This window comes from Desulfomicrobium aestuarii (assembly GCF_055385525.1).
Window position 1 is genome coordinate 1,583,662 of the sequence record NZ_AP042427.1, and the last position, 459,663, is coordinate 2,043,324.

383 protein-coding genes, 8 tRNA genes, 1 other RNA gene, 3 pseudogenes and 1 riboswitch (2 of these 396 cut by a window edge) are annotated in these 459,663 nt (G+C 64.6%); of the genes and pseudogenes, 193 read left to right on the forward strand and 202 right to left on the reverse strand.

Going from position 1 to position 459,663, the window contains the following annotated elements; translation table 11 throughout:
* From ACZ5AC_RS07210 to ACZ5AC_RS07220, 3 genes are all read left to right on the forward strand, one after another.
* On the forward strand, positions 1 to 1,708 hold the 3' portion of the coding sequence (locus tag ACZ5AC_RS07210; protein ID WP_464250272.1) for an efflux RND transporter permease subunit. Its footprint begins 1,469 nt before the window's first position; 1,708 of the gene's 3,177 nt are visible here — the last part of the coding sequence; its start codon lies beyond the left edge, outside the window; the stop codon is at positions 1,706 to 1,708.
* 1 nt (position 1,709) lies between these two features.
* Positions 1,710 to 3,119, forward strand: coding sequence for an efflux transporter outer membrane subunit (locus ACZ5AC_RS07215; protein ID WP_464250273.1), 1,410 nt, complete (start codon positions 1,710 to 1,712; stop codon positions 3,117 to 3,119).
* 119 nt (positions 3,120 to 3,238) lie between these two features.
* A complete protein-coding gene (locus tag ACZ5AC_RS07220; RefSeq protein ID WP_464250274.1) occupies positions 3,239 to 3,496 on the forward strand; it encodes a hypothetical protein in 258 nt (85 codons plus the stop codon).
* A 111-nt stretch (positions 3,497 to 3,607) separates the two neighbouring features.
* Here the strand turns inward: ACZ5AC_RS07220 and ACZ5AC_RS07225 are convergent, their stop codons facing one another.
* From ACZ5AC_RS07225 to ACZ5AC_RS07240, 4 genes are all read right to left on the reverse strand, one after another.
* The gene (locus ACZ5AC_RS07225) at positions 3,608 to 4,816 is read right to left on the reverse strand and encodes an MFS transporter (RefSeq protein WP_464250275.1); all 1,209 of its coding nucleotides are present in this window, start codon (positions 4,814 to 4,816) and stop codon (positions 3,608 to 3,610) included.
* Positions 4,813 to 5,121 (reverse strand): winged helix-turn-helix domain-containing protein, encoded by a 309-nt coding sequence (locus ACZ5AC_RS07230; protein ID WP_464250276.1) that lies wholly within the window; start codon positions 5,119 to 5,121, stop codon positions 4,813 to 4,815. Before ACZ5AC_RS07230 ends, ACZ5AC_RS07225 begins: the two co-directional genes overlap by 4 nt.
* Positions 5,122 to 5,369: 248 nt before the next feature.
* The gene (locus tag ACZ5AC_RS07235; protein WP_464250277.1) at positions 5,370 to 6,926 is read right to left on the reverse strand and encodes a bifunctional UDP-sugar hydrolase/5'-nucleotidase; all 1,557 of its coding nucleotides are present in this window, start codon (positions 6,924 to 6,926) and stop codon (positions 5,370 to 5,372) included.
* Positions 6,927 to 6,939: 13 nt separating this feature from the next.
* Positions 6,940 to 8,190, reverse strand: a complete 1,251-nt coding sequence (locus tag ACZ5AC_RS07240) for a NupC/NupG family nucleoside CNT transporter (RefSeq protein ID WP_464250278.1) — start codon at positions 8,188 to 8,190, stop codon at positions 6,940 to 6,942.
* Between the two features lie 233 nt (positions 8,191 to 8,423).
* Between ACZ5AC_RS07240 and ACZ5AC_RS07245 the strand changes: the two genes are divergently transcribed.
* Positions 8,424 to 8,765 (forward strand): zinc ribbon domain-containing protein YjdM, encoded by a 342-nt coding sequence (locus tag ACZ5AC_RS07245; RefSeq protein WP_464250279.1) that lies wholly within the window; start codon positions 8,424 to 8,426, stop codon positions 8,763 to 8,765.
* Between the two features lie 98 nt (positions 8,766 to 8,863).
* On the forward strand, positions 8,864 to 9,310 hold the full coding sequence (locus ACZ5AC_RS07250) for a pyridoxamine 5'-phosphate oxidase family protein (protein WP_464250280.1): 447 nt from the start codon (positions 8,864 to 8,866) through the stop codon (positions 9,308 to 9,310).
* A 31-nt stretch (positions 9,311 to 9,341) separates the two neighbouring features.
* On the opposite strand, the gene ACZ5AC_RS07255 is transcribed toward ACZ5AC_RS07250, so the two are convergent.
* A complete protein-coding gene (locus tag ACZ5AC_RS07255; RefSeq protein WP_464250281.1) occupies positions 9,342 to 10,235 on the reverse strand; it encodes an alpha/beta fold hydrolase in 894 nt (297 codons plus the stop codon).
* Between the two features lie 458 nt (positions 10,236 to 10,693).
* Between ACZ5AC_RS07255 and ACZ5AC_RS07260 the strand changes: the two genes are divergently transcribed.
* Positions 10,694 to 11,008 carry a cupin domain-containing protein gene (locus ACZ5AC_RS07260; protein WP_464250282.1) on the forward strand — a complete coding sequence of 105 codons (315 nt, stop codon included), beginning with the start codon at positions 10,694 to 10,696 and terminating at the stop codon, positions 11,006 to 11,008.
* A 249-nt stretch (positions 11,009 to 11,257) separates the two neighbouring features.
* Here ACZ5AC_RS07260 and ACZ5AC_RS07265 read toward each other — a convergent pair whose 3' ends face one another.
* Both ACZ5AC_RS07265 and ACZ5AC_RS07270 read right to left on the reverse strand, forming a co-directional pair.
* Complete coding sequence (locus ACZ5AC_RS07265; protein ID WP_464250283.1) at positions 11,258 to 12,073, reverse strand: hypothetical protein; 816 nt, start codon at positions 12,071 to 12,073, stop codon at positions 11,258 to 11,260.
* A gap of 532 nt (positions 12,074 to 12,605) precedes the next feature.
* Positions 12,606 to 12,926, reverse strand: a complete 321-nt coding sequence (locus ACZ5AC_RS07270) for a hypothetical protein (RefSeq protein ID WP_464250284.1) — start codon at positions 12,924 to 12,926, stop codon at positions 12,606 to 12,608.
* A 390-nt stretch (positions 12,927 to 13,316) separates the two neighbouring features.
* On the opposite strand from ACZ5AC_RS07270, the gene ACZ5AC_RS07275 reads away from it, so the two are divergent.
* Positions 13,317 to 14,336 (forward strand): IS110 family RNA-guided transposase, encoded by a 1,020-nt coding sequence (locus ACZ5AC_RS07275; protein ID WP_464250285.1) that lies wholly within the window; start codon positions 13,317 to 13,319, stop codon positions 14,334 to 14,336.
* A 461-nt stretch (positions 14,337 to 14,797) separates the two neighbouring features.
* Here ACZ5AC_RS07275 and ACZ5AC_RS07280 read toward each other — a convergent pair whose 3' ends face one another.
* From ACZ5AC_RS07280 to ACZ5AC_RS07325, 10 genes are all read right to left on the reverse strand, one after another.
* Positions 14,798 to 16,414, reverse strand: coding sequence for an ATP-dependent nuclease (locus ACZ5AC_RS07280; protein WP_464250286.1), 1,617 nt, complete (start codon positions 16,412 to 16,414; stop codon positions 14,798 to 14,800).
* Positions 16,415 to 16,532: 118 nt separating this feature from the next.
* Positions 16,533 to 17,288: a toll/interleukin-1 receptor domain-containing protein gene (locus tag ACZ5AC_RS07285; RefSeq protein ID WP_464250287.1), complete on the reverse strand. Its 756-nt coding sequence runs from the start codon at positions 17,286 to 17,288 to the stop codon at positions 16,533 to 16,535.
* Between the two features lie 315 nt (positions 17,289 to 17,603).
* Complete coding sequence (locus ACZ5AC_RS07290) at positions 17,604 to 18,476, reverse strand: DUF6602 domain-containing protein (protein ID WP_464250288.1); 873 nt, start codon at positions 18,474 to 18,476, stop codon at positions 17,604 to 17,606.
* Between the two features lie 175 nt (positions 18,477 to 18,651).
* A complete protein-coding gene (locus ACZ5AC_RS07295) occupies positions 18,652 to 19,530 on the reverse strand; it encodes a hypothetical protein (protein ID WP_464250289.1) in 879 nt (292 codons plus the stop codon).
* Positions 19,531 to 19,763: 233 nt separating this feature from the next.
* Positions 19,764 to 19,840 (reverse strand) — tRNA-Asp (locus ACZ5AC_RS07300).
* Positions 19,841 to 19,852: 12 nt separating this feature from the next.
* Positions 19,853 to 19,928, reverse strand: a tRNA-Val gene (locus ACZ5AC_RS07305).
* A 116-nt stretch (positions 19,929 to 20,044) separates the two neighbouring features.
* Positions 20,045 to 20,470, reverse strand: coding sequence for a PGPGW domain-containing protein (locus ACZ5AC_RS07310; RefSeq protein WP_464250290.1), 426 nt, complete (start codon positions 20,468 to 20,470; stop codon positions 20,045 to 20,047).
* Positions 20,471 to 20,500: 30 nt separating this feature from the next.
* Positions 20,501 to 21,499: an adenosine kinase gene (locus tag ACZ5AC_RS07315; protein WP_464250291.1), complete on the reverse strand. Its 999-nt coding sequence runs from the start codon at positions 21,497 to 21,499 to the stop codon at positions 20,501 to 20,503.
* Positions 21,500 to 21,551: 52 nt separating this feature from the next.
* Positions 21,552 to 22,619 carry an AI-2E family transporter gene (locus ACZ5AC_RS07320; protein WP_464250292.1) on the reverse strand — a complete coding sequence of 356 codons (1,068 nt, stop codon included), beginning with the start codon at positions 22,617 to 22,619 and terminating at the stop codon, positions 21,552 to 21,554.
* Between the two features lie 201 nt (positions 22,620 to 22,820).
* The gene (locus tag ACZ5AC_RS07325) at positions 22,821 to 25,007 is read right to left on the reverse strand and encodes a glutamine synthetase III family protein (protein ID WP_464250293.1); all 2,187 of its coding nucleotides are present in this window, start codon (positions 25,005 to 25,007) and stop codon (positions 22,821 to 22,823) included.
* 410 nt (positions 25,008 to 25,417) lie between these two features.
* On the opposite strand from ACZ5AC_RS07325, the gene ACZ5AC_RS07330 reads away from it, so the two are divergent.
* Positions 25,418 to 26,659, forward strand: coding sequence for an EAL and HDOD domain-containing protein (locus ACZ5AC_RS07330; protein WP_464250294.1), 1,242 nt, complete (start codon positions 25,418 to 25,420; stop codon positions 26,657 to 26,659).
* A 3-nt stretch (positions 26,660 to 26,662) separates the two neighbouring features.
* On the opposite strand, the gene ACZ5AC_RS07335 is transcribed toward ACZ5AC_RS07330, so the two are convergent.
* Positions 26,663 to 29,113: a glycogen/starch/alpha-glucan phosphorylase gene (locus ACZ5AC_RS07335; RefSeq protein WP_464250295.1), complete on the reverse strand. Its 2,451-nt coding sequence runs from the start codon at positions 29,111 to 29,113 to the stop codon at positions 26,663 to 26,665.
* A gap of 152 nt (positions 29,114 to 29,265) precedes the next feature.
* Here ACZ5AC_RS07335 and msrB point away from each other — a divergent pair, with 152 nt between their 5' ends.
* On the forward strand, positions 29,266 to 29,724 hold the full coding sequence (msrB, locus tag ACZ5AC_RS07340; RefSeq protein ID WP_464250296.1) for a peptide-methionine (R)-S-oxide reductase MsrB: 459 nt from the start codon (positions 29,266 to 29,268) through the stop codon (positions 29,722 to 29,724).
* Positions 29,725 to 29,940: 216 nt separating this feature from the next.
* Positions 29,941 to 30,423, forward strand: a complete 483-nt coding sequence (locus ACZ5AC_RS07345) for a 3D domain-containing protein (protein ID WP_464250297.1) — start codon at positions 29,941 to 29,943, stop codon at positions 30,421 to 30,423.
* Between the two features lie 65 nt (positions 30,424 to 30,488).
* Here the strand turns inward: ACZ5AC_RS07345 and ACZ5AC_RS07350 are convergent, their stop codons facing one another.
* From ACZ5AC_RS07350 to ACZ5AC_RS07360, 3 genes are read right to left on the reverse strand one after another with little or no spacing between them, the layout of a single operon-like run.
* Positions 30,489 to 30,791: a Dabb family protein gene (locus tag ACZ5AC_RS07350; protein ID WP_464250298.1), complete on the reverse strand. Its 303-nt coding sequence runs from the start codon at positions 30,789 to 30,791 to the stop codon at positions 30,489 to 30,491.
* Positions 30,792 to 30,801: 10 nt separating this feature from the next.
* Positions 30,802 to 31,476 carry a nicotinate (nicotinamide) nucleotide adenylyltransferase gene (nadD, locus tag ACZ5AC_RS07355; protein ID WP_464250299.1) on the reverse strand — a complete coding sequence of 225 codons (675 nt, stop codon included), beginning with the start codon at positions 31,474 to 31,476 and terminating at the stop codon, positions 30,802 to 30,804.
* The gene (locus tag ACZ5AC_RS07360) at positions 31,469 to 32,728 is read right to left on the reverse strand and encodes a glutamate-5-semialdehyde dehydrogenase (RefSeq protein WP_464250300.1); all 1,260 of its coding nucleotides are present in this window, start codon (positions 32,726 to 32,728) and stop codon (positions 31,469 to 31,471) included. Before ACZ5AC_RS07360 ends, nadD begins: the two co-directional genes overlap by 8 nt.
* 237 nt (positions 32,729 to 32,965) lie before the next feature.
* On the opposite strand from ACZ5AC_RS07360, the gene ACZ5AC_RS07365 reads away from it, so the two are divergent.
* The 7 genes from ACZ5AC_RS07365 to ACZ5AC_RS07395 all read left to right on the forward strand — a co-directional run bounded on the left by ACZ5AC_RS07365 (position 32,966) and on the right by ACZ5AC_RS07395 (position 44,219).
* Entirely contained in the window at positions 32,966 to 33,619 is a 654-nt protein-coding gene (locus ACZ5AC_RS07365) for a tetratricopeptide repeat protein (protein ID WP_464250301.1), read from the forward strand.
* A gap of 83 nt (positions 33,620 to 33,702) precedes the next feature.
* On the forward strand, positions 33,703 to 35,271 hold the full coding sequence (locus tag ACZ5AC_RS07370; protein WP_464250605.1) for a sigma-54-dependent Fis family transcriptional regulator: 1,569 nt from the start codon (positions 33,703 to 33,705) through the stop codon (positions 35,269 to 35,271).
* Between the two features lie 65 nt (positions 35,272 to 35,336).
* Positions 35,337 to 36,629 (forward strand): sensor histidine kinase, encoded by a 1,293-nt coding sequence (locus ACZ5AC_RS07375; RefSeq protein WP_464250302.1) that lies wholly within the window; start codon positions 35,337 to 35,339, stop codon positions 36,627 to 36,629.
* Positions 36,630 to 36,654: 25 nt separating this feature from the next.
* On the forward strand, positions 36,655 to 38,067 hold the full coding sequence (locus ACZ5AC_RS07380) for a response regulator (RefSeq protein WP_464250303.1): 1,413 nt from the start codon (positions 36,655 to 36,657) through the stop codon (positions 38,065 to 38,067).
* Positions 38,068 to 38,263: 196 nt separating this feature from the next.
* The gene (locus tag ACZ5AC_RS07385) at positions 38,264 to 39,712 is read left to right on the forward strand and encodes a UTP--glucose-1-phosphate uridylyltransferase (protein WP_464250304.1); all 1,449 of its coding nucleotides are present in this window, start codon (positions 38,264 to 38,266) and stop codon (positions 39,710 to 39,712) included.
* Positions 39,705 to 42,248: a diguanylate cyclase domain-containing protein gene (locus ACZ5AC_RS07390; RefSeq protein WP_464250305.1), complete on the forward strand. Its 2,544-nt coding sequence runs from the start codon at positions 39,705 to 39,707 to the stop codon at positions 42,246 to 42,248. The genes ACZ5AC_RS07385 and ACZ5AC_RS07390 overlap by 8 nt, the downstream gene beginning before the upstream one ends.
* Positions 42,249 to 42,494: 246 nt before the next feature.
* The gene (locus tag ACZ5AC_RS07395) at positions 42,495 to 44,219 is read left to right on the forward strand and encodes a methyl-accepting chemotaxis protein (protein ID WP_464250306.1); all 1,725 of its coding nucleotides are present in this window, start codon (positions 42,495 to 42,497) and stop codon (positions 44,217 to 44,219) included.
* Between the two features lie 94 nt (positions 44,220 to 44,313).
* On the opposite strand, the gene ACZ5AC_RS07400 is transcribed toward ACZ5AC_RS07395, so the two are convergent.
* Complete coding sequence (locus ACZ5AC_RS07400) at positions 44,314 to 47,526, reverse strand: EAL domain-containing protein (RefSeq protein WP_464250307.1); 3,213 nt, start codon at positions 47,524 to 47,526, stop codon at positions 44,314 to 44,316.
* A gap of 126 nt (positions 47,527 to 47,652) precedes the next feature.
* On the opposite strand from ACZ5AC_RS07400, the gene ACZ5AC_RS07405 reads away from it, so the two are divergent.
* The 12 genes from ACZ5AC_RS07405 (at position 47,653) to ACZ5AC_RS07460 (ending at position 64,633) form a co-directional block, all read left to right on the forward strand.
* Complete coding sequence (locus tag ACZ5AC_RS07405) at positions 47,653 to 48,114, forward strand: YehS family protein (RefSeq protein ID WP_464250308.1); 462 nt, start codon at positions 47,653 to 47,655, stop codon at positions 48,112 to 48,114.
* A complete protein-coding gene (locus ACZ5AC_RS07410; RefSeq protein ID WP_464250309.1) occupies positions 48,111 to 48,944 on the forward strand; it encodes a CvfB family protein in 834 nt (277 codons plus the stop codon). Before ACZ5AC_RS07405 ends, ACZ5AC_RS07410 begins: the two co-directional genes overlap by 4 nt.
* A gap of 150 nt (positions 48,945 to 49,094) precedes the next feature.
* Complete coding sequence (locus tag ACZ5AC_RS07415; RefSeq protein WP_464250310.1) at positions 49,095 to 50,273, forward strand: glycosyltransferase family protein; 1,179 nt, start codon at positions 49,095 to 49,097, stop codon at positions 50,271 to 50,273.
* On the forward strand, positions 50,270 to 51,508 hold the full coding sequence (locus ACZ5AC_RS07420; RefSeq protein ID WP_464250311.1) for a glycosyltransferase family 4 protein: 1,239 nt from the start codon (positions 50,270 to 50,272) through the stop codon (positions 51,506 to 51,508). Before ACZ5AC_RS07415 ends, ACZ5AC_RS07420 begins: the two co-directional genes overlap by 4 nt.
* A gap of 2 nt (positions 51,509 to 51,510) precedes the next feature.
* Positions 51,511 to 52,632, forward strand: coding sequence for a glycosyltransferase family 4 protein (locus ACZ5AC_RS07425; RefSeq protein WP_464250312.1), 1,122 nt, complete (start codon positions 51,511 to 51,513; stop codon positions 52,630 to 52,632).
* Entirely contained in the window at positions 52,629 to 53,219 is a 591-nt protein-coding gene (locus ACZ5AC_RS07430; RefSeq protein ID WP_464250313.1) for a histidine phosphatase family protein, read from the forward strand. The genes ACZ5AC_RS07425 and ACZ5AC_RS07430 overlap by 4 nt, the downstream gene beginning before the upstream one ends.
* Positions 53,216 to 54,382, forward strand: a complete 1,167-nt coding sequence (locus ACZ5AC_RS07435) for a glycosyltransferase family protein (RefSeq protein WP_464250314.1) — start codon at positions 53,216 to 53,218, stop codon at positions 54,380 to 54,382. The genes ACZ5AC_RS07430 and ACZ5AC_RS07435 overlap by 4 nt, the downstream gene beginning before the upstream one ends.
* A 153-nt stretch (positions 54,383 to 54,535) precedes the next feature.
* Positions 54,536 to 55,222 (forward strand): ABC transporter permease, encoded by a 687-nt coding sequence (locus tag ACZ5AC_RS07440; protein WP_464250315.1) that lies wholly within the window; start codon positions 54,536 to 54,538, stop codon positions 55,220 to 55,222.
* Positions 55,222 to 55,965: an ABC transporter ATP-binding protein gene (locus tag ACZ5AC_RS07445; RefSeq protein WP_464250316.1), complete on the forward strand. Its 744-nt coding sequence runs from the start codon at positions 55,222 to 55,224 to the stop codon at positions 55,963 to 55,965. The genes ACZ5AC_RS07440 and ACZ5AC_RS07445 overlap by 1 nt, the downstream gene beginning before the upstream one ends.
* A complete protein-coding gene (locus ACZ5AC_RS07450) occupies positions 55,952 to 60,700 on the forward strand; it encodes an FtsX-like permease family protein (RefSeq protein ID WP_464250317.1) in 4,749 nt (1,582 codons plus the stop codon). The genes ACZ5AC_RS07445 and ACZ5AC_RS07450 overlap by 14 nt, the downstream gene beginning before the upstream one ends.
* Positions 60,697 to 62,667 (forward strand): DUF6785 family protein, encoded by a 1,971-nt coding sequence (locus ACZ5AC_RS07455; RefSeq protein ID WP_464250318.1) that lies wholly within the window; start codon positions 60,697 to 60,699, stop codon positions 62,665 to 62,667. The genes ACZ5AC_RS07450 and ACZ5AC_RS07455 overlap by 4 nt, the downstream gene beginning before the upstream one ends.
* A gap of 7 nt (positions 62,668 to 62,674) precedes the next feature.
* Positions 62,675 to 64,633, forward strand: a complete 1,959-nt coding sequence (locus ACZ5AC_RS07460) for an OPT family oligopeptide transporter (protein ID WP_464250319.1) — start codon at positions 62,675 to 62,677, stop codon at positions 64,631 to 64,633.
* An 11-nt stretch (positions 64,634 to 64,644) separates the two neighbouring features.
* Here the strand turns inward: ACZ5AC_RS07460 and ACZ5AC_RS07465 are convergent, their stop codons facing one another.
* Complete coding sequence (locus ACZ5AC_RS07465) at positions 64,645 to 65,139, reverse strand: cyclic nucleotide-binding domain-containing protein (protein WP_464250320.1); 495 nt, start codon at positions 65,137 to 65,139, stop codon at positions 64,645 to 64,647.
* A complete protein-coding gene (locus tag ACZ5AC_RS07470) occupies positions 65,117 to 67,603 on the reverse strand; it encodes an ABC transporter ATP-binding protein/permease (protein WP_464250321.1) in 2,487 nt (828 codons plus the stop codon). Before ACZ5AC_RS07470 ends, ACZ5AC_RS07465 begins: the two co-directional genes overlap by 23 nt.
* 73 nt (positions 67,604 to 67,676) lie before the next feature.
* Here ACZ5AC_RS07470 and ACZ5AC_RS07475 point away from each other — a divergent pair, with 73 nt between their 5' ends.
* Together ACZ5AC_RS07475 and ACZ5AC_RS07480 are read left to right on the forward strand one after the other, a co-directional pair.
* Positions 67,677 to 68,120 (forward strand): ATP-binding protein, encoded by a 444-nt coding sequence (locus ACZ5AC_RS07475; protein WP_464250322.1) that lies wholly within the window; start codon positions 67,677 to 67,679, stop codon positions 68,118 to 68,120.
* A complete protein-coding gene (locus tag ACZ5AC_RS07480; RefSeq protein ID WP_464250323.1) occupies positions 68,102 to 68,455 on the forward strand; it encodes an STAS domain-containing protein in 354 nt (117 codons plus the stop codon). Before ACZ5AC_RS07475 ends, ACZ5AC_RS07480 begins: the two co-directional genes overlap by 19 nt.
* Here the strand turns inward: ACZ5AC_RS07480 and ACZ5AC_RS07485 are convergent.
* Positions 68,436 to 69,377, reverse strand: a complete 942-nt coding sequence (locus ACZ5AC_RS07485) for a PP2C family protein-serine/threonine phosphatase (protein WP_464250606.1) — start codon at positions 69,375 to 69,377, stop codon at positions 68,436 to 68,438. The genes ACZ5AC_RS07480 and ACZ5AC_RS07485 overlap by 20 nt on opposite strands.
* A gap of 15 nt (positions 69,378 to 69,392) precedes the next feature.
* Positions 69,393 to 69,893: pseudogene (locus ACZ5AC_RS07490) on the reverse strand (hypothetical protein); the annotation flags it as partial.
* Positions 69,894 to 70,038: 145 nt separating this feature from the next.
* Here ACZ5AC_RS07490 and ACZ5AC_RS07495 point away from each other — a divergent pair.
* Genes ACZ5AC_RS07495 through ACZ5AC_RS07505 form a run of 3 tightly spaced genes read left to right on the forward strand, consistent with a single transcriptional unit; the run spans position 70,039 to position 71,835 of the window.
* On the forward strand, positions 70,039 to 70,641 hold the full coding sequence (locus tag ACZ5AC_RS07495; protein ID WP_464250324.1) for a hypothetical protein: 603 nt from the start codon (positions 70,039 to 70,041) through the stop codon (positions 70,639 to 70,641).
* Positions 70,638 to 71,498, forward strand: coding sequence for a hypothetical protein (locus ACZ5AC_RS07500; RefSeq protein ID WP_464250325.1), 861 nt, complete (start codon positions 70,638 to 70,640; stop codon positions 71,496 to 71,498). The genes ACZ5AC_RS07495 and ACZ5AC_RS07500 overlap by 4 nt, the downstream gene beginning before the upstream one ends.
* A gap of 25 nt (positions 71,499 to 71,523) precedes the next feature.
* Positions 71,524 to 71,835: a PqqD family protein gene (locus ACZ5AC_RS07505; RefSeq protein WP_464250326.1), complete on the forward strand. Its 312-nt coding sequence runs from the start codon at positions 71,524 to 71,526 to the stop codon at positions 71,833 to 71,835.
* A gap of 6 nt (positions 71,836 to 71,841) precedes the next feature.
* Here the strand turns inward: ACZ5AC_RS07505 and ACZ5AC_RS07510 are convergent, their stop codons facing one another.
* Together ACZ5AC_RS07510 and ACZ5AC_RS07515 are read right to left on the reverse strand one after the other, a co-directional pair.
* Complete coding sequence (locus ACZ5AC_RS07510; protein WP_464250327.1) at positions 71,842 to 72,606, reverse strand: alpha/beta hydrolase; 765 nt, start codon at positions 72,604 to 72,606, stop codon at positions 71,842 to 71,844.
* Between the two features lie 67 nt (positions 72,607 to 72,673).
* Positions 72,674 to 73,213 carry a hypothetical protein gene (locus ACZ5AC_RS07515; protein ID WP_464250328.1) on the reverse strand — a complete coding sequence of 180 codons (540 nt, stop codon included), beginning with the start codon at positions 73,211 to 73,213 and terminating at the stop codon, positions 72,674 to 72,676.
* 158 nt (positions 73,214 to 73,371) lie between these two features.
* Between ACZ5AC_RS07515 and gcvH the strand changes: the two genes are divergently transcribed.
* The 4 genes from gcvH to ACZ5AC_RS07535 all read left to right on the forward strand — a co-directional run bounded on the left by gcvH (position 73,372) and on the right by ACZ5AC_RS07535 (position 78,078).
* Positions 73,372 to 73,752: a glycine cleavage system protein GcvH gene (gene gcvH, locus ACZ5AC_RS07520; protein ID WP_464250329.1), complete on the forward strand. Its 381-nt coding sequence runs from the start codon at positions 73,372 to 73,374 to the stop codon at positions 73,750 to 73,752.
* 102 nt (positions 73,753 to 73,854) lie between these two features.
* Positions 73,855 to 75,183, forward strand: coding sequence for an aminomethyl-transferring glycine dehydrogenase subunit GcvPA (gene gcvPA, locus ACZ5AC_RS07525; RefSeq protein ID WP_464250330.1), 1,329 nt, complete (start codon positions 73,855 to 73,857; stop codon positions 75,181 to 75,183).
* Positions 75,180 to 76,631: an aminomethyl-transferring glycine dehydrogenase subunit GcvPB gene (gene gcvPB, locus ACZ5AC_RS07530; RefSeq protein ID WP_464250331.1), complete on the forward strand. Its 1,452-nt coding sequence runs from the start codon at positions 75,180 to 75,182 to the stop codon at positions 76,629 to 76,631. Before gcvPA ends, gcvPB begins: the two co-directional genes overlap by 4 nt.
* 496 nt (positions 76,632 to 77,127) lie before the next feature.
* Positions 77,128 to 78,078: an HDOD domain-containing protein gene (locus tag ACZ5AC_RS07535; RefSeq protein ID WP_464250332.1), complete on the forward strand. Its 951-nt coding sequence runs from the start codon at positions 77,128 to 77,130 to the stop codon at positions 78,076 to 78,078.
* Here the strand turns inward: ACZ5AC_RS07535 and ACZ5AC_RS07540 are convergent.
* The 5 genes from ACZ5AC_RS07540 to hslV form a co-directional block, all read right to left on the reverse strand.
* Positions 78,075 to 79,343 carry a DUF3999 domain-containing protein gene (locus ACZ5AC_RS07540; RefSeq protein WP_464250333.1) on the reverse strand — a complete coding sequence of 423 codons (1,269 nt, stop codon included), beginning with the start codon at positions 79,341 to 79,343 and terminating at the stop codon, positions 78,075 to 78,077. The two genes, ACZ5AC_RS07535 and ACZ5AC_RS07540, sit on opposite strands and share 4 nt — an antisense overlap.
* Positions 79,340 to 81,994 carry a DUF2339 domain-containing protein gene (locus ACZ5AC_RS07545; protein ID WP_464250334.1) on the reverse strand — a complete coding sequence of 885 codons (2,655 nt, stop codon included), beginning with the start codon at positions 81,992 to 81,994 and terminating at the stop codon, positions 79,340 to 79,342. The genes ACZ5AC_RS07540 and ACZ5AC_RS07545 overlap by 4 nt, the downstream gene beginning before the upstream one ends.
* Positions 81,995 to 82,151: 157 nt before the next feature.
* Positions 82,152 to 83,033 carry an acetylglutamate kinase gene (argB, locus tag ACZ5AC_RS07550; protein WP_464250335.1) on the reverse strand — a complete coding sequence of 294 codons (882 nt, stop codon included), beginning with the start codon at positions 83,031 to 83,033 and terminating at the stop codon, positions 82,152 to 82,154.
* 174 nt (positions 83,034 to 83,207) lie between these two features.
* Positions 83,208 to 84,551, reverse strand: coding sequence for an ATP-dependent protease ATPase subunit HslU (gene hslU / locus ACZ5AC_RS07555; RefSeq protein ID WP_464250336.1), 1,344 nt, complete (start codon positions 84,549 to 84,551; stop codon positions 83,208 to 83,210).
* Positions 84,551 to 85,099, reverse strand: a complete 549-nt coding sequence (hslV, locus tag ACZ5AC_RS07560; RefSeq protein ID WP_464250337.1) for an ATP-dependent protease subunit HslV — start codon at positions 85,097 to 85,099, stop codon at positions 84,551 to 84,553. Before hslV ends, hslU begins: the two co-directional genes overlap by 1 nt.
* Positions 85,100 to 85,296: 197 nt before the next feature.
* Here hslV and ACZ5AC_RS07565 point away from each other — a divergent pair.
* From ACZ5AC_RS07565 to ACZ5AC_RS07575, 3 genes are all read left to right on the forward strand, one after another.
* Positions 85,297 to 85,373: transfer RNA gene (locus ACZ5AC_RS07565), tRNA-Arg, on the forward strand.
* Positions 85,374 to 85,469: 96 nt separating this feature from the next.
* Positions 85,470 to 85,861, forward strand: a transfer-messenger RNA (tmRNA) gene (ssrA, locus tag ACZ5AC_RS07570).
* Between the two features lie 303 nt (positions 85,862 to 86,164).
* Positions 86,165 to 87,190, forward strand: coding sequence for a Fic family protein (locus ACZ5AC_RS07575; protein WP_464250338.1), 1,026 nt, complete (start codon positions 86,165 to 86,167; stop codon positions 87,188 to 87,190).
* Positions 87,191 to 87,333: 143 nt separating this feature from the next.
* Here the strand turns inward: ACZ5AC_RS07575 and ACZ5AC_RS07580 are convergent, their stop codons facing one another.
* Both ACZ5AC_RS07580 and ACZ5AC_RS07585 read right to left on the reverse strand, forming a co-directional pair.
* Complete coding sequence (locus ACZ5AC_RS07580) at positions 87,334 to 87,876, reverse strand: hypothetical protein (protein ID WP_464250339.1); 543 nt, start codon at positions 87,874 to 87,876, stop codon at positions 87,334 to 87,336.
* Positions 87,863 to 88,387: an RNA polymerase sigma factor gene (locus tag ACZ5AC_RS07585; protein WP_464250340.1), complete on the reverse strand. Its 525-nt coding sequence runs from the start codon at positions 88,385 to 88,387 to the stop codon at positions 87,863 to 87,865. Before ACZ5AC_RS07585 ends, ACZ5AC_RS07580 begins: the two co-directional genes overlap by 14 nt.
* A gap of 314 nt (positions 88,388 to 88,701) precedes the next feature.
* On the opposite strand from ACZ5AC_RS07585, the gene ACZ5AC_RS07590 reads away from it, so the two are divergent.
* Complete coding sequence (locus ACZ5AC_RS07590) at positions 88,702 to 89,325, forward strand: DUF6448 family protein (RefSeq protein ID WP_464250341.1); 624 nt, start codon at positions 88,702 to 88,704, stop codon at positions 89,323 to 89,325.
* Positions 89,326 to 90,033: 708 nt separating this feature from the next.
* Here the strand turns inward: ACZ5AC_RS07590 and ACZ5AC_RS07595 are convergent.
* The 4 genes from ACZ5AC_RS07595 to ACZ5AC_RS07610 all read right to left on the reverse strand — a co-directional run bounded on the left by ACZ5AC_RS07595 (position 90,034) and on the right by ACZ5AC_RS07610 (position 95,884).
* Entirely contained in the window at positions 90,034 to 93,459 is a 3,426-nt protein-coding gene (locus ACZ5AC_RS07595; RefSeq protein ID WP_464250342.1) for a PAS domain S-box protein, read from the reverse strand.
* A 453-nt stretch (positions 93,460 to 93,912) separates the two neighbouring features.
* Complete coding sequence (locus ACZ5AC_RS07600; RefSeq protein WP_464250343.1) at positions 93,913 to 94,845, reverse strand: metal ABC transporter solute-binding protein, Zn/Mn family; 933 nt, start codon at positions 94,843 to 94,845, stop codon at positions 93,913 to 93,915.
* A 193-nt stretch (positions 94,846 to 95,038) separates the two neighbouring features.
* Positions 95,039 to 95,197 carry a hypothetical protein gene (locus ACZ5AC_RS07605; protein WP_464250344.1) on the reverse strand — a complete coding sequence of 53 codons (159 nt, stop codon included), beginning with the start codon at positions 95,195 to 95,197 and terminating at the stop codon, positions 95,039 to 95,041.
* Positions 95,198 to 95,254: 57 nt separating this feature from the next.
* Complete coding sequence (locus tag ACZ5AC_RS07610) at positions 95,255 to 95,884, reverse strand: LexA family transcriptional regulator (protein ID WP_464250345.1); 630 nt, start codon at positions 95,882 to 95,884, stop codon at positions 95,255 to 95,257.
* A 157-nt stretch (positions 95,885 to 96,041) separates the two neighbouring features.
* Between ACZ5AC_RS07610 and ACZ5AC_RS07615 the strand changes: the two genes are divergently transcribed.
* From ACZ5AC_RS07615 to ACZ5AC_RS07630, 4 genes are all read left to right on the forward strand, one after another.
* Positions 96,042 to 96,118, forward strand: a tRNA-Arg gene (locus tag ACZ5AC_RS07615).
* 321 nt (positions 96,119 to 96,439) lie between these two features.
* Entirely contained in the window at positions 96,440 to 97,471 is a 1,032-nt protein-coding gene (locus ACZ5AC_RS07620; RefSeq protein ID WP_464250346.1) for a nucleoside phosphorylase, read from the forward strand.
* A 274-nt stretch (positions 97,472 to 97,745) separates the two neighbouring features.
* Positions 97,746 to 99,692 (forward strand): sensor domain-containing diguanylate cyclase, encoded by a 1,947-nt coding sequence (locus ACZ5AC_RS07625; RefSeq protein WP_464250347.1) that lies wholly within the window; start codon positions 97,746 to 97,748, stop codon positions 99,690 to 99,692.
* 57 nt (positions 99,693 to 99,749) lie between these two features.
* Entirely contained in the window at positions 99,750 to 100,706 is a 957-nt protein-coding gene (locus ACZ5AC_RS07630; protein ID WP_464250348.1) for a hypothetical protein, read from the forward strand.
* Between the two features lie 106 nt (positions 100,707 to 100,812).
* Here ACZ5AC_RS07630 and ACZ5AC_RS07635 read toward each other — a convergent pair whose 3' ends face one another.
* The 3 genes from ACZ5AC_RS07635 to ACZ5AC_RS07645 form a co-directional block, all read right to left on the reverse strand.
* Positions 100,813 to 101,364: a hemerythrin domain-containing protein gene (locus tag ACZ5AC_RS07635; RefSeq protein ID WP_464250349.1), complete on the reverse strand. Its 552-nt coding sequence runs from the start codon at positions 101,362 to 101,364 to the stop codon at positions 100,813 to 100,815.
* Positions 101,365 to 101,391: 27 nt separating this feature from the next.
* On the reverse strand, positions 101,392 to 101,742 hold the full coding sequence (locus tag ACZ5AC_RS07640) for a DUF488 domain-containing protein (RefSeq protein WP_464250350.1): 351 nt from the start codon (positions 101,740 to 101,742) through the stop codon (positions 101,392 to 101,394).
* Between the two features lie 147 nt (positions 101,743 to 101,889).
* Complete coding sequence (locus ACZ5AC_RS07645) at positions 101,890 to 103,065, reverse strand: FprA family A-type flavoprotein (RefSeq protein WP_464250351.1); 1,176 nt, start codon at positions 103,063 to 103,065, stop codon at positions 101,890 to 101,892.
* A 290-nt stretch (positions 103,066 to 103,355) separates the two neighbouring features.
* On the opposite strand from ACZ5AC_RS07645, the gene ACZ5AC_RS07650 reads away from it, so the two are divergent.
* Together ACZ5AC_RS07650 and ACZ5AC_RS07655 are read left to right on the forward strand one after the other, a co-directional pair.
* Positions 103,356 to 103,673 carry a DMT family transporter gene (locus ACZ5AC_RS07650; RefSeq protein WP_464250352.1) on the forward strand — a complete coding sequence of 106 codons (318 nt, stop codon included), beginning with the start codon at positions 103,356 to 103,358 and terminating at the stop codon, positions 103,671 to 103,673.
* A 397-nt stretch (positions 103,674 to 104,070) separates the two neighbouring features.
* The gene (locus tag ACZ5AC_RS07655) at positions 104,071 to 105,240 is read left to right on the forward strand and encodes a Fic family protein (protein ID WP_464250353.1); all 1,170 of its coding nucleotides are present in this window, start codon (positions 104,071 to 104,073) and stop codon (positions 105,238 to 105,240) included.
* Positions 105,241 to 105,633: 393 nt separating this feature from the next.
* Here the strand turns inward: ACZ5AC_RS07655 and ACZ5AC_RS07660 are convergent, their stop codons facing one another.
* On the reverse strand, positions 105,634 to 107,286 hold the full coding sequence (locus ACZ5AC_RS07660) for an SNIPE associated domain-containing protein (RefSeq protein ID WP_464250354.1): 1,653 nt from the start codon (positions 107,284 to 107,286) through the stop codon (positions 105,634 to 105,636).
* A gap of 252 nt (positions 107,287 to 107,538) precedes the next feature.
* Between ACZ5AC_RS07660 and ACZ5AC_RS07665 the strand changes: the two genes are divergently transcribed.
* Positions 107,539 to 108,366, forward strand: a complete 828-nt coding sequence (locus tag ACZ5AC_RS07665; protein WP_464250355.1) for a plasmid recombination protein — start codon at positions 107,539 to 107,541, stop codon at positions 108,364 to 108,366.
* Between the two features lie 14 nt (positions 108,367 to 108,380).
* On the opposite strand, the gene ACZ5AC_RS07670 is transcribed toward ACZ5AC_RS07665, so the two are convergent.
* The 18 genes from ACZ5AC_RS07670 to ACZ5AC_RS07755 form a co-directional block, all read right to left on the reverse strand.
* Entirely contained in the window at positions 108,381 to 108,611 is a 231-nt protein-coding gene (locus ACZ5AC_RS07670) for a hypothetical protein (protein WP_464250356.1), read from the reverse strand.
* A 107-nt stretch (positions 108,612 to 108,718) separates the two neighbouring features.
* Positions 108,719 to 109,213: a hypothetical protein gene (locus tag ACZ5AC_RS07675; RefSeq protein ID WP_464250357.1), complete on the reverse strand. Its 495-nt coding sequence runs from the start codon at positions 109,211 to 109,213 to the stop codon at positions 108,719 to 108,721.
* 366 nt (positions 109,214 to 109,579) lie between these two features.
* Positions 109,580 to 110,848, reverse strand: coding sequence for a phage major capsid protein (locus tag ACZ5AC_RS07680; RefSeq protein ID WP_464250358.1), 1,269 nt, complete (start codon positions 110,846 to 110,848; stop codon positions 109,580 to 109,582).
* Positions 110,849 to 111,071: 223 nt separating this feature from the next.
* A complete protein-coding gene (locus ACZ5AC_RS07685) occupies positions 111,072 to 113,543 on the reverse strand; it encodes a phage tail tape measure protein (RefSeq protein WP_464250359.1) in 2,472 nt (823 codons plus the stop codon).
* Positions 113,536 to 114,264, reverse strand: coding sequence for a head maturation protease, ClpP-related (locus ACZ5AC_RS07690; RefSeq protein WP_464250360.1), 729 nt, complete (start codon positions 114,262 to 114,264; stop codon positions 113,536 to 113,538). Before ACZ5AC_RS07690 ends, ACZ5AC_RS07685 begins: the two co-directional genes overlap by 8 nt.
* Entirely contained in the window at positions 114,261 to 114,470 is a 210-nt protein-coding gene (locus ACZ5AC_RS07695; RefSeq protein WP_464250361.1) for a hypothetical protein, read from the reverse strand. Before ACZ5AC_RS07695 ends, ACZ5AC_RS07690 begins: the two co-directional genes overlap by 4 nt.
* A 66-nt stretch (positions 114,471 to 114,536) precedes the next feature.
* A complete protein-coding gene (locus ACZ5AC_RS07700; RefSeq protein ID WP_464250362.1) occupies positions 114,537 to 114,896 on the reverse strand; it encodes a P27 family phage terminase small subunit in 360 nt (119 codons plus the stop codon).
* Positions 114,897 to 115,179: 283 nt separating this feature from the next.
* Positions 115,180 to 115,566: a hypothetical protein gene (locus ACZ5AC_RS07705; RefSeq protein ID WP_464250363.1), complete on the reverse strand. Its 387-nt coding sequence runs from the start codon at positions 115,564 to 115,566 to the stop codon at positions 115,180 to 115,182.
* Between the two features lie 2 nt (positions 115,567 to 115,568).
* The gene (locus ACZ5AC_RS07710; RefSeq protein WP_464250364.1) at positions 115,569 to 115,733 is read right to left on the reverse strand and encodes a hypothetical protein; all 165 of its coding nucleotides are present in this window, start codon (positions 115,731 to 115,733) and stop codon (positions 115,569 to 115,571) included.
* Positions 115,730 to 116,323 carry a hypothetical protein gene (locus ACZ5AC_RS07715; RefSeq protein WP_464250365.1) on the reverse strand — a complete coding sequence of 198 codons (594 nt, stop codon included), beginning with the start codon at positions 116,321 to 116,323 and terminating at the stop codon, positions 115,730 to 115,732. Before ACZ5AC_RS07715 ends, ACZ5AC_RS07710 begins: the two co-directional genes overlap by 4 nt.
* Positions 116,324 to 116,325: 2 nt before the next feature.
* A complete protein-coding gene (locus ACZ5AC_RS07720; RefSeq protein ID WP_464250366.1) occupies positions 116,326 to 118,809 on the reverse strand; it encodes an AAA family ATPase in 2,484 nt (827 codons plus the stop codon).
* A complete protein-coding gene (locus ACZ5AC_RS07725; protein WP_464250367.1) occupies positions 118,794 to 119,126 on the reverse strand; it encodes a hypothetical protein in 333 nt (110 codons plus the stop codon). The genes ACZ5AC_RS07720 and ACZ5AC_RS07725 overlap by 16 nt, the downstream gene beginning before the upstream one ends.
* A 10-nt stretch (positions 119,127 to 119,136) precedes the next feature.
* Positions 119,137 to 119,367, reverse strand: a complete 231-nt coding sequence (locus ACZ5AC_RS07730) for a helix-turn-helix transcriptional regulator (protein WP_464250368.1) — start codon at positions 119,365 to 119,367, stop codon at positions 119,137 to 119,139.
* Positions 119,368 to 119,554: 187 nt separating this feature from the next.
* Positions 119,555 to 121,441 carry a hypothetical protein gene (locus ACZ5AC_RS07735; RefSeq protein ID WP_464250369.1) on the reverse strand — a complete coding sequence of 629 codons (1,887 nt, stop codon included), beginning with the start codon at positions 121,439 to 121,441 and terminating at the stop codon, positions 119,555 to 119,557.
* A gap of 110 nt (positions 121,442 to 121,551) precedes the next feature.
* Positions 121,552 to 122,007, reverse strand: a complete 456-nt coding sequence (locus tag ACZ5AC_RS07740) for a hypothetical protein (RefSeq protein WP_464250370.1) — start codon at positions 122,005 to 122,007, stop codon at positions 121,552 to 121,554.
* Positions 122,004 to 122,381 (reverse strand): hypothetical protein, encoded by a 378-nt coding sequence (locus ACZ5AC_RS07745; RefSeq protein ID WP_464250371.1) that lies wholly within the window; start codon positions 122,379 to 122,381, stop codon positions 122,004 to 122,006. The genes ACZ5AC_RS07740 and ACZ5AC_RS07745 overlap by 4 nt, the downstream gene beginning before the upstream one ends.
* Before the next feature lie 104 nt (positions 122,382 to 122,485).
* Entirely contained in the window at positions 122,486 to 123,688 is a 1,203-nt protein-coding gene (locus ACZ5AC_RS07750; RefSeq protein ID WP_464250372.1) for a tyrosine-type recombinase/integrase, read from the reverse strand.
* A 239-nt stretch (positions 123,689 to 123,927) separates the two neighbouring features.
* A tRNA-Leu gene (locus ACZ5AC_RS07755) sits at positions 123,928 to 124,013 on the reverse strand.
* Positions 124,014 to 124,149: 136 nt separating this feature from the next.
* Here ACZ5AC_RS07755 and ACZ5AC_RS07760 point away from each other — a divergent pair.
* A complete protein-coding gene (locus ACZ5AC_RS07760) occupies positions 124,150 to 124,359 on the forward strand; it encodes a hypothetical protein (RefSeq protein WP_464250373.1) in 210 nt (69 codons plus the stop codon).
* Here the strand turns inward: ACZ5AC_RS07760 and ACZ5AC_RS07765 are convergent.
* Positions 124,327 to 124,974: a 16S rRNA (guanine(527)-N(7))-methyltransferase RsmG gene (locus tag ACZ5AC_RS07765; RefSeq protein WP_464250374.1), complete on the reverse strand. Its 648-nt coding sequence runs from the start codon at positions 124,972 to 124,974 to the stop codon at positions 124,327 to 124,329. The two genes, ACZ5AC_RS07760 and ACZ5AC_RS07765, sit on opposite strands and share 33 nt — an antisense overlap.
* Before the next feature lie 126 nt (positions 124,975 to 125,100).
* Here ACZ5AC_RS07765 and ACZ5AC_RS07770 point away from each other — a divergent pair, with 126 nt between their 5' ends.
* The 9 genes from ACZ5AC_RS07770 (at position 125,101) to ACZ5AC_RS07810 (ending at position 136,785) form a co-directional block, all read left to right on the forward strand.
* Positions 125,101 to 126,039 (forward strand): ACP S-malonyltransferase, encoded by a 939-nt coding sequence (locus ACZ5AC_RS07770; protein ID WP_464250375.1) that lies wholly within the window; start codon positions 125,101 to 125,103, stop codon positions 126,037 to 126,039.
* The gene (gene argS, locus ACZ5AC_RS07775) at positions 126,036 to 127,691 is read left to right on the forward strand and encodes an arginine--tRNA ligase (protein WP_464250376.1); all 1,656 of its coding nucleotides are present in this window, start codon (positions 126,036 to 126,038) and stop codon (positions 127,689 to 127,691) included. The genes ACZ5AC_RS07770 and argS overlap by 4 nt, the downstream gene beginning before the upstream one ends.
* Positions 127,692 to 127,707: 16 nt before the next feature.
* Positions 127,708 to 128,433 carry an SPOR domain-containing protein gene (locus ACZ5AC_RS07780; RefSeq protein ID WP_464250377.1) on the forward strand — a complete coding sequence of 242 codons (726 nt, stop codon included), beginning with the start codon at positions 127,708 to 127,710 and terminating at the stop codon, positions 128,431 to 128,433.
* A 58-nt stretch (positions 128,434 to 128,491) separates the two neighbouring features.
* Positions 128,492 to 129,367: an agmatinase gene (gene speB / locus ACZ5AC_RS07785; protein WP_464250378.1), complete on the forward strand. Its 876-nt coding sequence runs from the start codon at positions 128,492 to 128,494 to the stop codon at positions 129,365 to 129,367.
* Positions 129,367 to 130,542: a class I SAM-dependent RNA methyltransferase gene (locus ACZ5AC_RS07790; RefSeq protein WP_464250379.1), complete on the forward strand. Its 1,176-nt coding sequence runs from the start codon at positions 129,367 to 129,369 to the stop codon at positions 130,540 to 130,542. Before speB ends, ACZ5AC_RS07790 begins: the two co-directional genes overlap by 1 nt.
* An 82-nt stretch (positions 130,543 to 130,624) precedes the next feature.
* On the forward strand, positions 130,625 to 132,427 hold the full coding sequence (locus ACZ5AC_RS07795; protein WP_464250380.1) for a long-chain-fatty-acid--CoA ligase: 1,803 nt from the start codon (positions 130,625 to 130,627) through the stop codon (positions 132,425 to 132,427).
* 205 nt (positions 132,428 to 132,632) lie between these two features.
* Positions 132,633 to 133,478 carry a zinc metalloprotease HtpX gene (gene htpX / locus ACZ5AC_RS07800; RefSeq protein WP_464250381.1) on the forward strand — a complete coding sequence of 282 codons (846 nt, stop codon included), beginning with the start codon at positions 132,633 to 132,635 and terminating at the stop codon, positions 133,476 to 133,478.
* 200 nt (positions 133,479 to 133,678) lie between these two features.
* Entirely contained in the window at positions 133,679 to 135,481 is a 1,803-nt protein-coding gene (locus ACZ5AC_RS07805; protein ID WP_464250382.1) for a protein-disulfide reductase DsbD family protein, read from the forward strand.
* A 104-nt stretch (positions 135,482 to 135,585) separates the two neighbouring features.
* On the forward strand, positions 135,586 to 136,785 hold the full coding sequence (locus ACZ5AC_RS07810; RefSeq protein WP_464250383.1) for a glutaredoxin family protein: 1,200 nt from the start codon (positions 135,586 to 135,588) through the stop codon (positions 136,783 to 136,785).
* Positions 136,786 to 136,835: 50 nt separating this feature from the next.
* Here the strand turns inward: ACZ5AC_RS07810 and ACZ5AC_RS07815 are convergent, their stop codons facing one another.
* From ACZ5AC_RS07815 to mqnC, 5 genes are all read right to left on the reverse strand, one after another.
* Positions 136,836 to 137,108, reverse strand: a complete 273-nt coding sequence (locus ACZ5AC_RS07815; RefSeq protein WP_464250384.1) for a GIY-YIG nuclease family protein — start codon at positions 137,106 to 137,108, stop codon at positions 136,836 to 136,838.
* A gap of 4 nt (positions 137,109 to 137,112) precedes the next feature.
* Positions 137,113 to 137,766, reverse strand: a complete 654-nt coding sequence (gene trhA / locus ACZ5AC_RS07820; RefSeq protein ID WP_464250385.1) for a PAQR family membrane homeostasis protein TrhA — start codon at positions 137,764 to 137,766, stop codon at positions 137,113 to 137,115.
* Complete coding sequence (locus ACZ5AC_RS07825) at positions 137,763 to 138,422, reverse strand: NYN domain-containing protein (protein WP_464250386.1); 660 nt, start codon at positions 138,420 to 138,422, stop codon at positions 137,763 to 137,765. The genes trhA and ACZ5AC_RS07825 overlap by 4 nt, the downstream gene beginning before the upstream one ends.
* 76 nt (positions 138,423 to 138,498) lie before the next feature.
* Positions 138,499 to 139,722, reverse strand: coding sequence for a M24 family metallopeptidase (locus ACZ5AC_RS07830; protein ID WP_464250387.1), 1,224 nt, complete (start codon positions 139,720 to 139,722; stop codon positions 138,499 to 138,501).
* Entirely contained in the window at positions 139,719 to 140,756 is a 1,038-nt protein-coding gene (mqnC, locus tag ACZ5AC_RS07835; RefSeq protein ID WP_464250388.1) for a cyclic dehypoxanthinyl futalosine synthase, read from the reverse strand. Before mqnC ends, ACZ5AC_RS07830 begins: the two co-directional genes overlap by 4 nt.
* 126 nt (positions 140,757 to 140,882) lie before the next feature.
* On the opposite strand from mqnC, the gene ACZ5AC_RS07840 reads away from it, so the two are divergent.
* Positions 140,883 to 141,350 (forward strand): YkgJ family cysteine cluster protein, encoded by a 468-nt coding sequence (locus ACZ5AC_RS07840; protein ID WP_464250389.1) that lies wholly within the window; start codon positions 140,883 to 140,885, stop codon positions 141,348 to 141,350.
* Entirely contained in the window at positions 141,350 to 142,090 is a 741-nt protein-coding gene (locus ACZ5AC_RS07845; protein WP_464250390.1) for a J domain-containing protein, read from the forward strand. Before ACZ5AC_RS07840 ends, ACZ5AC_RS07845 begins: the two co-directional genes overlap by 1 nt.
* A 49-nt stretch (positions 142,091 to 142,139) precedes the next feature.
* Here the strand turns inward: ACZ5AC_RS07845 and lolA are convergent, their stop codons facing one another.
* Entirely contained in the window at positions 142,140 to 142,790 is a 651-nt protein-coding gene (gene lolA / locus ACZ5AC_RS07850; RefSeq protein ID WP_464250391.1) for an outer membrane lipoprotein periplasmic chaperone LolA, read from the reverse strand.
* A gap of 103 nt (positions 142,791 to 142,893) precedes the next feature.
* On the opposite strand from lolA, the gene ACZ5AC_RS07855 reads away from it, so the two are divergent.
* Positions 142,894 to 144,081 (forward strand): MFS transporter, encoded by a 1,188-nt coding sequence (locus ACZ5AC_RS07855; RefSeq protein WP_464250392.1) that lies wholly within the window; start codon positions 142,894 to 142,896, stop codon positions 144,079 to 144,081.
* Between the two features lie 208 nt (positions 144,082 to 144,289).
* Here the strand turns inward: ACZ5AC_RS07855 and ACZ5AC_RS07860 are convergent, their stop codons facing one another.
* The 10 genes from ACZ5AC_RS07860 to ACZ5AC_RS07905 form a co-directional block, all read right to left on the reverse strand.
* On the reverse strand, positions 144,290 to 144,598 hold the full coding sequence (locus ACZ5AC_RS07860; protein WP_464250393.1) for a PilZ domain-containing protein: 309 nt from the start codon (positions 144,596 to 144,598) through the stop codon (positions 144,290 to 144,292).
* 70 nt (positions 144,599 to 144,668) lie between these two features.
* Positions 144,669 to 145,505 (reverse strand): 3-methyl-2-oxobutanoate hydroxymethyltransferase, encoded by an 837-nt coding sequence (gene panB / locus ACZ5AC_RS07865; protein WP_464250394.1) that lies wholly within the window; start codon positions 145,503 to 145,505, stop codon positions 144,669 to 144,671.
* Positions 145,502 to 145,864, reverse strand: a complete 363-nt coding sequence (panD, locus tag ACZ5AC_RS07870; protein ID WP_464250395.1) for an aspartate 1-decarboxylase — start codon at positions 145,862 to 145,864, stop codon at positions 145,502 to 145,504. The genes panB and panD overlap by 4 nt, the downstream gene beginning before the upstream one ends.
* Positions 145,865 to 146,719 (reverse strand): pantoate--beta-alanine ligase, encoded by an 855-nt coding sequence (gene panC, locus ACZ5AC_RS07875; RefSeq protein ID WP_464250607.1) that lies wholly within the window; start codon positions 146,717 to 146,719, stop codon positions 145,865 to 145,867.
* A gap of 5 nt (positions 146,720 to 146,724) precedes the next feature.
* Positions 146,725 to 146,943 (reverse strand): hypothetical protein, encoded by a 219-nt coding sequence (locus tag ACZ5AC_RS07880; protein ID WP_464250396.1) that lies wholly within the window; start codon positions 146,941 to 146,943, stop codon positions 146,725 to 146,727.
* Positions 146,933 to 147,346 (reverse strand): DUF2721 domain-containing protein, encoded by a 414-nt coding sequence (locus ACZ5AC_RS07885; protein WP_464250397.1) that lies wholly within the window; start codon positions 147,344 to 147,346, stop codon positions 146,933 to 146,935. Before ACZ5AC_RS07885 ends, ACZ5AC_RS07880 begins: the two co-directional genes overlap by 11 nt.
* A gap of 15 nt (positions 147,347 to 147,361) precedes the next feature.
* Positions 147,362 to 149,233 carry an ATP-binding cassette domain-containing protein gene (locus ACZ5AC_RS07890; RefSeq protein WP_464250398.1) on the reverse strand — a complete coding sequence of 624 codons (1,872 nt, stop codon included), beginning with the start codon at positions 149,231 to 149,233 and terminating at the stop codon, positions 147,362 to 147,364.
* A gap of 76 nt (positions 149,234 to 149,309) precedes the next feature.
* Entirely contained in the window at positions 149,310 to 149,990 is a 681-nt protein-coding gene (locus tag ACZ5AC_RS07895; RefSeq protein ID WP_464250399.1) for a zinc metallopeptidase, read from the reverse strand.
* Entirely contained in the window at positions 149,990 to 150,754 is a 765-nt protein-coding gene (locus tag ACZ5AC_RS07900; RefSeq protein WP_464250400.1) for a SagB/ThcOx family dehydrogenase, read from the reverse strand. The genes ACZ5AC_RS07895 and ACZ5AC_RS07900 overlap by 1 nt, the downstream gene beginning before the upstream one ends.
* Complete coding sequence (locus ACZ5AC_RS07905; RefSeq protein ID WP_464250401.1) at positions 150,751 to 151,884, reverse strand: AI-2E family transporter; 1,134 nt, start codon at positions 151,882 to 151,884, stop codon at positions 150,751 to 150,753. Before ACZ5AC_RS07905 ends, ACZ5AC_RS07900 begins: the two co-directional genes overlap by 4 nt.
* Positions 151,885 to 152,050: 166 nt before the next feature.
* Between ACZ5AC_RS07905 and ACZ5AC_RS07910 the strand changes: the two genes are divergently transcribed.
* Both ACZ5AC_RS07910 and ACZ5AC_RS07915 read left to right on the forward strand, forming a co-directional pair.
* A complete protein-coding gene (locus ACZ5AC_RS07910; RefSeq protein ID WP_464250608.1) occupies positions 152,051 to 152,764 on the forward strand; it encodes a TerC family protein in 714 nt (237 codons plus the stop codon).
* An 82-nt stretch (positions 152,765 to 152,846) separates the two neighbouring features.
* Positions 152,847 to 154,736 (forward strand): AMP-dependent synthetase/ligase, encoded by a 1,890-nt coding sequence (locus ACZ5AC_RS07915; RefSeq protein WP_464250402.1) that lies wholly within the window; start codon positions 152,847 to 152,849, stop codon positions 154,734 to 154,736.
* Between the two features lie 69 nt (positions 154,737 to 154,805).
* Here the strand turns inward: ACZ5AC_RS07915 and ACZ5AC_RS07920 are convergent, their stop codons facing one another.
* The 3 genes from ACZ5AC_RS07920 to ACZ5AC_RS07930 form a co-directional block, all read right to left on the reverse strand.
* Positions 154,806 to 155,597, reverse strand: coding sequence for a tyrosine-protein phosphatase (locus tag ACZ5AC_RS07920; RefSeq protein ID WP_464250403.1), 792 nt, complete (start codon positions 155,595 to 155,597; stop codon positions 154,806 to 154,808).
* The gene (locus ACZ5AC_RS07925; RefSeq protein WP_464250404.1) at positions 155,594 to 155,923 is read right to left on the reverse strand and encodes a hypothetical protein; all 330 of its coding nucleotides are present in this window, start codon (positions 155,921 to 155,923) and stop codon (positions 155,594 to 155,596) included. Before ACZ5AC_RS07925 ends, ACZ5AC_RS07920 begins: the two co-directional genes overlap by 4 nt.
* Positions 155,924 to 156,158: 235 nt before the next feature.
* Positions 156,159 to 156,323, reverse strand: a complete 165-nt coding sequence (locus ACZ5AC_RS07930; protein WP_464250405.1) for a hypothetical protein — start codon at positions 156,321 to 156,323, stop codon at positions 156,159 to 156,161.
* Here ACZ5AC_RS07930 and ACZ5AC_RS07935 point away from each other — a divergent pair.
* The 16 genes from ACZ5AC_RS07935 to ACZ5AC_RS08010 all read left to right on the forward strand — a co-directional run bounded on the left by ACZ5AC_RS07935 (position 156,322) and on the right by ACZ5AC_RS08010 (position 170,872).
* The gene (locus tag ACZ5AC_RS07935; protein ID WP_464250406.1) at positions 156,322 to 156,495 is read left to right on the forward strand and encodes a hypothetical protein; all 174 of its coding nucleotides are present in this window, start codon (positions 156,322 to 156,324) and stop codon (positions 156,493 to 156,495) included. The two genes, ACZ5AC_RS07930 and ACZ5AC_RS07935, sit on opposite strands and share 2 nt — an antisense overlap.
* A gap of 97 nt (positions 156,496 to 156,592) precedes the next feature.
* Positions 156,593 to 157,192: a hypothetical protein gene (locus tag ACZ5AC_RS07940; protein WP_464250407.1), complete on the forward strand. Its 600-nt coding sequence runs from the start codon at positions 156,593 to 156,595 to the stop codon at positions 157,190 to 157,192.
* Between the two features lie 206 nt (positions 157,193 to 157,398).
* A riboswitch (cyclic di-AMP (ydaO/yuaA leader) is annotated at positions 157,399 to 157,528 on the forward strand.
* A 383-nt stretch (positions 157,529 to 157,911) separates the two neighbouring features.
* Positions 157,912 to 158,307 (forward strand): NADH-quinone oxidoreductase subunit A, encoded by a 396-nt coding sequence (locus ACZ5AC_RS07945; RefSeq protein WP_464250408.1) that lies wholly within the window; start codon positions 157,912 to 157,914, stop codon positions 158,305 to 158,307.
* Positions 158,271 to 158,804 (forward strand): NADH-quinone oxidoreductase subunit B, encoded by a 534-nt coding sequence (locus tag ACZ5AC_RS07950; RefSeq protein ID WP_464250409.1) that lies wholly within the window; start codon positions 158,271 to 158,273, stop codon positions 158,802 to 158,804. Before ACZ5AC_RS07945 ends, ACZ5AC_RS07950 begins: the two co-directional genes overlap by 37 nt.
* Entirely contained in the window at positions 158,801 to 159,277 is a 477-nt protein-coding gene (locus ACZ5AC_RS07955) for an NADH-quinone oxidoreductase subunit C (protein ID WP_464250410.1), read from the forward strand. The genes ACZ5AC_RS07950 and ACZ5AC_RS07955 overlap by 4 nt, the downstream gene beginning before the upstream one ends.
* Positions 159,277 to 160,431, forward strand: coding sequence for an NADH-quinone oxidoreductase subunit D (locus tag ACZ5AC_RS07960; protein ID WP_464250411.1), 1,155 nt, complete (start codon positions 159,277 to 159,279; stop codon positions 160,429 to 160,431). The genes ACZ5AC_RS07955 and ACZ5AC_RS07960 overlap by 1 nt, the downstream gene beginning before the upstream one ends.
* Positions 160,428 to 161,390, forward strand: coding sequence for an NADH-quinone oxidoreductase subunit NuoH (gene nuoH, locus ACZ5AC_RS07965; protein WP_464250412.1), 963 nt, complete (start codon positions 160,428 to 160,430; stop codon positions 161,388 to 161,390). The genes ACZ5AC_RS07960 and nuoH overlap by 4 nt, the downstream gene beginning before the upstream one ends.
* A gap of 10 nt (positions 161,391 to 161,400) precedes the next feature.
* Positions 161,401 to 161,910, forward strand: coding sequence for a 4Fe-4S binding protein (locus tag ACZ5AC_RS07970; RefSeq protein ID WP_464250413.1), 510 nt, complete (start codon positions 161,401 to 161,403; stop codon positions 161,908 to 161,910).
* Positions 161,911 to 161,912: 2 nt separating this feature from the next.
* Positions 161,913 to 162,416 carry an NADH-quinone oxidoreductase subunit J family protein gene (locus tag ACZ5AC_RS07975; RefSeq protein ID WP_464250414.1) on the forward strand — a complete coding sequence of 168 codons (504 nt, stop codon included), beginning with the start codon at positions 161,913 to 161,915 and terminating at the stop codon, positions 162,414 to 162,416.
* Positions 162,413 to 162,721 (forward strand): NADH-quinone oxidoreductase subunit NuoK, encoded by a 309-nt coding sequence (gene nuoK / locus ACZ5AC_RS07980; RefSeq protein WP_028578204.1) that lies wholly within the window; start codon positions 162,413 to 162,415, stop codon positions 162,719 to 162,721. The genes ACZ5AC_RS07975 and nuoK overlap by 4 nt, the downstream gene beginning before the upstream one ends.
* Positions 162,722 to 164,200: a monovalent cation/H+ antiporter subunit D family protein gene (locus tag ACZ5AC_RS07985; protein WP_464250415.1), complete on the forward strand. Its 1,479-nt coding sequence runs from the start codon at positions 162,722 to 162,724 to the stop codon at positions 164,198 to 164,200.
* 2 nt (positions 164,201 to 164,202) lie between these two features.
* Positions 164,203 to 164,463, forward strand: coding sequence for a hypothetical protein (locus ACZ5AC_RS07990; RefSeq protein ID WP_464250416.1), 261 nt, complete (start codon positions 164,203 to 164,205; stop codon positions 164,461 to 164,463).
* Positions 164,453 to 166,231 (forward strand): Na(+)/H(+) antiporter subunit D, encoded by a 1,779-nt coding sequence (locus tag ACZ5AC_RS07995; RefSeq protein ID WP_464250417.1) that lies wholly within the window; start codon positions 164,453 to 164,455, stop codon positions 166,229 to 166,231. The genes ACZ5AC_RS07990 and ACZ5AC_RS07995 overlap by 11 nt, the downstream gene beginning before the upstream one ends.
* Before the next feature lie 23 nt (positions 166,232 to 166,254).
* Complete coding sequence (locus ACZ5AC_RS08000; protein WP_464250418.1) at positions 166,255 to 167,790, forward strand: complex I subunit 4 family protein; 1,536 nt, start codon at positions 166,255 to 166,257, stop codon at positions 167,788 to 167,790.
* Positions 167,787 to 169,190: an NADH-quinone oxidoreductase subunit N gene (locus ACZ5AC_RS08005; protein ID WP_464250419.1), complete on the forward strand. Its 1,404-nt coding sequence runs from the start codon at positions 167,787 to 167,789 to the stop codon at positions 169,188 to 169,190. Before ACZ5AC_RS08000 ends, ACZ5AC_RS08005 begins: the two co-directional genes overlap by 4 nt.
* Positions 169,191 to 169,243: 53 nt before the next feature.
* Positions 169,244 to 170,872, forward strand: a complete 1,629-nt coding sequence (locus ACZ5AC_RS08010) for an L-lactate permease (RefSeq protein WP_464250420.1) — start codon at positions 169,244 to 169,246, stop codon at positions 170,870 to 170,872.
* Between the two features lie 155 nt (positions 170,873 to 171,027).
* On the opposite strand, the gene ACZ5AC_RS08015 is transcribed toward ACZ5AC_RS08010, so the two are convergent.
* Positions 171,028 to 172,929: an SLC13 family permease gene (locus ACZ5AC_RS08015; RefSeq protein WP_464250421.1), complete on the reverse strand. Its 1,902-nt coding sequence runs from the start codon at positions 172,927 to 172,929 to the stop codon at positions 171,028 to 171,030.
* Between the two features lie 227 nt (positions 172,930 to 173,156).
* Between ACZ5AC_RS08015 and ACZ5AC_RS08020 the strand changes: the two genes are divergently transcribed.
* The 3 genes from ACZ5AC_RS08020 (at position 173,157) to ACZ5AC_RS08030 (ending at position 177,756) form a co-directional block, all read left to right on the forward strand.
* Positions 173,157 to 174,098 carry an HNH endonuclease gene (locus tag ACZ5AC_RS08020; protein ID WP_464250422.1) on the forward strand — a complete coding sequence of 314 codons (942 nt, stop codon included), beginning with the start codon at positions 173,157 to 173,159 and terminating at the stop codon, positions 174,096 to 174,098.
* A 119-nt stretch (positions 174,099 to 174,217) separates the two neighbouring features.
* The gene (locus ACZ5AC_RS08025; protein WP_464250423.1) at positions 174,218 to 174,643 is read left to right on the forward strand and encodes a (deoxy)nucleoside triphosphate pyrophosphohydrolase; all 426 of its coding nucleotides are present in this window, start codon (positions 174,218 to 174,220) and stop codon (positions 174,641 to 174,643) included.
* The gene (locus ACZ5AC_RS08030) at positions 174,643 to 177,756 is read left to right on the forward strand and encodes a DEAD/DEAH box helicase (RefSeq protein WP_464250424.1); all 3,114 of its coding nucleotides are present in this window, start codon (positions 174,643 to 174,645) and stop codon (positions 177,754 to 177,756) included. The genes ACZ5AC_RS08025 and ACZ5AC_RS08030 overlap by 1 nt, the downstream gene beginning before the upstream one ends.
* 732 nt (positions 177,757 to 178,488) lie before the next feature.
* Here the strand turns inward: ACZ5AC_RS08030 and ACZ5AC_RS08035 are convergent.
* A tRNA-Arg gene (locus ACZ5AC_RS08035) sits at positions 178,489 to 178,565 on the reverse strand.
* 96 nt (positions 178,566 to 178,661) lie between these two features.
* Between ACZ5AC_RS08035 and ACZ5AC_RS08040 the strand changes: the two genes are divergently transcribed.
* The 6 genes from ACZ5AC_RS08040 (at position 178,662) to ylqF (ending at position 184,832) form a co-directional block, all read left to right on the forward strand.
* Entirely contained in the window at positions 178,662 to 179,228 is a 567-nt protein-coding gene (locus tag ACZ5AC_RS08040) for a UbiX family flavin prenyltransferase (RefSeq protein ID WP_464250425.1), read from the forward strand.
* A 44-nt stretch (positions 179,229 to 179,272) separates the two neighbouring features.
* Positions 179,273 to 179,923: a site-2 protease family protein gene (locus ACZ5AC_RS08045; RefSeq protein ID WP_464250426.1), complete on the forward strand. Its 651-nt coding sequence runs from the start codon at positions 179,273 to 179,275 to the stop codon at positions 179,921 to 179,923.
* A gap of 11 nt (positions 179,924 to 179,934) precedes the next feature.
* The gene (locus ACZ5AC_RS08050; RefSeq protein ID WP_464250427.1) at positions 179,935 to 180,948 is read left to right on the forward strand and encodes a tryptophan--tRNA ligase; all 1,014 of its coding nucleotides are present in this window, start codon (positions 179,935 to 179,937) and stop codon (positions 180,946 to 180,948) included.
* Positions 180,949 to 181,016: 68 nt separating this feature from the next.
* Positions 181,017 to 181,673 (forward strand): hypothetical protein, encoded by a 657-nt coding sequence (locus ACZ5AC_RS08055; protein ID WP_464250428.1) that lies wholly within the window; start codon positions 181,017 to 181,019, stop codon positions 181,671 to 181,673.
* A 236-nt stretch (positions 181,674 to 181,909) separates the two neighbouring features.
* Positions 181,910 to 183,991 (forward strand): M3 family metallopeptidase, encoded by a 2,082-nt coding sequence (locus ACZ5AC_RS08060; protein ID WP_464250429.1) that lies wholly within the window; start codon positions 181,910 to 181,912, stop codon positions 183,989 to 183,991.
* Position 183,992: 1 nt separating this feature from the next.
* Positions 183,993 to 184,832, forward strand: coding sequence for a ribosome biogenesis GTPase YlqF (ylqF, locus tag ACZ5AC_RS08065; RefSeq protein WP_464250430.1), 840 nt, complete (start codon positions 183,993 to 183,995; stop codon positions 184,830 to 184,832).
* A gap of 74 nt (positions 184,833 to 184,906) precedes the next feature.
* Here ylqF and ACZ5AC_RS08070 read toward each other — a convergent pair whose 3' ends face one another.
* The gene (locus ACZ5AC_RS08070; protein WP_464250431.1) at positions 184,907 to 186,316 is read right to left on the reverse strand and encodes a mannose-1-phosphate guanylyltransferase/mannose-6-phosphate isomerase; all 1,410 of its coding nucleotides are present in this window, start codon (positions 186,314 to 186,316) and stop codon (positions 184,907 to 184,909) included.
* 242 nt (positions 186,317 to 186,558) lie between these two features.
* Between ACZ5AC_RS08070 and ACZ5AC_RS08075 the strand changes: the two genes are divergently transcribed.
* Together ACZ5AC_RS08075 and ACZ5AC_RS08080 are read left to right on the forward strand one after the other, a co-directional pair.
* Positions 186,559 to 187,392: a rhodanese-like domain-containing protein gene (locus ACZ5AC_RS08075; RefSeq protein ID WP_464250432.1), complete on the forward strand. Its 834-nt coding sequence runs from the start codon at positions 186,559 to 186,561 to the stop codon at positions 187,390 to 187,392.
* A complete protein-coding gene (locus tag ACZ5AC_RS08080; RefSeq protein ID WP_464250433.1) occupies positions 187,385 to 188,299 on the forward strand; it encodes a DUF362 domain-containing protein in 915 nt (304 codons plus the stop codon). The genes ACZ5AC_RS08075 and ACZ5AC_RS08080 overlap by 8 nt, the downstream gene beginning before the upstream one ends.
* A gap of 24 nt (positions 188,300 to 188,323) precedes the next feature.
* Here ACZ5AC_RS08080 and ACZ5AC_RS08085 read toward each other — a convergent pair whose 3' ends face one another.
* Positions 188,324 to 189,421 carry a sensor histidine kinase gene (locus ACZ5AC_RS08085; RefSeq protein WP_464250434.1) on the reverse strand — a complete coding sequence of 366 codons (1,098 nt, stop codon included), beginning with the start codon at positions 189,419 to 189,421 and terminating at the stop codon, positions 188,324 to 188,326.
* 193 nt (positions 189,422 to 189,614) lie between these two features.
* On the opposite strand from ACZ5AC_RS08085, the gene hypF reads away from it, so the two are divergent.
* The 5 genes from hypF to mltG all read left to right on the forward strand — a co-directional run bounded on the left by hypF (position 189,615) and on the right by mltG (position 198,947).
* Positions 189,615 to 191,924, forward strand: coding sequence for a carbamoyltransferase HypF (hypF, locus tag ACZ5AC_RS08090; RefSeq protein WP_464250435.1), 2,310 nt, complete (start codon positions 189,615 to 189,617; stop codon positions 191,922 to 191,924).
* A gap of 5 nt (positions 191,925 to 191,929) precedes the next feature.
* A complete protein-coding gene (sppA, locus tag ACZ5AC_RS08095; RefSeq protein WP_464250436.1) occupies positions 191,930 to 193,762 on the forward strand; it encodes a signal peptide peptidase SppA in 1,833 nt (610 codons plus the stop codon).
* Between the two features lie 180 nt (positions 193,763 to 193,942).
* Entirely contained in the window at positions 193,943 to 197,494 is a 3,552-nt protein-coding gene (locus tag ACZ5AC_RS08100) for an FAD-binding and (Fe-S)-binding domain-containing protein (RefSeq protein WP_464250437.1), read from the forward strand.
* A gap of 17 nt (positions 197,495 to 197,511) precedes the next feature.
* On the forward strand, positions 197,512 to 197,913 hold the full coding sequence (gene ruvX, locus ACZ5AC_RS08105; protein ID WP_464250438.1) for a Holliday junction resolvase RuvX: 402 nt from the start codon (positions 197,512 to 197,514) through the stop codon (positions 197,911 to 197,913).
* Positions 197,910 to 198,947, forward strand: a complete 1,038-nt coding sequence (gene mltG, locus ACZ5AC_RS08110; protein WP_464250439.1) for an endolytic transglycosylase MltG — start codon at positions 197,910 to 197,912, stop codon at positions 198,945 to 198,947. Before ruvX ends, mltG begins: the two co-directional genes overlap by 4 nt.
* Before the next feature lie 11 nt (positions 198,948 to 198,958).
* On the opposite strand, the gene ACZ5AC_RS08115 is transcribed toward mltG, so the two are convergent.
* The 3 genes from ACZ5AC_RS08115 to ACZ5AC_RS08125 are packed head-to-tail and all read right to left on the reverse strand — an operon-like array spanning position 198,959 to position 205,361.
* Positions 198,959 to 200,071, reverse strand: a complete 1,113-nt coding sequence (locus ACZ5AC_RS08115; RefSeq protein ID WP_464250440.1) for an HD-GYP domain-containing protein — start codon at positions 200,069 to 200,071, stop codon at positions 198,959 to 198,961.
* Positions 200,068 to 204,519 carry a PAS domain S-box protein gene (locus tag ACZ5AC_RS08120; protein WP_464250441.1) on the reverse strand — a complete coding sequence of 1,484 codons (4,452 nt, stop codon included), beginning with the start codon at positions 204,517 to 204,519 and terminating at the stop codon, positions 200,068 to 200,070. The genes ACZ5AC_RS08115 and ACZ5AC_RS08120 overlap by 4 nt, the downstream gene beginning before the upstream one ends.
* On the reverse strand, positions 204,519 to 205,361 hold the full coding sequence (locus tag ACZ5AC_RS08125) for a PhnD/SsuA/transferrin family substrate-binding protein (RefSeq protein ID WP_464250442.1): 843 nt from the start codon (positions 205,359 to 205,361) through the stop codon (positions 204,519 to 204,521). Before ACZ5AC_RS08125 ends, ACZ5AC_RS08120 begins: the two co-directional genes overlap by 1 nt.
* A gap of 326 nt (positions 205,362 to 205,687) precedes the next feature.
* On the opposite strand from ACZ5AC_RS08125, the gene ACZ5AC_RS08130 reads away from it, so the two are divergent.
* The 8 genes from ACZ5AC_RS08130 (at position 205,688) to ACZ5AC_RS08165 (ending at position 214,723) form a co-directional block, all read left to right on the forward strand.
* Positions 205,688 to 207,232 carry an ABC transporter substrate-binding protein gene (locus ACZ5AC_RS08130; protein WP_464250443.1) on the forward strand — a complete coding sequence of 515 codons (1,545 nt, stop codon included), beginning with the start codon at positions 205,688 to 205,690 and terminating at the stop codon, positions 207,230 to 207,232.
* A 158-nt stretch (positions 207,233 to 207,390) separates the two neighbouring features.
* Positions 207,391 to 208,368, forward strand: a complete 978-nt coding sequence (locus ACZ5AC_RS08135) for an ABC transporter permease (protein ID WP_464250444.1) — start codon at positions 207,391 to 207,393, stop codon at positions 208,366 to 208,368.
* Positions 208,368 to 209,285 (forward strand): ABC transporter permease, encoded by a 918-nt coding sequence (locus tag ACZ5AC_RS08140; protein WP_464250445.1) that lies wholly within the window; start codon positions 208,368 to 208,370, stop codon positions 209,283 to 209,285. Before ACZ5AC_RS08135 ends, ACZ5AC_RS08140 begins: the two co-directional genes overlap by 1 nt.
* Before the next feature lie 7 nt (positions 209,286 to 209,292).
* Positions 209,293 to 210,267: an ABC transporter ATP-binding protein gene (locus ACZ5AC_RS08145; RefSeq protein ID WP_464250446.1), complete on the forward strand. Its 975-nt coding sequence runs from the start codon at positions 209,293 to 209,295 to the stop codon at positions 210,265 to 210,267.
* A gap of 3 nt (positions 210,268 to 210,270) precedes the next feature.
* Positions 210,271 to 211,290, forward strand: coding sequence for an ABC transporter ATP-binding protein (locus tag ACZ5AC_RS08150; RefSeq protein WP_464250447.1), 1,020 nt, complete (start codon positions 210,271 to 210,273; stop codon positions 211,288 to 211,290).
* On the forward strand, positions 211,290 to 211,805 hold the full coding sequence (locus ACZ5AC_RS08155; RefSeq protein ID WP_464250448.1) for an acyl-CoA thioesterase: 516 nt from the start codon (positions 211,290 to 211,292) through the stop codon (positions 211,803 to 211,805). Before ACZ5AC_RS08150 ends, ACZ5AC_RS08155 begins: the two co-directional genes overlap by 1 nt.
* A gap of 110 nt (positions 211,806 to 211,915) precedes the next feature.
* A complete protein-coding gene (locus tag ACZ5AC_RS08160) occupies positions 211,916 to 212,539 on the forward strand; it encodes a queuosine precursor transporter (RefSeq protein WP_464250449.1) in 624 nt (207 codons plus the stop codon).
* 189 nt (positions 212,540 to 212,728) lie between these two features.
* Complete coding sequence (locus ACZ5AC_RS08165; protein WP_464250450.1) at positions 212,729 to 214,723, forward strand: methyl-accepting chemotaxis protein; 1,995 nt, start codon at positions 212,729 to 212,731, stop codon at positions 214,721 to 214,723.
* A 114-nt stretch (positions 214,724 to 214,837) separates the two neighbouring features.
* Here the strand turns inward: ACZ5AC_RS08165 and ACZ5AC_RS08170 are convergent, their stop codons facing one another.
* Positions 214,838 to 216,100 (reverse strand): OmpP1/FadL family transporter, encoded by a 1,263-nt coding sequence (locus ACZ5AC_RS08170; protein ID WP_464250451.1) that lies wholly within the window; start codon positions 216,098 to 216,100, stop codon positions 214,838 to 214,840.
* A 272-nt stretch (positions 216,101 to 216,372) separates the two neighbouring features.
* Here ACZ5AC_RS08170 and ACZ5AC_RS08175 point away from each other — a divergent pair, with 272 nt between their 5' ends.
* Positions 216,373 to 216,993, forward strand: a complete 621-nt coding sequence (locus tag ACZ5AC_RS08175; protein ID WP_464250452.1) for a TetR/AcrR family transcriptional regulator — start codon at positions 216,373 to 216,375, stop codon at positions 216,991 to 216,993.
* A gap of 108 nt (positions 216,994 to 217,101) precedes the next feature.
* Here ACZ5AC_RS08175 and ACZ5AC_RS08180 read toward each other — a convergent pair whose 3' ends face one another.
* Genes ACZ5AC_RS08180 through ACZ5AC_RS08195 form a run of 4 tightly spaced genes read right to left on the reverse strand, consistent with a single transcriptional unit; the run spans position 217,102 to position 221,976 of the window.
* Entirely contained in the window at positions 217,102 to 218,184 is a 1,083-nt protein-coding gene (locus tag ACZ5AC_RS08180; protein ID WP_464250453.1) for an LptF/LptG family permease, read from the reverse strand.
* Positions 218,181 to 219,359 (reverse strand): LPS export ABC transporter permease LptF, encoded by a 1,179-nt coding sequence (lptF, locus tag ACZ5AC_RS08185; RefSeq protein ID WP_464250454.1) that lies wholly within the window; start codon positions 219,357 to 219,359, stop codon positions 218,181 to 218,183. The genes ACZ5AC_RS08180 and lptF overlap by 4 nt, the downstream gene beginning before the upstream one ends.
* On the reverse strand, positions 219,356 to 219,538 hold the full coding sequence (locus ACZ5AC_RS08190) for a hypothetical protein (RefSeq protein ID WP_464250455.1): 183 nt from the start codon (positions 219,536 to 219,538) through the stop codon (positions 219,356 to 219,358). Before ACZ5AC_RS08190 ends, lptF begins: the two co-directional genes overlap by 4 nt.
* The gene (locus tag ACZ5AC_RS08195; protein ID WP_464250456.1) at positions 219,535 to 221,976 is read right to left on the reverse strand and encodes a DNA internalization-related competence protein ComEC/Rec2; all 2,442 of its coding nucleotides are present in this window, start codon (positions 221,974 to 221,976) and stop codon (positions 219,535 to 219,537) included. Before ACZ5AC_RS08195 ends, ACZ5AC_RS08190 begins: the two co-directional genes overlap by 4 nt.
* Before the next feature lie 165 nt (positions 221,977 to 222,141).
* Here ACZ5AC_RS08195 and ACZ5AC_RS08200 point away from each other — a divergent pair, with 165 nt between their 5' ends.
* On the forward strand, positions 222,142 to 222,561 hold the full coding sequence (locus ACZ5AC_RS08200) for a response regulator (RefSeq protein ID WP_464250457.1): 420 nt from the start codon (positions 222,142 to 222,144) through the stop codon (positions 222,559 to 222,561).
* An 18-nt stretch (positions 222,562 to 222,579) separates the two neighbouring features.
* A complete protein-coding gene (locus ACZ5AC_RS08205; RefSeq protein WP_464250458.1) occupies positions 222,580 to 225,732 on the forward strand; it encodes a hypothetical protein in 3,153 nt (1,050 codons plus the stop codon).
* A gap of 181 nt (positions 225,733 to 225,913) precedes the next feature.
* Here the strand turns inward: ACZ5AC_RS08205 and ACZ5AC_RS08210 are convergent, their stop codons facing one another.
* The 6 genes from ACZ5AC_RS08210 to ACZ5AC_RS08235 form a co-directional block, all read right to left on the reverse strand.
* Positions 225,914 to 226,366: a metal-dependent hydrolase gene (locus ACZ5AC_RS08210; RefSeq protein WP_464250459.1), complete on the reverse strand. Its 453-nt coding sequence runs from the start codon at positions 226,364 to 226,366 to the stop codon at positions 225,914 to 225,916.
* A gap of 61 nt (positions 226,367 to 226,427) precedes the next feature.
* Entirely contained in the window at positions 226,428 to 227,609 is a 1,182-nt protein-coding gene (locus tag ACZ5AC_RS08215) for a SufB/SufD family protein (protein WP_464250460.1), read from the reverse strand.
* Positions 227,597 to 228,364 (reverse strand): ABC transporter ATP-binding protein, encoded by a 768-nt coding sequence (locus ACZ5AC_RS08220; protein ID WP_464250461.1) that lies wholly within the window; start codon positions 228,362 to 228,364, stop codon positions 227,597 to 227,599. The genes ACZ5AC_RS08215 and ACZ5AC_RS08220 overlap by 13 nt, the downstream gene beginning before the upstream one ends.
* Positions 228,365 to 228,459: 95 nt before the next feature.
* Positions 228,460 to 229,173, reverse strand: a complete 714-nt coding sequence (locus ACZ5AC_RS08225; protein WP_464250462.1) for a rhomboid family intramembrane serine protease — start codon at positions 229,171 to 229,173, stop codon at positions 228,460 to 228,462.
* A 2-nt stretch (positions 229,174 to 229,175) separates the two neighbouring features.
* Positions 229,176 to 230,753 carry a dephospho-CoA kinase gene (coaE, locus tag ACZ5AC_RS08230; protein ID WP_464250463.1) on the reverse strand — a complete coding sequence of 526 codons (1,578 nt, stop codon included), beginning with the start codon at positions 230,751 to 230,753 and terminating at the stop codon, positions 229,176 to 229,178.
* A 144-nt stretch (positions 230,754 to 230,897) separates the two neighbouring features.
* A complete protein-coding gene (locus ACZ5AC_RS08235) occupies positions 230,898 to 232,019 on the reverse strand; it encodes an OmpA family protein (RefSeq protein WP_464250464.1) in 1,122 nt (373 codons plus the stop codon).
* A 178-nt stretch (positions 232,020 to 232,197) separates the two neighbouring features.
* Between ACZ5AC_RS08235 and dinB the strand changes: the two genes are divergently transcribed.
* The 9 genes from dinB to ACZ5AC_RS08280 all read left to right on the forward strand — a co-directional run bounded on the left by dinB (position 232,198) and on the right by ACZ5AC_RS08280 (position 239,521).
* A complete protein-coding gene (dinB, locus tag ACZ5AC_RS08240) occupies positions 232,198 to 233,433 on the forward strand; it encodes a DNA polymerase IV (protein ID WP_464250465.1) in 1,236 nt (411 codons plus the stop codon).
* 67 nt (positions 233,434 to 233,500) lie between these two features.
* Positions 233,501 to 234,274, forward strand: coding sequence for a dimethylarginine dimethylaminohydrolase family protein (locus ACZ5AC_RS08245; RefSeq protein WP_464250466.1), 774 nt, complete (start codon positions 233,501 to 233,503; stop codon positions 234,272 to 234,274).
* Positions 234,275 to 234,319: 45 nt separating this feature from the next.
* On the forward strand, positions 234,320 to 234,484 hold the full coding sequence (locus tag ACZ5AC_RS08250) for a hypothetical protein (RefSeq protein ID WP_156902372.1): 165 nt from the start codon (positions 234,320 to 234,322) through the stop codon (positions 234,482 to 234,484).
* 35 nt (positions 234,485 to 234,519) lie between these two features.
* Positions 234,520 to 235,341 carry a transporter substrate-binding domain-containing protein gene (locus ACZ5AC_RS08255; protein WP_464250467.1) on the forward strand — a complete coding sequence of 274 codons (822 nt, stop codon included), beginning with the start codon at positions 234,520 to 234,522 and terminating at the stop codon, positions 235,339 to 235,341.
* Positions 235,342 to 235,411: 70 nt separating this feature from the next.
* Positions 235,412 to 236,425 (forward strand): amino acid ABC transporter permease, encoded by a 1,014-nt coding sequence (locus ACZ5AC_RS08260; protein WP_464250468.1) that lies wholly within the window; start codon positions 235,412 to 235,414, stop codon positions 236,423 to 236,425.
* Between the two features lie 9 nt (positions 236,426 to 236,434).
* Positions 236,435 to 237,181 carry an amino acid ABC transporter ATP-binding protein gene (locus ACZ5AC_RS08265; protein ID WP_464250469.1) on the forward strand — a complete coding sequence of 249 codons (747 nt, stop codon included), beginning with the start codon at positions 236,435 to 236,437 and terminating at the stop codon, positions 237,179 to 237,181.
* A 33-nt stretch (positions 237,182 to 237,214) separates the two neighbouring features.
* On the forward strand, positions 237,215 to 237,682 hold the full coding sequence (locus tag ACZ5AC_RS08270) for a hypothetical protein (RefSeq protein WP_464250470.1): 468 nt from the start codon (positions 237,215 to 237,217) through the stop codon (positions 237,680 to 237,682).
* Between the two features lie 147 nt (positions 237,683 to 237,829).
* Entirely contained in the window at positions 237,830 to 238,429 is a 600-nt protein-coding gene (locus ACZ5AC_RS08275; protein ID WP_464250471.1) for a hypothetical protein, read from the forward strand.
* A 279-nt stretch (positions 238,430 to 238,708) separates the two neighbouring features.
* On the forward strand, positions 238,709 to 239,521 hold the full coding sequence (locus tag ACZ5AC_RS08280) for an ATP-binding protein (RefSeq protein WP_464250472.1): 813 nt from the start codon (positions 238,709 to 238,711) through the stop codon (positions 239,519 to 239,521).
* A gap of 40 nt (positions 239,522 to 239,561) precedes the next feature.
* Here the strand turns inward: ACZ5AC_RS08280 and ACZ5AC_RS08285 are convergent, their stop codons facing one another.
* On the reverse strand, positions 239,562 to 240,551 hold the full coding sequence (locus ACZ5AC_RS08285; RefSeq protein WP_464250473.1) for a DMT family transporter: 990 nt from the start codon (positions 240,549 to 240,551) through the stop codon (positions 239,562 to 239,564).
* Positions 240,552 to 240,696: 145 nt separating this feature from the next.
* Here ACZ5AC_RS08285 and ACZ5AC_RS08290 point away from each other — a divergent pair, with 145 nt between their 5' ends.
* Positions 240,697 to 242,151, forward strand: a complete 1,455-nt coding sequence (locus ACZ5AC_RS08290) for an AAA family ATPase (protein WP_464250474.1) — start codon at positions 240,697 to 240,699, stop codon at positions 242,149 to 242,151.
* A 57-nt stretch (positions 242,152 to 242,208) separates the two neighbouring features.
* Here ACZ5AC_RS08290 and ACZ5AC_RS08295 read toward each other — a convergent pair whose 3' ends face one another.
* Genes ACZ5AC_RS08295 through rpsF form a run of 5 tightly spaced genes read right to left on the reverse strand, consistent with a single transcriptional unit; the run spans position 242,209 to position 246,058 of the window.
* Positions 242,209 to 243,501, reverse strand: a complete 1,293-nt coding sequence (locus ACZ5AC_RS08295) for a phenylacetate--CoA ligase family protein (protein WP_464250475.1) — start codon at positions 243,499 to 243,501, stop codon at positions 242,209 to 242,211.
* A 36-nt stretch (positions 243,502 to 243,537) separates the two neighbouring features.
* Positions 243,538 to 244,986, reverse strand: a complete 1,449-nt coding sequence (gene dnaB / locus ACZ5AC_RS08300; protein ID WP_464250476.1) for a replicative DNA helicase — start codon at positions 244,984 to 244,986, stop codon at positions 243,538 to 243,540.
* Positions 244,958 to 245,467: a 50S ribosomal protein L9 gene (rplI, locus tag ACZ5AC_RS08305; RefSeq protein ID WP_464250477.1), complete on the reverse strand. Its 510-nt coding sequence runs from the start codon at positions 245,465 to 245,467 to the stop codon at positions 244,958 to 244,960. The genes dnaB and rplI overlap by 29 nt, the downstream gene beginning before the upstream one ends.
* Before the next feature lie 11 nt (positions 245,468 to 245,478).
* Positions 245,479 to 245,742: a 30S ribosomal protein S18 gene (gene rpsR, locus ACZ5AC_RS08310; RefSeq protein WP_464250478.1), complete on the reverse strand. Its 264-nt coding sequence runs from the start codon at positions 245,740 to 245,742 to the stop codon at positions 245,479 to 245,481.
* A 1-nt stretch (position 245,743) separates the two neighbouring features.
* Entirely contained in the window at positions 245,744 to 246,058 is a 315-nt protein-coding gene (rpsF, locus tag ACZ5AC_RS08315) for a 30S ribosomal protein S6 (RefSeq protein ID WP_464250479.1), read from the reverse strand.
* Positions 246,059 to 246,203: 145 nt separating this feature from the next.
* On the opposite strand from rpsF, the gene ACZ5AC_RS08320 reads away from it, so the two are divergent.
* Both ACZ5AC_RS08320 and ACZ5AC_RS08325 read left to right on the forward strand, forming a co-directional pair.
* Positions 246,204 to 248,600 carry an ATP-binding protein gene (locus ACZ5AC_RS08320; protein ID WP_464250480.1) on the forward strand — a complete coding sequence of 799 codons (2,397 nt, stop codon included), beginning with the start codon at positions 246,204 to 246,206 and terminating at the stop codon, positions 248,598 to 248,600.
* Entirely contained in the window at positions 248,597 to 249,964 is a 1,368-nt protein-coding gene (locus ACZ5AC_RS08325) for a sigma-54-dependent transcriptional regulator (RefSeq protein WP_464250481.1), read from the forward strand. Before ACZ5AC_RS08320 ends, ACZ5AC_RS08325 begins: the two co-directional genes overlap by 4 nt.
* Before the next feature lie 124 nt (positions 249,965 to 250,088).
* Here ACZ5AC_RS08325 and ACZ5AC_RS08330 read toward each other — a convergent pair whose 3' ends face one another.
* The 4 genes from ACZ5AC_RS08330 to ACZ5AC_RS08345 are packed head-to-tail and all read right to left on the reverse strand — an operon-like array spanning position 250,089 to position 256,172.
* On the reverse strand, positions 250,089 to 251,975 hold the full coding sequence (locus ACZ5AC_RS08330; protein WP_464250482.1) for an ATP-binding response regulator: 1,887 nt from the start codon (positions 251,973 to 251,975) through the stop codon (positions 250,089 to 250,091).
* Positions 251,975 to 253,378 carry a sigma-54-dependent transcriptional regulator gene (locus ACZ5AC_RS08335; RefSeq protein ID WP_464250483.1) on the reverse strand — a complete coding sequence of 468 codons (1,404 nt, stop codon included), beginning with the start codon at positions 253,376 to 253,378 and terminating at the stop codon, positions 251,975 to 251,977. The genes ACZ5AC_RS08330 and ACZ5AC_RS08335 overlap by 1 nt, the downstream gene beginning before the upstream one ends.
* Positions 253,378 to 255,588, reverse strand: coding sequence for a sensor histidine kinase (locus ACZ5AC_RS08340; RefSeq protein ID WP_464250484.1), 2,211 nt, complete (start codon positions 255,586 to 255,588; stop codon positions 253,378 to 253,380). The genes ACZ5AC_RS08335 and ACZ5AC_RS08340 overlap by 1 nt, the downstream gene beginning before the upstream one ends.
* Before the next feature lie 17 nt (positions 255,589 to 255,605).
* Positions 255,606 to 256,172 carry a DUF4390 domain-containing protein gene (locus ACZ5AC_RS08345; RefSeq protein WP_464250485.1) on the reverse strand — a complete coding sequence of 189 codons (567 nt, stop codon included), beginning with the start codon at positions 256,170 to 256,172 and terminating at the stop codon, positions 255,606 to 255,608.
* A 191-nt stretch (positions 256,173 to 256,363) separates the two neighbouring features.
* On the opposite strand from ACZ5AC_RS08345, the gene sucD reads away from it, so the two are divergent.
* Positions 256,364 to 258,433, forward strand: coding sequence for a succinate--CoA ligase subunit alpha (sucD, locus tag ACZ5AC_RS08350; RefSeq protein ID WP_464250486.1), 2,070 nt, complete (start codon positions 256,364 to 256,366; stop codon positions 258,431 to 258,433).
* Between the two features lie 90 nt (positions 258,434 to 258,523).
* Here the strand turns inward: sucD and ACZ5AC_RS08355 are convergent, their stop codons facing one another.
* The 4 genes from ACZ5AC_RS08355 to ACZ5AC_RS08370 all read right to left on the reverse strand — a co-directional run bounded on the left by ACZ5AC_RS08355 (position 258,524) and on the right by ACZ5AC_RS08370 (position 262,806).
* On the reverse strand, positions 258,524 to 260,209 hold the full coding sequence (locus ACZ5AC_RS08355; protein WP_464250487.1) for an ABC transporter permease: 1,686 nt from the start codon (positions 260,207 to 260,209) through the stop codon (positions 258,524 to 258,526).
* Between the two features lie 10 nt (positions 260,210 to 260,219).
* Entirely contained in the window at positions 260,220 to 261,305 is a 1,086-nt protein-coding gene (locus ACZ5AC_RS08360) for an ABC transporter ATP-binding protein (RefSeq protein ID WP_464250488.1), read from the reverse strand.
* Positions 261,306 to 261,442: 137 nt separating this feature from the next.
* On the reverse strand, positions 261,443 to 262,441 hold the full coding sequence (locus tag ACZ5AC_RS08365; RefSeq protein ID WP_464250489.1) for an ABC transporter substrate-binding protein: 999 nt from the start codon (positions 262,439 to 262,441) through the stop codon (positions 261,443 to 261,445).
* A 143-nt stretch (positions 262,442 to 262,584) separates the two neighbouring features.
* Complete coding sequence (locus ACZ5AC_RS08370) at positions 262,585 to 262,806, reverse strand: hypothetical protein (protein WP_464250490.1); 222 nt, start codon at positions 262,804 to 262,806, stop codon at positions 262,585 to 262,587.
* 43 nt (positions 262,807 to 262,849) lie between these two features.
* On the opposite strand from ACZ5AC_RS08370, the gene ACZ5AC_RS08375 reads away from it, so the two are divergent.
* Together ACZ5AC_RS08375 and ACZ5AC_RS08380 are read left to right on the forward strand one after the other, a co-directional pair.
* The gene (locus ACZ5AC_RS08375) at positions 262,850 to 263,281 is read left to right on the forward strand and encodes a type II toxin-antitoxin system RelE/ParE family toxin (RefSeq protein WP_464250491.1); all 432 of its coding nucleotides are present in this window, start codon (positions 262,850 to 262,852) and stop codon (positions 263,279 to 263,281) included.
* Positions 263,274 to 263,606: an XRE family transcriptional regulator gene (locus ACZ5AC_RS08380; protein ID WP_464250492.1), complete on the forward strand. Its 333-nt coding sequence runs from the start codon at positions 263,274 to 263,276 to the stop codon at positions 263,604 to 263,606. Before ACZ5AC_RS08375 ends, ACZ5AC_RS08380 begins: the two co-directional genes overlap by 8 nt.
* An 87-nt stretch (positions 263,607 to 263,693) precedes the next feature.
* Here ACZ5AC_RS08380 and ACZ5AC_RS08385 read toward each other — a convergent pair.
* From ACZ5AC_RS08385 to ACZ5AC_RS08395, 3 genes and pseudogenes are all read right to left on the reverse strand, one after another.
* Positions 263,694 to 265,034, reverse strand: a pseudogene (locus ACZ5AC_RS08385) (UDP-glucose dehydrogenase family protein); the annotation flags it as partial.
* Between the two features lie 22 nt (positions 265,035 to 265,056).
* Entirely contained in the window at positions 265,057 to 266,364 is a 1,308-nt protein-coding gene (locus tag ACZ5AC_RS08390; RefSeq protein WP_464250493.1) for an L-cysteine desulfidase family protein, read from the reverse strand.
* Between the two features lie 70 nt (positions 266,365 to 266,434).
* Complete coding sequence (locus ACZ5AC_RS08395; protein ID WP_028576125.1) at positions 266,435 to 266,626, reverse strand: hypothetical protein; 192 nt, start codon at positions 266,624 to 266,626, stop codon at positions 266,435 to 266,437.
* 76 nt (positions 266,627 to 266,702) lie between these two features.
* Between ACZ5AC_RS08395 and ACZ5AC_RS08400 the strand changes: the two genes are divergently transcribed.
* On the forward strand, positions 266,703 to 266,897 hold the full coding sequence (locus ACZ5AC_RS08400) for an FmdB family zinc ribbon protein (protein WP_464250494.1): 195 nt from the start codon (positions 266,703 to 266,705) through the stop codon (positions 266,895 to 266,897).
* An 86-nt stretch (positions 266,898 to 266,983) separates the two neighbouring features.
* Here the strand turns inward: ACZ5AC_RS08400 and ACZ5AC_RS08405 are convergent, their stop codons facing one another.
* From ACZ5AC_RS08405 to potA, 4 genes are read right to left on the reverse strand one after another with little or no spacing between them, the layout of a single operon-like run.
* The gene (locus tag ACZ5AC_RS08405) at positions 266,984 to 268,012 is read right to left on the reverse strand and encodes an extracellular solute-binding protein (protein WP_464250495.1); all 1,029 of its coding nucleotides are present in this window, start codon (positions 268,010 to 268,012) and stop codon (positions 266,984 to 266,986) included.
* On the reverse strand, positions 268,009 to 268,773 hold the full coding sequence (gene potC, locus ACZ5AC_RS08410) for a spermidine/putrescine ABC transporter permease PotC (protein ID WP_464250496.1): 765 nt from the start codon (positions 268,771 to 268,773) through the stop codon (positions 268,009 to 268,011). The genes ACZ5AC_RS08405 and potC overlap by 4 nt, the downstream gene beginning before the upstream one ends.
* Complete coding sequence (potB, locus tag ACZ5AC_RS08415; protein ID WP_464250497.1) at positions 268,773 to 269,624, reverse strand: spermidine/putrescine ABC transporter permease PotB; 852 nt, start codon at positions 269,622 to 269,624, stop codon at positions 268,773 to 268,775. The genes potC and potB overlap by 1 nt, the downstream gene beginning before the upstream one ends.
* Positions 269,614 to 270,759 (reverse strand): spermidine/putrescine ABC transporter ATP-binding protein PotA, encoded by a 1,146-nt coding sequence (gene potA, locus ACZ5AC_RS08420; protein WP_464250498.1) that lies wholly within the window; start codon positions 270,757 to 270,759, stop codon positions 269,614 to 269,616. The genes potB and potA overlap by 11 nt, the downstream gene beginning before the upstream one ends.
* Before the next feature lie 242 nt (positions 270,760 to 271,001).
* Here potA and ACZ5AC_RS08425 point away from each other — a divergent pair, with 242 nt between their 5' ends.
* The 4 genes from ACZ5AC_RS08425 to ACZ5AC_RS08440 are packed head-to-tail and all read left to right on the forward strand — an operon-like array spanning position 271,002 to position 274,717.
* A complete protein-coding gene (locus ACZ5AC_RS08425; RefSeq protein WP_464250499.1) occupies positions 271,002 to 272,558 on the forward strand; it encodes an NAD(P)H-hydrate dehydratase in 1,557 nt (518 codons plus the stop codon).
* A complete protein-coding gene (locus ACZ5AC_RS08430; RefSeq protein WP_464250500.1) occupies positions 272,534 to 272,989 on the forward strand; it encodes a CBS domain-containing protein in 456 nt (151 codons plus the stop codon). Before ACZ5AC_RS08425 ends, ACZ5AC_RS08430 begins: the two co-directional genes overlap by 25 nt.
* Positions 272,986 to 273,462 carry a tRNA (adenosine(37)-N6)-threonylcarbamoyltransferase complex ATPase subunit type 1 TsaE gene (tsaE, locus tag ACZ5AC_RS08435; protein WP_464250501.1) on the forward strand — a complete coding sequence of 159 codons (477 nt, stop codon included), beginning with the start codon at positions 272,986 to 272,988 and terminating at the stop codon, positions 273,460 to 273,462. The genes ACZ5AC_RS08430 and tsaE overlap by 4 nt, the downstream gene beginning before the upstream one ends.
* A 4-nt stretch (positions 273,463 to 273,466) precedes the next feature.
* Positions 273,467 to 274,717: a replication-associated recombination protein A gene (locus ACZ5AC_RS08440; protein WP_464250502.1), complete on the forward strand. Its 1,251-nt coding sequence runs from the start codon at positions 273,467 to 273,469 to the stop codon at positions 274,715 to 274,717.
* Between the two features lie 311 nt (positions 274,718 to 275,028).
* Here the strand turns inward: ACZ5AC_RS08440 and radA are convergent, their stop codons facing one another.
* The 5 genes from radA to ACZ5AC_RS08465 are packed head-to-tail and all read right to left on the reverse strand — an operon-like array spanning position 275,029 to position 281,137.
* Positions 275,029 to 276,369 (reverse strand): DNA repair protein RadA, encoded by a 1,341-nt coding sequence (gene radA / locus ACZ5AC_RS08445; RefSeq protein WP_464250503.1) that lies wholly within the window; start codon positions 276,367 to 276,369, stop codon positions 275,029 to 275,031.
* A gap of 52 nt (positions 276,370 to 276,421) precedes the next feature.
* Complete coding sequence (locus ACZ5AC_RS08450; protein ID WP_464250504.1) at positions 276,422 to 277,654, reverse strand: DUF3426 domain-containing protein; 1,233 nt, start codon at positions 277,652 to 277,654, stop codon at positions 276,422 to 276,424.
* A 36-nt stretch (positions 277,655 to 277,690) separates the two neighbouring features.
* Positions 277,691 to 278,215, reverse strand: coding sequence for a hypoxanthine phosphoribosyltransferase (gene hpt / locus ACZ5AC_RS08455; RefSeq protein WP_464250505.1), 525 nt, complete (start codon positions 278,213 to 278,215; stop codon positions 277,691 to 277,693).
* Positions 278,216 to 278,230: 15 nt separating this feature from the next.
* Positions 278,231 to 278,698, reverse strand: a complete 468-nt coding sequence (locus tag ACZ5AC_RS08460; RefSeq protein WP_464250506.1) for an N-acetyltransferase — start codon at positions 278,696 to 278,698, stop codon at positions 278,231 to 278,233.
* 27 nt (positions 278,699 to 278,725) lie between these two features.
* Positions 278,726 to 281,137 (reverse strand): homocysteine S-methyltransferase family protein, encoded by a 2,412-nt coding sequence (locus ACZ5AC_RS08465; RefSeq protein ID WP_464250507.1) that lies wholly within the window; start codon positions 281,135 to 281,137, stop codon positions 278,726 to 278,728.
* A 213-nt stretch (positions 281,138 to 281,350) separates the two neighbouring features.
* On the opposite strand from ACZ5AC_RS08465, the gene ACZ5AC_RS08470 reads away from it, so the two are divergent.
* From ACZ5AC_RS08470 to glpX, 8 genes are read left to right on the forward strand one after another with little or no spacing between them, the layout of a single operon-like run.
* Positions 281,351 to 282,388, forward strand: coding sequence for a sigma-70 family RNA polymerase sigma factor (locus ACZ5AC_RS08470; protein ID WP_464250508.1), 1,038 nt, complete (start codon positions 281,351 to 281,353; stop codon positions 282,386 to 282,388).
* Entirely contained in the window at positions 282,378 to 283,151 is a 774-nt protein-coding gene (locus ACZ5AC_RS08475) for an HD domain-containing protein (RefSeq protein WP_464250509.1), read from the forward strand. Before ACZ5AC_RS08470 ends, ACZ5AC_RS08475 begins: the two co-directional genes overlap by 11 nt.
* Positions 283,148 to 284,866 carry a tetratricopeptide repeat protein gene (locus tag ACZ5AC_RS08480; protein WP_464250510.1) on the forward strand — a complete coding sequence of 573 codons (1,719 nt, stop codon included), beginning with the start codon at positions 283,148 to 283,150 and terminating at the stop codon, positions 284,864 to 284,866. The genes ACZ5AC_RS08475 and ACZ5AC_RS08480 overlap by 4 nt, the downstream gene beginning before the upstream one ends.
* Positions 284,867 to 284,877: 11 nt before the next feature.
* Positions 284,878 to 285,660, forward strand: coding sequence for a hypothetical protein (locus ACZ5AC_RS08485; RefSeq protein WP_464250511.1), 783 nt, complete (start codon positions 284,878 to 284,880; stop codon positions 285,658 to 285,660).
* Between the two features lie 20 nt (positions 285,661 to 285,680).
* Complete coding sequence (locus ACZ5AC_RS08490; RefSeq protein WP_464250512.1) at positions 285,681 to 285,998, forward strand: hypothetical protein; 318 nt, start codon at positions 285,681 to 285,683, stop codon at positions 285,996 to 285,998.
* A 1-nt stretch (position 285,999) separates the two neighbouring features.
* Positions 286,000 to 286,437, forward strand: a complete 438-nt coding sequence (gene rpiB, locus ACZ5AC_RS08495) for a ribose 5-phosphate isomerase B (RefSeq protein ID WP_464250513.1) — start codon at positions 286,000 to 286,002, stop codon at positions 286,435 to 286,437.
* A 35-nt stretch (positions 286,438 to 286,472) separates the two neighbouring features.
* The gene (gene tkt / locus ACZ5AC_RS08500; RefSeq protein ID WP_464250514.1) at positions 286,473 to 288,449 is read left to right on the forward strand and encodes a transketolase; all 1,977 of its coding nucleotides are present in this window, start codon (positions 286,473 to 286,475) and stop codon (positions 288,447 to 288,449) included.
* Between the two features lie 14 nt (positions 288,450 to 288,463).
* Positions 288,464 to 289,444, forward strand: coding sequence for a class II fructose-bisphosphatase (gene glpX, locus ACZ5AC_RS08505; RefSeq protein WP_464250515.1), 981 nt, complete (start codon positions 288,464 to 288,466; stop codon positions 289,442 to 289,444).
* Between the two features lie 112 nt (positions 289,445 to 289,556).
* On the opposite strand, the gene ACZ5AC_RS08510 is transcribed toward glpX, so the two are convergent.
* Both ACZ5AC_RS08510 and ACZ5AC_RS08515 read right to left on the reverse strand, forming a co-directional pair.
* Positions 289,557 to 290,003: a hypothetical protein gene (locus ACZ5AC_RS08510; protein WP_464250516.1), complete on the reverse strand. Its 447-nt coding sequence runs from the start codon at positions 290,001 to 290,003 to the stop codon at positions 289,557 to 289,559.
* 223 nt (positions 290,004 to 290,226) lie between these two features.
* Positions 290,227 to 291,996 carry an ABC transporter ATP-binding protein gene (locus tag ACZ5AC_RS08515; protein ID WP_464250517.1) on the reverse strand — a complete coding sequence of 590 codons (1,770 nt, stop codon included), beginning with the start codon at positions 291,994 to 291,996 and terminating at the stop codon, positions 290,227 to 290,229.
* A 252-nt stretch (positions 291,997 to 292,248) separates the two neighbouring features.
* Here ACZ5AC_RS08515 and ACZ5AC_RS08520 point away from each other — a divergent pair, with 252 nt between their 5' ends.
* The 3 genes from ACZ5AC_RS08520 (at position 292,249) to ACZ5AC_RS08530 (ending at position 294,215) form a co-directional block, all read left to right on the forward strand.
* On the forward strand, positions 292,249 to 292,596 hold the full coding sequence (locus tag ACZ5AC_RS08520; RefSeq protein WP_464250518.1) for a hypothetical protein: 348 nt from the start codon (positions 292,249 to 292,251) through the stop codon (positions 292,594 to 292,596).
* Positions 292,593 to 292,820 (forward strand): hypothetical protein, encoded by a 228-nt coding sequence (locus ACZ5AC_RS08525; RefSeq protein WP_464250519.1) that lies wholly within the window; start codon positions 292,593 to 292,595, stop codon positions 292,818 to 292,820. The genes ACZ5AC_RS08520 and ACZ5AC_RS08525 overlap by 4 nt, the downstream gene beginning before the upstream one ends.
* Before the next feature lie 219 nt (positions 292,821 to 293,039).
* Positions 293,040 to 294,215 (forward strand): ATP-binding protein, encoded by a 1,176-nt coding sequence (locus ACZ5AC_RS08530; protein ID WP_464250520.1) that lies wholly within the window; start codon positions 293,040 to 293,042, stop codon positions 294,213 to 294,215.
* A 63-nt stretch (positions 294,216 to 294,278) separates the two neighbouring features.
* Here ACZ5AC_RS08530 and lgt read toward each other — a convergent pair whose 3' ends face one another.
* Positions 294,279 to 295,094, reverse strand: coding sequence for a prolipoprotein diacylglyceryl transferase (lgt, locus tag ACZ5AC_RS08535; protein WP_464250521.1), 816 nt, complete (start codon positions 295,092 to 295,094; stop codon positions 294,279 to 294,281).
* A gap of 280 nt (positions 295,095 to 295,374) precedes the next feature.
* Positions 295,375 to 295,860 carry a FlxA-like family protein gene (locus tag ACZ5AC_RS08540; protein ID WP_464250522.1) on the reverse strand — a complete coding sequence of 162 codons (486 nt, stop codon included), beginning with the start codon at positions 295,858 to 295,860 and terminating at the stop codon, positions 295,375 to 295,377.
* Between the two features lie 360 nt (positions 295,861 to 296,220).
* On the opposite strand from ACZ5AC_RS08540, the gene ACZ5AC_RS08545 reads away from it, so the two are divergent.
* Positions 296,221 to 297,426: an OmpP1/FadL family transporter gene (locus ACZ5AC_RS08545; RefSeq protein ID WP_464250523.1), complete on the forward strand. Its 1,206-nt coding sequence runs from the start codon at positions 296,221 to 296,223 to the stop codon at positions 297,424 to 297,426.
* 82 nt (positions 297,427 to 297,508) lie between these two features.
* Here ACZ5AC_RS08545 and ACZ5AC_RS08550 read toward each other — a convergent pair whose 3' ends face one another.
* From ACZ5AC_RS08550 to ACZ5AC_RS08560, 3 genes are read right to left on the reverse strand one after another with little or no spacing between them, the layout of a single operon-like run.
* A complete protein-coding gene (locus tag ACZ5AC_RS08550) occupies positions 297,509 to 298,105 on the reverse strand; it encodes a histidine phosphatase family protein (RefSeq protein WP_464250524.1) in 597 nt (198 codons plus the stop codon).
* Positions 298,102 to 299,217, reverse strand: a complete 1,116-nt coding sequence (locus ACZ5AC_RS08555) for a DVU_1551 family NTP transferase (RefSeq protein WP_464250525.1) — start codon at positions 299,215 to 299,217, stop codon at positions 298,102 to 298,104. The genes ACZ5AC_RS08550 and ACZ5AC_RS08555 overlap by 4 nt, the downstream gene beginning before the upstream one ends.
* Positions 299,214 to 300,239, reverse strand: a complete 1,026-nt coding sequence (locus tag ACZ5AC_RS08560; RefSeq protein ID WP_464250526.1) for an XdhC family aldehyde oxidoreductase maturation factor — start codon at positions 300,237 to 300,239, stop codon at positions 299,214 to 299,216. The genes ACZ5AC_RS08555 and ACZ5AC_RS08560 overlap by 4 nt, the downstream gene beginning before the upstream one ends.
* A 597-nt stretch (positions 300,240 to 300,836) precedes the next feature.
* On the opposite strand from ACZ5AC_RS08560, the gene modB reads away from it, so the two are divergent.
* From modB to modA, 3 genes are read left to right on the forward strand one after another with little or no spacing between them, the layout of a single operon-like run.
* Entirely contained in the window at positions 300,837 to 301,508 is a 672-nt protein-coding gene (gene modB / locus ACZ5AC_RS08565; protein WP_464250527.1) for a molybdate ABC transporter permease subunit, read from the forward strand.
* 10 nt (positions 301,509 to 301,518) lie between these two features.
* The gene (locus ACZ5AC_RS08570) at positions 301,519 to 302,334 is read left to right on the forward strand and encodes an ABC transporter ATP-binding protein (RefSeq protein ID WP_464250528.1); all 816 of its coding nucleotides are present in this window, start codon (positions 301,519 to 301,521) and stop codon (positions 302,332 to 302,334) included.
* Positions 302,331 to 303,074: a molybdate ABC transporter substrate-binding protein gene (gene modA, locus ACZ5AC_RS08575; RefSeq protein ID WP_464250529.1), complete on the forward strand. Its 744-nt coding sequence runs from the start codon at positions 302,331 to 302,333 to the stop codon at positions 303,072 to 303,074. The genes ACZ5AC_RS08570 and modA overlap by 4 nt, the downstream gene beginning before the upstream one ends.
* Positions 303,075 to 303,176: 102 nt before the next feature.
* Here modA and ACZ5AC_RS08580 read toward each other — a convergent pair whose 3' ends face one another.
* The 5 genes from ACZ5AC_RS08580 to ACZ5AC_RS08600 form a co-directional block, all read right to left on the reverse strand.
* Positions 303,177 to 303,695: a chalcone isomerase family protein gene (locus ACZ5AC_RS08580; protein WP_464250530.1), complete on the reverse strand. Its 519-nt coding sequence runs from the start codon at positions 303,693 to 303,695 to the stop codon at positions 303,177 to 303,179.
* A gap of 158 nt (positions 303,696 to 303,853) precedes the next feature.
* Positions 303,854 to 305,575, reverse strand: a complete 1,722-nt coding sequence (locus ACZ5AC_RS08585) for a methyl-accepting chemotaxis protein (protein WP_464250531.1) — start codon at positions 305,573 to 305,575, stop codon at positions 303,854 to 303,856.
* Between the two features lie 71 nt (positions 305,576 to 305,646).
* Positions 305,647 to 307,350 (reverse strand): adenine deaminase, encoded by a 1,704-nt coding sequence (gene ade, locus ACZ5AC_RS08590; RefSeq protein WP_464250532.1) that lies wholly within the window; start codon positions 307,348 to 307,350, stop codon positions 305,647 to 305,649.
* Between the two features lie 28 nt (positions 307,351 to 307,378).
* Positions 307,379 to 308,248 (reverse strand): lysophospholipid acyltransferase family protein, encoded by an 870-nt coding sequence (locus ACZ5AC_RS08595; protein ID WP_464250533.1) that lies wholly within the window; start codon positions 308,246 to 308,248, stop codon positions 307,379 to 307,381.
* Positions 308,248 to 308,886, reverse strand: coding sequence for a lysophospholipid acyltransferase family protein (locus tag ACZ5AC_RS08600; protein WP_464250534.1), 639 nt, complete (start codon positions 308,884 to 308,886; stop codon positions 308,248 to 308,250). The genes ACZ5AC_RS08595 and ACZ5AC_RS08600 overlap by 1 nt, the downstream gene beginning before the upstream one ends.
* A 124-nt stretch (positions 308,887 to 309,010) precedes the next feature.
* Between ACZ5AC_RS08600 and yedF the strand changes: the two genes are divergently transcribed.
* A complete protein-coding gene (gene yedF, locus ACZ5AC_RS08605; protein ID WP_464250535.1) occupies positions 309,011 to 309,637 on the forward strand; it encodes a sulfurtransferase-like selenium metabolism protein YedF in 627 nt (208 codons plus the stop codon).
* On the opposite strand, the gene ACZ5AC_RS08610 is transcribed toward yedF, so the two are convergent.
* The gene (locus tag ACZ5AC_RS08610) at positions 309,634 to 310,059 is read right to left on the reverse strand and encodes a rhodanese-like domain-containing protein (protein WP_464250536.1); all 426 of its coding nucleotides are present in this window, start codon (positions 310,057 to 310,059) and stop codon (positions 309,634 to 309,636) included. The genes yedF and ACZ5AC_RS08610 overlap by 4 nt on opposite strands.
* A complete protein-coding gene (gene fdhD, locus ACZ5AC_RS08615; RefSeq protein WP_464250537.1) occupies positions 310,056 to 310,850 on the reverse strand; it encodes a formate dehydrogenase accessory sulfurtransferase FdhD in 795 nt (264 codons plus the stop codon). Before fdhD ends, ACZ5AC_RS08610 begins: the two co-directional genes overlap by 4 nt.
* A 287-nt stretch (positions 310,851 to 311,137) precedes the next feature.
* Here fdhD and ACZ5AC_RS08620 point away from each other — a divergent pair, with 287 nt between their 5' ends.
* From ACZ5AC_RS08620 to ACZ5AC_RS08650, 7 genes are all read left to right on the forward strand, one after another.
* Positions 311,138 to 311,545 carry a cytochrome c3 family protein gene (locus ACZ5AC_RS08620; RefSeq protein WP_051306853.1) on the forward strand — a complete coding sequence of 136 codons (408 nt, stop codon included), beginning with the start codon at positions 311,138 to 311,140 and terminating at the stop codon, positions 311,543 to 311,545.
* 431 nt (positions 311,546 to 311,976) lie between these two features.
* Positions 311,977 to 312,699, forward strand: coding sequence for an ABC transporter ATP-binding protein (locus ACZ5AC_RS08625; RefSeq protein ID WP_464250538.1), 723 nt, complete (start codon positions 311,977 to 311,979; stop codon positions 312,697 to 312,699).
* A gap of 1 nt (position 312,700) precedes the next feature.
* Positions 312,701 to 315,064, forward strand: coding sequence for an ABC transporter permease (locus ACZ5AC_RS08630; protein WP_464250539.1), 2,364 nt, complete (start codon positions 312,701 to 312,703; stop codon positions 315,062 to 315,064).
* Positions 315,061 to 316,275, forward strand: coding sequence for an efflux RND transporter periplasmic adaptor subunit (locus ACZ5AC_RS08635; protein WP_464250540.1), 1,215 nt, complete (start codon positions 315,061 to 315,063; stop codon positions 316,273 to 316,275). The genes ACZ5AC_RS08630 and ACZ5AC_RS08635 overlap by 4 nt, the downstream gene beginning before the upstream one ends.
* A 743-nt stretch (positions 316,276 to 317,018) precedes the next feature.
* Complete coding sequence (locus tag ACZ5AC_RS08640) at positions 317,019 to 317,204, forward strand: hypothetical protein (protein ID WP_464250541.1); 186 nt, start codon at positions 317,019 to 317,021, stop codon at positions 317,202 to 317,204.
* Between the two features lie 125 nt (positions 317,205 to 317,329).
* Positions 317,330 to 318,292 (forward strand): hypothetical protein, encoded by a 963-nt coding sequence (locus ACZ5AC_RS08645; RefSeq protein WP_464250542.1) that lies wholly within the window; start codon positions 317,330 to 317,332, stop codon positions 318,290 to 318,292.
* Complete coding sequence (locus tag ACZ5AC_RS08650; RefSeq protein WP_464250543.1) at positions 318,292 to 320,016, forward strand: alpha/beta hydrolase; 1,725 nt, start codon at positions 318,292 to 318,294, stop codon at positions 320,014 to 320,016. The genes ACZ5AC_RS08645 and ACZ5AC_RS08650 overlap by 1 nt, the downstream gene beginning before the upstream one ends.
* 257 nt (positions 320,017 to 320,273) lie before the next feature.
* Here the strand turns inward: ACZ5AC_RS08650 and ACZ5AC_RS08655 are convergent, their stop codons facing one another.
* The 9 genes from ACZ5AC_RS08655 to nifJ form a co-directional block, all read right to left on the reverse strand.
* A complete protein-coding gene (locus tag ACZ5AC_RS08655) occupies positions 320,274 to 323,777 on the reverse strand; it encodes an AAA family ATPase (protein WP_464250544.1) in 3,504 nt (1,167 codons plus the stop codon).
* Entirely contained in the window at positions 323,767 to 325,014 is a 1,248-nt protein-coding gene (locus tag ACZ5AC_RS08660) for a metallophosphoesterase family protein (RefSeq protein WP_464250545.1), read from the reverse strand. The genes ACZ5AC_RS08655 and ACZ5AC_RS08660 overlap by 11 nt, the downstream gene beginning before the upstream one ends.
* 123 nt (positions 325,015 to 325,137) lie before the next feature.
* Positions 325,138 to 326,532, reverse strand: coding sequence for a YdgA family protein (locus tag ACZ5AC_RS08665; RefSeq protein ID WP_464250546.1), 1,395 nt, complete (start codon positions 326,530 to 326,532; stop codon positions 325,138 to 325,140).
* A gap of 201 nt (positions 326,533 to 326,733) precedes the next feature.
* Positions 326,734 to 327,939 carry an acetate kinase gene (locus ACZ5AC_RS08670; RefSeq protein WP_464250547.1) on the reverse strand — a complete coding sequence of 402 codons (1,206 nt, stop codon included), beginning with the start codon at positions 327,937 to 327,939 and terminating at the stop codon, positions 326,734 to 326,736.
* Between the two features lie 10 nt (positions 327,940 to 327,949).
* Positions 327,950 to 330,052 (reverse strand): phosphate acetyltransferase, encoded by a 2,103-nt coding sequence (gene pta, locus ACZ5AC_RS08675; protein ID WP_464250548.1) that lies wholly within the window; start codon positions 330,050 to 330,052, stop codon positions 327,950 to 327,952.
* 214 nt (positions 330,053 to 330,266) lie between these two features.
* Positions 330,267 to 331,556 carry a (Fe-S)-binding protein gene (locus ACZ5AC_RS08680; protein WP_464250549.1) on the reverse strand — a complete coding sequence of 430 codons (1,290 nt, stop codon included), beginning with the start codon at positions 331,554 to 331,556 and terminating at the stop codon, positions 330,267 to 330,269.
* 2 nt (positions 331,557 to 331,558) lie between these two features.
* Entirely contained in the window at positions 331,559 to 332,947 is a 1,389-nt protein-coding gene (locus ACZ5AC_RS08685) for an FAD-binding oxidoreductase (protein WP_464250550.1), read from the reverse strand.
* Positions 332,948 to 333,025: 78 nt separating this feature from the next.
* Complete coding sequence (locus tag ACZ5AC_RS08690) at positions 333,026 to 334,738, reverse strand: L-lactate permease (protein WP_464250551.1); 1,713 nt, start codon at positions 334,736 to 334,738, stop codon at positions 333,026 to 333,028.
* Between the two features lie 79 nt (positions 334,739 to 334,817).
* Complete coding sequence (nifJ, locus tag ACZ5AC_RS08695; protein WP_464250552.1) at positions 334,818 to 338,465, reverse strand: pyruvate:ferredoxin (flavodoxin) oxidoreductase; 3,648 nt, start codon at positions 338,463 to 338,465, stop codon at positions 334,818 to 334,820.
* An 818-nt stretch (positions 338,466 to 339,283) separates the two neighbouring features.
* Here nifJ and ACZ5AC_RS08700 point away from each other — a divergent pair.
* The gene (locus tag ACZ5AC_RS08700; protein ID WP_464250553.1) at positions 339,284 to 339,478 is read left to right on the forward strand and encodes a hypothetical protein; all 195 of its coding nucleotides are present in this window, start codon (positions 339,284 to 339,286) and stop codon (positions 339,476 to 339,478) included.
* A gap of 8 nt (positions 339,479 to 339,486) precedes the next feature.
* Here the strand turns inward: ACZ5AC_RS08700 and ACZ5AC_RS08705 are convergent, their stop codons facing one another.
* Genes ACZ5AC_RS08705 through ACZ5AC_RS08715 form a run of 3 tightly spaced genes read right to left on the reverse strand, consistent with a single transcriptional unit; the run spans position 339,487 to position 345,159 of the window.
* A complete protein-coding gene (locus tag ACZ5AC_RS08705) occupies positions 339,487 to 340,866 on the reverse strand; it encodes a sigma-54-dependent transcriptional regulator (protein WP_464250554.1) in 1,380 nt (459 codons plus the stop codon).
* On the reverse strand, positions 340,866 to 344,222 hold the full coding sequence (locus ACZ5AC_RS08710; protein ID WP_464250555.1) for a hybrid sensor histidine kinase/response regulator: 3,357 nt from the start codon (positions 344,220 to 344,222) through the stop codon (positions 340,866 to 340,868). The genes ACZ5AC_RS08705 and ACZ5AC_RS08710 overlap by 1 nt, the downstream gene beginning before the upstream one ends.
* Before the next feature lie 58 nt (positions 344,223 to 344,280).
* A complete protein-coding gene (locus ACZ5AC_RS08715; RefSeq protein ID WP_464250556.1) occupies positions 344,281 to 345,159 on the reverse strand; it encodes an NAD(P)-dependent oxidoreductase in 879 nt (292 codons plus the stop codon).
* A gap of 214 nt (positions 345,160 to 345,373) precedes the next feature.
* Here ACZ5AC_RS08715 and ACZ5AC_RS08720 point away from each other — a divergent pair, with 214 nt between their 5' ends.
* The gene (locus ACZ5AC_RS08720) at positions 345,374 to 345,691 is read left to right on the forward strand and encodes a hypothetical protein (protein WP_464250557.1); all 318 of its coding nucleotides are present in this window, start codon (positions 345,374 to 345,376) and stop codon (positions 345,689 to 345,691) included.
* A 214-nt stretch (positions 345,692 to 345,905) separates the two neighbouring features.
* Here ACZ5AC_RS08720 and ACZ5AC_RS08725 read toward each other — a convergent pair whose 3' ends face one another.
* The 4 genes from ACZ5AC_RS08725 to ACZ5AC_RS08740 all read right to left on the reverse strand — a co-directional run bounded on the left by ACZ5AC_RS08725 (position 345,906) and on the right by ACZ5AC_RS08740 (position 349,795).
* Positions 345,906 to 346,757, reverse strand: coding sequence for an ABC transporter permease (locus ACZ5AC_RS08725; protein WP_464250558.1), 852 nt, complete (start codon positions 346,755 to 346,757; stop codon positions 345,906 to 345,908).
* A complete protein-coding gene (locus ACZ5AC_RS08730) occupies positions 346,754 to 347,590 on the reverse strand; it encodes an ABC transporter permease (protein WP_464250559.1) in 837 nt (278 codons plus the stop codon). The genes ACZ5AC_RS08725 and ACZ5AC_RS08730 overlap by 4 nt, the downstream gene beginning before the upstream one ends.
* Entirely contained in the window at positions 347,587 to 348,675 is a 1,089-nt protein-coding gene (locus ACZ5AC_RS08735; RefSeq protein ID WP_464250560.1) for an ABC transporter ATP-binding protein, read from the reverse strand. The genes ACZ5AC_RS08730 and ACZ5AC_RS08735 overlap by 4 nt, the downstream gene beginning before the upstream one ends.
* A gap of 64 nt (positions 348,676 to 348,739) precedes the next feature.
* Complete coding sequence (locus ACZ5AC_RS08740) at positions 348,740 to 349,795, reverse strand: extracellular solute-binding protein (protein ID WP_464250561.1); 1,056 nt, start codon at positions 349,793 to 349,795, stop codon at positions 348,740 to 348,742.
* A gap of 318 nt (positions 349,796 to 350,113) precedes the next feature.
* On the opposite strand from ACZ5AC_RS08740, the gene ACZ5AC_RS08745 reads away from it, so the two are divergent.
* A complete protein-coding gene (locus ACZ5AC_RS08745; protein ID WP_464250562.1) occupies positions 350,114 to 351,010 on the forward strand; it encodes a VgrG-related protein in 897 nt (298 codons plus the stop codon).
* A 128-nt stretch (positions 351,011 to 351,138) separates the two neighbouring features.
* On the opposite strand, the gene ACZ5AC_RS08750 is transcribed toward ACZ5AC_RS08745, so the two are convergent.
* The 6 genes from ACZ5AC_RS08750 to ACZ5AC_RS08775 form a co-directional block, all read right to left on the reverse strand.
* Positions 351,139 to 352,122: a hypothetical protein gene (locus ACZ5AC_RS08750; protein ID WP_464250563.1), complete on the reverse strand. Its 984-nt coding sequence runs from the start codon at positions 352,120 to 352,122 to the stop codon at positions 351,139 to 351,141.
* On the reverse strand, positions 352,119 to 353,102 hold the full coding sequence (gene pyrC / locus ACZ5AC_RS08755) for a dihydroorotase (RefSeq protein ID WP_464250564.1): 984 nt from the start codon (positions 353,100 to 353,102) through the stop codon (positions 352,119 to 352,121). Before pyrC ends, ACZ5AC_RS08750 begins: the two co-directional genes overlap by 4 nt.
* 24 nt (positions 353,103 to 353,126) lie before the next feature.
* A complete protein-coding gene (locus ACZ5AC_RS08760) occupies positions 353,127 to 353,561 on the reverse strand; it encodes a YqaA family protein (RefSeq protein WP_464250565.1) in 435 nt (144 codons plus the stop codon).
* A 1-nt stretch (position 353,562) separates the two neighbouring features.
* On the reverse strand, positions 353,563 to 354,567 hold the full coding sequence (locus ACZ5AC_RS08765) for a tRNA dihydrouridine synthase (RefSeq protein WP_464250566.1): 1,005 nt from the start codon (positions 354,565 to 354,567) through the stop codon (positions 353,563 to 353,565).
* A 128-nt stretch (positions 354,568 to 354,695) separates the two neighbouring features.
* Positions 354,696 to 355,121, reverse strand: coding sequence for a DUF4079 family protein (locus ACZ5AC_RS08770; RefSeq protein ID WP_464250567.1), 426 nt, complete (start codon positions 355,119 to 355,121; stop codon positions 354,696 to 354,698).
* Between the two features lie 141 nt (positions 355,122 to 355,262).
* Positions 355,263 to 356,090 (reverse strand): ADP-ribosylglycohydrolase family protein, encoded by an 828-nt coding sequence (locus tag ACZ5AC_RS08775; protein WP_464250568.1) that lies wholly within the window; start codon positions 356,088 to 356,090, stop codon positions 355,263 to 355,265.
* Between the two features lie 88 nt (positions 356,091 to 356,178).
* Here ACZ5AC_RS08775 and ACZ5AC_RS08780 point away from each other — a divergent pair, with 88 nt between their 5' ends.
* On the forward strand, positions 356,179 to 357,174 hold the full coding sequence (locus ACZ5AC_RS08780; protein WP_464250569.1) for an ABC transporter substrate-binding protein: 996 nt from the start codon (positions 356,179 to 356,181) through the stop codon (positions 357,172 to 357,174).
* Entirely contained in the window at positions 357,164 to 359,470 is a 2,307-nt protein-coding gene (locus tag ACZ5AC_RS08785) for an ATP-binding protein (RefSeq protein WP_464250570.1), read from the forward strand. Before ACZ5AC_RS08780 ends, ACZ5AC_RS08785 begins: the two co-directional genes overlap by 11 nt.
* A gap of 111 nt (positions 359,471 to 359,581) precedes the next feature.
* Here the strand turns inward: ACZ5AC_RS08785 and ACZ5AC_RS08790 are convergent, their stop codons facing one another.
* Positions 359,582 to 360,361 carry a Mut7-C RNAse domain-containing protein gene (locus ACZ5AC_RS08790; RefSeq protein WP_464250571.1) on the reverse strand — a complete coding sequence of 260 codons (780 nt, stop codon included), beginning with the start codon at positions 360,359 to 360,361 and terminating at the stop codon, positions 359,582 to 359,584.
* A gap of 159 nt (positions 360,362 to 360,520) precedes the next feature.
* Between ACZ5AC_RS08790 and ACZ5AC_RS08795 the strand changes: the two genes are divergently transcribed.
* Both ACZ5AC_RS08795 and ACZ5AC_RS08800 read left to right on the forward strand, forming a co-directional pair.
* Positions 360,521 to 361,351 (forward strand): WcbI family polysaccharide biosynthesis putative acetyltransferase, encoded by an 831-nt coding sequence (locus tag ACZ5AC_RS08795; protein WP_464250572.1) that lies wholly within the window; start codon positions 360,521 to 360,523, stop codon positions 361,349 to 361,351.
* 113 nt (positions 361,352 to 361,464) lie between these two features.
* On the forward strand, positions 361,465 to 362,124 hold the full coding sequence (locus ACZ5AC_RS08800; protein WP_464250573.1) for a lactate utilization protein: 660 nt from the start codon (positions 361,465 to 361,467) through the stop codon (positions 362,122 to 362,124).
* Between the two features lie 134 nt (positions 362,125 to 362,258).
* On the opposite strand, the gene ACZ5AC_RS08805 is transcribed toward ACZ5AC_RS08800, so the two are convergent.
* Complete coding sequence (locus tag ACZ5AC_RS08805; protein ID WP_464250574.1) at positions 362,259 to 363,218, reverse strand: ornithine cyclodeaminase family protein; 960 nt, start codon at positions 363,216 to 363,218, stop codon at positions 362,259 to 362,261.
* Between the two features lie 75 nt (positions 363,219 to 363,293).
* Entirely contained in the window at positions 363,294 to 364,478 is a 1,185-nt protein-coding gene (locus tag ACZ5AC_RS08810) for an alanine racemase (protein ID WP_464250575.1), read from the reverse strand.
* Positions 364,479 to 364,573: 95 nt separating this feature from the next.
* Here ACZ5AC_RS08810 and ACZ5AC_RS08815 point away from each other — a divergent pair, with 95 nt between their 5' ends.
* Positions 364,574 to 365,485, forward strand: coding sequence for a LysR family transcriptional regulator (locus ACZ5AC_RS08815; RefSeq protein WP_464250576.1), 912 nt, complete (start codon positions 364,574 to 364,576; stop codon positions 365,483 to 365,485).
* Positions 365,486 to 365,501: 16 nt separating this feature from the next.
* On the opposite strand, the gene ACZ5AC_RS08820 is transcribed toward ACZ5AC_RS08815, so the two are convergent.
* The 10 genes from ACZ5AC_RS08820 to ACZ5AC_RS08865 form a co-directional block, all read right to left on the reverse strand.
* The gene (locus tag ACZ5AC_RS08820; RefSeq protein ID WP_464250577.1) at positions 365,502 to 366,806 is read right to left on the reverse strand and encodes an amidase; all 1,305 of its coding nucleotides are present in this window, start codon (positions 366,804 to 366,806) and stop codon (positions 365,502 to 365,504) included.
* 24 nt (positions 366,807 to 366,830) lie between these two features.
* On the reverse strand, positions 366,831 to 367,463 hold the full coding sequence (locus tag ACZ5AC_RS08825) for a LysE family translocator (RefSeq protein WP_464250578.1): 633 nt from the start codon (positions 367,461 to 367,463) through the stop codon (positions 366,831 to 366,833).
* A gap of 159 nt (positions 367,464 to 367,622) precedes the next feature.
* Positions 367,623 to 368,462: a UbiA family prenyltransferase gene (locus ACZ5AC_RS08830; RefSeq protein ID WP_464250579.1), complete on the reverse strand. Its 840-nt coding sequence runs from the start codon at positions 368,460 to 368,462 to the stop codon at positions 367,623 to 367,625.
* Complete coding sequence (gene coxB / locus ACZ5AC_RS08835) at positions 368,455 to 369,669, reverse strand: cytochrome c oxidase subunit II (protein ID WP_464250580.1); 1,215 nt, start codon at positions 369,667 to 369,669, stop codon at positions 368,455 to 368,457. The genes ACZ5AC_RS08830 and coxB overlap by 8 nt, the downstream gene beginning before the upstream one ends.
* Positions 369,666 to 369,959: a cytochrome C oxidase subunit IV family protein gene (locus ACZ5AC_RS08840; RefSeq protein WP_464250581.1), complete on the reverse strand. Its 294-nt coding sequence runs from the start codon at positions 369,957 to 369,959 to the stop codon at positions 369,666 to 369,668. The genes coxB and ACZ5AC_RS08840 overlap by 4 nt, the downstream gene beginning before the upstream one ends.
* Position 369,960: 1 nt before the next feature.
* A complete protein-coding gene (locus ACZ5AC_RS08845; protein WP_464250582.1) occupies positions 369,961 to 370,557 on the reverse strand; it encodes a cytochrome c oxidase subunit 3 family protein in 597 nt (198 codons plus the stop codon).
* Positions 370,550 to 372,169, reverse strand: coding sequence for a cytochrome c oxidase subunit I (gene ctaD / locus ACZ5AC_RS08850; RefSeq protein ID WP_464250583.1), 1,620 nt, complete (start codon positions 372,167 to 372,169; stop codon positions 370,550 to 370,552). The genes ACZ5AC_RS08845 and ctaD overlap by 8 nt, the downstream gene beginning before the upstream one ends.
* A gap of 18 nt (positions 372,170 to 372,187) precedes the next feature.
* A complete protein-coding gene (locus tag ACZ5AC_RS08855) occupies positions 372,188 to 373,183 on the reverse strand; it encodes an SCO family protein (protein WP_464250584.1) in 996 nt (331 codons plus the stop codon).
* 110 nt (positions 373,184 to 373,293) lie between these two features.
* Positions 373,294 to 373,596, reverse strand: a complete 303-nt coding sequence (locus tag ACZ5AC_RS08860) for a c-type cytochrome (protein WP_464250585.1) — start codon at positions 373,594 to 373,596, stop codon at positions 373,294 to 373,296.
* A gap of 26 nt (positions 373,597 to 373,622) precedes the next feature.
* Entirely contained in the window at positions 373,623 to 373,940 is a 318-nt protein-coding gene (locus ACZ5AC_RS08865; RefSeq protein ID WP_464250586.1) for a hypothetical protein, read from the reverse strand.
* A 244-nt stretch (positions 373,941 to 374,184) separates the two neighbouring features.
* Between ACZ5AC_RS08865 and ACZ5AC_RS08870 the strand changes: the two genes are divergently transcribed.
* The 4 genes from ACZ5AC_RS08870 to ACZ5AC_RS08885 all read left to right on the forward strand — a co-directional run bounded on the left by ACZ5AC_RS08870 (position 374,185) and on the right by ACZ5AC_RS08885 (position 377,142).
* On the forward strand, positions 374,185 to 375,618 hold the full coding sequence (locus tag ACZ5AC_RS08870; protein ID WP_464250587.1) for a sigma-54-dependent transcriptional regulator: 1,434 nt from the start codon (positions 374,185 to 374,187) through the stop codon (positions 375,616 to 375,618).
* 75 nt (positions 375,619 to 375,693) lie between these two features.
* Positions 375,694 to 376,683 carry a hypothetical protein gene (locus ACZ5AC_RS08875; protein WP_464247264.1) on the forward strand — a complete coding sequence of 330 codons (990 nt, stop codon included), beginning with the start codon at positions 375,694 to 375,696 and terminating at the stop codon, positions 376,681 to 376,683.
* A 2-nt stretch (positions 376,684 to 376,685) separates the two neighbouring features.
* The gene (locus ACZ5AC_RS08880) at positions 376,686 to 377,015 is read left to right on the forward strand and encodes a BRO-N domain-containing protein (RefSeq protein WP_464247265.1); all 330 of its coding nucleotides are present in this window, start codon (positions 376,686 to 376,688) and stop codon (positions 377,013 to 377,015) included.
* Complete coding sequence (locus tag ACZ5AC_RS08885) at positions 376,996 to 377,142, forward strand: hypothetical protein (protein WP_464247266.1); 147 nt, start codon at positions 376,996 to 376,998, stop codon at positions 377,140 to 377,142. Before ACZ5AC_RS08880 ends, ACZ5AC_RS08885 begins: the two co-directional genes overlap by 20 nt.
* A gap of 125 nt (positions 377,143 to 377,267) precedes the next feature.
* Here ACZ5AC_RS08885 and murA read toward each other — a convergent pair whose 3' ends face one another.
* From murA to ACZ5AC_RS08905, 4 genes are all read right to left on the reverse strand, one after another.
* Complete coding sequence (gene murA / locus ACZ5AC_RS08890) at positions 377,268 to 378,518, reverse strand: UDP-N-acetylglucosamine 1-carboxyvinyltransferase (protein WP_464247267.1); 1,251 nt, start codon at positions 378,516 to 378,518, stop codon at positions 377,268 to 377,270.
* Positions 378,519 to 378,555: 37 nt separating this feature from the next.
* Complete coding sequence (locus tag ACZ5AC_RS08895) at positions 378,556 to 379,140, reverse strand: VOC family protein (RefSeq protein WP_464247268.1); 585 nt, start codon at positions 379,138 to 379,140, stop codon at positions 378,556 to 378,558.
* Between the two features lie 57 nt (positions 379,141 to 379,197).
* A tRNA-His gene (locus ACZ5AC_RS08900) sits at positions 379,198 to 379,273 on the reverse strand.
* A gap of 46 nt (positions 379,274 to 379,319) precedes the next feature.
* Positions 379,320 to 379,395 (reverse strand) — tRNA-His (locus tag ACZ5AC_RS08905).
* Between the two features lie 146 nt (positions 379,396 to 379,541).
* Between ACZ5AC_RS08905 and htpG the strand changes: the two genes are divergently transcribed.
* From htpG to ACZ5AC_RS08970, 13 genes are all read left to right on the forward strand, one after another.
* Positions 379,542 to 381,434 (forward strand): molecular chaperone HtpG, encoded by a 1,893-nt coding sequence (gene htpG, locus ACZ5AC_RS08910; protein ID WP_464247269.1) that lies wholly within the window; start codon positions 379,542 to 379,544, stop codon positions 381,432 to 381,434.
* Between the two features lie 189 nt (positions 381,435 to 381,623).
* Positions 381,624 to 383,753: a PAS domain-containing sensor histidine kinase gene (locus tag ACZ5AC_RS08915; protein ID WP_464247270.1), complete on the forward strand. Its 2,130-nt coding sequence runs from the start codon at positions 381,624 to 381,626 to the stop codon at positions 383,751 to 383,753.
* Positions 383,750 to 385,117 carry a sigma-54-dependent transcriptional regulator gene (locus tag ACZ5AC_RS08920; protein ID WP_464247271.1) on the forward strand — a complete coding sequence of 456 codons (1,368 nt, stop codon included), beginning with the start codon at positions 383,750 to 383,752 and terminating at the stop codon, positions 385,115 to 385,117. The genes ACZ5AC_RS08915 and ACZ5AC_RS08920 overlap by 4 nt, the downstream gene beginning before the upstream one ends.
* A gap of 254 nt (positions 385,118 to 385,371) precedes the next feature.
* On the forward strand, positions 385,372 to 386,241 hold the full coding sequence (locus ACZ5AC_RS08925; RefSeq protein ID WP_464247272.1) for an FAD binding domain-containing protein: 870 nt from the start codon (positions 385,372 to 385,374) through the stop codon (positions 386,239 to 386,241).
* Between the two features lie 12 nt (positions 386,242 to 386,253).
* Complete coding sequence (locus tag ACZ5AC_RS08930; protein WP_464247273.1) at positions 386,254 to 386,751, forward strand: (2Fe-2S)-binding protein; 498 nt, start codon at positions 386,254 to 386,256, stop codon at positions 386,749 to 386,751.
* Positions 386,748 to 389,087, forward strand: a complete 2,340-nt coding sequence (locus ACZ5AC_RS08935; protein ID WP_464247274.1) for a xanthine dehydrogenase family protein molybdopterin-binding subunit — start codon at positions 386,748 to 386,750, stop codon at positions 389,085 to 389,087. The genes ACZ5AC_RS08930 and ACZ5AC_RS08935 overlap by 4 nt, the downstream gene beginning before the upstream one ends.
* Positions 389,088 to 389,139: 52 nt before the next feature.
* Positions 389,140 to 390,012: a SphA family protein gene (locus tag ACZ5AC_RS08940; protein ID WP_464247275.1), complete on the forward strand. Its 873-nt coding sequence runs from the start codon at positions 389,140 to 389,142 to the stop codon at positions 390,010 to 390,012.
* Positions 390,013 to 390,178: 166 nt separating this feature from the next.
* Positions 390,179 to 391,018, forward strand: a complete 840-nt coding sequence (locus ACZ5AC_RS08945; RefSeq protein ID WP_464247276.1) for a sulfide/dihydroorotate dehydrogenase-like FAD/NAD-binding protein — start codon at positions 390,179 to 390,181, stop codon at positions 391,016 to 391,018.
* Positions 391,015 to 392,412, forward strand: coding sequence for an NADPH-dependent glutamate synthase (gltA, locus tag ACZ5AC_RS08950; protein ID WP_464247277.1), 1,398 nt, complete (start codon positions 391,015 to 391,017; stop codon positions 392,410 to 392,412). Before ACZ5AC_RS08945 ends, gltA begins: the two co-directional genes overlap by 4 nt.
* Before the next feature lie 51 nt (positions 392,413 to 392,463).
* Positions 392,464 to 393,264, forward strand: a complete 801-nt coding sequence (yqeB, locus tag ACZ5AC_RS08955; protein ID WP_464247278.1) for a selenium-dependent molybdenum cofactor biosynthesis protein YqeB — start codon at positions 392,464 to 392,466, stop codon at positions 393,262 to 393,264.
* Positions 393,261 to 394,031, forward strand: coding sequence for a selenium cofactor biosynthesis protein YqeC (gene yqeC, locus ACZ5AC_RS08960; RefSeq protein ID WP_464247279.1), 771 nt, complete (start codon positions 393,261 to 393,263; stop codon positions 394,029 to 394,031). Before yqeB ends, yqeC begins: the two co-directional genes overlap by 4 nt.
* Complete coding sequence (locus ACZ5AC_RS08965; RefSeq protein WP_464247280.1) at positions 394,028 to 394,642, forward strand: nucleotidyltransferase family protein; 615 nt, start codon at positions 394,028 to 394,030, stop codon at positions 394,640 to 394,642. Before yqeC ends, ACZ5AC_RS08965 begins: the two co-directional genes overlap by 4 nt.
* 14 nt (positions 394,643 to 394,656) lie before the next feature.
* Positions 394,657 to 395,676, forward strand: a complete 1,020-nt coding sequence (locus ACZ5AC_RS08970) for a molybdopterin-binding protein (protein WP_464247281.1) — start codon at positions 394,657 to 394,659, stop codon at positions 395,674 to 395,676.
* 180 nt (positions 395,677 to 395,856) lie between these two features.
* On the opposite strand, the gene ACZ5AC_RS08975 is transcribed toward ACZ5AC_RS08970, so the two are convergent.
* Both ACZ5AC_RS08975 and ACZ5AC_RS08980 read right to left on the reverse strand, forming a co-directional pair.
* On the reverse strand, positions 395,857 to 396,387 hold the full coding sequence (locus ACZ5AC_RS08975) for a DUF6691 family protein (RefSeq protein ID WP_464247282.1): 531 nt from the start codon (positions 396,385 to 396,387) through the stop codon (positions 395,857 to 395,859).
* Positions 396,387 to 396,926, reverse strand: a complete 540-nt coding sequence (locus tag ACZ5AC_RS08980; protein ID WP_464247283.1) for a YeeE/YedE thiosulfate transporter family protein — start codon at positions 396,924 to 396,926, stop codon at positions 396,387 to 396,389. The genes ACZ5AC_RS08975 and ACZ5AC_RS08980 overlap by 1 nt, the downstream gene beginning before the upstream one ends.
* 272 nt (positions 396,927 to 397,198) lie before the next feature.
* Here ACZ5AC_RS08980 and ACZ5AC_RS08985 point away from each other — a divergent pair, with 272 nt between their 5' ends.
* From ACZ5AC_RS08985 to ACZ5AC_RS09035, 11 genes are all read left to right on the forward strand, one after another.
* The gene (locus ACZ5AC_RS08985; RefSeq protein WP_464247284.1) at positions 397,199 to 397,717 is read left to right on the forward strand and encodes a hypothetical protein; all 519 of its coding nucleotides are present in this window, start codon (positions 397,199 to 397,201) and stop codon (positions 397,715 to 397,717) included.
* Between the two features lie 891 nt (positions 397,718 to 398,608).
* On the forward strand, positions 398,609 to 417,139 hold the full coding sequence (locus ACZ5AC_RS08990) for a Calx-beta domain-containing protein (protein ID WP_464247285.1): 18,531 nt from the start codon (positions 398,609 to 398,611) through the stop codon (positions 417,137 to 417,139).
* 297 nt (positions 417,140 to 417,436) lie between these two features.
* Positions 417,437 to 417,769, forward strand: coding sequence for a DUF3467 domain-containing protein (locus ACZ5AC_RS08995; RefSeq protein ID WP_464247286.1), 333 nt, complete (start codon positions 417,437 to 417,439; stop codon positions 417,767 to 417,769).
* Between the two features lie 80 nt (positions 417,770 to 417,849).
* A complete protein-coding gene (locus ACZ5AC_RS09000; protein ID WP_464247287.1) occupies positions 417,850 to 419,742 on the forward strand; it encodes an efflux RND transporter periplasmic adaptor subunit in 1,893 nt (630 codons plus the stop codon).
* Positions 419,743 to 419,752: 10 nt separating this feature from the next.
* A complete protein-coding gene (locus ACZ5AC_RS09005; protein WP_464247288.1) occupies positions 419,753 to 421,900 on the forward strand; it encodes a peptidase M50 in 2,148 nt (715 codons plus the stop codon).
* Positions 421,893 to 423,890, forward strand: a complete 1,998-nt coding sequence (locus tag ACZ5AC_RS09010) for a preprotein translocase subunit SecA (RefSeq protein WP_464247289.1) — start codon at positions 421,893 to 421,895, stop codon at positions 423,888 to 423,890. Before ACZ5AC_RS09005 ends, ACZ5AC_RS09010 begins: the two co-directional genes overlap by 8 nt.
* Before the next feature lie 13 nt (positions 423,891 to 423,903).
* Positions 423,904 to 424,641, forward strand: coding sequence for an efflux RND transporter periplasmic adaptor subunit (locus ACZ5AC_RS09015; RefSeq protein ID WP_464247290.1), 738 nt, complete (start codon positions 423,904 to 423,906; stop codon positions 424,639 to 424,641).
* Positions 424,642 to 424,884: 243 nt separating this feature from the next.
* Entirely contained in the window at positions 424,885 to 427,383 is a 2,499-nt protein-coding gene (locus ACZ5AC_RS09020) for a PAS domain-containing hybrid sensor histidine kinase/response regulator (RefSeq protein WP_464247291.1), read from the forward strand.
* Between the two features lie 121 nt (positions 427,384 to 427,504).
* Positions 427,505 to 429,799 carry a diguanylate cyclase domain-containing protein gene (locus tag ACZ5AC_RS09025; protein WP_464247292.1) on the forward strand — a complete coding sequence of 765 codons (2,295 nt, stop codon included), beginning with the start codon at positions 427,505 to 427,507 and terminating at the stop codon, positions 429,797 to 429,799.
* A gap of 234 nt (positions 429,800 to 430,033) precedes the next feature.
* A complete protein-coding gene (locus tag ACZ5AC_RS09030; protein WP_464247293.1) occupies positions 430,034 to 431,056 on the forward strand; it encodes a TerC family protein in 1,023 nt (340 codons plus the stop codon).
* A gap of 68 nt (positions 431,057 to 431,124) precedes the next feature.
* A complete protein-coding gene (locus ACZ5AC_RS09035) occupies positions 431,125 to 431,619 on the forward strand; it encodes an acyl-CoA thioesterase (protein WP_464247294.1) in 495 nt (164 codons plus the stop codon).
* Between the two features lie 23 nt (positions 431,620 to 431,642).
* On the opposite strand, the gene ACZ5AC_RS09040 is transcribed toward ACZ5AC_RS09035, so the two are convergent.
* From ACZ5AC_RS09040 to ACZ5AC_RS09075, 8 genes are all read right to left on the reverse strand, one after another.
* Positions 431,643 to 432,299, reverse strand: coding sequence for a potassium channel family protein (locus tag ACZ5AC_RS09040; protein ID WP_464247295.1), 657 nt, complete (start codon positions 432,297 to 432,299; stop codon positions 431,643 to 431,645).
* Positions 432,300 to 432,316: 17 nt separating this feature from the next.
* Entirely contained in the window at positions 432,317 to 433,684 is a 1,368-nt protein-coding gene (locus tag ACZ5AC_RS09045) for a TrkH family potassium uptake protein (protein ID WP_464247296.1), read from the reverse strand.
* Positions 433,681 to 434,265, reverse strand: coding sequence for a hypothetical protein (locus ACZ5AC_RS09050; protein ID WP_464247297.1), 585 nt, complete (start codon positions 434,263 to 434,265; stop codon positions 433,681 to 433,683). Before ACZ5AC_RS09050 ends, ACZ5AC_RS09045 begins: the two co-directional genes overlap by 4 nt.
* The gene (locus tag ACZ5AC_RS09055; protein ID WP_464247298.1) at positions 434,266 to 436,095 is read right to left on the reverse strand and encodes a sensor histidine kinase; all 1,830 of its coding nucleotides are present in this window, start codon (positions 436,093 to 436,095) and stop codon (positions 434,266 to 434,268) included. It abuts the gene before it with no gap.
* 158 nt (positions 436,096 to 436,253) lie between these two features.
* Entirely contained in the window at positions 436,254 to 437,591 is a 1,338-nt protein-coding gene (locus ACZ5AC_RS09060; protein WP_464247299.1) for a sigma-54-dependent transcriptional regulator, read from the reverse strand.
* Positions 437,592 to 437,725: 134 nt separating this feature from the next.
* Entirely contained in the window at positions 437,726 to 439,387 is a 1,662-nt protein-coding gene (gene hcp, locus ACZ5AC_RS09065; protein WP_464247300.1) for a hydroxylamine reductase, read from the reverse strand.
* A 112-nt stretch (positions 439,388 to 439,499) separates the two neighbouring features.
* Complete coding sequence (locus tag ACZ5AC_RS09070) at positions 439,500 to 440,036, reverse strand: HPP family protein (RefSeq protein ID WP_464247301.1); 537 nt, start codon at positions 440,034 to 440,036, stop codon at positions 439,500 to 439,502.
* Positions 440,037 to 440,039: 3 nt separating this feature from the next.
* Complete coding sequence (locus tag ACZ5AC_RS09075; RefSeq protein WP_464247302.1) at positions 440,040 to 440,630, reverse strand: CBS domain-containing protein; 591 nt, start codon at positions 440,628 to 440,630, stop codon at positions 440,040 to 440,042.
* Positions 440,631 to 440,817: 187 nt separating this feature from the next.
* On the opposite strand from ACZ5AC_RS09075, the gene ACZ5AC_RS09080 reads away from it, so the two are divergent.
* Both ACZ5AC_RS09080 and ACZ5AC_RS09085 read left to right on the forward strand, forming a co-directional pair.
* Positions 440,818 to 441,660 (forward strand): sterol desaturase family protein, encoded by an 843-nt coding sequence (locus tag ACZ5AC_RS09080; protein WP_464247303.1) that lies wholly within the window; start codon positions 440,818 to 440,820, stop codon positions 441,658 to 441,660.
* A gap of 367 nt (positions 441,661 to 442,027) precedes the next feature.
* Positions 442,028 to 443,704, forward strand: coding sequence for a hypothetical protein (locus ACZ5AC_RS09085; protein ID WP_464247304.1), 1,677 nt, complete (start codon positions 442,028 to 442,030; stop codon positions 443,702 to 443,704).
* 133 nt (positions 443,705 to 443,837) lie between these two features.
* Here the strand turns inward: ACZ5AC_RS09085 and ACZ5AC_RS09090 are convergent, their stop codons facing one another.
* The 6 genes from ACZ5AC_RS09090 to ACZ5AC_RS09115 are packed head-to-tail and all read right to left on the reverse strand — an operon-like array spanning position 443,838 to position 448,593.
* On the reverse strand, positions 443,838 to 445,028 hold the full coding sequence (locus ACZ5AC_RS09090; RefSeq protein WP_464247305.1) for an MFS transporter: 1,191 nt from the start codon (positions 445,026 to 445,028) through the stop codon (positions 443,838 to 443,840).
* Positions 445,025 to 445,573, reverse strand: a complete 549-nt coding sequence (locus ACZ5AC_RS09095) for an HDIG domain-containing metalloprotein (protein ID WP_464247306.1) — start codon at positions 445,571 to 445,573, stop codon at positions 445,025 to 445,027. Before ACZ5AC_RS09095 ends, ACZ5AC_RS09090 begins: the two co-directional genes overlap by 4 nt.
* A gap of 41 nt (positions 445,574 to 445,614) precedes the next feature.
* The gene (chrA, locus tag ACZ5AC_RS09100) at positions 445,615 to 446,937 is read right to left on the reverse strand and encodes a chromate efflux transporter (protein ID WP_464247307.1); all 1,323 of its coding nucleotides are present in this window, start codon (positions 446,935 to 446,937) and stop codon (positions 445,615 to 445,617) included.
* On the reverse strand, positions 446,934 to 447,935 hold the full coding sequence (locus ACZ5AC_RS09105; protein WP_464247308.1) for a chromate resistance protein ChrB domain-containing protein: 1,002 nt from the start codon (positions 447,933 to 447,935) through the stop codon (positions 446,934 to 446,936). Before ACZ5AC_RS09105 ends, chrA begins: the two co-directional genes overlap by 4 nt.
* 1 nt (position 447,936) lies before the next feature.
* The gene (locus ACZ5AC_RS09110; protein ID WP_464247309.1) at positions 447,937 to 448,254 is read right to left on the reverse strand and encodes a rhodanese-like domain-containing protein; all 318 of its coding nucleotides are present in this window, start codon (positions 448,252 to 448,254) and stop codon (positions 447,937 to 447,939) included.
* A gap of 60 nt (positions 448,255 to 448,314) precedes the next feature.
* Complete coding sequence (locus ACZ5AC_RS09115; RefSeq protein ID WP_464247310.1) at positions 448,315 to 448,593, reverse strand: hypothetical protein; 279 nt, start codon at positions 448,591 to 448,593, stop codon at positions 448,315 to 448,317.
* 272 nt (positions 448,594 to 448,865) lie between these two features.
* On the opposite strand from ACZ5AC_RS09115, the pseudogene ACZ5AC_RS09120 reads away from it, so the two are divergent.
* Positions 448,866 to 449,435 (forward strand): annotated as a pseudogene (locus tag ACZ5AC_RS09120) (MFS transporter); the annotation flags it as partial.
* A gap of 125 nt (positions 449,436 to 449,560) precedes the next feature.
* Entirely contained in the window at positions 449,561 to 449,881 is a 321-nt protein-coding gene (locus ACZ5AC_RS09125; protein ID WP_464247311.1) for a DsrE family protein, read from the forward strand.
* Between the two features lie 55 nt (positions 449,882 to 449,936).
* Here ACZ5AC_RS09125 and ACZ5AC_RS09130 read toward each other — a convergent pair whose 3' ends face one another.
* From ACZ5AC_RS09130 to ACZ5AC_RS09165, 8 genes are all read right to left on the reverse strand, one after another.
* Complete coding sequence (locus ACZ5AC_RS09130; RefSeq protein ID WP_464247312.1) at positions 449,937 to 450,536, reverse strand: PqiC family protein; 600 nt, start codon at positions 450,534 to 450,536, stop codon at positions 449,937 to 449,939.
* On the reverse strand, positions 450,526 to 452,157 hold the full coding sequence (locus ACZ5AC_RS09135) for a PqiB family protein (RefSeq protein ID WP_464247313.1): 1,632 nt from the start codon (positions 452,155 to 452,157) through the stop codon (positions 450,526 to 450,528). Before ACZ5AC_RS09135 ends, ACZ5AC_RS09130 begins: the two co-directional genes overlap by 11 nt.
* Positions 452,154 to 452,777 (reverse strand): paraquat-inducible protein A, encoded by a 624-nt coding sequence (locus tag ACZ5AC_RS09140; protein WP_464247314.1) that lies wholly within the window; start codon positions 452,775 to 452,777, stop codon positions 452,154 to 452,156. The genes ACZ5AC_RS09135 and ACZ5AC_RS09140 overlap by 4 nt, the downstream gene beginning before the upstream one ends.
* Entirely contained in the window at positions 452,774 to 453,454 is a 681-nt protein-coding gene (locus ACZ5AC_RS09145) for a paraquat-inducible protein A (RefSeq protein WP_464247315.1), read from the reverse strand. The genes ACZ5AC_RS09140 and ACZ5AC_RS09145 overlap by 4 nt, the downstream gene beginning before the upstream one ends.
* A gap of 112 nt (positions 453,455 to 453,566) precedes the next feature.
* A complete protein-coding gene (gene pgl / locus ACZ5AC_RS09150; protein ID WP_464247316.1) occupies positions 453,567 to 454,271 on the reverse strand; it encodes a 6-phosphogluconolactonase in 705 nt (234 codons plus the stop codon).
* Between the two features lie 213 nt (positions 454,272 to 454,484).
* The gene (locus tag ACZ5AC_RS09155; RefSeq protein WP_464247317.1) at positions 454,485 to 455,153 is read right to left on the reverse strand and encodes a TetR/AcrR family transcriptional regulator; all 669 of its coding nucleotides are present in this window, start codon (positions 455,151 to 455,153) and stop codon (positions 454,485 to 454,487) included.
* A 26-nt stretch (positions 455,154 to 455,179) separates the two neighbouring features.
* Entirely contained in the window at positions 455,180 to 455,980 is an 801-nt protein-coding gene (locus ACZ5AC_RS09160; RefSeq protein ID WP_464247318.1) for a porin family protein, read from the reverse strand.
* A 41-nt stretch (positions 455,981 to 456,021) separates the two neighbouring features.
* On the reverse strand, positions 456,022 to 457,818 hold the full coding sequence (locus tag ACZ5AC_RS09165) for a sulfatase-like hydrolase/transferase (RefSeq protein ID WP_464247319.1): 1,797 nt from the start codon (positions 457,816 to 457,818) through the stop codon (positions 456,022 to 456,024).
* 381 nt (positions 457,819 to 458,199) lie between these two features.
* On the opposite strand from ACZ5AC_RS09165, the gene ACZ5AC_RS09170 reads away from it, so the two are divergent.
* The 3 genes in view from ACZ5AC_RS09170 to ACZ5AC_RS09180 are tightly spaced (each overlapping or abutting the next) and all read left to right on the forward strand, a layout consistent with a single transcriptional unit that may run on beyond the window.
* Positions 458,200 to 458,754 (forward strand): RNA polymerase sigma factor, encoded by a 555-nt coding sequence (locus tag ACZ5AC_RS09170; protein ID WP_464247320.1) that lies wholly within the window; start codon positions 458,200 to 458,202, stop codon positions 458,752 to 458,754.
* Positions 458,744 to 459,328, forward strand: a complete 585-nt coding sequence (locus tag ACZ5AC_RS09175; protein WP_464247321.1) for an isoamylase early set domain-containing protein — start codon at positions 458,744 to 458,746, stop codon at positions 459,326 to 459,328. The genes ACZ5AC_RS09170 and ACZ5AC_RS09175 overlap by 11 nt, the downstream gene beginning before the upstream one ends.
* Positions 459,312 to 459,663: the 5' end (the start) of a hypothetical protein gene (locus ACZ5AC_RS09180; RefSeq protein ID WP_464247322.1), read on the forward strand. 371 nt of this gene lie beyond the right edge of the window; the window shows 352 of its 723 coding nt (coding positions 1–352); its start codon is at positions 459,312 to 459,314; its stop codon lies off the right edge, out of view. Before ACZ5AC_RS09175 ends, ACZ5AC_RS09180 begins: the two co-directional genes overlap by 17 nt.

Here is a 459,663-nt window from a genome sequence, read left to right on the forward strand (position 1 = left end):
CCTCACCCCGGCCATGTGCGGGGTGCTGCTGCGGCACAGCCAGCCGCCGACCCGCGGCTTCTTCGCCTGGTTCAACCGCGGCGTCGACGCCCTGACGCGCGGCTTCGGCCACGCCGTGACCCTGGTCATCCGGCGCATGCTCGTGGCCTTCGGCGTCCTGGCCGTCCTCGTCTACGCCATCGTCCACCTCTTCGAGGTGCTGCCCACGAGCTTCGTGCCCAACGAGGACCAGGGCTACGTCATGGCCGCCATCGTCATGCCCGACGGGGCCAGCCTGGACCGCACGAGGGCCGTGGCCGACCGCGTCGAGGGGATCTTCGGCAAAATTCCCGGCGTGGACACGCGCACCCAGCTCACGGGCTACAGCCTGCTCGACAGCGGCTTCAAGACCAACGCGGGGACGTTCTTCGTGACGCTCAAGCCCTTCGAGGAGCGCTACGAGTCCGTCAAGCGGGCCGTGGCCGAGAACGCCCGGGCCGTCCTCATGGCCCTGCACAGGGAGGCCGCCGCCATCGGCGAGGGCCTGGTCCTGCCCGTGGCGCCGCCGGCCATCCCGGGCATCGGGACCACGGGCGGCTTCGAGTTCTGGATCCAGGACACTGCGGCGGGCGAGCCGGCCAGGCTCGACGCCCTGACCCGCGAGTTCCTGGCCAAGGCGCGCACGCGGCCGGAGCTGACGGGACTGAGCAGCACCTTCCGGGCCACGACCCAGCAGCTGCGCATCGACGTGGACCGGGAGAAGGCCAGCCTGCTGGGCGTGCCCGTCAAGGACGTGTACAGCGCCGTCCAGGCCCAGTTCGGGTCCCTCACGGTCAGCCAGTACAACGAATACAGCCGGGTCTGGTGGGTCGTCCTGCAGTCCGAGCCGGCCTACCGCCAGCACCCGGCGGACCTGACGCGCCTGTACGCCAGGTCGGGCGACGGGGGCATGGTTCCCCTCTCGGCCCTCGTCACCACCGCCTGGGTCGCGGGCCCGGACCTCCTGCCGCACTTCACCGGCTTCCCGGCCGCCAAGGTCAACGGCAGCGCGGCCGCCGGATTCAGCTCCGGCCAGGCCATCGCCGCCATGGAGGAGGTCGCCGGGGAGGTGCTGCCCGCCGGGTACGCCTTCGCCTGGTCCGGACTGGCCTTCGAGGAGAAGCAGGCCGGCGGCACGTCCATGCTGGCCTTCGTCTTCGGCCTGGTCATCGTCTTTCTCGTGCTGGCCGCGCAGTACGAATCCTGGACCCTGCCCGGGTCCGTGATGATGGCCGTGCCCTTCGGCGTGCTCGGCGCCCTGACGGCCAACTGGCTGCGGGGCCTGGAGAACGACGTCTACTTCCAGATCGGCCTGCTGGTGCTCATCGGCCTGGGCGCCAAGAACGCCATCCTGCGGGTCTCCTTCGCCGTTGAGCTGCGCCGCCAGGGACGCTCCATCATGGAGGCCACCATCGAGGCCGGCGAACAGCGCCTGCGCCCCATCATCATGACCTCGCTGGCCTTCGCCTTCGGCGTGCTGCCCCTGGCCATCGCCATGGGCGCGGGCGCCAACGCCCGCCACTCCATCGGCACGGGCATCATCGGCGGCATGATCGGCGAGACCACGCTGGCCATGCTCTACGTGCCGCTTCTGTTCTACCTCTTCGACCGCTTCGCCGAACGCTCCGAGGAAAAGCGGGCGGCGAAGCGCAACGCGGCCGAACCGCCGGAACAGCCGGAGGGACAGTGACATGCGCGCCCTCGTGACCCTCGCCCTCATGCTCCTCATGGCCGGCTGCACTGTCGGGCCGGACTACGCCCGCCCGCCCCTCGACGTGCCGCAGACCTTCGCCAACGCCGACCGGGACGCGAACCAGACCGCCAACGTCGACTGGTGGCGGCAGTACGGGGACCCGGAACTCGACGCCCTGATCGCCGAAGCCCTGACCGGCAACCGCGACATGGCCATCGCCGCGGCCAACATCGAACAGGCGGCCGCGGTCTTCACCCAGTCCCGCTCGCCCCTGTTCCCGCAGATCGGGTACAGCGGCACCGCGACCGAGGAACGCGCCAGCGAGACCGACGAGCCGCTGCTGTACTCGGTCATCGACAACCCGAAATCGTCCTTCCAGACCCTGGCCGGCGCGAGCTGGGAGATCGACCTCTGGGGCCGCATCCGGCGGCTCTCGGAGGCCGCCCGGGCCGAACTCCTGGCCACCGAGGCGGCCTGGCAGGGCGTGACCCTGTCCCTGGTCTCGTCCGTGGCGCAGAGCTACATCCAGCTCCTGGGCCTCGACGAGCAGCTGGTGGTGGCGAGGCGGACCCAGGCCGCCTATGCCGAGTCGCTGCGGATCTTCGAACTGCGCTTCGCCTACGGCCAGGTGTCGCAGATGAACGTGGTCCAGGCCCGGTCGCAGTACGAAACCGCCGCGGCAGCCATCCCCAGGCTGCAGTCGCAGGTCGAACAGACCGAAAACGCCCTGTCCATCCTGCTGGGGCGCAACCCCGGGCCCATCCACCGCGGCAAGGCCATCGGCGAGCTCAGTCTGCCGCCGGTGCCCGTCGGGCTGCCCTCGGACCTCCTCGCCAGCCGTCCCGACATCCGCCAGGCCGAACAGCGCCTCGTCGCCGCCAACGCGAACATCGGCGCGGCCCGGGCCCTCTACTTCCCGACCATCACCCTGACCGGAGCCTACGGCTTCACGAGCTCGGAACTCTCGGACCTGTTCAAGGGGACGTCGCGCATGTGGAGCTACGCCGGGTCCGTGACCGGGCCGATCTTCACGGGCGGGGCCGTCACGAGCGGGGTCCGGCAGGCCGAGGCCGCCCGCAAGGCGGCCCTCCTGTCCTACGAGGCGGCGATCCAGAGCGCCTTCGCCGACGTCGAGAACGCCCTGGACGCGCAGGCGCGGCTCACGGAGCAGATGCGGTCCGAGGAGCGCCTGGTCGGGGCCAACAGCGAATACGTCCGCCTGGCACACCTGCAGTACGAAGGGGGCTATGCGCCCTACTCCACGGTTCTCCAGGCCGAGCAGCAGCTCTTCCCCTCGGAGCTCAGCGCCGTGCAGACCCGCACGGCGCTGCTGACCTCCCTCGTGAACATCTACAAGGCCATGGGAGGCGGCTGGCGGGCGGCCCCCGCCCCGTCCGCCGCGCCCTGACGAGCCGGCCGCAAATGACAATCTTGACCTTCATTCCAGACATGGTTAGTCGACATACATAATTGTATGACATCGCGTGCCGCTATGCGGCGCCGCATCGTGACGAAGGAGATGAAGACGTGATGCTCTACGTGATAGGCTGGATCGCCGTGGGAGCCTGCGCCGCGCTCGTGGCCGGCGCCAAGGGCAGAAACCCTGTCGGCTGGCTGGTCCTGGGAGCGTTTTTCGGCCCCCTGGCGACAACGGCCGCCTGCTTCATGCCCGCCGTCCTCAACAAGGAGGCCCAACCCGCACCTGTTCGCAGGATCTGTCCGCACTGCACGAACGAGATAGCCCCGTCCGCGCGGCTGTGCCGGTGGTGCAAACGGCTCGTCTGACCGCCCATCCCCCGCGTGAGTCCGCCAGGACACGCCCGTACCAGACCGCTCCGGGAAACCGGGGCGGTTTTTTGATTCTCAGGCAACCCGCTGAGGGGCCGGCACGGTCGGTCAGGTCATCTCCCCGGCTGCCGCATTTTCGGAAGCGGCATGCGGCAGCCGGAAGAAGCGCCATGTCAGCGGCGCAGTGGCCAGGACAAGCACAACGCTCATGACGATGGACGTCGCGTAGGATCCTGTCGCATCGGCGACCATGCCCCCCAGGGGCGGTCCGATTAGCGCAGCCAGGCCGTACCAGAGGAAACAGACGGGATACAGACGGGGAAACATCCGCATCCCGAACAGGTCGACGACGGATGACGCGTAGACGACGAAACACCCGCCAAACCCAAGACCCGTCAGCAGAACCGCGGCGAACACGAACGGGGGTGTGGACGGCAGCACGAAAAGCAGCATGCTCAGGCCCAGGAAGGCCTGGGACAGGACGATGGTCCGGCGCGTGCCGATGCGGTCGTGAACCTGCCCCCAGCCTATCCGGCCGAGAGCGTTGCCGAGGGCGAAGACCGAAATGGCCAGCGTGGCCGCGGAATTCCCCAAGCCCAGGGACAAGGCGATGGGCTTGAGGTTGCCGACCACCAGCAGTCCGGCGAAGGTGCCGCAGAACATGCCCAGACAGAGCAGCGCGAAATTTGGCGACCGCAACAGGCCGGGCGGAAGCGACGTGTCGCCGTCGGCAGGCCCGAGGTTTGCGGCGCTTCGCCCGTGCCGCGGCTCGCGCAGGAGCATGGCGCTGCATGCCGCGATCAGGCCGGAGCCGATCCCGACGACACGGAAGACATGCATCACGTCCATGGCGCGGGTCACCAGCAGGTACTCGGCCACGAGGCTCAAAAGCATGGCGCCGGCCCCGAAGCCGGCCACGGAGACGCCGGTCACGAGCCCCTTCTTGTCCGGAAACCACTGCATGCAGACCGTCAGGGGGCAGATGTAGCCGAAGCCGATCCCGGCCCCCGTGACGACGCTAAGGCCCAGGAACAGCGGGATGAAACCTCCCTCAGACAAGGACGCGATCAGGTACCCCGCGGCGAACAGCAGCGCGCCCACAAGCGCCGAAAGGCGCGCCCCGTGCCGCTGCATGAAGCGCCCGGCGGGGATCATGACGCAGGTGAAGACCGCGATGGTGGCGCCGAAAATCAGCCCGCACTGGCTGGTGGTCAGGCCGTAGCCGGCGGTGAGCAGCGGGACGAACTCGCTCCAGGCGTATATGCCCCCGAGGATCATCTGGAACAGGCACCCCGCGGAGAGGACGACCCACTTCATGGAGCACCTGCCGTCGCCCGCTCCAGCACCGCGAGGACGTCCCCGATGCGGCAGCCGCTTTCCAGGGGGTGACGGAGGTGCCTGTCGCGATCGATGGTGTAGGCGACCCGCCGCCCCTCGCGTTCCCCCTCCAGGAAGCCGTCGGCCCTCAGCTCGGCGACGATGCGCTGGACGGCGCGCTCCGTGATGCCGACCTCGAGCGCGATGTCACGCATGCGCATGTGCGGGTCCCTTGAAAGACAGAAAAGAACGTGGGTATGGTTGGTCAGAAAAGTCCACATGGACTCCTGGGGCGTGCTGCTCATCATCGGCCTCCTGAGCGTTGGAACAAGGACGTTGCGGTTTGAAAGTCCGGCTTGCGGCATATGATTCACGAAATCAATGTCGTGAATGAAAGCGCAGCTATCTGCCTGACACTGTTCTGTCAAGCACGAAGCGCATTCAGCAGGCTATGCGCCGCGCGAAACCGGCCTGGGGTGTACGCGAGGGCGTTGACGAGAGGCTGACGACGGGGGCGAGGATGGCGGCCGTCTGTGGAGCGACGGAGGGCCGTTCACTCCCGGCGCACCGCCCCGGTCGGGGCATAGGCTGCCGGGACGAGGGGAGAATGGCGCGTGATGAACTCCCGCAGCACGTCGGCGTCCACGAAGCCCGTGTTGACGAAGCCCTGGCGGTTGTCGACCCGGGGGTAACCGTCCCCGCCCGCGGCCAGGTAGCTTTCCAAGGCCACGGTGAACACCCGCTCCGCTTCCAGGGGCCTGCCGTTCACGGTTACCTCGCTGACGACTCCGCCCCGCAGCGTGAACCCAACCCCCGCGTACTGCGCGAAGCCTCCCGAGCCGGGCGGCAGGGACGCCGTCAGTCGCAGGTACTCGGCCAGCTCCGCGCCGGTCATGTCCACGGTGCAGACGGTGTTTCCGAAGGGCTTCACGGTCAGCACGTCCTTGTAGGCGATCGGCCCGGCCGCGAGACCGGCGCGGATGCCGCCGGAATTCATGACCGCTGCGTCGGCCCCGGTCTTCTCCATGATGGCCAGACAGGCCAGGTAGCCCAGGGCGGTCTGGGTGCTGCGCATGACGGCGCGGTCGGCGGCGAAATCTCCGGCGGCATGTCCGATGACCGTGCCCAGGGCGTCCTGCCCCTTCTCCTGGAACGGCGCGAGCAGGGCCAGCATCTCCGGATCCTCGGGAACCGGCTGCCTGGATGAGTCCCCGGTCAGATTCACGGGCAGGAGGGATCCGCCGGCCAGACGCACCCGATCTCCATCGACAAGCAGATCTACCCGGCCGACAAACTTGCCGTACTCGCCGGCCTGGACGATGACTGTTCCGTTCTCGAGCACCGGGGCGTCCAGCCGCGTGTGCGAGTGGCCGTCCACGATGAGGTCGATGCCGGGCACCGAGCGGGCCAGGATCTCCGACCCCGTCTGCGGCATGCCCGGAAGCTCGCTCTGCTCGTAGCCGAGATGGGTCAGGGCGACGACCACGTCGGCCTGGCCACGCAGTTGCGGGACAAGCTCGCGGGCCTCGTCCACGGCCGGACGGAAGGTCAGGCCCTTGATATGCTCCGGGTTGCCGACAACGGCCGTGGCCTCGGTGGTCAGGCCGAACACGGCCACCGTCAGGCCGCGCAGCCTGAACAGACGGTAGGCGGGAAAGAGGCGTTGTCCCGAAGAGTCGTAGATGTTGGCCGCCAGCAGCGGGAAATCCATCCAACCCTGCTGCCTGCGCAGCACGGACAGGGGGTTGTCGAACTCGTGATTGCCCACGGCCATGGCGTCGTAGCCCATGGCGTTCATGCCGCGGATGTCCGGCTCGGCCGTCAGCATGTCGGATTCGGGCACGCCGGTGTTGACGTCCCCGGCATCGAGCAGCAGCACATGGCCGCCCCTGGCCGCCGCCTCGGCCCGCACCCGGTCGACCACGGTCTTTCGCGCGGCAAGGCCGTATTCACCCTTGGAGCTCTTCCAGAAACGGCCGTGATGGTCGTTGGTGTGCAGGATCGTCAGGGTCTGGGGAGCAGCCGGCCCGCCGTGCTGCAAAACGGCGCAGCCGCACAGGAGCAGGACGGCCAGGGCCGGGATGAGCCGAAGCAGCTTGTGGAAACGCATGCGATACCTCCGTTTACATGAGGACGCCGACCATGGCGCCGGTCATCATGGTGGCCAGGACGCCGGCCAGCACGGACCGCGCCCCCAGTTCGACGATTTCCCCGGCGCGTTCCGGGGCGATGCGGGACAGGCCGCCGATGAGGATGCCCAGGCTCCCGACATTGGCGAAGCCGCACATGGAATAGGTCATGATCGTGATGCTGCGCCCGGACAGGGTCCCGGCCGGCAGCGCGGCCATGTCCAGGTAGGCAAGCAGTTCGTTGAGCACGATCTTGGTGCCCATGAGACTGCCCGCCGCGTGGGCCTCGCTCCAGGGGACGCCCGTCAGCCAGACCAGGGGGGCCATGACGTAGCCCAGGATGCGCTGCAGGGTCGGCGCCTCGCCTGCCACGTCCGGCAGCAGGCCGAGCAGTTGGTTGCACATGCTGACCATGGCCAGCAGCACGACCAGCAGCGCCGCGACGCTGATGAAGACCTTCACGCCCAGGGACGCGCCCTGCACCAGGGCGTCCATGGAGCTGCGGCTCTGGGAAGGGGGCGAGACATCGCCCAGGGTGGGCTGGCCGGATTCCGGGATCATGACCCCGGCGATGAGGATGGACGCAGGCACGCTGATCAGGGAGGCCGTCAGGATGTGCCCCAGGGCGTCGGGCAGGACCGGGGCGATGATGCCCGCGTAGAGCACGAGCACGGTCCCGGCGATGGTGGCCATGCCGCAGGTCATCAGGGTGAAGAGCTCGCAGCGGGTCATGGACGCGACATAGGGGCGCACGAACAGCGGGGCCTCGACCATGCCCGCGAAAATGTTGGCCGCGCACCCGATGCCCAGGGCCCCGCCGATGCCCATGGTCCGCTCCAGGGCGAAGGACAGCCCCCGGACCAGCACGGGAATGATCTTCCAGTGGTACAGGAGCGACGACAGGGCCGCGGTGACCACGATGACAGGCAACCCGCGGAAGGCGAAGATATAGGCCGCCCCGGAATACGGCTCCTCGAAAGGCAGGGCCCCGCCGCCCAGATACCCGAACACGAAGCTCGTCCCGGCCCGCGTGCCCTCTTCCAATATTTGCATGATCCGGTTGAGCACCAGAAATACATCCCGGAACATGGGCAGCTTGAGCAGCATCACCGCCAGCGCAAACTGCAGCGCGAGCCCGATGACGACGAGCCGCCCTCTCACGGCCCTGCGGTTCTCGGACAGGAGCCAGGCGATGAGCACAAAGGCCGCCAGGCCGAAGGCGCTCTGCAGCATGGCGAAAGACATAGGGGAACTCCTGAAAAAGATGAGAGATCGTGGACGGTTCACCTTCGCCGACCAGGTGCGTTGCTTACACGCAGACGCGCCGGACGGGAAGTTTTTTGGGCGGGTTGAATGAGCCTGACCGCCACCCGGAGGCCCTTATTTCGCATTGACCGCGGCAGGTTCGAACGGCTAGCGGTTACCGCTGTTTGCCGGTCGCAAACAATCACACCCCGCAACACTCCAAGGATACCGAAATGAGCGATTTCCCCCCCTGCCCCAAGTGCGGCTCCGAATACGCCTACGATGACGGCATGGCCTTCGTCTGCCCGGAATGCGGCCACGAGTGGGCCAAAGACGCGGTAGAGGACGGCGGCCAGGACGAGAAGGTCGTCAAGGACGCCAACGGCACGCCCCTCCAGAACGGCGACACCGTGACCGTCATCAAGGACCTGAAGGTGAAGGGCTCGTCGTCCACGGTCAAGGTCGGCACGAAGGTCAAGAACATCAGGCTGGTCGACGGAGACCACGACATCGACTGCAGGATCGACGGCATCGGCGCCATGAAGCTCAAATCCGAGTTCGTCAGAAAGGCGTAGGGTTCGGCGGCCTCGGCGCATGACGCGGGGGCGGGAGCCGGCAACAGGCTCGTGACGACGCAACCGGAAGAACGCCCGACGTGTCCAGGAGAATGCCCATGAGAAGAAAGGATCGAGAAATCACGGACCAGTCCTTCATGCGCGAAGTGCTGCAGGAAGCGGACGTCGTCTCCGTGGCGTTCAACACCGGGGAATTCCCCTACGTCCTGCCCTTCAACTTCGTCCTGTACGGGGACAGCATCTTCATCCACTGCGCCGCCGAAGGCCGCAAGCTTGACCTCATCGGGCGCGACCCAAAGGTGGCCTTCTGCGCCGCCGTCGACATCCGCGTGGAGAACACGACGACCCGCTACAGCAGCGTCTGCGGCACCGGCATCGCCACCCTGGTGGAGGACGACACCCTCAAGGTCGAAACGCTCAAGGCCCTGGCCGCAAAGTACAAGGCCCCCTGCGTCTTCCCCCTCCCAGAACGGACCCTCGCCGCCACCGGGGTCGTGCGCGTCCGCATCGAGTCCATGAGCGGCAAACGCTCCCGGTCGACGTAACCGGTCGACGTAACCGGCCGACTCACCGCCGCTACGGCTGAGTCTCTACATCGTCCCATTTTGCCTCAACGGAATGGACGGCTTTTCTCAAGAGCGCATTGAACTCTTCGGGCTTTTCCAGCATCGGGAAGTGTCCCGTCCCATCGATATAATACAGCTGATAGTCCGCGATATGCTTCCGGTTCTCTTCCGGTTCCGTCGGCCAGAGCCTGGCGTTTATCGAGACGACGGGAATGCGGATGTCGTCGAAGACCCGGGCCGCTTCTCCGTTGACATACTGCTGCAGATAGTTCCGGAAGGCGCTCAACGCGACCGTCTTCGGGGCCGACGACATGTCCTCGCAAACCCAGCGCACCAATCTTGGGTCGGCCCCCTGCGGGAACATCCCCGCAACGAAATTCCGGGTGGCGTTTGTGAAATCGGCGTCGAACGGTGCGACCATGTCGTCGATGAACTTTTGAGGATGACGTTCACCGACATTCTGCAAGGTGTCGATCCCAACGATGCCGATCACTTTTTCAGGCATCAGCCTGGCCGCTTCGGCAATGACGGCGCCACCCATGGAATGCCCGACGAGAACCGCGCGCTCGATATGCTCCTTGTCGATGACCGCTCTGACGTCATCGGCAAAGGACTCCATCGTGCACGCAAGCCTGTCTGCCGACGAATGCCCATGGCCTGCCAAATCAAGCGACACGACCTGATAGTCGCCTGCGAACGCAGGGACCTGATTCTGCCAGTAACGCGCGTCGCAGTTCCAGCCGTGGATGAAGACCAGCGCTGTTTTCCCTTCCCCGGCCACGTTGTATGCGATGCGTTCCGAATCATGGGAGATTGCGACATCATGCCTCGGGACAAGATCCTTGGACGCGCATCCTGTCAGCAGCAAAAACGGGATTGATATCAGCAGTAGAATTTCTTTCATGTTCCTCCCCAAAAAAAAGATTCAAAAACACCACATTGCGGATATTCATTGTTTGAACGATTATCCTCAAGACCCGGATTACGTTTGTTCTGGCAGTATTTCGTGCTCGTGAGCCAGGGAATCGGCACTCCCTCTGTCGGTTCGCATTGCCCCGACAAATTCTCGACGTGGCATGAATTTATTGTACCATCTGCTACAAGAAAAGTTGCATCAACGGCAAGCCCCTCTTTCGCCATATATAAATCAGGGACGGTCGGATCATTCCGACCTGCATACATATACAGCCGCCGTTGGCGTGAGGAACACATACTTCCGAAAAACGCATCCAGGGCAGGTCAATTTTCGGATGCCGGTTGACACGGGGCTGAAAGCGCACAAAGTACATGTACAACCGGATTATTAACATCGCCTGTGCGCAGGCGTGATCGTGTTCGGCAACAGCCGCAAGGAGATGCATCATGAAAAAAGTCAATCTGTTCGAAGCCAACGGGTTCAACGACCTGGGCCTCAAGAAGCTTCTGGTCCACGAATCGCCCTATTTCAAGATCCTGAACTTCAACTTCAAGGCTGGACAGCAATTGCCCATCCATTCCCATGACATCGAGGGCCAGCTTTCCATTCTCATCCTGGAAGGCGAAGGCGAATTCCTGGCCAAGGACGGGACCCTGCCGGCCAAAACCGGCGACGTTCTCGTCTGCGACATTGCCGTGCCGCACGGAATCAGGGCGATCACGGACATGCGCACCGTGGTCACCATCGCCCCCCCGATCTGAACGAAGACGGGAGGAAAAGAAAAGGCTCGCGACGGCAGGATCCTCCGACTGTCGATTTGCGAAATGAAAGCGTGTGCTCAGGGTCCCGGTTGGCAGCCGGGGCCCTGAGTGCTTTTTGAGCATGTGAAGTTAAGGGGCGCTGGTGAGAGAAGGGAAGATCTGAGCCCATCGGCCTTCTCTTGCAAAGGCCAACCGTGGAAGGATGGCCTTTGCATTTGAGGTGAGGGTCTGTTGCCGGCGGACAAGGCTTTAAGGCTTGGGGTAGTCTCTCTCGGCGATGATTTCGCTCGTTCCGTTGGGACTGAGTTGAATCCTGTAAGTTTGAAACGAATTTTCAGGGAGCTGCACCGTGACGGTTTCGCTTCCCCCTGCCGGAACGCAAGGGATGATCGGACCCAATGTGATGTGCTCACTTGCGCCGGATGCGCCGGAAACCCCTCTGACCCGGATGGAGATGGGCGTCACGTCGACATTGCCCGTGTTCCGAACGGGAATGGATATCTGCGAGCCTGAAATGACGGCATCGCCCAGGGCGACATTGCCGGCGGACGGTTTGGCCGTATCGGGAAGCGCGTAGGTTGCCGTCCCGAGCAGCGTGTCCCCGTCCCTTATTTCCAGAACCGCTTCGGTCTTTCCTTCGAAGCGTTCGGCGACATACCCCGTGAAAAAGCGCGACTCGCCGGGCGAGATGGAGTCGAGGTTGACGACCGACCCCTCCACGCCGGTGGCGGCTCCGGGCTTCCGGTATGTGTGATGGAGTTTGAGGTTGGAGCGGCTGGGCACGCCCCCCGCGTTTGTAATGGTGACAGTCCATTTCAGGACACACTGAGGCTGCGAAGGAGAAGAAGGCGTGAGTTCAAATTTCTGGAAACTCAGTTCCGCCGCGCCTTGAGGTGTTGTCTGCTGCAGGATGGCGGATTTTGGCACGTTTTTAATCTGCCCCTGTGGTTGAGCGACGCCAGGACTCTTGCTCGGTACGGCCTGCTTGATGTCCGCGGTCGCCGCCAGGACAGAGACCGGGACAAGGACGGCGATGATCACCGCAACGCCAAGAAATCTTTTCATTGATCCATCCTCCTTTTCATGAGTCAGGTTCGGGTAACACGCTGCAATGCTGCTTGATTTTCAACGTTGTTCTTTTCCCCATGCCTTGCGCCGGCGCCTCTTTGACGGGGTCCGGGCGCAAGAATGCGCCTCCGGGACAGCAGAATGGGATTTATCTATTTGAATATCTTCTATTATTGAGTGGTGTCAACGCTCATGCGAACATGCTTTCATGAGTGGCTTCATCAAGGATGAGCTGTTCAATCATTACGTGGCGGGAAAACGCAGCTTGCAGATGTCGGATCTTGAATCTTGAATCACCCATTTCCCGAAGAATTTTTTTCCACTGATGAACAATGCAATCCTGTCGCAGGAGCGATGTATGCCCGAGTTTGGCCGAATTCATTGCTGGCTTTGAGGATGAGAAAATCGCGATGTGAGCGGCTCCCTGCGTCAATTGAAATATCTTTCAAGATCGGGTGCGCCAGTCCGGAAAAATTCGATATTCAAAATCGATCACCTGTTTCGCTCACTTCAGTGAGCAAATTCCATATTAATCAATCTTGTTCGAGAACCTGATGTACTTGCTGTACAATGGAAGCGTCATCGTTGCGGCGCCTACGATCACCAGGAAGATTGAGGCCGGCACATGATTTTTCATCCCGGCACGGCCCGGCATGAGCACCGGGAAATCAAGAGGTGCGGTAAAGGCGTAGATGATCGTGAAAAGTCCCGCCAACACGGTGAAGATCTTCAGCGCGGATTGAACCGTGACATGGTTGCTGAATTTTCTTTCCATGTAGATATAGATTGGGAAGTAGAGAAAAGGGATGAAAAAGAAACTCGATCCGAAGAATGACGCAATGCTGGACATGTTCTATACCCTCTCGTACCGGAATGATCCCTTAAGAAAGGATGGGCTGCATCTTGAACAATCACATTTCCGAAGAATTTGCTCACCGATGAATAATGCAATTCTGTCGCGGCAGCAACATGTACACGGGCATAGCCGAAATCATGGCAGACCTTGCGGATGGGGTCATCGAGATGTGCGCGGGTCCCTGCGTCAACTCAGACATCTCTCCAGCCGGCGATTTTGGCCCAGACAAATTCAATATCCAATATATGGCCACTTTCCAGTTGCGGGACAGAGGTGAGCCAAAGAGTGATCTGATAATCATTCAAAAGGACACCTCCGAAAATAGCAGGTGACCGTTTCCTCTGCTATATAGGAGTTGGGAAACACTCATATCGGAGGTGTCCAATGGCTATATACGCAGGAATCGATTTGCATTCAAATTCAAATTTCTTGTCTATGGTCGATAGTGCAGGAAAGATCATTGAAAAACGAAAACTTGCTAACGATGTCCAGGCAATCCTGCATCCGCTAGCTCCTTATCGGGACCAGGTCCAAGGAATTGCCCTCGAGTCGACCTTCAACTGGTATTGGATTGTCGATGCGTTGATGGACGAAGGCTACCAGGTGCATTTGGCCAATCCTGCGGCTATCCAGAAGTACTCTGGGCTGAAGCACAGCGACGACGCCAGTGATGCGGCTTGGCTTGCCGAAATGCTTCGCCTGGGTGTTCTGCCTGAGGGATACATCTACCCCAAAGCGGAACGCCCGATCCGAGATTTGCTACGGAAACGCGGACACCTTGTACGTCTGAGAACGTCATTGATCACGAGTTTGCAGGGCATTGTTTCCCGAAACAACGGGCATTCGCTGCCGGGGCGCATGATCAAGCAACTCAAGACAAACCATGTCGCCCCCTTGTGTGGCGCAAATGAAGATTTGGCCTTGTGCGGAGAAGTCAGCAAAGACACCATCGACTATTTAGGGCGGCAGATAAAGAAGATCGAGAAGCAAGCCGAGGAGCGAGCCGAATTGCGACCGGCGTATAAGGCACTGCTCTCCATGCCAGGAGTAGGCGTTGTCCTGGGCCTGACGATCATGTTGGAAACCGGCCCAATCGGGCGCTTCGCCAAAGCGGGCAATTTCAGTTCGTATTGTCGGAAAGTGCCGTCCACTTGGATCAGTAACGGCAAGCGCAAGGGACGCGGCAACACTAAGAACGGGAACAAGTATCTGGCGTGGGCTTTTTCAGAAGTCGCTGAGTTCGCCAGGCGTTACGACGACGCAAGCCGTTCATGGTATGACCGCAAGATGGCCAGAAGCAACAGAATGGTCGCACATAGCGCCTTGGCCCATAAACTTGCGCGGGCCGCGTATTTCATCATGCGGGAGGGCGTGAACTTTGATCACGAGAAATGCTTTGCATGAATTTGGAGGCGGTGGGGAACCAGCATTGGGGTTGGCATAACCATGAGATTTGATTGGTAGCCATCGCTTTCAGCTTTTCGGATGACTTTGTTTCGCCGACCACGGCATGAGCCAGCAACGGGTTGGTTCGCAACCATGAGATTTGTAACAACACTTTGGACATGGCGTGGGATCGAAGATTATCTGGCCGTCGCAAGACGGTGGGGCTGCTTTGGCGGCCTAGATCCCGATGGGTGACTGGTGCGGCGGAATACGCCGACATCGCAAATCTGATATTTCGAGAAAGGCAGAAAGCAAAGAAATCTGAGGTGTTATCTAGGGACTTTCACCCGAGGCGAGAAAACCTGACTTTCTGGCCCGCAGGAGTACTTTCTCTTGACCTCGGTCCTTTTGATGGGTGACCTCGGTCCTTTTGATGGGTGACCTCGGTCCTTTTGATGGGTGACCCCATTCCCCCAGTTTCAAAACGATAACTCCCATGCGCGTACAAGTGTCTCAAATACAGATTTCATTTCCGTTTCGAATTGTTCTTTCGTAATTTCATCACCAACTCGTTTTGATAGACTTGTTTTCTGCTTGCCCGTCATACTTGCAACTTGCTGCTCCGTTCTTTTCCAGTCCAAGTGATTTGGATAGCACTCCTCCAATGAGCCGTGGGCTAAGACTTTAATTTGCCCTCTATCATTAAATCTTCTAAACTCCTTCATGAACTCATCAAAGCCGCCTTGCGCCTTTTGAGTTGGAGCATCGCACAAGACAACTATCTTTTCTTCGAATATAGAACTCTCAAGAGGCTTAAATGACTTTTTTATAGCATTAATTGAGCGCTTAGCTTGATGAGTATCGCCTTCAGCAGAAATTATTTGAATTGTCGGTTTATCGGAATAGAAGCGTTTAATTACACGGGTTAAAAATTCGACCTCACTCGGTCCTTCTACTATTAAAAAGTTACGAGGAAGCAATAGATCAGACGGGCTTCCACCTAGTAATTCAAAGACAACGTAGGGCTTATCCAGTTGATCGACATACCTAAAGTGAGTGATGCTATCTTCTTTCTCTACTTTATAAATTTTTTGAGATGGATGCTCGTCTGCTACAAATACCGATGAATGGGTATTTATAAATACTTGATCTAGATCAGCGCTCAATGTCAGGAGTACTTCTTTTAATTTCCGCTGTGCGGTTGGGTGTAAATGAAGCTCTGCTTCATCAATGAAGAATAAAAACGACTTGCCAGCATCTTCTCTACCTTTTCTGTAATCTGCATACGCCTGGATAATGGCAAGCATAAGAGCCCTCTGCATGCCATCACCTTTTTCGGATGCGTATGTTTCTACACCATCATCAACTCTAGTCTGGAAATTTTTTAGCAAGTCATTGAATTCAGGACTTGTGACTTCAAAACTAACCTTTGTGCATTCGGCAAATTGTTTTTCCAAATGAGTTTTAACATTGTCGCCCAAACGATCAAACTCCACCTTTACAGCTGAACCATCATCATCAAACAACTCATCAAACTTGTCTCTAAAAGCTCTGTATTGAGGATTGTCTTGCAGAATCTCTTCAAGAACAGAAGACAGCATAATGCCAACCGGAGTCTTCGCAGAATATTTTGCCACTTCATCAAAATATTGCTTGGTATGTATATATTCAAATTTTGGTAGAAAATCGTTAAACGCTTTATCAAACCCTGCTGGATTTTTAGCTAACTCTTCTCCATTTATTATTATTTTTCTTTTGCTAGGCTCTTCGCTTGATCTTTCAACAACTAACTTGTCGTTACCGTCTAACACACCTAACATTTTAGTCTTATTGGCTTCATTGCGCATATTTTCAGCGCCATGCAAAGCACCCGTAAACTCTATTTTTACTGAAATGGTTTTTGATGTATCTCCTTTTGGGTGTAAATCCTTCATAGACACACCTTTAGAAGTTCCATTGAAAAACCATTCAACCGCTTCAAAGAAATTGGTCTTGCCTGCGTTATTTTGACCTACAAAGATATTGAAGTTATCACAATCAAAATGAGCTTCGCCGATAGACCTGAAATTGCTTATAGATACTTTAGATATTTTCATCGTTCCCTGACCTCTGATTGAAACTTAGAAGTGGCCCCGGAAATTTGTACAAGCTTTTTGGTGGGAACGGTGGAGCCAGTTGGCTGTCCCCTCGATGGAATGGTTAGACATCGCCCCTCTACTTACCGGCTTCACAAAAAGCGCGAAGATCCCCTGCATAGGAGTAATGAGGAAACGCCTGAACGTTAAGTCGCTCCGCAATCGTATCAATCAGCTGAGAGACATCAGATTCCGATTTCGCTGGAATGGCATTTAAGGACGACAAGGGCTGTCTGAGGGCCGCCACCACCGTGCCACGAACGAGAACCGGCGCAAGGTACTTCTGCGCGCCCCAACGCGCACCAAGTTCGAAGAGCGTGTACGTGGAGTTGAGGCTCGACGCGCTCAGCAGTGCCACAAGAACGGTGGCATCAAAAACCTCCGACCTCAACTGCTCGTTGAAGCTTGATCCTGCAGGAAGCCGGTACCCCTCGACGCTTGTGCATCGGATCCGAGTTGGGTCGATAGGAAGTGCAGCCCGGAGAAGTGATATGAAGCCCGCAGCCAGTTCGCTGTCATCGGTGCTATGGCTGATGAAGATGTCCAAGGTAACGACCTCTTCTGTTGTGCTCTGCGGTATGGATGGTTCTGATTCGAGGAACTTTTCACCCTGATAGGTTAGCCCCCCGAGCACGACGGCCGCGCGGAAGGACATATTGCCACGAGCGCTGGCCTTCAGGAACCTCGCGTCGTGGATAAGGCCCTGCTGTTTTGCCTCAAGCAGACGATTTGCGACCTTCTGGAAAACTTGTAGATCGCTCTCAGATTCGCTTGCTGGCTCGAATTTTGATTCTCCTGATCGCACCCGCTCAAGTGTTTCTCGTAGAAGCTGCATACATACCTTTCGATGTCTAAAATAATAGCAATGGGGCATCAATGGGGTCATGTCTGTTTTTGACGAAAGTATCAGCTAACGTCATCCCGAGCACGGAAAGAAAGGCGCTCCTGTCGATATCGTCCAGAAAAATGGAAGACTGTGCATTGCCCCGGGAAGTCACATGGTAGATGGCTCCGGGAAATTCTATGCGGAGTGGGCGGGCCATGGAGAAAAGATACTCCGGAAAAATTCAAGATTCAAGATTTGACTCCGCTCCCCCTCGAACGCAGCGAGCGTCCGGAGGAGTGAAACGGAGTGCATTTAAGCCACTTGTTAGTATTCAATTTTTCCGTCCCAATTAAACGGAATGAACGATCCCAAATCATCATCCATGTAACTCCTGATGTCGAACCCTGGGTGCCTTGGAGACTGTTCGAGCATTGTCCATAATGTTTCGAGAAACATTAATAGGGCCTTTGCCGGATCAACATCAAATTCATGACCATCTCCGGTGGCTTGGAAATACCTTTCCTTTCTCGTTTCATCACCGACAGTTAGCCAATGAGGGATATGGCCATCCCCACGACAAAATATCAACCCCTTGTCTAGCGAACATGCTATGAAGTGATTGAATGGCGAGTTGTAACTAAATATATCATCCGAATGATTTTGAGTAGGAAGCTCTTTGAACCAATTTATAAAGGTGCCAAAGTCCTGAGTCGAAGAGCGGTATCCGAAGATGCAGTGTACAGGTGGCGCATGTGCTAATTTCTGCTTTTTTGTCTGAGTGGTCCAGTAGTTTGTTAAAAGTGGCTGATACGACAAGGACCGTAAGGCAGACTCATTTGTCTTCGCTGCATCCACTTGCTGCTTCGAAAGTTCAGTTTTTACCTCAATAACCGCGAACACTATTTCAATTGGGAATACCTTTCGGAAATACTTTGGGAACTGCACATCATCGTAAATAACGATGTCACATTGACGACTAACAGCGCCATTTCTATCAATGACGAGGGCGTTAACCTCAACACCATACCTTGTAGGTAGAAAATTTCGCAGAACATCCGCAAGTGCTTGTTCGTTTTCGCTTCCCTTTAAACCTTCGTGAGGCAGTTTGCGATTGAACAACAAAGCATCCGCTTCCAGTTTGTCATAAATACTCTGGAAATACCGATTTAAGAATTTCTTATCTGGTTCATCTTTCATAATATTAACAAGTGATTATCAAGTATCTGGTTACCAACAGGCAGAGGGGTCACAACAGGCAGAGGGGTCAGGTCTGCTTTTGACGAAAGTTTTGCCTGATTTCCGCTGACCTTTAAACAAGAATTTAATGCAAATTTTACTGAAAGAAAATTTACAACAACGGCAACATTTCTGCCTAGTTCAGATTAATCCGTGCAGTTCTGACCGGTTTCATATTCCCATTCAACGTATTCAGCTTGACAATATGTCCAGATGTTTCTCGTTCGTTCTGTGCAAAAACAAACGTTCTGTCCCCATCAAAATACACTGTCCCAAGGCCAAAATGCTCTTTATCTCCTAGCCACACTTCCCCCTGAATCATCTGGTAACCATATTCTCCGGGCGGTACCAGAATTTCTAGTTCATCGCCTCGTTTGACGTAGAGGAGAGCCGTTTTTTGTCCGGTGGTACGGTTTGTAAGGATGAAGATGGTGTTCGGAGCGTCGTTTGAGATGAGCTTGAAGCTGCATGTCCCCTTTTCTTGAGTCCGCATTTCGTATTTGGTCAGAAAGTTTTCCCTGGCCGGAGGGACTGGCGTCTTGGTGACAGGAATGGGCTTGGTGGGGTGCTTGATCTCTGGACTATTGATGTTCCTGATTGCGTTGAAGGCGATGATGGTAATAAAGACTGCCGCCCAAACCCAGAACGTTCCGGTGTTCATCCGGGTGCTTGCGCCTGCTTTTGCCCAAGTATGCGCGAAGCGCTTTTCGTTTTGCTTGATCTTCTCTTCGTTGATGGCTTCGTGCGCACGCGAGTAAATGACCCCACACTTCGGGCATTCGTAGTTGGGGCCATTTTCCTCATGGTCCAAATAGCGGCATTTTGGGCAAATTTTCATGGTAATTGTTATGGAAAAGGGGGCGTGTCTCGCTTTGACTTTTCTCATGCCATTCAAACTGAGGAACTTACCTCTGAATTCCTCAATCGCTTTTGAAGTTTTTTTAGTGAGAGACAGAGCCAGGCAGTCGTTTCTGTAACGAATGTTGTGCCCGGATATTCTTCGATCTTCGGCCACGAATCTTTTCGAACATCCGCTACAAGAAAAGTTGCACCATCGGCAAGTGCTTCTTTTGTCATACATATTCCCATTGAAGTATGTCCTCGGAATGCACGAGGATCTAATGAAAAAGCCACCCGTTACCGAGTGGCTTCCTCTTGGATCGTCGCAGTCAGTCGCAAAACCCACACCCAAACCCACGAAAGAAAAAAGGGATCCCAGTCTTTCGACTGAAATCCCTTGTTCTCTAATGGCGGGGCCGATGGGACTCGAACCCACGGCCTCCGGCGTGACAGGCCGGCGTTATAACCGTCTTAACTACGACCCCGCATGGTCTTCTTGGTGGGCGGTACAGGGATCGAACCTATGACATTCGGCTTGTAAGGCCGACGCTCTCCCAGCTGAGCTAACCGCCCTGTCCCGTCCAACGAGAAAACGCTTCTATGGGGACATCCGCCTCATGTCAAAGGGTTTTTTCGAGAAAAATCAAAATCCGAGATAAATTATCGGAAAACGCCCGGCCGGCGAGGATTCACGCTGCCTTGTCCCGGCTGTCGCCGTCCGTTTCCAGCTCGCGGACAGCGGCCTTTCTGCGGATCCAGTTGATGCTTTTCAGCACCGGGCCGCGGGAGATGAGGTAGCGTTCCAGGCGGAACTTACCTGGGAAGTCCATGAGCACGACGCCCAGGAACATGGTCAGCAGGCCCTGTCCGGGCAGGAAAAGCATGACGATCCCGCCCAGGAGCAGGACCACGCCCAAGGCGTTCTTGAGGATGAGCACGGCCAGGCGCAGGACCGGATGCCTTCTTCGCCACGGCGTGGGGCCGCGGTGTTCCCGGCGGAAGTAGTCCGCCGGGATGCGCACGGCCAGAATGGGCACCACGGCCAGGGACCCGACGAAGGTCACGGCCGAGACCGCCGCCAGCCACCAGCCCCAGTCCTCGATGCCGGCGAACACGCTCAGGCTCCTGTCCGGTTCATGGCTGGATCACCGCCCTCCCCGGAACTCGGCCAGGGTCCGCGGATACTCCTCGGGCTTCAGGCGCGGGCCGAAGACCGTGACGACCTTGGATGCCGCCAGGCTCGCGAAGCGACCGGCCTCGGCGTAGGTCATGCCGTGGGTGATGCCGTGCAGGAAGGCCCCGGCGAACATGTCTCCGGCGCCGTTGGTGTCCACGGGCGCGACCGGGAACGGGTCGACCTCGTGCAGGGCGTAGCCGTCGAAGATCAGGGCCCCCTCCCCGCCCAGAGTGACGACGAAACTCCCTGCGATGCGGCACAGGCTGTCCACGGCCTTGGCCAGGGTGCGGCACTCGCCCCACAGCAGGGCCTCCTCGCGGTTGCAGAACAGCAGATCGACCCCTTCGCCGATGATCTCCTCCAGGCCCAGGCGGAAATACTTGACCATGGACGGGTCAGAGAAGCTCAAGGCCGTCTTCACCCCGGCCTCGCGGGCCAGGCGCATGGCCTCGGCCACGGCCGGGCGCGCCGTGGGCGAGGTGACGAGGTAGCCCTCGGAGTAGACGAACTCGGAGTCGCGCAGGGCCTCGGGCCGCAGTTCGGCCGCGGACAGGGACTCGGAGATGCCCAGATACGTGTTCATGGTCCGCTCGGCGTCGGGCGTGACCATGACCAGGCACTTGCCCGTAACGCCCTCGGCCCGGCGCTCGGCCAGGTTGGTGTCCACGCCGGCCCGGGCCAGCTCCTGGGTGTAGAAGTCGCCCATCTCGTCGTTGCTGACCAGGCAGGTGTAGAAGGAGCGGCCGCCGAACAGGGCGTTGGCCACCACGGTGTTGGCCGCCGAGCCGCCGCCCGAACGCACGCTGCGCTCGCCGCGCAGGTATTCGAGGAGCTCAAACTGGCGGTCCTCGTCGACCAGGGTCATGAAGCCCTTTTCCACGCCCATGGTCTGCAGGAAGGCGTCGGAGACTTCGAATTCCATATCCACCAGGGCGTTGCCCATGCCGTACACGTCGTATTTTTTCATGCGATGATTCCTGGATGAGATCGTAATGGGAAGAAAAGTTTCGGAGCCCCGCCTAGCAATTCGGCCGTTCCAGGCTCGTCCGCTGGAACCTCCAGGCCTCCAGCACCGACTGCACCAGCGAGGCCAGCGGGATGGCGAAGAAGACGCCCCACACGCCCCAGATGCCGCCGAAGACGAGGATGGCCGTGATGGAGGCCACGGGGTGCAGGTTCACGGCCCCGGACAGGAGCAGGGGCACCAGGAGGTTGGCGTCCAGGAGCTGGATCAGCAGGTACGTGACCATGGCCCAGGTGAACTGCGCACTCAGGCCCCACTGGATGTAGCCGATGATCAGCACCGGCACGACCACCACCACGGCCCCGATGTACGGAATGATGACGGACAGGCCCACCAGCAGGCTCAGGAGCATTGCGTAGTCCAGACCGAAGAGCAGGAAGCAGGCGTAGGTCGCGGCCCAGACGATGAGCACCTCCCAGATCCTGCCGCGCACGTAGTTGCCGGCCTGGGTCTTGAAGTCCGTCCAGACCTTGCTGGCCAGGGTGTGGTCCGCGGGCAGGAAGCCGCTCAGCCATTCGAGGATGACGCGTTTGTCCTTGAGGAAGAAGAACACGAGGATGGGCATGAGCACGAGGTAGACCACGAAGGAGAAGACCGAGCGCACCGAGGAGAGCGAGAAGGCCAGGACCTTCTGGCCGATCTGGGAGAACTGCACGGTCACGGAGTCCACGATGGCCTGGATCTGCGCCTCCGTGAAGAAGGGGTATTTCCGGGGCAGGTATTCCAGGGCCGTCTGCCCCTGGGCCACGATGTACGGGATGTTCTCGATGAGGTCCGTGATCTGCGTGGCGAGCAGCGGGATCAGGGCCAGGAGCAGCACGGCCAGGAAGAGCATGAAGAGCCCGAAGACGAGCCCCACGGCCAGCATGCGCGGGCAGCGGAAACGCTCCAAGGTGCGCACCAGCCCCTCCAGGAGGAAGGCGATGACCACGCTGGCGATGACCGGCGCCAGGAGGTTGCCGACGGACAGGACGACGGCCGTTCCGATGGCCAGGACCAGCAGGAGGATGACCAGCTGCGTGTCCGAGAAGACCGTGTGCAGCCACTTGCGCAGGATTTCCATTTTTTTGCTCGCTCGGGGTGGAAATGGGCTTCCGGTTATCTAGACACAGCCGTGCGCGCCGTCAACGCGGGGCCTGCGCCGAAAAAAACGGCCGCCCCGTGAGGGGCGGCCTAAGGAGGAGTTTCCGGAACCGGCCGGTTTTCGGCGAAGAACCTGGCGAGGGGAGGATGCGCTTCGACAGGCCGGTTCGGCGGAAAAGGGTTATCTGATGAAGAGCATCTCCATGTAGCTGGGCAGGGTCCAGAGGTCGTCGGCGACGAGGGTCTCCAGCAGGTCCGCGTGCTTCCGCACTTCGCCCATGGCCGGCAGGATGGTCTTCTGGAAGTAGCGGGCGTGCTCCAGGGTCGAGGAACCCTTGTCGCCGTTCTCCAGCAGGGCCTCCAGTTCATAGGTGACCTTCTGCATGGCGCGCAGGTTGGTGGTCAGCTGGTCGAGGGTCGTGGTGCCGAATTCCTTGCCGATGGCCTGCAGGTTCGCGCAGGCCTGGGCCAGCTCGTTCTGGTAGCGGAAGGAGGCCGGGAAGATGACGGTCTTGGCCATGCGCAGCATGAGGTTGGCCTCGGTCTCGACGGTCTTGCAGTACTGCTCCAGGTAGATCTCTTCGCGGGAGCGCAGCTCGGCTTCGGTCAGGACGCCGTACTTGGTGAACAGCTCGATGGTCGTGGGCGCGGACAGCATGGGCAGCGCGTCGGGGGTGGCCTTCAGGTTGGCCAGACCGCGGCGCTCGGCTTCCTTGTGCCATTCCTCGGAGTAGCCGTCGCCGTTGAAGATGACGGCCTCGTGCTCGACCATGAGCTTCTGCAGCAGTTCCTGCACGGCGGCGTTGAGCTTGGCCTTCTTGCCGCCCGTGGTCTTTTCCAGCTCCGTGGCGATGTAGTCCAGGGACTCGGCCATCATGGTGTTCAGGGCCACCTGGGAGCCGGCGATGGACATGGAGGAGCCCACGGCGCGGAACTCGAAGCGGTTGCCGGTGAAGGCGAAGGGGCTGGTGCGGTTGCGGTCGCCCGGATCCATGGGCAGCGGGGGCAGCGTGTCGACGCCGATGTGCATGACGCCCTTCTGCTTGGAACCCTTCACTTCGCCCTTCTTGAACTGCTCGAAGACGTCGGTCAGCTGGTCGCCCAGGTAGACGGACATGATGGCCGGCGGGGCCTCGTTGGCGCCGAGACGGTGGTCGTTGGAGGCGCTGGCCACGGTGGCGCGCAGCAGCGGGCCGTACTTGTGCACGGCGCGGATGGCGGCGGCGCAGAAGACCAGGAACTGGGCGTTGTCATGGGGCGTGTCGCCGGGATCGAACAGGCAGCCGACCTCGTCGTTGCCGATGGAGTAGTTGAGGTGCTTGCCCGAGCCGTTGATGCCGGCGAAGGGCTTCTCGTGCAGCAGGCAGACCATGCCGTAGCGCTTGGCCACGCTGCGCAGGACCGTCATGACCAGCTGGTTGTGGTCCGTGGCCAGGTTGCCCTGCTCGTAGATGGGCGCGATCTCGAACTGGCTGGGGGCCACCTCGTTGTGGCGGGTCTTGACCGGGACGCCGAGCTTGAAGAGCTCGCGGTCCACTTCCATCATGAAGGACAGGACGCGGCGCGGCACGACGCCGAAATACTGGTCCTCGAACTCCTGGCCCTTGGGCGGCTTGGCGCCGAACAGGCTGCGGCCGGCGATGAGCAGGTCGGGACGGGCGAAGACGAAGTTGCGGTCGATGAGGAAATATTCCTGCTCGGGGCCGGCGAAGCTGGTGATGGGCAGCTTGGTGTCGACGCCGAAGAGCTTCAGGACGCGCTTGGCCTGCTTGTTCAGGGCCTGCATGGACCGCAGCAGCGGGGTCTTCTTGTCCAGGGCCTCGCCGGTCCAGGACACGAAGGCCGTGGGGATGCACAGGACGGTGCCGTTGGGGTTTTCGAGGATGTAGGCCGGGCTGGTCACGTCCCAGGCGGTGTAGCCGCGGGCTTCGAAGGTGGCGCGCAGGCCGCCGGAGGGGAAGCTGGAGGCGTCGGGCTCGCCCTGGATGAGCAGCTTGCCGCTGAACTCGGCGATGGCGCCGCCCTTGCCGTCGGGCACCAGGAAGGAGTCGTGCTTCTCGGCGGTCAGGCCCGTCAGGGGGAAGAAGACGTGGGTGAAGTGGGTGGCGCCCTTCTCGATGGCCCAGTCCTTCATGGTGTTGGCCACGACGTCGGCCACGGAGGCGTCGAGCTTCTCGCCCAGCTCGATGGTCTTCTTCAGGGACTTGTAGATGTTCTTGGGCAGGCGCTCACGCATGACGCTGTCGTTGAAGACGTTGCTGCCGAAAACCTCGGTCGGGGAGGTTTCCTTGAAATTCAGGGGGGCATGCGTGGGTTTATAGTCGGTGATGGCCTTGATGGCGTCCCGACGGGCCGTTAATCCGTTCATGATATCCTCCAGGGCAAGTTGGTGTATGCTGTTTTCGGCATGAGCCGCGCTCAGGTTCGCGAGGTATTAAGCAATCCAAGTGCCATTCCGGCAACACCCTGAAATATATACCCCGGCCGAACTGGACAGTTGAATAGGTTACATTTTTGAAATATGCAACCGAAATATTTCCCATCCAGGCGACGATAAAATTACAATTTCGTAAACCAATCCACAAATGCGGATGCCCGCGCGCACCCGCCAAGGCCGCAAAGGCAGCGTGCGGCCCGCCCGCAGCGTCGCGTCTGCCCCTGGAGGGGTCCGCAACCGTGGACATTAATGTCAATTATCCGCCCGTACTTGATTTAAAGACCAGACGCGTGCACGCTTCAAGGCACTGATTTCCCCCACCGCAACCCGGAGTCCGTCCGATGCAAGCACCCAGCTCCGAATACCTGCATCTGCTGTCCCGCAATCCGGTCTTCACCGCCGCCAAATCCGTCTGGGGGTACGAGATCCAGGCCGCCGCAGACCCGGTCGGCCTGCCTCCGGACCAGGATGGCGTCGGGGCGACGGTCATCGCCGGGGATTACGTGGGGCTGAAGAACATCCTGGCGCGCAGCAAGAAGATGCTCCTGGCCTATTCCCGGGAGCAGTTGGAGCAGTCCGTGCCGCGTGCCATACCGGCCCAGTCCTCGGTCATTCTCCTCGGGCCCGCCTGCCAGCAGGACCCGAGCCTGGCACAGCCCCTGGCCCGGCTGGTCCGGGAGGGACACACCCTGGCCATGGAGTGGGACCCGCGGATCACGCCGGGCGCACCGTGCCTGGAGGTGGCGGGCATGCTCTGTCTGGCCGGGCCCGGCATGGTCGCCGACGCCGGCCTGGGCGACGCCCTGACGCGCGGCGCCGCGGCAAAGGAATGCCTGGTCCGCAACGTCGTCACGCGCAGCGAGGCGGAGAGCCTGCTCGGCCTCGGCGCGACCCTCTTCCAGGGCCCCTTTTTCAAGACCGCGGAGATCATCCCCGGCCGCAGGCTGTCCTCCCACCAGAACTCGCGCCTGCAGCTGCTGCGCGGCGTCGAGGGGGAAAACCCGGACCTCGACGCCCTGGCCAAAACCATCCAGGCCGACGTGAGCCTGGCCTACCGCCTCCTGTCGTACCTGAACTCCCCGGCCTTCGGGTTCATGCGCAAGATCGACTCCATCCGCCAGGCCATCACGCTCCTGGGCTGGATCAACGTCCGCAACTGGCTGCGCGCCGTGCTCATGGCCGACATGGCCCAGGGCGAGACCCAGGTCGAGGTCCTGCACGTCTCCCTGCGGCGCGGGCGCTTCCTCGAACAGCTGGTGACAAGCAACGACTACTGGAATTTCAGGCCCGACGAGATGTTCCTGCTGGGGATGTTTTCGCTGCTCGACGCCATCCTCGGCGTGAGCATGACCGAAGCCCTGGCCAGCCTGCCCCTGACCGAGGCCCAGAAGAAGGCCCTGACGGCCTCCGGCCCCACCGAATACGCCCCGCTGCTGGCCCTGATGGCGGCTTTCGAGGAAGGCGGACACAGCCTGGACAGGATGCTCCAGGACCTGAGCCTCGACCCGGCCGCAGCGCGCCGGCTCCATCTCGAAGCCGGCGCCTGGGCGTCCGCGATCCTGGATCTGGGGCGCGCGGGCTGATCCTTACGCCAGGGGCGTGACCTGCCAGATGTTCCGGACATATTCCATCACGGCCCGGTCGCTGGAGAACCTGCCCATGTGGGCCGTGTTCAGGATGGACATGCGCGTCCACCGCTCCCGGTCCTCGTAGGTCCGCGAGACCTCCTCCTGGGCCCGCACGTAGCTCTCGTAGTCGGCCAGGACCATGTAGTAGTCGCCCTGGTTCAGCAGGGAGTCGACGATGGGCCGGAACAGGTCCGGCGCCTCGGGCGAGAACGCGCCCGTGGCGATCATGTCCAGGGCCTTCTTCAGCTCCAGGGAGCGTTCGAAGTACTGGCGCGGGTCGTAGCCGTCCGCGCGCATGCCCACCACCTCCTCCTCGGTCAGGCCGAAAAGGAAGAAGTTCTCCTCCCCCACCGCCTCCCGGATCTCGATGTTCGCGCCGTCCAGGGTGCCGATGGTCAGGGCCCCGTTCAGGGAGAACTTCATGTTGCCCGTGCCCGAAGCCTCCATGCCGGCCGTGGAGATCTGCTCCGAGAGGTCCGCCGCGGGAATGAGCTTCTCGGCCTGGGACACGCAGTAGTTGGGCAGGAAGACCACGCGCAGGGCGTTGCCCACGGCGGGGTCAGCGTTGACCACGGCGGCCACGGAGTTGATGAGCTTGATGATGAGCTTGGCCTGGAAATACCCCGGCGCGGCCTTGCCCCCGAAGAAGACCGTGCGCGGCGTGTGCTGCCCGCCGGCCTCGGTGCGGATGCGGTTGTAGAGGGTGATGACGTGCAGGACGTTCAGGAGCTGGCGCTTGTACTCGTGGATGCGTTTGACGTGCATGTCGAAGAGGGTCGAGGGGTTCAGACCCACGCCCAGCTTGCGCAGCACGTAGCGGGCCAGGAGCTTCTTGTTGCGCCGCCGCACCTCCTGCCAGCGCTGCCGGAAATCGGGGTCGTCGGCATGCGGGGCCAGGGCTTCGAGCCGGTCCAGGTTCATGATCCACCCGTCGCCGATGACGGAGGTGATGAGTTCGGACAGGGCAGGGTTGGCCTGCAGGAGCCAGCGGCGCGGCGTGATGCCGTTGGTCACGTTGATGAAGCGCCCCGGGTAGAACTCGTCGAAGTCCCTGAACAGCCTGTTCCTGAGGATGGTCGAGTGCAGCTGCGCCACGCCGTTGACCTTGTGGCTGCCGACGATGGCCAGGTGGGCCATGCGCACCTGCTTGCGGTCCCCTTCGGCGATGAGGGACAGGGCGCGCAGCAGGTCCGTGCGGCCGGGATGCCTGCGGTCGACCTCGTCCAGGAAGCGGCGGTTGATCTCGAAGATGATCTGCATGTGCCGCGGCAGGACGTTCCCCACGAGGTCCACGGACCACGTCTCCAGGGCTTCGGGCAGGACGGTGTGGTTGGTGTAGGAGAAGGTCCGCTGGCAGATGCCCCAGGCCCGTTCCCATTCCAGGGCCTCGTCGTCGACCAGCAGGCGCATGAGTTCGGCGATGCTGATGGCCGGGTGCGTGTCGTTGAGCTGCACGGCCACCTGGTCCGGGAAGCAGTCGAAGGAGGAGTAGTTGTTCTTGCGGAAGCGGCGCAGGATGTCCTGGAAGGTCGCGGCCACGAAGAAGTACTGCTGCCGCAGGCGCAGCTCCTTGCCGCGGGCGCTCTGGTCGTTGGGATAGAGGACCTTTGAGATGTTCTCGCTCTCGGCCTTGGCCTGGACCGCGCCGATGTAGTCGCCGCGGTTGAAGACCTCCAGCTCGAAATCGCGGGTTGAGATGGCTTTCCACAGGCGCATGTTGGTCACGTTGCCGTTCATGTACCCCGGGACCATGATGTCGCAGGCCATGGCCATGACCGATTCCGTGTCGACCCAGCGGAACCGCTCCAGCCCGGCGCTGTCCTGATAGACCTCGCTGCGCCCGTAAAAGTGAATGCGATACATGAAGTTTACGCGGCGAAGGACCCACGGCGAGTCCTGCCGCAGCCAGTTGTCCGCGCACTCGTGCTGGTAGCCGTTCACGATGGTCTGATAGAAGATGCCGTAATCATAGAGGATGCCGTACCCGTAGGCCGGAATCCTGCACGTCGCCATGGAGTCCATGTAGCAGGACGCGAGCCGCCCCAGGCCGCCGTTGCCCAGGCCCGGGTTCCACTCCTCCTCCAGCAGTTCGTCCAGATCCAGGCCGAAATCGCGCACGGCCTCCCGGCATTCGTCCTCGATGCCCAGCGCCTGGATGTAGTTCATCAGGAACCTGCCGGGCAGAAATTCCAGGGACATGTAGTAGACCCGCTTGGCGATGGAATCGTAGTAGGAGCGCTGGGTTTCCAGCCACTTGCTGACCAGGCGGTCGCGTACGCTGTAGCACAGGCCGAGGTAGTAGTGCATCTGCCGGGGCGGAAAGGGGTCGCTGCCGAGGGTCAGGGCCACGTGCCGCTGGATGTCGTCCTTGAGCACTTCCACGGTCTGGTTGATCTCCGGGCTGTTCATGAATCCTCCTGCTTTTGATGCTGTCCGTACCCCGAACGGAAAAACATTCCAACTGGAATGTGCTCCTTTACAGGTCGCGGGGCGGCATTAGAAAGCCTGAAACAAGGAGAACGGCAATGTCTGTCAAAAGCGCAAACGGGCCGCGAGCCCTGTTGTTCACAATTATGGTGCTGGCCCTGGCCGCGACCTGGCCGGCCGGAGGTGACGCCATGGAAAAGATCATCAAGACAGACGCCCAGTGGCGCGAGACCCTGACGCCCGAGCAGTACCGCGTGCTGCGCGAAAAGGGCACGGAACCCGCCTTCACGGGCCTGTATCACGACCATCACGAGACCGGGGTCTACGCCTGCGCCGGCTGCGGCACCCCCCTCTTCGCTTCGGAGACGAAATTCGACTCCGGCACGGGCTGGCCGAGTTTCTACAAACCCATCGACGAATCAAACGTATCCACGCACGAGGACCGCTCCTGGTTCATGGTCCGCACGGAAGTGGTCTGCGCCGTCTGCGACGGGCACCTCGGACACGTCTTCCCGGACGGGCCCAAGCCCACGGGCCTGCGCTACTGCATCAATTCCGCCGCCCTGACCTTCGTGCCCCAAAACACCAAGTAAGCCCCCATCCCCCCGGAAGGAATGATTTTTCCTTCCGGGGCTGCCTGAAATCCGCCCTCTTCCCCCCGGGGTTGCCTCCATCCGCATCATCGGTTACATGTAAAATCGTTATGGACTCTCATGTAACTGCGGCCGGCATTTCCCGCTCCCCTTCTCCTGCCGTTCATCCCCTCTCTCCCCGCCGGCGGCATCAACTGAAGCATCACGAGGTATGATATGAATGGTCACGGCTCTTTTGTCGTCACCTCGCTCTTCTTCGCCATGTTTTCCACCCTGGTGGGATTCGGCGTACAGAAGACGGCCGAATCGGAGGCACGGCAACAGTACCTGCCCCGCATCCAGGCCCTCGACGAGGAACGACAGGAACTGGCCCGCCAAGTGGCGGAACTCGAAAAAATGAAGATCAAGGACGTCACGGTCACGGCCTACAGCCCGACCGTGGCCGAATGCGGTCCCGAACCGCATGTCACCGCAAGCATGGTCAAGGCCCGGCCCGGCATCGTCGCCGTCAGCCGCGACCTCTTCGACCAGGGCTGGGTCTTCGGAAAGAAGGTCTACGTCAAAGGGCACGGAATCTTCGAGATTGCGGACCTCATGTCCAAGCGCCACACGCAGCGCGTGGACATCTTCTTCCCGGACACCGAGGAAGCCAGGCGCTTCGGCGTCAAACAGGTCAAGGTGGCCCTGCTGGCAGGATAGGGCCCAACGAAAAAACCCCGTCGCGAGACGGGGTTTTTTCGTTTCAAAGGGAGCGGTCCGAAACGCTAGAAGGTGTAGTCCACCACCCTTCTCTCCGCCGCGACCGCGGAGACGAAGGCCACGCACTTCTGGTGCTCGGGGTGGACCTGGTAGGTCTGCAGGTCTTCGGGGGAGTCGAAGACGGTGTACAGCACGACCTGGGTCTCGGGGATGGAGGCGAACACGTCCGTGCTCACGACCAGGGTGCGCAGCACGGGGATGAGCCCGGGCAGGGCGGAGAGCATGTCCTTCATGATCTTCGCGTTTTCGGCCGCGGTCTTTCCCTCGGCGCTGTCCTTCAGTTTCCACATGACGATATGTCCGACCATGATTCCTCCATCAGGTTTGTGATTGCCAGCAGTCCAGGAAGACGCGGGGTTCGTCCCGCATCCTGCGCCTGACCGCCTCGGGCACGAGCCCGGATGTCTCCAGGCCCGCGCAAAATTTATCCCGCACCATGCTCGCGCTGATGTCGAGCCGCGGCATGCTCACGAAAGCCACGAGCCGGCCGCCGGCGATGCGCCGCAGCCCCGGCCCCGCCTTTTCAAAACGCCAATGATCCCCAAGAAAGCCGTCCACCCTGTCCAGGCCTATGCCCATGCGATCCACCACCGCCAGGTCCGCCAGCAGGGGCAGTTCGAGCCCGCGGTGCCATTCGGGCAGGGTCAGCAGATCCGTGCTGCCGAGGATGAAGACGTGGTTCACGTCCGGGGCGACCTCGCGAAGCCGGGTCAGCGTGGCGAAGGAGTAGGACGGCACCGGCATCCCGCCCTCGAAGGCGCTCACCCCCAGGCCGTCCACGCCTTCGACCGCCCCGCGCAGCAGGCTCAGGCGCGTTTCGAAGCCCAGCAGTCCCGCCTCGCCCTTGTGCGGCGGGATGCGGGCGGGCATCAGGTCCACCCGCGCAAGGTCCAGGGCCTCCCTGGCCTCCAGGGCCATGCGCAGGTGTCCGTTGTGCACGGGGTTGAACGTGCCGCCGAGTATCCCGACCGATCCGGCCAGGGAATCAGCCACGCACCTGCCCTTCGCCGAAGACGATGTACTTCAGGCTCGTCAACTCCTTCACGCCCATGGGGCCGTAGGAATGGATCTTGGAGGTGCTGATGCCGATCTCGGCCCCCAGGCCCAGTTCCCCGCCGTCGTTGAAGCGCGTGGACGCGTTGATGAGCACGCAGGAGGCGTCCACCGTGCGCAGGAAGCGCATGGCCCGGTCGTGGGTGCGGGTCAGGATGGCTTCCGAGTGGCCGGAGCCGTGGGCTGCGATGTGCTCCTCGGCCTCGCGCTGGGTGTCCACGACCTTGACGGCCAGGGTCAGGGCCAGGAACTCGCGGCCGTAGTCGTCGGCCGCCGCGGGCTGGGCCGAGGCGCCCAGCAGCGCCAGGGAGCGGGGGCAGGCCCGGAAGGTCACGCCCTGGGGCGCGAGGCGCTCGGCCAGGCGCGGCAGGAAGGACTGGGCCGCCTCGCGGTGGACGAGCAGGCACTCCAGGGCGTTGCACACGCCGGGGCGCTGGACCTTGGCGTTCTCGATGATGGCCAGGGCCTGGTTCTGGTCCGCGTCGGCGTGGACGTAGATGTGGCAGACGCCCTTGTAGTGCTTGAGCACGGGCATGGTCGCATCCTTGACCACGGCCCGGATGAGGCCCTCGCCGCCGCGCGGGATGACCACGTCGATGTACTCGTCCAGGGACAGGAGATGCTTGACCGCGGCCCGGTCCGTGGTCGGGACCATCTGCACGCAGCCCTCGGGCAGCCCGGCCGCGGCCAGGGCCCGGCGCAGGAGGCCGCCCAGGATCTGGTTGGAGTGGAAGGCCTCGGAGCCGCCGCGCAGGATGACGCTGTTGCCGGCCTTGAGGCAGAGGATGGCCGCGTCGACGGTCACGTTGGGGCGGGACTCGTAGACGATGGCGATGACGCCCAGGGGGATGCGCATGCGGCCCACGAGCAGGCCGTTGGGCCGCTTGATCATGCCCTCGACCTCGCCCACCGGGTCGGACAGCCCGGCCACGTGCCGGCAGGCCGCGGCCATGGAGTCGACGCCCTTGTCGGTGATGCGCAGGCGGTCGATGCGGGCTTCGTCGAGGCCTGCCTTCCGCGCCGCGTCGAGGTCCTTGGCGTTGGCCTCGAATATCTCGCCGCGGGACTCTTCGAGGAGGTCCGCCAGGGTCGTCAGGGCCTTGTCGCGCTGAAGTCCCGTGGCCGTGGCCAGTGTCCGCGACGCGGCCCGCGCCGAGGCGGCCAGCTCGCGCATTTGCGATTCCAGATTCATCCGTCACTCCTGTCTGCTGGGGTCCAAAGCCGAAACGTGAAAACAGTTATCATCAAAGACTATACCAACGCCGCCCGCCAGGCAAGAAACGGTCGGGCCGCAGATCGCCTTTTCGCCAAAAACTCATTGATCTCAATATATTTTTCCCTGCAGCATTCCCTTTGACCTTTTTCCTGATTCCGCATACACAGGCAGAGCTTTTACAATAATGGCAATTCGAAATTTAAGGAGCCTCCCATGGAAGCACGCACCCCCGAGCACGATATCCTCAAGACCATCGAACAGGAAATGGACTCGGACATCCATCCCCTGCTGAAAAAGATCCTCGACAACATCAAGCCCATCGGCATCGCCGTCGGCGGCATCGTGGCCGCCGTGGCCGTGTACACCGGGGTCACCTCCTACCAGTCTTCCCAGAACGAGAAGGCCGTGAGCCAGTTTGGCTCCATCATGGTCCTGGACGACCAGGCCGCGCGCGCCGAAAAGCTCCAGTCCTTCGTCCAGTCCGGGCCCGAGGGCCTGCGCCCCGCGGCCCAGCTCGAACTGGCCAGGATCTTCATGGACTCAGGCGAGTACGACAAGGCCGCCGCCGCCTGGAAGGCCCTGGCCCCGAACGCGAACATGAAGACGCTGGCCGGGCTCGGCGAAGCCAAGGCCCTGGTCTTCAAGGGCGACTACGCCGGCGCCGTGACCATCCTGTCCGCCCTGAAGAAGGACGCCGGCGAGGAGTTCGCCGGGGCCATCTCCGCCAATCTGGCCTTCGCCGCGGAAAAGGCCGGCCAGGCCGACCTGGCCATCGCCGAATACGAGGCCCTGAAGACCAAGGAAAGCGGCAACGACGCCTTCCTCGACTACAAGATCGGCAAGCTCAAGGCCAAGACCCAGGGCTAGAGAACCGATGCACGGCCCGCCGCCGCAACCGCGCGGCGGCCGGCTTCGCCCGCACCAACTTCGGGATATCGGACGCAATGAGCATGACAACCGACGATTTTCTGCACTACCTGCAGACCCTGCACTCCACGGTGCAGCAGCTCGACCCCCTGAGCCCCCTCCAGTCGAGCCTGGACAGCCTGCTGTCCATGACGGCCGAAGCCATGAAATACAAGCGCATGGCCCTGGCCATATTCGACCCCAAGACCAACACCATCCGCTTCGACCTGACGTACGGCCACAAGGGACCGGTCAAGGCCACCTACGCGCCCGGCCAGGGTGTCACGGGGCAGGTCCTGGACAGCGGCAAGCCCATCATCGTCGAGGCCATGGAGCGTGACGAGCGGTTCCTGAACAAGGCCATGGGACGCTCGCCCAAGGAACTGGCCGAACTGTCCTTCATCTGCGTGCCCATCTCGCGCATCAACGCCGACGGCGTGACCGAGGCCCTGGGCGTGCTGAACGCCGACATCCCCTGCCAGCCCATGGACGTCCTGCGCATGCACTGCGCCTTCCTGGAGGTGCTGGCCGCGGTCATCGCCCGCCAGACGGCCTACCTGCAGGAGAACATGGCCCAGAAGGAGCTGTGGGCCTCCATGGGCTTCCTGGGCGAGGCCATGGACCGCGAGAAGGCCCTCATGCAGGCCAAGATCGTGGCCACGTCCAAGGCCATGGCCTTCGTCATGGGACAGATCATGCAGGTCGCGTCCAGCAAGGCCTCGGTCCTGCTGCGGGGCGAGTCCGGCACGGGCAAGGAGCTCCTGGCCGAGGCCATCCACAACGCGAGTTCCCGGCGCTCCAAGCCCCTGGTGCGCCTGAACTGCGCCGCCCTGCCCTCGGAACTGCTGGAAAGCGAGCTGTTCGGCCACGAGCGCGGGGCCTTCACCGGCGCCGTGGGCCCCAAGAAGGGCCGCTTCGAGCTGGCCCACACGGGCACGCTCTTCCTCGACGAGATCGGCGAACTGAGCGCCGAGGCCCAGGCCAAGCTGCTGCGCGCCCTGCAGGAGGGCGAGATCCAGCGCCTGGGCAGCGAGAAGAGCATCAAGGTCGACGTGCGCATCATCTGCGCCACGCACCAGCCCCTGGAGAACCTCATCCAGTCGGGCCGGTTCCGCGAGGACCTCTACTACCGCATCAACGTCTTCCCCATCTTCATCCCGCCCCTGCGCGAGCGCCGGGAGGACATCCTGCCCCTGGCCGAGTACTTCCTGGAGTTCTTTTCCAAGGAGTACGCCAAGAACATCAAGCGCATCTCCATGCCGGCCATCGACCTCCTGACCCAGTACCAGTGGCCGGGCAACGTGCGCGAGCTGCGCAACTGCATGGAACGCGCGGCGCTGATCTGCAACGAGGAGGCCATCCGCACCTATCACCTGCCCCCGACCCTGCAGACGGCCGAGAGTTCGGCCACGGACAACCAGCTGTCCTTCGGCGAGGCCGTGGGCAAGTTCGAGCAGGAGATCCTCGTGGAGGCCCTGCAGAAGTGCGGCGGCAACATGCTGCAGGTGGCCCGGGAACTGCGCGCCAGCTACCGGATCATCAACTACAAGATCAAGAAGTACAACCTCGACCCGAAAAAGTACGACGTGCGGGGCAAAACGCGCAAACCCTGATTGCGGGAGGGCTGCTCCTGGGCTATGCTGACGACGTTGGGCCCTGCCCGGCAAGGAGAGAGTCCATGCAGCCCGCGCCGCCAAAACGCGCCCACATCCGTACCAGAATCCAAGACCGCCTCGCCCGCTGCAAGGAACAGGGGCACGCCCCGGACAGGCTCACGGCGCTGAACATCTTCTTCGAGCTTGGCCTGGAATTCGACTCCCTGCACGACTTCAAGTCCCTCTGCGTGCTCGTTCCCGACATCTGCCTGGGAACGCCCGCATCCCTGTACATGCGCGGTCCCAAAGGGGACCTGCGCCTGCGCCGGACCACCAGCGCCCAGGGGGCCAAAGTCTTCAGCCTGCCCGACCCGCCGTGCCCCGAGTCCCCGGGCATCGTCCGCACGGTCGGAGGCGCCGTCGTGACCATTTGCGACGCCGAGCACCAGCCGAGGCTGATCGGGGCCATCGCCCTGCACCGCGAGGTGCCGCCGGACGAGGACGCCTTCTGGCTGGAATTCGCGCGCGGGGCCGCCCGCATCATGGCCGTCAAGCAGACGGCCGTGAGCAACCGCAAGCACCTGACCTTCATCAGCAACCTGGTCCGCGACATCGGGCACAACGTCATCGTGCCCAACATCCAGTTCAAGCTCCTCTTCCTGCAGCTCGAACGCCAGCTGACCCGGCTGCAGCGCAGGATCGACGGGCTCGCCCCACCCCGGCACGACGCCACGGACCTCGACGCGCGCCTGGAGCTGCCCGTCCTGGCCCGGGACCTGCTGTCCCTGCAGAAGACCATCTCCAGCCGCTTCCAGCAATCGAGCCTGTTCCTGGAAAGCCTGCTGCGGCGCGGCCACTTCGAGAAAGGCGGGTACGATCTCCTCCTCAGGCCCTGCAGGTTCAAGAGCCAGGTCTTCGAGCCGCAGATCGAACGATTCCAGTCCATGTTCCACGCCCAGGGCATCCGCATCGAGGTCGCCCCCGACGTGCGCATCGACGAGGAGATCGTGCTGCCGGCCGACCTGGGGCTCTTTTCCCAGGTGATCGCGAACCTGCTGGCCAACGCCATCAAGTACACGCGGTCCGTCGCCGGGGAGAAGCTCATGCGTTACGGATGGGAGACCGTGCCCGACGCCTTCGGCCAGGGCAGGGAGGGCGTGCGCCTCTTCGTGGCCACGACGGGCCCCGAGATTCCGTCCGGGGAACAGGCCCGGCTGTTCGAGGAGGGCTTCCGCTCGACGGGGGCGGACGGCGAGGACGGCAGCGGACACGGCCTGTCCTTCGTCAAGCAGATCGTCGAGCTCCACCGAGGCCGGGTCGGCTACGCCTACGAAGCGCCCATGAACATCTTCTCCATCATCATGCCCCGGGCGTAGGGCGCCGGACGGCAGAGGCGGGAACATGCCCGATTCCATACTGATCATCGAAGACGAAGCGGCCTTCCGCGAGGCGCTGCGCCATTTCCTGCAGGATGCAGGCTTCGCCGTACTCGAGGCCGTCGAGGCCGGCCGGGCCCTGGAACTGCTCGAAACCGGGCCGGCGGACATGGTCCTGCTGGACCTCGGCATCCCCGGCGGCGACGGGCTCGAACTGCTCTCGGCCATGAAGAGGATCCGCCCGGCCGCGCCCGTCATCATCGTCTCGGGCCGGACGCACATCGACGCGGCCATCGAAGCCTTCAAGGCCGGCGCCTGGGACTACGTCACCAAGCCCATCGCCAGCATGGACGTCTTCCTGAACGTCGTGCGCAACGGCCTGGCCCAGGCGCGCCTCACGCAGCGGGTGCAGGACAGCCAGGAACACCTCTTCCGCCTCGTCCAGAACCTGCCGATCATCGTCTTCAGCATCAACCGCAACCGGGAATTCGAGTTCCTGAACCGGGCCACCCTGGACATCCTCGGCTACACGCCCGAGGAGATACAGCAGGAGCCCAAGGCATTCCTGAAGCGCATCGCCGCCGCGGACCGCAGGAAGTTCACTGCCGCCCTGAAGAACGGCTTCAAGGTCGAAGCCTCGGAGTTCCGGCTGGATTTCCGCTTTCTGCACAAGAAGGGTTACGAGATCGACCTGCGGATCCAGTCCATCCCGAGCCCGCGCCGCGCAGACGGCGCCCCGGACCGCCTGGAGGGCATGATCCAGGACGTGACCCGCAACGCCTACATGGACAAGGTGCTGATCCAGAACGAACGCCTGAACATGCTGCGCAGCATGACCGAAGAGGTGGCCCACGAAATCCGCAACCCCCTCGTCTCCCTGGGCGGCTTCGCCCGCCAGCTGCGGGCCAGGTACCCCGATGCCCGCGAGACCGAGGTCATCATGGACGAATGCAACCGCCTCGAACGCCTGGTGCAGCGCGTCAACGCCTACCTCGAACCCCTGGCCGTGACCCTGACGCGCTGCTCCGTGCCCGCCACCCTCGCCTTCGTCATGCGCCTCCTATCCATCCGCCTGGAACACAAATCCATCACCTGCAGAAACGAAATCGACGACGACCTGCCGCCCGTCCTGGCCGACCAGGAGTTCCTGCACCGCATCTTCATCTATCTCCTCGGCCATGGAGCCGACGTCGTGGCCGAGTCGGGGTCCATCCGCATCACGTCGTCCACGTCCGACGGCCTGATCCACGTGACGCTGGGCATGAGCCCCGTCGGGGACGCGGCCGTGGACGAATATCGCCTCTTCATGCCCTTCGAGGACGAGGAGGTGAACCTGGCCATGTGCTCCCGCATGGTGGAACGCATCGGCGGCCATCTGCTGCTGACCCGCGCGGAGGGGCAATCCATCCTGACCGTCAGCCTTCCCGCCCATCCCTGACGTCGGGAACCCGGCGCGCTCGTCGGGGACACTTTTTTTGCACAAACGAAGAAAAATGTTCCACTATTGTCCTTCGGCCATATGGACGAACCGGCATTGTTGAACTATTCCTGACAGTCATCCGCGACCACCATCGGGATGCACGCGCATTGGCCCCGGCCTGCGCACGGAAAACCTCAATCACCAAGGAACCGCCATGGCAAAGGATATAAGCTGCGTCAGCGTCGACGACCCCAAGCTCTCCACCCTCTTCCGTCCCTTCGCCCTGAAGATGGAGCAGCAGGGGCTGCCGCCCATCGTCATCAACACCTTCAAGTGCTACTTCAACCAGTTCCTCTACGGCGCCCAGGGCAAGCTCTCGGACCGCGACATCCTTCCGGTGGAGGACGTCGAACTGGCCGACTACGACGCCATGGACCAGTTCAAGGAGGTCGGCGAGAAGGCCCTGGGACAGACGGCGGTCATCAAGCTCAACGGCGGACTTGGCACGAGCATGGGCCTGGAGTCGGCCAAGTCCCTCATCCCGGTCAAGGACGGCCTGAGCTTCCTGGACCTCATCCTCCTGCAGGCCAAGACCGTACGCGCCCACTACGGCGTCGAGTTCCCGCAGATCTTCATGAACAGCTTCAAGACCCACATGGACACCATGCTCAAGGTCGGGAACTTCAACAACGGCACCACGGGCATCGACCTGGCCTTTCTCCAGCACCGCTACCCCAAGATCATGGCCAGGGACCACGCCCCGGCCTCCTGGCCCCAGAACCCCGAGCTGGAGTGGAACCCCCCCGGCCACGGCGACATCTACACGGCCATGATCACTTCGGGCATCCTCGACGCCCTGCTGGACAAAGGCTACAATTACGCCTTCATCTCCAACTCCGACAACCTCGGGGCCATCATGAACCGCCGCCTGCTCGGCTACATGGTCCACCACAAGCTGCCCTTCCTCATGGAGGTGGCCAGGCGCACGGAGCAGGACAAGAAGGGCGGTCACCTGTGCCGTCTGAAGAAGAACAGGCAACTGGCCCTGCGCGAGGTGGCCCAGTGCCCGGACCAGGAGATGGATTCCTTCGGCGACATCGGCAAGTACCGATTCTTCAACACCAATTCCATCTGGGTCGACCTGCGCGTGCTGCAGTCGGTCTTCGTCTCCCACCGCATGATGCCGCTGGACCTCATCATCAACCCCAAGACCCTGGACCCCCGCGACCCCGACTCGCCCAAGGTCTTCCAGCTGGAGACGGCCATGGGCTCGGCCATCACCAACTTCCTGAACGCCCAGGCCGTCATCGTGCCCCGCAAGCGTTTCGCCCCGGTCAAGACCACCAACGACCTGCTGCTGGTCATGTCCGACTGCTTCATCCGCACGGAACGCGACACCATCGTGCCCAACCCGCTGCGCGAGGGCGACATGCCGGAGGTTTCCCTGGACGGGAAATTCTTCAAGAAGATCGACGCGTTCCTTGAGCGCTTTCCCCAGGCCCCGCCGTCCCTGCTGGATTGCGCGAGCCTGAAGGTCGAAGGGGACGTGCGTTTCGAGGAGGGGGTGCGCTGCGTCGGTGACGTGCGCGTGATCAACAGGGGGCCGGCCCAGGCGGTCATCCCCGCCGGCACCGTGCTGCAGGGAGAGACCATCCTTGGCTGATGCCGGACCGGCCGCCTGCAGCCCCGTGCGGGGTGTGGTGCTGTCCGCCCTGGCGGCCGTTTTCTTCGCCCTGTGCCCCCTGCAGGCACAGGGCGCCGGTCAGGTGCTTGTCCTCAACTCCTACCACCCGGGCTACAAGTGGTCCGACGACATCCTGCACGCCCTGGAGACAAGCCTGCATCAGTTCGACCCGGAGCTCGTCATCCGCGTCGAGCACATGGACACCAAGCGCAACCTCGACCCCGCCTACATCGACTGCCTGCCGGACTGCCTGAGGCGCAAATACGCCTTCATGCGTCCGGACCTCGTGGTGACCCTGGACGAGGCCGCCTTCACGCTCATGCTGGAGCGTGGCGAGGAAATGTTCGGCAGGACCCCGACGGTCTTCTGCGGCGTCAACACCACCCCCCTGCCAGCCCTTCCCCGCTGGATGACCGGGGTCCGCGAGCACGTGGACCTGCCGGCGACCATCCGCCTCATGCGCACCCTGCAGCCGAACCTGCGCGAGGTGGCCGTGGTGGCGGACCGCACCGACACGGGGCAGGCGATCCTCGCGGACCTGCGCAACGTCTTCCCCGCGGACCTCTCCCTCAGGGTCCTGGACGACCTGCCGCTGCCGCAGCTGGCGCGCGAGGTCTCAGCCCTGGGTCCGGAGACGGGCCTTCTCTTCCTGCTCTACTTCAGCGACCGGGAGGGCAACCTCTACGAACCCGGCGAGGCCATGGCCGCCATCTCCAAGGCCAGCCCGACGCCGGTCTTCGGGGCTTGGAACTTCCTCATGGGTCACGGGCTGTTGGGCGGCTACCTGACGAGCGGGTACGAGCAGGGCCGCACCGCCGGCTACATGGCGGCGAGCATCCTGTCGGGGAAGGACCCTTCCAGCATACCCGTGATCACGGACAAAATCGCGGGCCTTGAAATCGACGTGCGGGAGATGCAGCGGTTCGGTCTGTCCCCGATCCAGTTTCCCGACGAGACCCGCTTCTTCAACGCCGGGAACGGCGCGCGACGGGACATTCTGATTCTCCATTCCTACAACGCTGGTTTCCGCTGGACCGACGACATCCTGCGCGGCGTCACGGAAAGCCTGGCGAATGTTCCCGGCGGCACGGAACTGCATGTCGAGTACATGGACACCAAGCGGCATCCCGAAGCCGAATTCACCTATCTGAACTACCTCCTGCTGCGCGAAAAGTACCATTTCACGAAATTTTCGGCGATCGTGACCTCCGACGACAACGCCTTCAACTTCGCCCGCCAGTACCGCAAGAGCCTTTTCCCGGACGCCCCCATCGTCTTCTGCGGGGTAAACTACCTCGAAAACCCGTCGGCCATGGCCGCCGAAAACATCACCGGGGTGCTCGAATCCTACGACATCCTCGGCACCGTGAAGGCCGCGGCGGATCTGGTCCCGGGCGCCCGGCGCCTCGTCGTCGTCAACGACGCCACGCCCACGGGCCTGGGCAACCTGATGCGCTTCGAGGAGGTGCGGCCCCTGCTGCCCGGACGCCTGCAGGTGGAGATGCTCCAGAACATGTCCATGACCCGCCTGCTGGAGCGGCTGTCGTCCCTGCCCCCCGACGCGATCATCCTGCTCATGAGCATGAACCGGGACAAGGACGGCAACAACTTCACCTACGACGAAAGCTGCGCGAAAATCGTCCAGGCCAGCCCCGTGCCGGTCTTCTCCTTCTGGGACTTCTACCTCGGCGCGGGCACCGTGGGCGGCGTCGTGACCAGCGGGTACCACCAGGGGCTGTCGGCCGGCTCCCTGGCCCGGGAAATACTGTCCGGCAGGAGCCCCCGCGACCTCCCCGTCATCGTCGAGAGCCCCAACAGCCTCACCTTCGACGCCGGGGTCATGCGGCGCTTCGGTCTGGACCGCCGCCCCCTGCCCCAAAACGCCGTCCTCATCAACGACGACGCAGACTCGGCCCGCTACACCAGAGCCGTCTGGACCATCGCCATCCTCACGGTCATCATCCTCCTGCTCCTGGTGGCGTTCCTCTGCTTCTACGGCTGGCAGCGGCGCAAGCGGCGCCTCCTGGAACGGACGCTGCGCATCGACCCCCTGACCGGCGCCTTCACCCGCACGGCCTTCGAGACGGAGATGCCGAGCACGATCGCGTCGGCCACGGAGCGCGGGGAGCGCTTCATGCTCTGCTTCGTGGACGTGGACAAGCTCAAGCAGGTCAACGACACCTACGGCCATCTCCACGGTGACGCCTACCTCAAGGAGGTCGTGGCCGTCCTGCGCGCCCTGATCCGCTCCACCGACGAAATCTACCGCGTCGGAGGCGACGAGTTCGTCGTCGTCTTCCCCGGCTGCGGCCAGGCCGAGGCGAACCGCATCTGGAGCCAGGTCGACGAACGCATCCGGGACATCAACCGCGAAAGACGGCTGCCCTACGCCATGGGCATCACGCACGGCTGCGTGGCCTTCGACCCGGAGTCGCCCCAGGACATGGCCACGCTCCTGCGCCTGGCCGACCTGTCCATGTACGGGCGCAAAAGCGCTCAAGGCGATACGCCCTGACACGTCCCCCCTTTTTACCTGCTCAGCACGCCGGCAACACCGGCATGTCAGACATCTACTTGTATTTGTCGACCAATCGGATATATTGTCCTACAAGCTCCGCTCCGAACCCCGGAGGCTGACGGTCAGCATCCGGAAATTCGTGGCTGCGGGCTGCGCGCCGTCCGACAGACCCGGTCTGCCGCAGTCGCCCCGGACTCTGAGACAGACATGAAAAACCACGCAACATCCATCAGGAGGCACTCCATGGGCATTCGCTTCGGAATCCGCAACCGGCTGCTGTTATTGACCGGAATCATGCTGCTCTTCATGGGCGCCGTGGTGGCCTTCTTCGTCTACCAGGCGCGCGGCACCAAGACGGACATGATCGCCACCGTGGGCCGCATCATGAACGAGGACGCCCGCGACAAGATCCTGGTCGCCACGCAGAACATGGCCACGAGCATCGGCGCGGCCATCCAGGGCGTGAGCGACAACGACGAACGCATCGGCATCATCAAGAAGCTCATCGGCGACATCCGCTTCGAAGCCGACAAATCCGGCTACTTCTTCGTCTACCAGGGCACCATTTGCCGGGTGCTGCCGACCAAGCCCGAATCCGAAGGCAAGGACCTCGGAGGCCTCAAGGACGTGGGCGGAATCCTCTTCGTGCAAGAACTGCAGAAGCAGGCCCAGGCCGGGGGCGGCTTCGTCGAGTACGTCTTCGCCAAGCCGGGCAAGGGCGACCAGCCCAAGCTCAGCTACTCGATCATGATCCCCGGCACGGACATGTGGATCGGCACGGGCGTGTACATCGACAACATCGCCGAGGCCCAGGCCGCGGTGGCCGCCGACCTGGAGGCCGCGGCCTCGCGGTCTCTGACCATCGCCCTGTCCTTCATCGGCGCGGGCTTCGCCTTCCTCATCCTGCCCCTGACCATCTTCCTCATCCGCTCCATCATCACCCCGCTGAAGCGCATGATCGGGATGCTCAAGGACATCGCCGAGGGCGAGGGCGACCTCACGGCCCGCCTCAAGGACACCTCCGGTACCGAGACTCAGGAACTGGCCGAGTGGTTCAACACCTTCGTCGAGCAGGTCCACGGCATCATCCGCGAGGTGGTCGGCAATTCGAACCAGCTGAACCAGGCGTCCCAAGGCCTGCTCGGACTGGCCACGCAGCTGCGCCGGGCCTCGGGCGACATGACCTCCAAGTCCACCACCGTGGCCGCCGCCACCGAGCAGATGAGCTCCAACATGAACTCCGTGGCCTCGGCCATGGAGGAGTTCTCGACCAACATCTCCACCGTGGCCTCGGCTTCGGAGGAGATGACCGCCACAATCTCCGAGATCTCCCAGAACGCCTCCAAGGCCAAGGAGATCACCGGGCACGCCGTGGGCAAGGCCGGCGAGGCCTCGCGCCGCGTCAACGAATTGGGCGCGGCCGCCCAGGAGATCGGCAAGGTCACCGAGGCCATCACGGCCATCTCCTCCCAGACCAACCTCCTGGCCCTGAACGCGACCATCGAGGCGGCACGGGCGGGCGAGGCCGGCCGCGGCTTCGCCGTGGTGGCCAACGAGATCAAGGAACTGGCCCAGCAGACGGCCAAGGCCACGGAGGAGATCAGGGACAAGATCCAGGGCATCCAGGGCGCCACGGGCGTGACGGTCTCGGAGATCCAGCAGGTCACCCAGGTCATCGACGAGGTCGACGCCATCGTCGGCAGCATCGCCGCGGCCGTGGAGGAGCAGTCCGTCACCACCCGCGACATCGCCGACAACGTCGGCCAGGCCGCCCAGGGCGTCCAGGAGGTCAACGAGAACGTTTCCCAGGCCGACACCGTGACCCGCGACATCGCCAGGGAGGTGGCCGCCGTCAACGCCGCCTCGGGCGACATCGCCTCCTCGGCTGAAGCCGTGCAGCAGAGTTCCGAGAGCCTGAGCGGCCTGGCCCGCGACCTCAACGCCATGGTCGGGAAATTCAGGATATAAATCCGGTCGTGCTGAAAAAGGGCCCCTCCGAAGACGCCGGCGCGTCTTCGGAGGGGCCCTTTTCGTTGTGCGGCGTTTGCGGTCGCGGGAAGGTTCAGGAGTTCAGGGCCGGCAGCAGCGCGCCGCGGGCCAGGAGCTTTTCGCATTCAGCGGCCGGCACGGGCCGGCTGGCCAGATAGCCCTGCATGCTCATGGGGCCCAGGCCGGCCAGGATGCGTCGCTGGGCCTCGGTCTCCACGCCCTCGGCCACGATGCGCAGGTTGAGGGTCCGGGCCATGGACACGATGGCCGTGACGATGGCCAGGCTGTCCTGGTCCTCGGTGATGTCGCGGATGAAGGAGCGGTCGATCTTGAGCCCGTCGATGGGCAGGCGCTTGAGGTACGACAGGGAAGAGTAGCCCGTGCCGAAGTCGTCGAGAAAGAAGGTCCCGCCTGCCGCCCGCAGGGAATTGAGGGTCGCCTCGGCCTTGGCCACGTCGCCCATGAGCATGGACTCGGTTATCTCGAAATACAGCCTGCCGGGCTGCAGTTCCGTGTCCGCGAGCACCTCGCCCAGCGTCTGGGCCAGCCCCGGTCCCGCAAACTGCCGCGAGGAGATGTTCACCGACATGCCCAGGTCGAAGCCCGCGTCCTGCCAGAGCCTGGCCTGGCGGGCAGCCGTGCGCAGGACCCATTCCCCGAGGGGCAGGATCAGACCCGAATCCTCGGCCAGGGGGATGAACTCGGCCGGGGAGACGAGGGTGTCGCCGTCGCGCCAGCGCACCAGTGCCTCGACCCCGACGATGCAGCCCGAGTCCATGCGCACCAGCGGCTGGTAGTGCAGCTCGAAACGCTCCCCTTCGATGGCCTTGCGCAGCTTCGATTCCAGGGAGATGCGTCGGTGCGCCGCGGCGTCCATCTCTGGCGTGAAGAACTGATAGTTGTTGCGGCCCAGGCTCTTGGCCCGGTACATGGCCATGTCGGCGTTCTTGATGAGCTTTCCGGCCTCGTTCCCGTCGTCCGGGGCGATGGTCACGCCCAGGCTCGCCGTTACGAAGAACTCCACGTCGCCGAGGCTGAAGGGCCGGCCCAGGGCCTCCAGGATGCGGGTCGCGATGTGGCTCACGCCTTCGACGCCGTCGACTTCCGGCAGCAGGATGAGGAACTCGTCCCCGCCCAGCCTGGCCAGGGTGTCGCCGGCGCGCAGGAGGCCTTCGAGGCGGCGCGAAAGATCGATCAGGAGAGCGTCGCCGGCGCCGTGGCCGAGGCCGTCGTTGATGTTCTTGAAGTTGTCCAGGTCCAGGAACAGCAGGGCCAGCTTTTCCCCGCTGCGTCCCAGCTGCGCCAGGGCCATGCGCAGCCGGTCGTCAAGCAGCATGCGGTTGGGCAGCCCGGTCAGGGCGTCGTGCTGGGCCTGGTATTTGAGGGCGTCCTCCTGGCTCTTGAGCTCCGTGATGTCGTGGAAGATGGACACGTAGTTGGTGGTCAGGCCGGCCTCGTTCTTCACGGCGCTGATGGTCAGCCATTCCGGGTAGGACTCCCCGTTCTTGCGGCGGTTCCAGATCTCCCCGGCCCAATGCCCGTCGTGGACCAGTTGGGTCCACATGTGATGGTAGAAGTGCTGGGGGTGGCGGTCGGACTTGAGGATGCGCGGGTTGTGCCCGATGGCCTCCTCGGCCGCGTACCCGGTGATGGCCGTGAACCCGGGGTTGACCTGCACGATCTGCCCCTTGGGGTCCGTGACTACGATGCCCTCGATGGTGTTCTCGAAGACCTTGTTGGCCAGCAGGAGCTTTTCCTCGGCGTCCTTGCGCGCCGAAATGTCGCGCACCACGACGAGGAAGAATTCGGGCCGGTCGCCATCGGCCCACAGGGCCGAGACGGTGACCATGCCCCAGAACAGGGACGCGTCCCTGCGCACGAGACGCACCTCCAGGGTGGTCTCCATGAGCCGTTCGGCGAGCAGGGTGTTCAGGGCCTCCTCAAGCATCCCGAGGTCGCGGGGGCGGACCAGGTCGCGCCAGGTCATGACGCTCAGCTCCCGCGCCGTGCAGCCCGTCAGCTCCCGGAACTTTTCGTTCACCTTGCAGAAGTTCCCCGTCATTCCGTCGATCTGCGCGACGCCCATGCCCGCCATTTCGAAAAAGACACGGAAGCTCCGCTCGCTGGCCGCCAGGGCCGCGGTCTGTTCCCGCACCTTCCGGCCCAGCCGCGCGTTGAAGAGAAAAAGAACGCCCGCCACGCAACTGCCGGCGCAGACGGCCGCCAGCAGGACGACCACCGAGACGCGGACCAGCCTCTCCCTTCTGGCCCGAACCTCGTCCTTGATCTCCGAATAGATGAACCCCGAGAGGTCGAGATTCCCCGAAACCATCCCCAGCCGGGCGTACGTCCCGGCCATCTGCCTCCAGCGTTCGGGGTTCATGTGGCCGATCTCGACGAGATCGGGCCTGACCAGCTCGCGCATGGCCTCGGCCTCGAAGAGGAGCTGTTCCTTGGGGATGTCCGGCGCGTACTTGGCGTGGATCAGGTCCACCATCTCCCCGGGGTGGGACATGGCGTAGGCCCAGCCTCGCCTGACGGCGCGCAGGAAGCCCTCCACGCCTTCGGGGTCTTCGCCGATGTGGCGTTCGGTCGTGACCAGGCAGTCCCCGTAAAAATCGACGCCGTAATTGATGGGCCGCATGACCAGGGGAGCCAGGCCCATGCGCCGCAGCAGGTACGGTTCACTGGTGATGTAGCCGCTCATGGCGTCGACGCGGCCCGCGGCAAGATCGTCCACGCTCCAGGAGTGGGGCACGACTTCAAAGGCGCCGGGCTTCATGCCCTCGGCCGCGATCATGGCCGAAATCTCCACGTCGAACCCAGGCGCGAACATGATCCGCTTGCCGAGCAGGTCGTGGGGCATGCCGATGCCCGAGCCGCGCACGGCCATGAGCATGTTCGGGGAATGCTGGAAAATGGCGGCCAGGACCACCAGCGGATCGCCATTGAGTCGCCGGAGCAGGACCGCCGGCGAATCCACGGCGAATTCGGCGCGGCCAGAGAGCAGGCTTTCGGCGGGCGCTACGCCGACAGAGCGCTCCAAGAAGGCGACATCGAGCCCTTCCTCTCGGAAATAGCCCTTCTCCAGGGCGGCGTAATAGCCGGCGAACTGAAACTGGTGACGCCACTTGAGCTGCAGCCTGACCTTCGGCGCGGCCCCAGCCCAGGCGGCCTCGCCTGTGGCCAGGGCTGTGAGGGCGAAGGCCAGGATCGCGGAAGCCGTGGCGGCGAGGAGGCCTCTCAGAAGGCGCGGGCGCGTACTACAACGTGTATGACATCGCATGACGAATGCCCTACCAGCAGAAATCGCGGGGTCAAGGGTCAATATGGCCCGACATCGCTCCCCATTTTTCAGATGACCGCCGGACCCATCCCGTGTACTCGGTGGTGCACCCAAGGAAACACGCACATGACCAACAACGACATCCTGCGCCGACTGCGCTACGCCCTGAACCTGGACAACGACGGCGTGCTGCGCCTTTTCGGCCTCGGCGGCCACTCCTTGAGCCACGGCGACCTGGACCTGCTGCTGAAAAAGGACGAGGAGCCCGGCTTCGTCGAGTGCCCCGACATCCTGCTGCTGGCCTTCCTCGACGGGCTCGTCGCCTCCCGCCGCGGCCCCCGCGACCAGGGGACGGCCGAGTCCGGGGAGCTGAACAACAACCTCGTCCTGCGCAAGGTGCGCATCGCCCTGGAGCTCAAGGACGCGGACATGCTGCGCATCCTGGAGGCCGGCGGCATGAAGGCCTCCAAATCGGAACTCTCGGCGCTCTTCCGAAACCCTTCGCACCGCAACTACATGCCGTGCCGCGACCAGCTGCTGCGCAGATTCCTGGCCGGCCTGGCCGCCATCTCACGGGAGGAGTTATGAGCCGCATCGGCACCACAGCCAGCCTGAAAATCATGAAACTGGTCACGGGCGGGGCGTTCCTCGACGGCGGCGATCTCGGCGAGGTCTTCATGCCCCGGCGGGAGCTGCCGGCGGGGGCCGCCGTCGGCGACGAGGTCACCGTCTTCCTGTACCGCGATTCCGAGGCGGTCCTGACGGGCACCACGGCCCGGCCCAGGGCCGAGCTGGGCCAGTGCGCCTTCATGAAGGTCGTGGCCGTGACCAAATCCGGCGTCTTCGTGGACTGGGGCCTGCCCAAGGATCTCTTCGTGCCGGCCTCGGAACAGTACAAGCCCCTGGAAGAGGGGCGCTCCTACGTCATCCTGGTCTACCTCGACGAACGCACCGGACGCCTGGCCGGGACGGCCAAGCTCCACTCCCACCTGAACGAGGACGGTTCGGGCTTCGTTCCGGGCCAGGAGGTGGACCTGCTCATCTGCGGCTTCTCGGACATCGGCTTCAAGGCCGTGGTCGACAACACGCACCTGGGCCTCATCTTCCGCGACGACGCGCCGGGCGAACTGCGCTACGGCCAGCGCGTCAGGGGCTACGTCAAGGCCGTGCGGCCCGACAACAAGCTTGACCTCTCCCTCCTGCCTCCCGGGCTGTCCGGCGTGGACATGCTCGCCGGGCGCATCGTCGAATACCTGCGCGCCAACGGCGGCGTTTGCCCGCTGACGGACAAGAGCCCCTCCGAACAGATCGCCGCCGCCTTCGGGACGAGCAAATCCGCCTTCAAGAAGGCCCTGGGCAGACTCTACAAGGACCGCAAGATCCGCCTGGAGCCCGACCGCATCGTGCTCATCGACTGAAGCCGAAAACGGCGCATGAATCCGGACAGTTGGAAACGCGGACATTGACAGCGCGGCGGTAAACAGGGATATCCTGAAAAGGGCGGTTCACCCGCCCGCAGGCACGAGCCGTGGGCTCATTTCACTGCAGCCTCAACATCCAGGATCCCCATGAACATCCTCATGTACTCCCACGACACCTACGGCCTGGGGCACATCCGCCGCTCCATGGCGCTGGCCCGGAACATCCGGGACGCCGGGGAGCACAACGTCGTCATCATCACGGGCTCGCCCATCGCCGGCCGCTTCGACTTCCCGCAGGGCATCGATTTCATCCGCGTGCCCGGCATGATCAAGCAGACCAACGACCTCTACGTGCCCCACTCCATCAAGGTCGAACCGGCCATGGCCCTGGGCATCCGCCAGGACATCATTCTGGCCACGGCCCGCAGGTTCGAACCCGCGCTCTTCCTGGTCGACAAGGCTCCTCTGGGCCTGAGGCGCGAGGTCGTGCCCACCCTGGAATGGCTGCGCCGGGAACGGCCCGAAACCCGGGTGGTCCTGGGCCTGCGGGACATCATGGACAGCGCCGCGAGCACCGTCGCCGAGTGGCGGGAGAAGCGCATCTACGAAGTCCTGGACAGGCTCTACTCCGAGATCTGGGTCTACGGCAGCCGCGACATCTACGATCCGATCCGCGAGTACGAGATTCCCGACAACATCGCCGCCAAGATGCACTTCACGGGCTACATCCCCCGGCAGATACCCCGCGCCCAGCACCGGCCCCGCATCCGCAGGTCCATGAGCGTCGCCCCGGACGACACCTTCGTGCTCGTCACCGCGGGCGGGGGCGGCGACGGGCGGAAGGTCGTGGACACGTACCTGACGATGCTCGAAACCCTGCCCCACCCGAAGCTCAAATCCATGATCGTGACCGGCCCCATGCTGGCCGAGGACGCCTACGACGAACTGGCGGCCAGGGCGCGCAGGCTGAAGGTGCGCATCTGCAAGTTCTACCGCAAGATGGAGAAGGCCATCCTGGCGGCCGACTGCGTCGTCTCCATGGGCGGCTACAACACCATGTGCGAGATCGTCGGGGCGGCGCGGCCGTCCCTGATCATCCCGCGCAGCGTGCCCCGCGAGGAGCAGATCATCCGGGCCCGCCTCTTCGCCGCCAGGGGGCTCCTGGAATTCATCCCCTGGGAAACCGTGGAACCGGCGCCCATGCTCGAATGCATCCTCAAACTCCTGCGCGACGGCCCCGTCTACGAAGCGGCCCTCGCCTCCTTCCCCATGACCGCCTTCGACACCATCAAATCGCGCATTCAGAGCTTCGGAGACCAGGCATGAACACAGCAAAGCCCGTCATGGGCATGGTCCTCAAAGGGTATCCCCGCATTTCCGAGACCTTCATCTCCAACGAGATCCGCCTGCTGGAGGAGGAAGGGCTGACGGTCCACATCTTCTCCATGCGGGCCCCCCGCGAAAACTTCACCCACAAGTCCGTGCAGGCCATCAAGGCGCGGGTGACCTACCTGCCCTCGGAATTCTGGGCCAACCTGCACCGCTTCCTGTGGCCCAACCTGAGCGCGGCCATCCTCCACCCCGGCGGGTACGCCCGCAGCTTCGCCCTGGCCTGCAGGCGCTTCCTGCGCAACCGCAACTTCCTGACCTTCAAGCACTTCTTTCAGGCCGCCTACCTGGTGCACCACGCCCGGGACCTGAACATGGCGCACCTGCACGCGCACTTCGCCCACAGCCCGACGTCCGTGGCCATGTTCGCCTCGGAGATCTGCGGCGTGCCCTTCAGCTTCACGGCCCACGCCAAGGACATCTACACCTCCGACGCCGTGCAGCTGGCCGAGAAGATCGACAAGGCCCGCTTCGTGGTGACCTGCACGAAGTACAACAAGGCCTTCCTGGAAAACCTGGTCGGGGGGCGCCACGAGATCCACTGCGTCTACCACGGCATCGACCTGGAGCTGTTCTTCGCCCACGCCGTCGAGCACACCCCGAAGCCGCCCTACACCTTCCTGACCATCGCCCGCATCGTCGAGAAGAAGGGCATCCCGGACATCCTCGCCGCCCTGGCCGTGCTGGCGCGCGAAGGCTTTCCCTTCCGCTACGTGCTCATCGGCAGCGGCGACGACAAGGAAGCGGTCAGGGGAAGGGTGCGCGAACTCGGCCTGGAGAATCATGTCGAACTGGCCGGGACCATGACCCACGAGCAGGTGCTGGAGCGCTTCCAGCACGCCGACTGCTTCGTCCTGGGCTGCAAGGTGGCGGCCAGCGGCGACCGCGACGGCATCCCCAACGTCATCGCCGAGAGCATGGCCCTGGGCGTGCCCGTCATCGGCACGCGGGTCTCGGGCATCCCGGAACTGGTCGACCACGAGGAAACGGGCCTGCTGGTCGACGCCGCGAACCCGCGGGAACTGGCCGACGCCCTGAAGCGCATCGTCACGGACCTCCCGCTGCGCCAGCGTGTCATCCCTGCGGCCAGGCAGCGCGTGACCGACGTTTTCGACAACAGGAAGCTGATCCGCGAGCTCGTGGCCCTCTATCGCGACCTGACGCACCTCTAGCCATGCGCATCGCCTACTACCCGACCTTCCGCTCCCTGGACCACCCCCGCTCCTCGGGCCTGGTGTCCATCGCCCGCGACGTGCGGGCGGCCATGGAGGCCGAGGGGCACGAGGTCTTCGTGCCCCTGTCCCGGACCACGGAGTGGATCTTCCTGCGGCCTTCGGAGTGGCCGGGGTCCCTGCTGGACGCCTGGCGGGCCGACCGGGAGGTCCGCAGCCGGAAACCCGACTGCTGGTTCACCTACCATACGTACTACCGCGGGCCCGACCCCTTCGGGCCGTTCATCGCCCGGCGCAACCGCCTGCCCTACTTCATCCTGGCCGGCTCCTACGCCACCAAGTACCGCAAGCGCCTGAAGACCTGGGCCGGGTTCCACCTGAACCGCATGGCCCTGGAGCGGGCCGACACGGTCTTCGTCAACAAGCTGCGCGACGTGGAGAACCTGGGCCGCCTGCTCGCGCCCGAGCGCATCTCCTACATCCGGCCCGGCATCCGCACCGCCAACTTCCCCCTGGCCCCGGAACGGGGAGCGGAGCTGCGCGCGAAGCTCGGACTTCTGCAGAAGCGCGTGGTGGTCACGGCGGCCATGATGCGCCCCGGCGTCAAGGAGGAGGGCATCGCCTTCGTCATCGACGCCTGCCGTGCGCTGACGGCCGAATTTCCCGACCTGCACCTCCTGGTCCTGGGCGACGGGGCGGCCCGGGCGCGGCTGGAGGAGCATGCCCGCACGGCCCTGCCCGGCGCGTGCACCTTCGCCGGCCGCGTCGCGCCCGCGGACATGCACGCCTGGTACCAGGCCGGCGACCTTTTCGCCTTCCCCGGCATCGGCGAGGCCCTGGGCATGGTCTACCTGGAGGCCCAGTGCTGCGGCCTGCCCGCCGTGGCCACGAGCCACGACGGCGCGCCCGAGGTCGTGGCCGACGGCGAGGCCGGTATCATCGTCCCGCCCTTCTCGCCGGACGCCTTTTCGGCGGCAGTGGGCACGCTGCTGCGCGACGCGGGGCTGCGCGAACGCCTGGGCCGCCAGGCCCGGGAGCGCGTCCTGCGCGTGCACGACATCACCGCCAACTACCGCGGCATGTTCGCGGTCATGGAAGACGTCTGCGCCCGGAGGCGGCCGTGAACGTCGTCGGCCTGCTGCGCCACGGCCCCACGGCCTGGAACAGGGAGAAACGCATCCAGGGCACGACGGACATCCCCCTGGACCCGGCCTTCGACCCGACGCCCTGGCTGCAGGCGCTGGACGCCCACGGCCCGTGGGACCGCGTCGTGACCAGCCCCCTGTCCCGGGCGCGGGAGACGGCCGGACTGCTTTTTCCCGGCCGCGAGCTCGAAATCGCCGCGGGCCTCATGGAGCAGGACTGGGGGGAATGGACGGGAATGACGGTCGCGGGGCTTCGCCGGGACTTCCCGGGCCGCATCGAGGCCCAGGAGGACCGGGCCTGGGATTTCACCCCGCCGGGCGGCGAGAACCGGCGCGAGGTCCTGGACCGGGTTCTGGCGGCCATCGCCGGGGCCGTTCGGGGTCGCGACGGCGAACGAATACTTCTGGTCACGCATCTCGGCGTCATCAAGATCGTCCTCAACCACCTCCTCGGCTCACCCTTCCTGCCGGGCGCCTCGGCCGCAGTCGCCAAGCGGGCCCTGCACCTGCTGGCCGCCGACGGGACTGGCCTGCGCATCCTCCAGACCAACGTGAGGCTTCCGTGAAGATCCTGCACTACACGCAATACGTGTTCGGCATCGGGCATCTGTTCCGCAGCATGGCCATCGACCGCGCCCTGGCGCCGCTGACGGTGGACCTCGTCACCGGCGGAGCGGAGGTGCCCATCCCCATGCCGGACAACGTGCGCCACCACGCCATGCCGGCCATCCGCATGGACGAGAGCTACGGCAGCGTTCTGGCCGTGGACCGGGAGCGCGACCTCGAGGACACGTGGCGGGAACGCGAGGCCATGCTTCTGGACCTCTTCCGCTCCCTGCGGCCCGACGTCCTGCTCATCGAGATGTTCCCCTTCGGACGCCGCGTCTTCGCCCGCGAGCTCCTGCCGCTGCTGCGCTGCAACCGCGAACTCCCCCGTCCGGCCGTGACCCTGTGCAGCCTGCGCGACATCCTCGTGGAGAAGAAGGACCAGGCCAAGTTCGAGAAACGGACCCTCGGCTGGCTCAACCCGTGGTTCGACGGCGTGCTGGTGCACTCGGACCCCGACCTCGTGCGCCTGGACCTGACCTTCTCCCGGGTGGCCGACATCGCCTGCCCGGTCTGGTACACCGGTTACGTGGCCGAGGGGCCAACCCTGCCCGACAGGGGCGCCGCCCGCTCGGCCCTGGGATTGCCCGCCGAGGGCACCGTCATCCTGGCCAGCGCCGGGAGCGGGACCATCATCCGCGACCTCCTGGACCCCATCATGGAGGCGTCCATCCTTCTCGCCCCCCGGCTGCCCCACAAGCTCCTCATGTTCACGGGCCCCAACGCCCCCCTGGAGGAGCGCCGCCGACTCGAAGAGCGCAGCCTGAGCCACCCCGACGCCACGGTCCGCGAATTCACCCCCCGATTCCCCGACCATGTCCTGGCCTGCGACCTGTCCGTCAGCCGCGGCGGCTACAACACGACCATGAACCTCCTGGCCTGCGGGGCCAGGGGGCTCATGCACCCCTACGGCCACGACCGCGAACAGCGCCTGCGCCTGGAGGCCCTGTCGGCCCTGGGCCACGTCGGCCTGCTGCGGGACGAGGACCTGGAGCCGTCCCGCCTCGCGGCCATCATGGAGCGCTCCCTGCGCGAGGAGCGCAGGCCCTCCGGTCCATTGCGCCTGGACGGGGACCGCGGGAGCGCGGAGATCATCCGCCGCCTGGCGGCCGCAAGGGGCTGACGCGGGACGTCCTCCCGACCGCCGCCGTGGAAGGAGATTCCGTGACGGCTGCGTTCTTCCTTGATTTTCGGGGCAGTTTCCGGATAGTACCGAAAATAGACGAGAATCGTTCTCAACTGCTTTCAGCTTCAGGAGCCACACCACAGGGGGCATATGAGCGTAGCGACCGACCGTCCCGACAGCGGGAAAATCTCCAGGCAGATCGTTCTGCCATGGGGGAAATCCCTGAGCATGGCGGTCAACAGCCTGCGCATCCGTTTTTTCCGCTCCATGGTGACCACCTTCAGCCTGGTCCTGGCCATCGCCTTCCTGGGGTTCACCCTGACGGGCTCGGCCGTGGCCCGCGAACTCTTCCGCCTCCACGGCGAGACGGCGCTGCCGCTGCTGACCTCGGCCGGATACGCCGTGGACGCCGCCGGCCACGGGCTTTCCGCCGGGGCCAAGGAGCTGTGGCTCATCGCCCTGTCCCTGCTGGTCTGCACCGTGGGCATCGTCAACGCCCAGCTCATGTCCGTCACCGAGCGCTTCCGCGAGATCGGCATCATGAAGTGCCTGGGCGCCCTGGACCGCATCATCCTGCGCCTGTTCCTGCTGGAGGCCCTCATCGTCGGCGTCGTCGGCTCCGGGGCCGGGGCGCTGCTGGGTCTGGCCGCGTCCCTGGCCGCCTCGCTGGTGCACTACGCCGCCCTGGATTTCTCGGGACTGAGCCTGGCTCCCCTGCTGGCCCAGGCGGGCAAGGCTTGGGCCACGGGCGTGGGGCTCTCGCTCCTGGGCGTGCTCTACCCGGCCATCCTCGCCGCCAAACTGCAACCGATCATCGTCATGAGGGAAGAACACTGATGGACAGGCACAGCATCGTCCGTGTGGTCGGCGTGACCAAGACCTTCACCCTGGGCAAGATGCCCGTGCAGGTCCTGCGCGGCGTGGACCTGGAGGTCGCGGCCGGGGAGTACCTGTCCATCATGGGGCCCTCGGGCTCGGGCAAGAGCACGCTCTTCAACATGATCGGCGGCCTGGACAAGCCCACCAGCGGCCGCGTCTTCATCGACGAGGTCGACATCTCCCAGCTCGACGCCTACGAGCTGGCGTGGCTCAGGAACCGCAAGATCGGGTACATCTTCCAGACCTTCAACCTCATCCCGGTCATGAGCGCCCTGGAGAACGTGACCCTGCCCATGATCTTCGCCGGCATGCAGAACGACCACGCCGTGGACAAGGGGCGCGCCCTGCTGGACCTGGTGGGCCTTGGCGAGCGATTCCTGCACAAGCCGGCCGAACTCTCGGGCGGACAGCAGCAGCGCGTGGCCATCGCCCGCGCCCTGGCCAACGACCCGGCCATCATCCTGGCCGACGAGCCCACGGGCAACCTCGACTCCTCCACGGGCGAGGAGATCATCGCCCTGCTGCAGAAGATGAGCGGCGAGCGCGGCGTGACCATCATCTCCGCGACCCACGACTTCAAGATGCTCAACGTCTCCGACCGCGTGGTCTGGATCCGCGACGGCCGCATCGACAGGATCGAGAACCGCGACGAGCTGAACATCTCCATCGGGACCATCCAGGAGCGACATGCGTCCGCGTAACCCCGGCATCGCCCTGCTGCTCCTGTGCCTCGCGATGGCCTGGACGCCCGCCCTGGCCGGGGTGGAAGAGCACCTGCGGGCCATCGCCTCGGTGCCGGACCGTTCCCTGGGCACGGCGGGCGAGGAGCGCACGGCCGAGTACGTGCGGAAGGTTTTCAAGGGGCTGCCGGACCATCTGAACGCCACCGTCGGCAGCCAGGACTTCATCACCCCCGTACGCGTCTTCGACGGCGCCTCCCTGTCCGTTGGCGGCGCAAGCCTCCCACTGCGTCCCCTCTTCGCCAACGCCCTGGCCCCCGAGAGCCTGGAGGCCGGGCACGAGGGCGGCCTCGTTTTCGTCGGCGAGGGGCGCCTCGAGGATTTCGACGGCAAGGACGTGGCCGGCAGCATCGTGCTCATGTACCTCGACTCGGGGGGCGGCTGGCTGCACGCCGCCAACCTCGGGGCCCGCGCCCTGATCTATCTCGACCGCGGGGGCGAGGCCGCGCCGCGTCTGCGCTTCCGCGACAAGGAGGAGCTCACGCCCGTGGACTTCCCGCGGTTCTGGGTCCGGGCCGAAGAGTTCGAGGCCGGGCTCGGCTCCCCGGCGGCCGTCTCGGGCCGCGTCGCGCGCCTGCAGGCCAGTGCGCGATGGGCCAAGGGCCGGAGCTCCAACGTCTGGTGCCTCATCCCGGGACGGGATTCTAAAGCGGCCGGAGAGCTGCTCGTGGTCGAGGCCTTCCTCGACGGCAGCCGCTACGTGCCTGGCCATGCCCCTGCCGCCGACGAGGCCGTGTCCCTGGCCACCCTGCTGCACATGGCCGACGGCTTCGCCGCCGCCCCCCCTCGGCGCACGACCCTGCTCCTGGCGACGTCGGGCCACGGCAACATGCTGGCCGGCCTGCGCGAGTCCGTGTGGGCCCTGACCGGCAAGAAAAAGGATATCGACGCGGAGCTGGAGGGCATGGAGGCGCGCGGCGCCGACGCCCGGTCCACGGCCGCCCTGCTGGAACAGGGGCGGCTCCACGGCGGCCCGCCCGCCGAGGACGCCCTGGTCCTGGCGGCCATCCAGACGGAGATCCGCAACGAGGTCGAACGCATCAACATCGCCCTGCGCCTGGCGCGCAAGGACGCGGAAGCCAACGCCGCCCGCATCAAGGAACTGGCCGCCCGCAAGCTCCTGCTCCGGCGCATAGGCTGGGAGGGCTCCTTCGCGCTGCTGGACGCACAGGCCCAGGAAGCGGTGCGCGGCTTCGTCCCCGCCGCCCTGGAGCACGCCCGGCGCTTGGCCGCGGACATCGACGACCGCCTGGCCGCCCTGCGCTCGGCCCTGAAGCTGAACAAAGCCGTCGACGGCAGGCGCGTGGCCGCGGCCGTGTCCCTGCACCTGTCCTCCCACGGCAACGCCGTCGGCAGCGTCGACGACGGCTGGCTCTTCCGCCTGACCCCGTCCGTGAACCGCGCCAAGCTCTACGCCAACATCCGGCCTGTCCTCGACGAGGGGGCCGCGGGCCGGGCCGTGGCCTACCGGGACCTCCTGGGTGGAGCCGGCCGCAAACAGTGGTTCAACAACTTTCCCGACCAGCCGCCCATGGGCGGCGAGGTCACGGCCCTGGCCGGCATGCCCGGCTTCACCCTGGCCACCCTGAACGACATGCGCCCTGCCTGGGGCACGCCCTACGACACCCTTGAACACGTCGACGCCGAGCGTGTCCGCGTCCAGGCCGACCTGGTCGAGGGCATGCTCCGCGCACTGGACCGGGCCGCGCTGCCCGAAGCCTCGCAGAAGGGGGCCAACGGCTTCTCCATCCTGGCCGGGCGGGCCAACTTCCTGCGCCAGGGCGAGCTGTTCGCCGAGCAGGAGGCCGAGAACGCCCTGCTGCAGGTCTACCAGGACCAGCAGTTTTCCCTGGCCTGGGTCGACAGCCTGGGCCGCTTCCGCGTGCCGGGCCTGGCCGACAAGAAGCACTCCTTCGGCAAGGCCATCGTCGAGGGCTACCGCTTCGAGCCGGGGTCCAACACGGCCGCCTGGGCCATCGACAAGGAGGCCACCGGCAAGGACCGCTACCGCGTCAAGCTCGGACGCGGACTGACCGAGACGGACCTGATCATGTTCGGCTGCGCCCAGTCGACCATCTTCCAGCTGCGCGACGCGCGCAGCCTGAACCCGCTGACGCGCCTGAACCTCATCGACGCCCGTACGGACACCGAGCCCCTGCGCTACTGGTACAGCCGCATCGACACCAGGCAGTCAACCCTGTGCAGCCTCTTTCTGGAGCCGGACACGCCCTTCAAGGCCACCCTTTCGGACACGGTCCTGCAGCGCAAGCTCCTGCTGCTGAACAACGGACCCGAAGACATGCTCGGGACCGGCTTCACGGCAGCGGACACTCCGGCCGTCCGACACACCTCCCTCCAGGCGGCCCGCGACATGGTCAACCTCGTGACCCCGCGCGTCGAGAACCTGGAGAGCCACTCCATCGTCAATCAGCGCATCCGCCAGCTCCTGGGGCAGGCCCAGGAGCACCTGCGGCTGGCCCTGGAGGCGCAGGCGAACCTCGCCCACAGCGCGTCGGACCAACACGCCCGCTCCTGCCTGTCCCTCATCTCGCGGGTCTACAACGACGTGGAGCGGACGCAGAAGGACGTGCTGGGCGGCGTGCTCTTCTACATCGCCCTTTTCGTGCCCTTCGCCTACTGCCTGGAGCGCCTGCTCTTCGCCCACGTCTCCATCCACAAGCGAATCGGCGCCTTCCTGGGGCTGCTGGCCGTGGTCATCGGCATCATCTACTCCGTGCACCCGGCCTTCGAACTGACCTACAGCCCCCTTGTGGTTGTCCTGGCCTTCTTCATCCTGGGGCTCTCCCTGCTTGTCTCCCTCATCCTCTTCACGCGCTTCGAGCAGGAGATGAAAAACCTGCAGCGCAGGGCCATGGTCTCGCGCGACCAGGCCATCTCCCTGTGGAAGGCCTTCGTGGCCGCCTTCTCCATCGGCGTGACCAACCTGCGCCGGCGCAAGGTGCGTACTGGCCTGACCTGCGCGACCCTGATCATCCTGACCTACACGCTGCTCAACTTCACCACCGTGCGCCACTCCCTGGATCAGGGCGCGGTCCGGTTCAGCCCGGCCTCGCCGTACCAGGGCGTCATGCTCAAGGCCCTGGAATGGAGATCGCTGCCGGGCGAGCTGGACCGGGAGATCGCAGCCATGACCGGGCAGCCGGCCATGGCGCGCCGCGTCTGGTGGGAGACCCAGGACCGGACGCGGCCGCCGGCCATCCCCATCCGTTTCGGGGACCGCGAAACCGTGGCCGACGCCATGGTCGGCCTGGACCCCGAGGAGGCGGAACTGGCCGCCGGGCGCACGGTGATGATCAGGGGCGGCTGGCTCGACGCCGCCGGGGGACGCCAGGTCCTGCTGCCCGAAAACATGGCCCGTGACCTGGGCATCGAGGATCTGGAGGGCGGGCCGGAGGTGACCATCTGGGGCATACCCTTCACCGTGAAGGGCGTCTTCGACGGCAGAAGCCACGACCAGGCCCTGGATCTGGACGGCGAGCCCCTGACCCCCGTTGTCTACCCCAACGAGACCTCGTCGGAGCTGAGCGAAGCCGAAGCCGAGGCCGCCGAATCGGGACAGGACGTGGCCACCATGTCCAGCCGCTATCAGCATGTGGGGGGAGAACGGACGGTCATCATCCCGGCCGGGACCCTGCTGCAGGCCGGCGGCACGCTGAAGAGCCTGGCCATGGCCCCGGCGGCCGCCCTGCACCACGGCAACCTCTCGGCCCGGATGGCCGACCGCTACCAGCTGCTCCTCTTTCACGGGGAAGGACAGGGGAAGGGGAGCACATGGCTGCACTATTCCTCCAGCAGCCTGTCGTACGGCGGCATGGGCAACGTGCTGATCCCCTCGGTCATCGCCATCCTCATCGTGCTGAACACCATGGTCGGCAGCGTGGTCGAACGGAAGCGCGAGATCGCGGTCTACACATCCGTCGGCCTGGCCCCGCCCCACGTGTCGTCCCTCTTCATCGCCGAGGCCCTGGCCTTCGGGGTCATCAGCGCGGTCACCGGCTACCTGGCGGCGCAGGTGGCGGCGCATTTCCTGGCCGGGACGCCCATCTGGGCGGGGATGACGGCCAACTATTCGTCCCTGGCCGGGGTCGGGGCCATGCTCACGGTCATGGCCGTCGTCCTGCTCTCGGTCATCTACCCCTCGCGGGTGGCCGCGCACATCGCCATCCCCGACGTGACCCGGACCTGGAAGCTGCCCGCCCCGGAAGGGTCGACCCTGGTGGTGACGCTGCCCTTCCTGATCAAGATCCACGAACAGGAGTGCGCCGGCGGGTTCCTGGCCGAGTACTACCTGGCCCACGCGGACATCTCCCACGGCCTCTTCTCCACCGCGGACCTCGAAGTGGAGTACGCCTGCCCCATCGGCATGACGGCCGACGAGCACCCGGAATGCTTCGACATCTCCTTCAGGGCCTGGCTCGCGCCCTTCGATTTCGGCATCCGCCAGCGCGCGTCCATCATCTCCTGTCCCTCGCCGGACTACCCGGGGTTCCTGGAGGTGCGCATCACCCTGACCCGCGAGGCCGGCGAGAAGAACGCCTGGCTGCGCCTGTGCAGGACATTCCTCAACGACCTGCGCAAGCAGCTCCTCATCTGGCGTTCCCTCGACGCCCCCGAGAAGGAAAAATTCGAACTCTTCATGCAGGAACGCATGAACCGCAAGGGAGCCGCCTCATGACGCACACCATCCGCCCGCGGGCCTTCTTGAGCGGCCTGACCCTCGGCGTGGCCTTCTGCGCGGTGACGCCTTTCGCCAACAGCTACCTGCGCGCCACGCCCCTGGCCGGCGGGCATTTCCCCCTGGCGGCCTTTTTCGCCTTCTTCGCCTCGGCCGTGATCCTGTCCCTGCTGGCCAAGGTCACGCGGCGCGCACCGCTTCTGACCGGCATGGAGCTGCTCGCAGCCTGGGCGCTGATGGTCGTGGTTTCGGGCATCGGCTTCACCGGCCTGGCGCGGACCTTCTTCATCAACATCACGGCCCCGGCGCATTTCGCCGACGCGTCCAACAACTGGGCCGACCTCCTGCCGCTGCTGCCCGAGGCCCTCTACCCCCGCAACGCCACCGCCCTCGAAGCCCTGTACGGCGGCCTGCCGGACAAGGCCGGGCTTTCGGTCATGCAGACCCTGGAGCGCATCCCGTGGTCCTTCTGGCTGCCCGTCCTGGGAGCCTGGAGCGTCTTCATCCTCCTGGCCTACGCCACGCTCTTCTGCCTGGCGAGCCTGTTCACGACGCAGTGGGTGGTCAACGAGCGCATCAACTTCCCCCTGCTGCAGATGCCGAAGCTCCTGGCCGAAGCCTACGACCAGCAGCGCCTCTTCTCCTTCCTGGGGGACCCGTTCCTGCTCTGCGGCCTGTGCGTGCCCGTCTTCATCCACACCCTGGGGGGACTGGCGGCCCATTTCCCGACGGTCCCCGCGCTGCCCACGGAACTTCTGGCCGGGTCCTATTTCCCGGCCACAGGGTTCCTCTCGGGCTTCCAGAAGCTCAAGATCTTCATCTACCCGGCCTTCATCGGCTTCGCCTTCATCGCCACACGCCAGGTGTCGTTGAGTTTCTGGCTGTTCTTCCTCCTGGCCGGGCTCCTGACCGGAATCCTGCAGGCCAGCGGGGTGCAGATCCCGGATTCGGCCCTGGGCACCCTCTTCGGCCCAGTAATCTCCCGCCCCGAGGAGACCCAGGTCATCGGCGCCTCCATCGTCTTCTTCTGCTTCATGATCTGGCTGGCCCGCGAGTTTCTGCTGGACACGGCCAGGCAGTGCCTGCGGCCCGACCCCGAGACGGGCGGCGCCGGGTGGCTCTCGCCGCGGGCGTCCATGCTGGGGGCCGTGGCCGGGATGGCCGCCCTGTGCGCCTGGTCGGCGTTCTGGGGCATGGGCCTTTCGGCCTCGATCATGCTCTACGCCGCCTTCTTCACGGTCATGCTCGTGGTGGCCAAACTCGTCTGTCAGGGCGGCATCCCCTACGCGTCCCTGAACACGGCCCCGTCGGACGCGGCCCTGTCCCTTTTCGGCTCGAAGCCCTTCGGGACCGTGGGCCTGGTGCTCGGCATGAGCCTACAGAAGATGCTTTTCGTGGACGTACGCGAGTCCCTGCTGCCTTCCCTCGTGCACGCCGGCAAAATCTCCGAGACCATGCGGCGGCGCCGACTCATGGGCCTGGCCATCGCCGCGGCCCTCGTCCTGGCAGTGGCGGCATCCTTCCTGGGCATGCTCTACATCTGCCACCGCCACGGCATCCAGGAACTGGACATGGACTGGGCGACCCGCACGACGCAAAACGTGTACGCCAACTCCCGCCGCCTGCTGGAGGCCGCCCACACCCCCGACAACTGGATCCTGTCCTTCATCCTCGTCGGGGCGGTGGTGATGCTCGCGCTGGTCCTGTGCTACTACCTCTTCCCGTGGTGGCCCATCCACCCCATCGGGTACATGCTGGCCTTCAGCTCCTCCATGCGCATCCTGTGGTTCAGCTTCCTGGTAGGCTGGGCCTGCAACACGCTCTGCCTGCGCTACGGGGGGACCTTCCTCTACCGACGCGTGCGGCTCATCTTCATCGGGCTGATCATCGGCGACTTCTGCATGGGCGCCTTCTGGGCCATGATCAGCCACAAAACCGGAATCAGCTACCTGGTTCTGCCATCCTGAGAAGGCCATGTACGACGACCGCGAACTCAAGGAATACCGGGACCTGCTGAAGCCCCCGAGCCATTTCGAGGAAGGCTTCGACTGGAAGACCGTCGTCGGGGCCATCTTCATCGGCTTTCTGATGATGCCGGGGTCCATGTACCTGCAGCTGGTGCTCGGCACGGGCATCGGCCCGGCGGCGCGCTGGGTGACCATCATCCTCTTCGCAGAGGTCGCCAAGCGCTCCTACTCGGAACTCAGGCAGCAGGAGATCTTCCTGCTCTACTACATGGCCGGGGCGGCCCTGGCCTCGCCCTTCCAGGGCCTGCTCTGGAACCAGTACCTCATCCAGTCCGACGCGGCCCAGATGCTCGGGCTGACGGAGTACATACCGGCCTGGGTGGCGCCGGCCCTGGATTCGGCCTCCTACGCGGAGCGGACCTTCCTGCACCGGGACTGGTTCGTGCCCGTGCTGCTCATGTGCGGGGCGCTGATCATCCAGCGCGTGGACCAGTTCGGCCTGGGCTACGCCCTGTACCGGTTGACGTCCGACGTCGAGAAACTGCCCTTCCCCATGGCTCCCGTGGCCGCCCTGGGCACCATGGCCCTGGCCGAGTCCACCGAGGACCGCAAGGACAGCTGGAAGTGGCGCGTCTTCTCCATCGGCGCCATGATCGGGCTGGCCTTCGGTTTCTTCTACGTGCTGCTGCCGGCCCTGTCGGGCCTCTTTTTCACGGAGCCCATCCGCCTCATCCCCATCCCCTGGCTGGACCTGACGCGCAACACCGAGGGCTTCCTGCCCGCCGTGGCCACGGGCATCCAGCTGGACCTGGGCCTGATCTTCATCGGCATGGTCCTGCCCTTCTGGGCCGTCATCGGCGGCTTCGTGGGGCTCATCATCACCATCGTGGCCAACCCCATCCTGTACTCATCGGGCATCCTGCACCGCTGGCACCCGGGCATGGGCACCGTGGACACGGTCTTCTCCAACAGCTTCGACTTCTACATGAGCTTCGGCATCGGCCTGGGCCTGGCCATCGGCCTCATCGGCTTCTGGCAGGTGGCCAGGTCGTTCCGGCGGCAGACCGGGGAGCGGCTCAACTTCGCGGCCCTCTTCTCCCCGCCCCCGGGGCGCGGCGACATCTCCATCTGGCTGTCGCTCGGGATCTACGTCTTCTCGACCCTGTCCTACGTGGCCTTCTGCGTCTGGCTGGTGCCGAGCTTCCCGTGGATATTCTTCCTGCTCTACGGGTTCATCTACACGCCCTTCATCTCCTACATCACGGCGCGCATGGAGGGCATCGCCGGCCAGTACGTGAGCCTGCCCCTGGTGCGCGAGGCCAGCTTCATCGCCGGGGCCAAGTACTTCGGCTACCACGGCATCGAGATCTGGTACGCGCCCATCCCCATGCACAATTACGGCGAGGCCACGGTGGGCTTCCGCCAGATCGAGCTGACGGGCACGAGCCTGCGGGGCATCATCAAGGCCGAGTTCGTGACCCTGCCCATCGTGCTCATCGCCTCCCTGCTCTTCTCGCAGTTCCTGTGGCGGCTGGCGCCCATCCCCTCGGCCAGCTACCCCTACGCCCAGGAGCTGTGGCACCTGCAGGCCCTGAACACGCTGCTCATGCAGACGGCCACCCTGGAGGGCAACTCGCTCTTCTTCCAGGCCCTGAATTCGGTCTATGTCTCGTGCGGGGTGTTCTTCGGCGTGCTGGCCTACGCCGTGCTGAGCTTCATCGGCCTTCCGGTGCTGCTCGTCTACGGCGTGGTGCGGGGACTGGGGCAGTCGACGCCCCACGGTCTGATCCTGGAACTGGCGGGCGCCCTGCTCGGGCGGTACTATTTCCTGAAGAAGTTCGGGACGCGCTGGCGTCAGTACGCCCCGGTCCTGCTGGCGGGGTTCTCCTGCGGCATGGGTCTGTCGGGCATGTTCGCCATGGGCTGTACGCTCATCCTCAAGTCATTGAACAGGCTACCGTATTGAGGCGGGCGGGGCTAGAGCACCCCGGGCCCGTGAACGTGCGGCTCCCCGCCGCGCTCCAGCCGCTGGTGGTCCCAGAACACCACGCTGCCGATGACCTCCCGGACCATGCCGGCCAGGGCCTCCGGTCGGGCCACGAGCTGGGGCAGGAGCGCGCGTCTGTGCATGAGCAGGCACTCGGTCTGCGTCTCGGCCCGCAGGGTGTAGAGCGAGCGGAAAACGCCGAGCAGGGCGAGACCGCCGGCGCTCATGCCCTGGGCCACACGGCCGAGGACCACCCCCTCGCGCTCGATGACCAGCGCCCCGCTGATGACGGCCACGGCGACGTCGGCCGGCTGCCCCTCCTCCATCACCGTCTGGCCCGCCGAAAAGGCCTCGCGTTCGCAGAGATAGGCCATGACCCGCTGCAGCTCCGCGGGAATTCCCGCGAAGAACGGCAGCTCCCGCAGCACGCGCAGGTTGCAGTCCAGTTCGCACTCGTGGGTCTCAGGCCTTTGCGACGAGATCATGCAGCACCCCCTTGGCGGCCATGAGTTCGTCGTACGGACCGCTCTCCACGATCTTTCCGGCTTTCATGACCACGATGCGGTCGTAATGGGACACCGTGTCCAGACGATGGACGACGGAGATGACCGTGTGCCTGCCGCGCACGGCCTTCAGGAAATTCTGGACCCGGGCCTGGGAGGCGTTGTCCAGGGCCGACGTGGCCTCGTCGAGGATGTAGACCGGCGGCGCCTTCAGGAATACCCGGGCCAGCGCGATCTTCTGGCGCTGTCCGCCCGAGAGGTACTCGCCCATGCTCCCGACCTGGAACTCGAGCCCCAGCTCCACGATGCTCTCCAGCACCCCCTCCTCGATGAGCAGCTGCACCAGGTGCTCGCTGATGCGGTCCATGGCGCCGGGCCGCCCCGGTTTGGGTTGTCCGAAGAGGATGTTGTCGCGGATGCTGCGCGACTCCACATAGAGGTCCGGTTCGTAGAAGCGCAGCGCACCTTGGCCGGAGCGGGCGAAGGTTTCGCGGAACTCCCGCCTGGCCATGAGGAGACGTTCCTTGAGGTTCTCCGGCATGCGCACCGTCTTGTGCCTGCCCTGGACGAAATTCAGGGCCAGCCGCAGCAGGAGGATGCGGGAGGCGGCCTTGAGCTCGGCCTGGCTGCGGGACGCCAGCTCGGCCACGACCACGGCGTACTTCTCCATCTCCTCCCGAGGGATGGGGCTTCCGGCATAGAGTTCGGGGGTCTGTGCCCCGTAGCGCAGGATCGGGACGGTGGCCTTGGCCACGCTTGCGCCGAACCCGACCAGTTCCTCTTCCAGCCCGATCTCCCCCAGAAAGGCCACGAAGCGCTTGTGGCGATGGGCCTCCTCGAACCTGACGCGCCGCTCGACGAAATCCCCGAAGACGATGTTCTGGGCGATGGAGCCGAAATCCATGTACCGGTCGGGGTCCAGGAATTCGATGTCGTCCAGGAAGTCGCCTTCGTAACGCTGGCGGAAGAGGCGGCGCATGGCCAGGACGCGCTCCACCAGCTCCGGTTTGTCATCGGGGGTGATGACCGCCTGCCCGCCGAACTTGAGGACATCCAGGAACAGGCCGACCTGCTGCAGCACCTCGATGATACGGTCCAGATCCGGGGTGATGAAGCCCGGAACACCGTTGGCGGCGCTGGAGCGGCTCGCGTAGAGGAGGTTGTCGCGGACGCTGCCGCTGAAGATGAAGGGGTGCTGCGGGACCATGCCCACGTTTTCGGCCACATCGAGCTTGGTCAGGGTCCGGACCTCGTTGCCGTCGATACGCGCCTGCCCCTCGGTGTAGGGCATGAGCTGGGATACGACCTTGGCCAGGGTTGACTTGCCGCTGCCCGAAAAGCCCACCAGGGCGACCATCTCGCCCGGGCGCACGTGCAGGTTCACGTCCTCGATGAGCCGCGTCCCCTCGGGGGTGCGGAAGGTCACGCCGCGCAGTTCGATGTCGCCGCGGAAGCGATGGACGTCGCGGTCCACGGGCACGAGAAGGTGCTCCGGGACGACGTCGAAGGCGGCCATGACATTCTTGTAGCGCACGAGGCTGTCTTCCTTGAGCTGGTAGAAATCCATGAGTTCCCGCCACGGCTCGCTCAGGCTCGAGTAGGCCGAGAGGAAGGCCACCAGGGCGCCGAGGTCGAAGAGGCCGCGAATGGTCATGCCGCCGCCGACGAGGAAGAGGATGAAGGGGCCGAGGTGCTCGAAGAAGTTGTTGGCGAACTTGATGCCGTAGCGGTAGGCGTTCATGCGGTTGTTGGCCTGCAGGAGCTGCTGGGTCTGACCGTAGAACTTTTCGTTCTCCAGGGCGAAGGCGGCGTGGCCGTGCACTTCGTGGACGCCCGTGATCACCTCGCCGATGCTGCCGGAGATGGCCCGGCTGACGTTGACCCGGTGGCGGTTGGCCTCGTTGCCGCGTTTCTGCAGTTTCGGCACGATGACGATCTGCAGGGGGTAAATGACGAAGCTCAGACACGCCAGCAGAGGGTTCAGGTAGAAGAGGTACCCGCCCATGGCCAGCAGCGTGCAGACGTTGATCAGGGGCACGGAGACGGCGCTGCCGATGAACCCCGAAACCGAGGCCAGCTCGTTGATCAGGGAATTGATGACCTGGCCGGGCTGGATGGTGCGGAAAAAGGACATGGGCAGGCTCAGGATGTGCGCGAAGAGGCTTCTGCGCATGCGCTCGAGCGTGGTCTGCCCGATGAAGGCCTGCAGGAGGTTGATGATGAACTTGAGGCTGCTGGCCAGGAGCACCGCGCCCAGGAAGAGCAGGCAGTACAGGATGAGCAGGTCCATGTCGCCAAGGCCGATGGCCTCGTTGACGATGCGCTTCTGCAGCTCCAGCGGGAAGATGCGGATGCCCACGGTGGCCACGACCAGCAGGACGATGAGCGCCTGCCAGCGCACGTTCTTTTCGAGTACCCACGAATAGAGGGTCCGCTTGGTGACCATGAACTGCCCCGTTCCTCCGGGTTGCGGTTTGACCTCACGCCTACCCTACTCTATGCGAAGAGAAAAGGACGCCATGATCGCCAAATTCGATTTTGCCCTGAACCGGCCCGAAGAAGACCAGGCCGAGCTCCTCGCGGCCGTCGAGGAGTTCGCCGACGCCCTGGGGCTGCCGCCGTCGGTGCGCTACAGGCTCGGGCTCGTCATCGACGAGCTCGTCTCGAACTGCATCGCCCACGGCGCGCGCCCGGGAGAGGACAGGGGCATCCGGGTCGGCATCTCGGACAGCGGCGACGACATGACGGTGGAAATCGTGGACTCGGGCCCCCCTTTCGACCCCACCGCGCACGCCAGCCGGAAATGCCTGCAGCCCGGAGACGTCAAGATCGGCGGCATGGGCCTGTGCCTGGTCCGCAATCTGGCCACGCGGATGGAATATTCCCGGTTCGACGGCTTCAACCGCACACGGATCACCATCGCCAAAAGCATTCAGGAGAACGCATGCACCTCCGGCAGATAGAACACCCCCGCGCGGCCGTTTTCCTGGTCAGCGGACGCCTCGACTCGACCAGCACGCCCGAACTCGAGAAAAAGGTCCTGCTCAGCCTGGAAAGCGGGGTCAGGCACCTGGTCATGGACTTTTCGGAGCTGGAATACATCAACAGCGCCGGTCTGCGCGTCCTGGTCATGAGCTATCAGCGGCTGAATCCGCGCGGCGGGACGGTCATGATCTGCGGCGTCAGGGATTATATCGCCGAAATATTCGACATTTCCGGCTACAACCGGATTTTCGCCATGCACGCCGACATGGCCCACGCAATGCAGGAAATCGACGCTACGCCAGACGCGCAATGACCACGGTGCGGTCGTCCTCCACGCGGCCGCCACTGGTGAATTTCTCGACGGCCTCGAAAATGCGGGCGGCGATGTCCTGCGGAGGCTCCTGCACGCTGCCCCGGACCACCTGAAGCAGGCGGTCCTTGCCGAACATCTCGCCGTCCCGACCCAGGGACTCCCAGATTCCGTCCGTCCCCATGACCAACAGACCGCCTGCGAGGGGTTCCGAATATTTCGTGTACGGCCATTTGGGGTCGACTCCGAGGGGAATGTCCCGACCGGCGAAGGTGCGGACCGGTCCTCCGGCCGACGGCACGAACCACGCTGGGTCGTGTCCGGCCCCGACCCATGCGGCCCTGCGCGTAAGCGGACAGTAGGACAAGACGAAGGCCGTGACGAAATTCCCGCTGTCGTCGACGTCGGCGTGGATGAGGGCGTTGGTCCTGTTCATGACCTCGGACAGGTCGAGACGCTGCAGCAGCAGGGCCTTCATGTAGGCGCGGATGGAGGCCATGAGCAGGGCGGCCCCCACGCCGTGGCCGGTCACGTCGCCGATCAGGATGACCAGTTCCGGACCGTGCAGGCCGTCGCGGACCATGAAGTCGTAGAAATCCCCGCCCGTTTCCTCGCAGAAGACGCTGGCCCCGTATATCTGCACGCCGGGCAGAAAGGGCGACGTGGACGGCAGCAGGTTGGCCTGGATCTGCCTGGCCAGCTCCAGGCCGTGGACCATCCGCTCCCGCTCGATCAGCCGGTCGATCATGGTGTTGGTGTAGCCGGCGATGACCGCGAACTCGTCGTTGGTGACCACGGGCACCTTGGTGTCAAGCTGCCCCCGGCTGACCATTTCAAGGACCGTGGTCTGATTCCGGAAGAGCATCTTGAGGTTGCGCGCGTAGGAATAGACCAGGACCAGGGTCAGGGCCAGGAGAATGCCCATGACGAAAAGCACTTCCCAGACCACGGACCACAGCAGGGACGAAAGGTTCTCGGCGGCCCGCTCCTGGGCCTGGAGCCAGGAGATGTCGCGCATGAGCAACATCAGCAGGATCAGGGTGACGAAAAAGATGATGCCCGTGGCGAGATAGGCGAAGCGCCTGGTCTGGGGAAAAAAGGACTCGGGTCCGGGGAGGCTTCCGGCGGACATGTCGGCCTGGACGATGACCCTGTGCTCCCACTCGAGGCTCAGGTCCAGGGCGGCGAAGAGCCCGATGGTGGCGAACCCGACGACGATCTCGACGCCGCTGAAGACCGGGAAGCCCCAGAAAAGATGGTGATACACGCCGACACCAAGGCCGGCCGCGATGAATATCCCGAAATCCAGCAACAGCAGGCGCGTTGATTGACGGTGAATCGGCAGGGGCAGGACGAAACGACGGATGAGCATCTGCCGCAGCGCCAGGGCAATCGCGAGATGAACACCGAGAGTCAGGGCGAACTTCCAGACCGGAAGCGACTCGACGAAAGGTCAGACCTCGCCCCCGTAAAAGGTCAGCGTGGCGAGCATGAACGCAAAGTAGAAGAGAGTCCTGGTCACTTCGGTCTCCTTTCCCTGTCAGCGCGTCTGGACAAGCGGCGCGACGCTGGAATAGAGTTCTGTCATGAAATACCTCATGCTTTTCCTTTGGCTTTTCATGGCCTCTTCTGTCCAGGCCCAAGTTTTCCCGACATCCCTCGGCGGCATCGTTCTGGGCGAGGACATCTCGACCATCCACGACATCTGCAGCATGCACACAGAAATCCCCCTCTCCCAGGAGCGCCACCTCATGGAGATCCAGCTCATGCCGGGCCACGCACCCGGCATCCGAAGCGGCTCCGTGGCCTACGCCAACTGCAATGAGATCGGCCGGATCGTCCGCATCAAGCTCAAATTCGACGACGACTCCCGCCAATTCTTCGACAACCTGCTCGCGCGCTATCGGGAACGCTTCGGCAAGCCCCTGGAGTGGCGCGGGGACCCCTTCCAGACCGTCATGTCCTGGAAATGGAGCTTTCACGACAACCGCGGCGAGCAGGTCAATCTGGAGCTGACGCACAGCAGGGACGACAATTCCAAGACGGAGAACTCCGTGAAGATGACCCTGCGCTCCCTGTGGCTGCGGGAGGACGCCTGCCAGGACGCCAAGAGCGCCTCCGCCCCCGGCCGTGCGGACGGCCCCACCCCGGCCCACATGCTCGACTACAGGCTGCTCATCCCCCAATGACCCGGGAACTGCGCTGGGACGGGCTGCGGGTGAGCATCCCCGACGGCATGGAACCGGCGGTTCTCGATCGCGGTTTTATCCGCCTCTCGCGCCCGGACCACGGCTTAGGCACGGGCGGCGGTCAGGCCGGGTCGCTGGAACTGCGCTTCGGTCCGGAAAAATCCCCCTTCAATCCGGACCGCGACGGCCGGCGCCTGCTCAAGGCCTGCGGGCTGCCGGAGGCGACGTTCGTCCGCGTCGGACCGTCGCGGCCCGACGCCCCCGTATTCTGGGCCGCTCCGGAAAAAGCCCCCAGGCTCTTCGCCGTCCGCATGAGCGGCGGGATGGCCGCCTTGCTGTTCCAGGCGCCGCCCCCGCCCCACGTGCTGCAGGCCGCTCTGGCCTCACTGGACCTCACGCCGCCCGACGCTTGGCGGTCCTGGCGCTGCTTCGACCTGTCCTTCGAGACTCCGCCCGGGGCGATCCTGGGCCGGGCGTCCTTCAAGCCCGGGTCCTTCCGCCTGGAATTCCGTTTGGCCGGCGGCGGGCTGACCTTCGACCGCTTCGTCCCGGCCGACGTGATCCTGGGCGCCGCCGGCGTCGAAGCATGGCTCGCGCGCTTCCTCGGCCGCGAGTACGGCGCCGGGATGATCGTCACGCCCCAAGGGCCAGGCCAGGCGAGCTTCGCCAGCCACGTCCCGGCCTGGCGACGCGTGCTGCCATGGTTCCCGGCCGGTCCCGAACGCATACGCGGCCGGGCCCGCCACGACGCCGAAACCAACAGAATCCTCATGGTCACGGCCCAGGGATCCTCCCTGCCCGCAGCGGATTTCGAACGTGTGTGCTCAACCTATGCAGCAACCGACATCCAGGGCTGACGCCCTCGCCGCCATCCCGGTGCCAATGCCCGACATCCGCACCGTGACCACGCCCCAGGGCCTGGTCCGCATCGAGCACCCCGCGGTCCTCAAGCCCTGGCTGGCGCGCCTCCTGCCCCCGGCCCTCTCGCGCCCCATGCGCACCCTGGAACTGGACGCGATGGGCTCCTTCGTCTGGACGCACATCGACGGCATCGCGAGCGTGGCCGATCTGGCCCGCCGGGTGGAGGAGCGGTACTCCTGCCTCGCGGCGGAAGCCGAACAGGCCGTGGCCCTTTTCGTGCGCCAGCTTGGACAGAGGGGCATCGTCGCCTTGCGCCAAGACCGGGAAGACTGAAGGTTCTCAGCGCATCTCGCGCAGCAGTTCCGCGAACTCGGAAAGCATGGGGACGGTGTTGTGGCCGGTCTGAGGTATGACAACCAGCCTCGACAGGCCGGGACGAAAGGCGGCATGCAGATTTTCGGTGCTGCCGCGGGGCACGATCTCGTCGTGTTCCGCGGCCAGGATGAGGGTCGGCGCGGCCACTTGCGCGGCCCGGGAACGGGAGTCGAAGCGGTCGCGCAGGAGCAGGCGCACGGGAAAGAACGGATAGTGGCGAGCGGCCACGGCCGCCAGGCTGTCGAAGGGAGTGATGAGCACGAGCCCCGTCACGGGCCTGCTGCCGGCAAGGTGCACGGCCACGGCGCTGCCGAGGCTGCGACCGATGACGACAATGCTGTCGTGACGCCTGCGTACCATGTCGTACACCGCCAGGGCGTCGGCCAGCAGGGCCTCCTCGGAAGGGCTGCCCGTGCTGCCGCAATAGCCGCGGTAGTGCGGCAGGTACAGGGCGCTGTCCGGAAAGGCCTCGGCCAGTTCGGGCACGGCGCGCGGTGCGACCTCGGCGTTGCCGCCGAAATAGATGACCGCCGGGGCTCCCGCCCGTTCCCGCACGGTCACGAGGATTTCGGCGCCATCGACAGGCAGGGAGACGGCACCAGCCACGGCAGCCTGCGGACACGGCTGCGGCAGATAGATGAGGGACCGCTGAAAGGCGAAGAGGACCGCGCACAGTCCGAGGTAGCACAGCGCGGCCGTGGCCGCGGCGGCCATCATGGAACGCGGCATGGTGCCAACCACGCCGCCGCGAACAGCAATGCCGCCCGAAGGCGGCATTGCGGACACGGGCGGGTCGTCATTCCTGCCATTCGAAAATGGTATCCAGTTGCGGGAGGAAAGGCCTGACCACTTCCTGGTTTTCCGGGGAGGTGGCCAGGGTCTTCTCCATTTCCGCCATGCTCTGCTTCATCTGTTCAACCATCTGCGCCTTGTATTCCGCCGGGATATCCTTGCTGGACGAAATTTCGTCCAAGGACTGCTGCATCTGTCCCAGCACGTCCTCCCCGTCCTTGCCGAGCTTCACGGCCATGTAGGCCTGGGTCACCTGCTGGGAGACCTCGCCCCAGCTCTCCACGCTGAAGCCGTGCTTTTTCAGCATGCCTTCAACCTCGCGCTGGTCTTTCAGGCTTCTGGCCCAGTCGCCCATGAGGCGGGACGTGCTCGTGGCGTCCCCGTCATCCTCGGCCTCGTCGGCATACTGGTCGAAATAGGGCTTGAGCTCCTGCATGGCGCCGATGAACCCTTCCACCTGCTTCGCTCCGAGCCCCGCGCACCACGCGGCCTGGGATACAAGCAGAAACGCCGGCACCATGATCAAAAAACGCCACAACCGCATAACTTCCTCCTTGCAGTCACGGGCAATGCATAATCGATTTGCACGGCCCCACTTCTCTTCATTGCGCTTTCGTGGCAATATATTTATGTCACCCCGAACTCAAGGGGCCAAGGGGCGAAATACCCCCATATTTTTACATACTTCACCTGGAGGCAGGCATGAATCCCAAGGAACTTCTGTATGCGAAATCCCACGAGTGGGTCAGAATCGAAGGCGACGAGGCCGTGGTGGGCATCACCCATTTCGCCCAGGAACAGCTCGGCGACCTGACCTTCGTCGAACTGCCCCAGCCCGGCGACCAGGCACAGGCCGGCAAGGAGATCGGCTCCGTCGAATCCGTCAAGGCGGCCAGCGAAATATACTCCCCCGTCAGCGGCGAAGTCGTGGCGGTCAACAGCGAGCTCGAGAACGCTCCCGAACTGATCAACAAGGAGCCCTTCGGCGCCGGCTGGATGTTCAGGGTCAAGCTGTCCGCAAAGCCCCAGGGCCTCCTCGACGCCGACGCCTACGCCGAACTCTGCGCGGCCGAGGCCCACTAATCACTACCCGGGCCGCCCTTCCGCTGCGCGAAGGTTCATCGCAGGACCTGACGAACTGCTCGCCTCCGGCTGGATGACCGCGGCCCCATACCCGGAGGCACCATGCCCTTCATTCCGCACACTCCCGAAGAACAGCGGGAGATGCTGGCCGCCATCGGCGTGGACAGCATCGAAGACCTGTTCGAGGATATTCCCGCAAAATTCCGGGCCGGGGATTTGAATCTCCCCTCGGGCCTCAGCGAGATGGAAGTCCGCCAGAAGCTCGAAAAGACGGCGGCCAGGAACCACACGGACCTGACCTCGTTCCTCGGGGCGGGCTTCTACGACCACTACATCCCCAGCGCCGTGGACGCCCTGTGCAGCCGCGGCGAGTTCTACACGGCCTACACCCCCTACCAGGCCGAGGCCTCCCAAGGCATGCTGCAGGCCATCTTCGAGTACCAGACCGCCGTGGCGCGCCTGATGGACCTCGAATACGCCAACGCGTCCCTCTACGACGGCGGCACGGCCCTGTACGAGGCCATCATGATGGCCGTGCGGCACACCAGACGTTCGCGCATCGTCATCTCCGAGAGCGTGAACCCCATCTACCGGGTCATGCTGGACAGCTACACGACCAACCTCAAGCTGGACCTGGTCACCGTCCCCCACAAGGACTGCAACACGGACATGGACGCCATGCTCGCCGCCCTGAACGACGACACGGCCGCGGTCATCGTCCAGAACCCCAACTTCTTCGGCACGGTCCAGGATTTCACGGCCCTCTTCGACAAGGCCCGGGAGCACAAGATCGTGTCCGTCATCTCGACCTACCCCGTCATGCAGTCGATCCTGAAGACGCCCGGCCGGATGGGCGCCGACATCGCCGTGGCCGAGGGCCAGAGCCTGGGCCTGCCCCTGAGCTTCGGCGGGCCGTACCTGGGCATCATGGCCTGCAACAAGCAGCTCATCCGCCAGATGCCCGGCCGCATCGCCGGCCGCACCGTGGACAAGAACGGCAAGACGGGCTTCGTCCTGACCCTGCAGGCCCGCGAGCAGCACATCCGCCGCGAGAAGGCCACGTCCAACATCTGCTCCAACCAGGCCCTGTGCGCCCTGCGGGCGCTGATGTACATGAGCCTGCTCGGGCCCCAGGGCCTGAAGAAGACGGCCCAGGTCGGCATTGAACGCGCCCACTACGCGGCCAACCGCCTGGAGCGGCTGCCCGGCGTGCACGTGGTCAACGCCCCCTTCGGCAACGAGTTCACGGTCAAGCTGCCCGTGCGCGCCTACGAGGTCATCGACAAGCTCCTCGACATGAAGTTCGTGCCGGGCTTCCCCCTGGGCCGCTACTACCAGGGCATGGACAACCACCTCCTGGTGGCCTGCACCGAAAAAACCACGAAGCAGTGCATCGGCATCCTGGCCGAACTGATTGGAGGCGCCCTGTGAAAACCCTTTTCCAAGATTCCTCCAAGGGACGCACCGGCGTGTGGCCCAAGGAACCCAAAGGCAACACCGAGGCCGACATCCCCGCCTACCTGCTGCGCGACACGGCGCCGAAGCTGCCCGAACTGTCGGAGATCGACGTCATCCGCCACTTCACCAGGCTCTCGCGCCTGAATTACAGCGTAGACAGCAATTTCTATCCCCTGGGGTCGTGCACCATGAAGTACAACCCCAAGTTCACCGAAGCCGTGGCCGCCCAGCCTGGCTTCACGAACCTGCACCCGCTCATCCCGCAGCTCAAAGGGGCCGGGCACCTGACCCAGGGCGCCCTGGAGGTCCTCTACGAGACCGAGCAGCTCCTGGGCGAGATCACGGGCATGAGCGCCTTCACCCTGCAGCCCATGGCCGGCGCCCACGGTGAACTGACGGGCGTCATGCTCATGGCCGCCTACCACAACGACAAGGGCAATAAAAAGACCAAGATCATCGTGCCCGACTCGGCCCACGGCACCAACCCGGCCTCGGCGGCCATCGCCGGCTACGACGTGGTCTCCATCCAGTCCAAAAACGGCATGATCGACCCCGACGAGCTGGAGAAGGTCCTGGACGACGAGGTGGCGGGCCTGATGATGACCTGCCCCAACACCCTGGGCCTGTTCGAGTGCGGCCTGGAGCGCATCGTCAAGCTGGTCCACGGCGTGGACGGCCTGCTCTACTACGACGGCGCGAACCTGAACGCCATCATGGGCAAGATGCGCGTGGGCGACGTGGGCTTCGACGTCGTGCACCTGAACCTGCACAAGACCTTCGCCACCCCCCACGGAGGCGGCGGGCCTGGTTCCGGACCCGTAGGCGTCAGCCAGCGCCTGGTCGACTACCTGCCCATCTCGCGCGTGGTGAAGCTGGAGGACGGCCAGTACTACCTGAACTACGACTACCCCAAGTCCATCGGCTACATCGCGCCCTTCTACGGCAACTTCGGGGTCATCCTCAAAGCCTACGCCTACATCCTGCGCCTGGGTCGGGAGGGTATCGTGCGCGCCACGGAGAACGCCGTCCTGGCCGCCAACTACCTCCGCAAGCGCATCGAGGCGCACCTGGAAATCCCCCACGACCGCATCTGCATGCACGAGTTCGTGGCCTCGGCCGCGAAGCAGGCCGAAAAGGGCGTGCGCGCCCTGGACATCGCCAAGGCCCTGCTGGACAAGGGGCACTACGCGCCGACCATCTACTTCCCGCTCATCGTCAAGGAATGCCTCATGTTCGAGCCCACCGAGACCGAGAGCAAGGAAACCCTGGACGGCTTCGTGGACGACCTCATCGAGATCCTCGGCCGCGTGGAGACGGACCCGGAGTCCATCCACGACGCGCCGGTGACCACGCCCGTGCAGCGACTCGACGAAGTTCGCGCCGCACGCAGCATGGAACTGGTGGACGACGCAGGACTTTAGGCATCAGTAAAATCAGCCTGCAGTAAAATACAAAGCCCCCGAAAGGGGGCTTTTTTCATGAAATATCGAGTCGGAGTACAAAAAATCATCAAAAAAAATTGCAATACATATTGAATTTTACAAAATTATATTTAATATTCTCATTTATATAAATTCACCATCAAGACAACATGCACCATTATGCTTTCAATTCCAAATCACAATTATTTAAAAAAAATTCTCCCAACATCAGAATTTGACCATGGATGCAGCTAACCGGAAACACGTTGCAAGGTAAAATGAAGTGATATAATTTCCCTGCATCACTGAACGGCTCCATGTAGGGAATTTCATGTCATACATTTTTGTAGTACCTGCGCTCTTGACTCTTGCCGGACTTGGATATGTATTCTTCGTACGCAATCCTGTCCCGAAGGATGTTGCCCGCCGCGATAACGTCTCGACGCACATGCATCCGCATGCCGGGGCAAGAAATGCGTTCTCGGAGTGGGAGCTCGTGCTATCCCGCGCCCTGGACCATATCTACGGCGGGTCCCATGCCTCCACGGAACTGCAGATGACCCATGTCTACGAGGCCCCGCCGGCCCTGACCGTCACGGCCATGGCCAATCTGGTCAAAGCCTTCGACAAGGTGGGCACGCTGCATTCCTCCCTGTCGGCCCTGGACAACCCCGACGCCAGCATGAAGGACCTGGGCGACCTCGTGACCCGCGACCCGCTGCTCTCCGGGAGGGTGCTCAAGACCGTCAATTCGCCGTTCTTCCGCACGGCCATGGAGGTCAAATCCGTACATACGGCCGTGAACATCCTGGGGCTCGTCAACCTGAAGAATCTCATCGCCTTCGGCGTCCTGCCCTACTCTCTCTACAGGCAACCCGTTCACCGCCGCATGTTCAAGGGCATCTGGCAGCACATGAACGCCACGGCCATCACCGCGGCACACATGGCCAGGGCCCGCCAGGACCTGGACAGCGGCACCCTCTACACGGCCGGCCTCATGCACGACATCGGCAAGCTCGTCCTTGTCCTGCTCATGAAGAATCCGGACGAGAACGCCGACTTTCCTTATAACCTGAACCTCGAATACGAAAACCTCACGGCCACGCACCTGCAGGCTGCCTGGGTCATGGCCAAGTCGGGGGGCATCCCCGGACAGCTCAAGGCCCTGGTCCTGGACCATCACCTCCCGGCCCTGATCCCCGTCCAGCAGCTGGACTGCAACGCCGAGCACGCCAAGTACCTGACCGTCCTCTTCCTGGCCAATCAGGTGGCCAAGCTCATCTCCCCCGACGGCACGCTGCTCGACGACGTGAACCGGCTCGACCGCCTGGACCCCAGCTACCGCGAGATATTCTCCCAGGCCGAAGCCAGGGAAATCCTCCTCTGCCCGGGCCTCATCGACGACATCCTGGCCAACTTCCGGGTCGTGCAGGCGTCCCTGAACTAGGCGCGCCCGGTCCCGTCCATGCCGCGGGCCAGGTGCCAGGCCATGGCCCCGAGCAGGGCCACGCCCAGGCCCAGCACCGCCCAAAGGACAACCCGCGTCCAGTTGCGAGCGGGGCGCAACCGTTCCTCACCGCCGAGGGGTTTCCATGCCCCCAGAACAGCCTTGCCCAGCGGTGCGGCCCCGACTCCGCCATGGGTCAGCATCGGCGCCAGCAGATCGGCGCTGCCTTCAACGGACGGGTTGCCCACGGCCAGGGTATATGGCCCCTCGCCCTGGGCCATGAAGACCAGCTCGTGGGGCAGCCAGCCCACGCGCAGAGGCGCCTGGGCGCCCTGCATGACGACGCGCATCCGCGCCAGAGGCCCGCGCAGGGGCAGGCCCGAGCCCGACAGGCGCTGGCCGTCGACGTTCAGGCGAAAGAGCGAACCGGCCGTGACGCGACGCCAGCCGTCGCCGTCCGCCACCTGCACCTCCACGCCGAGGACGGCATTGTCCGTCTCGTCGAGATCGAGAAGGTCCACGGGCAGTCCTGGGGGAAGCACGAACTCCAGCGTCCCCGGCTGAACGAGACGACCTGCCAGCGGCGCGAAACTGCGCCGGATCGGACCGACAGCGGGCTCGCCGTAGGCCGCCTCAACGGCCGAGAGGTCCCGGACGGCGGACACGAGGTAGTATTTCCAGGCCCGGCCCCGCAGGTCGATACGATCCTGGCGGATGCGGCCGTTACGGTGCTCCATCCGCGTCAGCACGCCGCTGCCGGCGCCCTGCCACGTCGCCAGATCGTCGCTGCCCCGGACCTCGACGCGCAGCATGCCGAAATCCTCGCCCAGCTCGAAGCGGAGCGCGCCCAGGCCGGTCGGCGCGTTCGTGGCGTCCAGAAGGAGCAGACGGTTGTCCTCCCCGGACGGGCGGACCAGAGTTTCGACCACAGCCCCGCGCTCCGAGGTTCGGATGCGCATGCGGAGATCGTAATCCCGGCCATCTTCTGCCTGGCCGAGCCGGAAAAGCGGCAGGCCGATGGCGGCGCCGGTCTGGGGCACGATGCGCCGCAGATGCATGGGCACCTCCTCGTCGGCGGCGTTGAAGACGCGCATGTCGCCCAGGTCGGCACGGACGCTGGCGTTATAGACCTCCAGGGGCAGCTCGATGCGCTGCAGGGCGAAACCGGGTTCCGCCTCGAGGGTGAAGCCCCCGGCAAATTCCCCCAGCGACAGGGCATGCGCGCTGCAGGGAAAGAGCAGGGCCAGAATCAGGAAAATCCTCATTTTTCCTCCTTGGGCGGAAGCGGACAGAAATACCCCACCACGAGCATGAGCAGCCCCACGCCCAGGAACGAGACGATGCGCGCCACGGTGCCGCGTCCGTCCAGGTCGACCAGAAAGAGCTTGACCACGACCACGCCAAGCAGTCCCGCGCCAGCCAGCCAGGCCCGACGGCTGGCGCGGCGCCGGCCCAGGAGCATGGCGCCCAGGGCCGCCAGGGACCACAGCACCGAGCACGAAGCCTGCATGATGTCGGAACGGAACAGGGCTTCTGTGGAATAGCGGACTCCGGCCAGATAATTCACCGCCCGGGCCAGCACCAAATTCATCCAGGCAAAGCCGGCCAGGGCCAGGAAGACGGACACCCGCGAGCCGAAACGCCATGAGCCGAAGGCCTCCTCCCTGTCGGCGGCCCGGGCCCAGAGGGCCAGGACGGCCAAGACCATGGCCTGGGCCAGGTCCAGGGGATTGATGACCGGAAGGTACGATAAAGGATACGGATCCGCGCGGGTGAAACTCACCCCGACCCACCACAGGCACAGAATCGCCGCCAGCACGCCCCCTGCCCGCAGGTAGGCGACGCGGTGCCGGCGCAGGGGCCAGTCCAGGGGGCCGAAGACCGCCGCCAGCAAAATCAGAACCCCCGCCGCGCCAGAGGACGCGTCGGCCCAGTTCCCGATTCTGAGTACGCTGAAGGCCTGCCAGTGGGCCTCGCGCGCGGCCAGCGCCGCCACGAGAAGACCGGCGGACGTGTGCGCCAGACTTCTCCCGAGGGGCGGCCAGCCGTCCTCGAGGACGCGCATGGCGGCAAACAGCGCGATCAGCGCGACGGGCCAGGCCAGCCAGCCCATGCCCGCCAGCGGGTGGGGACCCCAGTCCAGGGCCAAGGGGATCATCAGGGCGGCCGCGGCCGCGGCCAGATGTCCGGGCAGAGGCCAGCGCGTGCGCCGCTGCAGCAGGAACCAGACGCCGAGGCTGGCAGTCAGGGCGGCCAGCAGCTCCGGGTGATCGTGGCGGCCGAAGCGCGCGTAGAGCGTCCCGTACCACCACGCCGCACCCCACAGCCCGGCGGCCAGGGACAGGGGTTCTTCGTGACGCAGCCGCGCCCCGGGGAAGGACCACCAGCACCAGGCAGAGACCAGGCCGCCGGCGCCCAGGAACAGGCCAGCCAGCAGCTGCCCGTTGTCCAGGGTGTGGCCAGACACGGACGCCGCGAATGCGGCTGCCGCGCCGAGCTGCAGGAGCAACCCGAAAACGCGCGTGACGATCCGCTTCTGTCGCAGACCGAGCCAGACCATCCCGGCCCCCTCCAGAGCCCAGGTCGAGGCGGTCCAGGTGGCGTCCAGGGCCATGGGCACGGCCAGGGACACGAAGATGATGCCCAGAGCCAGATGCGCCTCGCCCAGCAGGCGCAGGCCGCGGGCCTGACCTTCCCCGGAGACGGCTTCGGGCGAGACGCCGCGCTTGCGAAGAACAGCCAGCGTCAGGACGTACCACGCGGCCAGCCCCAGGCAGCTGAAGGCGCCGCCCATTTCCGTGTCGCGCACCAGTCCCATCTGCAGGGCGAAGGCGGCCAGCGGCAGGCCGAAGACCAGGGCGCTGTCCAGACGCGGGTTCTCGCGCGGGGCCCGGGCGAAAAGGATGGAGACGAAGCCGTACATGACGAAGAAGAGGATGAGGAAAGGTTCGGTCGTGGCGAAGTATTCAGGGGCGTAGTACCGGGAGCCCCAGACGGCTCCGATCCCGAAGGTGAAGGCGAAGCCGAGGAGGTTCAGCGGGCGCCAGATGCGCCGCAAGGCGATGCCCAGGACCCCGAGGTTCAACAGGGCATAGTAGGCGAAGAGGTGCACATGGCTGCCCTGGCCCGTGGACAGCAGGACCGGAGCCAGGAAACCGCCCGTCGCCCCGAAGAGGGCCAGGGACATGGAATCCTGGGACACGGCCAGGATGCCAGAGAAGATGACGACACCGGTCATGAGCGCCAGGGCCGCGACGGGCGGGAGCATGCCCACGAAGCGCGCCGCGGCGAAGATGGTCAGGTACAGCACTCCCACCCCGCCGCCCTGGACCAGCAGGGCGTAGACCGGGTTGGCGCGCCGCAGCCGCCAGCCCAAAGCCAGGAGGGCGATGCCGAGCAGCCCGGCACCGGACATGCGCATTTCCACGGACACCAGGCTGTGGTCCGCTGCGTACTTGAGCAGAAAGGACACGCCGAAAAAAAGGACGACGATGCCGACCTTGACCACGGGGTTCCCGCCCGCGAACCAGTCCCACACCGTCCTGAACCCTTCCTGGACCCTGGCCTCGAAGCCCGGCAGGGCCGCCTTCGGCGCAGGCCGTTCAGCGGGGGATGGACGGGCCGAGACCGGCCGGGCAGGCGCCTCCTCGGAAAAGACGAATTCCCCTTCGGCGCCATCCGCTGCCGGTGCAGCGGAGGCCGGGACATCCATCCGCGTTCTCGCCGCGCTTTTCGGCTCGGCTGCGGCACGGCCCTCAAGCTCGCGGAGCCTGCGCTCCAGGGAGGAAATGCGCGAGACCAGGGCGAGGCATACGATGCACAGCACCGGCAGGACGAGGATGACGGGGCTGCGCCAGAAGGTGTCCGCGGCGCCGGCCAGAGCGATGAAGGTCAGGATGACGAGGAAGATGCGCACGGAAGCCTCCGGTGCTGACGGATTCGGCCGCGGAGGTAGCCCCTTGGCCGCATTGCAAGGCTTTGCCGCGCAGCGGCCGCAAAGGCAAGGGGGCGAAACGAAAAAGGCCCGGCCCCCGCGCTGGCGGAAACCGGGCCGCATATCGCGCGCGGGACGGCTACTTGCTGACGATCTCCGAGCCGATGCCGCCCTGGGTGAACATCTCGAGCAGAATGACGTTCTCGATGCGGCCGTCGAGGATGTGGGCCTTGGACACGCCGCCGTCCACGGCCTCCAGGCAGCACTTGATCTTGGGGATCATGCCGCCCGTGACCACGCCCTGCTCCAGGGCGTGCACGGCCTGGTGCAGGGTCATGGAGGAGATGAGCTCGCCCTTCTTGTCCAGGACGCCCGGCACGTCGGTCAGCAGGATGAGCTTCTTGGCGCCCACGGCCACGGCCACGGCGCTGGCCACGGAGTCGGCGTTGATGTTGTAGGTGTTGCCTTCCTCGTCCACGCCCACGGGCGCGATGACGGGCACGAAGTTGGCGGCCTGCAGGGAGGTGATGACCGAGGTGTCCACGGCCACGACCTCGCCGACCTTGCCCAGGTCGATGATCTCGGGCGGCGCGTCGGAACGCTCCACGGCCATCTCCAGCTTCTGGGCCCAGATGAGCCGCCCGTCCTTGCCCGACAGGCCCACGGCCCGGCCGCCCTGGGTGTTGATGAGGTTGACGATCTCCTTGTTGACCTTGCCGACGAGCACCATCTCGACCACGTCCATGGTCGCGTCGTCGGTCACGCGCAGGCCCTGGCGGAACTCGGACTGGATGCCCAATTGCTTGAGCATGTTGCCGATCTGCGGCCCGCCGCCGTGGACGATGACGGGGTTCACGCCGATGTAGCGCAGAAGCTGGATGTTCAGGGCGAAACTCCGGCGCAGGGCCTCGTCCTTCATGGCGTGGCCGCCGTACTTGATGACGATGGTCTGGCCGTAGAACTCGCGGATATAGGGCAGCGCCTCCAGCAGGATGGAGGCTTTGAGTGCGTCGTCGGTCATGGTTCCCCCGTGGGCTTGATGGTGCGGAAAGGTGCCGGGATAACGGCGTGACGGCTCACTTTGGCAAGGCGGGGGAAAAAGTTCAAGGTCCGCGAGCGGTGAATCGTGAATGGAAAGAGACGGCCACCGACAGGCGGTTCTCTTGTCCGCACACCATCCACCGCTCACGGTTCGCTACAGGATGTATCTCGTCAGGTCCCGGTTCTCCTGCACGTCCTGCAGGGCATGGGCCACGTAGTCGCGGTCGATGGTCACGGTCGCGCCGTCCATGTCCGGCGCCTCGAAGGACAGGTCGGCGACGATCTTTTCCATGATGGTGTAGAGCCGCCTGGCACCGATGTTCTCGGTCTCCTCGTTGATCTTCTGGGCGAAGCGGGCGATCTCGTTCAGGGCCTCGTCGGTGTAGACGATGTCCACGCTCTCGGTGCCCAGCAACGCCTTGTACTGCACGGTCAGGGCGTTTTTGGGCTCCGTCAGGATGCGGTAGAAGTCGTCGCGGGTCAGGGCCGAGAGCTCCACGCGCAGGGGGAAGCGGCCCTGCAGCTCGGGCACCAGGTCCGAGGGTTTGGACATGTGGAAGGCGCCGGCCGCGATGAAGAGGATGTGGTCCGTGCGGACCATGCCGTACTTGGTGTTGACGGTGCTGCCCTCGACGATGGGCAGGAGGTCGCGCTGCACGCCCTCGCGGGACACGTCGGCCTTGCCGCTGCTCCCCCCGCCGCCGCAGATCTTGTCGATCTCGTCGAGGAAGACGATGCCCGACTCCTGCACGCGCTCGCGGGCGATCTCGTGGACCTTGTCCATGTCGATGAGGCGCTCGCACTCGGACTGGATGAGGATTTCGTAGGCGTTCCTGACGCGGACCTTCTTGGTCTTCTTTTTCTTGGGGAAGACCTTGGAGAGCATGTCCTGCATCTGCATCTCCATGCCCTCCATGCCCGGGATGGTCATGGCCTGCACCCCGCCCGAGGACTGCACCTCGACCTCCACCAGCCTGTCGTCGAGCTTGCCCTCGCGCCAGAGCTGGCGCAGCTTCTCGCGCGTGGAGTCGGCGGCCCGGGACTCGGGGCCGATGTAGTCCACGCCGGCCGACTCCAGGGGCTTGGTCGGCAGGAGCACGTCCAGCAGGCGCTCCTCGGCCGTGGCCTCGGCGCGCACGCGGACCGTGGCCTCCTCCTCCTGGCGCACGAGGTTGACGCCGATCTCCATCAGGTCGCGGACGATGGATTCCACGTCGCGGCCCACGTAGCCCACTTCCGTGAACTTGGTGGCCTCGACCTTGAGGAAGGGCGAACCGGCCAGCTTGGCCAGCCGCCGGGCGATCTCTGTCTTGCCCACGCCCGTGGGCCCGATCATGAGGATGTTCTTGGGCGCGATCTCCTCGGCCAGCTCGGGGTCGAGCTGGCGGCGGCGCCAGCGGTTGCGCAGGGCGATGGCGACCATGCGCTTGGCCTGGTTCTGGCCGACGATGTACTTGTCCAGTTCAGACACGATCTCTCTGGGGGTCAGGGTATTCATCAGGAGTTCCTGGTCACGGTCTCGAAGACCACGCGGTCGTTGGTGAAGACGCAGATCTCGGCCGCGATCTCCATGGAGCGGCGCGCGATCTCCTCGGCCGAAAGGTCGGTGTTGCGGCGCAGGGCGCGGGCCGCGGACAGGGCGTAGGCCCCGCCGGAGCCGATGGCGGCCACGCCGTCGTCGGGCTCGATGACGTCGCCGGTGCCGCTGAGCATGAGGATGGTCTCGGCGTCGGCCACCAGCAGCATGGCCTCCAGCCGGCGCAGGTATTTGTCGTTCCTCCAGTCCTTGGCCAGCTCGACGCTGGCGCGGACGAGGTTGCCGCCGAATTCTTCAAGTTTCGCCTCAAACTTCTCGAACAGGGTGAAGGCGTCGGCCGTGGACCCGGCGAAGCCGCAGACGATGCGGTCGCGGTAGAGCCGGCGGACCTTGCGGGCCCCGTGCTTGACGACGATGGCCTGGCCGAGGGTGACCTGCCCGTCGCCGGCGATGGCCACGCCGTGGTCGTCCTTGACCGCGAGAATGGTGGTTCCGCGCATTTCTGGCATGTTCTCTTCCTTGTTGTGCGCCCTGAAGTGGCGCGTGAGTGAAAAATCAAAAATGGGCACTCCCCCGCCCTTGTCAAGGCAATGCCCCGGATTTGCCGGAAAAACGGGCTGTTGCGGGACGAGTGAAATAATTTTCGACGAGCGTAAAAAACTGCTTGACGATCGCGCGCCATGCACATAGAAACCGACTTCTCGACGCGCCCGTAGCTCAGTTGGATAGAGTGCCTGACTACGAATCAGTAGGTCGCATGTTCGAATCATGCCGGGCGCACCATGAGCGAAACAAAGGAGCAAACAGCGTTTGCTCCTTTTTTCTTACCCTTGCCAGTCGTGAAAACGGTCTTACTTATATGACCGTGTTCTTTGAAATGGGGCCGCCCTGGTTTCGACGGGGATGATGAGGCCAAAGTCGCAGGTCGAGGCGCTGGGAGGTCCTCGTTAAAACCCAGCACACACATAATTGCCAACGACAATTATGACTACGCAATGGCTGCCTAATTAATTAGGTAACCCTTGCATGACGACACAGATCGTCACATCCGTGCGGTGGATGTCTGATAAGCCGTATCCGGGTGTCAAACCCCATCAGGCTGGCGAAAGGCCGCTGTCTGGACAGCCAATCGCGAGACTGCATCCGGGCTGGTTTTCGGGACGCCTGTTCATGGGCTCCCCCGAAGGCGAGATGCAGAACATGAACTAAACCTGTAGAAGCTTTGCGCGGAGCATTCTCGGACGGGAGTTCGATTCTCCCCGGCTCCACCACGACTTGAAAAGATTTACCCGCCTGACAACCTGACTGGTTGCTTGGCGGGTTTTCTTTTTGCTTTTTATTTTCATAGAGTTACTCCGTCACTTTGTCTGATAAAGTCACCGCAAAACCCTCGTCAAATGGCGAGGGTTTTGTTATGAATGCGGCATGTTACGCAACGTTTGCCTCAAGCATCCGATACACGCTGAAGAAAAAGCTGCGTCCGAGTCGATACGCCACGACCGGACAGACGGCTTTGTCGATCAGGGTTCAAACGCGCCAAGAACAACGGAAAATGCGTAGTTCGCGTCATTCCAGTGAACGCCTACCAGCCGCCCTACACCATTACCCAGGAAATCCTGAACCGGGTCGCCGCCATCAGCGAAGTCGTCGGTCGGCTGACCGTCCTCACCGACCAAGCGAAATCCTTGCGTTTGCGGCGCATCAACCGCATCCGCACCGTTCACGGCTCGCTTGCCATCGAGGGCAACACCCTAAGCGAAGCGCAGATCACTGCTATTCTGGAAGGCAAGCGCGTCATCGCCCCGCCCCGTGAAGTTCGGGAGGTGAAAAACGCCCTGGACGCCTATGACCACTTCGAAAACTGGAGGCCTGAGTCGGAAGAGGATTTGCTGGAAGCGCACCGGATCCTGATGTCCGGCCTGATCGACGAGGCCGGAATGTACCGACGCAGCGGTATGGGGGTGATGGCCGGACGGGAGGTGATCCACATGGCGCCCCCTGCCCACCGGGTGCCGCATCTGATGAATGACCTGTTCGGCTGGCTGGCCGCCACCGACGCCCATCCGTTGATTGCCAGCTCGGTCTTTCACTACGAGTTCGAATTCATCCACCCCTTCGCCGATGGCAACGGCCGATTGGGAAGGCTGTGGCAGAGCCTGATTCTGGCCCGCTGGAATCCCCTATTTGCCGACATCCCGGTGGAGAGCCTGATCTTCGAACACCAGGCCGAGTACTACCAGGCCCTCCAGGAAAGCACCCGACAAACCGATTCCGCGCCCTTCATCACCTTCATGTTGCGGATGGTTCTGGATACGGTGACCAGCTCGACCCCGGAAGTTGCACAGGAAGTCACCCCGGAAGTTCGACTGCTCTCAGCTCTTGGCAGAGAGATGCCCCGGCAGCAGCTCAAAGAGGCGCTCGGGCTCAAAGACGATGAGCATTTCCGTAAGGCTTATCTACTCCCAGCTTTGGAGGCCGGTCTGATCGAAATGACCATTCCTGACAAGCCGCGGAGCAGCAAACAGAAATATCGCCTGACCGACAAGGGCCGCCTTCGGCTGGCGCGGCATGGAGATGGCAACCGACCCCGCCCTGCCTGAACCGGGTCGGACAGCGAGGCGCCTTGGGGGCGGTATCGTGACCTCTGCACATCACGGCCATGCCTTTTATCGGACAATGAGCTGACCCTTAGAATCCGAAATTCAGAACCCCTTGAAACCCACAGCCCTCCCCGTACGCCTCATCATCGCGTCCCCCATGCGCGCCGCAACCTGACAACGGATCCGTAGCAGACGACATTGCTCAACAGTGCGCCGACAATCCAGGTCAGGGAGCTTGCCGCGAAGATCTCGGGGCCGAGTGTGACCAGGGTCACGTAGGCGAGAACGCAATATGCGGCAAAGTATCGGTTGACGACCTTGCCGACGGCGTTGATTTCATTTCGTGTCAGCCAGCATCCGCTCAATATGGCGCCGAGGGTCACAAAGAGCATCCCGCACAGCAGATAGAAAAGCGCAGGCGAGGTCGCGGCGTGAATCTCATGCAGGAACGCGTTGTGCGAACCGGAACCCAAGCCGAATTGCGGGCAGACGGCCAATGTCGCTGAACCGGTGGCAACTCCGATGAGCGTCAGCTTGGAGAAAACCCTCCATGGCGCGGGGCGAAGGTCCTTGGCCACGGTCCCGAGCACGGCGTCATCCATTCCCGCTGACGGGACGACCCTGTCGGCTTCGACGAACTCGACGAATTCCCGCAGGCGTTGCCGCTCCGTATCAATCCTCTTCATGTTTCCCTCCCCTGCCAGCAATGAGGCTTCGCAGCCTGCGCACGGCCCTGCTGATGATCTGGCGGGAATTGTCCGCCGAAGTCTGCATGCGCTCGGCTATTTCGGCAAAGGTCAACCCCTGGCTGAACCGCAGCTCCAGCGCCCGACGCTGGCTTTCGTTCAATCCCGAAAGTTCGGACAGGACCTCGTCCATGGAGCCGAGGCCCTGGTCGGGTTCCGCATAGGACTCCACGGGGTACTCCGAGTCCGTCATGTACTTCCGTCGGGCGGCCTTCTTGCGGACATGGTCGATCACCGCGTTTCTGGATATCGTGAAGAGCCAGGGCAAAAACGGGATGTCCGGCCGATAGTGATGCCGGTTTTGATGGAGCTTGGCAAAAATCGCCTGGAATGTATCCTCGGCCTCGCTCCGATCCTTGAGCTTGCCCATCAGAAACCCGAAAACCCGGCTCTTGTGCCGCCCGTACAGTTCCTCGAAAGCCTCCATATCGCCAGCGGCATACGACAACATGAGTTCCTCGTCGGTCAATTGCGTCACCTTTTCCCTGTTTCGTCATCCGAACCTCCCGCCACCCTGCCATGATGCCGCGTCCGCCGCGACTCCCTTCCGAAAAAGGCTGTCAGGGGCCCGGATGTGACGATCGATTCCGATGAGAGGCATTCCATCCCGTTGACTCGAAACGTCCCGATTCTGCCAGCCCCCTTTCATAGTGACAATACGAAGGCCGGGACGATTATGTGACAATTTTTTTTCTTCTGTCACAAATGGGCGTTCCGTTTCGTTCTTGTGGGCATAGACATCGACCAACCTATACGGAGGAACACATGAACACGCTGAACAACGGCATCAAGGGATTCTTGACGGTGGCATCGTTTGCCCTGGCGCTCCTGATCGCGCCTCAAATCGCCCAGGCCCATTGCGACACCCTCGACGGTCCGGTGGTGTCCGACGCCCGGACCGCCCTGGCCGACGGAAACGTCACCCCGGTGCTCAAATGGGTCAAGGCCGACGACGAACCGGAAATTCGGAAGGCGTTCGAAAAGACCTTGTCCGTGCGCAAGCTCGACGCCGGAGCGCGTGATCTGGCGGATACCTATTTCTTCGAAACCCTGGTCCGGGTCCATCGCGCGGGTGAAGGCGCCCCCTACACCGGGCTCAAGGCTGCCGGCACCGTGGAACCCGTGGTCGCCAAGGCGGATCTGGCGTTGGAACAAGGGAGCGGCGCTGATCTGGCCAAGACCATTGCCGCCCACGTCGAAAAGGGAATCCTCGAACGCTTCGGGCATGCCAACGAGACGAAAAAGCACGCCCGCGAGAGCGTCGATGCCGGCCGGAAGCATGTCGAGGCGTACGTGACCTATGTGCATTATGTCGAAGGGATCGTGAAGGCGGTCCACGGCGGCGCCCATCATGGCGAACAGGCCGCGTCCGGGGATCATCAGCATTGATTCTTCCTGCTTGGCAGCCACCGCAACAGTTCAGTGAATCGGCACCCCGACCAGGGGGTGCCATCACGAAGAGAGTGGCCCGAAGCTTCCCGGTAGATCAGGCGAAACAGTTAGGCCGGCCTTTCCCATGGCCCCGGCATTCCGGCAACAGCCCGACGCCTGCGAGCGGCTGGGCCCCGAAACGCATGAAGGAGAGCTTGGCTCTCCTTCATGCGTGCGCAGCATACCGCGCGAGGATTTGGAACATCATGCGAAAACAAGCCGAAAACTACACTTTCTTGGCCTGTTTCTCATTTTTTACTTGAGCTTTTTTGCTATCCTTTGCCGCCTTCTGTTTCTGCATTTTATCCTTGTCCTTCTTTCCGCCCTTGTCTCCCATGATGCGCTCCTGGTGTTGAAGTTCGTCAAGATGTGATAACCCTCATTCCCGGCAGGCTAAGCCTGTCGAGCGACGGGTCGATCCGTCCTCGGATGGGATTTGATGTTGCGGATAGCACTCTTTGCCGGCGGCTGCAACGTGGGCGGAGTTCCGGGCACAAATATCTTCAATCGTTCAAGGGGTTGTCGCGGGCTGCGCGGCTGCTATCCGCTCAAAGACATGCGCGCCGTTGTAGCTGCTACGCACCGGCGGGGCGCTGAACACGAATTCCAGGCCCGCCTCCCTGCTCCACCGGGGCGACATGAGTCCGGGGAAGGCAATGACGGGTTTCAGGGGAGCATGGCCTCAAGGGCGACGCGCAGCACTTCCCTGATGTCCATGGGCTTGGCCACGTAGCCGTTCATGCCCGCGGCCAGCATCCGTTCCCTGTCGCCGGCCATGGCGCAGGCGGTCAGGGCGATGACGGGGATGCTCCGGACCGCCTCTCCGGCTTGGCCGTCCCTGATGCGGCGGGTGGTCTCGACACCGTCCATCTCGTTCATCTGCACATCCATGACCACGAGGTCGAACGACTCGCCGCGCAGGGCGGCCAAGGCCTCCTGGCCGCTCCTGACGTGGGTCACTTCGGCCCCCTGTCTGCCCAGGAGCGCCACTCCGGCCAAGGCGCTGACGGCATCGTCCTCGACCAGCAGGACGCGCTTGCCCCGCAGGGACGCTCCGCTGCCGACGCCCCGAGGCTCCTTGCTACCCACGGACCGGCCTTCTCCGTCGAAACTCAAGGTGAATGCGAAGGTCGTGCCCTGCCCGGCCTCGCTGCTCACGGACATGTTTCCGCCCATGAGGTCCACGAGACGTTTGCAGATGGACAGGCCCAGCCCCACTCCCTTTCTCCCGCGGACGCAGCCTTCCCCAAACTGGGTGAACGGGTCGAAGAGCGTCTTGAGTTCCTCGTCGGAGATGCCGATGCCGCTGTCCGTGACCGAAAAGAAGACGCGGGGCGCGCCGGGACGCAACGGCGGCAGCGCCCAGGCTTCAACGCTTATCCGGCCGGAGGTCGTGAACTTGCAGGCGTTGTCCACGAGATTGATGAGAATCTGCTGCAGCCGGACCGCATCGCCGTCGATCCGCTCCGGCAGGGCCGAATCCAGGTCGAACCGTAGCTCGATCCCGCTGCCGGCGACCAGAGGCGCGAACAGCTCCCGGACCTGACCGAAGATGTCCGCAAGGCTCATGGGCGCGGCCACGATGTCGAGCCGGCCGGCCTCCATGCGGGAAAAATCCATGATATCCGTCAGCAGGCGGACCAGACGGTCGCAGGACCGCACGGCCATGTTCACGAAGGAGGCCTGGTCCGCGCTCAGGTCCGAGGACTGCAGCAGCTGGAGCATGCCCATGACCCCGTTGATGGGCGTGCGGATCTCGTGGCTCATGCTGGCCAGGAAGGCCGACTTGGCCCTGTTGGCATTTTCGGCCTGCTCCTTGGCCCTCTGCAGGGCCTCTTCGGAGAGCCGACGCTCCGTGATGTCCTCGCCCGAACAGACCACGTACTCGACCTTTCCGTCGGGCCCGAGCTTGGGCGACTTGAGGATCGACAGCAGCCGGAGCTCGCCGGAGAAATGCGGCACCCACTCGTCGGTGCGTATCGGCCGACCGTTGGAAAACACCTCGCTGTTGCCCTGCCGGCAGACATCCGCGACATCCTCGGGATAGATGTCGCGCAGCTTCCGGAACGCCATCTCCCCGATGCTCCGGCCGCAAAACGCCGCATGGGCCTCGTTCACGGCCCCATACGTCTCCTCGTCCTTGAGATACCAGACCTGGGTCTGCATGTGGTTGAGGAGAATGCCCTGCTCTTCCGCCGCGTTGGTGAGCAGGCTCTCGCTTCGCTTGAGCCCGGTGATGTCCATGGCAATCCGGACCCGGGCCGGGCGTCCGTCCAACCAGGTCACCTGCCGGTCGAAATACAACCTCCATTTTCCGCTTACGGGGTCGAGATGCTCCCAGGTCGACACGCCGTCGGGACGAGCCTCCACGCCGCGCGCGCCCGGCGTGGAGCCGGGAGCGCCCGATGCCCCGGCGCAATCCTGCACGATGCGGTCGCCCTCCAGGCTCTCGCGCAGGGACAAATTCATGAAGAGTATCGCCTGCGTGGCCTCGTCGATGACGCAGATCTCCGCAGGGACACTGTCGAGGATGGCCCGCAGGGCGGTGTTCCCGGCTTCGAGTTCCCGCTCCATGCGCTTCTGCTCCGTCACGTCCCTGGCCGAACCGACGGTCCCGATCATTTCCCCCGCACCATCGAACAGCGGAGCCTTGCGCACGTCCAGGAACAGAAACTTTCCCATGACGTTGCCGTACTCGTCGAACTGCCTCTCCGTCCCGGAGTCCATGGTCATCTGGTCCGTGTCGCTGCAGATTTCCCCGAAGCTGTGCCAGCCGGGATCTTCGGGATGCCTGGCCCGTTCCCTCTCGGCGAAGAAAAGGTCCGTCCTGCCAACGGGCTCCATCGTATCGACGGCCCCCAGCAGCTTCTCGCAGATGGCCTTGTTGGCGAAGATGTACTTCTTCTCCAGGTCCTTGGCCCAGATCATATCCGGCACGTTGTCGCAGATGAGTCTGAGCATCGTGTCGAGCTGCTGGCTCTTGCGCTCCATGGCCTTGCGGGCCGCGACCTCCTCCTTCTGCTGCGTGACGTCGGTGGCCACGCCGTGCATGACCAGCCCGCCGTTCTCGGCCACCACCACCCCCCGGTCGTGCAGCCACTTGTAGCTGCCGGACCCGTCGAGCACGCGGTATTCGACATCGTGCACCCCGGACCGGGCGCGCTTCTCCAACGATTTCCTGTACAGGCCGATATCGTCGGGGTGAATGCGGTCGGTCCAGAACCCGTCCTCGGCCTCCCCGGGCTGGAAACCCAGAACCTGCCGGATCTGGGGAGAGCAATAGTGTCCCCCCGTCCCGCTCAGGTTTCTGGAATAGACGATGGCCGGGATGGTCCGGATCAGACGCTGCAGGTCCTCATGGGCCCGCTGGGCCGACCTCTCCGCTTCATGGCGCAGCGCCAGCTCCCTGTTGGCCTCGGCCACGGCCATCGAAAGGGCGGCGGTCCTTTCCTTGATGGTTTCGCTCAGGTCCAGCTGGGTGCAATGAAAGAGCCGCTGCGCCTCGATCCAGTCAGTGATGTCCCAGAAGACGATGCACGCAGTGTCGTCCCCACCGGAATTCAGAATTTCGGCCTGGACCTGCATATCCCTGCGCACGCCGTCCTTGCGCTCCACTTCGACCACCATGGGTTCCGGCGGGGCGCCGTCGAGCACGCGCTGGAAGAAGTCGCGGAAGGCGCCCGCCCCGCCGTCGCACACATGCCGGGAAAAATGCTCCAGCGAAGGAACGCGGACCGAGGAATAGCCGAGCATGCGGCACAAGGAGCGTGACCAGCTGTGCCTCCCGGTGCGGATACCGACGGTCCACAGCCCGCACCCGTTGAGGGGCTGGAATTGCCATGCGCCTGCGGAGTTTGCCGAGGTGCCATTTTCGGAAGGGGCCTGGCCGTGGCCGAGAAAGAAATTGGCCACCGGGGTGTTCAGGGCCGAGGCCGCCTTGGTCAGAAAATCCAGCGATGGTTTGCATTCCCCGCGTTCGATCTGTCCGAGATGCTGCTTCGAAACTCCGATGGCCTCGGACAGGCTTTCCTGAGTCAGACCACGCAGTTGGCGAAACAACCTCAGCCGTGTCCCGACACCTTTTCGAACCATGATACCTCACCAAATGCGGACGACCTGTGGAGAATGAAATTCCTGGGCGATCCTGCGGACCGCCATAACCTGCCAACATCCCAGCCGAAGATTTACCCGAAGCGTGGAAATATTTGAACAAGGCTCCATCTTGCTTTTGCAAAAAATAAGGGCTCGGCGTTTTGTGGACAATATACGTGAAGAAGCGAGACTGCGTAATGTCAAAAAACGTCTTACACGTTCCAAGCAGTGACGCATATTTCGCCAATGTCATACAGTTGACTGGAACGTATTCAGAATAAATGATTTTACGCGGCCTACACGAATTGTTTCACGAAACATCCCTTGCTGGAATTTCCAGGGCTGCAGGCATGCTCGCGCCCAATGACGGGTCAGGCTGCGCTACGGGGAGGTGAGCAAGGCTTAAGTGGCGGACGATGAGGGCCGGAGCCCTCATCGTGGAGGCGGGAGAGGCTATTTCAGGGCGTCGACAAAGGCGCGGGCGGCGCGGCGCAGATTCCCGGACCAATCCTCGGCCAGGGGGTCCAGGCGCACGACCGTCGCTCCGATCTGTTTCGCAATGACGGAGGCGCTCTTCTCCGAAAACTGCGGCTGCACGAAGACGACTTTCGCTCCCGTCTCCCTGCCCATGGCGATGACGCGTTCCATGTCTTTGGGGCTCGGTTCCTTGCCCTCGATTTCAATGGCCGCCTGCTTCAATCCATAGGCCTTGGCGAAATAGCCCCAGGAGGGGTGGAAGACGAGAAACGTGCGGCGGTCTGCGGGTAGGACGGACAGTATGGCGCGGATCTCGGCGTCCAGGCGGTCGAGATCCTGCATGAAGGCGTCGGCGTTGGCGGCGTACTCCTGCGCGCCGGCCGGATCGGCCTTGGACAGCCCGTCGCGGATGTGGCCGACCTGGATCTTGACCAGGGCCGGGTCCAGCCAGATGTGCGGGTCGAGGGAGCCGTGACCGTCCGCATCCTCAACCGCCGTCCGGCCGGCCTGCGCGGCGTCGTCATGATGCTCCCCCGCGTGTCCGTGACTCTCGTCATCATCGTGATGATGGGCTGCCATGGGAATCTTGGCGATGCCCTCGGCCGTATGCACGACGGCGATCCCCGGGCTCGCGCCGACGATGCGCCCCAGCCAGGTCTGGTCGAAGGAGTCCCCGATGGTGAAGTAGACGGACGCCCTGGCAAGCTCGGCCATCTGTCTGGGCCGCGGCTCGTAGGCATGAGGGTTGGCGCCGGGCTCGACCATGATCGACACGGGCGCCTTGCCACCGCTGACCTTGTCCACGAAATACTTCTGCGGCGCGACCGTCACGAAGACCGAAGGCGCGGCCAGGGCCGTTCCCGCACAAAGGACGAAGGCCAATGTCAGCAGCCGGATGCGATTTTTCATGTTTCCCCCATGATTTTGAAACGATGTTTATGCAACAGACTTGCATCCAGTCAAGGGAAGCGCAGCCTTGTCGCACAACGTCAAGATGACCGGCCGAGGGAAACCTGCTCAGGAGAGGCCAGAGGGTGCGCAGCCATACCGTCGCGCCGCCAACGATTGCATGGCTGCGGCCTGCCCGTCTGTCGCGGCTCATCTAGCGAAGTTCGTTGATGTCCACATGCCGTCCGCAGCACGGACAGCGCATGGGGACGCCGAACCGGGCGTTGACGCTGTAGACGTGCAGGATGCCCCGCTTCGTGATCACGTACGCCACCAGGACCGGATGACCGCATTCACAATAACGCTGTTGCATGGGATACCTCCTTGAAATCACACATTAACATTTGTTAATTGCCCGGACAAAAAAAAACTACGCGTAGGCGCGGCTGCTCCACAGCACGCGACCGATGACCCGCAAGGTGTCCATCTCGTCGCCCTGCAGGGTGACTGGCGAATAGCGCTGGTTGGTGCTGAAGAGGATGACGAGCCCGGGACGGACCTGGACCCGCTTGACCTGAATGGTCTCGCCCAGCCCGATCACGTAGAGCCGGTTGTCGGAAACCCGGTTCTGGCTCTGGTCGATGAGGATGGTGTCGCCGGGCTCGATTTCCGGGGACATGCTGTCGCCGACGACATCCATGGCCACCATCCGCGCCGGGTTGCCCTTGCGGGCCAGCCAGGCGCGCTCGAAAGGAAGTTCGTCGATGACGGCGTCGCCGAGCTCCAGGGAGCCGCCGCCGGCGCAGGCCCTGGCCGCGACCTTGGGCACGAGCGCTGTCCGCCCCTGCTCGTGCTGGTGCATGGGACCGGCGCCCGTCCGGAGCCACTCGGGGTTGAGACCGAACTTCGCGGCCAGGGTCAGCCCCCAGGACTTGGGCACCCCCCGCGATTTGGCCAGGGTGATGGCCGCCGGGTCGATGCCCAGAAGGGCCGCCAGCTCTTTCTGCGTCCCGATGCCGGTGGCCCTGGCCACTCTCTGAAAAAAATCGTCGAATTTCATGCGTGCTCCGTGCAGACACACTTAACATAAGTTAATTATGAGTCAAGAAAAAAAGTACGTACCAGCCTGTAACAGTGATGATTCCCAATCCTTTCAGGATGTTCGAAAAAAATGCTTGACCTCGGGCACGACCGCGCCTAGTAAGCGTTTTCCCGATGCGCCCGTAGCTCAGTTGGATAGAGTGCCTGACTACGAATCAGTAGGTCGCATGTTCGAATCATGCCGGGCGCACCACGAATGCAAGGGAGCTGGCCGCTCCCACCCCCTGAAAACCCCTCCCCGCGAAAGCGGCGGGGGGTTTTTCGTTTTCGGATCGCCACCGCCCTCTCACCGTCATGGCGTGCGCCGAGAGTTCGCGCGGTCTCCCGCAACGTCGCCCCGCATCCTGAAAGGCGGCGCCTTCGTCTTGCCGGAGACCTCCCGGATGGGTTATGTGAACCCTCGGCCGGCGCGGCGCGCCCTTGACCTGTCGCACGCCGGCCAACGGCGAATGCAGCCTCGGGGCGCACGACCCCGATATGTCCCTTCCGTCACCCTTCGCAGGAACCATGCGCAATGACGAACGACGCCCACGAGCCCGACACAGCCTCACTTCGCCCAAACGGCCCCTTTTCGGATGCGGACCTGCCCATCGACGCGAACGGGCGCATCTACCACCTGCAGTTGAAGCCGGAGCAGATTGCCCCGGACATCCTGCTGGTCGGCGATCCCGGCCGGGCGGAGTTCATCGGGTCGTACCTGCTGCGCGAGGTGGAGGTCGCCCGGGAACACCGCGGCCTGATCACGGTGACGGGAACGGCGGAGATCACGGGCGGCAGAACGACCGTCATCTCTCCCCTGCGGACCACGGTGGCCACGTCGGGCATGGGCACGCCGTCCCTGGAGATCGTGCTGAACGAACTGGTGGCCCTGCATGAGATCGATTTCGCCACGCGGACGCGCAGGAAGGATTTCCCTCCCCTGACGGTCATCCGGGTGGGCACGTCCGGCGCTCTGCAGGCGGACATGCCGCTGGGCACGTCCATCGTCACCTCCTACGCCGTCGGCATGGACAACACGGGACTTTTTTACGAGGCGCCCTGCCCCGACTCGACCTGCGAGCGGCTGGAGCGGGAACTGGAAAGCGCCGTCCGGGCAGCCATGCCCCCCGCTTCCCGCTTCCATGGCCGCATCCGTCCCTATGTCTCCCGCTCCGACCCGGCCGTGGCCCAAGCCCTGATGCAGGCGTCGGCCGACCTCGGACTGCGGGCCAGGCTCGGCCTGACGGTCTCGAACAGCGGCTTCTTCGCCCCACAGGGACGCGACGTTTCCCGCCTCGCTCCGAGCGTCCCCGAACTCGACCGGGTCCTGGCCGACTTCGATCCGTCTCTCGGCGGCCAGCGGATCGAAAACATGGAGATGGAAGCGAGCTTCCTGTGCCACCTCCTGGGCGGCCTCGGCCACCGGGCCGGCGTCATCTGCCCTGCCGTCGCCAACCGCCGTGCGGAAACCTTCGACCACGACTACCTGGACGCCGTGGAGCAAGCCACCAGGGCCGCCCTGCTGGCCATGACCGAGATCCGGCGGCAGGACCGCAAGCACGGCTGATCGTTCCGGGCCGCTCCCAGGCACGGGGCCGGAGCATGTCCCGAACACGCAGGACCGTACAGGGACAGCCTGCTCCCTCGGCGCTGCAGGATGCGGTCGCAGTCATTGCGGGGCCGAAGCCAAGAAATGCTGACAAAATCAATCAGGATTCTTGATTTCACGCAAAGAAGAAGCTAATACTCATAGGCAAGGACTCCACGTCGTCCCGGTTTTGTCGCGGAGCAGGAAAGGACGAACAAATCTGAAACGGCAGGACGGACCAGGGAGGCAGGCTATGGCGGCGACACCCTCCACGAAGCTGCAGCATCTCATCTACAGGAGCTTCCTGACAAGCGCGCTCATACCGCTTGTGGTGATAGAACTCGTCCTGTTGTGCATCTACTTCGGCATCACGCATTACATCTCGCTCAAGTATCGCGACACCCTCCTCCAGGAGGCCACGACCAGCCTGCAGGAGATCACGAGCCGAGAGGCCTGGAGCATCGACAGCCAGCTCAGGGACGTCACGCGGCATGCGGTCATCATGCAGCGGGACCACGAGCGTTTTTTCCGCGACCTGTCCGCATGCAACCTGCCGCAGGGCGAACCGCAATTCCGCCGCCACGCCAACGGCGCGCTGTACAAATCCGAAAACAACGGCGGCGCGAGCCTCTACTATTCCTCGGCCACGTCCATCGGCCCCGAGGAAATGCGCAAGGCCCGATGCAGCGAGGTCCTGGACCCGCTCCTGGAATCCATCGTCAGGAGCACGCCCATCATCAGCCAGGCCTATCTCAACACCCGGGACGACATGAACCGCCTCTACCCATTCATGCCCGACGCTCCGGGCCAGTACGGGCCGGTTTTGAGGATGCGGGACTACAACTTCTACTATGAAGCGGACGAGGAGCACAATCCGGAGCGAAAACCCGTCTGGACAGGCGCCTACCTCGATCCGGCCGGACAGGGCTGGATGACTTCCGTCATCGTGCCGATCTACAACGGAGACCGGCTCGAAGGAGTCAGCGGCCTGGACGTGACCATCGAGAGCTTCATCAAACACGTACTCGACCTCAGGATGTCATGGGACGCGAAACCCTTTCTGGTCGACGACAAGGGCACGATCCTGGCCATGCCCGCCAGCGTGGAGGCCATCTTCGGCCTGCGCGAACTCACCCGCCACGAATATGACGAGAACATCCGCACAACCATCGAAAAGCCGAGCGAGTACAGCATCTTCAACATCCGCGACAAGACGATCGCGGAGCAGATGAAACGGGTGTTCGACTTCAGGCATCGCATTGCGGAGATGGACACCGGCGGCGCCAGCTACCTCGTCAGCCAGGAGATCGTCCCGGAGACCGGCTGGCGTCTGATCACCCTGGTCGACAAGGCGGTCATCTTCGGAAAAATCGATGAATTCAGAAAGTTCACCAACTCCATCGGATTCGCCGCCGTGGCGCTCATGGCCGCCTTCTACGCAGCCTTCTTTCTGTTTCTGCAGCGCAAATCGGTCCGCATGGCCAGGAGAATCGCCACGCCCATCGAGCGCCTGACGGAGTTGACGAGCACGCTCCTGGGCACGAGACGGCCTCCTGCCCTGGAAGAGGTCGGCATCGCCGAGATCGATCACCTCGGAAAGAACTTCCACGAGATGGGCGCGCAACTGGACGAACGGACCAGGGAACTGATCGAATCGAGAATCCGCGAACAGCACAAGGAATCTCAGGCCGAGCAGCTCGAGTGGCTGGCCATCACCGACAGGCTCACGGGCATCTACAACCGCCTGAAGCTCGACACTGTCCTGCAGGCCGAGATCGACAGGGGCAGGAGGAGCGAGCGCCACTTCGGGATCATGCTGCTCGACATCGACCACTTCAAGCTGATCAACGACAGCTACGGACACCAGACGGGGGACGACATCCTGAAGCACCTCGCCCAACTCCTGAAGGCCGGCATTCGCGGAACCGATACCGTCGGCCGTTGGGGCGGCGAGGAATTCATGGTCATCTGCCCGGAAACGGACGAGCAGGGGCTCATCAATCTGGCGGAAAAGCTGCGTCTGGCCATCGACAGCCAAACGTTCCCGGTGATAGGAAAGCTGACCGTCAGTTTCGGTGTCTCCGCGAACCAACCGGACGACGGCATATCGGACATCATCGCCAGGGCGGACAAGGCCCTCTACACGGCCAAACACCTGGGCCGCAACCGGGTGGAAAAGTGCCCAACACTTTTGCACTAACCGGAGCCTGGGGCCGCCAGGCCTTCGGGACAAACCGCCCAGGCATGGAGGTGCGTCATGAAATTCTTCTCCAGGAAGACGTCCCGTGCGGCCGACCCCGTCGTTGACCGTCTCGTGAGGCGCATTGCCGAGCAGAACGCCATCGACGCCTCTTCGGACGCCAAATGCGCCGCTGCGCTCACCGAGGCGGTGCAGGCGGCCTGCGACTACGCCCGCGCCATGATCGACGAACTGGGCGAACCTTTCGTCCTGGACCGCAAGCGGGCCACGGGCAGCGCCCTGGGTCCCATCCTCTTCGGCGACCGCAAGGACGCCCTGGACGCCCTGCGCAATTCGCCCAAAATCAGGAACGTGTTCGCCGACCCTCATGTGCGCGAATGCGTCTTTCTCCTGACCATGCACCGCAGGGAGTACGTCATCTTCGGGACGGAAATCGAAGGGGAGATGATCCGGCGGGACGTCATGCAGGACGCCGTGGAGTTCAGGGACCACAATTTCTCCGCTGCCGCCCCGTCACTTGCGGAACTGCGGGACCTGCTGACCGAAAACGTGGTCCTTTTCCTGGCCGACCTCGCCCCCGAACGTTTGCGGCGGGACGAAACGGTGCGGACCCAGATCCACCATTCCGAAGAAATGCTCAAGGCGCAGATGAAAACGCTCGATTACGCCCTGCGCGAAAGCAGGCCCTTTGCTGCGCCGACGCCCCTGCACGCCAAGGTTTCGCAGGGGACCAGGGAAATGGACGGGCTTCTGGAGAGGCTTTCGACCCTTTCGGCCAAGTCGGATCCGATGAAATGCCTGCAGGAGATCCGCGACATCCTCCTTGCGCCGCAGCACCATGTCCGGCTGGAGGCGGTGGAGATGCAGGTCGGGGATTTCGGGGTCAAGTCGAAGACGGGGAAGTTCATCCGCTTCCACGAGTGCGTCCTCGGCGACGACGAGCGCCTCGCCGTCTTCATGGCCTCCATGGACCGCGACAACGCCCTCTATCTCTGGCCTGACCTTGAGGGCTGAGGGCCCGTAACCGTTGGCCGCAAGAGATTCGCGACGGAGCAGGATGACGCTGCAGACCATGGATCAAGCATGGCCAAGGGACGCGGTCCGTTCTTAACGCGCAGCGTCAGCTCTTGTATTTCTTCGACAGTGCGTCCATCAATGCATGAAATTCCTCATGTTTGCCCAATCCGATACGCTCAATCTCAAGTTTCTCGAAATTTTCATATAACTTTTTATCATCGTCGGCGCTCAAAATTTTCTCCGCCATCGGGAACAATACGTTGTTCTCCTTGAAGATATGTTGATTCAGCAAGGAAACATATTCTTCCACGGCATTTCGAAACGCATCGGTCTTCATCCCGCGCACCGTGAAATCTCCGAGCGCATTTTTCATGTCCGCGACATGGCGGCGACCACGTTCGTGCTCGTGCAGCATGACGCCGATCGGTCCGCCGTCCCGGGCCACACCAGCCGCCTCCAGGGCCGGGAACAGAAAATCCTCTTCCTTTCCGTGATGGCACTTGTCGACAAACACCGTCAAAAATTCCATGATCCCTTCGAGTTCTTTCTTTGGGACACTTTCGCCTGCAACGATCAAATTCGTCACAGATTGCAAAATGCCAAGCATCACCTGAATACCTTCGTGCTCATTCATCAGCTCTTGCGTGGATTTCATCTCATCCCCCCAAAACTCAAAAATGCGTCACTTGCGGGAAACATTCTCCAAATACTCCTGCAATGCTATCGCATGATTGAATTCCTTGTTTGTACTTGCATACAGGAGCGTCACATTTCCGCTCCGAGCCAATCCGACAATTCTTTCGACTGCATCAGGGCGGCCATCCAGTTCGGCAAAATATCTTCTCTTGAACTCCAGCCACTTCTCCGGCTGATGGTCGAACCACTTTCGCAGCTCGGCGCTCGGGGCAACCTCCTTGACCCAAACCCCTTGAAGATTTTCCTTGCTCACGCCCCGCGGCCAAAGGCGGTCCACCAGAATTCTGGAACCGTCGTCACCGATTGGATCGTATACCCTTTTGATGGTGATGCCCATATCAGACACCCGGATCGCATGCAGGGGCGACACGTTCGCCCCTTCATGCATTTCTTCAGTTATTTCAGGTAACCCGTCTGATCGGAGAGAACAGGAAGAACGACAACGCGCCTGGCGTAGAATCACATCCGTCAGCGTCGCATTCGCTCAATCCCGGAACCCGCTCTCACGATGCTTCGCGGCAATGGCGTCCGCCATTCTGTTGAGCGCTTCGAGGGTTTCCTCTTTCGGCAGCCCCTTGCACAGCACCGGCTCCAGCACCTCGACCTTGAGATTGGGGATCATGCCGGCCAGCGTTTCGACGGTCTTGCCGCCCCATCCGTAGGAACCGATGACGGACAGGTACTGCGCCTTGGGCCGCAGGGCGTTGGCCAGGAAGGCCGCGTACGCGGCCAGGGGGTGCGGTCCGGCCAGCACCGTGGGCGCGCCGACGATGATGGTACCGGCATCGACCAGGGCCATGGCCAGCTTGCCGATGTCCGTCACCGCCAGATTGAAGAGTTCGACCTGCACCCCCCTTTCGGCCAGCGCCGCGGTCAGGTGGTCGACCATGCGCGCCGTGCTGCCGTGCATGGACACGTACGGCAGGGCCACGAGATTGCGCGGCGGAGCCGAAACCCACTCACGGTAGGCCTCGATGATCCACCCCGGACTGTCGTAGATCTGCCCGTGGCTTGGCGCCACCATGGCGATGTCGTACTCCGCGAGCTTGTCCAGATTCTTGGCGAGGATGTTGCGGAAAGGCATCATGATCTCGGCGAAATAGCGCTTGGCGGCCTCGTGCACCCGGCACTTGTCCGTGACGAAGAGGTCGCTGCTGGCGATATGCGAGCCCAGAAAGTCGCAACTGAAGAGGATTTTGTCCTCGACCAGATAGGTGGACATGGTCTCGGGCCAGTGCGCCCAGGGCGTGTGGATGAATTTGAGGGTCTTGTCGCCCAGGGACAGGGTTTCCCCGTCGGCCACGACCACGAACCTGTCTTCCGGGATGTTGAGGAGGTCCATGAGCATGGGCTTGGCCTTGGCGGTGGTCATGACCTTGGCCTCGGGAAAGCGGGCCAGCACCTGCGGGATGGCGCCCGAATGGTCCTGCTCGGCATGCTGGGACACGACATAGTCAATGCGCTCGACGCCATCCAGGTACGTCATGAGCGTCTGCACGAACTCCGGGTCGACGGCGTCGATGAGCACCGTCTTTTCAGACCCCTGGACCAGGTAAGCGTTGTAGGTCGTTCCATCCGGCAACGGGACAAGCGAATCGAACAGCCTTCTGTCCCAATGGACCACCCCAACCCAATACACCGACTCTGCGATCTTTCTCATTTTTCACTCCATTGACGTGTGTCACCATGAAAAAAACAGATTTACCCATTCCAGTTCTTCCATGACAAGCATTTTGGAAAAAATAAACCAATATCGGAACAATGGAATTTCGCGTCGGCTGCCACAACCCGACCAAGACCATTTATGAACGATATCAGGATGCTGATTGAGCAAATGGCGAGAGCTTGCTTCGCCAGGGCACTTGAACTAGAATTTTTTGCAGGAGGACGACCTCCCCCGCTTCGGGAAGAATGCCCAGGACGGCCTGGCCCTTGGAACAAGGAGGGCTCATGTCCTGGATGTATCTGCTGCTTGCCGGAGTTCTCGAAGTGGTCTGGGCCTCTTCCATGAAACTGTCCCACGGCTTCACCCGTCCAATCCCGTCACTCGTCACGCTGGTCACCATGACAGGCAGCTTCTGGCTCCTGGCCATCGCCATGCGCGCAATCCCCCTTGGCACCGCCTACACTGTCTGGACAGGCATAGGCTCGATCGGGGCGTTCATCGTCGGCGTCACGTTCCTGGCCGAACCGTTCAACGTGATGCGAATCCTCGCGGCCGGACTCATCGTGTCCGGCCTTGTCTTGATGAAGCTCTCAAGCTCCTGAATGACACCCTGGTGAATTGGAAAAGGGTGACTGTCGAGTTGACAGAAAAAAAGGGGCTTGAACCCTGTCATTCTTGGTACGGAGGTGCGACTCAAACTCGCAAGAGATTGCCCTCGGTTGATATTGAGACCAGACTAGGGGCTTTCACTGGCCGCATGCTGCCGAAAATGCAGGTTTTTCATGCGATCGCTTGAGAAATGCTCTGTTTCAAGAAAAAAGGTGACATGGATGGCCCTATTCTAATGCGCGATTTCATGTGAACACGTTTTGGCACTCATCTTGATAAATCATCCTGTTTTAGAAATCCGATTGATTTCTCGTCCCCGCTCGATTAATTTAGAAAATGCCAGCATCGTAAAATAACAACACGACTTATTTTAGATTCGCGGAAGGCAGGATGAAACGAGAACTCCAAGGCAGATACGTGATCATTTCGACGGTGGGCGAGAAAGCTCAAGCCTTTGTTCCCGCCCCGTTGCCTCCGCGTCCGCCCATCGACTGGACACCAGAGTTGCGGAACAAATTCGACCTGGCGCTCCTGGCGCTTGGGAGACTGGACAGCGTTTCGACCTTGCTCCCGGACACCTCGCTCTTCCTGTACATGTACGTCCGAAAAGAAGCAGTGCTCTCATCCATGATCGAGGGTACGCAGTCCTCACTGTCGGACCTGCTGCTCTACGAATTGGACCAGGAACCCGGGGTGCCGCTGGATGACGTGCGGGAAGTCAGCAACTACGTCGCGGCTCTTGATCACGGCCGGCGCCTCCTGGATGGTGGGCTGCCTTTGTCGCTGCGGCTGTTCCGAGAGATTCACGGGGTGCTTCTCAACAAGGGGCGAGGCAGCGGCCTGACGCCGGGCGAATTCCGACGCAGCCAAAACTGGATCGGCGGCACCCGGCCAGGCAATGCTGCCTTTGTCCCTCCTCCCGCCGAGCACGTACTCGAGTGCATGAGCAATCTCGAACGTTTCCTCCACGACCAGCCCGAGCCGACCCCGGTGTTGCTCAAGGCGGCGTTGGCTCATGTGCAGTTCGAGACCATCCACCCGTTTCTCGACGGCAATGGCCGCCTGGGCAGGCTGCTGATCACCCTGCTCCTTTACGACCAGAAGGTGCTGCGAGAGCCGATGCTCTACCTCAGCCTCTACTTCAAAACCCACCGCCAGTACTACTATGAACTGCTCAACAATGTTCGACTGACAGGAGACTGGGAAGCCTGGCTCGACTTCTTCGCCGAGGCCGTCATCGTCACCGCCGGTCAGGCGGTGGAAACGGCCCGGCAGCTCATCGCACTCTCGAACCTTGACCGCGACAAAATCAGCGGGCTTGGCCGGGCGGCAGCGTCCACCCTGCACATTCACCGGGCTCTGTTGGAGCACCCTATCGCCACTTCCGGCTCGTTGGCAGAGAAGACCGGCCTCACCCCGGCAACCGTCAACAAGTCCCTCGCCCACCTGGAACAACTCGGCATCGTCAAGGAGTTGACCGCCAGGAAGCGCAACCGATTGTTCAGCTATGCCGCCTATATTGAGATTATGAATAGCGGAACGGAACCGCCAGGACGATGATTGAACGGTGATCGACACCTCGAGGAATTTGGAGAAAGGTGACTTTCGAGGTGACAATGAAAAAGGGTCCGCGAACTGTTTCATTCGCGGACCCTTGTCATTCCTGGTACGGAGGCGAGACTCGAATAGAACATTAACATACTGCAATAAAAAATCTTTCACTCAAAACAAGCAGGCACATGTATGCAAAATATACAAAAAATGCAGATTTTTGAAATAAATCATGAATCAGGAAATTTTCGCCAGAAAATCGAAAAAACCGATGAATGAGAATCCCGCTTTGAGACACGAATCCGGTCCTCCCTCCCCTATTATTTCTCTCTGACGCTTTCAACGCATGAAGGGTCCAGTCCGCATGCGCAGCCGCTCAAGCTCCGGGTTCGCCGGGGATGATCAATTTTCTTCCAGCATTTCCTCTTCGAGTTCTTCGTTCATCAGGGCCTGCAGCCTCATTTCAAATTCCTCATGTGGAAGCCTCTCCATGGCCAAGGTCTCCCGATACTCTGCAGCCCGAGCCAACAGTGTGAAATGAGCAGTAATGCCTAGTTCGCTGATGGCATCCCGAATCTCAGTCAAACCCAGGCGAAAAAACTCTTTCCGCGAGTTCACTTTGTTCACTCGGAGTTCGTTGAATTTCTTATGCAGTGCCGTTTCCAATGATGGGGCATCCTCGCTGAAGATCATGGCGTGAATGTCGAAGGGGAACGGCACCGAGGCATCCCCGAGCTCTCGCACGCGGTCCAGGGGCTCAAGGCGCCTTGTCAGGCCGATCTTGAACACGTCCCCGCCGAATGAGCCAACATTCGAAATCACATAGACGTGCCCGGAACGCGTCTGTTGTGCCATGGAAAGAGCGCGCTGAGCCCGGGCCTCGGCTTCTTGAAGTTTTTCCATGAGGTCGGCCAGCTGTTGCTCGTATTTGGCCTTTTGGCTCTCCGAAGCCTGCGCCATTTCCGCCCTGGCCTTTTCAAGTGCGGCCTGGATCTTGGCCTCATCCTTCGCGGCGTCCCGGATGGCTTTTTCGTATTCGCGCCGGGCTCGCTCCTCCTCCCTGATCCGTTCCCTGATGGCCCGCTGCTCTTCCCGTTCCAGCTCCTTGAGTTCGACAAGAATTGCGCCCCACCGAAGCTCTTCGAGCCTGGCGTCCCGGAACTGTTCGGTGATTCGAGCGTTCCTGAAGGCCCTGCCGTTCTTATTCACCAAGGCAAAAGAATCGAGTATCTCTTGGCGCAGTTTGCCGACATTGTCAGCCTTGGTTTTGGCCAGGACCGTGTCCACCTTGCCGTTGAACGCGTCGATGACAAAGGCGATCGCCGTCTTCCGCCTGATGTCTTCTACATAATCGCACGTGGCTGCGCGGCCCTCTTTGATCATGGCCTTGCTCGTCGTCCTGGCCTGCTTCAATTTTTCACCAGCGTCCGTAAAGCCGAACTCTTCAGCAAGGTCGTCCAAAATACTGCGAGATGGAACAATGTACTCGTCACCATAGCCATCGATGACGTTTTTTAGTGCGTTGGCAATTTCTTGGTATTCACTTGCTTTATCACGTGCAGTGAGGGCGTCGGCAGCTATTTCCTGCGCTTGCGCCTTTGCTTTGCTGACCAGATATTCGGCATCTCTTCGGGCCTGCTGAATTTGCGCATTGGAATGCTTCAGGGCCTCTTGCATGGTATTATGTGCCTTAGTCTCCGCTTCACGCAACGTCTCGGCGGCCTTGTTTTGAGCTTGATCCAGTAGCATCTTTGCCTGGGTCATCGCGTTTTGCGCATTCGTCATGATTTCGTTGGCTTTGTCTTCAGCGTCTATCAATGGCTTATAACGCTCAAGTCGGGCATCGGCATTCGCGAGTGCGGTCTGGACACTATGAAGCTCCTCTTCGAGGACAGAAACTCTGTGCTCCCTTTCGCCACATCGAGTCGCCAGATCGTGATTCTCCGCGCGGAGACCTCGTTGTCTTTTTGTAGCCACAACCCAAAGGACTAGAAAGACGCCTGCCACCAATAACGCTCCCAGAACGAAAACAAGCCCTACCGCACTCAGATCCATGCCACCCTCCAGAGCATCCAATTTTGGGGCGACTTATCACGCTTTCAGCTATCGGTCAGCAACAAATATTGTCATACATGGCTTGAAAATTAAGAGGCCTCGGGCAGCCCGCGGACTCGACTTGTATTGTAGGTAGATGCAACTCACCTGCCCTGCCCGCTCGTCGTCTCCCTCCATGTTCCGTCACAGGTGGTTTTTTCTTGACGGTGAATCTCCAGTTCGACATAAGGTGAAAGATTGGAGGATCTTGTCATGAAAACCATTTCCTGCAGCATGCACGCCCTGAAGTTCCACGAGTGCAAGAAGAGAAAAGGCCACGACATGCGCGAGCAGAAGAAGATGCCGCGGAACATCGACCCGGCCAGAATCTGCCGCAATACAGTGGTGATCCCCACGCCAACGGCCAAGGAGGCCCTGAACCTGATGAATCGGGTCAAGGCCGAAGCCCGCGCCAGGCAACGGTTCAGCCCGGCCCGGAACAACCTCATTTTTGACGGCATCCTCTCCTTCTCTCACCAAGCCCAGAAGATCGTCCACGCCCTGGATGAGCAGGAGCAGCTGCGCAGAATCCTGCAATCCATCAGTGACGTCTGCAACCTGCACAGGGCCCGCCTGATCGGCCTCACGATCCACAGAGACGAGTACGCCCTCCACGTCCACTTCCAGATCCTCGCGGCAGGTGACGACGGCCGCATGCTTCGAATTGGGCCACGCGACTGCAGGCGGCGCCAGGACGTGGCAGCCATGGCGTGGAGTGACCTCGGCATCACCCGGGGGAAGTCCAAGAAGCAGAGGATTGCTGACGGCGAATCGTGGCGGAAGACAAACAAGATGAACGTGGAGCAGATGCACAAGGAGTTGCCCCGTCAAATTGCGGAGTTGGAAGCCCAGAAGGCGGCGCTCGCGCAAGAACGGGACTGGCTCTATCAGGAGGTTCTGAGGCTCCAGATGGAGCGCAAGAAGATCCTTGAGGACCTTGGAATCGCCCAAGAGGTCTTCGCGTCTGAAGAAGGGATTAAGGCGCGCCTGGAACAGTCTGAGGCCGGCCCAAGGCCTGGCCTGGCTAAGCCAAGGCAATGATCGGCATTTCCTGGCTATTCAGCAGCCTTTTTGTCTGGTGGCCTTCGGATCTGCTTGAAGTAGTCGGTCAGGCTCCAGACGGCGTACATGGTGCCGATTCCACCAACTGAAACGGCGAACACAGTCCACCACGCTGCGCCGTAGATTTGGTGCATTGAAGACTGCGCCTGGGCCAGCGTCAGGAAGCCCTGAAGGCCGGAAAATAGGGCGAGAACGATGAGGATGGTGATGCAGGCCGGGATCATGCGGGGCCTCCGTTCATTTGGTCTTATATGTGAACCGTTTTCCTCACTTTGGGCATTCTGGTGGCATGTGAGTGATGCCCTGACCTATCAGCCGCGGGCGTGGGGACTTACGGGTGCAACGCTTGCTGTCTCAAATCTTCGGCTTCCTTCTCTGTGAGGATACCAGCAGCGCGCCATTGTTCGATGGTCTCCAAATCTCTTTTGATCTCCGGGCGAAGCGGGCCAGTAGCTTGAGCGGGGCTCTTTCTGGAAGCAACGGTTCTTTGTGTTCCGCACCCCTTCATGTCGATAGCTTTTCGGACGGCCTCTTTCTCGCCGCGGACGTTGGCCAGTTCTGCCGCTTCGATACCATCCCCGTTTCCATAGCCGATCCAAAACGCTTGGATCATGCTTGTCTGGCGTCTCTGCTCTTGCGCCACCACAAGCTGATTCTCGCGTCGAGCCAGTGAGCTCAGTTCTGCAGAAAGCTGCTCACACGTGTAATTCTGGTATCTCACCTCCGAAGTGTAGGCACCGGAAATTTGGGAAGGCGGGGTGGCCAGGTTGAAGCACCCTGCAGTCAAAGCAGAAATGATGGCCAACAACAGAAGCGTTTTTTGCATAGGCTCCTCTCATTTTTTTCAGGCCGCCTACCATTCTTTTTTGTGACGGTCAGCAAGAAATGTTGTCATACAGCCAAGTGCAAACGAAAAGTCCCGCCTCCACAACGGAAGCGGGACTCCCCCCCCCGCGTCTGGTCTTTCGTGGGAGGCAACTAAAAAAGTAACCGGGCCTCACTGTGAAGCCCGGCCTGGCCCGTGCGCGTCACTTCGCCGTGGCCGAAAGAAAAAAACCCGCCCCGGGGGGCTCTCCTCTGAGACGGGCCCAAACCCTGCGATTCGCTCCAAGCTCCTCACAGTTAAGGTTTGACGAGGTAACCCATGGTCGCGCCAGGCTGCGGGGACCAGCGCAAATATATGTCAACCCGACTACTCGCCGCGGGCTTCCAGCGTCACGAACGGACTCAGCGTGTTCGAACCCTTCAAGGGAATAATGGGCGTGTCGTGAATCGGTTGCCCATTATTCCTGGCGATGAACCGGAAGGCCATTTCATCGGTCAAAAATTTCACGTGCATCGACTCGGCCTCTTCCACGCCGCCCTTGCGGATCAGCAGGTACTGGCTGAAGTCGCCCAGGACGATGTCCCACTTGTCGCCCACCGTTTCACAGAACTCGATGGGTACGATGGGACGACCGAACAGCGTCCCAAAGGGAGCATTCGCGAAAGATCCACCGGGCACGAAAATGGGAGCGTCGCCGACCTTCATGAGCGGAAGCTGGGGCAAGCAGTCCTGGTTCACGAACCATGCGGCCTGATTGACGTCACCCTTGAACCTAGCCAGCATCTTCGTCACGTTCTCAGCCACGATTGTGCCGGCGGTCTGGGCAGATTCTTTGGAGACGGTCACGGGCAAATCGGAGTTGGTGATGCCGAGACATTCACCGACGCCGGAGCCCTGCCAGATTTCGTAATCAAGTTTGAACGCGAGTTGTTCGCGCAGATTGCGCCGGACATACTCAGCCATGGAAACGGCGTCGCGGAGCATGCGGGCGGTTACGTACACGAGCCCGAACATATCCTCTACGCGCAGCTCGCGTTCCTTGAGCGTGGCCTTCCCACCAGCACTCATCGTGTCGGCTTCGCGCTTTCGATAGACTTGGACACCGTTGATCTTACCGTCGGATCTGTCGCGGTCATCGGCAGCGATGTAGACGTATGCGTCTGCGTTCTTCCCAATCGGCTGCTGGGTGCAGCGGGAGGCCAGCACGCCGGTTTCGATGGCGCTGGTCATGATGGTGCGCGCCTTGTCGGCCTCGACCAGATAGCCGCCGTCGGTGTCGATACCGGTGGAGCCACCCGAGGCCGCGTTCACGATCTTCTGATAGCGCTCAGCCGCCGCGCTCTTGGCGGGAGTGGCTGCGCCGGTGGCCATCGCCACGACGTCAAGAAGCTGCTCGCCTAAGTTCTCGTACACGGCAGGCTGATGGCCGATGGAAATATTCATTGTGTCGGCACCCAGCGCGCGAACCATCCCGCTTCGTTCAAGTTGATCGTTGATGCCGTCGATCTCATTGACCAGGGCGTTGAACTGGACTTCTTCGCTGCCGGTCAGCTTCGGCTTTTGCATCAACGCACGAGCGGCCTTGAGCTTTTCGGACCGCTGTGCACGCAGGTTCTGCATGTTGTGAAGGCTCATTCGAAATACTCCTCGTTGGGGCGCCGGGTCACGAAGAGCGGGCGGAAAAGATGTGATGGGCGGGGCCTGGGCCCGGGCCAGAAAGGTTACTTCAACAGAGTCTGGATCAAGCCGACGATGTGCCGAAACACTTCGGGGAAACGCTCCTTGAGCTCTTCCAGCTTCTGCGCAAGTTCGACAGTCTTGGGGGAAAGGCTATTCATATTGTGCTTTTCTCGGCTCATTACATTCCCAGAATTCGCCTGATTGCGCTGGCGTTGCGCCTGACATGGGACAGGGTCACCTGTTCGCCCTCAGGGCCGGACAACTCGTTTGCCACGGTCCGTTTGTCGAAGGCGAAGACGTTCTTTTGCGCCTTCTGCGCCCTTCCCACGGCGATGAGTTCGCGGAGCAATGCCTTGGTCTCGTCGTCACCTCCAGAGGCCGACCTGACCCCCAGCACCCCGTCCGGACCGCGCCGTAAGGGCATAATCGCTTCAGGGCCAGCCTCGCCCATGAGGCCGGCGCCGCGGGCGAACGCAAAGATGGTCGGCTGAGACACGATGCTGTTCGCGTAGGCGTGAAGCCCCGCGCTTTCGAAGACGTTGCCCTTGGCGTTCACGGACATGAACCGCGAGAGCTCGCCAGCGTAGTTGAAGCCGGAACTCGCAGATCCGGCCGCCACCGATGCGCCTCCGGTGAAATACGATCCCGCCATGGACATGCCCGCCTTGAGCAGACCGCCAAGCCAATCATACGATTCGGCCGCCATGCCCCGGAACGCCAGGCGGGCGATTTCAGCATTGATGCTCGTCACGAGGTCCGCGAACTCGAGCTTGCCGGTTTTGACGAACTGCACCACGGCATCTTCCATCCCTTGGAAGGCCATGCCCATAACCTCTTCGACGTTCCGGGCGTAATCCGTGGCGCTGTCTAAATATGCCTGCATGGCGCGCGTTGCTCCGTCTTGCCAGTCCCTGGAGAACTTGAGCTTTTCGGCGGATACCCATTGAGCAACCGCCACTTCATCGGAGCCTGCCTTGATGTAGGCCGCCGCCTGGGCGTCGATCTGGGACAGCTTGAACTCCGTCTCTCCGAGCACCACGGCCTTGAATTTGTCGGCGAACTCGGTCTGCAGCTGCAGATCCTTGGTCAAAGCCTGTTCCCTGGACGCCACACTGTCCGCAATGGCCTTGATGCGGCGTTCGTCGTAGGCGTTGCCCCATGCGTCGATGGCCTCGGCTGCCTTGCGCCCGTCCACCAGCATCTTCTGATAGGCGCGGGCCTTCTGCTCGGCTTCGCGGGCCGCGGAGCTGGAGCCGGCCACGCTAGAGACTGCCGGTAAATCTGGGGCAATGGGTGCTGATGCGGTCCGCACGTCGGCACGGTTGACCTTGCCGCGGTAGGTGCTCTCTCCGGCCAGATTCAGCATTTTCAAGCGCTCTTCTCGGTCTGCCGAGAGGAAGCGCGGACTCGACATGGTTTCACCGATCCAGAACATATCCTTTCGAATCCGCGAAAGAGAGTTGGCCTCGTCGGTCATCTCCTTCAGGGCCGCAGTTATCGCGTTGATGCCGGCAACGGCCGGCTCGCTGTAATAGAGGTTCGCCTTGAAGTCCGACCACGCCCCAGACAGGCGATTGACCGCCGCCTGACCGCTCTCAAGCGCTGCGGTCTCGGCTGCGGCGCCGTAGGCTTTGTGGATCTCGTCTGCCAGTTTGGGGAGCAGATCCGTGGCCAACACCTCACCGTCCTTGAGCATCTTGTTGAGTTGCGCCGTGGTCACGCCCATGGCCCGGGCCGCCAGCGAGAAAGCACCGGGGAGGCGCTCACCAAGTTGGCCGCGGAGCTCTTCTGCCTGCACGTTGCCCTTGCTGATCATCTGCCCGAGGGCGCGCAAGGCGCCTTCGGTGTCGGCTGTGGACATACCCAAGGCTGTACTGGCCTCGGAGATAGCGGAAAACACCTTGCGCACCGGTTCGCCTTCGAGCGCTGTGCCGCGGGCTGCGGCCGAGATCGACTTGAAGGCCGGGGCCAGGTCGTAGAAGCTCTGACCCAGGCGATCCGACTCTCCGCGCAGGTACTCGATGAAGTCGGCGGCACCGTACTCGCTGCCCGCGATGGCCACGAACGAGCGCTGCAGGCTATCCAGTGCAATTCCAGCGTCGAGAACTGCTTTTGGAAGCATAACCAGTTCGGCCGCAACCCGGGCAACGATCATGCCGCCAGCCACGCTGAGCGCGTTCAGGCCGCTAGCGGCCTGGTGGCTAGCTCCGGCCACGCTGGCGATGCTGGCCGCGCTCATGCCCATTTGCTGCCCTAGTCGCCGCACTTCAGTGGAACTCAACCCGGCCGCGCTAGCAATGCGGCGCAGGGCCTGTTCCTGCGCGTTGGCGGCCGAAGTTTGCACCATGCGTGACTGGAGCTTGGAAAACTCGGTCTCGGACAGGCCCGTCAGCCTGCGCAGATGCCCCAAGTCCACGCCGATGGCGCTGAACTCCTTGCCGGTCAGCTTGGAGGCGTTGGCAAGGGTACTCAGGTCGCGCGTGAGGCCGTTGATGGACTGCTTGAGCTGTGCAGGCGAGAGGGCGTTGTTCAGGGCATTGGACATGCCCTGCGCCTGCTGAGTGACAAGATCTTTCGCCTCTCGCAGCTCCTTCTTGAGCTGCGTGGCGTCGCCCTTGATTTCAACGTAGATGCCGGAAATTTTAGCCATGAAAACCTCCCAGTCCGGCCAGCATCAGGACTCGTGCGCGCTGGGTCATGTTGACGTCTGTCCTTACCGAGGCTTGCGCGGACACTTTTGACTGACCATCGACGTCGATCTTGAAAATTCGATCCACGAATCGATGCGCCAGGGCCTCGGGCGCCGTGAACCACGTTTCTGAGGCCATCCAGTCGCGAATCTGCTTTTCGCTTTTTCCGGTCTTCTTGCAGTAGGATGTGACCAGGGATTCATTAGCTTTTTCGAGCATGTCAGCGTAAGCGCGCATGTCCTTGGCCTCACCGGACAGGGCTCCCCACGCATCGTGGATCATCCACCAGGCCCCCTCTGAGATTTCCACTTCGTCAGCAGCAATAGCGACGCACGTGGCGGCACTGGCAGCGTAACCATCGACATGCGCGATGACCTTGGCCTTGTGTTGCTTGACAGCAGTGCGCATAGCTTCGGCGTCGAATATTGCCCCGCCAGGCGAATTGATGCGGATGTGGATCGTACTGGCCAGGATGCCGGAAAACTCTGGTACCCAAACCTTGGGGTCGATACCGAACCATCCGCCGATGGCGTCGTAGACGTAGACCGTGGCCTCGTCCTTGGCAGAATCGAAGAAAGGGGGAGGAGATACGAGGGCCGGCTTGCCGCTCCTGACTCGCTCCCGGGCGTCGGACTCGGACCGGGCCAGCAGTTCGCGTGCGCTAATGTGTGTGGCGGTCATGGGACTCCGCCTTGCGGAAGTGTGTAGCCGCGCATGAAGTTTTCCGTCAGGGCTTTGGCCATATCCTCGTCACTCAAGCGGCCGTCTGCGACCATGAGCAGGAGAGCTTCGAGCAACTTACCCTGCGGCTTGCCTACTTGGGCCGCCATGACCTTCAAGCGCCTGGCCGTGGCTTCGGTCATTCTGATTGTGTGTCTTTTTTCCATTTCGGCCTCCATGCTTCGGACATTGGAGACATTTCAGACAAATTTCCCCCTCGAACTCGTTCACGGTCACAGGCCGCCGAATCCCTTGGGAGTCGAGGCGGGTTTCTTTGCGCCGATGCGGGCCGCCGACGTTGGAGTCAGGCCGAACTCTGCCAGGAGGCTTTGCAGGTGCCGCATTGCGCTGTCGCGCATGGCCACGGCGGGGTTGGCGCGTAGGAGCAGGCTGCCGGCCTCCGTGGTTGTCTCGATGATCCGGCCATGCTCGGTGATGAGCAGATCACACTGGTCTATTTCCTCCAGGCGCATGGCGGCCAGGGCCAGGGTCCCGGTAAACGTCGCAGAGTCCAGACCGAGCTGCGCAACGCTTTCCTTGAGCGCCGCGAAGTGAACGCGGGCTGCCTCGGACAGACCTTCCGGCGCGGTCATCGGCGTTTCATCCTGGCCACCGGTCGCGCCCGAAGCCCGGCACTTTTGGAGCGTTCCCTTGATGAGTTTCAACTGATCGGGCAGTTTTTTTCTTCCTTTCGACATATCTTCCTCCATGAGGGACTTTTACCCCCCAATTTTGCACGCACGAAAAAAAGAGAGCCTACGACGGTCTGCGGGGCGAAGCCGTGAACTTTTGATGCCCCCCGGGCCGCACCACGGTGCCCGCCCTGCATCCTGACGCGCCACGTCCTGGGCCCTGGCCGCAGCCGTGGCCGTTGGGTCATGCTTCGCGCTCGGCCTCTCTGCGGGCCTTTCGTGCTCGTTCCTTGGGGTTCAGCTTTGCGTCCGCTGCGACTCCACAAATATGCCTGTAGGTGCATCTGAGTTCGGCCACGATCTCGCCGTAGGTCTGGCCCTGTTCGAGCCGTTCGATGATCCGGGCCTTCAATGTCGTTGGTTTGGCCGCCGCGCTCGGCAACATGAGTTCGCACCCGACGAACTCGGCTTGAAGGATCTCTGCGGCCACGTGGCCGATGATATGCGTGAACTTGTCGAGCCTGCGGGCGACGTAGACGCTTCGGCCAGGGAAGGCGGTCAAGAGCTTCTGTGTCGCGTCCACACCGATGAGGTCTTCGAGGTCCGGTCTACTGATCCAGATTGACGCCATGCCTATTTCTCCCTGCGCTGCTGCGCTGCTTTGAGTTGTTCCAGCTCAGCCTGGATCTTCTGGATTGCCTGCCACAACGTCCGCGTCCGGGAGTCCAGCCGGGAGTCCAGGGCCTGCACTTCATCTTCGAGCGTCTGGACACGCTCGGGGAGGGTCGGCGCGGTCATTGCGGAAGCCCCACGGTCTGCAGGCTTTGAGCGTATGCCGTGTAAAGCCCGGACCAGATTGCCGCGGGCCAAGTTCTCGGGATCTCCAGTCCATGCCAGCCCATGACCCTGAAGCCCTCTTTGCCGTGGCATTTCTCGACGCGCTCCAGCAGGCCCCTTGCCTGGTCCGGGGTCAGCTCCGGGAAATACTCAACCTTTGGCGCCAGCGTCGGCCAGCAGTCACGGACGCCGGCAATGGCCAAGTTCAGGCGCTTCAGCTTTTGCGGCGTGAAGAACGGTTCAGCCACCACGACAAGCCACTTTCCAGCCCTGGCCAGGGTCCAGCCCTCAAAAGTCAGGATCTCGCGCAAATACTCGACGGCTGCCCATTGTTCGACGGCTTCGCGGTCTGCATCCATCGGCGCAACGTGCCAGCTCCAGGGGTCTTTCCGAAGTCGTTCGAGGATCTGGGGCTTGTGCTCCAGGACGATGGGCCTGAACTCTTCCACGACTTCAGGCGTCCCGATCAGTCGCACCTTGTCGGGAGAGGCAAGGCGGATCTGAACGCCACGCTCTTCAGCCTGACGAATGATCTCTTCAACATGGTCCATGATCACACCTCCATTTCCACGCGCTTCGGTTCAGCCGATTTTTCTTTCTTCAAGAGCAAATCACCCCCGGAAGTTTGCGGAAGGAAGGTCCCCTTATATAAGGGGACACTTCCGCTTCCTTCCGCTGTTTCACTTCCGTCTTGGGCGGAAGAAACTTCCGAAAACTTCCGTTCGCTTCCGAACTTCCGCCCCTGTCTTTCGGTGATGGCTGCCGTGACGTTGGCAAAGTGAACTTCCGCGCCTGGTCCGGCGAAGGAGACGATCAGTCCGTCCGATTTGATCATGCCCAGTTCGATCAGCCTTGCAGATCCATCTTGAAGCGCCATGCGTTCGGCGCGGTCTGTTCTTGCCGGGTTGCGCTGCGTGTACAGATCCTTGTGCGTGGTCCTGAGGTCGTCCAAGGCGACGTAGGGGCGTCCTGTGGCGTCGTCGATCTGCCCGTGTTCCATGGTGGCCTCTTTGATGGCCTCGAAGACAAGGGCAGCGCTCTTGGGGAGTTTGCCGCCGTCCGCCTTGGGCCTCTTCTCTGGCTCCACCAGGCCGGCGGAAACGAGCGTGCCCGAGTCGTACCGGAGCCAGACCGGAACTTTTGCCGCCGGCGGAACTCGGTTTCCTTTGGTGATGGCGACTTGGACAAGGTGCAGGCGTTCTTCCAGATCCTCGATGCCGTGGGCGGTCGCTTCCTCGGCGGTCATGCCGCGCATGGTTATCTCGAAGCGCAGGGCGTCCGTGAGGGCGCCGCCGCCTCGGGAACTGTGACTGCCCAGTTCTTTGGCGTTCGAGAGCGCCTTTGTGGAATGGGCGAGCAGGATGCAGGTTGCGCCGACGGTCACGCCCAGATCGTCAACCGCCCGGCCAAGTGCCCGCTGGTCCGCCTGGTTCAATTCGTCGCCCTCTGTCAGCCCCAGAGCAGGGTCCAGCCCGACCAGCACGACGCCTCCAATGGCCTGAATTTTTGCAATGAGGGATTGATAGAGGGGGGACTTCTCGACAACGCCCCGGGGGCTCTTGGTCAAAAGCCGCGTGTCTTTGCCGGCCAGGGGGTAGACGATCAGGTTCTTGGCTATCAGCTCTCGCTCGCGTGTGGTCATGCCGTAGCAGAGCCGGTGCAGATCCTCGTGGAACTCCGCGTGCGTGTCCTCGGTCAGGACCAGCACCACCTTGCCGGTGCGCTCAACCTCCCAGCCGTCCATGGGCAGGCGGCCCGTGATGCAACCGACGGCCAGGGCCTTGAGCAAGGTTGTCTTGCCGGTGCCGCCAAGCGCCGCAAGGCCGCCGCCCCGGCCAAAGGGCACGCGCTCAGTGAAGAGCCACTTCATGGGCTCGGGCTTCGTCACCAGCATGGCCGCGATGTCCGCCGGGCTGTCCCAGATGCTTGCCGCCTGTGCTGCCCGGGCCGACTCGATGCAGGCTTTGACCGCCCCGATGCCGCGGGCAATGGCCAGGTCGTTGAAGTCGGTGCCCGCGGCCGCCGTCCACCCCGGCCCGAAGTTCGGCACGGCCAAGAGCCCGCTGCAGGCCTGGGCGGCCTCCATGGCCTTCGGGTCCGGTTCGCCCGTGTCTTTCTTCAGATCTGCCAGTAGGACGATTTGCGCCGCCGGATACTTCGCCCGGATGGCCTGGGCCACCTTCGGCATGTTCGTGTTGCATGAGGTCATGAAGCCGGCGACGTTGCGACCGACAAGGGACTCCAGCGCACTGAGCACCGTAGCAGCGCCTTCGCCTACCAGCACCGTGTCCGGGGCTTGTTGCGGGGCACTGAGGCACCCGTGGGCGCCCGTCTTTGTCCCTGGCCCGGCAAGCGCCGCCTTGCGCCCGGACTCGTCTACCATTTCCACGGTGCAGGGTCCGGACTCTCCGAAGCGTTCCAGGGGGATGACCAGCACGCGCCCGGTCAGGGGTTCGCCGGCGGCGTTTGGTTGATAGCCAAGGATGCGCTGCAGCTCGGCCGCGCCGATTTCCAGCATGGACGGGGCAGGGCGCACCCGCTTGCGTGTGAGGTAAGGATGATCTGGCCGCGCCGGTTGAGCCGCCGTGATGATAGCCGCGGACCACGCCCGCGCCTGGGCTTTGACGCGCTCGGCCTCTTCGGCGTTCTTCCTGGCCGCCTCTTCCCTGGAGCGCCGCCGCGCTTCGACTTCCTCGGGGGTCATTTCCCGCGCCGGTGTGTCGTCGCTCCATCCTGCGTCCCGGGTCAGCTTGAAGAGAGTCCCGATTGTGATGCCGCGCCCCTGGCCGAAAGAGCGCCATGTCTCCAGCGCCGATGCCTCACGATAATTTGAGCCGGTTCGGCTCCATTCGTCCCAGAGGGAAAAGCCGTCCTCGCCAAGTTCGTCTTGGATGGCCTGGCCGATGCGCACCCATGTATCCCGGTCGCAGTCCGGGTCCAGCACGGCCAGGGCGCTTTCAATCCGTGGGCGCTCGTCCATCTGCTTGGGTTTGGCCTGTCTGCCGCGGTGCGGATCATGATTCAAATCGATGGCCATGCTTCCACCCCCCGAGCCTGGGCCAGGCGCTGCAGGCGGGTTGCTTCCGCCATTTCGGCGTCAGACTTCGCCAGGGCCTTGCCCAGCATGGATTCAAGGCGCACGATCTCGGCCGCCAGTTGACGGGCCTCTCGTTCCGCGTCCGCCCAGCGTTGGAGGTGAACAAAATAAAGTTCCTTGAGCATATCGATGGGCTCAGGAATATCTTGACAATCAAGGCAATTTGCTTCAAGGTCATCTTGCGGATTTTGGATCACCCCGCGATAGTCCCTGAAGCCTCGGCCTGCCACGCCGGGGCTTTCTTTTTGTGCGGTCATGGTCGCCACCTCACGCACGGCGCTCATCGGCCAGGCGGTCAATCAGGGCATCAATCTCAGACGCACGCCACGCCGTTGTGCGCTCACCTAATTTGATGCCCTTGGGGTAACGGCCGGTCTTGACTCCGTCCCACCAAGTGGTTCTGGAGACCGGGAAAATCTCGAGAACTTGTTTAATGCGCAGGAGGCGGTCAGGATTGACTGTGGGCTGGACGTACTCGGCTTGGGTTTCGTTTCTCATCGTTCACCTCGTGGAAAAAAATGGACGTCCGGGTCTTGAGTGACCGTGAACGTCCATTTGAAACGATAGAAACCGAAATAAAAAAACCCCAAAACCTATTCAGCAAAACTAACCGATAAGGTTTAATGGGTTTTAAATTATAATTATTAATAATTTCAGTTTATTTTCGCGGCTGAAAGAAAAAAACCTATTCAGTCTTTCTCGGTCTTCCTCCTTTATTTTTCGAGTCATCGGGCATGGTGTTCCATACTTGCCTGAGAATTCTGTCTGAAATTTGGTGATCCCGAAACGATGTAGACTCAACCAAGTGCTGCCGTAATTCGGCGCGAGTGACCGCGCGGTCTTGGGCCTGAGCCTGACCTGCCAAGAGTAGGGCCGCCTTCGTCAGCTCTTCAAACATTTCCGTCTGTGGATGAGTGGATGGAAATTCTTGCTTTTCATTATTCTCCAGGCTGACGGGATGGGCCGGCAATAAATCGGCAGTCACTTCCCGGCATGGTGAATTGATACCAACCATGCGTTCATAATCTTCGACTTCCGCAAGGCTAAAAAAACTTTCGCGCAGTCTGCTCCCCAGCGTGGCCACGTCCACGCCGCCCGTCGCCGCCACCCGATCACAAATGCATCCGCCGCCGTCGCACTCATCACGGCTGCAGTACCCATAGTTGAGACTACAACTGGGAAAACCGTTGCCGTCGCAACCCCAGCACTCTAGGCAGGAGCGGCCGTGGACCTGCCGGGCACCATCTGCGGACCTGAATGTACCGAGGCCATTTTTCCAAGCCTCAATCAGCCGGAAAGGCATGGCCCGCCAGCGCACCAGGAGCGCTTCTCCGGTGATACAGTCAGAGATTGTGGGAGGCGTTGAATAGACTTTTGGGTGATCCAGTTCGGCTTCGGCGGCCAGGACCTTCTTTTCGTATTCCAAAACCTCTCGCATGAGAAATGAAGCCATGTTGACACGGTCAATTCTAACCGAGTCATTTTTACGATGGCATGTGTGCTTGTTTTGGTGAAGATTGCAGATCTTTCCAAACGATGGGTTTTCGCAGTACAGACACGGGTCAAGATGTTTTGTGGGTCGCTTGGTACATTCCTCCCCGCGCAGGGGAATTGTATCAACTGGAATTAGATCGCCGTCTCGGAGAGCTCGAAAAAGGTTCATGCGACTACCTTTCCAACGATCGATGAGCTCTCGCCCCGTAATACTAGGTTCCAACTCGCCGCCGGCAGATCCTGATTGGAAAAGTTCTATTTTGGCAGAATCACGACCAGTTGGGATTGATTGCGATACAAGCCCATGCGTTTGCTCGTATGCCAAAATCTCTTGGCCACGAAACTTGGCCGCTAGAACCCGCTCGATGCGTTTCGCACCAGTCCACTCGCAACAAAGCGTCTTAATAGATAGCCTGCATGATCTATACATGTCTGTCGCGCTAACGCCGGAAGAATTGAAAGGCATTGGGTCGCCACCTTCGCAATACAAACATGGATCAATATCTTTTGTTCGTGGCTCCAGCGTAAATTCATTGACAGGGCAGATCTCTCCATCCTTCAATAGTTGGACAAGCTCTCCGATAACCATGTCCCACCTAGGCAACAACTCCGCCCCAGTGAACCACTTTTGAAGTGGTTGGCTTTCAACTCGCGATTCAAAACGTTCCCCTGGCCCTAAGGCGTCTTCGTCAAGAAACCATTTGTTTTCCTCATAAAGCCATTGGTCTTCTTCCTCCTGCGAAGGCCGTCCGGGACCAACGCCGGATCTTTCTTCGTATTCAAGTAGCTCCTTGAAGGAGAAAATAGCCTCAGCAACTCGTTGCACACGTTTCTCGGGTCGCCAATTGTCATAGCAAGTTTCAGCGGGACCTAAATGCCGACATGCTTTTGTCCCCCATCCCGTACCATCATCTTGACCACCAATGCAGTATAGGCACGGAGCAACTTCCTTTGTTAACCGGGTCCCATCCTCTGGACTGACCGGTACAAGTTCGCCTCGCTCCATAGGTCCGTAGATCTCAAAGGGGAGGGCGCTCCACCGCTTGATGATCTGGGCCCCTGTGATCCATTTTTGCATACATCTGCCCCTTTGCCCCGTTGTGAAGATCCAGGGCCAGGCGCAACCGGGGCAGGTCATGCGCTTTTCGGACGGGGCAATTACTCCCGGCCTAGGCCCTGGAAAAAGAGTCATCTACTCAGATAATTCTGAAAGCGGGGTGTGATGTCTATGACCTGCGCCCTGCGCTCATTGGTCAACTGTCGCGCTGTCTTCTCTTCGGGCTTCCGATAGCGGCCGGCTTCATAAATGGAGAGCCAAGCCTGCTGAACTGAACGCCAAGCAATCCAGCTTAGTTCGTGGCCTGCCCCTGCCTGACTTAGGTCAATCTGTATCCGCTCCCGTATTGCGAACTTGGTCTTACGCAAAACCTCGAGCTCACCTTGTGTCCAATGGTAGTTTCCGCGCTTGTTGATCTGAACTTCTGTAATTTCAGCCTCGTATTTCTTGCACGATTCCTTGATACTTTCGACAAGAGCCTTGATTTGTTCCTCGGTCAGCCCCAACTCTCGGCCAGCAGAATAGACGGCACGAACGGACTTTCTGCAAGTCCCTTCGATGAGCCTTTTTTCATAATCTTCCATCATGACTGCGCCTCCCGCTTCTGCTCGATGATGCGCGCCCGGCAATACTGCCCAGCAATCCCTTCCTCGCGGTTCTCCTGGCTGTGGTTGTGGGCGTTCAAGATGACCTTCCCCACCTGCCCGTCAACGCACTCAACCGCCTGGGCCATGACGCGGCGCTGATGGTCAAGCAATACCTCCAAGACCTTGACGCAAAGGACCGGGTGCCCTTCGTCCGGGACGAATTGTCCGTCTACACCTCCAAGGATCTCCACGAAAGCCTGGATCGGCTCAGTTGCTTCGGAAAACACGTCCATGATGCCCTTATCCCAGGTCAGATTTGTGTAGTCGATGGACTTGCCTTCGCCGCTGTCGTTCAATACTTCGCGAATAGCCATGATGAACCTCCCTTCGGTTCGTTGTGGTAGGCCCGGGACCGGTGTGCCAGCACCTGCCCGGGCCGCTTTGATTTCGTCCTGGCCACCGTGGCCAAAGTCGGAAATTATTTCTCTCCCGCTGCGTGGTGCAACGGAATGACCTGCGCACCGTCCCTCAGTTTGTCGAGAAAGTCCGCCCATGCCTGCATCATCTTCCTGCGCTCGGGCAGGTACTGCGCGAAATTGTAGGCCGCCCGCACACCGTCCCTTTCCGCGTGCGCGAGCTGTCGCTCGATGGCGTCACGGTTCCACCCCTGCTCATTCAATAGCGTGCTGGCCATGGATCTGAAACCGTGGGCGCACTGCTGTTGTCTCGTATCATACCCCAGATAGCGCAGGGCAGCGTTGATCGTGTTTTCCGACATTGGCCGGGCCGACACCCTGCCCGGGAAGAGGTACTTGCCGTTGCCGGTCAGGGGGCGCAGATCCTCGATGATGGCGATGGCCTGCTTCGCCAAGGGCACGATGTGCTGCACCTTCATCTTCATCTTCTCGCCCGGTATCCGCCATTCCCTGCCCTTGATGTCGACTTCCGCCCATTCCGCGTGGCGAAGTTCGCCAGGACGAACGAACAGGAGCGGAGACAGGCGCAGCGCGCACCGGACGACATGAGAGCCCTGGTAGCCCTCGATGGCCCGGAGAAGTTGCGCGATGTCTTTGGGATCTGTCAGACTGGCGTGATGCTTGTGGCGCACTGGTGTGAGAGCGCCTTTCAGGTCGGCGGAGTTGTCCCGCTCGGCCCTGCCGGTCGCCACGGCGTAGCGGAAAACTTGGCCAATGACTTGGTGCATCCTGTGGGCAAGGTCGGTTGCGCCCCTGTTCTCCATGATCCTGAGAACGCGCAGGATGTCCTGCGGCTGGATGGAGTTGATGGGCTTATCACCGAGAAAGGGGAAGATGTCTTTTTCGAGACGGCGAAGGATCTTCGCGCGGTGGACTTCGCCCCACTTTACTTGATGCTTTTCATGCCACTCACGGGCCAAGGGCTCGAAAGCATCGCCGGTGGGCGCGTCAAGTTCTTTGCGGGGGTGAATGCCCTGGGCAACGAGCTTGTTGTACTCCAAGCAAGTCGCGCGGGCGTCGGCCAGGGAAATTTCGGGGTAGGAGCCGATGGAGAGCAGGATGGTTTTGCCCTTCATCATCTTGCGATAGCGCCAGAGCTTTGAGCCGTTCTTCTTGACCGCGAGATATAGCCCGTTGTGGTCAACGATAAGCAGGTCTTTTTCCTTCGCCCTGGCGTTCCTGATCTTGGTATCAGTCAACGGCATCTTGCATACGCTCCGTGGCTCAAAATGATTTACGGGAAGGCCCGTCATTTCTGGATTTCGGAGATTTCTTGCATACGAAACACGTCGTCCGCGCCCCGTATACAAACCGGGTATGCAAAAAATAGATGGATGTCAAAGGCCCAAACGGGCAAAAGGGACTTCCTCGGACTATGCGCCCTCAGACTATCCCTTGATTTTATTGCCCTTTTTTACAGAACGGATCCTGTCGGACTTTTATATGGTACCGGAGGCGAGACTCGAACTCGCAAGAGGTTGCCCTCGGTGGATTTTGAGTCCACTGCGTCTACCATTCCACCACTCCGGCGTGAGGTGACTCAATTAGTGAAGGGGCATGGCAAAGTCAACCGGATTCTTGGGGAAGTCCGGGCTGTCGGGCTTTGACCGCGGCGGGGTGTTGTGGCAGACAGGGCCGGTCACTACACGTCTGATCCGAGGATGACATGCTGAGCGAAAAATTCCTGAACGAATTCGAAGAATACCTGACCTCCGGCCGCCTGGAGGAGGATTACGGCTACTCCGACGAGGACCGCAAGATCGAGATCCTCGAATACCTCGAACGCTTCATGGACCTGGCCGAGGAGGTCGACAAGGTGGCCACGAAGCTCCTCATGCCGCACCTATCGGAAGTCTTCCCCGACAAGACGAAATAGCCGGAACCAGCGCGTCTTTCCCGCCACGGCATAGTCCTTCTCGACGTCCAGGGCGAAGCCCTCGACGGTCTCGCCCGTGGCCTCGTTGCTCATGACCAGCACACGGCCGCCGGGGGCGAGGTAGCCGCGGACCTCGGCCAGCAGCTTTTTCCACGGCATGAAGGCGCGGCTGACGATGAGCCCGGCCTGGCGGCGGGCCTGTGGCAGGGCCTCCATGCGGGCGCAGAGGACACGGGTGCGCGGCAGGCGCATGTGCGCTGCGGCCTGCTCCATGAACAGCGCGCGCTTCTGCCTCGGCTCCACCAGCCAGTAGTCCCCGGCTGTCCAAAAGACGCGCAGCGGGATGCCCGGCAGACCCGCCCCGGCGCCGAGGTCCAGGGTTTCGGCCGGCTGGGGCTCGATGGTCTGCAGCAGGTCGGCCAGATGCCAGGAGTCCTGGATCAGCGTCTCCAGGATTTCCTGCCAAGTGGCCGGGCCGACGAGATTCATGCGGCTGTTCCATTTGACCAGCAGGCCGAGGTACACGGCCAAGAGGCCCGCCTGGTCGTCCGTCAGAGCGCGGCCGAGCCGAGCTGAGGCGGCGGCCACCCGGGCCGCGTCGAGAGTTTCGTTCATGATCTGCCCTGTCCGTTTCGGATCTTTGCCCCCCCGTGGCCGCGGCTCGGCCCGGCGGGGGATTTCCCCCTTTACCTGCTGGGGTGCTGCGGATACAAGCAGCACAGTTTTTTGACTGGAGGAACAATGAATATGGTAAGCATCGTTTTTCCCGGCCAGGGCTCCCAGGAACCCGGCATGGGCCGTGATCTGGCCGAGCACTCCGCCGAGGCCATGGAACTGTGGAAAAAGGCGGAACGCCAAAGCGGCCTTCCCCTGCGCGAAATATACTGGGACGGCGACGAAAGCGCCATGGCGGCGACGCGGAATCTGCAGCCCGCTCTGACCGTTGTCAACATCAACCTCTGGCGCTTCCTGGCCGAAAGACTCAGCCCCGCTGGTGCCGCCGGGCACAGCCTGGGCGAATACTCGGCCCTGTGCGCGGCCCAGGTCCTGCCCGAGGACCAGCTCCTCGAACTGGTCTGCCTGCGCGGCAGGCTCATGGACGAGGCCGCCAACCAGGACGGCGCCATGGCCGCCATCCTCAAGCTGGAACAGGCCCAGGTGGAATCCTTGGTGGCAGCCGCCGCCGCGGCCACGGGCCAGGAGATCCGCATCGCCAACTACAACACCCCGGGCCAGTTCGTGGTCAGCGGGCACGCCCAGGCCGTGGACCACGTCTGCGCCGGGACCAAGCCTCTCAAGGGCCGCGCCATGACCCTGCCGGTCAGCAACGCCTTCCACTCGCCCTACATGAGCGAGCCCGGCGCCGAGCTGTCCAGATACATGGATAAGCTGGACTGGCGGGACCCGAAGATCCCCGTCTACCTGAACGTCACGGCCAGGCCCGAGCCCTCCGGCGCGGCCCTGAAAGAGGTCATGAAAAAACAGATGACCTCTTCCGTGCTCTGGACCCAGACCATCGAGAACCAGTACGCCGACGGCATGCGCGCCTTCATCGAACTGGGCCCCAAGGGCGCCCTTTCGCGCATGATTTCGCAGATCCTGAAGGACCGGGACGGGGTCAAGACCCTGGCCGTGAGCACCATCGAACAGTCGGCCGCCATCGAGGAGACCCTGGCATGAAAGCCAAAAACTACATTTTCGAAAAACTGACCGCCTTCATGGCCTCCAAGGGCTTCGAACTGCCCGCCAAGACGACCATCGAGGCACCCAAGAGCGAACAGCACGGCGACATGGCCACCAACATCGCCATGGTCATGCCCAAGGAGAAGGGCCAGAACCCGCGCGCCCTGGCCGAAGGCATCAAGGCCGAACTGCTGGCCGCCTGCCCCGAGATCGAGGGCATCGACATCGCCGGCCCCGGCTTCATCAACTTCACCTTCAAGCCCGCCTTCTGGCAGGACGTGGCCCTGACCGCCCTGGAAAACGGGTCGAATTTCGGCCGCGTCGACGTGGGCAAGGGCCGTCGCGTGCAGGTCGAGTACGTCTCGGCCAACCCCACGGGCCCCCTGCACATTGGACACGGCCGCGGCGCCGCAGTGGGCGACAGCCTGACGCGCATCCTGCGCTTCACGGGCCACGAGGTCGAGACCGAGTACTACCTGAACGACGCCGGCCGTCAGATGCGCCTTCTGGGACTGGCCGTGTGGGTCCGCTACCAGCAGGCCTGCGGCATCGAGATCCCGTTCCCCGAGGACTGCTACCGCGGCGACTACATCAAGGACATCTCCGCGGCCCTGCTGGCCGAAAAGGGCCGGGCCCTGCTGGACCTGCCCGAGGAGGAGGCCCTTGACCTGTGCTACGAGCGCGGCATGAAGGACATCCTCGACGGCATCAAGAAGGATCTCGTCGACTTCCGCGTCGAGCATCAGCACTGGTTCTCGGAGAAGAGTCTGGTCGACGGCGGCCAGGTCGAGGCGACCCTGAACCGCCTGCTGGCCGAGGGCCGCGCCTACGAGCAGGACGGCGCCCTGTGGTTCCGCACCACGGAGTTCGGCGACGACAAGGACCGCGTGCTGCGCAAGTCCGACGGCCTGCTGACCTATTTCGCCTCGGACATCGCCTACCACGACAACAAGATCGGCCGCGGCTTCGACCTCATGGTCGACGTCTGGGGCGCCGACCACCACGGCTACGTGCCGCGCATGAAGGCGGCCATCGAGGCCATGGGCAAGGACCGCGAGGCCCTGCAGGTCATCCTCATTCAGCTCGTCAACCTGATCCAGGGCGGCGAGCAGATCGCCATGTCCACCCGCGCCGGCAAGTTCGAGACCCTGGCCGACGTCTGCGCCGAGGTTGGCGTGGACGCGGCGCGCTTCATCTTCCTGTCGCGCAAGAGCGACTCGCACCTGGACTTCGACCTGGACATGGTCAAGCAGCAGTCCATGGACAACCCCGTCTATTACGTGCAGTACGCCCACGCCCGCATCAGCTCCCTGCTGCGCAAGGCCGCCGAGCAGGGTGTGGAACTGCCCGAACCGTCGCGCGAGCTGATGGCCCTCCTGACCACGCCCGAGGACAAGGCCCTGTTCAAGGCCCTGGACGCCTTCGAGGACACCATGGAGCTGGCCGCCCGCACCCTCTCGCCCCACCACGTCAGCCATTACCTGATGGAGCTTGCCGGGCTGCTGCACCGGTATTATACCGTGCACCACATCCTCTCCGGCGAGGACCAGGACCTGCTGCGGGCCCGCATCCTCCTCTTCCGCGCCGTGGCCGGCGTGATCGCGAGCGGCCTCGACCTGCTGGGGGTGCATGCCCCGGAACGCATGTAGCCGCATCCAGGGAACCATGATCACACGCAAGACGAGCACAGCAAAAAAAGGAAAGGACTCCAAGGGGTTCACGTTCCAGCTCGGCCTGACGGGCTTCATGTCCCTGGCCGTGCTGGTCGTCATCGGCATGGCCTGGTCCTTCATCCTGGGGGTCATCGTCGGCCGCGGGCACCAGCCCGAGAAGATGGCCATGGACATGGCCCGCCAGGTACTCCCCGAAGACTTCCCGCTGCTGACGGAAAAGAACGAGGAAGTGCTGAAGAGCGAGGAGCTGGAATTCTTCGAAAAGCTGAAGCAGGGGCCGAGCTCCGTGCCGCCGGCGCCGCCGGCGCCGCCCAAGGCTGCGGCCGCGCCCAAGCCCCAGAACGCGACCACGGCGACGGCTGCGGCCGTCAAGCCGCAGTCCGCCATCGAGGCCGCCCTGCAGTCGGCTGCCCAAGTGGCCGGCCAGGTCGCGCCCCAGGCTTCCCAGACCGCGACCGAAAACGCCAAGGGCGAGGTCTTCGTCTTCAACTATCAGGTCGCGGCCCTGGTCAGCATGGAGCAGGCCCAGACCTTCCTGAAGAAGCGCGACCTCTCGGGGTTCAAGACCACCGTGGTGCAGGCCGAGCACGAGGGCAAGACGTGGTTCCGGGTCTACGTGCATCACCAGGGCACCGTGGACTCGGCCGTGGGCCTCAAGGAACAGCTCAAGGCCAAGGGCATCGACAACATTCTGCTGCGCTCGCGCACACCGCTGTAAATCACTCCGGGCGGGCCCGACCATCCAAAGGCCCGCCCGTCTTTCGACGGAGATCCCCATGTACGATGAATTTTTCGATCTCGGCCCCGCTCAGGGCCGGAACATTTTCGTGCTGCCCGTTCCCTACGAGGGCACGGTCAGCTACGGCACGGGCACGCGCCTGGGGCCCGAGGCCCTGTTTCGGGCCAGCGTGCAGATCGAGTCCTACGACGCCGAGCTGGACCTGGACCTGACGGACCTGGCCCACTTCACGCCCCTGGCCCCCGTGGACCCGCCCAAGGGCGGCCCCGAGGCCCTGCATGGGGTCATGCGCCGGCGGCTGGAGGAGTTCGACGCCCGCCGCGACTTCATCCTGACCCTCGGCGGAGAGCACTCGATCCCCCTGCCCCTGTTCGAATTCTACAAGGCCGCCCACCCGGACCTGGTCATCCTGCACGTCGACGCCCACGCCGACCTGCGCGAGAGCTACGGCGACACGCCCTACTCCCACGCCTGCATCATGGCCCGCGCCCGGCAGCTCTCCATCCCCCTGGTCCAGCTCGGCATCCGCTCCCTGTGCCGTGACCAGCGCGACTTCATGCGCGCCCAGCCCAAGTCGGAACTCATGACCATGTTCGCCTGGGACCTGCCCTCGCCGTGCGAGGCGGCCGAGCGCGTGCGCGCCTTCGTCGGCGAGCGCCCCATCTACCTGTCCTTCGACGTGGACGGCATGGACCCGAGCGTCATCCCCGGCACGGGCACGCCCGAGCCCGGCGGCATCGCCTACGCCTGGATGAGCCGCTTCTGGAAGGAGCTCTGGCTCGACGGCATGGGCCCGCGCCTGGTCGGCATGGACATGGTCGAGCTCTCGCCCGTCCACGGCTCGCAGGTTTCGGAGACGGCAGCGGTCAAGCTCATCCAGCGCATCCTCGTCAGCTGGCTCGGGCAGGGATGATGGCGCCCGCAAACGGCCAAGATCTCCCGGCCCTGCGGGTCGAGAAGCTGCTCTGGCGCGGCCGGGGCCTGGCGCGCCTGGAGTCGGGGCAGGTGGTCATGCTCGAGCCGGGCGTGCTGCCCGGCGAGGTCGTCGATGCCCGGGTGATCAAGGCCTCCAAGGATTTCCTGCAGGCCGAGGCCGTGCGCGTCACGGAGCCATCGCCCCTGCGCGGCGTCCATCCCTGCCCCCACGCCGCCCTGTGCGGCGGCTCGCGCTTCGGCATGGTCAGCCCGGAAACGGGCCTCGCCCTCAAGACCGACATCCTGCGCGACGCGCTGAGCCGCGCCCTGGGCCGCAGCCACGGCGCGGCGCTGCCGGAGATCGGCGTGGTTGCGAGCCCCCGGGGCTGGCGCTACCGCTGGCGAGGCCAGATCCATGTCCGCGGCGGCCGGCCCCATGCCATGGCCCACGCCAGCAACGACCTCGTGCCCCTGACGGACTGCCATCTCCTGGCCGATCCCCTGGCCGCGGCCATGCCCGCCCTGGCCGCCGACCTGCCCGACGGCCGCTTCACCATCGCGGCCAGCCCAGAAACGGGCCAGGCCGCCACGGAGCGCGACTCGCTCCTCCTGCCCTTCTCCTTCCCGGACTTCGGACTGACCCTGGAACTGCCGCCATCCACCTTCTTCCAGGCCAACTGGGAGCTGAACCAACTTCTGGTGCGCGCCGCCGTCGACGCTCTCGAAGGCTTCGACCGCATCGCCGACCTCTTCTCCGGCGCCGGCAATTTCGCCTTGCCCCTGGCCAGCCTGGGACGGACGGTCCTGGCCGTGGAAGGCTCGGCCGAGGCCGTGGACACCGGAACGCGCAACGCCGCAAGGCTCGGCCTCGCCTCGGTCCGGTTCCGCGCCGCCAACCTCTCCAAGCCGGCCCCATGGAAGACCGTGCGCGACTTCGCCCCCCGGGCCGCCATCCTCGACCCGCCCCGGACGGGCGCCAAGGGCGTGGGGCAGACCCTCGCGGGCATCGGGAGCCTGAAGCGGCTGGTCTGGGTGTCCTGCGACGTGGTCAACACCATCCGCGACGCGAAGCCCCTGCTGGACGCCGGCTGGCGCCTCTCGTCCCTGCGCCTCTTCGACATGTTCCCCGGCACCTGGCACATGGAGGTGCTCATGGTCCTGGACCGCCCCTGAAGCCGCTGCCGCTTCGGGGACTTGCGCCGAAGGGCGCGGACCTGTAGGAGATTTTGCTCACATCACATTGCATGGAGGGTCCATGATCGCAGAGGGCATCAACAGAATCTGGCTCAAGCATTACGATCAGGAAGTCAGTCCGAACCTGGACTACGAAATCATCCCCCTCTATGAGGTCCTGGAACGCGCCGCCGTCAACCATCCCGACCGGCCGGCCATCGTCTTCAACAACTGGACCGTCACGTTCAAGAAGCTCAAGCGCCTGGTGGACCTGTGCAGCGCCAACCTGAAGAAGGCCGGCATCCAGCCCGGCGAGCGGGTGGCCATCATGCTGCCCAACTGCCCCCAGACGGTCATCACCTACTGGGCCTGCCTCAAGCTCGGGGCCGTGGTCGTCATGACCAACCCCCTGTACATGGAGAAGGAGCTGGTCCACCACTTCAACGACTCCGAAGCCAGGACCCTCATCACCCTGAACCTGCTCTGGAAGCGCATAAGCGGCCTGCGCGACAAGCTGCACCTCAGGCGCATCTTCGTCACCTCCATCGCCGACTGCCTGAGCTTCCCCCTGAATTTCCTCTACACGCTGAAATCCCGGCGCGAGTACAAGCTCGAACCGATCCCCTACGACGGACAAACGGTCCTGCCCTGGAAGGGCCTCCTGAAGCGCACGGCCATCCAGGACCCGCACCCCGTGGACCCCGTGAAGGACCTGGCCGCCCTGCAGTACACCGGCGGCACCACGGGCGTGTCCAAGGGCGTCATGCTGACCCACGCCAACCTCTGCTACAACGCCCAGCAGGCCAAGGCCGTGCTGCACACCATCAAGGAGACGGGCGAGACGATCCTGGGCCTGCTGCCTTTCTTCCACATCTACGGGCTGACGGTCTGCGTCAATTTCGGCACCCTCATCGGCGCGACCCTCGTGCCCATGGCCAAGTTCGTGCCCCTGGACGTGCTGAAGACCATCCACAAGAAGCGGCCGACCATCTTCCCCTGCGCGCCGTCCATCTTCATCGCCCTGCTGCAGCAGAAGAATCTGGAGAAGTACGACCTGTCCTCGGTGCGCTACTGCATCTCCGGCTCGGCGCCCATGCCCGTGCCCATCATGGAGAAGTTCAACAGCCTGACCAACGGCGCCAACATCGTCGAGGGGTTCGGCCTGACCGAGGCCTCGCCCATCACGCACCTGAACCCCCTGCGCGGCAACAGCAAGAACGGCTCCATCGGGCTGCCCTTCCCGGACACGGACGCGGCCATCGTCGACATGGAGGTCGGCTCCCTGCCCCTGCCCGTGGGCAAGATCGGCGAGCTGGTCATCCGCGGGCCGCAGGTCATGCAGGGCTACTGGAAGCGGCCCGACGAGACGGCATCGGTGCTCAGGAATGGCTGGCTCTACACCGGCGACATCGCCTACATGGACGAGGACGGCTATTTCTTCATCGTCGACCGCAAGAAGGACCTGATCATCACCGGCGGCTACAACGTCTACCCGCGCGAGATCGACGAGGTCCTGCACGAGCACCCGGCCGTCAAGGAGGCCGTCAGCGTCGGCATCACGCACCCCACGCGCGGCGAGATCATCAAGGCCTACATCGTCCTGCGCGAGGGCCACAGCCTGAGCAAGACCGACGTCCTGGCCTTCTGCCGCGAAAAGCTGGCCAACTACAAGGTGCCAAAACAGGTCGAGTTCCGCGACGACCTGCCCAAGAGCATCGTCGGCAAGGTCCTGCGCCGGGTCATCCGCGAGGAGGAGGAGCGCAAGGGGCACGACGCCGACGAGTTCGAGCCCGACATGGAGATGAGCGCCGACGGGAACGGGGAGCCTTCGAAGAAGGACAAGCGGGCCAAAAAGAAGAAGAAAGGCGACAAGCCGTCCTCTTGACACCCCCGAGAGCGGTCCTTATTTTCACCACGCAAAGGGGAGTAGCTATCGGTCGCGGGATGTCCCGCACCGACCCGCGGTTCGTCAGTACGGCGCACAAGCCCGGACCCGGGAATCCGACAACCGTCGAGATCAGCAAGACCTTTATCCCAGCATCGCCGCGGATAAAGGTCTTTTTCATTATCCGCGGCTCAACAGGAGAGATTTGATGAACCAGATAAAGACCACGCTTCTGCTGACCATGCTCACCGTCCTGCTGGTCGCCATGGGCGGCGCCATCGGCGGCAAGACCGGCATGATCATCGCCTTCCTCATCGCCGGCGGCATGAACTTCTTCGCCTACTGGAACTCGGACAAGATCGTCCTGAAGATGTACAACGCCCGCGAGGTGACCCGCGCCGAGAGCCCGGACTTCTACGGCATCGTCGAGAACCTCGCGCGCAAGGCGAACATGCCCATGCCCAAGGTCTACGTCATCCCCTCGGACACGCCCAACGCCTTCGCCACGGGCCGCAACCCGCAGAACGCCGCCGTGGCCGCGACCACGGGCATCATGCGCATCCTCTCGCGCGACGAGCTTGAAGGCGTCATGGCCCACGAGCTGACCCACGTCATGAACCGCGACACCCTGATTTCGACCATCGCCGCGACCATCGCCGGCGCCATCGCCATGCTCGGCAACATGCTGCAGTGGGCGGCCATCTTCGGCATGGGCCGCAGCGACGACGAGGAGGGCGGGGGCGGCATCTTCGGCGCCCTGGCCATGGCCATCATCGCGCCCATCGCGGCCATGCTCATCCAGATGGCCGTGTCCCGCTCGCGCGAGTTCATGGCCGACGAGGGCGGGGCGAAGCTCTGCGGCAAGCCCAAGGCCCTGGCCAGCGCCCTGACGAAGCTGCAGCAGGCCGCGACCATGGTGCCCATGCAGGAGGCCACCCCGGCCACCTCGCACATGTTCATCGTCAACCCCCTGACCGCGTCCAGGCTGGCCAGCCTCTTCTCGACCCACCCGTCCACCGAGGACCGCGTGGCCCGGCTCATGGCCATGTAACCGCATCGTCATTTCAGGCCCCTCCGGCGTCGTCCCGCCGGAGGGGCTTTTTCCAGTTGACCGTTGCTCAGTCTCCCGTGAACACGGGGAAGTCTTCCCGGCCGATGCGCCTCCCGAATCGCCTTTCCCCGCTTGCCTCCATCCACCGAAGCACCTAAAAGGGGCATTCGGCCACAACGTTCAGCCACCCGTGCCCAACCATGACACTACGCGCCGCATTCATCCTGCTCTGTCTGGCAGTCCTGAACCTCGCCGCCCCCGCGGGCGCCGCCGGGCCTTACGAAGTCTCCCTGCAGGCCTTCCGCACCGACGACCCCGCAGCCCCGGTGCTCGGCGTGGTGACGCTCACCCCCGCCCCCGAGTGGCATGCCTACGGCAACGTCCAGGGGCCTTCGGGCTTCCCTACCACCGTGACAGCCCAGGCCGACGGCGCCGACCTGAATGCCCTCTACCCGCCGGCCGAACCCGGGCCCGACCCCATCGACCCGAGCCTGACCGTGGAACTCTACAACGGGCCGACCCCCTTTTTCCTGCCCATGACCAAGGCGCCGGCCAGATTGACGGCCCGCCTGAACGCCCTGCTCTGTTCGGCCACCACCTGCCAGCCCCTGCGGGAGGACCTGGAACTCGCGGTGACGGACCCGGCCGGACTGCCCCGGGCCGAGGACCAGCCGTGGTGGCCCCGATACCTGCTGTCCACTCCCGGAGCCGCCGAGTCGCTGCCCGAGACTGCCGTCGAAACACCTGCTGACGCCGAGACGCCGAAGCCTGCCGTGTCCTTCAGCCCGCGCTATTTCGCTCCGGGCCTTGAAGTCCACACCCTGTCCAAGGCGGCGGGCCTGGCATTCCTGGCCGGGCTGATCCTCAATTTCATGCCGTGTGTGCTGCCCGTCATCACCCTGAAGCTGCGCTCCTTCATCCCGGCCGCATCCGGCATGCCCGCGCAGCAGCGGCAGGCCTTCCGCGCCCACAACCTCTTCTTCGCCCTGGGCATGATGCTCTATTTCCTGATCCTGGCCGGCATCATCGCCGCCACGGGCATCGCCTGGGGGCAGATATTCCAGCAGCCCTCGGCCATCATCACCCTGACGGCCATCGTCTTCGCCCTTTCCTTAAGCCTGTTCGGCGTCTACGACCTGCCCCTCATCGACCTCAAGGGCAAGGCCACCGGGGTCAAGCACCACCCCAAGCTCGAGTCCTTCACCACCGGCGTCCTGGCGACCGTCCTGGCCACGCCCTGCAGCGGGCCGTTCCTGGGTGGGGTCCTGGCCTGGGCCCTCATCCAGCCGCCGAAAATCATCGCCCTGGTCCTGAGCTGCATCGGCCTCGGCATGGCCTCGCCCTACCTGGCCATGGCCCTCATGCCCGGCCTGTACCGCTTCCTGCCCAGGCCGGGGGGCTGGACGGTGCACCTGGAACGCCTTCTCGGCTTCCTCCTGGCGGGCACCTGCGTCTACCTCTTCGGGCTGCTGCCGACTTCCGCGTACCTGAACGTGCTCATCCTCCTGTGGACCATCGCCGTGGCCGCGTGGACTTGGGGGAAGCTCACCAACCTGAATCAGTCGAGGCTGCGCAGATGGGCCATCCGTTCCGCCTGCCTGGCCCTCGTGGCCACCGTCTCGCTCCTCCTCTTCCGCCCGACCGCCCAGCAGGACCCCTGGCAGAACTTTGAGATGTCCCGGTTCCAGAGCCGACTCGGGCAGGAAAACCTGATCCTCGACTTCACCGCCGACTGGTGCCCCAACTGCAAGTTTCTTGAAAAGACGGTCCTCAAACCCGAGAACAGCGTCCGCATCGCCAAGGATTTCAAGGCAACGCTGCTGCGCGTGGACCTGACCCGCCACGACCCTGAGCTCATGGCCCTCCTGGAAAGCCTGGGCTCCAAATCCATCCCAATCCTGGCCATCTTCCCCAAGGAACGTCCCGAAAGCCCCCTGGTGCTGCGCGATCTCTTCACCAGCGGGCAGCTCCAAGAGGCTCTGGAAGCGGAACTGCGCCCCTGAAGCGCGATCCGGGACTCGTGCCGGCGGAAACAAAAACGTAGCCCCCGGCCCCACGGCGTGCTATGTTGCCGCAAAAGGCCGTCAAACGGCCCAGGCGGGGCAACATGAACGCATTGCGTCCGTTTTTTCTCCTCCTCGTTCTCCTGTCGTCAGCGTGCGTTGTATCGGCAGCGCCGAGCCCCTTTGCCATTCATTTCTTCTACGGCCAGGGCTGCCCCCACTGCGCCAAGGAGGAAAAGGTCCTGCGGGAGTATGAAAACCGCTACGGCAATCTGCGCATCGAGCGGTACGAAGTCTATTTCAACCAGGAAAACATGGACCTGCTCGAAAAGGTTGTCGAGCGCCTTGAAGCGTACCCCCCCGCCGTGCCGTTCCTCGTGGTCGGAGACGAGTACGTCGTGGGGTTCGACGAGAACTTCACGCCGGACATGATCAAGACGCTGATCGCAAAATGCCTGCCCGGGCATTGCCCCGACGTCGTGCGGCAAATCCTCGGGGGTGAGAAAGCCCCCCCGGTCCAGGGCTCTGCGCAGACCGCCCGACCCGCGGAGCAAACCTGGGTCATCACGATCCCCCTGGCGGGAGAAATCGACGTACGCTCCTTCTCTCTGCCCATGCTGACCGTGGTCATGGGCTTTCTGGACGGATTCAACCCCTGCGCCATGTGGGCCCTGATCTTCCTCATCGGCCTTTTGCTCGGCATGCGAAACCGGGCGCGGATGTGGCTTCTGGGCTCCGTCTTCATCGTCGCCTCCGCCTTCGTCTATTTTCTGTTCATGGCCGCCTGGCTCAACATCATCCTCTTCTTCGGACTCGTGATCTGGGTCAGGATCGCCATCGGTCTCATCGCCCTTGCCGGAGGCGTGTACAGCGTCACGGACGCCTTTCTCAACCCCGAGATAAGCTGCAAGATGACCGACGACGTACGGCGCAGGCAGTTCCGCGTCCGCCTGCGAAACGCCATCGGGCAGCAAAGCCTCCTGCTGTCCTTGGTCGGAATCTCGCTCCTGGCGTTCATGGTCAACCTCGTCGAGATCGTCTGCTCGGCGGGCTTCCCGGCCATCTACACGCAGGTTCTCTCCCTGAGCGCCCTGCCGACCTGGAAGTATTACGCCTACATCGTCCTCTACATCTTCGTTTTCATGCTGGACGACCTCATCGTCTTCTTCGCCGCCATGCTGACCCTGGAGATCACGGGCGCGACCACGACCTACGTGCGCTATGCTCGCCTGCTGGGCGGATTGCTCATGCTCCTCATCGGGGCCCTGCTCATATTCAGGCCCCAGGTGCTCATGTTCGGGTAGGGCTCCCGCAGCGGGGATGTCCGGGGATCAGGGGGGAACGGGTGATCGGCTCAGGGCTTCGGCCACGGCAGGCGGCCGCTGACCACGGCCTCCTTGCGGTCGCGGGGGAGATTCTTCATCCAGAGTTCAAGGGAAAGAGCCCGCGACCTGCTGCCCGCCGGGGCGGAAAAAACCAGTTCCAGGGGGCCGCGGCCGCGCAGGTATCGGGCGGCCCTGGGGCCGCCCGAGGCATGCTCGGACAGTCGGCGGGCCACATCGGTGGAGATGCCGGTGTAGAGGGTGCCGTCGCCGCAGCGCAGCACGTATACGAACCAGTCGGCCACGGGATCAGGCCGGGAGGGTATGCAGCACGGAGAAGAAATGCAGGGTGCTCCCTGCGATGACGAAGAGGTGCCAGATGGCGTGGCTGTAGGGCAGGCGCTTCCAGACGTAGAAGACCACGCCCAGGGTGTAGGCCAGGCCGCCCAGGGCCAGCAAGGTCAGGCTCGTGCCCGGCAGGGAGGCGTACATGTCGCGCATGACCAACACGCACAGCCAGCCCATGCCGAGATAGATGCTCAGGGACAGGCGCTTGAAGCGGTACACGCAGCAGCATTTGAGGACCACGCCGGCCACGGCCAGAATCCAGACCACGGCGAAGACGACCCACCCCGTGGTGCCGCGCATGGAGACCAGCATGAACGGCGTGTATGTTCCGGCGATGAGCAGGAATATGGCGCTGTGGTCCAGGGTCTTGAGGATGCGCTTGGCGCTCGGCAGCGGGATGGCGTGGTACAGGGTCGAGGCCAGGTAGAGAAGGATCAGCGTGGACCCGAAGATGGAGAAGCTGACCACGTGCCAGGCGTCCCCCTGGGACACGGCCGAGACGATGAGCACCACCAGGGCGGCGATGGACAGCCCCGTGGCCACGGCGTGAGTGATGCTGTTGGCGATCTCCTCGCCCATGGTGTACTGCGAGACGAACTTCTCGAGGCCGCTCATGAGTTCCTCCTCTCCGCCGCGCCGGACTGTGCGCTATCGCCCTCAGCCGCCTGCTCGCGGGTTGCGTTGTCCACTTCGGTCGCGAAATCGTTGATCCAGTGAATGCGGTCGGCCCTGCACTGCAACTCCGAGGATACACCGTCGCGGAAAACCGCGAGTTCGATGGTCTTGCCCTGCTCCGAGAGGTGCTCCACGGCGTCGAGCAGGTCGGAGTCGCCAGAGGACAGGAGCAGCGTGTCGTAGTTGCGCTGATGGATGAGGGACAGGGTGGCGATGCCCACGTCCACGCCCTTCTGGATCTCGTTGAAGACCCGGTGGGTGGTTTCGCCGTTCTGGTTCTGACAGCGCAGGGAGACCTTCTGCCCGCACTCCTCGCAATAGGCCTTGTCGGCCCGCTGCTGCTTGAGGCCGTAGAACTTGGTGATGATCTTGGGCCCCATGGGCGGGCCGCTGCGCAGCCAGCGGTGAAAATTGTCCTGCCCGTCCGAGGGCGGGTTCGGCGTGGAGTTGAGGTAGTAGGCCCGCCAGATGGGGCCATCCTGCTCCAGGTACTGGCGCAGGCGCAGGTAGCTGAACTCGTAGCCGCTGCGCACGCTGTGGCGGGCGTTGAACATGTAGCTCGCGTCGATGAGCCAGAGCTTGCGTTTCGGGGTCATTATTCCTCGATGGAACGAGTGTTTCGATCCGTATTTTCCATTCATGCCACAATCCGGGCCCCGCCGCCAGTCCCGCCTAGGCAGGGAACGTCGGCCCGAAGCGCTCGCCCGTCAGGCATCTGCCGCCCTCCGGCGTGACCACGAAGGTGTTCTCCACGCCGACCATGCCCAGCCCCGCGATGCCGATCTTGGGCTCCAGGGCCAGGACCATGTTCTCTTCCAGGGGACGGTCGAAGGTCGGGGCGATGACGGGCCACTCGTCGATGGCCAGGCCGATGCCGTGGCCCAGGAACCCGACCTTGTTGCGCCCCAGGCCCATGAAGCCCTCGCCCATCCCGTTGGACAGGGCGATGCGGATGCAGTCGCGGTATAGCACCGCCGGCACGGCCCCGGGGACCAGCCGGCTGGCCAGGTGCTCCTGTATCTGAAGGCAAAAGTCCTGGGCCCGGTCGGCCTCCTCGGGGATGACGGACTCCTCGGCCCAGTACACCTGGGTCTTGTCCGTGTGGTAGCCCTCGAGGCAGAAGCCGCAGTCCAGGGCCAGGGGCTCGCCGCGCTGCCAGACCTTTCCGGCGTAGCCCAGGAACGGCAGGACCGGGTGCGCCCCGCGCAGGCCCAGGGGACCGTTGAAGACCGTCGGGTAGTTGGCCGAGTCGCCGGCCGCCACATGCCCCAGAAAAATCTCCTCGCCCGCGTTCTGCATGCGCATCATGCCCTGGTGGCCGTGGCTGTAGAAGGCGTCCCACACGGCCAGGGCGATCTCGCGCTCGGTCATGCCGGGGCGGATCAAGTTCGGCAGGGTGTCGTTCAGGGCCTTGTCGTGCCGCTCCCCGGCCAGGCGCAGCTTGGCCAGCTCCCACGGCGTCTTCACGGCCCGGGTCCAGGCCATGGCCGTGTCGCCGGGCACCAGGACCACGCCGGGGAGCTTCGAGCGCAGCAGTTCGCCCATGGACCAGGTCAGGCCCGACATCTCGACGGCCACCTCGTCGCCCATGGGAACTCCCGCGTCCTGCAGCAGCGCGGGCAACTGGGAATAGGACTTGAACTCGACGATGCGGCTCATGGGCGAGTCGAGCTGCGCCCGCTCGATGCCCTTGCGGCACAGCAGCACGGCCTCGCCGTCCATGGGCACCCACAGCACGCCGCTGACCCAGGCGCCGGTCAGGTGGTAGAGCGCCAGCCGCGAAAAGACGAGGATCCCGGACGCGGCCGGGTTCAGCGTGTTCAGGTGCAGGCGCAGGCGCGCGGTGCGCTCCGACACCTCGGACAGGGGCATTTGCTCAAGGGAGAGAAAGCTCACGCGACCTCCTCGCACAGGGTGTAGTCCATGGTCCGCCGCCGGGGGGTGAAGCCGGCCTTCTGCACCAGGGTGCGCAGTTCGGCCTCGGGCAGGCGGAAGTGCACGCCCGTGGCCGCCACGACGTTCTCCTCCAGCATGGTCGAGCCCATGTCGTTGGCGCCCCACATCAGGGCCAGCTGGCCGACCATGGGCCCCTGCGTGACCCAGGAGGCCTGGATGTTGTCGATGTTGTCGAGATAGAGACGGCACAGGGCCAGGAACTTGAGGTACTCGTGGGACGAGGTCTCGGGCATCGGCATGCGCGTGTTGCGGGGCTGGAAGGTCCAGGGGATGAAGGCCGTGAAGCCGCCCGTGCGGTCCTGCAGGTCTCGCAGGCGGTCGAGGTGCTCCATGCGCTGGTCGAAGGTCTCGCCCTGGCCGAACATCATGGTCGCCGTGGTGCGCATGCCCAGGCCGTGGGCCGTCTCCATGACCGAGAGCCACTGGTCTGCCGAGCACTTGCGCGGGGAGACGCGGTCTCTGACCTCGTCGACCAGGATTTCGGCCCCGCCGCCGGGCATTGAGTCGAGGCCGGCCGCGCGCAGTTCCGTCAGGATGTCGGCCACGGGGCGCGACTCCCTGCCGCTCAGGTAGAAAATTTCCGAAGGCGAGAAGCCGTGCACAGCCACCTGCGGGAAACTCGCCTTCAGAGCCCGCAGGAGGTCCGCGTACCAGGCCAGGGGCAGGTCGGGGTTCATGCCGCCCTGCAGGAGAATCTGATAGCCGCCCAGATCCACGGTTTCCTGCACCTTGGCCAGGATCTCGTCCGTGGACAGGACGTAGCCGCCCTCGTCGCCCGGGCCCTTGAAGAATGCGCAGAACTTGCAGCCCGAGACGCAGACGTTGGTGTAGTTGATGTTGCGGTCGACGATGTAGGTCACGATCCCTTCCGGGTGCATGTCCATGCGCCGGCGGTGGCCGAGTTCCCCCAGGGTGAAGACGTCGTGCATGTCCCAGACGTATCGTGCTTCGCTTCGTTGCATGCGGGTTTTCATGGGCGATCCTTGTGATGACGTTGTGCTGGCCGAAGTGCTAGCCCCGGGCGGGCCGAGAGGTCAAGGGCCGGGCCTTGCCAAAGGCGGCCCCTTGTGGTTGAAGTCGGGGCCACGCGAGGAACGAACATGACCATATCCGTATTCGACTGCCGCATGTGCGGCCACTGCTGCCAGGGCCGGGGAGGCATCGTGGCTTCGGCCCCGGAACAGGAACGCCTGGCCGCATTCCTGGGCCTTGACGTCGCCCAGTTCCGCGAGCGCTACACCGAGCCCCAGGGCAAGAAGACGGTCCTGCGTTGCGGCGACGACGGCTACTGCGTCTTCTTCGACCGCGACAAGGCCTGCACCGTGCATCCGGCCAAACCCGACGTCTGCCGCGCCTGGCCGTTTTTCCGCGGCAACCTGGCCGACGCCGTGAGCTGGGAGCTGGCCCAGGACTACTGCCCGGGCATCGTGGCCGAGAGCGGGCATGCCGAGTTCGTTCGCGTCGGCCTGGCCTACGTGCAAGACACCGGCCTGGCCAAGAGCGGCCGCGAGGACGAGGCCGGCGCCCTGCGCGTCGCCGATCTGTGCGGGAAGACGGAAGAGAGCTGATGCGCCTGTCCGAGTGCTATTCCCTGCTGGAGGTTTCGCCCGGCGCGACCCTCGACGAGATCAAGGCCAGCTACCGCCGCCTCGCCTTCAGGTACCATCCGGACCTGAACCCCGGCGACGCGCGCGCGGCCCAGCGTTTCACCCGTCTGAACGAAGCCTACGTGCTGCTGAAGAAGAACCTGGAACGTCCCGAGCCCGAGGGCGATGCCGAGGGCGGGCGGCGCTACAGCGCCGAGACCATCCGCCAGGAAGAGGAGGCCAAGATCAAGCGCGGCGGCCGCCCCTACGGAGGGTTCTCGGCCAGGCAGGAGGAGGTGCTGCGGGACATCCTGAACGACCCCTTCGCCAAGCAGGTCTTCGAGGACATCTTCAGCAGGCTCAAGCGCGGCATGGAGCCCGGCACGGAACCTGCCGAACCCATCCGGACGAAAAGCCTCAAGGTGAAATGGGGTGAGCGCGCCCTGAATTTCAATCTGGGCCGGGGGCTCGTGGCCTCGGTCAAGGACTGGGCGGCGCGCCAGCTCGACGACAGCCAGACCGTGCGCATGCCCGCCCGCTCCCTCATCCCCGGCACGACCCTGCGCGTGCAGATCAAACACCGATTCAGCCCGGAGCCGCGCACCATCGACGTGACCCTGCCCCCCGACTTCGTGGTCGGCAGGCCCATCCGCCTGCGCGGGATGGGGCGCCGGTTGGGTCCGTGGCGGGGCGACCTCTACCTGCGCTTCCTGGCCGTCTGAACAAAACCGAAGGGGCCCGGAGTTCGTTCGAACTCCGGGCCCCGTTGTCTCATTCTTCCTTCAGCCCTTCGATGATCTCCGTCCCCTTGGGCGGGACCAGGGTGAACTCCTTCTCGTCCACGGGTACGTCGAGCTCCAGACCCGTCAGTTCGAGTTCGTTCACGTTGCCGAAGAAATCCACCAGCTTGATGCGCTCCATGATGTCCTGACCCGGCCGCACCCAGACCTCGCCCTCCACCAGATTCGGCTCGGGCTCCTTGGGGATGAGCTTGAGGTGGCGGAATTCGCCGTCCATGCCCATGTCCTGGACCTTGAAATCGTCCTTGAGGTTGGCTTCGCCGGACAGGAAGCGGATCATGGTCTTGGAGCTCAGGACCTGCTCCACCGTGTAGCGGTAGACCGTCTCCTCGTCGGGGAAGTATTCCCAGACCGTGTCCTTGCCGATGATGAGCAGCTCGTTCTCGGGGCTGGTCGTCTCCCAGCGGATGAATCGGGGCCGCGCGAAGGCGATGTTGCCCAGGCGCTCCTGCACCTCCCGGCTGGAGGCGTTGGTCAGCTTCTGCAGGAAAAAGCCGCGGAAGGACTGCAGCGAATCGTAGCGCTGCTGAATCCTGTCCGTCAGGTCGTCGGCCTGCGCGCCCAGGGCGCCGCCCAGCACGATGGCCAGGGCGAAAAGAATGTTCAAGATATGTCGAGGCACGTGAACCTCCCGGTTTGTGTTGATTTTGCGGTTCATTGCACGTATCGGATGTTCCCTTTACGCCAGTCGGGCGAATACAAACTTTCCTTGCAGTTGTTAAGCCATGAACCCAGCCCCTGAAAAAATATCCCCCTTCGCCCCGTCCCTGCCGGCCCTGACGCTGCTGACCACGGTCTTCTTCGCCAACTTCCTGGCCCGGACCCTCTTCGGCCCCCTGCTCCTGCCCATCTCCGACCACCTCGGCCGCAGCCTGGCCGCCAGCGCCAACCTCTTCATCTTCCTCTCGGGCGGGTACAGCCTCGCGGTGCTCTGCGCGGGCTTCGTCTCGGCGCGCCTCGGGCACAAGGGAACCATCGTCGCCTCGGTGGCCTGCATCGGCCTGGGCCTCCTGGGCCTCGCGGGCTGCGACTCGTTTTTCGGCTTCTCGGTCTGGATCCTGCTCATGGGCGCCGGGGCCGGGCTGTACATGCCCTCGGGCGTGGTGACCATCACCGAGGTCACGCCCACGGCCCACTGGGGGCAGGCCTTCGCCGTGCATGAAATGGCCCCGAACCTGGCCTTCATCGCCTCGCCCCTGGTGGCCGAAGCCTTCATGGGCTCGGCCGGATACCCGGCCCTGTTCCGGCTGCTCGGCGCGCTGTGCCTGCTCCTGGCGGCCGTCTACGCCCTGCGTGGCCCGCGCACGGTGCGGCCGGGCATGCCCCCGGTCCTTCGAAACGTCAAGGTCATCGTCACCCGGCCGGCCTTCTGGATCATGGTCCTGCTCTTCGTGCTGGCCGTGGGCGTGGAGGTCGGCGTCTACAACCTCGTGCCGGCCTTCCTGGTGCAGGAAAAAGGCGTCGGCCGCGAGACGGCCAACATCATTCTGGGCTGCTCGCGCATCGCCTCACTGGCCTTCCTGCCCGCCACGGGCTGGATCATCCGCCGCATCGGCTACCGCCGCACCCTGGCCCTGTGCCTCGTCGGCACCGGCGCGGCCACTGCCCTGTCCGGGTACGGCCCCCTGTGGTGGACCGTGGCCATGCTGACCCTGCAGCCCGTCTTCGTGGTCTGTTTCTTCCCCGTGGGCTTCGCCGTCCTGTCCCTGGTCTGCCCCAAGGCGACCAACGACCTGTCCGTGTCCCTGACGGTCATGTGCACCTCCGTCATCGGAGCAGGTTTCATGCCGGCCCTGCTGGCCTGGGGCGGCGAGACCTTCAGCTTCGCCCTGTGCTTCGTCCTTTTCGGCATGGCCATGTGCGCGGCCAGCGCCCTGGCCGTGTCCAGGCTGCGCATCCCCGAACAGCCCTGAGACATTCGGCCCGAAATGCCGTGCAGGCATGATGTCATTCCCGCGAAGGCGGGAATCCATGCCTTTTCTCGGGAATCAACGCCTGTCCGGCCGCTTCCACCTCCCCGCTTCTCACCGCGAAATCCTTGCGCATGAAAAAATCCCCGCGGGAAATTCCTCTCCCGGGGGATTCCGTTCCGCCTGCAGCGCGCCGAAGCGGCGCAAAGCCTCACTCGTAGCGGGTCCAGCGCAGGGGTTCCACGTACTGCACCCCGACGGCGTAGCCTCCGGTGTGGGACGGCACGCACCATTTGACCTTGGCCCGCACGTCGCGCGCCAGGCCGATCAGATCCTGCGGCAGGCGGATCATGACGCTCGCTCCCTTGTCCAGGGCTTCGGTGTACAGGAAGCACAACCCTCCGCGGCTGAAATTGGAAACCGTGGCCGGGGCCGAGCCGGACGCGAGGGACGTGGATATCTGCACCAGATACTGCTTCTCGTGGCGCGGCCATTGCCGACGGTTGATCTTGGGCAGCATGCTTTCCTCCTGATGGTGTATGCCGAAAATCTGCGCGGAGCCTAGCAGCGAACGCGACAAAAGGACAGCCTCAGCCGTCCCCGTAAATCCGCTTCAACTCGGCCTCGTTCATGGTGAAGGTATGCTCCGGACCCGGGAACGTCCCCTCCCGCACCTCGCGGGCGTACGCCCCGACGGCCTCCTTGGCCTTGACGCCCAGCGTCTCGAACTTCTTCACGAACTTGGGCGTGAAACGGTCGAACATGCCCAGGGTGTCGTGCCAGACCAGCACCTGGCCGTCGCAGGCCGCGCCTGCGCCGATGCCGATGGTCGGGATGGACAGGCGGCCGGTCACGAGCTGCGCGACCTGCACGGGGATGCATTCGAGCACGATCATGAAGGCCCCGGCCTCTTCCAGGGCCAGGGCGTCGCGCAGGAGCTTGTTGGCCGCCTCGGCCGTGCGTCCCTGGACCTTGTAGCCGCTCAGGGCCGTGGCCGACTGCGGCGTGAGGCCCACGTGGGCGCAGACCGGGATGCCGGCCCGCGTCAGGGCCCGAACCTGGGCGGCGATCTCCTCCCCGCCCTCGACCTTGACGGCCTCGCAGCCGCCCTCCTGCACCAGCCGCCCCGCGTTCTCCAGGGCCTGGGCCGGGGAAATCTGGTAGCTCAAGAAGGGCATGTCGGTGACGACGAAGGTCTTCCCGGCTCCGCGCCGGACGGCCCGGGTGTGGTGGATCATGTCGGCCATGGTCACGGGTACGGTGGAATCGTAACCAAGCACGACCATGCCAAGGGAATCGCCCACCAGGATGACGTCAACCCCGGCCTCCTCCGCGAGTCTGGCCGACGGGTAGTCGTAGGCCGTGAGCATGACGATCTTTTCGCCGTCCTTTTTCATGCGGAGGAAGTCGTTCAGGGTTTTCATCATGAGTCTCCATTCGTCTTCTTGATTTCGTTGTCCGGACCGACCAGGACCACGACCGGTTCGTGGCCGGGAATCTCGTCCGGGGTCAGCTGCACGTAGGAGGCGATGATGACCTTCTGCCCGCGGCTGCCCTTGTGGGCCGCGGCGCCGTTGAGGCAGATCTCGCCCTTTTCGCCGAGAATGACGTAGGTGGACAGGCGCTCGCCGTTGTCCACGTTGTAGATGTCCACGCGCTCGTTGAGGTGGAACCCCGCGGCGCGGATGAGGTCCGGACAGATGGCCACGGACCCCTCGTAATCGACCTCTGCGCCGGTGATGGTCGCCCGGTGCAGCTTGGCCTGCAGAAACGTACGTAAAGGCATTTATCTCTCGAAGGCTATATGAATATTGTCGATGAGCCGCGCCTTGCCCAGGCGCAGGGCCACGGCGGCAAGAACATCGGCCCGGACCTCCTCGACCGTCTCGATGGTCGCGGGGTCCACCAGTTCCAGGTAATCGAGGCGCCCCATGGGGATGCGCTCCTCGTAGTACTTCCCGACGGCTGCGCGCAGGACGGCCGCATCGGTCTCTCCGGACCGGACCAGATCCTCCAGCAGGAGAAGGCCCTTGCGGATGTGCGGGGCCACGGCGCGCTCTTCGGGAGTAAGATAGACATTGCGCGAGCTCATGGCCAGCCCGTCGGCCTCGCGCATGATGGGACGCCCCTCGATGCGCACGGGGATGTCCAGCTCGCGCGTCATCTTGCGGATCACGGCCAGCTGCTGCCAGTCCTTCTCCCCGAACACCGCGAAGGTCGGCTGGACCAGGTTGAAAAGCTTGCAGACCACCGTGGCCACGCCCCGGAAATGGATGGGCCGGGAACGGCCGCAGAGGTTCGTGGTCAGCTCCGGCACCGTGACCCAGGTGCCGTGGTCCGGAGCGTACATGTCGTCACGGACCGGAGTGAAGAGCGCGTCCACTCCGGCCTCGCGGGCCAGGTCGGAATCGCGCTCAAGGTCCGACGGATAATTCTCCAGGTCTTCGCCGGGGCCGAACTGGGTCGGGTTGACGAAGATGGAGGCCACCAGGACGTCGCAGTGCTCCCGCGCCCAGCGCATGAGGCTCAGGTGCCCCTCGTGCCAGTAGCCCATGGTCGGGACCAGCCCGACCGTCAGCCCCTCCCGGCGCCAGACCAGACCCAGCTCCTGCATGGCCGAAGGCAGCGTGATGCGCAGCATGTCGTTCATCTGGCAGCCCTCTGCACATGCATGTCGAAGCATTCGCAACCGCAGTCGCAGACGATCTGGTCACCGCGGTGGCGACCGTCGGAGTCGTCGACGACGTCGAAGAGGACGCCCGAGTCGCGGTCGTAGTCGAACTCCATGCCGATGACGTCGACCATGCCGTAGAGGCCGCACTTGCGGCAGATGAAATCCCTCAGCTCTCCGAATTTAGCGTGCATTGTCGTCCCCCTGCGAGAGGCTCAGGCTCTCCAGTTGGATATTCAGGGCCTGCGTGGAAATGTGAATCTCGCGAGTGGACAGTCCCAGGGAGACCAGCATGGCCACAAGACTCAGCCCGAAGAGAATTTTGCCCAAAAGCACAAGGCCGGCGAAAAGAAAGAACATGCACAGGACGCACAAAAAAAGGCTGAGCACCCCGTAAAGCTGCATGAGACGGATGAGATTGACCCGCTGGCGCAGACTCTCGATCTGGGCCAGGATGGAGGGACCGTGGCTGGCCTCGTAGCGGTCGTGCAGGGTGCGGATGCGCGAGCCCAGGGCCAGGAAACGGTTGGTATAGGCCAAGAGGACCAGGGAGATGGTCGGGAAGAGCAGGGCCGGCGTGGTCAGTGAAATTTCCATGTTTCAACCAAAACTTTAAGATTCACACAGGGCGCGCAGCTCTTCGAGCTCGTCCCAGCGGGTCAGCAGGGCGTCCAGTTCGGACTCCAGGGCCTCCAGCCGGGCGGCCTCGGCGGCCACGACGGTGTGGTCATTGGTGTAGAAGTCGGGGGCGTTCATGCGCTCCTGCAGGGCCGAAACTTCGGCTTCCATGTCCTCGATGCGTCCGGGCAGGGCCTCGAGTTCCTGGTTCTCCTTCCAGGTCAGTTTGCGCGCCTTAGCTGTCTTGGGCTTCACCGCCTTGGGCTGGACGGCCTCGGGCTCTTCGGGCCTGGGCCGCTGCGCCAGCCAGTCGTCGTAGCCGCCGGCGTACTCCACCACCCTGCCCTCGCCCTCGAAGACGAAGCAGGAGGTCACGGTGTTGTTCAGGAACTCGCGGTCGTGGCTGACCACGAGCACGGTGCCGGCGAACTCGCCGATGAGCTCCTCCAGCAGTTCCAGGGTCTCCTGGTCCAGGTCGTTGGTCGGCTCGTCGAGGACGAGGACGTTGCAGGGCCGGGTGAAGAGCCGGGCCAGGAGCAGGCGGTTGCGCTCGCCGCCCGAGAGCACGCTGACCGGGGTCTGGGCGCGGTCGGGGGTGAAGAGGAAATCCTTGAGATACCCGATGACGTGGCGGCGGTTGCCGTTCACGTCCACGTAGTCCGAGCCGTCGCCGACGATGTCGCGGGCGGTCTTGGTCTCGTCGAGGATGGAGCGCATCTGGTCCGAGTAGGCCACCTCCAGGTTGGTGCCCTGGCGCACCTCGCCGGACTGCGGGGCCAGTTCGCCCAGCAGCAGCCCCAGGAGCGTGGTCTTGCCCGCGCCGTTGGGACCGACGATGCCGACCTTGTCGCCGCGCATGATGTTGGCCGAGAAATCGCGGATGACCGGGGCCTCTCCCCAGCCATAGGAAATGCCCTTGACCTCCAGCACCAGCTTGCCGGACGTGTTCGCCTCCTGGATCTGCATGGCCACGTTGCCCGTGCGCTCGCGGCGCTGCCTGCGCTCCAGGCGCATGGCCTTCAGGGCCCGCACGCGGCCCTCGTTGCGCGTGCGGCGGGCCTTGATGCCCTTGCGGATCCAGATCTCCTCCTCCTTGAGCTTCTGGTCGAACTTGCGCCACAGGGTCTCTTCCGTGGCCAGCACGTCGGCCTTGCGCTGCAGAAAGGTGTCGTAGTCGCAGGCCCAGTCCACGAGCTGCCCGCGGTCCAGCTCCAGGATGCGGTTGGCGACGTGACGCAGGAACATGCGGTCGTGGGTGACGAAGAAGAGCGTGCGCGGCTCCTTGACCAGGAACTCCTCCAGCCAGCCGATGGCCTCGATGTCGAGATGGTTGGTGGGCTCGTCCAGGAAGAGGATGTCGGGTTCCGCGGCCAGGGCGCGGCCCAGGAGGGTCTTGCGCTTGCCGCCGCCCGACAGGGACGCGAAGGGCGCGTCGGGGGCCAGTCCCAGGTGGGTCAGCACGGTGTCGATGCGCCGCGTCAGACTCCAGCCGGCCTGTTCGTCGAGCAGGCGGTGGGCACGATCGAGCAGCGCATGGTCCGCGCCCGCCTCGCCCTCGTGACGCAGGGCGGCCAAGCACCGTCCCGCCTCCCCCGCCCCCGAGGCCACGACGTCGTAGATGCTGCCCGTGAGATCGGCGGGCACTTCCTGGGGCAGGGAGGCCATGGTCAGCCCCTTGCTCCAGCCCACCTCGCCGGCATCGGGGGACAGTTCGCCCGCCAGGACGCGCATGAGGGTGGACTTGCCCTCGCCGTTGCGGCCCAGAAGGCAGATGCGTTCGCCGGGGTGTATCTGCAGGCTGATGTCGTCCAGCAGGGGCGGTCCGGAAAAGGACAGGGTCAGGTTGCTTGCGCTGATGAGTGCCATGTATTGGGGGGGAGATTGGTTGGGTGGTCAGACGCCCGACTCGTAGTGGGAAACACCCGGATTGTCCAGACGCGTCTCAGCGCCGGAAAATCCGGGCCCAGCGCAGGACGTTGAACATGCCGGCCAGGGCCTGGGCCAGGTAAGTCAGGGCGCAGGCCGTCAGTATCCGCCGCGCCGCTGCCTCGTCCTCGGGCGGGATGTAGCGGCCCGAGCGGAGCACGGGCAGGGCCCTGGAAAAGCTCGCGTCGATCTCCACGGGCAGGGTCACGAGGTGCACGAGCACCGGGATGCCCAGCACGCACGCGACGGCAACCAGCATGAGCCGCCCCACCACCGGCACCTGCAGGGCCGCGCCCAGCAGGGGGGCGACCATGACGGCCGCCGCGCCGATGCGTTCGGCCCAGATCCCGACCCGCACCAGAGCCGTGCGCAGGCGAAGCAGGCCGTCGCCGCTCTGGTCCTGCATGGCGTGCCCGACCTCGTGGGCGGCCACGACCACGGCCGTGAGGCTGCGCCGGCCGGCCGTGGCGGGGTTCAGGCGCACGACCTTCTCCACAGGGTCGTAGTGGTCGCCCTTGTCCGTGGTCTCCACCCGCACGCCGTGCAGCCGCAGGTCCTCTACGAGGATGCGGGCCAGGTCGATGCCCGTGCCTGAAAAATACTCCTCCCGGCCGTAGCGTTCGAGCATGTGCCGGGCCCACAGCCCCGGACCGATCACAAGGGCGGCCAGGGCGACCAGCGCCAGGGCGTAGAGCATCAGACCTTGCCCACGGGGGCGAGATAGAGGGCGAACTCGTCCTCTCCGTCCACGCCCAGGAACTCGTCCAGGGCCCGCTGGTGGAAGGCGGCCACGGCGCAGGTGCCGCACCCGGCGGCCTGGGCGGCGAGGTAGAGGTTCTGGCAGGCGTGGCCCGCGTCCAGGGCGATGACCCTGTGGGCGGCTTCCATGTAGCGCCACTCCATGCGGTAGGGGATGGTCGTCCAGATGAACGTCAGGGGGGCGCGGGGCACGAAGGACTGCATGAGGACGGCCTCGTGCAGGTGGGCTGAGAAATCCGTCCCGGCTTCGCGTTCCAGGACAAGGGCGTGGTCCAGGGGCAGGTAGCGGTACAGACCGGGCTCAAGCCCCGTGCAATCCCTGGCCGCGATGTAGGTCTCCAGGGCGTGGCGGCAGCCGGCCGAGGGCACGGTGCGGAACACGCTGGCGGCCCCGCCCGTGCGGCGCACGCCCTGCACGGCCCAGAGCAGGAAGCCCAGTTCGTCCAGGCTGACGGGTTCGTCGCGCCAGGCCCGGTGGCTCTTGCGCCCGGCCAGGGCCTGGGTCAGGTCCATGCGCCCGGCGAAACCCCCGGCCGGGTCCGACGGCAGAAGGGAAACGCGCTGCCCGGGCCGCGCCGGCTTCTGCACGGGCGGCGGGGCCACGCCCCGATTCTGGTCCGAGCGGGAGAAGTCGAGCAAAAGGCGCAGGTCGTCCTTGAGAAAGTCGCGCATGTCGCTCATGCCCGGGATGCGTCCGCTCATGGCCCCGCCTCCCCTTCCGGCAGGAGCGCCGTCTGTTCCTGGGCCAGCACCAACCGCCGGTAGTAGGCCAGGACCAGGCAGGTCATGGGCAGGGCGATCAAAAGGCCCAGCATCCCGAGAAGCTTGCCCCAGATGGACAGGGACAGGAGCATCACGGCCGGCGAGAGGCCCATGGCCTTGCCCATGATGCGCGGCACGAGGATGACGTCCTGCACGACCTGCGCGGCCACGAAGACCACGCCCGTCAGGCCCAGGACGATCCAGAAGGACTGCCCCGTCTCCAGGGCGTGGATGGCCGCGACCATGACGGCCGGGATGGCGCCCAGGACCTGCAGGTACGGCACCAGGCTCATGACGCCGAGCATGATGCCGAGCAGAATGCCCAGGGGCAGCCCGATGAGGAAGAAGCCCGTGGCGAAGACCACGCACAGGGCCCCGGAGATGAAGATCTGGCCGCGGAAGTAGCGGCTCATGGCCAGGTCGAACTCCTCCACGAAGGACACCACGCCCGCCCGGTACGGGGCCGGAATCATCTCCTTCCAGACCACGCGGACCTTCTGGAAGTCCAGGAGCAGGAAGATGAGGTACATGAAGACCACGCCGGGCACGACCAGGGCCATGATCACGCTGTAGGTGCCGGAGATGAACCCCATGATGCCGGGCAGGAGCCTGCGCAGTGCGGCCTGGGCCATGGAGATGAAGCTGTCCGTGCGGAAGAAGTTCTGGACTTCGGGCGTGTTGAAGTAGTCCCGCAGGGCCTGCCAGACGTCGGGCGGCAATCGCTTGGCCGCTGCTTCGGCCAGCTTGGAGTTGCTGACCAGGTCGGAGATGAGGCGGCCCATGTGCGCCATCTCGCGCCCCATCAGAGGCACCACGATGAGGAAAATCCCGACCACGACCAGCACGAAGAGGAGCAGGGTCAGGCCGATGGCCACGCTCCTGCTCTTGACCACCCCCTGCACCCGGAGCACCAGCGGGTTCATGATGTAGGCCAGGATCAGGGCCACGGCGAAGGGCACGAGCACGTCGCTCAGGTAGCCCAGGGCCGAGATGATGGCCCAGACCAGGCCCACGGACAGGGCCATGCGCACGACGCGGTCGAAGGAATAGGGTTTTTCGTCGAGAATCATCGGCCCTCCGGCGGATGGAAGATGTCGAAGCGGTCCGGGCTTTCCCCGCTTCCGGCAGATAGCAGAGTCGGCCATGCCTTGGAAGCCCGGACAGCCCACGTCCCTTGATTTGAAATCGCCCTTCACCTACACGAACGCATCCGCACCGCAAACCAAGGGCAGCCCCATGTTCGAACCGCAAAGCATCATCGCCTTCCTGACCCTGGCCAGCCTCGAGATCGTCCTTGGCATCGACAACATCGTCTTCATCGTCATCATCACCAACAACCTGCCCGAGGCCCTGCAGGCCAAGGCGCGCAAGATCGGCCTGGCCATGGCCATGCTGACCCGCATCGGCCTGCTGTTCGCCATCACCTGGGTCATGGGGCTCACGGCCACCCTCTTCACGGTCATGGAGCACGCCGTGTCCGGCCGCGACCTCATCCTGCTGGGGGGCGGGCTCTTCCTCATCGCCAAGGCCACCTTCGAGATTCACGAGAAGCTGGAGCACAGGCCCGAGGAGGACGTGCGCGTGCGCAAAACCCTCGGCTTCGTCTCGGCCGTTACCCAGATCATGTTCCTCGACATCATCTTCTCGCTGGATTCCGTCATCACGGCCGTGGGCATGGCCAACAACATCTCCGTCATGATCGCGGCGGTGGTGGCCGCAGTGGCCGTGATGCTCCTCTTCGCCGACACGGTCAGCGGGTTCGTCAAGCGACAGCCGACCATCCAGGTCCTGGCCCTGTCCTTCCTCATCCTCATCGGCGTGTTCCTGGTGGCCGAAGGCATGGGCAAGCACATCGACCGCGGCTACATCTACTTCGCCATGAGCTTCTCCCTGCTGGTGGAGATCCTGAACCTGCGCATGCGAAAGGTTTCCGCGGCGAGGAAGGCCTGAGCGGGTACTCACAAACCCGACTTGCCTTGCAGGCCGCCCTCGCCTAAAAGAACTAACCCCATTTTCTTTTTGGAGAACAGCCATGGCCTTCGCCCCGACGTTTTTCCACACCTTCCTGGAGAGCTGCTCCACGCACCGGGACAATCTCGCCTTCATCTACCGCGTGGGCGAAGACGAATTCCGGGTCACCTACGAGAAGTTCTTCGAGGACGTGCTCATCCTGGCCCGCGCCTTCAAGGCCAACAAGGTCCGCCGCGGGGACAAGGTCTTCCTGCTGTCCGACAACCGCTACTCCTGGATCGTCACGGACATGGCCCTGCAGGCCCTGGGCGCCGTCAGCGTGCCGCGCGGGTCCGACACGCCGCCGAGCGAGATCGAGTTCATCGTCACCCATTCCGGGGCGGAGTTCCTCATCCTCGAGACGGAGAAGCTCTACAGGGACTGCCAGCCCCTGATCAAAACCCTGAAACCCAGAGGGCTTTTCATCATCGCGGGCGAAGAGAAGCACTCCTGGTTCGACAAGGCCGTGACCTACAGCGAACTCCTCAAGGACCGGACCATCGAGCCGCGCGACATCGAGTGGTTCAAGGGGCTGGCCGCCAAGATCACCCCCGACGACCTGCTGACCATCATCTACACCTCGGGGACCACCGGCACGCCCAAGGGCGTCATGCTGACCCATTCCAACATCATGCACAACGTGCGCACCCTGCCGCCGCTCATCAGGCTGCAGTCCGACGACGTGTGGGTGTCCATCCTGCCGACCTGGCACATCTTCGAGCGCACGGCCGAATACCTCTCCGTGGCCAAGGGCAGCTGCCTGGTCTACTCGTCCATCCGCACCTTCGCCTCGGACCTCGAAACCTACAAGCCCACCCAGGTGGCCACGGTGCCGCGCATCTGGGAGTCCCTCTATTCCAAGATCACGGCCGCACTGAAAAAGAAAGACCCGAAGAAGGCCAAGATCTTCAACCTGCTCGTCCGGGTCTCGGCCGCCTACCGCCGCAACAGGCGCATCATGCGCGACCAGCTGCCGGTCTTCGAGAAGAAGGCCTTCCCCCTGCGCTGGGCGGCCAAGCTCCGCGCCGCGGTGGAGAACGTGTTCCTCTTCCTGCCCTACCTCCTGGCCCAGAAGAAATTCACCCTCGTACAGGACAAGTTCGGCGGCCGGCTCAAGGCGGCCATCAGCGGCGGCGGCAGCCTGCCGCCCTACCTGGACGAGTGGATCGACGCCATCGGCATCCGCATCGTCAACGCCTACGGCATGACCGAGTGCTCGCCGGGCATCGCCGGCCGAGGCTTCAACTGCGATGTCTTCGGAACCATCGGCCCGGCCGTGGCCGAGACGGAACTGCGCATCGTAAATGACCAGGGCGAGGTCGTGCCCAACGGCACCGAAGGCGAGATCCAGGTCCGCGGGGCCCAGGTTTCCAAGGGCTACTACAACAACCCCGAGGCCAACGCCTCGGCCTTCACGCCCGACGGCTTCCTGCGCACGGGCGACCTGGGCAAGCTGACCCTCACGGGCGAACTGGTCATCACCGGCCGGGCCAAGGAGATCATCGTCCTGGCCAGCGGCGAGAACGTGGACCCGACCAACATCGAGGCCACCCTGTCCATGTTCCCCTTCGTCCAGGACGCCGTGCTGGTGGGACAGGACAAAAAGGGCCTGGGCGCCCTCATCGTGCCTGACCTCGAAAAGCTGCGGGAATTCGTCTACGAGAAGTACAATCAGGTCCTGGACGAGACCGAGTCCGCCCTGAAGGACAAGCAGCTCCTGGACCGCCTGCGCGAGGAGATGAACAAGCTCCTGAACGCCAAGAAAGGCTTCAAGCCCTACGAGAAGCTCCAGAACATCCATTTCCTGGACAAGGAGTTCACCCTCGGCGAGGAGCTGACCAACTCCTTCAAGAAGAAGCGGCACGTCATCGAGAAGAAGTACAAGGACATCATCAACCGGCTTTTGAAGTAGCGGGCCAGGCGCCTGGCGAGGACGGAGCTCTCCGCCGTCCCCAAAGCCGCGCCGCAGCGCCCGGCCGGATCACCCCCTTTCCAGCAGAAAACGGAACCACGGCCGTTTCGTGCGCACGGGCGAGATCGGCGCATAATCCCACAGGTCCAGCGGTTCTCCGCGAAGCACGGACATCGGATGTTCATCGACCAGGCGCCGGGCGTCCCGCTCCCCGAGCAGGTCCCCCGCAACGTCCACTGCCTGTCGGAGCAGCGGGCGGCGCGAACGGACGCCATGGCAGTCGCTGGCCAGGAAATGCACCAGACGGTGCTCCAGAAGCCGCCTGCACAGCGCCGCCATTTCCGGCCCCAGACGACCCAGGAGGCTTGCTGCCGTGATCTGCACGGCCACGCCCATGGACACCCAGCCGTAAAGTCTGGCCGGGTCGCGCCGGACGTAGTCGTATCTCTCGGGATGCGCCAGCACCACATGGTAGCCGCGCCGGCGCAGACTCTGCAGATGGTCGTCGATACCCGGGGGCGGCGCATATCCCGGGAGTTCGAGCAACAACCACGGACCGCCGTTGAGGGTTTGAAGCCTTTCCCCATCGAGATGCGCATCGAGGCTTGCGTCCATGCTGAGTTCGCTCCCGGTCCAGACCTTCAGCGAGACCCCTTCGTGCAGAAGGCGGGTCTGCAACTGCGCAACGGCATGGACAATCTCCGCTCGCCCGTTGGGCCAGAACATCGGGTGCCAATGCGGGGTGCAGATCACTCCGTCGATGCCGTCGTCCACGGCCATGCGCGCCATGGACACCGCCTCGTCCATCGTTCCGGGCCCGTCATCAATGCCGGGAAGCATGTGGCAGTGAATATCGATCATGTGCCCTCTGCCTTGCCAAAACGGCAGAAGCGAGCCGGCCCCCTGCCATTTTCGGCGATAGCGTTCATATAACGCAACTTCGGCTCATCCCGCCGTATCGTCAATGCCTGAGCGCCGATGTTGACAACCCTGGCCAAATGGTTCACCGGCGTTGATATGTGGCGCGAAGATTCTTCGCGCCGCATCTCCACGAAACAGATTGCACGCGTCAGGACATGAAATCGTCGACGATCGACGACAAGTATCCGGGCCGGCAACCGATTCGTAATATCTTCCATGTAGAATCGAATGATCACACGCATTGACAGCATATTACGACTAGCCATTTCTCTGCTGCTGGTGTTCTGTACGCCACCGGTAGTCCACGATTATGGCCCGGCCTCCGTACCTTCCCTTGAGCAAAGATCCAAGACGGATCATTTTGCACCCAGCATCGCGGAGTCGGCAATTGGGTCTTTCGACCTCGTGCAGAGGGTGAACCACAAATCTTCAGACAGAACATTTTACGACGCCGTAGTTCCCGATCAAGTCTCGATCTCTTCAACCCCATTCCTTGCATTTTCACCCTTCAAAATCATCGATCGCTTTGCCCGAAAAATCAGCTTCAAAGCGATCTCCAGCCGCGCGCCTCCTCGTTTCCTGCTCTAAGATAAGCGTTCCATTTTTCCATCGATGCAGCTTGATATCGGTGGTGAACCTTATGTCCTTCAATGCAGGAGGCTTCATGCCAAACGACAACACTCCGCGCCACGATTGCGCCCATTCACCTACGCCACAGCAGGAAATCGACTACACCCCCAAGAACTACAGCTTGCGTGAAAGCATGCCGACACTGCTGAAGTTCCTTGCTATCGCCGGGTTTATTTTCTTCATATTCTGGTTTTACGAATCGCGTTAGTCAGAGCAAATAAAGTTCTACGTGTCCTTAACCTCCTTGCGGGAGGCATATGCATCCCGCAAGGGCATCGTATAACAAATTTAGCGCGAGACTAATGATGATTCCGAAAAAAAATACACCTATACACTGGCATTACTTCATCGCTCTGGAAAATGATATTTCGCAATTTTCAAGGTTTTTGGAAATTGCCGAGTCAAACTTCTCCAGTTACTCAATTGAACTTGGTCGCATACTTTTTGCTGCAGCTTCAGAAGTTGATGTTATTGCAAAAAAATACTGTCAAAAATTAGAAAATAGCTGCGCTGCAGACAACATTGGAAACTACAAGACGATCATAACAAAGCATCACCCGGACTTCAACGCAATCAAGGTACATCTGCCAAGATTCGGTTTGACGCTGACACCGTGGAACAAATGGCGCACAGATACGCAACCGCTTTGGTGGCGTGCATACACCAGAGTAAAGTACGAACGCCATGAACACTTTGCCGAGGCCAATCTCAAAAACGCACTCAATGCGGTGGCGGCTCTCTACGTTCTCCAGATTTTTCTATACCGGAGAGAAGCGGAAGCAGGAGAACTCACTCCTAACCCGCAACTTTTCCTGATTGGCGAGACGCCCACTCTTGATGCCACAACCGGAAACCATGAAAAAGGGCTTATCTACAATTTTGTCTCTGCAGGCGACGAAGGTTAGGCGTGAATTTGCGCTCTTCGATTACATATATTTTGCGTTATTTCGTTAATAATACTGAGCACATCAAATGTTCAGCCTGCATATTGATCCAAAGATCAACATTTTTTACGAACACAACATGATCACCAATGATTTCAAATAGAAAAATATATTTATCACGTATGCATCAATATCATTTGACTTTCGAAGTCACCAAAACTATGTGACGCTCAACACTGCTGAGTTCCGCCGAGGGCGGAAGCGGGGGACCCATTCTTTGGGGCGAATCGCACATGCGTAGGGTACCTTTCGACCCGAGCCCGTCAGCTAACCTCGTAAGCATCGAAAGGAGACCTCCCTTTGGCGTGAGGCCTCCTCATGGTTCATGCCTCTTTTTTTGAGGCGGGGGGTTATTTATGTGTCGTCCCATCCGCAAAGCCTCGCGGCTTTCTCGCGGCGCGAACAGCATCCAGTTCCGCCCGCGTCTTCATTTCAAGACATCGTTCACTGCCGTTTTGACAACTCATTACGGCGACATCGACACTCCTTCACCGCCTTTGCCCTGAAAAAGGACTGTCACGGCTTTCCGTCGTGACAGTCCTTCCTGCGTTCTAGCGAACACATCCTTCGGCATAGCAGGCAGTTCTGGACCCGGGTCATCCCGCGTGGGGAATCGCTGTGGATGTATTTATCTGCAATAATCTGTTTTTATTGATTCATTCAAACAGAGGTGGTCTCCTATGGTCTTCAGTTGGATGAACGTCTCGATCCTGGCATTCTTGGCGGCCGGCCTGGCATTCGCCCTCGGGCCCATCGTCGTGTCCCTCCTCCTGGCCCCCAAGGCCAGGGGCGGCGCCTTCGCCGAATCCTACGAATGCGGCATTCCGGTTCACGGGCGTCAGGCGTGGGTGCAATTCGGCCTGACTTTCTACTTCTACGCCCTCATCTTCCTCGCCTTCGACGTCGACGTTCTCTACCTCTTCCCGGTGACCGCCATGTACCCTGACACCACCGGGTGGGTTCCCTTCTGGCAGGTCCTCGTCTTCATTGCCGTGCTCTTCGCCGCGATCTTCTATTTTTCCAGCAAAGGAGTGTTCTCATGGCCCAGACGAATCCGCGTATCGCCCCGGCGGTAACTGACCTCGAACCGCCGCTGCTCAACCTGAAGCCGGCGCAGCAGGTGCTCGACATCTGCCGGGCCATGTCGCTGTGGCCCATGACCTTCGGCCTGGCCTGCTGCGCCATCGAGATGATGGCCGTCGGCATGGCCCGCTTCGACATCTCGCGCTTCGGGGCCGAAGTTTTCCGGCCCTCGCCCCGCCAGTCGGACCTCATGATCGTGGCCGGCACCGTGACGCGCAAGATGGCCCCGGCCCTGGTGCGCCTGTACGAGCAGATGCCGGCTCCCAAATACGTCATCGCCATGGGAAACTGCGCCATCTCGGGCGGCCCCTTTGCCGGGGAGCACAACTACAACGTGGTCGAGGGTGTGGACACGCTCGTACCCGTGGACGTCTATGTCCCCGGCTGTCCGCCGCGCCCCGAGGGACTGCTGGAAGGGCTCTTCCTCCTGCAGGAGAAGATCACCGGGAAACGCTGGTGGCCCGAGGCCCTGGGAGGGATCGAGCCATGAACGGACACTTCCTCGAAACCCTGCCCTGCCTTTGCTCCTCGGTTCAGGACCCCGGGCGCACGGGCCTGACCTTCGCGGTCCTCATCGCCCCCGGACAGGTCCGCAGCGCCGCGCAGCTTTGCCGGGCCGCCGGCTACCATCTGGAGGACGTCACCGTGTGCGAGGTGCAGGAGGGAACCCTGGCCATCTACCACTTCGACCGCTTCGGCCGGCCGGGCCGCATCTCCTGTATGGCCCTGAGCACCGACAACGCCTTCGACTCCATCGCCGACATCTTTCCCGGGGCCGACTGGCACGAACGGGAGTGCTTCGACTTTTTCGGCACGACCTTCGCCGGGCACCCAAACCTCATCCCCCTGCTCCTGCCGCCCGACGCCCAGACACCGCCGCTCAGAAAGCAGGACGGCGGCAAGGTCCCCCTGACCACGATCTTCCCCTGGGCCCAGGCCCCGGCAACCCCGGAGGAGGCATGATGTTCACCAAGGAACAGATCGCCGAGCGCGGATTCTACACGCAGCACTTCGAACAGGGAAAGCAGGACAACACCCTCATCCTGAACATGGGCCCACAGCACCCTTCGACGCACGGCGTCCTGCGCGTCATGCTGGAGATCGACGGCGAGTACATCCTGCGCGCCGACCCCGTGCTCGGGTACATCCACCGCATGCACGAGAAGATGGCCGAGGGCAAAACCTACGCCCAGTTCATCACCAACATGGGCCGCGTGGACTACCTGCACGCCCTGGCCTGGAACTGGGCCTTCGTGGGCGCGGTGGAAAAACTCGGGGAGACCCCGCCTACGCCGCGGGCCGAGTACCTGCGCGTCATCACCTGCGAACTGAACCGCATCTCCTCGCACCTGCTCTGGTGGGGGGCCTACCTCCTGGACCTGGGCGCCTTCACCCCCATCCTCTACGCATTCGACGACCGCGAGGAACTCCTGGACATCCTCCAGGACATGACCGGCTCCCGCCTGACCTACGCGTCCTTCACCTTCGGGGGCGTGGTCGCGGACATGAGCGACGCGCTCAAGGAACGCATCACGCGCTTCATCGCGCGGCTGCGCGACCGTCTGCCCATGTACAAGTCCCTGGTCACGGACAACTTCATCCTTCTCGGCCGGGTCGAAGACATAGGGCACATCCCCGTGGACATGGCCGTGCGCTACGGCGCCACGGGCCCGGTCCTGCGCGGCAGCGGCGTGGCCTACGACGTGCGCCGGGCCGAGCCCTATTCCGTCTATCCGGACCTGGATTTCACCATCCCCACCAGCCCTCGCACCGACGCCCTGGGGCGCTACCTGGTGCGCATGCAGGAACTCGAACAGAGCCTGAACATCGTCGAACAGGCCGTGGCCCAGATTCCCGAAGGCGACATCCAGGCCAAGATGCCAAAAAAACCGAAAGTCCCGGCCGGCGAAGTCTACTTCGCCGTGGAAGGGGCGCGGGGCAAGATCGGCTGCTACCTGCAGAGCGACGGGGGCGGGAGCCCCTACCGCGTCAAGCTGCGCGCCCCGAGCTTCTCCAACCTGAGCCTGTTCGCGGAACTGAGCCAGGGCACGCTCCTGGCCGACGCCGTATCCATCCTGGGCAGCCTCGACCTCGTCATCCCGGAGATTGACCGATGATCGACCCGCAACTCCTGCGCATCCTCGTGGCATTGGTGGGCATCCTGGTCTTCGTGGCCCTGAACGCCCTGGCCCTGGTCTACGCCGAGCGGAAAATCGCCGGCCATGTCCAGCGCCGCCCCGGCCCCTACGAAGTGGGCCCCCACGGCATACTCCAACCCCTGGTGGACGGCCTCAAGCTCATGGGCAAGCAGCTGACCACTCCCAAGGACGCCGACCCGGTCATCTTCTGGCTGGCGCCCGTCATGTGCTTCATGCCCGTGGCCCTGTGCATGCTGCCCATCCCCTTCGGCCCGAACCTCGTGGCCCTGAAGCTCGACCTGGGCATCGTGCTCATCCTGGCCTTCGCCGGGTTCGGCGTGCTCTCGCTGTGCCTGGCCGGCTGGGGCTCCAACAACAAGTGGAGCCTCCTGGGCGCTGCCCGCTCCGTGGCCCAGAACGTGGCCTACGAGATCCCCCTGCTCCTGTCCGTGCTCTCGGTCGCCTTCATGACCGGCAGCCTGGATCTGGCCACCATCTCCGCCGGCCAGGGCGCCCTGCCCTGGCAGTGGAACGCCCTCGTCAACCCGCTGGGCTTCGTCATCTACTTCATCTGCGCCCTGGCCGAGACCAACCGCGCACCCTTCGACCTTCCCGAGGCCGAGAGCGAGCTGACCGCGGGTTTCCACACCGAATACTCGGGCATGGGTTTCGGGCTCTTCTTCATGGCCGAGTACGCCAACATGGTCGTGGTCTGCTCCGTGGCCACCGTGCTCTTCCTGGGCGGCTGGAACGGCCCCTTCGCCCCCGGCTGGTGGTGGTTCCTGCTGAAGATGTACGCCCTCATCTTCCTCATCATCCAGATCCGCTGGACGTACCCCCGGGTGCGTTTCGACCAGCTCCTGAACCTGTGCTGGCGGTGGCTCGTGCCCCTGGCCCTCGTGAACCTGGTGTACGTCACCGTCATCGTCAAACTCTAGGAGGCGTCGCGTGTACAGACTCGAAGAAATCAAGCGCGCGGCCCGGGGCATGTGGTCCCTCGTCGTCGGCCTGAACATCACCGGGAAATACTTTCTGCAGCCCAACGTGACCATCCACTACCCCCGTCAGGAAGTGGACAATCTAGCGACGTTTCGGGGTCATATCGAGCTGATTCCCGAGGACAACGATCCGCTGACGCCGCGCTGCATCTCCTGCGGCACGTGCGCCAGGGCCTGCCCCTCGAACTGCATCACCGTGACCAAGAAAAAGGCTCCCGCGCCCACGCCCGAGGAAGTCGAACAGGGCGTCAAGCCCAAGGCGCCCAAGGACCCCGAAACCTTCCGGCTTGACTTCACCCTCTGCTCCCTGTGCGGGCAATGCGTGATGTCCTGCCCCGCAGACGCGATCCGCTTCTCGCAGAACATCAACATCGCGGGGTATTCGCGACAGGACTTCTATTTCGACCTCATCGCCCGGCTGCGCTCACGGCTGCCGAAACACGTCAAGAAGGCGGAATAATTATGGAAACACTCGCATTGTTCGCCTACGCCCTGTACCTGACCATCATCGTCGGCGGCGGGTTCACGGCCGTGACCAACCCGAACCTGGTCCGGGCCCTGGTCGGCCTGGTGGCGGCCATGTTCGGCGTCGCCGGCATGTATTTCCTCATGAACGCGCCCTTTGTGGGCCTCATGCAGCTGCTCATCTACGTCGGCGCCATCAGCGTCCTCATCTTCTTCGCCATCATGCTGACCCGCCCGCCTGCGGGCGGCGAGGAGCAGGCCACGTCACGGCGCAGGCCCATGGCCTTCGTGGCCGCGGCCGCGCCGGTGGCACTGCTGGGGGCGGTCTGCCTCAAGGCATTCGAACAGACCGTGGACGTGCCCGACGAAACGGGCATCAAGGAACTGGGGCAGGGGCTCCTGGGCACCTACGGGCTGGCCTTTGAACTCATTTCCGTGGTGCTTCTGGTGGCCATGGCCGGGGCCGTCTTGCTTGGCTTCAAACGGAGGGAGGAGGCATGAACTCGCTCTTTCTCTTTCATCTGGCGGGGCTTGCACTCCTGGGCCTGGGCCTTTTCGGCCTCGTCCAGCGCAAGACCCTCGTGGGTATGCTCATCAGCGTCGAACTGCTCCTGAACGGCGCGGGCCTGTCCATCGTCGCCTCGGCCAAGCTGACCCCGGCCGACGACGTCCTCGGCCAGCTTTCGTCGCTCTTGATCATGGGGCTGGCCGCCGCCGAGGCGACCCTGGTTCTGGCCATCATCCTGGTTGTGCTGCGGCGCTTCGGCTCCGTGGAAACCGACACCATCGCCACACTGAGGGACTAAATGGACACACCGGCACTCCTCATCCCCCTCATCGTCACGGGTCTCGCCCCCCTGGGCATCTGGATATTCCGCAAAACCCCGAACACCCGTGAAGGCGTCTCCTTCGTCGCCGCGGCCCTGACCTTCGGCTTCATGCTCTCCCTCGTCCCGGGCGTGCTCGGCGGCGAGATCAAGACCCTGACCGTGTTCACCATCCTGCCGGGCATCACCGTCAAGCTCTGCGCCGACGGGCTGACCATGATCTTCGGCATCGTAGCGAGCTTCCTGTGGTTTCTGGCCACGAGCTACAACATCGGCTACATGCGCGGCCTGAACGAGCACGCCCAGACGCGCTACTACTTCTGCTTCGCCATCGCCATCTTCGGCGCGGTGGGCGTAGCCATGAGCGCGAACATCTTCACGCTCTACCTCTTCTACGAGGTCATCTCCATCTTCACCTACCCCCTCGTCGCGCACCATCAGGACGACGAGGCCTACAGCGGCGCGCGCAAGTACATGGTCTACCTCATGGGCACGTCGAAGCTCTTCCTGCTCCCGGCCATGGTCCTGACCTACGTCATCTGCGGCACCCTCGACTTCCAGCTCGGCGACGTGGTCAAGGGCATCTTCCCGGCCGACGCCGACCCGTTCCTGGTGCAGCTGACCTACGTGCTTTACATCGCAGGTCTCGCCAAGGCGGCCCTCATGCCGTTCCACAACTGGCTGCCCTCGGCCATGGTCGCGCCCACGCCGGTCTCGGCCCTGCTGCATGCGGTGGCGGTGGTCAAGGCGGGCGTGTTCTCGGTCAGCCGGATCATCCTGTCCGGGTTTGGCCTTGAGACCATGAACGCCCTGAACCTGGGTATCCCCACGGCCTACCTGGCCGCCTTCACCATCGTCGTGGCGTCGATCATCGCCCTGACCAAGGACGACCTGAAGGCCCGGCTGGCCTACTCCACCGTCAGCCAGCTGTCCTACGTCATCATCGGCGTGACCATGCTCACCCCCGACGCCGTCACGGGCGGCCTGGCCCACATCGCGCACCACGCCTTCTCCAAGATCACGCTCTTCTTCGCCGCCGGCGCCATCTACGTGGCCACGCACCACAAGAAGATCAGCCTCATGGGCGGGTTCGGGCGCAAGATGCCCTTCACCTTCACCATGTTCGCCCTGGCTGCCCTTTCCATGATCGGCATGCCGCCGGTCTGCGGGTTCGTGTCCAAATGGTACCTGATCAACGGGGCCATGCAAGCCCACCAGGTCATCATCCTCTGCGCCCTTCTGGGCAGCACGATCCTGAACGCCGGCTACTTCACGCCCATCATCTACCGGGCCTTCTTCATGGCGCCCAGCCCCGCCGTGGACTACGACCACTGCTCCGAGGCGCCCATGACCATGGTCATCCCACTGACCATCACGGCCGTGATCAGCGTGCTGCTGGGCTTCTTCCCGCAGATCTTCTTCAGCTTCATCAACGTCTTCACCAAGTTCGGAGGCTAGCCGTGGAAACAAGCACTCTTGGCGAACTCCTGGGCAGGGCCCGGCAGAACCCCGGCTTCTGGAAAAAGGTCATGTACGGGATCATGGTCCTTCTGGTCGGGCTGAACGTCTTCATCTACCCGCACACCCCGCACTTCCCGGGCGAGGGAAAGCCCGGCTACTGGGCCGTGTTCGCGCTGGTCGCCACGGTCGCCATGGTCCGGATCTGCAAGGGGGCCGCCCACACCTTCCTGGGCAAGAAGGAGGGCTACTATGACCGCTAGCTTCCAGCACCCCTCCGTCCCGTTCCTGATCGCGGCGCTGCTCATCCCGCTCATCAGGACGGACAAATACCGCTGGCTCCTGCCCATCCCGGCTCTCATGGCCCTCGCATCGGTACTGACCATGCCCACGGGCACGCATGGGGTCATGCACTACCTCGGGCAGATACTGACCACGGGCAGGGTGGACACGCTGTCCATCGTCTTCGCCCACGTCTTCGCCATCCAGTCGGTCATCGGCTTCATCTACGCCCTGCACCTCAAGGACAGGGCCCAGCACGTGGCCGCCAACCTCTACGTGGCGGGCGGCTTCGGCTGCGTCTTCGCCGGCGACTACCTGACCCTGTTCCTCTTCTGGGAACTGATGAGCATCGCCTCGACCATGCTCATCTGGCTGAATCGCGCCCCGCGCTCGACGGCGGCGGGCTTCCGCTACTTCCTGTTCCATACCCTGAGCGGGCTCATACTCCTGGCGGGCATGCTGATCCGGCACCAGGCCACGGGCAGCTTCGCCTTCGAAGCCATCATCCCGGCCTCGGCCCAATGGTACGACTACCTCATCCTGGCCGGCTTCTGCGTCAACGCCGCCGTCGTGCCCCTGCACGCCTGGCTGCCCGACGCCTACCCCCGGGCGACCATCACCGGCGCCGTGTTCATGTCGGCCTACACGACCAAGACGGCCGTGTACGTCCTGCTGCGCGGCTTCTCCGGCTTCGAGGTCCTGGCCATCGGCGGGACCATCATGGCCATCTACGGCGTCTGCTACGCCACCATCGAGAACAACGCCCGGCGCATCCTGTCCTACCACATCGTCTCGCAGGTCGGGTACATGGTCGCCGGCATCGGCATCGCCTCCCAGCTGACCCTGAACGGCGCCTGCGCCCACGCCTACGCCCACATCATCTACAAGGGCCTGCTGTTCATGACCACGGGCGCGCTGCTCTACGCCACGGGCACGGCCAAGCTCTCGGAACTCGGCGGCCTGGTCCGCCGACTGCCCTGGGTCTTCGTGCTGTACATGGTCGCGGCCGTGTCCATCTCGGGCATGCCGCTCTTCTCGGGCTTCGTGTCCAAGACCATGGTCATCGCCGGGGCGGCCGAGGCGCACCGCACCTGGCTGGCCCTGGGGCTGGAGCTGGCCTCCATCGGCACCTTCCTGTCCGTCGGTTTGAAGCTCCCGTACTTCGCCTTCTACGCCAAGCCCGACGACATGACCCGGCAGATCACCCCCATCCCGGCCAACATGTACGTGGCCATGGGCCTGGGCGCGGCATTGTGCTTCATCATCGGCATCCAGCCGCAGCTGTTGTATTCGCTGCTGCCCTTCGAGGCCGACTACGTGCCCTACACCCCGTGGCACGTGCTGCAGATCTCCATCCTGCTCGGCTTCACGGGCCTGGGCTTCTCCCTCATGGTGGGACGGCTCACGCCGGCGGCCAAGCAGAATCTGGACTTCGAGTTCTTCTACATCTGGACCGGCAGGATATTCCTGTTCTTCTGCCAGTACCCCTTCGCCGTTGTCGACGCCTGGTGGAGCGAAATCTACCGGAAGGTCGGCCTGGGCGGTCTGCTGGAACGCGCCAAGGAAGCCAACTACTGCGACCAGCTCGTCATCGACGGCATCCTGGACGGCAGCGCCCTCGGCGTGCGCGGCATCGGACGCCACGCCGCATCGACGGTCAACGGCAAACTGCAGGACTACATCGGCGGCGCCGTGATCCTGGCCTTCGGCATCGGCGCCGCGGCGATGCTCTTCACCCTGCTCCGCTAACCACGAAACGAGGACTGACCAACATGACAGCATCATCCTTTCCGGTCCTGAGCGCGCTCATCTTCTTCCCCCTGGCGGCGTCTCTGGCGCTGCTGGCGGTGAAGGGCGAAGAGGCCGTCCGCAGGCTGACCCTGGCCGCGGGGCTGGCGGAGATCGCGCTGGCGCTCCCGCTGGCGGGTTTCGATCTCGCCTCGGGTGGGTTCCAGTTCGTGGAGAAGGCGTCCTGGGTGCCGCAGTGGGGGCTGACCTACCATCTCGGCATCGACGGCATCAGCCTGCTCATGATCCTGCTGACCGTGGCCCTCCTGCCGCTGTGCGTGCTCTGCTCCTGGCACTACATCTCCAGGCGCATCAAGGAGTTCCACATCGTCCTGCTGCTCATGACCTCGGCCTGCGTCGGCGTCTTCGCGGCCCTGGACTTCGTGCTCTTCTACCTCTTCTGGGAAGCCATGCTCGTGCCCATGTACCTGCTCATCGCGGTCTGGGGCGGCCCCAACAAGCGCTACGCGTCCATCAAGTTCTTCCTCTACACCCTGGCGGGGTCGACGCTCCTGCTGGTGGCCATCATCGCGTTCTATGCCGCGGGTGGAACCTTCTCCATCCCGGAACTGATGACCAAGACCTTCAGCCCCAGGCTGCAGTTCTGGGCCTTCCTGGCCATGGCCCTGGCCTTCGCCATCAAGTGCCCCATGTTCCCCTTCCACACCTGGCTCCCGGCCGCCCACGTCGAGGCGCCCACGGCAGGGTCCGTCCTGCTGGCCTCGGTGCTCCTGAAGATGGGCACGTACGGCTTCCTGCGCTTCTGCATGCCCCTGACCCCGGACGCCTGCGTGACCTTCGCCCCTCTCATGATCGCCCTGTCCCTGGCCTCCATCCTCTACGGAGGGGTCATCGCCCTCGGGCAGAAGGACATGAAGAAGCTCATCGCCTACTCGTCCGTGGGCCACATGGGCTTCGTGACCCTGGGCATCTTCCTCTTCAGCCAGCGCGGCGTGGAGGGGGCGGTCATGCAGATGCTCAACCACGGCATCACCACCGGCGGCCTCTTCATGCTCGTCGGCGCGGCCTACGAGCGCAGCCACAGCCGCGAGATCAGCGAAAACATGGGCCTGGGCAAATACCTGCCGGCCTACATGTTCTTCTTCGGGCTCTTCTCCCTGTCCTCCCTGGGCTTCCCGGGCACCAACTCCTTCGTGGGCGAGGCCCTGGTCCTGGTGGGCGCGTTCCAGGAGAGCCTGCTGGTCGGCGGCCTGGCCATCCCCGGCGCCATGCTCGCCGCGGCCTACATGCTGCGCCTGCTGCAGAAACTGGCCTGGGGTGAACCGAGCAAAGGCTCCAAGTTCACCGACCTGTGCCCGCGGGAATGGGTCTACCTCGCGCCGCTGGCGGTCTTCGTGCTCTACATCGGCCTGGCCCCGACCATGACGCTCAAGGTCATGGACCCGTCCATCGACAAACTGCTCAAGGATTTCTCTGCCCGGACCGAGTACGCGGCTACCGCCAGACCCATCAACCTGGCCCATACCCCGATGATGAACGGCAAGGAGGCAAACCAATGACCCTCGCGCTTCTCCCTGAAATCCTGCTTCTGGGGCTCATCGTCCTGATTTTCATCCTCGTGGTCGCGAAACCGGGCAAGGATGTGGCCGGAACCTGGCTCCCCGTCGGCTGCCTGGCCGTCCTGGCCGCTGCGGGGGCGAGCCTCGGGCAGTCGGCCGTCCTCTTCGGCGGCACCTACCAGGTGGACCCCCTGTCCCAATTCATGAAAATGGCCGTGGCCCTGGGGCTGTTCATCGCCGTGACGAACTCCAGAGGCCAGGCGACGCTCAAGGACGAAGTACGCGCGGATTATACCATGCTGCTGTGCCTGTCGGCCTGGGGCCTCATGCTGCTGGCCAGCTCCGTTGAACTCATGACCATCTACATCTCCCTCGAAATATCCTCCTACGCCCTCTACGCCCTGATCCCCCTGCGGGCGGGCGACAAGCGCGCGGCCGAGGCGGGGATCAAGTACGTGCTCTTCGGGGCGGCGGCCACGGCGGTCTCCCTGTACGGGTTCGCCTACATCACCGCGTCCCAGCATACGACCTTTCTCGCTGAGCTCACGACCAAGCCGTGGGACTTCGCCACCAATCCCGGCGCCCTGGTCGGCCTGATCATGTTCATGGCCGGGTTCATGTACAAGCTGGCCCTGTTCCCCTTCCACTTCTGGTGCCCGGACGTCTACCAGGGCACGAGCAACGAGACGGCGGCCTACGCCGCGACCCTGCCCAAGCTCGGGGCCGTGGTCATCCTGGTCCGCCTGGCCTCGCTTCTGGTGCCGGGTCAGCCCGGCATGACCATCCTGGCCGTCCTGGGCGCGGTGTCCATGACCTTCGGCAACCTCTCGGCACTGGTCCAGGACGACGTGAAGCGCATGCTCGGCTACTCCTCCATCGCTCACGCCGGATACGTCGTCATCGGCCTGGTGGCCGGGACCGCCGAGGGACTGGCCTCGGCCTCGTTCTACGCGCTGATCTACATCCTCATGAACCTGACCTGCTTCTGGGTCGTCTGCCACCTGTCCAAGGACGGCCGGAACATGCGCTACGCGGATCTGGACGGGCTGCACCAGCGCAGCCCTGTCTTCGCCTTCGTCCTGGCCGTGGCCGCGTTCTCCCTGGTCGGTCTGCCGCCCACCGCCGGGTTCATGGGCAAGCTCTTCCTGCTGACCGCGGCCTGGGGCCGGGGCTATGACTGGCTGGTCATCATCGCGGCCCTGAACACGGCCATCTCGATCTACTTCTATCTGAGCCTGGTCCGGCATGCCTACACGCATGACCCGTCATCCGCGCTTGAAACCAAGAACAGCGGACTGGCTCTGGGCACACTTTTCGCGGCCGTTCTCCTGGCGCTCGGCATCCTGCCGGGCCCCGTCTACGAGTTGGCCGCGCAGGCCGGCAAATCGCTTTTGCCGTAACGCTTCTGGCTTGGGGAAAATCCGGTACAACATTTAACGCATTTGGAGCTTCTATGAATTGGATTCAGGTTTACGACCCCTTTAACAGTATTGTCGGATCCGCCCTCATTGCGGCGATACCGCTCTACATCCTCTTCTTCATGCTGGCCGTGAAGAGAGCCAAGGGGCATTTCGCCGCGGGCCTGGCCGTGCTCGGCGCCCTGATCGTGGCGGTGGCCATCTGGGGCATGCCCGCACAGCTGGCCGCATCCTCCTTCCTCTACGGCGCCGGGGTCGGCATCTTCCCCATCGTCTGGATCGTCGTCACCGCCATCTGGGTCTACAACATGACCGTCGAGAGCGGGCAGTTCGAGATCATCAAGAGCTCCCTGGCCACCATCACCGAAGACCGGCGCCTGCAGGCCATCTTCATCGCCTTCGCCTTCGGCTCCTTCATCGAGGGTACCGCCGGCTTCGGCACGCCCGTGGCCATTACCGCGGCCATGCTCGTCGGCCTGGGCTTCAACCCCCTCTACGCCGCCGGCCTGTGTCTCATCGCCAACACCGCACCCGTGGCCTTCGGCGCCCTGGGTATTCCGATCATCGCCGTGGCCGAACTGACCAAGCTCGATGTCATGCACATCAGCGCCATCACCGGCCGCCAGCTGCCCTTCCTGTCCATCATCGTGCCCCTGTGGCTGTCCGTGACCATGTGCGGCTTCAAGCGCTCCATGGAAGTGCTGCCGGCGTGCATCGTGGCCGGGCTCTGCTTTGCGGTCACCCAGTTCGTGACCTCAAACTACATCGGCCCCATGCTGCCCGACGTCCTCTCGGCCATCGCCACCATCGTCGGCCTGGGCATGTTCCTGAAGGTCTGGCAGCCCAAGAGCATCTGGCGCTTCCCCAACGAGCCCGCCTCCACCGGCAAGGCCGTCTGCAACTACTCCCAGGCCGAGGTCATCCGCGCCTGGATGCCCTGGATCATCCTCGCCGCCATGGTCTTCATCTGGGGCCTCAAGCCCGTGCAGGACATGATGAAGTCCACGGTCATCACCTTCGCCTGGCCGGGCCTCGATTCCCTGATCAGCAAGACCGTGCCCGTCGTGGCCCAGGACACCGTCTACAAGGCCATGTACAAGTTCAACTACCTGACCTCCCCCGGCACCGCCGTCCTCATCGCCGGCATCCTGTCCCTGTCCGTGCTGCCCAACTACGGCGCCGGCCGCGCCGTGGCCTGCTTCGGCAAGACCGTGGTGCAGCTGCGCTTCCCCATCGTGACCATCGCCATGATCGTGGGCCTGGCCTACCTCATGAACTACTCCGGCATGAGCTCCACCCTGGGCCTGGCCTTCGCCCAGACCGGCCACTTCTTCCCGCTCTTCTCGCCGGTCATCGGCTGGCTGGGCGTGTTCCTGACCGGCTCCGACACGTCCTCGAACCTGCTCTTCGGCAACCTGCAGATGACCACCGCCCAGCAGATCGGCGTGTCCCCGGAACTGTGCGTGGCCGCCAACTCCTCCGGCGGCGTCACCGGCAAGATGATCTCCCCGCAGTCCATCTCCGTGGCCACGGCCGCGGCCAACATGGTCGGCGAGGAAGGCAACCTCTTCCTCTTCACCCTCAAACACTCCATCGCGATGATCATCTTCATCAGCGTGCTGACATATCTCCAAGCCTACCCCTTGAGCTGGATGCTGCCCTAACCCTCCGTCATCGAACGATGCCGGAGAGGACTGCCGTACACCGGCTCCCTCCCTCCCCACGGCCGCCTGCCTCCCCACAAGGCAGGCGGCCTTTCTTCTCGCGCTGGAACATGGCGATCAGTGGAGACGCTCTGGCTCCGTTGCGCCCGCACCCGTCACAGCGGCCAAAAGAAGAGCAACAGCGGAAGACTTACCGTAAGGACGAGAATGTCCATCGGCAGCCCCATGCGCCAGTAATCGCCGAAACGGAACCCGCCGGGGCCGAGGATCAGGGTGTTGTTCTGGTGTCCGATGGGCGTCAGGAAGGCGCAGGAAGCCCCGATGGCCACGGCCATGAGAAAGGTGTCCGGATTGACTCTCAGCCGAAGCGCCGCGCCCAGACCGATGGGAGCCATCACGGCCGCGGTTGCCGTGTTGTTCATGAAATCGGTCAGCAACATGGTCGAGACCATGACCACCACCAGGCCGGCAAAGGCATTGCCCTGCGCCAGATTTTCCAGCAGCAGCCGTGCAAGCAGGTCGGCCGTGCCGGTGCTCTGCATGGCGTCGGCAACCGGCAGGAGCGCCCCCAGCAGCACGACCACGGGCCAGTCGACCGCCTCGTAGACGGTGCGCAGCGGAACGGTTCGCAGCGCCATGGACGCCAGCACCCCGGCAGCGAAGGACACCGCTGCGGAAAGAAGGCCCAGGGCGGTCGCGACTACCGACACGGCCAGAATCCCCGCAGCCAAGAGGGCCTTCCGCTTGTCCGGGATGCTGAGATCCCGTTGCGCCAGGGGCACGCAGCCGAAACTGTTCGCGAACTCGTTCAAGACGTCGAGCCGACCCTGAACGAGCAGCACGTCGCCGGGCTTGAACTTGAGGGAACGCAATCTCGCGACGGTGAATGCACCCTGCCGGGCTACGGCCAGCAGGTTGATGCCGTATCGGCTGCGCAGCAGCAGATCGCTCGCGGAGCTCCCGACAATCCTGGCTTCCGGCAGCACGGCCATTTCAGCCAACCCGGCATCCGTGTCGTGAGCGAATCCTTCGGGCTTGCCGAAGCGCTCTTCGAGACCTGCGTCCGGCCCGGAGCTGCCGGCGTTTTCCGTCATGCCGGAGCCTTCCCCGCCGGCCGCCTTCAGCCCGATATCGCTTCCAGCGGGACCACCTGAACCCGCCTGCGTTTTGTATTCCTCCAACTTGAGGTCAAGTCGGGACAGCACCTCCGCCAGGACACCGGCATTCGCTTCCAGCACGAGGACGTCTCCGCCCCGCAGAATCTTGCCGGGCCTGGGCGAACGCACGTAGACGTCGTTGCGGACCAGATCCAGCAGCTGCGCATCGAGATCGGCCAACACGTCCGTCACCTCGCGGACCTGTTTGCCTTCGACGGCGCTGCCCGCTGGTACGCGAAGCTCGGTAATGTACGTGCTGGTCTCGAAACCGGCGGTTCCGGCCTGCTTCAGCGCCGGAACCAGGCGCCAGCCGACGAGGGCGATGAAGACGATGCCGACGGCGGACAACGGCAAGCCCACCATGGAGAAATCGAACATGCCGAAGGCGCTCATGTCCGGCTTGGCGGCGCGAAACCCTGAAATGATCAGATTGGGCGGGGTTCCGATCAGGGTCATGGTGCCGCCGAGGATCGACCCGAAAGCCAGAGGCATCAGAATCTTCCCCGGAGGGAGGTCGAGCCTGCGTGCGACCTGGATGGCGACCGGCATCAGCAGAGCCAATGCACCCACATTGTTCATGAACGCCGACAGAACAGCGCCCAGCGCAGCCAGCGCGGCTATGCTCGCCGTGGGTTTGGCGTCTCCCGGCAGCACGATTCTGCTCAAGACGTCTACGGCCCCGGAAAGCTGCAGGGCGCGACTGAGCACGAGCACGCAGGCCACGGTGACCACAGCCGGGTGGCCGAAACCGGCAAAGGCCTCCCCCGGAGCGACCAAACCGAAGACGACGCAGGCCAGCAACGCCCCGACCGCCACCATGTCATGCCGCCACCTGCCCCAGATGAACATGCCGATGGTGCCCGCAATGACAATCAAAATCGCAGCCTGGTCGTGGTCCATAACAACCTCCGCTCAGGAATCACCCTGCTGCTGAAACTTATGTCGACCATAAGCTTATTCGAGACATTTTCAAATCAAATACGAAACGTCGCCTGCAATCACCGCTTCGCTCAATCCCCGGAATTCCCAAAAATCAGCTGACATGTCCCTGCCTCGAACCGGATAAAAGCAGTAAAATTAGAGCATTCCCCTACTGACATTTCCTCCCTTGGACGCTACAAAGCCCCATGCTTGAGCCACCATTCACCTTTCCGCCCATTCGTCAGGATACCAACAGAAGCACTTGGCCGGCCGAGACCCTCGGCCGGGCGCCGTACAAGCCATTCCTGCTCCTGGCCGTGCTCGACCTCATGGAGGCTGGCAGGGTCACGGAAAACCGGATCGTGCCCGACCAGGACCTGACCGACGCGTTCCTGCTCTACTGGAACGCCATCCTGCCCGACCGCCTGCGCCCGAGCATCCACCTGCCCTTCTTTCATCTGCGGACAGACGGGTTCTGGACGCTCCACCCGGTCCCCGGCAAGGCGCTGCCCGCCACGGAGCCGTCCTCCTGGAGGAACGTGCGAGAGCGATACGCCTTCGCGTCTTTGGACGAGGAAATTTTCGAACGACTGAAGAACCCCATCAACCGCGCAACGGCTCGGCTGGGACTGATTCGCCGCTGCTTCGTCCCAATGTTGGAAAAACCCCTGCTCGATCTGGCCAATACCCAAGTCTCGGCCTTCAACTACGCCGACAGCCTCCTCCGGGAAGCGCCGGTGCCCTACGAACAACCCGTGGAAAAACCCGTCCGCGACCAGGCATTCCGCAGGGTCATCGTCAAGGTCTACGACCACCGCTGCGCCCTGTGCGGCATCCGCATCATCTCCCCGGACAGCCGCACCGCGGTCGACGCCGCCCACATCAAGGACTGGGCCGTGTCCCACGACGACAGCCCCTCCAACGGACTGGCCCTGTGCAAGCTCTGCCACTGGACCTTCGACAGCGGCCTGGTTGGCTTCGACGACGACTACCGCGTCATCGTCGCCCGCTCCATAACCCGGGACGGCAACCTGCCCGGCCACATCCAGCAGTTCGCGCACCGGCCCATGATCCTGCCGGAGAGAGAATGTTACTACCCTGCGCCGGAGAATCTGGCTTGGCATCGGCAACTCTTCAAGCTCAGCTAAGGACTGCGCCATGGATTTTCCGTAACAACCCAATCCATACATAAAGCTGTTCCCGAAACTTTGACAACACAACAAGAACACTTCTGACGAATTTCAATTCATCATATTGAAACAGCCATATGGAAAACGATTTCTCAACCATACAAAAACATATCACTGTCACGTGCGCCATCATCGAGCGAGACGGGCTTGTTCTGGCGACACAACGAAGCGCATCCATGAGCATGCCCGGCAAATGGGAGTTTCCCGGGGGAAAGATAGATCCAGGCGAATCGCCTGAGGAATGCCTGCACCGTGAAATCCATGAAGAAATCGCGATCAAAATCCGAATTGCGAGCAGCTTGCCAGCCTGTACGCACAAGTATCCTACGTTCACAATCACGCTCCTCCCATTTATCTGCACTATTGAAAAGGGTGAGCTCATCCTCCATGAACACGCGGATATGGTCTGGCTTATGCCAAGCCAACTCCCCACATTGGACTGGGCTGAAGCGGACATCCCGGTCATGGAGGCATACATTTCCCGGAGAAACAGGAAAGTCTGATGCGACAGCCAGCGCCAGGCCTCTACGATGCCCTTCTTGATGAACTCCTGCGCGACACCCTGAACCGACATCCGGAACTCAGGACGGTTTTCGGAAAAATCGACCAAGAAGAGCTGCCGAGCCGTTACGCCTCATTCGTAGCCAAGGTGCTGGAGCAGGCCTTGCGCGAGGAGTCGGACCCGCATCGACGTCTGGATCTATGCAACGCAATCCTCGAACAGGTCGCCGCGCAACCCGGCAAGGAACACTTGCGCAGGCGTTGCCTGGTCCCGGAACAAAAACCTCTTTTACTGGAAATCACACCGCTCAATTTCGGCCTGTCCAAAGTCCCTCGTCCACACACGTCCCTCTCGGAAAGCAGCCTGTTTACGGGCTCACCTCAAGAACCGCAGCTGGCCCATGAACTGAACGAAGAAATGCGCTCGGCAGATGGCGTGGATATTCTGCTCTCGTTCATCAAATGGTCCGGCCTGCGCCTCTTGATGGCCTCATTTGAGGATTTGCGTGCACGACGCATTCCGGTTCGCGTGATCACTACGTCGTACATGGGAGCTTCAGATGCCCAGGCCGTGGAATGGCTCGCATCCCTGCCGAACGTACAGGTACGCGTTTCCTACGATACGGAGCGCACCAGACTGCACGCAAAGGCGTACCACTTCCGGCGACAGTCCGGATTCTCAACGGCCTACATCGGCTCGGCCAACATGTCGCATGCGGCAATGACGAGTGGACTGGAATGGAATCTCAAGATCACCGCGCAAGACATGGCGCGCATCCTGGACAAATTCTCCATCGAGTTTGAAACGTACTGGAACAGCCGCGAGTTCGTGCCCTTCGACCTGCAGAACCCGGCGCCATTTCGCGCGGCCATCGCGAGGGGCAGAAACCCGCAAGCGGCCGCCCCGGCGATCTTTTTCGATCTTCGCCCCCATCCTTTCCAGGAACGCATCCTTGAGACGCTGCACAGTGAGCGCTCTCTGCATGACCGGTGGAAAAATCTCGTCATCGCCGCCACGGGCACCGGAAAGACGGTCATCGCGGCCTTCGACTTCAAGCGGTTTCATGAAGAGCACAAACGCCAGGCGAAGCTGCTCTTCGTTGCCCACCGGCAGGAAATCCTGCTGCAAGCCCTGACAACGTTCCGCCAGGTCCTGAGAGACCAGAATTTTGGAGAGTTGCAGGTCGGCGCCCACGAGGCCGGTCGCCTGGAACATCTGTTCTGTTCCATCAACATGCTCTCGGCGCGAGAACTTTGGAAACACGTCGGCCCGACTTTTTACGACTATATCGTCATAGACGAAGCCCACCACGGAGTGGCCAACAGCTACAGGCCAGTATTCGACCACTTCGAATCAAAGGTTCTCCTCGGACTCACGGCGACTCCCGAGCGCATGGACGGCGGCAACGTTGCGGCGGATTTCGGCAATCGCTTTGCTGCAGAAATCCGCCTTCCCGAGGCCCTGGAAGAAAAACTCCTTTGCCCGTTCCATTATTTCGGGGTGGCCGATCCCATTGCCATCAATGGCGAACAGTTCTGGAGCAACGGCCGGTACGATGAATCCGCCCTCGAAAACGTCTACGTCCTGGATCAGGTTCGTGCACAACAGCGCGTTGAGACGATCATATCCGCCCTGCATCGCTACGAGCCCGAGTTGCAAACTCTCAAAGGAATCGGATTCTGTGTCACGATCCGGCATGCACAGTTCATGGCCGAGCAGTTCAACCTGCTCGGCCTTCCATCGGCCGCATTCGTTTCCGGCGTGAATGGACACGATTGTGCCGATATGCTGACCAAATTGAAAACTGGCGCGCTTTCGTTCCTGTTCACGGTCGACAAGCTCAGCGAAGGCGTGGATGTGCCAGAAGTCAATACGATCCTCTTTTTGCGCCCGACCGAGAGCCTGACCGTTTTTCTCCAACAACTCGGACGCGGTCTGCGTCATGCCCCGGAAAAAGACTGCCTCACGGTCCTCGATTTTGTCGGCCAGGCGCACCGCCGGTTCCGCGCAGACAGCAAATTCAAGGCCCTCCTCCCGAGGCACCGTTTCGCCATCGACAAGGAGGTGGAACTCGATTTCCCCCATCTGCCTGCCGGCTGCTCCATCCAGCTTGACCGGCTGTCGAGGGAATACGTCCTGGAGAACATCCGAGAGAACCTGAGGCGCCTTGCCGTGCAGGTACCCGAACGGCTCCACTCTTTCACCAACGAGACAGGTCAGGACCTGACATTCGGCAATTTCATCCGCTATCATGACTACGATCCAGAGGTGCTGCTGGCCAAAGAAACATGGAGCGCCTGGAAGGCAAAGGCACAACTGGGGCCGATTCCCGCAGATCCGGACTTGAACCGGTTGAAGAAGGCGTTGATTCGTGCGGCGTTCATCAGCGGTCCAAACGAAGCGGCGCTCTATGGTCAGGTTCTTCGCAGGATCATGGATGGAAATGTTTCCGAGGCCGTAACGCTGACCGGTGATTCGACATTTCTGATCTACTACCGAATTTGGGGTGACAAAGGGAGCAACGTTGGCATCGCCTCACTTGAGGAGGCGTTTTCACGATTGGCGGCAAACCCCACGATCTGCTCCGATCTGGACGAGATACTGGCATGGTCGCAGGAATCCAGCCATACAGCAGGCCATAGAATACGACTTCCCTTTGCCTGTCCGCTGGAATTGCATGCCTTTTACGGCATCAAGGAGATTCAAGCGGCCCTCGGCAAAGCGGATTTGGAATCAGCCGGTCAAGCCGGCGTTGGGGTGCTGCATTTTGCGGAAATCAAAACCTACGCGCTGCTTGTGACATTCCAAAAAACAGAAAAAGAGTTTTCACCAAGCACCATGTACGCGGACTATGTCACACGCTTTGCCGCGGCGCGCATGTTCTCGCGCTCGACCACCGCTTCCATCACGTCCATAGCCTTCGGCCAGGAGTGCCCCGTCCTTCCCGTGACCACATCCGCACCACAGGCCTGCTCTCGGGGATTCCGTCCCCTACCCTCGGTCATGGCGGCAGAATGTCTCTGCCCTTCTGCGTTACTGCTGGTCATCGAAATTCCGGCTCCTGTCCCATGTTACATGTTCGGTCCTTCAGTCCGGTCGAGGGACCTACTATGACCTCTGCTGACTTCTGGGCGCTCATCCCCGCGCCTCTCGACGCGGGTAGCACATGGCAAACGCCCAGATCTCCCCGGGTAATGCACACCCACCTTCCCCCTTATGCCCGCCGCATGTACGTCCGCGCCTTCCGTACAGGTATCGGACTTTGAAGATAATGGCCTTCTTATCCAGCGCGGCCGCCTCATATGCGGTTTCTATTCGTCGAGCCAGGATTTTGCCTGCGGCTTCCTTCAGATTCCACCTCGCGGTGGACACCCTTGCCGTCCGGCTAACGCTTCCCCCTGTCGGGTGCGTAGAGGACTTTCACCTCCAAGTGGGTGCGCCCTGCCGGGCGCACCATAAAAAAAGGGCTTAGATTTGCATCCAAGCCCTTGTTTTTACTGGTCGGGGCGACATGATTCGAACATGCGGCCCTCGGTTCCCAAAGCCAGACTGAGCAGGATAAGACAATAAAATTCGTGGACAGAGCCAGATTATACCGACTTGAGAATCGATTCAAGGCCGCGCAAGTTTGGCGAACAGATTCGAGCGGATTCACTGAACAACGACCTGTCTAATCCGGAGCGTAGTACCAACCGCGCCATCACATCATATCCCGGAGCACCAACTACTTCGTTTCCCAAAAGATGATAGAAATGTTGACTGCCCTGTTGGGCATAGTGTTGGGCAGACCAAAAATCAGCAAGAAAAAAGGGCCTGGATTTTACATCCAAGCCCTTGTTTTCTTTATGGTGCGCAATGCAAGAATCGAACTTGCGGCCTTTAGCTCCGGAGGCTAACGCTCTATCCAACTGAGCTAATTGCGCACGAGGAAAGACTACCTATGCAGACGGCCCGGGCTTGTCAAGCTTTCTCGTCTGGGATAGCCCGATTGTCCGCAAACCGAATCACGAGGAGAGACCATGAGCAGCACCCGACGCATCGTCCTGGCCGTTACCGGGGCCAGCGGCATGGAGTATGCCCGCAGTCTGGCCCGCGCCCTGCGCAGTGCGCCGGGGGTGGAACTGCACGGGATCGTGTCCGACGCCGCCAGGCAGGTGTTCCGGCACGAACTGGGCGCGGACCCGGCCGAGCTGGATGCGTTCTTCCATGTCATCCACGAGCCCGAAAACATCGCCGCCGGCCCGGCCAGCGGGTCCTGGGAGCATTCGGGCATGGTCGTCTGCCCCTGCTCCATGGCCAGCCTGGCCGCCATCGCCACGGGAGTGGGCACGAACCTCATCCACCGCGCCGCTGACGTGAGCCTCAAAGAGCGTCGCACCCTGGTCCTCGTGCCTCGCGAGACTCCCCTGAACGACATCCACCTCGAAAACATGCTCCGCGCGCGCCGGTCAGGGGCCGTGATCATGCCGCCGTGCCCGGGCTTCTACCACCGGCCGCAATCCGTGGAAGCCCTGGTGGCCCAGTTCACGGGCCGGATCATGGAGCAGCTCTCCCTCCCCCACGACCTCTACGCCCGCTGGAGCTGAAAGGAGTTGCCCGCCGGGGCGCTTGATGATAGCCGATGCAGTCTATGTTCGACATAAGCCAGACCCTGCACCATTTTTCGATCATCGCCCTGCCCTTTTTCCTCGGCATCACCTGCCACGAATTCGCGCACGGGTACGTGTCCTATCTCATGGGCGACCCCACGGCCAAGCTGGCCGGGCGACTGACCCTGAACCCGCTCAAGCACCTCGACCCCGTGGGCACCCTGGTCCTGGTCCTGACCCAGCTCATCGGCTGGGCCAAACCCGTGCCCATCAACCCGAACTACTACAAGGACTACCGCAAGGGCATGCTCTACGTGTCCCTGGCCGGACCCATGGCCAACTTCGCGGTCATGGTCTTCTTCGTCCTGGTGCTCAAGATCCTCCTGGCCTTCGCCCAGGGACCGTCCGCCGAGTCAGCCGAATACGTGCTGCGGCCCATGATCAACATCGCCGTGGCCGGCGTCTTCATCAACGCCATACTCGGCACCTTCAACCTGCTGCCCATCCCGCCCCTGGACGGCAGCAAGATCCTGGCCTGCCTGCTGCCCGGCCATCTGGCCATGAAGTTCATGCAGCTCGAGCGATACGGCTTCATCATCCTGCTTCTTCTGGCCATCACCGGCGGACTGGGCATGATCCTGTCCCCTGTCTCGGCCTTCGTGCAAAACATGATCATCAAACCACTGCTTTAAGGCTTTCACCGATGAAGAAACTGACCGTCCTGACCGGTATCACCACCTCCGGAACGCCCCATCTCGGCAACTACGTCGGCGCCATCCGCCCCTGCATCGAGGCCAGCCGAGACGAAAACGTCAACTCCTACTACTTCCTGGCCGACTTCCACTCCCTGATCAAATGCCAGGACCCCGAGCGCGTGCACCAGTCGCGCCTGGAAGTGGCCGCCACCTGGCTGGCCCTGGGCCTGGACACGGACAAGAGCACCTTCTACTGCCAGTCCGATATCCCGGAGATCCCGGAGCTGACCTGGATTCTGACCTGCATGACGGCCAAGGGCCTCATGAACCGCGCCCACGCCTACAAGGCCGCGGTACAGGAGAACGAGGACAACGGCAGCCCCGACCCGGACAAGGGCGTGACCATGGGGCTCTACTGCTACCCCATCCTCATGGCCGCCGACATCCTCATGTTCAACGCCAACATCGTGCCCGTGGGCAAGGACCAGATCCAGCACCTGGAGATGACCCGCGACATCGCCCAGCGCTTCAACCACCATTTCGGCGAGCATTTCGTCCTGCCCGAGGCCCGCGTGGACGAGTCCACGGCCGTGCTGACGGGCCTGGACGGCCGCAAGATGAGCAAGAGCTACGACAACTACATCCCGCTCTTCGCCCCGGAGAAGACCCTGCGCAAGCTGATCATGAAGATCGTGACCAACTCGCAGGCCCCGGAAGAGCCCAAGGAGACCGAGGGCTGCGCCCTGTTCGACATGTTCCGGGCTTTCGCCACGCCGGCCCAGGTCGAGGAGATGCGCGCCAAGTTCGCCGCCGGCATCGGCTGGGGGTACGTCAAGCAGGATCTCTTCGAGGTGGTCAACGCGCAGCTGGCCGAACCGCGGGAGAAATACGCCGAGCTCATGCAGAACCCGGGATACATCGAGAAGGTGCTGAAGGAAGGCGCCGAGAAGGCCCGGGCCTACAGCCGCCCCTTCCTGGAGCGCATCCGCAAGTCCGTGGGCATCCGTACCCTGACGGCCTGAAACCGGGGCTGGCCTTCGGACCGGCCTTTGTATAGAAGCATTTTTATTCGTTCGTGACGGAGGATACGATGGGAGCCGCCAAGAAAGTCGTGCAACTGGAGCGCAAGGCCAAGAAGCCCGCGCTGACCGAAGTCGTCAAGGAACCCAAGTCTGCCGGAAAACCCGCCAAAGTGACGTCCTACGAGGATTTCGCCGGTCTGGCCCGGGAACTGACCAGGGAAAAATCCATGACCCATGACGAAGTGGAGGAACTGCTCCAGGCCAAGGCCGAACCGGTCCAGCTGGAGCCGACCGACATGTCCGCCGGGCATGACGAGCATGTTTCCACCGCCGAGCCCGCGGCAGCCCCCGAAACCCCGCGCAAGGACATGAGCAAGGCGGCGCTCTTCGCCTCCCTGGTGGCCGTAATCCTGCTCCTGGGCTTCTATTTCAACCTGAACCAGAACATCAAGAGCCTCACGGCCCAGGTCCAGGATCTGGCCTCCATCAAGACCTCCGTGGCCACCCTCGACACCAAGGTCGGCACCATGGAATCCAAGGTGGCGGACCTCGAAACCCTGCCCGCCAAGACCCGCGCCGCCCTCATGAGCAGCATCCTGGACGAGATGAGCCAGAAGACCTCCTACATGTCCGGCCAGCTCCAGTCCCCGGAGCAGCAGGACAAGCTGATGAAGGCCAAGGAGCTCATCCAGCAGGTGCAGACCGAACTGAACGCCCAGAACTAGGCGGACGTCCGACGCGCGCCCCCCCGTGGGACGCGCGGAACCTGCGGCGCCCCGCACCACGAGTTCGCGCCGTCAGCAATGACTTTTGAACGACCAGGGGCCCGGGCAACCGGGCCTCTCGCTTTCCGGGACGACGGGGCCGGCTCCCGAGGACTCGCAACCGATGCGCCTTGTCCGCTCCTCCCCTTTTCTGTAGACCGGAACACGTCACAAACATCCCTATGCCAAGGACCGCCATGCCCGAGCACAACCCCATCCTGAACTGGGAGATTTTCCCGGACTTCCCCGCCATCACCGCCGACCATGTCGTCCCCGCCATCCAGGAGGCCGTGGCGAGCAGCACCGCGGAACTTGAAATATTGGAAGCCTCGCTGCCGGCCACTTGGCACGGGCTTCTCGTGCCCCTTGAACGGCTCACGGACCGCGTCTCCAGGGCCTGGGGCCTGGCCACGCACCTGCACAACGTCAGAAACTCCCCGGCCATGCGCAAGGCCTACGCCGAGGCCCAGCCCCTGGTGGTGGATTTCTCGAGCCGCCTTGGCCAGAGCCGCCCGGTGTACGAAGCCCTCACAACCCTGCTGCAAAGCCCCGAATATCAGACCTTCAGCCTGGCCCTGCAGCGCACCATCACCCTCCTGGCCCGCGACGCGGCGCTGCAGGGTGTGGGCCTCGAAGCCGAGGCCCGCGAGCGGTTCAACGCCATCAGCCAGGAACTTGCCGAGCTGTCCACCCGCTTCACCAACAACGTCCTCGACGCCACCCAGGCCTACGCCCTCGTCCTGACCAGCCCGGACGACGTCGCCGGCCTGCCCGCGGACTCCCTGAGCCTGGCCGCGGGCAAGGCCAGGGCCCGCGGCCACGAAGGCGCCACGGCCGAAGCCGGCCCGTGGGCCGTGACCCTGGACCTGCCGTCCTTCCTGTCCTTCATGCAGCACTCCTCGCGCCGCGACCTGCGCGAGGAGGTCTACCGGGCCTACATCACCCGGGCCTCCTCGGGCGAGAACGACAACCTCCCGCTCATCCTGCGCATCCTCGCCCTGCGCCGGGAGCAGGCCGGAATGCTCGGTTTCGGGAATTTCGCGGCCATGAGCCTGGCCCGCAAGATGGCCCCGGACACGGCGGGCATCGAGGCCCTCCTGCACACCATCCGCGACGCGGCCACGGACCCGGGTCTGGGCGACCTCATCGAACTGGGCGACCTGGCCCGCGAGCGCGGCCAGCACGAGGAAATCCAGCCCTGGGATGTCATGTTCTGGACCGAGCGCCTCAAGGAGGAACGCTTCGGGCTGCGCGACGACCTCGTCCGTCCCTACTTCCCCCTGCCGGCGGTCCTGACGGGGCTGTTCGAGCGCATCGGCGAGCTCTTCGATGTCCGCATTGTGGCGGCCGATGGCGTGCCCGTCTGGCATCCCGACGCGACGTTCTACCGCGTCCTGGACGGCCGGGGCCTCGAAATCGCGGGGCTCTACCTCGACCCCTACGCCCGGCCCGAGGAAAAGCGGGGCGGGGCCTGGATGGACGAACTCTGCGGCCGCAGCACCGTCTGCGCGGCAACGGGATGCGATGTCCGCCTGCCCGTGGCCTACGTAAACTGCAACCAGCGTCCCGGCCTGGACGGGGCCCCGTCCCTGATGAGCTTCCAGGAGGTCACGACCCTTTTCCACGAGTTCGGTCACGCCCTGCAGCACATGCTGACCACGGTCCGGCACGGCTTCGTGGCCGGCATCTCCAACGTCGAGTGGGACGCCGTGGAACTGGCCAGCCAGTTCATGGAGAACTGGTGCTACCACCGCCCCACCCTGGCCGGCCTGGCGAGGCACTACCTGACCGGCGAGCCCATGCCCGAGGACATGACGGACAAGCTGCTCGGCGCCCGCACCTTCCGCGCCGGCTCCAACGCCCTGCGCCAGGTCTCCTTCGCCCTGACGGACCTGGCCCTGCACACGGCCGACCCCGAGGGTCTCGACCCGCTGGCCGTCGCCCAGGCCATCGCCCAGGATATCCTGCCCCTGCCGCCCCTGCCCGAGGACCGCTTCCTGTGCTCCTTCTCGCACATCTTCTCCGGCGGGTACGCCGCGGGCTACTACAGCTACAAGTGGGCCGAGGTGCTGAGCGCCGACGCCTTCGGGGCCTTCGAGGAAGCCGGGCTGGACGATCCGGACGCGCGCAGGGCCCTGGGCCGGCGCTTCCGCGACACGGTCCTGGCCCTGGGCGGCAGCCGCCACCCCATGGACGTCTTCCGACTCTTTCGCGGCCGCGAACCCGACCCGCAGGCCCTGCTGCGCCAGGAAGGACTGCTGCCCGGCGGGAGGAGCTGACATGTCCGTCCAATGGTTCCCGGGCCACATGCACCGGGCCCGCAAACAGATCGCGACCGTCATGGCCAAGGTCGACGTGGTCATCGAGGTTCTGGACGCCCGCCTGCCGGGCTACAGCGAAAACCCCCTGCTGCGCGAGTTGCGCGGCGGCCGCCCCTGCCTCAAGGTCCTGAACAAGAGCGACCTGGCCGACCCGGCCGTGACCGAGGCCTGGATGGACTTCTACCGCACGCAGGGCGCCGTGCCCATGGAGATCGTCGGCACCTCGGCCAAGGACGCAAAGCGTATCCTGGCCGTGCTGCCCGGCATGGTCCCGCCGCGCAATTTCATCATGCAGCCAGTGAACTGCCTCATCGTCGGCATCCCCAACGTCGGGAAGTCCACCCTCATGAACGCTCTCGTCGGCCGCCGGGTGGCCCGCGCCGCCAACCAGGCGGCCATCACCACCAAGCAGAAGCGCGTGCACATCGGCGACGAGCTGACCATCTACGACACCCCCGGCGTGCTCTGGCCCAAGATCGAGAACGAAGAGGCCTCCTACATGCTGGCCGCCAGCGGCGCCGTGCGCGAGACGGCCATGGACAACGCCGAGGTGGCCGCCCGCGCGGGCGTCTACCTGCTGCGCGAATACCCGGAACTGCTGCGGGCCCGCTACAAGCTGACGGAACTGCCCGCCGGGGGGCTGGAACTGCTGGAAGCCGTGGGCCGCAAGCGCGGCTGCCTGGTCAAGGGCGGCGAAGTCGACCTGACCAAGGCCGCCGGCATCCTGCTGAACGAACTGCGGGCGGGGCAGATTGGGCGCATCAGCCTGCAGACGCCTCCGGCGGGGCGGAAGGGGTGACCTTTATCGGGGGGAAGAATTTATAGGTCCTATAGGACGCATAGGACCTATAGGACCCATGAAGAGCACTTGGTTTAACGCCCGTAGACATCCTCAAACCGCACTATATCGTCCTCTCCCAGGTAGCTGCCCACCTGAACCTCAATCAGTTCCAGCGGAATCTTGCCCGGGTTGGCCAGGCGGTGCACCGCGCCCAGGGGCAGGTAGACCGACTCGTTTTCGCGCAGCAGGATTTCCTCGTCGTTCCGCGTCACGACGGCCGTACCCTGGACCACGACCCAGTGCTCGGCGCGGTGGAAGTGCTTCTGCAGGGACAGGACGTGCCCAGGCGAGACCGTGATGCGCTTGACCTGGTAGCGCGCGCCGTCGCCGATGGACTCGTAGTGCCCCCAGGGGCGGAAGACCTTCTTGTGGGCCACGGCCTCGATGCGGTTTTCGGCCTTGAGCTTGTCCACGATCTTCTTGACCTCCTGCACCCGGTCCCGCGGCGAGATGAGCACGGCGTCCGCGGTCTCGACCACGATGTGGTTGCGCAGCCCCACGGCCGCCAGCAGGCGCGTCTCGGCGTGCAGGTACGAGTCGTGGACGTCGCAGGTCACCACGTCGCCCCTGGTCACGTTGCCGCTCTCGTCCTTGCTCCCCGCCTGCCACAGGGCCTCCCACGAACCCAGGTCGTTCCAGCCGCACGACAGGGGCACCATGGCGCCCTTGTCCGTCTGCTCCATGACGGCGTAGTCCACGGAGTCCTCGGGACAGACCTCGAAGGCGGCCCGGTCCAGGCGCAGGAAGTCCAGATCCCGGGAGGCCTTGGCCAGGGATTTGCGGCAGGCCCGGACGATGGCGGGGGCGAAACGCTCCAGTTCCGCCAGGACCGTGTCGGCGCGGAAGAGGAACATGCCGGAGTTCCAGAAATACTCGCCCGTGGCCACGTAGCTCTCGGCCGTGGGCAGGTCGGGCTTCTCGACGAAGCGCTCGATGGCCCTGGCCGTACCCTCTTCCAGGGGGGCGCCCTGCAGGATGTAGCCGTAGCCCGTCTCCGGGGCCGTGGGCACGATGCCAAAGGTGACCAGATGCCCCTTGGCCGCATGGACCGCGGCCTCGTTCACGGCTTCGTGGAATCGGGCCGGCTCGGCGATGAGGTGGTCGGCCGGCAGGATCAGGAGCACCCCGTCCGGGTCCTTCTCCAGGGCGCGCAGGGCGGCCACGGCCACGGCCGGGGCGGTGTTGCGACCCGCGGGTTCGAGGATGATGGCGTCCGGGGTCGCGCCCATGGCCCGCATCTGCTCGGCGATGATGAAACGGTGGTCCTCGTTGCAGATGATGAGGGGATCGGCCAGGTCAGCCAGCCCGTCCAGCCGCGAAAGGGTGTTCTGGACCAGCGTGTTGCTGTCCACCAAGGGCAGAAGCTGTTTGGGGTAAAGCTTGCGCGACAGGGGCCAGAGCCTGGTGCCGGAACCGCCGGCCAGTATGACGGGTATGATCATGCGATACTCCGGGAAGACGTGACTGAAGCGCCGGGCGAAACCGGACGCGGTCGCGGGGGGCCGCGACGCAAACGGCAACCATCTATCCCAGATCATGAGAAAATCAAACCACATTTCGCCGCGTCCCCCGCCCATGACGCCACCCGGCCCCGCCGGGAGCCCATCCGCAGGCCACTGGATTTATGCGAATCTTTGCCGTAAGAGGAGGTCATCGATCAACTTTGGCCACATACGAGGCGGCAATGAGCAGGAACGTGATCAATATCTTCCCGGACGAGTTGGAGGAATTCCGCACCAAGACCAGGGAACGCAACTACCTGCTCATCGACGTGCGGCAACCCCGGGAGTACTCGGAAGGGCACATCCCCGGCGCCCAGCTCATCCCCCTGCCCGAGATCGAGAACCGCATCGGCGAACTGGACAGCGAGCAGAACCTCATCCTCTACTGCCGCTCGGGCGGCAGGTCCGCCGTGGCCGCGGCCCTGATCAAGGACATCGGACCGAGGCAGGGCCGGATCTACAACCTCGTGGGCGGCATCGCCGGCTGGGAAGGCAAGGAGCTCAAGGACATCCCGCACCTCGAACTCTTCCCAAGGGACATGCCGCTTGCCCAGACGCTCTTCCGGGCCATGAACATGGAAAAGGGCGCTTGGCTCTTCTACCAGGATCTCTCCCAGGAGTACGCCGGCACGGAACTCGGCGACATGGTCAAGGACCTGGGCGGCATGGAGGAAACGCACGCCAGGAGCATCTTCACCTACTGGTCCAAGCACCGCCCGGCCCCTGCCGCGGAGTCCTTCGAAGCGCTCTTCGAACGACTCGACGGCAAGATCATGGAGGGCGGCAAGCCCATCTCGGCCTGGATGGCCCGCCTGGGCAGGAATCCCGAAGACCGCACGCTGCGTCTGCTGGAACTGGCCTGCGAGATCGAATACTACGCCTACGACCTCTACCGCGGCCTGGCCAAACGCGACACAGACCCCGAAGCCGTGAAGACCTACCTGCTCCTGGCCGAACAGGAGAAGGCGCACGTGCGGGTCATCTCCAAGGCCCTGAACAAGGCCTTCGGTGACTGACGTCCTCATGGAGCGGGCCCGGGACTATTCCCTGGCCCCCGAGACCGTCCCTCTGCTCCTGGATCGGGTCCTGCCCGACATCTCCGGCATCCGCCTGCTGATCAAGCCCAATTTCGTGGCCCTGAAGGGCGCCCCCCTGTGCTGCACCCACGCGTCGGTCATCGCCGCGGCGGCCCGGTACTGCGTGGATCGCGGGGCACACGTCACCGTCGGGGACTCCCCCGCCTTCGGCACGGCCCAGGCCATCGCCTCGGCCATCGGCCTGCCGGAAATGCTGCGTCCCCTGGGCGTGCCCGTCGTTACCCTCGGCCGCGGCGTGAAGGTGCCGAGCGGGTCCGTGCGCGTGCCGGTCTCATCCGACGCCCTGGAAGCCGACCTCATCCTGAACCTGCCCAAGTTCAAGGCCCATTCGCAGATGCGCTTCAGCGGCGCGGTCAAGAACCTCTTCGGGTGCGTCACGGGCGTGAGCAAGGCCTGGCTGCACGCCGTGCACGGGGACAAGGGCGGACGCTTCGCGGACATGATCTGCGGGCTCATGAATGTCCTGCCGCCCGTGGTCAGCCTCATGGACGGCGTGGAAGCCATGCACCGGACGGGCCCCATCGTCGGCGACCCGTTCCCCCTCGGGCTTCTCGCAGCCAGCGCGAACCCCGTGGCCCTGGACACCGCCAGCGCCATGGTGCTCGCGGCGCCGCCCGCGTCCTTTCCGGTCTGGCGGGCCTGCGAGCGTTCGCGTTTGCCCGGGTCGAGGTCCGATGAACTGAATTTTCCGCGTCTGTGTCCGGGAGATTTCGACGCCACGGGCTTCGAACTCCCGCAAAGCCTCAAGCCGGAGTCCTTCAGGCCCGATGTCCTGCTGAAGAGCCTCATACGCCGCGCTTGGCTGTCGCGCCGCGGCGGTGTCTAGGGGGACGCTGCAACCCGGGGCCCGTCAGGCCTGCTGCAGGTCCTGCCCCTGGGGGATGCGCAGATGGAAGGTCGTGCCGGTCTCGCCCGTTTCGAACCAGACCCGGCCCTGCAGGTAATTGGTGCAGAGAAGGTGCACGCTGTAGACGCCCAGGCCCCGCCCGTGTCCCTTGGTGGAGAAGGAGCGGCGGAAGAGATGGCGCTGCACGTCATCGGCCATGGCGCCGGGGTTGTGGACGGAAACATGGAACGCTTCCGGCCCGACGCTGCCCCGCATGCGCACCGCCCCGCCTTCGGGGGTGGCCTCCAGGGCGTTCTTGAGCAGGTTCATGCACATGCGGTGCACGATGGTGCGGTCGGAGATGACTTCGTCGGCCGAAGTCTCCATCTCGACCACGATGTCCTTGCCCTTGCCCAGGGCGTGCTGGGAATGGATGTTGGCCAGTCCCTGCAGGAGCTGACCCAGGGAGAAGCGCTCCAGGCTGAGCTGCAGTTCGTTGTTCTCGGCGGCCAGGAGCTTCTGCTGGGCGGAGATCTCGTCCACGCAGAGGTCGAAATACGGCAGGATGGTGTCCAGGAGCTCCCGGTTGTCGCCGGTCATGTCCGAGCGCAGGAAGTGGAGGATGCCCTTGACCGCGCCCACGGTGTTCAGGATGTCGTGCAGGAAGACCTGCTCCAGGGAGCGGCAGCGCTTCTCGTGGGTCCAGTCGTGCAGGGAGACGGCCACGAAGGCCTGGCCGTCCAGGGACACGGGGATGGCCCTGATCCTGAATTCGCGGGCCTGCAGGTGGTCCTGCGACAGGAGGGTCAGGGAGCATTCCGATTCACCCGCAAGCCCGTCCAGGCCGTCCCGGATACACAGGAGCGCGCCGCACTCCCCGCACAGGGAGCCGGCGCCGCAACCGGCCTCGCCGGCGTTGGCGCAGCGCAGGAAGTCCCCCGGCCGCAGCCCCCAAAGTTCATCGGGACGGGCCGCGCCGACGAGGTCGAGCACGGCCTTGGAGCAGTGGACAAGCCTGCGCTCGGCATCGAGAACGATGATCAGGGCATGGGATTCATCGAGGATATGTGCCAGATGTCCGGCGCGCATGAACCGTTCATGCAGGTCGGCGTAGTTGTGCATAATCGGGTTTTCCTTGTCGGGGAAACGACTTGGATGATTTTTCAGGGCTCACTTTCATACGGACACGGTCCGGAAAGGTCAATGTTGCGGTCGGCGCGGCCTTGAGGCTATGAACCAGGCTTCCCGCCCGGCCGGGGGACAGCCGCCAAGCGCGGCCGCCCGACGAGCGCATCACGCACACATCGGATACCCAATGCGCACAGAACGCTGGAAATGGATCATCACCGGAGGGGTGCAGGGAGTCGGCTTCCGCCCCTTCGTCTACAAGGCCGCCCTGGAAGCCCGCGTCAGCGGCCTGGTCCTGAACACGCCCGAAGGGGTGCTCATCGAGGTCCAGGGCAACAGTGAGCGGCTCGAGGCCTTCGAGGCCGGCTTCAACGCGAACGTCCCGCCCCTGGCCCGCATCGTGACCTGGGAGCGCGAAACCGTCGACCCCAGCCCCGGCGAGGAAGGTTTCCGCATCCTCAAGAGCACGGGCGGCGCAGGCCACCAGGTGCTCATCAGCCCCGACGTGGCCACCTGCGACGACTGCATCGCGGACCTGCGCGACCCGGCGAACCGCCGCCACCGCTACGCGTTCACCAACTGCACCAACTGCGGGCCGCGCTACACCATCACCCGCTCCATCCCCTACGACCGCGCCACCACGTCCATGGCCTGCTTCCCCCTGTGCCCGGACTGCCTTGCGGAATACGAGGACCCTCTGGACCGCCGCTTCCACGCCCAGCCCAACGCCTGCCCTGTCTGCGGCCCCAGGCTGTGGCTGACGGACCGGGAAGGCCGGACCATGTCCGAGAACGACGCGGCCATCCGCGGCGTGACGGAACTGCTCATGGCGGGCCGCATCGCGGCCATGAAGGGCCTGGGAGGGTTCCACCTGGCCTGCGACGCCCGCAACCGCGGGGCCGTGGCCCTGCTGCGGCAGCGCAAGAACCGCAGGGACAAGCCGCTGGCGATCATGGTCCGCGACCTGGAAGCCGCCCGCGCCGTGTGCGAACTCACGGAGCGCGAGGAGATCCTCCTCACGGGACGCGAACGGCCCATCGTCCTGGCCCGGAGCCGCAGCGGCGCCGGACTCGCGCCGGGGCTGTCGCCGGACACGGACTTTCTGGGCGTCATGCTGCCCTACACGCCGCTGCACCACGTGCTCTTCGAGGAGCTGTCCGCATCGTCGGCCGAACCGGCGGCTTTGGTCATGACCTCGGGCAACATGAGCTCCGAGCCCATCTGCCTGGGCAACCGCGAGGCCCTGCGCAGGCTAGGGGCCATCGCCGACGCATTCCTCCTGCACGACCGCGACATCCTCATCCGCTGCGACGACTCCGTGGTCCGCGCCGTGGGCGACGCGCCCCAGTTCATCCGCCGGGCGCGCGGCTTCACCCCGGCGCCCGTGGACCTGGCCCAGGACGGGCCCGTCGTCCTCGGCACGGGCCCCCTGCTCAAGAACACCCTCTGCCTGACCAAGGGCAGGCAGGCCTTCGTCTCCCAGCACATCGGCGACCTCGAGAACCTCAAAGCCTACGGTTTTTTCCGGGAGATCGCCGCCCACCTGGCCGACATCCTGCAGGTCCGCCCCACGGCCGTGATCCACGACCTGCACCCGGACTTCATGAGCACGGAGTTCGCCCGCACCTCGGGCCTGCCCTGCCTGCCCCTGCAGCACCACTACGCCCACATCCACGCGGTCCTGGCCGAAAACCGCCACGTCGGGCCAGCCATCGGCCTGGCCCTGGACGGCACGGGCCTGGGCGACGACGGCACCGTATGGGGCGGCGAGGCGCTGCTGGTGGACACGCGCGAACTGCGGCACGTGCGCCTGGGGCGCTTCTCGCAGGTCATGCTGCCCGGCGGCGACGCCGCGGCCCGCGAGCCGTGGCGTCTGGCCCGGGCGTTCCTGCACGCCCTCGGCATCGAGGCCGACGACGGAAAACCGTGGCCGTGGCTGGCGGAGCACGCCGCCGCCGACAGGGTCGTGGGCCAGATGCTCGACCGCCGCCTGAACTCCCCCCTGTCCTCCAGCTGCGGGCGGCTCTTCGACGCCGTGGCGGCCATGCTCGGCGTCTGCGACCGCATCTCCTACGAAGGACAGGCCGCAATCCGCCTCGAAGCCATACAAGACAAAAGCGAAAAAGACGGATATACGTGCCCCATGATCGAGCGTGACGGCCTCGTGGAACTCGACACACTGAAGCTCTTCGCCCAGGTCCATGCGCAGTGGCGTGACGGCGAATCTCCGGCCAGGATCAGCAGACGCTTCCATCTCGGGCTCATGGGCGGACTGACCGGGCTCTGCGTCCGCCTGGCCGGGCAGTGCGGCTGCTCCACAGTGGCCTTGAGCGGCGGGGTCATGCAGAACCTGACGCTGGCCGCCGCCCTCCCTGGACTGCTCGAAAGGGAAGGCCTCACGGTGCTCACGCACCAGGCCCTGCCCCCCAACGACGCATGCATCTCACTCGGCCAGGCCGCCTACGGAAGATTGGCGCTGCAACAACAACAGGAGTGAACATCGTGGATATACTCTCCCGTCTGACCAAAATCCTCGGCGTGATCTGGAAGGTGCTGACCGGCATCAGGAATGCCTTCGCCAACATCTTTTTCATCGTCCTCGTCATCGTCTTCCTGGTGGCCTTCTTCTCCGACACCAAGGAGACCCTGGACTCCAATTCGGTCCTGGTCCTCAACCCGTCCGGCACCCTCGTGGAAGAGGCCACGCCTCCCGACCCGGCCGAGGCCTTCCTCAAGCTGGGACGAGAAACTGCCGTGGCCGACGAGACCAAGGCCCAGGACGTCATCGACGCCATCCGCAGGGCCGCAACGGACGCGCGCATCAAGGCCATGGTCATCGACCCCCGCGACCTGCAGGGCTGCGACACGACGAAGCTCATGGACATCGGCAAGGCCATCCGGGACTTCAAGGAAACGGGCAAGCCCGTCCTGGCCCACGCCATGTTCTACACTCAGGGACAGTACCTCCTGGCCTCCTACGCCGACTCGGTCTCCGTGAACCCCCTGGGCGGGGTGATGCTCAACGGCTTCGGCATGTACCAGGTCTATTTCAAGGGCCTTCTGGACAAGCTGCGCATCAACTTCCACGTCTACCGCGTCGGCGACTACAAGTCGGCGGCCGAACCCTTCATGCGCGACTCCATGTCCTACGAAGCGCGCGAGTCCAGCCGCCAGTGGCTCGAAGGCCTGTGGCAGGCCTACCTCACGGAACTGGGCAAGAACCGCAGCGTCACCGCGGCAGACGTCACGGCCTACGTCGAGAACATCGACACCCGCCTGCGCGACGCCGGGGGCGACGCCGCCAAGCTGGCCGTGACGGCCAGGCTGGTGGACGACATCCGCACGGGCGACCAGTTCGACCAGTTCCTCGAAGGCAAGACCGGCCTGAAGTCCCAGGACATGCACCGGGTCCCCTTCCGCGACTACATCGCCATGACGGCGGCCCAGGCCCCCAAGGCCAAGGAACTCGTCGGCATCATCCGCGCCCGCGGCCCCATCATGCCCGGCAAGCAGCCCGAAAGCATGACGGGCAGCGAATCCGTGGCGGAACTGTTCCGGCAGGCCCGGCAGGACTCCTCCGTGGTGGCCGTGGTCCTGCGCCTGGACAGCCCCGGCGGCAGCGCCGCGGCCTCCGAGGAAATCCACCACGAGATCGCGCGCACCCAGGAAGCGGGCAAGCCCGTGGTCGTGTCCATGGGCAGCGTGGCCGCGTCCGGCGCCTACTGGATCGCCTCGGGCGCCAACCGCATCGTGGCCGCGCCCACGACCCTGACGGGCTCCATCGGCATCTTCGCCGCCTTCCCGACCTTCGAGAACGCGGCCGGTTCTTTGGGCATAACGAGCGACGGCATCGGCACCACCTCCCTGGCCGACCTGGGCAACCCGCTGCGCCCCCTGTCGCCCAAGGTCGAGGCCTCCGTCGGACACCTCCTCAAGTTCGGCTATGACCTCTTCGTCAGCCGCGTGGCCAACGGACGCCGCATGGCCCCCGAGGACGTCGAGAAGATGGCCCAAGGCAGGGTCTTCCTCGGGCAGGTGGCCCAGGAGGCCAGGCTCGTGGACCAGCTCGGCGACCTGGACGAGGCCGTCAAGACCGCCGGCACGCTGGCCGGGCTGACCGCCGTCGAAAGCAAGGAGTTGCGCCGGGAACCCACGGCCAAGGAAAAATTCATGCAGGCCTTCTTCTCTTCGGGCCAGGCCCTCCTCGCCCCCCAGTCCCCGACCCTGCACAAGCTCATGGCCATGGCCCGGGCCCAGGCCGGGCTGCTGGACACCATGACCGACCCGGGCCACATCTACGCCCGCAGCCTCGAATGCGAGGCGTCCTCGTTCTGACCCGCACCCCCGCCCGGCGCACCGCGCCGGGCGGGCATTCCCGGCCCCCCCAGCCTTTTCGCCTTGCCAACCCCCTGCCTTGCGATTAAAAATTATCTTTTTTCGTGACCGCGGACGCCCTTCCGCCGCTTCGCATCTTCACCAACGGCCCTCACTCAGGCCAGACCAACGGATACCGCCATGCCCCAGAAAGGACCACATATATCCCTCGCCCCCGAACGCCTGGTCAAACGCGTCCTCGGACTTCCTCTCGAAGAGTTCCAGACCTGGCCCGAATACCTGCAGCAGCTGGCCCTGGACCTGGCAGAAGAGCTGTTCATCATCCGCTACAACCCGTTCATCCCGCCCAAGGATGTCCGCCAGAGCGTGAACGCCCGGCTGCAGGCCGAGCGCGCCGCCCTGTCGCCGGAATACTTCCGCGAGCTCTCGGGCTGCCTGGAGCGCTTCTGGCAGAACTGGGAAGCCGACCAGAAGTTCAGGGCGGCACTCGTGGAGCGCCTGTCCAAAATCCTGGACAAGGAGCAGATCGTCACCGCGGCCAACAACCTCATCGAGTGCTCCACCGACGCCACGGACCTGCGCATGGAGCTGCCGGCCCTGGTGGTCTTCCCCGAGAACACGGCCCAGATCCAGGGCATCATCCGCCTGGCCAACGAGATGGGCTTCCCCATCGTGCCCCGCGGCGGGGGCTCGGGACTCACGGGCGGCGCCGTGCCGGCCAAGCCGCGCAGCGTGATCCTGAGCCTGAGCCGCCTGAAAGAGATCATGGACATCGACGTCCAGGGCCGGACCATCACCCTGCAGTCCGGCGTCATCACCCTGAACGCCATCCAGGCCGCGGCGGCCAAGGGCATGCTCTTCACCGTGGACCCGGCCTCCAAGGCGGCCTCGTCCATCGGCGGCAACGTCTCGGAGAACGCCGGCGGCCCCTTCGCCTTCGAGTACGGCACGACGCTCGACAACCTCCTGTCCTACAAGATGGTCCTGCCCACGGGCGAACTGGTCCAGGTCAGGCGGGTGGACCACCCCTGGCACAAGATCATGCCCGATGAGGCCGCCACATACGAAATCCTCGACGAATTCGGCAACCGCAAGGAGCTTCTGACCCTCAAGGGCGACGAGATCCGCGGCACGGCCCTGGGCAAGGACGTGACCAACAAGTTTCTGGGCGGCCTGCCCGGCGTGCAGAAGGAGGGCGTGGACGGCGTCATCACCGAGGCCACCTTCACCCTGCACCCCATCCTGCCCCACTCGCGCGTCATGTGTCTGGAATTCTACGGCAATTCCATGCGCAACGCCATGTACGTCATCAAGGACATCGTGGCCCTGCGCGACGAGATCCGCACCCAGGGCGACCTGGTCAAGCTCTCGGCCCTGGAGGAGTTCGGCATCAAGTACGTCCAAGCCATCGAGTACTCCAAGAAGTCCCAGAAGTTCGACGGCATCCCCATCTCGGTACTCATCATCCAGCTCGACTCCACCGACGAGGAGGCCGTGTTCGACGCCGTGCGCCGCATCACGGACATCTGCGCGAACTACGACAACGTCGACAGCTTCGTGGCCGCCGACGAGCGCGAGGCCGAAGTTTTCTGGCACGACCGCCACCAGCTCTCGGCCATCTCCAAGCGCACCAGCGGCTTCAAGCTCAACGAGGACATCGTCATCCCCTTGGAGGTCATCCCGGATTTCTCGGACTTCCTGGAGGAGCAGAACCTCTATTACCTGGCCATCGCCTACCGCGAGGCCCTGCGCCAGGTGCAGGCGCTGCCGGGAATCGAGGTCGACGACGAGTTCGTGCGCATGGAGATGGACGTGGCCTCGTCCATCATCAAGGGCAAGACCCGCAAGGACGAGCTGCCCGAGCAGGAACTGCAGCTGCAGACGTCCTTCTTCTTCCAGCACCTCAAGGGCAAGTACCCCAAGCTGCACGAGGAATTGTCCAAGATCTTCGAGAACATGCAGAACACGCGCGTCGTCATCGCCAACCACATGCACGCCGGCGACGGCAACTGCCACGTCAACCTGCCCGTCAACTCCAACGACCCGCGCATGCTGGCCCTGGCCGAGGAGGCCGTGGAGAAGATTTTCCACAAGGTCCTGGAATTCAAGGGTCAGGTCTCTGGCGAGCACGGCATCGGCATCACCAAGATCGGCTTTTTGGCCGAGGAGAAGATCGCGGCCCTGCGCGCCTACAAGAAGAAGGTCGACCCCAACAACATCTTCAACCCCGGCAAGCTGACCCAGCGCGACCTGGTGGTGGTGCCCTACACCTTCTCCTTCAACCGCCTCATCAAGGACATCAACAAGACGGCGCTCCCGGGCAAGGAGAGCCTCATCAACCTGCTGCTGAACGTGCAGACCTGCACCCGCTGCGGCAAGTGCAAGCAGGTCTGCCCCATGTACCTGCCCCAGAAGGGGCTGCTCTTCCACCCGCGCAACAAGAACATCACCCTCGGCGCCCTGGTGGAGGCCATCTACTATTCCCAGCTGCAGAACGGCGAGCCCCAGACCCAGCTCCTGGGCGAACTGCGCAAGATCCTGGAGCACTGCACGGCCTGCGGCAAATGCTACGCCATCTGCCCGGTCAAGATCCGCACCCAGGACGTGACGCTGCAGATGCGCGCCTACCTGGAGGAAAAGGGCGCGGGCGGGCACCCCTTCAAGAACCGCGTGCTGAACCTCCTGAGCCAGGACCCGCAGGCCACCCTGCCCAAGGTGGCCAAGATCGCCGGCATCGGCCAGGAGCTCGGCAACCGGGCCGTGAACCTGCTGCCGGCGAAGTGGCGCGAGCGTCTCGACAGCCCGTTGCTGCGCGGCAAGGGGCCTTCCACCCAGTTCAAGAACCTCAAGGAAGGCCTGCACCTCGCCAAGGGCAACATCATCTCCGCCAAGGACGCGCCCAGCAAGCGCGCCGTGATCTACTTCCCGGGCTGCGGCGCGAGCCTCTTCTACCGCTCCATAGGCATGGCCGCCGTTCGCCTGCTCCTCGACGCCGGCGTGAGCGTGGTCCTGCCGCCGGACCACCTGTGCTGCGGCTACCCGCTGCTGGCCTCGGGCTGCCGGGACCAGTTCGAGCGCATGGGCAAGGAGAACCAGAAGGTCCTCGAAAACCTGATCCGGCAGGCCGAAACCGCGGGCTTCGCCGTCAAGGCCGTGCTGACCTCGTGCGGCACCTGCCGCGAAGGCATCAAGGACTACCGCCTCAAATCCCTGGAAACACGCCAGGTGGAGCACATGGACGTGGTGCAGTACATCATCCAGAACTCCAAGGCGGGCTTCGGCCAGGGACCGGAGCGCCTACTCTACCACGCGGCCTGCCACCACGAGTGGACCGGGGTCCCGCCGCTGAAGGCCGGGGAAATCTACGCTCGCGAAGTGGGCAAGCTGGTGGGGGCCCAGGTTTCGATCTCGCCCCACTGCTGCGGCGAATCCGGCCTCGGAGCCCTGACATCGCCCCGGATCTACAACCGCCTGCGGGCGCGCAAGAAGGAGCAGCTCTCGGCGGACCTCGCGGCCTACCAGGCCGACGGCCCGATCATCGTCGGCTGTCCGTCGTGCAAGATCGGCATCCAGAGGACGCTCCTGGACATGGGTGCCGACCGCGACGTGCTGCATACCCTGGAATACCTGGCCCGCTTGCGGCACGGGGAGAACTGGCGCAAGGAGTTCCACAAGCAGCTGGCCAAGTCCGAGGCCCAGGCCGGCGTGCAGATCGTGACGGCCACGGCCTGACGGACCCGGAAATCCGCATGAAGCTCTTAGGCATCGACTACGGCCAGAAGCGCATCGGACTGGCCATCGCCCACGGCGGCATGGCCTTCCCATTGAAGACCCTGGCCAAAAGCACCAGGGACAAGCTCTTCGCCGACCTGCTGGCCGTCATCGCGGCCGAGGGCGTCGAGGCAGTGGTCCTGGGCCTGCCCCTGGACATGGAAGGCAATGAGACCCTGACCACGCGGCAGGTCCTGAACTTCCGCGACAGTCTGGCCCGGCGCACGGACCTGCCCATCCACCTCGTCAACGAGGCCCTGACGTCCTTTGACGCCCGCGAGCGTCTGCGCGAGGCCGGCGTGCCGGCGCGCAGGCAGGCCGAGATGCTCGACCAGATGGCGGCAGTGTGCATCCTCGAAACCTATCTGGGGAATTCATGAAGACGTGGATGAAGCTCGCCCTGGGCGTGGCACTTGCGGCGGTCATCGCTGCCGCGGCGGGACTGTACGCCGCGTGGCGCTACGTGGAGACCCCAGTCGAACCGGAGTCGAACGCGACGACGGTCTTTCGGGTCGAGACGGGGGAGAACCTGCGCGGCGTGTCCGCGAAGCTTGAGGAGCAAGGGCTGATAAGGCACGCCGAGGCCTTCCGGACCTACGGCCGCTACCGCAAGCTGCCCCTGCAGGCCGGGGAGTTCGAGCTTTCCAGGTCCATGAGCCCCCGGCGGATCCTGGAAGTCCTGGCCTTCGGCAAGCCCATCCTCTACCGCCTGAGCTTCGCCGAGGGGCTGACCATGCGCGAGGTTGCCCAGGCCGTGAACGCCACGGGCCTGACCACGGCGGAAAGGTTCCTGGCGGCCTGCCGGGACCGGGACTACCTGCTCTCCAAGGGCATCAACGCCACGGACGCCGAAGGCTATCTCTTCCCCGAGACCTATTTCTTCGCGCGCATCCCGGACCGGAGCCCCTACCCCATCCTCGACGCCCTGCTGGAGCGTTTCCGGACCAGCGTGGCGGACCTGCCCCAGGCCGGGGACCCCGCGGCCCTGCACCGCATGGTCATCCTGGCGTCCCTCGTCGAGAAGGAGACGGCCATCCCCGCCGAGCGGCCGGCTGTGGCCGGGGTATACGCCAACCGCCTGCGGCTCGGCATGCTCCTGCAGTGCGACCCGACCATCATCTACGGCCTGGGTGAAAACTTCGACGGCAACCTGCGACGCTCCCACCTGCAGGATGCCTCCAACCCCTACAACACCTACGTCCACCCGGGCCTGCCGCCCGGCCCCATCTGCTCGCCCGGCAAGGCCTCGCTCCAGGCGGCCTCAAGCCCCGAAGAGCACGAATTCCTCTACTTCGTGGCCCGTCCAGACGGCTCGCACCAGTTCAGCCGCACCCTGCGCGAGCACACCAACGCCGTCATCAGGCACCAGCGCAAGGGACGCCCTTTCCCGTCCGACAAATCACCTGGCGACTGAACGGGCAGACTTCACTGCGACAGGGCTTCGCGCTGCTCGTCGGATTCGGAGTTGAAGAGCGCCACCTGCCTGAAGGCCTGGGAAAAACCCGCGAACGCGTCCACGATGTCCGGATCGAAATGCGTCCCGGCGCCCTGCAGGATGATCTCCTCGGCCTTGGTGTGGGTGAAGGGCGGCTTGTAGACCCGGCGGCTGATGAGGGCGTCGTAGACGTCGGCCAGAGCCATGATCCTCCCGCACAGGGGGATGCCCTCGCCGGCGAGCCCCTGCGGGTAGCCGCTGCCGTCCCATTTTTCGTGGTGGGTGAAGACGATGTCCTCGGCCATGCGCAGGAACGGCATGGCCCCGAGCTTGCGCTGCACCGAGATGATGGCGTCCCGGCCGTACTCGGTATGCCGGCGCATCTCGGCGAACTCCTCGGCGGTCAGCGCCCCTGGCTTGAGCAGGATATGGTCGGGCACGCCGACCTTGCCGATGTCGTGCAGCGGGCACGTCAACCCCAGAAGCTCGATGTAGTCGCGGGTCAGGGTGCGCGAGAAACGCGGGTGCGTCCGCAGTTCCTCGGCCAGGATGGCCACGTACCCCTTGACCCGGTGGATGTGCTGGCCTGTCTCGGGGTCGCGGTATTCCGCCAGGGCGGCCATGCTCTCGATGGTCGCCTGCTGGGTCTGGATGACCTCGCGGGTGCGCTCGCGAACCATCTCCTCCAGGCGTTCGTTCTGGCGGCGCAGGTCCCGCTGGGCCTGGGCCAGGAGCAAATGCGTCCTCACCCTGGCCTTGAGCTCCTCGACCTCGAAAGGCTTGCTCAGGTAGTCCACGGCACCGAGCTGGAAACCCCGTGCCTTGGTGCCCACGTCGGACAGGGCCGAGAGCATGATGACCGGCACCTCGGCCGTGGCGGGATGCCGCTTGAGCCTCTCCAGGACCTCGTAGCCGTTCATGCCCGGCATCATGATGTCCAGCAGAATCAGATCCGGCGGGGACTCCGCGGCCATCTCCAGCGCCGACGCCCCATCCAGGGCCACGGCCAGTTCATGGCTCTTGCCCAGCGTGTTGACCAGTATGTCCAGGTTGAGCTTGGTGTCGTCGACTGCGAGCACCCGGCGTTGCGACAGATCCATCATGCCTCTCTCTTGATTTTCTCCAGAACCTTTTCCGCCAGGGCCAGGGCGGGGGCGAAGTCGTACTGCTCCGTCAGGGCGCAGATGCGGTCCACGTCATCACGGTAGGCCATGGGCACGTTCGCGGCGCACAGCCTGTCCGCCACGGCCTGGCATTTCATCGGGGTCCTCGAACGCAGCCCCGGAAGCAGTTCATCCAGAAAGGCGGCCAGGGCCGAAACATCCAGCTCCGTCCCCTGGCGGCAGGAAACCTCGAAACCCTCCAGGCGTCCTATTTCCCCCAGCATGGCTTCGAAGGCATCTCGAAACGATGCGAACGCCTCGGCGCAATCTCCCGGCGCATCGCCGGCCAGCCGCCTCTCGAGGTCCGCAGCCGCCCCCTCGACCCGGTATGCCCCGATGTTGGCGCACATGCCCCGCAGGGAATGCACGATCATGCGGGCCTCCACCGTCTCGCCGCGGTCCAGGAGCTCCCGTATCCGGGCCGCGGACTGCCCGTACTCGCGGCGGACGTGCAGCAGCGAGTCCGCATAGGCCGCGCCGTCCCCCATGAAACGGGCGATCCCGCCCTGCACGTCGATGTCGCGCAGCATTGGGATGTCCGGGCAGGAAGCCGCAGGGGCCTGCGCGGGCGAGACGACGGCCGCATTCAGCCAGCGGTTCAGCGCCCTGAACACATCGGCCGGGTCGATTGGTTTGAAGACCTGATCGTCCATGCCGGCGTCCATGATCTTCCGGCGCTCCTCGGGCAGGACGTGGGCGGTCATGGCCACGATGGGCAGCCCGGCCAGGCGCGGGTCGGCCTTGATCCGGCGGGAGGCCTCGAAGCCGTCCATGACCGGCATCTGGATGTCCATGAAAACCAGGTCGAACTCCCGTTCCCGGACGAGCCGCAGAGCCTCCTCGCCGTTGCAGGCCGTGACGACGTAGAGGCCCGCCTGTTCGAGGATGCCCCGCGCCACCTGCTGGTTCAGCTCGTTGTCCTCGACGAGCAGAATGCGCCCGCCATGGCAGACCACGCTGTCGCCGTCCTTGGTGGACACGCGGCAGAACCGCCCCTGCTCCGCAGGCACGCCCAGGGCCTCGCGCAGGGCGCCTGCCAGGGACGGGCGGCTGACCGGCTTGGTCAGCACGGAGCAGAAACCCAGCGCCGGGGCGTTCCTGATCATGCCCTCCTGGGTGAAGGGACAGAGCAGAACGGCCCTTGCGCCCGGAACCCCCGAGGTCCGAAGACGTTCCCGCAGGGTCGCGCCGTCCATGTCCGGGAGTTTCCAGTCGACCAGCACGAGCCATTGCTCCCCCGGGGTTTCAGCTGACAGGATCTCCAGGGCCGAAGCCCCTGATGCGGCGCCCTCGGAACGCACCCCGAATTCCCGCAGGCAGTCGAGGATGAACTGACGGGAGGAATCCGCGTCGTCCACGACCAATGCCCGCATCCCCCCCAATCCTTCAGGCGGACGCACCTGCTCGTCGGCGGAGAATGACCTCGGCGAGACGGGACAGGTGATCGTGAAGGCGAACACGCTCCCGCGGCCTGGCCGGCTCGAGACCAGCAGCTTCCCGCCCATCAGTTCCACGAGGTGCCTGGATATGGAGAGCCCGAGACCGCTCCCCCCGTAACGCCTGCTGGTCGAAGCGTCAGCCTGGGCGAAGGGGGTGAAGAGGGACTCGACCTGTTCAGGCTTCATCCCGATGCCCGTATCCATGATCTCGAACCGCAGCCGCGCCCCGAGACGGTCATCGAATTCCTCGGAGAAAACGCCGACGCGGATCTCGCCTTCGTGGGTGAACTTTGCGGCGTTGCCCGCCAAGTTGATGAAGACCTGCCCCAGCCGCAGGGGGTCGCCCAGCAGGAACCTTGGCACCCGGCCTTCCACCGTGACGACGAACACCACGTTCTCCGGCACGCGCACGCCGACCACCGTGGCGACATTGTCGAGCACTTCCCAGAGGTCGAACTCGATGTGCTCGATGACGATCTTGCCGGCCTCGATCTTCGAAAAATCGAGGATGTCGTTCAGGATGCCCAAAAGCGTCTTGGCCGAACGCTCGACCTTGAGCAGGTAGTCCCGCTGACGCGGGGTCAGCCCGCTGCCCAGGGCCAGGTGGACCATGCCCAGGATGGCGTTCATGGGCGTGCGGATCTCGTGGCTCATGTTGGCCAGGAAGCTGCTCTTGGCCTGGTTGGCGACCTCGGCCTCCCGCGTCAGGCCTTCGGCCCGGGCGATGGCCTTTTCGAGCTGCCTGTTGAGGCGCTGCATGGCCTCTTCGGCCTCCTTGCGCGCGCTGATGTCCATGAGGCATTCGAGCAGTTTCTCCCGGCCGCCGACGCGGATGCGGGTCACGGTCTTGAGGACGGGAATGGACGATCCGTCGGCGCGGATCATGATCCGGTCGGAATTGTCGATCTGGCTTCCCAGGTCCACGATGGGGCAGCTCTTCTCGTTCGCCGGGCACAGGAAGTGGTGGCAGCGCTTGCCGACGATATCCTCCTGCGGGGCCCCGAAGAGCAGGGCCGCGGCCGGGTTGACGCTCTCGATGACCCTGGTCTGGCCGTCGATGATGACCAGCCCCACGGGCAGGTGCTCCATGAGGGTGCGCTGCAGCGATTCGCTTTCCTGCAGGGCTTCCCGCATGGTCTTCTGCTCCGTGATGTCCTCCTTGAGGGCGACGAAATGCGTAATGCTCCCCGCGCTTCGGATGGGCGATATGGTCACGTATTCCCAGAACAGCTCGCCGTTCTTGCGCTTGTTGTGCAGTTCCCCCTTCCAAGCCCCTCCGGCGAGAATGGTCTTCCACAGGTCTTCGTAGACCTCTGGCGCCATGAGGCCCGATTTCACGATCCGCGGGTTCTGCCCGATGACCTCGGCGAAGCTGAATCCCGTCTTCTCCTCGAACTTCGGGTTGACGTATTCGATGGCCCCGTCAATGCCCGTGATCATGACACTTACGGGGCTCTGCTCCACCACGGTGGACAGTTTCCGGCCCCGCTCCTCGCTCTCGCGCAGGGCCAGCTCCGTTCTCTTGCGTTCGCTTATGTCGTGGAACGCCGTGACGGAACCGGCGTGGACTCCGTTTTTGACCACGGGGCGGCTTGCGATCTCGACGTGCAGCAGATTTCCGGCCTTGCCCTTGAAGCAGTCTTCCGCGTCATAGGGCTCCCCCCGTTCCAGGGCTGACAGGAAGGGGCAGCGCCCCCGTTCCAGGTGGGCGTTCCCGTCATGGCAATGGAAGATGTCGTGGCCGATGCGCCCGACGATCTCCTCGGCCGGATACCCGAGCAGTTCGCACCCGGCCGGGTTCATCCAGACGATCTCTCCCGCGGGGTTCGTCATGTAGACGCCTTCGGCGAGGGCGTCGTTCATGACGCGCAGGTTGCCGCGTTCGGTTTCGAGGGCAACGGTGCTTTCGCGCAGGTGCAGGAGAAGTGCCAGGAACATGGCCGAAACCGAGACAAGCAGGACGACGAAGGTCGTGAACTCCTGCCTGAAGGTGGCCACGACCGTGTCGGGGGAATAGCTGACCAGGTACCCGGAGGTGCGTCCCGCGACATCCAGCATGGGCAGAAGAATGACGTCGTAGTCCTTCTCCGCCGTGCCGACCGTCGTCGCAAAGGGTGCGCCGCTGCCCATGGCCTGCCGCAGCTCGGGGTTCTTCGCGAGCAGACGGTTGATGGCCAGCGCTTCGGAGGAGAGGGGCGGTGGGCTCGTCGGCAGCAGGGCGTTGGCGTCCTCGACCAGGAAATCCGGGTTCAGTGAGGACTCGCTGTACAGCCAGCTCTGCTCGGGGAAGAGGGCCCCCGTCGTAAGTTCGCGCGACAGGATGAAGGAATACTCCCGGCCAGGGTCCAGTCCGGCCAGTGAATCCCGCAGGGCCTTGGTCGAGATGAGCGTCTCGACGCTGCCGACCAATCTGCCGTCCAGCTTGAGGGGAAAGATGTAGCGATACCCCGTGGCGGTCCCTCCTGCCTCGAACCCCTGCGCAGGCTGACCGGATTGGGTGACCTTACGCACCAGAGGGCGCATCTCCATGAGGCTGTCCCCGTAGCGCTCGGACATGTAAAACCGCAGCAGGCTGCTGCCGTCAGGCAGATGGAAGTGGAGCTGCCGCAGGTTCTGCCGCCGCATGGCCTCAAAGGTCGGGAACAGCTCCCGGTACAGCTTCCCGCGGGCCAGGTCCCGTTGCAGGCCCTCTGAGCCGGCCGCCTCGGCGATGATGGCGAGCACCTCGGGCGTGTTCAGGGACGTTTCGTAGAAGCTCTGCATGGACAGCCGGTACATCTGGGCGCTGGCCTTGTACGCCGTTTCCAGGATGTTGCGCTGCTCCGAGTAGTGCGCATTCTCCTTCTCGATGCGGTTGGTGCGCAGAAACACGCCGGCGCCGAGGCACAGGAGAAGGGCCAGAGCCAGCAGGAGGTGGCGCTCCATGGCGGTGTTGCGCCAGGGCGTCATCAGAAGTTGCCGTCCTCAGGGATGGACTCGCCGCCCAGAAGCGCCCGGACCGGGGCGTAATCGGCGTCGTCCGCGGGCACGGAGCCGTGCCTCAGGTTTTCGCCCCAGGACGAGAGCATGGCCTTGTCCTCGCCGTCAGGGTCCAGACCGGCCAGGACCTGCCGGATGGCGTCCCGCTCCTCGGGCGAAAGGGTCGCGGCGTTGCCGACCAGGGCGAAGGACGGCATGGGCGCGGACTCGGCCAGAATCTTGAGGCCGAGATGCTCATACTTCCGGCCGATGGCGGTCTTGAGCCCGCCGAGGTCGAATTCGCCGCGGACCACGGCCTTGGCCACCTCGTCGTGCTTGTCCAGGTAGCGGTACAGGTTGCGGGAAAGGGCCGAGCCGCGTTCGCGCAGCAGGCCGTTGGTGGAGAGAAAGCCGCATGTGGAGAGGGGCTGGGTCAGGGCGATCTTGCGGTTCTCCAGGCCCTCCAGGGCCAGCCCCTTGTCGGCCGGGGCGACGATGGCGCAGGTGTAGAGCGGCTCCCCCGAGGCCTCCCGGAAATGGACCAGCGGCGTGGCTTCGCTGCAGACGTTTTTGAGGGAGACGTAGGGCAAAGGTCCGAGATAGGCCAGGTCGATGCGGCCCTGCCTGAACTTGGCCAGAATTTCAGCATAGCTTTCCGAGTAGTCGAAGACCACTTCATGGCCGAGGCGTTGCTGGAGATAGCGGGCCATGGGCATGAACTGTTTGAGGACCGTCTCGCGGCTTTCCATGGGCAGCGGGGCCAATACAAGGGTCCGCGCATGGAGGGGCTGGCACGTGAGTACGAACATGAACACGATGAAAGCGAAGCGCATGGGGGCCTCCGAAGGGGACCTGGGCGGGGTCGAGTCCACGCCTCATTCGATCAAGTGCCGCGAAAACCCTGCAAAGTCCAGCCCCTCCGTGGAATTAGGCGTTCTGTCAGCCAAAGAAACGATAATCTATGATTCCCGCGAAAAAATTCCCGCTTCAGTTATTTTCCATAATCAGATATGTAGCTTGCCGCATCATTGAAGACCTTCGGAAAAATTTCGGCCCAAACACCCATGCCTGCCGACTGGCATACTTCGACTCCGTGAAAACCCCGCCGGGACGTTCCCGGCGGGAAGCGATATCGGTTCACCATCCAAGGAGGTTCGCTGTGAAGAAACTGCTCTTTCTCGCTCTGGCTTTCGTCTTTCTGGCCACGGCCGCCCAGGGCAAAACGCTGAAAATGGCCCTCGACGCAGACCCCGAGTCCATGGACCCGCACGTCCAGCTCTCGGGCGGCATGCTGCAGTACACCCACCTGGTCTTCGATCCGCTGATCCGCTGGACCAAGGACATGAAGTTCGAGCCGCGCCTGGCCGAAAAATGGGAGCGCATCGATGAACTGACCGTGCGCTTCCACCTGCGCAAGGGCGTCAAGTTCCACTCCGGCAACCCCTTCACCGCCGCCGACGTGGCCTGGACCATGGACCGCCTGAAGAAGAGCGAGGACTTCAAGGGCCTGTTCACCTCCTTCGCCGCGCCCAAGGTCATCGACGACTACACCATCGACATCGTGACCACCGAGCCCTACCCGCTGGTCGAGAACATGGCCACCTACATCTTCCCCATGGACTCCAAGTTCTACACCGGCACTGACGAGAAGGGCCTGCCCAAGGACGCCATCGTCAAGACCGAGTACTCCTTCGCCAACCAGAACGAGTCCGGCACCGGCCCCTTCACCGTCGAGTCCCGCGAGCACGGCGTGAAGATGGTCTACAAGCGCTTCGCCGACTACTGGGACAAGGACAGCAAGGGCAACGTCAGCGAGATCGTCCTGACCCCCATCAAGGAAAACGCCACCCGCACCGCCGCCCTGCTGTCCGGCGACGTTGAGTTCATCGCCCCGGTCCCGCCCCAGGACTTCGAGCGCCTGATGAATAACAAGGACGTCACTACAATTTCAATGGCGGGTTCACGCGTCATTACTTTCCAAGTCAATCAAAAGCGGAAGCCAGAATTTGCCAATCTGAAGGTTCGTGAGGCCATGATTGCCGCCATTGATAACGCCGGCATTGCTTCAAAATTGATGAAAGGGATGGCGACACCAGCTCAGCAGCAGGGGCCTGAGGGCTTTGACGGCTATATTTCCGACCTCAAGCCCCGCTTCGACCTGGAAAAGGCCAAGCAGCTCATGAAGGAAGCCGGTTACGAAAAGGGCTTCGAGGCAACCATGATTGCCCCGAACAATCGTTATCCTAATGACGAAAAAATTGCAGAAGCTGTGGTTTCCATGCTTTCCAAGATCGGCATCAAGGTCAGCTTGAAGACCATGCCCAAGGCCCAATACTGGGACGAGTTCGACGCCCAGGTGGCCGACATCCAGATGATCGGCTGGCACTCCGACACCGAGGACTCCGCCAACTACTCCGAATACCTGCTGATGTGCCCCAACAAGGAAACCGGCAAGGGCCAGTACAACAGCGGCAACTACTGCAACCCCAAGCTCGACGAGCTGGTCAACAAGGCAAACGTCGAAACCAACAAGGCTAAACGTGTCGCTCTCCTTCAGGAAGTGGAAAGAATTGCCTACAACGACGCCGCTTATATTCCACTTTTTTGGCTGAATCCTTCCTGGGCCGCCAAGAAGGGCGTGGACATCGAGCCCGTGGTCAACATCATGGACTTCCCGTACCTCGGCGACCTGGTCATCAAGTAGTCCGACATCGACCGATGATCGATTTGTCGGCCCCGGATGGCAAAAGTCTTGATCCATCCGCCGACACTGTGTACGCGGGGCAGGCTTTTCACGAAGCCTGCCCCTTTTTGAACCAACCCCGGCACACCGTCCGAGCCGGGACCACCACGGATTGACACATGTTCGCATTCATTGTCCGACGCGTCCTGCAGGCCATCGTCGTCATGCTCATCATCAGCTTCATCGGCTTCGCCCTGAAGCAGAACGTGGGCGACCCGGTGCGCGAACTGACCGGCATCTCGGTCTCGGCGGCCGAGCGCGACGCCATCCGCGAGAAGCTGGGCCTGAACGACCCCTTCCTCGTCCAGTACGGCCGATTCCTCAAAGGCGCGGTGCTGGAGGGAAACATCGGCCAGTCCTTCTTCTACAAGAAGCCGGCCATGGAGGTCATCGTCAGCAAGGCCCCGGCCACCCTTGAACTGGTCCTGGTCTGCTCGGTCCTCATCGTGGTCCTGTCCATCCCCATGGGCATCTACAGCGCCATCTACCCCAAGCGCCTGCTCTCGCGGCTGATCATGGGCTTCAGCACCATCGGCGTGTCCGTCCCCATCTTTCTCATCGCCATCCTCCTGATCTACGTCTTCTCCATCAAGCTTGGCTGGCTGCCCTCCTACGGCCGCGGCGAAACGGTCAACGTCTGGGGCTGGGAATCGGGCCTGCTGACCGTCGACGGACTGCAGCACCTCCTGCTGCCGGCCACGGCCCTGACGGCCCTCATGCTGCCGCTCTTCGTGCGCCTCATCCGCTCGGAGATGATGGAGGTGCTCGAGACCGAGTACGTCAAGTTCGCCTGGGCCAAGGGCCTGCCGCGGGTGCGCATCTGGTTCGTGCACGCCTTCAAGAACACGCTGCTGCCCGTCATCACCGTGGGCGGCGTGCAGATCGGGACCATGATCGCCTTCACCATCCTGACCGAGACGGTCTTCCAGTGGGGGGGCCTCGGCTTTCTGTTCCTGGAAGCCGTGGAGCGCGCCGACACCTCGCTCCTGGTGGCCTACCTCATCTTCGTCGGCGTGATCTTCGTGGTGGTCAACACCGTGGTCGACATCATCTACGGACTGGTCAACCCCATGGTCCGCATCACGGGGAGGAAGTGATGAATCTCTGGAAACGGTTCCGCGGCTCCTACTTTCTCTACAGCTTCCTGCACGACCCCGTGGCCATGGGCAGCTTCATCGTCCTGGCCGTGCTCGCCCTGGCGGCCTTCGGCGCGCCCCTCGTCGCGCCCCACAACCCCTACGACACCACGACCATCGACATCATGGACTCCGAGATCCCGCCGGTCTGGATGGAGAACGCCGACGCCAAGTTTCTTCTCGGCACCGACGCCCAGGGCCGCGACATGCTGAGCACCATGCTCTACGGCATGCGCATCTCGCTGGTCATCGGCATCGGGGCGACCTTCCTGCAGGCCGCCATCGGCATCGTGCTGGGCCTCATCGCCGGCTACAAGGGCGGCAAGATCGACAATTTCCTCATGCGCATGGCCGACGTGCAACTCAGCTTCTCGACCCTCATGGTGGCCATCTTCCTCTCGGCCATCTTCCAGGCCATCTTCGGCGTGGCGGCCTTCGAGAGCATGGCCGTGCCCTTCCTGGTGCTGGTCATCGGCATCGCCGAGTGGCCGCAGTACGCCCGCACGGTGCGGGCCTCGGTCCTGGCCGAGAAGAAGAAGGAGTACGTCGAGGCGGCCCGCGTCATGGGTCTGCCGTCGGGCCGCATCATGTGGCGGCACATCCTCCCGAACACCATGTCGCCCATCCTGGTCCTGTCCACGGTGCAGGTGGCCCACGCCATCATGAGCGAGGCGGCCCTGTCCTTCCTGGGGCTGGGCATGCCCATCACCAAGCCGTCGCTGGGGTCCCTCATCAACTCGGGCTTCGACTACATCTTCAGCGGCTCGTGGTGGATCACCATGTTCCCCGGCTTCCTGCTGGTGCTCCTCATCCTGGTCATCAACCTCCTGGGCGACTGGGTGCAGGACGTCCTCAACCCCAAACTCTACAAAGGATGACCCGGACATGACGCACCTCCTCGACGTACAGGATCTGGTGGTCAAGTTCCGGCTGCGCTCCGGCGACCTGACCGCCCTGAACGGCATCAATTTCACCCTGAACCCCGGCGAACGCATGGGGCTGGTGGGCGAATCCGGCGCCGGCAAGTCCGTGGCCGGCTTCTCCATCATCAATCTCATCAGCAAGCCGGGTTTCATCGCCTCGGGCCGCGTCCTCTTCGAGGGCGAGGAGATCAGCGCCTACCCCCTGGAGCAGATGCGCGACATCCGCGGCAACCGCATCAGCATGATCTTCCAGGACCCGATGATGACCCTGAACCCCGTGCTGACCATCGGCACGCAGATGGTCGAGACCATCCTGGCGCACAACAAGGTCTCCGTGGCCCACGCCCGGGAGATCGCCTTGGAGAAGCTCTCCAAGGTCTACATCTCCTCGCCGGGCAAGCGCCTGGGGCAGTACCCCCACGAGCTCTCGGGCGGCATGCGCCAGCGCGTGGTCATCGCCATCTCGCTTCTGACCAACCCGAGCCTGATCATCGCCGACGAGCCGACCACGGCCCTGGACGTGACCATCCAGGCCGAGGTCATGGCCCTGCTTCTGGAGCTGTGCAAAAACGACAACATGGGCCTCATCCTCATCACCCACGACCTGGGCGTGGTCTCGCAGGTGACGGAGAAGATCTGCGTCATGTACGCCGGCCGCATCGTCGAGCAGGGCCCGACGGAAGCCATCGTCGGCGCGCCGCGCCACCCCTACACCCAGGGACTCATCAAGGCCCTGCCCCAGGGCAGCGGCGGCCGGCGGAGGCTGCACCAGATCCCGGGCATGATGCCCAACCTGACCAGCATCCCCGCGGGCTGCGCCTTCCACCCGCGCTGTGAGCACGTCATGGACGTCTGCCGCAACGTTGCGCCGCAGCTTCTGGACGATGGAAAAACCCCGGGCCTGGTGGCCTGTCATCTGTATGCGCAAGCCAGGTAGACCATGACAGCACAGACACAACCCCTTGTCGGCATCACCGACGTGGTGAAGCACTTCGACATTTCCGGCGGCTTTCTGGACCGCCTGACCTTCTCGGGCGGCCTGCCCTCCCTGACCACGACCACGGTCAAGGCCATCAACGGAGTCAGCCTCGACATCCGCCAGGGCGAGATCCTCTCTGTGGTAGGCGAGTCCGGCTGCGGCAAGTCGACCCTCGGGCGCACGGTGCTTGGCCTATACCCGCCCACCAGCGGGCGGATCGAGTTCCGCGGCGAGCGCATCGACAACCTCTCGGCCAAGGACATGCTCCCCTACCGCCGCAAGATGCAGATGGTCTTCCAGGACCCTTACGCGTCCCTCAACCCGCGCATGACCGTGCGCCAGATCCTGGAGGAGCCGACGCGCTTCCACTTCCCGGACCTGTCCGCGTCGCAGGTCCAGGACAAGGTGGCCGAGGTCATGCGCCAGGTGGGGGTGGACCCGGCCTGGGCCGGCCGCTTCCCCCACGAGTTTTCGGGGGGCCAGCGCCAGCGCATCAGCATCGCCCGCGCGCTGATGGTCGACCCGGAGTTCATCGTGGCCGACGAGCCCATCTCGGCCCTCGACGTGTCCATCCAGGCCCAGATCCTGAACCTGATCATGGACTGCCAGGAGCGCTTCGGCCTGACCTACATGTTCATCACCCACGACCTTTCGGTGGTCGAGCACATCAGCACGCGCGTGGCCGTCATGTACCTGGGCACCCTGTGCGAGTTGGCCGACAAGGCAAGCCTCTACGGAGACCCGCAGCACCCCTACTCCCGCGCCCTGCTCTCGGCCATACCCAGGCTCGGCTCGGCGGGCTTCTCGCATATCCGCCTCAAGGGCGAGGTGCCCACCCCCATCAACCTGCCCACGGGCTGCGTCTTCCACACCCGCTGCCCGCACACGGACGAGCGCTGCCGCCGGGAGATCCCGGCGCTAAGGCTACTGCCGAACGGCAGCCAGGCCGCCTGCCACGCCCTGGAGGAAGGAAGAATCTGATGACCACCGCCCGCAAGGTCAGCGACAGCGAAACCCTCATGACCCACCGCGCCCTGCCCGAGGACGCCAACCCGGCGGGCAACGTCCACGGCGGGGTCATCCTCAAGCACATCGACCTGGCCGGGGCCGTGTGCGCCATGCGCCACGCCCGCATGAGCGTGGTCACGGCCTCCATCGACCGCATGGAGTTCAAGGCGCCCGTGCATGTGGGCGAGCTCATGCTCCTCCACGCCAGCGTGAACCGCGTCGGGAAGCAGTCCATGGAGATCGGCGTGCGCGTGGTGGTGGAAAACCTCATGACCGGCGAACAGCGCCACGCCGCCTCGGCCTACCTGACCTTCGTGGCCATGGGCCCGGACCGCAAACCGGCATCCACGCCGGACCTCATCCTCGAAACCCCGACCCACGAACGCCGCAACCGCGAGGCCGAAATGCGCCGCAAGCTGCGCCTGGAGGAAAGGCAACGGGAAAGGCAGGCGCAGGAATCGGAACAGATTTCCCTCGGAAATCCCTGAAAAAACCACCCTCGCGAGCCGGTCTTTGCCAAAACGGCCCCAATCCGGCATTTACAGCGCACGGTCTTCCGTTTAGGGAAAGGCCCGAATTCACCTTTCCGGAGCTTCCCATGCAATCACTCGTCGTCCTCGTGGCGTCCTACATCGCCCTGCAGATATTCTCGGATGTCGGCTCCCTGCGCATCGTCATGCTCGGCGGCATGTCCATCGACGCCGGGACCTTCATCTACCCCCTGACCTTCACCCTGCGCGACATGGTCCACAAGACCATGGGCAAGAAGGGCGCGCAGCTCATGATCGTCACGGCCGCGGGCTTCAACCTGCTCATGGCCCTCTACTTCTGGCTGGTGTCCATCCTCCCGGCGGACATGTCCGTGGGCGCCCAGGCCGAGTTCGGCCAGGTCCTGGCCCCGCTCTGGCGCCTGGTCTTCGCCTCCATCGTGGCCGAGGTCATCGCCGAACTGACGGACACCGAGGTTTACAGCATGTGGAAGGAACGGGTCACGGCCCGTCACCAGTGGTCGCGGGTGCTGGTCAGCAACGCCGTGAGCATCCCGCTGGACAGCCTCATCTTCTCCTGGATCGCCTTCGGCGGTATGTTCGAGTCATCCGTGGTCTGGTCCATCTTCCTCAGCAACACCCTCATCAAGTTTGCCACCACCCTCGTCTCCCTGCCGGCCATCTACCTGGTCAAGGAGAAGGACAAGCCGGACCCGGCTCCCACGCACTGCTAGCGGACAAGCCGGGCAACCGGCTTTTTTTGCGCCCAACGACAACCTTCGTCTGTCTGCGGCCTTGGTGCTCACATTCAAGATGTAGCAAAAAAATACTGGACTATCTGTACCCGGTTTGGTGTATGATAGGCGGAAAACCTCCATCATTTTCATCCGCCCATTCCGGAAGGGACCCTCATGAAGCTGTCCGTGCGTAAGAAACTTCTGCTGGCCTTCACCTCCACCATCCTGACCTCCATCCTCATCACCTGTATCGTTCTTGGCCTGCAGATACGGGACTCGGCCATCGCGACGTTCCACGATTCGGCCGCCAAGGAACTGGGGCAGATCGACCGCGCCATCGGCATCTTCGTGGACAAGGCCCTGAAAATGACGACCATGCTCTCGGGCCACCCCCTGGTCAGGGCCGCCGACGAGTCCATCCACAGCTACGTGCACGAGAGGCGCGGCCTCACCCCCACGGACATCACGCGCAGCGCCCTTGAAGGGGAGATGGTCGCCTTCTTCAAACTCATCAACGCGACACACCCGGAATACGTCGAAGTGTTCATCGGCACGAAATGGGGAGGGTTCGCCTCTTCCGGGGACAATGAAATGCCTCCCGGATACGACCCGCGCAAGAGGCCCTGGTACACCAAGGCCATGGAGACGCCGGACAAGGCGTCCATCTCCCCGGCCTACATGTCCACCACCGGCGAGGCCGTCATCAGCAACATGCGCCCCATCGTCGCCCAGGGCGGCGAAATCATCGGCTGCGCAGCCCTCGACGTGGGGCTCGGCGTGCTCACGGACCTGATCAAGAAGTCGCCCATGGGCAGGACGGGCTACGTGATGCTGGTCCAGGATGACGGGACCATCCTGGCCAACCCCCGCCATGACGAACTGAACTTCAAGAAAATGAAGGAAACCGGCGTACCGGCGCTGGCGCAACTGGACGGCATCACGGCGGGAGGCATGGAAGTGGTCATGGATGAGCGCCAGTGGTTCGCCCAGGTCCACACCATCGAGGGGCTGGGATGGAAGCTCATCGGCGTCATCGAGAAGTCCGAGGTCATGGCCGAATTTTACGCCATGCTGCAAAAGATGGCCGTCATGGGCGCCATCCTGCTGGCCGTCTTCCTGGCCGTGGCCACGTTCTTCGCCAACGCCATCGCGCGGCCGGTGCTGAACGCCACGGCCATGCTCAAGGACGTGGCCCAGGGCGAAGGCGACCTGACGCGCAAGCTCGCCGTGACCTCCAAGGACGAAATCGGCGAAATGGCCACCTGGTTCAACACCTTTCTGGACAAGCTGCGCGGCATCATCCGCGACGTGGTGGCCAACGGCGACACGCTCAACAGCGCCTCCGACAGCCTGCTGGGCATCGCCAACGACCTGCGGACCGGCGCGGCAGGGGCGGCCCGGAAATCACATACAGTGACGGGCGCGACCAACGACCTGAACGCCAGGTTCGGCACCGTGGCCGCGGCCATGGAGCAGACGACGCAGAACACCAACATGGTGGCCACGGCTACCGAGGAGATGGCGGCCACTATCACGGAAATCGCGTCCAACACCGAAAAGGCGAGGTCCGTGGCGCAGCGGGCCATGACCGAGGCAGGGGCCGCCACATCGGCCATGAGCGCCCTGGGCGACGCGGCCCTGGAGATCGGCAAGGTCACGACCATGATCACGGAAATATCGGACCAGACCAACCTCCTGGCCCTGAACGCGACCATCGAGGCGGCCCGTGCCGGCGAGGCCGGGCGCGGCTTCGCCGTGGTGGCAAACGAGATCAAGGAGTTGGCCAAGCAGACCGCCACGGCCACGGAAGAGATCAGGACGCGCATCTCCGAGATGCAGGGCACGTCGAAAAGCACAGAAGGGCAGATTCAGGCCATCTCCAGGATCATCGAGGAAATCAACGATATCATCGCCAACGTGGCCACGGCCATCGAGGAGCAGTCCGTGGCCACCCGCGACATAGCGGGCAACGTGGCCCAAGCCTCCCAGGGCCTTCAGGAGATCAACGTCAACGTCGCCGAGAGTTCCACGGTAATCAGACAGATTTCAAGCGACATCGCCGACGTCAGCAGCGCCTCGGAAAACACCCAGCAGAGCACGGACGAGGTGGCCCGCAAGGCGGAGGAACTGCGGGTGTTGGCATCGAATCTGTTTGAGCTGCTTGGCAGGTTCAGAACGTAACCCCCACCCCCTGCCTTGGCTGACGGCAGAACCAATACTCGTCAGCGAACCATCCAAATGCAAAACGCCCCGACCATGCGGGGCGTTTTGCATGAGAAGCAATCAGAGCGCTGACTAGAACTTGTACGTGAAGGACACGCCGGCGATGTGGCAGTCGGCGTCGTTGACCTCGCCGTCATAGACGAAGTCTGCGGCGCGGCCGTCGATGTCGCGGTCCGCGAAGAGCAGGTAGGAATAGTTCACGTCCACCGCCCAGTTGTCCTTGTGGAACCCAAGGCCGGTGCTGAAGATCTGGCGGTCGCTGTCGGGCAGCAGGTAGTCGATGGTCTCGTCGGGCACGGGGGTGTTGTCGTAGACGTAGCCGAGGCGCAGGTCGAGCCAGTCCAGGGCCGCGTACTCGACGCCGACGTTGAAGCGCCAGACGTCGTTCCAGTTCTTCGGAGAAGTGCTCTCGTCAGGAGTTGCACTCGGGAGAACGGGGTCACCAAAGTTGATTTTCAGCTCATCGTACTTGCTCCACAGGGTGTACACCGCGCCAAACTCGACACTGAGTTTTTCAAGCGGGTAAACCGCGACGCCAAAAGAAAAGGAGTCGGGCAAAGTCACCACTCCAGATGCAGAGGTATCATTAAACAGAGTTCCGGGCATAGGTCCAACTATCGAAGGGATGGAGAAGTCAGCGTCTCCCGTCACCTTCATGGTGATGGGGCTGCGATAGGCCAAACCAACCTTAGCATATTGGCAAGGCTTATAATGCAGGGCCATATTAAAACCGTAACCCATTCCGTCTGCTTCCAGATCTGCGTCGCCGTCATAAGCCTGAATTTGAGCACGACTGAGATCTAACTTTTTTTTCTGATTGAAATTCAGGTACATCGCCTCGACACCAAAAGCAGCGGAGAGCTTGTCCGTCACTGCCACGGCTACGTTGGGATTCACGGACACGGACTGCATGGTGGCCTCATAAGAATTGTAGCGGCCTTCCCAGTCGTCGTCGAACACAGTTCCGAGTCCGAAACGCGAGAACGTCGCCAGGCCGAGGCTGTAGCGGTCGTTGACCTTCCAGGTGGCGTAAAAATGCGGAGGCAGGTACAGCGCGTCCTCATCCGAGGTCTCGGTCTTGCCGTTGGCCTCGACATCCAGAACCGGATGGATGCCCATGATGCCGGCCATGACCTGAATGCCGTCAAGCTGCGTGATGCCCGCCGGGTTGCTGGCGAGAGCCCCCGGATCGTCGGCGCGGCCAACCGTGGCGCCGCCAAGCGCCATGTCGCGCGCGCCCCATTCATAGATGGCGAAACCGGCCGCGGAACAGAACTGCGCGGTACTCAGTACCAGCGCCCAGGCGATTGCCCATGATTTCAAACGATTCAGCATTCAACCTCCCCCTTTTGTTACAATGTTTGCTCACCCGCAGCAGCAATTTAAGCGGCCGCTCAGCGTACGCCTCGAAGTGGGCTAAATGAAGAAGGTTTTTGCGTCAAGAGGTTTCCAATAACAGACAATCACAGCATTTTCCCCTTCATGGCCGAAGAATATGCCGAATATGGTATTGAGCGGACGCATAGCGCAATCGGAGAAAAACGGTAGACTGGGGAACGCGGGCTGGGTAAGAGAATCGGCAAATCGCAGACGGCAAGGAGAGGAGCGTGGTCAAAGGCAACAAGGAACGGATACTGGACACGGCCAAACGGCTTTTCGGCGAACTCGGCTACGCGGAAACCACCTACAAGCGTATCGCCCAGGAGGCCGGCATCGCCGACGGACTCATCGCCCACCACTACGGCAGCAAGGAAAATCTTTTTCAGCTGGTGGAAATTTCCATTCTCAAAGACCTGCTCGGCAAGATCGACGAGAGCCTTTACTACGCCTCGGACGGACTGAGCAGCGTCATCAACTTCGCCAAATGCATCCTCAAGGCCTCGACCACCCCGGAGTCCGGGTTCCTGACCCTGCTGCGCTGCTCCCCCTTCCTGGCCAACACCGTCGATGCCGACAACTCGGAGATTCTGGCCGTCTGCTCGCAGGTCGTGCAGAAGATGCTCGGCTGCATCGAAGCCGGGATCAAAGACGGCTCCATCCGCGCCGATCTCGATACCACCCTCGCGGCCAGCGTCATCTTCTCCACCGTCTTCGGCTCCACCCGAGCCCGGCTTCTGGCCGGTGAGAACATCCTGGGTCTGAGCTTTTCCGACGACTTCTACCCGGAAATCCTGAGCATCCTGACGAAATATCTCGAATCGGCCCAGACAGCGCCGGTTGCCGGCTAATCCTCGTCGTCCTTGCCGCCCTGGATCAAGGCATAGGCCACCAGGCATCCGAGCAGGAAACCGCCCAGAGTAATCCACCAGATCATCGCTCGCCTCCGAATGGGTTGTTCAGCCCAGGTGAAAGGACCGGCCCATGGCCATGCGCGCGCCCGCCAGGGACGCAAAAAGTGCGTTGGCCGCCCAGGCCGCCAACATCGGGGGCACCAGGCCGTTCTCCCCTGCCGAAGCGCAGAGCACGAAAAGACCGTAATAGCAGAAGGTGGTCACCAGCCCCACGGGGACGATGACGTACAGCGACCCGAAAACCGAGATCACGGCCAGGGCGATGAAGGCCATGACCAGCACCGAGGCGGCGTAGGCGAGCTTCATGTGCCAGGCCGTCTGCAGGCGCTCGATGTTCGACCCCGAATCGCGCAGCCGCCGTATCTCGCTCCCGAGTTGCCACAGCGGAAGGGATTCGAGCTTGGTCTTGGGGTCGATGATCAGGAAGCTGGCCACGTCGGTGCGCAGGTCGAGAGAGGCGCTCTTTTCCCGGGTGACGACGAAGGATTCGGGAACGGTGCGCGTTACCTCCGACAGGGCCCAGTCGCCCGCCGCGGACCGGAATTTCTCCGCCTTGACGACCTCCGCGACCTTGCCCGAATCCTCCGGGTCCAGCACGTAGACGGTCAGATTCCTGCCTTTCCCGGCGGCCGGGACAACCTCGCCCATGTGCACGATGCGATCCCCTTCCCGGAACCAGACATCCGACAGCTTGCGGGTCGCGATCTCGCGGTTGCGCACCTCCTCGTTCCAGATCCGGTCCGCAGCCTTGTGACCGCTGACGCCGAGCACCTCGGAAAAGGAGAACTGCACCAGACACAGGGCCAGGGCGTACCAGAGCACGGATTTGGCCACGCTCCCCGGGGAGACGGAGCAGGCTTGCAGGGCCAGCAGCTCCCGGTTGCGCAGCATGAGACCGAGCTGAACCATCAGCGCGACCAGGAACACGGCCGGGAAAATCTGGGCCAGGATGAAGGGCGTGCGGAAGGCGAAGTAGGAGGCGATGGTGCCCGCCCCGACGCCGGCCGCCAGAAACTCGTCCATGCGGTCGAACAGTTCGATGAAGATGAAGATGCCCATCCCGATGCCGCAAATGAGCAGCAGCAGGTAGAGGTTCTGGCGAAGGATGTAACGGGTCAGCAGATTCATGAGTCCGCCTTGCGCAAGCCGAATGCGCGCATGACCCAGGCTCCGATGGACCGGAAATCGGCTTCCCGTTCCCCCGCGACCACCCACATGCCGCCTGCTGCGGCGAGCAGAAAAACGACGTTGGGCGTCCAGAGGGCCAAGACCGCGGAGACGACTCCGCTCTCGGCCAGGGACATGCCTGCGGACAGCATGACGTAATAGAAGAAAAAGGCCCCCAGACAGACCAGCAGGCCGAACTGGCGCTTCATGCCCTGAAAGAAAAAGGCCAGGGGCATGGCGAAAAGCCCGAGAACCAGGCAGGCCGCGGGCAGGGAAAACCGCTTGTGCATCTCCATCTGGACCCGGCGCTGAAAATGCTCGCTCCTGTCGGCGTAAGCCCCGGCCGCAAGCGTGCGCAGGTCCTCCCAGGACATCTCCTTGGGGGCCTTGTCCTTGAGTTCGAAGCCGCCCAGGAGTTTGGTCATGTCCAGGGACAGGAGATAGCGGTCGAAGCTGACGACGGACAGCTCCTCCCCTTGCCTGCGGTAGATGTGCCCGTTTTCGAGGAGCACGAAGACCTGCCCCTGCTCGACGTCGGAGTCGATGAGGCCTTTGGGGGCGACGATGGTGGCGCTCGATTCGGACTTGGATGAGTCGAGGACGAAGACGTCGCTCAGCGCACCGCTGCCGGGATCGGCCTGCGTCGCGTACACGGTCAGCCCCGGAAAGGAGGTGTTGAACACGCCGGGCTGGATGTTGACCGACGTCTTGTGCCTGGCCATCTCCACCACGGTCTGCCGGAAATTGTCCATGCCCCAGGAGATGCCCGAGAGAGATATCCACAGGGTCAGGGCCGTGCCACACAGGCACAGGAGCAACGGGGCGGGCATGAGGGGCCAGAAGCTGATGCCGCCGGCGCGCAGGGAGATGAGCTCGCGGTCCGCGCCCATGCGCAGGAAGGTCAGGAAAAGGCCCATCATGCAGGACACGGGAATGAGCAGAATGAGGAACAGGGGGCTGAGAAAAACGAACAGTTTCAGCAGATCGAGAAGCGTCACGCCCTGGGCCATGAACAGGTCACGCAGCTGAAGGAGCCTGCCCAGGAGAATGAGGCACAGGAAGCCCCCGAGGCAGATGCCGGAAATGAGCAGCATCTCGCGGAACAGCTCCCGCTGCAGCAGAGGCGGACGGATCACCGTGAGGCCGCCTCCTCGCGGTAGAATTTGGCCAAAGCCAGCTCCTCCGTGGGCGTGAGGTTGAATCGGGTGGACGCCTGGGCCATGAGGCCCTTGAGATCGGCGTCGCCGCGCCGATGCTCCTCGATCCAGGCAATGGCGTTGCGCAGATTCTTGTCCGTAGGCATGATGGTGGTCATTGACCGCTCCTTGGGTTGTGCTGTTCGAGAGGGGGCATACAGGAAAGGCGCGCCGGGCACAATGCGTCAGGGGCGCCGGCCGAACCGTGCCTGGCGCAGCGCACCCGCACCGGGCCGTCGCCGTCCCAGCGGAACCGGACCGCGCCGCAGGCGGCCGTGGTCAGGACCGGGCTCCCGGCCCGCTCGCAGGCCAGGACCACCTCCGGATGTGGAAACCCGAAGCGGTTGTCGGGGCCGCAGGCGGCCACGGCCCAGGCTGCACCGACCTGTTCATACAGTCTTGGCTTCAGGCTTGATCTGGAACCGTGATGCGGCAGGACCAGGACCTCGGCCGCGAGGCCGTCGCCGGAAAGCAACACGCTGTCCAGAGCCCTCCTCTCCGCGTCCCCCGGGAGCAACGCGAGCCCCCTGCCCCTCCACACCAGGCGCAGCACCACGGACGTCTCATTCCCGGACATGCCCCGCTCTTCGACGGAAGGGTGCAGGACCTCGAGCCACAGACCCGGCTCGATGTCGATGCAATCCCCGGCGCGCACCGTGCGCTCCGGCCACAGTTTCCTCGACATGAGCTGCTCCAGACGCCGCGAGTCCTCGCTGCGGTCCACCAGGCCGGACCAGGCGAAGTACCCGACCTCGAAAGACTCCAGGATGTACAGCAGGCCCCGGGAGTGGTCCGAGTCCACATGGGACAGCACCACGCCGTCCAGCCTGGGCGGCCGCCCCCAGGCCAGGGCGGGCGCCACCAGGGCCCGGCCCGGGTCATAGTCGGCGCTCCACCCTCCGGCCCCGTCCACGAGCACCATGCGGCCCGACGGCCCGCGGATGCTGACGGCTTGGCTCATGCCCGTATCCAGCACCGTCAGCTCCACCGCCTCGCCGCCCAAGCCCAGTTCGTCACGCACGGACGGCGCGGACATGAGCAGCAGGCCCAGCCCGAGAACGGCCATGGCTTTCGGTGCGGGCCGGCTCGCTCCCAACAGCGCGCTCGCCGCCAGGAGCACGGCCCAGTAGCCGACCACCTCGACGCCTTCGGGCCGCAACACGGCTGCGGCGCGGAGAGCTCCCGCCGCATCCAGAGCCGCGAGGCCCCGGTCCAGGGCTTCAACACCAAGTCCCGCCAGGAAGAAGCAAAGCTGCGCCGCCTCTCCGGAGACGAAGACGGCGAAGAGCCCCAGAAAGGACAACGGCATGACCGCCATGCCGAGGACGGGCAGCCAGAGGAGATTGAGCCACAGATGCACGGGCGTCTCGAAGAAATACAGGGCCTGGACCGGCAGGATGAAAAGATTGGCGCAGACCGTCACGGCCCCCATGGTCAGCAGGCCGCATGCCCACCGCCCCACCCGGCCCCTTTGCCGCAACGGCTCCAGGGGGCCCGAAAAATGCGGCATGAAGAGGACGATGCCCGCCACGGCCAGAACCGAAAGCTGCAAGCCCACGTCGCGCGCCATGCCCGGATCCGACACGACGAGAGCCGCCACTGCGGCGAAGAGGGTGTCCTGAGGATGGGTCCGCACGCCGCGCAGCAGATGCAGGGCCAGGGCCGTGAGCATGAGTGCGGCGCGCAGCAGGGACGGGGTGAAGCCGCCCAGCCACATGTATCCGAGGACCAGAGGCAGAGACAGGAGAATCCCCAGCTTTTGCCGGGGGAGAACGAGCAGCAGGCCGGGGCGGATTCCGGCGACGCCCCTGGCCAGAACCATTCCGAGCCCCGCCACCAGCGCCAGATGCATGCCGGACAGCGCCAGGCTGTGGGACAGGCCGGCGCGACGGATGCGGTCCATGAAGGCAGGATCGAGGTCAAACCTGTCGCCGAAGAGCAGCGCCCGGACAACCGCGCCTCCCTGCCCTGCGGGTACTCGCTTTTCCACGGCCTCCAGAAGCCTGCTTCGCAGCGACCTGCCTCCGTCCTCCCAGCGCACGTCCGCGCGCCCCCGCGAGAAGGCCCTGTGCCGGACGCCCTGGCGCGACCAGTAGTCCTCGTTGCTCGAAAGCCCGAAATTGTGCCGTCCTCGCAGTTCACGGATGCGCAAGCGGGTGTCGAAGGTTCGCCCGGCCTCGGGCAACGTCGGCGGGTCGATCCAGGTCCAGGCCAACCGTCCCGGCAAGGCCGCTCCCGTGTCCGCACGGACCACATCCGACGCGACGATCGTGACCCGCCGGCCAGGGTGCGTCCTGACCTCCCGCACGACGCCCGACACGCGAGCCTCGACGTTCCAGCCGGTCGCCCCGTCCCCGGACCGCGGCATTTCCAGGGCCAGTCCCAGGACGAATGCGGCAACCATGCACGCCGCAAGCCAGCGCCCCCGGGCAAAGGCAAAAACGGACACAAGGCAGGCCAGGCCTGCCGGCACGGGAAACTCCCAGGCGAAGAGGCCACAGAGCCAGGCCAGAAGGCAAAGCTGCCAGGGCAGCGGTATGATGACGACCTGGCGCACGCAAACCTCCACCCCGCCGGCTAGCAGATGCCGTGTATCCTGTCATGGGCATGAGGCGGTAGGCGCGCTACGAGGTACCAAGAAGGACATTGCCTGTCCGCGCCTTCTCAGGCTATGGATGGGCGCTGTGGACCGGAAAGCGATCAACGATTTCAGGGAGCTCCAATGGAAGAATTTTCTGTACTTCTGGTAGACGACGAGGAGGATTTCCTGCGCACCATCATCAAGCGGCTGTCCAAGCGCGGCATTCGCGCCCAGGGCGCATCGAGGGGCGAGCAGGCCCTGGCCATGCTGGCCGAGGAAGCGCGGGACGTGGTCGTGCTGGATGTGAAGATGCCGGGCATGGACGGGATCGAGGTTTTAAAACGCATCAAGGCGCAGTGGCCCACCACCGAGGTCATCATGCTGACCGGGCACGCCAGCATCGATGCGGCCATGCAGGGCATGGGCTGCGGGGCCTTCGACTATCTGATGAAGCCCGCGGACCTCGAAGACCTGCTCTACAAGCTCGAGGATGCGTACCGGAAGAAATCCCTGAACGAACGACGCCAGAACAACGGGTCCCCGGCCGACGGCCAGGCCTAGCCTCTACCGGAAACCCGCGTGGCGAATTCACGTTTCTTCTTCGACGCCAACGACTCCACGCTGCTGCGCATCGTCAACGACGTCCTGCACCGCTCCGCGGAGCGGGCCAGCGTCCGCTCGCTGATCGACAGCTGCATGCATCCCCACGGCATCAAGGAGATGGCCGCTCCCGGCGTGCTGCGGGTGGCCTACGCCATCGCGAGCCTGCTGGGCTCCCTGGAGGGCGGCAAGGCCGCGGACCGTATCAGCGCCCTGCGCGCCCTCAGGGACGAAATCCTGCTCTCGAACACGTTCTACCTGCAGAAGAACACCTCGCGCGTCCTCCTGCAGATCATGAAGGAGCTGGTCCGGCACAAGGACGACGAGCGGGCCCAGCTGCGCCTGGCCCATGACTTCCGCATGGCCTCCTCGGGCAAGCCCCGCGTGGTGCGGGCGGAACTGGAGAAATACCACCTCCTGGAAATGCCCGAGGAGTGGAACCAGCTGGCCTTCGACCACCACGTGCACGACGCCAACACCAAGGGCCGGAAATCCCCGACCCATCTGGTCATGGACGCCTGGATCAAGGGCATCCGCTTCCTGACCGTGGTCTACTACAACTACGTGGACGCCGAGGTGGCGAGAGAGCTGCTGGAAGCTGGACGCATCCTGGACATGCACATCCGCATCGGCATCGAGGTCTCCTCGCGCTTCAGGGGCAAGTACGTCCGCGTCATCTGGGAGCCGCAAAGCTACACGGACCCCAAGTCCTTCCAGGACTTTCTGGAGGAGCAGCCCGTACGCGCCTTCATGAACGAAGGGCGCCAGATCTCGGCCTACCAGCAGAAGTACGTCTTCGAGGCCCTCGCGGCGTACAACCTCACCCACCGCGCCGCCATGGAGGAGGAGTTCGGCCTGATCCTGGACGAGCTCGACGAGGTCGGCTTCCGGGCTTTTGTCGGTACGGGCCAGCCGTCGCTCCTGCACCTGGCCAAATACATCCAGAGCGGACTGCAACCCAGGCTGCAGGACGCCGCGCGGCACATGGCCCGGGAATACGCCAAGGCCTCCCCTGAACGCCGCTTAGAACTGCAGACGCGCCTCGACGCCCTGAACGCCATCGATTCGGACCTGCTCATCTCGCGCTACCTGCAGCCCTGCCGCAACCCCGATCTGCACGACCCCACGGTGCCCCAGGACTCCGGCGAGGTGCCGCACCTGCTGCGCCTGCACATCGGGGAACTGCTGCCCAGGCTGGCCAAGTTCCACTCCAGCTCCCACTTCACCCTGAACCTGAGCAACCTGTCGACGGCTGACGCCCTGGAAATCCTCTACGATTGCCGGGGACATGTCAGCAACATCGAACTCTACAACCTCAAGGACGTGACCAGGGGCAAATGGTCCCTGCCCCCGACCGGACAGAAAGGCTGCCCAGGGGACGCGGTCGACCTGATCAGCCCGGAACGGACCTGCGCCCAGATCGCCGAACTGCAGAAGGCCCTGAACGAGGACAACGTCATCGCCCTGAAGCGCGCCATCCGCGCCGTGATATGGTCCTTCGAGGAGGACCGGCTGGTGCTGTCCAACACGCTTGCCCTGGCGTGCGGCAGGGACGACCTGTCACGCATCGCGGAGATCGAGACGGAGCTTGCGGACATGGACGCCCGCAAGGACAAGCTGCTCGACATCCTGTTCGACATCGAGAACTTTCACCGCCACTACAAGTCCCGTCCCCTGGGATCGCGCATCGGCAGCGGCTCCACGGGGCAGTCCCGACACCTGTACGGCATGGGCGTGGTTGTGCTTGAGACCCTGCCCGAGCGCGCGCGGAAGATCGCCCTGAGCCAGGGCGGTCAGCGCAAACTCCTGCCCGTCACGGCCAGGATGACGATGCACACGCGGTCGTGCTGCCACTGTCTGGCCGACGACACCCCGCTACTGCGGACAGTGCGCAGGATTCCGGGCCTGGAGCGCATCGGCTGCCGGACAAACCTGGAATGGTTCCTGGACCGCATCGACATCCACCCCAAGCGGCCGGGCAACATCGTCACCCTGGGCGGCGTTCAGCTGGAGCACGACAACGGCCTGCGGCTCACGGAGCAGACCGGCGAAACGGCCGCGCCCCTCTCCCTCAAGTACATGAACACGGCCCTCAAGAACGGGCTGAAGATCCTGGCCGGTTTCATCCCGGCCTTCCTGACCTTCGCCCTGACCAAGGACTGGTGGGTGCTGGCGTATATGGGCGGCTTCATCTGGTTCGGCATCACGGGCGTACGCAACGTCCTGCAGGCCGTGCTCGGCGGCGGGGGCCTGCGGCGCTCGCCCCTGGTGCAGTGGAATTCGCTGATCAGCTGGAGCCGAATCGCCGACGACCTGCTGTTCACGGGCTTCTCGGTCCCTTTGCTGGACCTTCTGGTCAAGACCATCATCCTGGACCGGACCTTCGGCGTAACCACGGCCACGGACCCAATGCTGCTTTTCGCGTCCATGGCCCTGGCCAACGGCATCTACATCTCGAGCCACAACACGTTCCGCGGCCTGCCCCGCGCCGTGATCCTGGCCAACTTCTTCCGCAGCATCCTGTCCATCCCGCTGGCCGTGCTGTTCAACAGCTCCCTGGCCGGTGTCATGCACATGGCCATGGTCACGGGCGTGGAGGACATCCTGCAGAAATGGGCGGCCATCGTCTCCAAGTTCGCCTCCGATTGCGTCGCGGCCATCATCGAGGGCCTGGGCGACCGCCACAACAACGTCCGCACCCGCTTGGCCGACTATCGCGCCAAGCTGGTCGGCATGTACGACGCCTTCGCCCGCCTGGACGTGCTCTTCCCCGAGGAGGACGTGCTGGACATGCTGCAGTCGCCCAAAATGTTCATCGAGACCATCTCCTACGAGGCCCGCGACCTGGAAAAGGTGCTCATCGTCAACGCACTGGACTGCATGTACTTCTGGCTCTACCAGCCGCGCGCGGCCAAGGCCCTGGAGATCATCTCCCGGGACATGAGCAAGGAGGAGTGGCTCATCTTCCTGCGCTCCCAGTACGTGCTCAAGCGCTACCGGGAGATCAGCCAGATGTTCGTGGACGGGTTGGTGGGCAAGAACTTCTCCAAGGCCCTGGCGTTCTACCTGGACCGTTCGGACAGGTACCTGCGCGACATGGAGGAAATGGCGAAAAGCAGGAAGCTACGCTGAAGGGGACAAGGGGCGACATGCGCCCGGCAGGCCGCGGTCGTGCTGAAGAAGCATGGATTCCCGCCTTCGCGGGAATGACATCGGGGCAGGGCCGATGGTGATTCGTCAAACCCTCGAACGTATGCCCGACAGGGAGGCGAGAATCCAAGGCTCAAAACCTCTCCGGCGAGCGCCGATCTCATCAGCTCCACTTGCGGTCGAGCATCAGGTGCGAGAAATACCCGACAACGGCCGCGCCGTAGAACGGGGCCATGGACCTGGGTGAGGCGCCGTAGAGCCAGATGGGGAAGAGGGCCAGGGGCAGGGGGATGAGGAGCATGGCCCACCAGGTATGGGTCCAGCCGCGATGGGAGCCGATGGCGGGGAACATGGCCGCGAAACCGAGAACCGCGGCCCATTTGTAGTGCCCCTGCACGATGAGGGCGAAGTCCAGGACCGCCAGGGTCAGATAGAAGATGTGCTGGCCGCGCGAGTCCGTGTCCACGTCCGGAAACAGGCTGCCCAGCAGCACCAAGGCGCCGAGAACGGCCATCTGCGGCATGTCGGGGACGTACGTCCCGCTCCATATCAACCCGCCAAGCACCGCCGCGCCCGTCAGCGCCCCGCCGACGAGATGTCCCTTGTATCCCGGCACGCGAACCTCCGAAAATGCAAAGGCCCGGACAAGCCGGGCCCTTGCGGTCGATGACAAGCTTCTACATTGCGTCGCCGGCGTCCAGCTCGGCGATGGTCCTGTCGATGGACTCCCGCAGTTCCTGCGGCAGCCCCATGATCTCCACGTTCAGGAACCCGCGCACGATGGTCGAGGTGGCCTCGTCCTCGTCCAGGCCGCGGGCCATCAGGTACTCGATCTCCTCCTGGGCGATCTTGCCCACGGCCGCCTCGTGGGACAGCTCCACGCCGGGCACGCGCCCCTGCAGCTCGGGGATGGCGTGAATGATGCCGCCGCCGAGGATCAGGCCCTTGCACTCCAGGTGTCCGCGGGCCGGCACGTCGTTGCCGATGATCTCTCCGCGGGCCACGATGGTGCCGCCGGTGGTGATGGTGCGGGAGATGATCTCGCCGCGGGTGTTCGGGGCGTTCAGCACGATGCGGTTGCCCGTGTCCACGTGGGAGCCCTCGGGCGTGACGATGACGGAGTTGAAGCGCGCCACCGCGCCCTCGCCGTTCAGGTGGATGGTCGGGTAGGACTGCACGGACCTGACCTTCTTCAGCAGAACGTAGTTGTTCTGCAGGACGCCGTGCTCCTCGACGATGCCCACGGTGCGCGGCCGGACCACGACGTCCTCGCCCCAGTTGTGGACCATGGTGAAGGTCAGCTTGCCGCCCTTCTTGATGTAGAATTCCGAGATGCCCAGGTGCAGGGCCGAGGTCACGCCGTGGGACGTGGCGCAGCCGGTGATGATGTGGACCTCGGAGTCCTCCTCCACGACCACGATGTTGTGCACGTTCTGGCCCACGTTCTGACCCTTGATGAACAGGCAGGACTGGACCGGCTCGGCCACTTTGGCGCCCTTCTCGGTGCGGATGAAGTAGCCGCCGTGCAGCTCCTCGCGGGCCGCGGCGCGGGTGAATTCGTCCTTGTCGGGGTCCATGGCCTTCCAGAAGTACTCGGGCAGGCCGTCGTACTTCTTGAGCGCCTGGCGGATGCCCAGCACCTCCACGCCCTTGGCGGACGTCCTGCAGTGCACCGTGGAGTGGTCGAACTGCAGGAAGGTGCCGGCGCGCTGCTCTTCGGCGTCCACGTCCACGCCGACCATACGCAGCTCGCGCTTGCTGTCCTCGGACAGGGTCGACAGGTCGGGCAGGTCGGCGCTCTGCTGGCCGGAAAAGGCGTAGGAGTTCAGATCGACCAGGGTTTGGTTCAGTTCAGACATCTGATGCACTCCTTGTAGCCGTACTTGCTGATGTGATCCAGAATGTCGCGCGGCCGCGTGGGGCGAGTGTCGCAGCACAGCACGCCGTTGTACATGACCTGGCCGCGGTCGGCGTTGACGTAGTCGAGGATGTAGCCCGTGTGGGTGATGATCAGGCCGGAGGTCTTGTTGCTGCGGCGCAGGTCGCGCATGCAGGTGTCCGGCTTGGGCTCGGCCGCGCCGTCCAGCAGCGCCCGGGCCGTGTGGCCGATGAGGGCCATGTTTTCGAGGTCCACGCCCGACTCGGGCTCGTCGAAGAGGACGAGGCTCGGGTTCTGGGCCATGAGCTGCAGCAGCTCCGAGCGCTTGATCTCGCCGCCGGAGAAGCCGGAGTTGATGTCGCGCTCCAGGAAATCGGCGAAATTGACGGTCTTGGCCATGGCGTCCACGTCCACCTCTCGGCCGCGAGCGCACATGGAGACCAGATGCCGGGTCTTGAGGCCGTGGATGGTCGGCGGCCGCTGGAAGGACATGCCGATCCCCAGGCGCGCGCGCTCGTAGGTCGGCATGGCGGTGATGTCCGTGCCCTTGAAGACGATCCGGCCGGCCGTGACCGTGTAGCCGGAAAAGCCCATGAGGGTCATGAGCAGGGTGGTCTTGCCGGACCCGTTGGGGCCGAAGAGGATGAAGGTTTCGCCTTCGTCGATGTTCAGGTTGATCCCCTTGAGGACTTCCCGTTCGCCGATACTGACATGCAGGTTTTCGATCTGAAGCATATTGGCATCCCTATGGTGGTATGAAGAGCGGCCCGGAGGGCGCGTCAAGGCAAGAGATTGCGCTTAATGGAGGAGGCCCCAAATGTCCAGCCGCCCTACTTCCACTCCTTGAACGATTCCGAGCGATAGCAGTAGTAGCAGCGCGAGTCGTCGCGGAAGAAGCGCAGCAGAACCATGCCGGCCACGAACCCGCCGATGTGCGCCCACCAGGCCACCCCTCCCCCGCCCGCCGGGGCGAGCATCCCCGAGAAGACCTGGGTCAGGAACCACGCCCCGAGGTAGAAGACCGCCGGCAGTTCGAAGATGAAGGGAATGATCAGCACCGGCAGGAAGGTCACGACCTTGGCGTGGGGGTAAAGGAAGAAGTAGGCGCCCATGACCCCGGCGATGGCTCCCGAGGCGCCCACGACGGGCACCGTCGAATTCGGGCTCGTGACCATGTGCACGCCGAGCGCGCACAGTCCGCAGAGTACGTAGAAGATCGGGAAGCGCACGGGTCCCATGACGTCCTCGACGTTGTCGCCGAAGATCCACAGGGTCCACATGTTGACGATGAGGTGCAGCCAGCCCGAATGCAGGAACATGTGCGAGAAGAGCGGCAGCCAGGCGTTTTCGGGGTAGCCCTGCCACATGGCCCAGTCGGGGTGGAAGAAGCGGGCCGGGACCACGCCCAGAAGATGGAAGAGCTTGAATTCCTGGGCCGGCGACAGGCCGACGAAAAGCAGGAACACGATGACGTTGACCCCGAGCAGGGTCCACATGACGTACGGCTTGTGCCGGGAAGGAATGTTGTCGCGCAGAGGGAGCATGGTCAGTCCGTTTCGTCGAAGGTGTCTGGGTGTTCGAAGAGGTCGCGCAACGTCTCCATGTCCCGTTCGGAGCGGGCGCGCAGCATGCCGAGCACCACACCGAGCATGGCCCCGGCTCGGGTCCGCAGCTCGTCCAGGGAGCCGGAGTTGTCGATGACCAGATGCGCGGCGCGCACCTTTCTGGCCTGGGACCATTGCCAGGAGTCGATCTCGGCGATGCGTTCCTCGGACCAGCCCCGGCCGTGCAGGCGCTCATGGCGCACGCCGTCGGGGCAGAAGACCGTCGCCACCAGGTCCGTCTCGCCGGCCAGCCCGGCCTCGCACAGGAGCGGGATCTCGGCCAGGGTCACGTCCTCGTCGTGGCGTGCCCTGAACTCGGCCAGGGCGTGGCGGACCAGGGGATGGACGAGGCGCTCCACTTCCCGCCGCAGGCTCGGGTCCTGCATGGCCTCGCGCAGGCGATCCTTGTCGATGCCTCCGCCCGGAGCGGAGAAACGCTTCCCGAAGTGATGCTCCAGGATGGCGCAGCCCTCCCCGCCGCGGGCATAGGACCCGGCCACGACCCGATCCGCGCAGAAGACCGGCACGCCCGCCTCCTCCACCGCGGCCCGCACCGTGGACTTGCCGCTGCCGACGGCCCCGGTCAGCCCGATGCAGACCCGCTGCCGGGAAAGTTCATGCAACACGTGAAGAAAATCGTCCGGCGGCGGGACCGAAAAGGAAAGCTCCTCGCCGCCTGCGGGATGCCGGAAGCGCAGCCGCCAGGCGTGCAGCATCTGCCGCGGGGCCCGGGCGGCCGTCTTCCTGTCGGCGTAGACTGCGTCGCCGAGCAGCGGGTGGCCCAATGCGGTCATGTGCACGCGGATCTGGTGCGTGCGGCCCGTGAGGATGCGCACCCGCACCAGGGAGGCGCTGCGGTCCGGAGCCGTCCACAGGAGCCGGTAGCGGCTTTCGGCCGGCCGTCCGCCCCGCTCGGCCACGGCCATGCGCGTCTTGATGCTCGGGTGGCGGTCCAGGGGCAGGGTCACGACGCCCGAAGACGGCGGCACCCCGGCCACCAGGGCCAGGTATTCCTTGGACACGTCGCGCGAGGCGAAACTCTCGGACAGGGCCAGCCTGGCCGGCTCGGAGAGGGCCAGGACCATGAGGCCGGAGGTGTCCTTGTCCAGACGATGGACCACGCCGGGGCGCTGTCCGCCCAGGGCCGACAGGGACGGGAAGTGGGCGGCGGCCCGGTGCACCAGGGTCGTACCGGTCACGGACGGAGCGGGATGGACCGTCAGCCCGGCCTCCTTGTCCAACACGGCGAGGTGCTCGTCGGCGTAGAGGACGCACAGCGGGCCGTCGTCGGGGACGATGTCCGAATCCGGGAATTCCGGCAGCAGGCTCAGCACCTGGCCCGGAAGAACCTTCGTCGCCGGCTTGGCGCAGACCCGCCCGTCGACGCGCGCACGCCCGTCACGGATCCAGGCCTGGACCCGGCTGCGGGTCACGCCCTCCTCGTCGAGGATTCCCTGCCAGAAGGCGTCGAGCCTCTGGCCGCCGTCGGCCGCCTGGGCCCTTTCCACGAATTCCTGCATGTCCGTTTCCTGTTCCGGTTTCCCGCGCGCCCCAGTGGACGAACGTTTTCCTTTCCGCAAAATGCGTATGCGGCTTTGGCAGCCCTGACAACAAAAAGGCGGCCCCGCGAGGAGCCGCCTTGAGTGGTCGGAAAGAGCTAAGGCTTACTTCTTCTTGTAGACGCCCTTCAGCTCGGCTTCGATGCGGCGGTTCTGGGCCCGGCCGGCTTCGGTGTCGTTGGTGGCGATGGGCTTGCTCTCGCCGTAACCCTTGGAGGAGAACAGCTTCTCGTCCAGGCCGAAGTTCTTGACCAGGTAGTCGCGCACGCTCTTGGCGCGGCGGTCGGACAGCTTCAGGTTGTAGGCGTCGGAGCCGACGGAGTCGGTGTGACCGGCGATCTCAACCACGGTGAAGGACTGCTGCTTCTTCATGTACTCGGCGAAGTCGGCCAGGACCTGATGGTACTCGGGCTTGACGTTGTACTTGTCGAAGTCGAAGTTGACCATGAGGCGCACGACATCGGGGATCGGGCAGCCGTTGGAATCGACGGCCAGGCCCTTGATGGTGTCGGGGCACTTGTCGACGCAGTTGCCCACGCCGTCGCCGTCGTCGTCCAGGGCGCAGGGGTCGGAAGCGTCGTCATAGAACACGTCCTTGACGAACTTCTTCATGGCCGCGTCATCGGCCAGCTGCGCGGCGGAGACGCCGACGCCGCAGGGCTTCAGGGCGGTGATGTCGTCCAGCAGCTTCTGGTTGCCGTCCACAGTGTCGGCGAAGCTGATGGTGTGGAAGCACACGTTGTACTTTTCGGCCATGGCGGCCGCGGTCTTGAGGGAATCCGTGCCGACGTTCTCCTGTCCGTCGGACAGGATGATGACGGCGTTACGGCCGGAGGCGCCCTGCAGGGCGGGCTCAAGGGCCTTCAGGCCCTCGGACAGCGGGGTCGGGTTGCTGCCGATGACGGTCGGGACCTTGGCGATGGAAGCGCCGTAGGAAGCGGCGGCAAAGGGTTCGAGGGCCTGGATCTGCTTGGCGTAGGCCGCGAGGCTCAGGCCGCCGTTATAGCCCAGTTCGGGGATCATGGCGTTCATGCGTTCGAGGATGCTCTTGGCCAGAACGATTTTCTTGTCCTTGGTCCCCACATACTTTTCATCCATGGAGCCCGAACGGTCTACGAGGATTATGAAATTGTCCACTTTCTTCACATACTTTTCGGCGGCGAAGCCGGATGAAACGGCGATCGCCACCAGCACCAGACTCAAAAGGATCAGTTTCGTTGCTTTCATAGGCTCACTCCCCTGTTTGCGGTTCCGTTTGAAATAATGAATTACCAATACTCCTATGGAGTCCATTGTTATGACTTTTACAGTTTGTTGTCAAAGCCCCTCTGGGGCGAAATGAAAATTCCCTACAGTCTGGACCGGACTTGACCGCAAGTGAGACTGGATGGAGTATAGTGTTTCCATGATGACCATACCTACCATGCAACCGTCCGAGCGAATCATCCTGCACCTCGACATGGACGCATTCTTCACCTCCGTGGAACAGGTGGACAACCCCGAACTGCGCGGCAAGCCCGTGGTCATCGGCCAGTCCCTGCGCGGCGTGGCCTCGGCGGCCTCCTACGAGGCCAGACGCTACGGGGTGCGCTCGGCCATGCCCATCGTCCAGGCCAGAAAGCTGTGCCCCCACGCCGTCTTCCTGCCTGGGCGCATGTCCCGCTACAGGGAAGTCTCGGAGCAGGTCATGGACGTCATGCGCGGCCTCTGCCCCGTGGTCGAGCAGGCCTCGGTGGACGAGGCCTACGCGGATGTGAGCGGCACGTATCGTGTCCTGGGGCCGCCCGAGGATCTGGCACGCAGGCTCAAGGCCGCCATCCTGGACAGGACCGGCCTGACCTGCTCCGTGGGCATCGCCCCCAACAAGTTCCTGGCCAAGATCGCCTCGGACTGGAACAAGCCCGACGGCCTGACCGTCATCCGGCCGTCCGACGTCCCCGCCTTCCTGCACGACCTGCCCCTGGGCAAGATTCCCGGGGTGGGACCGCGCATGCTCGAAAAGCTCGCCCACATCGGGGTGAGGAACGTGTCCGACGTCCTGGCTCACCCTCGTGACCATTGGGAGCGGAGCCTTGGCCGGCACGGCGCGTTCCTGCACGACCGGGCGCTGGGCCTCGACGACTCGCCCGTGGTGCCGCACAGCGACGCCAAGTCCTGCAGCGCCGAAAACACTCTGGACCGCGACACTCTGGACCGGGCGCTGCTGGAGCGCTGGCTCCTGACACAGGCCGAGCGCGTCGGGAGGGAACTGCGGTCCATGGACAAGAAAGGGCTGACGGTCACCCTCAAGATCAAGTTCCACGACTTCACGGCCATCACCCGCAGCAAAACCCTGCTCAGGCCCACGGACATCACCGCGGAGATTCACCAGGCCGCGCGCCGCCTCCTGGCCTCCGAAAAACTGCCCAGGCCCGTTCGGCTCATCGGCCTGGGCGTGTCCAATTTCCGGGCCGTGCAGGCCGCCCTTCCCCTGGCGGAAGACCCCGGCCGGGGACGCGACCGGCTGCTGGACCAGGCCATGGACCGCATCCGGGACAAATTCGGGTCGAAGATCATTCTGCGCGCCGACGCGGCGTCCAGTGGAGCCGAGGCCGTCGAGGATCTCCTGTCCCGCAAGAACCGCATTTCCGACGACGAATAATGCTTGCCAAAGAAGATTTTTCTTGCTTGGAAGTCCGAATTCGAACTTCAAGCAGGAAGGATACCAGATGTTTTCCCACGCCATCACCCGCGTCCCCGGCCCGGACTACCCCCAGGGCCTGACCACCTCCGCCGCGGCCGCCCCGGACATGGACCTGACCCTGTCCCAGCACGCCGCCTACGTCGACTGCCTGCGCTCCCTCGGCCTCACGGTCACGGTCCTCCCGGCGGCCCAGGGCTTTCCCGACGCCTGCTTCGTGGAGGACACGGCCGTGGTCGTGCGCGAAGTCGGCGTCATCACCCGCCCCGGCGCGCCGTCGCGCGCGGGCGAGACGGCCTACATCGAGGAGGCGCTCTCAGCCCACCGTCCCCTGGCGCGCATCGAGGCGCCCGGCACCCTGGACGGCGGCGACATCCTGCAGGTCGGCAAACGCTTCTTCATCGGCGTCTCGGACCGCACCAACGACGAGGGCGCGCGCCAGTTGGCCGCCATCCTGGGCGCCCACGGCTACGCGAGCGACGTCATCCGCGTCGCGGCCGGACTGCACCTCAAGTCGAGCCTCAACTATGTCGGGGCGGACACCATGCTGGTCACGGCGGACTTCGCCGGCCACCCGGCCATCGCAGGCTATCGGCAGATCGTCTGCCCCGCGGGCGAGGAGTACGCGGCCAACACCCTGCTCGTGAACGGCACCCTGATCATGCCCACCGGCTACGCCCGCACCCGCGCCCTGCTCGCCCCCCTGAGCCTGCCCATTGTCGAACTGGACACGAGCGAGTACCGCAAGATGGACGGCGGCCTGACCTGCCTGTCCCTGCGCCTCGAACCGCCCCTTCCTTGAATTTTTCGCCTTCCCGGCGTACGGGAAGCAACGCGAGGGAACATCATGGAACTGCTCAAAGACCGTTACAGGCGTGAATTCGTGGAAGTCGCCTGCCCCAAGTGCAAGCAGACGAAAATCATCTGCCTGCCCGAGGAGGAAATCCCGATGTGCGAATTCTGCAAGGTGCGGATGATCATCAAAGAGGTCCTGACCGAGGGCAAATACTGAACTCGGGCACGTTTTCCAACCAACGAGGAGGCATTATGCGTTTTGTGACGAAAGTTGTTGTGGCCCTGCTCCTGACCGCCTTCGCGGCCATGCCTGTTCTCGCCGCCGACCACGAGCTGGCCGAGAAATCCACCCTGAACGAAATCCTGAAGCGCGGCGAACTGCGCGTGGGCCTCGACGCCGGCTACATGCCCTTCGAGATGACCGACAAGAAGGGCGAGATCGTCGGCTTCGACGTGGACATGGCCAAGGAAATGGCCAAGGCCATGGGCGTGAAGCTGAAGATCGTCAACACCGACTACGACGGCATCATCCCGGCGCTGATGTCCGACAAGTTCGACATCATCATCTCCGGCATGACCGTGAATCAGGAACGCAACCTGCAGATCAACTTCGCCGAGCCCTACATCGTCGTCGGCCAGGCCATCCTGCTGAACAAGAAGCATGAAGGGACCATCAAGTCCTACAAGGACCTGAACGATCCCAAGTACACCGTCGCCTCCCGCATCGGCACCACCGGCGAGCAGGCCACCAAGCGCATGATCCCCAAGGCCCAGTACAAGAGCTTCGAGAAGGAGTCCGACGGCGCCATGGAAGTGGTCAACGGCCAGGCCGACGCCTTCGTCTACGACCTGCCCTTCAACGTCGTCTTCATGGCCCAGCAGGGCGGCAAGAACCTTGTCCTGCTGGACAAGGTCTTCACCTACGAGCCCCTGGGCTTCGGCATCAAGAAGGGCGACCCGGACTTCCTGAACTGGCTGGACAACTTCCTGGCCCAGATCAAGAACGACGGCCGCTACGACGACATCTACAACAAGTGGATCAAGGGCACCGAGTGGCTCAAGGACGTGCAGTAAGCAAGCATAAGGGATCCGGCTCAAGGGCCGGATCCCTCGTTTTTACGATTCATCAGCAGCAGGACGGATAATGGCCACGTACACGGGACTCGACCGGCCCAAGAGCAAACTTTACTACCAGTTCTGGAGCATCGTCTTCATCCTCGGCCTGTGCGGCAGCATGGCCCTCCTCTACTTCGCCACCAAGAAGGTGGAGTACATCTGGAGATGGAACCGCGTGCCGCAGTATTTCCTCTATGAGGAAAAGGTGACCATCCGCGCGGAGATGGAAGGCAAGATAGTCTCCATCGACCCGGCAGGCGCCGAGAGCAAGAACGTGCGCGTCCTCGTCAGGGGCGACGACGGCGAGGAAACCCACGAACTGCCCAAGGAGTCGCTCCTGCTCTCCGCGGGCGACCACGTCTACGCCGGCGACAACATCGGCTACTACACCCACTGGAAGCCGGGCATCCTGGTCGAGGGCCTGTGGCTGACCCTGGAGGTCAGCTTCCTGGCCATCATCTTCGGCATCGTCCTGGGCCTGTTCACGGGCCTGGCGCGCATCTCCGACAACCCGGCCCTGCGCTGGGGCGCCATCACCTACATCGAGCTCATCCGCGGCTCGCCTTTGCTGGTGCAGATTTTTCTCTGGTACTTCGTGGTCGGCACGGTCATCAACTCCATCCTGGCCCAGTCGGGCCTCGGGCAGATTTCGCCCCTGTGGTTCGGCGTCATGGCCCTGGCCATCTTCACCGGCGCCTACACTGCCGAGATCGTGCGCGCCGGCATCCAGTCGGTGCACCGCGGCCAGATGGAGGCGGCCCGCTCCCTGGGCATGACCTACGCCCAGGCCATGCGCAAGGTCATCCTGCCCCAGGCCTTCCGGCGCATCCTGCCGCCCCTGGCCGGCCAGTTCATCAGCCTGGTCAAGGACTCCTCGCTCCTGGGCGTGCTGTCCATCCGCGAACTGACCAAGGCCTCGCGCGAGGTCGTGTCCTCGTCCCTGCAGCCCTTCGAGATCTGGATCGTGTGCGCGATCCTGTACCTGGTCCTGACCTTCACCCTGTCCATGTTCGTGCAGTATCTCGAACGCAAGGCCATCTAGAGGAGCACCATGCACACGCCCCCCATCATCGACGTACAAAGCATCGACAAGTTCTTCTACACCCCCGAGCGGCTGCAGGCCCTGAACCGGGTCTCCTGCTCCGTGGCGCCGGGCGAGGTGGTCGTCATCATCGGGCCTTCCGGCTCGGGCAAGTCCACCTTCCTGCGCTGCCTGAACCGCCTGGAGTACGCCGATTCCGGGCACATCATCATCGACGGCGTGGACATCCTCGACCCCAAGTGCGACATCAACGCCATCCGCGCCGAGGTCGGCATGGTCTTCCAGTCCTTCAACCTCTTCCCCCACAAGACGGTGCTGGAAAACCTGACCATGGCCCAGATGACGGTGCGGGGGCGCTCCAGGCAGGAGGCCGAGGCCAAGGGCATGGCCCTCTTGGAGAAGGTCGGCATCGCCGAGAAGTTCGCCGTCAAGCCCGACCAGCTCTCGGGCGGCCAGCAGCAGCGCGTGGCCATCGCGCGCTCCCTGGCCATGGACCCGAAAATCATGCTCTTCGACGAGCCGACCTCGGCCCTGGACCCGGAAATGGTCGGCGAGGTCCTCGACGTCATGAAGAACCTGGCCCGCGAAGGCATGACCATGGTCGTGGTCACCCACGAGATGGGCTTCGCCCGCGAGGTTGCGGACCGGGTCCTTTTCATGGACAAGGGGGAGATACTGGAGCAGGGCGCGCCCGAACATTTCTTCACCGCGCCGACGCACGAAAGGACCAAGGAGTTTCTGGGGCAGATTCTGTAGACGTGAAACCGCCAACGGCATGAAGGAGCGCGCATGAGCAAGGTGTTGCAGAACCAGCTGGCCAAGACCATCAAGGAACAGGGGGACGTGGCCCGGGACATGGCCATCGCGGAGCTGAAGGATCTGAAGAAGGACCTTCTGGAACTGGAAAAGGCCCTGACCACGAAGAAGACCCCCGACCAGGGCCTGCTCATGGACATCTCCCACGGCGCCTTCGAGCTCTTCCGCACGGCCTCCATCGTCCTGGAGACGGACAACCTGCAGATCCAGCTTCAGTCCGCCGTGGAAGAGGGCCGCGACCTGGAATACCTCGAACGCAAGGGCGCCATGCTCCTGACCAAGCCCGAAGGCTGGCACTGGTTCTCCCCCAAGGGCGAAATGCTCTTCCTGGCCGCACCCGGCGAAACCCATCTGGCCGCCCAGCGCCTGCAGGAGCGCATCAACCGCAAGACTCCCGCCAAACCGGCCCCCAAACCCCAGCCAGCGCCGACCGAAGCGTAAGGCCAGGGAAACCCCGGACGCAAGAAAGCCCGCCGGACCGAAAGGTTCGAGCGGGCTTTTTCTGCGCCAAAATTCCTTGGCAGGAGACCTCCCCCTACTCATGCGCATCTCATCAGGCGGATATGGACGGTTTCGCGAACAGATGGCATGATGCGTGCCGTATTGCACGATGAACCGTGGGACTTGAGGATGAAAGACACAATCTTCCTGCTGGGCGTGTTGATGCTGCTTACGGCCTGTCCCGTCGAGGCATGGAGTTCGTCAGCGAAGGGAATGGCGGCGTTTGAAGATGTCTGCGCTCGCGCGGACGAATATGACTGTTACGTCAACCATAAATATGGCTACGCCTTGGCCTGGCCGAAAAGGCATCTCCGCCCTCTGGGCGAATCTGACGCCGGAGACGGTCAGGTTTTCGCAGCGCCGGACGGCAGAGCCGAACTCCGCTGCTGGGGTAGTTTCGGCATTGCCGCGCAGCAGACTATCCCCGAAGCCATGACCCAGGCCATGGCCGAGCCAGGCCGCAAAGTGACCTACAAGCATGCGGGCGGGGATTTTTTCGTGCTCTCCGGCTACGTGGAGGACAGAATCTTCTATCGCAGGTCAGTCCTGGCCCACGGGGTGCTGGCCACCTTCGAACTCACATACGATGCGCCCCTCAAAGAACTCTTCGATCCATTGATCCGGGACATCTCCGCCGGATTCATCATCGACCCGGCCTTCGGCCTGCACGGAGTTCACGACGAATAATCACCGTCACGTGGCCAGTCCGGACCTGAAAACACCTCATCCAGCTTGAAAAGCTCATCGCCTGCGGCGTTGACCTATCCGACCCGCTCCCCTGCCCCGATCAGAACATCCGTAATGACCTTACTTATCCGCAAGGCGTCCCAAGACGGGACACGCAGATGGAGCGCACTCCTGATCTTGCCCCGAAAAATATCTACGTGTTTTTGACATGGCTCAAAGCGGCCTTATCCCAAAGCCCCTAGACAGGACTCACGCAAACAACAGCGGAGGAGAAAAAACATGATACGCAAGATCATCGAAATAGACGAAGAAAAGTGCACGGGCTGCGGCCAGTGTGTGACCGGGTGTGCGGAAGGGGCTCTGGCCATCATCGACGGCAAGGCCAAGATCGTGAAGGACATGTTCTGTGACGGCCTCGGGGCCTGCATCGGGCACTGCCCCGAGGACGCCCTGCACATCATCGAGCGCGAGGCCGAAGATTTCGACGAGGAGGCGGCCATGGAGCACGTGCGCCGCATGGGCGGCGTCGCCCCCCAGGGTCACGGCCACGGCGCCGGACACGGCGGTTGCCCCTCGGCCCAGGTCCAGACCATGAGGCCCGCCCACGGCGGCTGCCCCTCGGCCGGCATGATGCAGATGACGCCCTGCGACCGGGCCAACGTCCCGGCCGGGCAGGTCGGCTCGGCCCTGTCCCACTGGCCCATCCAGATCCGGCTCATCCCGCCCCACGCGCCGTTCCTGCAGGACGCAGACCTGCTCATCGCCGGCGACTGCTGCCCCGTGGCCACGCCGGACTTCCACGGCCGATTCCTGGCCGGACGGACCATCATGCTCGGCTGCCCCAAGTTCGACAACGCCGCCGAGTACGTGGAGCGCCTGAGCCAGGTCTTCGCCCAGAACCGCATCAAGTCCGTGACCATCCTGGAGATGGAAGTGCCCTGCTGCTCCGGCCTGTCGCGCATCGTCGGCCAGGCCCTGGCCAAGAGCGGCCGGGACATCCCCTGCACGCGGGCCATCGTGGCCAGGGACGGTCAGGTCAGCGAGGAGAAAATCACTCCCGCCGCGGCGCCCATGGGCCTCGGCAAGCTCTAACCCTTCTTCGGCGCGGGAGACGGGGCCGGGAAGGCCCCGCTCATTTCCGGCGCCGCACCGGAGCCATCGCCTCTTCCATCACGCCCAGAGGCTGCGACAACGCCTCACCATCGACGCCCTCGTCCGCCACAACGCGGCCGGGGGCGTCGTCTTTGCCCTCCCCGCCCCACTCCTGGCTCAGAACCACCCCGCCGAAGACCACCGCCACGCCGGCCAACTGGACGGCATTGAGGCTTTCCCCCAGCCAGGCCCAGCCCAGCAGCATGGAGATGACGGGGATGAGGTTGACGAAGGCCGAGGCCTGCCAGGCCGGGAGCCTGCTGATCCCGAAGTTGTAGAGCCCGTACGCGCCGATGCTGATGCCCACTGCCAGGTACAAGACGGCTAGGCTCGGACCGGCAGGAAAGGCCTGGGGCAGATCCGTCGAGGGGAGAAAGAGCAGCGGCAGGAAGAACACGGTCCCGACCAGGGACTGCACCGCCGTCAGGAACCAGGGGGAATAGCTGGCGCAGAGCTTCTTCATGCTGACCGTGTACCCGGCAGCGCAGAGCATGGCCGCGAGTTCCAGGAAATTGCCGAGCACGGGCCGCGGCGCGACCTCTGTGGCGGTCCCGGTCAGGCTGACCCAGGCCACCCCGGCCAGCGCCAGGAGCAGGCCGAGCCAGGAGCGCCGCGAAAGGCGCTCACCCAGCAGAAACCCGGCGCAGACCGCCACCAGGACGGGCAGCGTGGCCGCGACCATCCCGGCCTGGGAGGCCGTGGTCAGGGTCAGGGCCTGGCCTTCGAAGACGAAGTACAGGCACGGTTCGCACAGGGCCATGAAGACCATGAACCAGATGTCGCCGCGCTTCACGGAACGCGGCCGCCACACGGGAAGGACCAGCAGGAAGAGCGCCGCCGAGACGAACATGCGCGCGAAGACGACCACGATGGGATCGAAGGTCATGACCGCATACTTGAAGGCCACGAAGGAACTGCCCCACAGGAGCATTGCCAGGGACAAGGCGAAGAAGGGAAGAGAAAAGGTCATCTCGAACCGCCAAAGCGCGCATAATAGCGGGATATTTCAAAAAAAGCTTGCATAGAATTCCGTCAACACCTAATTGAAGAGTTCAGAATAGAAGAAAATTCCAGCATTGGGACAAACAATCGGATTTCCGGAAACAATCCATCACATGACCGATTCCCCTTTCGACACTGCATCCGGCTCAACGCTGCACTTTACGACTCCACAGCTGGAGGACGTATTCGACTCTGTCCTGAATGAGATACAAAGCCTACGCCCTTTAAGTTGCGTCATCGGGTTCCCCAAGTCCGGAAAGACGGCATTCCTGGATCGACTGAAGACGGCCATCGACATCGAAACGCTGAGTCTTGCCGCATCGTCGGAACAGACGCTTTTTCACATCCTGATGATGCACACGACGCCCCAAGGAGAGAGCAAACCGGTCCTGTCCAAGCTTTTGCGGGAAAAGAAACGTCTGGTCCTGTTCATCGACAACGCTCACCTGCTCACTGACGGCGACTTTGCCTTCCTGGCGAGCCTCTTCGGGCTGGCCAAGCAGCACCAGAGCGGGTTGCAGGTGGTCCTGGTGGGCAACGGCGAGATCGTCCACCGCCTGGCCCGTCCGGAAAACAGGGCCATCTACTCCATGCTCGGGGCCGTCTGGACCCTGCCCAAACTGACCCGGGAACAATCCCGCGAATACATCGGCTTCCTGCTCGAAAACGCCGGCCTGGCCGCCGACCTCATTTCCAACCCCGAACCGCTGATCAAGAAGGCCGCCGGCGTCATCGGCATCCTGCGCATGCTGACCGTGACCCTCGCGCTGCGGGCGCTCAGCACCAAAGAGGCCTGCAACGCCGAAGACGTGCTGGAGTGCGCCCCGGAAGCCGCGGCCCATCCGCGGGAGACGCCCTCCACCGCTCCAGCGCCCACCCAGCACATGGGCGCCAGAATGCCGCGATGGGGCGTGCTTGTCCTGGCTCTGAGCATGTGCGGCATCATCGGCCTGCTCGTCTTCTTCCTGTCCTGGCTCATGCCGGACCTGCACATCATGGACCTGGTCCTCAGATCCGAAGGTACGGCGCGCGAAGCGACACCCGCGCCGCCCGTCCCGAAGATGGAGCCCCGTCCCGCCGGTCCCGTCATGCAGAGCGTGGCCAAGACGGTCTTCCGCAAACGCACCAAGGACGGCCCGTATTCCGTCCAGCTCGGGTCCTTCGCGACCATGGAGGCCATGCTCCTGCATCTGCCACGCTTCAAGGACCTGGACCAAAACCTGTTCTGGAACCGCGAAAGCGGGACTCCCGCAAGCTTCTCCCTGTTCGTCGGGCGCTTCGAGAGCTTCGAGCAGGCCAGGGACTACGGCAGGGAGCACGACCTCCAGGACACGCAGGTGGTCTTCCGCCCCTTTGTCGGCACCGTCGGCCCCCTCACGAATCCGGAGCAGATCCGTCACGCGAGCCTGCTGCTGGGTCTGCAGGAGCCGCTCAAGGTCTTCGAGCAGGATCTCGTCAGCGGCGTGGAAATCCAGTTCGCCCTGGAGCGCTCCCGCGAGGACGCCCTGAACCAGTGCATGGAAGCCGAAAAGAAAGGCATGTCCTGCGCCGTGACCCAATACGAATAGGAAGACCGGCCGCGCCGCAGGCGGGGCCGGTCATTCGGTCGCGTCGGCGACGAAGGGCTATTCCCGCAGGTCCAGAACGCGCTGGGCCTTGCCCTCGGACTTGGGCAGGGAGTTCTGCTCCACCAGGTCGATGCGCGCCGTGATGAGAATCTCGTCGCGCAGCTTCGCGCTGATGCGGCTCTGCAGAGCCTTCAGCTCGCGCATGTCCTCGACGAAGAACTCCTCCTTGACCTCCACCTTGACCCGCATCTGATCCAGATACCCCTCGCGCTCCAGCACGATGAGATAGTTCTGTCCCACCTCGGGGATGCTCATGAGCACCTGCTCGACCTGCATGGGGTAGATGTTCACGCCTTTGAGGATGATCATGTCGTCGGCGCGGCCCTTGATGCGGTCCAGGCGCCGGTGGGTGCGCCCGCAGGGGCAATCGCCTGGCAGGAAGCGCGTCAGGTCCTTGGTGCGGTAACGGATCAGCGGCATGCCCTCGCGGCACAGGGTGGTGATGACCAGTTCGCCGATCTCGCCGTCGGGCAGGCGCTCGCCCGTGTCGGGATCGACGATCTCGGCCAGGTAGGCGTCCTCCCATATGTGCATGCCGTTCTGTTCCAGGCACTCGAAGGCCACGCCGGGGCCGTTCATCTCGGACAGGCCGTAGGAGTTGTAGGCCTTGAGGCCCCAGACCTCCTCGATGCGCTGGCGGATGGCCTCGGTGTGCGGCTCGGCGCCGATCAGGGCCACGCGCACGTTCAAGCGGTCGGGCCCGTAGCCGAGCTCCTCCTTCACCGTGCCCAGATGCAGCGCATAGGACGGGATGATGTGGATGGCCGAAACCTGGAAGTCCTCCAGAAGCTTGAGCTGGCGCTTGGAGTTGCCGGCGCCGGCCGGGATGGTCAGGCAGCCCAGGCGCTCGGCGCCGTAGTGGATGCCCAGGCCGCCGGTGAAGAGGCCGTAGCCCGACATGTTCTGAAAGGTGTCCTCGGCCCGGATGCCGATCATGTGCATGCAGCGCGCCATGAGGTCTGCCCAGGAATCGACGTCGTTTCGCGTGTAGTAGATGACCGTGGCCGAGCCCGTGGTTCCCGAGGAGGCGTGCAGGCGGATCATGTCCGTCACGGGACGGGTCAGCATGCGCGCGGGGTAGGCGCTGCGCAGATCGTCCTTGGTGGTGAAGGGCAGCTTGACGATGTCGTCAGCGGAGGTGATCGCGGTCAGGTCGATGCCGGCCTCGGCGAAGCGGCGGGAGTAGAACTCCGAGCGGGCCGCGCGTTCGAGGGTGGTGGTCAGGCGCGTCTTCTGGACGTTGTCGAGCTGGCTGCGCGAGAAAAACTCTTCAGGACAATAGGCTTTCATGACGGCATCCGCAAAAGTTGAGGGTGGCGGAGAAGGTCAGTACGCGCCGCCGTCCTCGGACGGCAGTCCCACTTCCGTGAGGTTTTCGAACACGGTGTACTGGCCGAAATAAGCCAGGCGCAGCATGCCGACGGGGCCGTTGCGCTGCTTGCCGATGATGATCTCGGCGATGTTCTTGTTGGGGTTGTCCTCGGCCTTGTTGTAGGCCGCGTCGCGGTAGATGAAGACGATGACGTCGGCGTCCTGCTCGATGGCGCCGGATTCGCGCAGGTCCGAGATCATGGGGCGCTTGTCGGAACGCTCCTCGACCTTGCGGTTGAGCTGCGACAGGGCGATGACCGGTACTTCCAGTTCCTTGGCCAGGGCCTTCAGGTTTCGGGAAATGTCCGAGATCTCCTGCTCGCGCGAATCGCTCTTGTGGCTGGAGCGCATGAGCTGGAGGTAGTCGACGATGATGAGGCCCACGCCCTTCTCTGCCTTGAGGCGGCGGCTGCGGGCCCGGATCTCCATGGTCGAGAGGGCCGGCGTGTCGTCGATGTAGATGGGCGCCCGCGACAGGTCGTCTGCAGCCTGGTAGAGGCGGCTCCAGTCCTCGTCGTTCAGATAGCCGCTGCGCAGGCGGCTTAAGTCCACGCGGCCGTGACAGCCCAGAAGGCGCATCATGAGCTGGTCCATCGACATTTCCAGGGAGAAGACGGCCACGGGGATGTCGTGGCGGATGGCCGCGCGCATGCCCATGTTCAGGGCCAGGGCCGTTTTGCCCATGGACGGGCGGGCGGCCAGGATGATGAGGTCCGACTTCTGCAGGCCCGCGGTCATGTGGTCGAAGTCCGTGTAGCTCGTGGGCACGCCCGTCACCAATTCGCCCTGCCCGGCCCGCGTCTCGAGCTGTTCGAAGACGCGCTGGACCAGGTCCTTGCTGCTCGTGAAGGCCGGCTTGCCCTTGGACTCGGCGATGGAGAATATCTGCTGCTCGGCCTGGTCCAGGAGGGACTCGGTCTCCTCGCCGGCCTCGAAGCAGCTGGTCAGAATCTCCGAGGAGGTCTGGATGAGCCGCCGGCGCACGGCCTTGTCGCGCACGATCTGGGCGTGGTAGACGGCGTTGGAGGCCGAGGCCACGGACTCGGCCAGGGATGCCAGATAGACGGTCCCGCCGACCTCGTCGAGCTGGCTTCGGCTCTTGAGGTATTCCGCCACCGTGACCAGATCGGCCGGCTCGCGGCGACGATAGAGTTCCTGGAAGGCCTGGTAGATGGTCTTGTGAACCGGCGAGTAGAAATCCTCGTCGGAGATGACGTCGACCAGGGTGTGAAAGATGTCGTTGCGCAAAAAAACCCCGCCCAGCACCGCCTGTTCGGCTTCGGTGTTGTGCGGGGGTATCCGGCGCAACAAATCAGAAGAGGCCTTTTGCAAGGCCTCTTCCGGTTGGATTTGCGTTCCGAGGCGCTGCCCGAACTTATTCTGCGGCGGCTTCTTCGGTTGCATCTGTCTCCGCCGCGGCTTCGGTCATCTGCTCGACCTTGCCGTGCTTGATGACGTTCACGGTGAGCTTGGCCACGACTTCGGGGTGCAGCTTGACTTCGATGATGTACTCGCCCAAGGAGCGGATGCCCTCGTCGAGCTGGATCTTGCGGCGATCCACGTCAACGCCCTGTTCGGCCAGGATGGCCGCAATCTGGGGGGAGGTGACGGAGCCGTAAAGCTTGTCGCCGTCGCCCGTACGCACTTCGATGACCACCTTGGCGGCCTCGATCTTGGCGGCCAGGGCGGAAGCCTCGGCCTTGATGGCGTCGTTCATGGCCTGCAGCTTGCGGCGCTCCTGTTCGAAAACCTTCAGGTTGCCGGGAGTCGCCAGGGAAGCCAGACCCTGCGGCAAGAGGTAATTTCTGCCGTAACCGGGCTTGACGGCGACGATGTCGCCGAGGCGGCCCAGATTATCCACGTCTGCTCGCAAAATGACCTTCATGACCTACTCTCCTAGACTCTGGATTTTTTGAGCACGTCCGTGCTGTGGGTGGCCGTGTAGAACAACAGCGCCATCTGACGTGCGCGCTTGACCTCGCGGGTGATGGCCCGCTGGTGCTTGGCGCAGGATCCGGTGATGCGGCTGGCGATGATCTTGCCGCGATCGGTCACGAAGTCCTTCAGGATCTCGGGGTGCTTGTAGTCGAGCGCAATCTCGGGGTTCTCGCAGAAGCGGCAGTACTTTCTCCGGGGTGCGAACTTCTTCTTGAAAGACATCTTAGGCCTCCTCGGTGGTCTCGACGGGGGTGTCGGCGAGCTTCACGGTGATGAATTTGAACACGCCGTCGGCGATGCGCACGTTGCGCTCCAGTTCGGCCACAGCCTTGCCGGGCATGTTCATTTCCATGCGGATGTACCGGCCGCGGTTGAACTTGCGCACCGGGTAGGCAGTATCCTTGACGCCCCAGTCGTCGATCTTCAGGACGCTTCCGCCCTCGCGTTCGACAACGGCGCTCAGGTTGTTGATGATCTCGCGGCACTCATCGGTGCCGAGCTCCGGGCTGAGCAGGAGCAGTTCCTCGTACCTGGTCATTACAGAATCCTCCTTGTGGGTGATAGCCCGCCCATTCACTTCGAGCGAGCAAGGAAACACAGACCGTTATTCCCAACGGCCAGGCCTGTCAAGGACGTTCGCGCACGGGCTTGAATGCCGCGCCGTTTGGGCATACACCCGCAACATGCCGCGTGTCATCCTCCCCCTCCTGCTTGCCCTGCTGCTGCTTCTGACTGCCGCCCCCGCGCAGGCCAGGTCGCAGAACGTGCTCCTGCTGCACTCCTACCACCCGGGCCTGTCCTGGACCGACACCCTCAACACAGGCATCCAGGAGACCTTCCGTGCGGAAATGCCCCAGGCCCTGCTGTGGGTCGAGTACCTGGACACCAAGCGCAACACCGACACGTCCTACCTTTCCCTGCAGGCCGCCCTGCTGGGGCACAAGCTGTCCGAGAGCGTCTTCAACCTCATCGTGACCACGGACAACGACGCCCTGGACTTCGTCCTCGAATACCGCGACAGCATCTTCCGCGGAGCGCCCGTGGTCTTCTGCGGCGTCAACGACTTCCGCCCCGAGCAGCTGCGCGGCCAGCCCCGCATCACCGGCCTGGCCGAAAACCCGCCCTTCGCCGAGACCATGCGCACGGCCCTGGGCCTGCATTCGGGAACGCGCGAGTTCGTGGTCATCGGCGCGGACCAGTCCATCACCGACCTGCTCACGGACCAGTCCCTGCGCGCCCTGGAGGCGCAGTTCCCCGGCATCCGCTTCACCTACTGGAACAATCTCCCGGCCCAGGAACTTCGCACCCGCCTGTCGCAGCTCGGCCACGGGCAGATCATCTTCGTGCACGGCGTCATGCGCAACGAGGAAGGCGTGCTCGTGGACTACCGCGGCAAGAACCTCTTCCTCTCGACCTACGCCAAGGTGCCCATCTACGGCTTCTGGGACTTCGAGATGGGCACGGGCTGCGTGGGCGGGCGCATGGTCGAGGGCCGGGCCGAGGGCGAGCGCGTGGCCCGGCTGGCCATGCGCGTCCTGAACGGGACAAACCCGGACACCATCCCAGTGGACACGCTGACGCCGTCACGCTTCATCTTTGACCACATCCAGCTGCGGCGCTTCGGCATCCCCGAATCCCTGCTGCCCGAGGACAGCCTGATCCTGAACCAACCGGCCCGCTTCTACCAGATCGACAAGCGCTACATCTGGACGGCCACTGTCGGCGTGGCCGTGCTCCTGGCCGCAGTGGCCATGCTCGTCAGCGCCATGCGCCGACGTCAGGAGGCCCAGGCGGTGCTGCGCCGCCACAAGGAGCAGCTGGAGGAGGCGGTCAGGGCGCGCACGGAACATCTGCGCGCGGCCAACGACGAACTTGAGCGCGAGGTCGGCGAGCGCATCCGCGCCGAGGGCGACCTGCGCAAGGCCCGGGCGCGCCTGGAAATCGAGGTCGAGCGCCGCACGAGCGACCTGCTTTTCGAGGTCGAGCAGCGCCGCCTGGCCGAGGCCCAGATCCGCGACCGCGAGGCCAAGGCCCGCGCCCTCATCAACGCGCCCACCGAGACCCTCCTGCTCATGGACCAGGACGGCATCCTCCTCGACATCAACGACACAGGCGCCTCGCGCCTGGGCACCATCCGCGAGTCCCTCATCGGCCAGTCCCTGTTCGACATCCTGCACAACGACCGCGGCGCGCGCCTGAGGCAGGCCGTGGACGCAGTCTTCGCCGGCGGCGAGGCCGAATCCATCACGGAGTACGGGCAGGACGAGGACCTGGACCTGCACATCTACCCCGTCTTCGACGACGCGGGCCGCGTCACTCGCGTGGCCGTGTTCATGGCCGACGTCACAGCCTCGCGCCGCATGGCCAGGCAGATCATGCTCCTGGACAAGATCAACTCCCTGGGCCGCATGGCCGCCGGCATCGCCCACGAGATCCGCAACCCCCTGACGGGCATCCACGCCTACCTCTACGCCATGGAGGAAATCTGCGCCGAGCTGACTGAAGACGGACCGGCCGGCGTGCTGCGCGCGACCATCGAAAAAATCCGCAAGGCCGCCGGCAAGATGGAGTCCGTCATCCGCCGCGTGCTGGACTTTTCCAAGCCCGGCACGCCGCGCCTGGAACTCTTGGACCTGTCGGCCCCCGTGCAGGAGGCCCTGGGCCTGCTGGCCCCGACCCTGCGCAAGGCCGGCGTGGATGTGGTCACGCGTTTCGAGCCGGCCCCCATGATCCGCGGCGACCGCATGCAGCTCGAACAGGCCGTGGTCAACATCGTCGACAACGCCGCCCGCGCAGTGCGTCAGGGCGACGGCGAAAAACGCGTCGAGATCCGCATCGCCGCGTCCGAAGACCGCGTCATGCTGACCGTCGGCGACACGGGCCCGGGCATCGCGTCGGCGGACCGGGAGCGCGTCTTCGACCCCTTCTACACCACGGCCAGCGACGGCACGGGCATCGGCCTGTCCATCGTGCAGCGCATCGTCGCCGACCACCGCGGCGTCATCCGCGTGGCCGAGAGCCCCCTGGGCGGGGCCGAATTCAGGCTGGAGTTCCCCCTTCCGGCCCCGGAGCACCCATGAACTACTCCCTGCTCATCATCGACGACGAGGAGTCCATCCGCGACAGCCTGTCCATGACCCTCGGCCGCCGATACGATGTCGCCACACGTGCCACGGGCAAGGAGGCCCTGGCCGACCTCGCGGGCCTGAAGCCGGACCTGGTGCTCCTGGACATCGGCCTGCCGGACATAAGCGGCCTGGACGTGCTGGACGGCATCCGCAGGCTGGCGCCCCACGCGGCGGTGATCATGATCACGGCCTTCGAGGACCTGGACACGGTCATCTCGGCCATGAAGCGCGGCGCCTTCGACTACCTGGTCAAGCCCCTGCGCATGGACGCCCTGAAGCTCTGCCTGGAGCGCGCCGGCAGCTCCATCCGCCTGGGCAAGGAGATCCGGGAGCTGCAGGACAAGGCCCTGCGCGAGCAGATCCCCTTCTTCGTGGCCGAGAGCGAGGCCCTGACGGACGTGGTGCAGACCGTGGCCAAGGTCGCCGTCAGCCCCGACACGCCGGTGCTCATCGAGGGCGCCACGGGCACGGGCAAGGAGCTCGTGGCCAGTTCCATCCACCACCGCAGCCCCAATTTCCGCGGCCCCCTGGTCACGGTCAACTGCGCGGCCATGCCGGGGGAACTCATCGAGAGCGAACTGTTCGGGTACGCGCCGGGGGCCTTCAGCGGCGCAGGCAAGAAGGGCAAGGCGGGGCTCGTGGAGGAGGCCGCGGGCGGCACGTTGTTTTTGGACGAGATCGGCGAACTGCCGCCAAGCGCCCAGGCAAAGCTGCTGCGCTTCCTGCAGCACGGCGAGTTCTACCCCCTGGGCTCCACGACCAAACGCACGGTGCGCACGCGCGTCCTGGCAGCCACCAACCGCGACCTGGAGGGCATGGTGGCCACGGGGGCCTTCCGCCAGGACCTCTTCTACCGCCTGGCCGTGGTGCGCATCCGCGTGCCGTCCCTGGCCAACCGCCGCGAGGACATCCTGCCCCTGGCCAAGCTCTTCCTGCACCAGTACGGCGAGAAGTTCGGCAAGAAGTTCACGGCCCTGACGGACTCCGCCCGCCAGGCCCTGCTGCGCCACGACTGGACCGGGAACGTGCGCGAGCTGCGCAACATCATGGAGCGCGCCGCCCTCATGGCCTGCGGCCCGGAGCTGGACGCCGCGGACCTGGGACTGCGCGACGGCTGCACACCCGATGAGGAAAGAACCGGCATGACGCCCCTGACCGGGGCGGGCGTGGACCTGCCGGCCCTGTTGCAGCGCATGGAACACGACTATTACGAGCAGGCCCTGGGCCTGGCCGACGGGAACGAGTCCCAGGCCGCCAGGCTCCTGAACGTGTCGCGGGACACGTTCAGGTACCGGCGCGGGAAGCTCGGCCTGTAAACGCAATCGGCCCGCCGGAAGGATTCGCGGCGGGCCGGACGGAACTGTCTCGAAGAGTGCCGGAGGTTTCCGGCGATCATTTCCCAATGAGCGGCAATGAACACGCATGCCATCCCTGGACCTGTCAGACCAGGGCCGCCGCCTGCTCCACGCGCCACAGCTCCTGCATGATCTCCTCGCCCAGGGAAGCGGCCTTGTCGGCGCGGGACCGGCGGCAGGCCTGTTCGGCCATCTCCGCCAGGACCCGCACGCCCTCGGCCCGGATGTTTCCGGCCATGCCGCGCAGTGCGCTGGATTTCTGCTCGGCCGTAAGGAAATCCTCCCGCTCCAGGGCCTGCAGAAATTCGCCCACCCTGGTGCGGCCCTCACGCAGAAAGGTCTGCAGCACATCCGCCAACAGCACCTGATCGTGGTCCAGCTGATCGAGGAGCCGCTCCACATCCAGGGCCTGGCCGCGGAAATCGCTCTTCCCGGGCTCGTTGGGCTGGACGTACTTTTCGAGGACCCGGAAAAAAACCTGGGTGTCCACGGGCTTGAGCATGATCTCGTTGAAGCCGGCCGAAGCGCACCTGGCCGCGTCGCCGCTGGCGAGCCGCGCCGTCGTGCCGATCACGGGCACGTCCCCGCCCGTTTCGGGGTTGCGGATGACCCTGGCCGTGTCGAGGCCGGACATGCCGGGCAGATCCAGCTCCAGAAAAACGAGGGCGCACGGGTTGTCGCGCAGCATGCGCAAGGCCTCTTCGCCGGAGTCCGCTTCGAGGTGCGCGTAGCCCCCCTGGTCGAGCTTGCGGGCCATGAGCGCACGGCTCTCGGGATCGGGGTCGACCACCAGCACGATCTTGCGCCGCTTGCGCTCCTCGGCCACGACATGGCGGGTCACCAGGCCGATGCTGCGGCCCTGGATCCGGGCCCCCAGGATGAGACACAGGGCGTCGCGCAGCCGGAACTGCTCCACGGGCCTGGACAGGTAGCCGGCGAAACCGGCGGCCTCCATGCGCGCCGCATCGCCCGGCCGGGCCGAGGACGGCAGCGCCACCAGCCTGGCCTCAGCCAGCCCCGGATGCGTGCGGACAGCGGCGGCAAGCCCCTCCATATCCATGCTGCCGAGGTTGGAGCCGGCGAGGACGAAATCCGGCGTCTCCCCACGGGCAGCGGCCTCGAGCATCAGTTCCAGGGCGACCTGGCCGTCGTGGGCTTCGAGGAAGGGGCATTCCCAGAGGTAGCAGTATTCCCGGAGCACACCGCGCCAGGTCGCGTCCGTGTCCACGGCCAGGATGCGGCGGCCGGTGATGGGCTGCGGCGGAGGGAAGGACGACGGTCTGGCCTTCAGCTCGGGCAGGCGGAGGGTCGCCCAGAACTCGCAGGATTCCGCACCCGCTTCAAACCCCGCGCTGCCGTCCTGCCGGGCGGCGAGATCGCGGCAGAGATCCAGAAACTCGGCGTCGGGCGGATCGATCAGGGCATCGACGCGCGCCTCCAGCCGCACCGTGGCCGCTCCTTCACCGCGTTCGGCCAGTCTGAGGGTCATGGACACGGTCGAACCGCCGGGAGCGCCCAGCACGCGGTTCAGGAACCCGCCGGTGATGCGCCTCAGAATTCCCGGCACGCCCCGGACCAGACTCGGCACCTCATCATCCACAGTGGCCTTGAAATGGATGTTGCGGCGCCGGGCGTGGATGCGGAACAGTTCGGCCAGGTCGTGCACCAGCACGCGCAGGTCGAAATCGGCCTCCCCGCCCAGGGCGCTCTGGGTATCCTGCCAGGCCATGTCCCCCAGGCTGCGGCGGACCAGATCCATGCCCTCGGCGGCATCGCGGATGACCCGCAGGTATTCGGCCTGCTCGCCGCTCAGGCCCGAGTTCTGCAGCAGGCCGGCCACGCCGAGGATGGAGGAAATGGGCGATTCCAGCTCCTGGCGCAGATGCTCCAGAAGACTCTCCATCCGCCCCCTGAGCCGTGCGCACTCGGCGCAGCCCGACCCGTCCCGTGAGCTTCCGTCATTCGTCGCCATCACTGCCTCCCGAGGCCGTCCCGCTGGCGGCCTTCGTCTATGCCGATGCCATAGGTCTTGAGTTTGCGGTAGAGGTATGTCCGCTCCAGCCCGATGGCCTCGGCCAGGCGGGCGATGTTGCCGTCGGAACGTGCCAGTCCCCGGCGCAGGAAGGCCTCTTCGAACCGCGCCCGGGCTTCCTTGAAATCCGTGACCCCGTCCGGGACCGCGGCCAGGGCGTCCAGGGCCGCGACGGCGCGATATTCCGGCGGGAGCATGGAGATGTCCACGTCCCGCCCCTGGTAGAGGATGTAGATCCGCTCCACGAAGTTCCTGAGCTCACGGACGTTGCCAGGCCACGCATACCGCTTGAGCGCGTCCATGACCTCGCTGTCCAGACGCACGGGCTGCAGGCTCTGCTCCTCGATCATGAGGCGCGAAAAATGCCCGATCATCTCGGGGATGTCCTCGGCCCGCTCGCGCAGGGCCGGGACCGTGACGGGAAAGACGTTGAGACGGTAGTACAGGTCCTGGCGGAAGCGCCCCTCGGTCATCTCCCTGACCAGGTCCTTGTTGGTGGCCGCGATGACCCGCACGTCCACCCGGAAGGACTTCGTCCCGCCGACGCGCTCGAACTTCTGTTCCTGCAGGATGCGCAGGATCTTGGCCTGGGTCTTGAGGCTCATGTCGGCGATTTCGTCCAGGAAGAGCGTGCCCTTGTCCGCCAGCTCGAACTTGCCCTTGCGCGCCTTGTCGGCCCCGGTGAAGGCGCCCTTCTCGTGTCCGAAAAGCTCGCTTTCGATGAGTTCCTCGGGGATGGCCGCGCAGTTCACGCAGACCATCTCCCGGGCGGCGCGGCGGCTCGCCGCGTGGATGGCCCTGGCCGCGACCTCCTTGCCCGTCCCGTTCTCGCCGGTGATGAGCACCCAGGCCTCGGTCGGCGCGACCTGCTCGATGAGCTGACGCAGCCGGACGATGCCCGGCGAGGAGCCGATGATGACAGGCACGCCTTCGGGGCGGATGCGCGAGCGCAGCTCCCTGTTCTCGCGTTTGAGGCGGGACAGCTCCAGGGCCTTGCCGGCCGCGACCAGGGTGTCGTCCAGGGAAAGGGGCTTCTCGATGAAATCGAAGGCCCCGTTCTTCAGGGCCGTGACCGCGGTCTCGATGTTGCCGTGGCCGGAGATCATGATGACCGGGGTGTCCACGCCCTTCTCGCGCATGGACACGAGCACGCCCATGCCGTCGAGGCCCGGCATCCAGATGTCCAGGAAAATGAGGTCGAAGTCCCCGTCCAGGGCCATGGACAGGCCCTCCGTCCCGCTGCCGGCCTCGGACACCTGCCAGCCCTCGTCCTCGAAAATGCCGCGCAGCGCCGCGCGGATGTCCTTCTCGTCGTCGATGATGAGGATGGATGCGGTGCTCATCACGCCTCGCTGCGCGCCGCCGGCAGCTCGATGACGAAGGTCGTGCCGGCGGGCTCGTTGGGTTTGACACGGATGTGACCGTGATGGTCGTTGACGATGGACTTGACGATGGTCAGGCCCAGCCCGGTGCCGCTGCGTTTGGTCGAATAGTAGGGCTCGAACATTCGCGACTGCTCCTCGGGCTTGATGCCCGGCCCGTTGTCGCTGATCTCGATGTAGACCCGCCCCTTGCGCTTGCGGGAGTAGAGCACGGCGTCCACCCGGCCGTCATCCCGGCCCGCCAGGATCTCGGCCGCGTTGAGGAGGATGTTGGCGAAGGCTCGGCCCAATGCCTCCCGGTCGAGCATGACGGACGGGACATCCTCGGTCCGCACGGTCCAGCGGATGGCCGTGTAGCTTTCGGCGAAGACCGACACGCCCTCGCGCAGGATGGGCTCGATCTGGCCGCGCACCAGCGTCACTTCGGGCATCTTGGCGAAGGCCGAGAACTCGCGGACCATCTCCTGCAGGTGCTCCACCTGCCTGACGATGAGGCCGGTGCACTGGCTGAAGACCGGGTCCGCCACCGACTGGCCGAACTTGCGCTCCAGGCGCTCGGCCGAAAGCTTGATGGGGGTCAGCGGGTTCTTGATCTCGTGTGCGATGCGGCGGGCCACCTCCTTCCAGGCGTCCAGGCGCTGCATCTTCTCCAACTCGGAGATGTTCTCGAAGACCGCGACGATGCCCGAGTCGTCACCCTCGCTGTCCATGAGGGCCACGGCGTTGACCAGGAGCTTGACGGTCTCGCCGTCGACCTCCAGTTCCAGCCGGCGCTGCCACTGGGAGCCGGGACTGCTCGTCAGGAGCTGGCTGACCTCCTGCACCAGGCCGCGGTGTTCGGGGCCGAGGAGGTCCATGGCGGACTTGCCGATGAGCCCGCCGCTCTCCAGGCCCAGGATGGCCTCGGCCGCGCGGTTCATGGTTGTGACCCTGCCCGCACGGTCGACGGAGACCACGCCGGAGGTGATGTTGTCGAGGATGGCCTGCACGTAATGGTTCTTGGCGATGAGGGCCTGATACTGCTCCTGCAGGCGCCGGTTGGCCTCGGTCAGTCCCTGGCGGCTCTGCTCCAGGTCCTCGGCCATGCTGTTGAAGGACTGGACCAGCAGGCCGAGCTCGTCGCGGGAATCGTCCATGAGTCGCACCGAAAGGTCGCCCCGGGCGATGCGCTGGGTGCCGGCGGCCAGGGCCTGCACCGGCGCGCTGATCTCCCGGGCCAGGCGGAAGCCGAACCAGGTCGCGCCGAGAAAGATGAGCAGGGTCATGAGGCCGAGCACCATGTAGAGGGTCATCTTCAGGGGGAACTTGAGGCTCCTGAGCTGCTTGTACTCGCCCACGCCCTTGGCGATGAGCTCCAGGCGTTCAAGAAAGCCCTGCCCCACCTCGGCGCCCACCACGAGAAAGGCCGAGGCCGCCTCGTCGACCGGCAGGATGCCGACCACGAGGTCCGAGTCAGGGTGGGCCCGGAGCGTCGCCCAGTAGGCCGGCTGCCGGGCCAGGTCTGCCCATGGCACCTCCGCCTTGGTCTTCCGCCAGGCCTCGTCCCAGACCGGGGCGGCCTGCCAGCTCCTCTCCTGCAGGGTGGGGGTGACAAGGCCCACCAGAGTCAGCCTGTACTCCCGTCCCTTGGCGCGGATGGCCTCGTCCGCCCCCTTGGCGCTCCAGGCGATGCGCCGCTCCCGCAGGTGGTCGAGTATCCCCTGGGCCTTGGCCTCCAGGCCGGACTCGGCCGCGGCGTAGAAATCCTGGCCGACCTCCAGGGCATGGTCCATGGACGTCTCGACCTGGGACTGGAACCAGTAGTCCACCGAGGTCTGCACGAACCACATGGACAGGATGAACATGATGAAGGTCGGGACCATGGAGAGGGTCACGAAGACGAGGACCAGCCGCGCCCTGAGCCCCGAGCCCAGCACGCGCCTTCGCCGGTCCAGGATGAGCTTGATGACGTTTCGGAGGACCAGGAAGAGGACGAGGATGAGCAGGATCAGGTTGACGTTGAAAAGGGCGAAGAAGAGGTAGGAGTTGACGCCCAGCAGGCGCAGTTCGATCCAGGTCAGGATGATGATGACGAAGATGGCGATGACGGCCAGGGTGATTTCCCGCTGCCGCTTGCGGCGCTCCTGGGCGGGCCGTTCCTTGACCGGGATGAGGCGCGACGGGTTATCCATGATCCCCCAGCAAGTCTTCAGAAATCGAAGTCGAACTCATAGACGACCTCGGGGACGAGATCCCAGCTGACGAAAAAGAGGGGCTTGCTGACCCAGGCGGGCATGTTCGTGCGCGTGACCTTGAAGGTCATGACCACCCTGTAGGCCGAACCGCGCTTGATCATGTCCCAGCTGCCCATGGGGATGGATACCTGGGACCAGAAGCGGTTGAGCTGGTCCTGCAGGCTCTGGAACGGAAAGGTGTGGGTGCCGCGGTCGTCGACGACCAGGCATTCGCGGGCGATGGGCTTGCTGGAGATGACGCAGGTATAGCCGGCTTCGGACAGGAAGGAATTCCAGAAGCCGGCCCGGCGATAGTAGAGCCGGCTCGTGCAGCGAACCTCGTAATCCCCGCCGTTCTTCAGGGCTTCCATGAGGGGCCCCATGTCGTTGACCACGATGCTGAACCCCACGGAGACCTGGCCTGCCGCATTGTCGACGCCAAGATCCGTGATGGAGATCGAGTTCGCCGACGCCGGACGGGCCTGACAAACAGCCAGCGCGAAAAGGCACCAAAAGGTGATGAATATTCTGTTTAGTTGCACCTTGAACGACTTACATAAGCAAAAATAGCCAGTTGTTGCAATTTTTCTTGATTTTCAAGACAAGGCAGGTATGCACCCCTGAAAGATCGATACACTCTGGGCCAGCCGATTCCGGAAGAGCCCCTGCGCGCCATCCCGCGGTGATAGTCCAAGGGATGTTGTTTGACAACCGCCGATGCGAGGACTGCGTCATGAAGCTCAATGAACACAGCAGCAAACAGCTTTTCCAGGAATCCGGCATCCCGGTCCCCCAGGGCGTGCTCCTCGCGCCCGGCGGCCTCCCAGACATCCCGTTCCCCCTGCCCTGGGTCCTCAAGTCCCAGGTCCTGAGCGGCGGCCGCGGCAAGGCCGGAGGCATCCGCTTGGCAGACACCGCAGAACAGGCCCGGGCTGAGCTCGAACGCCTCTTCTCCCTGGACATCAAAGGGGAGCGGGTGCGTCTGGTGCGCGTCGAGCCCCGGGCGGCCTTCAGCAGGGAGATGTACCTGTCCGTGACCCTCGACCGCCGCAGCCGCAGCCTCTGCGTCACGGCCGGACGCGCCGGCGGCGTCGACATCGAAACCTGCGACCCCGAGACGATCCTCGTCGAGCACGCCATGCCCGACGCGGGGCTCGCCCCCTACCAGGTCCGCAACATCTTCTTCCACCTCGACCTGCCCAGGGAACTCTTGAAGCCCTTCAGCGGCCTCCTGACCGCCCTTTTCGACATGAGCCTGCGCCACCGCCTGCTCCTGGCCGAGATCAACCCCCTGGTCGTGACCGACGGCGGCGAGCTGCTGGCCCTGGACGGCAAGGTCGAGATCGACGGGCACCGCGTGGGCATCGACCCGTCCCTGAACCGCTTCTTCGAGCCCGTTCACCTGAGTCCCGAGGAGAACCGCTCCCGCGAGGCGGGCCTGAGCTACCATAAGCTCGACGGCTTCGTGGGCCTCATGGTCAACGGCGCGGGCCTGGCCATGGCCAGCATGGACATCCTCAACTATTCGGGCCTGGAGGCCGCCAACTTCCTGGACCTGGGCGGAGGCGCAGACAGCGCGGCCATGCGCACGGCACTCGACATCCTTTTCGACGACGAGCGCGTGGGCATGGTCTTCATCAACATCTTCGGCGGCATCCTGTCCTGCCACAAGGTGGCCCGGTCCATGCTCGAAGCCCTGGGCGGCGAGCCGCCGCGCAAGCCCATCGTGGTCCGCTTCGCCGGCAACGGCGCGGCCGACGGCCTGGCCCTGCTGCGCGAGGCCGACGTGCGGGGCCTGCACCTCTGCCCCGACCTCTCCTCGGCCCGCGCCGAACTGGAAAAGCTCAAGGGGACCATGCAGGGCGGCGTGCACACCCCCGTGCGCGTGGAGTCCACGGCACCCCTGCTCCCCGCCCGAACCCGCGCCGAAAGTGCGCCCTTCCCCCTGCCTGCGGACTGCCAAATCCTGGTCCAGGGCCTGACGGGCAAGCAGGGCCAGCTGCACTGCCGGCTCATGCAGGAATACGGCTCGCGGGTCGTGGCCGGGGTCACGCCCGGCAAGGGCGGAAGCGAGGTCCTGGGCGTGCCGGTCTTCGACACGGTGCGCGAGGCGGCCGCGGCCACGCGCATCGACGCCTCCATCATCTTCGTGCCCGGCGCCCTGGCCCCGGACGCGGTCCTCGAAGCGGCGGCCGCGGGCGTGCCCTGGGTGGTCTGCATCACCGACGGCATCCCCCAGTTGGACATGCTGCGCGCCCTGGAACGCATCAAGGGCGGCGCCACGCGCGTCATCGGCCCCAACTGCCCCGGCCTCATCATGCCGGGGCGCACCAAGATCGGCATCATGCCCGGCGACATCTTCACCCCCGGCCCCGTGGCCGTCTTCTCGCGCAGCGGCACCCTGACCTATGAGTGCGTGGACCGCCTGACCCGCGCCGGCATCGGCCAGTCGGTCTGCGTGGGCATCGGCGGCGACCCCTTCGTCGGCACCTCCTTCACGGACCTCTGCCGGCTCGTGCGCCACGACCCGCAGACAAGGGCCGTGGTCATCCTGGGCGAGATCGGCGGCAGCGCCGAGGAGGACCTGGGCCGCTACATGCGGGAGACGGGCTTCGAGCTCCCGGTCTTCGGCTTCATCGCCGGCCGCACGGCCCCTCCCGGCAAGCGCCTGGGCCACGCCGGGGCCATCCTCGAAAAGGGCTCCGGCGGCATCGAAGCCAAGCTGCGCGCCATGGCCGACTCGGGCTTCCACCTCATCGACGACCTGGACCAGATCGCTCCGGCCGTGGGGAAGGTTCTCTAGCTCCACCTTCGCGTCTGCAACGAAAAACGCCCGCCGCCCCGGCACGTTCCGGGACGGCGGGCGTCTTGTTTCTGCGGCCGCGGCCAGCCCCTATCCCCCGCCCTTCACGGGCTTGAATCTGGCCCCGACCAGCGTGGCCAGGATCACCAGCGCCGTGGAGATGAAGATCATCATGATGCCCAGTGCCGAAAGCCTGCCCCACAGCCCGTCCTCGGCGAAGCGCAGGATCTGCACCGCCAGGACCTCCGTGCCTGGCCTGGACAGGACCACCGACAGGGTCAGTTCGCGCACGAACATGGTGGCCATGAGGATCCAGCCCGAGACCATGCCCGGCACGAGCAGGGGGATGATGATGCGGCGCATGGTCGTCATGCGGCTGGCGCCGCAGACCAGGGACGACTCCTCCAGGTGGCTGTGGACCTGGATGAAGGCGCTGGCCATGGGTCGGATGCCGTAGGGCAGATAGGTGGCGATGTAGCCGATGAGCAGGGCCCAGATGGTGGCGTAGAGCGGCGTGCGCACGAAGAACCACATGAAGCCCACGCCGATGACGATGCCGGGGAAGGAGAAGGATAAAAAGCTCAGGGATTCGAGGAAGCCCGAGGCCCGGGTCCTGATCTTGACGATGGTGTAGGCCACGAAGACCGAGAGGGCCACGCCCAGTGTGGCCCCGCCCACGCCGAGGTAGAGGCTGTTCTTCAGGGACAGCAGGGAGATGGGGTCCTTCAGGACCTCGATCCAGTGCTTCCAGCTCATGAGGGAGAAGGCCCGGGCGCTTGGCACCATGGAGTACGGCACCAGCGAGGTGTAGAAGAGCACGGCCACGGGCAGAACGATGAGCACGAAGGACAGAAGCGCCACCACGGCAAAGAGCGGGTACCTGGCCGCCTTGAGGGGGATGACCGTGGGGCGGTAGCCGCGGCTCGAAATGGTCACGAACTTCTCGCTCTCGGCCGTCAGGGCGCGGTAGACGAAGATCAGCGTGATGGACGCGGCCAGGACGCTCATGCCCACTGCCGCCGCCTTGCCGTAGTCCGTGGAGAAGCCCGTGGCGATCATCTGGTAGAGGTGCGTGGCCAGGACGTAGACCCGGCCGGGCATGCCGATGACCGACGGCACGGCGAAGGACGCCAGGCTTCTGACCACGCCGAGGATGAAGGCCGCCAGGATGGCCGGCCGCAGCACCGGCAGGGTCACGCGCAGCAGGGTCCGCCACGGCCCAGCGCCGCAGACCTTGGACGACTCCTCCAGGGCCACGTCGAAGGAGGCCATGGCCGGCGCGATGATAAGGTAGGCGATGGGCAGGTCCAGGAGCCCCTCCACCAGGATCATGCCCCACAGGGAATAGATGTTCAAAGGCGCGTGATCGAGAAAGAAGGCCTGCTTGAGCACCAGGTTGATGAGCCCGTTGGAGGGGTTCAAGAGCAGCGCCCAGCTCACGGAAAAGAGGATGTGCGGGATCATCATCGGAATGATGGAGATGATCCGGAACATGAACTTGCAGGGGATGTCCGTGCGGTTGTTCAGGTAGGCCAGGAACAGGGCCAGCCCCGTGGCCAGGGTCGAGGAGCCGAGGACGAAGACCACTGTGTTGAGGATGATCTGTCCCAGGGCAGGGTCCGTGTAGGCGTCCACATACTTCTGCACGGTGAAGCTGCCGAAGGCCGTGAGGCCCTCGGAAAAGCTGCCGAGCACCAGCATGACCACCGGGCAGACGGTCAGGACGCCGACGATGAGAATCAGGGAAATGGTCAGTTTGGATCGGCTGGAGTCCATGCCCACCCCCTCAGGCGCCGACCAGCATGCAGTGGGCCGGGTCCAGGGTGAAATGCAGAGGGTCCCCTTCCTGGATGCGGGTGTCGGCATCCACCTTGGCCAGCAGGCGCTCGCCCCCGGCCGTGAGTTCCATCTCGAAGGCCTCGCCGATGAAGACCAGGGTGTCGACCTTGCCGCGGACCGTATTCGTCCCGCCCTCCCCTTCCCCGGGCACGACGCGGATAAACTCGGGGCGGATGCACAGGGTCACTTCGGAACCCACGGCGAAATCCCGCTTATGGCAGATGATGCGGCCAAGGGGGCTCTCGACCACGGTCGAACCGTCCTGCTGGCTCGCGACCCTGGCCGGGATCAGGTTGGCCCGGCCGATGAAGTCGGCCACGAAGCGATGGTCCGAGTCGAAATAGATCTTCTGCGGGGAACCCTGCTCGATGATCCGGCCGGCGCGCATGACGGCGATGGAGTCGGACAGGGCCAGGGCCTCGATGCGGTCGTGGGTCACGTAAACGGCCGTGATGGACAGTTCCGTCAGGAAGGTGCGCAGCTCCTTGCGCGTCTCCTCCCGCAGCTTGGCGTCGAGGTTGCTCAGGGGCTCGTCGAAGAGGATGACCTTGGGCTCCGCCACCAGTGCCCGGGCAAGGGCCACGCGCTGCTGCTGACCGCCCGAGAGCTTGGTGGCCGGGCGTTTCTCGAAGCCTTCCAGCTGCACGAATTTGAGGGTCTTTTCGACCTTCTCGCGCATGACGTCCCTGGGCGTCCCCCTGGTCTGCAGGGGATAGGCCACGTTGTCGAAGACGTTCATGTGCGGCCAGATGGCGTAGGTCTGGAAGACCATGCCGAGCCCGCGCCGCTCCGTGGGCACGAAGATGCCCTTGTCACTGGACCAGACCACGTCGTCGCCGATGGATATCTCGCCGGCATCGGGCGACTCCAGTCCGACGATGCAGCGCAGCAGGGTCGTCTTGCCGCAGCCGCTGGGGCCAAGGAGGGTGAAAATCTGGTTGGCCGGGATGGTCAGGTCCACATTGTCCAGAGCCTTTATGGTCTTGCCCTCGGAAAAGTAGTGCTTGCTGACGCCTCGGATTCGAATCTCCATGATGTGATCCCGTTCGCCGCAGGCCGGTGCGCGTCCGGTCCGGCGGTGCTCAAGTTCAGGTTGAAGGGGGCGGGGTCTTCCGCGGAAAAGTCGGGGCACGGCCGCCCGGATTTGGGTTCCGGGCGGCCGCCGGTTGATCACTGCACTTCGAATATGGTCTGAAACTCGGCTCCCCACTTCTGGATTTCCTCGTCGGAAAGCTCCCGGATGGGGCGCACGTCGGCCTTGTCCATGCCGTCGATGGGCGGGAACACTCCGGGGGCCAGGACATACTCGCCCACGTCCTTGGCCAGGACGCCCATGGCCTTCTGGGACAGCCAATAGTCCACGAAAAGCCTGGCGGCGTTGGGGTGCGGGGCCTTGGAGGTCACGGCGATGGCGCGGGGCGTGCCGAAGAGAGGCTCCTCGACGCGGGCCCAGTCCAGCGGGGCCGGGGCCTTGGTGATGATGTACTTAGGCATGGAGATGGCGATGAGCTTCTCGCCGCTCTCGACCGGGGCCGGCGTGGGCCCGAAGGAGGCCACGAACATGGGCTTGTTGGCCGCAAGGCCCTTCAGGAAGGCCCGCCACTCCGCCTCGCTCTTGAACACGTTGTCCTTGAGGCCCACCAGCCAGGAGATGGTCGTGGCGTGGTTGGCCGGGTTGGCCATGACGATCTTGTCCTTCCACTTGGGGTCGGCCAGGTCGGCGTAGCGCTTGGGCACGTCGGCCGGCTTGACCAGCTCCTTGTTGTAGACGAGGCCGACGTACTCGATGCCGAAGAGCTGGATGGAGTCGTCCTTCCTGGTCCACTCGGCATAGCCGGCGGCCGCCGGGGAGCTGTAGGGGGCCAGCACGCCCTTGGCCTTGAGGATTTCAAGAACCGGGAGCGGCCCCTGCACCACGTCGGCCATGAGCTTGCCCGCCTCGAACTCAGTCATGACAGTGGCCACAAACTTCGAGGTGGATATTCTCGTGTACTGCCCCTTGACCCCGGTATCGGCCTCGAAGGCCTCCATGATGGGCTCCACCGATGTGATGTTCGCGTAGAAAGCCGCCGAGCCCTCGGCCTTTGCCTTGGCGGCAACATCCTCCGCGGCCTGGGCCGCCAGGGCCGTACCGAGCAGCAGTGCGAGCACAACCACCAATCTCTTCATCAACGCATCCTCCTTCGGGCTCCACATGGCCCTGTGTTACGGGATTGTGACACAAGAATGACAATTATGTGGCAGAAACTAGCCCACGGGATAGGTGCTGTCAACGCGCAAATGCCGGAACTGTCCTGCTTTCCATTTTAATATCAGGATGTTAAAATAGAAACATCTCCAATATTCAAAAATTGGTTCACCGTGCCCTCCAGCGTGCCAAAAATTTCTGGCTGACTTGGGGGTTCTGAACAGACGGGCTTCGCAAAACCAAGAACCTTGATTCCGGCAATCTCATCAAACTGCCCTACGAATATCTGCCTCTGATTACACATCAAACCGTCTGTCACGGCGTGGCCGTAACGCATAGGTTCCATGAGGTCCCGCAATCGCGAAACGCGGGAGCATCGGCAACCGGATATGAAATCCTTCGTTCCCCCCAAAAACATTCCATTGACGGAATATCTCGACATGGCTACTCGTCAACATATCTGGGACGTCGAGTACACGGACGAATTCGGAGCATGGTGGCACACCCTGCCCGAAACCGAACAGATAGCCGTCGACGCGTCCGTGCGGCTCCTCGAACTATTCGGCCCGGCGCTGAATTTTCCGCACTCAGCCGCAGTGAACGGCTCACGACACGGGCATCTGCGGGAGTTGCGGACGCAGTGCGGAGGACGACCCTTAAGGACGCTGTATGCCTTCGATCCTCGCAGGGCAGCCATACTGCTCATCGGCGGGGACAAGACGGGAAACGACCGGTGGTACGAAACCCACATCCGCAAGGCCGACGCGCTGTACGACGAACATCTCCGACAACTCCGGAAGGAAGGTTTGCTCAATGGCTAAAAAATTCGCATCATTGCGCGAGGCCATGTCGGCCCAGGCCCGAGAGCAGTCCCGCGCCCTAGCCGACAGGATGCTCAAGGACATGCCCCTGCATGAACTTAGGCAGGCCCGCGGCCTGTCGCAGCAGGACCTGGCGAAACTCCTGAACGTTCAGCAGCCGGCCATCGCCAGGCTGGAGCGACGGACGGACATGTACCTCTCGACGCTGCGCGGCCATATTCAAGCCATGGGCGGCGAACTGGAAATTCTGGCCAAATTTCCCGACGGCGTAGTTCGCATCACGAATTTTTCCACCCTCGACGAAAAGGATACCGCTCCTCGCTGAGAATCAGCCCCACGTCCCGCAAAAATGCGAAAGCCCCGGCCGGATGACTCCGGTCGGGGCTTTCGCGTCATGACGAGCGGGGGGGCTTCAGCGGCCCACGCAGAAATACGCGAACCCCTCCGCCGCCATGAGGGCCGGGGAGTAGAGGTTGCGGCCGTCGAAGAGGATGGGGGCCGAGAGGCCCTTCCTGATCTTGGCGAAGTCGGGGTTGCGGAACTGGTTCCACTCCGTGACCACGGCCAGGGCCGCGGCGCCGTTCAGGGCGTCATACTGGTCGTCGCAGATCTCGACCAGGGGGTTGTCCTGCAGGATGCGGCGGGCGTTTGCGCCGGCCACGGGGTCGAAGGCGCGGATCTTCATGCCCAGGGCCGTCAGGTGGCGGATGAGCTCCAGGGACGGAGCCTCGCGCATGTCGTCGGTGTTGGCCTTGAAGGCCAGGCCCCACAGGGCCAGGGTCTTGCCGGCCACGCCGCCCTGCTCGGCGAAGTAGGCCTCGACCTTGCGGGCGATGACGGTCTTCTGGCGGTCGTTGACCTCGTCCACGGCCGACAGGAGCTGCGGCTCGTAGCCCGCGCCCTTGGCCGTGCCGATGAGGGCCTTGACGTCCTTGGGGAAGCAGGACCCGCCGTAGCCCACGCCCGGGTAGATGAACTGGTAGCCGATGCGGTGGTCGGCGCCGATGCCGTGGCGAACGTCGCGCACGTCTGCCCCGACCTTCTCGCAGATGTTGGCGATCTCGTTGATGAAGGAGATCTTGGTGGCCAGCATGCAGTTGGCGGCGTACTTGGTCATCTCGGCGCTGCGCACGCCCATGACGATCATCTTCTCGCGGCTGCGGGCGTAGGGGGCGTAGAGGGTCTTCAGCAGCTCGGCCGTGCGCACGTTGTCCGTGCCGACGACCACGCGGTCGGGCTTCATGAAGTCGTTGACCGCGTCGCCCTCCTTCAGGAACTCGGGGTTGGAGACCACGTCGAACTCGATCTTCAGGCCCCGCCTGTCGAGTTCCTCCTGGATGATGGCCCGCACGCTGTCGGCCGTGCCCACGGGCACCGTGGATTTGTCGACGACGATCTTGTAGTCGGTCATCAGCTGCCCGACCTGGCGGGCCACCTGGCGCACGTAGCGCAGGTCCGCGCTGCCGTCCTCGCCTTCGGGCGTGCCGACGCAGCAGAAGACGAAGAGGCTGTCCTTCAGCCCTTCGGCCAGGTCCGTGGTGAAGGTCAGGCGGCCCTCCTGGGCGTTGCGGCGGACCATGGGCTCCAGGCCCGGCTCGTAGATGTGGACCTCGCCCCTCTTCAGGCGCTCCACCACCTCGGGGTTGATGTCGACGCAGGTCACGTTGTTGCCCATTTCGGCGAAACAGGCGGCGGAGACGAGGCCGACGTAGCCCGTCCCGACGATACATATGTTCATTGGTTCGATCTCCTTGAATGCGCCGGCTGGTCCGGGGTCAGAAACCCGAGAACCGTTTCTCCAGCATGATTTTCAGAATGGTCCGGTCGGTCTCGATCATGCCCTCGGTGCTGAGCGTGCCGATGTTCTGCATGGTCTGCTCGGGCGAGGCGCCGATGATGCCGTCCGTGTGCAGGACGTTGACGCCCTGCAGGGAAAAAAGGGCCGACTGCACGGCCGTGCCCGCGGCCGTGGCCAGCTTGAGGGAACATCCGGCCTTGGCCCCGTCGCAGATGACCCCGGCCAGGTCTTCGATGATGTTCTTGATGGCCCCGGCGATGTGCGCCAGGTTCCCGCCCAGGAGGTAGGCCACGCCGGCGCTGGCCCCGGCCCCGGCCGCCACGGAGCAGCCGCAGATGGCCGAGAGGCGGCCCGTGTGTGCCTTGACGTAGGCCGTGACCAGGTGGCTCAGGGCCATGGCCTCGAGCACGGTTTTCTCGTCGCACTCGATGAAGTCTCGGATGGCCCAGATGGGCAGGATGGCCGTCAGGCCGTGGTTGCCGCTGCCGGCGGAGCTCATGGCCGGCAGCTTGACCCCGCCCATGCGCGCGTCGGACGCTGCCGAAGTCAGGATGCGCGCGGCCAGGACCATGTCGCGGCAGATGAGCTTCTGACGCACCAGACGATCCAGGGCCTTGCCGATGCCCAACCCCGGCCCGAACTTGAGCCCGTGCTCGGCCAGGCGCATGTTGGTGCGCACGCCCTCCATGAGGAACTCGCGGTCCTCGTCGTCAAGGTCGTCCAGCAGGCGGACCAGGTCTTCGAGGGTCAGGGCCTTGATCCAGGCCTCCAGGCGCGACACGTCGGCCTTGACTGCGGCGCGGGGCGCGGCCTTGTCCAGGGGCAGGGACCGGCCGTCCAGGCTCACGCCGACGACGTTGTCGTGCATTTCGCGGATGACCGCCTCGGCCACGTGGGAGCCGTCGAAGACCTCGGCGCGGATGAAGAGCCCGCGCTGGTCCTGCAGCAGGTTCAGGGTCACCCCGCCGTCGCGGACCAGGGTGCGGGCGGCCTGCACGGACTCGGGCGTCAGGGGTTCGAGGACCTCCAGGCCCAGGGCCGGGTTCCCGCCGAAGGCGCCCAGGGCCCCGGCCAGGTCCAGGCCGCTCAGGCCGCCGGTGCCGGGGATGATCACGGCCAGCCCGTTCTTGTAGATATTGGGGTCCACCCACAGGGCGATGCGCTCGGGCCGGCCGGGAAGGACAGCGGCCGCCGCGGCGGCGGCCAGGGCCACGGCCACGGGTTCGGTGCACCCCAGGGCCGGGGCCACCTGCGCGCGCAGTAAATCCTTGACGGAGAAACTCATTGCACCCTCTTCAGGAAAAATCCGCAAAAGCGGATTTCATTGCCGAGAATACCGGGGCTGTCAATCCGGCTCACTCGCGCACGTCGAGATTCGGCTCGAAGAGCTGCACCAGGCGCACGAACAGGTCAGGTATCTTCTCCGGGTCCGCGGCGGCGGAACCGGCGTATATCTTGGTGATCTCCAGGGCCGTGTCGATACCCGTGGTCTTGCCGAAGCCCACGTCGAAAAAGTCGTCCAGGCGCTTGCGCAGCTGAGGGTCCATGATTACCTCCGTCCATTGAATCGTGCCTGTCACCGTAAACCGCCCCGCCCGGAGCGATCACACAGGAATTTCTACCATGCCCATCTATGAATTCCAATGCAAAACCTGCCAATTCTGTTTCGAGGAGATCCTACCGGCCAGCCGCGAGGACATGCCTCCTTGCCCGAGATGCGGCTCGTCCGAGAACGTGGCCAGGCTCGTCTCGGCCTGCGCATCCCAGCCCGGACGAAAGACGGAATCGACCTGCTCTCCGCGGGGCGGCTTCTCCTGAGGATGAACCGCCCTTCCCGTGCGGAAGGCAAAAAAAATCGGCGTCACCCCCGCGGGCGACGCCGATTTTTTTGGTCTGCCGAAAAGCTACTCGGTCTTGAGCTTCATCCAGCATTCCTCGTAGGCCTTGACGGCCTCGCCGAGGTCGGTCTCGAACTCGCCGCGGGCCATGTCTTCGGGCGTCGGGTAGACGAGGGCGTTGGTGCGCACGTCCTCGGGCAGGGTTTCCTTGGCCGCCAGGTTGGGAGAGGAGTAGCCCATCTCCTGGCAGATGAAGGCCGCCACCTCGGGCCGCAGGAGATAGTCTATGAAGATGTGGGCGTTCTCGACGTTGGCCGCGTTCTTGGGGATGCAGAGGTTGTCCACCCAGAGACTGAAGCCCTCCGTGGGGTAGACGAACTTGATGTCGGGGTTCTCACCGGAGGCGATGTAGGCCTCGCCGTTCCACAGCACCGCCGCCATGACCTCGTTGTTCAGCAGGGCCTGCTTGGGCGAGTCGGAGTCGAAGACGCGGACGCTTGCCATCAGCGGCATGAGCAGTTCGCAGGCCTGGCCGACCTTGGCCGGGTCGGGTTCGTTCAGGGAATACCCGAGGCGCTTGAGGCCCATGCCCAGCACCCCGCGCATGTCGTTGGGCAGCAGGATCTTGCCCTTGAGTTCGGGCTTCCAGAGGTCGGCGAAGGAGGTGATGGAGGCCGCGGCCGGGTCCTTGGAATTGATGGCGATGACCGTGGAGCCCCACATGTAGGGGACGCTGTAGGTGTTGTCCGGATCGAAGGCCTGGTTCAGGAGCTTGGGGTCGAGGTTGCCGAAATTGGACAGCTTCGACTTGTCGATGGGCCGGAGCAGCCCCTCCTTGCGCATGCGGGAGACGAAGTCCGTCGAGGGGACGATGAGGTCGTACCCCTTGGCGTCGACCATCTTGATCTTGGCGTACAGGGCCTCGTTGCTGTCGTAGGTCGACATGACGACCTTGATGCCGGTCTCCTTGGTGAAGTCCTCCAGCACGCTGTCGGGCATGTATTCCGACCAGTTGTAGACGTAGAGCTCCTTGGAGGCCGCCAGGGCCTGGGAGGCCAGCAGCAGGCAGAGGGCGAGAAGGACGAGACGTTTCATGGTTTCTCCTTGAGGAAGCGCTGCGACAGCATGACGGCCACAACGGTTATGAGGATCATGATGGCGCACAGGGCGTTGACCTCGGGTTTGAGGCCAAGTCGGACCATGGAGTAGATGCGCAGCGGCAGGACCTCGAAGGTCGGGCCGGTGGTGAAGAAACTGATGATGACGTCGTCCACGGACAGGGTGAAGCTCAGGAACCACCCGGCCAGGACCGCCGGGAAGATCATGGGCAGGACCACGTGCCGGAAGACCTCGTACTCCCCCGCCCCCAGGTCGCGCGCCGCCTCCACAACGTGGGGGTCGAAGCCGTGCAACCGGCCGAAGACCGTGATGGCCACGAAGGGCACGCACAGGGTCACGTGGGCCATGAGCAGGGTCCAGAACCCCAGCGGCAGGGACAGGGCCATGAACAGGACCAGGAGCGAGATGCCGATGACGATGTCCGGCGACATCATCATGACGAAGAGCGAGGTGCGGATGACCTTGCGCGACGGGAAACGCCAGCGGTGCAGGGCCATGGCGATGAAGGTGCCCAGGATGCTCGAGCAGGTCGCCGCGAGGACGGCGATGACAAGCGAGTGCAGGGCGGCCTGCATGAGGCTCGTGTTGCCGAAGAGCTTGACGTACCAGTCCAGGGTGAAGCCCTTCCAGGCCATGGAGAAGCGCGAGTCGTTGAAGGAATAGATGACCATGACGGCCAGGGGCAGGTACAGGAAGAGGTACACCAGGCAGGCGTAGACCGCGCGCAGGGTTCGCATCAGGACGCCTCCCGGCCCAGGCGGGCCGCGCTCTTCCAGTACAGCAGGAGCATGAGCCCCATGAGCGCCGTCAACGTCACGCTGGCCGCAGCGCCGAGGGGCCAGTCGCGGGTGGTCAGGAACTGGTCGCGGATGAAGTTGCCCAGAAGCATGGCCTTGGCCCCGCCCAGCACGTCGGACACGTAGAACATGCCGATGGCCGGCAGGAAGACCAGCATGCACCCCGAGACGATGCCGGGCATGGTCAGGGGCACGACCACGCGCCAGAAGGCCCGCCAGGGGCTCGCGCCGAGGTCGCGGGCCGCTTCGAGATAGCGGCGGTCCAGGCGCTCCAGGGCCGCGTAGAGGGGCAGGATCATGAACGGCAGCAGCGTGTAGGTCAGGCCCAGGACCACGGCCCCGGGCGTGTACATCATGGCCAGGGGCGCGTCGATGAGGCCCAGGGACAGCAGCACGTTGTTCACGATGCCGCTGGAGTTGAGCATGGCCGTCATGGCGTAGGTGCGCACCAGGGAGTTGGTCCAGAAGGGGATGACTACCAGCAGGAGCAGGGTATTGCGCACGGGCTTCCTGGCGCGGGCCAGGATGGATGCGAAGGGGTAGGCCGTCAGCAGGCAGATGGCCGTGACCAGGCCAGAGAGCCTGAGGGATCCCAGCAGGATGTCCAGGTGGGTCCGGTCCATGAGGCGCGCGTAGTTGCGCAGGGTCGCGGCCGGCTCGATGAAATTCTCGGTCGAGGTGGCGCAGAAGCTGGCCAGGAAGACGAGGATGTTGGGCACGAAGGCGAAGACGGTCATCCAGCCCACGGCGCCGATGATCACGGCCCGCTTGAAGAAGCCGTCATTTCTCATACGGCAGCACCACTTCCCAGCCCTCGACCCAGCTCACGGCCACGCGGTCGCCGGCGCGGAAATAGACGGTCTCGTCGTCCTCGTTGAAGAACTCCGTGGCAGTGACGACGCCGCCGGCGTCCAGGCGCACGACGACGTCGTAGGTCGCGCCCTTGTAGATGGTCTCCTCCACGGTGCCGACGATGGAGCGGCCGCGGGCGAAGATGTCCTCGAGTTCAGGGTCCTCGGCCAGGTCCTTGAGGGTCTCGACGCGCAGGTCCTCGGGACGCAGCAGGATGTGCGCCTTCTCGCCGGCCCTGAAGGCGTGTCCCGTGCGCATGAACACGTCAAGCCCCCCGGTGCGCACCCGCGCCCGGCCGTCGCCCGGTTCGACCACCTCGGCGTCGATGATGTTGATCTCGCCCACGAAGCGCGCCACATAGAGGTTGCAGGGCTCCTCGTACACGGACACGGGCGTGCCGACCTGCTCGATGACGCCGTTGTTCATGACGATCACCCGGTCGGACATGGAGAAGGCCTCCTCCTGGTCATGGGTGACGAGGACGAAGGTGATGCCGAGCTTGCGCTGGAGGTGCTTGAGGTCCAGCTGCATCTGCTTGCGGAGGCGATAATCCAGGGCCGAAAGGGGTTCGTCCAGCAGGAGGACCAGGGGGCGGTTGATGATGGCCCTGGCGATGGCCACGCGCTGCTGCTGCCCGCCCGAAAGCTTGCCGACCATGCGCCCCTCGAAACCCTCGAGCTGCACCAGGCGCAGGGTCTCGCCCACCTCGCGGGCGATCTCGTCGGCCGGGCGGCGCTTCATGCGCAGCCCGAAGGCCACGTTGTCGAAGACGTTCATGTGGGGGAAGAGTGCGTAGCTCTGAAAGACGGTGTTGACGTTGCGCCGCTCGGGGGGGAGGCCCGTGACGTCGCGGCCGTCGATGGCGATGGAGCCGGAGGTGGCGTTCTCGAAGCCGGCCACTAGACGCAGGATGGTTGTCTTGCCGCAGCCCGAGGGACCGAGGATGGTCAGGAACTCACCGCGCTGGACGTCCAGCGACACGTCGCGCAGGGCGTGCTGGCCGTCGTAGACCTTGCTCACGTTCCGCAACCGGACCACGGGCGCCTGTGACTGCTGGGTTGCGGTATCGTTCATGGCCCCTCCTGACATGGAATTCTGCCGGGGCGCTGACATGACGACACCTTCCAGCAAGCTCTTTTTTTTGGAGAACTTGAGATGAGGAGTCAAGAATAATTTTCCGCCTTGTGCAAGATCGTGACATAAAGATCATGACTGGCATAGTGCCGCGATTCGTGGCAAGGACGGGCGGAAACGCGAACCGAGGCCTTCACTGCCGGCGCGAGAGCCGGGCAACGACAGCACGACGAGGAGACTCGATGGTCATCCATTTGCCCACCCCCGAGGAAATGGCCCGCTGGGACCGTCTGACCATGCAGGAATTCGGCCTGTCCGGCACGATCCTGATGGAGAACGCAAGCCGGGCTGCGCTCTACGTACTGAAAAAAGAGTTCGGCCCCCTGCGCGACATCTCGGCCATGGTCTTCGCCGGACCGGGCAACAACGGGGGCGACGCCTTCGCCCTGGCCCGCCATCTTTTCAATCTCGGGGCCAAGGTCCTCATCCTCCATTCCAAGCTCCCGACCGCGTACACCAGCGACCCGGCCTACCACCTGCGGCTGGCGGAGAGCATGGGCATCCCCTGCTACTATCTCCCGGAATACGAACTCGACGCCCTGCCCAAGATCGACCTGGTCGTGGACGGTCTCTTCGGCACCGGCTTCAAGGACATGCTGAGTCCCGCGGCCCAGTCCTGGATCAAGTCCATCAACAAGCTCGGCAAGCGCTCCTTCGTCCTGTCCCTGGACATCCCCTCGGGCCTGAACGGCGCCACCGGCGAACCCATGCCCGTGGCGGTCAAGGCCGACCTGACCGTGACCTTCGAGGAGGCCAAGCTCGGCCTCTTCCTGCCCCCGGCCAAGGACCACATCGGCAAGCTGGTCACGTCCAAGATCGGCATCCCCCGGCACATCAAGCAGAGCCATCCCGCAACCCACATCGCCCTGGCGCCGGATCTGGTGAAGGTGCTGCCCGAAACCTCCGCGACCATGCACAAGGGAGACGCCGGGCACCTGCTGGTGCTCGGCGGTTCGCCGGGCCTGACGGGCGCCCCCATGCTCGCGGCCCGCGCCGCCTTCCGCTCGGGGGCGGGCCTGGTCAGCATCGCCTGCCCCAAGGCCCTGACCGCGTTCTACGGCAGCTTCCCCGAGGTCATGACCATCGGCCTGGGCCGGGGGGAGAACTGGGACGCCGACTGCCTCGACTCCCTGCGCCCGCACCTGCAGCGCTTCTCGGCCGTGGTCTTCGGGCCCGGACTGGGCCGCACCGACGGAGCCGCCGCATTTCTGGAGCGCTATCTGGCCGAACCGCACCCCGACACCCTCTTCGACGCCGACGCCCTCTTCCTCCTGGCCAAGCGCCCAGAACTGCTGGAAAGGCTGGGACCCGACGCAGTGCTCACGCCGCACCCGGGAGAGATGGCCAATTTCTTCGGGGTCACACCCCGCGAGATCAACCTGGCCAGGGCGCGCTACGCCAGGGAGTTCTCCTTCGGACGCCAGGTCAACCTCGTGCTCAAGGGGGCCGCGTCCATCGTCGCCGGACACAAGGACCCCATCGCCATTTCCCCCTTCTGCGCCCCCAACCTGGCCATCGCCGGGTCGGGCGACGTGCTCTCGGGCGTCATCGGCAGCCTCCTGGCCCGCGGACTGCCGCCATTGACCGCCGCGCAGATCGGCGTGTATTGGCACGGTTATGCGGGCACCCTGCTCGCCGAGGAATTCCCGGACCGGGGCAACACCCCCCTCGAAATCGCCGATCATCTGCCAACCGCCCTGAAGGAGTGGAAAAAATGCGTACAGCTCAAGATATCATGACCACCGCGGTCGTTACCATCAGCCCCGAAGCCGACATCACCGAAGCCGCGAAGACCCTCATCGAGAAAGGCGTCAACGGACTGCCCGTGGTCGACGCCGACAACCGCCTGGTGGGCATCCTCTGCCAGTCCGACCTGGTGCGCATGCAGAAGAGCCTGCCCATCCCCTCGCTCTTCACCCTGCTCGACGGCTTCGTGCCCCTGTCCTCCACCGCCCTGCTGGAGGCCGAGGTCAAGCGCATCGCCGCCTCCAAGGTGGCCGACGCCATGAGCACCAAGGTCGTGACCGTGTCCCCGGAAACGACCATCGACGAGATCGCGACCCTCATGGTCGACCGCAAGTTCCACACCCTGCCGGTCACCCGCGACGGCCTGCTGGTGGGCGTGGTCGGCATGCAGGACATCATCAGAACCCTGATGCCGAAGTCATGAACATCGTCCTGACCTCCGTCGAAGCGACCGCCAACCTGGCCAGGGCGCTGGCGGCCTGCATCGACGGGAGCCCCTTCCTCCCGACGGTGCTCATGCACGGCCCCTTGGGCGCGGGCAAGACCACGTTCGTGCGCGAACTGGTCCAGGCCCTGCCGGGGAGCGAAAAGGCCGAGGTCAGCAGCCCGAGCTTCAACCTGCTGAACCTCTACCCGACAGACCCGCCCGTGGGTCATTTCGACCTCTACCGCACAGCCGGCCAGGGCTTCAGCGCGGACCTGGAAGAGACCCTGCTGGCCCCGGACCACTTCTGCCTGGTGGAGTGGGCCGAGCATCTCCCGCCGGACGCCCTTCCCGAGAGCTACATCGAGATGACCTGGACCGTGCAGGAAGAAGGCCGTTCCGTCGAACTCACGGCCCGCGGCCGCGAGGCCCAGACCGTCCTCGCCTGCGTGCAGAACGTCCTGGAGGCCTAGGAGCGTGTCCCAGAAGCGCCCCCTGGCCGAGTCCCTGCGACCCCAGTCCCTCGACGATTTCATCGGCCAGAGCCACTTCCGCCAGCGGCTGCGGACACTCATGCAGTCCAAGAGCCTGCCGAGCCTGCTGCTCTTCGGCCCTCCCGGCTGCGGCAAATCCACCGTGGCCCTGCTCCTGGCCCAGCACACCGGCCGGCCCTTCCTGCGCCTGAGCGCCCCGGAGGTCGGCATCACGGCCCTGCGCAAGCAGATCCAGGACATCGAGATCCTCATCCTCGACGAGCTCCACCGCTACTCCAAGGCCCAGCAGGACTTCTTCCTGCCCCTGCTGGAGACCGGCGAGCTGACCCTCATCGCCACGACCACCGAGAACCCGTCCTTCAGCGTCACGCGCCAGCTCCTCTCGCGGCTGCACGTGCTGCGGCTGCGGTCCTTGGGCATGGCGGAGCTGGTGGACGTGGGCAAGCGGGGCACGGACAAGCTCGGGACGGCCATCCCGGAGAAGAGCCTGGAGCTGCTGGCCACCCTCTCGGGCGGCGACGCGCGGACCATGCTCAATCTGGTGGAGTTCGCCTCGGGACTCGAGGAAAAGGAACTGGAGCTGGAGCACCTCAAGGCGCGCCTGCCGGAGATCGTGCTGCGCGGGGACCGCGAGGGGGACTCGCACTACGAACTGGCCTCGGCCCTGATCAAGTCCATCCGCGGCTCGGACCCGGACGCGGCCCTCTACTACCTGGCCTGCCTGGTGGAAACGGGCGAGGACCCGCGTTTCATCTGCCGCCGCCTCATCCTCTCGGCGGCCGAGGACGTGGGTCTGGGCGACCCCATGGCCATGCCCCTGGCCGTGGCCTGCGAGCAGGCCGTGGAGCGCATCGGCATGCCGGAAGGATGGATTCCCATGGCTGAGACGACGGTCTACCTCGCCCTGGCGCCCAAGAGCAACTCGGCCTACGCCGGCTACCTCTCGGCCATCAAGGAAATCCGCACCAACGGCCCCAAGCCCGTGCCCTTGCACCTGCGCAACGCGTCCACCAGCCTGCAGAAGGAATGGGGCTACGGCCAGGGCTACAAATACCCCCACGCCTATCCCGAAGCCTGGGTCGACCAGGAATACCTTCCCCCGGAACTCAAAGGGCGCATCTTCTACCAGCCCAAGGCCCAGGGCCACGAGGAACGCCTGAACCTCTGGACCCGCAAGCTCAGGGCCTCCCGCGTCAAGCCCAAGGGCAAGGACGCCAAGGACTGGACGGGATAGTGTTCACATCCCCGTACAAACAAAGACTGCTTCAAATTTGAATGGGATTCGCCTTCTGACCGAGGCAAGAACGAGACCTGAGACGCATCCTGCTCCGCCCTCCTCCCGCATCAGCACCGACGGAGCTGTCCGGTCCGGGTCCGGGCGGGGGGCGGCGACTGTCCGACCGAGCCAGGCATCGTTTGCCGAACCGTCGCCCTTCGCTCTGCCCCGCCCCCCCGCGCTGATGCGCGACGGTTCGGCTCTACGAGGCCGGCGAGGAAGTTTCTGCGCCCCCGCCCGGACCCGGACCGGACAGCGGCCGCCCAAGCTCAAGCCCCCTGTTTCTTCCCCATCTCCCCGAACAGCATCCGCTGCACATCGGAAATCCTCGACCACCCGTCCCCCTTGGCCCCGGCACGCGGATGCACCATGGGCGCATACCCCAGGTTCGCCGCCTGCCTCAGCCGCACGTCGTGCCCCGTGACGGGCCTGATCTGCCCGTTCAGGTCCACCTCGCCCCAGAAGACCGCGCCTTCGGGCAACGGCCTGTCGTAGAGCGACGACAGGATGGCCGCGACGATGCCCAGGTCCAGGCCCGGGTCCTTCATGCGCAGCCCGCCCCCGACCTTGGCGTAGACGTCGACCTGCCCAAGGTTGACCTGCAGGCGCTTCTCCATGACGGCGATGAGCAGGTGCAGGCGGTTGGAGTCGAAGCCCAGGGCCGTGCGCCGCGGGAAGGCCAGGAAGGTCCGCGTGACCAGGGCCTGCACCTCGACCACGAAGGGGCGCTGGGATTCCATGGACATGACCAGGGCCGTGCCCGAGAGGGCCGTGTCCCGGGCCTGCAGAAAGAAGGTCGAGGGGTCCTCGATGACGCTCATGCCCTGCTCCTTCATCTCGAAGAGCAGGATCTCGTTGGACGGTCCGAAGCGGTTCTTGACCACGCGCAGGATGCGGAAAAGATGCTCCTTGTCACCCTCCAGGTAGAGGACGGTGTCGACCATGTGCTCCAGGAGCTTGGGCCCTGCGATTTGCCCGTCCTTGGTCACGTGGCCCACCAGGATGACGGTCACGCCGGTCTGCTTGGCCCGCTCCACCAGGGCCGTGGCCACGGCCCGGACCTGGCTGACGGAGCCGGGCAGCCCCTCGGCCTTGGACGAGACCATGGTCTGGACCGAATCCACCACCACCAGGGCCGGCCGGTCCTCCATGCAGGCCAGGATGTCCTCGGCCTGGTTGGAGGCCATGGCCGTGAGCCGGCCGCCAAGCATGCCGAGGCGCTCGGCCCGGCTGCGGATCTGGGACAGGGACTCCTCGCCCGAGACGTAGATCACGGCCTTGCCGGAGTTCTCCATGGCCGAGGCGACCTGCAGGAGCAGCGTGGACTTGCCGATGCCCGGCTCCCCGCCCACGAGGATGACGCCGCCGGGCACGAAGCCGCTGCCCAGGACCGGGTCCAGGCCCGAAAGGTGGGTGCTGATGCGGTCTTCCTGGAACTGCGGCATGTCTCGCAAGTCCACGGGCCGGTTGGCGGCCGGCGCTTCTCCCCGGCCGGACTGAATCTGGGCCGGTTCGAGGGTGTTCCAGGCCCTGCACTGGGGGCACTGCCCCTGCCAGCGCGGGCTCTGGGCCTTGCAGGCCGAACAGACGTAGGCGGTTCTGGTCTTCATGGGCAATAAAAAAGGCAGGCCGGGGCCTGCCTCGTGGGGTTCGGGTTGGTCGTCATTGCTGCGGCAGCGTCGACTGGATCACTTCCAGCCCGAACTCCTCCACCGACTCCGGCGCATGGAAGAAGACGGTCATGAAGGGCACCGAGGCCCCGGGCTGGATGTTGGTGTTGTTGGTCAGGATGCCGACCTTGGCCGTCAGGGCCGCCTCGATGTCGGCCTTGGAGGACACCTGCAGCTGATAGAGGGAAACCACGTTGCCGCACATGAACTCCTGGGCGGCCACTTCCTTGCCCTGGCTATCGAACAGGGAGGCCTTGAGGCGGATGAGTTCGCGGGCTTCGGGGAAGCGGTTCACGGCCTTGCCCTCGATGATGAAGAGCTGCCCTTCCTTCTCGTTGGGCACGAAGTACTGGCGGACGTTCTCCAGGGCGATCTGGGCCGCGCCTTCGCGCGGAGCGGCGCCCGAGGCGGCCGGGGGCGCAGGTGGCTCGGTGCCGAGGCCCAGCAAGGCAGGACGGAAGAAATATACTCCGGCGCCGACGCAGACCAGCAGCACGAGAAGCAGGCCGAGAATGAGTCCGGTTTTTCCGGACTTCCGACCCTTGGCTGCGGGAGCGTCCTCGTCGCGCAGGGGGTCGCGGTCGGAGGAACCGACGAGGGGCTGCTGGAAGGCCCCTTCGAGATCCGCCAGCATCTCCCTGTCCACGGGACGCGCGGGAGCGGCCTTGGACATCCGTTCCTCGAGCATGGCCGTCAGGTCGTCCTCGATGGTATCCCTTGCGGCGGGTTTGGGCGCGGTCCTGGCCTTTCCGGCATCGAGCAGCGCCTCAAGCTCGTCCTCCAGGGAATCGGCAGCGGAAGACTGCGGTGCGGGTCTGGGAGCGGGAGCGGACGGCGCATCCTTGAACATGTCGCCGAATTCGTCTTCGAGAAAGTCGTCGACCGCGGGTTTCGAGGCCGCAGCGGCAGGCGCGGCTTTGAACATGTCGTCGAACCCGTCGTCGGAAAAATCGTCGACATCGGGTTTCGGCGCGGCAGCGGCAGGCGCGGCCTTGAACATGTCGTCGAACCCGTCATCGGAAAAATCATCGACAGGGGGTTTGGGGGCGGGAGCGGCCGGAGCCTCCTGTACCGGGAGCAACGGTTCCACCGGTTCGGCAGACTTGGGGCGGAAAACGGTGAAAACGCTCTTGCAGCGCGCGCACCGGACCTTGGTGCCGTCATGGCCGATCTTGCTTTCGTCGAGATTGTATTTTGTCGTGCACTCGGGGCATTGAACGATCATGGCCTGTCCTTGCAAAAGGTCAATCTGGCTAAAGGACTACGCTTCGGAGAACTTGAGGTCGTAGATGCCGTCAAGTTCTCTGTATTGCTCGGCGTAGTCAAGCCCATAGCCGACGATGTAGCCTTTATCCAGAGGAAAACCTACGAAATCGACCCGGATGTCGACCTCGCGGCGCTCGGTCTTGTCGATCATGGCCGCGATGCTGATGGACTTCGGCCCCCTGGCCTCCAGGACCTTGGTCAGGAACTGCATGGAATGGCCCGTGTCGACGATGTCCTCGACGACGAGGACGTGCTTGTCCCTGATGTCGATCTCCATGTCCTTGGAAAAGACCATCTTGGACTTGCGCGAGGTCTGGTCCGCGTAGCTCGACAGGCGGACGAAATCCATGGTCGGATGGATGGTCAGGTTGCGCATCAGGTCCGTGAAGAAGGCGTAGGCGCCCTTGAGCACGCAGACGCAGACCACGGGCTCGTCGCCGTAATGCTCGGATATCTGGCGGCCGAGTTCGCGCGCGCGGGCCTCGATCTGGTTTCGGTCGAAAAGCTGGACGAATTTCATGAGCACTCCACTCTCTTACAATTCAATCATCATGGCCACTTCGTCGCATTCCGGGAACTGGGGGCACTTGAGGCAGTCGGCCCAGACCTTCTGGGGCAGAATGTCCTTGCTCACTTCCTTGAATCCCAGCTTCTGGAAAAAGGCGACCTGATAGGTCAAGGCGAAGACCTTGTAAACACCGAATGTCAGGGCGTCGCTGACGCAGAACTCCACCAGCCTGCGCCCCAGCCCCTGGCCCTGGGCGCTCTCGGCCACGACCAGGGATCGGACCTCGGCCAGGGCCTCCCAGGTGATGGTCAGGGCGCAGCAGCCCACGACCTCGCCCGTCTGCCTGTCCTCGGCGACGATGAAGTCGCGCAAATGGGAGTAGAGTTCCCCGAAGGAGCGCGGCAGAAGCAGACGCTTGTTGGCGCAGTCCATGAGCAGGCGGTGGATGGCTTTGACGTCGGCGATGGTCGCCTTTCTGAGTACGAATCTTTCCATGTTTGGTCCCGTGATGTCGATGTGATGTCAGCCCTGCCGGACCTCGGCGCACAGCTGCGTGGCCACCCGCACCGCGGCCACGGCGTCGTCGGCGTAGCCGTGGGCGCCGATCATGTCGGCGTAGGCGCGCGTGACCACGGCCCCGCCGACCATGACCCTGCAGGCGAGCCCCCGCTCGCGCACAAGGCGCACGGTGTCCTCCATGCGCACCATGGTCGTGGTCATGAGGGCCGAAAGGCCGATGACGGACGCGCCGTGCTCCGCGGCTGCGGCCACGATGTCGGCGGCGGCGACGTCCTTGCCCAGGTCCACGACGTTGTAGCCGAAGTTCCTGAGCATCAGGCAGACGATGTTCTTGCCGATGTCGTGGATGTCGCCCTCCACGGTGGCCATGACCACGGTGTCGCGGGCCTCCTCCCCTTCGCGCACAAGCAGGTGCCGGATGGAGTCGAAGCCCGTCTGCATGGTTTCGGCGCACAGCAGCAGCTGCGGCAGGAAATATTCCTTCCTCTCGTACTTTTCGCCGACCCTGGCAATGGCCGGGATCATCTCCCCGTCCACCAGGGCGAACGGGTCCGCGCCTTCGGCGATGCGCGCGGCCAGGAGATCGGCTATGCGGTCCTTCTGCCCCTTCATGACGGCCGTGAAGACCGGGCTGCCCTCCTCCTCGGCGGCCGCGGCCACGACGGGGCCGGCGGAGGCGCCAGGGGTCCAGCCGGAATAGGCGGCGATGAAGGACGAGGCCTGGCGGTCGCGGCCCAGCAGCACCTCGCCGGCGGCCAGGCTCTCGCGCAGGCGCGCCGTGTTGGGGTTCGCGATGAACGATGTCATGCCCGCGCCCATGGCCATGGCCAGGAAGGTGGAATTGATGAGGTCGCGGGCCGGCAGGCCGAAGGAAATGTTGGACAGGCCCATGGTCGAGCCCAGGCCCCAGCGCTCGCGGCAGTGGCGGATGACCTCCAGGCAGGCCTTGGCGGCCTCGGGCTTGGAGGACACGGTCAGGGCCAGGGCGTCGACCAGGATGAGGCGGCGCGGGATGCGCAGTTCCTCGGCCTTGGCGAGGAGTTCCTCGATGATGGTCAGACGCTCGGAGGCCGTTACGGGCAGCTTGCGGCCCTTGAGGGGCAGGAGGATGAAGGGCGCGCCGTAGTCGCGGCACAGGGGGCCGAGGGTCTCCATGCGATCGGCCTCGCCGCTGATGGAGTTGACCAGGGCCGAGCCGGGGTAGGCCTCCAGGGCGGCGCGGATGGCGTCGGGGTTGCTCGAATCCAGGCACAGGGGCGCGGCGTGGGCGCTGGTCAGGGCCCGCACGGCCAGGGGCAGCATGCGGGTCTCGTCGACCATCGGCGCACCGACGTTGACATCCAGAAGATCGGCGCCGGCGGCGATCTGCTCCTCGGCGAAGGTCAGGACCTGGCGGGTTTCAAGCCGCTGCAGCTGGGCCGCAAGCTCGGCCTTGCCCGTGGGGTTGATGCGCTCGCCGATGATGCGGCAGGGGCGGTCGAAACCGAAGTCCACGGCCCGCGAGCGCGAGGTGACCGTCAGGCAGGGCCGGTCATCGAAGGCAGGGCGCGCCACGGGCCGGTCACCGCACAGGGCGCACAGGGCTTTGATGTGCTCGGGCGTCGTGCCGCAGCACCCTCCCAGGCAGGCCACGCCGTCGGCCGCAAGGGTGGAGACCGTGACGGCGAAGGGGTCCGGGGGCAGGCGGAAGACCGTGGCGCCGTCGACCAGCTCGGGCAGGCCGGCGTTGGGTTCGATGAGTACGGGCGTGTCGCAGGACGCGAGGATGGCGCGCGCCACCAGGATGAGCTCCTCGGGGCCGGCGCTGCAGTTGGAGCCGATGAGGTCCACGCCCATGTTCTCCATGGTCCGGGCGAAGACCTCGGGGCTGGTGCCGGTCAGGCTGACCCCGCCCTCGAAGGTCATGCTGATGCCCACGGGCAGCCCGCAGACCTCGCGCGCGGCCACGACCACGGCGCGTGCCTCGGCCAGGTCGAACTGCGTTTCGCCCAGGATCAGGTCGACGCCGCCGGCCACGAGGCCGCGGATCTGCTCCTTGAAAATCTCGACGAGCCCTCGGAAGGTGATGTCGCCCAGGGGTTCGACCATCTTGCCCGTGGGGCCCACACTGCCGGCAACGAAGACGCCCTCGCCCACGGCTTGACGCGCGGCGCGGGCCATGGTCTCATTGACCTCGAAGACGTCGAGGCCCGCGGGAAGCTTGTGGCGGGTAGCGCCGAAGGTGTTGGTGGTCACGACGCGGGCGCCGGCCCGGGCGTACTCGCCGTGAATGGCGGACACAACCTCCGGGCGCGCCATGCCGAACTCCTCGGGGGATTGGCCGGGCTTGAGCCCCCGGCGTTGCAGCAGGCTGCCCATGCCTCCATCGAAGATCAGAACGTTTCCGTCCTTCAGGGAACGGCGAAAATCGCGCATTGTACACCTCGCGTCACGGCCGTGTCGGCGCCGGTTTGAACGAAGTGCCCTACTGAAAATCATTGAAAAGGACAAACAAAAACTCTATGATCGTATACTTTGAAATAGCGGAGTGATTCGGCGCACCCTCGTACTCGAAGCGTCCCACCGGATACCGATTTTTTCCTCATTTTCGGCCTCAGACGCCTAAGGATCGCCCCCAAGCGCACCATCATGAAGTTTAAGCAGCCACTCGAAGACGAAAACCTGGACGAGGAGTTCGAAGTGGAACCCGTCGAGATCATCGAAGACATCGGCGAGGACGACGGCTCCGATGACGACGGTCTCGAGGAGACGACCCCGCTGGCCGTGGGTCCGCTGGTGCTGGCCGCGCCCGCCCGGCGCGACGTGGCCACCCTCGACCCGCTGCACATCTATCTCCAGGAGATCAAGAAATTCCGGGCCCTGGAGCCCGACGAGGAATTCGACCTCGCGCGCCGCTACCGCGACGAGAAGGAGGAGCAGGCGGCCTTCATCCTCATCACCTCCAACCTGCGGCTGGTGGTCAAGATCGCCATGGACTTCCAGCGGCGCTGGATGAAGAACGTCCTGGACCTGATCCAGGAGGGCAACGTGGGGCTCATGAAGGCGGTCCAGAAGTTCGACCCCGACAAGGGCATCAAGTTCTCCTACTACGCGTCCTTCTGGATCAAGGCCTACATCCTCAAATTCATCATGGACAACTGGCGCATGGTCAAGATCGGCACGACCCAGGCCCAGCGCAAGCTGTTCTACAACCTGGGCAAGGAGCGCCAGCGCCTGCAGGCCCAGGGCTTCGACCCGAGCACCTCGACCCTGGCCGACAACCTGCAGGTCTCCGAGGCCGACATCGTGGAGATGGGCCAGCGCCTGGGCCAGCACGACGTGTCCCTGGACATGAAGATCGGCGACGATTCGAGCTTCACGCCCATGGACTTCATCCCCGCCCTGGAGGCCGGGATCGAGGAACGGATGGCCGCCGACGAGATCAGCGTGCTCATCCACGACAACATCGAGGCCATCCGGGACGGGTTGAGCGAGAAGGAGCTCGACATCCTGGAACAGCGCCTCCTGGCCGACACGCCCATCACCCTGCGCGAGATCGGCGACAAATACGGCATCACCCGGGAGCGCGTGCGCCAGATCGAGGCCAGGCTCCTGCAGAAGATCAAGAACCAGATGTCCAGCACCATCCAGGACTTTTCCGCCGAGTGGATCGAACATGAAGAATGAGATTCTACGCCGCATCAAGCAGGAGAGCGCCACGGTCACGCCCGAATCCCTGCCCAGCTTCTACACCGCCATGAGCGCCGAGCTGGCCTCCGCCAGGGACACCTTCTTCTCCCACCCCATGGTCCTGCGCTGCCGCGAAGACGTGCTGCCCTTCCTCAACGACGAGTTCGGGCACGGCATCGAGCATTCCAAGAAAGTGGCCATCGAGGCCTCCGCCCTCATCCTCGGCGAGGCCAAGACCCTGGGTTTCGACGCCGCCAGGCGCCTTGCCCTCATGGCCATGCTCTCGGGCCTGCTGCACGACACCTGCCGGCTGGAGGGCGAACACGCCTCGCGGGGCGCCGAGCTGTCCCTGATGATCCTGCGCGACTACCCACTGACGGACGACGAGAAGCAGATGATCGCCTCGGCCGTGCGCTGCCACGAGGCCTTTTCCCCGACAATGGATTTCGGCCACGCCGGGACCCAGTTCCTGGCCGACGCCCTCTACGACGCGGACAAGTTCCGTTGGGGGCCCGACAATTTCATGACCACCCTGTGGGAGATCTGCAACTACCAGGAATGGACCCTGCAGCAGATCCTGGACAAGTTCCCGGCCGGCCTCGAAATGGTCTCGGCGGTGCAGAACACGTTCCGAACCCCGGCGGGCAAGATCTACGGGCCGGAGTTCATCGAGCTCGGCCTGAGCATGGGCAGAAAAATCTATCTGATAATACAGTCATTTTGCCAGAAAAATGACTGTTCCGGACGCCTCGTTCCATGACCATCACCCCTGCCATACGATTTCTTCTTCCGGTCCTCCTGGCCGCGCTGCTCGGGTGCGCCGCCAGGCCGACTGCGCCGGACTCCCGGCGCCAGTCGCCGGACGCCTCCACCCCGGCGAACAGGCCGGCCCCGTCGGCCGAAGCCGAGGCCATCTACTCCTATCTGGCCGCGCGCGAACTGCTGCAGGAACAGAGGCCCGAGGAAGCCATCCAGGCCCTGGAAAAGGCCGTGGCCATCGAGCCGACCCCGGAACTCTACATCGACCTGGGCAACCTCTACTGGCGCTCGTCCCGCTTCGCCGACGCCCTGCTGCTCCTGCGCCAGGGCCTGGACAAATACCCCGAATCCGAACTTCTCCTCAGCACCCTGGCCAAGACCTACGCAGCCCAGGGCCGTTACGACGACGCGGTCATCGTCCTCGACGACTACCGCAAGAAGCACCCGGAACTCCTGGACCTCGTCCACGAGGCGGCCGTGTACCGCATGGAGCAGGGAAACTACGGGGAAGCCGTCGACCGCCTGTCGGCCATCCCCGAAGACCAGGCCACGCCGACCACGGACTTCCTCCTCGGCAAGGGGTATTTCGGCCTGGGGCTCTACGACAAGGCCATCGCCGCCTACCAGCAGTCCGTGGCCGCCGACCCCGAATACTACGACGCCTGGATCGAGATGGGCCTGACCTACGAAGCCCAGAAGGACTACGTCGACGCCGAGCGCGTCTTTTCGCAGCTCTTCGACGCCGGCATCGAGAACCAGCAGATCGTCTTCCGCCTGGTGGACCTGAACCTCAAGCTCAACAACCCTGACAAGTCCCTGGCCCTGGTCCAGCAGTTTGGCGACGACCTGCCCCTGACCCTGGAGGCTGCCAACCTGTTCCTGAACCTGTCCTTCTACGACCACGCGGCCCAGCTCCTGGACCCGCTGGCGCAGCAGACGCCCATTCCCGAGAACGCGCTCTTCTACCTGGCCATCCTCGAATACGAGGGACGGGACAACCCCGAGCAGGCCATGAAGTATCTGCAGGCCATCCCGGTCAACCACCCGCACCACGAGCGCAGCCTGATCTTCCGCATCCACCTCCTCTACCACGGTGGGGACAAGGACGGCGCCAGGCAGCTCTGCCAGACGGCCATCGGCATCTTCCCCAAGCAGCCGGAATTCCGCATCGTCATGGCCGAACTCCACGAGAGGGAGAACGAGTTCGAGCAGGCTCTGGACGTGCTGCGCCTGGCCGCCGGACAATGGCCCGAAAACATGACCATCCTCTACCGCACGGGCCTCATCCACGACCGCCTGGGAGACCGGGAGCAGGCCATGGCCATCATGGAACGGGTCATCGCCAAGGACCCGGAGCACGCCGACGCCCTGAACTTTCTGGGCTACAGCCTGGCCGAGCAGGAACGGGATCTGGACCGGGCCCTGCTGCTCGTGCAGGGCGCCCTGAAGGTCAAGCCGGACAACGGCTATTTCGTCGATTCCCTGGCCTGGGTCTACTTCAAGCAGAACAAGCTGCGCCTGGCCTGGGCTGAAATCAAACGCGCCGTGGAACTCGTGGACTCGGATCCGGTCATCTGGGAGCACTACGGGGACATCGCGCGTGCGCTGAACTACACGGCAGAGGCCCGCAAGGGCTACTCCCGCTCCCTGGATCTGGACGGGGAGAACGCCGAGGCCGTACGCGCCAAACTGAATGAAATCGGCCGGACACGATGAAACCCACGAGAATGACGAAAATACTTCCCCTCCTTCTGGCCGCCCTGCTCCTTTCCGCCCTGATCGGCTGCGCGCCGCAGATCCCGGTCCGCGACACCGAGGCCGTGTCCCGCGTCTGGTCCGTCCTGCGGCCCCTCACCTCGGAGACCGACCGCGTCACGGCCCGCTTCTCCCTGCAGATCGAAACCCCGCAGCGCAACGGCAGGCTGGTCGGCCAGCTCTGGGGCTACGCCGCGAGCCTCGTGCGGCTGGATCTCGCCTCCGGCACCGGCGCCTCCGTGGCCATGATCCGCGAGACTCCGGAACTCTGGCTGGCCTACATCCCCTCGGAGAACAAGGCCTACCATCACCCCAGCGCCCAGGCCGGGCTCAGGCTCTTCGAGATTCCCGTGCCCTTCAACGCCAAACAGATCGGCAGCCTCCTGACCGGCGACCTGGCTCCGGTCCTCGGCGGCGAGTACTCCGGCGTGCAGGGCACCCGTGACGGCCGCATCAGCTTCTCTTTTTCCGAGGGGGCGGTGACCCGCATGGTCGCCTCCGAGGACCTGCAGACCCTCGAACTCACGGGCCGCGGCGGCTGGACCCTGACCTGCGAGAAGCCCTACGCCTCGCCGGCCTTCCCCGACCGCCAGCTCTACGACAGGTACACCTTTTCTTCCCCCAGGGACGGCAAGGCCGTGCTCCGGGTCAAATCCCTGGAGCCCGGAGGAGACTGGCGCTCCTCGGACCTGGACCTTGCCCTGCCCCAGGATGTGCAATGGATGCGCATCACGACCAAACCCCAGTACAACTGATCAACCATCGGAGGGAGTGCATGCTCGCAGATATCGTCAAACCCGTCACCACCGGATTCAAGCTCCTGTTCAGCGAAACCAAATGGGTCTTCATCAGGGGCTTCCGGCGTTGGGAAATCCGCCAGATGGAGAAGCGCCTGGCCGAGGAATATCAGAACCTGGGCAAGAGCTTCGCCGAGAGCCAGGCCAAGGGCGAGGTCTTCGACCCCAAGACCAGCGACAACGATCTGACCCTGAAGCAGGTCGCCTTCCTGCGCGAGGAACTGGCGCACCTGGAGAAGGACCTGGAAGCGACCCGGGCGGAATACGTCAGGGGCCGCACCGGCGAGGGCAAGTAGCATGCGCACCATCGTCTTCGGTTCCGACCACGCCGGCTTCGGCCTCAAGAACATCCTCATGGAACACCTGAAGGACCGCTGCCAGGCCGTGGACGTCGGCACCCACTCCCTCGACAGCTGCGACTACCCGCTCATCGCGGGCAGTCTGGCCCGCGAGGTCCTGAACCGCCAGGCCATGGGCATTCTCATCTGCGGCTCGGGCATCGGCGTGTCCATGGCCGCCAACCGCTTCTCCGGCATCCGCGCCGCCCTGTGCGCCAACGAGTACATGGCGCGCATGAGCCGCATGCACAACGACGCCAACGTCCTGTGCATGGGCGAGCGCATCATCGGCGTGGATCTGGCCAAGGCCATCGCCGACGCCTTCCTGGCCACCGGGTTCGAAGGCGGCCGGCACCAGCGCCGCGTCGACCTCATCGACTCGCCGCATCAACCATAACCGCCTCCTTTTTCGAGAATATCACGGGAAACACCATGACCACCAACGCTTCACAGATCGATCTCAAGTCCGTCAACGTCATCAAGGGCCTGATCATGGACACGGTCCGCGCGTCCAACTCCGGCCACCCCGGCGGGGCAATGTCTTCGGCGGATTACGCATACGTCCTTTTCAAGGAATTCCTCAATTTCGACCCCAAGGACGCCAAGTGGTTCAACCGCGACCGCTTCGTCCTCTCGGCCGGCCACGAGTCCGCCCTGCTCTACGCCCTGCTGACCCTGCGCGGCATCCTGACCGTCGATGACCTCAAAGCCTTCCGCCAGTTCGGCAGCAAGACGCCGGGGCACCCCGAGCACGACATGACCGACGGCGTCGAGGCCACCACCGGCCCCCTGGGCCAGGGCTTCGCCATGGCCGGCGGCATGGCCGTGGCCGAGACCTTCCTGCGCTCCTACCTCGACGCCGAGACCGCCGGGCACCACACCTACGTCCTGGTCTCCGACGGCGACGTGCAGGAGCCCATCTTCCTCGGCAGCGCCGCCCTCTTCGGCCAGTGGGGCCTGGGCAAGCTCATCGCCTACTACGACAGCAACAAGATCCAGCTGGCCGGGCCCACCTGCCGCGTGGACAACGTAGACTACAAGGCCCTGTTCGAGAGCATGCACTGGCAGGTCATCGAGATCGACGGGCATGACCACGAGGCCATCCGCCAGGCCATCCTGGCCGGCCAGGCCGAGACGACCAAGCCGACCATCATCATCGGCCACACGACCATGGCCAAGGGCTGCGCCACCCTCGAAGGCAGCGAGTCCACCCACGGCTCGCCCCTGCCCGAGGCCGAGATCAAGGCCACAAAGGCCAAGCTCGGCCTGCCGGACGAAGAATTCCATCTGCCCCAGGACGTGCTCGACCACTTCCGGTCCCGCTTCGCCGCCCTGTCCGCCGGCCGCGCCGCCTGGGACAAGACCCTGGCCGCCAAGCTGGCCGACCCGGCCTTCGCCGACAAATGGAAGAACGCCACGCAGCCCGTGTGCGAACGCAGCCTGACCTGGCCCGAGTTCGAAACCGGCGCCAGCGTGGCCACGCGCAAGGCCTTCGGCGCCAGCCTGAACGCCATGATGGAGCAGCTTCCGACCCTCATGGGCGGCTCGGCCGACCTCGACCCGTCCAACCAGACCGAGAAGTTCCGCGTCACCGCCGGCATCTTCAACGCCACCACCAACCCCACGGGCCGCAACCTCTGCTTCGGCGTGCGCGAGTTCCCCATGGGCGCCATTCTGAACGGCCTGGCCCTGCACGGCGGCATCGTTCCCTTCGGCGCAACCTTCCTGGTCTTCTCGGACTACGAGAGAAACGCCATCCGCATGTCGGCCCTGCAGCACCTGCCGGTCCTGCACGTCTTCACCCACGACTCCTTCTTCGTCGGCGAGGACGGCCCGACCCACCAGCCCATCGAGCACGTCAGCTCCCTGCGCCTGATCCCGAACCTCCTGGTCCTGCGCCCGGCCGACGCCCGCGAGAGCACGGCCTGCATGGCCGTGGCCCTGAAGCAGAAATCGCGCCCGTCGGTGCTCGTCTACACCCGCCAGGGCCTGCCGGTCCTCGACCTGCCCCAGCCCCTGGAGGCGCACGTGGCCAAGGGCGCCTACGTGGTGCGCGACCCCGAGGGCGCCGCCCCCGAAACCCTCCTGCTGGCCTCGGGCTCCGAGGTGCATCTGGCCGTGGAGGCCGCCAAGGCCCTGCCGGAGATGAAGATCCGCGTGGTCTCGGTGCCGAGCATGGAGCTCTTCGACGAGCAGAGCGCCGAGTACAGGGAATCCGTCATGCCCCGCTCCGTGACGCGCCGCGTGGCCATCGAGGCCGGCCGTTCGGACATCTGGTACAAGTACGTGGGCCTGGACGGAAAGGTCTGGGGCATCGACCACTTCGGCGCCTCGGCCCCGGCGGGCGTGCTGAAGGAGAAATACGGTTTCACGGCCGCGAACCTCATAGCGTTCATCAAGGGCGAGTGATGTCCGGAGGAATGATGGAAGCACCGCAACGCAACCTGGCCATGGACCTGGTCCGGGTCACGGAAGCCGCGGCCCTGGCCTCGGCCCGCTGGCTCGGCAAGGGCGCCAAGAACGAGGGCGACGGCGCGGCCGTGGACGCCATGCGCCTGTCCTTCAACACCCTGGACATCGACGGCCGCATCGTCATCGGCGAGGGCGAGAAGGACGAAGCCCCCATGCTCTACAACGGCGAGCGCGTCGGCACGGGCCGGGGCGCGGCCGTGGACGTGGCCGTGGACCCGGTGGAGGGCACCAACCTCCTGGCCTACGGCCGCCCCAACGCCATCGCCGTGGTCGGCCTGGCTCCGGCCGGGACCATGTTCGATCCGGGCCCGAGCTATTACATGAAGAAGCTCGTGGTCCCGGCCCCGGCCAAGGGCGTGGTCGACATGGACGCGCCCGTGGCCCACAATCTGGAGGCCGCGGCCAAGGCTCTCGGCAAGAAGGTCGAGGATCTGGTCATCTTTGTCCTCGACAAGCCCCGCCACAAGGACCTCATCGCCCAGATCCGCGCCGCCGGGGCACGCATCCAGCTGCACACCGACGGCGACGTGGCCGGGGCGCTCATGGCCGTGGACCCGTCATCCAACGTGGACATGATGTTCGGCACCGGCGGCACGCCCGAAGGGGTGCTGGCGGCCTGCGCCATCAAGGCCCTGGGCGGCGAGATCCTGGCCAAGTTCGACCCGCAGTCCGAGGAGGAGAAGAAGAACGTCCTGGACTTCGGCCTGGATCTGAACATGATCCTGACCACGGACACCCTCATCCGCGACGACAACGTCTTCTTCGCGGCCACGGGCATCTCCGGCGGCACGTTCCTTGGCGGCGTCAGCTACACCGGCACCGGCGCCACCACGCACTCCCTGGTCCTGCGCGGCAAGACCGGCACCATCCGGCGCATCACCTCCACCCACCAGTGGGACAAGCTGATGCGCTTCTCGGCCATCAAGTACTGAAAAAACGGGACTCCGCAGAAAAGACAACGCCTCCGGCCGGTATCGGCAGGAGGCGTTTTTTCGTGGGCCGCGCTTCTCGCCCGAGAAGGCTTGGCCAGTAGGGGCGAGAGCGTCAGACCCTGAACCTGCAGATGCCGATCTTCGTCGCTGGCTTCTCCACGAATCTGCTTTTGAAAATCAGCTCGTTCTCGCGGTAGAACCGCAGCACGGAATCGACCTTCTCTTCGGCTTCCCGACGGTCGATCCTGCCCTTGTAGGTCCGCATGACCAGATCCACACCCATGTCGCGGGTGATCCTGTTGTAGAGAAAAAGCATGGCCGCGGTGCCTTCCGCGCCGAAGAATTTCGTGGGCGCGAAAGCGCCCTTCTTGCTTTCGAGCACGACGCCGTCATCGTAGGGCGTCGATATGACGAAATTTTTGCCGATGATGACGACATCATTCTCGACAAACACCTTGTCGGCAAAAGCCACCCCGCAGCTCAGCAGGAACGAGGCGACGAAAAGCGCGAACACGAACCGGTACCTGCGAACATTCGACATTCCAGACACGAACTTCATAACGACTCCTTGCAGGCGCTCCTGCCGGCGGACAAAGAGTCCACCTTTTCCGGACAAACATCCCACTCCGCCATGCTGACCGCCAATCGGCCGGGCATGTGCGCCCAGGCCAATATGCTCTTTTCCTTGAGAAAAGATATACGCAGTACATGCCGAAACCGTCACGGCGGCTGCGTACCGTCACCTGGCTTTTCAAGTAGACTGCAATATCCGCGCCTGCCCCCTATTCTCCGCTCTGCACCTGCCACAGCCCCGCATAGACGCCGCCGGCACCGACCAGTTCGGCATGGGTCCCGCGCTCCACGATGACGCCGTCGACGATGACCACGATCTCGTCGCACTGCCGCACCGTGGACAGGCGGTGGGCGATGGCCAGGGTGATGCGGTCGCCGCGCAGCTCTTTGAGATTGTTCTGGATGATCTCCTCGGTCCGCGTGTCCACGCTGGCGGTGGCCTCGTCGAGGATGAGGAACTCGGGGTCGCGCAGGATGGCCCGGGCCAGGGAAATGCGCTGGCGCTGGCCCCCCGAGAGCTTCATGCCGCGGTCCCCGACCAGGGTTTCGTACCCGTCTGGCAGGGCATCGATGAACTCCGCGGCCCCGGCCAGGCGCGCTGCGCGGCGGACGTCGTCCTCCGTGGCATTCGGCGAGCCCAGGCGGATGTTCTCGGCCACGGTGCCGTGAAAGAGGTAGGCCTCCTGGGACACGTAGCCGATGCGGCCGCGCCAGCTGTCGAGGGGCACCGAGGCCAGAGGCCTGCCGTTGACCAGGATCTCGCCGCCCATGGGGTCGTAGTAGCGCAGCATGAGCTTGGCCAGGGAGCTCTTGCCCGCGCCCGTGGGCCCGACCACGCCGAGGACTTTGCCCCGCTCCAGGGTCAGGTCGATGCCGCACAGCACCTTGCCCCGGTCCGGGTAGGCGAAGCACATGTCGCGGACCTCGACGCGTTCGAGGGCGCCCTGCAGGGGCGCGGCGGCGGCCTCGTCGCGGACCGTCGGGGCCGTGTCGAAGATCTCGGTGATGCGCAGGGCCGAGGCCTCGGACTGCTGGATCTGGTTGATGAGCATGCCGAAGACGAAGAGCGGCAGGATGAGGCGCATGGCCAGGAGCACGAAGGTCGTGAAGTCGCCCACGCTTGGGCCGATGCCCGAGAAGGTCATCCAGCCGCCCATGCCGATGAGCAGGGCGTAGCCCATGCCGGCCACGCCGTAGAGCAGGGGCACGAAGCGCGAGCGCTCCAGGGCGGCGCGCACGGCCGCGTCGCGGTACTCCTCGGAGCGCTGGCGGATGCGGCCCGTCTGGTGGTCCTGGGCCGAGTAGGCCTGGATGACGTGCATGCCCTGCAGGTTGTTCTCGAGGATGGAGTTGATCTCGCCCACGGCCTTGCGCGCCTTGCGGTACTGGGGCGAGACGCGGGTGGCGAAGAAGCGCACGGCCCAGACGGCGATGGGCATGGGCGCGAAAAGGAGCAGCGCCAGGTGCCAGTCCAGCCAGAAGAGGATGCCGTAGATTCCGGTGAAGGTGATGAAGAGGCGCACGATGCTCGTGGACGTGTCCGAGAAGAAGCGCTCCAGGTTGTCCACGTCCCCGGCCAGCACGGCCATGATGTCGCCCGTCTGGCGGGACTCGAAGTACGACACGTCGAGGCGCTGCACGTGGGTGTAGAGCTCCACGCGCAGGTCGTGGCGTATCATCTGCGCCGCGCTGTCCAGGGTGAAGTCGCTGACGCTCTGGAACACGGCCAGCCCCGCGAAGGTGCCCAGCACCAGCAGCCCGGCCCAGAGAAAATCAGTCGCGGCCAGGGCCTGCCCGTCCCGCAGGGCCACGGACACCGTGTCCACCACCCGGCCGACCACGATCATGGGCAGCAGATCGAAAAACCGCGCCCCCGCATTGGCCGCCAGCCCCAGCAGGATGCGCCGCGCATGGGGCCGCGCGAAACGCACCAGTCGCCACAGGGCGCGGCCGAGGGTGCGGGTTTCTTGTGTGTTCATCATTGCTCCTTTTCCTGCTCAATACTGCGCCAACCATCCTACGCTCTCAGCTTCGGGTAACGAGGAACAGTGCCAAATACATGAAACAATGCAAGGCGGACAATTACGCCATTTACGACATAAGTGTCCAAGTTAACTAAATTTTCCGAAAACATACCGATCATGACATAATCTTATCGTGAATGCCGTGCTGTAGGTCGAAGTGAAAGCCGGCACGACTCAGTCATACGCTGAATAATCCTGGAGCGAGGCATGCGACTTTTCATCTGCATGGACGACACGGACAATCTGGAAAGCAAGGATACCGGCTGGCTGGTCGAGGACGCCTGCCGCGAGATGACGGCCATGGGCTGGGGACGGTATTCCCAGATATCCAGGCACCAGCTCTTCGTGCACCCGGACATCCCCTACACCTCCCACAACAGCGCCATGGTCTTCACGGCCGACACGGACGTGCCGGGAGAAAAATACGTCGAATTACTGAGCGCCTATCTGCAGCGGCACAGCGCGCCCGGCTCCGACCCGGGGCTGTGCGTCGCGCATGAACCCCTCAACGTTTCCGGGGCTGGTTTCACCTGGGCCGCGACGGCGAGGTCGTGACCGCGGACAGGATTCTGGCCTTCGAATCGGTGGAGGCCATCCGCACGCCGAACGGGGCGACGGTCCAAGACGATTCGCCCGTCGCCATCTCCGACCAGCTCAAGACCATCTGCATGGACGGCCGCTCCACGCTCCTCGTCCATCCGGCGGATGGACGAGGAGCGTGTACAGGGTGCCCGCATCGGTTGCCGTCCAGTGGCGGACTGGCCTTCCGAACAGCATGATTCATCACGATCAAATTTCCAAAAAATCACACTTTCAATTCCAAATCATCATGAGTAAAATTCCAAATTATCATGAATTAAATTCCGAGTTATCGGAAATATAATTCCAAATTATCTATTGACAAAATCCAAATTACAAATATTTATCTCAGCATGAATACAGAGGTTTATCCACGACCCCTGATGAGTCGTATTGCCATTGCCATGCTGGATACACCGGTGATTCTCATCAACGGTCCGAGGCAGGCGGGAAAAACGACCCTGGCGCGCCATGTGGCCGGGACGGAAATGCGTTTCCTGACGCTGGACGACGAGGCCGTGCTCCTCGCGGCCCGGGAAGATCCCGCGGGCCTGATTCGTGATGCGGACAGGATCGTCATCGATGAGATCCAACGCTCGCCCGGCCTGCTTCTGGCCATCAAGAAAAGCATCGACGAGGATCGTCGCCCGGGCCGGTTCCTGCTGACCGGGTCCGCCAACCTGCTGACCCTGCCGAGCGTGGCGGATTCTCTGGCCGGACGCATGGAGACCGCGACGCTCCTGCCCTTGTCGCAAGCCGAGATTTGCGGCGGGACGGCGAACTGGCTGGACAGCGTGTTCGCGGGGCAGGTACCCGCCGTCACGACCAGCATCGTCGGACGGGACCTTGAGGAGATCGTGCTGCGCGGCGGCTATCCCGAAGCCGTCCGCCGTCCGACCCGGCAGCGGCGCACCACATGGTTGCGCCAGTACCTGAACGCCCTGATCCAGCGGGACGTGCGGGACATCGCCTCCGTGAGCAACCTCGACCTGTTCCCGCGCCTTGTACGCGCACTGGCCGAAATGTCCGGCCAGCTCTGCAACTATTCGCAACTGGGGGGGCAACTGGGCCTCGATAGCAAGACGACGGCCCGCTATGTCGGCATCCTGGAGCAGATGTTCCTGCTGACCCGGATCGAGGCCTGGAGCCGCAACCGCACCGCTCGCATCACCAAGACGGCGAAGCTGCATTTCCTGGACTCCGGCCTGCTCGCGGCCCTCCTCGGCCTCGCCCCGTCGGCGGGACTGCGGGAACGCAACCGCTACGGTCATGTCCTGGAGACATTTGTCCTGTCGGAACTGCTCAAGCATGCGGCCACGGCGGAAGACGAGTATCGGATGCTCCACTATCGGGACCACGCGCAGTTTGAAGTGGACGTGGTCATCGAAAATCCCCTAGGCGAACTCGTGGGCGTGGAGATCAAGGCCGCGGCCACGGTCACCGAACGCGACCTGCGCGGGCTCAAGCGTTTCTGCGCCATTGCCGGCGACAGAGTGCGTCTGGGCGTGATCCTCTATGACGGGACGGAAACGCTGCCCCTGGGACCGAATCTGCTGGCGGCGCCGCTGTCGACTCTGTGGGGGCGGCCGGATTGAGCCTGTCGGCAGGGCGGGGCATCAGCACCAGACGATGGACGATCCGGCAGAGCCCTCGCCCAATCAGACATTGCGCTTCCGCGGGCCGGCAGAACCGGTTCCGGGACGCTTCAACGCGTATGCGATCAGCCCGATGCCCAGCGCGAGAAACGGGACGCTCAGCCACTGGCCCACGCTGAAGGCCTGCCCGGCCTCGTAGGCGGCCTGCGGCTCCTTGGCGAACTCCGCGAGAATGCGCACCGCAAAGACGAGCGCCAGCAGCCACCCGGTCAGCAGGCCATGGGGCGTGCGCCTGCCAAGCCGCGCGTACAGAAGGACGAGCACGCCCAGGGTCGCCAGATACCCTGCCGCCTCGTAGAGCTGGGCCGGGTGCCGGGGGACCTGGTCGATGAGGTCGAAGACCACGCCCCACGACCCCGACGTGGGCTTGCCGACGATCTCCGAATTCATGAAATTCCCGAGCCGGATGCAGACCGCCCCCAAGGCCCCGGGCAGGGCCAGCCGGTCGAGGAGCCACAGCAAGGGAACCGGCGGGGAAAACTTCCGCCCGGCCAGCCAGAACCCGCAGACCAGCCCGGCGATGCCGCCGTGACTGGCCAGCCCGCCCTCCCATATGGCGAGTATCTTCAACGGGTTGGCGAAATAGTACTGCGGGTCGTAAAAAAAGCAGTGCGCGAGCCGCGCCCCGATGACCGTGCCGAGCACTGCGTACAGCAGCAGCCGGTCGAGGCCATCTTCGGCAATCCCCTCTTCGCGGAAAACGCGTTTGAAAAAGGACAGGCCTGCCAGAAACGGCGCGGCGAACAGCAGGCCGTACCAACGCAGGGCGAACGGGCCGAAGGAAACGATGACCGGATCGATGTGCCAGTGGATCAGCATGGTTCTCCCGGGTGAAAGATATTGACAGTCAAGCGGACGGCATCCGGCACGAAGCCGGACACCGCCTCATCACGAGGGGGCCGTTGCCCCATTGACCCAGATGTCAGTCATGTTTCGATCAACATTGATTTTTGACTCAAATATCACACATGATCAATGCCATCACCGACATTCGGGACAAGGCATGTCGGGCCATGGGCCATCGTGCTCCCTTCCTGACGAAAAGTGAAACAATATGTGCGGGATGGCCCCGGATAGCGAGGGAGGCCCGTGTCCCGCATCACTCCTTTCCCGCCTCCGTCAGTTCCTGCAACTGCTGCTGCAGTTCCTGGATCTGCTGCAGATAGGGCGCGGCCGCGCTCTGTTTCTGCTCGGGCGGCAGCTCGCTGTCCATGATGTGCTTGACCTTGTCCATCAGGTCCTTGATGCGCTTCCTGATGTCCTCGACCTGACTGCCCGTCCCGGATCCGCCCGACGCGCCGACGCCGGCCCGGACGCCGGAGACTTCGGAATTCCCTGCCGATACGCCTTCTTCCACCCGTCCGGAGGAATTGCCTAGGGAAGCCGTCTGCCCGGAATCGGACGCGGAGGATGCGTCCTTATCCTTATCGAACTGCATGCTGCGGAAATGCTCCAGCAGCCTCTTGGCTTCGGACGACAGGGAAACCGTATCGCCCCGGGCCGTGTGGGCGGTTTCTGCGGCGCGGGTGCTTGTCCGGCCGGAAAGATACATGTCGGCGATCGAAGCGGCGCCGTCGATTCTCATGTCGCCTCCGTATGTTGGAAGATGTTGCCGCATTGCGGGCCAATCAGCTCTGCAAGCAAGAATCGTTCTCCCTCAGCGACGTCACCGAATCGGGCCGCAATGGTCCATCTGGTCAGCATTGCAGGCAGGACCGAGACCTCCGCCCGCTTCCCTCCAATGCAAAGAAGCGCCGGAACGCACTCAATATCCCGTGCCTCCGCATATCATGGGTTCTCAGAAGGACGTGTATGGCCCGAACATGCGAGATTGAGCGCGCACTCTTCCACTTGTCCTTGAGATGACAGACAAAAGGGCTTATGGGCCCGAGGTTGTCGTGCGTCCGGCCGGACGCGCATGAACCTTGGCAGATGAGGAGGAACAATGGGGAAAATTGTTGCCGCTGTCGTGTTGGCGCTGCTGCTGACGGGACAGCAGGTGCTGGCGGCCGGATTCGCCGTGTATGAATGGAGCGCGCGCGGCATCGCGCTGGGCGGAACGACCATGGCCAGGCGGCCCGACGCGTCCGTGGTGGCGTCCAACCCGGCGGCCATGACGGGCCTGAATGGCACGCAGATCATGACCGGCCTGGTCGGGGTGGCGCCCATGGCCACCGTGTCCATCGCCGGCGAGGAGAGTTGCGACGGGGAGTCCAACGTGTGGTTGCTGCCGCACGCCTATGCGGTCAGGCAGTTCGGGGACCGCTATTGGCTCGGCGTCGGCGCCTTCAACCGCTTCGGCCTGGGCACGGAGTTCGACGAGAACTGGGCCGGAAGCGGCAGCGTCTATTTCGCGGGCATCAAGAGCGTGTCCCTGACCCCGGTCCTGGGCATGCGCCTGACGGACACGTGGTCCATCGGCCTGGGCGCCGAGGCCAACTATTTCGAATTCACGCAGAAGAAGAAGGTCCTCGGCGGCGCATACGATCTCGAGGTCCAGGGCGACGACGTCGGCGTGGGCGTCAACCTGTCCACCTGGTACGCGCCCACGGACTGGCTGTCCCTGGGGCTCATGTACCGCAGCGCCATCGACGTGCACCCGCGCGGCGAGGCGGACAGCGACGTCCCGGCCCCTTACGATGACCTGCTGAACGGCGACGCCGACGGCGAGATCACCCTGCCCGACTCCTGGTCCCTGGGCCTGTGCATCACCCCCACGGACAGGCTGAGCGTCGAAGTGGACGTGACCCGCACGGGCTGGTCGTCGTACGAGGAACTGGACATCCGCATCAACGGCACCAACCCGTCGGGAGCCATCGTCAAGGACTGGAAGGACGCCTGGCGCCTGGGCATCGGCGCCGAGTACGCCCTGACCCCGGCCTGGGACCTGCGCGCGGGCTACGTCTACGACGAGACGCCCATCCGCACCGAGCGGGCCGACTACATGGTCCCGGCCAACGACCGCCAGCTCTTCTGCGCCGGCCTGGGCTGGCACGACCAGGCCTGGAGCGTGGACGTTGGCTACACCTACCTGCTCATCAACGACCGCAAGGGTGCGACGATCTACGGCAGCGGCGGCACGTCCGAAACCGCCGACTTCGAGGACGGAGACGCCCACCTGCTCGGCCTGAGCCTGGCGTACCGCTTCTAGGGCGGCTCCGCTTCGCATCAAAAAAGGCCGCCGGTAAACAACACCGGCGGCCTTTTTTGATGGAGCGTTCAGGGCGGTCCGCTCACAGCGCGGAAAGGTTCATGGCGGCGACGCGGTATTCACCGTCGGCGTGCAGCAGGACGTTGACGCAGGCGTAGTGCTGTTCCAGGCGGAAAAGATTCTCCAGGGGCATGCCCAGGATGCGGCACAGGAGGACGCGGTTCACGCCGCCATGGGCGACGATGGCCAGGGGCTCGTCCATGTCCGTGACGGCCAGTTCGAAGACGGGCCAGGCCCGGCGCTGCACGTCCGCGAAGCTCTCGCCTCCCGGCGGGCGGAAGCCGGCCAGGTTGCGGCCCCTGGCCTCGTAGCGGCCGGGAAAACGATCGCGAACCTCGTCCACGGTCAGTCCTTCCCAGGCGCCAAGGCTGATCTCACGCAGGTCCGCGGCCGTCTCGGGTACAATCCCCAAGACCGTGCCGACGATCCCCGCGCTCTCCACGCAACGCGCCAGGGGACTGCACACAAGGCGCCCCACTCCTCTGCCGGTCAGAAACCGCGCCACGGCCGCCATCTGTTCACGGCCCGCGTCCGTCAGAGGCAGGTCCGTCCGGCCCACGAAGCGGCGCGGCGCGGACTGCGTGATCTCCCCGTGGCGGATGAGATAGACCTCGCTCACGGCAGCACCCCGGCCAGAATTTCCTCCAGGCCGCGGCCGCAGGCCTTCTCGACCATGCCCCGCAAGGCCAGGGAGTTGTTCATGCGGCCGCGGATGGCGGCGCAGGCGTTTTCGTCGCAGGCATACAGGGCCAGCTTCTCGCCGAAACGGTCCTCAACAGAAATGCGCCTGTCGCAACGCACCAGCTTGTCCGCCAGGCAGACGACCTCCTTTTCCGTGAGCAGGCCCGATGCCGGAGGCGGCACGTCGCGGTGGGCGGACACGATCCCCGACAGTCCGCCCAGGCCCAGACGCGCAAGCAACTCGCCGCCGGCGGCCTCGTGGTAAGGCCAGCCCTTGGCCACATCGTGCAGCAATGCGGCGTTGTGGACCAGATCCAGATCGAGCCCCGCGCCCTTGCGGTTCAGTTCCTCCCCCATGCGCAGGGCCACTGCGGCCACGGCCAGGCCATGGGCCAGGCCACGCTCGGGCATGGATTGCCCGGCCAGGGCCAGGGCCTCGTCACGCTTCCCCACATGCATACGGGAGGCGCGCCGCTGCAGGACGGCAAAATCGTCGGGCGTGTCGGCGTCCAGCAGGATGCCCCGGTCCCAGACCGGGACGTCGAGGGATGGCGCGTCCGCCAGCAGCCCTTGCAGCCCACCCCGACCGTCATGCCCCAGAATGCGCGGGATCAGGCCTGCGGGGATCAGGGACGGGTGGCCGCGCTCGCCCGCGAAGACCGGATAGGCCACGCGGCCGTCGTAGGCGTCGAGCATCAGGCTGACCGTGGCCGGACGCACCAGGGGAATGTCCGCCGGAAGAATGAAGAAGGCGTCAAGGCCGGACAGACCCGCACAGGCGGATGCCGCCGCCCGTACCGACGAGAACATGCCGTCCGCATACTCGGCGTTGCGCGTGGCGGTGACGCCCAGCCGGACCGCCTCGGCCTCGACCTCCGCGGCGCGGTGCCCCGTCACGACCAGAGGGCTGCCTATGCCCGCCTCCCGAAACACCTGCACGCAGCGCGACAGGACCGTCATCCCGCCGAGATCCATGAGCGGCTTGAAGCCGCCCATGCGCGAGGAGAAACCGGCCGCCAGGATGACGGCGCCGAAACTCCCGACCGTCATCCCTGCACCCCGGCACGCACCCTGATCATCTCGCCGACGATGCTGACGGCGATCTCCTCGGGCGTGTCGGCGCCGATGGCCAGGCCGATGGGACAGAAGACGCGGTCGATGTCGGCCTGCGCATAGCCGTTCTCGAGCAGGGAGCGGTAGACCGCGTCGCGCTTGCCGCGGCTGCCGATCATGCCGACGTACCCCGCCTCGGTCCGCAGGGCCTGGGCCAGGACGTCACGGTCGTGCAGGTGGCCGCGGGTGACGATGACCACGTAGTCGTCGGGGCCCAGATCCTTCAGGCACTGGTTGAAATCTTCCAGCACCCGCACCTCGCGGGCCTCGGGGTAGCGCTCCGCGCTGGCGAACTCGGCCCGGTCGTCCATGACCACCACCTCGAACCCGGCGAAGGCCGCCACCTTGGACGTGGCCAGGGCCACGTGCCCCGCGCCGACGAGGTGCAACACCGTGGGCGCGACCAGAGGTTCCGCAAAGACACGCAGGCCATCGCCTTCGAGGCTGAAATTCCGGCGCGTTTTCGACGCCTTGCGGGCCAGCTCCAGAGCCATGCCTTCGGGCAGTTCCGCGCCCTCCAGGCCCGCCGCCTCGGACCACAGGGCCAGGGCGGGCTCCCGTTCCGAACCCATGACGGTGACCAGGGCCGGCCGTTGCCGCGCGTCATGCAGGTCCTTCAACTTCTCGAAAAAACCGCGACGCTCGGGCGTGACGCGCTGCAGCAGCACCTTGACCGCCCCGCCGCAGACCATGCCCGCCTGGGCGGCCGAGTGCGAATTCAGGTCGAAGGGCAGCAGCACGTGCGACTCGCCCCTCTCAAGCATCTTCCTGGCCCTGGCCAGGCTGGCCCCCTCGACGGGACCGCCGCCCACGGAGCCACGGATGCCGCCGTCCGGCAGGACCAGCATCCTGGCCCCGGATGTGCGCGGGGCCGAGCCCGAGCTATCTACGATGCCGCAGAAGACGGCGTCCCGCCCCTGGGCCAGGGTTTCCAGCAATGATTCGAGTATATCCTTCACGGCGTGCTCCCGCGTTGCTCGGTGATGGTGCGCTTGACGGTGTGGGACGGCGAAAAGGCGCCCTCGCTCCGTATGAACTCGAGGGCAAGGGTTCCGATGTCCATGGCTGGGAAACGCCCCAGGGTGCATCCGGTCTCCCGCTCCACGTGGTCATGCCCCGGTCAGCCAGTAAATTCAATGCCTGGACTGATTCGGCATACCGTGTCTTCAGAGGCGAAGAGTCCGCGGGAAATTGCATCGGGCCCGGCCCGCGCCCTCCCGGCATCAGAGGGTATTGAAGCGAACAGCACAATCCGTCCTCCACGGGCAGCGCCGCTTCCGGTTGTCGCAGGCTACATAAATGGATAGGGATACAAAAATGTCCCCGGACAACCCGACGCGCGCCACCGGCGGAACTGTCACGCATGTCCGACGATATGCGCCCCAATTGCCGACAGACCCCGCAGCGCTGGACGTCCGGCCAGGACTGTCCGCCCATTCCAGCCGCCAAGTGGCGCGGTCGCGGCGACCGGCCCGATAGTTGCTTTGCACCCCCGTAAACCGGCACGCGCACCGTGCGACGGCCGGTGCCCCCGCGAACATTACCCCGGAGCAGCGATGGACACGACCTTTCTCTTCCCGGTGCAACTCAGCCTGCGGGTGGCCAGTCTGGCCACCCTGACGGCCCTGTTCCTCGGGGTGATGCTCGGCTGGGTTTTCCACCGCTGCCGCTTTCCTGGCCGCGAACTGCTCGACTCCATCCTGAGCTTGCCCATGGTTCTGCCGCCCACGGTCCTGGGCTATTACCTCATCGTGCTCCTCGGACGGAACGGGTTCGTAGGGCGCTGGCTCGACGAGACCTTCGGCATCTCCCTCATCTTCACTTGGCAGGGCGCCGTAATCGCAGCCACGATGGTCTCCTTCCCGCTGGTCTTCAAGTCCGCACGCGCCGCCCTGGACGGGGTCGATGGCAAGTACGAGAACGCGGCCCGGGCCCTCGGACACCCCGAGTGGCGGGTGTTCCTGGGCGTCTGCCTGCCCCTGGCCGGACGCGGAATCCTGGCCGGGACCATGCTGGCCTTCGCCCGGGCCATGGGCGAGTTCGGGGCCACCCTGATGATCGCCGGCAACCTGCCCGGCCGCACCCAGACCCTGTCCCTGGCCGTGTACAGCGCCACCCAGGCCGGCCAGGACAGCCTGGCGGCACAACTGGTCCTGATCATTTCCGTCCTGTGCACCCTCATCCTCTGGGTCTCGGGACGACTCCTGACACCCGGATGGCAATCATGAGGAGGCTGCCATGTTCCTGCCGGACACATACCCCAAGACACGCGTGAAACCCGAACCGGCGATCGCCACCCTTGTGTGCGGCGTCAGCGCCAGGGTCAGCGGAGGAGGCGCGGGGTTTCACCTGGACGCGCATTTCCGGGCCGACACCCGGCGCATCGCACTCTTCGGCCCCTCGGGATCGGGCAAGAGCCTGACTCTCATGGCCCTGGCCGGCCTCCTGCGACCCGATACGGGCAGGATCAAGGTCCGGGGCCGGGTCTTCCTCGACACCGCAGCGAAGGTGGACGTCCCGGCCCGCAAGCGCAACGTCGGCCTCGTTTTCCAGGACTACGCCCTCTTCCCGCACCTGACCGTCCGTCAGAACGTGTCCTTCGGCCTCAAGCCGTTTCTGGCCCCCCTCGGGCCCGCCGGGCGCGCCCGCGTCGACGAACTGCTGGAACTCTGCGGCCTTTCGGCCCTGGCCGACCGCCGGCCGTCCCAGATCTCCGGCGGCCAGCGCCAGCGCACGGCCCTGGCCCGTGCCCTGGCCCCGGAACCGGACCTGCTTCTGCTGGACGAACCCTTCACGGCCTTGGACCAGCCCCTGCGGGAGCGGATGCGCGCCGAACTCTCCCGCATTTTGGAACGCTTCGACATGCCCATGGTCATGGTCAGCCACGACCTCGAAGACGTGGAGCACTTCGCCCAGACCCTGGTTGCCTTCGGCCGTGGCCGGGTGCTGGACGTCGTCGACTATGAGGCGCGCCGCCGAACCGAGTCCGCCCGGCAGATCCTCGACCCCCTTTTCCTCATGGCGCAGACAGAACCGCAGGAACCCTCGAAATGATCCGAATTCCCATGCTCATGACACTCTTCGGCCTGGTCCTGACCACGCCGGCCATGGCCGCCGACCTGCTGGTCTCCGCGGCGGCCAGCCTGACCAACGCCTTCCAGGACATGAAAGGTCCCTTCGAAAAGGCCCACCCCGGTACCACCATCGTCTTCAACTTCGCGGCTTCGGGCCCGCTCCTGCAGCAGATGCAGCAGGGCGCGCCCGTGGATGTTTTCGCATCCGCCGACCAGGAAACCATGAACAAGGCCGAAAAGCTCGTCGACCCCTCCACCAGGGTCGATTTCGCGGGCAACGCCCTGGTGCTCGTCGTGCCGGCCGAAGGCGCCCTGCCCCTGACCGGTCCCGCTGACCTGCAGGGCGAACAGTTCAAGCTCGTCGCCATCGGCAACCCCGAATCCGTCCCCGTCGGCCGCTACACCAAGGGCGCCCTGACCGCCGCCGGCCTCTACGACGCCCTGACGCCGAAATTCGTGCTGGCCGAGAGCGTGCGCCAGGCCCTGGATTACGTGGTCCGCGGCGAGGTCCAGGCCGGCTTCGTCTACGCCACGGACGCCGCCACGCGTGCCGACAAGGTCAAGCTCGCGGCCGAAGTGGCCGGCCATAAGCCCATCAGCTACCCCATCGCCCTCGTGCAGACCTCCAGGAGCAAGGACATGGGCCAGGCCTTCATCGACTTCGTCCTGGGCGCAGAAGGCCAGGCCGTGCTGGCCAGGTACGGCTTCAAGAAGCCCTAACCGCCACGCGCTTTCAGGGCGGTATGGAGCCGCCCTGAAAGCGCGTGTAGAGAAAGCTCCCCAAGCCCCGGCGCCGTGCGCACCGGCCGCCGGGACCTGTGCTCAACTGCCGCCAAGTAGTCGGGCGCGGAGTTCCGGCTCGCTCGTTTCGGGCGAAAGCCAGATATCGAAAAAGCGGTCCGTGAATTCCTTTTCCCGTATGGCTCCGATAAAAACGCCGTCCCTGTAGAACAGCGTGCCTCCCGCCCTGTCGCGCACCCCCGTCAGGGTCATGTCTTTGACGACGTCGGGGAAAATCGCCTCCATGCGCGCCCCGAAGCGCCGCAGCGTTTCAGGGTCGTCCAGGCCCTGCCGGCGCATTTCCTCGATGCTCCTCGTCGCGATGTCCGCCCCCTTGAGTTCCATGTGATAGACGATATGCAGCGCGAAGGGCCCGTCAGGGCGCCAGCTCCCGGCGGGCGCGTACAGGGTGGCGGTATACACGTTCCAGACCAGGAATCTCAGGTTGCCGCTGCCCACGGGCTGCGGGTTGTCCATGTATCTGTAGAGATGTGCGGGTGCCGACAGGGCGTCTGCCGCAAGAAGCAGGACCAGGAGCCAGGCGCGAAGAAAGCCTTTCATGAGCGTTACCTCCCTCGGACGCGATGCGGACGTCCATGATGGAGAGGTATGACGAAAAAGACCGGGAAGAAAGCGACAATCGGAAGGGCCTGGGGGGTGAAAAGCGGAACGCGCCCCGAAGGGCGCGCTCCATCTCGTTCATCTCTGGATGCGACCCGTCACACCTTGAACTTCTTGACCAGCCCCTCCAGGGCCCCCGCCAGCATGGAGAGGTTCTCGGAGCTCCGTTTGAGCTCCGTGCTGCTGGTAGAGATGTGCCCCGAGGCGGTGCTGACCTGGACGATGTCTTTGGCGATCTCGCCCGTGACGACCGAGGCCTGGGACACGTTCTCGTTTACCTCCTGGATGCCCATGGAGGCCTGGCCGACGTTCTCGGCGATGTCGCGGGTGGCGGAGGACTGCTGCTCCACGGCGGCGGCGATGGTCGAGACGAAGGCGCTGACCTCCTCGATGACCGCCATGACCTGACCGATCTCCTCGATGGTCGCGGTCGTGGAGCTCTGGATGCCGGCGATGCGCTCGCGGATCTCCTCCGTAGCGGAGGCCGTCTGGTTGGCCAGCTCCTTGATCTCGTTGGCCACGACGGCGAAGCCGCGGCCGGCCTCACCGGCCCGGGCCGCCTCGATGGTGGCGTTCAAAGCCAGGAGGTTGGTCTGGGAGGAGATGGCCGTGATGGTCTCGGTGACCTTGCCGATCTCGCGGGCGGCCACGCCGAGCTGGTCCACGCGCTGGGAGGCCGAGCTGGCCTTGGCCACGGCGCGCCGGGTGACCTCGCGTGTCTTATCCGTGTTGCCGGCGATCTCGTGGATGGTGGCGCTCATTTCCTCGGCCGCCGTGGCCACGGTGCCGACGTTGGTGGAAGCCTGCTCCATGGCCGCGGCCACGGAGTTCATGTTGGCGTTCATCTCCTCCGAGGCCGTGGCCACGGTGCCTGACTTGGCCGAAAGCTCCTCGGCGCTTTTCAGCAGGCCGTCGGACATGGTCTCCAGTTCGGCCGAGGAGCCCAGGAGCACCCTGGCCCGCTCGGTGATGTCCCGGACGATGACCCGCAGGTTCGTCGCCATGTGGTTGAGGTGCCCCTGCATGTCGCCCAGCTCGTCCTTGCGGCTGACGGCCAGTTCCCCGGTCATGTCACCGTCGGCCAGGCGCTCCAGGTAGTCCCCGGCCTCGCGCAGTGGCCGCAGCACGCTGGCCCGGATCTGCAGCCAGGAAACGGCGCCCACCAGCAGGAGTATGCCCATGGTGACCGCACCGACGGTGAGCTCGCTGGCCAGGATCGAGGCGTTGGTCTCCTTCAGGGAGGAGATGACGACGAACGCGCCGTGCACCTCGCCGGCCTTCCATCCTTCCTTGACGCCCCCGGTCGGGTCCTTCTCGCCCCTGGGGTCGCCGTGGCAGTACAGGCAGTCTTCGGACAGGCGGATGGGCTTGAAATAGAGGAGCCTGTCCTTCTCGACGATGACCTTTTCCTGGAGGTTCGAGGAGCTGAATTCGCCCAGCACCTTCCGTTCCAGGTCATTGGGCGCGTTCTTCGGGTTGCGGGGGCTTTCCTTGGGCACCCTGAACTCGTACCCGGCCTCCGCGGCCCTGGCCGCGGCCGTGTTCATGGCCGAGACGATGGGCACGGATTGCAGCAGCGTGGCCGGATCGTCCTTGAGTTCATCCAGCGGGCGGAGCACTCCGAGCTTGTGCTTGTGGGCCATGTCCTCGCGCACGGATTCGGCCATCATGACCACGGAGCGGCTCTCCTTGAGCTTGCCGCCGATGGCGGCGTCCGTGACGTCGCGCACATGCATCCAGGCCATGACCAGCGCCAGGACCAGAGGGCCGCAGCCGGTGATCAGCAGTATCTTCCACTTCAGACTCAGTCGCGCCCACATAGTTTCCTCCGCAGTAGTGCCATTTTTAAGCAGGAAGAGTACTTAATTGCATCTACTGGCGAGCGCAAGCGCTATTCGTGTAACGACACAAAATCAAAGGAAGAAACGTCGACCAGCCCCCTGTCGGTCAGCCTCAGCTTGGGAATGACCGGCAGCGACAGGAATGACAGCTGCATGAACGGGTTGATGTCGGCGGGGCATCCCAGGGAACGGGCCGCGGCGTTGAGGCGGTCCAGACCGGCAGCCACCTCCTCGGGCTCGCGGTCGCTCATGAGCCCGGCCAGGGGCAGGGGCAGGAGTTCAAGCACCCGGCCGCCTTCGACGCAGACAAAGCCGCCGCCGCACGCCTCCAGGGTCCGCACGGCCAGCATCATGTCGGCGTCCGAGACACCGACCGCGATGAGGTTGTGGGAATCGTGGGCCACGGTTCCGGCCAGGGCGCCAAGCCTGAGCCCGAGCCCCCGCACCAGGCCCAGCCCCCTGCCCCCGGTGCCGTGGTGGCGCTCGAACACGGCCAGCTTGGCCACGTCCGCCTCCGGGTCTGCGCAGACGAGACCGCCCTCGACCCTGGGTTTGACGAGGTCAGCCTCGGTCACGATCTGCCCCGGCACCGTACGGATCACGCGGACCCGCCCATCCCGGGCCGGGATGTCGAGGCAGTCCGTGGACAGTTCGCCGAGGTGGACGCTGCCGGTCACCGTGACGCCGCTCGGGGCGGCGTCCCACGACTGGTCGTCGATGTGCCTGCCGCGCAGATGGACGGAGGAGATGGCGAAGGAATCCAGGTCGTCGAGAAGGATGAAGTCCGCCCTGTAGCCCGGGGCCACTGCCCCTCTGCGGTGCAGGCGGAAATACCGCGCCGTGTTGATGGAGGCCATCTGGATGGCCCGCAGGGGCGAAAGGCCGTTGCTCACGGCCAGGCGGACGGCGTGGTCGAGGTGCCCCTGGCGCAGCAGGTCGTCGCAGTGGCGGTCGTCGGTCACCAGGGAGCAGTTCTGGCTGTTGAAATCGTTGACCAGGGGCAGGAGTTCCACGAGGTTCTTCTCGGAGCTGCCTTCGCGGAGCATGACGTGCATCCCCTTGCGCAGCTTCTCCCGGGCCTCGGCCAGGTGCACGGCCTCGTGGTCGCTCCCCGGACCGGCCAGGATGTAGGCGTTCAGGTCGAGGCCCGTCAGCCCCGGCGCATGGCCGTCGATGGGCCTCGTCCCGGCCGCCACGAGCTTGGCCAGGACCTGCGGGTCCTGAAACAGCACGCCGGGATAATTCATCATTTCAGCAAGCCCAGGCATGCGTTCGGAAAAATCCTCAAGCATCGCCTGAATTTCCTGCGGCGAGATCCTGGCCCCGGCCGTCTCCAGGTGCGTGGCCGGCACGCAGGACGGCATCATGCAGCGGATCTCCATGGGCAGTTTGCAGGTGGTCTCCAGCAGCCAGCGGATGCCGTCGAGCCCCAGCACGTTGGCCAGCTCGTGGGGGTCGCAGACGGTCACGGCCGTGCCGTGGCCCGCCGCCACCCGGGCGAAGCGCACGGGGTCGAGCAGGGTCGATTCGATATGGATATGCCCTTCCACCAACCCCGGACAGAGGAATCGCCCTTCGGCGTCCAGGGTTTCCGCGGCCTCGTAGTCGCCTATGCCGAGGAACACGCCGTCCTTGACGCCTATGCTTGCGGGGTGGATTTCGCCGGACAGGACGTTGACCAGCATGCATCCGCGTATGAGAAGGTCCGCCGGAGCTTCTCCCCTGGCGGCGGGAATGAGTCGTTTCAAGGACATGGCGTCACCTCGCGTCTGTATGTGGTGGTCAGGGACGGGTTTTCCAGCGGCGGTGCATCCAGAACCACTGTTCAGGATACATGCGGACCATACGCTCCACGGCGTCGGTGTAAAAGCGGCAGATGCTCTCGATGCGCTCCGCCCTGCTTCCCGTCAGTCCGGCGGTGTCCAGGCAGGGCAAGGTCACGAAGCGGAAGCGCCCCTCGGGCAGGCGAAGCAGGAAGCAGGGCCAGACCTCGGCCTTGGCCCGCAGGGCCAGGATGGCCGGCCCCTTGTTGACGGCCGCGACCTCGCCCAGAAACGGCAGGAACTGGGCTTCGGCGCGCTTGCAGTTGTGGTCCACCAGGAAGGCGCTCATGCCCCCGGCGCGCAGATGACCCAGGGTCTCGGTGGCGGCGTCCCGGTGGGGGAGAATGCGGATGCCCGGTTGGGAGCGCATGTGCATGATCATCCGGCCAAGCTCCTCGTCCTTGGGCAGGCGCACCACCACATGGCAGTCGCTGCGCGAGGAGAAGGCGCCGATGAGGCCGACCAGCAGCTCCCACGAGCCCAGATGGGCCGTCGTGGCCACTACGGGCCTCAGGGTGGAGGACATGCGGGCGAAGAGCTCGGGATTCTCGAACTCGACCCGGTCGCGCAGGAACCGCGGGTCCACCTGGCGGGTGTGGAAAATCTCCAGAAAAGAGCACGCGCTGTGCCGGAAGCTCTCCCGGGCCAGTTCCCTGGCCCGGCCCTCGTCCACGCCAAGCCGCTCCCGGACGCAGGTCGTGGTCTCCCGCCTCCGGGCGGGCAGCGCGGCCCACATGAGGCTGCCCAGTCCCCTGCCCAAAGCCTGCAGACGCTTCAGGGACAGAGCCGCCCCGAGGGGAAGAAAGGCGTTGTAACACACATCCCGCATCAGCGGCCTCCAAGTTCGTTCATGATCGTCTCCAGGGCCTCGCATTGCCGTTGCAGTTCCTCGGGGTCCCGGGTGCAGTCCGGCAGGTCCACCGGGTCGCCGTAGGTGATGACGCAGCGCGAAAAGGGCCAGGGCAGCTGAAACTTGTCCCAGGCCTTGTGAAAGACCGTGGCCCGCTCCATGACCGCGCGCACGGGCACCACGGGCGATCCGGCCAGGTTGGCCAGGAACACGGCGCCGGGCTTGACCTTGTGGCGCGGGCCGCGCGGGCCGTCCACGGTGAAGATGACCCCGAGGTCATGGGTCTCCATGAAACGCTTGGCCGCGATGAGGGCGCGCACCCCACCCCGCGAACTGGAGCCGCGCACGGTGCGATAGCCGAGCCCCTCCAGCACCGCGGCCAGGATCTCTCCGTCCTTGCTCTGGCTGACCACACAGGCCATGTGCTCGTCGGTGTGGGAGGGGATGAGCGGGAAGATCTCGTCGTGCCAGAGTATGATGACGGGGCGTCTGGCGCGCAGCTCCGGGTCCTTGAAGACAGCCAGGTTGCGCCGCTCCAGCCGCAGGGTCATGGCCCACAGGCGGACCAGGGGAACGAGGATGGCCCCGATTAGCCGCGGCGGAATGGAAAGGCGCACTGCTGTCTCCTGTTTGGAATCGAATCGGATTTGTCGATGGTCGGATGGCCGCTTGATAGATCAAAACGATTTGACCGCTCCGCAACACTGCGTAATGCATCGAAAAAAAACAAGGAGCCCGGCCATGCCCATCATTCTCGATTGCGAAGGCGAACCATGCCCCAACCCCGTGCTGCGTTGCAAGCAGCTTCTGGACTCCCAGTCGCCCCAGGAACTGCAGGTCGTCGTGGACAACGACGCGGCCAAGGAAAATGTCTCCCGATTCCTGGCCAGCAAGGGCATGCGCATCGACGACATGCGCAAGGACGGCGGCCTGTGGACCATCACCGCATCCCGCGCGGCAGGAGCTGAAGGCGCCGCAGCGGCCCCCGCAGCCGCAGCGCAGCCTTCGGAACGGGCCTGCCCGGTCTGCGCCCCGAAAATCCTCGTCTTCATCACCCGCGACGTCATCGGCCAGGGCGACGACACCCTGGGCACGCGCCTCATGGGCAACTTCCTGGCCACCCTGCCGGAACTGGGCGACGCCCTGTGGCGCATCGTCCTGGTCAACGGCGGCGTCAGGCTGGCCACGGACGCCAACCCGGCTTCGGAGAACCTGAAAAAACTCGAAGCCGCCGGCGTGTCCATCCTGGTCTGCGGCACCTGCCTCGAATTCTTCAAGCTCATGGACAGCAAGGTCGTGGGCGAGGTAACCAACATGCTCGACGTGGTCACCAGTCAGCACGTGGCCGACAAAATCATAACGCTTTAGGGGACAGTCCCGCCTCCAGCGAGGGGCATGCCTTCGCTTTTCCAGGCCACGATCCCCCCCCGCAGGTCAAAGACACGCTCGAAGCCCAGTTCGTCGGCCAGTGCCAGTACATCCGAACTGCGGCCCCCGACGTGGCAGTATGTCAAAATGGTCAGACTGCGGTCCAGGACGGCGAAGCGTTCCCTGAAATCGGGGTCGTAATAGTTCATGAGTACGGCCCCCTCAATGTACCCCCTCCTGAATTCCCCCGGCGTACGCACGTCCAGGACGAGGAAATCCCTTGCGCCCCTGTTTCGCTCGATGAGCTCATAGGCCGCGCGCGGCTCCAGCAGGCGATCGTCCGCGCCCCGGCAGGCGGCCAGGAGCGCAAGCACGGCCAGCAGCAGAAAAATTCGAGCCGGGCCCGGCATCGCCATGCTCATGCCACGCGCTCCGGGCAGGCGAAGATGGAGAACCTGTTCTGGCGGGCGAAGCCGATGAGGGTCAGGTTCATGTCGCGGGCCAGGAGCACGGCCTGGTGGGTGGGCGCGCCAAGGGAGACGAGGATGGGGATGCCGGCGCGGCGGCCCTTGTGCACGATCTCCGAGGAGATGCGGCCCGAGGTGACCATGACCGTGCGCGACAGGTCGATGCCGTCGTGCAGGGCCCGCCCCACGACCTTGTCGGCGGCGTTGTGGCGGCCGACGTCGTCGCGGATGAGATCCGGCTCCCGGCCTTCCACGCTCAGGGCCACGGTGTGCACCCCGCCCGTGGCGTGGTGCAGGTCGGAATAACGCCGGAACCAGTTGGCCAGTTCCTGGATGCGCGCGGCGGGCAGGGAAAAGCCGCCGGGCAGGGGTGAACGGGCGTCCAGTTCCGCGGCGCTGGCGAACATGACGCCCTTGCCGCAGCCCGAGGTGAAGGTGCGCCTCGACAGCCGCTCCGGGTCCACGGCCGTGGCCAGGGAGACGCGCACGGCCCACACGGCCGGGTCGACCTCGCTGCCGAGAAAATCCCCCGGCCTGTCCAGGAGCCCCGAGGTGTGCAGGAAGCCGCGCGCCAGGTCGTCGAGGTGTTCAGGGGTGCACATCAGGGTGGCGATTTCCGTGTCCCCGGCCATGATGGTCACGGGCACCTCCGTGGCCACGACGTCCATTTCGGGGGCGGGGCCTGCGGCCGTGACCTTGACGATGTCCATCTGGACCAGGGGTTCGAGGGGCTGTGGATCGGGCATGAAGGCTCCTTGCTCTGTTTTCGCGCCGCCGTGCAGAGCACGCGCGCCTTCCCGATTCCTACCCGCAGGCAGGGGACTGTCAAGACGCGAACATGCCGAAAGTACGGGTGGAAACGGGCCGCGGACCCTCGTGACAAACTTCACATTTAAGCTCTTGCCCTCCGCAAGGGATGAATATACAGGAGAATCCTTCGTTAAGGGATGCCGGCCCCCCGCCGCCCGGACCCTGGACTCGGCGGGAACCACGGGCCTCGTGCGTGATTGAAGAACATTTCAAGGAGGATCGGATGAAACGGATTGGAACCCTTGCCCTGCTCGTGGGGCTGCTGATTCTGGGCGGTGTCGCCACCGCCATGGCCGGAAGCGTCGAGATGCCCGAGAGCGTCCTGATGAGCGCCAAAGGCGTCAAGGACTACACCCCCAAGAAAGCCGAAGTGACGTTCAACCACGCTTCGCACATGCACATCGCATGTCAGGACTGCCACCACACCGTGCCGCAGACCTACACCTTCCAGAGCTGCATGTCCGAAGGCTGCCACGACAACGCCAAGGACCGCACGACCGCGAGTTCCCTCTACAACGCCTTCCACACCACCAAGGACACCTCCAAGAGCTGCGTGGGCTGCCACCGCGACCTCAAGAAGCAGGGACAGGGCGAAGCTCCCCTGGCCTGCAACAGCTGCCACGTGAAGTAAGTTTCCCGCGCGCCCCCGCAAGCCGGGGGCGCCTCTTTTCCCCCCTCTTCCTGATCTATCTTTTTCTGGCCAACGATACGCCCGAGCGGGGCGCTTTGATCCGACAAGGGCCGTCGACTGTCCGACTGAGCCAGGCATCGTCGGTTTCCCCGTCGTCCCTCGCCCTGCGCATACTTCCGCCCCGCACGCGACGGGGAAACCCTACGAGGCCGGCGATGGAGTTTCGACGGCCCTTGTCGGATCAAAGCGCCCCGCGCCGCCCTGCGCAAGTCCATAGCGCCCTGCCCTGAGCCTCTTTGCCAAGAATGGACGGGATGGACGAAATGGACTGGATGGACCATATGGACGCCCCCCTTCCTTCGGCCCGCGCAAATTGACCTCAAGGCCCCATTGTGCTTCAGTAAAACCGCACAAAACACGGAGCCCCCGACATGACCGCACTACCGCCCTCCCCCCTCCTCTGCGCCCGCGACCTGACCAAGGTCTACCAGACCGGCGCGGCCCCGGAGGTGCGGGCCCTGGGCGGGGTCAGCCTGGACCTCTTTCCCGGCGAGTTGGTCGTGCTGCTGGGCGCATCGGGCAGCGGCAAGTCGACGCTGCTCAATATCCTGGGCGGCCTCGACACCCCGACCAGCGGCACCCTGTCCTACCGCGGCCAGGACCTGACCAACGCCGACGAGAAGACGCTGACCGCCTACCGCCGCGAGTCCGTGGGCTTCATCTTCCAGTTCTACAACCTCATCCCGAGCCTCACGGCCCGCGAGAACGTGGCGCTCATCACCGACATCGCCGAAGACCCCATGGACCCGGCCGCGGCCCTGTCCCTGGTGGGTCTCTCGGCGCGCCTGGACCACTTCCCTTCCCAGCTCTCGGGCGGCGAACAGCAGCGCGTGGCCATTGCCCGCGCCATCGCCAAGAACCCCGACGTGCTCCTCTGCGACGAGCCCACCGGAGCCCTGGACGTGCGCACGGGCATCACGGTGCTCTCGGCCATCGAGCGCATCAACGCCGAACTCGGCACCCTGGCCGTGGTCATCACCCACAACGTGGCTATCGCGGACATGGCCGACCGCGTCATCCTCCTCTCGGACGGCCGCATCACGGACATCCGGACCAATAAGTCCCGCCGCAGGGCGGAAGAGCTGGCCTGGTGACATGCGCGCCCTGAACGTCAAACTCCTGCGCGACCTGTGGTCCATGAAGGGGCAGATGGCGGCCGTGGCCCTGGTCATGGCCTGCGGGTTGATGGTCATGATCATGGCCCGCGGGCTGGTCAGGTCCCTGGAGGCGGCGCGGGACGAGTACTACGCCTCCCACCGCCTGTCCGACGTCTTCTGCGACCTAAAGCGCGCCCCGAACTCCATGAAGGCCCGTCTACGCGAGATCGACGGCGTGGCCGCCCTGGAGACGCGCGTCAGGGGCACCCTGACCCTGGACCTGCCAGGCCTGCGCGAACCGGCCGACGGCTTGGTGCTGTCCCTGCCCGACGGCCGCGAGACCGAGGTCAACCGCCTGCACCTGCGCCAGGGACGCCTGCCCGAACCCTACAGCCCGGACGAGGTCGTGGTCAGCGAGCCCTTCGCCAAGGCCCACGGCTTCGTGCCCGGCCACACCCTGGAAGCGACGGTCTACGGGGCGCGAACAAAGCTTCGCATCGTCGGCGTGGGCATGTCGCCCGAGTACGTCTACGAAACCCGGCCCGGCGAGACCGTGCCCGACAACCGCCGCTACGGCACCTTCTGGATGAGCGAGGGGGCCCTGGCCGACGCCTTCGCCCTGAGCGGGGCCTTCAACAGCGTCGTCCTGACCCTGGCTCCCGGCGCCGAAACGGGCCCCGTGAAGAAGGCCCTGGACCGCATCCTGGCCCCCTACGGCGCGCTGGTGGCCTTCGACCGCACCGAGCACGTCTCGACCAAGCTCATCGACGACCGCATCGCCATGCTGCGGGGCTTCGCCATCGCCTTCCCCATCATCTTCCTGTCCATCGCCGCCTTCATGACCAGCGCGGCCCTGACCCGGCTGGTGCGCCTGCAGCGCGAGCAGATCGCCCAGCTCAAGGCCTTCGGCTACTCCTCCTGGGCCGTGGGCATGCACTATTTCCAGTTCGCCCTGGCGGCCGTCGCGGCGGCCACGCTGCTCGGCTCCGTGGTCGGCCTGTGGCTCGGGGAAAACATGGTGGACATCTACCGGCGGTTCTTCCAGTTCCCGAACCTCGTCTTCCGGCCCGACTGGCAGGCCCTGGGCCTGGCCCTGACGGCCAGCGCGGGCGCGTCCTTCGCCGGCGTCCTCGGGGCCGTGCGCCAGGCCGTGAACCTGCCCCCGGCCGAGGCCATGCGGCCCGAGCCCCCGGCGCGGTTCGAGCCGTCCTTCCTGGAGCGGCTGGGCCTCATGCGTCTGCTCTCGCCCGTGCAGCGCATGGCCCTGCGCAACCTGGAGCGCAAGCCCTGGCAGGCCTTCTTCACGGCCTTCGGCCTGGCCATGGCCACGGCCATCCCCATGGTGCCGGGCGCCATGGGCGACGGCATCGACTACCTCATGGACTTCCAGTGGCGGCTGGCCCAGCGCCAGGACGTCACCGCCACCCTCATCGAGCCCGGCTCCCCGGCCGCCCTGCACGCCCTGGCGGCCCTGCCCGGGGTGCTGCACGCCGAGCCCTTCCGCGTGGTCCAGGGACGCATCGTCAGCGGCCTGCGGGAACGGCGGGTCGGCCTGACGGGACGCCTGCCCGACGCGCGCCTGAACCTGCTCCTCGACGCGCAGGGGCGGACCGTGGACCTGCCACTGTCGGGCCTCATGCTATCCGAGAAGCTGGCCGAGGTGCTCGACCTCGCGCCCGGCGACCCGGTGCGCATCGAGGTTCAGGAAGGCCGGCGCCCGGTGCTCGAGACCTTCGTGGCCGGGACCATCACCGATTTCGCCGGGGTGGGGGCATACATGGATTTGTACGCGCTGGGGCGGCTCATGGGCGAGGAGCGGGTCGTCAGCGGCGCGCACCTGACCCTGGACCCGGCCCGGCGCGACGAGTTCCTGCGGCGCGTGGACGAAACCCCGGCCATCGCCTCGGCCGTGTTCACCTCGTCGGCCCGAGAGAGCTTCCAGTCGGCCATGGGCGACATGATGGGCGTGGTGCAGACCGTGTATTTCGGCTTCGCCGTCATCGTGTCCTGCGGCGTGGTCTACAACGGGGCGCGCATCTCCCTGTCCGAACGGACCCGCGACCTGGCCACCCTGCGCGTGCTCGGCTTCTCCGAGGCCGAAACCACAGTCATCCTGCTCTCGGAGCTCGTGGTCCTGACCCTGGCCGCCCTGCTGCCGGGGCTGTGGATCGGCGGCGAAATGGCGCGGGTGCTGGTCATGACCGCCAACACCGAATCCGTGCGCATGCCGCTGGTGCTGACGGACCGCGCCTACGCCACGTCCGTGCTCATCGTCCTCTCGTCCTCCCTGGCGTCCTTCCTCGTAGTCGGACGCCGCATCAGGAACCTGCAACTGCTGGCCGTGCTGAAGGCCCCCGAATGAACACCACCCGCAAACGCCGCCCCTGGCGCACTCTCGTTCTGACCCTCGCGGCACTGGCCCTGGCCGCCCTCATCGTCGCGGGGCTGTGGCCCAAGCCCCTGCCCGTGCAGACGCGGACGATCTCGCGCGGGCCCATGACCGTCAGCGTGACCGAGGAGGGCAAGACGCGCATCCGTAGCCGCTACCTCGTCTACCCGCCCACGGCCGGTTTTCTGCAACGCGTCGGGCTGCGGGCCGGGGCGCGCATCGAAGCCGGGAAGACCGTGCTGGCCGAACTGACGCCCGAACCCGCGGCCTTCCTCGATCCCAGGATGCGGGCCGAGGCCCTGGCCCGGATCGACGCCGCCGAGGCCGCCGTCAAGGCGAGGCTGGCCGAGGCCCGGCGTACGGACGCGAGCCTGGAACTGGCGCGCACGGAGCTTCGGCGCATGGACGCGCTGCTCGCAAGCGGCGCCGTGGCCCGCCAGGAATGGGACCGGGCCGAGAACCAGGTGCGGGTCCTGGAGCGCGGGGCGCAGGCGGCTTCCTTCGCCCTGCAGGTGGCCGAACACGAGGCCGGCGCGGCGCGGGCCGCCCTGACCAGGGCCGCTACGCCGGGCCACGGCGAGACCGTGCCCATCCTGGCCCCGGTGGACGGGTACGTCCTGTCCGTCATGGAGGAGAATGCCAGGGCGGTGGCCGCGTCCACGCCCATCATGGAGGTGGGGGACCCCAACGACCTTGAGATCGAGATCGAACTGCTCTCCACGGACGCCGTGGCCGTGACGCCGGGCGCCCTGGCCCTCATCGAGCACTGGGGCGGCGAAGGGAGCCTGCGCGCCACGGTCACGGTGGTCGAACCCGGCGGGTTCACCAAGGTCTCGGCCATCGGCGTGGAGGAGCAGCGGGTCAAGGTGCGGGCCGAACTGGCGGACGCCCTGCCCGACGGCGTGATGCTCGGCGACCGCTACGGGGTGCAGGCGCGCATCGTCACCTGGCAGGGGGAAAACGTGCTGCAGGTTCCCACGGGCGCCCTGTTCCGGCGCGGCGGGGAGTGGATGGCCTTCGTGCTCGAAGGAGGCAAGGCGGTGCTGCGCACGGTCGATGTCGGCCGCGAGAACGGCCTGGAGGCCGAGGTGAGGGATGGGCTGAAGGAAGGAGAACGCGTCATCCTGCATCCGCCGGACACCCTCGCGGACGGGATGCGGGTCAGGGAGGAGGGGCGGCGATAACGGGACTTTCCCGTGTGAGTCGTCCCCCTCGGGCACCCCTCCTTGGCAGGAGGGGAGTCGGAGCGTTTGAACAGGTCGGGCAGGCTTTCCTCTTGCCTTTCCGTCATCCCGCCAAACCCTCGGTTCAAGCGTGTCGGGCGGTCTCCGGCGAGGGCCGTCGACTGTCTGACCGAGCCAGGCATCGTTTGCTTCCCGGCCGTGTCACGTTCGAAGCGCCACCCCATGACCAAAACTCAAGGCCGGGAAGCATTACGAGGCCCGCGAGGGAGTGTCGACGGACCTCGCCGGAGACCGCCCGGCACGCGGCCGCACTGATACCCCCCATCATACCTCGACGCGGCGTCATCTACGCAATTCAGTAATCCATCATACTCAAAGCGCCCAATATCACTCCCGGACCTTTCGTTTTACTGTCTCCCCCCAAAACAATGTTTGGCGCCCCTGGACGGGGGCAGGACACTGCAACGCGGGAGGCTGAATCGATGGAGGTCTTGAATTCCTGCGGCACGCTTCGACGTGTCGACAATCCGGACGAGTTTCTGCGGGACACCCGGGACAAAGAATGCGCGAACCGACTGCCGCAAGGAGGCCCTGGCACGGCTGAACCGGAATGAATCCAACGCGGGAGGTACCAATGACTTACCCAGGAATGCTCATTGCCTGCCCCAAGGCGAAACGAGTCGACTTTGCACTGGAGACACAGGGCAGCGAGCCGCCCGTGCCCCTGGCCGAAGGGGTGATGCATGCCTTCAGCGTCGCGGCCGATGGGGACGGGCCTGTTCCAGACCGTGGTCTGGCTGGGCCCCGACGACGACCCGCAGGCCACGACCGAAGGCTACCTCTGGCGCGACTGCGCCTACGCCCAGACCACCACGGTGCACCAGACGGGCGACCTCGATTACATGCCCATACCAGGCGGCCGGACATGAACCCGGGCCGAACAGACACCCGCGGCTGCCCCGCCGCCAGCGGAAACCCCATGTCCCGTGCGCAGTGCTGCACGCTGTGCGTCCTTGCCATCCTGACACTTCTTCTCGCCGGAGGTTGCAAAACCATGCAGCACACCACAACCAGCCAGCCCCCCCTGCCCGTGACCCTCTACCCCGTGGGGCGCTTCCTCTTCCCCGTGCCTCAGGGTTTGGAGTTCCAGGGCAGGAGCATCAAGATCAACCGCATGACCATCGAGGAAACGGACTGGGGCCGCGGGGACCGCGCACAACAGTTCCGGGACATGTGGGAACCGGTCCGCGACGAGGCCAGGAAGCACTACGACGTCTACAAGAACACGCCCGTAGTCCGCGGCGGGTTCGTCCAGGAGGACGTCAGCGAACACTTCGGCCACCCGGCCGTCCTGCTCTGCTACTCGGCCCAGAACGGCGCGCACTGGATCGACACGTTCGTGGCCATGCCGGACTGGATACTGCGCATCAAGGAGGAGACCGCCTATGAGATCGGCAAGGAATGCCTGGGCGAATTGAAAGGGACGACCCTGGACTTTTTCAGGCACTACCACACGGACAGGTCAGATCTACCGGCTGACTTGTTCTGGACGGGGAGGGGGTGGATGCGGGGTATGAAAACCCGATTCGAGAGAGTCAGCACCTCTGCACAACGCGAAGAGACTGAAACCGCATCGGCAATATCGCTACGCCTCAGGGCGTACACAATCTTAACTCCTGATGAACCGGCCAGATCAATCACTTCCATTCGAAAGATTCTCGAAGGGAATAAAATCGATCTCAAAATCCTGCGTTCACGCCAACGCCCCTTTGAGGGCATGCCTGGTTTGGAGGAAGTCTTTATTCTTAACGGGCATGAATGCAAAACCCCAAAATCAACATTATATGCTGAATGGGCTATTGAAGCAGAAGTCAAAAACTCACAAAGACCTGCAATTTACTTGGAGATGAGCTGTGACGCAGAAGCTCAGCACGACGCCCTGCGCATATGGGACGCAGCCATTGATAATTTCACATCCATTCAGGCATGGCACGCCAAGATGAAAGGAGACAAATAATGCATAACAATAAACCGAAAATACCCTACGACGATCCTCTGCGCCACAGAAAGACCCCACGGGAAATGCTCAAGGAACCTATCTGCACAGAATGCGAGGCCTGCAGGGACAACATCATCCAGGTCCAGCGCGACACCATCACCATTATCTTCGTGCCCGGCATCATGGGCTCAAAGCTGAAAAACCCCGACAATGCTCCCGTTTGGAATCCTGACGATCTATCGTTCATGTCGGGAAAATACATGAGAGCAACGCCAAAGGCTCGTTACGATCTGCTTATCGGCCAAACTCTGGCCATAATGAATCAAGTCACCAAGGACCACGCCGACTACTCCAAAGCCGAACAACGCGGATGGGGCAGCGTGGCCTGGAGTTTTTACGGGGACCTGCTGACCGCCATCCAGGACTGGGCGACGCCCCTCAAGGTACTGCTGGACCTGCCCGTCTACGCCTTCGGCTACAACTGGCTGGAGTCAAACCGCCTGTCCGGGGCGAAGCTCCGCGAATTCATCCACACCATCCAGGCTGAAAAGGTCATCCTCGTGACCCACTCCATGGGCGGTCTGGTGGCGCGCTGGGCCCTGGGCGGCAAAGACGCCGGTGACGTCGGCGACAAGGTCCTCGGCGTCATCCACGGCGCACAGCCCGTGCACGGCGCCCCGGTGGCCTACCGGCGCATGATCGCCGGGCAGGAGGTGGACGGCTTCTTCAACATCCTGGGCATGCTCGGCGCCAAGGTTCTCGGGCCCGACGGCCCGTCCATCACCGCCATCTTCCCCCACGCCGAGAGCGCCCTGGAACTCCTGCCCAGCCAGCACTACCGCACCAACGACGGCAGGCGGGAATGGCTGCACGTCCAGGATCCAGGCTCGCCGGACGGGCTTCAGTCCTACCCCAAGGCCGATCCCTACCGGGAAATCTACGCCAGAAGCAGCCATCGCGACTTCTGGGGCATGATCCACGGTGGCTGGTTCCAGCCGGACCCTCTGGAGGAAGGGGCCCTGGGCTGCGTGTTCCATGGCGAGGCGACAGAGGCGGATCCCGACTCCGAAATACGGGCCAGGATATTTCTGAACAGGCTGGAGACGGTTCGGAGTTTTCACGCCACAATCGGCGACTACAGCCACCCGCGCACCATGCAGCTCTTCAGCAGCGGCGGCCAGGACACGTGTTCGGAAGTGAGTTGGCTGGCCAGGGACGTGACCCTGACCGTGAAGCACCGCCAGGACGACATGCGCGGGGACAGGGACTTGCGGGACAGGTACTACGCCCTGCGGCACATCTCGGGCATCCTGGAACGCAACCGGGGCAACTACAGCGAGGTTTGTTGGGTCGAGGCCGACGGCACCCATGGCCCGGCAGTCCCCTGGGACACGCCCTTTGCGGAGCTGGATCGTGGGATCAAGGAAGGAAAACGGCTGTTTCTGCTGCGCGTGTCAGGGTTCGGCGACACCGGGCCTGGCATGGCCGACAAGGACATCTGTACTCTGGGCGACGGCACGGTCCCCCTCAGTTCGGCCACGGGCCTCCAGCCGGACTGCAACACCTGGGGCAACGCCACGCACACCCTTCCCTACTGGCACGGCGCCGAGCGCTCCATGATGGCCACCGGCTGCCCCACGACAAGCGAACATTCGGCATTCTTCGACAAGAGCGCCATCCAGGCCACCATCAACACCATCCACAACCTCTGTCTGGGCTGGCTTCGGGAAGAGTACAACTGAAACGGGCGGCGGAACAGCTCTCTCCTCTTGCTTTTCCACCATCCCGCCCTACGCTCGGTCCGAGCGTGCCGGGCGGTCTCCGGCGAGGGCCGTCGACTGTCTGACCGATCCAGGCATCGTTTGCTTCCCGGCCGTGTCACGTTCGAAGCGCCACCCTGTGACCAAATCTCAAGGCCGGGAAGCATTACGAGACCGGAGAGGGAGTTTCGACGGCCCTCGCCGGAGACCGCCCGGCACGCGGCCGCACTGAAATAAACCTACAAACCGTGCACAAACACCCTCTCCCCGTCCCGCAGCCCCCGGGCCAGTTCCGCCACATGGGCCTGATGGGTGAAGAGGATGACCTGGGTGCGGTCGGCCATGGCGGCCAGGGCCCGCAGGGTGGCGGCGCTCCTGGCCTCGTCGAAGTTGATGAGGATGTCGTCGACGATGAAGGGCATGGGCTCGGCGGTCCGCGCGCGCCAGGACAGGCTCGCCAGGCGCAGGGACAGGTAGAGCTGGTCGCGGGTGCCGGAGCTCATGCCGTCCACCCTGACCCGCTCGCCGCCGGGCCGCAGGCCCAGGATGACGGGCCTGTCGCTCTCGTCGATGTCGGCCTGCAGGCCGGCGAAGGACGACAGGGTCAGGTCGCGGAAGAGGTCCGAGGCCATGGACAGAAGCGGCCCCTGGTTGGCGGCGCGGTAGCGTTCGATCTCCGCGCGCAGCACCCCCGAAGCGACCTTGAGGCGGATGTAGCGGCCCGTCAGGCGCGAAATCGTCGCCAGGACCTCCTGCATCTCCTCGGCCACGCGGGCCGCGGCGTCGCCGCCGTCCATGCGCGCCAGCTCGTTCTTCTCCCGCCCGATGGCCTCGGCCAGTTCCTGCAGCCTCGGCTCGATCCGTTCCCTGAGCTCCAGGCGCAACTCGGCCAGGCGTCCTGGCAGCGCGTCGGCGTCGTGCTCGCGGGCCAATGATTCCAGATCGTCGAGGCTTCCGCCCTCGGCCATGCCGGCCAGGTCGGCCTCGACCTTGTCCGTTTCACCGCGCAGCTGGGACCAGGCGGCGAACCGCCGTTCGGCCTCGGCCATGCCTTCGTCGTCATCGACGCGCGCCTCGGCCCGCAGGGCGGCCAGCCCTTCCCCGACCACAGCCAGGTCTTCGGACAGGGAGCGGATTTCCCGCTCTGCCTGGGCCGCGTCTTCCTCCAGCCGGGCCCGCACGGTCTGCTCCCGCACCGCCTGGGCCAGGAGGGCCTTGAGGCGGCCCACGGCCAGGGCGGCGTCAAGATCCGCGGCGGCCGGGTCCACGAGGCGGCAGACCCCGCGCACGTCGTCCTCGAAGACCCGCGCGTCGCGGTCGATGCCGGCGATGCGCTTGCGCAGCACATCCTCCTCGTCGAGCTTGGCCAGACACTCCTGGACCGTCTCCACGTAGTCGGCGGCCTCCTCGGGTGATGCGCCGCCGGCAAGCCCCAGGAAAGCCATGGCCTCGGCCCAGGCTTCCCGCCACTCGTCGGCCTGCCTGCGGGCGGCGTCCGCGGCCACCTCGGCCTTGCCCACGGCCGACGACAGTTCGGCCACGGCCAGCGCCAGGGTTTCGCGCCTGACACGGCCCGCGCCCAGCGCCTCGGACACGGCCTCGGCCCGGCGCAGGGCCGGGGCCAGCTCCTCGCCGGTCCGGTCCGCGGCCTGGCCCAGGGCGTCAAGTTCGCGCAGCAGCAACTCGCGCAGCTCCGCGCGCCGCGTCTGGCGCACGGACAGTTCGGCGCGGGCCCGTTCCAGTTCCCCGACCTTGCGGCCGAGGTCGTCGAAATTCCCACGCCAGGCCCGCATCTCGCGCGGCCCGAGGGGCTCGATGCCGCACGGGGCCCACAGCTCACGCCAGCGGGCCAGAAGGGCCTCGCGTTCGGCCAGTTCCGCGGCAATGGCGGCCCGCAGCCCGTCCAGCGCGGACCTGGCGGACTCTATGCCGGCCAGCAGATGGGCATGCTTCTGGACCCGGTCGGCCTCCCGGTACATGCGGTCGGCCGTCTGGTCGGCTTTCGCCACCCACTGTTCATAGGCTTCAGGCAAGGGCCCTTCCTCCGCGTAGAGACGGCTTTCGGCCGCGATGTCCTCGCCGTACACCCATTGCCGCCGCAACAGGCTCCATCCCTCCTCGCGCCTGGCCCGGCAGTCGGCCAGCTCGGCCTCGGACGGGACCACGGCCGCGTGCTCGATGGCCCGAAGCTCGCGCTCCAGGGACTCCATGTTCCGGACGGCGCGCTCCTCTTCCTGGCGAAGGCGGCGCAGCTCCTCGTCACGACACTGCAGGGCCGTCTCGAATTCGTTGACGGTCTCGGGCAGGGGCAGGCGCAGGGACGATACGGCTTCAAGACTCCCCCGCCACAGCCCCAGACGCTCCAGCGAGGCCAGGCAGACGCCGCGCAGCCTCTGGCCGTCGGCCACGCGCTGACGCAGCTCCTCGTCCAGATCGCCGGCCTTGCGCGCGGCTCCGATGGCCTGCGCCAGAGCCGTTCCGTCGGCCTCCCGACCCAGCGCGGCCAGTTCTGCCCGGCGGCTCTCCAGCTCCCGCTGCAGCTCAGCCAGGCGCGTCCCGGCCTGCCGCACGCCCTGGAACACTGCCTCGTGACGCTGGGCCAGGGTCTGGACGGTCCTGCGCTTGGCCAGGCCCGGGCGCAGGCTTTCAGCCCGTTCCACGTCCAGTTCCGGCCTGACGCGGCGCAGCAGATGCGCCGCCTCGGTCTTGTACCCCTTGCGCATGCCGTCGAGGCCGGGGCGGTCCTCAAGGCCCTTGCGGTACGCGCCCAGACGCTGATGCAGGTTCTCGATGTCCTCGGCATGGTCGATGACGGTCCTGTCGGCGCCCAGGGCGGCCATGCGCTCCACGGTCTCCCGTCGCCGCGCCTCGGCCGCGTCCAGCCGCACGCGCAGGGTCCGGCCCTTCTCTTCCAGTGCGCGCCGACGCAGGCCGAAATCCTCGACCAGGGCAAAAACATCACCCAACTCCTGAAGCTTCTCCAGAAGCATCCGACGCCGGCTCAGGAAGGGCAGGGCCCGCTGCAGCCGCTCCAGGCGGTGCAGGATGCGGGTCAGTTCCGCACGGCGGGCGGACAGGGCGGCGACCTCCCCTTCGGCCTCGGCCAGGGCCTGGCTGTGCCGCTGCCAGTCGTGCCCGGCCAGGCTGGCGGACCGCAGCTGCGACTGCAGCTCCTTGTAGCGCGCCAGGGCTGCCGTCAGGGCCTTTGTCGAGGCGCGGGGCTTGAACAGGTCGTCGGCCTCGTCCTCCAGCCCCTTGAGCACGGACCGCAGAGAGGCGAAACCCGCCCCGGCGGCGAACAGGGCCTGCCCCACCTCCCCTTCCTGGTCGAGGATGCCCTGACCGCCGCGGACCAGGGTCTCGTGGTCGATGCCGTACATGGAGGAAAACATGTCCTGCCCCATGCCGTGCAGGAAGGGCGTAAGCGCGTCGGCCCCAAGGGGGCCGTCGGATTCGTCGAAGAGGTCGTTCTTGGCCTTCTTGCGGCGGCGAAAAGCCAGGGCCAGTCCATCGTCGCGGCGTAGGCGTCCGCCCACCAGAAGCTGGTCGTAGGCGTGCAGGAAATTGTCGCCCGTGCGCGGCGGGAAGCCGAAGAGCAGGGCCTGCAAGCCGCGCAGGGCGCTCGACTTGCCGGCCTCGTTGGGGCCGTGCACCACGTGCAGGCCTGGCAGGTCCGAATCAAATTGCAGGACCCGGCCGGTGAAGGGGCCGAAGGCCGCGAGTTCCAGGCGCTCAATCCGCATGGCGTCCCTCCTGCAGCCGGGCCATGAGCAGCTCCCGGACCTCGTCGCGGAGCGCGGCCATCCCCTCTTCGTCCGGGTGGAACGGGTCATCGGCGGCCAACAGCTCAGCCGGGAGGCGGCCGCGCAGGTGCTCGAACTCCGGCGCAAGGCCCAGGAGCGACCCGTCCAGCTCCAGTGCGGCCACGGCCTGCTCCAGCCCCGCCAAAGGCGAGTCCTCCTCGGGCAGGCCGGACGCAATCGGCCGGGTGGCCACCTCCAGCTTCTCCAGCCACACGTCGCCCAGGTCTGCGGCCAGGGCCCGCAGCTCCTCGCGCAGGTGCCCTCGGTCGCGGTGCAGGCCCGCGTGCAAGTCCGTGCGCCCTTCCAGGGTCACCCGCACGGCCAGGGGACGGCCGTCCGTCTCCCTGCGCTGTGCATCCAGCGCCTCGCGCACCCGGTCGCGCACCCCATCGGGGCCCGCGCAGCCCGTCAGGTCCACGCGGCAGGCCTCGAAGCGCAGCACATCGATATCGCGGAATTCCACGCCGCTGACGCGCCCGGACTCCACGGTGACCACGGCGCAGCCCTTGGGCCCGGTCTCGCGGATGTGCCGGCCCTGGATATTGCCGGGGAAGACGATCCACGGGTCGCGGCCGACAACCTCGCGCCGGTGGACGTGCCCCAGGGCCCAGTAGTCGTAGCCCCGGGAGGCCAGGCCCTCGACGGTGCACGGCGCGTAGTTCTCGTGGTTCGGCCGACCCGTCAGGCTCGTGTGCAGGAGGCCGATGTTGCACATGCCCGGCACGGCCTGCGGGTAGTCGCGGCTCAGGTCCTCGGACACGACGCGGCCGCCGAAGCTCTGGCCGTGCACGGCCGCGCCCAGGTCGTCGAAGGTCACGGTGGACGGCCTGCGGTGCGGGAAGAGGGTCACGTTGTCCGGCAGGCGCAGAGTGCGGGTCAGCTGGCTGGCGGCGTCGTGGTTGCCCGAAACCATGAGGGCGCGGATGCCCGCCTCGCGCAGGCGCCCCATGCGGTGGGTGAAGTAGAGGCCCGTGTTGTAGTCCTTCCAGTCGCCGTCGAAGAGGTCGCCGGCCAGGAGGACGAAGGCCGCCCCCTCCTCGATGGCCAGGTCGACCAGGTTGTCGAAGGCCCGCCTGGCGGCCCCGCGGATCTGCTCCACCGGGGCGTCGGGATAGGATTCGAGGCCCCGCAGGGGGCTGTCGAGATGGATGTCGGCGGCGTGGACGAAGCGGAACATGGAATCTCCGGCTTGTGGTTGCGATATGTTGTGCCGGTTCTTCGCGCGCCGGGTAGGCCCTATCCGGAGTACCGTCCGGAACCGTCCCCGCTCGCAACCGGCCGCGGGCGCTGGTATGTTGCCTCAGAAAAGAGGCATGGTCTGCCCGTTGACCGTCAGGCGCCCCTGGCTGAGGGAGGCCCGGCCCGTGATGTTCGTGCCGTCGCGCGTCAGGAACCCACGTGCCAGCAACGGCTCGACCTGATCGCGGAAACGCTGCCTGGCCAAAAGGTCCACGGCCTCGTCCGAAGCTGCGGGCTCCTCCCGGCGCACGTCCAGGCCCAGAAGGCCGACGAGCAGTTCCTCGGCGGCGGTCAGCTCGGCCTCGGCCTCGACAAAGGGCAGCAGGAGCAGCGGGTTGACGGCGGCCTGCCCGGCGGGGGCGTCGCTTCTGACCTGCAGGGAACCCGTGAGATCGCCCCTGGCCGTACCCAGACGCAGCCGGGAAATGCGCAGCTCGGGCTTGCCGGCCAGGAGCTTGCCGAAGAGGGTGACATACAGTTCCCCGACCTGCGCGGAGAAGGCGTCGGCGTCCACGCCGCCGGCGCCGGCCAGCAGGCGCAGGCGGGACTGGAATTCACTCAGGGCCAGGGCGTCGAGGTTCCTGGCCTCGATGTCGCAGGACAGGGGCCCGAACGCTCCCCCGCCGTACTCGACTCTGGCGATGTCGAGCTTCTGCAGAAAACCCGCCAGGTTGCCTTCGCAGCTGCTTTCCGAGGACAGACGCAGGTCCGTGACAAGGACGCTCTCGGCATCCGGCTGCGTCATATTGATGGACGCTACAGCGCTGTCGACCCGACCGACATAGACGAACGGCAGGGCCTCGACCAGGTCGAAGGAGCCTGTCAGGCCGTCCAGACCGACCCGGTCCCGGTCCGCGGCCAGGGACAGGCCGGGCAGGGTGAAGTCGCCCCGCAAAACGCCGGTCATGGGCTCATGGACGACGTTGAGCGTCAGCCCGCCCCAGGTCAGCCGCTCCCCTTCCCCGCCGTTCCTCTCGAAGGCCGGAACCGTCAGGTCCCCCGTAATCTCGCCGGAAAAGCCCACGCGCAGCGTGGATCTGGACTGGGCCAGCTCGGGGATTTCGGCGAACAGCTTGCCGACATCGTCGCCGGGATCGCCGGGTTCTACGACGCTCTCCATGGTGGCCAGGGCCGTATCGAAGGAAAAGCCGTCGAACAGATCCGGCATGGGCCCATGGCGCAGTTCATGGCGCAGCGTGAAGCGCACGGTTTTCGCCGCCGCGGAATCGCCGCCCCCCTGCTCCGCTCCGGGAACAGCGACCTCCACCAGCGTCGCGGCCCGGGACGCGAAGAAGCCGCGCTCGTAGGACTGGTTGGTCAGGGACACGGGGCCCGAACGCTCATGTTCCTTCAACAGGGAAAAATACTGCTCGCGGGCCTGGCCGCCGAGCAGATACGCGGCAGCGGCGTACGCCCCGGCGGCAAAGACCAGCAGCAGAACAAACAATCTTTTCATCGATCCTCCATATGTCCGGCACCATTCACATGCGGGCCGGATTCATCAGGGCGACAGACTTGCACATCGGGCTGGAGAAAACAACGGATTTGAGGCGGCTTGGGTCAATGCGCGAAAGGTCGGGAAAGGCGGCACAGGAAAAAAAGGCCCCCCCGGGAAAATGGATTCCCGGAGGGGCGTAAGGAGGGGGAGGCTCTTATCCTATTTCAGAACGCTCAGGGTCGCCTTGGCGATGGCCAGTTCCTCGTTGGTGGGGATGACGAGGATGGCGACCTTGCTGCCGTCGGCCTGGACCGCGATGGCGGTCTTCTTGCGTCCGGCGTTGCGCTGGGGGTCGATGCTGATGCCGAGGTGTTCGAGGCCGGCGCACACGCGTGCACGCACCTCGTCGTCGTTCTCGCCGATGCCGGCGGTGAAGACCAGGGCGTCGAGGGGGCCGGTCACGGCGTAGTAGGCGCCGATGTACTTCTTGATGCTGTAGACGAACATGTCCACGGCCAGGGCGGCCTTCTTGTCGCCGTCATGGGCGGCGGCGTGGATGTCGCGCATGTCGTTCATGCCGCAGATGCCCTTGAGGCCGCTCTTCTTGTTCAGGATGTCGTCGATCTGGCCCATGTCCAGGCCCTTCTCCTTCATCAGGAAGGGGATGATGGCCGGGTCGATGTCGCCGCTGCGGGTGCCCATCATCACGCCGGCCAGGGGGGTCAGGCCCATGGACGTGTCGATGCACTTGCCCTTGCGCACGGCGGCCATGCTGCAGCCGTTGCCCAGGTGCAGGGTCACCAGGTTGACCTCGTCCGCGGCCTTGCCGAGCATGGCAGCGGCCTGCTGGGCCACGTAGCGGTGCGAGGTGCCGTGGAAGCCGTAACGGCGGATGCGCAGCTCCTCGTACAGCTCGTACGGGATGGGGTACATGAAGGCCTGGGGCGGCATGGTCTGGTGGAATTCCGTGTCGAACACGGCCACCTGCGGCACGCCGGAGAAGAGTTCGCGGGCCACCTCGATGCCGACCAGGTTGGCCGGGTTGTGCAGGGGCGAGAGGTGGCAGTTGTCACGGATCTTGGCCACGACGTCGTCGTCGATGAGGGTGCTCTTGAACAGCGTCTCGCCGCCCTGGACCACGCGGTGGCCGATGGCGTCGATCTCGGCGGACGAGGCGATGACGCCCGTGTCCTTGCCCGTGACCAGGTCCACCACGGTGTGCATGGCGGCGCGGTGATCGGGGAACGGCATCTCCCGCTCCACTTCGGCCTGCCTGGCCTCGCCCGGCCAGTTCTTCTGGCTGACCTTGCCCATGGTTTCGCCGATGCGCTCCACCAGGCCGGTGGCCATGACGGAGCCGTTTTCCATGTCGAGAAGCTGGTATTTGAGGGAGGAGCTCCCGGAATTGATGACAAAAATCTTCATGGTATCCTCGTTATATTAAGCCTTTTTCGGCCTGGGCCTGGATGGCCGTGATGGCCACGGTGTTGACGATGTCGGGGACGGTGCAGCCGCGGCTAAGGTCGTTGACGGGCTTGTTGAGGCCCTGCAGGACCGGGCCGATGGCCACGGCGTTGGCGGCGCGCTGGACCGCCTTGTACGTGTTGTTGCCGGTGTTCAGGTCCGGGAAGATGAAGACCGTGGCCCGTCCGGCCACCTGGCTCCCGGGAAGCTTCTTGGCGCCGACCTCGGGGTCGATGGCCGCGTCGTACTGCAGGGGGCCTTCGAGAAGCAGGCTCGGGGCCATTTCGCGGGCGATGCGGGTGGCCTCGATGACCACATCCACGTCGCCGCCGGCGCCGGAGTCACCGGTCGAGTAGGACAGCATGGCCACGCGCGGGTCCACGCCGAAAATGCGGGCCGTTTCGGCCGAGCTGATGGCGATCTCGGCCAGCTGCTGGGCCGTCGGGTTCGGGTTCACGGCGCAGTCGCCGAAGACCAGGACGCGGTCCTTGAGGCACATCAGGAACACGCTCGACACGATGGACGCGCCGGGCTTGGTCTTGATGATCTGGAAGGCCGGGCGGATGGTGTGGGCCGTAGTGTTGATGGCGCCGGAGACCATGCCGTCGGCCTGGCCCTTGAAGACCATCATGGTGCCGTAATAGGTCGGGTCGACCATGCAGTCGCAGGCCACTTCCTTGGACACGCCCTTCTTCTTGCGCAGTTCCATGAAGGTGCCCACGTAGTCGTTGTAGTCCGGCGACGCGACCGGATCGATGATGTTCACGCCGCTCAGATTGAGGCCCAGCTGGGAGGTCATGGAGGAGATGGCCTTGGGATCGCCCAGGATGGTCAGGTCCACCACCCCGCGGCGAAGCAGGATGTCGGCCGCGCGCAGGATGCGCTCGTCGCCGCCCTCGGGCAGGACGATGTGCTGGCGGTGCTTCTTGGCCTTCTCGATGAGGCCGTACTCGAACATCTGCGGCGTGACCTTGGTCGACTTCCGGGTGTCGAGGCGCTGGCGCAGCTCGTCCGTGGCCACGTTCTCCTCGAACACGCCCAGGGCCGAGGCGATCTTCTTCTGGTCGCCGGGTTCGATCTTGCCGTACATGTTGTAGAGGCGCCGGGCCGTCTGGAAGGTGGCCTCCTTGCCGAGCAGCACGGGCACGGGCACGCCGGTCCAGCCGTCGATGAGCCGGTCCACGGCCTTGCCGGGGCGGATGCCGCCCGTCAGCAGGATGCCGGCGATGTCCGGGTAGGACGACGACTGCCGGGAGGCAAGGCTGCTGACGACGATGTCGGAGCGGTCGCCGGGGGTGACCACGAGGCTTCCGCGCTCGATGTAGTTCAGGAAATTTTCGATCTGCATGGCGGCCACGACGATGTCGTCGACCTGCGCGCCGAGGTTCTCGCGGCCGTAGAGGACTTCGGCCCCGACCCACTTCATGACGTCGGCCACGGTGGGCTTGCCGAGGATGGCCACCTCGGGGATGATGTACAAGAGCGTCTCGGGCTTGTTCAGGGTCTTCTTCAGGGCGATGCGCAGCGCGTCGCGGTCGGGCACGTCCGTGCGGTTGACGATGACGCCCAGGATGTCCACGGCCTTGTCGGCGAAGGACTCCACGGCCAGCTTGGTGGCGCTGATGATCTCGTGTTCGGTCTTCTGGCAGGCGTTGGACACGACCAGGAGCGGGCTGCCGAGGTTGGCGGCGATGTCGGCGTTGATGTCGAACTCGAAGGCGGGGCTCGTGCCCTCGAAATCCGTGCCCTCAAGCAGGACGAAGTCGCACTTGCTCTCCAGCTCCTTGTACTTGTTGATGATCTTTTCGATCAGGATGGAGTGCTGCCCCGCGTTGACCAGTTCCTTGGCCTGACGCATGGTCAGGGCGTAGGTCTCGTGATACTGCAGGCCCAGGTAGAACTGGGACAGGACCAGGTCGATGTCGTGGTCCTTGCGGTCCGGCACGTCGTTGATGATGGGTCTGAAGAAGCCGACCCGGCGGATGTCACGCAGGAGCATCTGCATGACGCCGAGGACAATGGCTGATTTTCCGCTGCGAGATTCCGTCGCCGTGATGTATAGATTTCTGGCCATATTCCTTCCCTTGAATGCCGGTCCGGTTTCCGACGTGATCCGTCCCGTGATGTTTCACGGTCGGTAAATCAAATTGGTTGGTTACACAAGCTGCAAAATTTCGAAAAAAAGAGAAAACTTCCGCCAGGAATATTTTTCATGATTTCGGCATGTTGAAATAACACTGACGGAAAGGCGCCGACGCCGGCACAGGACCGACGTCGACGCCATCTGTTTACAACGTTTCCGCGTAGATTTCCATAACGTGTTTGACTGCGATCTTGTCGCCATGCTGGGACAGCATGTCGGAGATCTGCATCATGCACGCGGGGCAGCCCGTGGCCACGACCTGGGCGCCGGACGCGACGATGTTGTCGCGCTTGATCTTGCCGATGTCCTTGGACAGCCCGTAGTGCTGCAGGTTGAAGCTGCCGCCGCAACCGCAGCAGCGGTCGGCCTCGGGCATCTCCACGAACTCCACCTTGGGGTTGCTCTTGAGGAGCGCGCGGGGCTGCTCGAAGACCTTCATGGACTTCTTGAGGTGGCACGGGTCGTGGTACGTGACCTTGGTCCCGTGTCCCTGCACCGGCGCGGCGACCTTGAGCACGTCGACCATGAACTTGTTCACGTCCATGGTCTTGGCCGCCAGGGCCGCGATGCGCTCCTGCATGCTCTCGGTCTTGTCGCCGGACATCATGGGCCACAGCTCATGGATGGTGGCCGTGCAGGTGGCGCAGGCCGTGAGCAGGTAGTCGAAGTTCTCCTTCTCGAAGATCTCGAGGTTGCACTTCACGAGCTTGTCGAAGGACTCCTTGTCGCCCGAGGCCAGGGCCGGGATGCCGCAGCAGGCCTGGCCGGCGGGCATGTAGATGCCCAGTTCGTGGTGCCGCAGGGCCTTCAGGACGGCCTGGCCGACCTGCGGGTAGATCTTGTCGATGACGCAGCCGGGGAAGAAGGCCACGCGGTAGCCGCCCTTTCCGGGGCGGGTGTTCAGGGCCGGCTCCAGCTTGCGCAGGGGCTTCTTGGCCAGGGGCATGAAGTGCCGCTCGCCGATGACCGGCGCGTTGATGCGCGAGCAGGACGAACCGATGACCTCGTTGGCCGTCTTGGTGAACACGCCCTGGAACTTGGAGGCCACGTCCAGCACGGAGTTGAAGAGCGCCGGCTTGGTCAGCAGGCCCTGGAAGATGGCCTTCTTGGTGGCCGAAAGCCCCATGTACGTGTTCACGATGACGCGGGCCTTGAAGAAGATGTCGAGCACCTTCACGCCGCTGGGGCAGTTGGCCGCGCAGGAGCCGCAGAGCAGGCACTTGTTGAGCTTGTCCTGCACGCCCTCGGCGTCCGCGATCATCTCGTGGGACAGGTTTTCCAGAAGCGCGATCTTGCCGCGGGCGACGTCGCCCTCCTTCATGGTTTCGGAGAATACCGGGCAGACCGCCTGACACATGCCGCACTTCATGCACGCGACCATCTGGTCGTCGAGCTCGTGCAGCATCTTGGCTAGCTGATGAAGATCTTCGTGCATGACTAGCCTCCGATGATCTTGCCGGGATTGAGCAGGTAGTTGGGGTCAACCGCCTTCTTCAGTCTGCGCGAGTAGATGATGGTCGCCTTGGAAGTCTCCTTCTCCAGCCACTTGGACTTGGCCGTGCCGATGCCGTGCTCGCCGGACAAGGTACCGCCCAGGGACAGAGCCACGTCGAAGATCTCGTCGACGGCCAGCTCCACGCGGTGGAACTCTTCCTTGTCGCGCTTGTCCGTCAGGATGGTCGGGTGCAGGTTGCCGTCGCCGGCGTGGCCGAAGGTGCCGATCTGCAGCTTGTACTTGGAGGCGATGTCGTTGATGGCCTTGATCATGGCCGGGATCTGGCTGCGCGGCACGGTGGCGTCTTCAAGCACGGTGGTCGGACGGGCGCGGGCCAGGGCCGGCAGCGCGTTGCGGCGGGCTTCCCACAGCTTGTTCTTCTCGGCGGCGTCCTTGGCCATCTGCACGCGGCGGGCGCCGTTCTTCTTGCAGATCTCGACGACCTTTTCGGCGTCGTCCTCGACCAGGGCGATGTGCCCGCCGTCGACCTCGATCAGCAGGATGGCCGCGGCGTCGCGGGGCAGGCCGGCCTTGGTGAAGTCGTCGACCAGGTTGATGGTCGCGTTGTCCAGCAGCTCAAGGGTGCAGGGCACGATCTTGTTGGCGATGATGGCGGCGACGGTCTCGGAGGCCTTGTTGATGTCGTCGAACTCGGCCAGCATGGCCTTGGAGGCCACCGGCGGCGGGACGAGCTTGAGGATGATCTGGTCGTAGACGCCAAGGGTGCCCTCGGAGCCGACCATGAGCTGGGCGATGTTCAGGCCCGTGACGCACTTGACGGTCTTGCCGCCGGATTTGACGTACTCGCCCTCGGCGTTCCAGAAATTCACGCCCATGACATAATCTTTGGTCACGCCGTACTTCAGGCCGCGCAGGCCGCCGGCGTTCTCGGCGACGTTGCCGCCCAGGGTGGAAACTGCCTGGGAGCCCGGGTCCGGCGGATAGAAGAGGCCGCGCTTGGCCACCTCGGCCGCGAACTTGGCCGTGACCACGCCGGGTTCGACCACGGCGTAGAGGTCCTGCTCGTTGATCTCGAGGATCTTGTTCAGGCCGTTGGTCAGGATGACGACGCCGTGCTCCTTGGTCGGGATGGTGCCGCCGCTCAGGTTGGTGCCGGCGCCGCGAACGGTCATGGGCAACTTGTTCTCGTTGCACAGAGCCACGGTCTTGCCCAGCTGTTCACTGTTGGTCGGACGCAGCACCAGTTCCGGGACAACCGCGTCGAGGACGGCGGCATCATAGGAATAGGCGTGGCGGTCGGACTCGCTTTCGAGGACATTATCTTTGCCCAGCAGGTTCTGGAACTCGGTGAGCAGACTCGTCGAAATCATGGTTCTCTCCTTGCGTGCGATGCTATTATGAAAAGCGGTCCCGGGAGCCTTGCGCAACCCCCGGGACCGCATTGACAACTAGAAGCGATCTACCATGAACACGAAGCACATCAGGCTGGCGATGATGCCCACGACGATGCCGTAGAGCACGAAGGGCCAGAAGGTGCGCTTCAGGATCATGCCTTCGCGTCCGACCAGGCCGGTGACGGCGCAGACGGCCACGATGTTGTGGATGCAGACCATGTTGCCCATGGCGCCACCGGCGACCTGGGCGGCCACGATGATCTGGCGGGGCAGTTCAAGCTGCTGGGCCACGCCCCACTGGAATTCGGCGAACAGAAGGTCGGAGACCGTGTTGGAGCCGGTGATGAAGGCGCCCAGGCCACCCACGTAGGAGGCCAGCATGGGCCAGGCGTTGCCGGCCAGTTCAGAGACGGCCTTGGCCATGGCCAGGGGCATGGACGGGTAGTTGTTGGGGTTCAGGGCCGCATCGACGATGCCGGAGCCGCGGAAGACGGAGACCAGGGCCACGGCGGCGAAGAGCGCGATGGTCGGGGCCTTCATCTTGACGAAGGACTCGGTCCAGGCCTTCTTGACGGCCTCACCAGGCATGCCGTGAATGGCGATGGTCAGGACGGCGACCAGCATGAAGGGGATGGTGCCGGGCAGGTACAGGTACTGCAGAGAGGTCTTGACGCTGGCGTAGCCCAGGATGTTGTCGAAGGGGATGACCACGCCGGTCAGGATGGACTTCAGGCCCAGGGCCGGGACGCGGGTCGCGACCAGGATGAGGCCGATCAGGATGTAGGGCAGCCAGGCCTTGAACTGGCTCATGTGGGCCTTGAACTCGGTGTTGGTGGACGTGGCGATGGTGCCGGTCCACTCGGCTTCCCAGGTGGACTGGGGACCGAAATCCCAGGTGTCCTTGGGTACGCAGAACCCGGCCTTGGCGCCGGCAACGATGATGCCCAGACCGACGAGACCGCCGATCAGGGACGGGAATTCCGGACCGACCAGCCAGGCGAAGCCCACGTAGGGAACGACGAAGGCCACGGCGGCGAAGACACAGAACTTCCAGGCGGCGAGGCCTTCGGACCAGGACTTGTTCTTGCCGTAGAAGCGGGTCAGGAAGCCCAGCATGAAGATGGGCAGGATGAAGGCCATGGGGCCGTGCATCAGGGTCACCAGTTCGCCGATGACCTTGGCGAACGAGTTGAAATCGGTAAAGTTCAGGTTGGTCACGCCGGAGGCGGCGGCATCGGCGACCAGCTGCTTGAGCGGGGTCAGACCGATGAGGATGGGGGTGCCGACCGCGCCGAAGGACACGCAGAAGGAGTTGAAGACCAGGCAGATGACCGCGGCGGCCAGGGGCGGGTAGCCCAGGGACAGCAGCAGCGGGGCGGCCAGGGCGGCAGGCGTGCCGAAACCGGCGGCGCCTTCGATGAAGGCCGCGAACATGTAGCCGATGATGATGGCCTGGATGCGCTTGTCACGGCTGATGTTCTGCATCCCGTACTGGATGGTTTCCATGCCGCCCGAGTACTTCAGGGTGTAGAGGATGATGATGGCGCCGAAGACGATGATCAGCACGCCGATGGCGTCGATGACGCCCTTGACGGACAGGGCCGTGATGTAGCCGACGGGCAGGTTCCAGACGCCGATGGCGCCGAGCACACAGACGAGCCACGCCAGGGGCATGGCTTTCGTCGAGGGCCAGCGCATGCCGACCATCAGGACGAGAGCAACCAGGATGGGCAGCAGCGCCACCATAGCCAAGACAGGAATTGACATATCTCCCTCCAAATAAAACTGATGAAATGGCCGCCTGTCCGCGGGTACCCCACCCCGCGGACAGGCGGCGAGCCTTTACCTATTTTCCGGCGCGACCGTCATCGCAGGGCTCCGCGGCCTTGTTGGCCCCGGAGTGCTCGGCGGTTGCCGTAAGCGTACAGCCCTCACCGGCAGGGACGGCAGCGGCCACAGGCTCGGAAGCGGCCTTGACCGGAGCGAACTCCTGCTTGGAGAGGTACTCGTACATCGCAAAACGGTGCTGGTAATCCTGCTCGATCTGGGCCCGCAGTCTCTTGGAGGCTTCAGGCTCAATCTTTTCGAGCAAGGCGTACCGGTTTTCGCTGGCCAGGAACTCCTGGATGGACCCGTCCGGAGCCTTGGAGTCCAGGGTGAAGGGGTTCTTGCCCTCGTCGGCCAACAGGGGGTTGAAGCGGTACAGCGGCCAGTAGCCGGACTGCACGGCCAGCTTCGACTCGAGCTGGGTCTTGCCCATGCCCTTGCGGAGCCCCTGGTTGATGCACGGCGCGTAGGCAATGATCAGGGACGGTCCGGGGTAGGCCTCCGCCTCGCGGAAGGCCTTCAGGAGCTGCTGCTTGTCGTAGCCCATGGAGACCGTGGCCACGTAGACATAGCCGTAGCTCATGGCCATGCGTCCGAGATCCTTCTTCCCTGTCCGCTTTCCTGCGGCAGCGAACTTGGCGATGGAGCCGAGCGGGGTCGCCTTGGAGGACTGCCCGCCAGTGTTGGAGTACACTTCAGTATCCATCACCAGAACGTTGATGTCTTCGCCAGAGGCCAGAACATGGTCCAGCCCGCCATAGCCGATATCGTAGGCCCACCCGTCACCGCCGAAGATCCAGAAGGACTTCTTGGTGAAGAGTTCCTCGTTCGCGAAGATCTCTTCGAGGAGATCGTCGCGATGCGTGAAGGCCAGGATGTCACGGATGGTGTCGCCGAATTCCTTGGACTTTTCGGCGTTGGTGCGATTTTCCAGCCAGCCCTTGAAGGCGTCGGCCAGGTCCGCGGGCAGATCGCCCTGCAGAGCCTTTTCGATCAGATCCACCAGCTTGGCCTGACGCTGGTCGTAGGCCATCTGGATGCCGTAGCCGAACTCGGCGGCGTCCTCGAACAGGGAGTTGCCCCAGGCCGGGCCGTGCCCTTCGGCGTTGACCGTGTAGGGAGTGGTCGGAGCGGAGGCGCCCCAGATGGAGGAACAGCCCGTGGCGTTGGCGATGATCATGCGCTCGCCGAAGAGCTGGGTCAGGACCTTGACGTAGGGGGTCTCGCCGCAGCCCGAGCAGGCGCCGGAGAATTCCATCAGCGGCTTCTGCAGCTGGCTGCCCTTGACCGTGTCGCGGCGCATGAGGTTGTCCTTGAAGGGGACGGTGGCCGAGAAGTCGTAGTTGGGCACTTCGCGGGGAGTCTGGGTCTCAAGGGGCTTCATGACCAGGGCGGTCTGCTTGGCCGGGCAGATGTCGGCGCAGTTGCCGCAGCCCATGCAGTCCAGGGTGTTGACCTGGATGCGGAACTTCATGCCCTTCAGTTCCTTGCCCAGGGCGTCGATGGTCTCGAAGGTCTCGGGGGCCTCGGCCATCTCCTCCTCGGTCAGCAGCACGGGCAGGATGGCGGCGTGCGGGCAGACGAAGGAGCACTGGTTGCACTGGATGCAGTTGGCTGCGATCCACTCGGGCACGTTGATGGCCACGCCGCGCTTCTCGAACTGGGAGGTGGCCACGGGGAACAGACCGTCGGGCTCGAAGGCGGACACGGGCAGGTTGTCGCCCTTCTGGGCCAGGATGGGACGCATGACGTTCTTGACGAAATCGGGCTCGTCCTTGTCGTTCTTGCAGTCGCAGACGGCGTCGGCCCAGGAGGCGGGAACCTTGATCTCGACGAGGTTCTCGATGGACTGGTCCACGGCGGCGATGTTCATGTTGACGATCTTGTCGCCCTTCTTGCCGTAGGCCTTCTTGATGGCCTTCTTCAGCAGCGCCACGGCCTCTTCGAAGGGCATGACGTTGGCCAGCTTGAAGAAGGCGGTCTGCATGACCATGTTGATGCGGTTGCCGAGGCCCACTTCCGTGGCGATCTTGACGGCATCGATATTGTAGAACTTGAGGCCCTTCTTGGCGATGGTGCGGCGCATGGAGGCGGGCAGTTCCTTCTCCATGTCCTCGGCGGTCCAGTTGGAGTTCAGGACGAAGGTGCCGCCGTCCTTGATGCCTTCCAGGACGTCGTAGGTGTGCACGTAGCTGGACTTGTGGCAGGCGATGTAGTCGGCCGCGTTGACCAGGTAGGTGGACTGGATGGGCTCCTTGCCGAAACGCAGGTGGGACACGGTGATGCCGCCGGACTTCTTGGAGTCGTAGGCGAAATAGCCCTGGGCGTACATGTCGGTGTTGTCGCCGATGATCTTGATGGCTTCCTTGTTGGCGCCGACGGTGCCGTCGGAGCCCAGGCCCCAGAACTTGCACTGCACGGTGCCGGCCGGGGTGGTGTCGGCGAAGGCCGGCACATCGAGGGAGGTGTGGGTGACGTCGTCCTCGATGCCCACGTTGAAGTGGTGCTTGGGCTGGGAGACCATCATGTTGTCATAGACGGCCTTGACCATGGCCGGGGTGAACTCCTTGGAGCCCAGGCCGTAGCGGCCGGCGACGATCTCGGGCATTTCGCCGCGTTCCATGTAGGCGGTGCAGATGTCCTTGTAGAGCGGATCGCCCTTGGCGCCGGGCTCCTTGGTGCGGTCGAGGACCGTGATGACGGAGGCGGTGGCGGGCAGGACCTGCAGGAAGAACTCGGGCACGAAGGGACGGTACAGGCGGACCTTGACCAGGCCGACCTTCTCGCCCTTGGCCAGGAGGTGACGCACGACCTCTTCGATGGTCTCGCAGCCGGAACCCATGGCCACGATGACGCGCTCGGCCTGCGGGTGGCCGACGTAGTCGAAGGGCTTGTAGGAGCGGCCGGTGATGGAAGCGACCTTCTTCATCTGCTCGACGACGATGGACGGCACCTGGTCGTAGTAGACGTTGGCGGCTTCGCGGCCCTGGTAGTAGATGTCGGGGTTCTGGGCGGTGCCGCGGATGGTCGGGTTGGTCGGGCTCATGGCGCGGGCGCGGAAGTCGGCGATGGCATCGTAGTTCACGATCTTCTTGATGTCTTCGTAGTCGATGACCTCGATCTTCTGGACTTCATGGGAAGTGCGGAAGCCGTCGAAGAAGTGCAGGAAGGGGATGCTCGACTCCAGGGAGGCCAGGTGGGCCACCAGGGACAGGTCCATGCACTCCTGCACGGAGCTGGAGGCCAGCATGGCGAAACCGGTCTGGCGGCAGGCCATGACGTCCTGGTGGTCGCCGAAGATGGACAGGGCGTGGGCCGCGATGGCGCGCGCGCTGACGTGGAAGACGCCCGGCAGCAGTTCGCCGGAGATCTTGTACATGTTCGGGATCATCAGCAAGAGGCCCTGGGAGGCCGTGAAGGTGGAGGTCAGCGCGCCGCCGGCCAGGGAGCCGTGGACAGCGCCGGCCGCACCGGCTTCGGACTGCATCTGACGAACCAGAACCTTCTGGTCGAAAATATTCAGCCGGCCCTGAGCCGCCCACTCGTCCGCGATCTCGCCCATGGTCGAAGAGGGGGTGATCGGGTAAATGGCGGCCGTGTCGCTCATCGCATAGGCGATGTGGGTGACGGCGGTGTTCCCATCCATGGTTTTCATATTTTTTGCCATGTATCTTCTCCTAAAGCCAGGTTGGTGTTTCGAGGCGTGCGCATCCACTTCGTGCGCCTACGCCTATAGAAACAAGTTTTGTGCCATCGGGTAAAAACATACTAACCGTTCGAAATACAAGAATTTTACGAGACCATCGTCATCTCACTCACTCCCCTCCCTCCGGTTTGTCCGAAAAAAAAGACATCATGGGTTTTGTCCGCAGACCTACCACGATATTTGCGGAATGCAAACAAACAACTTCAATCCGGTTAACGCGCACAATTGCTAGGTTAAAGGCGGATTCGCCGGCCATGAGCCCGCTGTCCGGTTTTCCGGACACGACACTGACGCAAGCACCCGGCGGCGTGCGCTGCCACCCTTTCGAACGTGTCACCCAGCACGTTGCTTGCGCCGGCAAGGCTTCCCGGACAACGCCGACGGCACAGGGACTGGCAGGACGCCGCAAATGCGTCTGATTTTCCGGACAGCGCGTATCCGATCTTGATACCATAATTTGGTTGACTAAACAACCATTTTTCAGCAAGGGGATTTCCGCGGCAAGACCGGCCGGCGTTGTGCACTGATGTGCACAAACGTCTCAAGACGGTACACCTGCTGTTTCCAAAGTGCACACTTTGCGCAGAGGTCAACCGTTCGCCCGGCGTGCCCTGAAAATCGCGATGCGCATAACGTGCGGAAAATCAGGGCGATACGAATTCGACGCCGAACGAATTGCGATCAGCGCGCTTGTTTGGCAATTATTTTGCTAAAAAATCGGCGCGCATCTTGCCACAATCGCATTTGATGCATTATCAGGCACAAAAAGGAGGTTTGTGATGAAAGGAAAAAGCATAACCAAGAGCGGCGTGATCAGAGGCCTCTCTCAGAACGAGACGATGCAGCTGTCGCAGCTGCTGACCCCCATACAGAAGCAGCGCATCAACGACGGAGACAGCGTGCTGGTCAAGACCGAATACATCCTCGATTCCTGGAAGGAATACTGGCTGGGCAAGGAAGTCGACGAAGAATAGATCGTGAACTACGCTTCGAGGTCGTGCTTCTTGAGCATGGCGTAGAGGTGAGACCGGGAAAGTCCCGATACGCTGAGCATCTTGGGGATATCCCTCCCATGGGCCCGCAAGAGCCTCTGCAGGTACTCCCTTTCCATCGCGGTCTTGAAGTCCTTCAGTGAAGGGAGATTCTCCTCGTCCCTTCCGCCCCCAGCCTCTTCCAACGCATCTTCACGCCCCCTTCCCAGCATGGATTTGGCCACCCGAATGCGCACCGCCTGCGGCAGGTGCTGCACGTAGACCGTCTTTTCCGCACCGGACAGCACGAAGGCCTGCTCGACGGTGTTGAAGAGTTCGCGGACGTTTCCGGGCCAATCGTAAAGACGGAGCATGGCCATGAACTCGGGGTCCATCTCCTTGACCGGGATGTTGCGCTGCCGGCAGAGCTTGTCGATGCGGTGCCGCGCCAGGATCAGGATGTCCTCCTCCCGTTCGCGCAGGGGCGGCAGCGTCAGGTGGATGGTGTTGATGCGGTAGAAGAGATCCTGCCGGAACTCCCCCGCCGCGACCATGGCCGACAGATCCCGGTTCGTGGCCGAGATGAGGCGGAAGTCGCTCTGCAGTTCCTGGCTGCCGCCCACGGGCCTGAAACGGCGTTCCTGCAGGACGCGCAGGAAGGTCTTCTGGGCCGAGAGGGGCAGCTCGCCAATCTCGTCCAGAAACAGGGTGCCCCCGTCGGCGAGCTTGACCAGGCCCACGCGGTCCCGGGCCGCGCCCGTGAAGGCGCCCTTGGTGTGGCCGAAAAGGATGCTCTCCAGCAGGGATTCCGTCAGGGCCGCGCAGTCCACGACCACGAAGGCGCGGTCGGCCCGGCCCGAGTTGCGGTGGATGGTCCGGGCCAGCAGCTCCTTGCCCGTGCCCGTCTCGCCCGTGACCAGGACCGTCGAGTCCGAGCCGCTGGCCTGGGCCAGGCGTTCGTAGCACTGGCGCATGGCGTTGCTCTGCCCCACCACGTCCGTGAGATCCAGGGACAGGTCCTTCCTATCCTCCCGCTGGGCCAGAGCCCGGTTCAGCGTCTCCTTGATCTGCTTGATGGGTGACGGTTTGACCAGGTAGTCCCAGACGCCTCCCTGGATGGCCAGTTCCGCGCCTTCCGGGTCGCCCTGGCCGGTCAGGACGATGACGTCCGGCGGCGAGGCTTGGCTGCGGATCTGGCCCAGGGCCTCCAATCCGTTGCCGTCGGGCAGGCGCACGTCGAGGAAGACGAGGTCGAAGTTCCCCGTGCCCAGCTGCGCAAGTCCATCCTTCAGGGTCTGGGCCGCAAGGCACTCGTGCCCCAGCCTGCGGACCAGGCTTTCGAGGGTTTCGCAGACCTGCGTGTCGTCGTCGATGATCAGAATCCTCGCCATCATGCATCCTTGTCCAGAACATCCCGGATGGCCCGCCCGAGGATGTCCTTGTTATATGGTTTGCTCACGAAAAGCCTGATGTTGCCCGACTGCGGGGTGAACTCGGCCGCGTGCTTGCGGCCCGAGACCATGATGACCGGCAGCTCGGGGCGGCAGTCCTTCAGGGCCGCGGCCACGTCGAAGCCGTTCATGCCCGGCATGTCGAAATCCGTGACGACCAGATCGATCCCGAGGCCGCCGCAGACGGCCTCGATGGCCTCCGCCGCGCAGTGGAACGGGTGCACCGTGTACCCGAGCTGGTCGAGCACGCGCGGAATGAGCTGCAGCTGGTCCTCGTCGTCCTCGATGAAGGCCAGGCGCTCGGTGCCCATGGCCACTCCGCCGTCGCAGGAGCCCGGCAGCAGGCAGAAGTCGTTCATGCTCGGCAGAAGGATGTCGAAACGGGTGCATCCGGGGCTGCTCGCGAGGCGGATACCGCCGCCGTGGTTGCGCACGATGCCGTGGACCACGGCCAGCCCCAGTCCCGTCCCCTCGCCCTTGCCCTTGGTGGTGAAAAAGGGGTCGTAGATCTTGTCCTGGATGTCCTCGGGGATGCCGGGCCCGTCGTCCTCGATCCGCAGCAGGCTGTAAAGGCCCGGGGCAAGTCCCCCGAAGCGGGGATCGTCGCGGTCCAGGGTCAGGCGGCCCAGACTGATGAAAATGTTGCCGCCCCTGGCGCCCAGAGCCTGGAAGGCGTTGGTCGCCAGGTTCATGACGATCTGGTGGACCTGCGTCGGGTCGGCCAGGCACTGGGGCAGGCCGTCGTCGACGTGCGAATGCACGCTGATGTTGCGGGGCATGGAGACGCGGACAAGGGCCACGGCTTCGCTGACCACCTCGCGCAGGTCCGTGGGCACGAAGCCCTCCTGGGTCGGGCGGCTGAAGGTCAGGATCTGCTTGATGAGCCCGCTTCCCCGCACCGCCGCCTTGAGGCTGCGCTCCAGGTCCTTCCAGGCGATGCTGTCCTCGGGGATGTCCTCCATTGCCAGCTCGGTGGAATTCATGATGGAGGTCAGGATGTTGTTGAAATCGTGGGCGATGCCTCCGGCCAGGGTGCCGATGGCCTCCATCTTCTGGGACTGCAGGAGCTGTTTTTCGAGGCTGATGGTCTGGGTGATGTCCTCGGCCGTGCTCAGGATGCCGACCACCTCGCCCCGCGGCCCGTGCAGGGGAACCTTGTTGACCAGCAGCCACATGGTCTCGCCGGCGGCGTTGAGGGTCTCCATGCGCATGCGGAAACGCGGCTCGTCGGTCTCGATGACCTCCCGGTCGAGCTCCGCGATGCGCTGGATCTCGTCGGCGTCGGTCAGGACCTCGCCGTAGGTCTTGCCCAGGATGGAGGCCAGCTCAGTGCGGCCCACATGGGCCAGGAAGTTGCGGTTGGCGCCGATGATGCGCAGCCGCTTGTCCTTCCAGTGCACGAGCTGGGGGATGGTGTCGAGGACGAGCTGCAGCATGGCTTCGGACGCGGCCAGGGCCAACTCCGCGGCCTTGCGGTCGGTGATGTCCTCGATGAAGCCCTCGAAATGACAGAAGCCGTCGTCGCAGCCGCGCACGGCCCGGGCGTTGAGGTTGGCCGTGATGACGGCCCCGTCGCGGCGACGGAAGAGGATTTCGACCTCGATGCCGCCGCGGTTCTGCTCATAGAGATCGACCACCCGGTCGCGGTCGCTCTGCTGGTAGTAGAGGGTCGAGATGTTCGGGTTGCCGGCCATGAGCTCTTCCGGGCTCGAATAGCCAAGCATCCTCGCCAGGGCGGGGTTGGCCACGATCCAGGAGCCGTCGGGCGTGGTCTGGAAGATGCCCAGGGCCGAGTTCTCGAAGATGGTGCGGTACTTCTCCTCGGCCGCGCGCAGGTCGTCCTCGGCCTTCTTGCGGTCGGAGATGTCGTAGATGACGCCGACGACGCCCGCGTTGTCGCCCTGGGCGTCGGCGTAGGTGGCCTTGTGCAGCACCGCCGAGCGCAGGGCGCCGTCGGCGTGCATGATCTGGTCCTCGAAGGAGTCCATGCGCGCGTCGAGCATGGGCGCGAAACGCGAATCGGCCAGGACCGGCCCCTTGGAGGCGCGGTCCTGCTGCCAGCCGACCCCGAACCAGGTCTCGAAGGCCCGGTTGACGCCGGCGATGGCCCCGCTGCGGTCCGTGAACCAGATGGGCACGGGCAGCGTGTCCATGAGCGTGCGCAGGAAGGACAGCTGGTTCTTGATGCGCACCTCGATCTGCTTGCGCTCGAGGATGTTGATGACCAGGAGCACCAGAACCATGGACAGGATGACCAGGCTTATGATGATGGTCCAGAACTGGTGCCGGTTGATGGAGTAGAACGGCGACGGTTCGTTGATCAGCACGCTGCCCTCGGGCAGGAGCTTCAGGTTGATCCCGAGGCGCATGAGCACGCGGTAGTCGAACTTGGGCGGCTCGTCGGGGCTGACGGTGATGGGGATGCGGGCCGGCGACTCGCCGTTCAGGATGCGCAGGCCCATCTCGGCCGCGGCCTGGCCATGGGCGTAGCCGCTGATGAGCTTGCCGCCCACCAGCCCGTGCCCGAGCAGGAATTCCCAGGCCCCGTAGAGGGGAGCCTCGGTCTTTTCCCAGACGATCTCCAGGAGGTCCTGGGCCGAGTACACGGCCTCTCCCACGTCCTTGTAGAAGGGGATGAAGAAGAAGATGCTGTCGGCGGCCGCGAAGCGCACCTTGGACACCAGCTCGTCCAGGCTGAATTCGTCCAGGAACTCCACCTCGATCTCGGGCGGCAGCAGGTGCAGCTGCGCCCGCACCTGGTTGGCGATGGCCACGCCGGTCAGGCTCTGGTCGCCGATGACCACCAGACGCTTCTTGCCCGGATGGAACTTGAGGGCCGTCTGGATGTTGACCGGCACGTCGAACTCTTCCAGCACCCCCGTCATGCGGCTGCGCATGGGCACCTTGCCCGCCTCGACGTCGTTGATGCCGCAGAAGACGATGGGCACGTCGGGAAAGAGCTCGTCCCCGTGCTGGGCCATGAACTCGTAGGCGTGGTTGTCGGAGGTGACGATAAGGTCGAAGCGCGTGGTCCTGAACTTGAACTTGTAGTAGTCGAGCAGGATCTCGTTGATCTTCTCCGTGGAGAATCGCTTGGAGTCCATGTACTCGATCTGCAGGTAGATGTTCTTCCCGCTCTGCCGGAAGGTGTCCCGCACGCCCTCGAATATGCTGTCCGACCACTCGTACCCGTTGTGGTAGGAGTTGAGGTAGAGGATGTTGATCTTCTGCTCGTCCTGCGCCGTGGCGTGAGGGGTCAGGCAGAACAGACAGAGGGCGAGAAGGAGGATGCGCACGAATTCTCCGCGAAATGCCGTTTTCAGCCGCGGGGCGGGGCCCCGCGGCCCGCTTGCCCTACCCGGCGGCGGTGATGTTCTTCAGGGCGGTGTAGAGGGCCTGGGTGCCCATGTTCTCCAGGCCCTGGGCCATGGCCGCCACGTAGAGCTGCTCCACCAGGGCCAGGCCCGGCAGGCTGATGCGCATGCGTTTGGCCTCGGCCAGGGCGATGCCCATGTCCTTGACGAAATGCTTGATGTAGAAGCCCGGGTCGAAATCATCCTTGGCGATGCGCCGGCCCAGGTTGTTGATGGACCAGGACCCGGCCGCCCCGCTGCCGATGACGTCGATGACCGCGTCCACGTCGAGGCCCGCGCGCACGGCGTAGAGGAGCGACTCGACCACGCCGATCATGGTGCCGGCGATGAGGATCTGGTTGCTCATCTTCGTGTGCTGCCCCGCGCCCGGCCCGCCCATGAGGCGGATGTTCTTCCCCATCTTCTCGAAGAGGGGCACGGTCCTGTCGAAAGGCTCCTGCCCGCCCCCGACCATGATGGCCAGGGCGGCGTTGCGGGCGCCGAGATCGCCGCCGGAAACCGGAGCATCCAGGGAGTGCACACCGCGGGCCGCGGCGGCCGCGTGAATCTCCACGGCCAGGGCCGGTTCCGAGGTGGTCATGTCGACCAGCACGGTGCCGGGCGCGGCCCGGTCGACCAGTCCGCCCTCGTCCAGGTACACGGCGCGCACGTCGGACGGGTAGCCGACGATGGTGAACACGAAGTCCGAACCCTCGGCCACGTCCCCGGGCCGGTCGCACCACACGGCCCCGGCTTCGAGGACGCCCGCGGCCGACGCCTTCGTGCGCGTGAACACGCGGACCTCGTGGCCCGCGGCCAGCAGATGGCCGCACATGGACCGTCCCATGACGCCTATTCCGACCCAACCGATTCTGCTCATAGTACCTCCAAAACATATTCAAGATGAGTGCCAACCGGCACGAAACACCGTCCGCAGGAACCCGCCTGGCGCCTTCCGGACCGGTTTTCCCGTGAAACATAAAAAATCATGATTTCAGAGGCGTAGACAAGTGATTGCCAAACGCCGAAAACATGCTTATAAGGAACGATTGTCCCGGTTCAATATAGATAGACCAGACCACTACGAGGTTGCCATGATCTGCCAAAAATGCGGATGCGACGCCGTCGCCGAAGAAAACATCTCCTATCAGATGGAATGCCGTAATCATCTCTTTTGTTTCGAAGACGTCCCCGTGCCCAAGTGCAACGAGTGCGGGCACATCGTCATCACCCAGGAAGCCATGGGCGTCATGCTGGCCAAGATCGACCAGCTGTCCCAGAAGGCCACCATCTCCTACCACCGCTGCCGCTGGCCCAAGGCCCAGTCCCTCGACGAGCAGACCCAGCAGGGCGCCTCGTCCCAGGCAGCCGCGGAACTCGTGGAGACCATCAACAAAAGCGCCCGCAAATAACCGCCTTTTCCGCGCCGATGTAAAAAGCCGCTTGCAAGAGCGGCTTTTTTATTGGCCCCGGGGGAAGGCAAAGTCAAACGGGGGAAGGAAGGCTGTCATGGACGGCATGGACCTCATGGACGATATGGACCAGGCCTCCGCGCACTCTGGGAACCCCGTCCATATCGTCCATGAGGTCCATTTCGTCCATCTCGTCCAGGCAGCCCCAGCTCCCCTACTCCTTCCTGTCCAGGTACAAATTCCCCAGCGCCAGCAGCGACGTCCCCACGATGAGCAAAAACGAGACGGAATTGATGACCGGCGTGGAGCCGTCGCGGACCTGCAGGTAGAGGTTGATGGGCAGGGTCGGCTGGGAGCCCACGAGGAAGAGCGTGGTGTTGAAGTTCTCGAAGCTCATCAGGAAGGCCACGGCCCCGGAGCCGATGATGGACGTGCGCAGGTAACGCAGGGTGATGTGCCAGATGACCTGCAGGCGCGTGGCGCCGAGGTTCAGGGCCGCCTCTTCGAGGGAGCGGTCGAACTTGCGCAGCCGGGCCGACACGACGAGGGTCACGAAGGTGGTGATGAAGGAGAACTGCCCGACGACCACCAGCCAGAAGCTGGGCCGGAAGAGCTCGATGTCGAGGTTCCAGTGGTCCTCGAAATAGATGCCCGCCGTGGTCGCGCCCAGCAGGATGGAGATGCCCAGGATCACGCCGGGGATGACCAGAGGCGCGAGCATGAGGAAATACAGGAAGTTCTTCCCGCGGAAGTTCTCCTGCTCGAACAGGAAGGCCGCGCACACCCCCACCACCACGCAGGACGCGGACACCCAGATGGCCGTCCGGAAGCTGACCCAGATGGCGCGCAGGTTGTCCGCGTCCTCGAAGATGCCGACGCGCTTTGGCCCGTCGGCCAGGAACCAGTCCAGGGTGAAGCCCCGCCAGGGCAGGGACGGGAAGTCGGAGTCGTTGAAGGCCAGCACGCAGGTCACCAGCAGCGGCGCGAAGAGGAAGACGAAATACAGGACCACGAAAACGACGAAGGACCGGTCGTAGGCCCGCGATCTGGGCAGGGAGCGGATCATGACGCCACCTCGCCCAGGCGCTGGCCCGTGATCTTCAGGCCCAGCCAGATGATGAGCGAGCTGAGCGCCAGGAGCATGAAGCCGAAGGCCGCGCCCTGGTTCCAGTTGAAGCTGGCGATGAACTGGTTGTAGATCTGCTCCGTGAACCACAGGGAGTTCTTGCCGCCCATGAGGTTGGGTGTGAGATAATTGCCGAGCACGAGCATGAAGACCACGATGGAGCCCGAGGTGATGCCCGGCTTGCAGTGCGGGATGATGATCGTGCGCCAGATGCAGGTCTTGCTCGCGCCCAGGTCGTAGGCCGCCTCGACGAGGCTGTCGTCGAGGCCCTCCATGACCGAGACCAGGGGCACGACCATGAAGAGCATGGAGGTGTACACGAGTCCCATGATCATGGTCGCGTCGTTGTAGAGCATCTCCACGGGCTTCTCCAGAAGCCCCAGCTGCAGCAGGAAGTAGTTCAGCACCCCAGACTCGCGCAGCAGGATCATCCAGCCGTAGACGCGCACCAGCTCGCTGACCCAGAACGGCAGGAGCAGCAGCACCATGAGGAAGCCGCGCACCCCGGGCCGCGAGAGCTTGGTAATATAGAAGGCCACGGGCAGGGACACGACCAGGGTCAGGAAGGTGGTGATGACCGAATAGGCCGCCGTGCGCACGAAGGTCAGCCAGTAGATGGGCTCGGTGAAAAAGGTGCCGTAGTTTTCGAGGCTCCAGGCCCCGTCGGCCCGGAAGCTCAGGATCAGCAGGTCCAGGTGCGGCAGGACGATGAGCAGGAAGAGCCAGACCAGGACCGGCGTCAGGAAGAGCCAGAACAGGCCGCCGCGCCTCATGGTCTGCCCTCCCCGCGTCCGAAGGCGATGCCGGACTGCGGGTGCCAGCCCAGGGTGATGTCCGCGCCTGGCCGGATGTGGTCGAAGGCGCGGTTCTGGGGCAGGGCCACCAGGAGCTCGTGGCCCGACGGCGTGGCCGTCAGCAGCCGGCTGTTGGCGCCGTCAAAGAGGATGGCTCTGACCGTGACCGGGAAGGTGTTGAGGCCTGCGGCGTCGACGGGCTCGATGACCATGGCCTCGGGCCGCAGGAAGAGCGTGGCCGGGCCCTTGCCGGCGTCGGCCTTGCGCCGGGCCCGGAAGACCAGATCCTCGTCGGTGCGGACCAGGACCGTCTCGCCGTCCATCTCCACCACCTCGCCCTCCCAGCGGTTGCTGTCGCCGACGAACCCGGCCACGAAGGGGGTGTGTGGGTCGCCGTAGAGTTCCTGGGGCGTGCCGACCTGCTCGAAGCGCCCCCTGTTCATGACCGCCACGGTGTCGGACATGACCAGGGCCTCGGACTGGTCGTGGGTGATGTAGATGAAGGTCGTCCCGATCTTGGCCTGCAGCTTCTTGAGCTCGACCTTCATCTGCTCCCGGAGCTTGAGGTCCAGGGCGCCCAGGGGCTCGTCCAGGAGCAGGAGACTCGGTTCGAGGACCAGGCAGCGGGCGATGGCCACGCGCTGCTTCTGGCCGCCGGAAAGCTGGTTGATGCGCTTGGCGCCGTAGCCGGGCAGGTCGACGCGCTCCAGGATCTCCTCCGTGCGCCTGCGGATCTCGGCCGAGGACACCTTGCGACGCTTGAGGCCGAAGGCGATGTTCTCGGCCACGTCCATCATGGGGAAGAGCGCCAGATGCTGGAAGACCAGATTGACGGGGCGCTTGTCGGGCGTGACCCCGCGCATGTCCCGGCCGCTGATCTCGATGGTCCCGCCCGTCTGTTCCTCGAAGCCCGCGATCATGCGCAGGAGCGTCGTCTTGCCGCAGCCCGAGGGGCCGAGGATTGAGAAGAAGGAACCCTTGGGCACCGGGAACGAGACGTCGTCCACGGCCCGAAACGTTCCGAAATCCTTGACCAGATGGGAAACGACCAGATCGGGTTGCATGCGCCTTCCTTGAAAAAAATGGGGAGGGGGGTCCGCAGCCGACCGGCTGCGGACCCGCGGGACGTTAGTTGGCGGCCTTGACCTTGTCCAGCACCTTGCCTTCCATGGCTTCGAGCTTGGCGGGCACGGGCGGGTACCACTTGATGTTGTCGATGACCGCCTGGGGGAAGGAGCGGTCGAAGTTGGCCTGGAAGGCCTTGTCGACGAAGGGCGCGGCGTCCTTGGAGGCCGTGGGCGTCTTCTCGGCGGAGGTGAAGTAGCCGCTGTTCTCGGGTTTGAGCATGAAGTTGATCCACTTGTAGGCGGCTTCGACGTTCTTGGCCTTGGCCGGGATGGTGAACGTGTCGATCCAGCCCAGAGCGCCCTCGACCGGGGCCACGAAGTCGAGGTCCTTGTTCTCGTCGTGCAGCTTCCAGCCGCCGTTGTCCCAGGCCTCGGCCACGGTCACCTCGCCCGAGCGCACGGATTCCAGGAGCTGGTCGCCGTTGGCCCAGTAGTTCTTGACCAGGGGCTTGGCCTTGATCAGCTCGGCCTCGATCTTGGCGAGCATCTCGCCGTAGGCCTTCTCGTCGGCGTAGAGGGCGAAGGGGTCGTAACCCATGGCGAATCCGAGGCCGATGAGCACGGGCCTCTTCAGCCGGTAGCTGATGCGGCCCTTGTACTGCGGGTCGATGAGCGCCTTCCAGGACGTGGCGTCCTTGGCCTGGGCGGCGTTGACCACCAGGCCGGAGGTGCCCCAGCAGAAGGGCACGGCGTAGGACGCGCCGCCGACCAGGGTGTTCTTCTTCACGGCTTCGAGCATGGAGGGGATGAAGAGCTCGGCCTGGATCTTGGAATAGTCGATGGGCTGGTAGATGCCGAACTCCTCCTGCACCGAGGAGATGCGGTCCTGGCTGGGCTGGGCCAGATCGAAGCCCGCGCCGCGCGTGGCCCGCAGCTTGGCGATCATTTCCTCGTTGTTGGAGTAGGTCACCTCGACCTTGATGCCGGTCTCGGCCTGGAACTTGTCGACAAGCTCCTTGGGCGCGTAGCCCTTCCAGGTCAAAAGCTGCAGGGTGTCGGCCATGGCCGCGGAAGAACCGGCGAGCATCAGTGCCATCAGCAGGACAAGACGTTTCATACGAAATTCTCCTTAAAAGATGTGATGGAAAATCAGAACGATCTCTAGCACTGGCAAGCAAAACTGACAAGACGGTGATTGTTCCAAGGCGGTTCGGGGACAATTCGTGACGGGAGGCGGCACTCGGAGCGGATGGACGGGGAAACGCGGAAAAATCTGCCACCGCCCGGCACGTTCGCGGGAGATTTGGGCGGGCATAACCCTGGGCGTTCACACGACAAGACAAGCGCACGGGAGAGCACATCCACGATGGCCCGAAACCTGCTTGACGGGTGCAAAGCCCTCTTTTGCGACAGGTTTTTGACACGGAGAACACGCATGAGCCTTATCGACCCAATCCAGCTGATGACCATCCTCGGGACGGCCCCGCCACGCCAGGGACGCTCCGCCGCCGGCGCCGACAGATTCCAGTCCCACATGCGCAAGGCGATGGACGGCGGCAACGCGCAGGCCCTCGGCGCGCAGGTCGACGGTTCGGCCATGGACAATTCCCTCATGCAGAGCGCCCTGACGGGGCTGGCCTCCCTCATGCGTCAATCCCCCGCCACGACCGGCGGCAAGGGCTCCAAAGGCGACGCCCACGCCGGAATCGGCGAACTCTCGGCCGCATTCGAGTCGGGGACGGAAGGGGTCAGCGCCATCGGCTACGACAAGAACGGCGGCACCTCCTACGGCACCTACCAGATCGCCTCCAAACCGGGCACCATGAAGGAGTTCATCGAGTTTCTGAAGGACAGGGAGCCCGACTGGGCCGCCAAGCTGAAGGCCGCCGGGGCGGCCAACACGGGCTCGACCAAGGGTCGCATGCCCGACGCCTGGCGCAGCATCGCCGAAAAGGACCCGGAAAAATTCGGCCGGCTGCAGCGGGAATTCATCGAATCCACCCACTACGAACCGGCCAAGGACAAAATCCTGTCACGCACCGGCATGAACGTGGACGAACTGCCCGCAGCGGCGCGCGAGGCCCTGTGGAGTACGGCCGTCCAGCACGGACCGGCGGGAGCGGCCAAAATCTTCAGCCGCGCCATCAAGTCCATCGACGGCGAACTGCCCGAAAACAGGTTCGCCCAGAAACTCATCGACAAGGTCTACGAGAACCGCAAATCCCAGTTCGGCTCATCGACCGCAGGCGTCCAGGCCAGCGTGCGCGGCCGCATGAACACGGAGAAGGAAATGGTCCTGGCCATGCTCCAGGGCGAGGACGCCAGGGCCTAGGCACAGGCTTAAGCAGAGGCTGTGATGGACGATATGGACTTCATGGACGGCATGGACAGGGCTGTGCCTGGTCCATAACGTCCATCTCGTCCATTTCGTCCATATCGTCCACGCCTACCCTCTTCCCCTCACCCTTCGCTCTTCCCCCTGATCATCCGCTTGTACGTCTCCAGAAGCTCCACGAAGGCGTCGTGGTCCCCGCCCTTGTCCGGGTGCATGGACATGGCCTTCTTGCGGAAGACCCGCGCGAACTCGCGTTTGGACATCCTCCCGATCTCGGCCATGGTCAGGCCGAACAGCTCGCGCACCCGCTCGGGCTCAACGGGTTTGGGCCGCGGCGGCAGGCGGCGGAAGTCGTTCATGAAGTCTTCGTAGATGCGCCGGAAGCCGTCCGCGGCCGGAAAATCGAAGTCGAAATGCAGCAGCGCGTAGCGCCGCAGGTAGGCTTCGGGTCCCGTCGGCAGGCCCCGGCCGAAGGACGGGTCGCCCAGGATGGCGCAGAACTCGTGCAGGAAGGCCTCGTCCAGGCGCCCGGGGTCCAGGGCCTCGGGCATGCTGCGGGCCGTGATGTCGGCGAAATGGCGCTGCAGGTTGAAGACGGCGTGGACGTAGGACCTCGCCTCCCGCAGGGGCAGCTCGCGCTCCATGCGCAGGAAGAGCTGCTCCAGCTCGTCGCGGCCCTTGCCCACCAGCCCGCGAAACATCTTCGGGTTGACCTCGTCGATGCGGCTCAGGTTGACCTCGCCCGAGCGCAGGAAAGCCATGCGCCGACGGTCGAAGGGGTGCAGGGCGAGAATTTCATCCTCCTGGGCGCGGGTCAGCACCGTCCGCCGCCAGACCTTGCCCCGGTCCGCGGACGGTTTGTAGCCCTGGGGCGCGAAGGGGGCGAAGGCCCCGTCCAGGGCGTCCGGGTCCAGGTCCAGATGGGCCAGCACCTCCAGCAGTTCCTCGGCATAGGACATGCCGAAACGCCCGAAAAGGACCGCTTTGCTCGGGTCGGTCCCCAGGTCCGCCAGGACCTCGAAGCCGAGGCCCTCCTCGCGGGGCATGGTCCGGCGCAGTTCGAAGCGCGGCCGTCCCCTGTCACGCAGCACGGCAACGTACATGCTCACCCCACCACCATCCAGTTCAGGTTCTGCCCGGCCAGGTACGGGACGACAGGACCGAAGCGCTCCGGCACGGTCCAGGTCCTGCGCTCCAGCACAGCCTCGCGCTCGGGCGGCGCAAACCCGTAGGCAGCGCAGGCGCGGTCCGAAACGAAGGCCTGCAGCCGGTCCAGGGCGCCCAGTTCCTCGAACAGCGCGGCCAGGGCCGGCAGGGCCACGGGCGCGGAGAAGATGCCGGCGGCGCAGCCCGGGGCTTCCTTGGCGCTTACGGGATGCGGCGCCGTGTCGCTGCCGAAGAAGGCTTTGGGGTGGTTCAGCGCCGCCTCGCGCAGGGCCGCGCGGTCCTCGGGCCGCTTGGCCACGGGCTTGCAGAAGAGATGCGGCCGCATGAGCCCGCCGATGACGTCGTCCAAAGTGATGAGCAGGTGGTGCAGCGTCACGGTGGCGAAGACGTTGTCGCAGCGGTCCAGCAGCGCGACCCCGGCGGCCGTGGTCACGTGCTCCAGGACGATGCGCAGCTTCGGGAAGGCCCGCGCCCAGCGTTCGACCACGGGCAGGAACTCGGCCTCGCGGTCCATGACGAAGCCGCATCCCTCGCCGTGGACCAGCAACGGGAGCCCCAGGTCCTCCATGATCCCTAGGGTCGGCGCGGCGCGGTCCATGTCGGCCAGGCCGGCCTCGGAGTTGGTGGTCATGCCGGCCGGGTAGAGCTTGACGCCGATGACGTGCGGCCTGGCCTCCTCCAGTTCGGCGCGGGAGTATTCCCGGAAAAAGAGGGTCATGAGCGGCGTGAAGGGCTGCCCCGCCGCCTGAATGATGGACTGCCGGTACTCCCGCACCTGGGCCGTGGTCGTCACGGGCGGCGTCAGGTTGGGCATGACCACGGCGGCCGCGAAGGAGCGGGCCGTGTGCGGCGCGACCAATGAGAGCATGTCGCCCTGGCGCAGGTGGACATGCATGTCGAGGGGGGAATGCAATGTCAGCATGAATCCTCCATGATGCCTGCTATGTCAGGAAAGGAGATAGGCAAGAGCCGCGTAGCGGGCGAACTTGCCGATCAGCACGGGCGGGAAGAAGCGGATCATGGGCAGGCTGAAAAGTCCGGCCACGGCGCACAGGGGGTCGCCGATGATCGGGGCCCAGGCCAGGAGCAGGCTCCAGGGCCCGAAGCGGGCGAAGATGCGCCGCGCGCGCTCGCGGTTGACCTCGGACAGGCCCAGGAAGCGCCGCAGGAAGGCCTCGCTCCCCCACCGCCCCACGGCCCAGGTGGTGGCCGCGCCCAAGGTGTTGCCCAGGGTGGCGGCGGCGACGCAGGCCACGGGGTCGGACCCGGCCAGGATCATGGCCGCGAACCCCGGCTCCGAAGGCACAGGGAAGACCGAGGCCGCCAGGAAGGCCAGGACGAAGAGCCCGTAAAGGCCGTAATCGAGGAGCAGCTGTTCCATGTCAGGCCGTGAAGAGAAAGGCGTTGGGGGTTGAGGCCACCCGGGGCCGCGGTCCCAGGACGCGCACGGCGTTGTCGGCCATGTCCTCGCGGGTCTCGCCGCGCACCAGCGCGGGCCACAGGCTGTGGCCGAAGACGAAGTTGGCGGCCAGGTACGGGGCGTACTTCTTGTACATTTTGATGGCCCGGGTCGGCTCGTAGTGCCGCCATATGGCCTCGATGACGGCCAGGGCCGTGCGCAGGTAGACGTCCTCGTCGGGCGTAAACGTACCCGCCAGTTCGGCGAAAATCCAGGGTCTGGCGATGGCCATGCGCCCGATGGACACCCCGGCGCAGCCCGTATCGCCCAGCATCCGCGCGCAGTCAGCGGCGCAGAAGACGTTGCCGTTGCCGAAGACCGGGATTGACACGGCCCCCGCCACGGCCCGGATATGCTCCCAGCGGGGCGGCCGGGAACGGCGGTCCGGGGCCACGCGCGGGTGGAAGGTCAGCAGGTCGGCCCCGGCGTCCTCGAAGCGCCGGGCCAGGTCCACGGCCAGGTCCGGCGAGTTCTCCCAGCCGCTGCGGAACTTGACCATGACCGGACAGCGCACGGCATCCCGTACGGCCCGCACGATGGCCACGGCGCGCTGCGGGTCCTTCAGCAGCGCCGCGCCGTATCCCTTCTTGCAGATGGCCGCCACGGAGCAGCCCATGTTGATGTCCACGCCCAAAAGCCCCTCGGCCTCGATGCGCCGCGCGGCTGAGGCCATCTCCCCGGGCTCGCCGCCGAAAATCTGGCAGACCAGGCTCCCCGCCTCCCCGTCCCGCCAGCGGAAGACCGGCGACAACAGGCGGTTCTCCTGCGGCACGGCCCGGGCGTTGCACATCTCCGTGACCATGAACCCGTACCCCCCGAACCCGGCGATGACCTCCCGCATGGCCACATGCCCCAGCCCCGCCATGGGCGCCAGGGCCAGCCGCGAGGGGACGACGGCGGAACCGACCTTGAGCGGTACGGAAATCATGGGATGTGCAGACGGCATATGAGGTGTGTCACTCCGGAAAACGGTGCGCGGTCGGCATGGTGGCAGCCGTCAAAAAAAGGCGCCCTTCAACCGAAGAGCGCCTCCAAAATATCGCGACCGCCCTGCGATCAGTTCAGCATGAACTCGCGGATGACCAGCCAGCCCGTGGCCACCTGGGCCAGGGCCAGGAGCAGGGCCAGGGCGTTGAAGACCCCGTGCACGAGCGGCATGTAGCGGCGCTTCTTCTTGTCGCGGTCCATGATGACGCCGGTGATGTAGCCGCCGGCGATGCAGGGCATGATCATCTGGCCGATGATGTAGTGGTTGCCGGTCACGCCGTTGCTCCCCCACTCGCGGGTCACGGCGTACTGGCCCAGGACCAGCCCCGCCATCCACATGATGTGGGTGATCTTGCCAAGCTTGACGTGGTCCGCCCACATGAACTTGCCCCGCTTCCCGAAATGGTTGACCTGGAAGCGCACCCACCCGAGGGACAGGACGTAGACGGCCAGGCCGGTGGCGGCGAGCTGCAGCAGGGGATGAATCCAGAGCATGATGAACTCCTTGAGGTGTGATGCGCCAGAGGAAAGCGGAATCGCCAGTGCATAGATGAGGGGAACGCGATTGACAAGACCGGACGCGATCGTCGGCAAGCACACCGGGCAGGCCGGTCGGCCATTCCGTACCGGGAAAAGTCACGAATCGGGCATGAAGACCTGACGGAAATCCTCGACCACGGCAGCCAGGTCATGGGGCAGGAAACGCAGCGCCGTCCGCCGCACCGCCGCCGGCACTCCGCCGTAGAAGGCCTCGGCCACGGCGCCGGCCATGCAGGCCTGGGTGTCGCTGTCGCCGCCGAGGGACACGGCGTTGCGCACGGCGTCCTCCCAGGAATCCGAATCCAGGAAGCAGACGATGGCCTGGGGCACGCTGCCCTGGCAGGACACGTCGAAGGCGTAGTCGGCCCTGATCTCGTCCACGGACGCATCGAGATCGTAGCCGGACAGGTCGGCGACGCGCTCTCGGATGCTCTCCCTGGAACTCCCGGTGCGGGCCAGGAACACGGCCAGGGCAACGGCCTGCGCTCCCTTGATCCCTTCAGGGTGGTCGTGCGTGACCTCGGCCGAGAGGCGGGCGTGTTCGAGCACGTCGTCCTCGCTGTCGAAGGCCCAGCCCACGGGGCTGACGCGCATGGCCGAACCGTTGCCCCAGCTCCCGTAGGGCGCCCGCTCCCGCGCGTGCAGCCACTCCAGAAAAGACCCGCCGTAGCCGGCGCGGGGGTACCTGAGGCCGAAATCGTGCAGGGCGTCGGCGTACCCGCGGCCGGAGAGGATGGCGTCGGCCACGGCCACGGTCAGCACGGTGTCGTCCGTAAACCGGCAACCCGCGGCGAAGAAGGGGAACTCCTTGGTCTTGACGGGCCTGTGCTCGTACATGGAACCGATGATGTCACCGGCGATGGCGCCTAGCATGGGGAACTCCTTGGCCGGGATTCGGCCGGCCATGGAGTCCATATGGTCCATTTCGTCCATCCCGTCCATCGACGCCCGCCGAGCGCCCGGAGAAAGCCGGCCATATTGCGGCCTGCAGCCGCATATGGCAGGAAGGGCCATGTACTGCAACGCCATTTTCGCCCTGTTTCTCCTGCTCGTGAGCGCCGCGCCGCCCGCCGCCGCGGACGGCGGTTTTCCGGGCAGAAAGGTGCTCGTGGTGCACAGCTACGACCGCGGCTTCGCCTGGACCGCAGACATCGACGACGCGCTGCAGCGCGAACTGCTCCCGCGACAGGTGCAGATACGCACCTTCTTCATGGACACGAACCTCCGGCCGCGCGAGGCCGACATCATTGCCGCCGGCCGCAAGGCCACGGACATCATGCTGGAATTCCGGCCTGACGTCGTCATCGTCAGCGACGACAACGCCCAGAAGTATTTCGCCGCGCAGTACGCCGGCAACGCCTCGGCCCCGTCCTTCGTGTTCTGCGGCGTGAACAAGGCCCCCGCCACATACGGATACCCGGCAATCAATGTCACGGGCGTGGTCGAGAACCTGGCGTGGGCCAAGGGGCTTGAACTGCTGCGACGCCTGAAGCCGTCCATCAGGAAAATCGCGGTCCTCAGGGACACCCGCCCTTCGAGCCTGACGGAAGCCGACAAGATGAATTCCTCCGGGCCGGACGACATCGAGGCCTCCTGGTTCGCCATCGACAGCTTCGAAGAATGGCAGAAGCGAGTCCTGGCCGCCGGTTCCGATTACGACGCCCTGGCCGTCATGACCTACAACAACCTGACCGATGCCGAGGGCCACATCGTGCCTGCCGAACAGATCATGCTCTGGACGCGGGACAACGCCGTTCTGCCCACCCTGGGATTCTACGACTACACCGTGGCCGACGGCACGCTGTGCGGCGTGATCCAGACCGGCTTCGAACACGGGACCTTGGCCGCGTCCCTGGCCCTGCGCATCCTCGGCGGTGAACGCGCCGGCGACATCCCGGTCATCAACCAGACCAGAGGACTGATCATGCTGAACAGCCTGACCGCACGCAAGCTCGGCATCGAAATCCCGCATCGTCTCTCCCAGGAGGCGGCCGCACTTGTGGAATGATCTCGCCATTGTCCTGACCCTCTGGCTGGCCGCGCTGTCGATCCCCGCACACGCTCTCGCGGCCGAGGACGCTCGCGCAGGCACGCCGCCCAACATCCTGGTGCTGCACTCCTACAACCCCGGGCTGAGCTGGACCGACGACATCCACAAGGGGCTGACCGAGACGCTGGCCCAGTCCAACCAGACGTGCACCATCACGACGGAATACCTCGACGCCAAGCGCTTTCCCGACCCCGACCTCATGGCCATGCAGGCCGAAGTCATCGCTGCGCACCTGCGCACCATGACCTTCGACCTCGTCGTGGTTTCCGACGACGCCGCATTTTCCTTTGTCCTGAAGCGGCGCGAGGAACTCTTCAGGGGCATTCCCATCGTCTTCTGCGGGGTGAACAATTTCCAGAACGAGAGGCTGCGCGGCGAGACGGACGTGACCGGCGTATCGGAGATCATTTCCGCCCAGGAAACCCTCGAAACGGCCCTCGCGCTGCACCCCGACACCAAGGACGTCGTCATCATCGGCGGCGCGAAATCGAGCACCGACCGTTCCAACCGCAGCGAGTTCCTGCGCCTCATGCCCGCCTACGCCAGCCGGGCCCGGTTCCATTTCTGGCAGGACATCCCCACGCCGGCCCTGGTGGAAAAAGTCGCGGCCCTCGGCCCAGGCACCATCCTTTTCCTGAACAACGCCATCCCCGGCCTCGACGGGCGCATGCTGGATTTCGGCCCGAGCGCCGCGCTCATCAGGGCCAACGCCCGCTGCCCGCTCTACGGGCTCTGGGATTTTTTCCTGGGACACGGCATTGTCGGCGGCAAGCTGATCAACGGCACGGAACAGGGACGCCTCGCGGCCGGGATGGCCCTGCGCATCCTGGCCGGCACTCCGCCCGCGGAAATCCCGGTGGTCAAAGGTTCGGCCAACCGCTTTCTCTTCGACTACCGCGAACTGGCGCGCTTCCAGATCAGCGAACGGCTCCTGCCGCCGGGCTCCACAGTGCTCAACCGCCCCCAAAGCCTGTTCGAGGCCAACAGGCGCCTTTTCACGATTTTCGGCATCGTCGTCACGGCCCTGCTGGTGGTCATCGCCTTTCTGGCCGTCATCGGCCAAATCCGGCGCCAGACCCTGCGCGAGTTGCAGCGGGCCCGCCGCAAGGCCGAGGAGGCCAACGAGGCCAAGAGCCTCTTCCTGGCGCACATGAGCCACGAAATCCGCACGCCGCTGACGGGCATCATGGGGCTGGCCGAGCTGGCTCTGAACAATCCGTCCTCCCCGGCCGTGCAGGACTACCTCGCCCTCATCCGCCAGTCCGGCCAGAACCTGCTGCACATCATCAACGACATCCTCGACTTCTCCAAGGTCGAAGCCGGCAAGCTGGTGCTCAAGCCCACGAATTTCCAGGTCCGCAAGATGCTCGACGCGACCATTGCCCTCTTCACCCCCCGGGCCAGGGAAAAGGGCATCGAACTGTCCCTCCGCCTGGATGCCGAGGTGCCGGAAATGCTCTGCGGGGACGAACTGCGCCTGCGCCAGATATTCTTCAACCTCATCGGCAACGCCATCAAGTTCACGGAGCAGGGCGAGGTGGAACTGCGCCTGAGCGCAGCGACGCCCACCGAGGACGGCCAGGGCGTCGTCCTCCACTTCGAGATCCGCGACACGGGCTGCGGCATCCCTGCGGACAAGCTGCCGACCATCTTCGACCGCTTCACCCAGGCCGACCATTTTCCCACCAGAACCCACCAGGGCACCGGACTGGGGCTGGCCATCGTCAAGCAGCTCGTGGAGATCCTGGGCGGGGCCATCGAAGTGCAGAGCGTGGAGGGTGCCGGTTCGACATTCTTCGTCGGCATCCCCCTTGAATACGCCCTTCACGCCGACGCGGAACCGGAAACCGAGACAGCGCACAGGAACGCCTCCGGCAGCCTGTCCGTGCTGGTCGCCGAGGACAATTCCATCAACCAGATTTTCCTCAAACGCACCCTGGAAAAGCTCGGACACAACCCCACCTGCGCGGCCAACGGACAGCAGGCGTTGGACCTGCTGCACGAGCAGTCCTTCGACTGCGTCATCATGGACATCCAGATGCCCCTCATGGACGGCACCGAAGCCACCCGGCGCATCCGTCAGGACCTGGGACTGACGCTGCCCGTCATCGCCCTCACCGCACACGCCCTGCAAGGCGACAGGGAAAAATTCCTGGCCCAGGGTTTCACCGAATACCTGGCCAAACCCGTGGCCATGAAGGACCTGGAACAGGCGCTGTGCGCGGTGGGAGAAGGCAAGGCCGGGATGGGGTGACGGGGGGAATGGACAGAGATGGACGAACACGGACGGGCACGGACGGGGCCGCAACAACGTGACGGGCTGGTGCCTGGCCTCAATGTCCGTGTTCGTCCATCTCTGTCCATCTCAATCCACCCGAGCCTCACCTCCCCCCAGCACCTGACAAATCCTCTCCACCCTCTCGTGCATCCTCTCATGGTGCGAGCCAGCCCAATAGATCCGGTCGCAGCGCGGACAGCGCCGGAAATCGGCATAATGCAGCTTCGTCAGGGGCAACAGACGGTCGATTATCTCGGCCTTGGGCACGGTCTGGAGGGGATCGTTGCAGCGCAGGCAGCGGGTGAAGGTCGCAAAGGGTGGCCTCAGGCCGAAGAAACGCAGGACTTCAAGGAGCTGGGTATCGGGGTCCGGCGACCGGATCAGGCGGCCGTAGTCCACGATGCCGCGCTTGAGGAGGAGACGGTCGCGGCTGAGGAGGATGCGCCGGTCGCGCGCGGCCAGCTCCGCCAGGGCCGCGTCGCCCAGGGACGGGTCGTGGGCCGTGTCGAAGCCCAGGGCGCGCAGGAGGCCGGCCAGCCGGCCGACGTTGGCATCCACGAGGAAGGCGATGCGGGGCAGGGGCTCCGGACGCAGCGGCGACGGCCGCAGCACGTCGAAGGGAACGGATACGGGCCGAACGTCGATCCTGCGTCCGGGCTCCAGCAGATGCCCGAAACCGACCTCCAGCCCGTCGACCTCGATGGCCCCCACTTCCGTGTGCGGCGGGCCCAGGGCCTCGATGGCGTCCTTGACGGACGTGCGCCGCGTGACCGGATATGTCACGCGGCCATCGGCCCCGGCCTTCCCCCGTCCCAACAGGTCGCGCAAGTCCCCGTGAAAGACGAATGTGGCCGGCAACTCGCCCATGGTCCCTCCCCGGCTGTTTTCTCCGGGAGTACGCCCTTCGGGCACCGCCAACAACTCTTCCGTTGCACTTCACCGACGACCTGAAGTTGCCCCCGAAACGCTTCCGTGCTACGCACGACAATCCTGTTTCACTGATATTTCAACCCGTTCCCGGACCAGATGGGCAAACTTACCTGCATCCTCCACGCCAACTGCCAGGGCGCACCGCTGCTGGCGCGGCTCATGACGTCGCGGGAATTCGCGGACCGCTTCGAGTGCGTCCAGTATACCAATTACACCCGCGAGCCCGTGCCGGACGACATGCTGGCCCGCTGCGGCCTCTTCCTGTACCAGCACCTGGGGCCCGAGTGGGGCGGACTGGCCTCGGAGCGCCTGGTGTCCCGACTGCCCGCATCGGCCCGCAGCCTGTGCATCCCCAACATGTTCTTCAAGGGCTACTGGCCCGGCTGGAGCGGGCAAGGCGGCTTCAACTTCCGCTGCACCCTCCTCGACGAGCTCATCGCACAGGGTCTGTCGCCCGAGGAAACGACGCTCGTGTACCTGCGCGCCGACCTGACCACGAAGTTCGGCCTGCCCGCAGTCATCGCGCAATCCCTCGCCCAGGAGCGCAGCAAGCAGGCCCTGACCCCGGTCCCGTACGTCGACGTGCTCGAAGCCGAGTACGCCCGGTCCAGAATCTTCAACACCGTCAACCACCCCGGCAGGCTCCTCATGGACCACGCGGCCAGGGGGGTCCTTCGGCTGCTCGGCCTGGAGGCCCCGGACGAGGACGCCCTGGCGGCCCTGGACGAACCCTTCCCGGAGTTCGAGCAGCCCGTGCACCCGAGCGTCGCCGCCTTCTTCGGCTGGGATTCGGCCCCCGGCACCTTGTGGCATGTCTTCGGGCGGGACATCACCTTCGCGCGCTACGTCGCCCACTACGTCGTGGCCAGGCGGGAGGGCGTGACGGATTTCATCGGCTTCCTGCAGGGCCACCACGACGCGCCGTAACCGCCAGACTCCGGCCAAAACCGGTTGCGCGATGTCCCTTCCGGGAATACGTCCAGTCCTGTCGTCAATCACATCATCCGCTGCCTCGCCAGCGCCGAACACGGAGGTTCCCCATGGACGCACCGACCCGCAAATTCCGGCAGATGAACGCCGAACGCCTCATCAAGCACCTCAACAGGCGCCGCATGCACGGCAGCTACGCCGAGACCGTCGAGGAGGCGCGCAGCCAGGTCCTGGCGCTGATCCAGGGGCCGTGCTCCGTCATCCGCTGCGGCTCGGAATCCGTCGGGTCGCTGGGGCTGTGGAAGGACATCGCCGCCCTGCCCGGCGTGGAGCTCATCGACCCCTACGTCCCGGGCCTGACGCCGGCCGAAGGCGACGAGCGGCGCCGCCGCGGCCTGACGGCCGACGTCATGGTCACGAGCTGCAACGCCGTGACCCTCGACGGCCGCCTGGTCAACCTCGACGGCACAGGCAACCGCGTGTCGGGCATGATCTTCGGACCGAGGAAGGTCATCCTGCTGGTCGGCATGAACAAGGTCGTCAGCGACCTGGAATCGGCCATGGACCGCATCCGCGACTTCGCCGCGCCCATGAACAACCTGCGCCTGAACGCCCTGAACCCCGCCCACGAGCCCCCCTGCACCCAGGATGGCCGCTGCCACCGCTGCGCCAGCCCGCAGAAGATCTGCAACGCCTGGACCATCATCGAAGGCCAGCGCGACGAAGGCAGGATTCACGTGGTGCTGGTGGGGGAGAGTCTGGGGTATTGAGGAAAATGGACTAGAATGGACGAGATGGACTGACACGGACTATCACGGACACTGTACCGTCCATCTCGGGGGGCTTGTTTTTGTCCGTGTCGGTCCGTGTTCGTCCATTCTAGTCCATCTCGTCCACTCCCCCCTCAAACCGTCCTCACCAGCCCCCGCTCCTCCGCCCTGCGCAGGGCCAGGGAAGCCACGGCCAGGTCCTGCAGGGCCATGCCCGAGCTGTCGTAGACGGTGATCTGGTCGGCCGACACCCGCCCCGGCGCGCCGTTCAGAACCGCACCGATCGGTGTGATCCGCTCCATGGCGACCAGCCCGGCCCTGAAAGCCGCTTCGTATTCCCCGATGCTCACGGACTGAGCCGGCACGTCGGCGAAGAGCGCCGCCCCGACCACCAGGGCCGTGTCCAGCTCCTGCTTGCCGGGCTGGTCCGCGCCCATGGCCGAGACGTGCGTGCCGGGCCGCACCAGTCCGGCCGCGAAGAGCGGCCCGCGCGACGCCGTTACCGTGACGACTATGTCGGCCCTGGCCAGGGCCTCTTCCGCCTTGGCCGCGGCGGCCTCAAGCCCGAGCTCCTCTCGGATGCGCCGCGCGAACTCTTCTGCTGCCGACTCCGAGCGGTTGACCACGAAGACCCTCTCGATGGGGCGCACCTCGCGCACGGCCAGCACCTCGAACCAGGACTGGTGTCCGGCCCCGAACACGGCCAGGGTCCGGCTGTCCGGGCGCGAGAGGTGCTTCACGGCCACGGCGTCCGAGGCTGCCGTGCGCAGGCAGGTCAGGTGCGAGGCCGCCACGAGGGCCTCGGGATACCCCGTGTCCGGATCCAGCAGCAGGGTCGTCGAGGCGTGGGCCGCCAGCCCCCGCGCTCGGTTGGAAGGCCAGTAGCTGCCGACCTTGAGCCCCACCTTCCGGCTCCCGGCGATGAGCCCGCTCTTCACGCTGAACGACGTGTCCGCCTCGGCCCCCCGCCCCTGCGCCACCGGAAACACCTCGGCCAGACCGCGCCCGTATTCCACGAACATGGCCTCGACCGCCGCGATGGCCTCGCCCATGCTCACAACCCTGCCCGCCACATCCTCACTGACAAATTTCATCCTTCTCTCCCCGCACCGACCAGTCCGTGTCAGTCCATAAAGTCCATATCGTCCATACCGTCCACACCACGCCCCCTACCACCCCATCAACCTCGGCCACACCGCCGTAACCTCCTCCCCTCCCGCGCCGATGACGTGATACCGGTCGAACTGCGTGACCGTGGCGCAGGCGTGGCTGGGCAGGATGCGCAGCCTCGTGCCCACGGGCAGGTCCGGCAGGTCGGACGGCCTGCCCGAGCGCGGGGCCGCGACGCCGTGCTCCTGGTTGACGCCCCTGACCACCAGGTCGCCCAAGGGGCGGCCAGCCGCGTCGCAGACCAGGCCGTAGCCCTGGTCCACGGCCTGCCCGGCCGTGCCCCGGTCGCAGGACAGGGCCGTCCAGCCCGCGTCGACGATGGCCCAGCCCTTGTCGCGCTGGTGGCCGATGACCGTGGCCAGGACCGAAACGGCGATGTCGTCCACGGCGCAGATGCCGATGCCGGCCTGGACCAGATCGAAGAAGACGAAGACCCCGGCCCGGACTTCGGTCACGCCTTCGTAGCTGCGCGCCGAAAAGGCCGTGGGCGTGGAGCCGACGCTGACCACGGGGCAGATCCAGCCCGCGTCCCGCAGGGTCCGGGCCGCTTCCACCGCCGCGGCGCGCTCCCTTTCGGCCGCCGCGGCCAGGGCCTCCTCGCCGCGCGCCGCGTAGCTCTCCCCGGCATGGACCAGCACGCCGCGCAGCCGGGCCGCGGGCTTCAGGGCGTGGGCGATGGCCAGCAGCAGCTGCGAATCGCCGGGCTGCACGCCCGAACGGTGACCGTCGCAGTCCAGTTCGATGAGCGCCGGTATGGGGTCGGCCGGGTCCGACGCGGCCGCCACGGCACGGGCCTGGGCCACGCTGTCCAGCAGCACCGTCAGGTCCACGCCCTGCCTCCGCAGGGCCAGCACGCGGGGAAGCTTCTGCGGCGCGATGCCCACGGCGTAGGTGATGTCGGTCACGCCGCGGGCCGCCAGCTCCTCGGCCTCACGCAGTGTAGAGACCGTGGCCGGCCCATGCGGCGAGGCCATGAGCCGCCGCGATATCTCCCACGACTTGGCTGTCTTGAGGTGCGGGCGGAAAGCCACCCCGGCCCCAGCCAAGCGGGTGCGCAGGCGGGCGATGTTGCCGTCCATGCGCGCCTCGTCCAACAGCAGGCACGGCGTGTCCAGCGCGTCGAGGGGGCACGGCAGTCCGGGCTGGGCGTCCCGGGCCCGAAACGGTGATAGTGGTGCGTTCATGATGCGTCCTCCCGGCAGAGATTTGGCTGCATCATAGCATCTGTCGCGTCATGTTCAATTTACAATTCCTGAATCCGAGATTAAGTTCAGCCTTAATGCTCTCGACCGAAGACCTCCGATTCCTCGCCGCCGTGACCCAGGCCCCGTCCCTGGCGGCCGCGGCGCGAAGCCTCAACGTCACCCCCCCGGCCGTGTCCCAGCGCCTGCGCGCCCTGGAGGCGCGGCTCGGGGTCAGTCTGCTGGACCGCAGCGCGGGCCGGATCACCCTGACGGACGAGGGAGAGCTGCTGACCGAGTGGTCGGCCCGCATCCTGGCCGAGATCGAGGAGGTCAGCGAAAGGCTGTGCGAACGAAAGGGGGTCGTGGCCGGGCATCTGCGCATCGCAGGGCCCACGGGCTTCGGCCGCCGCTACATCGCGCCCGCGGTCATGGACTTCAGCCGGCGGCACCCCGACGTGCGTATCGGCCTGGAGCTCTCGGACAACCCCATCCGCCTCAAGCCCAGCGCCTGGGACATCGTCGTCCACATCGGCGAGCTGCACTCCCAGCCCTTCCAGAAGCTGACCCTGGCGCCCAACGATCGCCTGCTGTGCGCGTCGCCCGACTACCTGGCCAGGCGCGGCACGCCGCACGCGCCGGCCGACCTGACCCGGCACGCCTGCCTGACCCTGCGCGAGAACGACGAGGACGTGACCCTCTGGCGCTTCTCCGGGCCGGGCGGCAGCCACGAGACCGTGCGCATCGACGAGGGCGTGTCCTGCAACGACGGCGACGTCATCCGCGACTGGGCCCTGGCCGGGTTCGGCATCGTGCTGCGCTCGGAGTGGGACATGGCCGACGACCTTCGCGCCGGACGCCTGGTGCGCCTGCTGCCCGAGTGGCGCTCGCCCGACGCCCCGGTGGTGGCCCTGCTCGGCCCCCGCCACATGCGCGCGGCCCGCACCCGCCGCTTCCTCGAACTGCTGCGGCAGTCCCTGACTCCGCCGCCCTGGCGAAGACAGGGCTGACTCTCCTCCCCTTCCGTCACCTCATGGCGCGCAGCAGCGTTTCGAGTCGCTGCGCCGCGGCTGCGAGCCTGCCGTCCTCGCCGAACCGCCCGATGCACTGCAGCCCGAGAGGCAAGCCCGCAGGCCCTTTTCCCGCGGGCAGAGAAACGGCGGGAAGACCCGCATGGGTCCAGGGCACGTTCATGGCCGGGCTCCCCGTGCCGCGCAGACCGGCCGGGGCCTCGCCAAGAGTCGAGGGGCACAGCCACAGGTCCAGGCCGTGGGCGTCCATGAGTTCCGTCAGTTTCCCGCGCAGGTCCGCGCATGATTGCCGGGCCTCCTCCACGCGCCGGGGCGGGATGGTTTTCCCCCGTTCGATAATGCCCGCCGTACCCGGCCGGTAGAGGTGCCCGTACTCGGCAAACATCGATTCCTGCTCCCGGGCGAATTCGGCGGCCATGAGGTCGCGGTGCCGCTCCGCGATGTCCTCGATGTCGTCCAGGCAGGGCGCCCGGACGATCTCGACGCCCCCGGCCTGCAGTGCCGCCAGCGCCCGTTCGAAACAGTCCATGGCCTGCGCCGGAACCTGTTCGAGAAACGGCCCGGCCGGGACTCCGGCACGCAGCCGTTCGGCGTTGCCGCCATCCGTCCGGCGCGGGTCGAAAGCGGCCATGACGGCCGGGATGTCCGCGGCCGAGCGACAGAAAAAGCCGACATGGTCGACGCTACGCGAAAAATGGACAATGCCCTCCGTGGGAATCGCGCCGAAGGACGGCTTCATGCCCACCACGCCGCAGAAGGAGGCCGGCCGGATGACGGACCCGGCCGTCTGGGTGCCCAGGGCCAGGGGAAAGAGGCCCGAGGCCACGCCCGCGGCCGAGCCGCTGCTGGAGCCGCCCGGGGTGTGCAGCGGGTTGTGCGGGTTCTTCGTCGCCGCCGGCTCGAAATAGGCGAACTCCGTGGTCGCGGTCTGAACGAAGATGATGGCCCCGGCATCGCGCAGCATCTGCACGCAGCGGGCTTCCACGCCCTCGAAGAGCACCGGGGGGAGCAGGGAGCCGCACCTGATGACCGCACCATCCACCCTGATGATGTCCTTCACGCCCACCGGAACGCCGAAAAGCGGCGGGCGGAGCCGCGGGTCGGGAAAGCGCTCGAAGAGGGATTCGATTTGGCGGGCTATCCCTGAACCGTCGATGTCCCCGGCCAGGATGTGCAGTTGCGGGTCGATGTCTCGGGCGCGCTCGACGAGGGTCCCGACAAGCCCGGCGAGCCGCTCTTTCGATGCGTGCCGGAACGCGTCGACTTCCGGAGTGTTGGCGATGAAGGCGATCTGTGACATGGCGTTTTCCACGGTTGGCGGGAATCAGGTTGTCGGGGCCGCAAGCAGGCCGATCAGCTGCAACCCGTCGCGAAAGAGCAGGAGGGCCAGGACTATGAGCGATACGCCGAGAAGGCGCATGGTCCAGACATAGGCCTTGCCCCTGAAGAGGGCCTTGGATCTGCCGACCAAGAGGGCCAGTGCTATTTTCGAGCCCACGAGACAGGCGTAGAAACCCGCGATGAACGCCGCTGGAGCGAAAAGGTGCTCGTCCAGAGCCTTGGCCATGGTCGGCGCCCCCACGCTGAGCCAGAACAGGTAGGGATGGGGGCTCAGCATGTTGGTCAGGATCCCTTTGCGCAGCGACATGCGCTTCCCGTCCTGAAGTTTCAGGTCGAATCCCGTGGTGCGCAGGCTCTCGTAGCCCATGAACATGAGGAAGACGACTCCGGCAATGGAGATGGCGCCCAGGATGCCGTGGAACTCCGCCAGCCTGGAAAGGACGAACAGCGTCAGCAGGATGATCGGCAGGTCCGTGACCATGGGCGCCAGGGCGACCCTGACGCCTGCCCGGACGTCGTGCCGCAGCGTCTCCGAGATGACCAGGGTCAGGAGCGGCCCCGGCGCGAGGCCGGCGGAAAGCCCCAGAAGCGCCCCGAGTGTCAGATAATACCCCATGCGAAACTCTCAGAAAAAGAAGGTGACCCGTCACGGCTGTTCACGGCAGTGGCCTGGCGGAAAAGGCCGGACATAGTGCGCATCGCGCCGGGGCACAAGGTTTGCGCGGCAACGCCCGGACCGCGTGCCCCAGGGCGCGGTCGCGGCGACACCCGCCCCTCAGCCGGCCAGGCGTTCGGCCACGGCCAGGGCCACCACCGCCGCCAGGAAGCCGTCGGAGGCCAGGCGCAGGACTCTCGTCCGGGCGAAGACGGCCAAGGCGGCGTAGGCCGGGCAGATCGTGGCCAGGGCGTAGGCATGGCCCGGCGCGACCAGCAGGCCGAAAAGGGGCGCCATGCCGCCGAGGGCCGCCAGGGCCAGGGCCCACAGGCGCGGGATGGCGCGGCGCGAGAAACCCGAGAAGCTCGTGGCCGGCACGGGGAAACCGGCGGCGGCGTAGTCCTCGGCGTTGGCCTCGGCCAGCATCCAGAAGTGCGGCATCTGCCAGACGAAATACAGGACGAAGAGATGAATCGGCTCCGGGGCCAGAACAGCCCCGCCGCCGGCAAGCCAGCCGATCCACGGCGGCAGCGCGCCGCATGCCGCGCCCGGGATCATGGCCCAGCCCGTGACGGGTTTGAGATATGTGTAGAGGCCGTTGTAAAGCCCGAGCACGACGAAGATGACCGCCAGGGAGCCCGGCCCGAAGCCGACCCACAGGCAGGCGGCGGCAAGGGCCAGCAGCAGGGCGAACACGCCCAGTCCCTGACCGGCGCTCATTCTGCCGCTGGCCAGGGGGCGGCTTCTGGTGCGCTCCATGAGGGCGTCCAGGTGACGCTCCTGAATCTGGTTCAGAACCGAGACGGCCGCGCTCAGGGCGAAGGTCCCGGCCATGACGGCCGCGCCTTCGACAGCGACGGAGGGCGCCCCCGCCGTGGCCAGCAACCAGCCCGACAGGGCCGAGAGCCCCACGGCCAGGGAGACGCCCGGCCGGGTCAGGGATGCGGCCGCCCTAATCATGGCCTTCCGGCAGGGAGCGCATGTAGTCGATCATGGCTTTCACATCCTCGTCGCTAAGGTGCGAGTACGGCGGCATGATGGGCTCGTACCCCTTGACCATGGTCTTTTCGGGGTCCCGGATGGCCTCGGTCAGATAGGCCTCGTCGGCCACGACCTCGGTCCCGTCCTCCAGGACGACCTTGTGCCCGTAGATTCCCTTGAAGGTCGGACCGGCGATCTCGGAACCGTCCGTGGAATGGCAGCTCAGGCACCCTTCGGCCTCCATGAGCGACCTGCCCCTGTCCAGGTCGCGGGCCGCCCCGCCCGTCAGGAAGCGGAGGATCTTCTCGAGATCCTCAGCCGGCATCTCCTCCTTGTAGGACGGCATGCCCTCGTACCCGGCCACCAGCTCGGCGTCGGGCTCCAGGATGGCGCGGCGCAGGTACTGCTCGTCGGCCACCACGGTGCGCGTGCCGCCGCCGTCGACGACGATGGGGCGCTCCTTGCCGTAGATGCCCATGAGCGTCGGCCCGGCCTCCTCGGAGCCGTCCAGGGAGTGGCAGCCCAGGCAGCCGTAGGACTCCATCAGCCCCACAGCCTCGTCGTCGCCGCCGGCCCCGCTCTCGTACCACTCCCGGAACCCCTCGGCGTCCAGGACCTCCACGGTGGACAGCATGTTCGCGTGCTGCAGGCCGCAGTACTCGGCGCAGAGGATGTCGTAGCTGCCCTCGCGCTCGGCCTGGAACCAGGCGTAGGTCTCCATGCCGGGCACGGTGTCCATCTTGATGCGGAAGGCCGGCACGAAGAAGCTGTGCAGCACGTCGGCCGAGGTCATGTCGAGGCGCACGGCGCGGTCCACGGGCACGTAGAGGGTGCTGGCGCGCCTGCCGTTCTCGTACTCGAAGACCCACGACCACATGCGCGCCGTGACCTTGACGCGCATGGCGTCGGCCGGCGCCGACCGCAGGGCCTTGAAGCTCGTCCAGCCGGACCAGAACATGCCCATGACCAGGACCGTCGGGATGACGGTCCAGGCGATCTCGGCCCAGACGTTGCCGCGGATGTCCGCGGCCTGGGGGTGGCGCGCGTGGTGGTAGCGGAAGACGAACCAGACCATGAGCAGCGTGATGAAGACCAGGATGGCCGCCGAGACGCCGAAGATGAGGAGGAAGGTCTGGTCGACCCGGGCCGCGGCGGCGGTGCCGGCCTGGATGATGGTCGGGGTCATGCGCCGGCCTCCGGACGCCAGGCCACGTCGAAGAAGGTGAAACCGATGAAGATGGCCAGGATGACGAAGACCAGGATGACGAAGGCGCCCAGCACCCTGTTCTCGTACTTGAGATGCATGAAGAAGAGCACGACCAAGAGCGCCTTGAGGGATGCCACGCTCATGGCCACCAGGACGTTCAGGAATCCGAAGTCGAAGGACGCCACCCCCACCGTGACCCCGGTCAGGACCATGAGGGCCAGCCAGATTTTCACCAAGAGGCCAAACGGCATGATGTGCTTGTGTGTCATGTCAGCTGATCAGGTAAAAAAGTGGGAAGAGGAATATCCAGACCAGGTCCACCAGGTGCCAGTACAGCCCGCCGTTTTCCAGCAGCCCGAAGTCCTCGGCCGTGACCCTGCCCTGCCCGATGCGCAGCATGCAGAAGGCCAGGACGGCCGCGCCGATGACCACGTGCAGCCCGTGGGCCCCGGTCATGACATAGTAGAGGCCGAAGAAGACGTTCGTCCCGCCCGACTGCGCCAGTTCCGGCGAACCCGGGTAGATGCCGTGGGCTATCTTGGCCGACCACTCGAAGTACTTGTTGACCATGAACACGCCGGCCAGGGCGATGGTCGCGGCCAGGAGGCCCTGGCACAGCCCTCGCCTCCCCTGCTGCAGGGCCGAGATGGCCAGGGCCACGGTGAGGCTCGACGTGATGAGCGCCACGGTGTTGGCCGCGCCGAAGACGCGGGACAGCTCCAGCCCGCCCTGATGGAACTCGACCGGGTAGCGGTGCAGGTAGATCGCGTAGAGGAGGAAGAGTCCGCCGAAGAGCAGGATCTCCGTGAAGAGGAAGAGCCACATGCCGAACTTGTCGCCCAGGTAGTCCTTGTGCGGCTCATGCATCGCGCTTCACCCCCGCGTAGGAGTACGGACTCGGCACCTCGTCCGGCGGGTCGAGGAAGGTCAGGTGCGGCGGCGGGCTCGACAGGGTCCACTCCAGGGTGGCGGCCCCCCAGGGGTTGGCACCCACGGTGCGAGGCCCGCGCAGGCACTTCGACAGCCCCCAGAACATGGTGACCAGTCCCGCGACGAGCACCCACGACCCCGCCGTCGAGATCATGTGACCCGTCTGGTACATGGGCAGGTAGTCGTAGTAGCGGCGCGGCATGCCCATGAGGCCGATGAGGAACATGGGGAAATAGAGCATGTTGAACCCGCCGACGAGCAGGTACCAACTGGCGTTGGCCAGCTTGCGGTCGTACATGCGCCCGAAGATCTTGGGGAACCAGAAGTGCATGGCCGCGAAGAGCCCGAAGCCCGTTCCGCCGAAGATGACGTAGTGGAAGTGCGCGACCACGAAGTACGTATCGTGGACGTGGATGTCCGTGCCGGCCGAACCGAGCACCAGCCCGGTCAGACCGCCGATCGAGAAGAGGAAGATGAAGCCCAGGGCGAAGAGCAGCGGCGGTTCGAGATAAATGGAGCCCTTGTACAGCGTGGCCACCCAGTTGAAGACCTTGATGGCCGAGGGGATGGCCACGACGAAGGTCAGGAAGGAGAAGACGAGCACGGCCGTGTCGCTCATGCCGCTGGTGAACATGTGGTGGGCCCAGACCAGGGACCCGGCGAAGGCGATGGCCAGGCTCGAAACCGCGATGGCCTTGTATCCGAAGATGGACTTGCGGGCGAAGGCCGGGATGATCTCCGAGACCACGCCCATGGCCGGCACGATCATGATGTACACGGCCGGGTGCGAGTAGATCCAGAACAGGTGCTGGTACAGGAGCGGGTCGCCGCCCTTGGCCGGGTCGAAGAGGCCGATGCCCAGCAGGCGCTCGATGAAGACCAGGGCCACGGTCACGCCCAGGACCGGCGTGGCCAGAAGCTGGATCCAGGCCGTGGCGTAGAGGGACCACACGAAGAGCGGCAGCTTCCCCCAGCTCATCTGCGGCGCGCGCAGGCGGTGGATGGTGGTGATGAAGTTGAGGCCCGTCAGGATGGACGAGAAGCCCAGGATGAAGACGGCCACCACTGCCAGGGACACGTTGGTCGTGGTCCGCTCGCTGAAGGGCACGTAGAAGGTCCAGCCCGTGTCCGGAGGCCCGCCGCCCGTGAAGAGGCTGGTCACGGCCAGGGCCGCGCCCGTCAGGTACAGCCACCAGGAGAAGATGTTCAATCGCGGGAAGGACACGTCCTCGGCCCCTATCTGCAGGGGCAGCAGGATGTTGCCGAAGGCCGCCGGGATGCCGGGGATGACGAAGAGGAAGACCATGACCACGCCGTGCAGGGTGAACATGGCGTTGTAGGCCTGGGCGCCCATGATGGTCCGGCCCGGGGCGATGAGCTCCAGGCGCATGAGCACGCCGATGACCACGCCCACGGCGAACATGGTCAGGATGCACCACAGGTAGAGCATGCCGATGCGCTTGTGGTCCGTGGAGAAGATCCAGGACGTCAGGCCGCTTCTGCCCGGAAGCGGATCGAGAAAGGGGACGGTTTCGCCGGGACTGGGCATCGGGGGGACCTCCGGGGATCAGTTTCTGGGCCGGCGCTTCTTGCGGCCGGCCAGCAGCAGGGAGACGAGGAGCACGCCGAGGATGAAGAGGATGCCCGTGGCCGTGATCTTCATGAAGTTGAACGCGTAGCGCTTGCCTGCCGGGTCGTAGGAAAAGCAGTAGGCCAGGACGCGCTTGACCGACAGCCCGATCTGCTCCTTCCCGGCCTCGGTGGCGGCCATGGTCAGGTCGAAGGCCAGGGGCTTGGTGCCGTAGAGGTAGCGCACGACCTTGCCCTTGGGCGACACGGCCATGACCACCACGGGGTGCAGGAAATCCCTGCCCGAGCGGCGGAAGCCGAAGCCCAGGGAGTCCGTCAGCAGGCGGATGTTCTTCTCGTCACCCGTCAGGAAGCGCCAACCGCTCTCGGGGTACTTGAAGTCCATGGCCGCCAGGTAGTTGCGCCGCTGGTTGGCGGCCAGCTCCGGCGTGTCCGTCTCGTCGAAGCTGACGCTGACCACCTGGAAGTCCACGCCCGGCGTGAGCGCCACGTCGGGCAGAACCTGCGTCAGGGAACTCTGGATGATGGCGCAGACGTTGGGGCAGGAGAAATAGATGGGCACGACGATTGTCGGCTTGTCGATGATCTGCCCGATGGTCACGGGCCGGCCGGTTTCGTCGCGGAACGCGGCTTCGGCGGCGATGTACCCGCCGAGCTTCTCCGTCACGCCGATGTCCTGCGTCTCTTGGGCCGCAGGAGCGGGCTCCTGGTGGACATGCGGAGCCTGGGCGGGCGCGGCCGGGACGGCGTGCATGGAATGGTCCGCGGCTGCCCCGGACTCCTGCTGTGCTTCCGGCGACGCGCCGTGGCCGGAATGATCCGCGGGAGGGATGGCCTGCTCCGCCTGCCCGGAAGTGGCCTGCTCCTGAGCGGACGCCGCCCGGGCGGCCTCGCGGGCCTGCCGCACGCCTGTCTGGGCCGCGAGGGGAGCCGGTAGCAGCAGGAAGACGAGAAGGAGGATGATCGGACGCACCTTGACCTCGGCGGGGGTTGTGGGCCCAGGGCCCCTGGAGTCGGGAGAACGGCCCCCGGGCGTGCCGGGCCCCGTTGCGGGACGATCCGGCCGGACCGGGGGCCACGCGGCTACAGACTGTCGACGTGGGCGGCCAGGGCTTCCAGATCGGCGTCGGACATGGGCTTGACCACGCGCTCCATCATGGCCTTCTTCTCGCCGCCGTAGGTCCCGGCCTTGTAGCCGGCCAGGGCCGCCTTGACCTCGTCCAGGGTCAGGGAGTTCAGGGGCCTGGTCATGCCCATGGCAACCTTGGCGCCGTCGGCGCCGTGACAGCCCTTGCAGTTCTTGGCGTAGAGGTCGGCCGGACCTTCGGCCAGGGCGGGAACGGCGAACAACAGGCAGGCGGCAAGGCAGATAAATGCATATTTCATGGCTATCTCCAATGGTTATGGTGTCGTCATTTGGGGGTGCAGACCGAGGCGCGCTTCTGCGGATCGGCCAGGAAGGCGGAAACCGCAGACGCCTCGTCGGCCGTGAGCAGCTCGCTCTTGTACTCGGCCATGCGCAGCACGGTGGTCTGCCACCACTGGACGTCATCGCTCTGCACAAGACAGGACTTGTCCATCTCGTGGCAGTCCTGGCAGCGTTCGAGGATGAGGGCGCCGGTATCCTGGGCCCCGGCGAAGCAGGCCAGCAGGACAAGGACGGTCAGGAAGGCGGGCATGACGTGAGGCCTGCGGCGAAGTGTCTGGATCGCTTTTTCGGTCATGTTCACGGCGAACTCCTGCGTGTAAGAAAAGTTGACGGTCACGGGAAGGATGCGCCAAGGAAATCATCGGCGCAAGGCCCGGCACGTGATCGGACTCAAGTTTTCCTTTTACATCCAAGGCTTCAAAAAGGCCAGCCGCAAGCGGCGATGTTTTTCTGCGCAAGGCACGCAGGGCGGCAACGCACACAAGAATCTTGCTTTTCCGGACACAATCCGACAAAAGCGGACCAATCATCCTCCGGAGACGCACGTGGCCGACATTCTCATCATCGACGACGACACGGATTTTTCACGCTCCTTCCAGCGCATCATCGAGCGCATGGGGCACACCTGCAACGTGGCGCACTCCATCAGGGAAGCCCTGGCCCTCATGGCCGGCACGGACTGCGACCTCATCTTCCTCGACGTGAACCTGCCCGACGGCAACGGCCTGGCCCACATCAAGCAGTTCCAGGCCCTGCCGTCCCTGCCCGAGGTGGTCATCCTCACGGGCGACGGCGACTCCGACGGCGCGGCCCTGGCCATCGCCAACGGGGCATGGGACTATGTGGGCAAGCCCATCACGGTCAGCGCCATCACCCTCATCCTGCAGCGGGCCATGGCCTACCGCGCCTCCAAGGGCGCCGGTGGGCGGCGCAAGGTCAAGCGCAGCGCCATCATCGGCGAGAGCCCCAGGATCATGGCCTGCCTGGAGACCATGGGCAAGGCGGCGCGCAGCAAGGCTAACGTCATCATCACCGGCGAGACGGGCACGGGCAAGGAACTCTTCGCCCGCGGCATCCACGAGAACGGCGAAACGCCCGGAAAACTCGTGGTCATCGACTGCACGAATCTGTCCACGCACCTGGCCGAGAGCACCCTCTTCGGCCACGTCAAGGGCTCCTTCACCAGCGCCCATGAATCCCGCGACGGCCTCTTCAAGCTGGCCGACAACGGCACGGTCTTCCTGGACGAGATCGCGGAACTCGGCCTCGACCTGCAGAAGAACCTGCTGCGCGTCCTGCAGGAACGCAAGTTCCGGCCCATCGGCTCCAAGGAGGAGGTCGCCAGCAACTTCCGCGTCATCGCGGCCACCAACCGCGACCTGCGCCGGATGGTCGAGGACGGCAGCTTCCGCAGCGACCTCTACTACCGCCTGAACGGCCACCACATCCAGATCCCGTCCCTGCGCGATCGCAAGGAGGACATCCCGCTGCTGGCGGAATACTACGTGGAAAAAGTCTGCCGCGAGAACCAGGCCCCGCGCAAGCAGCTCACGCCCGAATTCCTCGGCGCCCTGGCCGCGTTCCAGTGGCCGGGCAACGTGCGCGAGTTCGTCAACGCCATCGCCGTGGCCGTGGACAACGCCATGGACGAGCCGAGCCTCTACAGCCACCACCTGCCCATCGACGTGCGTATCGGCATCGCCCGGAGCGCCTTCCGGCCCAAACCCGAGAAGGCCCAGCCCGTGGTCATCGAACCGGCAGCGCTGACCTGCCCCCTGCAGATGCCCTTCGTCCCCGGCGGAGAGCTGCCCCAGTTCCGGGACGCGCGCGAGACGGTGGTCAACCAGCTCGAAAAGGCCTACCTCCAGCAGCTCGCCGAGCAGTGCGGCAACGACGTGGCGGGGGCATGCGAACGCTCGGGACTCTCCAGGGCCAGGCTGTACGAACTGCTGAAGAAGCACTCCGTGCGCCTGCGGTAGCCCAGCCGTCCCCCGACTTGACGTAACGCCCTGACGCGATACACAAACAAGCATTCATCCAACCGGGAGTCTGACATGACCAAGGTCTCACGATACGCCCTGCTCACCTTCCTCTTCCTGGCCGCCTCGTTCCTCTCGGCAGAGGTCTGGATGCAGGCCATCCGCCACACCTCCTTCTGCACCACCTCGTCCTGCGACGTGGTCGGGGAGTACGTGCGCTTCGGCGAAGGCAACCTCATCAAGATGGGCGCCGCCTTCTTCTGGTTCCTGTGGTCCCTGGCCTTTTTCGGCGGCCGCTACGACAGGAAGTGGATCTGGGGCTCGGCCACCCTGCTCCTCTTCGGGGCCCTGGCCTTCGACGGCGCCATCCTGGGCTTCCAGTTCATGGGCCTCAAGGAGAAGTGCCTGCTGTGCATCGTGGTCGGGGGCATGCTCTTCGTCACGCTGTCACTCTTCTCCTGGGTAAGGCGGACCATCCTGACCCTTTTCCTGGGCATCGCCGTATGGACGGGCGGGTTCGCGGCCAACGCCATCCTTGACCTCAACGTCACCCCGCCGGCCATCGTCGACACGGCCTTCACGACCTGGGAGAACGCGCCCGACAATGCGCCCCAGCACGTGCTCTTCTTCAGCCTGCACTGCGACCACTGCTCCAAGATCCTGGCCAACCTGTCCATCAACGCCCAGACCCTGCCCGGCAAGTGGCACCTGGCCTGCACGGACAACAAGGAGGAGGATTTCTACCGCCTGGCCACGGTCCTGCAGACCGAGGAAGGAAAGCAGAACCCCTTCCTGGAGGTCCTGCGCGTCGAGAGCCTGGACAAGCCGGACCCCGTGCCCGTGAGCGACGACCTTCGCCAGACCGTGCGCACGGCCCGGGCCTACTTCAAGATGAAGGGCTTCCAGGGCATCCCGGTCCTGGTGGTCATGGAGCGCCCGGGCTGGGAGATGGTCCTGCGCGGGGAGAACAACATCACCGAATACCTGCGCATCCGCGGCTTCCTGCAACGCGAACTGCAATTCCCCGACCCGCCCAAGGCCAATGCGAACGCGACGCAGGGATAGGCATGAAAAGTGACATCACCATCTTCGAAGAAGCGAAAATCCGGCGCGTGTACGATGAAAAGGCTGAAATCTGGTTTTTCTCGGTCGTCGACATCCTTAAAGTGCTGACCGATCAGCCTGATTTTCAAACAGCCCGCAAATATTGGAACAAGCTCAAAGAGCGGTTGAAAAAAGAAGGAAGTGAAGTGGTGACAAATTGTCACCAGTTGAAACTGACTGCCGAGGACGGCAAACGGAGATTGACGGACGTAGCCGACGCCGAACTGATCTTCACCGCCCTTGCCGAACTCCACCCGTCAGATTGCGGAAAGCATGAACGCGACAGGCCTTGAAGAAAACAAGGTCGCCGGGAAGCGTGGCGGCGGTATCGCTCGTCAAGCCAGAAAAGAACTGGAAGAAACAACGGGACGCAACGTCATCAGCAGTGAGAGCGGACTCATGCCTGGTATTGACGAATAGCCGGACTCGCTCCGCCCTTTCCGGCGCGATGACCGCGTTCCTCGCACAGCCCCAAAAAGAAACCTCGCCATCAACTCCGGCGAGGTTTCCTTGTTTCGATCATCCGCGGCACGCTGCCCGGACTTCTATTCCTGTTCGCGTCTGATCCTCGCGCCCACGGCGCCGAGCTTCACTTCCATCTGCTCGTAGCCGCGGTCCAGGTGGTAGATGCGGCGCACGTCGGTGCGGCCCGTGGCGGCCAGACCGGCCAGGACCAGGCAGGCGCTGGCCCGCAGGTCCGAGGCCATGACCGTGGCGCCCTTCAGGGAGTCCACCCCGCGCACCATGGCGCTCTGGCCCGAGAGGGAGATGTGCGCGCCCAGGCGGGCGAGTTCCTGCACGTGCATGAAACGGTTCTCGAAGATGCCCTCGGTGATGACGCCCGCGCCGCGGCTGACGCACATGAGCGCCATGATCTGGGCCTGCATGTCCGTGGGGAAGCCCGGGTAGGGCCGGGTGGAGAGGTCCACGCAATTCAGGGGGCCGTCCACGGTGGCCCGCAGGGTGTCGCTGTCGCCCTCGATGACCATGCCCATTTCCTTGAGCTTGAAGATGACGGCGTCGAGGGCGTCCACCGGGCAGTCCTTGAGGGTCAGGTCGCCCTTGGTGATGCCCGCGGCCACCAGATACGTCCCAGCCTCGATGCGGTCCGGCATGACGCGGTAGGAGGTGCCGTGCAGGCTCTCCACGCCCTGGATGCGCACCACGCTCGTGCCGTGGCCGGTGATCCTGGCCCCGCAGCTGTTCAGGAACTCGGCCAGGTCCTGGATCTCGGGCTCGCGGGCCGCGTTCTCCAGCACCGTTTCGCCCTCGGCCAGGGTGGCGGCCATGATGAGGTGCTCGGTGCCGCCCACGGTCGGGAAGTCGAGCTGGATGTGCGCGCCGTGCAGGCGGTCGCAGTTGCCGATGATGTCGCCGCTCTCCAGCTCGAAGACCGCACCCATCTGCTCCAGGCCCTTCAGGTGCATGTCCACGGGCCGGGCGCCGATGGCGCAGCCGCCGGGCAGGGCCACGCGGGCGCGGCCCAGGCGGGCCAAGAGCGGCCCCAGGCACAGGACCGAGGCGCGCATGGTGCGGACCAGATCGTAGGGGGCTTCGGGCTTCAAGTCGCAGGACTTGAGATAAACCTCCCCTTCCGCGTATTCCGCCGTGCAGCCCAGCAGTTCCAGAAGTTTCAGGGTGGTGCCGATGTCGCGCAGATCCGGCACGTTGGACAGGCGCACCTCCCCCTCGACGAGGATGGAGGCCAGGAGGATAGGCAATGCGGCGTTCTTGGAGCCGCTTATGGTCACGGAGCCCTTGAGGGGGATACCGCCTTCGATGACGAGTTTGTCCATTATAAATCCTTGCAGGTGAGGCGGGAGTTCCCGTCGCTCATGGTTTCTTCTTGCTGAACGCGGCGCGCACGGCTTCCGCTTCGCCGGGATAGACGTCGAATTCTTCTGTCCGCGGGCCCGGCGTCTTCCAGCGATTCGGCCTCGGCTCGCTGCCTTCGCGGGCCGCAGGCGTCGGGCGGGAATCGATCATGATGGGGCTTTCGTGCACGTCGCAGTCGGGAACGGGCCAGCTGAACTCGATGGGGATGTTGTTCGGGTCGAAGGAGTAGAGGGAGATGATGAACCCGTGGTCGATGAGCTCCGAGGCCCAGAAGCCGTTGGTTTCGAGGAGGTCCTTCAGGCGAGTCAATTCGTCGACGCCGTCGACCCCGAAGGACAGGTGGTCGAAGGCCGCAGGGCCCTTGACCGGCGCGCCGTGATCCTTCTCCGCGATGGGCTCCACGCCCGGCCATTCGAAAAAGGCGATGCAGTCCGTCGGCGTGATCTCGAAGAAGTAGTGGCGGTAGCCCGGATGCCCCATGCCCACCACCAGGCGCATGCCCAGCAGGTCGCGCCAGAAATGGACGGTCCTGTCCATGTCCGCGGTGACCATGGCGAGATGGTTGATGCCGGTGAATGCCACGCAAACCTCCAAAAAAAAGCAGAACCAGTTCTTATCCGGTTCTGCCTGAGTGTCAAATGGGGTGAGTGACGCGGCTTGAACGCGCGACATCCTGGGCCACAACCAGGTGCTCTGCCTGCTGAGCTACACCCACCACGAGGGAGAAAAAAAGGGACAGCGAGCTGTCCCGTATGTGCGAATGGGGTGAGTGACGCGGCTTGAACGCGCGACATCCTGGGCCACAACCAGGTGCTCTGCCTACTGAGCTACACCCACCACGTGAGAGGAAAAACTCTCTACCCAAGCCCCCTGCCCCGGTCAAGCAAAAATCGTGAGGAAAATCACCTTGCGGCTGCCGCCCTTGACAACCGGCCAAGGCCATTTATTTGGTGCCATCGAAATTTCCAAACCAAGGAGTGGACATGTCTGCCGCACAACAATTCGAATTCAAGACCGAAATCAAACAACTCCTCGACATCATTACTCATTCTCTCTACACGAGCCGGGAAATATTCCTGCGTGAGCTGGTCTCCAACGCCTCCGACGCCCTGGACAAGCTGCGTTTCGAGCAGAACCGCTCGGCCGAGATCGTCAACCCCGAGCTCGACCTGCAGATCAGCATCACCGCCGACGAGGAGAAGCGCGAGCTCGTCATCGCCGACACGGGCATCGGCATGACCCAGGACGAGCTGGTGGACAACATCGGCACCATCGCCCGCTCGGGCTCGGCCGAGTTCATCCGCCAGGCCATGGCCGACCAGGGCAACTCGTCCAACATCATCGGCCGCTTCGGCGTGGGCTTCTACTCGGTCTTCATGGTCGCCGACAAGGTCACCATCCGCACCCGTTCCTTCAAACCCGGCGCAAGGGCCGTGGAATGGACCTCCGACGGCCTGGGCACCTACACCGTGGCCGAGCTGGACGAGGACCTGCCGCGCGGCACGTCCATCACCGTGCACCTGAAGGAGGAAGGCAAGGAGTTCGCCGAGAAGCACCGCATCACGTCCATCATCAAGAAGCACTCCAATTTCATCTCCTTCCCCATCCTCGTGCAGGGCGAGAAGGCCAACACCGTGCCGGCCCTGTGGCGCGAGAACAAGTTCTCTGTCACGCCCGAGCAGTACACGGAATTCTACAAGTTCCTGACCTACGACCACGAGGAGCCTCTGGACACCCTGCACCTGAGCGTCGACGCGCCCGTGCAGTTCTCGGCCCTGGCCTTCGTGCCGCCCCGAAGCGCAGACGCCTTCGGCTTCGACCGCGACAACTACGGCCTGGACCTCTACGTGCGGCGCGTGCTGATCCAGAGCAAGAACAAGGACCTCATCCCCGAGTACCTGGGCTTCGTGCGCGGCGTGGTCGACACCGAGGACCTGCCTTTGAACATCTCCCGCGAGACGCTGCAGGAGAACCTGCTCATCCGCAAGATCGCCCAGACCCTGACCAAGCAGATCCTCTCGCACCTGAAGAAGCTCGGCCAGGACAAGGACCGCTACGCCACGTTCTGGAAGGAGCACGCCAAGCGCTTCAAGCTCGGCTACGCCGACTTCGCCAACCAGGAGGCCTTCGGCGAGCTCCTGCGCTTCAACTCCTCCCGCCACGAGGACAAGGACGGCCTCATCTCCCTGGACGAGTACATCGAGGCGGCCAAGGACGGGCAGAAGGAGATCTACTACATCTCCGGCCCCAGCCGCGAGGCCATCGAGCAGAACCCGCACCTGGAGATCTTCCGCACCAAGGGGCTCGAAGTCATCTACCTCTACGAACCCGTGGACGAGTTCGTCATGGACAGCCTGCGCAAGTTCAAGGAGTTCGAGCTCAAGGCCACCGAGAACGCCGACATCACGAACATCGAGAAGTTCGCCGACAGCGCGGAAAAGAAGGACAAACCCGAGGAACTGACCACGGAGGAGTCCAAGGACATGGACCGCTTCCTGAAGCGCGTGCAGGAGATTCTGGGCGACCGCATCACCGAGGCCCGCATCTCCAAGCGCCTGAGCCAGAGCCCGTCCTGCCTGGTCAGCCCCGACGGATCCACGTCCCAGATGCACAAGATCATGCAGATGGTGACCAAGGACACGTCCATCCCCAAGAAGATCTTCGAGATCAACCAGGACCACAAGCTGGTCAGAAACCTCCTCTCGGTCTTCGCCAAAAACGAGCAGGACGACTTCGTGGCCACCGTGGTCGAACAGCTCTACGAATCCGCCCTGCTCATGGACGGCTACCTGGCCGACCCGCACAAGATGGTCCAGCGACTGAACCGCCTCCTGGAGGACTCCAGCGACTGGTACAAGGAACGCGGCGCGAAATAGCGACGCACGCGAAAGGCCGGGCTAAACCGGCCTTTCGCTTTTCCAAGGCCTTGAAATTCGAGCAGCGGACTTTCTTCCTTTATTCTCCCCCCTGCCTCCGCTATGAAGGCGCTTCACACAAAAACCTTCCGGGCAGACCAGATCCGTGCCCGGAATGCCTGCTCACTGAAGTTTCCCGGCGAGGGCATCATGGACACCCCCCATTTCGGCGATTCGAAGCCTGCGGCCCAGCCCGAGGACACGGCTCGGCTCCTGGCGGAAAAGGACAGGACAATCGCAAGGCTGCAGAAGAAACTGGAGAAGTACGAGGCCATCTTCCAGGGCCTGTCCGACGGCGTGCTGCTCATCGACAAGAAGCTGTCCGAGTGCAACCGGGAGGCCTGCCAGATCTGGCGATGCGAGAAGGAGGACATCATCGGGTTCTTCCCGAGCGATTTCGCGCCCCTTTTCCAGCCCGACGGGGAGAACTCCTACGAAATGGCGCAGAAGAAGGTCAGCGAGGCCCTGCGCGGGAACATCCAGAAGTTCGAGTGGAAGGACATCCGCCGCGACGGGATGATGATCGACACCCAGGTCGTCCTGAACCGCATTGAGGTCGACGGCAAGGGGTACGTGCTGGCCACCTTCAAGGACATCACGGACCTCAAGGTCAAGGAGAACGAGAAGCAGGCCCTGCTGCACATGATGGAGAAGATCATCGAGGACAGGACGCGGGCCCTGCAGGAGTACAACGAATCCCTGAACGAGGAGATCGCCCGCCGCAAGCGCACCGAGCGGCATCTCGAACACGCCTACATGGAGCTCGAACACATCTTCGACACCTCGGGCGACGGCATCCTCGTCCTCGACTCGGACCGCAACATCGTCCGCACCAACCTCGCCTTCGCCCAGTTGGTCGAGAAATCAGCCGATGACATCCTCGGCAAGAAGTGCTTCGACATCTTCCCCTGCCGCCACAAGTGCACGGACCACTGCATCATCCAGGAGATCGTGGTCGGCTCGTCCAAGACCGACTTCGAAAAGGAGTTCGTGTCCGTGTCGGGCGAGCGCAAGTCCTGCCTGGTCAAGGCCGCGGCCCTGCGCGGGGAAAAGGGCGAGGTGCTCGGCATCGTCAAGAACTACAAGGACCTGACCAGCTACAAGCGCTGGGTCGACATGCTGCAGGAGTCCGAGGAGTTCCACCGCATAACTCTTGAGAGCATCTGGGACGCCATCTTCCTGACCACCGACGAGGGGCGCATCGTCTTCGTCAGCTGCAACGTGGACAGCATCTTCGGCTACGACGCGGACGAAATCGCCGCCTTCGAGTCCATCTTCGACCTCGTCGGCTCCCGCTTCTACTCGCCCCATGACCTGCAGACGGCGCAGGAGCTCAACAACCTGGAGGTCGAGATCACCGACAAGCACGGCCGCAAGCGCGTGCTCATCGCCAACGTCAAGCGCGCCGCCCTGCGCTCCGGCACCACCCTCATCGCCTTCCGCGACATCACCGAGCGCAAGGACGCCGAGAAGCGCGCCAAGGTCGAATACGAGCAGCTCGTTCAGGCCGGCAAGATGGTGTCGCTTGGCATCCTGGTCTCGGGCGTGGCCCACGAGATCAACAACCCCAACAACTCCATCATCCTGAACGTCCCCCTGCTGTCGCGCATGTGGTACGACGCGCGGGTCATCCTCGACCAGTACATGGAGGACAACGGGGACTTCCTCCTCGGCAACCTCCGTTATTCCTTCGCCCGCGAGCGCGTGCCGCACCTCTTCTCCGGGGTCATGTCCTCGTCCAAGCGCATCAAGCACATCGTCCAGGACCTCAAGAACTACGCCCGTCAGGGCTCCACGGTGCTGAACGAGGTCATCGACATCAACGGCGTGCTCAAGGCCGCGGCGCTGCTGCTCGACAACCAGCTGCAGAAGGCCACGGACCGTCTGGAGATCGGCTACGGGTTCGGCATCCCGCACTTCAGGGGCAATTTCCAGAAGATCGAGCAGGTCGTCATCAACGTCCTCCAGAACGCCTGCGAAGCCCTGGACGAAAGGTCCAAGGCCATCCGCATCCGGACCGGCTTCGACACGCGGCTCGAACAGGTCTGGCTCGAGGTGGCCGACGAGGGCCAGGGCATCCAGCCCGACGACCTGCCCCACGTGACCGACCCATTCTACACCACCAAACGCGCCTGCGGGGGCACGGGCCTGGGGCTTTCCATTTCCTCCCGGATCATGCAGGAGCACGGCGGGGAGTTGACCATCCAATCCCGCCGGGGCGAGGGGACGACGGTCACCCTGACCTTTCCCGCCCGCCACGAAGGAGATGCCGCGTTATGATCCAGCCCTTTCCCGTCCTCATCGTCGACGACGAGGCCGACATCCTGAACAGCTTCGACCTGTGCCTGCGCTCGAGCGGCATCGACAACACCGTCTGCTGCCAGAACCCGGCCGAGGCCCTGCGCATCATCGACGAACGCCCTCTGGGGGCCATGATCCTCGACCTGAGCATGCCCGGCGTGACCGGTCAGGAGATCCTGGCCCATGTGCGGGAGGCGCGTCCGGAACTGCCCGTCATCGTGGCCACGGGCGTGGAATCCATCGAGTCGGCCGTGGAGTGCATGAAGCTCGGCGCCCTGGACTATCTGGCCAAGCCCGTGGAGGAGGAGCGCCTGGTGGCCTCCGTGCGCACGGCTCTGGAGATGAGCCGGCTGCGCCGCGAGAACACGTCCCTGCGCCAGTGCCTCGTGCTGGACCGCCTGACCCGGCCCGAGGCCTTCGAGCACTTCGCCACGGACAGCCCCAAGATGCGGCAGATCTTCCAGTACCTGGAGGCGGTGGGCGCGTCGCCCGAACCCATCCTCATCTTCGGCGAGACGGGCGTCGGCAAGGAACTGGCCGCGCGGGCCGTGCACAAGCTGACCTGCCAGCGCAAACCCTTCGTGGCCGTCAACGTGGCCGGACTCGACGACACGGTCTTCAGCGACACCCTGTTCGGGCACCGCAAGGGGGCCTTCACCGGGGCGGTCGCCGCCCGCAAGGGGCTGGTGGAACAGGCCGCCGACGGCGTGCTCTTCCTCGACGAGATCGGCGATCTGGGCGAATCGTCGCAGGTCAAGCTGCTGCGCCTGCTGCAGGAGCGGGAGTACCTGCCCCTGGGGGCCGACGTGCCCCGCCCGTCCGAGGCCCGGGTCGTGGTGGCCACCAACCGCGACCTGGAGGCCATGACCCGCGAGGGCCGCTTCCGCAAGGACCTCTACTACCGCCTGCGCACCCACATGGTCCGCATCCCGCCCCTGCGCGAACGCCCCGAGGACATCCCCGTGCTGCTGGAGCTTTTCATCGCCGAGGCCGCGACCAGTTTCGGCAAGGACGCGCCGAAGCCGAGCCGCTGCCTCGTCAGCCGCCTGCGTGCCTACCCCTTCCCCGGCAACGTGCGCGAACTGCGCGCCTTCGTCTTCGACGCCATGGGCCGCTGGAACGGCGGGGACTTCAGCTGCGGGCCGGACAACGACACCCCGGAACTGTTCGGCGCGGCCGAAGAACTGTGCTTTCCCGCCGCCCTGCCGACCATCGAGGAGACCGTGCAGGCCCTCGTGCGCGAAGCCATGAGCCGCGCAGGCGGCGTCCAGACCCTGGCCGCACGCTGGCTCGGCATCTCCCAGCCGGCGCTCAGCAAGCGCTTGAAAAAAGGCGGCTCATAACTTTTTGCATAACCCGCACCCGGGGAATAGATGACCCCATCTATGCGAAACCATGATCTGAATTGATTTTCCCACTGCATCTCGCCTCACCCAGGCCATAACAAAAGTTATGGCCTTTTTCTTTTCTCGCCCGCTCCATTCTTATATTTCAACATGTTGCACTGTCATACAACCTGGCACGTTCCTTCCTATACAAGGATCGAATTTCGGCACCGGCATCCCGGCCGCGTTCGAAAACACCACGGAGGACAGTTATGGTTCAAAACTACGTTTTCCCGGCGACCGTATCCGAAGCGGTCACGGTCCTCAGCACCAACAGGGGGAAGGCCCGGATCATCGCCGGCGGCACGGACCTGATGCTGGAGCTGCAGGACGGCAAGAACACCTGCGACGTGCTGGTCGACCTGACCCAGATCGCGGAACTCAAGAACATCACGGAGGAGAACGGGTTCATCCGCATCGGCGCGAGCGTGACCCACGCCCAGGCGTCCAAGTCCGAGCTCATCCTGCAGCACGCCCCGGCCCTGGCCCAGGCCTGCCGCAAGGTCGGCTCCCTGCAGATCCGCAACATGGGCACCATCATCGGCAACATCGTGACCGGCAACCCGGCCGCCGACGCCGCCGTGGCCCTGGCCTGCCTGGAAACCACGGCCGAGGTGACCACGCAGGAGGGCATGCAGTCCATGCCGCTGGAAGACATGTACGCCGGCGTCTGCCTGTCCTGCATCGACAGCTGCTGCCAGGTCGTGACCCACGTCAAATTTCCCGTGAAGCAGAAGAACCAGGGTTCGGCCTACCTGCGCATGGAGCAGCGCAAGGCCCTGGCCCTGCCGATGCTGGCCGTCTCGGCCATGGTCGCCCTCGACGGCGACAAATTCGAGTGGGCGCGGCTCATCATCGCCCCCGTAGGGGCCGGTCCGCAGCATGCCCTGGACGCCGAGGCCTTCCTCAAGGGCGCCCCGGTCACCGCCGCGACCATGACCGAAGCCGGACAGCTGGCCCGCAACCAGGCCATGTTCCGCAGCAGCGCCATCCGCGGCTCCAAGGAATACCGGATGGGAGTCCTGCCCGTTTTCGTCGAACGGGTCCTTCAAGCGGCTGTCGAAGACGCCCGCAAAGCATAACGGAGGAAGAACATGCCGAACCAGATCATTTCATTCCGACTGAACGGCGAGGTCGTCGAGATGGCCGTCTCCCCCGCGGAGATGCTCCTCGACGTGCTGCGCGAGAAAATGCACCTCACGGGCACCAAGCGCGGCTGCGGCAAGGGCGAGTGCGGCGCGTGCACCATCATCTTCAACGGCAAGGCCATGAACGCCTGCCTCATCCCGGCCATGCGCGCCCAGGGCGCGGACATCCAGACCATCGAAGGCGTCGAGGGCCCGGGCGGCCTGCACCCGCTGCAGCAGAGCTTCATCGACAAGGGCGCCGTGCAGTGCGGCTTCTGCACGCCGGGCATGATCATGTCCGCCAAGGCCCTTCTGGACAAGAACAAGTCCCCCTCCAAGGAGCAGATCCGCGAGGCGGTCGGCGGGAACATCTGCCGCTGCACCGGCTACGTCAAAATCGAGGACGCGGTGGAAGACGCCGCGCGTCAACTTCGGGCCTCTGCGGTCAAGGGAGGAGAGCTATGAGCCAGTTCGAATATGTCGGAAAAAGCGTCAACAGGCGCGACGGCGTGGACAAGACCACGGGTCGCGGCCTCTTCACCACGGACATCTTCCTGCCGGGCATGCTCTTCGCCAAGGTCCTGCGCAGCCCGCACCCCCACGCCCGCATCGTGTCCATCGACACCTCCGAGGCCGAGAAGCTGCCCGGGGTCAAGGCCGTCATGACCCACAAGAACGGACCCAAGAACCTCTTCAACGCCGCAGTGCCCATGTTCCTGACCATCCCGCAGCTCGAGCGCGTGCTGGACCAGTACCTCTTCGACGAGATCGTCCGCCACGTGGGCGACGAGGTGGCCGCCGTGGCCGCCACGAGCGAGGCCATCGCCGAGAAGGCCCTTGGGCTCATCAAGGTCGAGTACGAGATCCTGCCCGCCGTGTTCGACGCCCTGGAGGCCATGAAGCCCGAGGCGCCCGAACTGCACGCCGGCAAGGGCTGCACGCCCGAAGGCAGGAACATCCCGGCCGAGATCGTGAAGATCCCCTATAACGACGTGGAGAAGGGTCTGGCCGAGTCCGACGTGATCGTCGAGCAGACCTTCGAACTGCCCGTGCAGAAGCAGGTCCAGATGGAGACCCAGGCCGCCGTGGCCCAGGTCGACGGCAACGGCGACGTGACCGTGTGGTCCACCACCCAGACCCCGCACCCGTCGCGGGCCATCCTCGGCCAGATCTTCGGCATCGCCGCCAGCAAGATCCGCGTCCTGGCGCCCCCCTACGTTGGCGGCGGCTTCGGCGTGCGCATCGGCCTGAGCGGCAAGGCCGAGCCCATCGCCATGGGCCTGGCCCTGCTGGCCAAGCGGCCGGTCAAGCTGGTCTACACCCGCAAGGAGGACTTCATCGCCTCCGACACGCGCCACGCGGCCTACGTCACCGTCAAGCTCGGGGCCAAGAAGGACGGCACGTTCCAGGCTCTGGACATGAAGGGCGTCTTCAACACGGGCGCCTTCTGCACCTTCGGCGCGGAGCTGCCCGGCGTGTGCGGGGCCATGACCCTGGCCATCTACCGCATCCCGCACCAGCGCTACTTCGGCCACAGCGTGTACACCAACCGCACCAGCGCCGGCGCCATGCGCGGCTTCGGCAACCCCCAGGGCAACCTGGCAATGGAGCAGGTCGTGGACATGATGGCCGAGAAGCTGGGCATGGACCCGCTCGAACTGCGCCGGAAGAACATCATGAAGGCCGGCGACCCGTGGTGCCTGCCGTACCCCTGCGGCACGACGGAACTGGCCGAGTGCATGCGCCAGGGCGCCGAGAGCATCGGCTGGGAACGGCGCGGCAAGCTGAACGAACCCGGCGCGGTCAAACTGCGCGGCCTGGGCATGGCCGTGGGCACCCACGTCAGCAACGCCTGGCCCTTCTGCGTGGACTACGACAACGCCTACGTGACCATCCAGCCCGACGGCTCGGCCCACGTGGCCTCGGGCGTGCCGGACATCGGCACGGGCACGAGCACGAGCCTGGTGCAGATCGCGGCCGAGACCCTGGGGATAGGCATGGACAGCATCAGCCTGACCTACGGCGACACCCTGGGCACGCCCTTCGACATCGGCAGCCACGCCAGCCGCACCTGCTACGCGGCCGGCACGGCCATCAAGGCCGCCGCGACCGACGCCCGCAAGCAGCTGCTGGAATACGCGGCCGGCTACTTCAACATCGCGCCCGAACGTCTGGAGATCAAAGGCGGAGTCATCTCGCCGGTTGCCGGGAGCCTCGACGAGTGCTCGGGCTCGGGCCTGTGCCAGCTCGAGGAGGTCAAGGAGGGCAAGGGCAACTCCGTGACCGTTGAGGAACTGGCTTACCACGCCCACGTCCGCAATAAACAATTCATCGGCGTCGGCCGCATCGTGCCCGAGAACGCCCCGCCGTGGCACGCCTGCTTCGCCGAGGTGGAGGTCGACACGCGCACGGGACAGGTCCGGGTCGTCAAGCTGGCCGCCGCCCACGACGTGGGCCGGGCCATCAACCCCATGATCGTCGAGGGCCAGATCGAGGGCGGCGCGGCCCAGGGCATCGGCTACGCCCTGAGCGAGGAGATCACCTACAACGACAAGGGCCGCCAGCAGCAGTACAGCATGCACAACTACATGCTGCCCACGGCCGAGGACATGCCCGAGATCCACTCCATCATCGTCGAGTCGCACGACCCAACGGGGCCGTTCGGCGCCAAGGGCGCGGGCGAGTGCAGCCTGGTCTGCCCGGCCTCGGCCATCGCCAACGCCGTGGCCAACGCCACGGGCTACCGCTTCAAGCAGATTCCCATGACCCCGGAACGCGTGTTCAAGGCCCTGAACTCATAAACACGACGGCGCAGGGGCGGTCCCCTGCGCCGCTTCCCCCTGGAGGGGCGACATGAAGAAACTGCTCTTTGCCGCCGTGACGGCGGCCCTGGCCGGATCTGGGCACTACGTGAACGGCGCCGAGGGCATCAAGGCCGCGACCCTTCCGCCGCAGGGCTTATACTGGCGCATGTACAACCTCTTCTACACGGCCGACGACCTGCGCGACAAACACGGCGACGAGATCGACGTCGACTTCGACGTGAACGTCTACGCCCTGGTAAACCGCCTCGTGTACTCCTCGGACATCGAGATCCTCGGCGCAAACGTCGTGGCCGACATCTGCGTGCCCCTGGTCTACACCGACATCTCCATGAAGGCCGGCGGCATGACGCTTTTCGACGACAACGAGTTCGGGCTGGGCGACATCCTCATCGAGCCCGCCATCCTGGCCTGGCACGGTCCGCGGTACGACGCGGCCCTGGGCGTGGGCGTGTACCTGCCCACGGGCGATTTCGAGGACGACGAGCCGGCCAGTCCCGGCAAGGGCTTCTGGACCGGCATGCTCACGGCCGGCGCGACCCTCTATTTCGACGAGGCCCGGACCTGGTCGGCCTCCATCCTGTCCCGCTACGAGATCCACTCGGAGCAGGAGGACACGGACGTGACCTACGGCAACGACTTCCACTTCGAGTGGGGCCTGGGCAAAACCTTGGCCAAGATCTGGGACGTGGGCCTGGCCGGCTACTGCCGCTGGCAGGTCACGGACGACAGCGGCCCCGGCACGTCCGACGACCGCGAGGAGGCCTACGCCGTGGGCCCGGAAGTCAGCGTCTTCGTGCCCGACTGGGGCCTGGGCGTGTCCCTGCGGTCCCTGTGGGAGTTCGAGAACAAGGTCAACTCCCAGGGCAACGTGACCACCCTCATGATCATGAAAGCATTCTAACTGACTGTTGAAAAATTCAATATTCGCAGGGCGTTCAAAAATGGTGAGATGCAAGGAAGCGGAAAAAGCCAGGACGCGCAGTGTATTGCGCATACATCAGCGGTCTGGCTTTTTCCGCTGACGCAGCAGATCGCCGTTTTTCAACGCTCTGCTAAGGAACGAAGCCATGTTCACCATAGTCAACCGCGAGGAGATGGCCGGCGGCACGGTCATCCTCAACGAGATCGAGGCCCCGCGCATCGCGGCCAAGGCCAGGCCGGGGCAGTTCCTCATCCTGAAGGCCAACGAGAACGGGGAGCGCATCCCCCTGACCATGGCCGAAACCGATCCCGACAAGGGAACCGTGACCGTCATCTACATGGTCGTGGGCAAAAGCACGGAGCTCTTCAAGCGCCTGAAGGTCGGCCAAGCCTACCAGGACGTCATCGGCCCCCTGGGCCAGCCCACGCACATCGAGCCCGGAAAGAAGGTGGTCTGCGTGGGCGGCGGCACCGGCGTGGCCGTGCTGCACCCCATCGCCCGCGGCATGAAGCAGGCCGGCTGCTCTGTCACCTCCATCATCGGCGCCCGCAACAAGGACCTGCTCATCCTTGAAGAGAAGATGGGACTGGCCTCCGGCGAGCTGCACGTCTGCACCGACGACGGCTCCTACGGCCGCAAGGGTTTCGTGACCGAAGTGCTGAAGGAGAAGCTCGACGCAGGCGGCGTGGACCAGGTCGTGGCCATCGGGCCGGTGCCGATGATGAAGTTCGTGTCCCTCATGACGAAGGATTACGGCGTGCCGACCATGGTCAGCCTCAACCCGATCATGATCGACGGCACGGGCATGTGCGGCGGCTGCCGCGTGACCGTGGGCGGCGAGACGAAGTTCGGCTGCGTGGACGGGCCGGAATTCGACGGGCACCAGGTCGACTTCGACGAGCTGATCCTGCGCCTGCGGGCCTACACCGAACAGGAACGCTGCAGCCACGAGCGCTGCAAGTGGGAAGAAGGAGGCAACGCATGAGCACCGCCAAAACCCCGCGACAGGCCATGCCCGAGCAGCCGCCCCTGGTCCGGGCCCGCAACTTCGAGGAAGTCCCCCTGGGCTACACCCCGGAACAGGCCGTGGCCGAAGCCTCGCGCTGCCTGCAGTGCAAGAGCCCGGCCTGCGTGCAGGGCTGTCCCGTCAATGTCGACATTCCCGGTTTCATCAAGCACATGGCCGCCGGCGACTTCGACAAGGCCATCGGCAAGATCTGGGAGCGCAACAGCCTGCCGGCCGTCTGCGGCCGGGTCTGTCCCCAGGAGGTCCAGTGCGAGGGCAACTGCCTGCTGGGACGCAAGGGCGAGGCCGTGGCCATCGGCAACCTGGAGCGATTCGCCGCCGACTGGGAGCGGCAGCACCATGTCTGCGAACTGCCGTCCCGCGACGCGGCCACCGGCAAGCGCGTGGCCGTGGTCGGCTCGGGGCCGTCGGGCCTGACCGTGGCCAGCGACCTGATTCTCAAGGGCCATGAGGTCAGCCTCTTCGAGGCCTTCCACAAGCCCGGCGGCGTGCTCGTCTACGGCATCCCGGAATTCCGGCTGCCCAAGGACATCGTCGCCGCCGAGGTGTCCTGCCTGCAGGCCCAGGGCGTGAAGCTCGAGTGCGACGTGGTCGTGGGCCGCACCGTGAGCGTGGACGAGCTCTTCGAGCAGGGCTTCGACGCCGTGTACCTGGGCGTGGGCGCCGGCTTGCCCAAGTTCATGCGCATTCCCGGCGAGAACCTCGTCGGCGTGCTCTCGGCCAACGAGTACCTGACGCGGGCCAACCTGATGAAGGCCTACCTCTTCCCCGAGGTGGACACGCCCATCCCGCGCGGCAAGCAAGTGGCCGTTCTGGGCGGCGGCAATGTGGCCATGGACAGCGCGCGCACGGCCATGCGCCTGGGCGCGGACAGGGTCAGCCTGGTCTACCGCCGTTCCCGCGACGAGATGCCGGCCCGCAAGGCCGAGATCCACCACGCCGAGGAGGAGGGGCTCAACTTCGAACTGCTGTGCAACCCGGTGCGCTACCTGGGCGACGACAAGGGGCGCCTGACGGGCATCGAGTGCATCCGCATGGAACTGGGTGAGCCCGACGCCTCGGGGCGCAGGCGGCCCGTGGAGGTGCCGGGCTCGGAGTTCGTCGTCGAGTGCGACCTGGCCATCGTGGCCATCGGCGCCGGGGCCAACCCGCTGCTGACCCGCTCCACCCCGGACCTGCCCCTCAACAGGTGGGGCTACGTCACGGCCAACGCGGACACGGGCAAGACGGGAAAGAAGGGGGTCTGGGCCGGCGGCGACATCGTCACCGGCGCGGCCACGGTCATCCTGGCCATGGGCGCGGGCCGCAAGGCTGCCGACTCCATCCACGAATACCTGACCTGGGGCTGGTGACAACCGGGGGAGGCCAACCCTCCCCCGTTCCCGAAATCACGAGGAGGAGCCATGAACCTGAACGAACGGGTCATCGCCATCAAGAGCGGCGGTGAAATGGCCTCGGCAATCGTCTGGCGGCTGTACCACGCGCGACTGCGCCGCATCGTCATCCTGGAGACGGCGCACCCCCTGGCCGTGCGGCGCACGGTCAGCTTCTGCGAGGCCGTGCACGACGGTTCCTGCATGGTCGAGGACGTGCGCGGCGTGCGCATCGAAGGGCCCGAAGAGATCGAGGCGGCCTGGGCCGCAGGCGACGTGCCCGTACTGGTGGACCCCGAATGGCGGAGCCTTGAGGTTATCCGTCCCGACGCGCTCGTGGACGCCATCATCGCCAAGCGCAACCTGGGAACCAGCGTCCACGACGCACCGCTGGTCGTCGGCCTGGGGCCGGGCTTCGAGGCCGGGAAGGACGCGCACCTCGTCGTCGAGACCAACCGCGGCCACGACCTGGGGCGCATCATCACCGCAGGGATGGCGGCCCCCAACACGGGCATTCCCGGCACCATCGGCGGGTTCTCGAAAGAGCGCGTCCTGCGTGCGCCCGTGCCGGGCAAGCTGGTCTGGGACTGCTCGCTCGGCGACCAGGTGAAAAAGGGACAGATCCTGGGACGGGTCGACGGCTCGCCCGTCACGGCCGAGATCTCCGGACTCCTGCGCGGACAGATCCGGCCCAACGGCCATGTGCCCCAGGGCCTCAAGCTCGGGGACATCGACCCGCGCGGAGACATCGCCTACCTGCACACCATCTCCGACAAGGGCCGCGCCATCGGCGGGGCGGTGCTCGAGTGCATCATGAGGGCGTTCAATTGACCTGGCCCGAATCCATGGCCGATGCCCTGGCCCTGTCCGAGCGGGGTCTGCTGGCCATCGTCGGCGCGGGGGGCAAGACCACGACCATGTACCGCCTGGCCGCGGAACTGTCCGAACGCGGGCTGCGGGTGGCCTGCACGACCACGACGAGGATATTTCCCCCCGAACCGCGGCAGGCCCGTCTCATCCTGGCCGAGAACAACGAGGCCCTCCTCGACGACTGCCGGGACGCATCGGCCCCGGGTCGACCGGTCTGCATCGCCTGGGCGATGGAGAACGGCAAGCTCATGGGGCTATCGCCGGAATTCATCCACAGACTGCTGGACGCGGAAATCTTCGACTGGATCCTGGTCGAGGCCGACGGCGCGCGCTGCCTGCCCCTCAAGGCCCCGGCCGCGCACGAGCCTGTCGTTCCCGGCCGCAGCACCCATGTCCTGGCCGTGGCGGGGCTGACGGGCATCGGAACGCCCCTGGACGAACGGCACGTCTGCCGGAGCGCACGATACGCGGAACTGAGCGGCCTTGCTTACGGAGCCCCGGTCACCCCGGCTTCCGTCGCCCGTGTCTGCGCCCACCCCGAGGGTCTGTTCAAGGACGCCCCGCATGGGGCTGAAAGGCTCCTCTGGCTGAACCAGGCCGACGCCCCGCAGGCCCTCGAACACGGACGCGCGATACTCGACCTGCTGCGCGATGCCGGCGCCATGCCCCGTCGGGCCTGCATCGGCTCGGCCGGACGCACGCCGTGCGTCATGGAGGTCCGGGCATGAACGTGCGGGGAGTGATCCTGGCCGCCGGGCTCGGACGGCGCATGGGCGCGGTCAAACAGCTCCTGCCCTTCCACGGCCGGCCGCTGCTGCAGCACGTCATCGATGCGGCCCGGGCCTCGACCCTCGCGCATCTCGCGCTGGTCCTCGGCAACGCCCATGCCGAGATCCTGTCTCGGATCGACGCGCGCGGCGTCGACATTGTGCTGAACCCCGACTTCGCGTCCGGCCAGAGCACTTCGGTTCGCGCCGGCCTCGCCCACGGGCCCGACGCCGACGGCGTCATGTTCCTTCTCGGGGACCAGCCCCTGATCGGCGCCCCGCTCATCGACATACTCGTGACACGCTTTCTGGCCGAACGCCCCTCGGCCCTCGTGCCGGTCCACGAGGGCCGTCCCGGCAACCCCGCCATCATCGGCCGCGAGCTGATGCGCGATGCGCAGGGGCTGACCGGCGACGTCGGTGCCCGACACCTGCTGCGCGACAACGCCCGGCATGTGCAGAAATTCGAGATCGGTGACCCCGCCGTGCTTCGCGACGTGGACACCATGGATGACTACCTGGCCCTGCTGGCCATGCGCCGGCAGGCTGCCCAAGATGTTCACAGACCCTGAACGAGGAGAAGGACATGAAGACCATCGCTGTCGAACACGCTGTCGGAACAGTGCTCTGCCATGACATCACCCGGATCGTGCCGGGCGGCGAAAAGGGCCCGGCCTTCCGGCGCGGGCACGTGGTGCGGGAGGAGGATATCCCCGTGCTGCTCGATATCGGCAAGGCCAACCTGTACGTCTTCGACCCGGCCGACGGCTACGTGCACGAGGACACGGCCGCCGTCCGCCTGGCCCGCGCCGCCTCCGGGCGCGGCATCGCCTTGAGCGCCCCCCGGGAAGGCAAGGTCACGCTGACGGCCGAAGAGGACGGCCTGCTGTGCATCGACGTGGACGGGCTCATGCGCCTCAATTCCATCGAGGACGTGACCTTCAGCACCATCCACCGCCACCAGCGCGTGCGCCCCGGCCGCGTCCTGGCCGGCACGCGGGTCATACCGCTGGTCGTCCCCGAGGAACTCATGCGCGCGGCCGAGGCGGTCTGCGCCGAACACGCCCCCCTGATCGAGGTCAAACCGCTGCGGCGCGCCAAGGTCGGCGTGGTGACAACGGGCAGCGAAATCTTCCACGGCCGCATCAAGGACGGTTTCGGCCTCCTGCTGCGCGCCAAGTTCGACGACCTGGGCAGCGAGGTCGTGGACCAGGTCTTCGTGTCCGACATCGTCGACCTGACCGTCGACGCCATCACGGCCCTGATCCGGCAGGGCGCGGACTTCATCGCCGTGACCGGCGGCATGAGCGTGGACCCCGACGACCAGACCCCGGCGGCCATCCGCGCCACGGGGGCCGAGGTCGTCTCCTACGGCGCACCCACCTATCCAGGCGCCATGTTCATGCTGGCCTACTTGGGCGATGTGCCCATCCTGGGTCTGCCCGGCTGCGTCATGTACTACAAGGCCAGCATCTTCGACCTGGTGGTACCCCGCATCCTGGCCGGGGAGCGCCTCACGCGTGGCGACATCGTGGCCCTGGGCCACGGCGGCCTGTGCGAAAACTGCGGCACCTGCCACTACCCGGCCTGCGGCTTCGGGAAGTGACAGGGCCGGGGGGAAGGAAGGGCTCAATGGACGAAATGGACGTGATGGACGAGATGGACGTCATGGACCTGATGGCTGCCCAGGACCTCTCGGCAGAGCTGGCCCTTACAAAACTCAGCTCAGGAAATGTCCATACCGTCCATTTCGTCCATATCGTCCAGGCCCCCGCCGCCTTCCCCCTCACAGCCCCCTGCTCTCGAACCAGCGGAAAAGCCCCAGGGCCACGGCGATGAAGACGATGATGACCACCCAGGGCGACACGCCCAGGGTTTCGGGCAGGCCGATCTTGCCCAGGTCGGCCCAGGACAGGACAGTGGCCTTCATCAGCGGGTAGAGTTCCGCGTAGAGGGCCGCGCCGGCGAGCATGCCGGCGATGCCGAAGGCGGCGTGCCAGCGCCCCTCGCCCAGGGCGCCCACGGACGTTCCCGGACAGAAGCCCATGACCGCCCAGCCCGCGCCGAACAACGCGCCGCCGACCACGATGGCGCCCACGTTCATGGGCTTGTGGCCGAGGGCGATGACGCCCGCGTCCGCCAACAGGGTTACCCCGACCATGCCGACCATGATGGCCGAGAGCATGAACTTGAGGATGGTCATGTCCTTGAGGAGCATGGCCCCGACCTGCTTCTCGAAACGCAGCACGCGCCCCTTCTGCAGCAGGAACCCGAAAAGAATGCCGGTCACCAGTCCCATGATCTGCGCAGTGTCCATCACTTCCTCCTCCCGTAGACCATCGCCGCCACGACGATGCCGACCCCGAAGAACATGGCCAGGGCCGCGAAGGCGCTGACCGAGAGTTGCATCATGCCGCTCAAGCCGTGCCCGCTGGGGCAGCCGTCGGCCATGCGCGCCCCGAACATGGCCACGACGCCGCCGAGAAAGGCGGCCGCGGCCCGCTTGCCCACCGACGGGCCGAAGCGCTCCCTCCAGACCGGGGGCACGCCTTCGAGCCTGAAGCTTTTGTCCGTGGACGACGCGATGAACGCGCCGGCGAAGATGCCCAGCACCAGCATGAACTGCCAGTCGACCTTGACCTTCTCCTTGGTGAAATACTCGTTGGCCTCCACGCGTTCCGGCACGACCTGCTTCTCGATGATGCCCGCCCCGCGCACGAAGGTCGTCGAGGCGCCGAGATAGGTCGTCTTGCCCAGCCAGACCGTGGTGGCGTAGGCCGAAAGAATGGCCAGCACGCCCACCAGCGCCCCGGCCAGATACGGGCTCCAGCCGCCGTCGTTCCTGTTTGCCTGCATTCGTGTTCCCTCCTGAAAGATTGAAAGTCGAAACCGAGCGCCGCCGGGCGGCGCGCATGCCGCTTGAGATAAACCATACCCAACAATAGGGAAAAAGTGGAGCCCCAAATGAATGGGATTTCATCTCTTCTCTGACAGAATTATTTCCCGTGGCAAGGTTTGAGCGTACAACGTGCCTCGAAAAAAACCGGACTCCTTGCGGCGGTCCCATTCCCTGCACACGGATTATGCTGTAGGGAATGTCGCAGCATCCCGTAAAAGGCGACCCGTCTATGTATGCGACAACGCCTCAAGCCGCCCATGCGACACGTCAGGTCGGCAATTTGTCCGCACAGACCTGTTCAGAGGACACACAAATGAGTTTGCGCTGCACGAAAGCAATCTTGATGAGCAAGACAACGCATGTGATTCTGATCATCCTTGCGCTCGCATCAGCATCCTTGTCACTGGCCGCATCCGCCATGGTCAACATCGAAATCGCCCCGGGCACGTTCAAATCCATTCGCCTGAAGACGCTGCCCAAGGGGGCCGTCGTCGACGTACAAATTGAAAGCACGGGAAGCATTGTCGTGGCCATGGTCAACACCAAGGGCTATGTCAGCTCCTCCCGGCCGCTCTTCATGGGCCGGCTGGACAGGAAACTTTCCTTCACGGTGACCATCCCAGAGTTGGACGACTACTATCTCGTCCTCGACAACCGAAAAGGAACTGACAACAGAAGCGTCAGCATAGCCTTTCAGGCCAACGCACCGTCAAAGAACGAGCCGCAAAAAAATCCAAGCCAGCTTTGACACTGCTCTTTGAACACATCTGGCCGCAGAAAATCTGGGTGAACAATCCACAATGAATCTCATATATCACAGAAAACATGCCTTGCAGACACAAAAGTCACACGTCCTTGACACAATATAAACAGTAACGTCATGCCAACACGGCATGCATCTAATTCATTTTTACCCATCGCCAGCCACATATCCCTGCCATAAAACGTAACAACCAGAATTAAATCCTGCGCCATTCCATTTTGCGACAAGAAATTCATAGGTCATACAAAAAATGTATGACCTATAACTACTCAGTTTATAAATACAACCAGAACTATATCTATCCAGATGTATTGAATGATTCGACCAAACACAAAAAATCTGAAAACCCTATTGACGAATATTTTGTAGAGCGGTATGGAAACTATAAAAATCTGTTAACTACGGACAAAACTCTTCCTCTTCCATCTGTATTCGCCTGACAATACAGGCCAAATTCTCCTCTCCCGTCTCCGTATCCAAGTCCAACGGCGCCGTCTGGTAGATTTCCGATCATTTCAGTCAGGAGACACGACACATGCCCCAAACCATGCCGCGCACCAGAGCGTCGGACCGGGATTCCCGGCCGGCCAGCGGAATATCGGAGCACGATGTCGCCAGATTTTTTGAAGCAGAGTGATTGCGGGCAGCAATGGCGGGGTTCATTGCAAGGGGGAGGTCATGAATTCGTTTTTACGGAAGATTTGGAAGAGCGAGAGCGCGAGGGCGAGAAAGAGTGCCGTGAAGCGAGGCCAAAAGGTTCATCTCGAAGTCCTTGAACCGCGCGTTCTTCTCTCGGCTGACGATCTGATACCGGGCGTTTCGATAGCCATTGGCGACGGCCTGTCGGAAATGGCCTCCCGTCTCCAAGAATACGTCGTGACCCAAGACTCTTCCTTTGAAAATCCCGTGCCGGGCGTCCTCTGGTTCGACGCCGACTCGGGCGAATCCGGCGCCTATGTGACGCCGGAAATCAAGGATCTTCTGAAGATCGACGTTGCGGACCGAGACGGGGACGGACGCATCGATGGAATCGATGCCCCGGTGGCGGGCCTCCTGGAAGCGCAATACATGCCAGGCACATTGTTCCTCGGCAACGATTTCAACGACTCTGACGGGGACGGGACCGCACCGCTGGTTCACCAACCCGGCAGCGGCGTCCACCTCGACATGACCGACCCGCTCAATGTCTGGCATCTGATTAGCGGAGACTACTACTACAGTTATCAAGGGGTACTGTGGTGGGCATTTGTCCCTTCGGCCGAACTCGCGCTGTCGGCCATGGATATGGACGACAGCGGTGCTGTCGAATGGCAGGAAGCATTCGATGTCCTTGTTGTCGGACAGATGCAGGACTGGATGGACAACAGCGACGCCCAGTACTATCCGACGCTGGCATACCCCGGCGGAGCGTGGGGCAGTCCGATCACGGACCCCTGGTCAGACTTCAACCATCTGAAATGGGATGGTTCGAGTTGGGTCAACAAGTCCGTCAGCGAATTCCTGGCCGAGCTCGACACATTCCTTGAAACAGGCCTGCAAGCTCCTGCGGCCCTCGTCTCCGGCCACGCATATCATTCGGCCTATCCGTCGGGACAGCTGCTCGCCACGAACGGTGAATCCCTGGTCGAAGTCGATATCGGCACCGTCACTGCCCATAACCTCGGGCCCGGATTCACGCTGACGATGGAAGACGTTAAATTTGTCTTCAACCACGATGTCGTCATGGACCTCGGCTATCAGTCCGACCAACTCAACATCTCCGTAGGCACCGAAAAGCCGGCGAATTCGAGCGGCATCGCCGAACCGGGGCTGGAAGCCACCAAGATCCAGGTCGAGGCGGGGGTATACTTCGACGACCTGATCATTGGCCTGCAAGGCTACGCAGCAAAGACCATCCCCAATCCCACTCCGCCGCCCGACACCCTGGCACTCCCGGATGGAACTCCCACCGGCCCCACGGATGTCCACGATTTCTTCATCACGGTTCCCGACGGTTCACTGGAAATCGGGGTCAAGGCCCATCACACCGGCATCGTGACCGACGTCAATGTGGGCTTCCTGGGCACGAGCACATCGACTGGCGAGTTCCTCATCGACATGGGTGTGGACACCCTGTTCCACGACCCGAGCCATCCCGACGCCCTCGGATTTGTCCAGACTCTCCCGGTCATGGGCACGACAGGTCTCCTGGCCGGGGAAGTGCCCGAGCCGGAAAACTTCATCCTCCCCTCGGACGTCATTTTCACCCTGAAAATAGGCCTGACCGCCACGTCGCCCTTATCGCAGATCAAGATCACCGCGGCCAGCACCCAGGACAACGCGACCCTCGACGATCTCATTGACGACATCACCGACGCCCTGGCTGACGCGTCGCCGTACGACCTCAGCGGTCTGATCACTGCGGGTAAATATTATTCCGGGGGGGAATGGCGTCTCAAGTTCTCCCTGCCCGACGCCGACATCACCCCACTGGGCTTCAGCGGCAATGAACTCTATGCGGACCCTTACGAAACCATTACCGCCACGAGTACTGCGTCCATGATCGGCACCACCGATGTGACGCCTGTCAGCTTCCTCGTTTCCGTTGACGGAGCGCTGCCAATCCTGGTCACTGTGACGCCGACTCTGTTCGACGATGGAAACGGCGACCCCAGCGACGACGTCGTCACGCTGGCTAGTCTGATCTCAGACATCAATGCGGAACTGCGGGATTCCAACCTGCAATTCCAAATGATCAGCCCACTGTTTTCTTACGGAGTATTCGCGCGGGACAACGCAGGCAACATCGAACTGTACTACAGGACCAGCCTCCTGCAGCCCGATGCCAAATCGATCGAGATCAGCCGCGCCCTCATCCTCGATGCCGAAAACGTTATCACCTACGACGAACTTCACAGCACCTCCGCAGAAAATCTCCTTTCGAACAAGGCCGGCTGGAACACGGACGACGCCCTGCAGATCAGCCTCCCCCTGAAAGTCAAGGCTGGCCTCAAGGACCAGTTTGGCATGGTCTATGAGCCCACGGCAACCCTCAAGGTCAACATCAACCCCTTCACCGGCTTCAGCATGGTTGAAGGCGAGGACGAATACGACCGGCCGGATTTCAACCTGACCAACGCCGCCGGCAAAACGCTGCTCCAAATTCGCACAGACAAGGCGGACACGGACATCGACCCGGCCGACTGGTCGCCGGGGGATACGGCATGGGCGAACATGCTCGACTTCACCGTCATCAACGCCAATAGTGTGCTGGGTGGGCTTTCTCAGCTCCAATCATGGCTTGAACGCCTGCCCGAAAGCCAACTCCTGGCCAATTACCAGCTCCCCTTCGCCCAGGCGGTTATGGGCGACGTCCTCGATTTCGCCGATGTGCTTGAGGACGCACTGATCATCGATGACGGCGACGACGGGCTGCAGCCCAAGCCGGGCGCCGACGATGCCACAGACACCGGCAAGCTCATCGCCTGGCTCATGGATGGCGACAACGCCAATCTGGTGGTGACCTTCGACACCGCGCAGGAACTGGCCGCCCGGCTCGTCGCGCTCCCGCTCGGGAGCGACGCCATCAATCCGCGCTTCCACACGGGCAAGTCCGAACTGACTTACGACATTCGTCTCAGCCACCCCTTTGAAGACGTCGCGGTGCCGGCCGACTTCAGCCTCGACCTGAGTCCCCTGGACGGCCTCTTCACCGAGTCGACGCTGTACGTCGGAGTGGAAGGGTTCCTCAACACCACTCTTGGATTCAAGCTGGGCAGTGCGGCCAAAGCCATAAGCGCCGAGACGACGCTGGACGGGGCTGGCGGTCTCAACGGCGACAAGGGTGTCACCATCAGCGACATCCTGGCCGTAACCGGCGTTGACGACGTCTCGAGCTATGTCGGCCGTCTCTCGGCCGACGCCATCTTCGAAGTGACCGTAACCACTGCGGGCGGCGCGGTCATGATGGCCCGGGTCACGGTTCCCAAGAGCCTGACCGACTCAAACAAGACCCTGGAAAATCTCCTGCAGGACATCGACCTGGCCCTGGACGCGGCCAAGGAACTCGACGAATTCGGCAACGCCACAGCCAATACCCTGCATCTCAAGGCCGATTACGGGATCACTGCGGAAGCGGTCGGGGACCGCGTCCGCCTCATCACCTCGGATGCCGACGTGATCGGTTTCAGCATCGATTCCACAGCGACCAGCACCGCCTTCACGGAACTCGGGCTGCAACCCGAACAGGCGGTCACGGTGTCCCTGACCGGAGCGACGCCCGCATCCGTGCAGCTCACCGAGAACAAGACGTTCACGGTCACGCTGTTCGAAGGGTTATCATCCACGACCTATTCCGTGACCGTGCTCAAGACCGACACCGACGGCAACCGGACCGTCACGGACCTCGTCAATGACATCAACCTTGCCTTCGGAAGGGTGGACATAGGCGGCGGCAAGACCCTGCTGGACCGCTTCGTGGCCAGTCGGGACGGCAACCAGATAGTCTACGGCGCCATCGACCCCGACGTGAACTTCTTCCGGATGGAGGCCCAAGCTGCCATACAGGAACTCGGCATCAACTGGGAATGGCTACAACCGCTTGTTGCCACGACGGATATCGTCTCAGCCGACGGCCATCTCACGGCAGACCAGAGCTTCATGCTGAACGTGACGTACTCGGATCCGTCACTTGACGGTGTTTATGGCACCATCACGGTATTTGCCGCCGATACGGCAGACAATGACGACATTGGCGACCTCGTGGACGATCTCAACGAAGCCCTGACCGAGAAGGGGGTTGGAGGGCGCATCGTGGCCGCGGCAGAAGGCCAGAGAATCGTGCTCAAGGCTGCTTCGGCAAGCGTCATCAATATTGTCGTCCTGGTGGGCGGCTCAGCTGGAGAACTCGGATTCACGAACAGCAGCTACGATAGCACGGCCATGAGCTCCGCAGGCGTGCAACTCAAAGGCGACAAAGACATCCCCTCGCCGTATCTCGGCCAACTGACGGACGACATCAGCCTCGGCCTGTCCATCACGACCACCAGCGGCACCTTGAACAAAACCCTGAATATCGATGCAGACGCCACCAACGGTGCGCTCCCAGGCACCGACCCCAACGCCGGCATCTCCGAGCTCGTGGCGGATTTGAACGCCGTCATCTCCGCGGACATCGACCTTGCCGGGAAAATACTGGCCCAGGTCAGCGGTCAGCGCATCGTGCTACGCGCCATCGACCCGTCCGTGCTGTCCTTTGAGGTGACCGCCGGCGCCGGGGCGCTGGGGATTGAAACCGGACAGACGGCGACCGCCGATCTATCCGTGCTCGCCAACAAGTCCGCGCCCCTCTATTACGGTCCGGGCGGCGAAGCCACGTTCACGGTGAGCTTCACGGGCGGCACGCTGGACGGCAACGCCTATACGGTCAAGGTCGGCACGGTCGACCCTGCGACGGGACGGGCTGACTACCTCGACAACTCAAGCATCTACTCGTTGGTCTCGGACATGAACCGCGCCCTGAGCAAGGCCGTGTTGTTTGACGGCGACGCCGATCCGTCAAACGACGTGGTCGTCGACCTGCGCCCGTACGTTGCCGCATCCAACGACGGCTACCGGATGGTGCTGATGCAGGCGGCGGGTGCCGAGATCGGCACCGACTACACAGGCTTCAGCGTGGAAGCCCTCTCGCCGACGAATCCTGCGGCGACAGATTTGCATCTGATACCACACCCACAACTCGATCCGCCTGATATCGACGGAGTCGTCGAAGCTGATTCCGCGGATCTGCTGATCTACACGCAAAATGGCCATGTCTACCGCGTGTCCCTTGACGACGCGACAAACATCGGAATGGTCGCCGACAGAATCTACGCACAGACCGATCATCTGGTCACGCTCGAATACGACGCTTCCGGCACGGCCATCAACCTGCGCGACTCCTCGACGGGTTCATCCCTGTTCCGAGTCGATACGGTGAACCGTAGCGGCGCGGCAATTTCTCTGGGAATATTCGGGGCCGACACGACAACCGTCGATGAAACCCCGGATGGGCTGATCGAAGGTCAAGCCATTGCCGCCATCAAACTGGCCGACCGCGTCTTCGTGCGCAACCTGGGCTCCGAGCCCTTCCTTGACGCGACCGTCACCGTCAAGGCCATCGACGACCCCTCCACGCCGGAATACGACGCACTGAGCGCCAAGGGAGCCTTCGGCTTCGTCGGCGTCAACCTGATCGGACCGTTCAACCCCAGCGTTGCCACGCCCTGGATGAAAACCGACGACCCGGCCACACCCGATATCGACGAATCTCTCCAGGCCGAACCGGGGGCTCCCCAGGAAACCCTCTACACCGGCGACTTCGCCAGCAGCATCGTTTACGCTGGTCCGCCTGAGCGGACGATGACCGACCTGTTCAAGGCACTCACGGCCGAGGACAGCGTCACTCAGGCTGTCCTGCCCGGAACCATCGACGAACTGTCCGCCGTCATCAGCAGGCCCACGTTCACCGGCACCGCCGATTTCGGCCTCCTGGCCACCCTCGACGGCGCCATCTCCGGGATGGCCACCCCGCTCAACCTGGGCGACGGCCGGATCATCGTCTCCCTCGACAACCTCGGCAACGCCTTCGCCGCGCCTCCGTTCGTCACGCTGGGTGATCCCTTTGGCGACTATGTCCTGGTTGAAGACTTCAGTTTCGAGGTGGCCATAGACGGCGGCGTAACCCGCACCGTGACGGTGCTGGCCGACAACACCGACGGCGACAACCTCGACACGGGGATCGGTGGCGGTGCAGCGAACACCTCGCTTGCCGACCTTGTGGCCGATTTCAACTACGCAATCGCCAAGGCGAAACTCGATGACTACATCGTCGCCACCTCCGGCAGTCTGAAACTCCAAGGCGCGTCCCCGTTCTCGGGGATACGTTTCACTGTCACGCCGCTCTCTGGCCTGCCTTACTGGTCGACCGACGCCGGGATTGAAGCGCTTGAAAAAATCGGTTCGTTCGACCCCGGCCTGCCGACCCTGGATGTCCTCGACAGCCTCGGACAGCATTTCGAAACAGCCCTCGGCAACCTCGGCGATTTCCAGGACATCGGTTTCGATCAGGTCATGGACGCCATGGATGGCCTGCTCGGGTTCTTGGATGAATTCGACACCACGTACGACTTCTTCAGGACCGAAATCCCGTTCCTGGGCCTGAGCCTCGACGACGTCATGGACTTCGTCGACCGTCTGCGCGCCGCAGTGGAGGACATCCGGCAGAATCCGGCCGGAAGCCTGCAGATGCTGGCCCAGAAGATCCGGGAGAACTTCGGGCTGCCCGACTTCAGCAAGGAACTTGACCCGGCCGCGGCCATGCAGGCCTACTTCCAGCAGTACGGCATCACCGACCCGGCCTCGGACGTGCTCAAGTTCGCCTTCGCCACCCTGGACGGCGACGACATCCTGCGCATCGATCTGCGCCTGCCCGTGGGCTTCAAGAAAGCCATCGACGTGGACCTGGATCTGGGCGATCTGGCCGGCGTCGATCTCGGCCCCCTGAGCCTGCAAGGCGCGGCGGGCCTCGGCGCGACGGGTTATGTGGATGCCAGGCTGGCTTTCGGCATCAACCTCGATACCGGCGAAATATACCTCTATGAAAACGATACCAGCATCACCGGCAGCTTCGAGGCCTACAGCGACACACTGACCTTCAACGCGGCCCTCGGCCCGCTGGGATTGTTCGTCACCGGCGGGACGGCACGGGTCGACCTCGGCTTTGAATTCAGCGGCGGTACCGACGGTTGGGTGGACATGGCCGGCGCCTTTGAAGGCTTCGACCTCTCGGGCATCGCCGATCCGGTCGTCAACGCCACCTTGCCGCTCTTCTTCCCCACAGACTCAGATTACCTGGGAGACATCCGCTTCAATCCGACCATCTCGCTTTCGGCTGACGGCGACTTCGTCTTCGGCAACCTCATCCCTTACGTTCCCGACCTGTCGAGCATCGACTTCAGCAACCTGAGCCTCTTCGACAACGTCGGCCTGGCCATCGACGCCCTGGATCTGTTCATGGAGCAGGTCCAGAACTTCCTCTACGGCGAGGTCTTCGGCATCGAACTGCCGTTCATCGGCGACAGCCTGGCGGCGGGCGGCGACTTTATCGAGAACATCCGCAGCCAGATCATCCAGCCCTTCAGGGATATCATCGCCAACGCGCCCGAAGTGGCCGGCGATTTCGTGCAGAACTTCCTCTTCACCATCCTCGGCCCCGGCGGCGACGTGTGGGATGCCAGCGATCCGGCCGCCTTCTACGCGGCCTTCCATTCCCTGCCCGGCCTCGGCAAGCTCGTCGACCCGACCGACGGCAGCATCGTCGACTGGAATGCCTACAATGCCGGCACCGTGGACAAGGACACGGCGGACGATTTCATCACCTTCACCTATTTGGGAGAAGACACCCCGACCGACTGGATGGATGACCAGGTGCAGTGGGATCTGCGTCTCGGCGACCGCTACACCCCGGACATCGACCTTGGCTTCGACATAGGCTTCCCGGCCCTGGGCCTGGAGTCCGACGCCAAGCTGAACCTGCTCCTGCTGTGGGACCTGGCCCTGGGCATCGGCATCAACCGGACCGACGGTGCCTACATCGATATCGACAACCCGCGGAAGCTCGACATTGAAGGCACCACCAATGATGCGACAGACGACATTGACATCTCCGACGAGCTCTACCTGCGTGCGGACGCCTGGTTCAACCCGGGCGACCGCCTCTCGGGCAAGCTGGCCTTCCTGCAGGTGGACGTCTTCTCCCTGGGCGACGATTCCCCGGGAGACGCCACCGGCGCCTACGACGAATTCCGTGATCGCTTCAAGGTGGACGCCAGTTGGGACAACTTCGATCAGCAATACTGGGACGCCGCGACACAGCAGCTCGTGAACAGGCCAAACGGCGCTGGCGACAGCGATGTCGACGAGACGCGGCTGACGGCCGTTTTCCAGGTCGACCTCTACAACAAGGACGATACCGACGAAGAAAAGGATGAACACCTGAGCTTCTCCGAACTCGGCAAGCTGCGCGCGGACGTGGACCTCCAGGTCGACGCCGAGGTCAACCTCGGACTCGTCGCAAAATTCAACGAAGACATCATCCCCGACGCCGTGTCGGCCCTCATCCCGCAGGTCGGGGCGCAATTCGTCCTCGACTGGTCGACGGGCGATCTCATCGGCGCCGAGAACTACGACTTCTCGAAGATGCTCGAACTGGTTGAGTTCCGCCATGTCGGCATCGACATGGGCTCCTTCCTCGGCGACTTCCTCGGGCCCATCGTGGAGAACATCCAGGACATCACGGAACCCCTGCAGCCTGTCATCGACTTCATGACCGCGCGGATTCCGGTGGTCTCCGACCTGGCCGGCCGGACCATCACCCTGGTCGATATCGCCGGTCTGACCGGCTACGTCGAAACAGGCATGATCTACGCCATCGCCGACATCATCTCCCTGGTGAACAGCATCCCGGCCGAGCCCGGTTCCCTCATCGTGCCCATCGGCAGCTTGAGCATCATCGGCCCCGGTTCTACGGACGAGCTCAAGTTCAACCTGACTCTGCCCGACTTCGACCTCGGCAGCGACTCCAGCGGCGAGGGCGGGTTCTCCCTGGGCGATGCCCTGGGCGGGTTCGAGGACGGGCTGGACACGATCCTCGACGGCATCGACACGAGCGGTTCCACCGGGGCGACCAGTTCCAGCGTCCTGAACGGCACCGCGCCCGGAGCGGGCAGCTTCGGCTTCCCCATCTTCGAGAGTCCTTCCGAAATCTTCGGGCTGCTGCTCGGCAGGCCCGCGACGCTCATCACCTACGACCTGCCGCCCTTCGGGCTTGACTTCCAGTGGCGGCAAAGCTTCCCGGTGTGGGGCCCCTTCAACGTCGTCCTGACCATCGGTGCGGGCGTCACCGTGGACCTTGCTTTCGGCTATGACACCGAGGGCGTGGCCAGATTCGTCGAAGGCGATTTCGAGAACCCCCTTGACCTACTGGCCGGCTTCTTCATCAGCGACACCGATCTGCCGCAAGGCACGGGCGGCACCGATGTGCCCGAACTCGTGCTGGAAGGCGAGGTCTTCGCCGGGGCGGAGCTGAACCTCGGCATCGCCAGCGCGGGAGTCGAGGGCGGACTGATCCTGACGGTCAACTTCGACCTCTACGACCCTGACCGCGACGGCAAGGTGCGCGTCGACGAGATGCTCGGAGCCTTCCTCTACGAGGCCCGCACAGGCAACCCGGCCTTGGCTCCCGTGGCCATCTTCGACGTCTACGGCGACATCTCGGCCCAGTTGCGGGCCTACATCAAGGCGCTGATGTTCGAGTACACCTTCGACATCACGCCCAAGATCGTGCTCTTCGAATTCAGCATACCCTTCGACCGTGAACCCATCCTGGCTACCGAGCGCGGCGACGGCGCCCTGCTCCTGAACATCGGCGCCAACTCCGGCTCGCGCCTCAACGGCGACACGGACGACTTCGGCGAGGAGATTCGCGTCAGGTCCATAGGCGGCGGCGAGGTGGAGGTCTGGGGCCTGGGCGTCCCGCAGAGCGCGGCCCAGGTCTACAAGGCCGACCACATCATCGCCTACGGTGGCGAGGGCGACGACAGGATATTCCTGGATCTCGGAACCTCGGGAATCACCTACGCCATTGAAGGCGGCAGCGGCGACGACATCATCGAGGTCACGGGCGGCACCGGTGCCGGTCTGATCCGCGGCGGCCTGGGCAACGACAGCCTGATCGGCGGCGGCGGCGCAGACGTGATCTACGGCGAACAGGGCCTCGACACCATCACAGGCGGTGCCGGAAACGACATCCTCTTCGGTGACGGCGGCACTCTGGTCTACGAAAACGACGGTACGACACTGAAGCGCCTCTTCGTGATGCCGGGCAGCAACGACGGGGACGACCATCTGCTGGGAGACGCCGGTATCGATCTGCTCGTGGGAGGAGGAGGCAACGACTGGCTGGAAGGCGGCGGCGACAAGGATCTGCTCATCGGCGACGGCGTGAACATCCAGTATGCGAGCGGCGCACTCCCCTCGACCGTCTGGACACCCGATGCGGCCAAGGCCGGAATGGTTGGCTACGACCAGTTCGGCTACCTGACGCTGCGGCTGACCGACACTGGTACGGGCGGCAATGACCGGCTCTTCGGCCAGGACGGCGCAGACGTCATGTACGGCGGCTACGGCTACGATCTCCTCCAAGGCGGCGCCGGCAATGACCGCATGCTCGGCCAGACCGGCATGGATACCATGTACGGCGGCGGCGGTTCCGACCTGATGCTGGGTGGCGCCCATGACGACATCATGTTCGGCTATGCCGACGCCTACGCCACCGAAAACGCCGACACGGTCGCTGACGGCGATCCCGACTCCGGCGACACCATCTTCGGCGAGGACGGCAACGACTACATCCGCGGCCAGGAAGGTGCAGACCGCCTCTACGGCGACCGCGGGGCGGACATTATCTTCGGTGACGCCGGCAACGACACCATCAAGGGCGGCATCAACCCCGACACCATCTTCGGCGGCGCAGACGATGACAGAATCGACGGCGAGGCCGGCAACGACATCGTCTTCGGCGACGACGGGCTGGTGGCGTTCCTCGAATTCTACACCACCGCTCAGGCGACGGAGCTCAAGGCCGACGGCGTCCTGCGCGACGTCATTGAAATCGGCTCCCTGATCCGCACCGACGCCTCGGGCAACCGCCTTATCGGCGACGGCGGGGCGACGGTCGCCAGCCTGGACGCCCTTGTGGGCACCTTCACGGATGACGGTCTGAAGGAGACGCTGGACCTCATCGTCACTGAAGTCGACGTCGACGCCCTCGACGGGGACGGCACCGACGGAAACGACACCATCAACGGTGGAGCCGGCGACGACGTTGTCCTCGGCGGGGCAGGCAACGACTGGATCGGCGGCGACATCGCCCCGGCCGATGCAGGCGCTCTGCCCGAGATCAACCCCATCGGTGATGACGTCCTCATCGGCGACGGCGGGCGCATCGAACTCTTCGGCCGCCTCAACCGCATGATCATGAGCATCCCCGACGCCGAGAGCGTGGGCATCGACCACATCTTCGGCGACAACGGCAACGATATCGCCTTCGGCGGCACCAGTGGCGACTTCATCTACGGCGGGCACGGCAGCGGCCGCGCCCCCGTGGTGCAGATCGAAGGTGAGGATGGGGAATTCTACTCCCCGGACAAGGACATCCTCCTTGGCGACAACGGAGTGATCGAACTCGACTTCGGCATAGCCCGCCGAATCTACACGTCCGACGTGACCGATCAAGACACCCCTCTGACCAACACCGGCGGCGCGGACTTGATTGAAGGCAACGAGGCCGACGACATCATCCTGGGCGGCGTCAACGGCAGCCCGGACAGTCTGTTCGGCAACACCGGCAACGACATCATCCTGGGCGACAACGGTCTTCTCGACTTCGGCCTCGACCCAGTCGCGTTGACAGGCGTCGAAGACATCGAATCACCCGCCCTCGAACACGCCCAAACCTTCTACATCACCCGCTACAGCGACACCGTGCCGGTCAAGGTCACGGTGCCGGCAGGTGAATATGCGGACATGGGCGCGCTTGTTGCGGCCATCAACACGGCCCTGGCAAACGCCAAATCCAGTGAAGCCGTGCCTAAGGACGTGGACCTGAGCGGCGACATAGAAGCCCTCGCGGAGGGGAACCGCATCACCCTGGCCAGGAAGGACGGCTCCGTTATGCAGAGCTTCCTGCTGGCTGCGTCCGTAGGCAACTCCCTCGGCTTCGCGCCGCTCCAGACCGGTCCCGACTTCGGCACGCTGGAACTGATCATCTCTCAACCCTACAAGGTGGTGGATCAGGCCACACAGACAGTGGACGACAGTGTGATCCTGGGCGGAGGGGACGAGATCTCCGGCAACGAGGGCAATGACCTCCTCATCGGCGGAGTGGGCGAAGACACGATGTACGGAGACAACGCATCCGCATCCTCCGGCGACGATGACGGTGAAGACATCATGCTCGGCGACAACGCGCGCATTGAGCTGTCCGGTACGGACGGCCGCCTGCTCGTCTTCGGCACGGCCGTCGACCTGATCACGACCACCGATACCGAGGAAGCGACCGGCGGCGCCGACACCATGTCCGGCAACGCCGGCAACGACATCATGCTCGGCGGCGTGAACAACGACGATGGCGACGAACTGAACGGCTTCGAAAAGGATTTGCTGTACGGTGACCGCGCACTGCCCAACTCGACGACAATCGCCGACGACGGCGACGACATCATGCTCGGCGACAACGGCCTCCTCGACTTCACCTACGACCCGGCGGATTACCCCGGCGACGAACCGGGCATGGCTGACACCGACCGCATGACCCTCGACCTGATCCGCTCCTTCGAAGACGCCCTCGGCGGCATCGACGTCATCTCCGGCAACAAGGGCCTCGACGTGGCCATCGGCGGCACGGCCGGCGATATCATCTACGGTGACGACGCCAACGCCAGCGCAGGCGCTGCCGATCTGGGCGACCTGCTCATCGGCGACAACGCCGACATCTTCCTGGTGGCGGCACCCCTGGCGCCGGTCTCGGGCTTCGACCTGAAGCTCGTCCTCGACGCCGCGGTCAAGACCATCCGCACCACGGACAACGACGACCCGGACAACACCGGCGGCTCCGACACCATCTCCGGCAACGCCGGCGGCGACATCATCGCCGGCGGCGTCTACGGCGACACCCTCTACGGCGACCGCCTCGACCCGACCACGTCCGGCGGCAAGAACACCACGCTGCTGGACGGCGACGACATCGTCCTCGGCGACAACGGCGCCTTCGAATGGCTGTCCACCGGACGGCTCTTCGACGTCCTTGGCATCGATCTCGAGGCCAACAATCCCGCCCTCTGGGCCAAATACGGCACCGGCACGGCCGACACCGACCTCTCCACCCTCGACCTCGTGACCACCGAGCAGCCCAACAGCGGCGGACGCGACCTCATCTACGGCGACAACGGCCGCGACATGATGTTCGGCGGCACCGACTCCGACGAGATGTACGGCGACGACGGCGACGGCCTCGGTGCGGTGGACAACAACGACCTCATGTTCGGCGACCACGGGCGCCTCTACCCGCAGTTCAGCGCCCTGAGGGCACCTGGGCAGGATTGGCGCCTGGCCTTCAACTCCCGCAACTTCTTCGCCATCGATACCGGCGACACGGACGGCGATCCGCTGACCCCGAACTTCGGTGGTGAAGGCGACCGCATGTGGGGCGAGGAAGGCGACGACGGCATGCTCGGCCAGCAGGGCGACGACCGCATGTGGGGCGGCTCCGGCAACGACGACATGACCGGCGGGCACAACGTGTCCGGCGGCATCGACGAGCTGTCCCTGACGACCATCTCGGCCAGCCTTGACGGAACGGGCATCTCGACGCCCGCCATCGACGATGTGAACGACCTCATGGACGGCGGCACCGGTGACGACGCCATGGCCGGCGACAATGCCATCGTCTGGCGTCGCGGAGACGACCTGAGCCCGCGCTTCCGCGCGTTGACGGCGCCCTCCATCTATACGACCTCAGAAACGGCCATCATCGCCAACCTGGGCAGTACGTGGCAGAGCGACCCGGCTGACGCCGTCGGTCGCGACATCGAGCTGATCGATCACGCCGACACCACGGCGGCCGGTCTCTTCGGGGCCGACGTCATGGCCGGCGGGGCGGACAACGATGTGATGTTCGGCCAGCTTGCCAACGACCTGATGCAGGGCGACGGAACCATCGGCGCCAGCGCCGACCCCGGACCGACCACGGAGACGGTCGTCCTCACTGACACCGGAATTCCGGACACCAGCGAGACCCTCTACTTCAACATCCCCGAAGCGGCGACCGACGGCGACGACTACCTGGAAGGCAACGGCGGCGGCGACCTCATGTACGGCGGACTGGGCCAGGACGACATCATCGGCGGCAGCTCGGCCCTGTTCGGCCTGACCACCGAGGCCATGCGGCCCGACGCCTCCGACGTGATCTTCGGCGGGGCGGGCATCGACATCGGCCGCAACCATATCGGCGACGCGACCGAAGACGGCACGACCCATGTCATCACAACCACCGCCGAGGGCCATGCCCGCGACGCCGACTACATCATGGGCGACAACGCCAATGTGTACCGCCTGGTGCAGGGCGGCGCGAGCGGGACGAACCCGGCCGACGCCAAGGATCTCTTCCGGACCTTCAACTACGACAATTACGGCACCCTGAAGATCATTCCGCGGGCCATGGAGCAGCTCGATTACCACTTGGGCGGCGCCGACTACAACGGCGGCGAATACGTAAACGGAGCGGCCAAGCTTGAGGGTCAGCCCGCCGACAACGGCGCGGCCGACCTGATCCACGGCGAGTCCGGCGACGACATCATCTTCGGCATGACCGGCAGCGACGTCATCTTCGGCGAGGGCCAGGACGACGACATCATCGGCGGCTACGGCAACGACTGGATCTCCGGAGGCACGGGACAGGACGGCGTCCTGGGCGACGACGGACTGATCCTGACCAGCCGCAACAGCACGGCGGGCGAGCCCCTCAACGGCATCGCCGGGCTGCTGGCCAGCGACCCGCGGCCGAAGTACGCCGACGGCAACGTCCTGAACGAGGTCATCAAGACCCCCGGCGATATCCAGTACGCCCTGATCAACGTGTCCGGCGAACTGAAGAAGACCATGGACCTGGTGCCCTTCAGCTTCGACAAGACCTGGCTCGGCAACGACGACGAGTTCCCTGACAATCAGGACAACCAGCCCTACGCCGACGACATCATCTTCGGCGGCCTGGGCAGCGACTGGCTGCACGGCGGCTCGGGCGACGACGCCATCTCCGGCGCCGAGGCCCTCATGGACGCCTACGTGCCGACATACGACGCTTCCGGCAACCCGAACGGCATCCTCAACCTGGGCTACGGCGCGGTCGGCCTGCCGGCCACGACCAATCCCGGCGACGTGCTGGCCTTCAACCCGCTCGACGGCGACGGGCAGCACACCAACAACCGCTTCCGGGCTGGCGAGTTCGACCTGTACGACGAGTACGACCCGCGCCGTATCATCCTGCTGACCCCGCAAGGCGAACTCTACAAGGGCACGGACGGGATTGAAGGAGTTGACTACTTCCAGTTCCTGCTCAACTTCAACAAGGACGAAGGGGTGCTCCGCCCCGGCGGCACGGTGCCCAAGGCCACGGGCCAGCAGACCGAAACCTATCCTGAGGTCCGTGACGACGGCCGCGACGCCATCTTCGGCGACCTCGGCAACGACTGGCTGGTGGGCGGCACCGGCGCCGACGACATGTACGGCGGCTGGGGCAACGACCTGCTCAACGCCGACGACAATCACGATACAAACGACGGCCTGAACGACGTCCCTGACACCCATCCCTTCTACCAGGATAGGGCCTACGGCGGAGCAGGCCGCGACGTGCTCATCGGCAACACCGGAGGCGATCGTCTCATCGATTGGGTGGGCGAATACAACTCCTATCTGGTGCCTTACGCCCCGTTCGGCGCGGCTTCCGTCAGCCGGACCCTGCAGCCCTTCCTGCCCGAGTTCCTGTACGCCCTCTCGGCGGCCGACGGAGCGGACTTCACTCGTCAGGGGGACGAAACCAGAAACGGCGAACCCGAAGGCGAGATGGGTCTCGTGCTGCAGAAGGATTACGCCTGGCAGGATCAGACCGGAGCGCCGGCCGACCCGCAGGCCGGCAACATCCCGGGCGGCGCCCGCGACGTGCTCCGCTCGGCGGGCTTCAACGACGGCACCTCCGACGCCTTCTTCGTGGACAGCGGCGTCTGGTCCGTGGTCAGCGGCCGCTACCAGGTCGCGCCCACGGCCCTTGGAGGCGACGCCCTGAGCGTCTTCTACGTCGACGAATACATCCCGAGCTACTTCGAGATGCTGGCTACAATTCGCGCCGTGAAGCCCACGGGCGGCTACGGCGCCAACGCCTACCTCATCTTCGACTACCAGAACTCCGAGGACTTCAAGTTCGCCGGCATCAACGTGTCCACGAGCAAGCTCGAAATCGGCTACCATGACGCCTCGGGCTGGCACGTGCTGGTGCAGGCCCCCTACACCTCATCCCTCAAGGCCGACACGGACTACAACGTGTTCCTGGCCCTGAACGGCAGCACGGCGACCCTGCGGGTCAACAACAAGACCACCCTGACCTACACCTTCGCCCCCCGCGTCGATGGCTACGGGATCGAGCACTTCCTGCACGAAGGCATGGTCGGCCTGGGAGCCAACAACGCCAGGGCGGCCATCGACAACGTGGTCGTGCAGCGCATCGCCCCGGAAATGACCTCCACGCAGACCGTGGAGTTCTCCAGCCAGGCGGAGTTCGAAGGCCTCTTCCAGACGCCGGTTAACGGCATTGCGGACGGCGGCAGCCTGACCCTGTCCGCCGCGCCCGGCGGGACCGCCGTCGACCTCGCCGACATGCGGATCGCCCCGGCCTCGGTGCTGTCCCTCGAAGCCGTCCTCCGGACGGCCAACCAGGGCGGCTTCGTGTTCGACTCCTACGGCCCGGAGGACTTCAAGTTCGTGACCCTGGACGTGGAGTCGGACAAGATCCTCGTCGGCCACAGCACCGCCAAGGGCGGCATCGTCATCGACGCCGAGAGGAGCGCGACCCTCGACGCAGGAACGGACTACACCCTCGGCATCACCATCGCGGAACGCACCGTCAGCGTGACCCTGGACGGCGGAGCCGCCCTGAGCTTCGCGTTCAACGCCCTGGTCACGGACGGCGAGTTCGGACTGCTGGCCCGCAACGGGGACGTCCTCTTCGACCGCCTGGTGGTCCGGACCGACGACCCGGCCTACGCCACCCCAGCCCTGCCCACGATCTCCGTGTCCGACGCATCGGTGACGGAGGGCGACGGCGGACAGAAGACGGTCGAGGTGACATTCACCCTTTCGACCGAGTGGGATGCGCCCGTGACGGTCGCCTACGCGACCGTGGCGGGAACAGCCCAGGCCGGTGAAGACTATCTGGAACAGAACGGCACGGTAACCTTCGACCCGGGCGAGACCAGCCGGACCGTGGCCTTCACGGTCTACGGCGACGACGTCGTCGAGCCCGACGAGACCTTCACCATCGAGCTCTTCGATTCCGAGAACGCCGTCATCGCCGACAAGGCGGGCCTGGTCACCATCGTGAACGACGACGCCCCGGCCCCGACCGTGCCGGTCATCTCCGTCTCGGACGCCAGCGTCCTGGAGGGCGACAAGACCAACAAGACCAAGGTGAGCGTGACCATCAGCCTGTCCGCGGCGACGACGGACACCGTGTCCGTACGCCTGAAGACACAGGACGGCACGGCATGGAGCGGGTTCGACTACGTGGCGGCCGACACGGCCATCACCTTTGCCCCCGGTGAAACGAGCAAGACCTACACCCTGACCGTCAACGGCGACAAGGTCGCCGAATTCGACGAGACCTTCGATGTCGTGCTCTCCGAGGCCGTGGGGGCGACCATCGGCGACGGCACCGGCGTCATCACCATCAAGAACGACGACGGCACGCCGCTGACGGCCGACATCCCCGCCAGCGGCGAGATGGAAGGCGTCGTGGCGACCGAGACGGACCTTGCGCCCATCGTCGAAGCGGCCATCGACCTCTGGGCCGAGGCCCTGGGCGAGGAGGCCGTTGCGGCGCTGCATGACGTGGAGTTCCAGGTCGGCGACCTCTCGGGCCAGATCCTGGGCCTGACCGGGAATGGCACGGTCTTCATCGACGCCGATGCCGCCGGCTACGGCTGGTTCGTCGACCCGACCCCGCTGGACGACAGCGAGTTCACGGGCGGCACGGCCGAAGGCATGGACCTCCTGACGGCGGTCATGCACGAGTTCGGCCATGTGCTCGGCTTCAGGGACGTGCCTGCGGCCCTGGACTGCCTCATGAGCGGCACCCTCGGGGAAGGCGTGCGGCACCTGCCGTCCGACCTGGCCATGGTGACCATGCCTTCGGCCGCGAAGTCGAGCCTGTTCAACTTCGCCCCGCCGTCCAACGGCATCCCGTCGGGCTGGATCTTCGAGCACGGCAAGTTCGGCGACGGCGGGAGCCACGGCTGGCTGGACAAGATCCTGAAGCGGTTCAGGGGACGCACGGCCCATGACGGTCTGCCGAGTCTGATCACCATGACGAACGGTGCGGCCCTGCACAACCCGATGGAGGGCATGGACGAGACGGCCGAGATGCTGGTTCGGCTTGACCTGGCAGACGCAACCGCCCTGCCCGGTGACGCCGTGACGGAACGGGCGCAGGCCTGGCTCGGCGACTTCCTGCTCGACGGGACCGGCAAGGCAGCCCCGAACAGCAAGATCAAGATAGAGATGTGACAGGGGTTTAGAACATAACGAAGGAGAAACGGGACACAAAAGTGCACCAAGGATTATGACGCAACACATGCCGGGAACCGCAACCATGCGTGTTTCCGGCATGTTTTTTTCTGATCGTCCAGGATGACGATCCTGCTCCGCACGCTTCGGCAACATATGGACGCTAAGCTGAAGCGTCGGAATTGCGGCGGACTTCCGCGCAAAAAAGTGAAATCCCTTGACCCACTATGTGAATGAGCGGTATTGTTGTCATAAATATGCATCCATGCTCCATCACCAATTGCAGGAGGAAACGCTATGTCCACTCGAGGTCGCGACGCATCCGAAGCAGGCTCAGAAGGCGTGACCCAGAACGCCCAGATGAAGGTTCGCTGGGATGACACCAACATGAAGAGCACCTATGCCAACGTGTGCAACGTGGCCGGGACGCGTGAGGAGATCGTGCTGCTCTTCGGCATGAACCAGGCTTGGCACGCCGGCCAGAAGGAGGTCACGGTACAACTCGCCGACCGCATCGTCATGAGCCCCTTCGTGGCCAAGCGGCTGGCGCTCATGCTCGGCAACATCCTCAAGGACTATGAAGCCAAGTACGGCAAGCTGGACATCGGCCTGCCCACCGACGTGCAGTAGTCGAACACGGAGCGCGCAGGCCATGTGCCGCGGCCGCCGCCGGCGCGCCTGAATCAGCGGCCCGGGACGGGACACAGCCTATGACCCTGACGGATGTGCACGGCGCCTCCAATTCTCCCGGCGCGGTCCCCTTGCAGGGCGACGCCCGGGACAACGACCTGTGGCGGCGGTTCGCCGAGGCCGCTACGCAGGGGGAATTCGCCGAAAGCTGGCTGTCGTTGCAGTGCACCATGGTAGCGGGCGTCCGCAGTGCCCTGCTGCTGCTCGGCACCCCGGACAAGGGCCCCTTTTTCCCCGCCGCGGTCTGGCCGGCCCCCGACTTCGACGTGAACCATCTGGTGCCGGCCGCCGAGCGGGCCCTGAAGGAACGCCGCGGCTTCTTGGCCGAACATCAACCAACCGGCAGGAACGGCGGCCCCCCCGCGAGAACGGTCCATATCGCCCACCCCGTCACGGCCCTGGGCAAGCTTCACGGCGCAGTGGTCCTGGAAGTGCCCGGACAAAGCGATGACCGCATTCAGGATGTCATGCGCCGGCTGCACTGGGGCACGGCCTGGCTCGAGGTCATGGTCCTGCGCGCCGATGCCAAGGCCGCGTCCCAGACCAACGACCGGCTGCGCAAGGTACTCGACTCGGTGGCCGACACACTTGAGCACGACAGGTTCCAGGGCGCGGCCATGGCCTTCGTGACCAGGCTCGCCACCATGCTGGAGTGCGAGCGGGTCAGCCTGGGCTTCATTGGACGAGGCCGGCTGCGCATCAGCGCCCTGTCCCACAGCGCCGAGTTCGGCGAGCGGGCCAACCTGACTCGGGCCGTGGAAGGGGCCATGGAAGAGGCCACGGACCAGCAGTCCCTGGTTGTCTTCCCGCCTCCCCCCGACGCCCCGCCCCTAGTGATCGTCGGACACGACGCCTTGGCCAGGCAGTTCGGCGCCGGAGCCATCTGCACCGCGCCCCTAGGTCCCGACGACGCTCCCTACGGCGCCCTGTGTCTCGAATTCCCCGCCGGCAGGGACCCGGAACCGCAAATCATCGAACTTGTCAGGACCATCGCGGCCCTAGCCGGACCCATCCTCGGCACCAAGCGCAGCGAGGACCGCTGGCTCGCGGCCAAGGCCGCCGAAAAAGCCGCCAGGGGATTGGGCATCCTGTTCGGGCCCCGTCACCTGGCCCTCAAGTTCTGCGGGCTCGTGCTATGCATCCTGGCCGCGGTTCTGTGGTTCATGGAGGGCACCTACCGGGTCAAGGCTCCAACGGTCCTTGAGGGGCAAATCCAACGCAGCGTCTGCGCGCCTTTCAACGGATACATCGCCGAGGCCGTGGCCCGAGCCGGGGACGTCGTGCAGGCCGGGAGCGCGCTCTGCATCCTTGACGACAGGGACCTGCGTCTGGAGCATGCCAAGTGGGTCGCCCAGCGGGAGCAGCTCCTCAAGGAGCACCGGGGGGCGCGGGCCAAATTCGACCTTGCCCAGGTCAGGATCACCGAGGCCAAGATCAACCAGGCAGAGGCCGAACTGGCGCTGGTGCAAGAGCAACTGACGCGGGCGCGCGTCACGGCCCCCTTCGACGGGGTGGTCATGAGCGGAGACCTGAGCCAGTCCTTGGGCGCACCGGTCGAACGGGGACAGATCCTCTTCGAGGTTGCGCCCCTGGACGCCTACAGGGTCATCGTGCAGGTCGACGAGCGCGACATCGGCGACATCGAGGTCGGCCAGCAGGGGCAGCTCGCCCTCCCCTCCCTTCCGGGAGAGCTCTTCCCGCTGACCGTAAGCACCATTACTCCCGTCCTCACGGCCAAGGAAGGGCGCAACTATTTCCGGGTGGAGGCGCAGGTCCAAAAAGTCTCGAACAGGCTGCGTCCCGGCATGGAGGGTGTGGGCAAAGTTGAGATCGGGAAGCGCCGCCTGATCTGGATCTGGACCCACGAGATGGTCTACTGGGTACGCCTCAAGCTCTGGTTCTGGCTGCCGTGAGGAGGGCCCCGTGAAATCCTCGCTCTACAGCCCGTCGTGGTATCGCGTCGCGAGCCTGAAGCCGCGCCTGCGCAGTCACGCGCAAATCCACCGTCACACGTACCGCGGCGAGCCGTGGTACGTGCTTCAGGACCACACCTCGGGACGGCACATGCGCTTCACGCCCGGCGCCTACCAGCTCATCGGGCTCATGAACGGCGAACGCTCGGTCCAGGACATCTGGGAGATCGGACGCCTGCGTCTGGGCGAGGACGCCCCGACGCAGGAGGAGATGGTCCGCATCCTGAGTCAGCTGCACGGGGCCGATGTGCTGCAGTGCGACGTGCCGCCCGACATTTTTGAACTGCAGCGAAGGCACGAGAAACGACGAATCGGCAGGCTGACGCAGAACATCCGCAACCCCCTGTCCATGCGCTTCAAACTCCTGGACCCCGAACCAATCCTGGTGCGCTTCCAAGGCGTCGTCAGACCGTTTTTCGGATGGACCGGGGCACTGCTCTGGCTGGTTGTGGTGGCCTGGGCAGCCTTCCTGGCCGGCGTGCACTGGCCGGAACTGACCGAGGACGTCACGGACCGGGTTCTGGCACCGGGGAACCTGCTGCTGATGTGGGTCATCTTCCCGATCCTCAAGGCCTTCCACGAGTTCGGCCACGCCTTCGCCGTCAAGCGTCTGGGCGGCGAGGTGCACGAAATGGGCATCATCTTCCTCGTCTTCACCCCCATCCCCTACGTGGACGCGTCTACGGCTTCGGCCTTCCGCGACAAGTGGGAAAGGGCCTTCGTCGGTGCAGCGGGCATGTTCGTGGAACTCTTCATCGCGGCCCTGGCGATGTTCGTATGGGTCGGAGTGGAGCCCGGACCCGTGCGTGCCGTGGCATACAACGTCATGCTCATTGCCGGCGTGTCGTCGCTGCTCTTCAACATCAACCCCCTGCTGCGTTACGACGGCTACTACATTGTGGTGGACCTGCTTGAAATCCCCAACCTCGCCCCACGGGGCATGAACTACCTGACCTACCTCGTCCAGCGCCGACTCTTCGGCATGCAGGACGCGGAACCTCCCTGGGCCACGACCGGAGAGAAAGCCTGGTTACTGGTCTATTCGATTGCGGCCTTCTTCTACCGAATCTTCATCTACGTCTTCATCGTCCTCTTCATCGCCGAAAAATTCTTCTTTGTCGGCGTGCTTCTGGCTGTCTGGGCCGCAACCAGCATGTTTGTCCTGCCGCTTTTCAAGGGGCTGCGCTTCCTTGTCGCCTCGCCGCGTCTGGGACGCCGCAGAGGACGGGCCATGGTCGTGAGCATGGGGGCGGCCGCCATCATCGCAGCCGCCGTCTTCCTCGTGCCGGTTCCTCTGAGCACGCGGACTGAAGGGGTCATGTGGGTGCCTGAGGAGTCCTTCGTGCGCGCCGAAGCTGAAGGCGTCGTGGAGCGCATCGTGGCCAAGCCGGGCAGCCTGGTGTCCCCGGGCGAACTGCTCGTGCAGTGCGCAGACCCCTTCCTGCCCGCCCGCATCCGCGTACTCGAAGCCCGTTACGAAGAACTGAAGACCCTGCACGGCAGTCAGATCCTCGAGGACAGGCTGAAGGCCCAGATCACGGCCGAGGAAATGGAGCACGTGGCGGGCCAGCTCGACGACGCGCGGCGTAGGGCCGACGAGCTGATGGTCTACAGCGCCATCGGGGGCAGGTTCCTGGTGCCCGAACCGGGCGACCTGCCCGGTCTTTTCGTTCGGCGGGGCGAAGTGCTCGGCTATGTTGTCGAACCGGCCACGGTCACGGTGCGGGTGGTCGTGTCCCAGCCGGACGCGGATCTGGTGCGGGCTAGGACCAAGGCGGTGGAACTCAGGCTGCCGGACAGTTTTTCGCAGATCACCGAAGCCGCCCTCAAGCGCGAAGTGCCGGCCGCCACGGACCACCTGCCAGGCAGGGCATTGGGACAGACCGGTGGCGGTTCCGTGGCCATCGACCCGCGCGACGAAATGGGCCTGACCGCGTTCCAGAAAATGTTCCTGTTCGACGTCGAACCCCCATCGGCCCGCTGGACCCTGAACATCGGAGGACGCGTCTACGTCCGCTTCGACCATGGCCATGAGCCCCTGGTCTGGCGGTGGTACCGCGCCCTGCGGCAACTTTTCCTGACGAGGTTTCATGTCTAGGGACACCGCCAACGCCCTGATCTCGGCCGGAATCTACCCGGAGCGGGAGGAAAGACGTGAGAACTGGCTCGACCGCCTGGAGACCGGTCTGTCCGCCTTGGTGGCGCCATGGGTACGTCCGGGACGGGGGCGTTTCGGAACAAGCATGATTGGTCGCATCGACCACCACGGGGCGGAGATCGGGCGTCTTACGGACCCCGAAATCAGGCAGACCGGGCGCGAGATCGGCATGACCCTGCGCATGGAGGGCCTGCGGGACGACGCAGTGGCCCGGGCCTTCGCTTTGGTCCGCGAGGCCGCGTCCCGCCGGATCGGGATGCGGCATTTCGACGTACAGCTGTCCGGCGGCCTGGTGCTCCTCAACGGCATGGTGGCGGAAATGGAGACCGGCGAGGGCAAGACCCTGACAGCCACACTCCCAGCCTGCACCGCGGCCCTGACTGGGACCCGCGTGCACATCATCACGGTCAACGACTATCTGGCCGGGCGCGACGCCGCCCTGATGGGTCCGATCTACGAAGCTCTGGGACTGACCGTGGGTGTCGTCAGGCAGGGCATGGACCCGGCCGCGCGCCGAGCGGCCTACGCCTGCGACGTGACCTACTGCACGAACAAGGAGGTGGCCTTCGACTACCTCAAAGACCGTATCGTCATGTGGGACCGCCCAAGCCCCATGCGGCTGCAGCTCGAACGCCTGTACGGAGAAAGCTCCCGGGCCAACCGGCTGCTTATGCGCGGCCTAAGTTTCGCCATCGTGGACGAGGCGGACAGCGTGCTTATCGACGAGGCCCGAACGCCCCTCATCATTTCCACCGACCCCGGGGCCTCGACCGCCCAGAACGTCTACCGTCTGGCTCTCAATCTGGCCGCGTCTCTCACGGCCGGGGATGATTTCAGCATCTCCGAGAGCGAACGAAACGTGGAGCTACGCGACCGCGGCAAGGCCAAGACCGAAGGCTTCGACTGGGCCGAGGCCCGCGCATGGACCAACCCTCCGCAGCGCCAGGAACTGGTCCGGCAGGGACTCTCGGCCCTGTATCTCTTCGAGCGCGACAAGCACTACCTCGTCCGCGACGGCAAGGTCCAGATCATCGACGAGTACACGGGGCGCCTGATGCCCGATCGATCCTGGGAGTTGGGCCTTCACCAACTCATCGAGATCAAGGAGGGCTGCGATCCCACCAGCCGCAAGGACACCCTGGCGCGAATAAGCTACCAGCGATTCTTCCGCCGCTACCTGCGTCTGGCCGGCATGACGGGTACCGCCCGTGAGGTGGCCCGGGAGCTGTGGTCCATCTACCGTCTGCGCGTGGTCCCCCTGCCCACGAACCGCCCCCTTCGACGCAAGGGCCTTCCGAGCCGGGCATTCGACACCGAACGCCGGAAATGGGAGGCCGTGGTTGGAACCATCGGGCAGATCCACGGCAGCGGGCGGCCGATCCTGGTTGGCACGCGTTCTGTAGGCTCATCGGAACTCTTGAGCGGCCTGCTCAACCGGGCCGGACTGCCCCACAGGGTGCTGAACGCCGAGCAGGACCGCCAAGAGGCCGAGATCGTGGCCCAGGCCGGTCAACGCGGCCAGATCACCGTGGCCACGAACATGGCCGGCCGGGGCACGGACATCCGCCTAGGCCCCGGCGTGGCCGAATTGGGCGGACTGCACGTCATCGCCTCGGAACGCTCCGAGGCTGGCCGCATCGACCGACAGCTCTTTGGGCGCTGCGGCCGACAGGGCGATCCCGGCACCTTCCAGTCCGTGCTTTCTCTAGAGGACGAACTGATCACGACCCACGTGAAGACATTTCTGCGCTGGCCCGCGGCGGCCCTCCTACGCTCGCCCCTGCCCCTCGGCGGACAATGGGCGTGCGGGCTGCTGGCGCTTATGGCCCAGCGCTCGGCAGAGCGGCTGCATGCGCGGCTGCGCCGCAACCTCTTGAGGCTGGACACCCAGATGGAGGACGCCTTGGCGTTCTCGGGCCGTCTGGAATGAAGCGGGGGATACCATGAAACGGACATTCGTGCTTGCGGGGATGGTCTTTGCGCTGGCCGTGGCTACGGCCCACGCCTTCCAGGCCGACGGGCTGATCACGCCGTTCCAAGTGGTGCATGTTGGAAGTCCCCAAGAGGGGGTCCTGGCCACGGTCGGCTTCGACCGCGGCGACACGGTCCGCAAGGGCCAGGTGGTGGCGACGCTGCATTCCAGCGTGGAGAAGGCTGCCATGGAGCTAAAAAGGGCCCAGAAGGATTTTGCCCAGCGCAAGATGGACCGCATGAACCCGCTCTATCGCAAGGATGTCATCGCGGCCAACGACATGGACGAAGCCGAGACCGAAAAGGCCCTCGCCGAAGCCGACTACAGGTATTCCTCCGAAATCGTCAAACGCCTTGAAATACGGAGCACCATCGACGGGGTGGTCGTGGAGCGCTACATGTCTCCGGGGGAATACGTCGAGAACCGGCCTATCCTCAAGCTGGCCCAGATCGACCCCCTGTGCGTGGAGGTCATCCTGCCGTCGGAGATGTACGACACGGTCGCTGTGGACATGAAGGCCGAGGTGCTCCCGGAAAAACCAGTGGGAGGACGGCACGAGGCGACGGTGACCATCGTAGACCGCGTCATCGACGCGGCGAGCGGCACCTTCGGCGTACGCCTGACCCTGCCCAACCCCGATCATGCCCTGCCCGCCGGTCTCAAATGCACCGTGGTATTCCCCGGGCACGAAAAAGCCGAGGTCGACTGAGCACCACGCGGCCGTCTGGTATCTGGTCTGCATGGACGAGATGGACCTCATGGACGAGATGGACAATATGGACGGGTGCATGCGTGGTCCATGAGGTCCATCTCGTCCATCCCATCGGCTTCTCACCGCCCTTGACCGCAACCCCCGCCATCTGACACACATTGACCATTGAGGAAATCGCCCCGGCAGACACCCAGGCAGGGCCGGCGCCTTCCGGCCCCGTAACAACCACAGACCGGAACCATGAACGATTCTTCCGCGCCGCCCCCCTCTTCCCGCCTCGAGCAGGATCTCATCGCCGCACGCGCGCGCATCGCCGAACTGGAAAACCAGCTCCGCAACGCCCGGACGCGCCACGCCACGCCGGCCATGGACGGGTCCGGACCGAACGCGGCCGTCTACCAGTCCCTGGTGGACAACCTCCCCCTGTCGATCATGACCTTCGACCGCGACGGGCGCGTCACCTTCGTCAACCGGTTCCACCTGGAAACCTTCGCCAGGGGGCGGCTCGGGCCGCAATTCTTTCTCGGCCGCCATCTGACTGAACTGCCCGGGCTGGTTTCGGCCGGGCTGCGGGACGAACTCGAAGGGCTGGTCCAGGGCCGGACCCTGGCCCTGGAGAGCGTCTTCATCCCGCACCTTTCCGCCGGAGGCTCGGCCTGGCAGAGCGTCCGGGGCATTCCCCTGCATGACGCGGGGCAGGTCTGCGGCGGCATCCTCATCCGCGAGGACGTCACCGGGCGCAAACTGGCCGAGAGCGCGCTCAGGGAAAGCGAGCAGCGCCTGCGCATCATCGCCGACAACACCCACGACTGGGAATACTGGCGGGGCCCGGACGGCAAGTACGTCTGGGTTTCCCCCGCCTCGCGCGAGATCACGGGCCTGGCCCCCGATGTCTTCCTGGGCGACTTCGGCCTGCACATCCGCTCCGTCATCCACCCTGACGACCGACAGAGCTGGCTCTCCCACCTCGACGAGGCCGATGCCACGCGCCCGGCCCACAGGGAAATGGAGTTCCGCATCGTCAGGCCCTCCGGCGAAGTCGTATGGGTCAGCCACATCTGCAAGGCGATCTACGACGCCGACGGCAAATACCTCGGCAGGCGCGGCTGCAACCGCGACATCACGGCCCGGAAACAGGCCGAGACCGAACTGCAGGCGACCCTGACCGAGCTCTCGGCCGTGCACAAGAGCGCCCCGGTCGTCATGATGCTGTTCGACGAAGAGACGCGGGTCCGCAAGCTCAACCGCGCGGCCATGGAGTTCATCGGCCGCAGCGAGGAGGACACCCTGGGCCTGCGTTGCGGCGAGGTACTCGGCTGCCCGAACCACGCGAAGACACCGCAGGGATGCGGGTCCGGCCAGGCATGCCCGGTATGCTCCATGAGCGGCGTCATCCGGGACACCTTCGCCGACCGGCAAAGCAGGCAGAACGTGGAGTTCTGGCTGCTGCGCGAAGAGCTCGGGGGCGGGGACCGTTGCCTGCTGCTCAGCGCGGACTACCTGGAGGTGCAGAACGAGCCGCGGGTCCTGGTCTGCGCCCTGGACATCACCCGGCAGAAGGCCGTCGAAGAGAGCCTGCTGCGCGCCAAGGAGGAGGCCGAGGCCGCCAATCGCGCCAAGTCGGAATTCCTGGCCAACATGAGCCACGAGCTGCGCACCCCGCTCAACGGCGTCATGGGCATGATGCAGCTCCTGCAGACCACGCGGCTCGACGAGGAGCAGGACGAGTTCGTGTCCATGGCCCTGCGCTCCTCGGACCGGCTGACCCGGCTGCTCTCGGACATCCTCGACATCTCGAAGATCGAGGCGGGCAAGGTCGAAATCGTGCACGAGTCGTTCAGTCCGGCGGAGCTGGCCGAGTCCGTGTCCGACCTCTTCAGCCTCGCGGCCCGGGAAAAGAGCCTGCCGCTGAGCTGCTCCCTGCACCCCGACCTTCCGCCGCGCCTCCTGGGCGACGCCGCCCGCGTGCGCCAGATTCTCTTCAACCTGGTGGGCAATTCCCTCAAGTTCACGGAGTCAGGCGCCATCACCCTGGAGATGACTCCCCTCGGTTCGCCACAGGACGGCGCCCTGCGCGTCCTCTTTTCCGTGCACGACACGGGCATCGGCATCCCCGCCGACAAGTTCGGGGAGCTGTTCAAGCCCTTTGTCCAGGTCGAGGGCTCCTACACGCGCAGGTACCAGGGGGCCGGGCTGGGCCTGGCCATCGTCAAGCGCCTGGCGGAACTCATGGACGGGAACATCTTCGTCGAGAGCGAACCCGGCAGGGGCACCTCGATGCATGTGGTCCTGCCCTTCGGGCTGCCCACCACCACGCAGGTCGATATGCCGGCCCGCTCCCGGATCGGGGAGACGCGTCCGGGGCTGCGCATCCTGGTGGCCGAGGACGAACCGTCCAACCAGTTCTACATGCGACGGATCCTGGAGAAGGCCGGGCACTGCGTCGTTCTGGCGACAAATGGTCGCCAGGCGGTCGATGTCTGGAAGGGAGGGGACTTTGATCTGATCCTCATGGACATCCAGATGCCGCTCATGGGCGGGACCGAAGCCGTCAGGCTGATCAGGGCGGAGGAGGCCCGAACCGGCAGGGCCCCGGTCCCCGTCGTCGCCCTGACCGCCTACGCCATGCCCGGAGACCGCGAAAGGTTCATGGCTCTGGGCATGGACGATTACATCGGCAAGCCGGCCGGCATCGATGCACTGACCGCAACCATCGCCAGGGCCTGCGGCCGGCCCTGACGCCTCCTTCCCCCGCGTGGCGGAAGTGCCGCGCCGGCTTCCATGATGACACGTACTTCGATGTCTGGTATTTTTTAGTTGAAAAACGTGTAACGGGGGCTGATGGGACGGGAGGCACGCCATGCCCGGCAAGCCGGATACATTCCGCACAGAATGGGCCACCTTCGCGGTCTGCGCCTGCATTCTGGCAGCCGTCCTGATCTACGAGAATCAGCGCGAATTCACCTCCGTCAAGACGCGGGAAGAGGAGCGCCTCGCCGCCGTGGCCTCGGTCGGCGAGTACATGGTCGTGACCCAGCTCGAAAAGATCGACGCCACCCTCGACAAACTCCGGGACGCACTCCCCCCTCCCATACTCACGCAACGCCTCCGTGACCGCTCTGACGCGCTTTCGACCGCGGCCAGGCTCAAGATTCTGGCCACCGCCATGACCAGCGTCCGTTCCCTGGACATCATCGACTCGTCGGGCGCGATCCTCGCTTCCAACTTCGACGAGCATGTGGGCCAAAACACCGCGGAACAGGAATATTTCACGACTCCCCGCGACCGGCCGGACGACGACGTCCTCTATATCAGCAGCCCCTTCAACAGCTCTCTCAGCGACCTGAACGTCAACATCACGAAATGCCTGACCGCACCCGACGGCTCCTTCGCCGGCCTGGTCACGGCCTCCCTCGACCCGGAGTTCTTCCGGGCCATCATGGCCGCGGTGCTGTACGCTCCCAATTCGTGGGCCCGACTGGTCCACGGCGCGGGTACGGTCCTTCTCTGGGTACCGGCCAGAGAGGGAATGGTCGGCAAAAATCTGGCGATCCCGGGCACGTTCTTCACGCGGCACCTCGAGAGCGGACTCACGTCCTCCCTGTTCGAGGGAAAAAGCTACGCCGCGAACGAAGAGTCCCTGCTCATCCTGCAGACGGTGCAGTCGCCGACCCTGAAGCTCAGCCCCCCGCTCGTCCTGGGCGTCGGCCGGGACACGCGCGCCGTGTTCCAGTATTGGCGCAACAACGTTCGCGTCTCCATCGCCCTCTTCGCCACCGTCTTCCTGGCCGGCGCCGCCGCCCTCTTCGGCTCGCAGCGCTGGCGCCGCAAGACGCGGCTCCATTCCGAGCGCATGGGGATCGAACTGCAATCCGTCCGCACGGAACTCGAGAGCTTCTTTTCCATCTCGCCGAACATGCTCATCATAACCGACCTGCAGGGAGTCTGCCTGAAACTCAACCCTGCCTGGGAAAGGGCCATGGGGTACCCGTCAGGGGAACTGGAAGGGAGGCAATGCATCGAATACTTCCACCCCGACGACATGCAGGCGGCTTTCGATACCCTGGCCGACATCGCCGCCGGCAGGACCGTTTCCGACTTCGTGGCCAGATTCCGCAACAAGAACGGTTCCTACCGCTTTCTCGAATGGTCCGCGGCAAGCCACGGCGGCCTGGTCTACGCCGCGGCCCACGACATCACCGGGCGCAGGGAGGCCGAGCGGCATCTGCACGAACTGGCCTACCATGACCGTCTGACGGGGCTCCCCAACCGGACGCTCTTCTTCGACCGCCTGTCCCAGGCCTTGTCAGGCGCCAAACGCAACCAGAAGCCTCTTGGCATCCTCTTCATTGACCTGGACGGCTTCAAGAAGGTCAACGACGAGCACGGACACGACGCGGGCGATACGGTCCTGAAGACCGTCGCAGAAAGGCTCGTGGAAACCGTGCGGGCCACCGACACCGTAGCCAGGATGGGCGGCGACGAGTTCGTGATCATCCTCCACGAACTCGAAGGCCGGGACGGAGCCAATGCCGTTGCGCGGAAAATCCTGGCCGCCGTGACTCCGGACATTCCCCTGTCCGAAACGCTGACGTGCTCCGTGGGGTCCAGCATCGGCATTAGCCTCTACCCCGAGCACGGCGCCGACATGGACAGCCTGCTCATGGCCGCGGACATGGCCATGTACCTGAGCAAGAAGAAGGGCCGAGGCGGCTTCGCCTTCGCAGGGGAAGCCCGCCAGCCCGAAACCGGGGTCACGCTGAGCGAAACCCACGTCGTGGGCGTGACGGAGATCGACCAGCAGCATGCGGAAATGGCCGCGCTGGTCAACAAATTGTGCGCGACCCAGCGGGACGGGGACAACCTGGTGGGCGAGACCCTTTTCAAGGTGCTCCTGGCGTACACCGAATACCATTTCGCCACCGAACTCGGGCTCATGCTCCAGCACGGCTACCCGGACCGCAAGGCGCATGACGCGGAGCACGAACGGCTGGTTCTGGAACTGCGCCGCTTCGGCCCGGAAATGGGCGACAAGGACGTTCAGTTCCTGCGCGACTTTTTCAGAACATGGCTCCTGGAGCACATTCTGGAGCACGACAAGGCACTCGCAGCGTTCCTGCGCGGACTGCAAACATCAGCAGAGGCCGGGACCTGAAGCCCGGCGCCGGCAACAGCGGAAAGGGAGCCGGCCCTTGACGGGACCGGCCGTCATGGATAGATGGCACGCTTTACGACGAAGGGGAGTAGCTCCTCCAGGCCCGGTCAACATCACTGGCGCGCACGCGCTTGGCCCGGCCGTCGGTGACCCGCCGATGAGCAAGACCTTCAGCATCGCACATGCTGGAGGTTTTTTTGCGCCTCCAGCACATTCTCAACCACTGGAGGTTTCATGAACACGCTTCTGCTCTGGGTCGTCTTCCACGTCTTCATCATCGCCCTGCTGGTCTTCGATCTCGGCGTGGTCCAACGCAGGGACCAGGAGATGAGCGTCCGCACGGCGCTGTGGCTCAGTCTCGGGTACATCGTCCTGGCCCTGGCCTTCGGCGCTGGGGTCTTCCACTTCAAGGGCGCCGAAGCCGGCTACGAGTTCCTGACGGGCTACTTCATCGAGAAGAGCCTGAGCATCGACAACATCTTCGTCTTCCTGCTCATCTTCCTGCACTTCTCCGTGCCCCGCCACGCCCAGCGCAAGGTCCTCGTCTACGGCGTCATCGGCGCCCTGGTCATGCGCGCCGTGCTCATCTTCGCCGGTGCCGCGGCCATCGCCTCCTTCCACTGGCTGCTCTACGTCTTCGGGCTCTTCCTCATCGCCTCGGGCGTCAAGATGCTCGTCGCCATCAACCAGGAGCCGGACATGTCCCGCAACCGCATCGTGCGCTTCATGCGCAGCCGGTTCCGCGTCACGGACGAGTACGTGGGCGAAAAGTTCTGGGTCCGCCGGGACGGCCTGTGGTACATGACGCCCATGTTCATCGTCCTGGTCATCGTCGAGACGTCCGACGTCATCTTCGCCCTGGACTCCATCCCGGCCATCCTGGCCGTCAGCAACGACACCTTCATCGTCTACTCGTCCAACGTCTTCGCCATCCTGGGGCTGCGCGCGCTGTTCTTCGCCCTGTCGGACATCGTGCACCGCTTCCACTACCTGAAGTACGGCCTGTCCCTGGTCCTGATCCTGGTGGGCGCCAAGATGCTCCTCAACACCTGGTTCGGGACCAAGGTCGTATCCACGGAGATGGCCCTGGCCATGACCGCGGCCCTGATCGGCGCGTCCGTGCTCTACTCCGTCTACCGCACCAGGCGGCCCTCGACCGAGGAGGCCCGCAAGGCCGTGCGCTGGTGGATACCCGGCACCCCGGCCAAGGAAACGGCCTCTGCCGACGCGGCGGTGAAGGCGGACGAAGCGAACTGAGTTCGCCCGCCCATGGGGGAGCCGCCCACGATTCGACAACGGGAAGGGGTTGCTGATAGGGAGGGAAAATGCCGGAACGCAACCCCAACCCGGCCGCGCCCGCCCGGGCCGCGGCCGCACCGCGAGGAGAGTCCATGTCAGAGCTCGACAGAACGGGGCGACAGCCCAAGGGCCACCTGGTCCTGCGCACCCTGGCCATGCCCAGGGACACCAACCCCAGCGGCGACATCTTCGGCGGCTGGATCCTGGCCCAGATGGACGTGGCCGGGGGGCTCATGGCCTCGGAGATCTCCAAGGGCAGGACGGTCACCGTCAGCGTGGAGAAGATGTCCTTCGACAAGCCCGTACGCGTCGGCGACACCATCTGCGTGCACGCCGAACTTCTGCGCGTGGGCTCTTCGTCCATGGACATCAAGCTCGAGGTCTGGGCCAGGCAGCTGGTGGACGCCTACGAGGCCGAGCGCCAGCTCGTGACCGAGGGCGTCTTTCGCTACGTGGCCGTGGACGAGAACCGACGCCCGCGCAGGGTGCCGGACAACCCGCTCTTCTTCACCAGGGACTAGCCGGATGAGCGTGCGCCACCGGACTACTTGAGCTCCTTGATCCGGCGGATGTCCGCGGACTTGCCGAGCATGAGGAGGATGTCGCTGTCCTTGATGACGTAGTCCGCGGGCGGGACGAGTACGAAATTCTCGGGCACGAGTTCCTTGATGGCGATGACGTGCACGTTATACCGCGCGCGAAGGTTCAGCTGGATGAGGGACTTGCCGATGAACTCCCGGGGGGCGCCCACCTGGATCATGTCGAACTCCTCCGCCAGCGGGATGAAATCGAGCACGTTGGGCCGGGAGAGGTTGCGGGACACGCGAATGGCCATATCGCGCTCGGGATGGATGATCTCGGTGGCACCCATGCGGCGCAGAATCTTGGCGTGGTCGTCGTCGATGGCCTTGGCCAGGATCTTCTTCACCCCGACCTCCTGCAGGTACAGGCAGATGAGAATGCTGTTGCTGATCTTGGTCCCCGTGGAGACGATGACGCCGTCCGTCTCCTCAAGGCCCAGGGACTTGACCGCCTCCTTGTCCGTCGCGTCGAGGACCATGGCCTCCGAGCAATGGGGATCTATGGATTGGACCCTGGCCCGGTCCGAGTCGATGGCCAGCACCTCGTTGCCGTCCTCAAAGAGCGCCTTTGCGGCATGAAATCCGAAATTGCCAAGGCCGATCACCGCAAACCTTTTCATATGCTTGAACCTCTTTTCTAGCCGATCATCAGGTTTTCTTCGGAATACTCGACGCCTCTGGCAGGGCCCGCGCCGACGACGATGTAGGTGAAGGTCAGCACGCCGACCCGCCCGACGAACATCATGCAGGTGATGACCAGCTTGCCCCAGGTAGTCAGGGACGGCGTGATTCCCATGGACAGCCCCACGGTGCCGAAGGCCGACACGGTCTCGAACATGTAGGACAGGAAAGACCCGTGCGGCGTGGCCAAGGCGTTCTCGGCCACCGCATCCCCGACCAGGAGCAGGAACACGGCCAGTCCGATGATGCTCAGGGAAACCAGGACGAGGGATACGCTGCGGGTCACGGTCTCGTTGGGAACGCTCTTGCGGAACATGTTGACGCGCGGGCTTTTGCGGACACGGCAAACGGTGAAGGCGGCCAGCAGCGCCAGCGTCGTCGTCTTGACGCCGCCGCCGCACGATCCCGGGGACGCGCCGAAGAACATGAGGAAAAGCATGAAGGTCAGGGTGGCGTCCTGCAGGGCGCCGATGTCCACGGTGTTGAAGCCGGCCGTCCGGCAGGTGATGGACTGGAAGACCGGTGCCAGGAACTTCTGCGCCGGCGGGCCTTCCGGCAGCGAGCCGTGCATTTCGAGCAGGTAGAACATCACGGAGCCGCCCGTGATGAGGATGAGCGTGGTCCAGAGCACGACCTTGGTCTGCAGGGCCAGCCGCCCCCTGGCTCCCTTGCGGCCGGTCGCCCAGGCCTGGAGGTCGTAGAGCACGGGAAACCCGATGCCGACGACGATGAGGGCGCAGACGGCGAAGTTGAGCAGCAGGCTTCCGCTGTAGCGCATCAGATTGTCTGGGAACAGCGCGAAACCGGCGTTGCAGAATGCCGAGACGGAATGAAAGACGCCGTAGTACGCCGCCTTCGCCGCAGGGAACTCGGCCAGCCAGTGCGTCGTGAGCAGGAGCGCGCCCACCGCTTCCACGCCGAGGGTGAAAAGGATGACGCTGCGGACGAGCTTGGCGATGTCCTCCCGCGGCGTGTGCGTGAAGACGTCCTGCATGGCCATCCGCTGGCGGATGGAGACGCTGCGGCCGAGCCAGTTGAAGAGGGCCACGGAAATGGTCATGAGCCCCAGCCCCCCGACCTGGATGAGGCCCATGATGACGATCTGGCCGAAGAGCGTGAAGGTGCCCGCGGTGTCGACCACGGTCAGCCCGGTGACGCACACGGCCGAGGTCGCGGTGAAGAGGGCGTCCACGGCGGCGATGCGGCCATCGCGGGTCGCCGCGGGCAGCATGAGCACCAAAGTGCCGACGAGAATGACGAGCAGGAAGCTGGTCAGGACCAACGCCGCGGGGTGCATCTTCAGCATGCGGGAACGGAAGGTCATGCATCGCACCTGGGGGTGAGAAACTGCCCGCACTGCGCATGGGACGCCGTCTCGCAGCACGATCGCAGACGTTGCGGCCCGAGGACCATCCTGTTCCTGTACGCCCCGCACACGGTCAGTTCGGTCCGCGCGTTGATGGCGCTGTAGTTCAGGAAGGGGCAGACCAGCGCCAGCTGTCGTTCGAGGCTGTCTTCGGCGCCAAGGCGCATGACCGCCTCCTCGATCCCGGTGGCGTCCAGCCTTCCGAAATTCATCACGGCGACGAAATCGGCCCCGTTGCGGCGAAAGCTCTCCAGCAGCATGCGATGACGATGGGACACGACCGCCACCACGCGGCAGACGCGGACGGACCGTTTCAGCATGCCGACGAGATCCGGCAGCGCGAACCTCTGGGCCTGCTCGTTGCTGCCGGCCACGACGGCGACGGTGGACTCGCGGCCGCCGGCCGTCCGCTCCAGGCACTGCATGGTGCTGAAGGCGCAATCCTCCGGGGACGCCTCCCCGACGACGCCGGCCGGGTCCACGAGAAGCAGCTTCCCGCCCCGGACCACCGGACACCCGCATGTTTCCGCGTGATTCATTTACGACTCCCTGAACACCTTGGGCAGGGTGAAGATGAACGTGCTGCCCCGCCCCGGTTCCGATTCGACCCAGATCGTGCCGCCGTGGGCGCGCACGATCTCCTTGCAGATCGCAAGCCCGAGGCCCGAGCCCTCGCTCTCCCCGTCCCCGACCTGCACGAACTTCTGAAATATCCTGGCCTGATCCCCCTGCGGGATGCCCGGCCCGTCGTCGGCCACGGCCAGGCGGACCCAGGCCCCGTCGTCGTGCGCCCTCAGCGCGATGTGCCCGCCGCGGCCGACGTAGCGCAGGGCGTTGGAAACGAGATTGCTGAGCACCCAGGCGATCTTGTTGGCGTCGGCCCGGACCGACGGCCCGTCCCCGTCCATCTCCCGGCGCAGCGACACGTCCTTCATGTCCGCCTGGCTCCTGAAGACCGCCTGCACGTGCGAAAAGAGCGTCCCCACCGTCACCGGCTCGAACTCCATCTCGATCCGGCCGGCCTCGATCCTGGAGAGGTCCAGCAGGTCGCTTACCAGCGACTTCATGCGTCCCACCTCCTCGTGGGCGGCCAGGAGCAGCTCCCGGTCCTTCTCGGCCAGGCTGCCGGAGGCGTGTTCGAGGAGCAGGGCCACGCTCATGCCTAGGCTCGTCAGGGGCGTGCGCAGCTCGTGGGACGCGGCCATGATGAAGTCGTTCTTGAGCTGTTCGGCCTGCTTCAGCCGGGTGATGTCCCGCAGCAGCAGGACCGCTCCCGACAGGTTCCGCCCGCTGCCGATGCCCGTCACGGAGAAGAGGTAGTGCGCCGTGCGCCCCTCCCCCTTCAGGTTCAGGATCCGCTCCTCGTCGGGCAGGCTCGGTGGCGAGCCCGCGCGGACCGTCTCACGGATCAGGTCGCAGACCCTGGCATCCGGCACCACGTCGGCGCAGCCCACGGCGTCCGGCTCGGCGGGGAGCCCGAACAGACGCCGTGCCGCCGGGTTTAGGCCCGTGACCCGCAGCTGCGTGTCGAAAATCACGAGGGAGTCCTCGATGCTGGCCAGCACGGCCTCTCCCTTGTCCTTCTCGGCGATGATCTGCTCGATGTTCATGGCATGGTAACGCCCCACCTGGGTCGCCATGCGGTTGAACTCCCCGGCCAGACGGCTCAGCTCGTCGGACCCGCCCACCGGGACCTGCACCGCGTAGTCCCCGTCCGAGATATGGCGCGAGGCCTCCATGAACCGCCTGATGGGCCGCACGATGCGGTCCGCCAGGACCATGCTGAACACCAGGGCCACGCCCAGGGACGCCGCGGCCGTGAGGGAGGTGAACCAGATGGCGCCGCGCGCGACCTCGCCCGCCCTGAGGCTGGCCCCGTACATGGCCTCCTCGTTGAGGAGGCGCAGCCTGACGCAGGCGTCCCTGACCCGCGTGAACAGCGGCGAGACGTCATGCATGTAGCCCGACGCGTCCGGAGCGCCGGACGCGGGGAGCGCGGCGGCCAGGGCCTTGAAGGCCCTCCGGTAGGCCTCGTAGTCGCGCTCGATGCCCTGCAGCAGCTCGCCCTCACCGCTGATGGTGACATTGTCCCTGGCCTTGGCCAGCCATTCGAGGAAGGAGGCCTCGTTGCTTCGAAAGAGCTCCGCCCCCTCCCCCTGCCCCAGAAGCATGAGGAGGATGGCGCTGTCCTGGCGCTCGATGGTGTCCACCATGTTTTCCGCGGCCAGGATACTGCGGTAGTTCTCGCTCAGGATGGCCTCGGTGGCCCTGCCCAGGGAGACCAGGTTGACCACGACCAGGGTGACGACGAGGCCCATGAAGGCGAAGGAAAGGCCGTAGCCGAGAAGAATCTTCTGTTTGAGCGTCATCAGTTGTCCTCCGCACCCGACCCGATGAAAGCAAGGGCCAGGCCAAACATATACTTTTATATTTCGTATAGTTGAAAGAAAGAACCAGGGAATGGGATTGCAGTTTGCGCGATACGGGAATTTGGAACCTTGCATTGTGCAAGGTCGAGGAGGGAAAATCAGATGCCGTAGGCCTTGCGCCTGCGCCACAGGGTGGCCTGGTCGATCCCCAGCACGTCGGCGGCCGCCTGCAGGGAGGCCGAGGCGGCCAGGACCCTGCGGATGTGCAGTTCCTCGATGGCCGCCAGGGACACGGGGTCGCCGATCTTCGGGGCGGTGTCGGCGGGGACGACGCTCTCGGGCAGGTCGGCCCTCCCGATCATGTCCCCGCAGCTCAGGATCACGGCCCGCTCCACGGCGTTGCGCAGTTCGCGGACGTTGCCGGGCCAGGGGTGGCTGGTCAGGGCGAGCTGCGCCTCGTCCGTGAAGCCCAGCATCCGCTTGCGGTTGGCGCGGCCGAAGTAGGCCAGGAAATCCATGGCCAGGGGCAGAATGTCCTCGGGCCGGCTGCGCAGGGGCGGGACGGTCAGGCTGATGACGTTCAGGCGGTAGAAGAGGTCCTCGCGGAAACGGCCCTCGGCCACGCGCTTCTGCAGGTCGACGTTGGTCGCGGCGATGATGCGCACGTCGGCCTTGCGCGATGCGGATTCGCCCAGGCGCTCGTACTCCTTGTCCTGGATGAAGCGCAGCAGCTTGGCCTGCACGCCGGGGGCCAGATCGCCGACCTCGTCCAGGAACAGGGTGCCGCCCTCGCAGGCAGCGATGCGCCCGGGGTTGTCGCGCACGGCCCCGGTGAAGGCGCCCTTGGCGTGGCCGAAGAGTTCGCTTTCCAGCAGTTCCGAAGGGATGGCCGGGCAGGCGACCACGGCCAGGGGTTTCACAGCCCGAAGGCTCCAGGAGTGTATGGCACGGGCAAAAACGGTCTTGCCCGTGCCGCTCTCGCCCTGCAGCAGGACGATGGCGTCGGAGGCGGCCGCCTTTCTGGCCACCTCCATGACCCGCTGCATGCCGACATTGGCGCTCTGCAGCCTGTCCTCGGGCCCCAGACGCTGCATGTTCTCCTTGAGGGCGGCGATCTGGGTCTCCAGCTCCCGGATACGGGCGATGCGGCCGGCAGCGAGCTTGACCTGGTCGGGAGAGAAGGGCTTGGAGAGATAGTCCGTCGCGCCGCGGCGCATGGCCTCGACCACGCTCTCGATGGAGGCGAAGGCCGTGATGACCACGATCTTGATCCAGGACGAGTCGGCCAGCAGGGCGGGGATGAGGTCCATGCCGCTCTCCTCCCCCAGCTTGAGGTCGAGGAAGGCCATGTCGAAGACGAGCCTGCGGCTCTCCTCCATGGCGTCGGCCGGGTTGCTCACGGCCACGACCGTATGCCCCTCGGCGGCCAGGCAGTAGGCCAGGGTCTTGCGGATGTTGGTTTCGTCGTCGACGATGAGGATCTTGAGGGTGTTCATGGCGGTCCCGGGCAAACCATGGCGAGGACCATGGCAGCGACGGCCTTCCATACCCCAGAGCCTTCCGCGCGCCAAGACAATATCCCGCGGCGCTTCACAGCGCACCATGGAAAAGGGGGCCGAAGCCCCCTTGTCTATTTCCCGGCCATCATGGCCGCGATGTCTTCCTGAACGGTGCCGGTGGGTTTGAGATCGAACGTGTCGATGACGACCTTGGCTACGTTCGGGGACAAAAATCCCGGCAGCGTGGGCCCGAGGCGGATGCCCTTCACGCCGAGGGCCAGCAGGGCCAGGAGCACGGCCACGGCCTTCTGCTCGTACCAGGCGATGTCGTAGGACACGGGCAGCTTGTTGATGTCGTCCAGGCCGAAGACCTCCTTCAGTTTCAGGGCGATGACGGCCAGGGAGTAGGAGTCGTTGCACTGGCCGGCGTCCAGCACGCGCGGGATGCCGCCGATGTCGCCGAGGTTCAGCTTGTTGTAGCGGTACTTGGCGCACCCGGCCGTGAGGATGACCGTATCCTTGGGCAGGGCCTCGGCCACCTGGGTGAAGTACTCGCGGGACTTCTGGCGGCCGTCGCAGCCGGCCATGACCACGAAGCGCTTGATGGCGCCGGACTTGACGGCGTCCACCACCTTGTCGGCCAGGGCCATGACCTGGTGATGGGCGAAGCCGCCGACGATGGTGCCCTTTTCCAGTTCCGTGGGCGGCGCGCATTTCTTGGCCTGGGCGACCAGGGCCGAGAAGTCCTTGGCCCCGCCGGCCGGGCGGTCGGGGATGTGCTTGGCTCCGGGGTAGCCTGCCGCGCCGGTGGTGTAGAGGCGGTCGAGGTAGGTGTTTTCCTTCTTCAGGGGCACCAGACAGTTGGTAGTCAGCAGGATGGGGCCGTTGAAGGCCTCGAACTCGGGGTTCTGGTGCCACCAGGAGCCGCCGTAGTTGCCGATGAAGTGTTTGTACTTCTTGAAGGACGGGTAGTAGTTGGCCGGGAGCATCTCGCTGTGGGTGTAGACGTCCACGCCGGTGCCCTCGGTCTGCTTCAGCAGTTCCTCCATGTCTTTCAAATCATGGCCGCTGATGAGGATGCCGGGGTTCGTGCCCACGCCGATGTTGACCTGGGTGATTTCCGGGTGGCCGTAGGTGGAGGTGTTGGCCTCGTCCAGGAGGGCCATGGTCGCGACCGACGTCTGTCCGGCCTTCATGACCAGCCCGACCATCTCGTCCACGGACAGGTTCTTGGTGGTCGAGGCCAGGGCCTCCAGCATGAAGTCGTCGATCTCGGCCTTGCGGAAGCCCAGCACCGCGGCGTGCTCGGCGTAGGCGGCGATGCCCTTCAGGCCGATGATGAGGAACTCGCGCAGGGAGCGCACATCCTCGTTCTCCGTGGCCAGGATGCCGACGGTCTTGGCCTTCTCGGCAAAGGCCGACGAGGGCGCGGTCCAGGTGGCCGCTTCGGGCAGGGGCTCGCTGAAGTCCTTGCCGTTCTTGGCCTTGTAGGCGGCCAGGAAGGCGCTTCTGAGTTTGTCGCGGCGGGCCAGGCCTTCCTGGATGAGGGCCGTGAAGCGGGCGTCGTCCCAGTTGGCGTTGGTGATGGTGGCAAAAAGGGAATACAGCACGAAGTCGTCATTGGAGCGGTCCGGCTGTCCCAGTTCCTTCAGACGCTCGCCGTACACGGCGATTCCGCGCAGGACGAAGATCAGCAGATCCTGCAGGTTGGCCGTTTCCTCCGGCTTTCCGCACACGCCCTTGATGGTGCAGCCGGTGTTCTTGGCCGTTTCCTGACACTGAAAACAAAACATGGTTTTCCTCCCTTTTTCAGGTTGCAGGTGACGTTGTTGAAAATGCCCCCCTTCTTACCATGACCGAAAGGAATTTTCCAGACGTTTTTGTAGCAATGTTCCCGCTCTGAAATTAGAACCAGAACTCGGGGTAGCGCCGGCTTTTGGGGATGTTGTTGACCAGCACGGCCACGGTCAGAAGCACCGCGGCCCCGAAGCCCACGGGCAAGAGGGCGTACATGTAGCCGAGGCTGTGCACCGAGTCGCCGCCGATGACTGCGATGAGCGCCGTGGCCCCACCGGGAGGGTGCAGGGTTTTGGTCACGTGCATGGCCGCGATGGCCGTGGAGACCGCCACGGCGGCGGACAGCCAGACGGCGTCCCCGAGGGTCTGGTATGCGCACACGCCGATCACGGCGGAAATGACATGCCCCCCGAGCACATTTCTCGGCTGGGCCAGGGGGCTGCGCACTGCGCCGTAGACGAGGACGGCCGTGGCGCCGAAGGAGCCGATCAGCAGGCCCTGCCCCAGCCGGTCCACGAAGGCCGCGCCGATGAGCCCCACCAGGGCGATGCCCACAAACGCCCCGACCCAGGACCAGACGACTTCCGCGATCCCTACCCTGGGCGGGCTCTGGGTCGTGCCGCGCATTTTCCTGAAGTATTCCACGGCCTACCTCCCGCACATGGCGCCGACGAGGTCGGTCCGGGTCACGATGCCCACGGGGCGCCCGTCGCCGTCGCAGATGGGCAGGCGGTTGATGGAATGCCTGGTGAACAATTCCGAAATCTCGGCCACCGGCGTCTCTTTGGAGGCGACGACGACCGGCGCGCTCATGATGTCCTCCACCAGCAGTTTGCGCAGGTCGGCGACCATGCAGCCCGGGGTGTTCAGGCACGTGGCGACCACGGTCATGAAGGAAGCCTTGCCGGGCAGCCCCATCCGGCGCAGGAAATCCTTTTCCGAGACCACGCCGCAGACCCGCCCCTCGCCGTCGATGACAGGCGCGCCGCTCACGCCCAGTCCGGCCATGCGCCCGGCCGCTTCCGAGGCGCTCATGCCCTTTTCCAGGCAGTGCACGGGCGCGGACATGATCTCATCCGCCCTGCCCTGGGCCCTGACGCGCTTCAGGGCCAGATCGTAGGCCAGTTCGTATATCTCCCGGAAAGTCCCGGGCGTGATGTCCACGTAGCCCTGCATGGAACGCATGGCGTCCAGGACATCCTCCTCGGTCAGGTCCATAAGCCCGCATTGATCGGTCATGACGTCTCCAGTGTGTTGCGTGAATATCTCCGGCCCTTCACGGACCCGCGCCCCTCGAGTGTACCGACCTCTGTAGCCCGCCGTCCCCTCATGTCAAGAAACATGGGGCGCGCTCGGTGGGGACTCTCCTTCCAATGCTGGAAAACTCCGGCCGTATCCAATAGGAAATTGCGGGAGCGGAGCAATAATGGAACGGCGCCATGTCGTGGCGCAAAGGGAAAGCATGGACGTGGAAAGCATCATCAGGCTCGGCGCCTTCGTGTTGACCGGCGCTCTGCTGGCCGCCCTGGAGGCGATGCGCCCGCGCAGAGCGCCCGAGGCGGGAAGAACGTTCAGGTGGGTGGGCAACCTGGGCGTGGTGGCTGTGTCGTCGATGCTTGTCCGGCTCCTTTTCCCCGTGGCGCCCATGGCCCTGGCGGCGACGATGCGTGAAGCGGACCTGGGCCTCTTCCCCGCCCTCGGGCTGAACTTGGCCATGGAGATCGCCCTGTCCATCCTCATCCTCGACCTGGCCATGTACGCACAGCACCGGGCCTTCCACGCCTGGCGGCCCCTGTGGCGGGTGCACCGCATGCACCACGCCGACACCTTCTTCGACTTCTCGACGGGCGTGCGTTTCCACCCCGTGGAAATCATCGCCTCCATGGCCTTCAAGCTCGCCCTGGTGGCCCTGCTGGCCCCGCCGCCCGCGGCCGTATTGGCTTTCGAGACCATCCTGAACAGCGCGGCCATGTTCAACCACGCCAACCTCTTCCTGCCCCTGACTGCGGACAGGGCCGTGCGGCGTTTCCTGGTCACCCCGGACATGCACCGCATCCACCACTCCACCGACGGCAGGGAGATGAACCGCAACTTCGGCTTCTGCTTCCCCTGGTGGGACCGCCTCTTCGCGACCTATCAGGAACAGCCCGCCGGGGGGCATGAGCATATGGCGATTGGCCTGAACATATTCAGGGAGCAAAAATACCGCTCCCTGCACAGGATGCTGGCCATGCCGTTTTTGAGCCCGGACGTTCGACGCCGGCCGTGATGTCTTTCAAGCAAGCGGCGTTTCCGGTTTTCGTCCGTCCCATCCCTGAAGCGGACTTGTGACCGCCTTCGTCCACGTCCACGATGCCTCCGAAAGGGCGTGGGCAAACCTTCCGGGGCACTGGCGGAAGAGGGCGCAAACTGGTACGTAAGGGTTACGCTTCCTGATATCGAAGTCGAAGTCGGTCCGTATTTCCTCGTGGTCGCGAGGAGGCACCCCATGTCGGACGACAGGCCTTTCACCCTTGCCGCGAAACGCGTCGTCGCCCTGCTGCTGGGCTGGGCCCTGTCGCTCCTGTGGGGGTGCGCGGCCACCCCGCCCCCCCCCTCTCGCCCCGCCGTCAGTCAGCCTCGGCCCGGTCCTGAACGTGCTCGATTTCGAAACCGGCAGCGACAGGGTCAGGCTCGTGCCCGACTCCACGGGCCGGATCCATGCCCTGATCGCCTCCAGCCGGACGGAACGCGTGTACCACGTCACGGTAAGCGACAACTCCGTCTCCGGGCCGGAAATCGTCCGCGGCGATGTTTCGCCGGAACGGATCGACGGGGCCTCCGACCGAGCCGGGACGATCCACGTGCTCATGGACTCCGAACATCTCCTCCTGGAGCATGGCACCTGGAGGACGTCTGACCACACTCCCTGGGCCGGAACCGGCATTGTCCCGTCATGGGCCGGATTCGTGCCCGGAGCCCCGGAACTCGTCTGGGCCTTCGAGGTCGACGGGGCGGATCTCGGGGCGTCCATGCGCATGGATATCTTCGGGTTCGGCGGATACGGCGGCGGCATCATCTGGCCATGGTTCACGCGGGGCTCACGGCTGGTCCTCGCCAGCGAGGCGCATCCGGACTGCTGGAACGTGATAGGACTGCCCGGACGCCTCGACTCCTGGCCCATCGCCTTTGCCGCCGGCCCCCATAAAGACGTTCACGTCTCCTACTTCACATCTCTGGGCGGCATGTTGCAGGATCCGGCCCCACATTACGCCCATCTCCGGGCCGGGGAACTGGCGCCGGACCCGGCAAAGGACCCCGAGGCGCGGCAACTCAGAATCGGGGGCCGGACACTGCGACTCCAAAACATCATCGGCCATCGCCTCCCTTCCCCGGACCCCGACACGGGGCCCTCTTCCGGCCCGATCGCCGTAGACCCTCAAAGCGGAACGGTCCTGCTGGGGATGGGCCTGCTGCTCCGAGGAGACATGTACACGGACGCCCCGGGAGCGTCCCTTGCGGGAAGCACGGGTTATCGCGCCCATACCGCACCGGCCGGCCGGGATGCCTTCCACGCCCTGCAGGACGGCAGCTACAGACTGCTGACGGGCCACGAATGGTCCGCGCCGCTCAAACTCGGCGAGCCCGCAACCGCCTCCTTCTGGGGAACGCCGTGGGGTGCCGTAGACCTGGCCGGAACCGGCGACGGCAAGGCCTTAGCGGTCTGGCCTGTGGCCCGGGGCATCGCGGGACGCTGGGTCGCATGGGACGCGCCGAACGCGACCGAAGCCAAGCCTCCCGACACGCCCATGTGGCCCCTGCAGGACCCGAAACAGCCGGAACCCTTCGAGCCGGTTCACATCGTCATCGCCCCGCCGGAACGCGACCAAAGCCTCGAACGCATCGCCGATGTCCTCGTCACGGATTCCCGCAAGGAAACAGAATTCCGGCGGACCACGATCTTCGACACGTTCATGAGCCGCATTGCGTTGCATCCTCCGGTATCCGAGCTTGTCGGTCGCATCGTGGAAGCGCGTGCGGATCGCGTGCTCGCCGGACTGGCCGGCGCGACAGCCGAAAGCATCGAATGCGACATAACCGCCTTCGACATCGCAACGCCGGCCACCATCCTCTATTGGGATGTGGAAACGAGGCTGGAATGGACCCTGCGCGTCCGGGGCCGGACCGGGACGGTGAGGGCTTCGGCGTCCGAGCGCACCTGGCTCTGGCCGTCGGAGGACATCATCGGTCGGGTCGTCCGCGATGCGCTCCGCCAGGCCGGGGAAGAGATCGACCGGACGCTGCGGGAACTGCTTGCCACGCCGGAAGGCTGACAACGAGTCGCTTGGTTCATGTTGGGCCTCTTTGCCGAGAATTACGCATTAACAAATCGATACTCAGGACAGCTTGAAGAGGCTGAAGGCGAAATGCACAACCGCGGTCACGGCCACGGCCGTCTCGATCCGGTCACGACGTCCGATCGGCTTTCGCAGTTCCGAGTCCATGGATGGCGAAGACGCTTCCCGCGACCACGACGATCAGGCCGGAACAGAAGAATCCGGCGGGGTTGCCGAAGCCGGAAATGATCATGCCCGCCACCAGCGGACCGGTGGAATGGCCGATGTCCATGATGCTCCCCAGAAGCCCCATGGCCGTGCCTCGCGTGTGGGCCGGGCTCGCGTCGGCGATGAAGGCCGAACTGGCCGCCAGGGTCAGCGACAGGGACAGGCCCAGCGCCAGGCTGACCGCTCCCAGCCAGACAAGGCTCCCGGCCCGGCCCATGGCGAACATGGTCGCGGCCATGGCCAGGGCGCCGACGACGATCTGCCCCTCCCGTCCCCGGCGGTCCGAAAGCCTGCCGAACAGCGGCTTGCTAAGGGCCACGGTCAGGACCTGCGCGGCCATGAACGCTCCGGCCCAGTGGGGCCCGAAGCCCGCGTCCCGGACATGGCGCGGGAAAAACGCCTCGAACGTCCCGAAGGCGAAGAGCGCGGCCGCTTCAACGAGGCAGCCGAGGAGCACGGGCCTGTTGCGCAGGACCGCCCCGAGGAGGGCCGACGGAGTCCCGACGGCCGCCGCACGGGCTTTGGGTGTTGCGTCCGGAAGCCGAAAGACGAGGACGGCCGCGCCCACGCCAAGAACCAGACAGCCCGCGTAGACCCACGTGAACCCGTCCTTGCCGGGGAGGGAGCCGCCCAGGCCGAGAAGGGCTCCTCCGGCCAGTGGCGCCAGGAACCTGCCCAACTGCGTGACCGAGGACATGAGCCCCAGCCGCTCGCCCCGGCTTGCGGCGTGCATGTCCGCGACCATGGCCATGGCCACGGGCATGAAGATCCCCGTTGCCAGGCCGTGGATGAAACGCACCAGGGCCAGCTCCCAGACCGTCCCGGTCCAGAGGTACCCGAGCGGGCTCAGGGCGAAGAAAAGTCCGGACAGGCGCAGCAGCCTGCCCCGGCCGATGCGGTCGGACAGCATCCCGGCGGGCAGGCTGACCAATACGCCGGCCAGAGGCGAGAGGGATGCCACCAGCCCGATGGCCCTAGCGTCGGCCCCCAGGGATTCGGCGAAAAAGGGCAGGACCGGGTTCTTGGCCATGGTCGTGCCGAAGATGGCCAAGAACCCGGTCAGGCAGAGCAGTCGAAAGGGCGAGAGTTTCATGGCCGCGCGGCGATGAGCCCCTGAATCTCCTCGTGGTAGCGCAGGTAGCGGTTCAGGGTCGTCTCGTTCTTGCCGTAGCGCACGATGGTCGTCAGGATTTCGGCGAACCGCTCTTCGGCCTTGATCGGGTCGGGCTCCACCCCGTCGCCGATGATGTCCACCAGGCGGTCGGCGTAGATGATGATGCGCTCCTCCAGCCTGTGCAGGGTGTAATCGATGTCGGGCAGCCCCAGTTCCAGGGCTTCGGCGCGGGTCATGCCGCCACGGATGTGCTTTTTCATGATGGCCTGGATGTCCTCCGGCAGACCAAGCTCGGCCCCCAGGGCGGCCCCGATCTCACCATGCTCGATGCCGTGGGTGCGGACCTTGCCCAGGTCGTGAAAGAGCGCGCCGCGGGCGATGAAGTTCATGTCGAGAGCCGCGCCGGTACGCCCGACGATGTCGAGCGCACGCTCGGCCACGGCCAAGCTGTGGCCCAGGTCTTCCTCGTTCATGCCCGCCTGTCGCAGCAGCACGATGTCATTCTGATCTATATGTTGGTTCATGGTGTTCTCCGATTCTTGTTGAGTCTCATTCAGAAAAAATTTCAGAGCGCCATCCTGACTATCCAGCCCAGCCCCGCGCATCCGGCCAGGGTCGCGCCCATGCCGAGCTTGAAACGGGTCATGGCCAGGGTCGCGGCCGCCGCCAGGGCCAGGGCCCAGAAATCCAGGCTGGACAGGGCGGGAACCGGCAGGCGCAGCCCCAGGGGACCATGCCACGAGCCCACCTGGCCGAAGAGCGTGTGCAACCCGAACCACACGAACAGGTTCAAAATGACCCCGACCACCGCCGCCGTGACGCCGGACAGGGCGGCGGAGAGGCTGCGGTTGGCCCGCACGGCCTCCATGTAGGGCGCGCCGAGAAAGATCCACAGGAAGCAGGGCGCAAAGGTCACCCAGACCGTCAGGGCCGCGCCCAGAGCTCCGGCGACGAAGGGATGCAGACTGCCTGGGCTGGCGTAGGCTGCCATGAAACCGACATATTCGAGGACCAGGATGAGGGGGCCGGGCGTCGTCTCGGCCAGGGCCAGGCCGCTGATCATGTCCGCCGGGGTCAGCCAGGCGTAGTGCTCCACCGCCTGCTGGGTCACATAGCTCAGCACGGCGTAGGCCCCGCCGAAGGTGACCACGGCCATCTTGCTGAAGAACACGGCCAGCCGCGCGTACACGTTGTCCCAGCCGAGCAGGAGGCCCGTGAGCAGGACCGGACCGAGCCACAGGGGAAGCCATGTGGCCAGGACCCGGAGGGAGCGCGCGGCACTTGGCCTGGCGTGCTCGGGCACCACCTCCTCATCCCCGCAGGCCACGGTGCAGACCTGCTCCGCCGGTCCACGCGACCGGACCCAGCCGATCAGGGCCGCACTGAAGACCACCACGGGGAACGGCACGCCAAAGGCGAACAAGGCCGTGAACGCGCCTGCGGCCAGAGCCACGGCGAACCCGGATTTCAAGGTCTTGGAGCCCATGCGCAGCACCGCCCCGACCACGATGGCCAGCACTGCGGGCTTCAGGCCGTAGAACAGGGCGTCAACCGCCGGAACTTCGCGGTACGCGGCATACAGGGCGCTCAGCACCAGAATGACGAAGAACCCCGGCAGCACGAAAAGGCCGCCGGCCATGAGGCCACCGAGGGTCCGGTGCTTGAGCCAGCCGACGTACGTCGCCAGTTGCTGTGCCTCGGGCCCCGGCAGGAAATGGCAGTAGTTGAGGGCGTGCAGGAAGCGTTCGTTGCTGATCCACTTTTTGTCCTCGACGAGCGTCTTGTGCATCATGGCGATCTGCCCGGCAGGTCCGCCGAAGCTCAGCAAACCGATGCGCAGCCAGGTCCGGAATGCTTCAGCAAGGGGCGGCCGGTTCGTTGCCGTCATGCGCCCTCCCGGCCCGCGCGGCCGCAGGTCCGGTCGAAGTGCTCGAACAGCCCGTCCAGGAGGTTTCCGCCCCGTTCCACGCGCTCGAGGTCGCTGTCCGTACACAGGCAGATGCCGTTCAGCAGGGCGGCCACGCCGGCCGACTCGGGGCGCGACGGGGCGGACTCGTCAAGGTCGATGTCGTGGATGACCTGGCTCAGGACCGTCAGGGCCGGGTCGGACTCGAACCCGAAGCGCCGGACCATGACCTCGAAGGTGCACTGGCTCCCCTCGTGGGTGAATTCGGCCTCGGTCATGTCGAAGCGGATGTCCCCCGGGCCCAGGGCCCTGGCGTCGAAGCGGAAGGCCGCCTGCGGGTCGATGAAGCGGCGCACGAACCAGGCCGAGGCGATGCGGTCCACGTGCACGCTGGGCCGCGTCACCCAGGTTCTCCCCCGGTACAGTGCAGGATCCAGAACCTCGTCGCCGGGCCCGCCGGCCAGGGCCTTCATGCGCAGCCAGCGCCCTGCCCCGGCCAGGATGCCCTCGACCACCTCCCGCCCCGGCGCGCCGAAGTAGTCGATGGCCAGCACGGCGTCGTAGCGGGCGCGCAGCTGGCCGACCCAGCCCTGGACCTCGGCCGCGTCCGGGGCGTTTTCACCATGCGGGTCGCCCAGGGCCTCGAAGAGGGGCTGAAACTCCGCGCCGAGGCTGCGGTAGTCCGCGTCGCGGGCGTCCACGAAGAGGCTCCTTATGTGGGTGTCGTCGATGCCGCCGCCGGACACGTCGAACCGCGCCCCGCAGACGTAGGCCCGCCCGCCGCCCTCCTCGATCTCCTTGGCCAGCCAGACCAGCCCGTCGCGCTGCCGTTCGCCGTGGGGCAGGACGTAGACGGCGTTCTTGACCGCCACGGCCCCCAGGGCAGCCAGCCTGCGCGCCGCCTTGGCCCGCAGGTAGGCCGGCTTAGGCGGGATGTTGTGGATGCACAGGAGCCAGTTCACGTCATTGCCGCTCGCCATCTCACTCACCTTTTCCCGACCCTTGGGTTTCCCAGGCGGCCAACCCGCCTTCCACGAACCTGACCTCGAAATCCCTTGCCTTCAGCGCGGCCTGCACCGATGCGCTGACGGAACCGCCGCGCACGCAGTAAATGACCACGGGCCTGTCTTTCGGCAGCTCCGAGGACCATTCCCCGACATGCTCCGGATCCTTCCAGACGGCTCCGGGGATGGCTGCAGGGCCGGACTCGCGGTCGGCCCTGCGGCGGACATCGAGCAGCGTGACGTCGGACGCTGCCATGAGCGTCTTCAAGTCCCGAGGCGTAAGCGTATCTGCCATGAGAAAGTCCTCCCGCATCATGATTTCGCGCCGGATGCGGCACCCGGCGCGCGTTCCTGTTCAACCGCCGAAATACTTGAGGCAATCGGCCATGGCCGCCTGGTGGCTGGCCAGCTGCTTGCCGAAGCGGCACTTCAGGTCGTCCACCAGATGGTGCACGTATTCCTGGGCCGCCTCCTCCCCGTATTGTTCCCGGAACATGGCCGCGTTGGCCAGCACCTTGGAAAAGTCGTGTCGCTCGTACTTGGTCTCGGCGTTGTCGATCCACTCGTGGACCTCGCGGTATTCCTTCCCCGTGCGAGCCAGGCTCGCGGCGATGTGCACGCTGAGTTCGGGCATGGCTGCCTCCCTGTATTTCCGGGCCGCCCTTGCGAAGCGGGTTCCGGGCTGATTGTCCTGTCCATCGGATCGGACGGGAAGGCGCCCTCGCCGACACGCCATTTCGATCTGACAATTGCCATATAAAGCAGCTCTTGAAAAATGGCAATTGACTTTCAATCACGAATAAAAATATTTCAATTGCAACAAAATTCCATCACTTCCCGCGCCGCTCCCGGATGCGAACCGAGCCTTGGGAAACATGCTTGCGACCATCCGGAAAGGAATACGCCATGAACCGAAACCTGATCAGCGCCCTGTGCTCCGCGGGATTCCTGGCCCGCTTCTCCTACGCCCTGGCCCGCAACCCGGCGCTGCCACACTTCGCCATGTATCTCGACGCGGGCCCCGAAGCCATCGGGCTGGCCGTCGGCATATCAACTGTGACAGGAATCTTCTTCAAATTCCCGGCCGGTGCGCTCTCGGACGTCATCGGACGCAGGCGGACCATGCTGGTCGGCGTGCGCTTCCTGCACTGCTTCGCCACGGCCGTGTACGGCCCGGTGGCCATGGCCGTGGTGGCCGACGTGGCCGGGGAGCGCAAGGGCGAGATGCTTTCCTGGTTCTCGCCCGTGGCCATCATCGGCACCTTGGCCGGGGCGCCCGTGGGCGGGCTCATCGTCTCCCTCATGGGCGGCGCAGCCGGGGCCACGGACGCGACCTTCCGCACGGTCTACGCCGTGGTGGCCGCCACGGGGCTGGCCTCACTCGTTCTGGGGTTCAAGATCCTGCTCAGGGAAGAGGGCCAGGCCGGGGACGATTTCGTCCCCCGCCTGGGGAGGTTCGTGTCGGGGATTCGGAAAAAGGCGGACGGCGACGGCCCATACGTGAGGCGACCCTAGGCCTTCACTCCCCTCGCTGGAATCGGAGAGTTTACAGTCGCCAACCTATCGAATATTTCGATGCAAAACATATTCATGGAGCGATAATGCAAATACTTATCACCCTGTCCAGCACAGACCCCGAGATCAAGTGGAACGCCGTAAGGTTCGGCAACTTTCTGCTGACCGAAGGCGAGGACGTGACCCTGTTTCTGAACGGCCCGGCCGTGGACCTCTACGCCGGTGATAGCGAAACCTTCCCCATCGCCGAACAGGCCAAGCTCTTCGCCCTGAGCGAGGGCGTGCTCGTCGCCTGAGGCAAGTGCATGGGCATCCACGGTGTGGATGCAAGCGTTCACGTGACCATGTCGAACATGAAGTTTCTGTACGAACAGGTGCAGAAGGCCGACAGGATACTCAACTTCTAGCCCCGTGCAGCCGAGGCAGCCTCTGCCCGGTCCGGCCTCGGCTGCAGCCCCCCTTTCAGTCCCGCGCGGCCGCGATGGCTGCGGCGATGTCGTCGGCCAGCCTCTCGACGTTGCGCTGCTGCGCCGCAACCCAGGTGGCGTGATCGGCGTCCGGCAGGGGCTGGACCGCGTCCGTGCGCCGCACCAGGGGCCCGCCCTGCCCTTCCGCGTCCAGCAAGGTCCAGCGGGTGGACAGCGTCGCCTCGCGGCCGAGGCTGCCGCCCATGGCCACCACGTCGACAAGGACGCGGAACCGGGGCCGGGCCTGCTGGTCCCAGGGGAAGAGGGACACGTTCTCGGTCCCGAGAATCATCGAAAGCCGCTCGGCCAAAGCCCGCGCCATGTCCCGGTCCACCTCGCCGGTCCAGCGGTGGTATTCGGCCAGCCGGTACTGCCCGTTTTCACCGCCCGTGGCGATGCGCGTCTGTTTGAGGACGTCGGGCAGGGTCACGGGGCCGACGCTCAAGGACACCGCGTCCCCGGCCTGGACCGGGGCGGGAGCCAGAGGAACGTGCAGGCTGTAGTAGGACGTGGTCGGCGCCTTCCCGGCGCAACCGGCCAGCAGCATGGCGCAGGCCAGGCCCAGAAGCGCCGCGCGGGTGATTCTACTTCTCATCTTCCTTCTCTCCTTTGCCGAACAGGAGCGACTGCGGCCGGTTCTCGATGGCGGTGGTCAGCTCGCGCAGGGAACGCAGGGTCAGGGCCAGCTCTTCGAGGGTCTTCTTCAGGTTGTAGTTCAGGGGCGAGTCCTTGCCGATGGTGCCCTGCACCTCCTGCAGGGTCGTCTGCAGAGCGCCGAGGCTTGACTGCAGCGCAGGGGCGGTCTCCCCGTTCAGGTGCCGCGCGAACGTGCCGGCGTCCCTGACGGTCGTCGTGGCCTCTTTGAGCAGCAGGTCGAAATCCCGCCCGATCTGTTCGAAGGGCACCTTCTCCAGGCTGCGCGTGATTTTGGCGATGCTCTCCTGGATCTGCTCGATGGAGCCGCCCATGCTGGGGATGACGGGGAGGCCGTTCTCGTGGGCCAGGGCGGCCTTGGGCTCGTCGGGGTAGAACCCGAGATCGACCAGGAGCTGCCCAGTCAGGAGGTTGCCCGTCTTCAGCTGGGCCCGCAGATTGCGGTCCTCCACGAACCACTTGAGCAGGGGGTTGCTCTCCCCGGCCTGCTGTTCGGGTATGGCCTTCAGCACATTCTGAATCCGCTCCGGTTCGACGGAGAGAAGAACGGGCACGCGCAGTTCCCTGCGTTTCTCGTCGTAGATCAGGTCGATGCCGGAAACCTCCCCGATCTTGATGCCGTAGATCTCCACCGGCGCGCCGACGCTCAGGCCCCGCACCGACTGGTCGAAATAGACCAGCCAGGTCCTGCGCAGGGTGTAGGTTTTCTCCTGGATGCTCTCGCGGCTCGGGTAGAGCTGGAAAACCGCGTTTTCCTCCGCCGGGCCGCCCGGCTCCACGCCGTCGGGGACGTCAAAGGCCAGACCGCCTGAGATGATGCTGATGATCGACTCGGTGTCGACCTTCAGCCCCTGGGCCGAGAGGGACACGTCCAGCCCGCTGGAGTTCCAGAAGCGCGTGTTCCCCGTGACCTTGGCGTCGTGCGGGGCCTCGACGAAGACCTGGACATCGACGGTCTGCCCGTCCGGAGCGAAGCCGTAGCTGACCACCTGCCCGACCTGGATCTGGCGGTAGTAGACCGGCACGCCGACGTTGAGGGAGCCCAGGCGCCTGGCCTTGAGCATAAAATGCCTGCCGGGCAGCCCGGAGGTGATGACGGGCGGGACTTCAAGGCCGTTGAAACTGGATGTGGGCTGCCCGCCCAGCGCCGGGTCGACGCCGATGTACGCCCCCGAGAGCAGCGTGGACAGGCCCGAGGCAGTGCCGCCTCGGATCTGCGCCCGCGCCACCCAGAAACGGGTCCTGTCGTTCAGATACCGGCCGTAGTCCTTCCCCAGCTCGGCCGTGACGACCACGTGCGTGAGGTTCTCGTCCAGGCGGATGGCCTCGATCTGGCCGACTACCACGTCCTTGTACCTGATTTTGGTCTTGCCCGCCTCGAGCCCTTCGGCCGAGGAGAAGGTGATGGTGATGACGGGGCCCTTCTCGCTCAGCGCCTTGAAGACGAGCCACCCGCCGACGACGAGGGCCACAAGCGGCACGATCCAGACCAGCGAGAGGCTGCGGCTTTTCCGGGTTTGGGCTGGAGAGGCGAGCTCCGCGGGGCTTTCGCTTTCAGTCATGAATCCTCCTCGATGACATCCCAGATGAGCCGGGGGTCGAAACTCTCGGCGGCCAGCATGGTCAGCACCACCACGATGGCAAAGAACACGGCCGCCGGGCCGGCCTCGATGTTGGCCACGGCGCCGAGCTTGACCAGGGCCACCAGGATGGTGACCACGTACACGTCGACCATGGACCACCGGCCCACCAGCTCCGTCATGCGATACAGCACGGTGCGGTCCCTGGGTCGCCAGCGGCAGCGCAGCTGGACGCTTGTGAGTAGAAAAATCAGGATGACCAGCTTGGCCATGGGCACGAAGATGCTGGCGATGAAGATGACGGCCGCGATCTCCCACGACCCGCTGTGGATGAAATAGATGACGCCGCTCATGATCGTGTCGGACTGGGCCGCGCCAAGGGCGGTGGTGATGGTCATGGGCAGGATGTTGGCCGGCACGTACATGACGGCCGCGGCCAGCAGGAAGGCCCAGGCGCGGGCTATGCTGTTGGGCTTGCGGGCGTGCAGGGCCGCGCCGCAGCGCGGGCAGCGCCCATGGCCGGGCCCGGCGGGCACCAGGAGCCCGCAGTCGTGGCAGGCGATCAGGCCGGCCCGCCTGGCGGAAGTGTAACCGCCGGTCATGGGCGGCGGTCCAGCCGCGCCCAGATCAGCGGCGGGTCGAGGGTCGCCATGGCGGCCGTGGTGACCACGGTCAGCAGGCCCAGGGCCATGACCGCCGCTCCCGGAACGATGGTCGCCATCTTGGCCAGCTTGACCAGGGCCACCAGGATGCCGATGAGGAAGACCTCCATCATGGCCCACGAGTTGACGTGCAGGATGGCCCGGAAAATGGGAATGCTTCCCGGGGCCGCGGTGTTCAGGCGCAGGGGGATGAGGATGTAGAGAAGGCCCGAAAGCTGGGCCAGGGGAATGAGGGCGCAGGTTAAAAGCACCAGCGCGCCCAGGCCGTAGAGGTGCTGCTTCCAGAGCTCGAAGATGCCCGTCAGCAGCGTGGTCTCCTGCACGAATCCCCCGCTCTTCATGGCCAGGAAGGGGTGCGTCAGTGCGATGGCGAAAAGGATCAGCCCGCTCAGGGCGAAGGCCAGGGGACGGTCTATGCTGTTGCTCTTCTGCCGGTGCACCACCGCCCCGCAACGCGGACAGAGGGAGGTCGTGCCGGCCGCGTCCGAAGGCCGCGTCAGCAGGTCGCAGGTATGGCAGGCCACCACGCCCGTGGCGCTCCTGTCCCGGCGCGGGTCCGAGGCCGGTGTCTGTTCCGGCTCGTGACGACGAGGCGAGCCGATTGCCGTATTCATCATGCCAACTCCGCTGGGATCCGCCTTTCCTAGGCACTCCCGATGTGTCACGCCCCGTGGGGCCGGTCAAGCGGGACGAAACGGGCGCAGGGTCCGGGTGAGTCCGCTTCGGCGTTCACGCAAGATCCGTGAACACGAAGGGACTCTCCATCTGCAGCACCAGTTTGGCCGGGCAGGAGGACACGGGGGCGGAAGGGTCCATGAATCTGGCGAAAGCCCCCGCCTTGGCCCGGCCGGCGAAAAGCAGGATGCCGACCCCGCAGGCGCGCACCAGGGATGCCGACGCGCTCATCCTGCCCGGCGGCGGCTTCGGCGCGTCGTCCATGACGAGAAACCCGTGCCGCGCGTCCATGACGGAGTGATGGTCCGGAAAGAGGGACGCCACATGCCCGTCCTCGCCCGAACTGAGCAGGACGACGTCGAACCGGGAGCCCAACTCCGCCAGTGCCCTGCCGTATTCCCGCGCCGCCCGCTCCGGGTCCGGGGCATCCCCTGGGAACGGGTGAGCGTTGGGGGGCGTCCGGCCCTCCCGGGCCAGAGGGTCCACAAGATGCTCGCGCAGCAGCCTGAAGTTGCTGTCGGGGTGGTCGAGGGGCACCAGCCGTTCGTCGACCAGAAAGACATGGACCCGGCCCCAGTCCAGCCGCTCTTCGCGCATGACCTCGAAAATCCTCGCGACGCTCCTGCCGCCCGGCACCCCGAGAACCGCCCGGCCCCGCTCGGCGAGCACGCCGCGCAGCTCGCCGCATAGAGCCTTTGCGGCCTTCTTCAGCAGTTCGTCCTGATCCTTGTCCCTGATGAACGTCGCCGTCTTTTCCATGGTCGTTCTCCTGTTCATGCAGACGTCTATTTCAGACCGGAGGACTTCTGCAAGGTCACTGCGCGCACTCGTCCGAGGGGCGAGAAGCCGCAGGAGCGACAGGGCATCGCAACACGTCCGGGACGCAACGGCTCTGCCGCAAATTCGTCCATGCGCAGCGCATTCCGCGACCGGGACTGATGGATATGCGGGGAACGTGCAGCCGCCCTGAAATCAGCAATGAAAGAGGGAGCCGGCCGGGATGCTCACTTCGTCGAAATCACGCCATGCATAGCCGCGGGCCCGGCCGGCGTCGACGCCCAGGGACTGCAGCACGGCCTGGGCCAGATTGCGGGCGTACTCTTCCGAGGCTCTCCCGTTGATCACGGCGTTGAAGGCCATGATCACGGGGCCGAAAATCAGGTCGAAGGCCAACCGCTCGTCGGGCACCGTGAAGAGTCCGGCCGCCATGCCGCTTTTGATCTCACGCGGCACGACCGTGGTGGTCAGGTTCCCCGCGCTGAGGGCGTCGGGGCCGCCCTTGGACACGAACCGCGCCAGCACCGGTTTGATCAGGGCCAGCCTGACGACCGACACGAGGCCGCAGGCAAGGCTGGCGGCGGCGTCCTGTTGCCTCAGGACAATGGGGTCGACGATGGAGATGATCTCGTTGCTCACTTCCCTGGCCACTTCCAGAAACAGCTCCTCGTTGGTGCGGAAGTAATTGTAGAACGTGCCCCGGGACACGCCAGCCTGCCTGATGACCAGTTCGATGACCGAGGCCTCGGCCCCGTGTTGCGCGAAAACATGTATTGCGCCCCGCAAGAGCTTTGCCCGGGTCTTTTCCCGGCGCTCCGCCGCGACGAGCGTCCTGTGGTCGATCGGTTTCGTTTGATCCGGCATGGTGAAAAGCATCCCCGATTTCAGATTCAGAAGGCCATGGTCATGCCGGCGTACAGGCCGTCGTTGGCCATGTCGTAGCTAAACCCGTCCTTGTCGTAGTCGACTTTCAGGTACCGGTAGCCGAAGCTGGCGATGAAGGACTCGGACAGCGCGTACTCCAGGCCGGCCAGACCCTGCCAGGTGAAGTCGGAGCCGACGCCGAAACCGCCGGCGTCGATGTAGCCGACCAGGCTCAGCCCGCCGGCGACCGGCACGATGAGCCGCAGCCCGAGATAGGGGTCCACCCAATCCTTGTCGCCCGAGCGGCCGACGGATCCCGACGGCCCGCCGAACAGACGCGCGTCGATGTCCACGTCCACGTCGATCTTGTTGTACCGAATGCCGCCGACGGCATCCACGGACAACCGCTCTTCCAGAACCCGCCAGGCCGCGGCAAAGGCCAGCATGGTCTGCTTCACTTCCGCCTCGGCCGACACGGACACCGCGCCGTCGGCGCTCCGCGCTTCAGCGGAATCGGAGACGTTCATGTACATGCCGTCGAAGAGAAAACCCAGTCGTCCATTCCGGATCTCGACGGCCGTCATGAAGCCGAAGTCCAGCACGTCGAGGATGTCGGAAAACTTCATGTCCATGGACGTCTCGGGCAGCCGCCCGGCCTTGACGTCCCCCTTCATCCTCGTGGCCCAGAGATAGGGCGTGATGGAATAGCGGAGGGTGTCCCCGCTGTCCGCGGCCCGAGCGGGGGCACCGACGAACGTCGCGAGAGTCAGGAGAAGAAGCGCCAGGGCGGAAATCCGCTGACGCGCGTTGACGATATATACCTTCATGAATTTTCCCTCGCTCTGAATTTGGTCTTCAACGGACAGGCTCACAGATCCAACCGGTCGATGCTCCACTCGATCCCTTCGACCCGGGGCATCTCGCGGCCGTCATCGACCCCTATCTCGGCCTTGATGGCTGCCTCGAGCTTGTCGTTCATGGCGGTGATCAGCGCGGCATTGCCTTTCCGGTCCGCGGCCAGATTCGTCATTTCACCCGGGTCGGTCTGCAGGTCGAACAACTCGACGTCGTTCCAGCGGAAGAGATCATCGAGGCTGACGGGACGGTTGCGCTCCATGGGCGAGAAATAGCGCGTGAACTTGTGGCGTCCGTCGAACACGGTGCGCAGGCTGCCGCGCTTTTTCATGTTCGGCCGGTACCCGGCCTTCTGCACGGCGGCCTTGGGGTCCTGGCCGGCGGCCCTGGCTTCCGCGATGATGCGGATCAGCTCGCTGTCGTTGGTCGAGATGCCGCTGTAGGTGAAGAGGACGCTGTCGCGGACGGCATGCACGTCGGCCGTGCCGGGGCTGGCGAGAATCGCCGAAAAGTCCTTCCCCGGGAGTTCCCGGCCGGCGAATTCTGCCCTCCTGCCGGCGTCCACGCCGCACATGGACAGTATGCTCGGCACGATGTCGATATGCCCGGTCAAGGCGGCGCAGTCCCGGCCACCCTGCACCTCGGGGTGGGAGATGATCAGGGGCAGATGGATGGCCTCCTCGTAGGCGAAGGGCCCTTTGCCGCGCAGGCCGTGGGTGCCGCCCATCTCGCCGTGGTCCGAGGTGAAGACGACGACCGTGTTGTCGGCCAGGCCGAGGACGTCCAGTTCGTCGAGGATTCTCGTCAGTTCGAGGTCCGCGGCGCGAATCGAGTTGAGGTAGAAGTCGCTGAAGCGATCCCAGCGGGCCGCCTCCGTGGGGACGCTGCCCAGCGTGTAGCCCCAGGCGCGGTTGAATTCGCCGTGAGCGGGCGGCCGGCCCGGAGCGTCCAAGGGCTGGCGGAGGTTGCCCGGCAGGGGCGCATTCCAACGCTTTTCGTAGAGGGGGTGCTTCGGGGCCCGCGATGAGACCATCAGGAGCTTGCCGGTGTCCTGCACGTTCTCGCCGGGGAGGTCGGTATTGAAGTACATGATGTCGTGCGGGTTCACGAGGCTCACGAACAGCGACCAGGGCGTGCCCTCGTCGGCCAGGGGCCGGCCCTTGTCGCGCAGCCACGAGACGGCACTGCCGGCGATCATGTGGTCGTGCTTGTAGCCGCCCAGGGTGTGGGTCAGCACGTCGCCTGGCCAGACGAAGTCCGAGAACCCGTAGGCCTCCATCTCCTTCGTGAAGAGGCGGTCGGGGAGGTCGGTATCGAAATCGCGGTTCAGATGCCATTTGCCCTTGTAGGCCGTGTAGTAGCCGGCCTTGCGCAGCATGTGGCCGATGGTCGGCACGTCCGTGGACAGGGATTTCACGTAGGGCATGTCGCAATTCTCGAACATGCCGTTGTCCGGGGTCTGCAGGCCCGTCATCAGCACGGAGCGGGAACTCGTGCACATGACCGCCGGGCAGTAGTGCCGGTGGAAGGTCACCCCGCGTTCACGCAACCGCTCATGCCCGGCCAGATTGAGCCCTGCGGGATAACTTTGAAAATACCGTTCCTGGTCCGTGAACACGAAGAGGACATTGGGCCGACCGGCCACAGGCGCCGAAGTTGGCTTGGGCGTGGTCGCGGCCCTGGCCTCGGGCGAATGGACGAAGCTTGCGTCGACTAGGGATGCTGCAACCATCCCGCTGGAAATCTTGAGGAAACTTCGCCTGGAAATGGCGGTTTCAGCCTGCTGCTCCTGCGTGGACTTGCGTTCCATATCCGACTCCCTTGAACGGGTTGGAGGTGAAGGATCGGCAGGCGGACAGAGGATTGCCCGGAATTCCTGCGCACTGTCATAATGACAACTATGTCATTATGACGAATGCATCATTCATGGCAAGCCCGTTCTTCGACACGAGAGTCCCCGACAGCGAATCATGGGCCGCAAACGCATCTCGGACAGCAGCGCCGGAAGGACTCGCCGGCCGGCATCCCCCTGCGGATCGTTCCGATGACCTTGCGGATTCTTCCGATACCGGCATCGTGGCGACTGGAGCCCGCAGGTTCGGTGAGGATCACGCCGCGGCGTGGGTTCGCCAGGACCTTTCCCGGCCGAAGGATGTGACAAATCTCCTCTCTCGGGCGTATATGGTCACGCATGGACAAGCCGGACAATGACAGAGACGACGCGATGGCCGTGGAGCGCACCCTGAACGGCGAACGCGAGGCCTTCGCCGTCCTGGTCCGGCGATACCAGGGACCGGTCTACCGTCTCATGCTGCGCTTCAGCCGGGACGAGCACGAAGCCGGCGAAATGGCCCAGGACGCATTCGTCCGCGCCTATGAGCGTCTGGCGTCCTATGACCAGCGGCGGCGGTTCTTCACCTGGCTCTACACCCTGGCCCTGAACCTGGCCCGCGACCGTGCGCGGCGGGTCGCGCGTGACCCCCTGTGCAGGCAGGACCTGGACATGACCTTGGCCGATCCCGGACGCGACCCCCTGGCCAGCCTCGAAGCCGCAAGACTCCTCGAAGCCCTGCGGGGCCTGGCGCCCAAATACGCCGAGGCCTTGGCCCTGCGCTACATCGAGGACATGCCCCTGGACGCCGTGGCCGAAACGTTGGGCGTGTCCATGAGCGGCGCCAAGATGCGCGTGCATCGGGCCCTGAACATGCTGCGCGAACTCTACGGGAAGGAACACCATGAATGCTGAACGTCTCACCGACCCATCGAAGGACGAATTCATCTCCTGCCTGCGCGGCCTCGGCGCCATGGACCCGGGTCCGGATTTCGCGGCCCGCGTCATGGGCCGCATCGGCGCCGCCACGACGCTGCCCGCCCCGAAACGGCGGATGGCTCGGGTGATCGGCTGGCTGATGGAGCCGCGCACCATCCGCGTCTCGCCCCTCGGCAGCCTGGCCGCCGCGGCCTGCCTGCTGCTCGCCCTGGGACTGTTCCTCAAAATCAATCCCGGGGCCGAAAGCGGCCGCACACCGACTGGCCTGTCCCCCGTCACCTTCGTCCTGGCTGCGCCCTCGGCGCGGGAAGTGGCCGTCATCGGCAGCTTCAACGGCTGGAAGGCGGCGGGCTGGACCATGCGCAACGACCCGGCCACGGGCTTGTGGACCCTGACGACGGCCTTGCCGCCCGGCAGCCACGAGTACGTCTTTCTCGTCGACGGGACCACGCCCGTGACCGACGCCGCGGCGGCCCTCAGCGTCGATGACGGCTTCGGCAGCCGCAACTCCGTTCTTCTGGTGAAAAACGGCGATGGCACGGCTCTCTAGCATTCTGATCCTTGCGCTCCTCGTGGCCGCGGCATGGCTGCATGGTCCTGCGGAGGCCATGGCCTCCCCCTTGGATGCCTCATTGAGGCAGGCTCAATCGGACGGACGGCTGAACGTCCAGGATGCGCAAGCCATCGACGCCGCCATCGACCAGGCCAGAACCCAGGGCCTGCCGCCTGCGCCCTTCACGGCCAAGGCCGAGGAAGGCCTGGCCAAGCGCGTCACCGGCCGGGCCATCGTCCAGGCTTTGGAAACCATGCGCAGCGATTATGTGTTCGCCCGTGACGCCCTCTCCCGGGGAGGCAGGGAGCCGTCGCCGGACGACGTCGTCATGG

Bases quoted from the DNA above. Each gene is read 5' to 3' on its own strand.
- ACZ5AC_RS07215 (WP_464250273.1), top strand. From the start codon at position 1,710: ATGCGCGCCCTCGTGACCCTCGCCCTCATGCTCCTCATGGCCGGCTGC.
- ACZ5AC_RS07225 (WP_464250275.1), bottom strand. From the start codon at position 4,816: ATGAAGTGGGTCGTCCTCTCCGCGGGGTGCCTGTTCCAGATGATCCTC.
- ACZ5AC_RS07230 (WP_464250276.1), bottom strand. From the start codon at position 5,121: ATGAGCAGCACGCCCCAGGAGTCCATGTGGACTTTTCTGACCAACCAT.
- ACZ5AC_RS07235 (WP_464250277.1), bottom strand. From the start codon at position 6,926: ATGCGTTTCCACAAGCTGCTTCGGCTCATCCCGGCCCTGGCCGTCCTG.
- ACZ5AC_RS07240 (WP_464250278.1), bottom strand. From the start codon at position 8,190: ATGTCTTTCGCCATGCTGCAGAGCGCCTTCGGCCTGGCGGCCTTTGTG.
- ACZ5AC_RS07245 (WP_464250279.1), top strand. From the start codon at position 8,424: ATGAGCGATTTCCCCCCCTGCCCCAAGTGCGGCTCCGAATACGCCTAC.
- ACZ5AC_RS07250 (WP_464250280.1), top strand. From the start codon at position 8,864: ATGAGAAGAAAGGATCGAGAAATCACGGACCAGTCCTTCATGCGCGAA.
- ACZ5AC_RS07255 (WP_464250281.1), bottom strand. From the start codon at position 10,235: ATGAAAGAAATTCTACTGCTGATATCAATCCCGTTTTTGCTGCTGACA.
- ACZ5AC_RS07260 (WP_464250282.1), top strand. From the start codon at position 10,694: ATGAAAAAAGTCAATCTGTTCGAAGCCAACGGGTTCAACGACCTGGGC.
- ACZ5AC_RS07265 (WP_464250283.1), bottom strand. From the start codon at position 12,073: ATGAAAAGATTTCTTGGCGTTGCGGTGATCATCGCCGTCCTTGTCCCG.
- ACZ5AC_RS07270 (WP_464250284.1), bottom strand. From the start codon at position 12,926: ATGTCCAGCATTGCGTCATTCTTCGGATCGAGTTTCTTTTTCATCCCT.
- ACZ5AC_RS07275 (WP_464250285.1), top strand. From the start codon at position 13,317: ATGGCTATATACGCAGGAATCGATTTGCATTCAAATTCAAATTTCTTG.
- ACZ5AC_RS07280 (WP_464250286.1), bottom strand. From the start codon at position 16,414: ATGAAAATATCTAAAGTATCTATAAGCAATTTCAGGTCTATCGGCGAA.
- ACZ5AC_RS07285 (WP_464250287.1), bottom strand. From the start codon at position 17,288: ATGCAGCTTCTACGAGAAACACTTGAGCGGGTGCGATCAGGAGAATCA.
- ACZ5AC_RS07290 (WP_464250288.1), bottom strand. From the start codon at position 18,476: ATGAAAGATGAACCAGATAAGAAATTCTTAAATCGGTATTTCCAGAGT.
- ACZ5AC_RS07315 (WP_464250291.1), bottom strand. From the start codon at position 21,499: ATGAAAAAATACGACGTGTACGGCATGGGCAACGCCCTGGTGGATATG.
- ACZ5AC_RS07320 (WP_464250292.1), bottom strand. From the start codon at position 22,619: ATGGAAATCCTGCGCAAGTGGCTGCACACGGTCTTCTCGGACACGCAG.
- ACZ5AC_RS07325 (WP_464250293.1), bottom strand. From the start codon at position 25,007: ATGAACGGATTAACGGCCCGTCGGGACGCCATCAAGGCCATCACCGAC.
- ACZ5AC_RS07330 (WP_464250294.1), top strand. From the start codon at position 25,418: ATGCAAGCACCCAGCTCCGAATACCTGCATCTGCTGTCCCGCAATCCG.
- ACZ5AC_RS07335 (WP_464250295.1), bottom strand. From the start codon at position 29,113: ATGAACAGCCCGGAGATCAACCAGACCGTGGAAGTGCTCAAGGACGAC.
- ACZ5AC_RS07345 (WP_464250297.1), top strand. From the start codon at position 29,941: ATGAATGGTCACGGCTCTTTTGTCGTCACCTCGCTCTTCTTCGCCATG.
- ACZ5AC_RS07350 (WP_464250298.1), bottom strand. From the start codon at position 30,791: ATGGTCGGACATATCGTCATGTGGAAACTGAAGGACAGCGCCGAGGGA.
- ACZ5AC_RS07360 (WP_464250300.1), bottom strand. From the start codon at position 32,728: ATGAATCTGGAATCGCAAATGCGCGAGCTGGCCGCCTCGGCGCGGGCC.
- ACZ5AC_RS07365 (WP_464250301.1), top strand. From the start codon at position 32,966: ATGGAAGCACGCACCCCCGAGCACGATATCCTCAAGACCATCGAACAG.
- ACZ5AC_RS07370 (WP_464250605.1), top strand. From the start codon at position 33,703: ATGACAACCGACGATTTTCTGCACTACCTGCAGACCCTGCACTCCACG.
- ACZ5AC_RS07375 (WP_464250302.1), top strand. From the start codon at position 35,337: ATGCAGCCCGCGCCGCCAAAACGCGCCCACATCCGTACCAGAATCCAA.
- ACZ5AC_RS07380 (WP_464250303.1), top strand. From the start codon at position 36,655: ATGCCCGATTCCATACTGATCATCGAAGACGAAGCGGCCTTCCGCGAG.
- ACZ5AC_RS07385 (WP_464250304.1), top strand. From the start codon at position 38,264: ATGGCAAAGGATATAAGCTGCGTCAGCGTCGACGACCCCAAGCTCTCC.
- ACZ5AC_RS07395 (WP_464250306.1), top strand. From the start codon at position 42,495: ATGGGCATTCGCTTCGGAATCCGCAACCGGCTGCTGTTATTGACCGGA.
- ACZ5AC_RS07400 (WP_464250307.1), bottom strand. From the start codon at position 47,526: ATGCGATGTCATACACGTTGTAGTACGCGCCCGCGCCTTCTGAGAGGC.
- ACZ5AC_RS07405 (WP_464250308.1), top strand. From the start codon at position 47,653: ATGACCAACAACGACATCCTGCGCCGACTGCGCTACGCCCTGAACCTG.
- ACZ5AC_RS07410 (WP_464250309.1), top strand. From the start codon at position 48,111: ATGAGCCGCATCGGCACCACAGCCAGCCTGAAAATCATGAAACTGGTC.
- ACZ5AC_RS07415 (WP_464250310.1), top strand. From the start codon at position 49,095: ATGAACATCCTCATGTACTCCCACGACACCTACGGCCTGGGGCACATC.
- ACZ5AC_RS07420 (WP_464250311.1), top strand. From the start codon at position 50,270: ATGAACACAGCAAAGCCCGTCATGGGCATGGTCCTCAAAGGGTATCCC.
- ACZ5AC_RS07425 (WP_464250312.1), top strand. From the start codon at position 51,511: ATGCGCATCGCCTACTACCCGACCTTCCGCTCCCTGGACCACCCCCGC.
- ACZ5AC_RS07440 (WP_464250315.1), top strand. From the start codon at position 54,536: ATGAGCGTAGCGACCGACCGTCCCGACAGCGGGAAAATCTCCAGGCAG.
- ACZ5AC_RS07445 (WP_464250316.1), top strand. From the start codon at position 55,222: ATGGACAGGCACAGCATCGTCCGTGTGGTCGGCGTGACCAAGACCTTC.
- ACZ5AC_RS07450 (WP_464250317.1), top strand. From the start codon at position 55,952: ATGCGTCCGCGTAACCCCGGCATCGCCCTGCTGCTCCTGTGCCTCGCG.
- ACZ5AC_RS07455 (WP_464250318.1), top strand. From the start codon at position 60,697: ATGACGCACACCATCCGCCCGCGGGCCTTCTTGAGCGGCCTGACCCTC.
- ACZ5AC_RS07460 (WP_464250319.1), top strand. From the start codon at position 62,675: ATGTACGACGACCGCGAACTCAAGGAATACCGGGACCTGCTGAAGCCC.
- ACZ5AC_RS07465 (WP_464250320.1), bottom strand. From the start codon at position 65,139: ATGATCTCGTCGCAAAGGCCTGAGACCCACGAGTGCGAACTGGACTGC.
- ACZ5AC_RS07470 (WP_464250321.1), bottom strand. From the start codon at position 67,603: ATGGTCACCAAGCGGACCCTCTATTCGTGGGTACTCGAAAAGAACGTG.
- ACZ5AC_RS07475 (WP_464250322.1), top strand. From the start codon at position 67,677: ATGATCGCCAAATTCGATTTTGCCCTGAACCGGCCCGAAGAAGACCAG.
- ACZ5AC_RS07480 (WP_464250323.1), top strand. From the start codon at position 68,102: ATGCACCTCCGGCAGATAGAACACCCCCGCGCGGCCGTTTTCCTGGTC.
- ACZ5AC_RS07485 (WP_464250606.1), bottom strand. From the start codon at position 69,377: ATGGGCATTCTCCTGGCCCTGACCCTGGTCCTGGTCTATTCCTACGCG.
- ACZ5AC_RS07495 (WP_464250324.1), top strand. From the start codon at position 70,039: ATGAAATACCTCATGCTTTTCCTTTGGCTTTTCATGGCCTCTTCTGTC.
- ACZ5AC_RS07500 (WP_464250325.1), top strand. From the start codon at position 70,638: ATGACCCGGGAACTGCGCTGGGACGGGCTGCGGGTGAGCATCCCCGAC.
- ACZ5AC_RS07505 (WP_464250326.1), top strand. From the start codon at position 71,524: ATGCCCGACATCCGCACCGTGACCACGCCCCAGGGCCTGGTCCGCATC.
- ACZ5AC_RS07510 (WP_464250327.1), bottom strand. From the start codon at position 72,606: ATGCCGCGTTCCATGATGGCCGCCGCGGCCACGGCCGCGCTGTGCTAC.
- ACZ5AC_RS07515 (WP_464250328.1), bottom strand. From the start codon at position 73,213: ATGCGGTTGTGGCGTTTTTTGATCATGGTGCCGGCGTTTCTGCTTGTA.
- gcvH (WP_464250329.1), top strand. From the start codon at position 73,372: ATGAATCCCAAGGAACTTCTGTATGCGAAATCCCACGAGTGGGTCAGA.
- gcvPA (WP_464250330.1), top strand. From the start codon at position 73,855: ATGCCCTTCATTCCGCACACTCCCGAAGAACAGCGGGAGATGCTGGCC.
- ACZ5AC_RS07540 (WP_464250333.1), bottom strand. From the start codon at position 79,343: ATGAGGATTTTCCTGATTCTGGCCCTGCTCTTTCCCTGCAGCGCGCAT.
- argB (WP_464250335.1), bottom strand. From the start codon at position 83,033: ATGACCGACGACGCACTCAAAGCCTCCATCCTGCTGGAGGCGCTGCCC.
- hslU (WP_464250336.1), bottom strand. From the start codon at position 84,551: ATGAATACCCTGACCCCCAGAGAGATCGTGTCTGAACTGGACAAGTAC.
- hslV (WP_464250337.1), bottom strand. From the start codon at position 85,099: ATGCCAGAAATGCGCGGAACCACCATTCTCGCGGTCAAGGACGACCAC.
- ACZ5AC_RS07580 (WP_464250339.1), bottom strand. From the start codon at position 87,876: ATGAAGAGGATTGATACGGAGCGGCAACGCCTGCGGGAATTCGTCGAG.
- ACZ5AC_RS07585 (WP_464250340.1), bottom strand. From the start codon at position 88,387: ATGTTGTCGTATGCCGCTGGCGATATGGAGGCTTTCGAGGAACTGTAC.
- ACZ5AC_RS07590 (WP_464250341.1), top strand. From the start codon at position 88,702: ATGAACACGCTGAACAACGGCATCAAGGGATTCTTGACGGTGGCATCG.
- ACZ5AC_RS07595 (WP_464250342.1), bottom strand. From the start codon at position 93,459: ATGGTTCGAAAAGGTGTCGGGACACGGCTGAGGTTGTTTCGCCAACTG.
- ACZ5AC_RS07600 (WP_464250343.1), bottom strand. From the start codon at position 94,845: ATGAAAAATCGCATCCGGCTGCTGACATTGGCCTTCGTCCTTTGTGCG.
- ACZ5AC_RS07605 (WP_464250344.1), bottom strand. From the start codon at position 95,197: ATGCAACAGCGTTATTGTGAATGCGGTCATCCGGTCCTGGTGGCGTAC.
- ACZ5AC_RS07610 (WP_464250345.1), bottom strand. From the start codon at position 95,884: ATGAAATTCGACGATTTTTTTCAGAGAGTGGCCAGGGCCACCGGCATC.
- ACZ5AC_RS07620 (WP_464250346.1), top strand. From the start codon at position 96,440: ATGACGAACGACGCCCACGAGCCCGACACAGCCTCACTTCGCCCAAAC.
- ACZ5AC_RS07625 (WP_464250347.1), top strand. From the start codon at position 97,746: ATGGCGGCGACACCCTCCACGAAGCTGCAGCATCTCATCTACAGGAGC.
- ACZ5AC_RS07630 (WP_464250348.1), top strand. From the start codon at position 99,750: ATGAAATTCTTCTCCAGGAAGACGTCCCGTGCGGCCGACCCCGTCGTT.
- ACZ5AC_RS07635 (WP_464250349.1), bottom strand. From the start codon at position 101,364: ATGAAATCCACGCAAGAGCTGATGAATGAGCACGAAGGTATTCAGGTG.
- ACZ5AC_RS07640 (WP_464250350.1), bottom strand. From the start codon at position 101,742: ATGGGCATCACCATCAAAAGGGTATACGATCCAATCGGTGACGACGGT.
- ACZ5AC_RS07645 (WP_464250351.1), bottom strand. From the start codon at position 103,065: ATGAGAAAGATCGCAGAGTCGGTGTATTGGGTTGGGGTGGTCCATTGG.
- ACZ5AC_RS07650 (WP_464250352.1), top strand. From the start codon at position 103,356: ATGTCCTGGATGTATCTGCTGCTTGCCGGAGTTCTCGAAGTGGTCTGG.
- ACZ5AC_RS07655 (WP_464250353.1), top strand. From the start codon at position 104,071: ATGAAACGAGAACTCCAAGGCAGATACGTGATCATTTCGACGGTGGGC.
- ACZ5AC_RS07660 (WP_464250354.1), bottom strand. From the start codon at position 107,286: ATGGATCTGAGTGCGGTAGGGCTTGTTTTCGTTCTGGGAGCGTTATTG.
- ACZ5AC_RS07665 (WP_464250355.1), top strand. From the start codon at position 107,539: ATGAAAACCATTTCCTGCAGCATGCACGCCCTGAAGTTCCACGAGTGC.
- ACZ5AC_RS07670 (WP_464250356.1), bottom strand. From the start codon at position 108,611: ATGATCCCGGCCTGCATCACCATCCTCATCGTTCTCGCCCTATTTTCC.
- ACZ5AC_RS07675 (WP_464250357.1), bottom strand. From the start codon at position 109,213: ATGCAAAAAACGCTTCTGTTGTTGGCCATCATTTCTGCTTTGACTGCA.
- ACZ5AC_RS07680 (WP_464250358.1), bottom strand. From the start codon at position 110,848: ATGAGCCTTCACAACATGCAGAACCTGCGTGCACAGCGGTCCGAAAAG.
- ACZ5AC_RS07685 (WP_464250359.1), bottom strand. From the start codon at position 113,543: ATGGCTAAAATTTCCGGCATCTACGTTGAAATCAAGGGCGACGCCACG.
- ACZ5AC_RS07690 (WP_464250360.1), bottom strand. From the start codon at position 114,264: ATGACCGCCACACACATTAGCGCACGCGAACTGCTGGCCCGGTCCGAG.
- ACZ5AC_RS07695 (WP_464250361.1), bottom strand. From the start codon at position 114,470: ATGGAAAAAAGACACACAATCAGAATGACCGAAGCCACGGCCAGGCGC.
- ACZ5AC_RS07700 (WP_464250362.1), bottom strand. From the start codon at position 114,896: ATGACCGCGCCGGAAGGTCTGTCCGAGGCAGCCCGCGTTCACTTCGCG.
- ACZ5AC_RS07705 (WP_464250363.1), bottom strand. From the start codon at position 115,566: ATGGCGTCAATCTGGATCAGTAGACCGGACCTCGAAGACCTCATCGGT.
- ACZ5AC_RS07710 (WP_464250364.1), bottom strand. From the start codon at position 115,733: ATGACCGCGCCGACCCTCCCCGAGCGTGTCCAGACGCTCGAAGATGAA.
- ACZ5AC_RS07715 (WP_464250365.1), bottom strand. From the start codon at position 116,323: ATGGACCATGTTGAAGAGATCATTCGTCAGGCTGAAGAGCGTGGCGTT.
- ACZ5AC_RS07720 (WP_464250366.1), bottom strand. From the start codon at position 118,809: ATGGCCATCGATTTGAATCATGATCCGCACCGCGGCAGACAGGCCAAA.
- ACZ5AC_RS07725 (WP_464250367.1), bottom strand. From the start codon at position 119,126: ATGACCGCACAAAAAGAAAGCCCCGGCGTGGCAGGCCGAGGCTTCAGG.
- ACZ5AC_RS07730 (WP_464250368.1), bottom strand. From the start codon at position 119,367: ATGAGAAACGAAACCCAAGCCGAGTACGTCCAGCCCACAGTCAATCCT.
- ACZ5AC_RS07735 (WP_464250369.1), bottom strand. From the start codon at position 121,441: ATGCAAAAATGGATCACAGGGGCCCAGATCATCAAGCGGTGGAGCGCC.
- ACZ5AC_RS07740 (WP_464250370.1), bottom strand. From the start codon at position 122,007: ATGATGGAAGATTATGAAAAAAGGCTCATCGAAGGGACTTGCAGAAAG.
- ACZ5AC_RS07745 (WP_464250371.1), bottom strand. From the start codon at position 122,381: ATGGCTATTCGCGAAGTATTGAACGACAGCGGCGAAGGCAAGTCCATC.
- ACZ5AC_RS07750 (WP_464250372.1), bottom strand. From the start codon at position 123,688: ATGCCGTTGACTGATACCAAGATCAGGAACGCCAGGGCGAAGGAAAAA.
- ACZ5AC_RS07760 (WP_464250373.1), top strand. From the start codon at position 124,150: ATGCTGAGCGAAAAATTCCTGAACGAATTCGAAGAATACCTGACCTCC.
- ACZ5AC_RS07765 (WP_464250374.1), bottom strand. From the start codon at position 124,974: ATGAACGAAACTCTCGACGCGGCCCGGGTGGCCGCCGCCTCAGCTCGG.
- ACZ5AC_RS07770 (WP_464250375.1), top strand. From the start codon at position 125,101: ATGAATATGGTAAGCATCGTTTTTCCCGGCCAGGGCTCCCAGGAACCC.
- argS (WP_464250376.1), top strand. From the start codon at position 126,036: ATGAAAGCCAAAAACTACATTTTCGAAAAACTGACCGCCTTCATGGCC.
- ACZ5AC_RS07780 (WP_464250377.1), top strand. From the start codon at position 127,708: ATGATCACACGCAAGACGAGCACAGCAAAAAAAGGAAAGGACTCCAAG.
- speB (WP_464250378.1), top strand. From the start codon at position 128,492: ATGTACGATGAATTTTTCGATCTCGGCCCCGCTCAGGGCCGGAACATT.
- ACZ5AC_RS07790 (WP_464250379.1), top strand. From the start codon at position 129,367: ATGGCGCCCGCAAACGGCCAAGATCTCCCGGCCCTGCGGGTCGAGAAG.
- ACZ5AC_RS07795 (WP_464250380.1), top strand. From the start codon at position 130,625: ATGATCGCAGAGGGCATCAACAGAATCTGGCTCAAGCATTACGATCAG.
- ACZ5AC_RS07805 (WP_464250382.1), top strand. From the start codon at position 133,679: ATGACACTACGCGCCGCATTCATCCTGCTCTGTCTGGCAGTCCTGAAC.
- ACZ5AC_RS07810 (WP_464250383.1), top strand. From the start codon at position 135,586: ATGAACGCATTGCGTCCGTTTTTTCTCCTCCTCGTTCTCCTGTCGTCA.
- trhA (WP_464250385.1), bottom strand. From the start codon at position 137,766: ATGAGCGGCCTCGAGAAGTTCGTCTCGCAGTACACCATGGGCGAGGAG.
- ACZ5AC_RS07825 (WP_464250386.1), bottom strand. From the start codon at position 138,422: ATGACCCCGAAACGCAAGCTCTGGCTCATCGACGCGAGCTACATGTTC.
- mqnC (WP_464250388.1), bottom strand. From the start codon at position 140,756: ATGAAAACCCGCATGCAACGAAGCGAAGCACGATACGTCTGGGACATG.
- ACZ5AC_RS07840 (WP_464250389.1), top strand. From the start codon at position 140,883: ATGACCATATCCGTATTCGACTGCCGCATGTGCGGCCACTGCTGCCAG.
- ACZ5AC_RS07845 (WP_464250390.1), top strand. From the start codon at position 141,350: ATGCGCCTGTCCGAGTGCTATTCCCTGCTGGAGGTTTCGCCCGGCGCG.
- ACZ5AC_RS07855 (WP_464250392.1), top strand. From the start codon at position 142,894: ATGAACCCAGCCCCTGAAAAAATATCCCCCTTCGCCCCGTCCCTGCCG.
- ACZ5AC_RS07860 (WP_464250393.1), bottom strand. From the start codon at position 144,598: ATGCTGCCCAAGATCAACCGTCGGCAATGGCCGCGCCACGAGAAGCAG.
- panB (WP_464250394.1), bottom strand. From the start codon at position 145,505: ATGATGAAAACCCTGAACGACTTCCTCCGCATGAAAAAGGACGGCGAA.
- panD (WP_464250395.1), bottom strand. From the start codon at position 145,864: ATGCCTTTACGTACGTTTCTGCAGGCCAAGCTGCACCGGGCGACCATC.
- panC (WP_464250607.1), bottom strand. From the start codon at position 146,719: ATGCTGCGCATCACGCTGCCTTCGGCCATGCAGGAGCTGGGTCTGGTC.
- ACZ5AC_RS07880 (WP_464250396.1), bottom strand. From the start codon at position 146,943: ATGCACGCTAAATTCGGAGAGCTGAGGGATTTCATCTGCCGCAAGTGC.
- ACZ5AC_RS07885 (WP_464250397.1), bottom strand. From the start codon at position 147,346: ATGGAAATTTCACTGACCACGCCGGCCCTGCTCTTCCCGACCATCTCC.
- ACZ5AC_RS07890 (WP_464250398.1), bottom strand. From the start codon at position 149,233: ATGGCACTCATCAGCGCAAGCAACCTGACCCTGTCCTTTTCCGGACCG.
- ACZ5AC_RS07895 (WP_464250399.1), bottom strand. From the start codon at position 149,990: ATGCTCTACGCCCTGGCGCTGGTCGCCCTGGCCGCCCTTGTGATCGGT.
- ACZ5AC_RS07900 (WP_464250400.1), bottom strand. From the start codon at position 150,754: ATGAGCGGACGCATCCCGGGCATGAGCGACATGCGCGACTTTCTCAAG.
- ACZ5AC_RS07905 (WP_464250401.1), bottom strand. From the start codon at position 151,884: ATGATTCTCGACGAAAAACCCTATTCCTTCGACCGCGTCGTGCGCATG.
- ACZ5AC_RS07910 (WP_464250608.1), top strand. From the start codon at position 152,051: ATGTTCGAACCGCAAAGCATCATCGCCTTCCTGACCCTGGCCAGCCTC.
- ACZ5AC_RS07915 (WP_464250402.1), top strand. From the start codon at position 152,847: ATGGCCTTCGCCCCGACGTTTTTCCACACCTTCCTGGAGAGCTGCTCC.
- ACZ5AC_RS07920 (WP_464250403.1), bottom strand. From the start codon at position 155,597: ATGATCGATATTCACTGCCACATGCTTCCCGGCATTGATGACGGGCCC.
- ACZ5AC_RS07925 (WP_464250404.1), bottom strand. From the start codon at position 155,923: ATGGCTAGTCGTAATATGCTGTCAATGCGTGTGATCATTCGATTCTAC.
- ACZ5AC_RS07935 (WP_464250406.1), top strand. From the start codon at position 156,322: ATGCCAAACGACAACACTCCGCGCCACGATTGCGCCCATTCACCTACG.
- ACZ5AC_RS07930 (WP_464250405.1), bottom strand. From the start codon at position 156,323: ATGAAGCCTCCTGCATTGAAGGACATAAGGTTCACCACCGATATCAAG.
- ACZ5AC_RS07940 (WP_464250407.1), top strand. From the start codon at position 156,593: ATGATTCCGAAAAAAAATACACCTATACACTGGCATTACTTCATCGCT.
- ACZ5AC_RS07945 (WP_464250408.1), top strand. From the start codon at position 157,912: ATGGTCTTCAGTTGGATGAACGTCTCGATCCTGGCATTCTTGGCGGCC.
- ACZ5AC_RS07950 (WP_464250409.1), top strand. From the start codon at position 158,271: ATGGCCCAGACGAATCCGCGTATCGCCCCGGCGGTAACTGACCTCGAA.
- ACZ5AC_RS07955 (WP_464250410.1), top strand. From the start codon at position 158,801: ATGAACGGACACTTCCTCGAAACCCTGCCCTGCCTTTGCTCCTCGGTT.
- ACZ5AC_RS07960 (WP_464250411.1), top strand. From the start codon at position 159,277: ATGTTCACCAAGGAACAGATCGCCGAGCGCGGATTCTACACGCAGCAC.
- nuoH (WP_464250412.1), top strand. From the start codon at position 160,428: ATGATCGACCCGCAACTCCTGCGCATCCTCGTGGCATTGGTGGGCATC.
- ACZ5AC_RS07975 (WP_464250414.1), top strand. From the start codon at position 161,913: ATGGAAACACTCGCATTGTTCGCCTACGCCCTGTACCTGACCATCATC.
- nuoK (WP_028578204.1), top strand. From the start codon at position 162,413: ATGAACTCGCTCTTTCTCTTTCATCTGGCGGGGCTTGCACTCCTGGGC.
- ACZ5AC_RS07985 (WP_464250415.1), top strand. From the start codon at position 162,722: ATGGACACACCGGCACTCCTCATCCCCCTCATCGTCACGGGTCTCGCC.
- ACZ5AC_RS07995 (WP_464250417.1), top strand. From the start codon at position 164,453: ATGACCGCTAGCTTCCAGCACCCCTCCGTCCCGTTCCTGATCGCGGCG.
- ACZ5AC_RS08000 (WP_464250418.1), top strand. From the start codon at position 166,255: ATGACAGCATCATCCTTTCCGGTCCTGAGCGCGCTCATCTTCTTCCCC.
- ACZ5AC_RS08005 (WP_464250419.1), top strand. From the start codon at position 167,787: ATGACCCTCGCGCTTCTCCCTGAAATCCTGCTTCTGGGGCTCATCGTC.
- ACZ5AC_RS08010 (WP_464250420.1), top strand. From the start codon at position 169,244: ATGAATTGGATTCAGGTTTACGACCCCTTTAACAGTATTGTCGGATCC.
- ACZ5AC_RS08015 (WP_464250421.1), bottom strand. From the start codon at position 172,929: ATGGACCACGACCAGGCTGCGATTTTGATTGTCATTGCGGGCACCATC.
- ACZ5AC_RS08020 (WP_464250422.1), top strand. From the start codon at position 173,157: ATGCTTGAGCCACCATTCACCTTTCCGCCCATTCGTCAGGATACCAAC.
- ACZ5AC_RS08025 (WP_464250423.1), top strand. From the start codon at position 174,218: ATGGAAAACGATTTCTCAACCATACAAAAACATATCACTGTCACGTGC.
- ACZ5AC_RS08030 (WP_464250424.1), top strand. From the start codon at position 174,643: ATGCGACAGCCAGCGCCAGGCCTCTACGATGCCCTTCTTGATGAACTC.
- ACZ5AC_RS08040 (WP_464250425.1), top strand. From the start codon at position 178,662: ATGAGCAGCACCCGACGCATCGTCCTGGCCGTTACCGGGGCCAGCGGC.
- ACZ5AC_RS08045 (WP_464250426.1), top strand. From the start codon at position 179,273: ATGTTCGACATAAGCCAGACCCTGCACCATTTTTCGATCATCGCCCTG.
- ACZ5AC_RS08050 (WP_464250427.1), top strand. From the start codon at position 179,935: ATGAAGAAACTGACCGTCCTGACCGGTATCACCACCTCCGGAACGCCC.
- ACZ5AC_RS08055 (WP_464250428.1), top strand. From the start codon at position 181,017: ATGGGAGCCGCCAAGAAAGTCGTGCAACTGGAGCGCAAGGCCAAGAAG.
- ACZ5AC_RS08060 (WP_464250429.1), top strand. From the start codon at position 181,910: ATGCCCGAGCACAACCCCATCCTGAACTGGGAGATTTTCCCGGACTTC.
- ylqF (WP_464250430.1), top strand. From the start codon at position 183,993: ATGTCCGTCCAATGGTTCCCGGGCCACATGCACCGGGCCCGCAAACAG.
- ACZ5AC_RS08070 (WP_464250431.1), bottom strand. From the start codon at position 186,316: ATGATCATACCCGTCATACTGGCCGGCGGTTCCGGCACCAGGCTCTGG.
- ACZ5AC_RS08075 (WP_464250432.1), top strand. From the start codon at position 186,559: ATGAGCAGGAACGTGATCAATATCTTCCCGGACGAGTTGGAGGAATTC.
- ACZ5AC_RS08085 (WP_464250434.1), bottom strand. From the start codon at position 189,421: ATGCACAACTACGCCGACCTGCATGAACGGTTCATGCGCGCCGGACAT.
- hypF (WP_464250435.1), top strand. From the start codon at position 189,615: ATGCGCACAGAACGCTGGAAATGGATCATCACCGGAGGGGTGCAGGGA.
- ACZ5AC_RS08100 (WP_464250437.1), top strand. From the start codon at position 193,943: ATGCCCCAGAAAGGACCACATATATCCCTCGCCCCCGAACGCCTGGTC.
- ruvX (WP_464250438.1), top strand. From the start codon at position 197,512: ATGAAGCTCTTAGGCATCGACTACGGCCAGAAGCGCATCGGACTGGCC.
- mltG (WP_464250439.1), top strand. From the start codon at position 197,910: ATGAAGACGTGGATGAAGCTCGCCCTGGGCGTGGCACTTGCGGCGGTC.
- ACZ5AC_RS08115 (WP_464250440.1), bottom strand. From the start codon at position 200,071: ATGATGGATCTGTCGCAACGCCGGGTGCTCGCAGTCGACGACACCAAG.
- ACZ5AC_RS08120 (WP_464250441.1), bottom strand. From the start codon at position 204,519: ATGACGCCCTGGCGCAACACCGCCATGGAGCGCCACCTCCTGCTGGCT.
- ACZ5AC_RS08125 (WP_464250442.1), bottom strand. From the start codon at position 205,361: ATGCGCTTCGCTTTCATCGTGTTCATGTTCGTACTCACGTGCCAGCCC.
- ACZ5AC_RS08135 (WP_464250444.1), top strand. From the start codon at position 207,391: ATGTTCGCATTCATTGTCCGACGCGTCCTGCAGGCCATCGTCGTCATG.
- ACZ5AC_RS08140 (WP_464250445.1), top strand. From the start codon at position 208,368: ATGAATCTCTGGAAACGGTTCCGCGGCTCCTACTTTCTCTACAGCTTC.
- ACZ5AC_RS08145 (WP_464250446.1), top strand. From the start codon at position 209,293: ATGACGCACCTCCTCGACGTACAGGATCTGGTGGTCAAGTTCCGGCTG.
- ACZ5AC_RS08150 (WP_464250447.1), top strand. From the start codon at position 210,271: ATGACAGCACAGACACAACCCCTTGTCGGCATCACCGACGTGGTGAAG.
- ACZ5AC_RS08155 (WP_464250448.1), top strand. From the start codon at position 211,290: ATGACCACCGCCCGCAAGGTCAGCGACAGCGAAACCCTCATGACCCAC.
- ACZ5AC_RS08160 (WP_464250449.1), top strand. From the start codon at position 211,916: ATGCAATCACTCGTCGTCCTCGTGGCGTCCTACATCGCCCTGCAGATA.
- ACZ5AC_RS08170 (WP_464250451.1), bottom strand. From the start codon at position 216,100: ATGCTGAATCGTTTGAAATCATGGGCAATCGCCTGGGCGCTGGTACTG.
- ACZ5AC_RS08180 (WP_464250453.1), bottom strand. From the start codon at position 218,184: ATGAATCTGCTGACCCGTTACATCCTTCGCCAGAACCTCTACCTGCTG.
- ACZ5AC_RS08190 (WP_464250455.1), bottom strand. From the start codon at position 219,538: ATGACCACCATCATGCCTACGGACAAGAATCTGCGCAACGCCATTGCC.
- ACZ5AC_RS08200 (WP_464250457.1), top strand. From the start codon at position 222,142: ATGGAAGAATTTTCTGTACTTCTGGTAGACGACGAGGAGGATTTCCTG.
- ACZ5AC_RS08215 (WP_464250460.1), bottom strand. From the start codon at position 227,609: ATGTCTGAACTGAACCAAACCCTGGTCGATCTGAACTCCTACGCCTTT.
- ACZ5AC_RS08220 (WP_464250461.1), bottom strand. From the start codon at position 228,364: ATGCTTCAGATCGAAAACCTGCATGTCAGTATCGGCGAACGGGAAGTC.
- ACZ5AC_RS08225 (WP_464250462.1), bottom strand. From the start codon at position 229,173: ATGCTCCCTCTGCGCGACAACATTCCTTCCCGGCACAAGCCGTACGTC.
- coaE (WP_464250463.1), bottom strand. From the start codon at position 230,753: ATGCAGGAATTCGTGGAAAGGGCCCAGGCGGCCGACGGCGGCCAGAGG.
- ACZ5AC_RS08235 (WP_464250464.1), bottom strand. From the start codon at position 232,019: ATGAAAGCAACGAAACTGATCCTTTTGAGTCTGGTGCTGGTGGCGATC.
- dinB (WP_464250465.1), top strand. From the start codon at position 232,198: ATGATGACCATACCTACCATGCAACCGTCCGAGCGAATCATCCTGCAC.
- ACZ5AC_RS08245 (WP_464250466.1), top strand. From the start codon at position 233,501: ATGTTTTCCCACGCCATCACCCGCGTCCCCGGCCCGGACTACCCCCAG.
- ACZ5AC_RS08250 (WP_156902372.1), top strand. From the start codon at position 234,320: ATGGAACTGCTCAAAGACCGTTACAGGCGTGAATTCGTGGAAGTCGCC.
- ACZ5AC_RS08255 (WP_464250467.1), top strand. From the start codon at position 234,520: ATGCGTTTTGTGACGAAAGTTGTTGTGGCCCTGCTCCTGACCGCCTTC.
- ACZ5AC_RS08260 (WP_464250468.1), top strand. From the start codon at position 235,412: ATGGCCACGTACACGGGACTCGACCGGCCCAAGAGCAAACTTTACTAC.
- ACZ5AC_RS08265 (WP_464250469.1), top strand. From the start codon at position 236,435: ATGCACACGCCCCCCATCATCGACGTACAAAGCATCGACAAGTTCTTC.
- ACZ5AC_RS08270 (WP_464250470.1), top strand. From the start codon at position 237,215: ATGAGCAAGGTGTTGCAGAACCAGCTGGCCAAGACCATCAAGGAACAG.
- ACZ5AC_RS08275 (WP_464250471.1), top strand. From the start codon at position 237,830: ATGATGCGTGCCGTATTGCACGATGAACCGTGGGACTTGAGGATGAAA.
- ACZ5AC_RS08280 (WP_464250472.1), top strand. From the start codon at position 238,709: ATGATACGCAAGATCATCGAAATAGACGAAGAAAAGTGCACGGGCTGC.
- ACZ5AC_RS08285 (WP_464250473.1), bottom strand. From the start codon at position 240,551: ATGACCTTTTCTCTTCCCTTCTTCGCCTTGTCCCTGGCAATGCTCCTG.
- ACZ5AC_RS08290 (WP_464250474.1), top strand. From the start codon at position 240,697: ATGACCGATTCCCCTTTCGACACTGCATCCGGCTCAACGCTGCACTTT.
- ACZ5AC_RS08295 (WP_464250475.1), bottom strand. From the start codon at position 243,501: ATGAAAGCCTATTGTCCTGAAGAGTTTTTCTCGCGCAGCCAGCTCGAC.
- dnaB (WP_464250476.1), bottom strand. From the start codon at position 244,986: ATGCAACCGAAGAAGCCGCCGCAGAATAAGTTCGGGCAGCGCCTCGGA.
- rplI (WP_464250477.1), bottom strand. From the start codon at position 245,467: ATGAAGGTCATTTTGCGAGCAGACGTGGATAATCTGGGCCGCCTCGGC.
- rpsR (WP_464250478.1), bottom strand. From the start codon at position 245,742: ATGTCTTTCAAGAAGAAGTTCGCACCCCGGAGAAAGTACTGCCGCTTC.
- rpsF (WP_464250479.1), bottom strand. From the start codon at position 246,058: ATGACCAGGTACGAGGAACTGCTCCTGCTCAGCCCGGAGCTCGGCACC.
- ACZ5AC_RS08320 (WP_464250480.1), top strand. From the start codon at position 246,204: ATGCCGCGTGTCATCCTCCCCCTCCTGCTTGCCCTGCTGCTGCTTCTG.
- ACZ5AC_RS08325 (WP_464250481.1), top strand. From the start codon at position 248,597: ATGAACTACTCCCTGCTCATCATCGACGACGAGGAGTCCATCCGCGAC.
- ACZ5AC_RS08330 (WP_464250482.1), bottom strand. From the start codon at position 251,975: ATGGCGACGAATGACGGAAGCTCACGGGACGGGTCGGGCTGCGCCGAG.
- ACZ5AC_RS08335 (WP_464250483.1), bottom strand. From the start codon at position 253,378: ATGAGCACCGCATCCATCCTCATCATCGACGACGAGAAGGACATCCGC.
- ACZ5AC_RS08340 (WP_464250484.1), bottom strand. From the start codon at position 255,588: ATGGATAACCCGTCGCGCCTCATCCCGGTCAAGGAACGGCCCGCCCAG.
- sucD (WP_464250486.1), top strand. From the start codon at position 256,364: ATGAAGCTCAATGAACACAGCAGCAAACAGCTTTTCCAGGAATCCGGC.
- ACZ5AC_RS08355 (WP_464250487.1), bottom strand. From the start codon at position 260,209: ATGGACTCCAGCCGATCCAAACTGACCATTTCCCTGATTCTCATCGTC.
- ACZ5AC_RS08360 (WP_464250488.1), bottom strand. From the start codon at position 261,305: ATGGAGATTCGAATCCGAGGCGTCAGCAAGCACTACTTTTCCGAGGGC.
- ACZ5AC_RS08365 (WP_464250489.1), bottom strand. From the start codon at position 262,441: ATGAAGAGATTGGTGGTTGTGCTCGCACTGCTGCTCGGTACGGCCCTG.
- ACZ5AC_RS08370 (WP_464250490.1), bottom strand. From the start codon at position 262,806: ATGGAACCTATGCGTTACGGCCACGCCGTGACAGACGGTTTGATGTGT.
- ACZ5AC_RS08375 (WP_464250491.1), top strand. From the start codon at position 262,850: ATGAAATCCTTCGTTCCCCCCAAAAACATTCCATTGACGGAATATCTC.
- ACZ5AC_RS08380 (WP_464250492.1), top strand. From the start codon at position 263,274: ATGGCTAAAAAATTCGCATCATTGCGCGAGGCCATGTCGGCCCAGGCC.
- ACZ5AC_RS08390 (WP_464250493.1), bottom strand. From the start codon at position 266,364: ATGAGTTTCTCCGTCAAGGATTTACTGCGCGCGCAGGTGGCCCCGGCC.
- ACZ5AC_RS08395 (WP_028576125.1), bottom strand. From the start codon at position 266,626: ATGGACCCTCAGCTGCGCAAGCGCCTGGACGACTTTTTCGACGTGGGC.
- ACZ5AC_RS08400 (WP_464250494.1), top strand. From the start codon at position 266,703: ATGCCCATCTATGAATTCCAATGCAAAACCTGCCAATTCTGTTTCGAG.
- ACZ5AC_RS08405 (WP_464250495.1), bottom strand. From the start codon at position 268,012: ATGAAACGTCTCGTCCTTCTCGCCCTCTGCCTGCTGCTGGCCTCCCAG.
- potC (WP_464250496.1), bottom strand. From the start codon at position 268,773: ATGCGAACCCTGCGCGCGGTCTACGCCTGCCTGGTGTACCTCTTCCTG.
- potB (WP_464250497.1), bottom strand. From the start codon at position 269,624: ATGAGAAATGACGGCTTCTTCAAGCGGGCCGTGATCATCGGCGCCGTG.
- potA (WP_464250498.1), bottom strand. From the start codon at position 270,759: ATGAACGATACCGCAACCCAGCAGTCACAGGCGCCCGTGGTCCGGTTG.
- ACZ5AC_RS08425 (WP_464250499.1), top strand. From the start codon at position 271,002: ATGGTCATCCATTTGCCCACCCCCGAGGAAATGGCCCGCTGGGACCGT.
- ACZ5AC_RS08430 (WP_464250500.1), top strand. From the start codon at position 272,534: ATGCGTACAGCTCAAGATATCATGACCACCGCGGTCGTTACCATCAGC.
- tsaE (WP_464250501.1), top strand. From the start codon at position 272,986: ATGAACATCGTCCTGACCTCCGTCGAAGCGACCGCCAACCTGGCCAGG.
- radA (WP_464250503.1), bottom strand. From the start codon at position 276,369: ATGAAGACCAGAACCGCCTACGTCTGTTCGGCCTGCAAGGCCCAGAGC.
- ACZ5AC_RS08450 (WP_464250504.1), bottom strand. From the start codon at position 277,654: ATGATCGTTCAATGCCCCGAGTGCACGACAAAATACAATCTCGACGAA.
- hpt (WP_464250505.1), bottom strand. From the start codon at position 278,215: ATGAAATTCGTCCAGCTTTTCGACCGAAACCAGATCGAGGCCCGCGCG.
- ACZ5AC_RS08460 (WP_464250506.1), bottom strand. From the start codon at position 278,698: ATGGAAAGATTCGTACTCAGAAAGGCGACCATCGCCGACGTCAAAGCC.
- ACZ5AC_RS08465 (WP_464250507.1), bottom strand. From the start codon at position 281,137: ATGCGCGATTTTCGCCGTTCCCTGAAGGACGGAAACGTTCTGATCTTC.
- ACZ5AC_RS08470 (WP_464250508.1), top strand. From the start codon at position 281,351: ATGAAGTTTAAGCAGCCACTCGAAGACGAAAACCTGGACGAGGAGTTC.
- ACZ5AC_RS08475 (WP_464250509.1), top strand. From the start codon at position 282,378: ATGAAGAATGAGATTCTACGCCGCATCAAGCAGGAGAGCGCCACGGTC.
- ACZ5AC_RS08480 (WP_464250510.1), top strand. From the start codon at position 283,148: ATGACCATCACCCCTGCCATACGATTTCTTCTTCCGGTCCTCCTGGCC.
- ACZ5AC_RS08485 (WP_464250511.1), top strand. From the start codon at position 284,878: ATGACGAAAATACTTCCCCTCCTTCTGGCCGCCCTGCTCCTTTCCGCC.
- ACZ5AC_RS08490 (WP_464250512.1), top strand. From the start codon at position 285,681: ATGCTCGCAGATATCGTCAAACCCGTCACCACCGGATTCAAGCTCCTG.
- rpiB (WP_464250513.1), top strand. From the start codon at position 286,000: ATGCGCACCATCGTCTTCGGTTCCGACCACGCCGGCTTCGGCCTCAAG.
- tkt (WP_464250514.1), top strand. From the start codon at position 286,473: ATGACCACCAACGCTTCACAGATCGATCTCAAGTCCGTCAACGTCATC.
- glpX (WP_464250515.1), top strand. From the start codon at position 288,464: ATGGAAGCACCGCAACGCAACCTGGCCATGGACCTGGTCCGGGTCACG.
- ACZ5AC_RS08510 (WP_464250516.1), bottom strand. From the start codon at position 290,003: ATGAAGTTCGTGTCTGGAATGTCGAATGTTCGCAGGTACCGGTTCGTG.
- ACZ5AC_RS08515 (WP_464250517.1), bottom strand. From the start codon at position 291,996: ATGAACACACAAGAAACCCGCACCCTCGGCCGCGCCCTGTGGCGACTG.
- ACZ5AC_RS08520 (WP_464250518.1), top strand. From the start codon at position 292,249: ATGCGACTTTTCATCTGCATGGACGACACGGACAATCTGGAAAGCAAG.
- lgt (WP_464250521.1), bottom strand. From the start codon at position 295,094: ATGCTGATCCACTGGCACATCGATCCGGTCATCGTTTCCTTCGGCCCG.
- ACZ5AC_RS08540 (WP_464250522.1), bottom strand. From the start codon at position 295,860: ATGAGAATCGACGGCGCCGCTTCGATCGCCGACATGTATCTTTCCGGC.
- ACZ5AC_RS08545 (WP_464250523.1), top strand. From the start codon at position 296,221: ATGGGGAAAATTGTTGCCGCTGTCGTGTTGGCGCTGCTGCTGACGGGA.
- ACZ5AC_RS08555 (WP_464250525.1), bottom strand. From the start codon at position 299,217: ATGACGGTCGGGAGTTTCGGCGCCGTCATCCTGGCGGCCGGTTTCTCC.
- modB (WP_464250527.1), top strand. From the start codon at position 300,837: ATGGACACGACCTTTCTCTTCCCGGTGCAACTCAGCCTGCGGGTGGCC.
- ACZ5AC_RS08570 (WP_464250528.1), top strand. From the start codon at position 301,519: ATGTTCCTGCCGGACACATACCCCAAGACACGCGTGAAACCCGAACCG.
- modA (WP_464250529.1), top strand. From the start codon at position 302,331: ATGATCCGAATTCCCATGCTCATGACACTCTTCGGCCTGGTCCTGACC.
- ACZ5AC_RS08580 (WP_464250530.1), bottom strand. From the start codon at position 303,695: ATGAAAGGCTTTCTTCGCGCCTGGCTCCTGGTCCTGCTTCTTGCGGCA.
- ACZ5AC_RS08585 (WP_464250531.1), bottom strand. From the start codon at position 305,575: ATGTGGGCGCGACTGAGTCTGAAGTGGAAGATACTGCTGATCACCGGC.
- ade (WP_464250532.1), bottom strand. From the start codon at position 307,350: ATGTCCTTGAAACGACTCATTCCCGCCGCCAGGGGAGAAGCTCCGGCG.
- ACZ5AC_RS08595 (WP_464250533.1), bottom strand. From the start codon at position 308,248: ATGCGGGATGTGTGTTACAACGCCTTTCTTCCCCTCGGGGCGGCTCTG.
- yedF (WP_464250535.1), top strand. From the start codon at position 309,011: ATGCCCATCATTCTCGATTGCGAAGGCGAACCATGCCCCAACCCCGTG.
- ACZ5AC_RS08610 (WP_464250536.1), bottom strand. From the start codon at position 310,059: ATGAGCATGGCGATGCCGGGCCCGGCTCGAATTTTTCTGCTGCTGGCC.
- fdhD (WP_464250537.1), bottom strand. From the start codon at position 310,850: ATGCCCGATCCACAGCCCCTCGAACCCCTGGTCCAGATGGACATCGTC.
- ACZ5AC_RS08620 (WP_051306853.1), top strand. From the start codon at position 311,138: ATGAAACGGATTGGAACCCTTGCCCTGCTCGTGGGGCTGCTGATTCTG.
- ACZ5AC_RS08625 (WP_464250538.1), top strand. From the start codon at position 311,977: ATGACCGCACTACCGCCCTCCCCCCTCCTCTGCGCCCGCGACCTGACC.
- ACZ5AC_RS08630 (WP_464250539.1), top strand. From the start codon at position 312,701: ATGCGCGCCCTGAACGTCAAACTCCTGCGCGACCTGTGGTCCATGAAG.
- ACZ5AC_RS08635 (WP_464250540.1), top strand. From the start codon at position 315,061: ATGAACACCACCCGCAAACGCCGCCCCTGGCGCACTCTCGTTCTGACC.
- ACZ5AC_RS08640 (WP_464250541.1), top strand. From the start codon at position 317,019: ATGCCTTCAGCGTCGCGGCCGATGGGGACGGGCCTGTTCCAGACCGTG.
- ACZ5AC_RS08645 (WP_464250542.1), top strand. From the start codon at position 317,330: ATGCAGCACACCACAACCAGCCAGCCCCCCCTGCCCGTGACCCTCTAC.
- ACZ5AC_RS08650 (WP_464250543.1), top strand. From the start codon at position 318,292: ATGCATAACAATAAACCGAAAATACCCTACGACGATCCTCTGCGCCAC.
- ACZ5AC_RS08655 (WP_464250544.1), bottom strand. From the start codon at position 323,777: ATGCGGATTGAGCGCCTGGAACTCGCGGCCTTCGGCCCCTTCACCGGC.
- ACZ5AC_RS08660 (WP_464250545.1), bottom strand. From the start codon at position 325,014: ATGTTCCGCTTCGTCCACGCCGCCGACATCCATCTCGACAGCCCCCTG.
- ACZ5AC_RS08665 (WP_464250546.1), bottom strand. From the start codon at position 326,532: ATGAAAAGATTGTTTGTTCTGCTGCTGGTCTTTGCCGCCGGGGCGTAC.
- ACZ5AC_RS08670 (WP_464250547.1), bottom strand. From the start codon at position 327,939: ATGAAGATTTTTGTCATCAATTCCGGGAGCTCCTCCCTCAAATACCAG.
- pta (WP_464250548.1), bottom strand. From the start codon at position 330,052: ATGGCCAGAAATCTATACATCACGGCGACGGAATCTCGCAGCGGAAAA.
- ACZ5AC_RS08680 (WP_464250549.1), bottom strand. From the start codon at position 331,556: ATGCACGAAGATCTTCATCAGCTAGCCAAGATGCTGCACGAGCTCGAC.
- ACZ5AC_RS08685 (WP_464250550.1), bottom strand. From the start codon at position 332,947: ATGATTTCGACGAGTCTGCTCACCGAGTTCCAGAACCTGCTGGGCAAA.
- ACZ5AC_RS08690 (WP_464250551.1), bottom strand. From the start codon at position 334,738: ATGTCAATTCCTGTCTTGGCTATGGTGGCGCTGCTGCCCATCCTGGTT.
- nifJ (WP_464250552.1), bottom strand. From the start codon at position 338,465: ATGGCAAAAAATATGAAAACCATGGATGGGAACACCGCCGTCACCCAC.
- ACZ5AC_RS08700 (WP_464250553.1), top strand. From the start codon at position 339,284: ATGAAAGGAAAAAGCATAACCAAGAGCGGCGTGATCAGAGGCCTCTCT.
- ACZ5AC_RS08705 (WP_464250554.1), bottom strand. From the start codon at position 340,866: ATGGCGAGGATTCTGATCATCGACGACGACACGCAGGTCTGCGAAACC.
- ACZ5AC_RS08715 (WP_464250556.1), bottom strand. From the start codon at position 345,159: ATGAGCAGAATCGGTTGGGTCGGAATAGGCGTCATGGGACGGTCCATG.
- ACZ5AC_RS08720 (WP_464250557.1), top strand. From the start codon at position 345,374: ATGATCTGCCAAAAATGCGGATGCGACGCCGTCGCCGAAGAAAACATC.
- ACZ5AC_RS08725 (WP_464250558.1), bottom strand. From the start codon at position 346,757: ATGATCCGCTCCCTGCCCAGATCGCGGGCCTACGACCGGTCCTTCGTC.
- ACZ5AC_RS08730 (WP_464250559.1), bottom strand. From the start codon at position 347,590: ATGAGGCGCGGCGGCCTGTTCTGGCTCTTCCTGACGCCGGTCCTGGTC.
- ACZ5AC_RS08735 (WP_464250560.1), bottom strand. From the start codon at position 348,675: ATGCAACCCGATCTGGTCGTTTCCCATCTGGTCAAGGATTTCGGAACG.
- ACZ5AC_RS08740 (WP_464250561.1), bottom strand. From the start codon at position 349,795: ATGAAACGTCTTGTCCTGCTGATGGCACTGATGCTCGCCGGTTCTTCC.
- ACZ5AC_RS08745 (WP_464250562.1), top strand. From the start codon at position 350,114: ATGAGCCTTATCGACCCAATCCAGCTGATGACCATCCTCGGGACGGCC.
- pyrC (WP_464250564.1), bottom strand. From the start codon at position 353,102: ATGCTGACATTGCATTCCCCCCTCGACATGCATGTCCACCTGCGCCAG.
- ACZ5AC_RS08760 (WP_464250565.1), bottom strand. From the start codon at position 353,561: ATGGAACAGCTGCTCCTCGATTACGGCCTTTACGGGCTCTTCGTCCTG.
- ACZ5AC_RS08765 (WP_464250566.1), bottom strand. From the start codon at position 354,567: ATGATTTCCGTACCGCTCAAGGTCGGTTCCGCCGTCGTCCCCTCGCGG.
- ACZ5AC_RS08770 (WP_464250567.1), bottom strand. From the start codon at position 355,121: ATGCTCTGGATTCATCCCCTGCTGCAGCTCGCCGCCACCGGCCTGGCC.
- ACZ5AC_RS08775 (WP_464250568.1), bottom strand. From the start codon at position 356,090: ATGGACCATATGGACTCCATGGCCGGCCGAATCCCGGCCAAGGAGTTC.
- ACZ5AC_RS08780 (WP_464250569.1), top strand. From the start codon at position 356,179: ATGTACTGCAACGCCATTTTCGCCCTGTTTCTCCTGCTCGTGAGCGCC.
- ACZ5AC_RS08790 (WP_464250571.1), bottom strand. From the start codon at position 360,361: ATGGGCGAGTTGCCGGCCACATTCGTCTTTCACGGGGACTTGCGCGAC.
- ACZ5AC_RS08795 (WP_464250572.1), top strand. From the start codon at position 360,521: ATGGGCAAACTTACCTGCATCCTCCACGCCAACTGCCAGGGCGCACCG.
- ACZ5AC_RS08800 (WP_464250573.1), top strand. From the start codon at position 361,465: ATGGACGCACCGACCCGCAAATTCCGGCAGATGAACGCCGAACGCCTC.
- ACZ5AC_RS08805 (WP_464250574.1), bottom strand. From the start codon at position 363,218: ATGAAATTTGTCAGTGAGGATGTGGCGGGCAGGGTTGTGAGCATGGGC.
- ACZ5AC_RS08810 (WP_464250575.1), bottom strand. From the start codon at position 364,478: ATGAACGCACCACTATCACCGTTTCGGGCCCGGGACGCCCAGCCCGGA.
- ACZ5AC_RS08815 (WP_464250576.1), top strand. From the start codon at position 364,574: ATGCTCTCGACCGAAGACCTCCGATTCCTCGCCGCCGTGACCCAGGCC.
- ACZ5AC_RS08820 (WP_464250577.1), bottom strand. From the start codon at position 366,806: ATGTCACAGATCGCCTTCATCGCCAACACTCCGGAAGTCGACGCGTTC.
- ACZ5AC_RS08825 (WP_464250578.1), bottom strand. From the start codon at position 367,463: ATGGGGTATTATCTGACACTCGGGGCGCTTCTGGGGCTTTCCGCCGGC.
- ACZ5AC_RS08830 (WP_464250579.1), bottom strand. From the start codon at position 368,462: ATGATTAGGGCGGCCGCATCCCTGACCCGGCCGGGCGTCTCCCTGGCC.
- coxB (WP_464250580.1), bottom strand. From the start codon at position 369,669: ATGACCCCGACCATCATCCAGGCCGGCACCGCCGCCGCGGCCCGGGTC.
- ACZ5AC_RS08840 (WP_464250581.1), bottom strand. From the start codon at position 369,959: ATGACACACAAGCACATCATGCCGTTTGGCCTCTTGGTGAAAATCTGG.
- ACZ5AC_RS08845 (WP_464250582.1), bottom strand. From the start codon at position 370,557: ATGCATGAGCCGCACAAGGACTACCTGGGCGACAAGTTCGGCATGTGG.
- ctaD (WP_464250583.1), bottom strand. From the start codon at position 372,169: ATGCCCAGTCCCGGCGAAACCGTCCCCTTTCTCGATCCGCTTCCGGGC.
- ACZ5AC_RS08860 (WP_464250585.1), bottom strand. From the start codon at position 373,596: ATGAAATATGCATTTATCTGCCTTGCCGCCTGCCTGTTGTTCGCCGTT.
- ACZ5AC_RS08875 (WP_464247264.1), top strand. From the start codon at position 375,694: ATGACCAAGGTCTCACGATACGCCCTGCTCACCTTCCTCTTCCTGGCC.
- ACZ5AC_RS08880 (WP_464247265.1), top strand. From the start codon at position 376,686: ATGAAAAGTGACATCACCATCTTCGAAGAAGCGAAAATCCGGCGCGTG.
- ACZ5AC_RS08885 (WP_464247266.1), top strand. From the start codon at position 376,996: ATGAACGCGACAGGCCTTGAAGAAAACAAGGTCGCCGGGAAGCGTGGC.
- murA (WP_464247267.1), bottom strand. From the start codon at position 378,518: ATGGACAAACTCGTCATCGAAGGCGGTATCCCCCTCAAGGGCTCCGTG.
- htpG (WP_464247269.1), top strand. From the start codon at position 379,542: ATGTCTGCCGCACAACAATTCGAATTCAAGACCGAAATCAAACAACTC.
- ACZ5AC_RS08915 (WP_464247270.1), top strand. From the start codon at position 381,624: ATGGACACCCCCCATTTCGGCGATTCGAAGCCTGCGGCCCAGCCCGAG.
- ACZ5AC_RS08920 (WP_464247271.1), top strand. From the start codon at position 383,750: ATGATCCAGCCCTTTCCCGTCCTCATCGTCGACGACGAGGCCGACATC.
- ACZ5AC_RS08925 (WP_464247272.1), top strand. From the start codon at position 385,372: ATGGTTCAAAACTACGTTTTCCCGGCGACCGTATCCGAAGCGGTCACG.
- ACZ5AC_RS08930 (WP_464247273.1), top strand. From the start codon at position 386,254: ATGCCGAACCAGATCATTTCATTCCGACTGAACGGCGAGGTCGTCGAG.
- ACZ5AC_RS08935 (WP_464247274.1), top strand. From the start codon at position 386,748: ATGAGCCAGTTCGAATATGTCGGAAAAAGCGTCAACAGGCGCGACGGC.
- ACZ5AC_RS08940 (WP_464247275.1), top strand. From the start codon at position 389,140: ATGAAGAAACTGCTCTTTGCCGCCGTGACGGCGGCCCTGGCCGGATCT.
- ACZ5AC_RS08945 (WP_464247276.1), top strand. From the start codon at position 390,179: ATGTTCACCATAGTCAACCGCGAGGAGATGGCCGGCGGCACGGTCATC.
- gltA (WP_464247277.1), top strand. From the start codon at position 391,015: ATGAGCACCGCCAAAACCCCGCGACAGGCCATGCCCGAGCAGCCGCCC.
- yqeB (WP_464247278.1), top strand. From the start codon at position 392,464: ATGAACCTGAACGAACGGGTCATCGCCATCAAGAGCGGCGGTGAAATG.
- ACZ5AC_RS08965 (WP_464247280.1), top strand. From the start codon at position 394,028: ATGAACGTGCGGGGAGTGATCCTGGCCGCCGGGCTCGGACGGCGCATG.
- ACZ5AC_RS08970 (WP_464247281.1), top strand. From the start codon at position 394,657: ATGAAGACCATCGCTGTCGAACACGCTGTCGGAACAGTGCTCTGCCAT.
- ACZ5AC_RS08975 (WP_464247282.1), bottom strand. From the start codon at position 396,387: ATGGACACTGCGCAGATCATGGGACTGGTGACCGGCATTCTTTTCGGG.
- ACZ5AC_RS08980 (WP_464247283.1), bottom strand. From the start codon at position 396,926: ATGCAGGCAAACAGGAACGACGGCGGCTGGAGCCCGTATCTGGCCGGG.
- ACZ5AC_RS08985 (WP_464247284.1), top strand. From the start codon at position 397,199: ATGTATGCGACAACGCCTCAAGCCGCCCATGCGACACGTCAGGTCGGC.
- ACZ5AC_RS08995 (WP_464247286.1), top strand. From the start codon at position 417,437: ATGTCCACTCGAGGTCGCGACGCATCCGAAGCAGGCTCAGAAGGCGTG.
- ACZ5AC_RS09000 (WP_464247287.1), top strand. From the start codon at position 417,850: ATGACCCTGACGGATGTGCACGGCGCCTCCAATTCTCCCGGCGCGGTC.
- ACZ5AC_RS09010 (WP_464247289.1), top strand. From the start codon at position 421,893: ATGTCTAGGGACACCGCCAACGCCCTGATCTCGGCCGGAATCTACCCG.
- ACZ5AC_RS09015 (WP_464247290.1), top strand. From the start codon at position 423,904: ATGAAACGGACATTCGTGCTTGCGGGGATGGTCTTTGCGCTGGCCGTG.
- ACZ5AC_RS09020 (WP_464247291.1), top strand. From the start codon at position 424,885: ATGAACGATTCTTCCGCGCCGCCCCCCTCTTCCCGCCTCGAGCAGGAT.
- ACZ5AC_RS09025 (WP_464247292.1), top strand. From the start codon at position 427,505: ATGCCCGGCAAGCCGGATACATTCCGCACAGAATGGGCCACCTTCGCG.
- ACZ5AC_RS09030 (WP_464247293.1), top strand. From the start codon at position 430,034: ATGAACACGCTTCTGCTCTGGGTCGTCTTCCACGTCTTCATCATCGCC.
- ACZ5AC_RS09035 (WP_464247294.1), top strand. From the start codon at position 431,125: ATGCCGGAACGCAACCCCAACCCGGCCGCGCCCGCCCGGGCCGCGGCC.
- ACZ5AC_RS09040 (WP_464247295.1), bottom strand. From the start codon at position 432,299: ATGAAAAGGTTTGCGGTGATCGGCCTTGGCAATTTCGGATTTCATGCC.
- ACZ5AC_RS09045 (WP_464247296.1), bottom strand. From the start codon at position 433,684: ATGACCTTCCGTTCCCGCATGCTGAAGATGCACCCCGCGGCGTTGGTC.
- ACZ5AC_RS09050 (WP_464247297.1), bottom strand. From the start codon at position 434,265: ATGAATCACGCGGAAACATGCGGGTGTCCGGTGGTCCGGGGCGGGAAG.
- ACZ5AC_RS09055 (WP_464247298.1), bottom strand. From the start codon at position 436,095: ATGACGCTCAAACAGAAGATTCTTCTCGGCTACGGCCTTTCCTTCGCC.
- ACZ5AC_RS09060 (WP_464247299.1), bottom strand. From the start codon at position 437,591: ATGAACACCCTCAAGATCCTCATCGTCGACGACGAAACCAACATCCGC.
- hcp (WP_464247300.1), bottom strand. From the start codon at position 439,387: ATGTTTTGTTTTCAGTGTCAGGAAACGGCCAAGAACACCGGCTGCACC.
- ACZ5AC_RS09075 (WP_464247302.1), bottom strand. From the start codon at position 440,630: ATGACCGATCAATGCGGGCTTATGGACCTGACCGAGGAGGATGTCCTG.
- ACZ5AC_RS09080 (WP_464247303.1), top strand. From the start codon at position 440,818: ATGGAACGGCGCCATGTCGTGGCGCAAAGGGAAAGCATGGACGTGGAA.
- ACZ5AC_RS09090 (WP_464247305.1), bottom strand. From the start codon at position 445,028: ATGAAACTCTCGCCCTTTCGACTGCTCTGCCTGACCGGGTTCTTGGCC.
- ACZ5AC_RS09095 (WP_464247306.1), bottom strand. From the start codon at position 445,573: ATGAACCAACATATAGATCAGAATGACATCGTGCTGCTGCGACAGGCG.
- chrA (WP_464247307.1), bottom strand. From the start codon at position 446,937: ATGACGGCAACGAACCGGCCGCCCCTTGCTGAAGCATTCCGGACCTGG.
- ACZ5AC_RS09105 (WP_464247308.1), bottom strand. From the start codon at position 447,935: ATGGCGAGCGGCAATGACGTGAACTGGCTCCTGTGCATCCACAACATC.
- ACZ5AC_RS09110 (WP_464247309.1), bottom strand. From the start codon at position 448,254: ATGGCAGATACGCTTACGCCTCGGGACTTGAAGACGCTCATGGCAGCG.
- ACZ5AC_RS09115 (WP_464247310.1), bottom strand. From the start codon at position 448,593: ATGCCCGAACTCAGCGTGCACATCGCCGCGAGCCTGGCTCGCACGGGG.
- ACZ5AC_RS09130 (WP_464247312.1), bottom strand. From the start codon at position 450,536: ATGAGAAGTAGAATCACCCGCGCGGCGCTTCTGGGCCTGGCCTGCGCC.
- ACZ5AC_RS09135 (WP_464247313.1), bottom strand. From the start codon at position 452,157: ATGACTGAAAGCGAAAGCCCCGCGGAGCTCGCCTCTCCAGCCCAAACC.
- ACZ5AC_RS09140 (WP_464247314.1), bottom strand. From the start codon at position 452,777: ATGACCGGCGGTTACACTTCCGCCAGGCGGGCCGGCCTGATCGCCTGC.
- ACZ5AC_RS09145 (WP_464247315.1), bottom strand. From the start codon at position 453,454: ATGATGAATACGGCAATCGGCTCGCCTCGTCGTCACGAGCCGGAACAG.
- pgl (WP_464247316.1), bottom strand. From the start codon at position 454,271: ATGGAAAAGACGGCGACGTTCATCAGGGACAAGGATCAGGACGAACTG.
- ACZ5AC_RS09155 (WP_464247317.1), bottom strand. From the start codon at position 455,153: ATGCCGGATCAAACGAAACCGATCGACCACAGGACGCTCGTCGCGGCG.
- ACZ5AC_RS09160 (WP_464247318.1), bottom strand. From the start codon at position 455,980: ATGAAGGTATATATCGTCAACGCGCGTCAGCGGATTTCCGCCCTGGCG.
- ACZ5AC_RS09165 (WP_464247319.1), bottom strand. From the start codon at position 457,818: ATGGAACGCAAGTCCACGCAGGAGCAGCAGGCTGAAACCGCCATTTCC.
- ACZ5AC_RS09170 (WP_464247320.1), top strand. From the start codon at position 458,200: ATGGACAAGCCGGACAATGACAGAGACGACGCGATGGCCGTGGAGCGC.
- ACZ5AC_RS09175 (WP_464247321.1), top strand. From the start codon at position 458,744: ATGAATGCTGAACGTCTCACCGACCCATCGAAGGACGAATTCATCTCC.